Source organism: Paenibacillus sabinae T27 (assembly GCF_000612505.1).
GTDB classification, from domain to species: Bacteria; Bacillota; Bacilli; order Paenibacillales; family Paenibacillaceae; genus Paenibacillus_AQ; species Paenibacillus_AQ sabinae.
The window spans coordinates 3,738,549-4,199,921 of record NZ_CP004078.1 but is presented as its reverse complement, the minus strand read 5'-3'; the positions used below and the strand labels follow the sequence as shown (position 1 = coordinate 4,199,921).

The window sequence follows — 461,373 nt, the reverse complement described above, 5'->3', positions numbered from 1 at the left end:
GGCATTGAGGGCTGCGGCAACTCGCAGAACTGCGTTCGCGCCTGCCCGAAAGGCATTCCGCTGACGACCTCCATCGCCGAAATCAACAAGCAGACAACCAAGCATATGTTCAAGCGGTGGCTGGGCGTCTAGCATCTATAGCAAGTTTCCAATAGCAAGCAGTCAAATAGCAGATGCCGGACCCTCCACAGTGGGCCGCCCCCGGATTACGATCCGGCGGCGGCCTGTTCTTTTGCCTTGAATTAAAGACCGATTTGTTCCAACATGGAGATAATATGCGCTTAATAACTGGAATTTGGATGATACAGCACTCCATTTTGTTCAGGTACTGGCATGAACGGGAAAGCCTCCATCTTATTTTCGGAAAAAACGATAATTAAGACATTGGAGGGGAAAACCTCCGCCTTATTGTCCGCGTTTTCTGCATAATCGACCAAATTGCCGGATTAAGATGGAGATTTTCCAGTCTGGATCCTAATCAAGCCCTTTATTTGAAAAATAAGCGGGAGAATTTCCGGTCCATCCATCCAAAGCCTGATTTAGCGCGCCTAATTTAAAGTGATCACTGTACACCAATTCTGTATTTGTCAAAGGATACACTTGACGGCGAAAAAGGGGAGCTGAACATGACGCACCATTATCAACAGTTAAGCCCGCATGTCATCATTATGCATGCTGAGCATGAAACGGACCGTCCCATCCTTGCGGCCATTGCAGGAGAGCGGCGAACGCTGCTCATGGACGCCGGCAATTCGCCGGAGCATGCGAAGCTGTTCCGCAGTGAGCTAAAGCGGCGCGGGGTCCGCCTGCCGGAAATAATGGCGCTGACCCACTGGCACTGGGATCATACCTTCGGCATGCAGGCCTGGGGGCTTCCGGCAGCGGCCCATAAGGAAACCGCCCGGGCGCTGTCTTCGCTTCGGGGGCTGGACTGGTCGGACGGCTGCCTCCTGAACTTGATTTCGGATGGAATCATCAGCGAAGAGAGCGCCGCCGATATCCGCAAGGAGTTCGGCGACCATCGTGATATCCGCATCACCCAGCCGGATATTCTGTTTCAGGACCGGATCGAGTTTGATCTCGGCGGCGTGGTCTGCGAATTGGTGCATGTGGGAGGAGACCATTCCGCCGACAGCTGTATTTTGCATGTCCGGGAGGACCGGGTGCTGTTTCTGGGCGATGCGCTTGGACCTTCCGTCTACGGCGGTCCGCGAAAGTATACCAGCGCTGCCTTTTTGAAGCTGCTGTCTACGGCATATGGGTATAACGCGGACTGGTACGTGGAATCGCATGGCGTTCCGATGAGCGGGGAAGAGTTCCGCAGCGATCTGGCGGGTTGGGAGATGCTGGCCCGGGCCGTGGAACGGTTCGGCCATAACCGGGAACAGGTGATCCGGGAAATGAAGGCTATATTGCAGCTGGATGAGCTGCCTAAAGATTTGCTTCAGGGTCTGGATTATTTCATGGCAGGCGCGGAGCCGGTGTGAGCAGGAGGAGCAAATGCGAAGGCCATCTGCAGTCGTGACCAGGGCAAAGGGCGTACAAAGGTTAGGCAGGCCGGCAGGCGACTACGAAGGTATATATACCGTCGATGCGATTACAGATGCCCGGGCAAACCCCAACAAGGTCCCAAGCTAAGGGTGACCCGATACCCAGCCGGCTCTTCTTGCAGCGGATTCCTCCGCTACCGCCGAATCCCCCGCTACCGCTGAATCCTCCGCTGCCCCCGATTCCAAATCGCCCAGGCAAATATGTTATAATCTCCGTATTAATGTGTGGAAATGGGATCTGCTGGGAGGTATAGCGGTGATTTGTCGGGAGCAGGATGAGAGCTTTGTCATGATCAAGCAGCATGACCACGGGCAGCTGGCCGGGGAATTTGCGTCGCGGTTCCGCATGGAAGAGGTGCCCCGGAAGCGCTATTCGGATGAAGTGCTGTACGCGATAGCCAACCATGACCGCGGCTGGGTTGATCTGGACGAGACGCCTTTCTGGAACGATGCAGCCAAGGCGCCTTACAGCTTTATCGATTTTCCCGTCGTGCCGAAGCTGACCTTTTACCGGCGGGGACTGGACGAGATCGAGACGGTTACATCGTACGGAGCGCTGCTGTGCAGCCTGCATTATGAACGCCTGATCGAAGTGTCCGGCGAGAACGCCCCTGAGCTGACCGTCTATCTCCAGGAAGAGGAGAAGCGCCGTTCCCGGATTCACCGGGAGCTGGAGATGAATGGAGCGGCTATCGGCGAAGCGGAGCTGTACTACGACAGCCGGCTGCTGCAGTTCTGCGACGATCTGTCGCTGTTTATCGGGCTGCACGATCCCGGAACGCCGACGAAGGATATCCATCCCTGGTTCAAGGAGGGCTTCTCCCGCACCGGGGAATTCGATTTTACCGGCGGACGGGTCATCACGGCTGAGTGGCGGGGAACGAAGCTGCTGCTCGATCCTTACCCGTTCACCGCATCTTTTGAAGTGACGCTGCCGGTGCGCCGGGTGCCCCGGAACGAGGCGGTCTCCCGCGGGCTGGCAGCGGCGTACAGCAGCACGGTGGAGACGCCGGTAAGCGTGACCATCGCTGAAGGGGAACTGAAGCGGCCATAAGGGCCTCAAGCCGCGCCGGCTGCAGAGAGAGTTCCGACGAATATCCCGCAGGACAAAACAGCGCCGGTTGTGATATGTTCCGAAAGCCGAAAGGCAGCAAGCCGCAGACCTTGAGCGGCAAACAAGCCATTTTCCCGGCTGCTCGAAGGACCTACCTTGAACAGATTTAGTACCGTAGTCCCCCACCTCAAGGTCAACAGCGAAGGCGGGGGTTAGACACGTCCGCTTAACAAACATATGTTCTTGTGTTATGCTAGATCCATCAAATTACGATGGAGGCGCGTCTCATGAAGGTGGTCAAAACACTCAAACATCCGATTACATCTCACCACCGCATGCTAGATGCGACTCTCCATGTGTATCAAGAGGCGCTCTCGTTCTTGATTACGGTCATTCAAGAGCAGTTTATGTCCTTGGTATCGTTATCCACCCAAGCGGTGGTGACGGCGGTAGAACGGCTGACTCATCGTACCAGGCATAATCCGAATCCGCTCTACGCCGAGTTTGATCAACGCTTTTATAAGTTTCCTTCGTACTTCCGCAGAAGTGCCATTGCCGAAGCGTTTGGTATTCTGAAAAGTCATCATTCCCGGTTTGAGCTTTGGCAAGCCGAGCGGCAACGCGCCCAGCAAGAAGGGAAACGCTTTTCGAAGAAACCGCCGACACTTGAGGCTCAGCATCGGGCGTTCCCTTGCTTGTACAAAGGCAACATGTTCATTCGAACCTCCGATCGGGCAGCCAACATCAAGATCTTTCATCAAGGCGATTGGATCTGGCTCCCCATTACCTTTAAGGGGCAAGACTTATTTAAACGTAATGTGTGGAGCATGAAAGAATGCAGCCCCACATTGGTACGGAAAGGAAAACGATATGCCCTTCATATCGCTTATGAAGGGGATGTGAAGCTGACCCAGACGGAATTTTCCAAACAGCGGGTCTGTGCCGTTGATTTGGGGTTAACGAATTCCGCAGTCTGTTCCGTGATGGACGCAAGCGGCACTGTCTTGGCGAGGACCTTTATTAACCAAGCCAAAGAAAAAGACCGGATGCGCCAAATCACAGGCAAACTGAAACAAGCTCAGTGTCAATCCGGTATAGGGGCAAAACCGAATTTCTGGCGGCGGATGAACGGCTTACAGACGCATATCGTCCACGATACCGCACATCAAATCCTCGCCTTTGCCCAAAAGCACCGCGCAGATGTCATTGTCATGGAGTATTTAGGCAAGATGCGTCTGCCTAAAGGAACGTGGGGAGCCAAGCGGTTTCGTACCAAGCTCCAGTTTTGGGCGAAACGGCGCATCCAAACGAAAGTGACCGAAATGGCGCATTTCTTGGGGATGCGGGTGTCCATGGTTAGCCCGGCGAATACCAGTGCGCTTGCTTTTGACGGAAGTGGATTTGTACAACGCAACACAAAGCGTGATGTTGCTGTATTCGCAACAGGAAAAACGTATCATGCGGACCTTAATGCCTCGTATAACATCGGTGCACGATACGTGTTACGTAATATACAAAAATCCACATCTGAAAAGACGTGGTTGTCCTTGGAGGCCAAAGACCCTTCATTGGCAAAACGAACGTATTGGACGTTGGCTTCCCTCATTCGGGTGCAACAGGCATTGGGTCTTCAATCATGAAGCTCGCAGCGTGTGCAACCCTGTATCGATGCCAACAGAAGCCCCTACTTCAGGCGTAAGCTAAGTGGGGGAGAGTTCAACAGGAGCGAACAACTTATGAATGGATGGATGTGGACCCTCAACACGGCTGTTGTGCTTCTTATGGCTTTTTGTTTCTATCGGGCAAAGACCAAATGGGTGAGCAAGGGCGTGTTGGCTGTGCCGCTCCTCATCTATGTGCTGTTCTCCGTGGAGGATTTGCTGAACTTGATCAGCATGAATGTTCTGGTAACGGGGGTAGGCGGGCTGAGAAGCCTGATTGTACTGTTCTGTTTGGTATCGGTCATTTTTTTTCTGATTTTTATTTTCCAGGAAATAAAGGAATCGAACCGCAGGGAAGTCAAAATCCGCTCCACACTTGCCCGGATCAGTATTGCGACAATGACCTGCATCCTGTTTTTCACCATCGTGTACACTTCGATTTACAAGCTGTTTGGCCAATCCTCCTTTCGGGGAGAAGGGATCGGGAATGATCTGATTACGCAATTGATCTCGTTCCTGTATTTCAGCGTTGCGACCTTTACGACTGTGGGATACGGAGACATCGCCCCGATCGACAACACTTCAAGGCTTGTGGTCATTATGGAGATCGGTTTCAGTTTCATTACCGTGTACTACGCGCTGGCGATGCTCGGACTCTTCCGCAAAATACTCGGGAACGAGCCGGAGGAAGAAATTGAGGCGGAGATTGAAGTGGACATCGAATCCGGGGCCCGGGATGAAGTGAAGGAAGAGGTTAAAAGGGAAGTGAAATCCGGCGCGGGCGACAGAGCGGAGAAAGGCGGCGAAACCCGGTAAAAACCCGGTAAAAACCCGGCAATTAAACCGCTCTTATAGACCGGCGGAAGATAAATGGGAAGTCTGGTAGCCTAATCCGGCGGATAGAGAGACAAGATGCGAAAGGAGGAAAGGCCAATGAACAAACCGGCGCATAACAAGTCTTCAGCTCCCGCCCCAATCGGCGGATCCGGCAACTTGGCCGATTCTTCTTCAACCGGAACGGGCGGCAAAAAAATAACGCGCCGGCAGTTTCTGGCCCGCGGAGCGGCAACATTAATCGGCGCGGGTCTGCTGACGGGCGGATACAGCTGGCAGGGAGAGACGCGCTGGCTCGATATTACCCGCATGACGCTGTCCTGGAAACAGCTTCCGTCCGCGTTCTCGGGTATGAAGCTTGTCCATTTCAGCGATGTGCACCTGGGCTTCAACAAGGATGTCGACGATGTCAAACGGCTGGTGCGCCATATCCGGGAGGCGGAGCCGGACCTGATCTGCTTCAGCGGCGATATCGTCGACAGCTACCCGGAGGATTTGACGGAGTCCGTTCCTCTGTTGGCCAGTCTGACTGCACCGATGGGCAAATTCGCGGTGCTCGGCAATCATGATTATAAACATGCCGAGCAGCTGGTCGGTCTGCTGGAGGCCGCCGGTTTCAAGGTGCTGCGAAATGACCACGTCCTTATCCGAAAGGGAGAGGCGGCCATTGCCGTCACGGGAATGGAGGATTATCTGATCAACAGCCCCGGCCCCGATCCGAAGAAGGCAATGGGTGGCATTCCGCCGGGCATGTTCACGGTGCTGCTCATGCATGAGCCGGATTATGCGGATTTTGTGCAGGACTATTCCATTCAGCTGCAGCTGTCCGGGCACAGCCACGGCGGGCAGATTCGTATCCCGTTTGTGGGAGCCCCTTTTCTGCCGGACGGGTCGACCAAATATATCAGCGGCCTCTACACGGTAGGGGAGCCGAACAGGAAGCTGTACGTCAATCGGGGCTTCGGCGAGACGTACATGCCGTTCCGTTTTATGTGCCGTCCGGAGCTGACGGTGTTCACCCTCCGACGGACGGAAGGATAGCGGCCACAGCCGGTCAGAACTTGTTACACAAATGAAATAATACCGTTATCAAACTCTAACAGTGCCGGGGTAAACTGTATACATGACCCCCTTTTGAAAATATATATTTTGTTGGGACCCGAGAAATCGGGTCCATTTTTTTTGGTGCCGGGAGCTGAGCCGTTTCAATTGGCGTTATTGAGGCTTTTGCCGGGCTGCTTCCGTCGAAGGGCGCTGCCGGCCGCCGGGTCCAGCCGCACCGCCTCCAGCGTTGCCAATAAAGCTATGATGCCCAGAATAAAAAAGGAGACCGTATAAGCTCCCGAGCCGCCGGAAGATCCGGTTGCCCATCGCGCAATCGGCTCTCCGGCGCGCAGCGCCACCGTTGCCGAGGCGATGCCGAAGGCGGCGGCAAGGTTCTGCATGGTCGAGGCCAGCGCATTGGCGTGACGCGTGTTCTCCGGCGAAATATCGCTGTATGCAATCGTGGTATACGCAGTAAGCGCCGTGGAGCGGACAATGCCGCTGATCAGCGTGAGCAGGGCGATCAGAACGATCGGAACAGCCGGCGTAATCAGTCCGTTCAGAATCATGGTTAGAGCGCCAATTGCCGTGGAAACAATCAGAACGCGGCGGAAGCCGAACCGGTTGATCAGGAAGGTGGTGGCGGGCTTAATGCCGATGTTGCCGATAAAAATAAACAGCACAATGCCGCCCGCAAGCGTCGGGCTCCAGCCGAAGACGTTCTGAAACAGCAGCGTCAGCATGAACGGCGCCGAACCGACCATCATCCAGTATAGTGAACTGCCGAGCTGGGAGGAGCGAAAGGTCGGGATGCTTAAAATCCGCAGCTCGACAATAGGGTTTGATACCGTCAGCAGATGTCTGACGGCGAAAATAGAGACGGCCAGAAAGACCGCTGTCAGAAGCAAGCCCTTGCTCCAAGGAACTCCGGTGTCCGCAAGCACATGGGCCGCGTAAGTCAAACCGCCTACCCCGATGCCCGTAAGCGCCACTCCGGTTACGTCCAGTCTGGAAGGCGCCGATTCGGTCTCGTCTCCGATCAGCTTCCAGGCGGCGATAAATCCGGCGATGCCGAGCGGAAGGTTGATCAGAAACAGATATTCCCATGAGGCGTAAGTGATGATGAGTCCACCGGCAAGCGGGGCGATGGCGGGCGAGATCAGCCCGGGCCAGACGAGATAAGACATGATTTTCAGCAGATCCCGCTTCTCCGTATGCTTGATAACGACCACCCGGCCGACCGGGACCATCATCGCACCCCCGAATCCCTGCAGCACCCGTGCGGCGACCAGCGTCCCGAGATTTGGCGACAGGGCGCAGGCAAGCGAAGCAAGTGTAAAAATGGCAATGGCCGACAGAAAGATCAGCCGGGTTCCGAACTTCTCGGCCAGCCAGCCGCTGATCGGGATGAATACGGCTAACGTGACCATGTATGCGGTAACAATAAGTCCCATTTGCACCGAAGACACTTGGAGCGCCCGGCTCATGGCAGGCACCGCCGTGGTGACAATGGTGCTGTCCAGGTTCTCCATGAAATAACAACCGGCGACAAGCAGAGCGGTATTGCGGAGCTTGGGCGAAATCACAAGGCGCGCCCCCTCTCCTGGCAAGAACCGGGGCAGACCGATTCCGAATGCATAGCGCGTTCGCTCCCTCCTAGTCGAATGAAAGCCAAATTTTTTATCCAGAAGACTGTTAAGAATAATTGGTATTACCAATATTGGTGTTACCAATATTATGTCGATTTTGCCGGGATGTCAATGCGTTTTGTCCGAAACAGTCTTTGAGTCCATGCCTTGGGCGGAACCTGCTGTCAATGATCGGACCGAGCGATGTCCCCCGCGTTTATCATAGGTATAATGGATGTACAGAGAAGGAGGGATCTGATGAAGGAGAACGATATCGCCGGTCGGCCGAGCGATTTCCCGGATAAACTGAGCCAACCGGCAAGACGAGCGCTTCAAGGGGCGGGCTATTCGACTTTGGAGCAGCTTGCGGAGACCAGTGAAGCGGAGCTTCTGAAGCTGCATGGAATGGGTCCGAAAGCGATGGAGCAGCTGAGGCAGGCAATGATGGACAAAGGATTGCAATTTGCGGACAAGGCGCAGGGTTAAAATAAAAACAGCGGCCGCGGGACCTGTAAAAGTTTCCCGAACTGCCGCTGTTTTCTTGTTAAAGCCGGTCCTTGCGGATAATCTGTCCCATTACAACGGGACCTCTATTTTCTGCTTCTGCTTGTAATAGACCCAGGAGGTGAAGCCGATTTCCTTCAGCCGGGCCGCTACCGCCTCATGCTCGTCGCCCACCCTTGACGGTTTGTGCGCATCCGAGCCGAACGTTACAGGCACACCATAGCGCAGCACCCGTTCCAGGATGTCGTCTGAAGGATACCACCCGCCGCTCAGCTTGGTCTTCCCGGATGTGTTGATCTCGATCGCCACGCCGCTCTCGGCAATAACCTTCAGGCATTCGTCAAGCGGCCCGGGGGCGGGAATATTCGAGAAGTCGGGGTAGTTGCCTTTCATGGCGTCGATATGGCCGAGGATCTGGAACATGCCGCTGCGCGCGGATTCGGCGATCAGGCGGTAATACTCGGTCTTGATCGCGATCTTCTCCTTGTCTCCGAGGCCCTTCCAGCGTCCTTTGTTAAAAATGCTGACGCCTCCCGTGCTGTGCACGGAGCCGATTACATAGTCGAAAGGGTAAGCGTCCAGAATTTTTCGGTACGTCTCCGCATGCTCCGGGAAATAGTCGGACTCGATGCCGAGCAGGACGTCGATCACGCCTTCATATTCTTTTTTCAGAGCAAGGACTTCTTCAACATAATTGGCGAATTCCGATTTGGCCATGGCAATATGGGGAAAAGCACGGTCGCTCGGATCTCCGAAATAGGGGGTGTGATCCGAAATCCCTATAACTTCCAGCCCGGCCTTGATGCCGGCCTCTACGTAGTTCCGGATGTTTCCGTCAGCGTGGCCGCAGCGGAAATGATGGGTATGCAGGTCGAATTTCATTGAAAGAACATCTCCTTGGCCAGTTTGTGTGATAAAAAATGACGTTCTACTCCGAACCGATGAACTGCGTCTCCGGCATCCCTTTCAGATCGCTGAGGAACTGCCGCATCGCCGAGTTGACGTATTTGCCCGATTTGGTGATGACCCCGACGGGGTGGGTGACCTCCAGCTCCATGATCGGAATGATCTTGAGGGTTCCCGCGCGGACCTCTTCCGCCACCGACTGCTTGGAAATGATACCCGCTCCCAGATCCAGCTCCACCATCCGTTTTACTTCTTCGCTGCTGGTCAGCTCCATAATGACATGGGTCTGAATGCCGTGCTTGGCAAAGACCTCTTCCGCGAACATCCTTCCAACCGTATCGGGCGAGAGCAGAATTAGCGGCGTTTGGCCAAGCACTTCGACGCGGGCGCTGCCGGGATTCGAAGCCAGCGGATGCCTCGGAGACACGACGAGTTCGAAAGTGTCATAATAGAGAACCGAGGTGGTCATGCCGGGACTGTCTCCGATCAGGTAACCGATGCCGACATCGACCTGGCCGTTCTCGACATGCTGATAGATCTGCGTGGAGGACATGGATTGGATGGATGTTTTGATATGAGGAAATTGGTCCTGAAAATACGATAGAATGCGCGGCAGAATCTGGATCGCGATGGAGGTCGTTGTACCTAGTATGATATGGCCCTGCGGCGTTTCATCCAGGTCGGCAAGCCTCAGCTTCAAATCATCGACGATATTGACGATCTGCTCTGCATGCGTTAGAAATACCTGTCCCTTGTCCGTCAGCGTAACGGGCTGGTTCCGGTCCACCAGCTGGGTTTTGAACTCTTCCTCAAGGCTCTTGATCTGTGCGGAAACTGCCGGCTGGGTCAGATTGAGCAGCTCTCCCGCCTTGCGGAAGCTCATTGTTTTGGAGATCATGATAAGCGTCTCCAGTTGGCTGATGTTCATGGAATACCTCCCCTGCCAACCATTTGTTGACTCATCGGTTATGTATATAGTTTACGCCGAGTGTTGGCATTTAATTAAATTATAGGAGATTCTGCCGGGTAGGGCAATGACACCGCTCACCCAGCATTTATTTCCTTGCGCAAAGCCTTAATTTTTGGTGAATTGTGCCGATATATGAGATATACTATACCAAGATCATTGGGACTTTCGGAATATGACTTAAGTCCGGCAAAGGGGGACACAGCACTATTATGAAGGCAGAAGTGATTAATCCGTTTTTAGAATCTGCGCGCGTCGTCATTGAACAAGTGATTCAAGTGTCGCCGTCGACCGGAAATCTTGGAATCAAAGATATTGAGTTGATCGATAACCATATATGGATCAAAGTCGGGATGACGGGACAGATGAGCGGTGATATCGTCTTTGGGATTGCGGAGCATGTGGCGCTGCGGATGGTGTCGGCCATGATGGGCGGCTATCCCATTGCGGAGATGGACGAGATGGGACAAAGCGCCATTTCGGAGCTCGGCAACATGATCAGCGGCAACGCGAGCACGATTTTGTCCAACCAGGGTGTTGTGGTGGACATCACGCCTCCCCAGGTTATGAAATCGGAAAATCTGACAGCCTTCCTGCCCCGTAAAGCGCTGAGCATTCCGCTTGTTATGGACGGAATCGGCGAGCTGGATATTCAGGTGATGATCTCTTAGAATTGTAAGAGAGAATTTGCCATCAGGCAAGATAGGAGCTGAGGATCGGGCGATGGAGCTTAAGGGTAAAATCGCGGTCATCACCGGCGCTTCCAGCGGCATCGGCGCCCTTACGGCGCATCTGCTCGGACAGCGCGGAGCCATTCCGGTGCTGCTTGCCAGGTCGGAGGACAAGCTAAGGGCTGCGGCGGAAAGAATAACGGGCGAGTACGGACTGTACCGCTGCGATGTGAGCAATTCCGGCGAAGTGGAAGAGACGATCGCCAAGATTATAGCAAAATACGGCAGAATCGATATTCTGCTCAATAATGCGGGCTTCGGCCGATTCGCGGACTTCATTGAAATGCCGGTCGAGGAATTCGGCGAAATGATGAATGTCAATTATATGGGCGTTGTCCGCTGCACCAAGGCGGCTGTGCCGCATATGCTGGAGCGGGGAAGGGGGCAGATCGTCAATGTGGCCTCGATGGCCGGCAAGATCGGCACCGCAAGGTCGGCGGCCTATACCGCCTCGAAGCATGCCGTTCTCGGCTTCACCAACGCCTTGCGGCAGGAGCTGCGCTACAGCGGCATCACCGTGTCGGCGGTCAATCCGGGACCGATTGAGACTGAATTTTTCAAACTGGCCGATCCCTCGGGAGATTACATCAAGAATGTGGGCGGCTTCATGATGACTCCCCAGTATGTCGCCGAACGAATCGTGAAGCTTATCGAGAAGGACAAGGAAGAGCTGGATTTGCCGCGGCTGGCGGCTGCCGGTATTCGCTTGTACGGGCTGTTCCCCCGGCTGGCGGACAAGCTGACATACAAAATGCTCAATCGGAAATAATATAGTGAGAAGCACAGAGGGGCCTTCCATTTGGTGGACAGGCCTTTTTGGCATATAATGAAGGAATACAATAAAGCGAAAAGGATGAATTTCCCTATGACTAAAGCTTCTTTTGCGGCTATCGGCATCCAGGAAGACCTTGAAGCCCGATTGTCGGAATTCGGCATAACCTCCCCCTCTCCGGTTCAGGCGGAGACCATTCCGCTGCTGCTGGAAGGAAGGGACGTGATCGCCGCTTCCCAGACCGGGACAGGCAAAACGCTGGCCTACCTGCTGCCCCTCCTGCAAGGAATCGATCCGCAGCGCAGGGCGGTTCAGAAGCTGGTGCTGGCCCCGACCCAGGAGCTTGCGATGCAGATTGTGCGCGAAGCGGAGCGCTACGGCGAGGGGCGCGGCATCCGCACGCTCGGACTGATCGGCGGAGCGGCGGTCGGACGCCAGATCGAGAAGCTGCGCGAGCATCCGCAGCTCGTGGTCGGCACTCCGGGACGCGTGCGCGAGCTGATCGCGGTACGCAAGCTGAAGATGCACGAGGTCGCCACCATCGTCATTGACGAGGCGGACCAAATGTTCCAGCTCGGGGGCGCGGGCGAGCTGGAGAAGATCATCGCGAGCGCGCTGCGCAGCCGCCAGCTCGTCATGCTGTCGGCGACCATCGGACCGGAGACGCGGGCCTTGGCTTCGAAGGCCATGAACGATCCGGCCGAGGTCGGCATTGATCCCGAGACCAAGGCGGCGCGCGGGCTGGAGCATCTGTATATCGCCGTGGAGGAGCGGGACAAGGTCGATACGCTGCGGCGGGTGCTGCGCTATTACAACCCGGACCGGGCGATCGTCTTCGCCAACACGCCCGAGACGATTGCGGAGGTGGAGGCGAAGCTGAATCACCTCGGACTGACGGCGGCGGCGCTCTACGGCGACGCTGACAAAGTGACGCGCAGCACGGTGCTGGGCCGCTTCCGGGAAGGGAAATTCCGCGTGCTCGTGGCGAGCGACGTGGCGGCGCGCGGGCTGGACATCGAGAATCTGCCGCTTGTCGTCAGCTTCGATCCCGCGTTCGACGCAGAGCACTACGTGCACCGGTCGGGACGGACGGGACGGATGGGCCGCAGCGGCCTGTCGCTGTCGATCGTCACGCCGCAGCAGACGTTCATTATGCGCAAGTTCGCGCGCGAGCTCGGCATCCCGCTAAGCGAACGCGCGCTGTACGGCGGCCAAATTCTGCCGCCGGAAGAAATGCGCGGCGGCGCAGGCCCGCGCCGCGACAAGCCGCGCAGCGGCCAGCCGGCGGTGCGGACCGCCGGCATCCGCCCGCACGCCGCGCCGGAAGCGGGCGGCGCGGCCGGGCGCGGGCAGGGCCGTGACGCCAGCGTCGGGCGTCACGGGGAGCCGCGCGCCAGCGGGGCGCGCCCCGCGGCAAGCCGCGCAGCGGCGGGCTCCGGGCGGAGCGGAGCCAAGGCGTCCGCTCCGGCGGGCAAGGCCCGCCACACGGAGCGGGACCGCAAGAGCAAGAACAAGGGAGCGCCTAAGTGGCTGAAGGACAAACGGTCCGGAGGTGACGGGCAATGAGTGCGGCTCCCGTGCTGGAGATTGCGGGCCTGACCGGAGGGTACAGCCTGAACAAGCCTGTGCTGCACGATATTTCCCTGAATGTGCAGCCGGGGGAGATGGTCGGGCTGATCGGCCTGAACGGAGCGGGCAAGAGCACCACCATGAAGCATATTCTCGGACTGATGACGCCGCATAAAGGCCGAATCGCCGTTCAGGGCCGAACGCGGGAGGGCGATTCGGAAGGGTATCACAGCGCGCTTTCGTTTGTGCCCGAGTCGCCGCTCTTGTATGAAGAAATGACCGTGCGCGAGCATGTGGAATTTACGGCCAGGGCTTACGGCGTCAGCCGCGCCGATTACGAGGCGCGCAGCCGCCGCCTGGCGGAGCTGTTCCGGATGGAGGATAAGATGGATAGCCTCTCCGGCCATCTGTCCAAAGGGATGAAGCAGAAGGTGATGATTATGTGCGCTTTTGTTGCAAGTCCGGCGCTCTATGTCATCGACGAGCCCTTTCTTGGCCTCGATCCGCTCGGCATCCGCTCGCTGCTGGACTTCATGCTGGAGATCAAGCAGTCGGGGTCTTCCATTCTGCTCAGCTCCCACATCCTTTCCACGATCGAGAACTACTGCGACCGCTTCATCGTGCTGCATCAGGGCAAGGTTATCGCCGAGGGCGGCTTGGCCGAAATAGGGGCTGCCGCAGGCAAGCCGGGCCTGCCGCTGGAGCAGCTGTTCTACGAGCTGGTCCAGGGAGGGAAGTAGCATGGATCTCAGAGAGCTGCAGGGGCAGCGGCGCAGCCGGGCGGCCGGCAAGCTTCTTTCCTATGCGGGCTATATTATCCAGAGCGGCGTGGCGGTTGTGCTGATGTTCATCCTGATCGCGTTTTCGGCCTGGTACACCTCGGTGCTCAGGGATATTCCATCCGGTCTGCCGATCCGCTGGATCATGATGGCGGTGCTGCTGCCGGCAGCGGTTCATAGCGGCTTCCGCACCTATTTGCAGCCCGCGGACGCCGTCTTTCTGCTGCCGCAGGAGCACCGGATGCACGAGTATTTCGCCCCGGCATGGACCAGGGGAACGGTGTGGAAAAGCCTCCGGCTGCTTCTCGCGCTCCTCATTTTGTGGCCTTTATACATACGGACGGAGGAATCGCCGAAGGCTTTGCTCGTCACCGCCGCGCTGCTGCTTGGCGTCAAGCTTCTCTCCGCCTACGGCTGCTGGCGGGAGCTCAAGATGCTCTCCCCCGCCGCGTCCGCCGGGTACCGGCTGCTGCGCTGGGCGGTGGGCGGCCTGATCATCGCCGCCTGGCTGTGGCAGCCTTTCCATAAAGGGCTGGGTTTCTCGCTGCTGCTGGCGGCGGCTTACCTGTCAGCGTTGGCCGTGCCCGCCCGGCACGCCGTTCCCTGGGAGCGGCTGATCGCCCTGGAGAAGGCGCAAAGCGGCCGGGCGTTAATGCTGCTCGGATGGTTCGTCGAAGTTCCCGGACGCCAGCAGCGTGTCTATCCCCGGCGGTGGCTCTCCCGCTGGGGGGCGGGGCTTCCGTGGCGGCGGGACAGCGCCTACCGCTATCTGCTGACCAAAAGCTTTGCCCGCGGCGATATCCTGGGGATTGTGCTGCGCCTTGGACTATTGGCGCTGGCGCTGGAGTGGTGGAACCGCGGCAGCCTTGTGAGCGCGGGGATTTATCTGTTCTTCCTGTTCATCATCGGCGTCCAGCTCTCCGCCCTGGCGAAGCTGCACGGCGAATCCTTCTGGCTGACGGTCTATCCGCTGCCGGAGAACAGCCGGAGCCGCAGCACCATCTCCTTTGTGTTCCGCGCGCATTTGGCCTTCGCGCTTGCGCTGTGGCTTCCGCTGGCTGCCGGAAGCGGCACGCTCCCCAGGGCGCTCGGGGCGCTGGCCGCTGGCGCGGCGCTCGTTCTGATTCTCCGCGCCCGCCTGGGGAAGAATATGCGGAGGGCCGAAGACGACGATCTCTAGCATCGCCTGAAGCCGTGGGTCTCATGCCATGGTAGCAAGAGGTTTTTCTGATGCCTTACCAGCGATTAGTAACAAGCGCTTGCGCTTCACAACTCTACGAAAGAGGGGCTGTGCAATAGTCATCGCAAATGGCTTATGGATCGCCCCTTTTGACGTCCCAGTCGGGAGCCATCCCCCTTACTGGCTGCCTAAAGAGACAGCTAAGCGGAATTCCTCCATTAAACTCACTGAATAACAGGCTGATATCCGAATTATAAGGAAAACTAGAGCTAGTATAAAAAGTGGACACCTCGTTAAGAGAAAAAGATAATAGAGTTATCTAAGGAGGTGTTCACATGAGTGAACCACGGAAACAGTATAACGAAGAGTTCAAGAAACAAACGGTAAAGTACCTGCAGGAGCAAACGAAGTCGGTAGAGGACATCGCTCTGGAGCTGAATATTCCTGTGAAGACCCTGTATGCCTGGAAGGCGAAATACCGCGAGTTTAAGAACGAGCCTATCGCCAGCCTGGATCGAGTCCGCGAACTGGAGCAGCTGCTGAAAGAAAAAGAACGTGAACTTCACGAAAGCCAGCAACGTGCTGCCGATGCGGAGGAGGAACTGGCCATCGTAAAAAAAGCAGTGCACATCTTCAGCAAACCAAAGAACTGAGATTTCAGTTTGTGGAAGATCATCGCTCCGAGTTCCCTTTGGAGAAGATGTGCAAAGCACTAGGTGTCTCCCGGAGCGGCTACTACACCTGGCGCAGCCGAAAACCCAGCGAGCGAGTGCGGCGCAAGGTGCGGCTGTTAAAGCGGATCACGTATCATTTCAACGATTCACAGCAGCGTTATGGTGCGCCCAAGATTGCACATCTTTTGCGCCAGGAAGGCGAAACCGTCACCGAACGTACCGTCGGCCTATACATGCAAGAACTCGGATTCCGTGCCTGTGTCAGCCGTACCTTCAAGGTTCAAACCACCGACTCCAATCATGATTTGCCGATCGCTCCAAACCTCCTGAACCAGCAGTTTCACGTGGAGAAACCCAATAAAGTATGGGTAGCCGACATTACGTATATTCCATGCCGGGAAGGCCGCCTGTATCTAGCCAGTGTGCTGGACTTATGCACCCGTGAGATCGTAGGCTGGCGTCTGAGCGACCGGATGAACACCGATCTCGTCCTGGGCGCCCTAAAGGATGCCCACCTTGCCAAGAGACCTAAAAAAGGACTGATCCACCATTCGGATCGAGGAAGCCAGTACGCGTCCGAAGATTACCGAAAACAGCTCAAGACTTACCGTATGATCACCAGCATGAGCCGCAAAGGAAACTGCTACGATAATGCTTGCATGGAATCTTTCCATAGCATCCTGAAAAAGGAGCTCATTTACTGCAAGCGATTTAGAACGAAACAGCAGGCCTACGATGAGATCTACCGATACATTGAGTTTTTTTATAACCGCAAACGAATCCATGGTGCACTAGGGTACCTGTCACCGATTCGCTTTGCTGCTCGGTTCAATAAGAGAAAAGCAAGCTAAAGGGTGTCCACTTTCTTGACAGAGGTCCAAACCTCCAGCTAATTGGGGCGTTTCATCGAAAGAATGGGCGGAACCCGTAAATTAGATGGAGTTTTTCCAGATAAGCCGTTCAACAACCCGATTTCTTATGAATTAGAGGGAGTTTTTCCCGCTCATATCCGCCAGTTGGCCAACAAAGGATTCTCATTCCCGGACGCAATACAAGGCTGTCCCAAAAGTCATCCTAGATGACTTAGGGACAGCCCTTTTTTTGCCAACCTCATGGTTCAGCAGATGTAGGCACAACTCCGCAGCACCGTATTTTTCCTTGAAGACTTGATCGTGAAAAGACCCACGGTATGCCCGGCTTAGATCAGCCCGCCGTTAAGATTGATATTTTTGTACAGGCGGATTTTCGCATCCTCCAGATGCTCGGTCACCACTTGTCTCAGATCGTCATGCGAGCCTTCCTTGAGAGATTGGATAATCCGATCGTGCTGCTGCAGGGAATGAAGAACCATTTCTTTCGTAATCAGGTACGATTTCATCGCCAGATAGCGGTAGTTCATACTGTTTTGATAGATATTCATGATATTCTTGTTGCCGCCCAGTTTCAGAAATTCCATGTGAAAATGAAGGTTGTAGTCTCCTTCGTGGTAATTCTCCAGCTTCGACGAGTTTACGATATAGACCGACGTTTCATGAATCTTCTCCATGTTGGCGATGATGTTTGGACTGGCCTCGGCTTTTCCCGCCGCCAGCTTCTCCACGACCCAAAGTTCAATCATCAGGCGTGTTTCCATGATGTCGAGCACGTTCTCCGCTGAAACGCCTACGACAAAAGTGCCGACCTTCGGCACCGTCTTGATCAATCCGTCCTTCTCCAACCGGCCCAGCGCGTCGCGGATCGGCGTCCGGCTTACCCCGAGCTGAGTGGATAATTCTGGAATGGAAAGCTTGTGTTCGGGCGGGAATTCTCTCTTGATAATCAGTTCTTTCAGAATGCCGTACGTTTTCTCCAATAAATTGGTATTGTCAATTCGGATCAGGTTAGGCATGGAAATCATTCCTTATCGGGTTGATACTTGCATAAATCATGTATACAACATTTATTTAAATCATAGGATCGACTCTTTGTCAAAAGATATTTTCGGCAAAAATAGTTGAGAAAATAGCATTGACAGGAAAAATAGGGCGGTGATATGATACGTGGCATAGCAGAAATAAAGCCGACTAAACAAATAGGGTATATATATTTCTGTGTCGAATAAAGAACGTAGTACCTTTTTCTTGTATGTTGTATACAACATATATTAGTGTCGACCGTACGAACGGAGACCTGCCTTTCGGCTTTATCAAGCCTTGGCGGGTTTTTTGCGTTTAATACGGTCATAGTCAGGAGGAATGAGAATGAAAAGCGCCGCTGACCGCTCTGCCGGAGCGCTGGCCGTTCTGGCCGGCTGTCTCTCTCTTCGCGAAGCCTACCGCCTGTACCCTTATCATGTTAGTCTGCTGGGCGGAGACCATACCTTCCCCGCCTTTATAGGAGCGGGACTGGCTCTGGCGGGAATCTGGCTGGTTTTGTTTCCCGGGCCGTCCGCACGGTCGTCCTCGGCCGGATTACCAGCTCCGGAAACGTCGGAAGCCGAAACAGCCAGTGCCGATACAACCGGTGAAAAGCACAGTGTAAACGAGTCCATCGTTAATAGAGAGTCCTTCACGGGCACCCAATCAGCGAATAGGACAAGCGGTCGGTTTCCGTTTTTGCCCGGGAACAGCCTGATCCCTCTCCTGCTGCTGATCTACACTGTTATTCTTCCCCGGGCGGGTTACCTGGCGGGAACTTTTGTTATCGCTCTGCTTCTGTTTCGTGTACTGGGAATCGCCAAGTGGTGGCGCTGCGCGATTTACGCTCTGCTGCTGACGGCCGGGCTGTATCTGATTTTTATCGAATGGCTGCACACTCCATTTTCGGCAGGAACGCTGTGGCTTCATCAAGGAGGCGATTAAATGAGTAATTTATCCATGCTGCTTGACGGCTTTGGACATGCGTTAACACCGATGAACCTGCTGATGGCGGCCATCGGCGTGCTTGTGGGAACCTTCGTCGGCGTGCTGCCGGGGCTTGGTCCAACTTCGTCGATCGCCATCCTGCTGCCCGTAACGTCGGTTCTGGAACCGACACAGGCAATTATTATGCTCGCGGGCATTTACTACGGGGCGATGTACGGCGGATCGACAACCGCCATTCTGCTTAATATTCCGGGCGAAGCCTCCTCCGTCCCGACCTGTCTGGACGGCTACCCGCTCGCCCGGCAGGGCAGGGGAGGACCGGCGCTTGGAATCGCCGCCATCGCCTCCTTTATCGCCGGTGTGCTCGGTGTGATCGGTCTCGTCCTGTTCGCGCCGGTGCTGGCCAATCAGGCGCTGCGCTTCGGACCGCCGGAAATGTTCTCCGTCCTGCTCCTGACGCTGGTTATCATGATGGGGATGACCGGCGGACGCTTCGTCAAATCGGCGATCATGGGTCTGATCGGCATTGCTCTGTCGCTCATGGGGCTCGGGGCCAACTCCGGCTTGTACCGTTTCACCCTGGGCTGGAGTCCGCTCGAAGGAGGACTGGATATGGTGAGCATTCTGATCGGTCTCTTTTCGATCGCAGAAGTCATGAGAGGCTTGTCCGAGAAGAAGACCGCCATTTCGTCCGGAAATATCGGAAGCGTCTATCCGGGCCGGGAGGATCTGAAGCAGAGCGCTTCTTCCATCGCCGCCGGTGGAATTATCGGTTTCTTCATGGGCTTGCTTCCGGGCTGCTCGGCCGCCGTAACTTCCTTTCTGTCCTATGATTTCGTCAAAAGAATCTCGCGCCGCCGCCATCTGTTCGGGAAAGGAGCGATTGAGGGCGTGGCCGCTCCGGAAGCTGCCAACAACGCGACAAGCTCCGCCGGTTTTATTCCGCTGTTCGCGCTTGGTATCCCATCGTCGCCGCCGCTGGCCGTGCTGCTCGCTGGCCTGATGATCTACGGGCTGACGCCGGGGCCGATGCTGTTCGAGCAGAAAGGAAGCTTTGTGTGGACCGTCATCGCCAGCATGTTCATCGGCAACGTGATGCTGCTAGTTCTGAACCTGCCGCTGGTGGGTATTTGGGCCAAGCTGACCCGGGTCCCATTCTCGATTCTTGCGCCGGTAATTCTTCTGCTCAGCATGGTTGGCGCCTACACGGTGCGCAACAATCTGTTCGATGTTCAGGTTGCGGTCATCTTCGGCATCGCCGGTTATTATCTGCAAAAGCATGACTGGCCGATCATGCCGCTTATTCTCTGCTTTATTCTGGGCCCCTTGATGGAACAGTCGTTTTCGCAGTCGATGGCAATTTCCGGCGGAAGCCTTGGCATCTTTGTCCAAAGAGGGCTTTCCGTAGCTTTCATTATAGCTGCAGCGGTCATGCTGGTCTTCTCCCTGTACATGGTCCGCCGCACCAAAAAAAGAATCCGCGAGGAACGCGGCGATTCGCTCAGCATCGTCAATGCCGAAGCGTAAAGCCGACTACAATACACATTTTAGGAGAGTGAATGAATTGAAGACATTGAACAAAAAGACTTTCCGGCTGCTGCCGCTGACGCTGGCGCTGCTCTTTCTGGCCTCCGGCTGCGGAGCCAATTCAACGGCGGAATCCGGCGCAGGCGGGGCCGCCCAGACAGGCGGTGCAACGGCCGCTGCCTCCGCTGCGGCAGCGGGACCGGCTTCCTCGGCAGGCACCGACTATCCGAACCGGCCCATTGAATATGTCGTGCCGTTCTCGGCCGGCGGCGGCGTAGATCTCGTTGCCCGGACGGTCGCCGAAGGGCTGAGCAAGGAATGGGGGCAGCCGATCGAAATCGTCAACAAGCCCGGAGCGGGCGGAGCCACCGGCGCGCAATACGCGCTCAAGCAAGCGGCCAATGACGGCTACACGGTGCTTGCGGATAATGTGGCGAGCACGACCATGCTTCAGGCCGGATCGGCCTCGGCGCCGGTTCTCTTGAGCGACCATGAGTTTGCGGCCCGGGTCGTTACGGATGCGCCTGTCTTCGTAGTGGCCGCCGACGCGCCGTGGAAGGATTTCCGCGAATTCTCGGAATGGGCGAAAGCGAATCCCGAGAAGCTGACTTGGACCAGCGTAGGGCCTGCGGGTTTCTCCACCTTTGCCGTTGCAGAATGGCTGAAAGCGATTGGAGCCGACTTCTCAAAAACCCGGATGATTGCCACCAAAGGCGCGTCCGAATCTCTGCCCCTTGTCGCTGGAGGCAATGCGGTTCTGGCCGTGCACACGGTCAATGAGACCTCTACTTTGGTTAAGGCTGGAAAATTGAAGGTGCTGGCCGTCCTGTCTCCCGAGCGCAGTCCGTATTACCCGGATGTGCCTACAACAGCGGAGCAGGGAGTGAAGGATTTGTCCGTCTCCTGGTGGACGGGCATGAGCTTCCCGAAAGGAACGCCGCAGGAGATTGTCAAGAAGTGGGCGGATGGAGTCGCCAAGCTGGCACAGGACCCCGATTTTGTCGCGAAGCTCAAGCAGCTGCAGGTCGATCCGAATGTGCTTACAGGACAGGAGTTTACGGATTTTGTAAATAAGGAAGCCGAGTATTACACAGGTCTCGCCACCGAGACAGGAATCCGCAAGTAATCGCAATACGAAATGGGCCATCACGGAACTGATCCGCAAGTAACGACGGGAATGCCTAAGCAAATCGCAAATTCAGATTCGGAGGGAAGAATATGCATCATTTTTTAATTCATAAGCAGGGAGATCAGGTGGGCGTCGCAACGACGGACATTACCGCCGGGCAGCAGGTCGTCGGAGTCTTTATGGATGACGATTCGGAAATAACGGTGACAAGCCTTCAGAATGTTCCGCTGGGGCACAAAATATCCATCGGCGTTCTTGAAAAAGGCGGCAAAGTCATTGAATACGGCATCCCCATCGGCGTTGCGCCGGAGGGGCTGACCGAAGGGGAATACGTTCATACGCACAATATTAAATCGGCGAGGTGGTAACGATGGGACAATTATTCGGATATCGTAGAGAAAACGGCAAGGTGGGCATTCGCAATCATGTCATTATTTTACCGGTTGACGACATTTCAAACGCGGCCTGCGAGGCGGTGGCAAAGGTCGTCTCCGGAACGCTGGCTCTGCCCCATGCTTACGGGCGGCTGCAGTTCGGAGAGGATCTGGCGCTGCACTTCCGGACCATGATCGGAACGGGCAGCAATCCGAACGTAGCGGCGGTCATCGTAATCGGCATTGAGCCGAACTGGACGAAGATCATCACAGACGGCATTGCCGCCACGGGCAAACCGGTAGCCGGATTCTCCATCGAAGGCTTGGGCGATCTGGAAGTCATCCGGCGGGCGGCTTGGAAAGCCAAGGAATTCGTGCAGTGGGCCACAGAGCTTCAGCGGGAGCCCATATCCCTCTCGGAGCTTACTGTTAGCATCAAGTGCGGAGAATCGGATACGACAACGGGACTGGCTTCCTGCCCGACGGTGGGAGAAACAGTGGACTATTTGATCGATCAGGGAGCGACCGTGTTTTTCGGGGAGACTTCCGAGCTGACGGGCGGAGAGCATCTGATCGCGGACCGGATGGCGACGGAAGAGCTCCGCGGACAATTCCAGCGCACCTATGATCGTTATGTCTCCGGATTCGCTTCTCAAGGCGTGGACCTGCTCGGCTCCCAGCCGACTCAGGGCAATATCGCCGGCGGGCTGTCCACGATTGAAGAGAAGGCGCTGGGCAATATCGAAAAAACCGGAACCAAGCAGGTTATCGGCGTACTGAAGCCTGCCGAGGCGCCGCAGAACGGCCCGGGTCTGTATTTCATGGACAGCTCTTCCGCCGCTGCGGAATGCGTAACGCTCATGGCTGCTGCCGGAGCGGTTGTCCATTTCTTCCCGACGGGACAAGGAAACGTAATCGGCAATCCCATCGAGCCGGTGATCAAGATTTCGGCCAACCCGAAGACGGTCAAGCTGATGGCGGAGCATATCGATGTCGATGTCAGTCCGCTGCTCGAACGCGCCATTACGCTGCCGGATGCGCGGGGACGCTTGCTTGAGAACCTGGAGCGGACGGTCAACGGGCGGCTGACGGCGGCGGAGGCGCTCGGGCACCGGGAATTTGTGATGACGAAGCTTTATCCAAGCGCGTAATTAACTATAATGAGAAATGAATAGGGAGGCGTAACGCGGAAATGTCGGCAAAGCGCTATGACAGCGGGCAGCTCTACGAATTTGTGCAATCGGTTCTGATATCCTTGAATGTACCGGAGGAAGACGCCATCATTACGGCCGATTCTCTGATCCGTGCCGATCTGGAAGGGCACGGCAGCCACGGAATCAGCAGGCTGCCGGTCTATTCCCGGCGCATTCGGGAAGGGAGAATCAGCGCTTCGCCGGACATTGCCGCCGAGCGCCACGGCGCGGTGCTGACGGTGGACGGCGGGAACGGGCTGGGCCAGGTTGTCGCCATCCGGGCATTAAGGGCGGGCATTCCCGTTGCCCGGGAGCTGGGGATTGCAGCGGTATTCGTCCGCGGCAGCAATCATTTCGGGACGGCGGCTTATCTATGCCAGGAGGCCGCCAAGGAGAATATGGCGTCGATCGTCATGACCAACTCGCCGCCGGGCATTGCCCCTTGGGGAGGCCGGGCGGCCTTTCTCGGGACGAACCCGGTCGGGTTCGGGTTCCCGTCAGGCTCAGGAGACCGGCCGCCGATCGTCGCCGACCTGTCTTCCAGCATTGTCGCGCGGGGAAAGATTATGCAGGCGCAGAAGCAGGAGCAGCCGATCCCCGAAGGCTGGGCGATCGACAGCGAGGGCAGGCCGACCACCGATGCCGGAGAAGCGCTCAAGGGGGCGGTTCTTCCGCTGGGGGGAGCCAAAGGATATGCGCTGGCGCTCGCTGTGGAGATGCTGTGCGGCATCCTGACCGGGGCCTCCTTCGGCCCGCATATCGGGAACCTGTATAAGGAGGGCGACAAGAACGCGGATGTGGGACATGTAATCCTGCTGTTCTCGCCGGCCCGCTGGCTAGACATGGAAACTTATTTCGACTCCGTCTCGCGGTTTGCGGACGAAATCAAGCAGGTACCTTTGTCCCCTGGCGCGGAAGAGATTCTGCTTCCGGGAGAGCGGCGATTCCGTTCCGCGGGGAGGAACCGGCTGTCCGGCATATCCCTGCCGGATAATGTTGTAAGCGAATTGGAGGACCTGGCGGCGGTGGCTGGGGTTCCGTTTCCTCCGCAGCTCTCGCAGGGGGAAGAAGGAACGCAAAGGGGAAGTGAAGCATGAATATTGTGATTACGGAGTGGAACGCTCCGAATGGGCTGGAGCAGCTTAAGCAGGCAGGCCATCATGTCCACTATGATCCCGGTCTGTGGAATCGTCCAGAGCTGAGCGAAGCCGTCAAAACTGCGGATGCCCTGATTGTCCGCAACCAGACGCAGGTAGACGCGGCCCTGATCGAGGCGGCTCCCCGCCTGAAGGTGATCGGAAGACTCGGCGCAGGGCTGGACAATATCGATCTGGATGCTGCGGCCCGAAGGGATATCCCGGTGGTTACGGCAGGAAGCGCCAACGCTTCCTCAGTGGCCGAATACGTTATCGCGGCCATCTTTCATACCGCCCGGCGTCTAGGGGAGGCGGCGGACAGCGTACGTTCCGGGGGCTGGCTGCGGCAGCAGTTCACGCTGCATGAAATTGCAGGGAAGACGCTGGGGCTCATCGGCGTAGGTGAAATCGGCAGACGGACGGGAGCCAAGGCCAGCGCACTTGGGATGAAGGTTCTGGGCTTCGACCCCAGATTTGAGCAGAACGAAGATGCCGCCGATGAGGCGGGGATCATTCCCGCCGGCTTCAACCGGGTGCTGGCCGAAAGCGACTTTATCAGCCTGCACGTTCCGCTGCTTCCTTCGACCCGGGGACTGATCGGCGCTTCGGCCCTCAGTCAGATGAAGTCATCCGCCGTTCTCATCAATACATCGAGGGGAGGCGTAGTCGACGAGGAAGCTCTGGCTGCGGTGCTGTCCGCAAACAAGCTGGCCGGGGCCGTACTGGATGTGCTCAGTCAGGAGCCTCCCCTGAAGGACCATCCGCTGCTGGCGCTTCCGAGCTGCACGATCACGCCCCATATCGCCGGGCTGACGCAGGAGTCGCAGGAGCAAATATCGGAGATCGTATCGGCCGGAGTCATCTCCGCGCTGAGCGGACAGGCCGGGTAACGAAAGCGCAAGTCCGTGCCTGTTCTTACCGGGTTGCCAAATGCGCGCATGAACTTTATACTGAAGCAGTAATTCAATTCTTGCACTTTCCATCTCCCAAGGAGGATTTTTAATCATGGTGCATTACATCAGACTGCGTTTCCCTACTTTGAACCTGTAATCAAATACGTTCAAAGGCTCTGTTTGTGATACAGAGTAAACGGGATCAGTCTGTCCATTTTTAATGATCTTCTTTTGCCAGGGAGAATACCCCATACGAAAGAAGGGCGGATCATGCCGCCTTTCTTTTTTTTTATATTTTCTCTTTCTTCCGGACGGCAAGCGGAAGGTTGTTTGGCAATGGCTATCTTAAAGCTTCATCCGGCTCAGGCAGGATGGGGCTGTTTCCCTTTACTCTCAGATCACAGGCGGCTGCTTGTGATTTTTATTTTGAAGGGGAGACAAGGTATGAATGGAAGAACCAGAAGTGCTGCGCGCATAAAAGAAATGGAGCCGGCCTTTCAGTGCCCGATTTGCGGATGCCGGGTGGCGGTGATCGATGATAAAAGTTTGGTCTGCATCGAAAAGCATACGTTTGATTTTGCCAAACCGGGCTATCTCAACCTGTCGGTCCGTCCCGCAAAGGGGCATTACACGAAAGAATTGTTCGAGTCTAGACGCCGCATGATCACGGAATCGGGCCTGTACGCTCCGCTGCATGAAAGGTTGGCACGCATGATCAAGGAGCATACGCAAAGCGCTGCAATCCCCTGTACGGTCGCCGATTTGGGCTGCGGAGAAGGGTCGCATCTAGGGCGAATTTTGGAGGGCTGCGGCTGTCCGGGGATGACCGGAATCGGCCTCGATCTATCCAGGGAAGGCATCATCCTGGCCTCCAAGCGGTATGCCGAATCCATATGGATCGTGGGCGATCTGGCGCAATCCCCTCTCGCTGACGGGGCGGTCCAGGTGATTCTTAATATTTTGTCCCCGGCAAATTACAAAGAATTCAAGCGGATTCTGGCCCGGGATGGTCTCGTCATCAAAGTCCTGCCCCGCTCCGGTTATCTAAGGGAATTAAGACAAACGATATTCAAGGACAGCGAAAAAGGGATGTACCAAAACGACGGGGTAGCGGCGCTGTTCCAAAAGCATTTTCATGTGCTGGATACGGCAAGGCTCCATTACTCCAAAGAGCTGAGTACCGGGGAGCTTGCCGATCTGGTTCGCATGACTCCGCTTGCCTGGTCCTCGGGCAACAAGGAGATTGAAGCTTTTATCCAGCAGGATTCGGCGGAGATTACGATAGAGCTGGATATTTTAATCGGACGCATTCCAAAGCCTATTGACGGAAAAAACAAATTACCTTATATTTGAACTAACGGTCGTTAGTTAGTCTAATCGGAAGGACGGTTTCCATGAGCGTTTATGTGGATATATCGAATAAGGAAATTGTCAATGCTACCAAGAACCGGCTGATCGACATTGCCATCGGCGCCTTCTCGTTAAAAGGCTTCAGCGGGGTTTCCATCCGTGACCTGACCCGCGAGGCCGGGATCAAGGAAAGCTCGTTCTATAATCATTTCCGCAGCAAGGAAGAGCTTCAGGAGACGATCTTTGCCAACTTTCGCGTCAGCCTTGGGAAGATCAAGCCCCCGGTGGAACAGCTTGAGCATATCGCCAAGGCGATGCCGCTGAAGGACTTTTTAAGGCAGGTTTATCTGAATTTCCTGGATCATGTGCTGAGTCCGAAAATGGAGGAGATCTGGCGCATTCTGTATCTTGAACAGGTCCGCAACAAGGCGGCGCGTGAAATTTATCTGAATGAGCTGGTCGGAAGTTCGCTTTGGTTTATGGAGGCGGTGTTTGCCAAGTATATCGAATCCGGCAAAATCCCTCCGAGTTCCCCGGCGATGCTGGCGGCCGAGTATCAATATCCGGTGTTCAGTATGATCGCCGAATTTCTGCTGCTGCGTCTGGACGGAAAGGCCACGGACGATATCCGGAGGCGAATGGAGGAGCATATCGCTTTTTTTTGCAAGGCTTGCGGAAAATAAGGAGGAATCATGATGGTCTCGATTTACAGAAAGGGCGGCAGCCCGCAGCGGCTGGCCGAGGCGTATGACCGGACCGTGGGCTTGATGGGAACACCGGTGGAGTCGCGGCATGCCGTGACTTCCTATGGCCGGACGCATTATCTTGCGGCAGGACCGGCGGGTGCACCGGCGCTCGTCCTGTTCCACGGCTTCTGCTTCAGCTCGAGCGGATGGGTGGAGAATATCCGGGAGTTGTCTTCCGCCTACCGCGTATACGCAGTGGACCTCCCGGGCGATATCAATAAAAGCGAGCCCGAGCGCCTGATCCGCAGCAAGAAAGACTGCGCAGAATGGTTCGAAGAGCTGCTTCAGGCGTTCGGTATAGGGCACGCGCATATTGGCGGCCATTCCTATGGCGGCTTTGTCGCCATGATTGTGGCCTCTCTGCGGCCGTCCCTTGTTGACAAGCTGGTTATTCTGAGTCCCGGCGCGGGTGTGCTTCCGCAGAGCAGCCGTTTCTTTGTCCGCTGCATGCTTGCTGGCTTCCTCCCGTCGGAACGGCGGATCCATGCGCTGTTGGATGATATGACGGGCGAAGGGAACACCATCAATCCGATGCTGAGGCGTCAAGTTGTCGTCGCCTTGCAGAACGCGCTTCCGAAAGTCAAGCTGTTACCCTCCCTGCTGACGGATGACGAACTGAAGCGGATCACGGCGCCCGCCCTGCTTCTGATCGGCGATCAGGAGGTTCAGTATGATGCGGAGCGGGCTGTAAGCCGTGCCCGTGCGGTTATGCCCGATGTAAGGGCGCATGTCATCCGGGATGCAGGACATGGGCTGCCGCTGGAGAAGCCCGGGGAGGTTAACGGACTTATTCTCGATTTTCTCGGGGAAGCGCGGCTGATGAACGGCGTTGGTTGAACAATAATACAATCATAAAAAAAGAAGAGATCCTTTGGGCCGTGGAACGGCCTGACCGGATCTCTTTATTTACGCCCTTATCAGTTCAGCTTATGGTGCGGATGGGCCAAAACAAAGCGGCTCGAACATGATGAGAGGGAAGGGAGCCTAAGAGGCTCTCTTCCGAGGATGAATCAATGGCCGATTAAACAAACAGAGAACGGCTGATGATAACCAGCAGGATGAAGAGAACCAGGATGGCTCCAGTGCTGGTGAAAGGTGAGTATCCGTATCCGCCTCTTACTTCTTCGCTCATGTTCATTCCCCTTTCGGTGAAGTTGTGTTGTACTTGAGTACACCGTATACTATGTGCCGTGGTTGAAAGGGGTATGGGCCAATGCCGCCAAGACCTCAAAATTTAGAAACAGGGCTTCTGGATAACGATCATTCCCTAGTAAAAAAGAGTTAAAAAAGAGCTGCCTTACAGCGGTTGGAAACCGCTGCTGAGGCAGCTCTTGATATGCCGGAGGCTGGACTTTGGGCAATCGGTCAGGCTTGTTCGAGATCGCGAATGCCGGCGTACACCAGGTCGAACAAATCTTCCAGATTTTCTTCGGCGATACAGGAAAAAGCGATTCGCAGATCAGTGTCGCCGAGAGCAATCGTGCCAAGGCCGTAATTGTGGATCAGATGCTGGCGAAGCTCCTCCGCATTGACGGTACGAAGCTTCAGGCACATGAAATAGCCGGAATTGAACGGATAATACGTCCACACATCGTCTCCGTATTTTCCGCTGTCGAGCAGCGCCTTGACCTTGTTGGCCCGGCCCTTCATGATCCGGAATTTCTCTTCCTTCTGCTCCTCGAATGCCGGCGCCTTGAGAGCGTCAAGCACGAAGGTCTGCGATGGATGCGGACCGCTGGAAATAGTGGCCCGGATAATGCCGAGCGTCTTCTGCTCCAGAGCGGCCAGCACGTCCTTGTTCTCGGAAGCATAGGTGATGAAGCCTACGCGGAAGCCCCATACGTATTCTTCCTTCGTCGCGCCGTCGATCTTGACCGCAAGCACGCGCGGGTGCACGTTCGCCAGCTTGCCGAACAGTGATTCCTTGAGGGAATCCTCGAAGAAGAGCCCGAAATACGCGTCATCGCATACCGCAACCACATTGACGCCTGCTTCGGCCGCCTTTAGAATGGCGGCTACGATCGCGTCCCCTTCCTTTTGACCCGGTGTGTAGCCTGTCGGATTGTTCGGGAAGTTGAGCAGCACGATGGCTTTGCCCTTATCCTTCTGAGCCAGCAGTGCCTCAAGCAGGCCGTCGCTGTTGAAGGTCATATCTTCGGTGAACAGCGGGTAGGTAACCAGCTCCGCGTGCCGCCGGACGTTGAAGGTCAGCTCGTAGTTCTCCCAGTTCTTGTCGGGATAGACGACCGCGTCACCGGACTCGGCGAACAGGTCGGCGACAATGCTGAGCCCGTGGGTCAGCGCGTTGGTTACAATCGGATTGCCAAAGGATTTGCCTTCGAGCGAAGGGTTCTCCCGCAGCATTTTCTCGCGCCATACGGTACGCAGCTCGGGCTTGCCCGCAGGCGGAGCATAGCCGTACAGGTCCTTCGGAGCGAACGCGGAGAGCTTCTCCTGAATGACGCCCAGGTGCATCGGGCCGCCGTTCTCGGTGGCTATGCCGATCGTGGCGTTGTATTTCTTGGCATGAGCGGTCGCCTCGGCGGATTGGCTCAGAATGCCTACTTTTGGAAAATAGATTTCTCTGCCGAGAGTGGACAGCATGTCATATACATGCTCGTTTCCGGCTTTAATGCTTTCATTTAATTGTCCAGCCTGTGGATTCATCGGTTTCATCCTTCCGGTTAACTTTGAAATCGCAGCGTCTTGCAGTCGGAGTTAGTGTGTTAACATTGCCTAACATTATATCATCTGCGATACGGGACAGTCACTTCGGATTATCGGTTTTTTCTAAAAGTTTTTGGGATAATTTTAAGGGGTTTGTTAAACGTTCACACAGCAAAACGGGGACAGCCCGCGTAAGGCGGACTATCCCCGGTAATACTTGCCTACCCGAGCCACTTATGAGGAGTGGTACGGACAGAATTTTTTCATCATTTCAACGGTTTCGGCATCCCGCTCCCCGCCTCTGGCCTCAAGCCCGCTGATAACGGCGCTGCGGTCTTCTTCCTTCAGATTTTGCCCAAACTTGAACTTAGCGGTAATTTCTTCCGGAACGATCCGCACGACGGCGACCGCTTTAAGCTGGGGGCGGTACTTCGGGTTTTCCGCGTCAATGGGGTCGTACCCGCCCTCCGGTTGAAGCTTCTGCATGAACTTTTCCATCGCTGCCGCTTTTTCGCTTAAATCGGTTACGATCTCGGCCGTGCCAAAGGCGGTGACGCTTTTGAAATAGGCGGTGGCCGGACAGGCCATTTGGGGGTCGGTAAAATACGAAGGAATCAGGGCGAACTCGTCCGCTACGGTGAAACAGACCTTGTCCATCTCGCGGATCGCCTCCATCTTGCCTCCGGCATGGCTGCCGTGGAAATAAAAGCATCCTCCAATATACACGAAATTAAGCGGGGTGACGCGCGGACGGCCCTGTTCATCAATCGTGCCAAGAAAGCCAAAGCTCATTTCATTAAGAAAGGCTTCCAGTTCTTCTTCCTGCTCGACCTTAAATTCTTTTCTTCTCATCATGCAAGCGCTCCTTCCAAGCTGTTTAGAAATGGTTAACCAACAGCATAACAGGAGATTGACAAGAAAAAAGGGCCCATTTACATTATTTTTATTGGTCCACTTGAATGGAGGAGACAACTATGTACGGCATCCCGATCGTAAATTTTGACGAATATCTGGCTGAATACCGCTATAAGTATCTGGCGCTGTATCACGCGCTCCGGACCGCGATCCTGAGCGGGGATTTGCCGGGAGGCACACGCCTTCCGTCCACGCGCAAGCTGGCCGCTTTATTCGACCTGTCCCGGGGATCGGCAGCTCAGGTGTACGATATGCTCGCCGCCGACGGCTACGTGAAATCGGAGACGGGACGGGGTACCTTCGTGTCCGGGGACGGCTCGGGCTTCACTGCGGAGAGCGGGCGGCCGGTGGAGAGAACGGCGGGACGCGCGGAAGCTGGCACGGGACTGGCCCAGGGCGGGGCTGGGCTGGCGGAGCGCTCCCGCGAATCGGGGCCAGGCGGCGCATCCGCCGGTGAAGGCCGGGCGGCGGACATCCCGCTGTCCGCCTGGGCCCGGCGGCTTGCGGCGCAGCCGCCTGCAAGGGAAGAAGCCGCAGAGGGCGGCTCGATAATCAGCTTCCGCAGCCCCGGAATGCCGATGGAGCATTTCCCTTACGCGGAATGGCGCAGCGCGCTGTCTCATGCCGGAGGCCGGAGCGGCGGTGCGCTCGGCGTCTCCGCGCCGCCGGAAGGGGACGCGGGACTGCGGCGGGCGATTGCCGCGCATCTGCGGATTACTCGCGGCATCCGCGCTGAAGCGGAGCATATCGTGACGTTCAGCGGCTCCATGCAGGGCATCGTCCTGCTGACCCAGCTGCTGCTGGACGGCGGGGGCCGGGCCGTGGTCGAGGACCCCGGCTTTCACGGCATCCGCCGCGCTGTCGAGATCTCCGGCGGCGCGGCCGTTCCGGGCCCAGTCGACGGCAGCGGCCTTGTGCCGCAGGACTGGGAGGCCCGGCTGCTGTTCGTGACGCCGAGCCGCCAATATCCCACGGGCGCCGTCCTGCCGCTGGAACGGCGGCGGAGGCTGCTGGAATGGGCGGCCTCCCGGCGGGCGATCATTATCGAGGATGATTACGACAGCGAGTTCCGCTGGTCCGGCCGCCCCATCGAGCCGCTGAAGGCGCTTGACCGGGAGGAGCGCGTCGTATACATCGGCTCCTTCTCCAATACGATGTTCGCCGGGCTTCGCATCGGCTACGCCGTCCTGCCTCCTTCTCTGGTGGCGCCTGCGGCGGCTGCGAAGGCGCTGTACGAGCCGCATCCCGCCGGCCTTCTGGAGCAGCGGGCGCTGGCCCGCTTCATGTCGCTCGGCAATTACGCCCGCCATATCAGGCGCATGACGCGCCTCTATGGCGAACGCGGACGCCTGCTCCGCGAGCTGCTGGCCGGACTGCCGGGCGGTCTGTTTCATCTTCAGCCCGGCGACGCGGGGCTGCATATCTACGCCCGCTGGCTTCGGGGCGAAGAGGAATTCGTACGCTTTCAGGCGGCGGCCAAGCGGCGGGAAGTCGATTTTAGGGACGCCGCCTGTTACCGGATTGCGTCCGGCGAGCCTGCCGCCTGCTTCGCTTTTTCCCATCTGGACAAACCGGAGCTGACTGAAGGGGTAAGGCGGCTTGCGCTGGCCTGGAACGATGTGCAAAATGAAGTGTGAAAAGGTATGATTAGGATAAACGATTTAATGATGAAGGAGGGAACAAGGATGCTGAATGCATCGCCTTCCTCTTTTGTCATCCTTCCCGCCTTGGCCAAAATCGTCTGCGAGCCGGGTTGGAAATGGCAGAAAAGGGAGAAGCCGCTCCCCAATTACGACTTGTTCTACGTCTGGAGCGGCGAAGGAACGGTTGTGCGCAACGGCACAGCCTATGAGGTCGGCCCGGGAAGCTGTTTCCTGTTTCGTCCGGGAGACCATACAAGCGCAAAGCATAACCCGCAGAAACCCCTTGTGCTTACATACATTCATTTTGATGTTAAGGAGCCTGTCACCGATATCCCGGAGCCTTACCGCAAGCTGACCGAGACGGTGGAGTTCGAGCACCTGCTGGCGCGCTACGTCCGGCTGTTTCTGGTGAAGACCTTCGCCGCAGAGGAAGAAGGCCAGCTCATTCTCAAGCAGATCATGATCAACCTGCTGCGGGAAGACCGGGCGAAGCCGGTGGAACGCAGCGTCAGCAACCAGCTCGCCGAGGTTATTCACGAGGTTGCGAATTACATCAGCCAGCATCCCGGGGTCGCCCACCGCGTCGAGGAGCTGGCCGCCCGGGCCGGGCTGTCGCCCCGTTATTTTTCCATAAAATTCAAAGAATTAATCGGCTCCTCCGTGCAGTCGTATGTCATCCGCACCCGGATCGAACGGGCCCAGCATCTGCTGCTGTACGCGGGTATGAACGTGACGGAGGTGGCGGACGCGCTCGGATACCGCGACATTTTCTTTTTCAGCCGCCAGTTCAAGCAGCATACGGGAAAGAGCCCTTCGGAAATCCGCTAAAATGAGGTTTCGCCGGCGGAGCTCCAGGGTAAATACGTTCCGGGTACAGCTTGCAAAGCTCATCGGGAATTACAAATGAAATTGAACCGAAGGCGCTTTTCCAAGGTCTTCGGTTTTTGACATTTCCCCCGGAACATAAGGCGGCTTAGGCTGAAATTTGTACGAAATGGACAAGATGAGCAGATGGGATTCAAACGGAATATGGGAGGAGAACGCGCATGTATGAAATCGTGCTGATACGTCATGGGGAGAGCGAATACAACCGCCAGAATCTGTTTACCGGCTGGAGCGATCCGGATCTGACGGAGAAGGGGATACATGAGGCCAGGGAAGCGGGCAAAATGCTCAAGGAAGCTGGGTATACGTTCGACCTCGCCTTTGCCTCGGTCCTCAAGCGTTCCATCAAGACGCTTCATCTGGTTCTGGAAGAGCTGGATCTGCTGTGGATTCCCGTGCAGAAATCGTGGAAGCTGAATGAACGGCATTACGGCGCGCTGCAGGGGCTCAGCAAGTCGGAGACGGCGTTAAAATACGGCGACGAGCAGCTGCAAATTTGGCGCCGCAGCCTGTCGGTCCGCCCGCCGATGCTGGAGCCGGATGATCCGCGCTATGCCCGAAACGACCGGCGTTACCAGGAGGTGCGTCCCGGCGACATCCCCCGCGGCGAAAGCCTTGAGGATACGGTTCACCGGGTCGGCGACTTCTGGGGAAACCGGATTGTGCCGCTTGTCCGCAAGAAGGAGCGGGTGCTGATTTCGGCGCACGGCAACACGTTGCGGGCGCTGATCAAGTATATGGAGGATATTGACGAGACCGCACTGCTGCACCTCAATATTCCGACCGGCATTCCTCTCGTCTACGAGCTGGACGACGATGTAAAGCCCATCCGCCGGTTCTATCTCGGGGAGCCGGAGAAGGTGGAGGCCAAGGCCCGCGAGGTGGCGAATCAGGGGAAGGTAAGCGAGTAAAGAAGGACGGAGCAAGTAAGCAAATGCCGCCGTATAAGCATAACAGAGGAGAGACGGGGAGCTTCCCCGCTTTCCTGACCTGTGTGATAAAAAGTAATCAGCCCGGCCGAACGACGGATTTCCATCCTGTCAATTCTGCCGGGCTGATTCGATTTGATGACCTATTCCGGCGGCCGCAGGAATCCGAGCAGCTCGCCCATTTTTACTTTCATGCCGGGCTCAAGTCCCGGGCGGGGAGTGAAAATGCCGCTTTCGGCCAGCAGGACCACCGTCGAGCCGAACTCGAAGTATGCGAGGTCCTCGCCGATTGTCCACGCCCGCTTGCTTTCGCCTGAATAGTGAATGCCGCTGACGTTCATTGCGCCAACCTTCACGACGGCCACTTCGCCATATTCGTGGTCAATATAAGTAATGAGCCGCTCGTTGCGGCACAGCACGCCTTTCATATGCCGCATGCCGAATTCATTGACGGGATAGCAGCGCCCGCGAATATAGTCGCTCTCCGCCAATTTTCCGGTAACGGGAGAATGAATGCGGTGATAATCGGTCGGACTTAAATACAGCACGAAAAAAAAGCCCTTCTTATAAAGCTCCTGGTGAGGAGAGTGATTGAGCAGCTCCTCCAATTTATAATCCTGCCCTTTTACATTCAAGATCGTTCCCGAAGAAATGCCGCCCATCGCCGTAATCATCGCGTCAACGGGGCTGGCCACAGCGTCCGTCTCTACTGCGACGGTCCGCATACCCGGCTTCAGCCTCCGGCTGAAGAACTCGTTGAGTGTGGCGTATTCGCCGGGTTCTTTTTCCGCCTCCGAGGCGGGAATCTGATAAGTCCGGATAAATGCCGGGATAAGCACGCGGCTGATCCTGCTGTGGGAAAAAGAGCCCATCATACGGGAAATCCATCTGTGCGAGGACAGCTCGGTCATCAGCCGCAGCAGTCGTTTAACCATGCCTTGTCTCCCTTCCGTCATGCAGCGGCCGCGGGTAGCTGAAGACCCGCCCGCTCTGCATTATATTGACATAGAATAGAAGACAAATCAATAACGTTATTGCATCGCTCCGCCGTCCAGCAAGTAGCGGGCATATCCCATGGGACGCCGGTAGCTCTCCTTCCAGATCTCCGGCAGCCCCGCCTTGTAGAATCCGTACCGCTGGTCCCGTCCGTTGCATTCGATGAAAAATAGCTCGCCGTCCTGTGTAACCGCGATGTCGAGCCCGAGATCGGCCAGCCCCGGCAGGCTGCTCTCCAAGCTGCGCGCTACCGCAAGGGCGAGTGCCGCGGCCGACATGCGGTAGTGGGCGGCAGCACGGCTAGGAAAGGCCTGCTCCAGCGCCAAAGCGGCCTCCACCGCTTCTCCGCCGCGGGCGATATTGGAGACGAAGCTGCCGGGAGACGCCAGCTTGGCGAACAGTCCGGTGACGGCCCATTCACCGCCCCAGCCGCGCTGGACCGTGACCCGGAGGTCAAAGGGTCTTCCAGCCGCCTCCGCAAGCGGAATCCGTTCCTGAACCAGATAAGTTCCGGTGTCCATCAGGTTCACAAGAGCAAAGGGGAGCCGGGAGGGAGAGATATTCGCCTTCATCATCCGGTGGTTATGCAGATAATTCAAGATCCAGTCTTCATTGTCATCGCGTTTCAAGCGCATAATCCCTTTTCCGACGCTTCCCCGGCGGGGCTTCAGAATAAGATCCGAGTGACGCTTCATCATCTGTTCCAGCCCCTCGGTGCCCGCCTCTGTATCGGGAAGATGGCGGCGAAGCCCCGAATCGAGCTCAAGCAGCCGGTGAATCTCATCTTTGCCGTACCTGCTCTGCCGGTTGAACACCTTCACCCCGTAGGCGGTCAGCTGTTCGGTTCCGGTGCTTCCAACAGCGTAAATGGCACGGTTATGGATGACTTGGGGAATCGGCAGGAGCATTTTTTTATAACCGCGGGGGCCCTTGATATAAGCGGCGCAATATCCGTAAACGGGATTGATGTCCGATAGCTTCATATAACAGGGGGTCAGGCCGTAGGCGGCTGCGGCTTCTTCATAGCAGGCAAGGGACTCCCATCCCGTCCTGCCCCGGGGAATCCCCCGGTGTGCAGCGGCATTAAGCAGTATACCGACGAGTCGTTGCCCCATTAATCGATCCCTCCCAGTTAATCATCCTCGCCCTGCCGTTTAACGGGCGGCGCAGCCTTTCTTCTTGCCTTTTCTTTCAGAATATGTGAATAGCGGCCTATCAGGGTGGACGAATGAGCGAGTGACAGAAGCCCTTTTTCACTTTCCTCCCGGATTCCGGCAGCTGGGCATGCCCCAACAATTCCTCCGATGCAAGAAAGCCGGATGCGTAAAATCGCGGCTTAGTTGGCGTTCGGGAGGGGAGAAGGGTGTCATTCGCCCGGTTTCGTGCATATGATGCTTAGGCGAAAACACAGCGGAGGGAGGGACTGCTAGTGAGCAGATCCAGAAAGAAGCTGCCGGTTAAGTCGAAGAAACGGCTTTATTTTGTGGATAACCCGAATATCAAGGAAATAAGTATATTGGATGACGGGGAAGAGCAGTCGTGGAAGGTCGATACGGTAAGTGTTGAAAAAGCAATAGCTCCGGCTGTCAAGACGGAAGCGGAAGAGGAGAAAGAGGCGCTGGCACTGCACTCCTCGGCCGCCGCCGAGCCTGTGGAAATCCTTAACGAGCAGGCGGAGACGGTCTCCGAGACCATTCCGGAGACAGCTCCCGAGATCAAACCGGAGACAGTTCCCGAGATCAAACTGGAGGAGGCTCCCGAGATCAAGCCGGAGATCGAGCCTTTTGCCGTGAAGCTGGAGAAAGAGAAGCGGCAGGTGTATACCGATGATCTGTCGGACGGAGCGGTAACGGGACCGAAAATCGCTCCGCGAAGCATCGATGGTTCGAAGCTGAAGCCCGGCATCATCGGCGCTCCGTGGCTGCAGGACTATGCGGTCCAGTCCATTCATATCGCGGACAAGGCGATTACTTCGGTCAAGATCGCGCCGGAATCCGTGTCTGGCGTTCATCTGGCCGAGGGCAGCGTGTCCGGCGGCAAGCTGCTCGACCACTCCATCGGCGGCGAGAAGCTGAAGGAGGGCAGCATCGGCCCCGAGAAGCTGGCCGATCGGCTGATCGATGCCAGCAAGATCGCCGAGCGGTCGATTGAAAGCCGCCATTTAAGCGAGTGCATCATCACCACCGAGCTTCTGGAGGAAGGCGCCGTCACCGGAGACAAAATCCAGAGCGGTTCGATTGGCATCCGGCATCTGGCGAGCGGCCTGATTGACCGTTCCAAGCTGGCCGACGGCTCCGTCGGCGGAGATATCATCGAAGATGGATCGATCAACGGCGCGAAGATCGAGGATGGAGCCATTGGGGCCCACCATTTGGGAGAAGGCATTGTCGGAGCGAAGCATCTTGCGCCGGGAGCCATCGGCCCGGAGCAGCTCACCGGCCGGGTGATCGGAAGCGAACAGCTGCAGCTCGGCAGCATCGTCAGCAGCCATCTGGCCGAAGGCGCAGTCGGCGAGAGAGAGCTTGGCGCAGAGTCAGTACAGGGTTCGCATCTTGCGCCGGACAGCGTCTCCGAAGGACACATCGCCAGTGGAGCCGTAACGGGCCGCCATCTGGCAGACCGGAGCATAACGTACACCAAGCTGGCTGAAGGCGCGATCGGTACGGCGCAGCTTGTGGAGCAGGCGGTCACTTCATCCAAGATTGCCGATCAGAGTATAATCGGGCACAAGCTTGCCGATGAGTCCGTGGGAACCCGGCATATCGCCAAATCGGCCGTGCGCAGTTCGCAGCTTGCGCCTCAGGCCGTAGGCTCCGCCCATATTCAGCCTGAAGCGGTGGGAGAAGAACAGCTTCGGGCCGGTACGGTAGGGGCGCCGCATCTCAAGGACGATTCGGTGCATTCCCGGCATCTGGCGGCCGGAGCCGTTACAGGCGGAGAGCTCGCCGGGGAAGCGGTGGGCACGGGACACCTGCGCGCCCAGAGCGTTACCGCCGCCAAGCTTGCGGACGGCAGCGTGGTTGCAAGCAAGCTGGCGCCTGGCGCGATTGGAGACTACGCTATTGCGCCAGGAGCGGTTAGCGGTGAGCATATTGCGTTGTGCGCGGTGGAAGAGAAGCATTTTGCCGATTCCAGCGTCAGCGCCCGCGTGCTCCAGGACGCTGCCGTGGATGGCGAGCATTTGGCTGCTGGAGCGGTAGACAGCCGGCATTTGCGGAAGAACAGCGTAGCACCGGTTGCCATTCAGCCGGGATCGGTGTCGGGGGAGAAGCTGGCGGAAGGCGCGGTAAAAGATATCCACATTGCCGCTGAAGCGGTCCAGCCCCATCATCTGGCGGATCATGCAGTCACTTCACTCAAGCTGTCGCCTGAAAGCGTGACGAGCGACAAGCTCAGCGACCTTGCGGTAACCTCCGCCAAGCTCGCGGACGGCAGCGTCACTTTCGCCAAGCTAGCCGAAGCCGCCGTTGAAGCCGAGCATCTGGCGAAAGACGCGGTAGGGAAGGAAGCGATCGCCCCTGGCTCGATTTACTCGGAGCATTTGTCCCCCAGCATTATCGGCGGCGAACATATCCGCTCCTTGTCTGTCGGAGTTAGCCATCTTCTGCCGGGCTCGATATCGTTCGTCCAGCTTCAGGACGGCAGCGTCACGGCCAGCAAGATTGATGCAGGAGCTGTGCACTCCGACCATTTGGCTGCGGAATCCGTCGCCGGAGAGCATCTGGCGGACAGCTCTGTGGAAGGCCGCCATATTGCGGCGGGCGAAATTACACTTGAGCATCTGGCTGCGGAAGTGCGCTCGCAGGAGCTGCTGCCCGACGGATCGATTGGCGGCAGTAAGCTGGCGCCAAAGAGCATCGGCAGCGACAGACTGGCGACAGGGGCAGTAGGCGGAGCGGAGCTTCAGGACGAAGCGGTGGACGGCTCGAAGATCGCCTCCCTCTCCATCCAGTCCCGCCACCTGGAGGAAGAGAGCGTGCAAAGCCATCATCTTGCCGCGGAAGCCATCCAGCCTCATCATCTGGCGGAACATGCGGTCACCTCGCTCAAGCTGTCGCCCGAAAGCGTGACGAGCGACAAGCTCAGCGACCTCGCGGTAACTTCCGCCAAGCTCGCGGACGGCAGCGTCACTTCCGCCAAGCTGGCCGCATCCGCCATACAGCCGAAGCATCTGGCGGCAGGCTCGGTAGGGAAAGATGCAATCGCGGCAGGCACGCTTCGCTCGGAGCATTTGTCCCCCGACGTGATCAGCGGCGAGCATATCCGTTCTCAGTCTGTCGGAGTAAGCCATCTCCAGCCGGATTCGGTCTCCTGGGTCCAGCTTCAGGACGGCAGCGTCACCGCTGGCAAGCTTGGGGCAGGAGCCGTCCACTCGGAGCATTTGGCCCCGGGGTCCATCACAGACGAACAGCTGGCCGAAGGCGCAGTACAAGGCCGCCATATTGAAGAGGGCGAAATCACGCTCCGGCATTTGGCTGAGGAGGTACGATCCCCGGAGCTGCTGCCCGACGGCTCGATTAACGGAAGCAAGATTGCGCCTGGCAGCATCGGCAGCGGCCTGCTGGCGGCAGGCGCGGTAGGCGGAGCAGAGCTTCAGGACGAAGCGGTGGACGGCTCGAAGATTGCTCCGTTCTCGGTCCAGTCCCGTCATCTGGAGGAAGAGAGCGTACAAAGCTATCACCTGGCCCCATCTTCTGTCGGCAGCCAGCATCTGGAGCCATCGGCCGTTCAGCCGGGGCATCTGGCGGCAGGCGCGGTCGAAAGCCGCCATATTACGGCGGGCGGGGTGACGCTGGAACATTTGTCGGCCGAGGTTCGCTCCTCGGAGTTATTACCTGACAACTCCATCACCGGAAGCAAGCTTGCGACGAGAAGCATCAGCGGTGACAGGCTGGAGGGAGGAGCGGTAGGCAGAGCGGAGCTTCATGACGAAGCGGTGGACGGCTCGAAGATCGCCTCTCATTCCATCCAGTCCCGTCATCTGGAGGAGGAGAGCGTACAGAGCACCCATCTGGCAGCCGAAGCGGTTCAGCCCCATCATCTGGCTGATCATTCGGTCACCTCGCTCAAGCTGGCACCGGGGGGCGTGACAAGCGACAAGCTCGGAGACCTCGCGGTAACTTCCGCCAAGCTTCGGGACGGCAGCGTCACTTCCGCCAAGCTGGCCGATGCTGCTGTTCAATCGAAGCATCTGGCGGCGGGCGCGGTAGGATCGGCAGCGATCGCGGCGGGAGCGCTCCAGCCGGAGCATCTGTCCCACGATATGATCGGCAGCGAGCATATCCGCTCCCAGTCCGTCGGCTCCGGACATCTTCTGCCGGACTCCGTCGCTTCCGTCCAGCTTCAGGACGGCAGCGTTACCGCCGACAAGCTCGGGGAAGGAGCCGTCGGTTCCGGGCATTTAGCCGAGGAATCCGTTACCGGAGAGCATCTGAGGGACGGCTCGGTGGATAGCCGCCATATTGCGGAGGGCGCAATTACACTGGAGCATCTGGCAGTGGAGGTCCGCTCTTCGGACCTGCTGCCCGACGGCTCGATTACCGGCAGCAAGCTGGCGCCGAAGAGCATCGGCAGTGGCTTGCTGGCGGAAGGCGCCGTAGGGGGAGCCGAGCTTCATGACGAAGCGGTGGACGGCTCGAAGATTGCCCCATTCTCCATCCACTCCCGTCATCTGGAGGAAGAGAGCGTACAGAGCTACCATCTGGCTCCCTCTTCGGTCGGAAGCGAGCATTTGGAGGCATCGTCGATCCAATCGGAACATTTGGCGGACGGCTCTGTGGAAAGCCGCCATATTGCGGCGGGCGGAATTACGCTTGAGCATCTGGCAGCGGAGGTTCGCTCTTCGGACCTACTGCTTGAGGGTTCGATCACCGGAAGCAAACTGGCGCCGAATAGCATTGGCAGTGGCCTGCTGGCAGAAGGCGCCATAGGGGGAGCTGAGCTTCAGGATGAAGCGGTGGACGGCTCGAAGATCGCCCCGTTCTCCATCCACTCCCGCCATCTGGAAGAGGCGAGTGTGCAGAGCCATCATCTTGCCGCTGATACAGTTCAGCCCCATCATCTTGCGGATCATGCGGTTACCTCGCTTAAGCTGTCGCCTGAGAGCGTGACGAGCGATAAGCTTGGCGATTTAGCGGTAACGACCTCCAAGCTCGCGGACGGCAGCGTCGATTCCGCCAAGCTGTCCGTATCGGCTGTTGAGTCCGAGCATTTAGCGCCGGGCTCAGTAGGGAAGGAGGCCATCGCGCCGGGCGCGCTTCAGCCGGAGCATTTGTCCCCGGGCATTGTTGGCGGTGAGCACATCCGCTCCCAGTCCGTCGGCTCCGGTCATCTTCAGCCGGACTCGGTCTCGTCCGCCCAGCTTCAGGACGGCAGCGTCACCGCCGGCAAGCTTGGGGCAGGGACTGTTCGTTCAACGCATTTGGCTGCCGAAGCTGTCAAGGGAGAGCATCTGGCGGAAGGCTCGGTAGAAGGCCGCCATATAGCCGCGGGCGGGATTACGCTTCAGCATCTGTCGGCCGAGGTGCGTTCCTCGGAGCTGCTGCCCGATGGCTCAATTAACGCAAGCAAGCTTGCCCCGAAGAGCATCGGCAGTGACCAACTGGCCGAAGATGCGGTGGGGGGTGAGCAGCTTCAGGAAGAAGCGGTGGACGGCTCGAAGATTGCCCCGTTCTCCATTCAGTCTCACCATCTTGAGGAAGGTATCGTGCAGAGCTACCATCTGGTCGCCGAGGCAGTCCAGATCCATCACCTCGCGGATCAATCGGTTACCTCGCAGAAGCTGTCATCTGAGAGCGTAACAAGCGACAAACTCGGCGGCAGCGCAGTCACGGCCGAGAAGCTCGCGGACGGCAGTGTCCATTCCGCCAAGCTGGCCGATGCAGCCGTTCAATCGAAGCATCTGGCGGAAGGCTCGGTAGAAGGCCGCCATATAGCCGCAGGCGGGGTTACGCTTCAGCATCTGTCGGCTGAGGTGCGCTCCTCGGAGCTGCTGCTGGATGGCTCGATTGCCGCAAGCAAGCTGGCCCCGAAGAGCATCGGCAGTGACCAGTTGGCCGAAGATGCGGTAGGGGGCGAGCAGCTTCAGGAAGAAGCGGTGGATGGCTCGAAGATTGCCCCGTTCTCCATCCAGTCTCACCATCTCGAGGAAGGCAGCGTGCAGAGCTACCATCTGGCCGCCGAAGCGGTTCAGCTCCACCACCTCGCGGATCAATCGGTTACCTCGCAGAAGCTGTCATCTGAGAGCGTAACAAGCGACAAACTCGGCGGCAGCGCAGTCACGGCCGAGAAGCTCGCGGACGGCAGCGTCCATTCCGCCAAGCTAGCGTCATCGGCCGTTCAATCGGAGCATCTGGCGGACGGCTCGGTAGAAGGCCGCCATATAGCCGCAGGCGGGGTTACGCTTCAGCATCTGTCGGCCGAGGTACGCTCCTCGGAGCTGCTGCTGGATGGCTCAATTGATGCAAGCAAGCTGGCCCCGAAGAGCATCGGCAGTGACCAGCTGGCCGAAGGTGCGGTAGGGGGCGAGCAGCTTCAGGAAGAAGCGGTGGACGGCTCGAAGATTGCCCCGTTCTCCATCCAGTCTCACCATCTCGAGGAAGGCAGCGTGCAGAGCTACCATCTGGCCGCCGAAGCGGTCCAGCTCCGTCACCTCGCGGATCAATCGGTTACCTCGCAGAAGCTGTCACCTGAGAGTGTAACAAGCGACAAACTCGGCAGCAGCGCAGTCACGGCCGAGAAGCTCGCGGACGGCAGTGTCCATTCCGCCAAGCTGGCCGATGCAGCCGTGCAATCGGAGCATTTGGCAGACGGCGCGGTAGAAGGCCGCCATATAGCCGCAGGCGGGATTACGCTTCAGCATCTGTCGGCAGAAGTACGCTCTTCGGAGCTGCTGCTGGATGGCTCAATTAACGCAAGCAAGCTGGCCCCGAAGAGCATCGGCAGTGACCAACTGGCCGCAGGTGCGGTGGGGGGCGAGCAGCTTCAGGAAGAAGCAGTGGACGGCTCGAAGATCGCTCCGTTATCCATTCAGTCTCACCATCTCGAGGAAGGCAGCGTGCAGAACTGCCATCTCGCCGCCGAAGCGGTTCAGATCCATCACCTCGCGGATCAATCGGTCACCTCGAAGAAGCTGTCACCTGGAAGTGTAACAAGCGACAAACTCGGCGGCAGCGCAGTAACGGCCGAGAAGCTTGCGGACGGCAGCGTCCATTCCGCCAAGCTGGCCGATGCCGCCGTTCAATCGAAGCATCTGGCGGACGGCTCGGTAGAAGGCCACCATATCACCGCAGGCGGGATTACGCTTCAGCATCTTTCGGCTGAGGTGCGCTCTTCGGAGCTGCTGCTTGATGGCTCGATTGCCGCAAGCAAGCTGGCCCCGAAGAGCATCGGCAGTGACCAGTTGGCCGAAGGTGCGGTAGGGGGCGAGCAGCTTCAAGACGAAGCGGTGGACGGCTCGAAGATTGCCCCGTTCTCCATTCAGACCCGTCATCTGGCGGAAGAGAGCGTACAGAGCTATAACCTTGTGCCCTGCTCCGTCTATGGCGAACACCTGGCCGCATTGGCCGTTCAATCTGAACATTTGTCGGATGACTCGGTGAAAGGCCGCCATATTGCGGCGGGCGAGATTACGCTTCAGCATCTGTCTGAGGAGGTTCGTTCTCCGGAGCTGCTGCCGGGTGGCTCGATTGACGGAAGCAAGCTTGCACCAAAGAGCATCGGCAGTGACCAACTGGCCGAAGGTGCGGTAGGCGGATCGCAGCTTCTGGACGAAGCGGTGGACGGCTCGAAGATCGCTCCGTTCTCCATTCAGTCCAGCCATCTGGCAGAAGAGAGCGTACAGAGCCAGCATCTTGCTCCATCCTCCGTCGGGGGAGAACAACTGATGCGGGAAGCGGTGAGCCCCGAGCATCTGACCTTCAATCCGGTGCGGAGCGCGGGTAACCGGTCGACGCTTCAGCAGTTTGGAATGTCCGCGTTCTTGTTCGCTGCAGGCTCGGATACCGTGGATGTCACCGTGACCTTCGATGAGCCATTCGGCCACACAGGCTATGTAATTGTCGCCATGACCAACCAGCCCTTCTTCTATGTTTCATTAAAAAGCAGGGGAAGCGCAGATGCCGTACTTCAGGTTGTTCGTCTGCGCGAAACTCAGCAATTCTACGGTGTCATTTCCTGGATTGCGATCGGTGCCCCTGCGGCGAAGCCCGCTCCTGAGGACCGGTTATACGATTAAGGTTATGGTATCGCCTATAACATCCGGATTATCGAAATCCCGGTTTCCCCATTGAAAAATAACGAAAAGCGCAGCCAAGAGACTGCGCTTTTTCTTTATAGATTTCACGTATATCCCCTTTCTCAGAGTCCGCTGCCGTTCATTCCGAATTGGCCGGAATATTGACAAACGTAGACGTTGGCCGTTCCAGGCGGCAGCTGGTTACATACACTGTGATGAACCCCGCCCCGGGGGAATGCTTGCTAGGAGGATGATTGTGCATGAAGCGAATAATAAAGCGCTCCCGCCCCTCCCGGCGCAGTACTGTACGCCGTGCGGCCCGGACTCATAAAGCCGCATACTCCGGGAATCATCCCGAGCCGATCGTGTCCGTTATCATTCCGGCAATGAATGAAGCGGGCACGATTGCAGCGGCCATCAAGGAAGCAAGAAAAGTCGATTTGCGATGTGAAGTCATCGTTGTGGTTAACGGTTCCTCTGATGGCACCGCAGAAATTGCCGCGTCCTGCGGAGCGCGCGTGATAACCTATGCGGAGCCGCTGGGACACGATGTCGGCCGCAGCGTAGGGGCGGAGTCGGCGAAAGGTGACATTCTTTTGTTTACGGACGGCGATCTGGTCATTCCGGCTTCACAGCTTCGTCCTTTCAAGGCGGCTGTAAGCAGGGGAGCAGACATCGCTTTGAACGATTATTCCGGACCGGTTCACCGTTCCCGTCCCCATCCGGTTGTGCTCTCCAAGCATACGCTCAATATTCTGCTGGGCCGTCCGGAACTGAAGGGCTGCTCGATGACGGCAGTTCCGCACGCGCTAAGCCGCAAGGCTTTGGAAACGCTCGGCAGCGGGATATTGTCCTCTCCGCCGATGGCGCAGGCGATGGCTGTTCTGAAAGGCCTTAAAATAGAAGCAGCGTATAAGGTACCCGTCGGGAGAATGAACGTTATCCGCCCCAAGACGAACGGGACCGATCCCTTGCAGCAGATTATTGTCGCGGATCATCTCCGGGCGATTTCTCTGGTGCTGGAAAGCAGGGGCGAGAGAGCCGGATTCAGCGACGGGACTCGGCGGAGGGAAATGGTGAGGTGATAGACTCATGAGAATTGGAATTCATCCGAAGCCTGCCAGCAGGTCCAAGGCTTCCGCTTCAGGGCGAAAAAGCGTCTTGCAGGGACCTGCAAAGCTGCAAAAGACTCGTATCCGAAAAGTCCTTAGCAGCGTTAGAACTCCAGGACCGGTTCGACCCTCCGGAAGAACCGCCGGACGAAGCTCCGGGAAAACGGCATGGATTCGGCCGGCGCTGAACAGGAAGCTGTCGGTCATTATTAGCGCATGCAATGAGGAAACGACGCTGGGAGCGGTGCTGAAAGAAGCGGAACGGCTGAAGCCGGAGGAGATCATCGTCGTACTGAACGGCTGCGTCGATAACAGCTTCCGGCGGGCGCGGAAGTCCGGCATGGCCACCATCGTCCACTGTCCGGAGGCAGCGGGTCATGATATAGGGCGGGCGATTGGCGCAAAGCTCAGCCGGGGCGACATCCTGCTGTTCCTTGATGGCGATATGGCCATCCCCGCTCCGGAGCTGTATCCTTTCGCTGCGGCCGTAGACCAGGGAGCGGATGTGGCGCTTAATAACCTGAATCCGCTGCTTCCGGTATTCGGAGAATGCGATGACGTGACCCGCTGCAAAATGTTTCTGAACACAGCGCTTGGCCGGGAGGATCTGGGTTCCGGTTCCATGACTGCCGTACCGCATGCGCTTTCCCGCAGGGCATTGGAGCTTATCGGCCCCCAGACGCTAGCGGTCCCCCCCAAGGCCCAGGCGGCCGCCATTATGCAGAAGCTTTGCATCAAGACTGCGGGCACGGTTAATGTCATCAAGCGGAACCGGATTCGAAAAGGGAATACGGGGGCGGGTAACGGCGTGGAACAATTGATTATCGGCGATCATGCCGAGGCGCTTGCGGAAGGGTTCGCCCGCGGCGAGACGGGGCTGCTCTGGCGAGAGAGCGGGACGGACAGCCGCCGCTTGCTTGCGGCATGGAGGAACGGAATATGACGCGAACCAGTATTATTATTCCGACCTTTAACGGACTGAGGCTGCTCCGGAACTGCGTGGAGGCCATTCGCGGGCATACGGCGGAGCCTTACGAACTGATCGTTGTGGATAATGCCTCCAGCGACGGCACGGCGGAATACTGCCGCAGAGAAAAGATCGCCTTCATCTCCTTACCCGCCAACGCCGGGTTTCCGGCCGCCTGCAATCACGGCCTTCAGCTGGCATCAGGGGACGAACTGCTGCTTCTCAATAATGATGTCATTGTTTCTAAGGGGTGGTTGACTAATCTGAAGGCAGCCTTGTACAGCGCTCCATATATAGGCATTGTCGGTCCCGTGACCAATTATGCCAGCGGCAGGCAGCAGATAAGCACCGGTTATTCGGACATTGCCGGGTTCCATGCGGCGGCGGAGACGGCGAATATTTCCGATCCCTCCAAATGGAGCGAGACGACCCGGCTGGTCGGCTTATGCTTTTTATTCAAAAGGGAAGTGTTCACAAAGGTAGGTCTATTCGATGAAAGATTTTCGCCGGGGCATTTCGAGGACGACGATTATTGCATGCGCGCACGTCTTCAGGGCTACCGGCTGCTGATCGCCGGGGACTGCCTGGTGCATCATGAGGGGAGCGCCAGCTTCAAGGAGGTTTACCGTTCCGGCTGGAAAGAGCTGATTGAGCGCAATCGCGGACTATATATGGACAAATGGGGGGTCGACCCCGGGCAGTTTATTTGAAATCCCGGAAATGATAAGCTGCGCACTACATGTGAAGGAGGAATGGGCTTTGAAAGGAGTCATACTGGCAGGCGGTATGGGAACGAGGCTGTATCCGCTGACCCGGATGATGAACAAGCATTTGCTGCCGGTAGGCAAATATCCGATGATCTGTTACGGTCTCGACCGGCTGCGAAAGGCTGGCATCACCGACATTCTCCTTGTAATCAGCAGGCAATCTGCCGGAATGTATACCGAATTCCTGGGAAGCGGCGCCGAGTTCGGCGTGTCCCTGACCTATAAAATCCAGGAAGCCGCCGGCGGAATCGCCGAGGCGCTGGAGCTTGCCAAAGATTTTATTTTGCCTGGAGAGCGGTTTGTCGTGCTGCTTGGAGACAATTTATTCACGGAGGATCTTACACCTTATGTGAGCAGTTATCTCAGGCAGCCGGAGGGAACCGCCAAGGTGCTGCTTAAACCGGTGGAGGATGCGCGGCGATACGGCGTTCCCGTCTTCGACAGCGCAGACTCAGCCTGGATTGCCCGCATCGAAGAAAAACCGAAACAACCGAAGACGAGCTACTGCGTAACGGGAATCTATATGTACGACAAGGCCGTGTTCGATATCATCCGGCAGATTTCTCCTTCCCGGAGGGGGGAGCTTGAGATTACCGACGTGAACAACCTGTATGCGGCTGACCGCAAGCTGAGCTATGATGTGCTCAAAGGATGGTGGAGCGATGCAGGCACGTTCGAATCCCTGCGCGAAGCGGGGGAGAAGCTGAAAGACGCGCTGCCGTAACGGCGGCGTTTTTTTAAGATTAAAGAAAGCTTGAAAGGGCACCAATCGGTGCTTTTTTTAAAATATCAGAAAGTATAAGCTTCGCGCTTATCCTTAACCTGATATTTTTACGAGAAACGGATGCCTTCCTCTTCCAGAGGACGGCGAAGCCGTTTCTTCTTATAATATAAAAATGTCCAAGCTGTCCGCTCTAACTCTACATTCCAGAGATGCCGTGACGTTCCGCGGAGTTTTACATACTTTGTGATTGAAATCACTATCCCTCCATGTGGCCCATGCTACTCTGATTTTGAGAAGGGTTCTCAATAATATTGGGACTTGTCACCAAGCAGCCTGTAAGGGGAGCAGCCATATGAATAAAACGCTGAGTCTAAATGAGTCGATATTCGATCTGGTCAGCCGTGATCCCGAAGTGATGGACATTATGCTCGAACTGGGCTTTCGGGATATCGCCAAGCCGGGGATGCTGCAGACAGCCGGTCGAATCATGACATTGGCTAAAGGAATCAAGCTTAAAAAAATAGATATAGACACCGTCAAGCAGACGTTTCTGCGTCACGGATTCATCATTCAGGAATAGAGGAGCGGATCAATATGAGCGAATTAATCAATAACCGGGAAGTCCATGCGTCGGAGCAGACCCATCGGCAGAACATACTGAAAGAAATCATCAAGGAGCTGCATGCCGGAAAAAGCGTCGAGGAAGTAAAAGCCCGCTTTGAAGAAGCGGTCGGAGACGTGACGGTGGCGGAAATCTCCGCAATGGAGCATTCGCTGATGACGGAGGAGGGAATACCGGCCTCGGAAGTCCAGCGTCTATGCTCCGTGCATACGGCCATCTTCAAGGGCTCGATTGAAGAGATTCACCGGCCGTCGAAGCCGGAGGAGCAGCCCGGTCATCCGGTGCATACGTTCAAGCTGGAGAACCGCGAGATTGAGAAGCTGGTCAATTTCCGGCTGGAGCTGCACAAGGATAAATTCCGCAAAAGCGATAATGAAGCGATCATCTTCAAGCTGCTGGAGGATCTGGGCCTTCTGCTGGACATCGACAAACACTTCAGCCGCAAGGAGAATTTGCTGTTCCCTTACCTGGAGAAGTACGGAATTTACGGTCCGACCCAGGTGATGTGGGGCGTGGACGACGGCATCCGCGGGATGATCAAGGAGGCCAAGGCTCAGCTGTCCGGCTATACCGGTAACCGGGATGAAGTGGTGTCGGCGCTTGAGCTGATCATCAAAGAAGTGAATGAGATGGTCTTTAAGGAAGAGAATATTTTGCTGCCGATGGCGCTGGACAAACTGACCGAGGACGAGTGGGTACGAATTGCCCGCGAAAGCAGCTCAATCGGCTTCTGCCTGGCCGCGCCGGAGAAAGAATGGGTGCCGGAGCGCAATCCCGAGCCCGGGAACGCCGAGGTGCCGGAAACGGCAGACACCGGAGCCCCGCAAGGTTTTATCCGCTTTGATACCGGCATTCTGTCGGTCCAGCAGCTTGAACTGATTATGAATCATCTACCGGTGGATCTGACATTCATCGATGAGAATGATGTGGTCCGTTATTTCTCCCACGGCAAAGAACGCATCTTCGCCCGCACCAAGGCCGTGATCGGCCGCACCGTGCAGAACTGCCACCCGCCGCAAAGCGTGCATGTCGTCGAGAAGCTGCTGGAGGATTTCAAATCCGGCCGCAAGGACGCTGAGGATTTCTGGATTCAAATCAAGGACAAATTTATTTATATCCGATACTTTGCCATCCGCGACAAAGCAGGGCGTTATTTGGGAACACTGGAGTTTACGCAAAACATCGCTCCGATTCGCGCCCTGGAAGGGCAGAAACGAATTTTGTCCGAGTAGAAAAGAGTTTGAACCGCCTGCGAAAGCGCCGGCGGTTTTTTTGTCTCCAAAAGTTCAGCATACTCACCCGCCTGGCAACCATTCCTTCAGTAATCCGCTTTACAGGCAAATCGGATGTAAAAATTTAGATATTCTAATCATGGCGTATAAGCTATAATTAAGGCAATTTTTTAACGGAGGTGCTTCAACATGTCAAGAAGCCGACAGCTCGAACAAACAACTATTATTCTGCTCAATAGAAAACCAAATGTAAACAAATCTCAACAGGAACGGCAGCGCGGGCTGGGCGGCTTGGCGGGAGCGGAGGATTAGTCCTCCGCCTAATAGTCATGGCATGAAGGTCCGCCTGCCTGAAAGGCGGAACATATTTTGAACCGTTACTCGGCATCACAAGTGTATTTATTGATGAAGTTTATGACGGCTTTGGCCGGCAGTACTATTTTTACGACATACAGCGTCTACTATGTGGCGAAACTGGGATTTAATCCGCTGCAGCTTATGCTGATTGGAACGGTGCTGGAGCTGACCGTACTGGTGTTTGAGGGAATCACGGGGGTAGTTGCCGATACGTACAGCCGGAGGGTGTCGGTCATCCTCGGCATGTTTATTCTGGGCGGCGGCTTCACGCTGGAGGGCAGCGCGGTCTGGCTCGCGGGAGGCACGTCTCCGTTTTCCGCCTATGCCCTGGTGCTGGGCGCACAGCTGCTGTTCGGTCTTGGCGGGACGTTCATCAGCGGAGCGGATACGGCATGGATTGTCGACGAGGTGGGCGAAGAAGAAGCCGGAAGCCTGTTCATGCGTTCCAAGCGTCTCTCGCTGGCCGCTTCCCTGCTGGGCATCGGTATCAGCGTGGGGTTGTCGATGCTTATGCCGAATCTGCCGTATTTGGCCGGCGGAGCCATCTATTTCGCGGCGGGGTTGTATTTGCTGCGCTGCATGAGGGAGACGAAGTTTCAGCCCCGCAGCCGCGAACCGCAAGCTTCGCCTTTTCGGGCGATGCGGAATACGTGGCTGGAAGGGGCAGCCGTGGTCCGCCGAAGCCCGCTGCTGATTACGATGGTCTTCGTAACGCTGCTCGGGGGCGCCTCCTCCGAAGGCTATGATCGTCTGTGGCAGGTGCATTTGATTAACGGCATCGGCTTTCCCGATCTCCCGCTGTCAATGGCGGTTTGGTTCGGCCTTATCAACGCGGCGTCAACCCTGCTGGGACTGATTGCCGTGCATTTCGCTGAAAGAAGAATCGATATGGGCGACGAGCGGAAGCTGAATGTGGTTATGCTTCTGCTAATGGCTGTCCGCATTGCCTTCATCGCCGTGTTGGCGTTGACGCCGTCATTTGGCATCGCGGTGTCTGCGGTGTTTATCATCGGCATGGCTGCTTCGGTAGCCGAGCCGGTGTACGCCTCTTGGCTGAACCGGAATCTGGAGAGCGGGAGCCGGGCGACCGTCCTGTCGATGGTGAGCCAGTCCGACGCGCTCGGCCAGACGACCGGAGGGCCGGTGGTTGGCTGGATCGGCAGCCGGTTCTCGATCCGGGCGTCTTTGCTGGCGTCAAGCATACTGCTGCTGCCCCTTTTGGCCGTATTTGGCCGGGGGACGCGCAGACCGGTGGAAAGCAAGCTCATTATGCAATACAAAGTGGACGAATAGGGGGATAACGATGAAGCTGACGGAAATGCCGGGCACGGATTTGACGTTTAAGCCTTTGGCTCTGGGGACGGCCGAGTTCGGCAGCGCCGTATCCGAAGAAGAATCCTTCCGGATCATCGACCGATTTGTGGCCGGCGGCGGCACCTGGATTGACACGGCCAGAGTGTATGCCGACTGGCTGCCGGGAGGCCACGGAAAAAGCGAACTTACGGTAGGGAAATGGCTAAAGAAAAGCGGGATAAGGAATCAGGTTCTCATTTCTACGAAGGGCGGGCACCCGAGATTGGAGACCATGAAGGTGTCCAGACTGTCCGAGGCCGAAATCCGGTCGGATGCGGAGGAAAGCCTGCTCTGTCTTGGTGTGGATACCATTGATATGTACTGGTTGCACCGTGATGACGAGAGCATACCGATTATGGAGCTTCTCGGCCCGCTTAATCATCTGGTCAAGGAAGGCAAAATCCGTTACTTCGGCTGCTCCAACTGGCGGCCTCACCGGATTCGGGAAGCAGCGGAGGCCGCAGCGGCCTATGGTGTGCAAGCTTTCTCGGCCAGTCAAATCCAGTGGAGCCTGGCAGATATCAATGATGGTTCCATTGAGGATACAACAACCGTCGAGCTGGAAAAGGAAGCCTACAAGCTTCATCAACAGACGGGACTCGGACTGTTCGCCTTTACTCCGCAGGCCAAGGGATTCTTTCAGAAGCTGCATGCCGGTGGCCCAGATACGCTCAAGGACACGGTAAGAAGAATATTCTATAACGAAACCAATCTTGCACGTATGAGACGTGTGGAGGAGCTGGCCGGTCAATTAAAGGTTTCCGTCTCGTCGATTGTGCTCGGCTATCTGATCAACCAGCCCTTTACGGTAATCCCAGTTGTCGGCGCCAGCTCCCTCGCTCAGATTGAGGATGCTCTTCCGAGCCTTGAGGTTAAATTAACTCCGTCACAGGTCAATTATCTGGAGCGGGGCTAAGGTTTTCAATAATAAGCGTGTGCCTCCAGTTCGGGAGATGCACGCTTTTTCTATCATGTTCTGCGAGTCCCGGGACCAAGGTTTATGTTATCCGCCGATTCCTTCCCCGTAACCCTCCGGGCCCCCGCCGCATATGTTGTAGCAGGGCGCTTAAGCAAAGGAGACATGATATGCAAAATCAGATTACCAATATTCTTCAGCACATGGCCCATTCGCATGAACAGATGGCGCGCATTCTGGACGCCGAGCGTCATGTGGCTGTCCGTGTAGCGCAAATCATCCATGATCTGCCGGATGCGGAGCCCGACTTTGGAGGAACCTCCGGTATCATCGAGAGCGCAGGCCAGGTGAACAAGAATATCATCTCCTACCTGAACGCATTCGCGGATCTTCAGGAGGCGATAGCCGAGCAGGTGGGCAGGGTCATTAAGGAACTGAACGGCCAGGAAGAAGAGTAGCGGGAGGCGGATATGAGCAGAGAAGAAGCCTATCTGAAAATGCTAGAATCCACCGCGGCCATCCAGTGGAACATCTCGATGATTCTGGAAGCCAAGGCGGTGGAGGCGGAAAAGGTAAAAGAGTGGACACATCACCACATTCATCCCCGAGCGTTCGAAACGCACGAAGATCAGCTCAAGGAATCACTAACCATTCATGAAACGATTGTGGAGCTGCTCGAGGGGATGACCAAGCTGGAGAACGGATTAGTCAGCAATTTGAAAGCCGTTCTGGACACCGGGGAAGAGGAGGAAAGCGGAGGCGGTTTGGGCGGTCTGGGCGATCTGGGCGGTCTGACAGCTGGCGGACTCAGTTTCGGAGAAGACGAGAAATGAGCGGGCTGCAGCTCTCGGAACGCGCCGTCAAGCTGGAAATGATCCGCTCCATCGCCCGCAGCCAGACAGCGCTGGCCGCGATTCTGGAGAGCATTGCCGAAGTGACCGGCCATTCGGAGCATGCAGCCCGAAAGCTGAGTGAGAATGTCAGATTGCTCAGCGAATACCAGAGCGCCATGTGCCGGATGATGTCCGGAATTTCACTGAACCGGCACAAGGAAGGGATTCCCTCCAAGCCTTGGCTGGCTTCGGCTTGCTCTTTGGGGATTCACCGGGCTCATGATGCACGGAAGGAGTGACAGGAGATGAAGAAAGCAAGCAGTAAGCCGTCCAGAACGGGAAGAACGGCCCGCAGACGCAAGGTCCTGCTGTCGCGGAGAACAAAGATCCGCAGAATCGGCAAGGGAGCTTCGTTAAAGGGACGGAAGAAACGGGCAGTCCGCCCTCTTCGTTCCCGGCTTCGGAAAAAAGGAGTCAGACTGGTCAAAAAGAAACGGCTCCGCCGGAAGGACGCTCAGCCGGCAGCGGCGCTGCAGCTCGTTCCCGCAGAAGCCCAGGCCCCGACTGAACAGGTAGTCGTGCCGCTGCCCGCTGAACCGAGTGTCCCGCCGGAAACGCCCCCGCCTGATGCCTATCAGCAGGGCTATAATGAAGCTTATGATGTCGGATTCGACACCGGGTTCGCCAAGGGTTTTGAGGACGGGCACAAGCTGGAGTTCAGCTAAGAGCCCTGCGGCGGCGAAGGATTCCTTTGCCGCCGCGCGGTCACTCCTGAGCGAAACTATTTAGATTTCTATTTTTTCCGTCATCTGTGGTAGACTGTCCTAGGCAGAAGCCTTGAGAAATTAACACACAGACGAAAAAGGTGGGGATGTCAGGAGTATGGAGAGCGACATCAGACAGGGGAGAATGGATGAACTGGAACAGATTATGGTTCTGATTGCCGAGTGCGTGCGCGTGATGCGAGAGGGCGGCAGCGACCAGTGGGACGAGACATACCCGAACGTGGAGGTCATTACAGGGGATCTTGAGCGGCGGACGCTGTATGTTTGCGAAGACAACGGAGCGGTTGCCGGCATTATGGTACTGGATGAAATTCAGGCGGAGCCGTACCGGACGGTTGATTGGGTGCAAAAGGAAGGTCCCAATCTGGTGATGCATCGTCTGGCGGTTCATCCACAGGTTCAAGGCAAAGGGATTGCGCGCAGATTGATCTCGTTCGCCGAGAATTTTGCCGCGGATCAAGGGTACAAAAGCATTCGAATGGATACATACGCCAAAAACGACAAGGCGCTTGAGCTGTACCGCCGTCTTGGATACGATATCAGAGGACAATTCCGCCTGCCGGACAAAATATCTCATTTTCCGGTGCTGGAAAAGATTCTGGTTCGGCCCGATTAAGTCTTTTTTTTGCCTGCAGCATTAAAAGACAGCACTTATAATTTTCGATGAAAGCACTTACATAGAAAATGGGCGAAAAACCCATCTATTTTTTGAAAGCGTAAGCATTTCGCGGTTAATCTCTATTTTTGCAGGAATACCGCGGAAAAAGAAGCTATAATCCGTAATATGAAGTTTTAAAATTTAAAATAAGTAGGCTATAATATAGACATCACCAGAAGAACTGGAAGAAAAAAAGAGCCGGATGGATAACGCTCTGAAGCGAATGTTCTTATCAATCAGCGGCCAAACCTTTTCCTTACAGAATCGGAAGGTGATGATCCCAAAATCCTTATATTATATAAGGAAGGGAGAGAGCTCCGATGGGCTAGGCAAACGGTGCATACCCCATTTAAGCGAAGCTGGGAGACGGTAATTAATACCGATTTCAGTACACTTAAAAGGTATGTTATCGGAAATTCAAGCGAACCATTGAAGAAGGAAGAAGCTGTTTCAGAACAAGACTAGCGGTCTTGTGAGAAAGGAGCGGGATTCCATTGGAAAAGGTTAGCGAAGCGTACAATTAACGATAATCGCATATAAGGAAAACGGAAGTGACAACGTTTTTCGCGAGAATCGTGTACGCGGGAACCGAACACCCATATGCTGGACATGGATCTTTCGGTGAAGTACTTCGGGAAGAAAACCGGGGTATGAAAAAGTAAGGAAAATTTGAAAACAATCTGACGATTGTCCAAAGCGGCTAAATACCGATTGGAAATCGGGCAACATGGAATCATCGAAAATGTTTACCATGTCGACGGTATGGATTGTTGCAGGAGGAAATGAATTAAATTGCATAGCCAAGAGGAGACTTAAAACCCCGTTGCCTTCATAAAAGGTTAACGGGGTTTTAGGTTTTTTATTTGGCTGGGCCGAGAATTAGTCGCGTGCCGATTCCTTCAGCTGCAGCCAGACGGCCGCCATATCCAGCTCTCCCTTGCCGCTTTGTGTTGCATCCGCGTACGTTTTTCCTGCGGCTTCGGCAAGTGGAAGACTAAGGCCCGCGCGGCGCGCTTCATCCGTGAGCAGTCCCAAATCTTTGGCGACGAGGCTGATCATGAAGGCCGAAGGATATTCGTCCTTTACATACATCTCTTTCTTGCCCTCGAACAGCTTCGTGGATACAGCCGATTCGCTGATCATCCGGAGCACCAGCTCACGGTCAAGCCCGGACTTCTCCGCGAACAGCAGCGTCTCGCCTACGCCCTGCGCGGTTACGCCGAGCAGCAAATTGATCGCCAGCTTGGCGTAGCTGCCCGCTCCGACGTCCCCGAAATGAATGACCGCCTTTCCCAGTTTGTCCAGATAAGGACGGCATGCTTCCACCGCATCACGGTCCCCGCCGGCAAGGATGACCAACTGGGCTTGCACCGCAGGACCGACTGAGCCGGATACAGGCGCATCTACATAAATTCCTCCGGCTTCACCGGTAAGCCGGGCAAATTCCTTGGCTTCCTCCGGGCCGATCGTGCTCATGTTCACTATGTAAGCATTAGGCTTGAGGTGCGCCAGAATCCCTTCTTCCCCGGCAAGCACATCCTTCACCGCATCTCCCTTGGTCAGCATCAGGAAGATGAAATCCGCTCCCTCGGCGGCCTCGGCCGACGTCCGGCGGATGACCGCCCCATCCTTGCCGAGCGGCTGCGCTCTTTCCGCAGTCCGGTTATAGACATGCAGGCCGATGCCCGCTTTGATCAAATTGCGGGCCATTGGCAGTCCCATATGCCCTGTTCCAATCCATGCAATTTTTGTCACTGGTATACACTCCTTTTCAAGGACATCATTGTTATTTTAAACCTAATACGCCGGGGTGAATAGTCAATTTTATTGCATCTGTGTGTCGGTTATGTTTGATATGTAAACTTTGTTCACTTCTATTGACAAATATTCTGTCCTTGAATTAAGATGAAGATAAATTAATACAAATTTGATCTTTTTCGTATATCCTTAATAATCGGATTAAGGGTCTCTACCGGAAACCGTAAATTTCTGGCTACGAAAATATGCCCCGGCATGTTTTTGTAGCCTTTTTTGCTTTTTTCAATTTCATTTAGGGGGAGAAATTATGGGCGGCATTCTGATAAAAAATGCAGAAATAATTACGATGAATAAGCAGGAGGAAATTCTGCGCGGCGACATCCGGATCAAGGACGACCTGATTGCGGAAATCGGCAGCGGCCTTGTGCCGCTTCCGGAAGAAACGGTGATCGACGCCATGGGGCGGACCGTCATTCCTGGCTTTGTGCAGACGCATATCCACTTGTGCCAGACGCTCTTTCGGGGCAAGGCGGACGACCTGGAGCTGATGGATTGGCTGCGTAAGCGCATCTGGCCGCTCGAAGCGGCGCATGACGGGGAGTCGCTCTACTACTCCGCGATGCTTGGCATCGGGGAGCTGATCTCCAGCGGAACGACGACGATTGTCGATATGGAGACAGTGCATCACACGGATTCCGCGTTCCAGGCGATTGCGGCGAGCGGCATCCGCGCCCTCTCCGGCAAGGTCATGATGGATCAGAGGGGCGGGGATATCCCCGAGGCGCTGCAGGAGGACACGGCGGCTTCGCTTCAGGAGAGTGTGGATCTGCTGGAAAAATGGAACGGCTATGACGGCGGACGCATCCGTTACGCTTTTTCCCCAAGGTTCGTCGTCTCCTGTACCGAGCCGCTGCTGAAGGAAGTGCGCGATTTGTCCGCCCGTTACGGGGTCAAGGTGCATACTCACGCCTCCGAGAACCAGGGCGAGATTGAGATCGTGCAGGCGATGACCGGCATGCGCAATATCGTCTACCTGGATCATATCGGCCTTGCGAACGAGCGGCTGATTCTGGCCCACTGCATCTGGCTGGATGAGGAGGAGCGGCGTATTTTGCGGGAACGGGGCGTGCATGTCAGTCATTGTCCGGGCTCCAACCTGAAGCTCTCGTCCGGCATCGCCGACACGACGGGGCTGATCCACGAGCATGTCTCGGTAAGCCTTGGCGCGGACGGCGCCCCGTGCAACAACAACCTTGATATGTTCAATGAAATGCGGCTGGCGGCGCTGATCCAGAAGCCGATTCACGGACCGACGGCGATGGACGCCAAATCCGTATTCCGGATGGCGACGATCGGAGGAGCGAAGGCGGTGGGGATGGAGAATGAAATCGGCAGCATCGAGGTCGGCAAGAAGGCGGACCTGGCAATCCTGAACCTGTACAATTTCCACACGTTCCCGTCCTTTGACGTAGACCCGATCTCCCGGATCGTGTATTCAGCTACTCGCGCGGATGTGGAGAGCACGATTGTTAACGGCAAAATCCTGATGGATCGCGGCATACTGAAGACGGTGGATAAAGATACGGTGCTGCGCGAATCGGACCGGTCGATTAAACGGCTGTTGGCCCGCACGACGCTGGGGTAATGGGGTTATTTTGAGTTAACTGAACCATAGTTCCGGAATTAATAAATTACGCCATATAAAAAGCCATGTATCAATACCAAGACCAGTAATGAGGGCTGTTAGCAGACCCAATAATTCTGGTCTTTGTCTTTTAGTCAAAAGGTGATGCTCCAAGGCCTGATTGTATGGTGAAAGAAGCGCCAAGGGTTAATATCAAGATTCCCAATCCATAATAAATATATTTCGTAATACTCAGCCCTCTCAGTCTATTTCCAGATCAATCAAAACAGTCTAGTCAAAATTAATAGTCATATGATAATATAAGTTAAATGATTTTTGTTGTAAATGCAACAAAATAAATAGCGAAAATGATAACAATTAACCATAGGAGGGATCTGCTAATATGACAATCACTATGAAGAAGTGCACGATAGAAGATTTACGCATGCTTCAAGAAATAAGTTATGAAACATTTAATGATACTTTTGGATATTTGAATACGCCCGAAAATATGAAATCCTATTTGGAGAGAGCATTTAATTTAGAGAAATTAGAACAAGAATTATCTAATGCCAGTTCATCTTTCTTTTTTATTTATAGTAATGAAGAGCTGGCTGGTTATTTAAAAGTTAATGTCAATGAAGCCCAATCAGACAATATTGCTGGCGAAGCGCTTGAGATTGAGAGGATTTATATAAGCAGAAAATTTCAAGGGCAAGGTCTGGGGAAGCGTCTTATCCAAAAAGGCATAGAAATTGCGATAGAGCAGAATAAACAGCAGGTTTGGTTAGGCGTATGGGAAAAAAATGAGGGTGCCATCCAATTTTATAAAGGAATGGGTTTTGCCCAGAACGGAGCCCACTCCTTTTACATGGGAGATGAGAAGCAAACGGATTTTATTATGGTTAAAACACTTTGATGATTGTTAGTCAGATCGCGTGCTGCGCGGTCTTTTTATGTTGAAGTTTTACATCTTCGGAATCATCTTCATAAGCTTCATCTCTGTCCCGTCGGCTGCCGGAGTATAGATAATGCACCGCAAATCGGCGCTGCCGTGAACGTGCATTGAAGTGAGCTCGAACAGCATTTTGCCGGCTTTGGAATGCCGGAACTCGATCAACACGTCGGGAGCATTGTTCACCGTGCTGCGCTGCCAGAGACGGTTGAAATCCGGATAGTTCTTGTCCATATCGCGGAGGAATTCGGTATACCATTCGTCATCAACGTATTGCCCGTAATAGGTTCTGAAAATGGCGAGAAAGCCTCCGACAAAATCCTCCCAGTTCACGGCCAGCCTTTGCAGCTCTTTGCGGGCAAACAGCAGACGGATCAAATTGCGCTGCGCTGCGGGAACCTGCTCGAAGTCGAGAAAAACATGTCTTGCGGCATCATTCCAGCCGACAATCTGGCACCGGCGGTCCGTTACAATCGTCGGCGAATATTTCAGCTCCCTTATAATTTTAAGCAGGGAAGGGCGGATTTCAGATTGAGTCTCGGAAGGAAATTCAGGTCCGGTATGTGTATCCAGCGCGAGCGAATACAGGTAGCTTCGCTCATCGGCGGTAAGCCGGAGAGCCTTGGAGACATTGTCAAGGACAGAGGCGGATACCTGGATATCACGGCCCTGTTCCAGCCAGGTGTACCAGGTGGTGCTGACGCCCGCAAGCTGTGCGACCTCTTCCCGTCTAAGCCCGGGCGTCCTTCTGCGTGTACCGGCGGGCAGGCCTGCCGACAAGGGTGAAATTTTGGCGCGCTGTGATTTTAGGAAGACGGACAACGCTTCCCTCCGGGCCTCGGCATTCATGAATCATCCCTCCAATTATGGTTATCCTGGAACTCATTATACTAGTTTAAACAGCAACTTGTAATAGGATAAAATTCGTGACATGATAACGGTGGATTTAGATTGTGGAAGATTTATGAAGGGGGATTCCGTATGGAAAGAGTTGTCATTACCGGGATGGGCGTCATTTCGCCTCTTGGAAATACTGTAGAGGAATTCTGGGAAAAACTGAGGGACGGACAATCCGGCATATCCGAAATCGATGCCTTTGATACGTCCGCCTACAAGACCAAATTTGGCGGGGTTGTGCGGAATTTTGACGCGGAAGCTTTATTCGGACGCAAAGAAGCGCGGCGTATGGACCGGTTCACCCAATTTGCGATTGCCGCCGCCGATCAGGCCATGGCCGATTCGGGGCTTAGGCCGGAGGGGATGGACCTGGAACGGTTGGGCGTATACGTAGGCTCGGGAATCGGCGGGATCGGGTCGCTGCTGGATCAACATCGAGTGCTGCTGGAGCGGGGGCCGGACCGGGTGAGCCCGACCTTAGTCCCGATGATGATTTCCAATATGGCGGCAGCCTCGATCAGTATCCGGTATGGCGCCTTAGGGCCGGCGTTATCGCCTGTTACGGCTTGCTCCATCGGCAATACGGCCATCGGCGAAGCCTTTCGGGCGATCCGGTTCGGCGAGGCCGACGTAATTCTGGCCGGGGGAGCGGAAGCGGCGATCAACGAAATCTCGCTCGCCAGCTTTGGCAACGCGCATGCTATATCCGTCCGCAATGACGATATCCGGCGGGCCAGCCGCCCGTTTGACGCGGAGCGAGACGGATTCGTCATCGGAGAGGGCGCGGGCATACTCGTGATCGAATCGCTCGCCCATGCGCAGCGCCGGAACGCGCGGATTTACGCGGAGGTGATCGGCTACGGCGCCAGCTCCGACGCCTATCATATGGTGGCGACTCATCCGGAAGGAAGAGGCGCTTATCAAGCGATGAAGCTGGCGCTGCAAGCGGCCGGTCTGTCGCCTGGCGACATCGACGTAATCAGCGCGCATGCGACCAGCACGGAAGTGGGGGACCTCTCCGAAACGAAGGCGATCAAAGCCCTGTTTGGGGATGACGCATACCGCATTCCGGTTACGGCCAACAAATCGATGACGGGGCATATGCTCGGCGCTGCCGGGGGAGCGGAAGCGATCGCCTTGGTCAAGAGCCTTATGAACAACGTCATTCCGCCGACGATCAATCTGGAGAACCCCGATCCGGACTGTGATTTAGACTATGTGCCCAATGAGGCCAGAGTAAGGAATCTTGAGATCGGCATGTCCAATTCCTTCGGCTTCGGAGGGCATAACGCAGTGATTGTAATTCGGAAATATCCGGAATGAGAGTTTACCCTTCGGGTAATCGTACGGCGAGGATCTTTTGCTTACTCCAACTCTTTACTTTTCCCCTGCTGGTTCATGAGAAGGGCCTTCAGTTCCTGAAGCTCCGTTTCAATCCGGTGCAGATGGCTCTGCATGTCGTCGATCTCCTGCTCCGCCTTGTAGTTGATCGCAAAGTCAATAATCGCCTCATGTTTGTCCCGCGCGGCCTGCCGGTTCTGGCTCATCATGATCACCGGAGCCTGGAACGCGGACAGAAAGGACAAGCATAGATTCAGCAGAATAAACGGCGGCGAATCAAAATGCCGGGTGAAGCTGAGCAAGTTCCAAATAATCCACAGCGCCAAAAAGCAAGTGAAATAAATGATGAACGTCCAGCTTCCGCCGAAAGAGGCGATACGGTCGGCCAATTTTCCGCCGGGACCCGTCTGCTTGCTGTATTCCTCATCCAGATGGGCGACGATGCGTTTTTCATAAAGCTCCACATATTGGTCAATGCGCCCTTTATGTTTGTCGTTCAGTTCAATGCCGAATCCATTAATGGTCACGTCCTCGGGCGGGACCATTTTTGCTTTCTCTTGCGCCATTGATTGTCCTCCTTAGGTGAAAAAAGAATGCCATTATCTTACCCCACCCTTTTCCAATTGTATAGGATATGAATAGGGCTGCGCTTTTATTTTTCTGGTAACGGGAACCGTTCCGCTCTCGTCATCGTCTAATCCAGTGAGGTGAACGCATTGAACTTTGATGAACTGAAAGATGCAGACCATATGGACGAAGATACGCTTAGGGCTGTGATGGAGCGGTTCGGCGACGACGTCTGGAATTATATTTATTATCTGACGTCAAGCATCGAGCTGGCGGACGGGCTGGCGCAGGAAGTGTTTGTGAAATGCTATTACCGCATCGGGACGTACCGGGGAGGGTCTTCTTTTCAAACCTGGCTGTTCTCCATTGCGCGCAATGCGGTGTTCTCCTACCGAAAGTCCCGATTTTTCAAAGCAAGTCTGTGGGGAGATTTCACTGCGCTGCCGGATCGGACGGAAAAGATCGGGGTGAACGCAGGCGGAGGCATGGTAGTTGCGGCTTCGGCAGAAATGCAGTATTTCAGCAGCATGCATGTCAATGAAATCTGGGATGTCATTATGAAGCTGCCCGCTGGCTTCCGTGAAGCGCTTGTGCTCGATTTGAAGTACGGGATGTCGGCAAAAGAAATCGCAGAACTTACGGGCTGGTCGCCCGGAACCGTCAAATCAAGGCTGTACCGCGCTCGCCGCAAAGTTCAATCCAAGCTGAAGGAGATGGAATAATGGACAACAAGCCGAATTGGTATGAGCGGGCGGAAACAGGGCCCTTTGAAAAGCGCGGATTTACGGCGGCCCATGCAGAGAATGTGATTCGCACCATCCGTGAGGGTCAGCACCGATCGGCCCGGAAACGCCAGGGTACCCGTTATACGAAAACAGCCGTTGCCGTTTGCATTGCGCTGACCATCGCCGGACTGGGGTGGGCGGCAGCGGATGGTCCTCTATCCGGTTACCGGGGAAAGGATAATGTTAGTTCAACTACTGCGGGAGTTGTTAATGAAGCGAAAATGAGGAGTACGGCCGATAAGGCGATGCTGGATATGGTGGGAATCTCTTTTCCGTTGGAATACGCAGACCACCAGTTGAAAAAGAAACAGATACTCTATTCGTATCGCAGCGGATACAATACCGCCAAAATATGGATCAGTACGGAAACGGGGGCAATGGTACGGGCGCAGGTGAACAGCTCACTAAAACCCGGGGAGGTCGATGAGAAATTAAGTGATGGAGCCAGAGCAGTGATGGCGAGTTTGGGGTATAAAGGTAACTTTGCTTATTCCGCTTCCCGTCATATCGATTATGATGCCGCCCGAGACAAGTCGGTGGCTATTCAAACCACATTATCAGCAGAAGATGCGACAGTCGGCCTTATTAACGGAGAGATTGCGGTATTTAGTTGCGAAATAGACGTCGGAACCCTAGACCCTGGTATGGTGGAAGCGGGAATCAAGACGTTAAAGATCTTGAACAAAAACAGGGGAAATTCTTCTCCGATCGGAGCCTACCTCGTGGTTAAAGAAAAAGGGGGGGTGCTGACGCTGCGTTTCAGCGGGGGGGCATCCGTTACGTTGGACAACATGGTCCGGGTTGTCTATGGGGTGAGCGATCCTGCTCTGTTCGACGGGAAGTCGGACTCCGCTTCGGTGCAGGCCCAGCGGGACAAACAACTGCTCGCTGTCAGTGAGCAGAAGCTGCGGTCAGAGCTGGAAACGCTGACTTCAGCATACGACCTGCATCTTGGGCTCGAGGATTATCAATTCAAGAAAAATCCGAAAGCTCCCGGTATCGCCACATTCACCAAGCCGGGAGTTCCGGATATCAAGATCTCCTACAACGTCTCGGGAAAGATATGGAATTTTTTAATTGATGTTCTAAAATAATTTTTCACGGCTGTTCATAGGTGTTTGCGGCAGTCTGCGCACATCACATTAAGGCAGACCTTTATGCTATGCCGCCCGCTCACCGCCGCTTTGCCAAAGCCGCAATGTCCCGGCTGTGCAGGATGGAACGGTCCGCGCCGTGGACGGCGGACCGGATCATCGCCTGCCCCAGTTCCTTCAGCGTAATGACATGGCCTGGGAAGAGAACCCGCAGCGCCGGGTACAGCCAGCTCAAAGCGTAATAGTATCGGTGGGTATTCCGCAACCCTTTGGTCGGGTGAATATAGCCCGGGCGGTACATGTACGCCGACTTGAAGGGCAGGCGCAGCAGCCGGTTCTCGGTCCTGCCCTTCACCCGGGCCCACATGCTTCGGCCTTGTTCGGTGCTGTCCGTGCCCTCCCCCGAAACGTAGCAAAACACCATTTGCGGATTTAGTCCTGCAAGCAGCTCGGCCGCATGCAGCGTCAAGTCGTAGGTCAGCCGCGTGTATTCCGCCTCACTCTTTCCTACAGAAGACACGCCCAGGCAAAAGAAACAGGCGTCATAGCCCGCAAGCCGGTCCCGGATGGGCGTAAGGTCGAACCAATCGGCATGGATGATTTCCTTCAGCTTGGGATGGGACACGCCGCAAGGTCTGCGGTTGACCGCCAGCACCTCCTCCACATCAGGATGCAGCAGGCATTCATGCAGGACGCCTTCACCGACCATGCCCGTAGCGCCGGTAAGGATCACTTTGATTGGGGTAACGGCAGGCGCTTTTCTATTTTCCATAAGTATTCCGCTCCTTTGACGGTTCTGTTATTCGTTTAGCTTCAGTACCCTCGCGATATTCTCGCAGGTTCGTTCCACATTGCGAGGCCCTTCCGCCAGAAGCTTCTCAAGGCCTGATGCGCCTGGAACAATGCCGAATACCGCATCAATGCCCTCTGCATACAGCGTGTCAATTCCCTCTCCGATATACCCGGCGACGGCAATCACTTTTTTGCCGTGTTCCTTGGCGGCCCGGGCTACCCCATAAGGGGTTTTGCCGAATTTGGTCTGAAAATCGATGCCGCCTTCCCCGGTAAACACAAAGTCCGCATCCGCCAGCTTCTCCTTCAAGCCGGTATATTCAACGACAATTCCGATGCCCTTACGGAGTACCGCCTGTGTAAAGATCAGGAGACCCGCACCTAAACCGCCGGCCGCGCCGGCTCCCGGTATATCCCGCACATCTTTCTCAAGCTGCCGTTTCACGACCTCTGCATAATGGGCGAGGTTGGCGTCCAGCCTGCGCACCATCTCGGGTGTGGCCCCTTTTTGCGGGCCAAACACAGAAGAGGCGCCATGTTCCCCGCACAGCGGGTTTGTAACGTCGCATGCCACAATCAGCTCTGCATGGCGAAGCCGTTCATCGAGCGAGGAAATGTCAATACGGGCCAGCCGGTCCAGATGTCCTCCTCCCCGGGGCAGAGGTTTTCCATCCTCGTCCAGAAATTTGGCTCCGAGCGCTTCGGCCATGCCTGTGCCGCCGTCATTCGTCGCGCTTCCCCCGATGCCGATGATCATTTTCCGGATTCCCTGGTCCAGACATTCGCGAATCAACTCGCCCGTTCCATAGGTTGTCGTATTCAAAGGGTTCTTCGTTTCCGGAGTCACCAGATGAATTCCGCTTGCGGAAGCCATCTCGATTGCCGCGGTCTTTCCGTCGCCCAGAATGCCGTACTTGGCTGTCACCGGCTGCCCGAGCGGTCCCGTTACTTCCTTGTAATGGATTTGTCCGCCCGAGGCATCGACCAGCGACTGCACCGTCCCTTCGCCGCCATCCGCCATCGGAACGTGAATATAATTAGCCGACGGGTAGACCTTTCGCAGCCCTTTTTCCATAGCAACGCAGACTTCTTTTGCCGTCATGCTCTCTTTAAAGGAATCCGGCGCCAGCACAAATGTCTTCTCTCTCATCTTCTCACCCCATGGTTAATTGATAAAACGGAAATACATAAATATAGCAGCGCTGCACGATCGCCTTTGAGGTTCGCTCTATTTTGACTATAATGGGTATTACATGAATTTTACAAATAAGAGGGGTAAGCATGAACGAAAAAAATAAAGGAGCCGCCGTCGGATTCTATACCGTGTCCGCGCTGCTCGTGTTGAAGCTGCTTCTGCTGCGGCTGCTGTTCTTCGACCGGATCGCCTGGGAGTGGGTGCTGGCGGATGCCGCGCCGGTACTGCTGATGATGGGAATTCTGGCTGTTGCCGTGCCTTCCAGGGCGAAGAACGCCGTATTCTGGATATTCAATGGCTTGCTGTCGCTGCTGCTGTTCGCCGCAAGCGTCTATTTCAATCATTTCGGCTCGGTCCCGACTTATCTGGCTCTATATGAGCTGAATCAGGTGTTCCAGATCAGGGACAGCGTGGAGTCGACGATTCAGCCTGCCGATTATTTGTTCTTTGCGGACTTTGCTGGATATGCGATATACCGCTTGTTCCGCCGTTGGAAGCCGGCTCCGAGGGACATGCGCTCGGCATCCTCGCCTCCGAAGCATCGGGGCGCCTTTCTGGCCGTGCTGTTCGTCTCCATCATCGGGGGCGCTTCGCTGTCCGCCTATTCGATTCATGCCGCTTCGGGGATTACGAACGAGCTGGTGCAGGCGGAAAACGCGGGCTTCCTGAACTACGAGGTCGTAGCCGCAATTCGGGAGCGCCGGAACAATGAATTGCACGGCATTGGCAACATCAGGGATACAATCGCGAAGGCGGAGGCGCTGGAGTCCTCCTATCACTATGGAGGAACGCCTTCCGGCACGCCGTCCGCGAAATTTTTCGGTTCCATGAAAGGCAAGAATGTCATCGTCGTGCAGATGGAAGCTTTTCAGAACTTCCCGCTGCATCAGTCGCTGAACGGGCAGGAGCTGACGCCGAATCTGAACAAGCTGGCAGACGAAGGGTTTTATTTTCCTCGCATCTTTCAGCAGATTGGTCCGGGCAACACCTCGGATGCCGAATTTATGAGCAATACGTCGATCTATCCGATCGGCTCGCTGGCCATGTCCACGGGTTTCGGGGACCGGACGCTGCCAAGCCTGCCGCGCGTACTGGAGAAGAAAGGGTATGAATCCTATACGTTTCACGTGAACAAAGTGGGCTTCTGGAACCGCAAGGAGCTGTACGCGGCGCTCGGATTCAGCGGTTATTATGACAAGCCTTACTATAAAAACGACCATTTTAACGCCTTTGGCGCTTCGGATGAGCAGTTGTACCTTACGGGCGTGCAGAAGCTGGCTGAGCTGAAGAGGAAGGGGACGCCTTTTTACGCCCAGTTCGTGACGGCCTCCAGCCATCACCCTTTTCAAATTCCCGATTCGTTCAAAAAAATTAGTGTACCGGACAATCTCCAAGGCACCATGCTCAGCGATTATCTGACTGCGATTAACTATACAGACTATGCTATCGGTACCTTGATTGACGAGCTGAAGCAAAGCGGGCTGTGGGACAGCACGGTGCTGGTCTTTTACGGGGACCATTTCGGCCTTCAGCCGCAGGACGTTCCGCCGGAGCAGGTGGAGGGCGCGCTGGGTATCAAATACGACAACCGGATCAGCAGGTTCAATATTCCGCTTATTATTCACATGCCCGGCTCGGAGCGGGGGAAGACCATTGAACGGACGGGCGGACAGTTGGACATCATGCCGACCCTGGCCAATCTGCTGGGGATATCGCTGAAAAACGAAGGGGTCACGCCGTTTGGACACGATCTGCTGAACATACAGCATAATGTGGCGGGAATGAGATACTATCTGCCTTCGGGGTCTTTTTTCAACGACGATATTCTGTTCGTTCCGGGCAAAAGCTTTCAGGACGGCGAGGCCGTCTCGCTGAAGACGCTGCAAAGGATCGCCGATTTTGCCAAGTATGAGCGGGATTACAAGTATATTTTGCAATGGATGAGCCTGTCGGACGAATATGTGAAGCTGCTGCCGAGACGTTAGCGGTCACGGTACGTCGGCAGAACGATGAAGAAGCTGGGAGAGAAAAAAGACAATGAGAAGATGGTTTAAACCGCATGTACTCGGGGCGGCGGCGGGCCTTGGCCTGCTGCTCGGCCTGCTGTTCCTCGGGCCGTTCATCGGAGTGGCCGACAACGGCGACTTTCTGCGCATGATGAACACGATCGGCCTGAATTATTACAACGCAACGGAGGCTTTTCAGGACCGCTTTTTCAGCTACAGCCATTCCCGGTTTGCGTATGATCATCTGTTCCGGGGGTTCTATCCATCTTCGCAGATTTTTATCGTGCTGGTGCCAAGACTGCTGGGCGGTGTGCTGCACGGAAGCTGGTTTGACATCCGGATGCTGGCTGCGGTGTACGGGTTTTTGCTGCTCGCGGCGACCTGGCTTCTGGTTAAATATAACGCCCGCGGCTCCTATGTAACGGGACTGCTGCTGGCGGGAGCGCTGCTGTTCGTCTTTTACGATATCGGCTATCTCGCGTACTTCAATTCGCTGTTCGGCGAGCCGGTCTCGCTCGTATTTATGCTGCTGGCCTTTGCCCTCGGGCTGAGGCTTCTTTCCAGGGAGACGCCTTCGGTCAAGGATTTGTGGCTCTTTTTTGCCGCTATCTTCTTCCTCACCTGCTCCAAAATCCAGAACGCGCCCATCGGCGTCGCCTTCGCCCTGATCTTCCTGCGGCTGGCGTCGCTTCAAGGGACTGCGGGCTTCCGCAAAGCGGCGATCCGTTTCTCGGCTGCCATCTTTCTTATTTCCGTCATTATGTACGCCGCCGCGCCCAAGGATTTGAAGCATATCAATCTGTATCAGACGGTATTTTACGGTATTCTGAACGGTTCGCCGGATGTTAAAGGGGACCTTAAGGAGCTGGGGCTGCCTGAAAGATTGGAGGTGCTGGCGGGCACGAACTATTTCGAGAGCGGCACAGCGATCAAACAGGATGACCCGTCGCTCGTTCCCGATTTTTACAGCCGGATCTCCCACAAGGATGTGCTGCTGTTCTATCTGAAGCATCCCGCGCGTCTGCTGAACAACATGAGTTACGCCGCAGAGAATAGTATGGCGATTCGCCCCTCGTACCTCGGGAATTTCGAGAAAGCGGACAATAAGCCGCCGGGCGCTCTCGCCTATACCTACAGTGCATGGAGCCAGTTTAAAAATAATGTGCTGCCGCATAATCTTGTCTTTCTGGCCATCTTCTACGCCGTTTACTATGCCGGGGCGCTGTATGAATATCTGCGCAGCGCGGACCGGCGTCGCCGCGTGGCTTGCGAGCTGATGATACTGCCCGGGCTCATCGGGATATTCGCCTTCCTGGTTCCGATCCTCGGCGACGGACGCGCGGACATCGGCAAGCATCTGTTTCTGTTTAATGTCTGCTTCGATATGATGGCCGTCACGATGGTTGTCTGGGCGGCAAGCAAGCTGACTGGATGGATTACTGGCCGTGTAAATTAGTATTGATGCGTTCAGCTCTTAAAGCCGTGACGGCTAAATCCCATCACGGCTTTTTCAACGACATTTCATATGCACCATGCAAAAGCATCGAATCAATAATAGTATTTGGATACTCGCTCATACAGCTCTACCAGCTTTGGAAATACGCCCATCTCTTTGACCGCGGTGATATCTTCGTTGACCGCTTTCTCTTCTTCATACCAGGATGCCGGACGGGCAAGGGGCAGCGCGACTGAGTTATTGGACCGGAGGCTTGAGATCATAAGGTCCAGCGTCTGGTTCAGGTAATGATGCAAGGACTTGAACCGGTTCTTGTATATCGCCCGGATATTGTTGTAATCCGACAAATAATCGTTGAGGCCAGGCAGGGTCGCAAAGTCAGGCACCATGGTGAGAACGAATAATTTGATCTCCATCTCCTGAGGATACTTTTCACAAATTTTAATGAAATTCCAGCGGGCATCGATATGGTTATTTGAAGAAACCGGATGCTCTTGGTGGTAGTTAACCAGAGAGTCATCATGGATAAATATCGCTCCCTTTCGGGCGGCACGGTAACCGAGCTCCCAGTCCTCCCAGCCGAATCCCTCGAAATTTTCCTCGAATCCGCCAAGCTCATCATAGAAACGTTTGGTCATTGAGACATTATTCGTGATCAGATTCACCCAAGCGTAGTGAAACAGTTTAAATCTGCTGCCATAGGTTTGCAGGATGTTCTCGAAGAATCCGTTCTGGTTGCTCCACCGTTTAAGATGCTCGGGATCAAACATCATTTCGAAGGGGAGCAGTTGTACCGGCGTCTCGTCTCCCTGCATCAGCCTCTCAACGATTGGCTCAGCGATCGGGTGACCGGAATACAATGAGCTTATTGCCGCCTTCTGTCCGTCAGAGTAGCCGGGACCGGTCATCGTATACAGGAGTCTTGAACGCATGGCCCCGGATACAACCTTGTTTTCTCCGCTTTGATGGTAGCCCACATGGTTCATGATAAAATCCGGTCCGCATATCATCTCGGCATCCACAAAGAGCAGGGTATGCCCTACGGCAATGCTTGTGCCGATGTTCCGGATCCTGGATCTTCCTCTGCTCTTCAGCTGCTGCACATAAATGAATGTGTAATCCGGATACACCGAATAGTAAACGACAGGCGTAGGATCGGTAGAGCCGTCATCCAGAAAGATAACCTCCAGCTGCTGAAGCGGGAATTGCTGCCGCTCCAGACTCAGCAGGGAAAAATAGTTCAAAGGGCAGCGGTTATAGGAGGGCATAACCACGCTCGCTGCATAAGTTCTTTTGATCCCCCCGATAACCGCAATACTTCTGCTTGGATCACGGTAGAAATAGAGGCCGTCCTCTTCTCCCTCCAGCTTAGAATACATGTAAGCCCGAATCTCTTCCACGCTCCGGACCGCCGACCATAGGCGAAATTCGCGGACCTGACCTTTGAAAGTGCCATACATATGTCCTCCGAGGCAGAGAGAGGGGAAAATCCGTTCAACATTGGTAGACAGACGTTCTCCCTTTACCCCGATTCCGTTAATATACAGCCGCAGCCTCTTGTTGTCACAGACGATGGCGACATGCTGCCATTCCGAGAAATCATGCGCGAAGACGAGCCTTGCGGGAAGATGATTGACGCAATGCTCGAACACTGAAATTCCGTTCGTACCCACCGAGATTCCGCAGCCCGCAGCGCCTACCGGGTGGAAATCCGGCCCCACCAAAAATTTTCTTCCGCTTAGCCCGTCCGTCCCTGTATTCCGTTCTTCGTCCAGAATTTGTTCCTCTTCCGCCTTTACCCAAAATTCATAAGTAAAGTTATTGCTGATCTCACAGGTTCGCTGAAACTTAATCCAGCTGTTGCCGTCAAACTGCAAGGTGCTTCCTTCATACATGAATAATCCCTCCTATTATCCCCCGTACTCGGAAATGGCTAATTGATACAGTGCAAGATAGCCTTCAACCATTTGGGATACCGAAAATTGTTCTTCGACATGGTATCTTAATTGATCGGGGCGATAAGGGGCTTGATAATAATATAGTTTTTCTGCCATTTCTTTGACGGAGTCACACATCATTTCGGGGAACGGCCCCAGTATTTCGGGAACGGCACCCTTCGCCAGAGCAAGTACAGGAGTTCCGCAGGCCATCGCTTCAACCAGTACAAGCCCGAACGGTTCCGCCCACTGGATGGGAAAAAGAAGACATTTGGCGTTCTTTAACAAATCCTGGCGGATTCTCCCGCCGACCGGGCCGACAAACTGGAGCAGGGAATTTCGTTTCAACCGTGGAGAAATCTCACTGTAAAACAGCTCTTCATCGTGGAGCGGTCCCGCGATAATCAGCCGCTGTCCGGTCATTTCCGCAAGGTTCATCGCTTCGAGTATGCCTTTTTCCCGGACCACTCTGCCCATAAAGAGAAGATAATCTTCTTTTTCATAGCTGAACTCAAATTCTTCAGGAACAATGCCGTTGTGAACATCAAATCCGTATCCGCCACCTATCGTTTCTCTGGCGCTTTTGCTTACATATATTGGAAAATGAACCGAGTTGAAGACCGGCAGATGAATGGTATGCACCAACGGAGCATTCACCCCAACACGGCTGATCGCAGAATCAAAGGTATGGTCATGGATGATGTCAATGTTTGGCGGAAGATTTTCCATGACATAAGATCCGATGGAATCATCTCCCCAAAATGGATAGGGAATGACTGTTCCCGGTATATGACTTTCAGATGGAGCAAAGAGAATAACCTCATGCCCCTTGTCGGCTAACCCTTTGGAAAGCTCATAGATGACGCGTTCGGTTCCGCCATCCCTATGGGGAGGGACTGTTTCATGATTTGGCGCGACTTGCAGAATTCTCATGGAGAACCCTCCTGTACTTTAGCGTTGTGTATGGACTAAGACATCATATGATTTCCATTTCGCCGCTGCATACGGAGTCTGCCTATAACCTTAAGCATCCTTCTGCCCAACCTGGGTCAAAATATGCGGATTGCCCGGTGCAATTGTCCATGACTATAGTCCTTCCGCAGGAATCTATTGTAAGAGGAGGAGAAGTGGCTGGTAAACTCTAGAATCTGACGAGAATCCTGAAGGGGGATGTTCCGGGTGAAAGCAGTAATTCTGGCAGGCGGCTACGGTACGCGTATCAGCGAAGAATCGCATCTGAAGCCGAAGCCGATGATCGAAATTGGAGAGAAGCCGATTTTGTGGCACATCATGAAATTGTATTCCCACTATGGATTTAACGACTTTGTCATATGTCTGGGCTATAAAGGCAATGTAATCAAAGATTATTTCTCCAATTATTATCTCTATAACTCCGACGTCACGTTCGATTACACGAATCACAATGAAATGTTAATCCATCAGCGGAAGGCGGAGCCCTGGAAGGTCACTCTGGTGGATACGGGACTTGAAACGCTGACAGGAGGGCGATTGAAAAGGATTGCCGAGTTCATAGGCGAGGAGACGTTTATGATGACTTACGGCGACGGACTTTCCTCGATTGATCTGAGCGATCTGCTGGCATATCACCGCAGCCACGGCAAAATGGCTACAGTAACCGTAACCCAGCCTCCGGGACGGTTCGGATCGATGAAGCTTAGTGAGCAGCAGCAGGTCGAGGCCTTTCAGGAGAAGCCCAAAGGGGATAACTCTTGGATTAACGCCGGCTTTTTCGTGTTGGAACCGCAAGTGTTTCAATATATTGAAGGAGATCAGACGGTCTTTGAGCAGGAGCCGCTCGAAAGACTTTCCGGAGAAGGCCACTTGATGGGGTATAAATTCGAAGGCTTTTGGCATCCGATGGATACTTTGCGGGACAAGAATTATTTGGATCAATTATGGAAATCGGGGAATGCTCCGTGGAAAAAATAAACTTTTGGAAAGGCAAAAAGGTGTTCCTTACCGGACATACCGGGTTTAAAGGTTCGTGGCTGTCCATTTGGCTGCACCGGCTTGGAGCGGAGGTTACCGGCTATTCCGAGGCGCCTCCGACCAAGCCCAGCCTGTACGAGTGCTCTAATGCCGGCCGGCTTCTGACCTCAATCACGGGGGATATCCGGGATGCCGACCGCCTGCAGAAGGCGATGCAGGATGCCGATCCGGATATTGTATTTCATCTCGCCGCGCAGCCGCTTGTCAGGGAATCCTATCTGCGGCCGGTGGATACGTATGCGGTTAATGTGCTGGGAACCGTGCACGTACTCGAAGCGGTGCGCCAGAACAATTCCCAAGGAGGCCGGATTAAGGCGGTCGTTAACGTTACGACGGACAAATGCTACAGCAACAAGGAATGGTTCTGGGGATACCGGGAAAATGACAGGCTTGGCGGCTTTGATCCTTATTCCAACAGCAAAGCCTGCTCCGAGCTCGTCACCGCTTCGTACCGGGATTCCTTCTTTAACCCCCGCCGGTTTGAGAAGCACGGTGTGGCCATCGCATCGGCAAGAGCCGGCAATGTGATCGGTGGAGGAGACTGGGCCAGCGAACGGCTGATCCCCGACAGCTTCCGGGCCTTCGGCGATCAAGCTCCCCTGGTCATTCGAAGTCCGCGTTCGGTACGCCCCTGGCAGCATGTACTGGAGCCGCTTGGCGGTTACCTGCTGCTGGCTCAGCGGCTGTACGAAGAAGGAGTGCGGGTTGCGGAAGGCTGGAACTTCGGGCCGGAGGAGCAGGATGCGCAGAGCGTTGAATCGGTAGTCAGCCGTTTTTGCCGTTTATGGGGAGAGGGAGCTGCCTATGAAGTGGTGCCAGATGATAAGCTGCATGAAGCCGCTGCATTGAAGCTTGACTGCTCTAAGGCAAAGGCCCGGCTGGGCTGGAGTCCCAGATGGAATCTGGATACAGCCCTGGCTCAGACCGCCGCCTGGTATAAAGCTTACTTGAATGGGGAAGACATGCTTGAGTTTTGCCGCGCACAGATTGGAGAATTTGAGCAGGCTGGCGGCTGATTTAGGAGAGGTTTGGCTAAGGGGGGGGTGTCCCGTATGCCATAGAAATGGCGGATGGGATGCCTTTTTTTTGAAATATAAGACTATATTTTTACGAGAAACGTACCTAAAAGCGATACTCGTATCGCTACTTCGGAAGCTTAAGCTCTTGAAAAGACGACGTCAGGCGTTTTTCTTATAATATCAGAAAGTATAAACTTCAAAGACCAGACTTCCTGATATTGCAAGAAAAACAACCGCTAAAGAGGGATTCGGCAACATCTTCGAGAGGCTCCGATAGGAGTTTTTCTTATGTTGGGATTTGGTAGGCGGACGGGGCCGCACTAGGGAGCGGGATACTGGAGAATACCTGAAATTGTGCATCTTTTGATCATATGAGAATAGCCGTTCAATAACGTACCTGCCAAAATACACTTTTTTCCCCGCCCAGTCATAAATTCAGTCTGCACAGCCTTAAATTCATGTACAATCGCTGGTACTGCCTGAGAATCGACGTTTTTGACCGAAAAAGGCTGCACTTTAGCTGTTTTGTTCATAAAGCTGATCTAAAACCACAACCCACCTGTCCTCGAACCTTGATGCTGAAGCGATTGCCCTGGTTTCCAACCTGATTCTATAGAGGAATAAACTTAACAGGTGAAAAAAACAGAAGCCAGCCAAGTCTTTCAATAACCGAAAGGCTTGCTGGCTTCTTAATTTGCAAGGGACTGCCGCGCCCTCTAGCGCTCATTGAGCTGAGCGCTCCAGGCTGCGGAAGATGAGGCGGATCTCCTTGCGGAAATCCTCGGCCCCAAGGTATTCTTTGAATCCGTACCGGTCCTCCAATTTCCGAAGGGCTATTTCGAACTGGTTCTCCTGCCGCGGCTCCTCCCCTTGTACGAGCAGCTGAACCGAATCGGGATACATTTCATCATGAATCTGCTTTACACATTTTGCAGCTTCCAGAATAGTCAAATGAAACGGGGAGCCGATATTCAGCGTGTCATAGGAAGAAGGGAAGTTCGCCAGTACGGCGCTTGTCGCCTTGGCTACACTCTCTACATTGACAAAGTTTCTTCTTTGTCTCCCCGAAGAGCGGATGGTAATGGTCTTGTTAAAGAACGCTTCCCTGCAAAAGCAGGCCGGAACCAGACTCCAGCGGTTGATCGTCGGAGAGGAAAAGTGGCCGTACACATTCGTCGGCCGGATGCTGACTGCACGCAGCAGTCCCTTTCTTGCGTACATTTCCGTATACAGTTCAGCCACCGCATGATTGGCGGCATAATCGTTCTCAGGCAGAACGGCCGACTCTTCCGTAATCATCCCTTGCAGCTCCGATCCGAGCACCTGTATGGTCGAAAAGAAAATCATTTGAGGTATTCCGTTGTTCACCGCAAAATCGAGCACATTTTTGGTCCCGATCAAAGAGAGCTTTAGGCCTTCCCGGCCATCCCTGGAAACGATATCGTTGGCGGCTGCCAAATGAATCACGGCATCTCCGCCGAGGCGAAGTCCGGCGAAGCCGTCCGTTAGCACATCCGCAGCAATATCCTCATAGGCTTTCCCGGAATTGCCGGTCTGCTCCGGAAGGCTGCGGAAGATCCGCACCACCTCATGGCCTTCCCGGCGAAGCTGGTCACACAAAGAGCTTCCGATAAAGCCTCCCGCTCCGGTTACGATATACCTCATACCGAATCAAGCCTTTTATTTTGCGAAAGGAACATATCCAGCGTCGGCAGATTTTTGTCTTTATCCGAGAGAATCGGAGTGTCCGTCGGCCATTTCACAGCGAGGAGCGGATCATTCCAGCGGATACCGCTATCTTCTTCGGGAGAGAATTTCGAGTCTACTTTGTACTGTACGGCGCAGTGATCGCACAGTGTGCAGAAACCGTGGGCGAAGCCGCGGGGGATATAGATCATCGCCCGGTTGTCTTCGGACAGTTCGATGCTGTCCCATTCTCCGAAGGTCGGGGACTCTTTACGCAAATCTACAAATACATCAAGCACGGCGCCGGCAGCCACCCTAACAAGTTTGGCTTCCGTACTGGGGGAATATTGGAAATGCAGTCCCCGGATCGTCCCTTTGTGGATTGTCACCGACTGATTCTCCTGAATCCAGCGGCGATTGATGCCGTAAGAGGCGAAAATGGATTCGTCGTAGATTCTCATAAACTGTCCCCGGTGATCGCTTAGAGGGGATAGCCGGATTTCAAACACGCCTTCCAGACTCCTTGGAATAATCTTCATCCTTGATCTCCTCCAGTTTTCAGGGTGATCGGTCCTTTGGCGGAGGAGCCGTTGATGCTCGCCTCATCACCAAGAATGCCGGCAATGACCGTCTCTCCGGTGCCCCTGACTGTGACATCCCGCAGCAGAATGCTGTGCTCAATACGGCATTGCTCCAGATGGGCTCCGGACATAACCGATACATAGGGGCCGATGGTGCAGTTCCTCAATACGCTGCCGGAACCGATGGCCACCGGAGCGTGAACTGTGCAATCGACCAGAGTGGACTGTGCAGAAATGCAGTTGTTCGCTCCGTACTGCTCATCCATCATCCAGTGGTTGGCCGCAAGCCACCGGTCTGCGGTGCCTACGTCGGAGCAGTGCAGGGAGGTTATCGCATAGGCAACCTTTTCTCCGCTGTTGATCAACCGCTCTATGGCGTCCGTTATCTCCAGTTCTCCCCGGTCAGAAGGAGTTATGGCCCGAATATAATCAAAAATTCCGGCTTTAAAAGCGTAGCTGCCGACAACCGCAAGATTGCTTTTGGGGAATCGCGGCTTCTCTTCGAGTCCGATAATCCGGTTTTCCTTGATTTCCGCAACACCGTACTGCTGCGGGTTCTCCACCTGTGTAAGCAGAATGCACGCCGCCGAGTCCTCCAGCTGGTCAATCAGCGTCTTAAGCGGTTCTTTGATCAGATTGTCGCCTAGAAGGAGGATGAAATCATCCTGCCCAATATAATTCTCGGCTGCAGCCACTGCATCCGCAATGCCCCGGGGCTCTTGCTGGTACAGATAAGTCAAGGATACTCCGAACCGTTCTCCATTGCCCGCGGCGGCGCAAATCATTTCTTCCTGGGACGGATGGATGACGATACCGATGTCATGGATGCCTTCATTAGCCAGCTTTTCGATCGCATAGAACAGAATCGGTTTATTGGCGACTGGAAGAAGCGTTTTCGGCCTGGTGAGTGTAAACGGTCTTAGGCGGGTACCTTTTCCGGCACAGACGATCAGTCCTTTCATATTCCTCCGTCTCCCTCGCGGGAGCCAAAGGGGTCGCGTCCAGATTCAAAAGCTTCGATATTACTGCCGTATGCTTTCCTTTCTTGGACAGTCACTGGGGTGCCGTCCAGATAGTAGTCATAACTCCAGGGAATCTTGGAGAGCTCCTCTTTGCCCATAACATCCATCTCCTCCAAATAGAGCTGCAGCAGCCGGTATAACGGGTTTCCACGGTCGGGAATCCACTCGCTCATACAATATTGCAGCATCCCGTGCAACCCGGAATAGTGATAGCATACGAAAGGAACATTGTTATCCAGCCAATACCGTCCATTCTCCTCCCGGACAATCTTTCGGCACCGCTCATGCAGATTCCAGGCGGCGACATTATATCCCGGATGCTTCCACACCGTGACGTTAAATAATGCTGGGGCCAGGTCCACCCACTTCTGGTCCACAAAAAAAGGAGCGTGGTAATAGCAGTAGCTGTACAGCCGCTGTCCCCACCATTCCAGAAAACGCATCGCTTCCTCCGATCTTCGCAGAGCAAGAAAACCAGTATTGAATACGCCATGCTGCAGATAGCCGAGAGGATCGTCGTTTGGCTCTATCCGGTGGGGAGTTAACAGGATTTCATGGTGCTCCAAAGCGGCCAGCAGATCATCGTAAGGCGCATAGGCGATGATATCGGTATCCATGAATACGACATTCATCTCCTCCGGGTACCGGTCGAACAATAGACGGAGAAACGCCGGTTTGATGGAGGTTACTCCTTCAAGCAGACTGTATTTAAAGATACTTCCTTCAAACCTGGGAATTCCCAGATCCTTGGCAAGAATAACATCGTCAATCCACGGTACGTCAAGTGCCGCCGGATGAATCTCCCGTTCCATCAGGCAGATAACAACCCGGGCATAAGGCATATGATATTTGGCGGCTCTTGCCATCACTTTTGCCTCATGCAGATTATCGGCACAGGTCACTGAACAAATAATCATGGAGTGCCCCCTTATCATTAATCGAATTAGAAATCACTGTGGTTTGAAAGAGTGAAGGGATTTCCTTGAAATGAGCGGTATACTCTGGCTTCTCTGTAGCGTAATTTGGTTTCATCGGCAATTTTCTCTCCGCTGTAAAAGTAGTCATAGGACCAAGACAGGGGGGGATGCTGGAGATAGAGCCATTCGAGATTGTGCTTATAATCGCTCCATAACTGTCTAAAGGCCCCGTCATGGGGAACACAGGCGTCTATGCGGCTATCCAGCAATCCCAAAAAGTTGCTGAAGTTCGCGCAGCGAAGAGGGGTGTGGTTGGTTAGACAGTATTCATCCCAGGAGCGAAAGACCTTTCTGCCGTTCTCATGCAGATTCCAGAATGCCAGACTATAGCCCGGATGACGCAGGACGCCCGCATTGAAAAAAGCGGGTACGAAATTCAGATAAGGCTGATCCGTAAAAATCCCGCCAGGCAGACCGCTGAAATCGCCTGCAATGATCTTCATCCACCATTTTGCAAAATGACGTCCTTCATCAGAGTTCTTTACGGCCACAAGACCGCTGTGAAAGGTGCCGTCCTGCAGCGTGCCGATTTCCCGGGAGCTATCCCAGGCGTCCGAAGGTTCGAGGTGATGGGGGGTTAACGCAACATCATAGTAGCTGAGCATGTGTCCGATTTCGTTTAGCGGCGTAAACACATACATCTCCGGATCAAGATAGACAATATGCTCTTCACCCGGAAAGGCTTCAAGAAGATAGGTTAACAGCCGCCCCTTCATCGCTGTTCCGCACTGGAGGGAGTTAAATTTGAATATATAGCTGTCAAAATCATAAAGTCCCAGGTAAGCGGAGATTTCTCTGGCCGTAAAAATCCAGTCAACGTCCGGCAAGGATTCCACCGGTTTCTCTTCTACCAGACAGACTAAAACTTTGGCGGAAGGCATCTGCCGTTTGACTGAATTTGCCAGAAGTCTTGCATGCGGCAGTCCGGATGCATTAACAACCGTTCCGATAATCAAAATGGTCATCCTCCTTATACTGGTATCCGAATACTGCAGTATATAGGTTGCATACGTATACCGTAACGGCGCCTGTCTCCCTGTTTGAACTCCCAATAAATAAAAGGTTTAAATACTAATATATCGGGGAACCTCGGGCGCCATCATCAACAGAAATCCTCCCTGCAGTCAAATTGCAAAGAAAAGCTATGAAGCCAGCAAGTCTTTCTATAATAGAAATAAGACTTGGCTGGCTTCTGTTGTTCTACCACCGGAAATGGTTCGAAATAGAGTATTTGAGGCGACCGGACATCTATATGTATTGATGCAGTGTCTTTCAAAACGGCTAATCTGCAGGATTTTTGAACCCAAAACGCTTATTCACATAGAAAACCTGCTGCTATACAGGTATTTGAGGCTGTGCTGACTGAACCTGAGGGTGGTCCGGAAAAAACCTGTATTTTCGCAGGCATGTGATTGAACGTGCGTTCCTACACGACCCAAAGATACACAATTTCAGGTATTCTGCATTAGCCCCGCTTCCATTGGATTGGCACCGTCCACCTGCCCGCTTCCAGCACAAAAACATCAGGTGTCCGGCAGCTATTTCCATTACTTGTAGGGTACCCTCGCATTCACCTCAATCCTCTCCCAGCAGCTCGCGCAGCATTCCCTCGCGGTCATTCATGAACGCTTTGGTCACTGCGTAATGCTCCGTTTCCTCCAAGGCCACCTTCCGGATCCCTTCCTCTTCCAGCAGCCAAATATCCGCCCCCGGATAGGACATCAGGATCGGTGAGTGGGTAGCGATGACAAATTGGGATTCGCTGCATACCAGTTCATGCATGCGGACCAGCAGCGACATTTGCCGCAGAGGCGATAGCGCCGCTTCAGGCTCGTCCAGGATGTACAGGCCTCGGCCGCCGAACCGGTGCATGAAAGCGGCGAAGAAGGATTCGCCATGCGACTGCTCATGCAGCGATTTGCCCCCGTAAGAATCTCTGATCCTTGGGCCGGGCGAGAGCTGCTCATCCAGTTCGTCGATGTAAGAGGCCACATTATAGTAGCTTTCCGCACGTAAAAAGAACCCGTCTTTCGGCCGTTTAACCCCTCTGGCAATCCGGAGATATTCATACAGGATAGAGTGTGAGGAGCGGGTATTGAATGAAAAATTTAGCGTTCCCCCTTCGGGATTAAACCCCCAGGCGGTGGCGATTCCCTCCAGCAGGGTCGATTTGCCGCTGCCGTTCTCTCCCACCAGGAAAGTGACCGGATTCCTGAATTCGAGCCGTTCCAGCGACCGAATCACCGGCAGATGAAAAGGATAGGAGCGGAAGGACGGAACCTTGTTCCTCAGTAGCTCCATATGGCGTAAATACAGCTTGTCATTCTCCATTGTTATATTCCTCCCCTACGCAAGGATGCTTCGATCCGAACTTAATCCATAGCGTCGTTTTTTTCTGGCGTCGTTTCTTCCACTCTATCATCTGTATTTCCTTAATTCCAAGTCGAGTCCAGGTCCATCTCTCAAGCTTGTACGGTTGCCAGAGGGCATCTGCCAATTTATTGCCTTTACGGACAGGTGTCTATAAGGCGGATATCTCCAAAGCATATAACTATTCTGTCAACAGATTACGACTGGGTAGGGTGAGGCTGTGAAAGCGAAAATATTGCAGGAGCATAAACAGGGCTACCGTGACGGTTACAGCCATGGCTACCATCTTGGTCTGTGCGAAGCTGTCAGACGGTTGATTCCGGTTACTGCCGGTCCCCGGCGTCCCTTGAGGCTGATGTATGTCCCGCAGGGATTCGATGCAATTGATGCCGGGGTAACGGAAGCGCTGACCGGTCTCGTTAGCGAACTGATCGTATGCCCGGCGCAGAGCATGCTGGAGACAGCCGCCAGGGAATCTCCTGAAGCGGTGCTGGTCATGAATGGACTGCATGTATTCCCGGATGACCATTTGGAGCAGATCGCGGAAATCCGCAGGCGGGGTATTATCACAGCCATCTGGTTTGTCGACGACCCCTATTTTACAAAGGATACGGCTGTTCTTTGCCGGCATTACGATCACGTGTTTACCCACGAACTGGGATGCATTGAATTTTACCGGTCGCATGGAGCGGAATCGGTGCATTACTTGCCGTTGTGCGTCAATCCCGGAATGTTCAACCCCCGGCGTACCGGGCCGGAGTATCGCTATGACATCGTCTTTATCGGCAATGCTTTTTTTAACCGGACTGAGCTGTTCGACCGTCTGGCCCCTATGTTCATCCAGCACCGGACGCTTATCGTCGGCGGATTCTGGGAGCGGCTGAAGACATTTGACACACTGTCCCCGTTCATCCACAAAGGCTTTATTCCTCCGGGAGAAACGGCGAATTATTACAGCGGCGCCAAGCTTGTCATCAATATTCACCGTCCCTGGGAAGGGGGACAGGATAACCGTAATTCGTATCAAATTGCCGGAAGATCGATCAACCCGCGCACCTATGAGATCAGCGCTTGCGGCGCAATGCAGATTACAGATGTAAGGGACGATCTGGAGAAGCATTACCGGCCGGGTTATGACCTGGAGACTTTTGGCTCGCCCGAGGAGCTGGAATCCAAAATTGAATACTATCTGAACCACGAAAAAGCCCGGCAGAAATTCGCCTTGCGGGCTCTGCGCACGACACTTCAGAACCATACCTTTGCGGCCCGGCTGCCAAGGCTGCTTGATGTGATCGACAAGGCGCGGACGAGAACTTAATTTGTAAAAGGAGCGAGTGAACGATGAGCAAAGATTTCATTCTTCCGGTCCCGCCGCTTCCCCTCACGACGGCTGAGCAATCGAAGCTGCAGGGGAGGCTGAACGGTTTTAAGAACGGCTATGAAGAAGGCTATTTCCGCGGGCGTCTGGCCATTCTGGACGGCCGGCCCGAAGAGCCGCTGCCCGTTCGCAATATTCATGTCATGTACGTCGCTTCCGGCAAAGGATACCCTTATTCCCCGCTGGACGAAGCCGTCCTGTCGTCGCTGCAAAGCCTCACGGCGGCTGTAACGGTAACCGACGTACATCAGAACTTGTTGGAACTGGCCGGTGGGAACAAGCCGGACTTGGTACTTGTGCTGGACGGAATGGATCTGCCGCTGGAACAAATCGACCGGATTCGGGGAATGGGCATTCGTACGGCGATCTGGCTGACGGATGATCCCTATTATACCGATTTCACGCTGGGCCTCGTGAACCACTATGATTATGTATTCACGCTGGAACGAAATTGCATCGAATATTACCGGCAGCTTGGCTGTAAAGAGGTTCATTATCTGCCTTTTGCGGCTTATCGTCCGCATTACCGCCCCACCCTTTCGAGATCGCCGGTCACTCGCGAAGTAAGCTTCATCGGCTCCGCGTATTGGAATCGGGTCCATTTCTTCCGGGAAATTATGCCGCAGCTGATGGAGTTCAATACAGTGATTAACGGTATCTGGTGGGATCGGCTTCCGGAGGCTCCGCTTTACGGCAACCGGATCGAGATCGGCAAATGGATGTCCCCGCAGGAGACGGCGACCGCCTACAGCGGTTCCAAAATCGTGATCAATCTGCACCGTTCCCATAAAGATGATATCGCCAACAACAACACGCTGGCGATTTCGGCCGCTTCGCCGAATCCGCGAACCTTCGAAATTGCCGCCAGCGGTACCCTGCAGCTGAGCGACATCCGGGATGATTTGGCATCCTTCTACAAGCCTGGAGAAGAGATTGTAACGTTCGGCTCTCAGCAGGAGATGATCGACAAAATCCGTTATTACCTGTCGCATGAGGAGGAACGTCAAGCCATTGCGCTTAAAGGGCTGGAGCGGACACTCCGGGAGCATACGTATCCGAAGCGGGTCAATCAGCTGTTAACCACGATATTCGGATGAATCTCCGCCCGGCTTACGTGTGCCAATTTGTGCTCCTGCCGCGGGCAGCTGTCACGTCCGCTTCCTCCGCTCCTTTCATACGATAAGCCAATGGCAAAACAGGCAGAAGACTCCGGATCATGCGGGAATTTGTTTCCGGTGCGGAACTTTGGAGAGCGGCAGGGGAGTCTTTCTATTCGGGCGGAGGAACCGGCAGGAGGTTGCCGTTAGCGTCCGGGCTTTGCATACCTAACAGGGAGGTGAGCGGCGGCTCCGAGAGCATCTGATCGGAAGCGCCAATACGCCAATGGCTGATAAACCTGCCGTTGTCCTTTTTTCCCACGTATCCAATGACAACAGTATTACCGGCGCCGAGAAGCTGCTGCTGTTCTTTGCCCGGGAACTGTCCTCCTACTTCGACTGCCTGCTCGTCGCTCCTCAAGAAGGCAAGCTGACCAGGCAGGCCCGCCACAGCGGAATACCAGTGGAGCTGCTGCCGATCCCGCTTGTGTACGGCATGTATACTCCCTATGCGGGACTTGAAGAGGACATAAGGTCGTTTCAGGAAGACAGGGAGTACAAGGAGCTGAAGGCATGGCTGGAACAGCGCCGTCCCGCCTTCATCATAACGAGCACTTGTGTGCACGTTCTGCCGGCTGCAGCCGCCAAATCGCTGGGCATACCGGTGATATGGAAGATCAGCGAGATTATTACCGAGAACGAGAACACTCCGCTGAGCATCCAGGTGATCAACCGGTTCAGCGATCAGATTATCTGCATATCGCAAACGGCGGCTCTTTCTTTTACAGATGAAATGCGGGCAAGCAAAATCGCACTGCTACCGCCAACCTGGGACGAAAGAGAGGTCATGACCGGGGCCTGGAGCAAGCTGAGGATTGAACGGCGGCGTGAGCTGCGTGTAGGGCCCGCTAGTCCGCTCATCGGCTATATCTCCTCATTTATCATCTGGGAAAAAGGGCTGGAGCATTTTATTCATATGGCCATACTCGTGGCACAGAAGCGTCCGGATGCTCGTTTCCTTGTTATCGGCCAGTCTCGAGACAAGGAATATTTCAATATCTGCAAACGCAAGGTGAGGCTGGAGGGCTTGTCTTCCCGATTTCGGTTTGAGAGTTATGCGGAATCAATTGCGGAGACTTACTGCGCCATGGATGTGCTGGTCGTTCCGAGTCTTGTCCGCGAGGGCTTTGGCATGACCGCCATGGAAGGACTTTCGTTCGGCAAGCCGGTCGTCGCCTATGATTCCGGGGGATTGGGAGAGATCATGCGGGCCGTAGATTGCAGCGAAGGCCTGGTTCCGCGGGAGAACAGCGAAGCGCTTGCGGAGCGCGCCCTTGCGCTGCTCTCGCAGCCGGAGCTGGCAGCGACGATCGGCGCCCGGTCACGCGGCCGCGTGATCGCCCTCTACGGCCCGGCGGCTTACCGCGAGCGCCTGCGCGGGCTCGCGGAGGCGTGGCTGCACCGCTGGGCCGGGCCGGCCGCTGCGGCCGCCCCGCCGGAGCCGCCCGCCGGCGAGGCCGCGGGCGAAAGCGCAGCGCCTGGAGCCGCGCCGCAGCGCCCGCCCGCGGGGCGCCGCGCAGCGAAGCGGCGCGGCCGGCTCCGGCGCAAGCTGGCCGGCCGTACCGCGCCGCCCCGGAGCGCGAAGCGGGCGAAACGCCCCCGCCGCGCGTCCCGGCGGAGGCGGACATCCCGCAAGCGCCGGAGCGCTGCCGCGCGGCGCCGGTAGCGGCACCGGGCTAAAATGACACCAAAGATTTAGAGCAGGGGAGTGAACGAATGAAAATCATGACCATTCTGGGCACGCGCCCCGAAATCATTCGCCTAAGCGTCATTATTCCGCTTCTGGACCGGTATGCGGACCGCCATGTGCTGGTGCATACGGGCCAGAATTTTACCGCCAGTCTAAGCGGCGTTTTCTTTGAGGAGCTGGGGCTGCGGGCACCGGATTACGTGCTGCAGGAGAAGCAAGCCGGACTTGGCGGACAACTCGCCGCCATGTTCGGCGGGCTGGAGCCGATCCTGCTCAAGGAACAGCCGGACCGCGTCCTGCTGCTCGGCGATACGAACAGCGCGCTGTGCGCCATTCTGGCCGAGCGGATGGGCATTCCGGTCATTCATATGGAAGCGGGCAACCGCTGCTACGATCTCGGAGTGCCGGAGGAGAAGAACCGTCGCGTCATCGACGCCGTTTCGACTATCAATATGCCATATACGCCGCAGAGCAAACGGCATCTGGCCGCCGAGGGCATTCCGAACGCCCGGATCATGCTCACCGGCAATCCGATTTATGAGGTTATGACACATTACGCGCCGCAAATTGCGGCCAGCGATATTTTGAAGCGGCTCAGCCTGACCCCGGGACAATATTTTCTCGTTACCGCGCACCGCGCCGAGAACGTCGACCGGACGGAGTCGCTGATGGAAATCATGAAAGGTTTAAACCTGATCGCCGAGCACTTCGGCCTTCGTCTGATTTGCAGCATCCATCCCCGCACCCGGTCGAAGCTTTCGGACTCTTTTCCACTACAGATGAATAGCCTCGTCGAGTTTTACGAGCCGTTCGGCTTCTTCGATTTCGTGGCTTTGGAGAAGAACGCACGCTGCGCCGTCACCGACAGCGGCACGGTTCAGGAAGAATGCTGCCTGATGGGTGTGCCGACCGTTACGATCCGCCGGACGACCGAGCGGCCGGAGACGGTGGACTGCGGAAGCAATGTCGTATCCGGAGTGGACAGCGGGAGTATTTTACGGTGCGTCCGGCTGATGACTTCAATGAACCGCGATTGGGAAGTCCCGGATGGATATAGAGTCCCGGATGTGTCGTTTAAGGTAGTTAAATTTTTACTTGGAGGGAACCTGTATGTTCAATAATCAACGGATTGCGGTTATCGGCGGTACCGGTTCCTGGGGACATGAGCTGATCCGTCAGCTTCTGCCCCAGAATCCGAAAGAAATCATCATTTTCTCTCGGAACGAATCCGCCCAGGTAGCCATGAGCCGGGAATTCGAGGACAGACGATTAAGCTTTGTCATCGGGGACATCCGTGATAAGGAAGCGCTGATTGCTGCATGCCGGGGAGTGGATTACGTGTACCATCTGGCTGCGCTGAAGCATGTTCCCGTCTGTGAGGATCAGCCCTACGAGGCGCTCAAGACGAACGTCATCGGTACCCAGAACGTTATAGAAGCGGCCATAGCAAACATGGTGAAAAAAGTGATTTATATCTCGACCGACAAAGCGGCCAATCCGTCCAACTTCTACGGCATGACCAAAGCCATCGGCGAGAAGCTGATCGTCTATGCGAACCTGCTCGGCTCGAGCACAAAGTTCGTTACGGTACGGGGCGGAAATGTACTGGGAACGAACGGCAGCGTTGTCCATTTGTTCATGAAGCAGATTCGGGAAAAAGGTGAAGTGAGGATTACCGATTTCAACATGACCCGGTTCTTCCTGACGCTGAGCGATGCGATTTCTCTGTTGTTCAAAGCGTCCGAGGTCAGCGTGGGCGGAGAAATTTTCGTGATGACTATGCCAACCTGCCGGATTGTCGATTTGGCCGAGGTGCTCATCGAGGCATCCGACAGACAGCATGTGAAAATCATCGAGACGGGCATCCGCCCCGGAGAGAAGATCAATGAAATTTTGATGAGCGATTTCGAAAGTCTGACCACTGTAGTATACGACGAGCAGTATCTTGTCATACTGCCTACGCTTGATATGCCTGATCTGAAGGCGCGGTATCAGACATGCGAGCCGGTGTCCTTCAGCAGCTTCAGCTCCGCGAACAATCTGATGTCCAAGCAAGAGATCAAGGATATCCTGATCCGGGGAGGTTTCCTCCAATGAAGCTGCTGATCCTCGGCGGAAACGGTATGGCGGGGCATATGCTGGTTGATTACTTCCGCCTTCAGGGAGAGCACGAGGTATTTTACACGACCAGGGACAAAAGCGACCGCAAAGGTCTTATACTCGATGCGGAAGATATTGCAGCAGTGGAGAGTACGGTGAGCATCGTCTCTCCTCACTGCATCATTAATGCGCTGGGCGTTCTTAACCAATCCGCGGCGAACCATAAAATTGCCGCCTATCATATCAATGGTATCCTCCCCCATCGTCTGCGGCTCGCCGCCGACGATGTATCCGCTCGGCTGATCCACATCAGCACCGACTGCGTCTTCGAGGGAACGCGGGGCGGCTATACGGAGGAAGATGCACCGGACGGAACCTCCGTGTACGCGGTAACCAAGGCGTTTGGCGAGGTTCGCGATTTCGGTCATCTCACGATTCGCACATCGATTATCGGTCCTGAAATACGAAAGAACGGCATCGGCCTCATGGGATGGTTCCTGGCGCAGACCGGCAAGGTTCCAGGCTACCGCCGCGTCATGTGGAACGGGGTGACGACGCTGGAGCTGGCCAAGGCCATCGATCGTCTGCTCGATTCTGAAGTGTCAGGCCTGATTCACCTGGCCCATCCCCAGCCGGTCAGTAAATACGAGCTGCTCGGGATGATTCAGACGGCCTTTCACAAGACCGACGCCGAGATTGTTCCCGATGATGATCATGTCCAGGACAGGACGCTGGTCAGCACACGTCCCGATATAACCTTTCATCTTCCGTCTTACCCTGCTATGCTTGCCGAACTGGCGGACTGGATGAAGCAAAGCCGGAGATATCCATGACCGCCAGAAAGCTGCTGATTACCGGTGCCGCCGGCTTTACGGGCCAGCATGCAGCCGCCTATTTTGCGGCGGAAGGTGCGGAGGTTACCGCAGTGCTGCGCAAGGCGCTCCCGGATGAATCCCGGGAACGCTTATTTCCGAAAGACGTTAAGACCTTTGTATGCGATTTGAATGACGCCGAAGCCGTCAAGAAGATGATAGAGGATACCGCTCCGGACGAGGTGCTTCATCTGGCCGGGAAGAATTCCGTACCGGAGTCGTGGCAGCACCCGGTTCGATATATGGAAACGAATGTCATGGCGGCTGTATATCTGCTTGACTCGCTTCGTTCCCGTAAGGAAGTTCGTCTGCTGGTGGCAGGATCGCGGCTGAAGTTCAATCCGGGAGCCGAAGAGCGGGCCGAGCATCCATACAGCCTCAGCAAGACGCTGGAAGAACTGATGTCGCTGTCCTGGGGATCGCTGTTTGGGCAGAAGGTGCTGGTCGCGGAGCCCTGCAACTTGATTGGCCCCGGCCCCTCTACCGGCTTCTGTTCACTGCTTGCCGGACATATCTTCCGCAGTGAACAGGGGATTGTCCAGCCGCCGTTTCGGCTGTCCTCCCGGCTTGACCAGCGGGATTTTCTTGATGTGAGGGATGCTGTAAGGGCGTATGATTGCATCTTGAAGCAGGGAGAACCGGGCATCGTGTACCAGATCGACTCGGGTAAAACCCGCACCCTTGGCGAGGTTACAGAGGGAATGCTGAATCTGACCCTGGCTGAGGTTCCGGTGGAATGGGGAATAGAATCCGGGCAGGAGCCGATAAATGCCACCGCTGCCGAAGCGCCGCAAAAGCCTGTAAACCCCTCGGACTCAGGAGCGCCGAAAAATCAGCCGGAGGCTGTCTCTACTCATGTGCATGCGTCCGTCCTTAACTGGCGCCCCGAAGTGCAGCTGGAGCGTTCGCTTGCCGACATTCTGGAATATTACCGAAGCAGCAACCGGAAAGGAGCATCGCCATGAATGCGAAAGTGTCGGTCATTATTCCGTTTTATAACTGCCCCTATATTGAGCAGGCTCTCCAGAGCGCGCTGTTACAATCCCAGACTCCTTATGAGATCATTGTCATCGACGACGGCTCCACCATGCACAGCGAGAAAATTGCTCCTTACCTCGCACATTCTCATGTTCATTATCTGGGCAAAGCCAATGGAGGCACCGCGTCTGCGCTGAATCACGGCATTCGTCATGCCTCCGGCGATTATGTCGCCTGGCTCAGTTCGGACGATGTCTTTTATCACGATAAAATCAGAAACCAGTCGCTGTTCATGGAGCATAACCGTCTGCTGATTTCCTACACCAACTTCAATTATATCAATGCCGCATCCCAGCTCGTTCAGTCGAATGCCGGGGCTGTTTTTGACAATCGGCTCGATTTCCTGCGCTGCTTTCTGCAAGGCAACCCTGTAAACGGCTGCACGGTCATGATCAAAAAGGAACTGTTCGGCGCCATCGGTTTGTTCGATGAATCGCTTCCTTTTACTCATGATTATGATTTGTGGTTCCGGGCGGTTCTGAACGGGTATCCTCCGGTGATGCTGAATCAATCCTTAACCGGGTACCGGCGTCATGAAGGTATGGGCACGATCAGGCATTATGACCGGATTATGGCTGAAGTGTCGGCGTTGAAAGAGCGATACAGCCCGCCGCTGCGCAGTCTCATCGCGTCTTTGGGAGGATAATAGAGCTGCAGCATGCCAAATCCTTTCAGCATAGCCCGCCCTCAGGGGAGCCATCCTAACGATTGTTGAACAGCAATCATAATGAGTGGAGGGTGAATGCATGTTGCGAAAGAGTATTGGTTTGTCTGTCTCCGCGGCCCTGCTGTTGGGGATGGTTGGAATCGCGGGATGCGCGAGCAACAACACAGCAGGAAATTACGGTGTACGGAGTGTACATGACGGCCGCATAAATGATGGTGTGCGAGGATTGCAAGATGGCCGCCTGAATGTCAATTCAGTGAGGGGACATGCGATCGACAGGCTGGATCTTGATCAAAAGCTTGCCGACCGCGTGGCTGCCATAAAGGATGTGCGCACAGCTAATGTTCTAACCGCCGGCCGCAGCGCTTATGTCGCTGTAACTCTGGAGAATAATGCCACCGGAGGGATGCGGGCCAAAGGCTTCAACGGTTTGGGTGCGAACATGATGCCGGGCAGCACCGGCTATGGAACAGGAAACGGCACCGGTTACGGTGCCGGAGTCGGTACCCATTACCCGACACGGGGAAGCAGCATGCCGGGAGCTGTTGCCAATAACAACAGAAGCTTGACGGGAACTGGCGCAGCGATACCTGGAACGGGAATGGGCGCAGCGTTACCAAATCCGGCCGGCCGCGGAGGCTTCTTCGGCGGCAACGGAGTGAACACGGGAATCACGGCGACGAGCGTTCAAGATACGCTTTCCAAAGAAGTGAAGACTAAGATCGCCGATGTCGTCAAAAAGAATGCGCCGGGCATTGACCGGGTGTATGTCTCCGCAAATGCTGATTTTGTTCAGCGTGTGAACAGCTACGCCGCACAAGCGCGGGCAGGTCATCCGCTGCAAGGTTTTGTGAATGAATTCCGCGTGATGGCGGAGCGGATTTTTCCTATGCGCAGCGGGGATAATACGTACAGATAAATGAACGGCAAAAAACGCAGAGGTTCTTCCCTGAGCGGATGAGTCTCTGCGTTAATGCCGTTTACATAACAAGCTTATAAAGGATGCCGCCGCCCGCCGATCCATACGCCGCGCAGGTTAAGCGTACCGTCCAGCAGCAGAATATCCGCCCGCTTGCCGGCTTCCAGCGAGCCGATGCTGCGCTCCATCCCGAGCGAGATAGCCGGGTTCAGGCTCGCCGCCCGTGAAGCGTCTTCCAGGCTCAGGCCCACCTCCTGGATAAGATAGCGGAAGCCCTTGATCATAGTAAGGGTGCTTCCGGCAAGCGCATCCGGGTTGTCTCGCAGGCGGGCAACGCCGTCCTGAACTTTCACCGGCAGATCGCCGATGGCATATTCCCCGTCGCTGAGTCCGGCTGCCGACATGGCGTCGGTTATAAGAATCAGGCCTTCCGGGCCTTTCAGCCGCGCCAGAATGGAAATAGCCGCCGGATGAACATGAATGCCGTCTGCGATGATCTCCGCACGAATCCGCGCGTCGGACAAGACCGCTCCGGCGGTACCGGGCTTGCGGTGATGCAGCGGGGTCATCTGGTTAAACGCGTGCACCGCCTGGTTAAGACCCGCGTCCGCTGCTGCGATAACCTGCTCGTATGTAGCGTCGGTATGGCCGAGAGCGGCCGTAATCCCGCGCTTGCGCAGCCAGGTGATTGTCGCTTCCGCGCCCTCGCGCTCAGGAGCCAGAGTAACCTGCCGGATGAGGCCCGGGTAGTCGCGCTCCCATTCCTCCAGCCAGAGGATGTTTGGCAGAACAATATGCTCAGGGTTCTGCGCCCCCGGCCATTTCGGGCTGATGAACGGCCCTTCCAAATGGATTCCCGCTATCTGTGCGTACGGCATATCTTCCGAGCGATAGGCACTGACGACGGCGAGCACGCGATCAATCGCCTCCTTGGAGGCAGTCATCGTCGTTGCCAGCAATGTCGTCGTTCCGCTCGATGCATGGAAGGCGGCCGTCTCCGAAATCTCCCGGGCGTCGGCGTACATGAAATCATGGCCGGCGCCGCCATGCACATGCACATCGACAAAGCCGGGAATGAGCAGGCCGTCCAGCCTGCGTTCGCCCTCCGTCCAGCCGGAGCAGGCTTCAGGCAGCCAACTCGCCTCTCCCGCATAGACAATGATGCCGTCCTGAACCGCGATGACGCCGTCTTTGACAACCCCTTGGGGAGTCAGCACGATGCCATACAGCAGTTGTTCCCGTTCCTGATTTACTTCAGCCATTGTCCCGCTCCTTCATCAAGCAGTACGACAACGTTCGGATGGGTCTGAAGCAAAGAGGCGGGGCACTGGGTCGTAATCGGTCCCTGAACCGCGTTTCGGATCGCTTCGGCCTTTTCCGCGCCGCGTACGAGCAGCAGAATTTGCCTTGCTTTCAGGATACTGCCGACGCCCATCGTAATCGCCTGCCGGGGAACATCGTCAATCGAAGGGAAGAAGCGAGCGTTGGCCTCCCGCGTTGCCTGTAGCAAATCGACGACATGGGTGCCGCTGCTCAGGCCGGCATCCGGTTCGTTAAAGCCGATATGCCCGTTGCTGCCGATTCCGAGGATTTGCAAATCGACAGGTCCGTTACTTTCCAGCATTTGGTCATAAGCCAGGCATTCGGCCTCCAGATCTTTGGCACTGCCGTTTGGCACATGGGTCCGGGACAGGTCAATATCGATATGGCTGAATAGATGCTTGTTCATGAAGCTGCGGTAGGTTTCCGGATGATCTGTCGGGAGCCCTACGTACTCGTCAAGATTATAGGATGAAGCCTTGGCAAAGCTCACGAGACCCCCCCGGTACATCTGAACCAGCCGCTCGTAGACGCCGATGGGCGAACTGCCGGTGGCGAGGCCGAGAACGGCTTTCGGATTGCTCTGCAGCAGGCTGGCGACCAGACTGGCCCCAGTCTGCACGAAATCTTCGTCGTTGTGAAATTTCATAATATTCATTATTCTCTACCTCCCCGTTTATGACGGAATTGCCGGACATTCCGGTAGGACTGCTCCAGCTTCGGAATATAATCGCCGAACCGTTTGCTGACCATCCCGGTAAATAAAATATCAATCACGTGAAGCTGGGCGATCCGCGATGCCATGTCACCTCTGCGCATTCCTTGCTCCAGCGAGGAGGAGAAGAGCGATATCCCGCTGAGTGAGGCCAGCGAGCTGCTGCCATAGGAAGTAAGCGAGACCGTGGCTGCGCCGCTGCTCTTTGCGCACAGAAGTGCGTCGATCGTCTCCGGGGTCTCCCCGGAGTACGAAATGGCAAAGGCGACGTCCCCCTCCGACAGGGAGGAGGCCGAGGTGATCTGCATGTGCGAATCAGCAAAGGCCGTGCAGTTCACGCCGATCCGGATCAGCTTCTGATAGAAGTCCTGGGCGATGATGGACGAGGTGGCCATTCCGTACAGATCCACCCGCCGGGCGCTGCAGAGCAAATCCACTGTCTGTTCAAGCCGCCCGATGTCCAGCAGCGACGTCGTGTCGCGGATGGAAGCGAGGTGATTCGCCTGCATGGCTTCCACAATGACGGAAAGCGGATTTCCAGCCATAATATCCTGATAGGAGGAACCGCCCTCCTGAGGCGCTCCATCGCCGTGAGCGATTTCGGCAGCCAGCTTCACCTTGAAATCAGGGAAGCCTTTAAAGTGAAACTCTTTGCAAAAGCGTGTGATTGTTGCGGCGCTGATGCCGCATTGCTCCGCCAGCTCTGTGATGCCCATATGGACAATCTCGCCAGGGGAGGCAAGAATCCGCTCCGCCAGTCTGCGCTCCATTTGGGAGAGCTTGGACTTTTCGCGCTCCAGTGCATGCAGGATTGGAGTCATCGGTCCACCTCGTATTCCGATTATTGAAATTATTTTTGTTATTATAAAAGAAAATAAGAAAATTATTTTCATACATAGAATAAAAGAAAAGCTTGCGGGATGCAAGAGGTCTTTTCATAATAAATGGCCGTCCTTCCGGTTTGAATACCGGAAGGGCGGCCGTTAAGATTCAGGTGAAATCCCCGTACCCTGCATGTTTTAAATATTCGACGAAGGCTTTGATATCCTGTGCCCTTTCCTTCGGACAGACCAGAATCACGTCTTTCGTCTGGATAATCATCATATCCGATAAGCCGATCGAAGCAATCAGAATATCGCTGCTGATGATGACCGAATCCCGGGTATCCATTCCGATATGACTGCCTCTGACGGCGTTGCCGCTGCTGTCACAGCCGGTCAATCTTCCGAACGCCTCCAGACTCCCGATATCATCCCAATCGAAATCGCCTTTAACCGCCAACAGGCTGCTGCTATGCTCCAGTACACCGTTATCAAAAGACAGATCGGGCAGCCGGGTGTAAGCCTGTTCGATCAAAGAATGGAAGCTTGGGGAGTCGAGATGGTCCAAGGCCTCGGACAAAATATGGAAGTGCTCCTGCATATGCTGCTGAATCCCGTTTTTGAAGGCCTGCAGACTGCCCGCGACGATCCCGCTATTCCATAAATACTGACCGGAAGCTACATAAGCGCGGGCGGTTTCCGCATCCGGTTTCTCCTTGAACTGCCGGACACGGGAAATTTGCCGGGGACCGGCTGAAGGGTCTGAATCTATATTAATGTAGCCATAGCCGATAGCCGGGTAGGTAGGATTCACGCCGATAACAGTTAATGTCGAGCTGCTGCTGCACTCCTTGAACGCCAGACGGATTGCCTTAAGGTACTCCTGTTTGTTGCCGACATAGCTGTCGGCCGGAATAAAGCAGACCGAGCCTTTCCGGAATCGCCGTTCCAGCAGTAAGGCCGCATAGGAAATGCAGCCGCCGGTGTTTTTGCGGAGGGGTTCGAGGATAATATTTTGGCGGGGAATGAGGTTTCCCAGCACTTCCTGCGTCAGATCGGCATAGTTATGATTCGTAATGACAAAGCATTTGTCCGGCGGAATCAGTTCCGTAATGCGCTCAATTGTCCGTTGAAGCATGCTGCCGGTTCCATCGGCACTGATAAACTGTTTTGGTCTCTGTTCCCTGGAGAGGGGCCACAGCCGAAGTCCGGCGCCGCCGGCCATAATGACTGCATACTGATCCATTTTTTTCACCTTCCCGATGCCGAGGCCTGCCCGAGTAAATGGCGATTGTAAGGTATTTATATGAGCGGGAAGATGTGAAGGTATGGGTGTTACCCTCGGCAGCCATAAAAAATGCGGCAGCACATCCGGATGCTTCCTGACCGGATGGCTGCCGCCCCTTCAGCTTAGGGAACCGGCCTGCGTTTCGAATTGCAAGTGATTAATCATTAGCCTGAATGGTTACCGGCATGCCGGAAGAATCATGCGGCTTGCCCTGCATGGCCAGTAAAGCCTGGTCCTTATTGAGCAGCCCTTCCCAGCGGGCCACGACGAAGGTTGCGACGGTGTAGCCGATAATGTTGATCGTCGTGCGGAAGTTACCCATAATGCGGTCAGGTGCAAGCATCAGCGCAACGGCTGCGATGGGGATAGAGCCTGTGCTTGCCGCAGTAGCTGACAAGGCGACGAACGCCGATCCCGGAATGCCGGCCATTCCCTTGGAAGTCAGCAGCAATACGGCGAGAAGTACGATTTGCTCATATATGCTGAGTTCTACGCCGGTTGCTTGTGCCAGGAAGACGAGCGCCAGCGACAGGTAGATTGAGGCGCCGTCGAGATTGAAAGAGTACCCGGTTGGAACGACAAGCCCGACAACCGAACGGTGGCAGCCCGCACGCTCCAGCTTTCTCATAATTTGCGGCATAACGGCCTCTGTCGAGCCGGTTGCGAAGGAAAATACAATCTCCTCGCGAACAAGCATAATCGCTTTCCACAGACCGATGCCGACAAACACACGCATGACAACCTCAAGAACAAGCAGGAAGAGCAGACAGGCCACCGTCATAGCGAGGAAGAGTTTGCCGAAAGCAATCAGTGTCTGCATGCCGTACTGGCTTACCGTGAATGCCATCGCCCCAAAGGTAGCGATTGTGGTGAGCTTCATAATGAAGCCCATGATTTGAAAAATAACGTGGCTCAGATGCTCCAAGAGGTCGATAATGACATCTGAGGTTTTGCCCCCGACCCGAACGAGCGCAAAGCCGAACAGACAGGACACGAGCAGCACCTGCAGCATTGTGTTCGTGGCAAACGCCGATACAACGCTGTCTGGAATAATGTTCATAAAGAATTCAGTTCCATGAGGGAGCTCGGAGTTCTTGGTCACTTTAGTCACAGCGTCAGTGGACAGCAAATCAGGATTCACATGCATCCCTGATCCCGGATTCATCACGTTCGCAACAAGCATGCCGATAATCAGGGCGATTGTCGTTACAATCTCAAAGTACAGCAGCGCTTTGCCGCCGATCCGGCCGACCGTCTTGATGTTGCCGACCTTTGCAATGCCCAGCACGACAACAACAAAGACAAGCGGAGAAATAATCATCTTGATGAGTTTGATAAAGCCGTCTCCGAGCGGTTTCAAAGCAATTCCGAATGAAGGCCAAAGATATCCAACCACGATACCCAGTACGATGGACATAAGAATTTGAAAGAATAGGCCTTTATAAAAAGGCTGGCGGGGCTTTGCTGCTGTCTTGTTCATGTTTGTCATCCTCCCAATCGTTTTCATAGATTTTAACCTGCCGATGTTTTGTGACAGTTCCCCCTCAATGCGTACCTTTCATGTTAGTTTTTATAACTTATCTTGTTCTCTATGGACTCATTATAATCGATCGATTTCCGTAAAACACTATACAATTTAAACAAAAATGACCACAATTATTGTTTATGTTGTATAATCAATACACAAGATGATAGGTATTGATGATATTTTACAAATAATAGGGTTAACTAATCTTCCATGGGTGAAGGGATGGACTTCTATGAAATTAGCGGAGCTCCTCAAAATTCCGTTTTTGCTGGAATCCAAAGTCATATGCGGCTTTCAGGGGCTGAATCGGGATGTCCGTTCCGTCAATATGATGGATGCCCCGGATATTATTGATTTTGTGAAGCCTGACGAACTGCTGATCACCACGGCTTATGCCTTAAAGGACCACCCGGAGGAGCTTGTGGCGCTTATCCCCGAATTATCGGCGGCGGGCTGTGTGGGACTTGGAATCAAAAAGCGTTTCTGGTCCGCGATCCCCCAAGAGGCCGTCGCCGTTGCCAACGAGGTCGGGTTTCCGTTGATCGAGCTGCCGCTCAATGTTTCGCTCGGCGATCTCATTAACCAGGCTATCGATTCGATTCTGGACAAGCATGCCGATACGCTGCGCAATGCGCTGAAGAGCCACCGCCAATTTTCCAGCCTGATTCTGAAAGGACAGGGGATTCCCGAAATTGTGCGCGATTTGGCCGAGCTGCTGGACAGCCCCGCCGTTCTTCTGGATCAAAGATTGAGTCTGATCTCGGCATCCTCGCATTTCCGCAAGCAGGCCTATCAGGACTTGCTTCCACATATCCGCGAGTCGGCAGGCCAGCTTCCGAATGAAGAACGGACCTTCATCAGCTTTCTTGCGGATGCCGCTCCCGAAGGGCTGAATTATATCGCCGCGCATCCTATTTTGACGTATCAGCCCCAGGGCTTCCTATTGATCCTTCAGCAGTCGGCTGAACTTCAGCCGCTCCCGGTCATGATCATGGAACAGGCCGCCAACGTGATCAGCTTTGAGCTGCTCAAGAAGCAGGCGGTAAAGGAACGCTCCAGACGCTACAAGAATGATCTGTTTACGGACATCGTTAACGGGTTCATGACCTCCGAGCAGGAATTGATTCACCGGGGGATGCGGTACGGACTGGCCGAGGTTTTACCGTCGCTGTGCATTGTCATCAAGCAGGATGAGGAGCTGGGCAGAAGGGGGAATGCTCTACCGCCTTCCGAGGAGCAGCAATTGTCGAGGCGGGAAGAGCTGTATGAAGTGCTCAAGGATGCATTCCGGTCGCGGGGGCATTCGTTCGTGCTCTTCAGCAACAAAGACCAGTTCGTGCTGATTCTCTCCGTCTCCAAAGATAAGACCAATCCCATGGACACGGAACGGATGCTCCGGGAACAGCTGACCGAAATCAGTGACGATCTGTATCACAGGGAGGGGATTTCCCTGTCGGTCGGAGTCGGAAATCCGGTTGACCGCCTGACGGAGCTTCCCGTTACCTACAAGGAAGCGGTTGAAGCGTGGGAGACCGCCCACAGCAGCAAGAAGCGGCGTTTTGTCCAGTTTTATCATGTGAAGAAATTGACGGATCTGCTGCGGATGCTGCCGATTGAAGAGCTTAAGAAATACTATGATGACACCTTTAAAGAATTGAACCGGCTGGAGGCAAAAGAAAGGCAGGATCTGATGCGCACGCTGGTCGCCTATCACGATAACAACTGCCAGATTGCCGAGACGGCGAAGCAGCTGTTCGTGCATCGGAATACCGTCGTCTACCGGCTGGAAAAATGCGAGCAGCTCACCGGACGCAAAATCAGAAATACGAGCGACAATCTGCGCTTTAAGGTCGCCTATCTAATGGAGCAGTTGATTGACGCGGAATAAATGTGGCGCGTGAGCTGTAAGAACGAACCTTCAACTCCTTTGTTAACACGGGGGATGAAGGTTCTTTTTGACTTTTCTGAGCTATGCGCGGCTATATCACTTTCAGTCCCTTTTTTAACGGCAAATCCCCGTCGCCCAATTCATCCCGTAGGCAGCACCATTAAGATTACAAATACATACTATAAATTTGACTGTATCCCTTTACCTTGTTAGACCAAACAATCCCGGGCAAGGAGGGGTGACACCATCATGAAAGGGAACGAACATCACAGCAAATTTTTGTTAACGCATCGTGAACGCGAAGTATTTGAGCTTCTTGTTCAGGACAAGACGACTCGCGATATCGCCGGCTTATTGTTTATCAGCGAGAAGACGGTTCGCAACCACATCTCCAACGTTATGCAAAAATTGAATGTAAAAGGCCGTTCGCAAGCGGTTGTCGAGCTGATCAAGCTTGGGGAGCTGAAGATATAGACGGGGCCTGCGACTATGCGTTAAGCCTTCTTTTGGCCGGTGGCCGGGGAAGGTTTTTTATCTTAAAAGCCGAGAAGACTCCTTCCTCTATAGGGAGGAGATGAATCGGCGGTTTTTTCGCTCCAAAGGGAACATATGTGCTATAATGGAAATATCATACACGAAAGGAGTTGTCTGGCATGTTGCTACATAAAGCTTACAAATATCGCATCTATCCCAATCCAAAGCAACAGCAACTCATCCATCAAATGTTTGGCTGTTGCCGCTTTGTCTTCAATCATTTCTTAGTCAAATGGAACGAAACCTATGCAGCAACAGGGAAAGGGTTGTCTTATAATACCTGTTCCACACAGCTTCCTGCACTCAAACAGCAATTTGAATGGTTGAAGTCGGTTGATAGCATTGCTTTGCAATCGGCGGTGCGAAACGTGGCAGACAGCTTTGAACGTTTCTTCAAGAAACAAAATCAGGCTCCACGCTTCAAAAGCCGTAAGCATCCTGTGCAAAGCTACACCACCAAATACACCAATGACAACATTGCTATTGACGGAAACCGGCTTAAACTTCCGAAGCTTGGGTGGCTGCGCTTCGCCAACTCCAGAGCGTGTGAAGGTCGCATTCTTTCGGCTACCCTGCGGCGAAATGCGGCAGGTAAGTATTTTGTATCTATCCTCTGCGAAGTGGAAATGAGTCCTCTGCCGCAGACCGATAAGGAGATTGGCATTGACCTTGGACTCAAGGAGTTTGCGGTCTTATCGGATGGGGTGCGGGTTGCCAATCCCAAATTGTTTCGCAAATATGAACAAAAACTTGCATTTTGGCAACGTCGCATGGCTCGCCGTAACCAAGGGGGCTCCAATTGGGAGAAAGCCAAACAGAAGGTTGCCCAAATCCATGAAAAGATCGCGAGCAGCCGTCGTGATTTTTTGCATCAACTCACCACGAAGCTGATTCGTGAACACCAAACGATCAGCATCGAAAATCTGAGAGTGGCGAACATGCTCAAAAATCACCGGCTGGCCAAATCCATCGCCGATGCGTCCTGGAGTGAATTTGAACGTCAGCTTTCGTATAAAGCGGAATGGTATGGACGTACGGTGAAGGTTACGGACACGTTCGCCCCAACGAGCCAAAGGTGTCATGTATGCGGCTATATCCATTCCGAAGTAAAGAAATTGTCTGTGCGGGAATGGACATGTCCATCGTGCCATACCCATCATGATCGAGATGAAAATGCCGCACAGAACATTAAAAGCCTTGCTGTTTAAACGTCAACCCCACCATTCCATTAGATATTTTACTAGGGTAAAAAACTTAAAACTCTGGAAGATCGGTACAGATTTTCCTTTGCAAAACTGCGGGAACCGCAGGGATCGCTTGGTATACGATTTTTCGAGAGAAAATATCGATATGAATTCCCCTCAGTAGAAGGGATTACCCAAGAATCTCCCACTTCAAGTATTAGCTAAGTGGGGGAATGTTCAATTGCGTGACGAACAAATCACCGGCATGCAGACACCCACTGGAAGTTCCTATAAAACCAAAATATGAAGACTATTAATAACAGGTTGTCAGTTGATGGAACCTGTTTTTTAATGCCGTTTTTGTATTTAAACGGGGGAAGAAATTTGTTAGAGTGTAAAACGTAAACAATAAACCGCTTACAAAAAAGCGGAATTGAAAATGATGAGGGGGGGCTTTTGGTGAAGGATAAAGTTGTAAACGGTATGCAGATTTTTGCAAGAGCGATTGTTGTTCCGGTTTTGTTTTTGCCGATCGTCGGGATAATATTGGCAATCACTTCCATCCTGGGCAATCCGACAATTGTTGGCGAAGGCAGTTCTTTAATCAATGTCGGCAAGTTTCTGGCCAGCGGGGTTTGGCCTATTTTAACCAACTTGGGAATTGTCTTCTGCGTAGGCATCGCGATGGGAATAGCAAAAGAAAAGAAAGCGGAAGCGGCGCTTATAGCTCTATTGTCATACTTGACATTTCTGGGTGCTAACAACGAGTGGCTTAAGTTAACGGGAAAATTAATCAAATATACAAATCCCTCTGAATTGCAGGGAACCGGGCAAACGATCGTATTAGGCTTTCAAATCATTGATATGGGTGTTTTCCTTGGAATGATCCTCGGGGTCGTCGTAGCGCTTGTCCATAACAAGTTTTGCAATAAAGAGTTGCCGGGAGCGATTTCATTGTATGGCAACACCAAGCTGGTATATATCGTTTTAGTTCCGATTTTAACCGTACTGGCTGTTGTATTCAGTTATGTTTGGCCATTTGCTGCCAGCGGTATTCGGGCAACAGCGAATTTCATTAATTTCTCAGGTTCGATAGGCGTGTTTATATACGGATTTTTAAACAGATTTCTCATACCTACAGGATTACACCATCTCGTATATTCACCATTCCTCTATTCTAACATGGGTGGCGAATTGACCATAAACGGGCAAACGTATTTGGGCGCTTACAATATATTCCTGGCGCAGATAACAGATCCGTCTGTCAAGCTGTTTGACCCATCCGCGAAGTTCTTGCAATACGGTATGGTTAAAGTTTTCGGCTTGGTAGGAGCGGCTCTGGCCTTTTATAAAACAGCGAAACCAGAAAAAAAGAAAACGTTAAAAGCCCTCTTAATACCAGCGGTAGCAACTTCATTTTTGGTCGGCATCACTGAACCTATCGAATTTACATTCTTGTTTGTGGCGCCGTTTCTATGGGTAGTTCACTCGGCTTTGGACGGCATATTTGAGGTTATTTCAGTACTCTTGGGGGTTAGAGCTTTTGGAGCAGGCGGACTCATAGAATTCCTGACTTTTAATTTGCCTGCAGGAATCGGCAGAACAAGATGGCCTATCTTTGTTGGCATAGGACTTGTTGAGCTCGCGACATATTACGCTGTATTCACCTTTTTAATTAAAAAGTTTAACCTCAAGACTCCTGGCCGGGAAGATGATGAGGTGAAATTGTTCACCAAAAAAGATTACAAAGAGAAAATTAACCAAAAATCCGCCGTGGCAGCCACAGGCGCAGACAAAGATACCGATTTAGCTGCGGCTATAGTGGAAGCCCTCGGAGGCAAGGGAAATATTGAAACCGTTGACAACTGCTTCTCTCGATTGAGGATCAAGGTAACGGATGCCGGTATCGTTGATGAACTGGGTTTAAAAGGTACAGGAGCAGCAGGCGTTGTTAAAAACGGCGAAAATATTCAAGTCGTCTATGGGCCTAAAGTCAATGGGGTCAGAAATGCCGTTGATAAATATCTTGCAGGTTAAGCGTTTGCCAATCAAAGAGGTATTAAATTTATTCATTAAATTTAATATACAAAAAAGTGGAGAGAGGGACGAATCATGAGTAAAAAGTTTACGGTAACAATCGCGGGCGGAGGAAGCACATTTACGCCGGGTATCGTCTTAATGCTGTTGGATAATCTGGATAAATTCCCTATTGGAAAACTAAAGTTCTATGATAACGATAAGGAAAGACAAGATATCATAGCCGGAGCATGTGAGGTTATTTTAAAAGAACAAGCGCCGGACATTGAATTTGTCGCGACCGTGGAACCGGAAGAAGCCTTCACAGGTATCGATTTTGTTATGGCTCATATCCGGGTCGGCAAGTACGCCATGCGCGAATTGGATGAGAAAATTCCTTTGAAATACGGTGTGCTGGGTCAAGAAACCTGCGGCCCCGGTGGAATTGCTTATGGAATGAGATCCATTGGCGGAGTCATTGAAATCCTTGACTACATGGAAAAATACTCGCCCAATGCATGGATGCTCAATTACTCGAACCCGGCGTCAATCGTTGCCGAAGCGACCCGCAGTTTGAGACCGGATTCCAGGATTTTGAACATTTGCGATATGCCGATCGGTATTGAAGCGCGGATGGCTGAGATTTCAGGATTAGAGTCCAGAAAAGATATGACCGTCCGTTATTATGGACTGAATCATTTTGGCTGGTGGACGGATGTTCGCGATAAAGACGGAAATGATTTAATGCCGAAAATCAAAGAGCATGTCGCAAAACATGGATATGTTGTTTCGGTTGGTGACAGCCAGCATACGGAAGCAAGCTGGAACGATACCTTCGCTAAAGCCAAAGATGTGTATGCTGTGGACCCTGACACATTTCCTAACACCTATCTGAAGTACTATTTATTCCCGGATGATGTTGTTCAGCATTCTAACATAGAATATACACGAGCAAATGAAGTCATGGATGGAAGAGAAAAGTTTGTATTTGGCGAAGCCAGAAAAATTATCGAACAGCAATCTACAGAAGGCTCCGGATTGCATATTGATGAACATGCATCTTATATTGTCGACCTTGCAAGAGCCATTGCCTTTAATACGAAAGAAAGAATGCTGATGATTGTCGAGAATAACGGGGCAATTGCCAATTTTGACCCTACGGCAATGGTTGAGATTCCTTGTCTTCTTGGCAGCAATGGACCGGAACCGCTGGCTATGGGTAAGATTCCGCAATTCCAAAAAGGGCTTATGGAGCAGCAAGTTTCTGCAGAAAAATTAGTGGTCGAAGCCTGGATCGAAAAATCCTATCAAAAGCTGTGGCAAGCGATCACTCTTTCTAAAACAGTTCCTAGCGCATTCGTCGCGAAACAGATTTTGGATGATCTGATCGAGGCCAACAAAGACTTCTGGCCTGAATTGAAATAAAGGCAGGTATAATTTTCTACAAAACGATGGAGTCTGGTCAAAAGCAGTTTCAAATCTGCTTTTGATCGGCTCTTTTTTTACGCGCCTAGCCAAACTACACATTGAAATAACTTTACAAATCAATTATCATACATACATTAATAAAACACTTTTAAAATGTGTAAAAATAAAAAAAATGGAGCGGAAATGATATACGAAAAAACAAATAATATGGAAGTAAAAAGGATAAACCGAAACCGTATCTTTCGGCTAATTTATAAGAATGAGAAGCTTTCCATGCATGAAATTGCTTCTTGTCTTGGCATGAGTCTGCCAACCGTTGGACAGAATTTGAAGAACTTGCAGAGCGAGGGCCTTATTACGGAGAATGGCGTCTTTGAATCCACGGGCGGAAGAAAAGCAAAGGCCATTTCCTGTATCAAAGACGCTAAACTTGCCGTGGGATTGGACATTACAAATAATCACCTTAGTCTGGTGCTGGTTAATTTAAGCGGAGAAATTGTAAAGAGCACTCGTGTGGCTAAGATCTTTGAAAATTCGCAAGACTATATAAAAGAGATCGGGGAATTGGTCAGTGGATTTATCGAAACTTCCAATATTGATAAATCTAAAGTTTTAGGAGTCGGTATAGCAGTCCCCGGGATTTTATCCGATGATAAACAAACGGTGGTATATTCCCATGCGCTCGGCTTAGCGGATCGCAACGGGCCCGATTTTACCAAAAACATTTCTTATCCAAGTGTTCTAAGCAACGATGCGAATGCAGCCGGATTTGCAGAACTGTGGAATACGGAAGCAGTAAAAAATGCAGTCTATCTGTCGCTTAGTAACACCGTTGGCGGCTCTATTCTTCTAGATAACAGGCTTTATCCCGGGGATAACCAGCGCAGCAGCGAGTTTGGACATATGACGCTTGAGCTGAACGGAAGGACTTGTTATTGCGGAAAGCGGGGATGTCTGGATGCCTACTGTTCCGCCTCCGTTTTATCAAACGGTACGGACGAAGGCCTGTATGATTTTTTTGATCTGCTGAAAAAAGGCGGTAAAAAGCAGGAGAAAATGTGGAAGGAATATCTAAGCTATCTTGCCGTTGCGGTTAACAATTTAAGGATGCTGTTTGACTGCGACGTGATTTTGGGTGGATATATCGGTGCTTATATTGAAGAATATGTGGATGAGTTAAGACTCCTTGCGGCAGAAGGCAATACCTTTGAGCCGGATGGCAGCTATTTAAAGGTGTGCCGGAATAAAAGGGAAGCGGCGGCCGTGGGAGTGGCTCTACTGCATATTGAGCGATTTTTAAGTCAGGTTTAAGGTTAATTCAACAACGATTTTACAAAGGAAATCGACCTCCGGTTGGTTTCTTTTTTATTCATTGACATTTCGCTAAACCTGGAATACTATCTTATTAAGATACTTTTATAAAAGTTATTACATAAAGTCGCAAGGAAAGAACAGCTTCATCTTCACTTTGACATGAAAGCGCACACAACTAGTTATTGCCTTTTAACGGCGGTTATGATTGCCACGGTACTTTTGCATCCAGGATCGCGCAGCTATCTGGTATCGCAGCCCGCTGTTGAGGATATGATCACACCAAATAAAGCGAGAAACTGAAAGGAGACTAGGAAAAATGGAAGGTAAAATGAAAGTGGCGGTTATGAATGGTATTGGCAAGATGGGGTTTATCGAGAGGGAGATACCCAAAGTTGCGGACAATGAGGTGCTGGTGAAGCTTGAATATGTGGGCATCTGCGGCTCCGATTTGCACTACTACGAAACCGGCCGAATCGGAGATTACATTGTGAAGCCCCCGTTTGTCCTCGGCCATGAACCGGGCGGGACAGTGGTGGAAATTGGTAAGAATGTCACCAATCTCAATGTAGGCGACAAAGTTGCGCTGGAGCCGGGAAAAACCTGCGGACACTGCGAATTCTGCAAGACAGGTCAATATAACCTTTGCCCTGATGTGGTGTTTTTTGCCACCCCGCCGGTTGATGGCGTTTTTCAGGAGTATGTCGCGCATGAGGCTGATCTTTGCTTCAAACTGCCTGACAATGTCAGCACTTTGGAGGGTGCACTGATTGAGCCGCTTGCTGTGGGTTTTCATGCGGCAAATCAGGGCGGCGCGCATGCCGGTCAGTCCGCTGTGATCATGGGTGCAGGCTGTATAGGTTTGGTCACCTTACTTGCTTTAAAGGCAATGGGTCTTACTGAAATCTATGTAGTGGACATTATGCCAAACCGATTGGAGAAGGCTAAGGAACTGGGAGCTGCGGCAGTCATTAACGGTAAAGAAAAAGATGTTGTGAAAGAAGTTATGGAGTTGACCGGCGGCACGGGCTGCGATCTTGTATTTGAAACAACAGGTGCGGAAATTATAGCCCAACAAGCCGTATTCATCTCTAAGAAAGGTGCAAGCATCGTATTCATAGGTTATAGTAATAGCGGATCAGTCAATTTACCACTCAGTCTTGCGATGGATAAGGAACTTACTTTTAAGACTGTGTTCCGATACAGACATATCTATCCCATGGCGATTCAGGCAGTCGCTAGCGGCAAGGTTAACCTAAAGGGAATTATCACACACGTCTTCGATCTGGATGATGTTCAGAACGCCATGGACTCAAGCATCAGAAATAAAACGGAAATTGTGAAAGCAGTTATTAAAATTGAAAAATAAACAATTTATGTAGGTGACAACGATATGGGTTTAGATATCAGCAAGCTGGTAGACAAGTATCAGTTGAATCAAACGGAAGAAAAAATATTAGTATATATCATCGACAATATAGAGAATGTGAAAGAAATAGGGGTAAGAGGCATCGCAAAGGAATTTTATACATCTACAACGACAATAATGAATTTAGCAAAAAAAATGGGTCATTCCGGCTTTCTGGATATGTATTATCATCTTAATTTTACATTGAAGGATAAAAAGTCTCAATTTTCCGGCGGAAAAAATAATCAATTCTACGGTGTTGATCTGGAACAATTATTATCATTAATAGATCATCATAAAATAGAAGAGTTTGTAAACTTGTTGCTGGAAAACAGAAATGAAATTATTTACACTTGGGGAGGAGGCTTCTCCGCACCTATTACGGAATATATAACCAGAAAATTAATCGTTCTTGGATTTATATGTATCTATTCCGAACCCATTGAAAGCTATGATGTAAACCCTATTCAGGCAAAATTGTTTATCAATGTTTCCAAATCCGGAGAAACGGATTCTTTGCTGAGAATGTCGCATTCGGCAAAGAAAAATGGAATTAAAATTATTTCATTTACCGGAGACTCAGAAAATTCTTTATCCAAACTAGCGGATATAAATTTAAAAATAGTTGATATGAATGCGATGGATGACCGTAATAAGTTAGCCTCTTCTTTCTATGCGAATGTGCTGATGTTATTTGAGTTTTTGATTGGTGAATATTTGGAGAAAATAAAGGAAGACGCTATTAAAAATTGACATAATGAGAACAACATACTCTTATTTTGGAAACGTGTTACTTTTCTAAAGTACACGTTTTTTTGCACTGTGAAAATGTTTACACAAGTAAACGCTTTAATATAATATCGGTGTATAGAATAAAGAAGCTTCACTATAAATCATTTGGAGGTAATTCTCATGTTTAATAAAATTAAAGCGCTTATATTTCAAGATAAACCGGAACAGCAGCAGGAAGATGGCTTTATTGTTCCTCTTTCCGGGGAAATTATCGATTTGAGCCACGTGCCGGACGAAGCATTTTCTCAGCGGATGATGGGGGACGGATTTGCTATTCAGCCTGAGAATGGAGAAGTCTTCTCACCAGTGGATGGAGTCGTTACGACAGTGGTTCCCAGCAAGCATGCTTTTTCCATTAAAAGCAATTCCGGGATTGAATTTTTAATCCATTTTGGCGTGGATACGGTTAAGCTAAAAGGAGAAGGCTTTGATGTTTATGTAAAGGAAGGAAGCGTAGTTAAAGCGGGTGACTTGATCTTAAAGGTTAACCTCGAACAAATCAAGGACAAAGTGCCGTCTGTTGCTGTTTCGGTTATTTTTATCGAACTGAACGGAAAGAGCTTCAGTTTCAAGACCGGTAAAGCAGCAGCAAAGGAAAAAGACGCTGTTACTATACAATATGAGGACATGCAATGAAGATCGAACATATTGCACTGTGGAGTGCAACCGCTAACAATAAATAGACCAATCAGATTGAATAGTTTGTATCTGTTGAATTGGTAAGGCCTAAGCAAAAATCAGTTTAATAACTGGGAGTTGGTAATCATGAGGGCAGCGGTATTCAAAGGAAAGCATCAAATGGAAGTGTTAGATTGGAAAACGAAGGATCTCGAACCGTATGAGGTGCGAATTCGGGTCGAAAGTTGCGGCATTTGTGGTACGGATCAGCATATTTATCATGGTCACCCCGGATCTGCGGCGGTCAACCCGCCAATCGTGCTCGGCCATGAACTGGCAGGCGAAGTGATAGAGTTGGGGTCTAGGGTTCCGAACTTGAAGCTAGGAGACAGAGTATCGATAGATCCGAATATTTATTGCGGCGAATGTGAATATTGTCGGAGCGGCCGGCCTCACTTGTGCGATCACCTTCAAGCAATCGGCGTGACGCGAGACGGCGGCATGGCGGAATATTGCATTGTTCCTGCGGTAAACGCTTATCGTATCCCGAACGAGATGAGCTATGTAGAAGGTGCGATGGTAGAGCCTGTCGGTTGCGTCTTGCACGGATTGAAGAAAATCGATGTTCGCCCGGTTCATACGGTACTCATTATCGGTGGCGGTTTCATCGGCCAATTGTTCCTCCAGCTTGTAAAAAAACAAGGAGCGGCCCAGATTATTGTCAGTGAACCTGCGGTGGAGAAACACGAGCGGCTTCTTGAACTGGGGGCGAACGAGGTCGTGCAGCCAACGAGTCCAGAAACAGTACAAGATTTGATGAATATTGCAGATGTCGTAATCGAATGCGTGGGACGTAAAGAATCGATGGAGCTTGCAATCAAAGCAGCTCGAAAAGGAGGTCAAATCCTTCTGTTCGGTGTACCCTCGCCAGACACTCTGATTAATGTTTCGCCGTTTACCATTTTTTCAAAGGAACTAAGCATAAAGGGATCCTTTATTAATCCTTTCACACATGAGGAAGCGATTTCTTTCATTCGGCAAAACATAGTACGGATTGAGCCATTAATCAGCCATTATTTCGCACTAGATGACATTCCGGAAGTGATGGGGAAATATCCGCAAATGAATGTAGCAAAAGGTGTAGTCACTCATTCTACATAAATATGTGCGATCCCACAGTCATCCAAGGGTTTTGCAATTACATCTCCAACATTATGCAAAAATTGAATGTAAAAGGCCATTCGCAAGCGATTGCCTTGGCTGATCAAGCTTGGGGAGCTGAAGATATAGACGGGGCCTGCGACTATGCGTTAAGCCTTCTTTTGGCCGGTGGCCGAGGAAGGTTTTTTTATTGTGTTTGTTGGCTAGGACATTTTATATGGAAAATAAATGAAAATCTCTTTATAATTAGAAAGAATTGAAAAAAGGAGGATGAGATTTTGAAGAAAAAGCATACCCCGGGACTTACAGCCAAAACCGCATTAACCGGAATGGTAACGTTGACTCTTGTAATGCCGGCGGGACTTGCCGGAGCGGCTTCTTCTTCCGGTACCGCCGTTGCCGTGCCTTCTGCTGTCAAGGTGGTTGCCGGGACATCCCTGAGCGCCGCGGCCACTGCCCAGTCGAACGAAGCGGATCCTTCCAAGGTCAAGTTTACCAAAGAGCAGGCGCTTGCCAAACTGAAGTCGCTGTTTCCCCTTTTGGAGGAAGCTCAAGTGTCGAGTGTGGAACTGGGGATCAACAACTCTTATCCCGCTCCGTCCAATCAGATGATATGGAATATCCAGTGGAATTACCAGCAAGGCAGCCACGGATACGGATTTAGCAGTCAGGTAGATGCCGTTAACGGAGACCTCATCAGTACATATCTTTATTTTCCGGACCGGCAGCAGAACGAAAGCTATTATCCGCCCGAGATCACAAGGGAACAGGCGCTGGAGAAGGCAAAAGCGTTTATCGCTAAGGCTGCACCTTCGCTGTCGGTGAACGATCTGGAACTTCAGGACAACGTTAATTATTTTAGTAATCCGGCACTTTTCGGTCCAGTACAATATGGATTTAATTTTACGGTTTTGAGAAATGGTATTCCCTCTCCTCTTGAAAATGTCTCCGTCGCCGTTGCTGCGGACGGCAGTGTGCGGCAGTTCAACAAATCTCCGGAGCATTGGAGTTATCCGGCAGCTGCAGCCTCGGTTTCACAGGCCAAGGCGGAGCAGGTATTCAGCGACCAGTTTGATGTAGAGCTTGTTTACGTGCCCGTCTTCAAGAATGGGGGCGCCAACAGCTGGATTCTGGCCTGGCGGCCAACGGAGCGGGCGCTCTATGCCACCGATGCCCTGACAGGCAAACGCCTGGATACTTCCGGCGCGGAAACTACGGTTGCATCCGCCGTATACAGCGATGTTCCGCAGGCGGCCAATCGTTTTGTCCCCAGAAGCAGCACTGTAGAATTGTCCAGTGACGAAGCGGCCAAACGGGTAAAACAGGTGGTCTCCATTCCAGCATCGAGAAAGCTGGTATCCAGTTCGCTGGGCGACGATTATTCCGATAAGGACCGTAAAATCTGGAGGCTGAACTGGCTGGATAACGAATCCCTCAGAACCGGGTTCCCTTCCCAATCCTTCGCCGAGGTGGACGCCGTTACAGGGCAAATTCTGAGCTTCAATGAAAATAAGTATGGCGTTCCGGCCGGCGCGTCGGAGGCGGCAGCTACGAAAGGAACCAAACTAACGAAGGAGCAGGCCCGGAAAAAGGCTATCGCGCTGATTAATCTCCTCTATCCGGATGCATCCGCCAATCTGAAGCTGGTCGAACGGGGAGACAACGCGCTGAACGGGGGCGCGGGGTTTAGCTTTCAATTCCTCCGTTTCTATAAAGGCATTCCTGTGGGTGACGGCGGCCTGACGATTGGCCTGGATAATAACGGAGCATTGCAATCCTATTACTTCCCGCGGACATCGGACCTGGAGAAAGCCGCGATTGACCCTTCGGCGGTAAAAGTTACGAAGGAGGAGGCGCGGGCACAAAGCTTCGGCAAATACAAAGTGAAGCTGCAGTATGGAAACTTTGGAGGCTATACCCCAGCCGGCTTTACAGAGCAGAAGATCAAGCTTGTGTATTCGCCAGTGCTGCAGGATTCCCAGAATGTGCCGGAAGTCTTGAATGCCCTGAACGGCAAATGGACCGCGCAATATGATGCTCCCGGCCAATTGAAGAAAGCGTCCGACGCTTCGGATATCCAGGGGAACCCGGCCGAGCAGGCTCTGTCGACATTGGTAAAATACAACATCTTGACCCCGGATGAGAACGGGAAGGTGTATCCGGACTCCGAACTCACGTCCGGAGATTGGCTGACCTGGATAGCCAAAGCGGTTACGCCTTATTATGCGAATATGAATAACGGAGCCGAACGCAAACCGGTCGCCGGCGTAAACCCGGAAAGCCCTTATTATGATGCGGTCTCCTATGCCGTACAGAACCGCTGGATCGATGCAGACAGCGCGTTTCAGCCAGACGCCAAGCTGACCCGTGAGGGGCTTGCCGTGCTGCTGACCTCTATCGTCAAATACAACAAGATTTCCGCATATTTCCAGGCCGATCCGGTCATCAACCAATTTGGAGATGCCGCCTCAATCAGCCGCAAGGGCGAAGTGGCGGTTGCTGTGAAGCTGGGTCTGTTACAGGCTGAGAACGGCAAGTTCAATCCGGCCGACACCGTAACCAAGGCTGAAGCGGCTGCGGTGTTGTTGAAGCTGGTGGAGCTTCAGGGCAAAACGGATCAGCCCATCGGCCAATCCTTGTACTATTAAAATGTATCATTAATAAAACAGGCAAAAAGCGGCAAGCCGTTCGGCGGAGAGAATATTCCTTCGCTGAACGGCTTTTTCTAAATATATGACTTATACACTTCGCGCCTATCGTTTGATCTTATATTTCGGCGAGAAACGAACTTGCGTCTTAAAAAGACGCCGTCAGGCGTTTCTTCTTGTTTATCCCTCTTGTTTTAATTTTAAAAATTTGGGACAATAATATTCGATTGCTATTTAGGCAGCCTAAAGTTTGAATGACAGGCTTGAAACAGCCTTGAAAAGAGGATAAATAAATGAACAAGACTTCCATTTACGGGTTAACCTTTGAACAGCTGGAAGCCTGGCTTCTGGAACGAGGACATCGCAAATTCCGGGCGCTGCAGGTTTGGGATTGGCTGTACGTGAAGCGTGTCACTGATTTTTTTGAGATGAGCGACGTTCACCCCGAGGCTTTGAGCCTGCTGGACGAGCATTTTGCCATCCGTACGTTGTCTGAACACATCAAGCAGGAATCGGTGGACGGCACGGTGAAATTTTTGTTCCGCCTGCCCGACGGGAATTTGATCGAGACAGTATTGATGCGGCAAAAATACGGGCTGGCCGTATGTGTAACGACCCAGGTCGGGTGCAACATCGGGTGCAGCTTCTGCGCGAGCGGGCTTCTGTCCAAAAGCCGGGATTTGTCATCCGGAGAGATCGTCGAGCAGATTATGCAAGTCCAGCTGGACCTGGACCGGGCCGGAAAAGGTGAAGCGGTAAGCCATATCGTCGTAATGGGGATCGGAGAGCCGTTCGACAACTTTGGAAATATGGTGGATTTTCTTCATATTATTAAGAATCAGAAGGGCTTGGACATCGCCGGGCGGCATATCACGGTCTCGACCAGCGGCCTTGCGGACAAAATCATCGAGTTTGCGGATATGGATCTTCGGATCAATCTGGCGATTTCCCTCCATGCGCCGAATAATGAGCTTCGCTCCCGCATCATGAAGATCAACCGTGCGATTCCGATCGAGAAGCTGATGCAGGCGCTTGAGTATTATTTGGAGAAAACAAAGCGGAGAACGACGCTGGAGTATATTTTGCTCCGGGATGTGAACGACCAGCAAGAGCACGCTTTGGAACTGGCCAGTCTGATCGCCGGTTATGGCCCGCTCGTCAATGTAAACCTGATTCCCTATAATCCGGTGGACGAGCACAGCCAGTATCAGCGGAGCGATCGGGAGACGGTAAGGGCTTTTTTCGATACGTTGAAAAAGCAGGGAATCAGCGTCAGCACCCGCTTGGAGCAGGGAGTGGATATCGATGCGGCCTGCGGCCAGCTGCGAAGCAAGCAGATCAAGGCTTCGGCGCTCGGTTAACGTGGGTTACCGGTCTCTCTTCTATCTGAATATTCCGACATATACATCACATGTATCTAACATAAAACTTCCGTAACAATAACGACCCGCAAAATAAGTTCTATTAAAAAGAAAACAGCCCGCTTGCGCCGGATCGCGCGAGAAGGGCTGTTTCTTTTCTTCATTGGTTCAATTACTATTTTCCGAGCTGCTTATCGAGTTCACGGACCGGATTTTCTGCTCTATTTTCCTCAATCGTTTGCTTGCTCATGAACCAGCCGATGGCGGCGATCAGCAAGAGCACGATATAGAATGTTGCTTTCCACCAGGTGCTATGGGCGAAGTGCTCGGATAATACGCCGAGCGAAGGGTGCGCAAGCGTGATGACGGCAAGCTTGACGCCAACCCAGCCAACAATGATGAAGGCAGCGACCTCAAGTCCCGGCCGGGAGTGAAGAAGCTTGACGAAGAACGAAGCGGCGAAGCGCATAATCACGAGCCCGATGAACCCGCCGGCAAAAATGACGAGGAACACACCTCCGTCCAGTCCGCCGATTTGGGGAAGACCGCTTGGCGGAAGCGCGACAGCCAAAGCGACCGCAGCAAGGATCGAGTCGACGGCAAAGGCGATATCCGCAAGCTCTACCTTAAAGACGGTCATCCAGAAACCCGCCTTCTTGTTATCTGCAGCTTCCTTCGTGCCGCTCTCCGCGGCTTCTTCCGTTACCGGCTTTTTGGAAGCGGCGATTTTGCGGATGATGTGATTTGTTGCAATGAATAGCAGATAAGCGGCGCCGATTGCCTGCACCTGCCAGATGTCGACCAGGTACGAAATGACGAACAGTGAGCCGAACCTGAAGAGGAACGCCCCGAACAGCCCGTAAAAGAGCGCCTTTTTCCTTGTTTCCTCAGAAAGGTGTTTTACCATGATTGCCAGCACCAGAGCGTTATCTGCAGCGAGCAGCCCTTCCAGCGCGACGAGCACAAGGAGCACCCAGCCGTATTCCAATATTAATCCGAAATCCATTGTTGTTACCTCCCTCATGTTTATAATGACCAAAAATATATAAAAAAGACCTTTACCAAACAGATCGGACTCAAAAAGAGGCTCGATCAGAATGGTAAAGGTCTCGCTAACAATTATATATTGCCAATAAAGCCGGAGAACCATAACGAAGCTCTCGTATTGACGACTTTATTGAACAGCTACTCCCCTTTACGGGATATTCATGTTCTCGTTATTACCTAAAAAGATCATATAGTAGTTGAAAAGCGTTGTCAACGACGGAAGCTCAGGGTGATTGCCTTCTATATATTTTCGGAGGTTGAAAGAGTCGGGGAGGTTCTTATGCCGCAGCAAACGGAAAAAGAAGGAGAATCCTTGTGTAAAACTGCTGTAAAAGAAGATCAAATTGAAATTGATTTTCAATGAAAACAGGTTATGAAAACGGAAACATGATACATATGTGTAATGTAATCTGACATTTGTTTTGACGAAACTGCAAACACCAGATTATAGTGGGATTTTTCGTATTTGCGCTAATTGACGATATAGGGGATTGAAAATATGATGAGTGTACAGCAAAGCTTTTCAAGAAAGGTTGGAGTCAGGTTAACTGACACGTCGGATGTAGGTTATCTAACAAATAACCTGCTTGTATCTTACCCAAGGAAGTCGGTTCCGAAACACCTTTGGAATTGACGCTCCGCAAAACTTAGACGCATGCTTCCGACACGAGAAGGAAGTGAAGCGTGCGCGAGGGAGTACTACTCCTCATTACATTAAGGAGGTGGGAAAAAATGAAGCCGCAGCCGACGTCGTGTTTATCAAATGCAGCAGAGGACGACATCAGTCGCCACCCTTGCTACAGCGAGGAAGCCCATCGGTTTTTCGCCCGGATGCATATCCCGGTCGCTCCCGCCTGCAACATCCAATGCAACTACTGCAACCGCAAATTCGACTGCGTGAATGAAAGCAGACCAGGGGTTGTCAGTGAGGTGCTGACTCCGGAGCAAGCGGAGCGGAAAGTAAAAGGTGTGGCGGCACAATTGATGCAGCTTTCGGTAGTCGGCATAGCCGGACCCGGAGATCCGCTGGCAAACGCGGATAAGACGTTCGATACGTTTGCCAGAGTCAGAAAGCATGTGCCGGACGTGATGCTTTGCCTCAGCACCAATGGCCTTACGCTTTACCGGCACATCGATCGAATCGTGGAACTTGGCATCAATCATGTGACCATTACGATTAATGCGATCGACCCCGATGTAGGCAAAGAGATTTATCCTTGGGTGTTCGATGAAGGAGTACGTTACGAAGGAAGAGAAGCCGCCGCTCTGCTGATCAGCCGCCAGCTGCAAGGCGTGGAGGCATTGGCCAAGCAAGGTATTCTCGTCAAAGTCAACTCGATAATGATCCCGGGGGTTAATGATCAGCATCTGGTTGAAGTATCCAAGAAAGTCAAAGAACTCGGTGCGACGCTTCACAATGTGACGCCGCTGATTATCGCCCCGGGTAGCCAGTATGAAAAAGACGGCCGCAAGGCTCCCCGTCCAAGGGAATTGAACGCGCTGCAGCAGCAGCTTAGCGAGGGCGGAACCAAGCTTATGCGCCACTGCCGCCAATGCCGTGCAGACGCGGTAGGGCTGCTCGGTCAGGACCGGAATCAGGATTTCCAATTGGAAACAATGGAAGCTGATCCTGTAGTGGACCTCGATGCAAGGTCGCAATTCCAGGAGGAACTCGACGCCAAAATCCGTCAGCGTGTTATCGCCAAGCAGAATCGGCAGAACATTCTTGACGAGAACAAGAAGACCAGAGTCGCGGTTGCCTCCCGAGGCGGAGACAAAGTCAACCAGCATTTTGGACACGCGACGGAATTCATGATTTTCGATACGGACGGCGCCGAAGTGGAATTTGTCGGTATCCGGAAGATTCAGGCATACTGCCACGGCACAGCCGATTGCAACGGTGATAAAGGCGAAACGCTTCAAGAGATCACCTCAATCCTCAGCGATTGCCGGATTCTTCTCAGCTCCGGTATCGGCGACGCGCCCCGCGCGGCGCTCAACAAAGCTGGCGTGCTGCCCCTGGTCCGCAAGGGCGGAATACAGGAAGCCATTCTCGAAAGTGTGAAATACGGTTCTTATTTTGAAAATATTAATATATCGAAGGGATGATTAATCATGAGTAAGAAACCAAGACAAATCGCATTCTACGGTAAAGGCGGTATCGGTAAATCCACAACTTCCCAGAACACGCTGGCTCAGCTGGCAACGACTTTCGGTCAAAAAATCATGATCGTAGGCTGTGACCCTAAAGCTGACTCCACTCGTCTGATCCTGAACACGAAAGCTCAACAAACTGTACTTCACCTGGCTGCTGAAATGGGTTCGGTTGAAGACCTCGAACTCGAAGACGTAGTATCGACCGGCTTTGGCGACATCCTCTGCGTTGAGTCCGGCGGTCCGGAACCAGGCGTAGGCTGCGCAGGCCGTGGTATCATCACTTCCATCAACTTCCTGGAAGAGCAAGGCGCTTACGACGGTATGGACTTCATCTCCTATGACGTACTCGGTGACGTTGTATGCGGCGGTTTCGCAATGCCTATCCGCGAGAACAAAGCACAAGAGATTTACATCGTGTGTTCCGGCGAAATGATGGCTATGTACGCTGCCAACAACATCGCACGCGGTATCCTGAAATATGCTCAAAGCGGCGGCGTTCGTCTGGGTGGCCTGATCTGTAACTCCCGTAACACCGACCGTGAAGACGAGCTGATCATGGAACTTGCGCGTCGTCTGAACACGCAAATGATCCACTTCGTACCTCGCGACAACGTCGTACAACATGCCGAGCTGAGAAGAATGACAGTTACTCAATACAACCCTGAGCACAACCAAGCCAACGAATACAAACAACTGGCTGACAAAATCCTGCACAACGAAATGCTGACCATCCCGACTCCGATCGAAATGGACGAACTGGAACAACTGCTGATCGAGTTCGGTGTGGTAGAAGACGAAGAAACAGCAATCAAAAAGCTCGAAGCTGCTGGTCACTAATTAAAAAAAAGCGAACGAAATTCGCGTAACAATAGAAGTTATCCGGTGAATGGAGTGGAGAGACGGTCATTCACCGGAAGAAATTTAAACGAAGTATGCCACGCAGGAGGTACATGTCCTGCATATGAAAAAAGGAGGCTCAACGAATGGGACTGGATATTGAGGCGAACAAAAAGTTAGTTGAGGAAATACTGGAAGCCTATCCCGATAAAACGAAAAAAGACCGTAAAAAGCACTTTCAGATTAACACGGAAGAAACTAAAGAATCCTGCAGTTGCTCCCTGAAATCGAACGTTAAATCCCGTCCGGGCGTAATGACCCCTCGCGGTTGCTCCTACGCTGGTTCCAAAGGCGTGGTATGGGGACCAATCAAGGATATGGTACACATTTCCCACGGCCCTGTAGGCTGCGGACAATACAGCTGGGGTACTCGCCGTAACTATGCGAACGGTACGCTTGGTATCGACAACTTCACCGCTATGCAAATCACAAGTGATTTCCAAGAGACGGATATCGTCTTTGGCGGCGACAAGAAGCTGGAAGTAATCTGCCGCGAGATCAAGGAAATGTTCCCGCTGGCCAAAGGTATCTCTGTACAATCCGAATGTCCGATCGGTCTGATCGGTGACGATATTGAAGCGGTATCCAAGAAAATGGCCAAAGAGCTGGAAATGCCGGTTGTTCCGGTACGTTGCGAAGGTTTCCGCGGCGTCAGCCAATCGCTCGGTCACCATATCGCGAACGATGCTATCCGCGATTATGTAATGGGTAAAGCAGAACTGGCCGAAACCGGTCCTTACGATGTAAACATCATCGGTGACTATAACATCGGCGGCGATGCTTGGGCTTCCCGTATCCTGCTGGAAGAAATGGGTCTGCGCGTAGTTGCTCAATGGTCCGGCGACGGTACGCTGAACGAGCTGCAAGTGGCTCACAAAGCGAAATTGAACCTGATCCACTGCCATCGTTCCATGAACTACATGGTTACTCACATGGAGCAAGCTTATGGAATTCCGTACCTGGAGTACAACTTCTTCGGACCGTCCAAAACTTACGAAAGCCTGCGCGCAATCGCTGCGAAGTTCGACGCAACGATCCAAGAAAACTGCGAGAAGGTTATCGCCAAGTACAAACCGCAAATGGATGCCATCATCGGCAAATACAGACCTCGTCTGGAAGGCAAGAAAGTTATGCTGCTGATCGGCGGTCTGCGTTCCCGCCACACTATCGGCGCTTACGAAGATCTGGGCATGGAAATCGTTGCTACAGGCTACGAATTTGCTCATAAAGACGACTATGAAAGAACCTTCCCTGATATGCAGACAGGATCGATCATCATGGACGATCCGACTGCATACGAACTGGAAGAACTGGCTCAAAAACTGAACATCGACCTCATGGGATCGGGTGTTAAGGAAAAATACGTATACCACAAAATGGGTATTCCGTTCCGTCAAATGCACTCCTGGGATTACAGCGGTCCGTACCATGGCTTCGACGGCTTCAAGATTTTCGCCAAGGACATGGATATGACTGTGAACAACCCGGTTTGGAACCTGTTTGATAAGAAAGAAAAAGTACAGCCAGAGGGGGCGAGCGTATGAGCAAGGAAAGAATAGATATTCCGGATTACAGCACCTTGTTTACGGAAGAACGCTATGTACAACAACGGGAAAACAAGAAACAATTTGAAGCACCTTGCAGCGATGAAGCAAAAGCTGAAGCTCTTGCTTACTCCAAATCTGCGGAGTATTTGGAGAAGAACTTCGAACGTAAAGCGGTTGTTATCAATCCTCACAAAGCTTGCCAACCGCTCGGATCGGTTATGGCTGCACTCGGATTCGAAAAAACGCTGCCGTTCGTACATGGTTCCCAAGGTTGTAACTCTTACTTCCGTAGCCATTTGAGCCGTCACTTTAAAGAGCCTACGCCAGCCGTTTCTTCCTCGATGACTGAAGATGCTGCCGTATTCGGCGGCATGAGCAACATGATCGACGGTTTGCAGAACGCTGTTGCTCTGTACAAACCAGAAATGGTCGCTGTATGTACCACTTGTATGGCGGAAGTTATCGGTGACGACCTGTCGGCCTTTATCGGCAATGCCCGTCAAAAAGGCGCTATCGCCGAAGATTTCCCTGTGACCTTTGCGAATACGCCAAGCTTCATCGGCTCGCATATCACTGGTTATGATGCCATGATCAAGAACATTCTGAGCCAATTGTTCGACCGTTCCGGCCAAACTGCCGCTCCGGGTACTGGCGAAGAAGGCGAGAAGCTGAACGTACTGCTTGGTTTCGAGCCTTACACAGGCAACTTTGCTGAAATCCGCAAAATCCTGAACGCTTTCGATACGAAGTACACGATCCTCGGCGATCACAGCGGCAACTATGATTCCCCGGCTAACGGAGAATATGAATACTACTACGGCGGAACGAAGCTTGCCGATGTTCCGAAAGCCGCTAACGCACTGGGTTCGCTTGTACTGCAAAAATACACGCTTAAGAAGACTCAAGAATATATCAGCGGAACTTGGAAACAACCAATTTCCTCCTTGTCCACTCCGCTCGGCGTAAAAGCTACGGATAAGCTGCTCGAAGCGATCAGCCAATTGACTGGCCTTCCGGTTCCGGAATCGCTGAAGGAAGAACGCGGACGCGTAGTTGACGCTTACACCGATAGCCATCCTTACCTGCATGGCAAACGCGTTGCCCTGGCCGGCGACCCTGACCTGCTGCTTGGCCTCATCGGATTCTGCCTCGAAGTTGGCATCGAGCCGGTACACATCCTGTGCTCGAACGGCGATGTGGAATTCGACGGCAAGAAGTGGAAAGAAGAGGTTGAAGCGCTGCTTGCAACCAGCCCATACGGTTCCGAAGCAACGGTTTATGTTGGCAAAGACTTGTGGCACCTGCGTTCCCTGCTGATTAACGATCCGGTTGATCTGGCTATCGGCAGCTCGCACGTTAAATTTGCTGCCAAGGATGCGGGAGTACCGCTGGTCCGCGTAGGCTTCCCGATCTTTGACCGTCATCATATGCATCGTAATCCGATTATCGGCTACCAAGGAGCACTGAATCTGCTGACCTTGATCGTCAATATTGTCCTTGAGCAACTGGACAATAACCCATCCGGGCTCGTTGATTTGGTTCGCTAATTATAGGTAAAACAGGGAGCAGATTTATCTTGGATAAATCTGCTCCCTCGGCCTATTTTCAGAGATTATATGTTATAATTTGTATCATGAATGATTTTTTAACAACGGCGAAATGTATAAGGATTGGGGTCCAACGTTTCGTTCTTCCGAGTGTTAATTTCAGTTATTTTTGCCGTAAGGTTGTGAGAATTGAAGCACTAAGTCTTAGCGAAGGAGATGATGATCCAATGGAGCCTATTCGAAAGGAAGAGTTAGACGATCAGGCCTGCGGGAGCATGGCTCCCAAATCCAAACCTTGTCCACGGCCAAAACCGGGCGAGGCAGCCGGAGGATGCTCCTTCGACGGAGCGCAAATTACATTGCTTCCTATTATGGATGCAGCGCATCTGGTGCATGGACCGGTCGCTTGTGCCGGCAATAGTTGGGAAAGCCGGGGAAGCCTTTCGAGTGGCCCTTCCCTCTCCCAGTACGGTTTTGCGACGGATTTAGGTAATAATGACATCATCTTTGGCGGCGAAAAAAAGCTAAGAGACAGCATCGACTATATTGCCGGGCGTTTTACGCCTCCGGCTATCTTTGTATATTCAACTTGTGTTACGGCACTAATCGGCGAAGATATGGACGCCGTCTGTAAAGAGGCGTCGGATCGTCTGGGCATCCCGATAGTGCCTGTCAACAGCCCCGGCTTTGTCGGAAGCAAGAATCTCGGCAACCGGCTCGCGGGCGATGCGCTGCTCCAATACGTTATCGGTACCGGAGAACCGGAGCAGGAGACTCCGCTTGGTGTGAACCTGATTGGTGAGTATAACATCGCCGGCGAGATGTGGGACATTGAGAAGCTGATGAACCAGGCGGGAATTACGCTTTTATCTCGCATTACGGGCGATGCCAGATATAAAGAGATTACTTGGGCGCACCGGGCGAAAGCCAATATGGTCGTCTGCAGCCGCGCATTGCTCGGACTGGCGAAACAGATGGAATCCAAGTACGGCATACCTTATTTTGAAGGATCGTTCTATGGCGCGAAAGAAACCACCTATTCCTTGCGTCAAATGGCTTTCCTGTTGAACGACAGGGAAATGGAACGCCGGGTTGACCGGTTGACTGAACGTGAAGAGAACCGGCTGGCTCATGATCTGCGTCCATACCGCAAAATTCTCAAAGGCAAAAAAGCGGTGCTGTATACAGGGGGAGTAAAAAGCTGGTCGGTCATTTCAGCGCTGAAGGAACTGGGCATTCAGGTCGTAGGCGTCGGAACAAACAAGAGCTCGGATGAGGATGTACAAAGGATTGCCGACCGGGTCGGTGATGATACAGAGTACATTCCGGAAGGCGGAGCAAGCCGGATTATTAAGACGGTTAGAGAGCGCAAGGCGGATATTATGATTGCCGGCGGCCGGAATATGTATGTTGCAATGAAAGAGCAAATTCCGTTTGTGGACATCAATCAAGAGCGGCATAAAGCTTATGCGGGTTACGAGGGTCTGCTTCGTCTTGCCAAGGAACTGGTAGATTCCATGGTTAATCCGATCTGGAAGCTTGCTTCTTCGCCGGCTCCTTGGGATAAGGAGGGCAGCTATGACCGTTAAGAGAAGAAGCAAACCGGTATCGGTCAATCCCCTCAAAATCGGCCAGTCTTTGGGCGGCGTTCTGGCTATGCAGGGCTGCTACCGGGCGATGCCCATTGTCCACGGCTCACAGGGCTGCAGCGCCTTTCCCAAAGCGCTTTTGACCCGTCATTTTCGCGAACCGATTGCGGTGCAAACCTCAGCGCTTCAGGAAATGGACGTTATTTTTGACGCAAACCGGAATTTGGAAGAGGCTCTGAATGCGGTACTGTCCAAGCATCGCCCGGACATCATCGGAATTATCGGAACGGAACTGACCGATGTGGCCGGGGTGGATTACCAGAGCATGCTGAAGTCTTATAAGAGAGAGCGTAATATGCGCGGCGGCCTTGCCTTCTCCGTAACGCTGCCTGACTTTCGCGGATCGCTGGAATCCGGATTCAGTGTAACTGTTGAGGCTATGGTTGATGAACTGATTCAGCAGGCGGGTCTTCGGGGACAACGGAATGTGAATTCCCGCCAGATTACGCTGCTTCCCGGTTCGTATCTTACGCCCGGTGATGTAATGGAGCTTAAGGAAATCGTATCTTCCTTCGGCTTCGAGGTTATCGCGCTTCCGGATATTTCGACTTCGCTGTCCGGGCATCTGCTGACCGGATTCTCGCCGCTGACCAGAGGCGGAGTCCCGCTGGACTCCATGCTTCAGAGCCTGCAGTCCGGGCTTACTATCGCCTTTGGCGCCAGCATGGAGCGTCCGGCCAGAAGATTGCATAATGCTCTGGGAACGCCTTACAAAGTGTTCCAGGGAACGATGGGACTGAAGGCATCCGACGAGCTGCTCAATTTTCTCCATCAGATCAGTGGAGTTCCTGTTCCCATCCGGTACTGCTGGCAGCGGGAGAATCTGCTCGACTGTATGCTTGACGCGCACTTTCAGTTCGCGGGCGTGTCCGCGCTGGCTGCGCTTGAGCCGGATCATCTGCGCTCCGTATCGGAGTGGCTTGAAGAACTGGGAGTTGAACAAAAAGCGCTCGTTGCTTCCTGCGAAACTCCGGCAGTCGCCGAAATGGAACGTGAAGTGTGGGTCGGAGATCTGGATGACGCCGAAGTCCTGGGAAGCGGAGCCGATCTGTGGATCAGCAGTTCACACGGAATTGCTGGAGCAGAACGTATCGGAGCAGCGTTCCTACCTGCAGGCTTCCCGATTTGGGATGAGCTTGGATCGTATATGAATGTCTCCGTTGGCTATCGCGGGGCAATGGAATGGACCAATAAAGCAGGCAATCTACTTATGAGAAGGGAGGCGGAGCATCGTGAAAGTCGCGTTCGCCACAGATGACGGAGTTCGTGTAAATGCCCACTTCGGGCAATGTTCGATGTTTGCCATTTATAACATTACGAAGAGCAGCAGTGAGCTAGTGGAGCTCCGCAGAATACCCGATATTTCAACCCAGGATGAGTTCGGCAAGATCGACAGCCGGATCGACGCAATTGCCGATTGCACGCTGATCTTTCTGATGCAGATAGGCGCGTCGGCGGCAGCTAAGGTGACCCGCCGCAAAATCATGCCGGTCAAAGTGCAATTCGGCAGCCCGATTGATGATCAGGTCAAACGGCTTGTGGACATGCTGCAAGGCAAGCCGCCGATGTGGCTGGCCAAGGTGCTTCGCGCGGAAGAAGAGGAAGGAGCTGGGGTTCATGGATCCAACGGCTAACGAAATCGCACCCGCGAATGAACAGCCGGCTAACAGACAGCCGGCATTGCCGAAACGCCGCCCCTAGCCGGCCCCCGATCCTGAAAAGGCTGCGCATCTTGTCCGCCGCTTGAACGACCTGCTCAGCGCGAGCGATCATTTCGGCCGGCATGCAGCCCTGACTCCCGAGGAGAAGATTGCGAAGCTGTTCCTGGTATCGGCGGAGGATAAAGCGAAATCGGATTTCAACTGCACGGCATCCGATGATGTTCGCCGCCAAGTGCCGCTATTGTTCCAGGCCATTGCCGGCGTGATGGAAGAGAACTGCGGCTTGATGATTCAAAGCTCTGCGGAAATCAACGTCGAGGGCTTCGGCCGCGGGCTGCTCTATAGCGGCCGCGTTATTCTTGTAATGAAGAGTCTCCGCGCAGGCTTTCCGTTTCCGTTCACTTCTCTGGACAAGACGGTGGCCTACGGGGTAGCTTGCGTAGAAGAGGGGCTCGCCTTTTTGGAGAAATATAAAGAATTGACCTCTGTGCACGGACTGCTCAGTCTGGAGGGATAAACTTCACTGTCAGAAAACTCCTCCGATTCTATACTATATTGAAATAATTAAGCCATGAGCGATAACAGGGGGAGAAGACAATGGAGCAAGCATTGGCCGGATTGACGGAGCAGCAGCGATATGCACGGCAGTTGAAACTGCTTGGAGAGAGCGGACAGAAGGCACTAAAAGAAGCTACGGTAATGATCGCGGGTATCGGCGGCCTTGGCGGAACGGCTGCGATTTATTTGGCAGCCGCCGGAGTCGGCAAACTGATACTCGCTCATGAAGGCAAGATTGTCCTGCCGGACTTGAACCGGCAGATTCTGATGGACAATGATCACCTGGGAATGGAGCGGATGAGCACCGCCGTGGAGCATCTGCGGCGGCTTAATCCCGAGGTGGAAATTGAAGGATATAATTCCAGAATTGAATACGACAAAGCCAAACCATGGATCGAGAGCGCAGATATTGTCATTGACGCCCGCTATGATTTTCCCGAGCGATATGAATTGAACCGGCTCTGTGTGGACGCCGGCAAGCCGATGATCGAGGCGGCGATGTACGGCTTTGAAATATCGCTCACAACGATGATTCCCGGAGAAACACCATGTATGGAGTGCTTGTACCCCGACAGACAGCCTCAGTGGGAACCTTTGGGATTTCCAGTTTTGGGCGCAACCTCAGGTATTGCGGGTTGCCTGGCTGCGCTGGAAGCCGTAAAATGGATTACAAGGGTAGGAACGGCCTATACCGGAATTATGCATCGCTTCAACTCACTTGATTTTACCACATACAGTGTCCGACTTACCCGTAATCCGAATTGCGCTTGCTGCGGAGAAGGAGGTAAACCGTGAAAAGTCTCAAGCTATGTGACACGACGCTAAGGGACGGTGAACAGGCGGCTGGGGTTTCATTCACGAGGGCGGAAAAGCTGGAAATCGCAAGATTGCTGTCGGAGTGCGGTGTAGAGCAGGCGGAGATCGGTATTCCGGCTATGGGCGTTCGGGAGCAGGAGGACATCGCGGCTATTGCCGCGCTTGGACTTCCCATGAAGCTGATGACCTGGAATCGTGCGCTCAAAAACGACGTTGACAAGGCTTGGGAGACGGGAGTGAACTGGTGCCATATTTCCATTCCCGCTTCTGAAATACAGCTTCACGGCAAGCTAGGACTAACGCCCGCCGAAGGCTTAACCAAGCTGCTGCGCGCGGCGGAATATGCGATAGGGCGGGGGATGACCGTATCGGTTGGTATGGAAGACTCTTCCCGTGCGAGTATGGATTTTCTGGTGGAATTGGTCAACTGTGTATACAAGGAGTGCGGCGTCAGGTGGTTCCGTTATGCGGATACCGTCTCCGCACATCATCCCGGACAGATGGCTGAGCGGGTAAGCACATTGCTTGGAGCCGTACCGCCGGATGTGGAGTTGGAGGTGCACTGCCATAACGATTTCGGACTGGCTGTCGCGAACACGTTGAGCGGCATTTCCGCCGGCGCGACGTGGGCGAGTACGACGATCGCAGGAATCGGGGAGCGCACCGGAAATGCGCCGATGGAGGAAGTGGCGCTGGCCTGGCGGTACCTGTACGGAGGCCACACCGCCATTCGGGCCGAGCTGCTTAAGCTTGCGGCAGATATGGTTATCGCGGCTTCGGGACGCGTCGTCGGAGATTCCAAGCCGATCGTCGGCAAGATGGCTTTCACGCATGAATCGGGCATTCATGTGGACGGACTGATGAAGGACAGGGAAACTTATCAGACCTTCAATCCGTCGGAAGTCGGCCGTGAGCATAACTTTGTGCTCGGCAAGCATTCCGGGACGGGCGGCGTAGCGCATGTGCTAGGGAAACAGGGACTTGAAGCCGACCCCGAGACGGCGGCCAGATTGCTGGTGCGTGTCCGGGATTATGCCGAGGCGAGCAAGGGCAATGTGCCAGAAGCCCTGTTAGTGAAATGGCTGATGGAAGAGCGGAAGCAGGCTCCAAACGCGGTGTAAGAACCCTGGTGATAACAAGATTGTTATCTGCCAAATAGGAGTGGACGGAAGCGAACATGCGAAGCATAGTAGCGGATGATAATAGGAGCTGATTCACGGGACATTGGTTTGTTCCCGTGAATCAGCTCCTTTTTGTTGGGCGAAAGTGTCTGGCGGATGGTTATCCCTATTCGTTCATTCTTCCGCCTGTTTTTTTATAGCTCTGGCAAGCAAAAATTCTCCGCAGTCAACCATAGTAGGCTTTGTGTACATTTCGATCTCGATTTGAAGAATCGTATCCAGTGCTTTCTCATCCAAGCTTAATTCCTGAACGGACCCGGCATTCCCCGAGCTAAAGCAGGGACTTCCTCCTAAAACAATGTCACCAAATCCATTCTCCTCAAGCAAATGATTAAGTTCTGCCGCTTCAAAGAAATGCCTTGGAGGCTGGCTGACCTTCTCATGTCTGGGCAAGTCACCTGTCTTCATTACTTGATCGATGAACCAGTATTCGGGATTGTTAAAGAAATCGGGATATTTATGGCCTAGAAGCATTTTTAGAATTCCCCATTTGTTATTGACGCTGACAAACAGCAGACCCTTCTTGTTCAGTACCCTGTTAAACTCAAGTATCGCCTTGGCTCTATTGTCAAGCACGTAGGATAGAGGAGCGCCATAGCACACTACCATATCAAATTGCCCATCTTTAAATGAGGACAGATCTCGAATATCGCCTTGAATAAAACCGTCTATGTTATCCTTTACATTCGCTTCATTTGTTTTTTCCTCTGCCAGTGCAAGCTGCACGTTGGAAACATCAAATAAAGTAACATGGCAGCCTCTTTTTGCAAATTCAATGCTGTAGCGGCCCGCGCCACAGCCGGCATCGAGCACCTTCATCCCTTGTTGCAGATACTTTTCCACAAAGTGCATATGAAGAAAATAGTTAATTCTGCTGTATGCGTTTTCTTCTAATCTATTCCATTCTCTTGCACCATAGCTGTCGTAGAAATCTCTGACTTCATTGTCCATAAACAACCCTCCCAACAATCCAATAACGATACTGTTATTATATTTAGATGCTGTCCACTATTTTCCTTTATTTTTGGCCGAGCTTCCGCTGAAGCATATCCTCGTTTGAAGAATGGTTATTAGTCTTTCGTGCGAAGGGTTAAGATATATTAAATGTACTTCGCAATGGGGTACAGTTCGCACAAGGAGGCAGGGGGCATGAACCCGAAATGGTGGAAGGAAAGCGTCGTGTACCAGATTTATCCTGTAAGCTTCATGGATTCGAACGGCGATGGAAGGGGAGACCTGCGGGGAATCATTTCAAAGCTGGACTACCTGAAGGATCTCGGAGTGGACGTGATCTGGGTGTGCCCCATCTACAAGTCTCCCGGCCATGACAACGGCTATGACATCAGCGATTACTGCGACATCAGCCCAGAGTTCGGAACGATGGCGGATTTCGACCTGATGCTTCGGGAAATTCATTCGCGGGGCATGAAGCTGATGATGGACCTCGTGCTCAATCACACTTCTCATCAGCATCCCTGGTTCGTTGAATCCCGGCAGTCGAAGGATAATCCAAAACGCGATTTTTATATATGGAGAAAAGGCAAAAACGGCGGACCACCGAACAACTGGGAGTCATATTTCAGCGGTTCGGTGTGGGAATACGACGAGCGGACGGACGAGTATTATCTGCATTTGTATTCCAGATTCCAGCCTGATCTCAATTGGGAAAATCCGGCCGTCATTGATAAGCTTCACGAAATGGTAGCCTGGTGGCTGAAAAAAGGGGTGGACGGTTTCCGTTTCGATGCTATCGCGCATATTGTCAAGGCCGAAGGGTTGCCCGACGCCCTGAATCCGCAAGGCAGCACGACGGTGAGAGCCTATGAACTGTTCTCCAACCTTGAGCATGTCCACACCCTGCTGCAGAACCTGTATGACAAGGTCCTCTATTATTACGATATTATGACGGTCGGCGAGACTTCCGGTCTCGGGCCGGAGCAAGCGCTGGTGTATGTGGGCGACGGACGCCGGGAGCTGAACATGACGTTCCAGTTTGAGCATATGTTCCTGGATGCGGCTTCTGCGGGCAGCGGAAAATGGGATGTCGTTCCGTGGAATCTGCTGGCCCTGAAAAAAATCATGAGCGGCTGGCAGACGACTCTCCACAACCGGGGCTGGAATGCCAACTATTTATGCAATCACGATCAGCCTCGGGCGGTATCGCGGTTTGGAGACGATGTCCGTTATCGGGACTGCTCGGCCAAAATGCTGGCTACGTTTCTGCATATGCTGGAAGGGACGCCATACATGTACCAGGGCGAAGAGATCGGCATGACCAATGCTGCGTTTCAGTCGATTGACGATTACCGGGACGTCGAAACGCTCAACTACTATGAGGAGCGCCGCAACAGCGGGGTATCCGACGAGGAAATCATGAAGGCCATCCACAAAAAGAGCCGGGATAACGCCCGAACGCCAATGCAGTGGGACGGCAGCGAAGGAGCCGGATTTACAACCGGGGTGCCCTGGATCAAGCTGAACTCGAATTATGTGGAGATCAATGCCGCCAAAGCGGTTAAGGACCCGGATTCGATATACCATTATTACAAAAAGCTGATTGCGCTCAGAAAACAGCACAAGGTGATCGTCTATGGCGAATACCGGCTGCTGCTGCCGCTGCATCCCGAAATTTATGCATTTACGCGGACGTTAGAGGAACGGCAGCTGCTGATTGTTCTTAATTTTTTTGACCGGAGTCCGGTCTTTGAAATGCCTCAGGATCTGTCGCCGGATGGGATGGAGCTGCTGATCTCCAATTATCCTTCTGCCAAGGGCGAGGATCTCCGCAAGCTTCCACTTCGTCCTTACGAGGCGCGGGTCTACATCAAGACCATTCCGTTAGGGGCTGAGGGAGCGCAGAATTAAACAATCGATTAGCGGGGCAGGTTCAAGCGGCGGCAGCGCGGCGGACCTGCTTTTTTTTGGTGGCCGGTTGGCTGAAAATAGATCTGTACAGGGGCGGATCAGCATTTTTCATGGAGTGTGAGTGACCTGCTGCTTTGAGTTTGCAAGCAAAAGGGGGTAAAATAAGCGGTACATTTGTTAGATACATAGATTGGCGAGATGAAAAGGGAACTTTCGGGAGGAGACCGGGCATGAGTGAATGGTATGAACAAAGCTTTGGCGAGGACTATCTGATCGTATATAAACACCGGGATTTCGGAGGCGCGCGGCGGGAGGTCGAGCGGATGATCGGCTGGCTCGGGCTGCCGGCGGGCGCCAAAGTGCTCGACTTGTGCTGCGGCATGGGCCGACATTCGCTGGCGCTTGCTGAAGCGGGCTATAAGGTCACCGGCATCGACCTGTCGGAAGCGCTGCTGCGCGAAGCGCGCGCCCAGGAAGGCGCGGAGCAGGTAACCTGGGTCCGTTCCGATATGCGGGAGCTGCCGCTTGAAGGAGGCTTCGACGCGGTGGTCAACCTGTTCACCTCTTTTGGATATTTTGAGGAGGATGAAGAGCATCTGAAGGTGCTGCGCGAAATCCGTCGTATGCTGAAGCCAGGCGGCAAGTTCATTATCGATTTCCTGAATCCGGCTTATGTTACCACGCATCTCGTGCCGCACTCCACTCGGGAAGACGGCGACAATCTGATTGACGAGAAGCGGCGGATCGAGGACGGCTATGTGAAGAAGGACATCATCCTGACGTCCAAGATCGATGGAACGCCGCGTCAATACCATGAGCGGGTGAAGCTGTATAAGCTGGAGAAGTTCCGCGAATTGCTCGCGGCTGCCGATCTAACGATTGAAGCGGTGCACGGCAGCTACGAGGAGGATCAATATGAGGCGGATACGTCGCCGCGCATGATCTTCGTAGGGACGCGTCCATAAATGAGCAGCGGGAATAGCAGGAGGGAGGATGGCGTACGGCACAGGCTTTGGGAGAACGGCGTGATCCAGGTGCTTGTGCCAATGGCGCCGCCGCTGCTTCAGATGAACGGCTATGTGCTCAGGGATGAAGACGGCGGCCTGACCGTTGTCGATCCAGGACCCCGAAGCCGGGAATCGGAGAAGGTCTGGGAAGAGGTTCTTCGGGAGCTTGGAGCGTCATGGAAGGCTGTGAAGCAAATCGTTGTCACCCATCACCATCCGGACCATTACGGGCTCGCGGGGTGGCTGCAGGAGCACAGCGGCTGCCGGGTCTGGATGTCGAAGCGGGCGCACGCCGAGGCGGAGCTGATGTGGGGGCCGGCGTCCGTGATGGAGTCGGCGCTGCCAGCGTTTTTTGCCCGGCACGGCATGCCGCCGCAGCAGACGGCGGAGCTGAAGGAGCACCAGGCCGGAATATGGCCTGCGATTTCGCCGCAGCCGGAGGTGTCCCATGTGGAGTCGGCGCGGTCTTTTGCCATGGGCGGCCGGGAGTGGCTGCCGGTGGAGACCGGAGGTCATGCGGCCGGGCATTTGTCCTTTTTCCACCCGGGCAGCGGGCAGCTCCTCTGCGGGGATGCCGTGCTGCCGCAGATTTCCCCGAACGTCAGCCTGCTTCCGGGCAGCGACCCCGAGCCGCTGCGGACGTTCATGGACGGGCTGTCCAGGCTGAGGGAGCTGCCCGCAAGGACGGCGTTTCCGGGGCACCGGGAGCCGTTCGGGTATTTTGCGGACCGGATTGACCGGCTGCTGCTTCATCACGAGGAGCGGCTGGATGCGGCCGAGTCGCTGCTTGCGGATGGTCCGCGGAGCGGGTACGAGGTATGCGGAGAGCTGTTTCGCGGACGGATAACAGGGATTCATCAGCTGCGTTTTGCCATGAGCGAGGCGCTGGCTCACCTCGTTGAACTTGAACGCAGAGGGCGCGCCTTCTTGGAGGAAAAGAACGGGGAGATTCGTTTTTTTAGAATAGATGGCTGTTGATCGCATGCGTGAGACAAACAAGCGGGACCTGGCAAGAATGACTCTTGCCAGTCCCGCTTTTTCATTCGGATTCGTGCCTTATTTCGTCTTCAGCTTCTCCGCGTGCAAGCGTCTTGACGTCTCCTCGCTGTCCTCCGGCTCATGCGGAAGCCCCAGGTCCCTCTCCCGTTCGGCCTGCTTCCGGTGGGCGATCCGGCTGCTTGCCGCGGCTGCAATGGCTCCCACAATATCGTCAAGAAAGGTATTCACTTTCCCTGTTCCCTTATCGTTTAGCCGCTCCAGGACACCCGGCTTCAGCTTGTCGATATAGCCGTAATTGGTAAAGCCAATGCTCCCGTATACATTCACAATGGAAAAGGCCAATATTTCATCTACGCCGTAAAGACTTTCGTCATGCTCAATCATATCCTGCAGCGGCGGTAACAGCTTGCCCTCTTCTGCCAGCAGATCCATCTGGATGCCGGTCAGAACAGCGTTCTGCACTTCCCGCTTGGTGAGCACCATCTCGACGTTGTGAATGCACTCTTCCAAGGTCAGAGAGGGATAATATTTTTGCTGAAGCAGCAAGACAAGCTCGGCAATTTCCTCGATCTTTACCCCGCGTGTGTGAAGCCAGGCTCTCGTTGCCTGCGAGACGGCTTTGCTGTTCAGACTGTATGGAATTTTTTCGTCGGCCATGTTCAGTCACCCCGTTATGTCGTCGTCATTGGACGTTGTCTTGGCGGCATGGCTTGCCATGCTGTGCCGTAGTCAAAATTGTACTTGTACAGGAAGTATTTGTCCAGAAAAGGGTGCTTATGCGACAAAGAGGTTGCCCCAGGGGGAAAAGAGCAGAACAGGTACCGGAAAATACGGCGTGCGCTATTTTTGGATAAGCCGTTGTTATTTTTTGTCCGGGGGGCTCGTATACATAGCAGTACAAACCGTATTGATTACCGATGAAAGGGGAAAACAAAATGATAAACAAGAAAAAAATTGCCGGCCTTTCCGCCGCCTGCCTGCTGGCGTTCCCGCTGGCGCTGTCCGGCTGCGGGTTGTTCGGCTCGGAAAAATCGGCTGCCATTGACCCGCCGCCAAGCGATGTGGAGGCGCAAATGCTGCAGACGAGTGAAAACACGCTGGATAGCGGGGTCTTCGCGCCTGTGGCGGATGACGGCGCGGATAGCGGCGCTGCCGGCAGCGATTCGGGCGCGGGAACCGCCGATTCAGCAGGGGCTGCGGCGAATAACGCCGTAAACGGCGGCGCAGCGGCATCTTCCAAAGGAGACGGCGATTCTCATGCGCCGCGCACGACCGTATTTTTACAGAATGATAACGGGCTGCTTGCTCCAGTCGCTTTGAACCTTCCGGCAGCAGACAAAGGCGGAGCGTTGAAGCAATCGCTCGAAGCGCTGGTTGACCAGGGAGCCTACGCCGCGAACCTACCTGAAGGCTTTCATGGCGTCCTTCCTCAAGGCACAGAGGTTAAAAGCGTAACCGTGGACTCCAAGCATTTGGCCGTAGCCGAGTTCGGTGGCAATTTCGGCACATACGCTCCCGAAGACGAGCGGAAGGTTCTGGAGGCCCTTACCTGGACGCTGACCGGGCAGGATGGAATCAAGGGAGTGCAGCTGTGGGTTGACGGCAAGAAGCTGAACGAGATGCCGCTCAAGGGAACGCCGCTCGATCGTCCGCTGACCCGCAGTCTGGGCATCAATCTGTCGTCGCATGGACCTGCTCAGATGAATTCCAGCGCCGTCACGGTCTACTTCTCGGCTTCTTCGCCTAGCGGAGTGCAGTATTACGTACCCGTTACCCGGTTCGTGACGCCGGGACAGGACCCGCTTCATGCGGCAGTGAACGAACTGATCAAAGGTCCGGATTCCGCTGATGGTCTTGAGACCGTAATGACCCCCGATACGTTGCTGGATTCCGTGGAGAAAGGGCAGAACGGCGTAGTGACTGTGTCGCTGAACGATGATATGTTCGATGACGGCAGTCAGGTGCCCGCCGAGCTGCTGGAGTCTGTGGTGCTTACGGTTGCCCAGAATTCGGAGGACTCCATGGTACAGGTCCGCATGAACGGCAAACAGACGGTAACCGGCACAGACAATGTCGATTACGGCAAGCCGGTATCGGCTCCGCAGTATGTGAATGAGCTTCCGCTGTAACAAGGAAGGCCGGACCCGGGTTTGTTCAAATATAAGCCGCCAAGGCGAAAAGATGCTTTTGCGCCTGCACTTTGGTAGAATAAAGGATGCTTAAACGAAGCTTATGCTATACAAATGTAGGAGGCAGACCAAATGAGATCAAACGGGCGAAACGACGATGGGCTCCGGCCGCTCAAGATAACGACCCAAACCAATAAATATGCCGAAGGCTCCGTACTCATTGAAATGGGAGACACCAAGGTGATTTGCACGGCGACCGTGGAGGAAAAAGTCCCTCCCTTTCTGAAAGGCCAGGGGAAAGGCTGGGTGACGGCGGAATATTCCATGCTTCCCCGGGCGACCCAGTCGCGCAACCAGCGCGAAGCCGCCCGAGGAAAGCTGAGCGGACGCACGATGGAGATCCAGCGTCTGATCGGACGGGCACTTCGCTCGGTGGTGAATTTGCAGGCTCTGGGCGAAAGGAGCATCACGCTCGACTGTGACGTTATCCAGGCGGACGGGGGAACGCGTACCGCGTCGATTACGGGCTCTTTTGTCGCGCTGGCGTTTGCCGTGAACAAAATTGCGCTGCAGCACCGTCTCAGCGTGTTTCCCATCACCGATTATCTGGCGGCGATTAGCGTCGGCATTGTGGGGGACCGCCCGCTGCTCGATCTGAATTATGAAGAGGATTCCAAGGCGAAGGTCGATATGAACGTTGTCATGACCGGAAGCGGCGAATTTGTTGAACTGCAGGGAACCGGGGAAGAACGCCCCTTCTCGCGGAGAGAGCTGGATCATCTGCTGGGTCTGGGTGAAAAAGGGATTCTCGAACTGATTACCGCCCAGAAGGAAGCGCTCGGACCGATTGCGCTCAAAATTCCCGCCGGCCAGCCCGGCAAGGAGGTTTAGCATGATCTCCGGAGACGGTATTCTCGTTGTCGCAACGAAAAATGCCGGAAAGGTGCGTGAATTTCAGCATGCTTTTGCGCCGTTCGGCTTAACGGTCAAGAGCATGTTCGATTATCCTGAGCTTCCGGACGTGGTGGAGGATGGAACGACCTTTGCGGAGAATGCGCTGAAGAAATCCAGGCAAATCGCCGAAGCACTAGGTCTTCCTGTGCTGGCCGACGATTCCGGCCTCTGCGTGGATGCGCTTGACGGTCGTCCCGGCGTATACTCCGCCCGCTATGCGGGCGAAGGAGCCACGGACAAGGACAATAATCTCAAGCTGCTTGACGAGCTGGAGAGACTGAAGCAGGGTGAGGATACCGGACAGCCGCTGCTGAGCACGGCGAGGTTCGTCTGCGCCCTGTCCTTGTACGATCCCTCCACAGCTGCGGAGCTTACAGCCGAAGGAGCGGTGGAGGGCTGGATTACTTCCGAGCCGGCCGGAGGGGGAGGCTTCGGTTATGATCCCTTGTTCTATCTTCCGGATTTTGAGAAGACTATGGCCGAGCTTACGCTGGACGAGAAACAGTCGATCAGTCATAGGGGAAAGGCGCTTCGGCTTCTCACAGAGAGATTGGCCGGGCGACCGCTTGGCAGCGAAGGACAATAAGCATACAGCATTGCAAAGCCTCTAGTCTGAATGATCGCGTATGCGAAATTCAGGCTAGAGGCTTTTTTTGCTTCGAAAATGGTCGGTCATTCAAGCCATATTGGTGAAGAAATTCTGTCGTCATCATAACGCCGCTCCCGGAGAAGTACAATGAAGTAGCGGCAGTTCATGGATATGCCAAATGATGCAACGCAGTACAATTTTTTTCGTTATTGTTAGTATAAAGCGAATAAAGAAGGTGACAGCTTTGGTTATTTGGATGATCTGGTTCATTGCCGCCGGCATACTGCTGGTCGCTGAAATGCTGACGCTCACTTTTTACCTGCTGTGGCTCTGCATCGGGGCCGCCGCCGCGGGCTTGGTGTCGCTTGCCGCGCCGGACGCTGTGCTGGTGCAGGTGCTGGCCGGCTCTTTGGTCGCGCTGGGACTAACCCTGTTCTCGAAACCCGTGGTGTCGCGGTTCCGAGCCTCACGGGGATTTAAGGACATCGGTACCGATATTGTCGGCAGGCAGGGGATCGTCGTTCAGCCTATTGAGCAGGGCCGCTACGGACAGGTCAAAGTCGGGGGCGACACCTGGAGCGCGAAGTCGGCGCAGAATTTGGCTGCGGATGAGAAGGTCAGAGTTATTGGCAGAGGTAGCGCTATTATTGAAGTAGAACGCTGGGAGGAATGAGAGCATGGAATTGGCGGTTACCGGAGTTGTATTGATTGTTGTAATTGCATTTATCGCGCTGACGGTCAAAATCGTCCCGCAGCAGCGGGTCGGCGTTGTGGAACGGCTGGGGAAATTCCACCGGCTGCTGACGCCCGGTCTCAATATTCTGATTCCGATCATCGATCAGGTGCGCGTCTATCACGACCTGCGGATTCAGCAGGCGAATGTGCCTCCGCAGACGGTGATTACCAAGGACAATGTACAGGTGCAGATCGACACGATTATTTTCTACCAGGTCGTGGGCCCGGAAGAAGCGACTTACGGCATTTCGGATTATGTCTATGGTGTACGGAACATCAGCACGGCGACGATGCGGCAAATTATTGGCAAGCTGGAGCTTGACGAGACGCTGTCCGGACGGGAAAAAATCTCGACCGAAATCCGCCTCGCTCTTGATGAAGCAACGGAGAAATGGGGCGTGCGGATTGAGCGGGTCGAGGTAATCGATATCAAGCCGCCGGCCGACATCCAGGAAGCCATGGATAAACAAATGAAGGCGGAACGGAACAAGCGGGCCATCGTGCTGGAGGCGGAAGCGGCCAAGCAGGATATGATCCTGCGCGCGGAAGGCGACAAGCAGAGCAAAATCCTGAAGGCGGAAGGAGACCGGGAAGCGCGGATTCATCAAGCGGAGGGTCTGCGGCAGGCGCAGGAGCTGGAGGCGCTCGGCCAGGCCAAGGCCATTCAGGCGATCGCAGAGGCAGAGAAGCTGCGGATTGAGCTGATCCGAACCGCCGGGCTGGATGAGCAGGTGCTGGCTTATCGCTCTTTCGAAGCCCTGGGCGAAATCGCCAAGGGGCCGGCCAACAAGGTATTCCTGCCTAGCGACGTCGTCGGGACGCTTGGAAGTGTGGGCGCCATTGCCGAAGTGTTTAAGGCGGGCAAGGACAAATAAGCGCGGTATCGGACTTTTCCGGCACTCTCCTGGCATGATCTTCAGGATTGATTTTACAATCGTGGTCATTTCGGCTAAAGTAGGGACACACCCCAAGAAGAAATGATAAGGAGAGAAGACATCGTGACGCAAAAAGAACTTTCGCCATTTGTGGAGCTGCTTGGCCTGGAGCGCCATGTCGAAGGCGGCTGGTTTAAGGAAATTTGGAAATCTTCCGTACAAATTCCCCAGGATCTTCTAGGAAAAGACTACTCCGGCCCACGCCCTGCGGCTTCCACTATTTATTTCCTGCTGCACCCGGGCGAGGAATCCCAGTGGCACGCTGTCCTGTCGGATGAGCACTGGCTGTGGCATGCGGGCAGTCCGCTTGTGTTAAGCCTCGGCGGCAGCGGAGAGCAGCCTGGCGAGGTGGAGGAAATTATACTGGGCCTCGATATTGCCGCAGGCCAGCAGCCGCAGGCGGTCGTACCGGCAGGCGCGTGGCAGGCCGCAAGACCGCTGGGCAACGAGCCGGTGCTTGTCTCCTGTGTAGTGGCTCCGGGCTTCCATTATGATGATTTCCGGCTGATCGGCAAGTCGGAGGAATAACGCATTCTTCCCTACGAAGCAGCCGGAAGAGTAGAATACTTTTAGTAAGAGGCGGAGCGCAGGCTCCGCTTTTTTTAATATTAGAAAGTATTAGCTTCGCGTTTATCCCTAACCTGATATTTCTACGAGAAACGGTACCGCCCCTGAAAGGACGGCGAAGCGTTTCTTCTTGCTAAGTCGATACATGGCTCGGTTCAATGGAATTCGGGGTAAGCCAAGCGGAATTTTGAACTTTCGGCACGCGATCTGATATACTTGATTTTGGAAATCCTGCTTAGAATGACAGCATACACGGTTAAACATTTTTGTAGAACGCAAACTAAACACGAATTTGGAGGGAGAAGCGATGAGTCAGTTGAATGGACCGTTTACGGGAGGACCTACGCTGAGAGACGGCGTAACGATGCCGTGGCTGGGACTTGGAGTATGGAAGACCAAAGACGGCGATGAGGTTATCCACGCGGTCAAATCGGCGATCGAAATTGGTTACCGCAGCATCGATACGGCCTCGGCTTACAAGAATGAAGAGGGCGTAGGGCAAGCTATCCAAGAATCTGGAGTGCCCCGCGAGGAACTGTTCATCACCACGAAGGTGTTCAATAGTGAACAGGGTTATGAGCAGACCTTGCAGGCCTACGAGTCCAGCCGTAAGAAGCTCGGTCTGGATGTCATTGACTTGTATCTGATCCACTGGCCGGTTAAGGATAAGTTCCGCGAGACCTGGAAAGCACTCATTCATTTGCAAAAAGAGGGCTATGTCAAATCGATTGGCGTCAGCAACTTCCAGACTCATCATTTGAACAGCATTATCGAAGACACCGGTGTCGTCCCCGTGGTGAATCAAGTGGAATTCCATCCGCTGCTGAGCCAGCGTGAGCTGCTCAAATACTGCCAGGATCAGAATATTCAGCTCGAAGCGTGGAGCCCGCTGCTGCAGGGCAACCTGGATATTCCGCTGCTGCAGGATCTCGCGCAAAAATACGGAAAGACGCCTGCCCAAATCGTTCTCCGTTGGGATATCCAGCAGGGTGTCATTACGATTCCTAAATCCATTAATGCCGATCGCATCCGTGAGAATGCTGGTATTTTTGACTTTACGCTCAGCGATGAAGATGTCCTGGCCATCGAGGGATTGAACAAGAACCACCGCTACGGCCCCGACCCGGATAACTTCAATTTCTAACATGCAATTAGGTTGAAAAAAGGATGTCTCCAGCCGCTCATCCACGGCAGCCGGAGGCATCCTTTGTTTTATTAATGGAATTATGCACGGAGTCTGGGAGTTCGCCCCAGCCTTCTCATCAGGAGTATCCCTTGGACGATGACCAGCATGCTGCAGACCATGGCCATAACCTGACCGGCCTGATCACTCGCTGTAATCGTATCGAAGATGGCGTGCCAGAGAATGACCGGAATAATGCTCCACCGGCTACCCGCGCAAATCCAGGCGAGGACGGCGGAACCGTAGGTCAGGCTGATTGCCCAGCCGATGATGCCAAAGCCCATGCCGAGGTAGCTTTCATTAAACCAGAATGCCGGCAGATGCCAGAGCATCCAGACGACCGCCACGATCAGAGCGGAAGCGAATAAGGAGCGGCGGCGGTGCAGCTCAGGCAAAAGAAAGCCGCGCCAGCCGCTCTCCTCGCCGATGCCGAAGGTCAGTATCCAGACGAGCGCCGTTTCCCAGACGTTGAGACCAGCGGGGAGATCGGATGTAAGTCCGAACCGGGACATATCCGGAAAGCTTCCGGTAATGAGGCGGTGGGCCAAAACGGCGATCCCCCCGTAAGCCAGCGGAAGCCCGGCTGCGATCAGCAGCCATTTTCGGGGGAAGGAGAAGGAAAACAGCGTCTTGATCCAGGTGGAGAATCCATTGCCGCCGGGCAGCAGCTGTGCGGCTGCTGCTCCGGCTAGCGGACCGAACGATCCCAGGTAGAACTGACCGGGCAGGACGGGGAGATGGGCCGCGAATTGCCGGTTCGCAAGCAGCGGGAGCCAGCAGGCCCAGGTAAAGCCGAAGGTGACGAACAGAAACAGGCTGATTCTGTTTCTGTTCGTCTTCCTGCCGGTGGACAAGCGGGAATTCATGAATACCGACTCCTTCATAACGAAGATATTTTATATCTCCAATATGGGAGCAAAGCCGTAAGGAGGTATACGGCAAATATCACCTTTTTATTACTCGATGGAAATATTGTAAATACGCAGCCAGAGATCGACCTGGGCCAGATAGGCGAACAGCTGCGGACCGGACATTAACTGGCCGAACCAGGGCAGGTTGCTGGAGGACTCCGGCGATGCCGCAATTTCGCGGATTTTGGCGGAATTGATCAATGGCAGAATCGGTGAAGAGGGGTCATCCAGAATACTCAGCGCTTTCTGTCGTACGGCATTCAGATAGCCGGGATTATGCGTTTTGGGGTACGGACTTTTTTTGCGGTACAGCACATCATCCGGCAGAATGCCTTCAAGCGCTTTGCGCAGGATTCCTTTTTCTCTCCCTCCTACAGTTTTAATTTCCCAGGGAATATTCCAGACGTACTGTACGAGCCGGTGGTCGCAATAAGGGACGCGCACTTCAAGACCTACACCCATGCTCATCCGGTCCTTGCGATCCAGCAAAGTCGGCATAAACCGGGTGATATTGAGGTAGGACATGACCCGCATCTGCGCCTGCTTGCCGGTTTCACCCTCAAGCTTTGGCGTCTCGGCTACCGCGTCGCTGTATCGGTCACCCAAATATTCGAGCGGACGAATCCATTCCCGGATCTCGGGTGAGAGGAGACCTGCCCGCATCTTGGGAGCGACCGCCCAAGGGAAAGTTCCCGAGGACAGCATTTCTTCGCGGTGAAACCAGGGATACCCGCCGAATATTTCATCGGCCGCTTCGCCGGAGATCGCCACCGTGGCGCCTTTTTTAATTTCCCGGCAGAACAAATACAGCGACGAATCGACATCCGTCATGCCCGGCAGGTCGCGGGTGAACAGCGCATTGTCGAGCGCCTCTACCAGCTCATCCGTGTCGAACTGGATATAATGATGCCTTGTTCCCAGTTCATCGACCATCCGTTTAATCCAGGGACCGTCGGCTCCCGGCTGGAAGGAATGGCTCTTGAAATATTTGTCGTTGTCGACATAGTCGACGGAATAGGTGTCCATCTGTCCTTGGCCGGTCCGCTTATAATAGTCGACGGCAAGCGCAGACAACGCGCTCGAATCCAGACCGCCGGATAACAGGGAGCAGACGGGCACGTCGGATACCAGCTGCCGCTCCAGCGTATCTTTCAGCAGTTCTCGCACCTTAGCGGCTGTCTCTTCCGGGCTATCCGTATGGGGGGAGCTTTCCAGCGTCCAATAGGCATAGCTTCGCAGGCCCTCGCGGCTGTAAATCATGGCATGACCGGGACGCAGCTCCGATATATCCTTGTACACGCCATGCCCCGGCGTCCGGGCCGGGCCAACAATGAAAATCTCCGCAAGCCCTTCCGGTCCAACAACCGGGCGGACTTTGGGATGCTGAAGCAGCGCCTTCGGCTCCGACCCGAAGATAAGGGTATCGTCGGCCTTGCTGAAGAACAGCGGTTTCACGCCCAGCCGGTCGCGTGCGAAAAATACCTGCTCACGCAGACCGTCCCAGACGGCAAAGGCGAAAATGCCGTTCAGCTTCCCGGCGCATTCCGGCCCCCACTCGATGTAGGCATGCAGCAGCACCTCGGTGTCGCATTGGGTGCGGAACTCATGCCCGCGGAGCTTCAGCTCATTTTTTAATTCGGCGGCGTTATATAACTCTCCGTTGTAGACAAGGGCATAAACTTGATCTTCATGGCGGGCGATCATGGGCTGTGCGCCGTTCTCGGGATCGATAACGCTGAGTCTGCGGTGACCGAATGCGATAGGGCCCGAAATCCAAGTACCCGATGCGTCGGGACCGCGGTTCGCCATTGTTTCAGTCATTTTGACCAGCAGCTGGGAATGTTGGGTCAGATCTCCGCGCCACTGGATAAATCCGGTTATTCCGCACATCACGGTTCATCCTCTCTTGTGGGCCGCCTAAGTGTGGTGTCCCTATCTTTTTGCCAATTAACACAGATATATGCCGAAGGAAGGCATAAAATGTATGTCCTTATCCGAACACTAGGGAGGGAGAAAATTGGCTTGAGAGGAAGGATGACGGATGTATTACATTAAGGATGCCAAAATACGCAGAATGCTTGAATATGACGGGGCGCCCTGCGCCGAAGTGGGGGTCCTGCCGGGAGCCGTGGGTGACTCAGCGCTCTTGGTGTACATTGTGGAAGACAAGCGGGAGGAGGGGTACGAAATTGTCCGCATTTTGACCAATGACGCCGACACGTCTACCGATTGGTATGACAATAATATGCATGACGCCTTTGTCGATGTGACCTCCAGTGCATTTACAGGTAGTCCGGTCATGAGCCCCGAGGATGAACGGGACAAGTTTCAACGGGAGCTGCTGATTTTCGGGAAATTGAAAAAACAACTGGAAGAGCGATTTCGCGAGTATTCATAGACTAACCTCATTAAACATGAATAAGGGAGTGTTACATGTCCGGCAGGGCTAATGAGCGCTCCCTTTTTATTTGCTGCCGAAGTATAGGCTTGGATCAGCGGCTCTTTAGCATTTCCATTTCGATCTCCAGCTTGAACTGGCGGCGGTTAAGCAGCTCCAAACCGGATTCTAGATTATCGATGTGCTTGTTCGTCGTCTGTGCGAAGGATTGCTGCGCCGTCTCAATGCGTTTACCGTTTCGAGTGTCTCGAAGAGGGCCTGTTTGAGCTCGCCATAATTGGTCTGGTGCTCTGCGCGCATTTCCTGCTGCTCGGCTCTCATTTGTTGCTGTTCTACTCTCAATTGTTGCTGTTCCTCTCGCATTTCCTGCTGCTGTGCTTTTATTTCTTGCTGTTCAGTTTTAATCTCCTTCAGTTTATTTAAAATCAGTTCGAACATGGCATCGCTCACGGCTGGTCGCCTCCTCGAAATGTTAATAATCCGTTATGGACTTCAGGATTTTTCCGATAATTTTGATTTCGGTTCCGTAACTCGCGCCGGCTTCGCGTATAATGGGGGAAAGCTTGATGTTATCGGATAAAAGAATAAAGTGATCGCCCTGATTGTACACCCGCCGAAGCGCCGGTTCGCCGTTCACCAGCACAAGGGCAATTTCGCCGTCTGCCACCTTGTCCTGTCTGTGAATCAGCAGCAAATCGCCTGGGGAAATGCCGGCTGCGGCCATGCTGTCGTCTTTAGCCTGAACATAAAAATATTCGCCTTCCTTCACCCAAGCCTTGGGTGTGGCTTCATAGCCTTTTATTTCGCGGTACTGGATATCGTCGTTGTTAAAAGAAATTTTTCCCGCAACAGGCAGGCTAACCAGTTCGGATTCCCGCGGCTCTGCGCCCAGCATGGATTCCGTTCCTTCCAGCAGTGCGGCCAGTTCAATGTTCAGCGCCGAAGCGATCTCGGTCAGCCTGTCCATATCCACTTTGATTTCTCCCGTTTCATACCGTTGAACCGTCTTTTTCGTCAAACCGAGTGCATCGCCAAGTGCCTGCAGGCTGAACTGTCCAATATTTCGGTATTTGCGGATATTCCCGCCGACAATTTCATAGAACCCGGAATTCTCTTGTGTATGGTTTATTGTTCTCACGCCTTTGATTTTTTGAAAAGTACGGATAAGCTGTTGATTTAATTATAACATAAAAAGACACACATTCAATATATATCTGTTGTTGTGTCGTTCATTTTCATCTATCTGCATCCCAATTTTTCGGAGAATTGTAACCAGCCAAACCTTGATCTCTTTAGCACACCCGTTATATAATAAATAACGTTGCTGAAATACATACTTTGTGTCCCAATAGCTCAGCTGGATAGAGCATGCGCCTTCTAAGCGCACGGTCGGGGGTTCGAATCCCTCTTGGGACGTTAAATGCCTTCCCATTCGGGAAGGCATTTTTGCGTCTGAGGAAGAGAACCCCCAGGCGTTCGTCGGAGCATAGGCATCGGGGGCGTAGGCGTCGCAGTCAGTCCGAAGGGCTGTATCCCTCTTGGGACGCAACAAAGCGATCCCTCTGGAGGGTTTTGTACTTTTACCCTTTGGATGAACGGGAAAACCTCCCGTTTAATCCTCTCAAAAATGGATTTTTCACCTATGAAAGGGAAAAACTCCTGCTTATTGGGCGATTTTGCTCCATTTCAGGCAAAACCGGCAGATTAAGCGGGAGAAATTCCAGTTTATCTCTGGCGGAGGGCTGTTTTCATGTAAATAAACGGGAGAAATTCCGCTTCGTCCGCTCCCAGTCATGTCATTAACCTCTACGACTACCCCGAAAACCAATTTCTAGCATTAAACAAATGAGAGCAGCAATAAAGCCTGGTGAAGTGCACAATAGAACCGGAGTGGATCGGAAAAAGTAACCCAAGTAGCTCAATCACTGAACCGAATCCTTACGCAAAATTGGTTCCCGCCTGACACGCGAAGGTCCCAGCGCGCGGTACTTGGCGTTGGATGACGGAGTCAACCCCAATCAGCCGCCACCACTGGAACCGAATCCTTTCCCAAAGTCGGATCTTTTACCTCACCGTAACAAGCCCCCCTCCCAATCAGTCTCCCTACAGCCGATCGGGCTCGAGCAGTCCCAGCATATCCTACAGCTGATCGGGCGCGAACAGTCCCAGCGCATCCTACAGCCGATCAGGCGCGGGCAGGCCCAGCACATCCAGCGCGTCCTTCAGCGTGTCGGCGAATTTCCGGGCCAGCCAGAGTCTGAAGCGCAGCCGCTTGGGCTCGGCCTTCAGGATCGGGCAGGCGGAGTAGAAATTATTGAACAGCGTGGCGAGCGTGTGCGCATAACCGCAGACCGCATTCGGCGCCAGCTCCCGTACGGCCGCATCGAGCGTGTCGGGCCAAAAAGCGATATGCCGCAGCAGCGCGGCCTCGGCTTTTTCCATTGGGTCCGGTATGCAAGCACAAGCTTCTGCCGCCATTTCCGGCGTGATATCCGCGGCTTTCGCCAGAACGCTGACCGCGCGAGCATAGGAGTACATCAAATACACGCCGGTGTTGCCGGATATTTCCGTCGCTTGACGCAGATCGAACACGACCTCGGTGCCGAGGTTGAAGCGCAGCAGGTAGTAACGGATCGCGGCAATAGCGATGTCCCGGCTGGGAAGTCCGCTTTGATCGGCGCGGGTCCGCTCAATGCTGTCCTCCATAAGATAAATCAGATCACTCACCTTGATGCCTATGCCCTGACGCCCCGACATGGCGTATGAGGCTTTCCCGTCCGAAATATCGATGCCGAGATCGGCGGCTGAAGCGGGACTAAGAGAAACGACGCCGTATCCCGCATGGTGGAGCTTATCCGACTGAGCTGAATATCCGAGCGCTCGGAGCGCCTCTTTAACCATTGTCTGGGGATATTCCTGTCTGGAATCAATGACATTAATGACGATATCTGCTCTGCCGAGCGGGAGATGATCTCCCCCTTGTACCGTCGTATACAGCCCTTCTGTAAATTTTTTATAGGTGAAATCCTTGTCCAGCAGCCCGAATTTCCAGAGATGGTAGGCAATATCCTTGGCCGTGTAGGTCAAAATCCCGTTCGAACGCACCAGCACCTTATCCGAGGTGTGCTCGGCATCCTGCACTCCCGGTTCCGTTCCCTGCTTCAGCACCCAACAGCCCGCGAGCTTGCCTTCCATTTCCCGGTAAAAATAAGGCGTCTCCCGCAGCCGCTCAAACGCCGCTGACCAGAATCCTTCCCGGACAATGCTGCTTTCCCAGACGAGCAGATCGTATTCGATGCCGAACGGCCTCATCTCCTCCACATGCTCCCGAACGATCCGTTCGGCGGTCAGGCTGCCGAGCCATGCGACATTTCCCGTCCCTTCCTCCAGCTCATGCAGCGTTTCGGCGCGTTTGGCCGCCAGCTCCGGATTCACGGTATATTCCCGGTTCACCGCCGAGTAGATGTCCCAGCAGTAATCACCGAACCGGACATGCTCACCGCTTAAAGGCACATTCAGCAGACCGACGACGGTATCCGCCAGCTGGTTGCCCAGGTCATCGATATAGTTGTGGACCTCGACCGTATATCCGATTCTTCTTAACATGCGCACGAGCGTGTCGCCGATGCAGGAATTCCGAAGGTGGCCAATGTGCATCGATTTGTTAGGATTGACGGAGGTATGCTCGATGATCACTTTTTCCCCTGGCGCCGGAGGAAGCTCGAATTGGTGTCCGGCCCACGCGCTCCAGCGGATATGAACGTTGAGAAAGCCTGGAGCGGCCGTGTTCGCTTTTTCCAGCAAGCCTTCCGCCAGACCCGATGCCTCCAGTTCTTCCCGGATCAGCTGAGCAATGACAAGCGGCGGTTTCCGCAGAGTTCTGGCAAGCTGCATGGCAATATTGCTTGAATAATCACCGTGCTCCGGGTTCGCCGGCTGCTCCACGGCCACGGTCAACCCTTCGGGAATCTCCGCCCCAAGACACTCCATGACCCGTATAACGCTTTGCTCCACCGCTTGCTGAATGATCCGGCTTAATAACATCCTCACAACCTCCTTCTGATAATAAAAAAAGCCCGCGTCTCCAAAAAGAGACGAGGACTTGTGTTCTCGCGGTACCACTCTACTTGCCAAGACCGGATGGCCCTGACCGCTTATAGGATAACGGACCTGTACCGGGGCTTCCTACTAAGAGGATCGTTTCGGAAGTCCGTCTCCCGGGTGCGCTTCATGAAGGTCTGCCGCCGGCTTCCACCATCCCGGCTCGCTGGGCATCAGGGGCCCTTCACTAATCTCCCGATCATCGACTGTCTGTGAATATGTTGTTCAATCGGACGTGCAATGGTTTCTTCTTGTTATAATCGATTTTTTGGGAAAAAGCAATGGATTCTTCGTTTCATTTGTTTGCCGAAATTCCCGGACGGGCATGACAGCTGCTGCATAATCTAGTGACATATCCCAATGCAGAGGAGGAATTACCGTGGGTGAAGCTAGAGACCTGGGCTGCATGACTTCGACAAGCGCGATTCTGGTACTGTTCATTCTGCTCGTGATCATTACTAAAGCTTGGTGTGTATAATTGTCCGCGTAACGAGAAATCCCGCCGGGCCTGAAGGCCTGACGGGATTTTTTTGGTCGAAGCCGCCTTCGCAGGTATGCTCCTTAGACGTCCGAATTTCCGGGATCAGCCGAAATGCCGTGTTTAATGAGCCGGATCAGCAGCTCGATTTCTTCTTCGTCGTTCCATTCCTTGTCGGGCTGCAGCAGCAGGCGGGTCATGATGTAGCCGATGATCGCGGATGCGGTAAAACGAATCACGGTCGGCGCCGGGACGTCGATAATTTCCCCTTTTTGCTTAAAGTGCTCGACTTGGGCGGAAATCCTTTCAAAAACCTTGCTCATAATATCTTCCATGAACTGATTGCGCAGGCTTGGATGAAAGGGAATTTCCTGAATGAGGATCTGCAGGATCTTAAAGTTCTTCCGGGCAAATTCCAGCCGGTTCCGGATCAGGGAGCGGAGAAAATCCTCGTAACTGTCAAAAGATTTATCCAGCAAATTACCAAAATTCCTTATGACAAAAGGGGCGAGCATACGGCTCATCGTCGGCCCCACAATGGACAGCAGCAGATCCTTCTTGGTCTTGTAATAGCGAAAAATCGTTCCCTCCGCCACCCCGGCCTTCTGTGCGATTTCACTGGTCGCCGTGCCCGCGTACCCTTTTTCCGCAAACACATCCACGGCCGCCTGCAAAATCGCAACCTGTTTCGGCGTCATTTTCTCGTCAGCGCCAAGGGCAAGCAGCTCCTGAGCCCAGTCTTCCGTATTGTTGTCGGCAGAAAAATGTTCGGCCATCATGGCAACCCTCCAAACTTTATCAGCTTATATTACCATATTTACGGAATGAAGTTACATTTTGCGGTGTTTACGGAGGGCCAGCACGTTCAGAATCATGAACAGAAGCGAAAAAGCGATCAGCACAACCACATCGGTTTCAATCGCAGTCCAGCCTTTGCCCCGGATCATCACGTCCATCATCCCTTGCGCCCCGTAGTATAACGGAGTGGCATACCCGATCCGCTGAAGCCACAGGGGAAGCGTGTCGAGCGGAAACAGTCCGCTCAGGAAAATCTGCGGCACAATGACAAGCGGGATGAACTGAATCATCTGTAGCTCGTTCCCGGCGAAAGCCGACAGCAGCGTACCTAGCGTCAGAGCCGTCATCGACAGCAGCAGCGTGATCAGCAGGACATAGCCGAAGCTCCCGGCCATCATAATGCCCAGCACCTGAATGGAGAACCAGGAAATGAGCAGGGCCTGGAACACGGTAAAAATACCGAAGCCGATAACATAGCCGATGACGATTTCCCACCGTTTAAGCGGAGTGGCGAGCAGGCGCTCCAGCGTCCCTGTCGTCCGTTCCCGAAGAAAGGAGACCCCGGCAATCAGGAAGACGAAAAAGAAGACGAATACGCCGATCATAATCGGTCCGAACCGGTCGATGGTCTTCATGTCGGCGGAGCCGTACAGGTAGCTGATTTGCGGTTGGGCGGCAGGCTGCACCTGTTGTCTCTGGGTTTGCTGTCCCTGTACCTGCTGTCCCTGCGCCTGTTGTCCCTGAGCCTGCTGTCCCTGAGCCTGCTGTCCCTGCGGTTGCTGTCCCTGCGGTTGCTGTCCCTGAGCCTGCTGTCCCTGCGTTTGCTGTCCCTGCTGTCCTTGTGTCTTTTGTCCCTGCGCCTGAGCTGACCCGGTTGCTCCCAGGTCCCTTGTCGCCTGTTCCAGCGCCTGCATAACGGCCCGATTGGCAGTCGGATTGCTTCCTTCCAGTACGACCTTCGGAGCGCCGATACCCGCGGTGATCATTGCGTCGATCGTTCCGTTTTTCAGCGCCTGAACTCCGTCTTCCTCCGAGTCATACTTCACAACCTTGGCGTCATGTTTGGCCAGCGCTTCCGACAGGACGGCCGCTTGACCCGACACGCCGATATTTGGTTTATAGGCATTGCCGCCAAATACGAGACTCATCAGGCTGAGAACGAGCAGGGGGGCGGCGAACATCAGAGCCATCGTTCTTTTGTCGTGAATGAACTGCCGCAAGATACGCAGCGTAAGAGCGCGGATTCTCATGGACGCACACCTCCGTAATATAAAAATGCTTCTTCTATAGAAGATGAACCCGTTGCCCGAAGCAGATTGGCGGGAGTATCCTCAGCAAGCAGGTGGCCTTCCCGGATCATGCCGAGCCGGTCGCATTTTTCGGCTTCATCCATCACGTGGGTCGTCAGCACTATGGTCGTTCCCCGTTCATTCAGAGCTCTAAGCTCCTTCCAGATGGACATTCGCAGCACCGGATCGATCCCGACCGTCGGCTCATCCAGAATAAGCAGCGGCGGTTCATGCAGCAGCGCGATGGCCAGCGACAGTCGGCGTTTCATCCCCCCGGAGTATTGATCGACTCTTTTGCGAAGATGCTCTTCCAGACCTACAATCTCCATAACTTCCTTAATTCGGCGGTTTCTCTGTTCTTTCTTCAATCCATACAGCGAAGCGAAAAATTCCAGATTCTCCTTGGCGCTCAGCTCGCTGTACAAGGCGTCGGATTGGGCCATATAGCCGATTTGTGAAAGCAACGAAAGCTTGGGAACCTTCACTCCTAGCACATGGACTTCCCCCGAGTCGGCTTCATCGATTCCGGTCAGCAGCCGGACCAGCGTCGTCTTGCCAGAGCCCGAAGGGCCCAGTAGGCCGAAGGTCTCGGCTTTATGCACCTCAAGGCTGATGTCCTCCAGGACAACTTTGCTTCCGAAGGCTTTGCGAATATGCTCCACTTTAATCACCGGGGCTTCACGGTTCATGCGAATCTCTCCGTTCTTCATCAAAATGAGTGAGTACTCACTCAATATATTAAATCAGGCAGCGCCAATTGTAAATCTTTTTTCCCACGTTAATTCTGAGTTAACAAAACGGCTGAAATCCGGCCGAAACCACATGAAAAATATGGACAACTTCATCTTTGGAAAATATTTCTCGGCAACAGATTTTACAACCAAGGCGGAAAATTACTTTAGCAGTTACCTATATGAAAAAGGGTGAATTCATTTGAAAAGAAATCAGTTGTTAGGCGTACTGATGGCTTCGGCACTTCTGGTCTCGGCAGGCGAAGCAAGCGTGTACGCGGCGGCAGGACCGGTCAGCAAACCATCCTCCGTTAAAGCATCCGTTAAGGCGACGGTAAAAGTGAAAGAAGGAGTTAAGGCTTGGACGGTAAACGGAGCCCAAACCACTTTCAAAACGGTAGATGCCGGCGGATATAAGCTGTATTCCATCAGCCAACTGGCCGCTTCCCTCGGCGCAAGCATCGCTAATGAGTCGGGAAGCCTGGTGCTGAAGGACAAGGCGGGAGTACATACGATTAAATTGAAAGCCGGATCCAAGAGCTACACGCTCGACAGCGTAAAACACAATTTTACGACAGCACCGACCGTTTTCGGCGGCAAGCTGTACGTTGAACTTAGCGCAATCGTTAACGGTCTGGGCGGAGAGCTGTTCGGCAGCCCGCTGCAAATTCTTGGCACAGCGCGTCTGCAAGGCGAATTTGATACAATCCATTGGGCCGCTGACGGAACGGTTCTGGCGAACCTGGAAAGCGAAACGACGCAAATTTACAAGTTTGGGGCAAATCCGGGCAGCTTCGGATTGTTCTCGAGCGATGACAAAGCCTCGGATTTCGCAGTTTCGGGCGACCGTCGTTACGGTGCTTTCACCGATGAGACCGGCCTGCTGTACGTCATTGATTTGACTTCGGGTGCGGTGAAACCGGTCGGAACCGATACCTCCACCAAGACAGACCTTACCTGGTCGACGGACGGCAAGATCATCTATTTTATCCAAGGGGACAAGCAGGAGAAGATTTCCCAGATTTCGGTTGATACCGGCGCTGTAACGGAGCTGCTGGCCGATAAGGTGGAGAACAAATCCGAACTGCATATTTCCGCGGACGGAAAGAGAGCGGTCTACATCGTCAACATTACCGGAACCGCCAAAAATGACGCCGACAGCACGGAAGATTCCCTGACGGTCGACTTCAGCAAGGCGGGAGAGCAGCTGTATCAGCTTGACCTGTCCACAAAGGACGCGAAGCCGGCCGCTCTGACCACCTCGGACGACAATAAGCTGTATCCGGAAATTCAAGCTGACGGAACGGTGGTTTACTTGAGCGCAGACCCTGAAGGCAAAACGGTCAACACGCTGAAGACAGTGAAGCCGGACGGTACTACCGCCAATATTGCGCTGGATATCGAAGTGAACTGGGCTGAGGCCGCTGCCGGCGGAATTATCGCATCCGGAACGGCTGCTGACGGCACTTCCCGCATTTATTCCGTTACGGTATCCGGTTCTTCGCAAGAGCTGTTCCGCACCAAGGCCGACATTTCCGAAGTCGCGGTTTCCGCTGACGGAAGCAAGCTGGCTGTAATCGTAGGCGGCAAGCTGGTAACAATCGAGAACGGCAAGTCTGTGCAACTGACACGATAAGACCGCTTTTTCAATAACGACACTAACTTTAGACGGCTGTACGCCGAGAGGAGAATCAACCATGAAATTTTTCAAAAAAATCACATTTACAGCTTTGGCTGCCGTATTCGCTGTTTCGGCATCTTTCGCGGGAGGAGCATCCGCAGCAGGTAAGCTTTCGGGCAAAATTACGGTTAACGGTTCGACAGCTCTGCTGCCGCTGACGCTGCAGGCCGCCAAGGAATTCCAAAGAACGAATCCTAAAGTAAGAATCGCCGCTTCCGGCAAAGGCTCTGTTACCGGACCGCAAGCCGTCAAGAAAGGCATCGCCGATATCGGCGCGTGCGACTGGGATGCCAGCACCGACGTTCCCGGCTTCAAAGCATTCAGCGGACAAGTAGCGAACAAGGTTGCGGTTATTCCTTTTGCTACGATCGTGAACAAGAATGTCGGTGTAGACAACCTGACTACCGATCAGCTGAAGGGCATTTTCTCCGGTAAAATTACGAACTGGAAGCAAGTCGGCGGCGCTGACGCGGATATCGTCGTCATTACCCGCGCTTTCGGCTCCGGCACACGCGTTAACTACCAGGCCAAGGCTCTGGCAGGCGGCGATATTGTGAAGAAAGAGAAGAACTATAAAGAAGTTGGCTCCAGCGGCGATATGAAAACAGCAGTGGGAACGACTCCAAACGCTATCGGTTATATTGATTTGGTCTACGTTAGCGGCGACGTGAAGGCTGTGAAATTCAACGGCGTAGCGGCGACTACGGACAACGTCATTAACGGTTCCTACAAAATTTGGGCATATGGCTACTACATGACCAAAGGACAGCCGACTGGCGCCGTTAAAGCGTTCATCGACTATGTACAAAGCAAGAAGTTCCAACAGGGTTCGCTGAAAAAGCTCAAGTTCATTCCGATCTCGGCAATGAAGTAATTTAGCACAATTTTTCGGAAGAGCGTCATTATACGGCCAGCCTCCGGCACATGGGGGGCTGGTTTTTTTTGAAATATAAAATTATTAAGCTAAACGCTTACCATTTTGCCTTACAATTCTGCGAGAAACGCACCTGCGTCTTAGAAAGACGCCGTCAGGCGCTTCTTCTTGGGAGGAAACAGCATGGCACAACAGTCCTATGAACCGAACCCTGCGGTACAAAGCATCCGTACCAAGGCGGTTTCGGGCAGACGTCATCTTCGGCATTTGCTTGCAAATACTGCTGCCCGCTATTATTTCTTGTTCAGTATTTTGGCGCTCTGTTTCGTACTGGCGCTGGTTATTCTCTTTATCGGCAAAACGGCGCTGCTGCTCTTCGGTCAGGTCTCGCCGGTCAAATTCTTCCTCTCGTTCGACTGGACGCCGGAGGAAGACCGGTTCGGGGCAGCGGCCTTTATTTTGAACACCTTGTCGCTTACCGCGCTCACGCTGCTGATTTCGGTTCCCGTCTCGGTGGGCATGGCGGTGCTGACCGCCGAAATCGCGCCGGCCTGGCTCAAGCGCCTGATCCGTCCGATTCTTGATCTTCTCGTCGGCATTCCTTCTATTGTATACGGTTATCTTGGCTTGACCGTCCTCCTGCCGCTGCTTCGGCGCGCCAGCGGGGAAGGCCTCGGGGACGGCCTGCTGGCGGCGGCGCTTGTGCTGGCGCTGATGGTGCTGCCAACCATTGCCCGGATCAGCGACGATGCGATCACCGCTGTGCCGCGCAAATACCGCGATGCTGCCTATGCGCTCGGCTCCACCCGGCTGCAGGTCATTATGCGCGTGGTGCTGCCGGCTGCCGGCAGAGGAATTCTGACGGCGGTGATTCTCGGGATGACGCGGGCGATCGGCGAGACGATGGCTGTCGTGATGGTAATCGGCAACACGCCTCAGCTCGCGAAGACTCTCTTTACACCGGCGTCGGTGTTAACGAGCAACATCGTGATGCAGATTTCCAACGTGGAATTCGATTCCACCTGGAACTATGCCCTGCACATGATGGCTTTCCTGCTATTGTTGATTTCGTTCTTACTAATACTGATTGTCCGTTTCTTGGGACGCAAAAGGAGGGAAGGATAAATGAGCAGCTTCTCCCGTTCGCGGAACACCGCACGGTCCATCCGGTTTGACAAGCTGGCGACATGGGGCTTTTACGGCCTCGGGGCTTTGGTGATGCTCCTGATTTTTTGGCTGCTGTTCACCATCTTGAGCAAAGGGCTGCCCGGCCTCGATTTCTCATTTCTGATCCGCCAGCCTGAGGAGATTGATACCGGGGGCGGCATTGGCCCCGTGCTGTTCAACTCTTTTTATATCCTGCTGATCTCCTTGGTCATTTCGATTCCGATCGGTCTGGGCGCGGGGATTTACATGGCGGAGTATGCGCCGGACAACGCTTTTACCGGAGCGCTGCGGATTTGCGTCGAATCTCTGTCGTCCGTGCCTTCCATTGTCTTCGGTCTTCTCGGTCTGGCAATATTTGCAGAGTACTTCGGAATTGGCCTGACCATTCTCGGCGGCGGCGTCAGTCTGGCGCTGCTGAATCTGCCGATGCTGGCGCGGGTAACGGAGGAAGCGGTGCGGGCTGTTCCAGGCGAGCTGCGCGAGGCGGGCTATGCGCTGGGTCTGACGAAATTTTACTGCATCCGTAAAATCGTGCTGCCCGTCGCGCTCCCGTCCATCATTACGGGCATCTGCCTGGTCGCCGGCCGCGCATTCGGTGAATCGGCGGTAATTATCCTGACGGCGGGCCTCAGCACCTCGGGGGAAATGTGGGACTTCAATCTACTCTCTCCGGGAGAGACGCTGGCCGTGCATTTATGGTATGTGCAATCCGAAGCGATTGTCGAGGATGCCAAGCAGATTGCCGATAAATCGGCGGCGGTGCTCGTTATCGTCGTGCTGCTAATCAATCTGGCGTTCCGTGCCCCGCTGTGGTGGGTCAAGCGCGGGAAAGGGCAGTAATTCCCCGGTACACTTACTGATATGCTCTCCTTTAGATAGACAGGCGAAATCATAATAACCTGTTTACCTTAGGGGAGTTTTTCCGTTTATAACGGTGGAACCGCCTTTTAATGGTGCTGATGGGGAAGATGGTTTCTTCTGAAGTGGCATCGTTTAGCGTGATCACGATGTTTTTTCGAGTTATGAGTAGAGATTAAGACATGTTCCGTTGTTTGGGGGTTCATGATTCAGGTGTTAAATGCTTTAGTGAGTCGATGTGCAGTGGGGGAGCCTGCGTCCATTTAAATTCGAGTATGTGGCAAGTGGGTTATGTGGGTGTGGCTATGCCGAAACTAATGATTGAGACTTGGGATTGCTATGAATGGGATGCTATGATTGGTACTGCTGTGATTGGGATTACTATCCGATGGAGGGATTATGATCGCTTGGAGTTGATCCCACATCGCTGCCTGTTTATGTAGTTGGGCAAGGGGGAAGAAGGCGAGTGAACCGGAATTTCTCCGTCTTATTTATAAAAAGAGACCTATTTAGGAGCTTGGAAGGGAATTTCTCCACTTTAATTAGGCATTTTGGCCAAAAATCAGGCAGAGGCGGCAAATAAGCTGGAGCTTTTCCCGTTCAGGAGGCAGGTCGGCCCTATTTTTCGAAAATGAAAGGGAGTTTTTCCCGTTTATTCATATGACAGTTGTTTGAGACCTCCCCAAAGGGAAGGCATTTGGACGTCCGAAGAGGGGTACAGCCCTGCAGGCTGACTGCGAAGCGGATGCTAACGAAGCCTAGCTCCGACGCCCCCAAGGGGTTCTCATCCCGGACGCAAAAAATGCCTCCCCAAAAGGAAAGGCATTTGGACGTCCCAAGAGGGATACAGCCCTGCGGGCTGACTGCGAAGCGGATGCTAACGAAGCCTATGCTCCGGCGCCCCCCAAGGGGTTCTCATCCCTCTACGCAAAAAATGCCCTCCCTAATGGGAAGGCCTTTTGACGTCCCAAGAGGGATACAGCCCTGCGGGCTGACTGCGAAGCGGATGCTAACGAAGCTTAATGCTTCGACGCCCCCCAAGGGGTTCTCATCCCTCTAAATAAAAAACCTTCCCGAAGGAAGGTTTAATTACGTCCCAAGAGGGATACAGCCCTACGGGCTGACTGCGAAGCGGATGCTAACGAAGCTTATGCTCCGACGCCCCCCAAGGGGTTCTCATCCCTCTAAACAAAAAACCTTCCCGAAGGAAGGTTTTAATTACGTCCCAAGAGGGATTCGAACCCCCGACCGTGCGCTTAGAAGGCGCATGCTCTATCCGGCTGAGCTATTGGGACATATAATACTGAAAAGCAAGCAAAAATTATAATACCATAATAACAGCGTTAGTTCAACCTGTTTTTACAAAGCAAGGACAGGGTATGCTATAATCATCAACTGAGACGTTTTGGTGAATCAGGAAGGAGGTGCCCTCATTCGAAATTCAAATTCCCCCGCCAAAGAAAATATCGTGCTTTTTCCGAAGACGCTGGACTACTATCAGATCCAACTGACGGTCATGCTGGAAAGCGAGCGTTACGGGGAAGCCATCGGGCTGCTGAGATTTTTGCTGCAGTGCCAGGGGCAGGACGAGCGGCACTACGAGGAATGGCGATCGCTGTTGGAGTGGCTGGAGGCGGCGTTTCCCTATGCAGTGCAGGATGAGTATACCGGGGAGCCGCCGGCTAACGAAGAAGAAATGGGCGCACAGGAGATGGCGCGGCAAATGGCCAAAGCCAAGCTTCAGGAGGACGCGGATTACGCGAACAAGCTTCTACGCCGGGTCATGAACGAGCCTTTGTCGGAAGCGACGCTGCTTGCGCTGGAGCAGCTTTCTTTTTTTGAAGGAGAAGAGGTGGATGACGCCCTGACTGAATGGGTCCAGAAACCGGGTATCCATCCCATTCTGCAATTCCGTACACTTCAGACGCTTCGGCGGCGGGGCGTGCAGGGGGCAGCTCATCTGAGAAGAGGAATGGAGAGCGTTGAGGTAGATATTGAGCAGGTTCCTTTGCAAGATGATGATTTTCCTCCTCAAATTGCCCAGGTGCTGGAACGTGTCGCGGAGCAGACGGAGACGCATGAGCCTACTTTATATTATTTTGCCCAGGAGCTGTGGGGGCAGTTTATCATGTCGATCTATGGTTCGGACGCCTATAATTCCATACTGACCGGTGAAGACGGAGTGCTGGATTTATGGGCGGGAGCGCTGCACCAGACGGTATCCGAAACGCTGACCGGAACAAGAAATGAAGAGGAGACCCGGGCGATGTACGGCATTACGGAGAGCATGAGGTTTCCATTTGAACAGGCGTACCGGATGCTTAACAGTTTTGCTGGAAAGGCTTAATAACCCCGTATTTCGAGGGGAAAACGCATAACGACACTTGAAAAAAATAATAATCCTTTATATAATATAATGGTTATTCTGTGCGTGATATGCGAACCAATTTTGGAGGGGAAAGCAAATAATGAAAGCAACTTGGGAAAAAATAGAGAAGAACCTTGGCGTTCTTGAAGTTGAAGTAGACGCGGAGCGTGTAGCGCAAGCTCTCGACAAAGCCTTTAATAAAGTCGTTAAGAAAGCCAACGTACCGGGTTTCCGCAAAGGAAAAGTACCGCGGCCGATTTTTGAATCCCGTTTTGGCGTGGAGAGCCTTTATCAAGACGCCATCGACATTCTGCTGCCGGAAGCTTATGGCGAAGCGGTTGAGCAAACCGACATTTTCCCAGTTGACCGTCCTGAAGTAGATATCGAGCAATTCGGCAAAGGACAATCCTTCAAGTTTAAGGCGAAAGTTACAGTTAAGCCTGAAGTAACGCTCGGCCAATACAAAGGAATTGAAGTTCCTGCGCAAAAAGCCGAAGTAACGGAAGAAGAGCTGAACGCTGAACTGACTCGCCTGCAAGAGCGTCATGCCGAGCTGGTAGTTATCGAAGACGCACCGGCAGCTAAAGGCGATATCGCTGTGATCGATTTCGACGGATATGTCGACGGCGAAGCATTCGAAGGCGGCAAAGCGGAGCGCCACTCCCTGGAGCTGGGAAGCAATTCCTTCATCCCGGGCTTTGAAGATCAAGTCATCGGTTTGTCTACCGGCGATTCCAAAGACGTGGAAGTAACTTTCCCAGAAGAATATCAAGCCGAGCATCTTGCCGGCAAACCGGCCGTATTCAAAGTGAAACTGCATGAGATCAAGCGCAAACAGCTTCCGGAGCTGGACGACGAGTTCGCGAAGGACGTTAGCGAGTTCGAAACGCTGGCCGAGTACAAGGAAGATCTGAAGAAGCAACTGGAATCTCGCAAGGCGGAAGAGCTGAAAGGCGCGAAAGAAAACGCCGTTGTCGAGAAAGCCGCTGCCAATGCGGAAGTGGAAATTCCGGAAGCCATGATCGAGAGCGAAATTCAGACCATGGTTCGCGATTTCGACCTGCGTCTTCGTCAACAAGGCATGAACATGGACATGTTCCTCAGCTTCTCCGGCCAAACGCAGGATGATCTGCGTGCGCAAATGAAGAATGATGCCGAGAAACGCGTTCTCAACAACCTGGTTCTCGAAGTGATTGCCAAGGAAGAGAACATCAAGGTTTCCGATGAGGAGTTTGAAGAAGAGCTCTCCAAAATGGCTGAGACTTACAAACGCTCCGCTGAAGAAATTCGCGGCATTCTTGCGGCAAACGGATCGCTGGACAGCCTGAGAGACGAGATCTCCCTCCGCAAGACGATCGATTTCCTTGTTGAGAACAGCACGGAAGTTGAAGCTCCGGCTGAAGAAGCAAGCGCCGAATAAAACCGCCGGTAAGGCGATATAACCAAAGCAGCCCTATTTCGGGCTTCATACTCGACTGATAAGGCACGTATATTTATGGTACGTGCCTTATTTTTATGATTGAAAAGCCTGACGGGTAGTGAAAAAATGACATTGCGTCTTGAACGTGTTAAAATACTTCTGAAAAGGCAAGACTAATTATATATAGAGAAATGAGGTTGGTGGCATGAGTCTGGTACCAATGGTTGTGGAATCGACGAATCGAGGAGAGCGCTCATACGACATCTACTCCCGATTGCTCAAGGACCGCATCATTTTCCTGAGCAACGCGATTGATGATGATGTTGCCAATCTGGTTATTGCCCAATTGCTCTTTCTGGCAGCCGAGGACCCTGAAAAGGACATCCACTTGTACATCAATTCACCCGGTGGTTCTGTGACAGCCGGCATGGGTATATATGATACGATGCAATATATCAAGCCAGATGTTTCAACAATTTGCGTAGGGATGGCAGCCAGTATGGGATCGCTGCTGTTAACGGCCGGGGCACCGGGCAAAAGATATGCGCTTGAAAACAGCGAGGTTATGATTCATCAACCGCTTGGCGGCGTTCAAGGTCAGGCGTCGGATATTTGGATTCACGCAGACTGGATTCTCAAGACGAGACAGAAGCTGAATCAAATTTATGTAGATCGCACCGGACAGCCCCTTGAAAAAATCGAGCGCGATACGGATCGCGACAATTTCATGAGTGCGGAGGAAGCAAAGGCTTACGGCCTGATTGACGAGATTCTGGCTTCACCGATCAAATCCTAAGGGGTGGTTAAATGTTTAAGTTTAATGATGAAAAAGGACAGCTGAAGTGCTCCTTCTGCGGCAAATCGCAGGAACAGGTGCGCAAGCTTGTCGCCGGACCAGGCGTTTATATATGTGACGAATGCATCGAATTGTGCACGGAAATCGTGGAAGAAGAGCTCGGTCATGAGGAGGAGCTGGATCTGAAGGATATTCCGAAGCCGAAGGAAATCCGGGACATTCTCGACCAGTATGTTATTGGCCAGGAACAAGCCAAGAAATCGCTGTCCGTGGCGGTGTACAATCACTACAAACGGATCAACAGCCAAAGCAAGATTGAAGACGTTGAACTGACGAAGAGCAATATTTTGCTGCTCGGTCCGACCGGTTCGGGTAAGACGCTGCTGGCCCAGACCTTGGCCAAGATCATCAATGTGCCGTTTGCGATTGCCGATGCCACTTCTTTGACCGAAGCCGGTTATGTCGGTGAAGACGTCGAGAATATTTTGCTGAAGCTGATCCAGGCTGCGGATTATGACGTGGAAAAAGCGGAACGCGGCATCATTTACATCGACGAGATCGATAAAGTGGCCCGCAAATCCGAGAACCCGTCGATTACCCGCGACGTTTCCGGCGAAGGCGTTCAGCAGGCGTTGCTGAAGATTCTCGAAGGAACGGTCGCATCGGTGCCGCCGCAGGGCGGACGGAAGCATCCCCATCAGGAATTTATTCAAATTGATACAACCAACATTCTGTTCATTGTCGGTGGTGCTTTTGACGGACTTGAACAGCTAATCAAGCGCCGTGTGGGCAAGAAGGTTATCGGCTTCAACGCATCCGAAGGCGGCCAGAAGGATCTCAAGGCGGGCGAATACCTGTCAATGGTTCTGCCGGAGGATCTGCTGAAATTCGGTCTGATTCCCGAGTTCGTCGGCCGTTTGCCGGTCATCTCGACTCTGGAGCCGCTTGACGAGAAGACGCTGGTGCGCATCCTTTCCGAACCGAAGAACGCACTCACGAAGCAGTACGCCAAACTGCTGGAAATGGACAATGTGTCGCTGAAATTCGAGCCGCAGGCGCTTGAGGCCATCGCCAAGGAAGCGATCAAGCGGAACACCGGGGCTCGCGGACTTCGCGCCATTATCGAGAGCATTATGCTGGATGTCATGTACGAAGTGCCTTCCCGCGACGACATCAAGGATTGTGTCATTACCGAGAAGGTTGTTCAGGAGAAGGCGCTGCCTGAGCTGAATCTCAAGAAAGACAAGAAACAAGAAGAAAGTGCGTAAATATGAAGAGGCGATAGGACCCTCCACTTAAGGAGAGCCTAACGTTTCTGGTATTGCGGACTCACAATATTAGCCTGACGTCTCCACCTTCTTCCGCCCCCGTCTGTTTTAGCGGGAGCCGAGGGGGTGGAGCTTTGGCGTTATGGGGGAAGAAACCATGTTTCTCAGACATCAGACGCGTCCCGTTAATGTAGGCGGGATCACAATTGGCGGAAACAATGAGGTTGTCATCCAGAGCATGTGCACGACCAAGACGGCTGATGTGGAAGCCACGGTAGCCGAGATTCTTCGGCTGGAGGAAGCGGGCTGTCAGGTGGTGCGCGTCACGGTCAATAACGAGGAAGCGGCTGCGGCCATCAAGGAAATCAAGCAGCGGATTCATATTCCGCTTGTGGCGGATATTCATTTCAATTACAAGCTGGCTCTGCAAGCGATTGAAAACGGAATCGACAAGGTGCGGATCAACCCTGGCAATATCGGTCGGCGCGAGAAAGTAGAGGCGGTTGTCCAAGCCTGTAAGGATAAGGGGATTCCGATTCGCATCGGCGTCAATGCCGGTTCGCTGGAGAATCACCTTCTGGAGAAATACGGCTATCCGACTCCGGACGCGATGGTGGAAAGCGCTTTGTACCATATCGGCATTTTGGAAGAGCTGGACTTTCACGACATTATCGTGTCCTTGAAAGCGTCGGACGTACCGATGGCCATTGAAGCCTACCGCAAGGCGGCTGAAGTCATTCCTTACCCGCTGCATTTGGGCATCACAGAATCGGGCACGCTGTTCGCCGGTACGGTGAAGAGCTCGGCGGGGATTGGCGCCCTGCTCTCCATGGGCATCGGCAGCACCGTGCGGATTTCGCTCAGCGCCGACCCGGTGGAGGAGGTCAAAGTGGCGCGTGAGCTGCTTAAGACTTTCGGTCTGATTGCGAATGCGGCGACGCTCATTTCCTGTCCAACCTGCGGTCGGCTGGATATTGATCTGTTCTCCATTGCCAATGAAGTCGAGGAGTATATTTCCAAGCTCAAAGTGCCGATCAAGGTATCGGTGCTGGGCTGTGCGGTGAACGGTCCCGGTGAAGCGAGGGAGGCCGACATCGGTATTGCCGGAGCGCGGGGCGAAGGTCTGCTGTTCCGGTACGGAGAGATGATCCGTAAAGTTCCGGAGGAGGATTTGCTCTCCGAGCTGAAGAAAGAAATCGACGCGATTGTCGTCCATTATGAAGCTACCGGGGAAATTCCCGGCCGCAAGGCTCACCACGAGTCCGTCACGGGGACGGGGAAATAATTTTACATCATACGGCTGCGGCTTCTTCCGGTACGGGAGGGGCTGCTTTTTTATCCGCTGCATGGACCCGGTTCCTTCACGTTGTCTTACCTTAAATCCTTCTAATGGCGTTTAGCCCTTACGGAAAAGGCTATACTACCTAGTAGCAGAGTGAATGAAAGGGAGGATGACTTATGGAACTGAGTCTATTGCTGATGGTCGTGCAGCTATTTTTCGCGCTGGTCATCGGCGTTTACTTTTGGAATTTGCTGCGGGGACAAAAGACGAACAAGACGGCGGTCGAGCGGGAATCGCGTAAGGAGCTGGAGAAGCTGCGGAAGATGCGGGCCACCTCGTTGACCAAGCCGTTGTCCGAGAAGACGCGCCCGGCTTCGATCAAGGACATCGTCGGACAGAAGGACGGCCTTCGGGCGCTGAAGGCGGCGCTGTGCAGCGCCAACCCCCAGCACGTCATCATTTACGGCCCGCCAGGGGTGGGCAAGACGGCGGCAGCCCGGGTGGTATTGGAGGAAGCGAAGAAGAATCCGCTCTCTCCCTTTAAAACGGATTCCAAATTTACGGAAATCGATGCGACGACGGCGCGTTTTGACGAGCGGGGCATCGCCGATCCGCTGATCGGCTCGGTGCATGATCCGATCTACCAGGGAGCCGGAGCGATGGGCGTAGCGGGTGTGCCTCAGCCCAAACCGGGGGCGGTAACGAAGGCTCATGGCGGTATTCTGTTCCTGGATGAAATCGGGGAACTGCATCCCATTCAGATGAATAAGCTGCTTAAAGTCCTCGAGGACCGTAAGGTACTGCTGGAGAGCGCCTATTACAACTCCGAGGATGGGAATACGCCGGCGTATATCCATGATATTTTTCAAAATGGCCTTCCTGCCGATTTCCGGCTGGTTGGGGCCACAACACGCTCGCCGCAGGAGATCCCTCCAGCGATCCGGTCGCGCTGCATGGAGATTTATTTCCGTCCCCTGCTGCCGGATGAAATCTCGGTCATCGCCAGCGACGCGATTCAGAAAATCGGGCTGAAGCCTAGCCCGGAAGCCGTCTCCGTCATCCAGCAGTACGCCACGAACGGACGTGAAGCGGTCAATATGATTCAGCTCGCGGCCGGGCTTGCGCTTACGGAGAATCGCGACAGCTTGAGCGCCGCCGATGTGGAATGGGTGGCAAGCAGCAGCCAGCTGCCGCTTCGCACGGAACGCAAGATTCCTTCGAAGCCGCAGGTAGGCGTGGTGAACGGGCTGGCGGTCTATGGACCGGGGATGGGGACGCTGCTGGAGATCGAAGTCTCGGCGGCCCCCGCCTTTAACGGTACCGGCAGACTGAATGTTACCGGCGTCGTCGACGAAGAGGAAATCGGTGGCGGCTCGCGCACGATCCGCCGCAAGAGCATGGCGAAGGGCTCGGTTGAAAATGTGCTGACCGTCCTGCGTAATATGGAGCTTTCACCGGATCAATACGATATCCACGTGAATTTTCCCGGCGGTACGCCGATTGACGGACCTTCCGCCGGCGTGGCGATGGCGGTCGCGATTGTGTCGGCGATCCGCGGTCTTCCGGTGGACAACACGGTGGCCATGACGGGAGAAATCGGCCTTCACGGCAGAGTCAAGCCGGTCGGCGGCGTTATTGCCAAGGTCGAAGCCGCCCTGCAGGCCGGGGCCACGACGGTGCTCGTGCCGAAGGACAACTGGCAGTCGCTGTTCGCCGATCTGTCTCCTCTCCGCGTCATCCCGATCGAGACGGTGGAAGAAGCCTTCCGCCTGGTGTTCGGCGCTCATTTGGAAGAGATTCGTCTGCCCGCCGTTGCCGGCGAGACCTTTGCCGCATCCCCGTCGCTGCTGAAGGCGGATGCGTCAGGAGAAAGCGCCAATCTGTAATGCCGTCCGGGCGGGTTACCCGGTCAAAGTGCCGCGGACCCGCTTTTTCTGCGCCAACCGGCCGCTCCAATTCGGCCCGTTGGTTTTTTGATGCCGCTTTTGTTAAAATATAAAAACAACGATATGACACACACGAGAGCGATTGGAGGTCCGAAAGCGATGGTATCCAAACAGACAAAAGGTCGTCGTTTTCCTTTATTGCCGCTCAGAGGTCTTCTAGTGTATCCCAGCATGGTCCTCCATCTGGATGTGGGTCGCGAGAAGTCGGTTAAAGCGCTGGAAAAAGCGATGGTAGAAGATAATTTGATTCTCCTCTGTTCACAATCCGAGGTCAATATTGAAGAGCCGGGTCAGGAAGATATTTTTCGGGTCGGTACGGTTGCGAATGTACGGCAAATGCTGAAGCTTCCCAACGGCACCATAAGGGTCCTTGTGGAGGGCGTCGAACGCGCCGAGATCATCAACTATACCGATAATGAAGAGTATTACGAGGTGTTCGCGCGGGAGCTGCCCGAGCAGCCGGATACGGATCCGGAAAGCGACGCTCTGATGCGTACGGTGCTGAACCAGTTCGAACATTATATTACCTTATCCAAAAAAGTAACGCCGGAGACGCTCGCTGCCGTGTCGGATATCGAAGAGCCCGGACGTCTTGCCGATGTGATCACGAGCCATTTGGCGCTGAAGATCAAGGAGAAGCAGGAGATCCTGGAAACGATCGACGTCCGCAAGCGTCTGGAGAAGCTGTTGGATATTCTGGGCAATGAGCGCGAAGTGCTGGAGCTTGAACGCAAGATCAACCAGCGCGTCAAGAAGCAGATGGAAAAGACGCAGAAAGAATACTATTTGCGTGAGCAAATGAAGGCGATCCAGAAGGAGCTTGGCGACAAGGAAGGCCGGGCAGGCGAAGCCGAGGAGCTCCGTGCCCAGGTTGAGGAGAAGAGTTTGCCTGAACGGGTCCGGGAGAAGATCGACAAGGAAATCGACCGGCTCGAGAAAATGCCCGCAAGCTCCGCGGAAGGCGGCGTCATCCGCAACTATGTGGAAATGCTGCTCAGCCTCCCCTGGAACGAATGGACCGAGGACGATCTGGATATCGCCAAGGCCGAGCAGGTGCTGGACGAAGACCACTACGGGCTGGATAAGCCGAAAGAGCGGGTGCTGGAATACCTGGCCGTTCAGAAGCTTGTCAAAAAGCTCAAAGGCCCAATCCTCTGTCTCGTCGGACCGCCCGGGGTCGGCAAAACGTCGCTTGCGCGGTCGATCGCCCGTTCCCTGAACCGCAAGTTCGTCCGCATCTCCCTTGGCGGCGTGCGCGATGAAGCGGAGATCCGCGGCCACCGCCGCACGTATGTCGGGGCAATGCCAGGACGGATCATCCAGGGCATGAAGACGGCCGGTTCGCTCAATCCTGTCTTCCTGCTTGACGAGATTGACAAGATGGCCTCCGATTTCCGCGGCGACCCATCCGCGGCACTGCTGGAGGTTCTCGATCCGGAACAGAATAATACGTTCAGCGATCATTTTGTGGAGATTCCGTTCGACCTGTCGAACGTCATGTTCGTGACCACGGCCAATGCTGTGCACAACATCCCGCGTCCGCTGCTTGACCGGATGGAGATGCTGTATATCCCCGGCTATACGGAGCTCGAGAAGCTGCAAATCGCGGGGCGCTATCTTCTGCCGAAGCAGACGAAGAATCACGGTCTGGAGGACGGCCAGCTGACGATCGAGGAAGGCACGCTGCTCCGCGTCATCCGCGAATATACGCGGGAATCCGGCGTCCGGAACCTGGAGCAGCAGGTTGCCGCGCTGTGCCGGAAGGCTGCGAAGCAGATTGTATCCGGCGAGAAGGAGAAGGTCAGCATTTCCCCCGACGACATCAAGGATTATCTGGGAACAGCCAAATACCGTTACGGTATGGCGGAACTCGAAGACCAGATCGGCACGGTTACCGGCCTGGCCTGGACCGAGGTGGGCGGAGACACGCTGCTGATTGAAGTAACGGTTGTACCGGGAAGCGGCAAGCTCATCCTGACCGGCCAGCTGGGCGATGTGATGAAGGAGTCGGCGCAGGCCGCATTCAGCTATACGCGCTCCAAGGCGGAAGAGCTTGGCATCCCGTCCGATTTTTACGAGAAGAACGATATTCATATTCACATTCCCGAAGGCGCGATTCCGAAGGATGGACCGTCGGCAGGCATTACCATCGCTACGGCGCTCGTATCCGCCCTCACCAAACGTCAAGTCTCGAAGGATGTGGCGATGACCGGCGAAATTACGCTTCGCGGCCGGGTGCTGCCAATCGGCGGGCTGAAGGAGAAATCGCTGGCCGCCCACCGCGCCGGCTATAAGAAAATCCTGCTCCCCAAAGACAACGAGCGGGATCTGAAAGAAATACCGGAGAGCGTGAAGAACGACGTGGAATTCGTCCCGGTCTCCCATATGGATCAGGTGCTGCGCCACGCGCTTGTTGAGCAAGCGGCGAAGGCCGCGGATCAGCCCGTCCAAAGCTTGCAATAGGTTTTTAGAAAGGAAGTCCAATGAAAGTAACCAAAGCCGAGTTTGTCATCAGCGCCGTCGGCCCGAGCCAGTACCCTGAAGACGCCTTGCCGGAGATTGCTCTGGCAGGGCGCTCCAATGTCGGGAAGTCGTCCCTGATCAACCGAATGATCAGCCGCAAGAATCTGGCCCGCACCAGCTCCACGCCGGGCAAGACGCAGCACATGAACTATTACCGTATTAATGATCTTATGTATTATGTCGATTTTCCCGGTTACGGTTATGCCAAAGTGTCCAAGGTCCAACGCGCGGCCTGGGGCAAGATGGTGGAGAAATATTTGGCCGAACGCGAGACCCTCAAGCTCGTGCTGCTCGTACTCGACCTTCGCCACCCGCCAACCGCCGACGACAGGATGATGTATGAATGGTTGAAGCACTATGATATCCCCATGTGCGTCGTCGCGACCAAAGCGGACAAAATTCCGAAGACCCGGCTGCCGAGGCATATCAAGATTATGAAAGAAGCGCTCGGGGTGCTTCCAGGCGAAAGCTTTATTCCATTTTCTTCGGAACTTGGTCTTGGAAAAGATGAGCTGTGGGCGTTGATCGAGAGTCAGATTGCCACGGAAGAAGGAGAAATAGAGACAGATCCGGACACCGCTAATTAATCAGCCATAGGCACAGGAAGTTCAAGCAATCATTTCCAAGTGAAATGGTTGTTTTTTTTACTGTATACACTAAAAATTTTAAGAGAAAGGGCCGATAGATAGAATATGATCGATATTCATAGTCACATTCTGCCTTCTGTAGATGATGGCGCATCCGATTGGGGAGAGGCACTTGCCATGGCCCGGGATGCCCACAAGGACGGTATTCGTACCGTTGTCGCAACCCCTCATCATGCTAATGGCCAATATTTGAATCCGGCAGATGGCGTAATGGATGCGGTTGAGAAAATCAACGAGAAGCTCCGTCAGGAGGGCATTCCGCTGAACGTTCTTCCAGGCCAGGAAATTCGGGTTTACGGGAATCTTCTTGATGATCTGGAGAATGGGATTTTATTGCCACTCGCTTCCTCCCGTTATATTTTACTGGAGATGCCTTCATCAAGGGTGCCAAGCCGAATGGAAGAGCTATGCCATGAGCTGGTCATTCAAGGCTACGTACCCGTTATTGCCCACCCGGAACGTAATGCCGAGATTGCCGCCCATCCGGAACGTCTGCAGAGACTGGTCGATATCGGGGCTCTGGGACAGTTGACGGCGCAGAGTCTGACCGGCGTATTTGGAGGGAAGCTGCAGAAGCTGTCGCTGGACTTATGCCGCCAAAATACCATTCATGTCGTGGCTTCGGATGCCCACAATGGAGGTTCTAGGTCTTTTGGACTGTCCGAGGCTTATCGGGTGACTGACAGACTATTAGGAGAGGAGATATCGGATTATTTTCGCAAGAATTCGCAGAAAATTGTCGGTAATTTACCGATAGATCAGAGAATTGTTGAGAACACAGGAAAAAAACGTCATAAATTCTTCGGATTATTTTTCCGAAAAGGCTAACCAAATTTTTCATATAATGATAGAATAAGAGTCACGTCTTTGTTAATTATTGCACAAATAGGTACAAGGCACTGGGATTTATCAAATTTAAATACATAAGAGGTGGATGAAAGTGACATTGAAGAAGAAATTAGCCGTATCGACCCTTGCGGTAAGCATGGCGGCGGCAACAGTGGCGGGACTTCCGCTTAGTGGTAAAGGATTGGCTCAACAATTGGGATTTGTAAACGTGGCTTCTGCTGCGAGCACAGTTACCAACGATCAAGTGAAAACCAAGTTTCTTACCCTTTATGCTAACTTGCAACCGGCCGACTGGGTCAAACTTGGAGCCTTTTACAAAGATGTTAAAGCTCTTTCCGAGTCGGAATACAAGGGAATCTTTGCTCCGATTCTGGATAAACTTGAGCTTAACCCAACGCAAACGACAACTTCGTATGAATTGTTCAAAAGCGCTACTAGCGTGGTCTATGATGTCTATCAAAGTGATTACGCTGCGATCGGCAAAATTCAGACGAATGCCGATTATACGAATCTGCTGAAAGATATTGCTGCAAAAGCTGAAGTAGATGACCTGAGCTTTGACGATTTCTTGGAGTTTTTCTTTGGAACATCTGGTGTTGAGGCTGAACTCCGCGAACTTCTATCAGGCAAAACGCAAAGCGAACTGCAAGCCATTATTGATGATCCTTCCGCTTCCGAAACGCTGTTTGAACAAGCCTATAATAAGGTTCTGAACCATGCGACCGGTTCCCAAAAGGCAACAACGGTAAGCCAAGCGGTTTATAACCTCGATATTACTCCGACGAATGTGAAGGATGCGCTCTATAATCTGGACGTTAAAGTCCCTTCCGCCAAACCGGCTGTACAAGCGCTGGCACAGGCTTATATCCGGGCATTCAAGCTTGGAATTGCTGATACTGGTACTTCAGGTCCAGGAGCTCCTACTGGTGTAACGCCTACCACGCCATCCACGGATGTATCTGTATTTGACGCTTCCAAACTCGTTACGGTGACGAACGGTAAAGCGATAGTGGCTCTGGTTGACGCCGATGTGATCAAAGCGATTCAGGCGCTTGCCGCTGCCAAGAAAGGTACGACGCTGACAATTAACCTTGGTACAGTGAATGCTGCGACGGTCGAAGTTCCTATCTCCAAAGCAATTATCGATGCGGCCAAAGCTAACGGTATTGCCAATATTGCGATTACCTTTAACGGTGTGACTATCACCATCCCGGTATCCCAGTTTGACGCAGCCGTGACATTGACCGTTACCAAAGCCGCTCCATCTGTAGCGACTTCGGTTACTTATCTGAAGCTGGCTTCCGATGTATATGAATTTGGACTTACCGTTGGCGGTGTTCCAACATCGACATTTAAACAACCGATCACGATCAAGCTTCCGCTCAAAGATACCAACGGTCTGGATAAAGAACTGCTGTCCGTAGCGAAAATTGTATACGGCAATCTGCAGTTCCAAGGCGGTGTGCTTGACGGTGAATTTATCGTTGAGCCGCGCGATACCTTCTCTTCCTACGTTGTTGTAGAGAATAAAGTATCCTTCAGCGACATCGCTAAGGTACAAAGCTGGGCTGGAAGACAAATTCAAGTTATTGCTGCAAAAGGCGCGATTGAAGGCGTAGGCGGCGGCAAATTCGCTCCGAAGAAAGGCGTTACCCGTGCCGAGTTCGCGAAAATGCTCATCCGTGCGCTGAACTTGGACAACCAAAACGCAGCAACTACCTTCAGCGATGTGAAGAAGACAGACTGGTTCGCGCCATATGTTGCCGTTGCAGCCGAGAAGGGTATCATTAACGGACGCAGCGCTTCGAAGTTCGATCCGAACGCCGCGATTACACGGGCCGAAATGGCAACGATGATTTCCCGGGCGCTTAAATCTGTAAATAATCTGAAGGACAGCGGAACCTCCGCTACGGCGCTCAGCGTCTTCTCGGACTCCGCGAAGATTAGCCCTTCGCTTAAGGATGGAGTTGCATTTGCAGCCAGCAAAGGACTAATTATCGGCAACGCCGGCAAATTCAATCCGAATAGTACAGCTACACGGGCTGAAGCGGCAGTTATCATTTACCGTACAATTAATTTCAAATAAAGCTTATCGTGCCTCCTCTCATGAAGGTGAGAGGAGGCACTTTTAAAGAAGACAAATGTACACTTAGAACAAGCTATCTATTTCTACGAGAAATGGTTGCCGCTACTAAAGGAAGGGACAGGCGTTTCTCGTAGAAATAAGGCTTGAAATTTCAAGATGAGCTTGGAGGGAACATTACGTGTTATCACAAGAATTGGATCTGCGCGACTATTTCCGGATTATTCGGAAACGGTTGTGGCTGATCGTCGGAATTGTAATTATAGTGTGCGGAATCGCCGGAATATACAGCGTATATATCAAGCAACCGGTATATGAGGCCTCAACCAAGATTATTGTCAATCAGACACCTAACCAAACGGCGGTTGCCCAACTGGATCTCAATCAAATCAACACCAATATCCAATTGATCAACACGTATAAGGAAATCATTAAGACGCCTGCTATTTTGGACATCGTCGCAAGCAAGTACCCGCAGTTCAATCTGACGACGGATGAGCTTATGAAGAAGGTCAATGTTAGCTCGGTCAACAACACACAGGTAATGACCCTTGTAGTCCGGGATACTTCCTATTCAAAGGCCGCTGAGGTAGTTAACGCTATCTCGCTTGTTTTCAAGCAGGAAATTCCGGATTTATTCAACGTGCAAAATGTATCCATCCTTAACGAAGCCAAAGTGAACCCCGAGCAAGCACCCGGTCCGGTGGAACCGAATGTCCTGCTGAATTTGGCTATCGCTTTTGTCGTTTCCTTGATGATCGGTCTGGGGATTGCGTTCCTGCTGGAATATTTGGATGACACGCTTAAGACTGAAGCCGATATCGAACAAGTGCTCGGACTGCCAACCTTGGCGATGATTACGCGAGTGGGAGCGGAGGAAGCAAGAGCGGGAGAGCCTGTCTCGGCCGCTCAAATCAGAAAGACGGGGGAGCTTGAACATGTCACAGCAGCAAAGTAAACAACGTCATTTGATTACGGTAACCAATCCGCGTTCCACCGTCTCGGAAGCGTTCAGGTCGCTTCGGACCAATATTGATTTTTCCTCAGTAGATGAGAAGATTCAGGTTATTATGGTTACTTCATCAGGGCCGGAGGAAGGAAAATCGACAGTTACCGCCAACCTTGCTGCCGCCTACGCACAAGCAGACAAGAAGGTCGTACTCATTGACGCGGATATGCGCAAGCCGACCGGTCATCGAACCTTTTCGCTCAGTAACCGTTACGGACTTTCCTCTCTACTCTCGCAGCAGGCGAATTTGGACGAGGTTATTCAAGAATCGGAAGTTCCTAATTTGTCGATCATTACCTCGGGACCGGTTCCGCCTAATCCCGCCGAAATGATTGCATCCAATCGGATGACTGCAACTCTGCAGGAGCTGAGACAACGTTTTGATATCGTTCTTATCGATACTCCGCCCTTGCTCGCCGTTACGGATGCCCAGATTATGGCTTCCAAGAGCGACGGAGTGATTATGGTTGTCAGTTACGGCAAAGTGAAACGCGATATTGCAGTAAAAGCCAAAGCAGGTCTAGACCGGGTCGGAGCCCGCATGCTTGGCGTGGTCATGAACAATGTTAAGCGTAAAGCCAGTGAAGGCTACTATTACTATTATTACGGCAATTAACCGCATTTGAAACAGGCTTTAATATTCATCATATGTTATTTTTCGGAGGCACTGAAAATGACTGTGAACAAAAGGTTTATCCTATTATTCATGATCGATTTGATCATCGTGTGGTTTAGTATTGAAACCTCTTATCTTCTGCGGTTCTACGGAGATATTCCCGATAATTATTCCCGCCAAATGCTGCAATATTGCATCGTTTCTTCGTTTACCTTTGGAGGCAGTTTATACTACTTCGGCTTATACCGAAGAATTTGGAAATACGCGAGTATTGGCGAGATTGTCGCCATTCTCAAAGCTATTCTTGTTGGAGCAATATTGTCCTATGTCTTCTCTCTGCTGCTGTTCGATGAACGTCTCCCGCTTGGAGTAGAGGCACGGGTGATTGAAACGATCCTGTTGCTGGTAGGTGGGACCCGCTTTTTATGGAGAGTGGTCGTTCATAAGGAACGAAACGGTCGCCAAGCTGATCGAAACCGTGCGCTGATCGTAGGCGCCGGAGATTGCGGAATGCTGATTGCCAAGGAAATGAAGAGCGCCACCTTCTCTCATACCCAACTGGTAGGATTCATTGATGACAATCCATACAAATTACGGATGTCCATCTTGGGTGTTCCGGTATTGGGGAACCGGCATTCCATCCCTCGCATTGTGAGTGAGCAGGAAATCAAAGAAATTATTATCGCGATGCCTTCGGTATCCCGAACGGAAATATCGGAGATAATCGGCATTGCCAAGCAGACCGGCATCAAGCTGAAGATTATTCCGGCGATTAATGATTTAATTACCGGCAAGGTCTCGGTTAAACGGTTGCGCGATGTAAGCGTGGAAGATCTATTAGGACGTGAACCCATTGTCGAGGATCTAAATAGTATTTTGGGTTACGTACATAACAAAGTGGTTCTGGTCACCGGGGCCGGAGGCTCCATCGGTTCGGAGCTTTGCCGTCAGGTTGCCAGATTTATGCCGGACAAGCTGCTGCTGCTCGGGCACGGGGAGAACAGCATTTACAACATTCAAATGGAACTTCGAAAAAGCTTCCCGAACCTGAACCTCGTTCCGATCATCGCCGATATTCAGGACCGCGCCCGCATGATGGATGTATTTCGAACCCATCGCCCGCAGGTAGTCTTTCATGCGGCAGCCCACAAGCATGTGCCGCTTATGGAGGGGAACCCTTCCGAAGCGATCAAGAACAATGTTTTTGGCACCCGCAATGTAGCGGACTGCGCGAATGAATTCGGGACGGATCGTTTCGTCATGATCTCCTCGGACAAAGCCGTTAACCCGACGAGCGTAATGGGAGCTACGAAGCGGATTGCGGAAATGTATGTTCAGAGCCTGAATACGATGAGCAGGACTAAATTCTCAGCCGTACGTTTCGGCAATGTTCTGGGTAGCCGGGGAAGCGTCGTTCCAGTGTTCAAACAGCAGATTGCCGAAGGCGGACCGGTTACCGTTACCCACCCCGAGATGGTCCGGTACTTCATGACCATTCCTGAGGCGGTCCAGCTTGTAATCCAGGCGGGAGCCATTGCCGAAGGCGGCGAAGTCTTTGTACTGGATATGGGCAAACCGGTGAAGATTCTGACGCTGGCCGAAGATTTGATCACCTTATCCGGTTACGAACCTTACAAGGATATCCAGATTACCTTTTCCGGTATCCGCGAGGGAGAGAAGCTGTACGAAGAACTGCTTACAGCGGAAGAGAACTTGGGATCAACCCAGTATGACCGGATATTTATCGGCAGACCATCTGTCTTGACGGCTAGTCAATTGGACCTTGAGTTTAAACGTCTGGAGCGTGCCCTTACGGAGAGCAATACCGTTACAGTCCGGGAGATCATCAATCAGATCGTGCCCATGATGCCTGTTGCCAAGGCGGCCATCAGTTAATTCAACAAGCTAACGGAGGATTACAATGTTTAAGAAGAAATGGACGAAAATACTGGGCTGGACGTTGTCGGTCATCATTATTCTGGGCATAGGCGGAGCACTTGCAGCCAATTATGCGGTGAACAAATTAATGAATTCGATGGCAGCAGGATTGGAGCCGGAGGCAGGCGGTATAGCCGAACCTCAAGTATCCGCGGAACCGGCTGCACCAACCGCAACGGCTGTTCCACAGGGAACGGATTCGACAAATACCAAACCGGTAAACACAGCAACCAATTCTAACATAAACGATAATACCAATACCCAAGCCGTCAAGGAGCAGACCCAGCCCTCTTCCTCACCCGCTCCCAAGTCGGATTCACTCACCGAATATACGCCGCAAATCTCCACAGAGAAAACCAAGAAGATACAAGAGAATGTTAGTGTAAAAGATAAAGCAGACGTGGTCTCCATTGTCCTGGGTCAACTGAGCGTATCCGACATTAAACGGCTTCAGGCATTGGCACAGGGCGGACTATCGCTTGATGAGAAGAAGGAAGCCCGGGCTCTTGTCATGGGAAAAGTATCGGAGCAGCAGTATAACGAACTTGTGCAGATTGCCAAGAAGTACGGTGTCAGCGAGGGGAAATCCCGAAGTCAGGTGCTGGCCGAGGAAAAAGCAGAAGCAGAAAAGGGGAGTGAGTAATATGGGCAAATTCAGATATTCCGCCGCATTACTATGGCTTACACTGCTAATTAGCATTGCCCCAGTCTCTGCATCTGCTGCTCCAGTGGTCATTAAGGCTCAGACTGTAAATGCGTCAATTACCTTTGACGGAATCAATCTGCAGCCTCCATCGGGACAATATATCTTTATCTACAACAATTCCACTTATGTTCCGCTGCGTTTTATCTCCTACGCACTTCAGAAGAGCGTAAGCTGGGACGCCAAGAATGTGAAAGTAACAGTCGCCGAGCCTAACAGCCGGGAACTGACCGCAATCAAAGAATATTTAATGAACACGAGTAATTTGAAGACTTCCACAGGTATAACTAAGACCGTTGCTCTCCAAAGAGTAAACGCAAGCTATATCTTTAACGGCTCCGTCAAGAGTATCCCCCAAGGATTATCCAGCTACATCCTGAACGGTACCCTGTATGTGCCGCTGCGCTTTCTATCGGAAGCGGCAGGAACTTCCCTGAAATGGGATCAGAAGACGAAGAGTATTACAGCCTTTACCAGCGCCTATAAAGCTCAAAACCCGGATGTTACGACAAGTAGTAATGAAGATTCCACTAGCGGAAGTAAAACGGAACCTTCCACGCCATCCCCTGCGCCGAGCGCACAAGCTGGAGCGGGTGCTTCCGGAAGCGGGGCTGTTAGCAAGCCTACCTATGAACAAATTACCAGCGAAACGGAAGCCAAGCTAACTTCGCTTCAATCCCAGGCGAAATCCGTCTTAATGGGACTGGCCATGGAATATCTGAATGCCAAAGATGACAAGGCCAAGGCGGCCATCCTCTCCAAAGGCGAGCAGCAGCTGAGTTCATTCACTTCATCGTTTAACAGCATCATTTCCGATGCCGAATCCAAGCTGAAAGCGAATGGTTATGATACAGCCATTATTGACCAGTATCGCAGCGCCTTTGAATCACAAGTCAACAGCGGGCTAGAGTTGGTTAAGGGAATGAAGGGTTAATTGAACATACCATTGGAGGTATAGCTATGAGATTAAGAGATCTGTTAACCGTTGTCGAGAATACCGTAACGCTTGAAATATCGGGTCAGCAAGAGACGTATTCAACCAAAGCCAGCATACCGCATACACGCATGAACTCTGAAGTTAAACGGCTTGCGACGATAGACAGCGGCTTGATCATTCAACTTGGTGAACCGCGAAAGGTACCAACGCTCGAGGAACTGGGCTACTCATTTGAAGTCGGGATGTAATAACGAAAATTAAAGTAAGGGTGAATTCAATGAGGTCTTATACAAAGATAAAACCGGTCATCGATACTTTGCTTGCTTTCGTCGCTCTGCTTTGCTTATGGCCTTTCTTTATCATCATCGCTGTGGCTATCAAGTTTGAGTCGAGAGGCCCGATTCTCTTCAAGCAGAAACGGATCGGCAAGCATAAGAATGAATTCTATATTCTGAAGTTCAGAACGATGAGAACCGATACACCCAAAGATATGCCCACCCATTTGTTGAAGAACCCGGAAGCCTGCATCACCAGAGTCGGTAAGTTCCTCCGGAAGACAAGCCTGGACGAGATGCCTCAGATTATCAATATACTAAAAGGCGAAATGAGCATTATCGGCCCACGCCCGGCCCTTTGGAATCAATATGATCTGCTTGAAGAGAGAGACAAGTACGGAGCCAATGAGATTAAGCCGGGCCTGACTGGATGGGCGCAGATCAACGGACGAGATGAGCTGCCGAATGAGGAAAAAGCGAAATATGACGGGATTTATACCAAGAATGTCTCTATCTTGTTTGATGTCAAAATCTTTGTTATGACTATTGTCCGAGTCCTCAAATCCGACGGCGTCGTTGAAGGAGATAACCTCAAATCTGCATCCAAAGCTAAAGGAGTTGCCTCTTAAGAATGAGCAGAAAGAAGATTCTGATAACCGGCAAGGGGAGCTACATAGGAACAAGTTTTATCAAATGGGTAAGCCGATGGCCGGATCAGTACGAGGTCGAGGAGATATCGGTTAGGGGTGAAGAGTGGAAAAACCACGATTTCTCAGGATATGACACGGTTTTACATGTAGCTGGAATAGCTCATATTAAAGAAAATAAGAAGAATAAAGAATTATACTACCAAGTGAATCGTGACTTAGTGTTAGAAGTTGCCACTAGGGCTAAAAAAGATGGTGTTAAGCAGTTTGTATTTTGCAGTTCTATGAGTGTCTATGGAATTGATAAGGGTGTCATTAGTAGAAGTACTGAAGTTAACCCCAAAAGTAACTATGGTAAGTCGAAATTACAGGCAGAGAAGTTGGTTGATTCTTTAAGAGATGTTGATTATCAAGTTGCCATCATTCGTCCACCAATGATATACGGAAAGAGTTGTAAAGGAAATTACAGGAGATTAGCGAATTTTGTTCTTAAAGTACCTGTATTTCCTGATTTGGAAAATAGGCGTAGCATGGTTTACATAGATAATCTTTGTGAGTTTATAAGATTGCTAATAAACGACTGTAGTAATGGATTGTTTTTTCCGCAGAATAGTGAGTATGTTCGAATTTCAGATTTGGTAGAAATGATTGCTCAAATACATGGTAAAAAGATCCGAAAAACCATGTTATTTAATCCCCTATTAAGATTACTAAAAAGCAGTACTCTTAATAAAGTGTTTGGTGACTTAGTATACGAAAAAGAATTGTCATTGTTAAATGAAAAATATAATGTTTTGTCTCTTTCCGATAGTATTAGAGCCACTGAGGTGAATTAAGTGAGAATTCTTAAAAATAAAATTGATTATATTTTAAAACATAATACTCTGATTCAGTGTTTATATAAATCTTTAATGAGCTTTTTTTTTAGATTAATAGGGAAGTTTATTAGTATTGATGAGAAATTGATTTTGTTTAATGCACATGGAAGAAAATACAATGATAGTCCAAGAGAAATATTTGAGTATATGTTAGAAGAAAAGAGATTTCTGGAGTTTAAATTTGTTTGGGCATTAGATAATCCAGAGGAGTACGCTATCCCAAGATGTAGTAAAGTAAAAATGGATACTATGAAATATTTTATTACGGCACTTAAAGCAAAATATTGGATATCATGTGTGAATATTGAAAGGGGTCTTCATTTTAAAAAAGACAAAACAATTTATCTAAATACATGGCATGGAATACCATTAAAGTTAATTGGAAATGCAGTAAGGGGAAGAGAAGATTTCGATTTCTCTAAAATTGATATTTTTTGTTATTCAAGTGAATATGAAAAAGAAATATATAAGAGAGACTTTAAAGTGTTAGAAGATAATCTTATTTTAACGGGTTTACCTAGAAATGATGAACTATACCATGTATCTGATATGCAAATAGCAGAATATAAAAAAATATTAAATATTCCTAATAATAGAAAAGTTATATTATATGCACCTACATGGAGAGATAGTAAAGATAACGGTAAGACATACTCAATAGAACCACCTTTGGATTTTTCATATTGGCTTAAAGAGTTGGGAGATGAATATGTAATTTTGCTTAGAACCCATGCTTATACAAATCAAATAAAAGGGGTTAATTTCAATGATTTTGTGCGTGATTTTTCCGACTATCATCATATAAACCATTTACTTATAATAGCTGATATTTTAATTTCAGATTATTCAGCAACAATATTTGATTATTCAATTCTTGAAAAACCAATCATTTGTTTTGGGTATGATTATAATAATTATTTCAAGGAAAGAGGATTCTATATCGATTTAGAAGAAGGGCTTCCTAGTGGAGTGTTAAAATCACAGGAGGAGGTAATTGAAAAAATTAAATCATTAGATTATGAATTGGAATGTAAAAAGGTGGCCGTCTTTAAGAGAAAATATGTTACAGTTGGTGGAAATGCAACTGAGAAATGTGTGAAGGCTCTTAATATTTAATATCATCTTTTTGTAAAGGATACTTAGATAAAACTTAACAAAGCTTCTTTATTTGCTTTGTTAATACAATGGAGGCCTTACGTAAAATGAAAAGAGTCATTACTTATGGAACTTTCGATTTATTGCATTACGGGCATATCAACTTACTAAAAAAAGCGAAATCACTGGGAGACTATTTAATAGTTGCTTTATCAACAGATGAGTTTAATTGGAATGAGAAACGGAAAAAATGCTACTTTACTTATGAGGAAAGAAAAGGACTTTTAGAAGCTTTACGGTATGTTGATTTAGTTATTCCAGAGACTTGTTGGGAACAGAAGAATACAGATGTGACGAAGTATCTAATAGATATATTTGTAATGGGCGATGATTGGGAAAATAAATTTGATTTTCTTCAACAGAAGTGTGAAGTTAAATACTTACCTAGAACCCCGGAAATTTCCACTACAAAAATAAAGAGCGATTTAAATCTTAGATTACTTTTATAAAAAGAATTGCGACAACAACAATTGTTGCGAAAATTTATTTTATTACCTATGAGCTAAAATAGTTTTATGATCTTCAAGTATGTAAACATAATAGTTTTAATCTTTTTTCTTTTCTTATAACTAGATGTTGATCATATAATGTATTTTTTTTGGAGGCGCAACAATTAGATGGAAGGGAATTAAGTGGATGAATATTCTGGTCAATTCAGGAAGGGTAACTCCTTTTTTGGAAACAAGAAATAAATTAATTAAAAGAATCATTAAAAATGAACATAATGTAACTTTAACAGGGTTCCAAACTGGTTATGAAAATGAAATTGAGAAGATAGGAGCAAGCTTTGTAGAAATGCCGGTAAATAGAGCAGGGTTGAATCCGCTTAGAGATCTTAAACTTGTGTTGAAATATTTCAAATTAATCAAAAAAAGCAAAATCCATCTCGTTCATAGTTATACTATAAAGCCTAACATCTATGGTTCTATTGCTGCACGCCTAGCTGGAGTGAAACAAATCTATCCAACTATTAATGGGCTAGGGTATGCATATACAGGAAATGATTTTAAAAACAGAATTGTTAGAATTGTTACTTCTATCTTGTATAAAGTGGCTTTTTCTTGTTCTACAAAAGTTTTTTTTCAAAATTCAGATGACGCTAGAGAAATGGTAAATAGACATTTAATAAGGCCAGAAAAATGCGTTGTTATTGCAGGGTCTGGAATTGATTTGGTTAAATTTTGTGAGATAGAGCAACCTGAAAAATTTTCTTTTATTATGGTGACCAGACTCCTAAAATCAAAAGGAGTTTATGAGTATCTTGAAGCAGCTCGAATTGTTAAGGGGAAATATAATGATATAGAGATGTATTTAGTCGGACCAATTGATCCAAACCCTAATGGAGTTAAGGAAGAAGAACTTCAAGCATTTATTGATGAAGGTATCATTAATTATTTAGGAGTCAGCACTGAGGTTCATAAACTATTGGGTCGATCTTCGGTATTTGTGTTACCTTCCTACTATAGGGAAGGGGTTCCTCATTCAATTCTCGAAGCTATGGCGACTGGTCGTGCAATATTAACTACGGACTCTCCCGGGTGCAGAGAGACAGTGAAAAATGGAATTAATGGATTTTTAGTTCCTACTAAGGATTCGAAAGCACTTTCAGAAAAAATGATTTGGATGATTGAAAATCAGACTGCAGTAAAAGAGATGGGCAAAGAAAGTTTAATTTATGCTAAGGAACGATTTGATGTAAAAATGGTTAATGAACATTTAATGAGTACAATGGAAATATGATCTATTCAAGGGAGATCTTATGAGAAAATGTAATAAGGATAACAAACCAATACGAATTTTACATGTATTGGGAAGCACAAATCATGGAGGGGCACAGTCATTTATAATGAACATTTTTCGAAATGTAAATCGTTCAAATGTTCAATTTGACTTTGTTGTACATACACCAGATCAATGTCATTTTGATGCTGAAATTATGTCACTTGGTGGGAGTGTTTATAGATGTCCAAAATATAAAGGTAAAAATCATTTTACTTATTTAGCTTGGTGGAGTAATTTTTTTAATGAACATCCTCATTATCATATTGTTCATGGACATGTTAGAAGTACAGCGTCTATATACTTAAAAGTTGCTAATAATTTTAATATTATTACTATATCTCACAGTCATAGTACTACATCAGGTAGTGGATTTCAGGGATTAATTAAAAGAATATTACAGTTTCCTATTCGGTATACTGCTGATTATTTGTTTGCATGTTCTACAATTGCGGGGAATTGGTTGTTTGGTAATAAGGCATGTAAGACTGGGGATTTCTACATAATAAATAACTCAATAGAAGCAGAAAAATTTATTTTCAACGAATCAGTAAGAATGTTAATTAGAAAAGAGTTACAAATTGAAGATAAATTTGTAATCGGTCATGTTGGTAGATTTGATGAACAAAAGAATCATTATGGTCTCATTGAGATTTTCAAAGAAGTTCATGATCAAAAATTTAACTCTGTATTGCTCTTGGTTGGAAATGGAAAACTAAAAAGTCAAATTGAAGAGAAAGTAAATAAATTAGGATTAAAAGATAGTGTAATATTTACAGGTGCACGTTCTGATGTATCTGAACTAATGCAGGCAATGGATATTTTTGTGTTTCCATCTTTAAGGGAAGGGCTTGGTATTGTTGTTATTGAAGCAGCAGCATCCGGGCTGCATTGTATTGTTTCAGATTCTATTCCGAAGGAAGCGTATGTTACGAGTCAGATTGAATCAGTTCCATTAAAAGATAATGCATTTATTTGGGCTGGGAAAATTTTAAATTATTCAGATGGATATGAAAGAGTAAATGCTTTGGAGAATATCAAAGAGCATAATTATAATGTTCAAGATACAGCAAATTGGATAGAAAATTTTTATTTGGAGGTGGTGGACAAATGAAAATTTTATTTTGTGGTATGGACAAAAATCTGGGCGGTATTGAATCATTTGTAATAAATATGTACCGGAATTTAGATAATTCAAAAGTTCAAGTCGATTTTTTGAAAATTACCGATTCTATCTATTATGAAGAGGAACTGATAAAAAACGGAAGTAAAGTCTATAAAATTCCTAACAGAAGATCTAACCCATTACTATTCTATTATGAATTATTCAATTTTTTTAGGAACCATAAAGAATATCAGATTGTTCACCATCATTTGAATTCTTGTAGTAGTATTGAACCAATTATTATAGCTAAATTATTTGGTAGAAGGACAATTGCCCATAGTCATAATGTTTTTAAAGGTAATAAGATAATATCAAGAATTCTTCATAGTATTAACAAGTATATTCTTCCGTTTTTTTCAGATTTAAATATATCATGTTCGAATGCAGCTGGAATATCAATGTTTAGGAATAAACCGTTTATTGTTATCAATAATGGAATAAATGCTCAAGATTACTGTTTTGATAGTAAAGTTAGAGCTTTATATAGAGATGAGTTAGATTTAACAGATAAATTTGTAATAGGGCATATAGGAAGATTTAAATATCAAAAAAATCATGAGTTTCTTATTGATATCTTTAATGAAGTGTATCAGAAAAATCAAAAATCTGTATTATTATTAATTGGTGATGGTGAATTAAGATCAAAGATAGAAAAGAAAATATCTGAATTATCTTTATCCAATAATGTAATATTTGCTGGAATACGAAGTGATATTCCACAATTATTACAAGCCATGGATGTGTTTGTTTTTCCTTCTCGTTATGAGGGATCTCCAATTGCTCTTATTGAAGCTCAAGCTGCTGGCTTGTTTTCTTTTGTTGCTTCTACAATCTCTAAAGAATCTTATATTACAAACATGGTAAAGAGCATTCAATTAGAGAATAATTCCAAAGAATGGGCGGAACAAATTCTTAGTTCTATGAAAAATTATGAACGAATAAATACCTTGGAAGTAATAAAAAGTAAAGGTTTTGATTGTGTTGCTTCAGCCAAATTATTACAACAAATATACTTGGATTAAAGTGTTTGAGAGGAAACTGATTTTATGAATTCTTGCACAGGGGTAGAAGCTCGTAAAAATAATCTTATCGTTTTTTCCTATTTGATAATAATTGTTACTTTATCTTTAACTTGTAGTCTTTTTATAGTGTTTGATAATACAAAACCAATTTACTATTCTTCATTATCAATTCTCCCACTAATCTTTGCTTTATGTTCATGTATAGCTTTAAATGTCTATAAACATTTATTTAAAAAAGTTAGTATCACTATAATAATATTAACTTATTTTATAAGAATGGTTGTATTACCTTTCATTATATATCTTGGCGATTATTCTATATTATTTGGTAATTACAATGTAGTTATACCGTATGATTTATTATTTAATAACATGGGAAAAGCCATTTCATTAATGGGTTATGAAGCATTAATCATTTTTACAACCATTGCAACAAGCAATTTTACAGATAATAGAAAAGAGTTAAACAAAAATTTTCTTGATTTAAAAAGTGAATCGACAAAAAAGTCACTGTTTTTCAAAGGGACTATTTTCGCTATGATATTATTTGTTTTCACATGTTTATTAATTTTTCCAAGCTTAAAAAACTATATTTCTTTTTTTATAGCGGGCTCAGAAGAAGAAAACATTAGAAATTATATTAGATTATTGAATATTCGAGCGAACGTACCATCAATAATTTATTGGATTTATATTATGTTTGTTGACTTACTCCAAATATTCTTGCCAATTGTTTTAATAGAATACATATTCAAAAAAATTGGTAGACACAATACAAAGCGTGCTTTACTTTTGTCTTTTTGTATTATCTTTATGGTTTTGTTGTTTATGACCCCTGAAAAAGCTAGATCCATCCAATTAGCAGTATCGTTGTTTTTAGTGTTGCATTTTATATACCCCCAACATATTAGAAAAATAATACCGTTCGCTTTAGTGTTTGTTTCAATATTTTCATTAATTGCGTTATTGCTTAAATCTGGGGTTTATAGGGAAGAATCAGACTTGTGGGGATTTGTTTCAGAGACACTGAATGCATATTTCAGTGGTCCATTAAATGTGGTTGCTTCTATAAGTATGCAACAAAACTCATCTATTAAATTGATTATTTCAGACATTTTGAATTCCTTACCATTTGTAAAACACTATTTTATGGAATGGGATACGACCCCGAAATATTTTAATTATTCTATAAAGGGTACTGGAGCAACTGTATCAAAAATAATACCAATGATTGGACAAGGATATTTTTACTTTGGCTTTTTACTTTCTCCAATAATATCTATTATTAGTATTAAAGTAGCGATGAAATTAGAAAAAATCGCAAATTTAACTACTAATATTTTTAAAAGATATCTTTATATTTTTGCAACAATTAATTTTGCATTGTCTCCAGTGCTTTATAATTTCAATATTTCACTCTCAACTTTTTGGGATATAATAATTATTTTAATATTAATGAAGTTAGCAGATCTGAAGTTAAGGAAGAAAACTATTGGGATTTGAACTTTCATCTGAAGTGAGTGGATAATTTTTATGAAGCATGGAAGAACAACCAAATCAATTCGTAATATTAAATATGCTATTATTGGTCAAGCTACTGGAATAGTAATAAATTTTATTAATCGAATGGTTTTTTTACACACTCTAAGTATCGATTATTTAGGTATTAATGGTTTGTTTAGTAATATTCTTTCCTTACTAGCTCTTGCTGATCTAGGAGTAGGAGCTGCAATTGTGTATAGCCTTTATAAGCCACTCGCAGAAAAAGATAATTATAAGGTTAAGGCTCTTATGACTTTATATAAAAGAATTTATGTAGCAATTGGAACTTTTATTGGAATCTTAGGTATAGTCATTACACCTTTTTTAAAGTTTTTAATTTCTGATATACCCAATATTCCTAATATTAGTTTGATTTTTATTTTGTTTGTAATTAACTCTGCTACATCTTATTTTTTATCTTACAAAAGATCCTTAATTATTGCAGATCAAAAGAGATATATTACTACTTTTTATAGATATACTTTTTTCTTAGGCTTGAATATCATACAGATTATTTTTTTGTTTTTAACACACAACTTCATCATATATTTATTGCTTCAAGTAATAAACACACTACTCGAAAATATCTTTGTTTCTAATAAGGCGAATAAGTTATATCCTTTTCTCAAAGAAACTGGACAGGCGAGATTAGATAAAAATGAGAAACATGTGATTACTCGAAATATAAAGGCAATGATGTTTCATAGAATCGGTGGGGTTGTTGTTAGTGGTACTGATAATATACTAATTTCTAAACTCGTTGGAATTAAAGCAGTAGGAATTTATTCGAATTATTTTTTAATAACAAATGCTCTTAATATGGTGATAGGATTAATATTCCAAGCTATAACTGCTAGTATTGGGAATCTCACAGCTACTGAAAATAACAACGAGAAAACTATTAGGATATTTGGTGTTTTAAATTTTATGGGCTTTTGGATATATGGTTTTTGTTCAATATGCTTACTATTACTATTTAATCCTTTTATAGAAATATGGTTAGGTGAAGACTTCCTATTTCATATGCCAATAATATTAGTGATTGTATGTAATTTTTTTCTTACCGGAATGAGAAAGAGTGTATTGAGTTTTAGAGATGCGTTTGGGATATATTGGAATGATAGATTTAAGCCCTTGTTTGAATCTGTAATTAATTTAGTGGTATCAATTTTTTTAGGGATTCATTATGGTGTTATTGGTATCTTTATTGGAACAGCAATCAGTACTCTTACCACTTGTTTTTGGGTTGAACCTTATGTTTTGTATAAATACGGATTTGCATCCCCGGTTAGGGAGTATTTCAAAAAATATTTCCATTATACATTTGTCTTAATTTTCACAGGGATAATAAGTTACTGGTTTTCCGAGCAAATATTGTTTGAAGGGGTGGCTGGATTTTTTATAAAGATGTCTATATGTATTATTATTCCCAATCTCTTTTTCTTTCTCTTTTTCTTTAGAACAGTTGAATTTAAGCACTTGTGGAATGTTTTTTCATCGATGCTTTTAAAGAAAATTTAACTAGTTAATAAATGGAAAGTATTTCAGAAATACTTAACAATCTATAAGGAAGTGAAGTAGTTTTGTACAAAATCGCAGTAGCCGGAACAGGCTACGTTGGCCTGGTTGCGGGCGTCTGTTTTGCCGAAGTTGGGCACCAAGTAACTTGTGTCGACATTGATGAAAACAAAGTGAAGCTGATGAAATCTGGCGTCTCTCCAATCTATGAGGCTGATTTGGAAGAGTTAATGCAGAAAAACTATGCAGCCGGAAGACTTGATTATACTACAGATTATAAGCAAGCGTATCGAGATGCTGATGCTATATTCATAGGGGTTGGAACTCCTGAACAACCAGATGGATCGGCCAATTTATCATACATAGCTACAGTTGCAAGACAAATTGCTGAAACGATAGAAAGAGATTGCCTTGTTGTGGTTAAATCTACAGTTCCTGTAGGAACCAATGACAAGGTTGAACAGTTTATTCATGACTTTTTGCCACATGATGGAGAAGAATATACAGGGAATGGATCAGGAGCAGGAAAAAAAATAAGAGTAGAAGTCGCGTCCAATCCGGAGTTTTTGGCCCAGGGATCAGCGGTTCGAGACACTCTTTATGCCGCAAGAATTATTATTGGAACAGAAAGTAAATGGGCAGAAGACATACTGATGAAGATATATGAACCCTTTAATCTACCTGTCGTGTCTGTTAGCAGAAGGTCGGCCGAGATGATTAAATATGCTTCCAACGATTTTCTTGCGCTTAAAATCTCCTACATGAATGATATTGCCAATCTCTGCGAGTTGGTAGGCGCTGACATCCAAGATGTTGCGCAAGGCATGAGTTATGATGAACGGATTGGTAGCAGATTTTTAAATGCAGGTATTGGCTATGGGGGCTCGTGTTTCCCCAAGGATACCAAGGCGCTTGAATACCTTGCGAAACAGCATGGCTATGAATTAAAAACGGTTAAAGCGGCTATCGACGTAAATAAAAGCCAAAAAACATTGCTTTTTAGAAAAGCATGTAAACGACTAATTACATTTAACGGATTGAAGGTTGCTGTGTTAGGACTTACCTTTAAGCCTGGAACGGATGATTTACGCGAAGCGGCTTCGCTGGAGAATATTCCATTGTTACTAGAGCAAGGCGCAGACATTTATGCTTATGATCCTGTGGGTCAGGAGAACTTTTCTAAGCTTTATCCCCAAGGTCAGAATGGAAAAGGTAGTATCAGATACGTAGAGAGTGCTGAGGCTGCTCTAGATGGAGCTAATGTGTGCTTTATTTTCACTGAATGGAAGGAAATTAAAGTAGTACAGCCTGATTTCTTTAAAAAGAATATGAGAACCCCTCTGGTTTATGATGGAAGGAACATTTATAGCGTTGAAGAAATGAAGAATGCAGGGGTGGAATATTACTCTGTGGGGAGATAATAGATTGAGAGTGTTAATATCAAACAGAGGAGATTAACATGTTGAACTTCCAGGGACAAGATTTGGATAAAGGTAAGGTATACCTCATTACCGGAGCCGCTGGGTTTATAGGATATTATTTATCGAAAAGACTGTTGGAACAGGGTTGCTTGGTAGTTGGAGTCGATAATATCAATGATTATTATGATGTAAATCTTAAGCTCACTAGGCTTGAAGGACTAAATCGCTTTGAGCATTTTACTTTCATTAAAGGCGATATTTCGGATAAAACGTTCATTACTGAGATCTTTAAAGAATACAGTCCAGATGTCGTAGTAAATCTGGCAGCTCAAGCTGGTGTTCGTTACTCCATAGATAATCCGGATGTATATATTCAGAGTAATATTATTGGTTATTATAATCTTCTTGAGGCATGCAGACATTATCCAGTTGACCATCTGATCTATGCATCCTCCAGTTCGGTATATGGGGCTAATACGAAAGTGCCTTTTGAGGAATCGGATTGTGTAGATCACCCTGTATCGCTATATGCAGCTACTAAAAAATCAAATGAATTAATGGCTCATACATATAGTCACCTTTATAAAATTCCAACAACTGGTCTACGTTTCTTTACCGTCTATGGACCAATGGGACGTCCGGATATGGCGTATTTTGGATTTACACAGAAATACTTCGCGGGAGAGCCGATCAAAATATTTAACAATGGTGATTTCAATAATGATCTTTATCGCGACTTTACATATATCGATGACATTATTGAAGGAATTACAAGACTCCTGCCTAGCCCCCCTGATGGGGTTGTTCCTCATCGAGTCTTCAATATTGGAAATAACAAACCGGAGAAGCTGATGGATTTTATCGAGACATTGGAGAAATGCTTAAGCAAGAGCACTGGAAGAAAAGTGGAGTTTACCAAGATATTTGAACCTATTAAACCGGGTGATGTGCCTGCAACCTATGCCTCTACTGATCTTTTGCAGGAAGCTGTAGGGTTTAAGCCTGAAACTGCAATAGAAGAAGGGCTACAGAAGTTTACAGACTGGTATGTAAAGTATTATCAGATGAGCTAACTGAGATGAGTAAAAATAACACCAGTAACAAAAAACATAAACGGAGCAAGCTAAAGTATCCCATATGCTTGCTCGTTTTCATTTTCCTCGTCATTTTTTGTGCTGGCAGATTTCTAACTGTCTCAGAACCACCTGAAAACGTGAACGCAATCATCGTATTAAGCGGAGGTGCAGGCCGGGTGGAGAAGGCGGTCGACCTGTATAAAGCGGGGTATGCCCCATATCTGGTCTTATCAAACTACCGGGAGGGAGCAAGCTCCGCTGGCAACATGCTCCAAACCGCCCTTGCTCAAGGAGTCCCTGCCAAAGCCATCCTTACCGAAAATAAAGCCTTAAGCACGTATGACAATGCTGCACTCACTTTACCTATTATGAAGAAGAACGGCTTCACCTCGGCCATTGTGGTTTCTTCCGATTTTCATATGCGGCGGGTGAAGTTTATTTTTGACCATGTGTACAAGAAGTCAGGTATTGAATTGACCTACATAGGATCTCCCTCAGGTTATAACCCCAACAGATGGTGGAGCAATCCATTTGACAGAGATATCACTATCAGCGAGTATGCCAAAATGGTCGGCAATTTGTTCGGATACCGTGGGCCGGAAGCCAAAAAGGCCCTTGATCGGATCAAGGGCTGGTTCCGCTAACTCTGATTAGAGCGGCGATTTGAACTGGACGACACAAATTCATTTTTTTCTAACCTTCTAAACGGTCTCCCCACCCGACTTGTCCTCAGCCTGTTTGCGCAGCAGCCTCCGCGGCTTCGTTCCAAACTTAATCCAAACGCGGTCCTCGTCATCACGGAAGAAACTGATCCGAAACATCTTTAGGGGAGTCCAGATTTCTTTGAAATAGTAGTTGGGCATGATAGAGTTCTCCTAACCGATTTGCTATAATACTCCAATTATAAGCTGGTTCTAAATTAATGTTTGTCGTTTTATGACCTGAAACAAAATCGTTACATATATTCTTTCCCGAATAGTTCATCACATAAAAGGTTAGAGATTTAGCCTGAAAGTGGAATATTATCCCTGTAATTGTTATTTTCTTGTTGGTCTCTTGACCAATTATTCGCATCTGGAAGATAGACTTATTGCTTCAATCTAATATATGGATATGTTTCTTAGACTTTTTTTGCTGAGTTGCAGGAAATTTGGCATGGAATAGGACTTTATTGCGTGATTGCGAAATTGATGAAATCTTCTTGGTCGCCTTGCCCCATTCTTTTTTCCACATTATAATGATTCTAATTTCAAAAAGTATTCAAAAAGTACGTAAGAAGTCTGATGTCTGTGTGATATAATTTATATAGTTGTGTAGCGAATATGTGAAATGGGCAGCTGCGATTGACTTGGGCTGAACATGCAAATGCTAATATACAGCAACGAATTAAGACTAGGATGGTGAACTTACAGATGCACATCGTCGCCGTTGGCCTGAATTATAGAACAGCGCCTGTCGAGGTGAGGGAACAGTTTGCTTTTGCTGAGAAGGATCTCCCGGCAGCGCTTCATCAGCTGATGCGGACGAAGAGCGTGCTGGAGGGGGTCATCGTCGCTACCTGCAACCGTACGGAAATCTATGTGGTTGTGGACCGTCTTCATATGTGCGGGTATTTTCTCCGCAGCTTCATGGAGCAGTGGTTCGGCGTAAAAGGCGAGCAATTTACACAGCATATGTATATATATGAGGATGAACAAGCGATCCGGCATTTATTCCGGGTTACCTGCGGGCTGGATTCCATGGTGATCGGCGAGACGCAGATTTTGGGGCAGGTTCGCAGCGCATTTTTGACCGCTCAGGGCGAAGGCGCGACGGGAACATGGTTCAACCGGCTGTTCAAGCAGGCGGTAACCGTGGGCAAGCGGGCACACAGCGAGACGTCGATCGGGGAGAGTGCGGTATCGGTCAGCTACGCGGCTGTTGAGCTGGGCAAGCGGATCTTCGGCATGTTCACCGGCAAAAAAGTGCTGATTCTCGGCGCGGGCAAAATGAGCGAGCTGACGGTCAAGCACTTGTACGCAAGCGGCGCGGCGGAAGTGGTTGTGGCGAACCGCACCCTGGCGCGTGCGGAGGAGCTGGCGGAGAAGTTCGCGGGCCGTCCGTGCACGCTGGAAGAAGCGGCCTTGCGGCTACATGAGTTCGACATTGTGATCAGCTCGACCGGAGCGGGTGGCTATGTGCTGACAGCTGACCGAATCGTGCACAGCATGAAGAATCGTGCGTCCCGGCCGCTGTTCATGATCGATATTGCGGTTCCGCGCGACATTGACCCAGCTGCGTCCGAGATTCCGGGTGTGTTTTTGTACGATATCGATGATTTGGAGGGCATTGTGGAGAGCAATATGGAAATGCGACGGGGTGAGGCCGTGAAGATCGAAGGCATGATCGCGGAGGAGACCGAGAGCTTTCAGCATTGGCTTAAGACGCTGGGCGTGCAGCCGGTCATCCGGGCGCTCCAGGAGAAATCGAATGCTATTCATGAAGAAACGCTGGACAGCCTGTTCAACAAGCTGCCTGAGCTGGACGAGCATCAGCGCAAGATTATCCGCCGGCTGACCAAGAGCATTGTGAACCAGATGATGCATGACCCGATCAATGTTATCAAGGAGATGTCCGGTGATAAGAACGGGAGCGAAGCGCTGGATTACTTCACCAAGATCTTTGCGCTGGAGGAACGGCTGGAGACCGGATTGGAAGGCGGGAACACCGCTCAAGAGAGAAACCGCCAATCATTAGAACCTGTGCCCGGCAGCGGAAATGCCGCTCAGCCCAAGAGTGCTTTTGCTCAGGCTGGCCTCTAAGGGAGGATGGCGGCATGCATTACCTGAATGGAATATATGACGCAGCCTTGCTGCTGTACGCCCTGAGCCTGCTGTTTTATTTCCTGGATTGCCTGAAACGGAGTCCGGATCGGAAGCGGTTAGGCACAGGGCTTCTTGTCTTTGTCGGTCTGCTTCAATCTGCAGGGCTTGGCATACGCTTTTATGAGGAGAAGGGTTTGCCGATTTTTACGCCGTATGATTTTCTGTTCTGGTTCTCCTTCACCATTGTGCTGATTTCGCTGGTTCAATCGTTCATGCGAAGGTCCGAGTTCACGGTGCTGCTGCTTGGCGTGGCGGGGTTTAGCGCCTTTTTGCTTAACCGGGTGTGGCTGACGGCTGAGGACCATACGCTCCAGAGCTGGAAAGCGGTGCACGGCTGGCTGGCCATGCATATTATTCTCGCCAATTTGAGCTTTGCCGCGCTGACGCTGGGGGCCGTGTTCGGGCTCATGTACCTGTTCCTGCATACCAGGCTGAAGCACAAGAAATGGAATGACCGGGTCCGGCGCCTGCCGAGTCTGGAGGTTCTTGACAAATATGCTTACACCTCCGTGCTGGTGGGAACGCCTCTGCTCGGGGTGTCGCTTGTGGTGGCCGGAATCTCGATTGTCTCCGAAGGGCGGCTGCCGCTGTTTCAGGATTTGAAAGTGCTGTCGACGCTGATCGGGCTCGGGATTTACATAACGTATCTTGTGCTTAAAAGGTTAGGCCGGCAGAGCGGGATTACCATGGCGTATTGGGCAGTTTCGGGCTATGGATTCATCATTCTGAATTTCTTGCTGAATTCTTGGTCCGATTTTCATCGTTGGGGCGGGGTGTGATCGAAGGTGACTGTATATTTGCCGGTTATGCTGGACGTTCAGGGAAGGCGCTGCATTGTTGTTGGAGGCGGTAAGGTGGCGGAGCGCAAGACGATGGGGCTGCTGGAGGCCGGAGCGGCGGTAACGATAATCAGTCCTGCGCTGACGCCGCAGCTCACGGAGCTTGCGGAACAGGGAGCCATTGTCTGGCTGAACCGCAGTTATGCTCCCGGGGATGCCCGCGGAGCTTTTCTTGTCTATGCGGCGACTGACGATTCCGGGGTGAACGGGGAGGTGGCCCGCGAGGCGGAGAGCCTGGGTGTGCCGGTGAATGTGGGCAGCGATGCGGAAGCCGGAAGCTTCATTACGCCGGGCGTACTGCGCAGGGGCCGTCTGACCGTGGCGGTATCGACTTCGGGCGCGGGACCCGGCACCGCCGCGAAGCTCACGAAGCTGCTCGAGGAAACGTTTGGCGAGGAGTACGAAGCTTATCTGGATTTTTTATATCGCATGCGGCAGGAGATCAAGCGGCGGGAAGCGTCGCCGGAGGCTCGAAAGCTGCTGCTGAGAACGCTGGGCCGGCTTCATGTGCTGGATGAGATCAGAAGGGGTACCTTTACAGAGTGGGATTCGGAGCAAATCGAGGCCTGGATCGCACAACATCGGGAGGAATAACAAAGATGCGAACGATTATCGTGGGCAGCAGACAAAGCGCGCTGGCATTGACGCAGACCGGTCAGGTGATTGAAGATTTGAAGCGGCTGTGCGCGGAGCACGGCTTCTCTTTTGATTTCGAGGTGAAAAAAATCGTCACCAAAGGCGACCGTATTCTTGATGTGACCCTCTCCAAGGTGGGCGGCAAGGGGCTGTTCGTCAAGGAGATTGAACAGGCGATGCTGGACCGGGAGATCGACATGGCCGTGCACAGCATGAAGGATATGCCCTCCGAGCTGCCGTCTGGACTTATGAACGCCGCGGTTCCCCGGCGCGTCGATCCAAGAGACTGCCTGATTTCGCGCGAAGGGGCCGGGCTCGCGGACCTTCCTGCGGGAGCGCGGGTTGGCACAAGCAGTCTGCGGCGTTCCAGCCAGCTTGCGGCGCTGCGGCCCGATCTGGTCATTGAGCCGGTGCGCGGCAACATCGACTCCAGACTGCGGAAGCTGGAGAGCGGCGAATATGACGCGATCCTGCTGGCGGCGGCGGGCCTGACCCGGATGGGCTGGCAGGACCGCGTGACGGCCTATCTGCCGCCGGAGGAGTGTCTCCCCGCGGTAGGGCAGGGGGCGCTTGGGATTGAATGCCGCGAAGATGATACCGAGCTGCGGAAGCTGCTTTCATTGTATAATGATGAAGAGACTGCACTCACGGTTGCCGCAGAGCGGCGCTTTCTCGGCGTGCTGAATGGCGGCTGTCAGGTGCCGATTGGCGCTTTTGCTACACTTGAGAAGAGTGTTGAGACCGGCGCTCCGGCTGAAGGCCGGAGCCTTACGCTTACCGGCATGGTCGGCACGCCGGACGGAGCCGTCATATTGAAGGAGACATGTACCGGGACCGACCCGGTGCTGCTGGGCGAAGAAGTGGCGAAAGCGTTGACCGTGAGGGGTGCGGAGAAGATTTTGTCACAGCTAAGGGGTTGAGGAGATTGACGGGCAAAGTGTATTTGGTGGGCGCGGGTCCAGGGGATGCCAAGCTCATCACGATTAAGGGCATGGAGTGTATCAAGAAGGCGGATGTGCTGGTCTATGACCGGCTGGCCAGTCCCCGGCTGCTGAAATGGATGCCTCCCGGCGGAGAGAAGATCTATGTGGGCAAGCTTCCGGACCGGCATACGATGAAGCAGGAGGAAATCAATCAGCTGCTCGTCGATCTGGCGCTTCAGGGCAAGACGGTGGTGAGATTAAAGGGCGGCGATCCGACGATTTTTGGCCGGGTGGGCGAGGAAGCGGAGCTTCTGCGCAAAAACGGCATTTCTTACGAAATTGTTCCGGGAATCACCTCGGCGATCAGCGTGCCTGCTTATGCCGGCATTCCGGTTACTCACCGCGACTATGCATCCTCTTTGTCAATTATTACCGGGCACGAAAGCCCAGACAAGCTGGACCGTTCGATTCATTGGGATAAAGTGACGAATGCCACGGGAACACTCGTGTTTCTGATGGGGGTTGCCAAAATCGGCTATATCAGCGATAACCTGATCAAGCACGGGCGTCCGCCGGAAACGCCAGTGGCGCTGGTCCGCTGGGGAACGCGCGCGGAGCAGGAGACGCTGACCGGCACACTCGCCGACATTGAAGAGAAGGTGAAAGCGGCGAATTTCGGATCACCGGCCGTTATCGTCGTCGGTGATGTGGTGAAGCAGCGGGAGGAGCTGAAATGGGCCGAGGAACTTCCGCTGTTCGGCAAGCGGATTCTTGTCACCCGGGCGCGCAGCCAGGCGAGCGAGCTGGTGGAGCGGATTGAGGACCTAGGCGGAGAACCTTATGAATTCCCGGTGATCGAAACGGTCATGCCGCAGAGCGAAGAGAAGCGGGAGGCTATCGCTTCGGCGCTGTCGAAGCTGCCGGAATATGATTGGGTGTTCTTTACGAGCGTCAATGGTGTGGAGTTCTTCTTCCGCCATCTGGCGGAGCTGAAAGCGGACATTCGCGGCTTGTCCGGCGCCCGCATCGCCGCCATCGGACCGGCAACCGCAGCGGCGCTTGCCGATCGGGGCATAATTGCCGAGGAGCTGCCGGCCCGCTTCCACGCGGAGGGGCTGATTGAGGCACACGGCGATGAGCTGCTTCCCGGTCAAAAGGTACTGCTGCCGCGCGGCGATCTCGCCCGGAACTGGCTGCCGCAGAAGCTGGAGGAGCTCGGCCTTTCGGTGACGGAGATCGACACGTATGAGACGGTCGCTACCGGCGAGGATGACATCGAGTTATTGAAGCTGCTGGAGGAAGGGCGGATCCATGCCGTTACCTTCACCAGCTCCTCGACGGTGAAGAATCTTCTCGAAGTATTGAAGCGGATGGGGCTGGAAGATCCGCTGCCGCTGCTTGAGAAGGTGAAGATTGCGTGCATCGGTCCGCTCACCGAACAGACGGCCGTGGAAGCGGGACTGGAGCCCGGACTGCTGGCGGAGGAAGCGACAATCGACTCGCTCGTTCGCGAGCTGTGCCGCTGGAATGAACAGACGCGCTGATTCATAAACACGGCTGCCCGTCACAGCCCGGCTAAGGCATTGCTCGCCGGGCTGTTTGGCGTTCTTTTTAATCCCGGATTGTCCGGCTTCGCTTTGCGTCTCTGTATTAAATCCTCCAGATGTGATATGATATAGGAACAAATGTTCTGATATGGAGGGTGAGACAATGCCGAAGACATACGAACCGGTAACAACGAAGACAGGAATGACACGGGTAAAAGAGGAACGAATGCCCTTCGGCTGGTCGGTCAATCCGTACCGGGGGTGCGCGCATGGCTGCAGCTTCTGTTATGCCCGAGGATTTCAGGGTTTCATCGACAAGAAGGCGGATGACGAATTCCAGAACCATATTATGCTCAAGACAAACGCGGCGGAAGCGCTGGAGGAACAGTTGTCGAGGCTGGCCCGCAGACACCGGCATGATCTGGAAGCGATGCGCAAGGAACTGGGCGAGGTGGTAATCGGGACGGCAACCGATCCTTATCAGCCGGTTGAGGGCAGAACGGAACTGACCCGAAAATGTCTGATGGTGCTTGCCAAGTACGGTATCCGTACCTCGGTGACTACCCGCTCTCCATTAATCCTGCGGGACCAGGATCTCTTGGAGCAAATGCGTTCACTTACGGTCAATATCAGCATCAATACGCTGAATGACAGGCTGGCGCGCAGGCTGGAACCGGGATCGCCGCTCCCTTCCAAGAGACTGGATACGCTCCAAAAGCTGGCGGAACGGGGAATTGCGACGAGCGTGTTCATCGCCCCAATCCTTCCTCTGCTGACCGATGATCTTGAGGGGCTTGAAGCGCTGTTCGCCGCCTCGGCGCAGCGGGGAGCGGAATCGGTCATGACCTCGCTGCTGCGCCTTTCCCCGGATGTGAAAGGCTGGTATTTTCGCACGCTGCAGGAACAGTTCCCGGATGTCTTGGAACGGTATCGAAGAATGTATGCAGACGGAAGTTACGCCGAAGCGGTCTATCGCGAGAACATGTCCCGGCTTTTGGATGAGCTGCACCGCAAGTACGCTTCAAGGTTCCGCGCCGCGCCGGAGTGGTCTCTCCCAAGAGGCGCGAACGGCGCAGGGGAAGAGCCGGGGCGTCCCGGACTGGCTGAAATCGCCGGGGAGCCGCCGGTCGAGCAGCTGTCTTTTCCGTTTTGACAATGGGTTAATGGCTTATCCCCCGGCGCGGATCGGAGAGGACAGAACGGTCTTTAGTTGACGATTCTATTGTCTCCAGGTGTTATAGGGAAGAGCCGTTAGAGGCGGCTTGAGCGGAGAAAGACCACTTGCCTCTTTTCGGGATGGATAAAGATGCTTTTCCCAGCAGGCTGCGGTAAAATTAAAGTTAGTCATCGGTTTAATATTCATTGAGAAATGAGGGATGGATATGAAGAAACGCGAATTGGGCAAATCCGGTCTGGAGGTTTCCGCTCTCGGTCTCGGCTGTATGGGCATGTCCGAATTCTACGGCAGCCTCGACGAAGAGGAATCCATCCGCACGATCCACCGGGCGATTGAGCTGGGCGGTACCTTTCTCGATACGGCGGATATGTACGGCGTCGGCAGAAACGAGGAACTGGTCGGACGGGCGATCAAGGGACAGCGGAATAACGTTATCCTGGCTACGAAATTCGGCAATGTTCGTGCGGCTGACGGAACACCGCTCGGCATAAACGGCCGGCCCGAATATGTGAAGCAAGCGTGCGACGCCAGCCTTCGGCGGCTTGGTGTGGATCATATCGATCTCTATTATCAGCACCGGGTCGATCCAAATACACCGATTGAAGAGACGGTCGGTGCGATGGCCGATCTTGTACAGGCCGGCAAGGTACGATACCTCGGCTTATCCGAGGCGTCGCCCCGGACGATAGACAAAGCGCATGCCGTTCATCCCATCGCCGCGCTGCAGACGGAATATTCGCTGTGGAGCCGGGAGGTTGAGGATGAGATCCTGCCGTTCTGCCGGGAAAAGGGCATCGGCTTTGTGGCGTACAGCCCGCTGGGCAGAGGATTTCTGACCGGTCAGATCAAATCCTTCGACGATCTGGAAGAGAATGATTACCGGAGATTCGCTCCGCGTTTTCAGGGCGACAACTTCCGTAAGAACCTCGATTTGGTCGACCGCATCCATGAGATTGCCAAGGAAAAAAGCTGCTCGTCCTCGCAGCTGGCTCTGGCCTGGCTGCTCAGCCAGGGAGACGACATCGTGCCGATTCCCGGAACGAAACGCAGATCCTATCTGGAAGAGAACATCGGCGCTCTCGATATAACGCTGGACGAGGATGATCTTCGCCGGATCGAAGAAGCGGCTCCGCAGGGAGCGGCCGCGGGCTTCCGGTATCCCGAAGCTTCGATGAAGACCATTGACCGGTAATTCCGCGTTCGTTGAAGTGCGGCGGATGAGAGCCGGATATTTGTTAACACTAACGGAAATACAGGAGGAAGTAGAATGAGCTTTCCGATTACGCGGCACCGCCGCTTGCGGTCTTCCGCCGGAATTCGCGGAATGGTGCGCGAGACGGTGCTGAATCCGCTTGATTTGATACAACCGATCTTTGTTACGTACGGAAACGGAATCAAGAATGAAATCGGGTCCATGCCAGGCGTCTATCATTTCTCGCTCGACACGCTGAAAGAGGAAGTCGATGAGATTGTTTCGCTGGGAATACCGGCGGTTCTCCTGTTCGGCATTCCCGAGACGAAGGACGCCGTCGGCTCCTCGGGCTTCGACGAGTACGGTATCGTGCAGGAGGCGACGCGCCTGATCAAGCAGTGGTATCCCGAACTGCTGGTTATCGCTGATACGTGCCTGTGCGAGTTCACGGACCACGGTCACTGCGGCATGGTCCATACGCATACCGTCGACGGCGTCGTACACGGCGATGTGCTGAACGACGCTTCGCTTGAGCTGCTGACCCGCACGGCGGTCTCGCAGGCGAAGGCCGGAGCGGACATCATCGCTCCGTCGAACATGATGGACGGATTCGTGCAGGCGATCCGGGCCGGGCTGGACGAGGCCGGGTTCCAGCATGTGCCGATCATGTCCTATTCAGTCAAGTACGCTTCCGCGTTCTACGGCCCGTTCCGCGAGGCGGCGGACTCGGCGCCGCAGTTCGGCGACCGGAAAACGTATCAGATGGACCCGGCGAACGTGCGCGAAGCGATCCGCGAAGCGGAGAGCGACGTGCTGGAAGGCGCTGACATGCTGATGGTGAAGCCGGCGCTCGCTTATATGGACGTTATTCGCGTGATCCGCGAGCAGTTCGATCTTCCGCTTGTCGCTTATAACGTCAGCGGCGAATACTCGATGGTCAAGGCTGCCGCGCGGCAGGGCTGGATCAATGAGAAAGCGATTGTGCTGGAGCTTCTGACGGGCCTTAAGCGCGCAGGAGCCGATACAATTATCACGTATCATGCCAAGGACGCGGTCCGCTGGCTGCGCGGGGAGTAATTGAAAGGCTTTTTCAAAATGTAAGTATTTATTAGTATCGCGGGTATTAATGGCCTAATATTTCTACGAGAAACGTACGGGCGTCCTTCAGGACGCCGTCAGGCGTTTCTTCTTGAGACAGGAGGGTTTCTGGAATGGGCAAGGAAAGCTTGGCCCGGAGGGAGGAAGCTTCCCGGGCAGCCTTTGAAGAGGCGAAGAACTACATTCCCGGCGGGGTGAACAGCCCGGTCCGGGCGTTCAAATCGGTCGGGTTGACACCGATCTATGTGGAACGCGGGGAAGGCTCCCGGATTTACGATATCGACGGGAACAGCTTTATTGATTATGTCTGCTCCTGGGGACCGCTCATCATGGGCCATGCCCATCCGGAAGTGGTCAAGGTGCTGCAGGAAACGGCGGTCAGAGGAACGAGCTTCGGGGCGCCTACGCTGATCGAGACGGAAATGGCCAAGACGGTCGTGGAACGCGTCGAATCGGTGGACATCGTGCGTATGGTCAACTCCGGCACGGAAGCGACGATGAGCGCAATCCGACTGGCCCGTGGCTATACAGGAAGAAGCAAAATTGTGAAATTCGAAGGCTCCTACCACGGCCATGGCGACAGCCTGCTGATCAAGGCGGGCTCCGGCGTTGCGACGCTCGGACTGCCGGACAGCCCGGGGGTGCCGGAAGGGATTGCCGCGAACACGATTGCGGTACCATACAACGATCTGGAATCGGTCAAGCTGGCTTTCGAGCGGTTTGGCAATGATATCGCCGCGATTATCGTGGAGCCGATTGCCGGGAATATGGGCGTCGTTCCGCCGGCCCCCGGATTTCTGGAAGGCCTGCGCAAGGTCACAACGGGCTATGGAGCCCTGCTTATTTTTGATGAGGTGATGACGGGCTTCCGGGTGAACCGGGGCTGCGCGCAGGGCCTGTTTGGCATTAAGCCCGACCTGACCTGCTTCGGCAAGGTGATCGGCGGCGGACTGCCCGTCGGCGCCTATGGCGGAAGCCGGGAGATTATGGAGCAGATCGCTCCATCCGGTCCAATCTATCAGGCGGGTACGCTCAGCGGCAACCCGCTGGCGATGGCGGCGGGACTGACGACGCTGAAGCTGCTGACGCCGGAGGTCTACGACCGGCTGGAAACGCTGGGCGCGCGTCTGGAAACAGGGCTCAAGGTGAATGCGGAGGAGGCCGGAGTACCGCTGACCGTAAACCGCGTCGGTTCGATGGTGTGCCCGTTCTTTACGGAGGGGCCGGTTACCAATTACGACACAGCCAAGGCGAGCGACGTGAACCGTTTCCGCGCTTATTTCGGCCAGATGCTGGAACAGGGAATCAGCGTGCCTCCATCGCAATTTGAGGGCATGTTTATTTCGGCGGCGCACAGCGAGCAGGACATCGACGACACGATTGAGGCCCACCGCGCGGCCCTGAAGTTGCTGTGAGGCCGGGCGAACCTGTCAGGAAGCCCGGCTGGGTGCGGCGCGGAGAGTGGCTGGAGACCATGCCCGGGCGCAGCGTAACCTCAGCCGAGGATAAGGGCGAAGCCATCGACCGGTGGCTGAAGGAGACGGTGAGGATGCCGGACAAGCTGCTGGCGAGGCTTCGCCGCGAGGACGGCATCCAGTGGAGAGGGGACCGGCTGCGGCTGGCCCTTTTCCCGCCGAGGGAACCGGGGATTGAACCGGTCTGGCAGGAGCTTGAGGTGCTGCACGAGGATGATTTCTGCCTCGTCGTTCACAAGCCTGCGGGCATGGCGGTTCATCCCGACGGCAGCGGGAGCGGCGTGACGCTGGATCATGCGGTCGCCGCCCATTACGCCGCTTCCGGCGAGAATTGCGCCGTACGGCATATTCACCGGCTGGACAAGGATACGACCGGGCCGGTGCTCTACGCGAAGAATGAATTCGCGCAGGCGATTCTCGACGGGGCGATGCGGGAGAAGACGATTTCCCGCAGATATGCCGCCATTGTCCAGGGCGAGGTGGCGAAGTCGCTGACCGTGATCGATCAGCCGATCGGCCGCGACCGCCATCATGCCGGACGCCGGAGAGTATCCCCGGGCGGGCAGCCGGCCGTGACCCGGATTGTCGGCCGCGAGGTGTGGCAGGGCGCATCGCTGCTGCACATTGAGCTCGAGACGGGCCGGACGCACCAGATCCGGGTGCATTTAAGCCATCTCGGCCATCCCCTGTACGGGGATGGGCTGTATGGCGGGCCGAAGGCACCCGAAGCCGAAGGGGCCCGCCCGCTGCTCCGGCAGGCGCTTCACGGAGAGGCCCTGCGCTTTGCGCATCCCTGGACCGGGGAAGAGCTGGACATTGCCGATCCCTGGCCGGACGATATGCTGGGACTGCGGCATGTTCTTGGGGGAAGCAGCAGTTAAGCAAAGCAAAAAAGGATCAAAAGCGCGTCAGCCCGGCCGGCGAGCGCTTTTGATCTTTTTTTTCGTTTGAGATTATGCGGAAGAAAGAAAGCCCGCCGGGAGGCTGAATGGACTGAAACGGAATTCCTCCCTTTTATTGCTCCAAAAATGGCCTTAGGCTGCGCCTCGACGGGAATTCCTCCATCTTAATTCGGCGTTTTCACTTATAACGGCCCAGATTACATCAATAAGCCGGAGTTTTTCCCGCTTAACGGTCCGATATCCTCTTTTTCAGGAAATAAGAGGGAGGTTTTCCCGTTCGCGCCGGAGTCACCAGAGACTAACCGCCCGGCCCTCCCGCCGTATCATAACCTACGAGCTACTGTCAGACCAGCCGAGTTTCTAGTGCTCGCGCTCAATGTCACCGGCTATTAAGCCAGCCGGATTTCCAGCAGTTCGTACTCAATGACACCGGCTGGGGCATCGACCTTGATGACGCTGCCGGATTTTTTGCCGAGAAGCTCTTTGCCCAGGGGACTTTCGTACGAAATTTTATTCTGGTCGACATCGGCTTCGGCGGGACTCACAATCCGGTATTCAACTTTTTCCGAGAACTCGATATCATTCAGTACGACGAGCGATCCAACGGAGACGGAGGTAACATCCAGACTATCCGCACTGACCACTCGGGCATATTTCATCATGTTCTCCAGCTGCTTGATCCGCGTCTCCATGAACGCCTGATCGTCCTTGGCAGAGTGGTACTCGCTGTTTTCCTTAAGGTCGCCGTAGCTGATCGCCACTTTCAGACGCTCGGCCAGCTCCTTGCGCTTGACCGTTTTAAGCTCTTTCAGCTCTTCGTCCAATTGGGCATAGCCCTCCGGAGTCAGGATGATTTCATCTTCTTTATTCGCCATTTAATCACAACTCCCAATTCGCTTTTGACTCTGTCTCTATTGTACCCTAAATCGGAGTGAATGTGATAATCGCCCTTTACCTGCGGATAACCCTGGCATTCAGGTGACTTCAGCCCTGGTTTTCGAACGGATTGGTCATGTGCTCTTGTTCAAAGCATATACATGGGGAGAGTAACATTTTGGGCTTACGCTCCGGGCCTGTCCCGGGGTTAGATTATGCCACGAAGGAGGACATTTCCCGTGTTTGACCAATCCCACGGCCTGCGGTTTGATATTTATGAACGCATTCACCTGTCTCAAGACCTTCCGGGGATATCCGAACTGGAAGAGGTTGAGCTGCTGCCGGATATTCAGGTCATTCAGCGAGAAGACCGGGCGGAGCTGCGCGGACAGCTTCTGCTGACGGGTCTGTACCGGAGCGAGGATGACCGGACCCACCGTCTGGACCACGCCATTCCAGTTGAGATCACGGTGCCGCTGGCCCGGGTCAGCTCGCTCGAAGAGATCGGTGTGGAAATTGAAAATTTCGATATTGATCTGTTGACGATGCGCAGCGTGAACATTACCGGTGTGCTGTCACTGCGCGGCATAGGAGGGTCCGAGCCGGTTCCCGCCTGGCAGAGCGAGGAATTTACCGTTGCTTATTCGCCGGAGGAGGGAGACCGGGCGATAGCCGGTAAGTCCGATGCCCCGGCGGATGTAGCTGAGGGATTGTATGAAAATTCCCTCTGGACTTACGGTGAAGGTTCGGCGGAGGATGCCGCCTTGGAGCGGGAGCAAATCGAAGCGCTTGGTGCCGATCAGGCATTTCCGGGAATCACGCAGGAGGAAGACAGCGATGAGCTGCCCAACTTGAATCTGGAGGAGGACCGGTATGCCGAGATTCATTCGGAGAACGGCCAGCCGTTCATTGCGAAACAAGAGACGGAGCCCAGCGGTCAATGGAAGAGTCCGGCCAGCTGGAGCCATTTTGCGCAGGGGGGCGCGAACGCTGGCGGCAGCTCGTTGGCCGGCGACCGGAAATCCGCCTCGAAAACGGAGGATATCACAGACACGGACGACGAAGAGAGTACGGATCTCGCAGACGCTTCTGCCCCGGTCTCCTTTGATTCCCTCGCTGCCACAGGCAGCGGTCCGGCGGAGGAACAGCCTGCGCCGGAAGCCGACAGCCTCCCGGAGACGCCCCTATCCCCGGAGGAGAAGCCTGATCTGAAGATTGCTCTGGGCAGCAAAAAAGACACCGGCCAGCAGACCAAGGAGCACTTAAGCTTCTCATCCCTGTTGTCCTCGGGCAAGAACCGCAGCGAGAATGAGGAAGCTGCAGCGGAAAAAACCGTGTCCTCAACCGCGGCCGTCACTCCGTCCGAATCGTCCGACGATTCCGAATGGAAGAGCAGATTTATGAGGACCAAGGACGGAGAACAGGCTTTCCGCAAGGTCCGGCTCTGCATTGTGCAGCGCGAGGAGACGCTCGACTCCATTGCGGAGAAATATCAGCTAAGCGCCCGCGAGCTCGTTCTGTACAACCGGCTCTCCGGCCAGACGGTGGAAGAGGGGCAGGTCATTTATATTCCCTAAGGAAGTTCGAGGTTAAGCTTGACGACGATCCCGGCTGATGGGCAGCCGGGATTTTTTTGTCATGGCTTCAGATCGTTGAGTGTTCTATCATTGTATTATTTGTATCATATTATATAATATAAATAATACTTTATTAGCTGGAGGAATCGCATGATTATTACGCTGGACTTCAAGAGTGAAACGCCTATTTACGTGCAGCTTCGCAATGCGGTGGTCGTGGCAATCGGCAGGGGCGATTTGCAGGACGGCGAGAAACTGCCGACGATCCGGCAGCTGGCGGAGGAGCTCGGCATAAATGCGATGACGGTAAATAAAGCCTTCACCACTCTGAAAAACGAAGGGTTTATTACGATTGATCGCAGGCATGGCGCCACGGTAACAAAGCCTGAGGGCGGAAACGCGGAGTACAAGGAGAAGCTGGAACAGGAGCTGACCCTTGTCATCAGTGAAGCGAGCCTGAAGGGGGTTGGCCGTAAGGAGTTTCTGGATACCTGTGCGGACATTTTTGCCGCGCTCGCCGCCGGCCAGCGTCCAATTGCGGAATAGAAAGGGAGATAATGACATGACATTCGTATTGATATTGCTCCCTGTATGCCTCATTTTCCTTCTGGTTGTACAGTTGTCCTACGGCACACGTCCGAATATAACAGGTGGGGTTATCATTTTCGGTATCGGAATTCCGGAGTATGCCTCCCAGGCCGAAGAATTGAAGAGTCTCCGGGCGTCTTTCCACCGAAGCAATACCTTCTTTATCATCATTGGCGCATTGGCGATTCTGCCGCTGTTTGCGCTCAGCCGTTATTTTTCGCTGGTCTATATGTACTGGTGGATCTGGATGGGCATCGTGCTGTGGGCAGGATACCGATTGTTCTCGAAGTATCACCGTGCTGCGGCCCGGATCAAGCGTGCGCACGAATGGAGTATCGGAGAACGGCACGTCGTCCGGGCTGATACTACGCTTATTTTTCTGAAGAAAAAAATGTCCATTTCTCCCATATGGTTTATCGCGCCGTTTCTGATCGCTCTGGCCGTTATGTTCTATGCGTGGCGTTCTTCCAGCGAATTTGGGATAGTGATGGGCGCTCAGGCGACTGGAATGACGCTGCTGTTCTTTCTCCTGTCTCTTGCGTTCCGGCGTATGCGGACCAAGGTGTATAGCGACGACAGTACGATAAATGAGGGACTTAACCGGGCCCAGAGAAGATACTGGTCTATGCTGTTTCTGGCAATCGCCATGCTGGATGCGGTATTTGCCGCAGCTGCCACGCTGTCCGGACTGGATACCTTGGCTCACTTTGGCGCCGTTTGGCACACTTTGATCGCGATCCAGGCGGTTGCGCCTTTGGCCGTTGCCTGGTACACGGATCGAAAAATGAATGAGTGGAGCAGACGGCTTGTTGAAGCGGGCGGCCAGCCATTTTACACCGATGATGATGAATACTGGATTAACGGGATTACTTACCATAATCCAAACGACCGGAGCATGCTGGTGCCCAAACGGGCCGGACTCGGCTTGACACTCAATATGGCGATGCGCGGTAGCAAAGTCTTGATAGGCGTGATCTTTACATTAGTTTTCATGTTTATTGCTGGCCTTGGGATTTTCTTGGTCAGGGAAGATTGGATGGTACCAAGACTGATGGTAGGTACGGATGGAATCGTGCATGTGCAAAGTCCGAGTTACGGTTATTCTTTTTCGCTGGATCAAATCCGTGAACTTAGGCTGGAGAACGAACTGCCGGAAGGCATGCGGACCAATGGCGTCGCCACCGACACCTATGCCAGAGGGCATTTTAGATTGAAAGGCTGGGGAAATACCCGGGCCTATATTTTCAAGCACTCGCCCCCTTATATTGTCATCAGACTTGCAGAAGAATATATTGTGTATAACGATAGAAATGCTAACGATACCCGGCAGACATTCGAGGAGATTAGAGGCAAACTTCCGATTACACATTAAATATCCGTGAGATATCCGTGGCTGCATATCAGACTGTAATAGCGAAATGATCGATTTTGCGATAGACTAAAATACAGGAGACGAAGAACGTCCCGATCCATTCCACCGAATGGGCCGGGGCGTTTTTTTCATTTTAGAGGAGATGATCAGAATGAATGTTGAGGAAGCGCATGCGGCATTTATCCAGCTCCACTTGCGGAGCAGAACGGGAGAACGAAAGGGCCGCCTGGAGCGAGGGCACCGGGAGGCGGAGAAGCTATTTTGCTGCAATGTGTGGTGGCCGCTTCTAGGGGACTTCAACCATTTGCACCCGGAATACGAAGTTTTGGATTGGCGGGGGCTGTCCTATTTCTGCGATTTTGCCTGGATTACGCCCTTTGCGAGACTCATTATCGAAATCAAAGGTTTCGGCCCGCACGTCACGGATATGGATAGAAAAAAATATTGCAACGAGCTGAACCGGGAAGCTTTTTTGACGGCTATGGGGTTTCAGGTCATTTCTTTTGCCTATGACGACGTTGCCCATCATCCTGAGCGGACTATCACGCTATTGCGCATGGTGCTCAGCCGCTTTCAGCCTCAGTCTTCACCGGATAACCTGCACAGTGTGGCGGAACGGGAAATCGTTCGGTTGGCCTGTATGCTCGCTCGCCCCCTTCGCCCGATCGATGTGGAGGCTCATTTGGGCATCAACCATCGCACAGCGGTTCGAATGCTGCAGACACTCTGCGGGAAAGGGTGGTTTAACGCCGTGACCGGAGCAACGGGCAAACATGTGGTTCGGTACGAGCTGCAGCGAGGCGCGGTGAACCAATTGATGCAGAAAACCTGAAGCGGTGAACCAGTTGATGTAGAAAACCTGAAAATGTACATCTTTTGTCGGCGTTGGCGCTTTCGCTGGATAGGGTGCCTGCAAAAATACATTTATTTGCCCGTCCAACCTCCAATGCAGGCGGGGGAGCCGGAAATTCCTGCACATTAGCAGGTTCTCCTAGTTGCACCGGACTTTTGATCGAAAAAACCTGCACATTAGCAGTTTTGCAAGTTACGGATTGCGGATTGCGAATTGGGGATTGTCGATCGCCGATTCCCGATTGTCGATTGCCGATTAGCTGTTTTCAAGGTACGGATTGCGAATTGGGGATTGGATCGCCGATTCCTGATTCCCCATTGCCGATTAGCTGTTTTCAAGGTACGGATTGCGGATTGCCGATTGTCGATCGCCGATTCCTGATTCCCCATTGCCGATTCCCGATTCCCGACTTGCTCTCCATGAACTTTTCGTCAAAATTCGTCAGCGAATGTCCTGCTAAGACCGTCTCCCGGTTGACTATGCCGGACTCAAACTGTATTATGTAAGGTATTAAGCCATATTTTCTTTAAAGACTGGGAACGGGAAGAGTAGGCGGTCAGCCCTTCAGAGAGCGGAATGCAGCAGCTGTGAGCTTCCGTAGGATACAGCCAGCCGAAGTCGCCCCGGAGTCGCCCGCTTGAGCTTCAGAAGGCCGTTACGGCCATGAGGTTAGAGCGCGCCGGCCGCAGGCCGTTATTTCTGCATAGAGTGTCGCGTTATGTCGGCCGGGTGTTCGTAAGGGTGCCGGCTCCGCCGTTATCTTGGCGGATGACGCGAAACAAAGGTGGTACCGCGAAAGAATGACCTTTCGTCCTTTGAGGGCGAAGGGTCTTTTTTGTATTTTAGTTCCGTTTCCGGAACGGACGGTGACAGCCGTTTCTACGTTTGAGAGTTAGACAAATACGGAGGTAAAAAGCTATGGCAGAACAAGATCAATTAACGCCGGCGCAGCAGCCGGAGCTTGAAGGGAACGGAGGCAGCCCGGCAGAGGGCGCCGCGAAGAACGACATGCCGACGACGTACGATCCCAAGGCTGCGGAGCAGAAATGGTATCCTTACTGGGCGGAAGGTGGCTACTTCAAGGCCGGACAGCGCCCGGATGCGAAGCCGTATACGATTGTAATTCCGCCGCCGAACGTAACGGGGATGCTGCATATCGGGCATGCGCTCGATTTTACGCTGCAGGATATTCTTATCCGCACGAAGCGGATGCAGGGCTATGATACGCTGTGGCTGCCGGGAACGGACCATGCGGGCATCGCCACGCAGACCAAGGTAGAACAGAAGCTGCGCGCGCAAAATATCTCCCGCTACGATCTCGGCCGCGAGAAGTTCCTGGAGCAGGTATGGGCGTGGAAGGACCAGTACGCCGCAACCATTCATGAGCAGTGGGCCAAAATGGGCCTGTCGCTCGATTACAGCCGCGAACGGTTCACGCTGGACGAAGGGTTGTCCAAGGCGGTTCGTGAGGTCTTCGTCAAGCTGTACGAGAAGGGCCTGATCTACCGCGGCAAACGTATCATCAACTGGGACCCTGCCGCCCGTACGGCCCTGTCGGACATCGAGGTAGAGTATAAGGAAGTTAACGGACATCTCTATCATCTGCGTTACCCGCTTAAGGACGGCAGCGGCTTCATTACCGTGGCAACTACCCGTCCGGAGACGATGCTCGGTGATACGGCGGTAGCGGTGCATCCGGAAGATGAGCGCTACAAGGACATGATCGGCAAGACGCTGATTCTTCCAATCATCGGCCGCGAGATTCCGGTTATTGCAGATGAGTATGTGGAAAAAGAGTTCGGCAGCGGCGCGGTGAAGATTACGCCAGCCCACGACCCGAACGACTTCGAGGTTGGCCAGCGCCACAATCTGCCGCAAATCGTCGTTATGGACGAGAGCGGCACGATGAACGCCGAAGCGGGGCCTTACAAGGGTCAGGACCGCAGCGAATGCCGCAAGAACATTGTCGCCGACCTGAAAGAACAAGGCGTGCTCATTTCCATCGAGGACCATGTCCATCAGGTAGGGCACAGCGAACGCTCCGGCGCCGTGGTCGAGCCTTATCTGTCGACGCAGTGGTTCGTGGCGATGCAGCCGCTCGCCGAAGCGGCGATTAAGGCGCAAAAAGACGGCAGCGGCGTGAATTTTGTGCCGGACCGGTTCGAGAAGATTTATCTGCACTGGATCGAAAATGTACGCGACTGGTGTATTTCCCGCCAGCTCTGGTGGGGCCACCGCATTCCGGCCTGGTATTCCGAATCCACCGGCGAGATGGTTGTCGCCCGCGACGAGGAGGAAGCGCGCCGGATCAGCGGCCTGAGCGATCTGAAGCAGGACGAGGATGTATTGGATACGTGGTTCAGCTCGGGTCTGTGGCCGTTCTCGACGCTCGGCTGGCCGGATGACAGCGCCGATATGCAGCGCTATTACCCGACCGACGTGCTTGTTACGGGCTACGATATCATCTATTTCTGGGTGGCGCGGATGATCTTCACGGCGCTGGAATTCACCGGCGAGAAGCCGTTCTCCGACGTGCTGATTCACGGCCTTGTTCGCGACGCGGAAGGACGGAAGATGTCCAAATCGCTCGGCAACGGCGTTGACCCGCTCGAAGTTATCGAGAAATACGGCGCCGACGCCATGCGCTTCATGATCTCAACAGGCAGCACGCCGGGACAGGACCTGCGCTTCCGCTGGGAGAAGGTGGAGCAGGCCCGCAATTTTGCGAACAAGATCTGGAACGCCTCGCGCTTTGCGCTGATGAATCTGGAGGGCGTATCCTTTGAAGATATCGACATTTCCGGCAAGCTCGGCACCGCCGACCGCTGGATTTTGCACCGTTTGAACGAAACTTCCCGCGATATTTCGCGTCTCATTAATGCATACGATTTTGGCGAGACCGGACGTCTTCTTTACAATTTCATCTGGGACGATCTTTGCGATTGGTATATCGAGTTCGCGAAGCTGTCTCTGTACGGTTCGGACACGGAAGCCAAAAGCAGCACGCAATCGGTACTGGCCTATGTGCTGGACCGCACGCTGCGCCTGATTCATCCGTTCATGCCGTACATTTCGGAGGAAATCTGGCAGCATCTGCCGCATGAAGGCGAGACGATTACGCTGGCCGCCTGGCCGCAGTACGATGCCGCGCTTGAGAATCCGGATGCGGTGGCGGAAATGAACCTGCTTATGGACATGATCCGCGCCGTGCGCAATATCCGGGCCGAAGTGAACGTGCCGATGAGCAAAAAAGTTGAGCTGATCGTCAAGGCTGGAAGCGAAGAGACACTGGCTATTATCGAGCGGAACAACGCCTACATCAGCCGCTTTGCCAACACGTCCTCTTTCGAGGCGGGCCTGAATCCGGAGGCTCCGGAGAAGGTGATGTCCGCTGTCATAACGGGGGCCGAGCTGCTGCTGCCGCTGTCGGGCCTGATCGATATCGAGCAGGAAATTGCCCGGCTTGAAAAAGAAGTACAGACGCTGAACAGCGAAGTGGAACGCGTGGAGAAAAAGCTCGGCAACCCCGGCTTTGTAGCCAAGGCGCCGGCTAAAGTCATCGAAGAGGAACGGGCCAAGCAGGCCGATTACTCGGCCAAACGCGAGAAAGTGCTCGCCCGTATCGCGGAGCTGAGAGGATAACGGATATGGAAGAGATGAACGGGGCCGGCTCAGCCGCCCCTTTACAGTCCTATACAGCTGCGGTGGATTGGATCAATGGCCTCATTCCTTTCGGCATCCGTCCGGGCCTTGAACGGATCGAACGGTTGATGGAAAGACTGGGGCATCCTCACCGCCGCCTGAAGTTTATTCATGTTGCGGGAACGAACGGCAAAGGTTCGACCTGCGCTTTTCTGACGTCGGTACTTAGACAATGCGGGTATTCCGTTGGGACGTTTACTTCCCCGTATATTACGAAGTTCACGAACCGGTTTCAGTATAACGGCGAGGATATTCCCGAAGAGACGCTGACGGCGATTGCGAACCGCCTGCATCCGCTGGTGGAGGAGATTGCGGAAACGCCGCTAGGTTCCCCTACGATGTTCGAAGTGACGACGGCGCTTGCCATTCTGTATTACGCCGAAGAGTGCTATCCGGACGTTGTCGTATGGGAAACAGGCCTGGGGGGAAGGATGGATGTAACGAACATCGTGACCCCGATCGTGTCGGTCATAACGAACGTAGGCTACGATCATACGGATGTTCTTGGAGATACGCTTGAGAAAATCGCTTACGAGAAAGCGGGCATTATCAAGCCCGGCGTTCCGGTCGTCAGCAGCGTTTCCCAGCCCGAAGCGGTCTCCGTGCTTAAGGATAAGGCAGCGTCCTGCAAGTCGACCCTGTACCTCGCAGGTGAGCAATTTACCTATGAGAGCAAAGGGACCTGGGAAGGGGTGCAGACCTTTGCCTTTAAGGGTCCTTTCCGCTCGCTCGATATCGGCATTGCCATGAAGGGTGAGCATCAGTTGGCCAACGCCGCCGGCGCCATGATGGCGCTGGAGGTGCTGCGCCAGTACATGGCGTTCATTCTCGAGGATGAGGATGTGCTCGCCGGCTTTCGCCACACGTTCTGGGCCGGAAGACTGGAAGAAATTCCGGGCAGCCCGCGGATTGTTCTGGACGGCGCGCATAACCCAGAGGGGGCACAAAGCCTGGCGTCGAGCCTGCCGAAGTTCTATCAATACCGAAAATTAAATTTAATGATGGGTATGCTGTCAAACAAGCATCATGAATCGTACTTCAAGCATATACTTCCTATAGTGGATACGCTTATCCTGACCGAACCGGATTTCCGGAAGAAAATGGACGCGGAACACCTTCAGCTCATCGCGGAAAGTCTGCGTGAGAACTACGCCAAGGATCATTTGCAAATCATTGTGGAGCATGATTGGGGCAAGGCGCTCCAGCTTCTGAAGTCGATGACGGAAGAAGACGATTTGGCGGTCGTGTCCGGTACGCTTTATTTGATCGCTGATGTACGGAGCGCGCTTTTGCGGCAACCCGATTCTGAAAAAGGCTGGTGACTAACTGTTGGATACTACGGAACGAGTTCATTTTATAGGAATCGGCGGTTACGGGATGAGCGCTATTGCCCGTGTGATGCTGGAGATGGGATATACGGTAACGGGCTCCGATGTAGCCGCCCAGGAACTGACGGAGAAATTGATAGCCAAAGGCGCGAAGGTATATATCGGCCATACGGCGGAGCAGGTCAAGGGCGCCGATCTCGTCGTCTATTCCACTGCCTTGTCGAAGGATAATGTGGAACGGGTAGAGGCGGAGCGTCTGAACATTCCGATTCTTCACCGGTCGCAGATGCTGGGTCGGCTGCTTAATGAGCGCAAGGGCGTCGCCGTTGCAGGAGCACACGGCAAAACGACGACCTCGTCGATGATCGCCCTTGTCATGGAGGAATGCGGGGTTGATCCTACGTATATCATCGGCGGGGAGATTATGAACGTCGGCACGAACGCCAAAGCGGGTCAGGGAGAATTCGTCGTGGCCGAAGCGGACGAGAGCGACGGTTCCTTCCTTCAGTACCATCCTTGGCTTGCGATTGTCACGAACATCGAGGCCGATCATCTGGAGAATTACGGCGGCGATTTCGAACGCCTGAAGAGCGCGTATGTGCAGTTCATGAGCCAGCTCCGCGAAGACGGCACGGCGATTGTCTGCGCGGACGACGAGACGGTCACCTCGCTTCTGCCCAAGATCAAGGCGAATGTCACGACTTACGGCATCCGCTCGGCGGCGGATTATACCGCGACCGATATTGCGCTCGGCGACCGCCAGGTAACGTTTACGATGAATCATGGCGCTACGGCGCTCGGACGGGTCGAGCTGTCGGTGCCCGGCCTGCATAATGTGTACAACGCGATGGCCACGATTATCGCTTGTCTGAAAGCGGGCATTCCGTTCGCGGCCATCGCCTCGGCCATTGTTAAATTCAACGGGGCCAAGCGGCGTTTTCAAGTGCTCGGCGAAGCGGACGATATTCTCGTGATCGACGATTACGCTCATCATCCGACGGAGATCCAGGCGACAATCAGCGCGGCCAAAGCAACGGGCAAGCGCATCATTGCGGTCTTTCAACCGCAGCGCTACACGCGCACCTTTTTTCTGCTGGACGCGTTCAGCCGGGCTTTTGGCGAAGCGGATGAGGTTATCATCACCGACATCTACTCTCCGGCAGGCGAGAAACAGATCGAAGGCGTATCTTCGGCCAAGCTGGTAGAGCTGATTATTCAGAACAGCAACCCCGGAGCACGCCACCTGCCGACCAAAGAAGATGTTCTTGCGGATCTTAAGGACCGTCTGGCTCCCGGCGATCTGGTAATCACGATGGGAGCGGGCGATATTTATAAAGTCGGATATGTGCTCGCGGATAATCTTCGGAAGCGCGGAGCCTCAAAATAAAACGGAGCTTAACGCATTCTCTTGATGAAGGGGATGCGTTTTTTCTTAGGGATTCACCATAAATCGACAGAATTCAGCATCTTGGTATGGTAATGTTTTGCTAATGCTTGTCTCACTTCAGATTTGCTGCCCGTCATTTTACGTGTATATGTTGGTGGTGAACGCATGGATTTCCAGCTGGACATAAGAACAATGCTGATCACGCTTATCCTCGGAAATATGTTCATGGTGCTGCTTATATTCGCATACCGTTTCCGCTCTCCCTATGATCAGGCGAATTCATCTTTTGCGGTTTCCAAATGGCTGCAGGCGGCAGGCTGGCTGCTGGTGCTGATTCGGGACAATCTTCCGGGTCCGCATCTGATTCTGCTGAGCAATGCGCTGATCCTTGGAGGCGTAGGGCTGGAAATCATCGCCCTGCTGATGATGGCGGGAGAGTTCAGGGCGGGAGCCCGGCGATACTATGTGATTATCACGACACTAAGCGTGCTGAGCTTCGGACTGATTTATTTTTTCCATAATTCGGACAACCTTCGGATTGCATCCGCTTCCCTGTCGGCAGTGCTGTTCGTCGGATTCCCCGCTTACCGCTTTACGACGTCCAAAGAAGGATCGCCGCTTCAGACCGTTATGGGACTGGTATACTCGGTGTTAGCCTCCATCCTGCTGGCCAGGGCGTTTTCCGCGCTTTTCTCGGAACGGGACATGAATATTTTCTCGCCGGGGCTGGCTCAGCATCTCTACTATATCGGCATGTTTTTGATCATGATTCTGGGAACTGTCGGCTTTGTTCTATTGTCAAGGGAGCGGTCTTACGACGAGCTTAAAAGGATGGCGAATGTCGATGAGCTGACCGGAATTTTGAACCGCAGAGCATTTATTGTTCAGGCGCAGCTTGCCGCTGCCGCCGCGGCGGAGCGAAGAGAGCCGATATCTTTTCTGCTGATCGACATCGATCATTTCAAACGGGTCAATGACAACTACGGACATGTCGCCGGGGACAGCGCCCTTCGGAATTTTGCCGCGACTGTGGAGCTTCTATTGGGCCCCAGAGATTTGTTCGGCAGGTACGGGGGCGAAGAGTTCGCTATTCTGCTGCTGGGCGCGGGCGAGGAGGAGAGCGACAGGAAAGCGGAGCAGCTCAGACAAGCCGTCATGAATTCGCGGATTGAAGGCCATAACCTCCAATATACGATCAGTATAGGTGTGATTACTGTGATCCCGGACAACAAGCCGCAGCTGGACCTGCTCTACAAGCTTAGCGACGCCGCGCTCTACAAAGCGAAGGATGAAGGAAGAAACCGCGTGGTACGCAGCCGCCCGCCGGAAGGCCTGGTGCGGAGGTGACTTTGCTGTACACTATCATTTTGCCCCCGTATTCTCAATCTTTAAATCAAAGCAGCACTATATCCTCTGCCTGCCCGGGTTCATGCCCTAGTAAGGGATTCCAGCCGAAATAGTTGCTACCCTTGGTCCAGACAAATTCGCCTGCAAAGGGATGCTCTGGAGCAAGGCGGTAATAGATCGCTACGCAGCAAAAGCCGTGCTGTGCAGCGAGCGCTGCATTGCCGGTCCGGTCAACGACTGGACTGCCCATAACCATGCCGCTCGAAAATTCCGGGTCAACCAGATGTCTGCTTCTGCTCTTTTGTTCACTCACTGCTGCTTCCTCGCCTGTTCATATGAAAACAACAACTTAGAAACAATGTTGACATTGGCAAATAAAAAGCACTGATGAAAATCTTCACCAGTGCTATTACTTTTACTTTTGCTTGGTATATACAATCCGCTTAATGGTATCGGCAGAGAGAAAATACTCTTCAGCAAGCTGATCAATACTACTATTATTGTGAAAAGCCTGTCTAATGGCGGCATTACGGCGATCAATCCACTGTTTTCCCTTCTTCGCAAGTATAGCACAAATCAGATTTATTGAATGACAGCGAATTGACGGGATGATCTCCGATACATGGTCGGGGACATTCCTTTTTTGGCGTTAAACTGTTTGATCAAATAGGTGTCATACTCAAATCCAGTCGCCTGAGCAATGTCACTCAGACTCATATCCGTATGCGTCAGCAGCTCGCTTGCAACCTTCAAGCGATGCGATTGCAAATAACCAATTGCTGTTTTCCCGCACCTTTCCTGAAAAAGCTTATTCAGCGTCATACGGTTCAAATGGGCACAAGCCGTCAAATCCTTCAGCGAAATTTTTCTCGCGTAGTTCGTGTGAATATAATCCAGTACCGCCTCTACGGGCGAGTGCTCCCGGCTTTGATTCAGCTCCTCCAGCAGCCCCATGATTTGAATGAGGTACTTTTTGATCCGGCATACCCAGAGATCGTCGCTTTGCGCCTGCACCTCGGTGCCCATAATAAAGAACCATTCAAATAATAACGGATACGCTTTTTCGCTTATGCGAGGCACGCCATGATGCGTACATCCGCGCTCAAACAGCGATAGACCCGTTTGTATTCTGGGAGCTGCAGGGAAATGCGCCTCTGTTTCGGTCAGCCTGATCGTGTTCAGAAACTCGGCATGAAAGCTAAAGGACTGGGCGGATACATAATTCTTTTCCATTACCTGCATCTGATCATCCTCGGTCAGACAAAGGATGCCAGGAGCGCTAATGGTTATGGGCCGCTGGTTCAACATCCCCTTTATGCTGCCGGATGTAATAAACACCAGTGTAGACCGTTCGGGATAGGGTAGAAGCTTAAGCTCCTCCACTGCAACAAATTCGATATTCACGATACGCTTCTTGTGCCGATCCCATTGCGGCATCTTCATCACCTATCAAATAGTATAGTTAATTGCTGCACGTATACCAGTGTAACATACACCCCTCAACGATATAATATCGTTGTGAACCAGCTAAGAAGGGGGATTGCCTCATGACAGTTGAACGCTTCCGCATTCATGTCTCCGATAATATTCTTGACGATCTGAAAGAACGGCTCCATCGCGTCCGCTGGCCTGATCAATTAGAAGGCTCAGGCTGGGAGCGAGGAACAGATTTATATGAATTGCAATCACTTGTCTCCTATTGGAGAGATCAGTACGATTGGCGCGCGCAGGAAGCCGAGTTGAACCGCTTTTCCCAGTATCGCTGCACGATTGACGGCATTGACGTGCATTTCGTCCATGAGCGCGGCAAAGGGCCCAACCCTATCCCTATTATTCTTACCCATGGATGGCCAGATAGTTATCTTCGTTATCACAAAATCATTTCACTGCTGACGGATCCGGAGAGTCATGGCGGTCGTCCGGAGGACGCATTTGATGTCATTGTCCCTTCGCTACCGGGCTTTGGCTTCTCCGGCCGTCCAACCCAGCCTGGCTTCAACAATTTGACCGTCTCTGAAATGTGGGTAAAACTCATGACATCCGTATTAGGCTACAGCCGTTTTGTCGCTGCAGGCGGGGATATTGGCTCGGGGGTTACCCGCAATCTGGCTGCCAATCATCCAGAGCTTCTATACGGCATCCATTTAACGGATGTTGGCATTATTAGAGATCTGCTGTCTGCTCATAATGAGGATGCGCTTACGGAAGAAGAACGGCAGTATAAAATCAGTGCTTCCAGATGGATTGCGCAGGAGGGAGGCTATATGTCGCTTCAGTCGACGAAGCCTCAGACGCTTGCTTATGGACTTTCGGATTCTCCTGCAGGCTTGGCCGGCTGGATTCTCGAGAAGTTTCGCGCATGGAGCGACTGTAAGGGTAATCTTTTACAGAAATTTAGCGAGGATGATCTGCTGACTGCGATTATGATCTATTGGGTGACGAACACGATTGGATCGTCCACGCGCATCTATTATGAGAATTCCCATACGCTGCCGCCGCTAGGACGAATAGAGGTCCCTGCCGGCATCGCCATTTTCCCTGCAGATATCGCGCTTCCGCCCAAGTCATGGATCATGCGCAATCTGAATGTGACGCGCTGGTCGGAAATGCCTTCCGGCGGCCATTTCACGGCGATGGAAGAGCCAGAGCGGATGGCCGATGACATTCGCGCTTTTTGCAGGCCCTTTAGGGCGGAAAACAACCAATAACACGTCTTTCTAGTTAACGGCGGGTCGCATCCCATGTAAATCTGAAACCGAAGGACCCCCCATTTCCTGTTTAAGGAACTCGGGGGTCCTTTTTGAATGTCAAAAAAAGTGAAATTAGACAATAATGCATCCATTTTGTTAAGACTTGTTGAAAATTGTTTGATGATTTTCTGAAAATACCTATGGTTTTATTTCCTTTTCCATCCAGAATGCTATAGTGATTTAGGGCAAATAGTACTAATCGTTTGCCGTGCTGCCTTATTCTTTCAAATTATACGTACAAAAGGAGATGCACGAAAATGAGTAGAGTTGACGGTAAAGTGGCGCTTGTAACCGGAGGAGGACAAGGGATCGGCCGGGCGATCGCGCTTCGACTTAGTCAAGACGGATTTGCTGTTGCTGTAGTGGACCTGAATGAGAACAATGCGAACAAAGTCGCCGGGGAGATCGAAGCGGCTGGCGGCCGCTCCATCGCCCTCAAAGCCGATGTTTCTAACCGTGATGAGGTGTTTGCCGCAGTAGAGGAAACGGCCGCGAAGCTGGGAGGCTTCGATGTGATTGTCAATAATGCCGGTATTGCGCCTGTAAAAATGATTGAAGAAGTAACTCTCGATGACTTGGACAAAGTATTTCATATCAATGTCGCCAGCGTTGTCTGGGGAATCCAGGCCGCCACGGCGAAGCTCAAGGAGCTGGGACACGGGGGTAAAATCGTCAACGCCTCTTCGCAGGCCGGCCATGTCGGCAATGCAAGTCTCAGCGTATACTCCGCTTCGAAATTCGCGGTTCGTTCCCTGACGCAGACCGCCGCCCAGGAGCTGGCTAAATACGGCATCACTGTAAACGCCTATTGCCCCGGTATTGTGCAGACGCCAATGTGGGGTTCCATCGATAAACAAATCACAAGCTCCAAAGGGGAAGAGCAAGGCGAAGCAACCAAGGAATTCGGCAGTAAAATCACGCTCGGACGTCTGTCGACGCCGGAGGATGTCGCCGCTTTTGTTTCCTTCCTGGCAGGTCCAGATTCCGATTATATGACCGGCCAATCGCCGCTGATTGACGGCGGGATGGTCTTCAAGTAATTTAAGTGAGAACTTTCAATCCGTAAGCATACTTCTCTACTGTCTATCATATCTTTTGATATAGACTGGACAAGGTGAGGTGGACGGATTGAGTAACGGAAGAATGACGTTCCGATTCGATGCCGGAAAGGACAAGCTGAAGGAACTTCAGCCGGAATCCGTACCGGAACAGACGAAGACCGAGCAGCAGGCCGAAATATACAGTCTGGATGAAGCCCGGCGTATGGCCGGGAGCAGCCGGCAGGGAATAGCCCCGGACCCTATGCATCCGCGCGGCCATTTCCAGGACCGGGAGTATCGGCTGGAGGAACTGGAGCAGGCTTACTACGATAACAAGAAAACTTTTGGCGGCAGCCCCAATCGGAATGATCGGAACGTTCGGGATGATCGGGACGATGGCAATCTTGATGGACGGGGCAGTGACAGCACTGTGGACAGTGAACTGCTGCGCGAATCGTTTCTCCGCTCCCGGAGGATCGGAGACTGGCGGGAAGGGCAGACCGGAACCGAAGGAAGCTATGCCGATTTCGATTACGGCTCTCCGGCGTATTCGGAAGATGATGGCCCGTCCGCCAGAGGCCCTTTCCCGGAATTGGAGGAGGAGCCGCTCAACGACGGCGGGGGATACTACACAACCCGCCGTCCCTCCTCCTGGTGGAAGTTCCCGGCTTCGGTTGCGGGCGCTATCGGCATTGGTCTGATGCTTGGATATGCTGCGCTGACTTTTATCGGCGGGGTCAATAGCGGCGATTCCGCAAATAAGGCGTCGTCAAACTCAGCCGCGGGTCAGCATACTTCGGGCAATGCGGTAAACGCCCCGGCGATTCCCGTACAGGTGGCTGCGCAGAGCTATTATCTGCTCCAGTACGGCGTATTCAGCACGCCGGAAGGAGCGGCGCAGGCGAAGCAGGAGCTGTTGAACGCCGGGCTGGCCGCAGGCATCGACCCGGAGGACGGCAACCGGGTATACGCCGGGTTGTCATCCGACCGGGAGCAGGCGAAGCTGCTCGGGGGCAAACTGGAGGCGCAGGGCATTGACCTGTACGTTAAGGAAGTCACGCTTCCGGGCGAAAGCAGGCTGGTATTTAACGGAGACGGGGAAACGGTCGCCCAGTATTTCGAAGCCAGCAGAGCGCTGCTCGGCGAGCTGAGCTCGCTGTCAGCGGCGCTGCTTGGCGGCGGTCCCGCTGCGGACATGACGAAGGTGAGCGATCTCCATCTGCAATGGACGGAAGCGGCAAAGGCGCTTGAAGCGGGTCTGACACCCAATGAACGGGGCGTCGCGAAAGAGCTGGAGAAATCCGTCAGCCGGGGTGTATCGGCAATGAGTGAATATGGCAAGAGCAAGGCGGACGGCCTGCTCTGGGAAGTGCAATCCTCTATGCTCGAAATGCTGAGCGGCCAGAAAAGACTGATGGCCGCAATGGAACAAGGATAGGCTGGGGCAGACCGGAACTAAGAATCCGCCGCGGAAGGGAGAACCTTTGCGCGGCGGATTTTGCGTTGTATTTCAACGTGTTTTCAACGTATAATATTGAAGATGTCACAAAGGTGAGGGAAGACCGTCGAATGAAGAAGAAAAATGTGGGTACGCTACTGTTGTTTCTTATTCTGGGCTGGCTGGCCGGCTCTTGGATTGCCAGGCTGCTGCAGCCGGTTAAGGCGCTGTCGTTCCTGACCAAGTCCACTTTGATCAAATGGTCGCCGCAAGCCGACCTGGATATCATCAGCTATGACATTACGATTCGGCTGAAGCTATGTCTGCTCAGTCTGGCAGGGATTATCATCGCCGTCTGGCTGTACCGCAGAAAATAGCCATTTAACGTATGGAAAGGGATAATGCGACGTGAACGACAACAGCATACCTTCGATCATTCTTGCTTCCGGTTCGCCTCGCCGCCGGGAGCTTTTATCGTTACTGGGGCTTCCCCTTGAAGTCATACCGAGTGAAGCGGACGAAAGCTTCCCGCCGGAATGGGCGCCTGAACGCATCGTCAGCGAGCTTGCCCTCCGCAAGGCGGAAGCGGTTATCCCGCTTGCAGGGAAGCGGGACGCCGTCATCGTAGGGAGCGACACGATTGTCGTCCTGGACGGCCGGGTTCTCGGCAAGCCGGCGAATGAGAAAGAGAGCAGGGAGATGCTATCCGCCCTTCAGGGGCGAAGCCATAAGGTGTATACGGGCCTGGCCTGCATCAGGCTTTGGGAACGGGAGGTCAATGCTGCTCTCCGCTTGGAGGAGCTTGGGACACGCGGCGGCGAGACGATAAAGCTGGGCGATCTTGGGCAATTCAGCATTCTCTCCGAATCGCCGGCAGGGACACCTGCGGTTATGGCCGGCTACACGGAAAGCCGGGTTACGTTCCGGCCGATGTCGGGGGAGGAAATCGGCGGTTATATCCGGACAGGCGAGCCTCTGGATAAGGCCGGCTCGTACGGGATACAGGGGATTGGGTCTGTTTTTATCGAGAAGATTGAAGGCGACTTTTACAGTGTAATGGGGCTTCCGCTGAATTTGCTGTACCAAATGCTGCTGAGATACAGCATCAGTCCTTTCAACATCGGCTGAGGTGGAAGGCGAAACTGCTTACAGACGACAGGAATGCGCTGAAGCATCGGCGTTTAGCGAGGCAGACTTCGAAGAAGGCTTGTGCCATGGACTCTTTCATGCCGGAATAACGGCTTGGAAGAGTCTTTTTGCATCGCAGGGTTTCGCCATTTGGTAATCCTTACCCCTCCCGAATTATATTTGTATTGAGCAGGCTTTACCCGTATAATGATTTAGGGTGTAAGATATTGGCGATGCCTGGAATCATTTCAGGCTTGCCCGGTCTTGTCCGGTATAGATAAGCAATGTCTATCATACTTTATACAGCCACCTGTGCTAGAAGGCTGAAAGGAAGAGAACAGGGATGGAATCGTCGACATTTATGCTGCGAGACCTTCCCCATGAAGAACGACCTAGAGAGCGCATGATGCAATATGGGGCGGAATCACTCAGCCAGGCCGAGCTGCTGGCTATTCTGCTGCGGACGGGAACCCGCCGGGAATCGGCGATCCATGTGGCGCAGCGTATATTGGGACAGGTGGGCGGTCTTCGCCGTCTGGCCGACCTTAGCATTGAAGAATTGACGCAAATCAAGGGAATCGGTCCCGCCAAAGCTGTACAGCTGAAGGCCGGCATGGAGCTGGGACGCCGGATGGCGAACACGCGGCTGGATCAGCCGGTTACGATTCGCAGCCCGCATGATGCGGCGGACATATTGACCGAGCAGCTGCGTTATCTGCAGAAGGAGCATTTTGTCTGCCTGTTTTTGAATACGAAAAATCACGTGATTGCGCAGGAAACGCTGTCGATGGGCAGTCTTAACGCCTCCATTGTTCATCCCAGAGAGGTATTTCGGGCAGCCATCAAATGCAGCAGCGCTTCCATTATATGTGCGCATAACCACCCCAGCGGCGACCCGACGCCGAGTCCGGAGGATATTGCCTTGACCCGGAGACTGCTTGAGGCGGGGGAAATTGTCGGGATTGACGTGCTGGACCATCTTATTATCGGCGATGACGGTTTTGTCAGTATGAAAGAACGAGGCCTAATGTAAAAATTAAACGATGCACATTGACAGGAAAGGGAGTTTACAGCATGATAGGTGGCTTTACTAAAGATTTGGGAATCGACTTGGGAACGGCAAATACACTGGTTTACGTCCGCGGAAAAGGCATTGTGGTCAGAGAGCCATCCGTCGTCGCAATCCGTACCGATACGAAAACGATTGAAGCCGTAGGGGAATCCGCCAAAAAAATGATCGGCCGCACACCGGGAAATATCCGTGCGATCCGGCCTATGAAGGACGGGGTTATCGCCGATTTCGATACAACCGCTACGATGATTAAATACTTTATCCGCCAGGCCCAGAAGCAGAGGTCCATGTTCCAGCGCCATCCGAACGTTATGGTATGCGTCCCTTCAGGGATTACCGCCGTGGAGCAGCGCGCCGTTGAAGATGCGACGAGGCAGGCGGGCGCGCGCGAAGCATATATTATCGAGGAGCCGTTCGCGGCCGCGATCGGAGCGGACCTGCCGGTATGGGAACCGACAGGCAGTATGGTCGTCGATATCGGCGGAGGCACGACGGAGGTCGCCGTTATCTCGCTCGGCGGTATCGTGACCAGCCGGTCCGTACGCGTGGCCGGTGACGAAATGGACGAGTCGATTATCCAGTACATCAAGCGTCAGTACAACCTCATGATCGGGGAACGCACCGCTGAACAGCTGAAGATGGACGTTGGCTCTGCACTGCCGCTGGAAAAGGCGGAGACGATGGAAATCCGCGGACGGGATCTCGTAACCGGACTGCCCAAGACGCTCACCATCACATCGGACGAAATTTCCGAAGCGCTGGCCGATACGGTTAATGCGATTATCGAAGCGGTGAAAGTAACGCTGGAGAAATGTCCGCCGGAGCTTGCCGCCGACATTATGGACCGCGGAATTGTTCTGACTGGCGGAGGCGCCCTGCTGCGCAATCTTGACAAGCTGCTGGCTCGTGAGACCGGCATGCCCGTTATCGTGGCCGAGAATCCGCTCGATTGCGTGGCGATCGGCACCGGCAAGGCGCTGGACAATATTCATCTGTTCAAGACCCGCGGCAACGGAGCTTTTCGCTCAAAACGGTAGGTAGTGTAGGGAGAGGGAAGGACGAAGGAAACCTCTTTAGCGGAGAGAAAAACGGTTGTTAGAGGGTGTTGAAACTGTTTAAGCTGTTTGGCAATAAGCGACTATTTATTCTATTGATTACGCTGGTGCTTTTTATTGTGGTCATGGGCTTCTCTCTCGGAACAAGAAAGTCGCTGTCGTGGCCCGAGAACTTCGTCAGGGATACTACCGGTTTTGTGCAGAATCTGTTTTACAAGCCCGCTGGATTCGTAGCGGGCTTGTTTGAAGATATCGGTAACTTGAAGGATCTGGCCGAGGAGAACGAGCGGCTGAAGATCATCGCCGCGCAGTATACCCGGGAGAAGGCTCAGTATAATGCCATCGCGGCTGAAAATGAGCAATACAAAAAACTTCTGCATTTCACACAATCGCAGAGCAATAAATACAATTATGAGTATCACTACGCTCAAGTTGTAAGTCTGACGACAGAGCCGAGCAACAATACGCTCGTTATTGATTTGGGCGCACGAGACGGCGTCAAGCCGAATATGTCCGTTATTTCCGAGAAAGGCATGGTCGGCATCATCAGCCAGGTGAGCAAGTTTACGTCCACTGTGAAGCTGCTGACGATGATGGACAACAGCGATCCGAATTCACAGCCGCCGATCGCTTCAACGGTTCTCAACAAAATTAACCAATCGTTCGGCATGGTCGAGCGTTACGACCAGCAGACGGGTAGGCTCATTATGACCCGCATTGACGAGAAAGACCCGATCGCCAAGGACGACATCGTAATATCATCCGGACTGGGCGGCCTCTATCCTCGGGGGCTGACGATCGGTACGGTCGAGAGTGTAGGTGTTGGGGAGTTCGGTCTGACCAAGACCGCAGTCATCAAGCCGGCTGCCGAATTCGAGGACTGGAAGCAGCTGCTTGTCGTCTTTACTCCGGAGGGGCCGCAGTGAGAGCGCGCAGGTCGGTTCTCATTTTGCTGTTGTTTCTGTTATTCATTCTTCAGGCTACTGTATTGCCCTGGATTATACCTGATTCGTGGGAAATGAGGATTGTCCCGGATCTTGTCTTTATCGCTATTTTATTCGTTACGGTTTATCATCACAGGCATTCGGCGCTTTTGCTGGGCTTAAGCTTCGGCATGCTGCATGATATCGTTTTTTACGGCAGGATCATCGGAGCCCATTCCTTCGCTATGGGGGTGTCGGCTTATTTGATCGGCCTGATCTTCCAGGCACCCCGCGCGCCGCTGCCGCTGATGATGACGATTCTGCTGCTGGGGAGCTGGCTTGAAGACAGCATTCTGTTCGGTATTTACAGCATCTTCAAGCTGAATCGTGAGCCGTACAACTGGGCGCTGATGAACTATATGCTGCCCACCATGCTTGTTCATTTTGCCCTCGGGCTTTTGCTGTACATTCCCGTCCGCCGTCAGCTCGAGAAGCTGAAGAATGAGACGCGCAAAGAAGAGAAGGCGTAAGACCGGCGCAATTTCTCTTGGATAAAAGCAGGAACTTGAAGGGCGCGGCACGAATGAATGAGAATGGGGGGAGGGTCAAATGACAGTAAAATCCAAGCATGTGCGGATCAAAGGCATCAAGGACGGCCTGGTCTTCCTGTTAGACGACAAATGTCCCTTTGAAGAGCTGCTGGGCGAGCTTCGGTATAAGCTGGAGCACAGCCATCAAAATATTTTGACCGGACCCATCGTTCATGTGGATATCAAGATGGGCAAACGCTCGGTGACGGATGAAGAAAAGGAATCGGTGCTCGAGATTTTGCGGGGACAGGGCAACTTGCTGATCCGGTCGGTCGAGGTGCTGGAAGCCGTGAAATCCGGAAACGGAAGCTCGCTGCATGTGATGAGCGGAATCCTCCGTTCCGGGCAGGTGCTGAACCATAAGGGAGACCTGCTCTTTCTCGGAGATGTGAATCCCGGCGGCGCGATTACCTGCACCGGCGATATTTTTATTCTCGGGGCGCTGAGAGGCATGGCTCACGCGGGAGTAGAGGGCAACGAAGGAGCGGTTATCGCGGCCTCCGTAATGGCTCCGACCCAGCTACGGATTGCCGAGATCATCAGCCGTCCCCCGGATGAATGGGAGACCCGCGAGAGCAGCATGGAGTTCGCTTTTTTATCGGAAGGCGTAATGCAGATTGACAAAATACACAACATCGTCAAGCTGCGTCGGGATTTAAATGTGTTTAAAGGGGTGTAGCCTCATGGGAGAAGCGATTGTTGTTACCTCTGGCAAGGGCGGCGTGGGCAAGACGACCACCACGGCTAACATTGGAACCGCGCTGGCGCTGCAGGGGAAAAAAGTATGTCTCATCGACACCGACATCGGGCTGCGGAATCTCGATGTTGTCATGGGACTTGAAAATCGGATCATTTATGATTTGGTGGATGTCGCCGAAGGCCGCTGCCGGCTTGGACAGGCCCTCGTCAAGGACAAGCGGTTTGAGGAACTGTATATGCTGCCCGCCGCGCAGACCAAGGACAAAACCTCGGTCACCCCGGAACAGGTCAGAGACATCGTCCTGGAACTGAAGAAAGAGTATGAATATATTCTGATCGATTGTCCCGCCGGAATCGAGCACGGCTTTCGCAACGCGATCGCTGGCGCCGATAAGGCGATTGTCGTAACGACGCCGGAGCATGCGGCCGTCCGCGACGCCGACCGTGTGATCGGGCTGCTCGAGCAGTCCGAAGTGCAGTCGCCGAAGCTGGTCGTCAACCGTATCCGGCCCGGACTTATTAAATCCGGTGACATGCTGGACGTCGAGGATATTTTGCAGGTGCTCAACATCGACCTGCTCGGGATCGTGCCAGATGACGAACTCGTGATCAAGGCGGCTAACCTTGGAGAGCCGACGGTAATGAATCCGGATTCCGGGGCTGCCATCGCCTACCGCAACATTGCCCGCCGCATCCTGGGCGATGCGGTACCTCTCATGCAGCTGGACCGCAAGCCGGGCACATTCAAGAAGCTCAAGAAATTCTTCGGTCTGGGCTAAAGAAGCCCGGGCCGAAAGGTCTCCCGTAACGAATAAGTCCCGTATACCGCTTCTTCAGTGGTTATACGGGACTTTTCCTTATTCTTCGCCCGCTCCTCCAATCCCCTGAACAGCTTGTTCTAAAAGCCCTCCACTCTCTCATAGGATGGTATAAAACAAGCCCTCCGGAGGGATGGATATGGGTTATAAATCAAACGCAGGGAACCACCGCAAAGAGCATATCCGCAATTGGTCCGGCAGCAAGCAGGACTCTCCCAAACAGACGCTGTTTGGATTGACCGAGGATAGCGGTGCGGACGACTGGCGCGGCTTCCGGGACAGGAATACTGGTGAGCCCGATCCCGAGAAGCTTTGGAAAGAGCAGCGCAAGGAATGGAACGATGAAGGAAGGCGGGAGAAACCGCGCTTTTTGTCCGGATTGATCCGCCGATTGGTGATCAGCTGTCTGTTGTTCGGGGCGGTGTGGGGGATTTTCGCGGTGCAGCAGCCCTGGGCCTACCGGGCGCAAAACTTCATAACGGACGCCCTGAGCAAGGACATGGACTTTGCTTCGGTCCGGGTGTGGTACGACCGCTATTTTGACGGCGCGCCAGCGTTTATCCCGATATTTGGCGAAGGGGAGGAGGCTGCGCGGAAAGCTTCCGCCCGTCACAAGCTTGCTCCGCCGGTGGCAGGGAGCATTGTCAAGCCGTTTGCTTCGAGCCTTAAAGGCATTGAGATTATCCCGTCGCCCGATTCATCCGGAAGCGTGACCATAAAGAGCGTGGACATGGGCAGGGTGCTGTCCGTTTCGCGGGAAACGGCTGGAGGCATTCGGGTAACGGTCCAGCACAGCGGAGGAATTGTCGCCGAATACGGACATTTAAGCGGAACAAAGCGGAAAGCCGACGACTGGCTGCAAAGCGGCGATACCGTGGGCTGGATGGAGGAATCCGGCGCCTCATCGACCCATCTGCTTTATTTTTCGCTCATGCAGGACAAAACGTATATCGATCCGGCGGAAGAGATCGCCTTTGATTAGAGTTCGGGGCATTTCCTTTTCCCTCCATCCGCTGCTCGTGATCGTCATGCTGATTTCCGTGCTCACCGGGCAGTTTCTCGAACTGCTTACGCTCTTTGCCATCGTGCTCATTCATGAATTGGGCCATGTCTGGGCGGCGCTTTTTGCCGGGGCCTCGGTCAAATCGGTGCAGCTGCTCCCGTTCGGAGGGGTGGCGGTTATCGAGGACAATGGGAAGCTGACCGCCTACCGCGAAATCGGAATTGCGCTTGCGGGTCCGCTGCAGAACGTCCTCATGATGCTGTTTGCGTCGGCTTTGAGAGAAATGGGCTGGGGCGGCGACGCGTTTATGACCTATCTCATTCATGCCAATCTCATCATCGCCCTGTTCAATTTACTGCCGATACTGCCGCTCGACGGGGGGAGAATCATACAGGCTGCGATCAGCCTGCAGGCGCCATATTACTCCACCCTGCTGTGGTGCGGAAGAATCAGCATATTCGCCAGCGCCTTGACCGCCGTGTACGCCCTGCTGCCGCTTCAGTACGGGGGCGGAGTTAGGCTTAACCTGCTGATGATCGCCGCTTTTTTGCTGTATTCCAATATAACGGACCACCGGAACCTCCCTTACCGTTTCGTCGCTTTTCTCATGAACCGGGAAGCCTTATATGAACAACATATGGACAAGGGCACTCTGGCCCGCCCGATAGTTACGCCTCTAGCGAAACCTTTGGATGATATTTTGCGTCTATTTAAAAGGCACCAGTATCATCTGATTTATGTGCTTGACGACAAGGGAGGCGTAATGGCCGTCGTACCGGAACAGCGTCTGCTCTCTTCCTATTTTGGAATGTAATGCAATTTTAGAATGGATAGGCTCTGTGCTTATCCATAGTTTTTTATTTTTACGAGAGTTCGGAAGCCGACCTGTAAAGGTCAAGGAAGCCGTTCTTCTTAGGTAAGCCAGAGGTGAAGCCATGAAACAGATGATTGTTCACTGCTCACAGCATATGACCCGGATGGCCCTTCTGGAGGAGGGACGACTGGTGGAGTATGCGGCGGAGCGCGCGGAGCAGCAAGGACTTGTCGGCAGCTACTACAAAGGCCGGGTAATGAATGTCCTCCCGGGGATGCAGGCTGCTTTTGTCGATATCGGACAGAAAAAAAACGCCTTTCTATATGTGGATGATGTGCTGCATCCGCATCTGGAGAAACAGCCCAGAGTAAAGCCTTCGATTGATACGCTTCTTCAGCCCGGGCAGGAAATCGTCGTCCAGGTCAGAAAAGGACCCAGGGGCAACAAGGGACCCCGCGTTACAACGCACTACACGCTTCCCGGAAGATGGATGGTGTACATGCCCTTTGCGGAATACGTCGGCGTTTCCAAAAAAATCGCGCGCGAATCCGAGCGCAGCCGGCTCAAGGCGCTGGGCGAACGTTTGCGGATCGATGAAGAGGGCCTGATTATGCGCACCGTATCGGAGGACGAGCCTCCCGAAGCGGTGGAAGGAGACCTTGCCGTTCTGCGGGCGCAGTGGAAGGAAATTATGCGGCGATCGCTGAAGGCCGAGGCCCCGGCCCTTCTGCACCGCGATCTCAGCATCGTTCAGCGGTTCATCCGCGATGCGTTCGATCCTCAGCGGGACGAGCTGCTGATCGACTCGCAGCAGGGGGCCAGGGAAGCGGAAGCCTACTTGAGCGAAATAGCGCCGGAGGGGCACAAGCCGGTGGAACGGTACACCGGAACCGGCCCGATCTTTGCTGCATACGGAGTGGAAGAGCAACTGGAGCGCGGCTTCAGCCGCAAAATCACGCTTGACGGAGGAGCGACGCTGATCTGGGACGAGGCGGAGGCGCTGACCGTAATCGATGTCAATACCGCCCAATATACGGGCGGGGCGTCGCTGGAAGAGACGGTTACGCGAACCAATCTTCTTGCCGCGGAGGAAATCGGGCGGTTGATCCGGCTTCGGGATACCGGCGGGATTATCGTCATTGACTTCATCGACATGGAGCTGGAGGAGCATCGCAAAATGGTCGTCGCCCAGCTGGAGAGCGTCGTGAGCCGGGACCGGACGAAGACCTGCATATTGGGCTGGACCCGGCTCGGGCTTCTGGAGATGACGCGAAAGAAAGTGCGGCATGACGCGCTGGAGCTCTCCACCCGCCCTTGCGAATGCTGCGGGGGCACCGGGAGGACAACGGTGTGGAACACGGGACAGGAATAGCATTTGGATAGATCGTTGACTATTTCATGTCTTCATGCTATTATCTATAAGTATGTGTCCGGTCTATTCTTTGCCTGCACATGCTGTAACCGCTCCGATCGGGTACTTAAGCGCGATTCCGCAAGGAAGAGCCACCTGGACCAGGCGAGTCTGAGACATGAGGAGGTGCAAAACCAATGTATGCAATTATCGAAACTGGCGGCAAGCAATACAAAGTCCAAGAGGGCGACGTATTGTTCATCGAGAAGCTGAACGCGGAAGACGGAGCAAGCGTAACGTTTGATCGTGTCCTGGCTGTATCGAACGAAAGCGGTCTGACAGCGGGAACTCCGCTCGTAAGCGGCGCTTCCGTAACGGCGAAGGTCGAGAAGCATGGTAAAGGTCAGAAGGTTGTCGTTTACAAATACAAACCGAAGAAGAACTACCATAAGAAGCAAGGCCATCGTCAGCCTTACACGAAAGTAACGATCGAGAAGATTCAAGCGTAAGAAGGTGCGTTAATGATTAACGTGCGGATTACGAGGTCTTCCTCTCAAGGCCCGATCCTCGGTTTTGCCGTAAATGGCCATGCCGGGTTTGACAGAAAAGGCAGAGATATCGTGTGTGCAGGTGTTTCGACCGTAACGGTCGGTACCGTCAATGCGATTGAAGCCTTAACGGGAGTCGTGCTGGATTCGTCCATGAAGGACGGGTTTCTCAGCGGGACCCTGATGCCGATCGAAGACCCCGAAACGGCTGCCAAGGTGCAGCTGCTTCTGGAATCCATGGTCGTTATGCTCAACACGATTGCAGAATCGTACGGTAAGTATATTCAGATACAGGAAGTCATTTTTTGAAGAAGGAGGTAGACAGCATGTTGAAATTGGATCTTCAATTGTTCGCATCGAAAAAAGGTGTAGGTTCCACAAAGAACGGACGCGATAGCCGCGCGAAACGTCTTGGCGTGAAACGTGCCGATGGCCAAGCCGTAACTGGTGGAAGCATCCTGGTGCGTCAGCGCGGAACGAAAATCCATCCGGGAACAAACGTTGGCATCGGCAAAGACGATACTTTGTTTGCCAAAGTGGACGGCGTTGTGAAGTTCGAGCGTCTGGGCCGCGATCGCAAGAAAGTGAGCGTCTACCCGGTAGACGTCGCTCCGGTAGCGGCGGCTCTGGAAGCGTAAGCTTACGGACCATAACTGCTAGTAAAGCCTCCGGCATGATCGCCGGGGGCTTTTTTTCAAAATATAAGACTTTATAAGCATCGCACCTATCGTTTGGTCTTAAAAGCAGGGAAGATTCTTGCAGCCTCTTGGTTAATTTGCTGGAATTCCTATGGTATACTGGGGAAACATGAAAGGATCTGGTTGCGGTAGAACGCTAACAATTCGCAAACGCAAGGGACGGGGAAGACAGTATGAAATCCTTGAAAAGCGTAATAGGAGCGGCGGTGTTGTCGGTAGCGTTTCCTTTGGGGCTCGCCATCATGTGGCCGGCGCTTTGGTCAAGTCTTGTACTTGGCTTGTGGGCCATTGCGGCCGCTTTAATCAGTGTGGCGACGGTCCGCCGTCATTACGAACGGGAAATTTGGAAGCAGGAGCGGATTCTGCAGCAGACAGCAATCCGCATGCTTACCCACCACCGTCATGACTGGATGAATGATCTTCAGGTGCTGTACGGTTATATCCAGCTCGGCAAGCCTGATAAATCGGTGCAGTGTGTGGAAAGAATAAAGGAACGCATTGCGTTGGACAGCCGGATCGCCAAGCTTGGTATCCCTTCGCTGGTCTTCTATCTTCAATCCTTCCGGACCGTGGGCGGCAGCCTGCAGCTGGATATCGAGGTGGAAGAAGGGCTGCATCTGGAGGACCTGCTGACCCCCGAAGCTGGAGATGAGCTGACCTCGGTCATTATGCAGATGGTAAGAGCCTGCCAGTTCGGCGGAATGGTCGCGCAAGGCGATACCCGTACGCTGCGGCTTTCGTTCAAGCAGGATGAAGGAGATATTGTCATCGTATTCGGCAGCGACGGTCTGCGCGGAAGAGCGGAGGCGTTCCAGCAGCAGATCTTGAATATCGTCCAGGGCAAAATTGTAAAAGCGGAGCGGCTGGCGTCCCATAAGGCGGACTTTCAGCTGCGTCTGCCGATGGGAATGTGAAGGAAGGTGAGACATCCATGTTTGTAGATAAAGCGAAAATATTTGTAAAAGCCGGCGACGGCGGCGACGGTCTGGTGGCATTCCGCCGCGAGAAGTATGTGCCGGAGGGCGGTCCGGCGGGCGGTGACGGCGGCAAAGGCGGCGACGTTATTTTCCGTGTGGACGAAGGCCTGCGGACGTTGATGGATTTCCGTTATCAGCGGCATTTCAAGGCCCAGCGCGGTGAAAAAGGGCGCAACAAGAGCCAGCATGGCGCAGGAGCCGATAATATGATTGTCCGTATTCCACCGGGAACGGTGCTGATCGACGACGATACGGGCGAAGTGATTGCCGATATGACGCGTCACGGGCAGGAGGTCATCGTAGCTAAGGGCGGTCGGGGCGGCCGGGGGAATATCCGGTTCGCGACGCCGAACAATCCCGCTCCGGAGCTTGCGGAGAACGGGGAGGAAGGCCAGGAGCGCTATGTTGTGCTTGAGCTTAAAGTCATGGCGGACGTTGGACTAGTCGGTTTCCCAAGTGTGGGCAAATCGACTTTACTGTCCGTGGTTTCGGCGGCCAAGCCCAAGATCGGCGCCTATCATTTTACGACGATAACGCCCAATTTGGGCGTGGTTGACGTTGGAGACGGCCGCAGCTTTGTCATGGCGGATCTTCCCGGACTGATTGAAGGTGCTCATCAGGGCGTCGGTCTCGGGCATGAATTTTTGCGCCATATCGAACGCACGCGAATCATCATCCACGTCGTCGACATGGCCGGTTCCGAAGGTCGCGATCCGTTTGAGGATTGGGAGAAGATCAACGATGAGCTGAAGCAGTACAATGTGGGCCTTTCCGAGCGTCCGCAGATCGTGGCGGCCAATAAAATGGATATGGAAGAGGCGAAGGAGAACCTGGCTTCTTTCCGCGAGCGCACCAGTAGTGTCCGGCCGGATCTGGAAATTCTGCCGATCTCCTCGCTGACCCGCCAAGGAGTTCAGGAGCTGCTGTACCGCGCCGCAGATCTGCTTGATTCCATCCCGCAGGCTCCGGCCGTAGAGGAAGTCGTGGAGAGCGCCGAGCGCAAGGTGTACAAGCTGAATGCGGCGGAGGACGATTCGTTTACCATCACCCGCGATAACGAAACCTTTGTCGTCAGCAGTCCGAAGATTGAGCGGATGCTCAAACGGATGCAGATGAATTCGCATGACGCGATCCTGAAGCTGGCGCGGACGCTCCGGCATATGGGCGTCGACGAGGAGCTGCGCAGACGCGGTGCGGTGGAAGGTACCATCGTCCGAATCGCCGATTTTGAATTCGAGTTCGTCGAAAGCAGCAGCTACTATTAATTCAATAATGATGGCTTGGATTCAAGCGCCTGCACTGTTTTTCCGAAAGGGAAGACCGTGCGGGCGCTTTTTTGCTGGCGCAGTCAGAATCGGAGTCCGATTTTGGAGTAACAACGGTTTTGTGAAAAGTATTGCAATTCTTTCAGAATAACCTTATAATGTCCACTATGTAAAAACAGAAGTCTTTGAGGAGAGGACGTTTGTGAAAGAACGTTATTATTTGGTTCGTGAAGATATTTTGCCCGAAGCGGTGCTGAAGACGATGCAGGTCAAGCAGCTGCTTGAAGCCGGGGATGCCAAGACGGTTCATGAGGGTGTGGAGCAGGTGGGTCTTAGCCGAAGCGCTTTTTACAAATACAAGGACGGCATCCATCTGATCCATCAGCTGGAAAGGGAGCGCATCGTAACGATTTCGATGGATCTTGAACACGAGTCCGGTATGCTGTCCAAGGTACTCGGAGCCGTTGCAGGGCATGGAGCCAATGTGCTGACCATTCATCAGAGCATTCCGCTGCAAGGGTGGGCCAACGTTGTCCTTTCCATTGAGATTACCCATTTGAACGATGAGCTTGGAGACATGCTGGACAGTCTGAAGGGAATGCCCGGCGTTAAACGCGCTTTAATTGTAGGGCAAGGTTAGAAGGGAACTATACGTTAAGGGGGATTCTGATTCAAATGAAACCGGTGAAAGTAGGGTTGCTCGGGCTGGGAACAGTCGGTACGGGCGTAGTGCGCATCGTGCAGGGGAACCAGGAGGATTTGAGCAGCCAGGTCGGTTCGCCGATTTATATTGAACGCATTGCCGTTAAATCCGCAGATAAACCGCGCTCGATCGAGATCGATCCGGCGAAGCTGACAACCGATCCGTGGGAGGTCATCCGCGACCCGGAAATTGATGTCATTGTCGAGGTTATGGGCGGAGTCGAGAAGACCCGGGAATATCTGCTCGAGGCGCTCGAGCGGGGCAAGCATATCATTACGGCCAACAAGGATCTAATGGCTCTTCACGGCACCGAAATTTTGGCCAAGGCGCAGGAGAAACAGTGCGATGTCTTTTACGAAGCCAGTGTGGCGGGGGGCATTCCGATTATCCGGACATTGATCGAAGGTTTTTCATCCGACCGGATCGTCAAGATCATGGGCATCGTCAACGGAACGACCAATTACATACTCACCAAAATGAGCCAGGAAGGCGCCTCGTACGATGATGTGCTGAAAGAAGCGCAGCAGCTCGGCTATGCCGAGTCTGATCCGACCTCAGATGTGGAGGGGCTGGACGCCGCCCGCAAAATGTCGATTCTCGGTACGCTCGGCTTCCGCACCAACGTTGAGCTGCAGGATGTGAGCGTAAGCGGGATTTCCGGCGTTAGCAAGGAGGATATCCAGTTTGCCAAACGTCTCGGCTATGAAATGAAGCTCCTGGGCATTGCCGAGAGCCAAAATGATGAATTCAGCATCAGCGTCCAGCCGACCATGATCCGGGCGAGCCATCCGATCGCTTCCGTCAATGGCGTGTTCAACGCGGTTTATGTTTATGGCGAAGCGGTTGGAGAGACGATGTTCTACGGAGCGGGAGCCGGTGAAATGCCGACGGCAACCTCCGTTGTGGCCGACCTTGTGGCTGTCATCAAGAATCTGAAGCTGGGCGTCAACGGCCTGAAGCAGATTGTTCCCTACAAGCAGAAGAAGCTGAAGAGCGACGAAGATATTTACTACAAAAACTTCCTGCTGCTCCATGTGGACGACAAGGCGGGAGTACTGGCCAAAATCACTCAGGTGTTCGCCGAATGCGACGTGAGCCTCGATTCAGTAGTGCAGCAGGCCAATCCGAATAACCCGAATGCCGAAATCATTATCGTTACGCATGATGCCAGCAAAGCAAGCATGAACAAGGTTCTCCGCCGTTTCGACGAACTTGAGGTCATTCGCCGCGTTAAGAGCCATTACCGTGTCGAGGGCTAAGAGCATACCGCCCGAAAGGGAATTTATTTTTAAAGGAGAACAAGGCTTGTGAGATATTTCATATTGAAGGATAATATAAAGAAGTGTTCCATGATTCTTAAATGTGGTCTTACGACAGCCGAAGGGCGGTGCGGACATGAGTAACGGCCGGAAGGTAAGGGTAAAAGTTCCTGCCAGCACCGCCAATCTGGGGCCGGGATTCGATACGCTCGGAATGGCGCTGTCGCTGTACGCCTGGATCGAGATGGGAGAAACGGAGCAGACCGGGTTTCACCTTTACGGCGATGAAATGAAGGATGTGCCCCGGGATAAAAGCAACCTGATTTACAAAGTCGCGCAAATGGTTTTTGACGAAGCGGGCGTGTCCGTGCCCGAGCTGGAAATATCGATGTATTCCGAGATCCCGCTGACCCGTGGCCTCGGCAGCAGCGCCTCCGCGATCATCGGCGGTATGGTCGCGGCCAATGCGCTGATCGGGTCGCCTCTAAGCGATGAGCGGATCTTCGATATGGCCACGGCGCTGGAGAAGCATCCCGACAACGTCGGCGCTTCCCTGTTCGGCGGGATTATCTGCGCCGCCTGGGACGGCAGCCATGCCGATGTCATCCGCATCGAACCGCCTGAAGATCTGGAAGCCCTCGTGGTCATCCCCGAGTTCGAGCTGGCGACGTCCAAGGCGCGGGAAGTGATTCCTTCCAGCCTGACGGTCGCCGATGCCGTATACAACATCAGCCGCTCTTCGCTTCTGACCGGTGCGCTCGCCAGCGGACGCCTTGATCTGATCGGCGCGGCGATGCGGGACCGCCTGCACCAGCCGTACCGGGCCGCCCTTGTTCCCGGGATGGAGGCCGTTCTGGCCGAAGCGACGCAGCACGGCGCCCTTGGCATCGCTTTGAGCGGCGCCGGTCCGACGTTGATTGCGTTTGTGGACCGGAGCGAGTCACGCAAGGGCGAGTTGGAAGCCTTTCTGACGGAGACGATGCGGAATCACGGCATTGAGGCGCAGACCAAATGGCTGCAGCCCTGCCGGACAGGGGCTCTTACAGAGTCCATGAACGAAAACGGGATGCAAAATCAATCATTTTTGGATATGATAAAAGGAGAAGTACGGTCATGAAATCAATAGCGGTGCTGCCGCAGGGGACGACATCTCATGAAGCTTTGCTGTATTTGATGAAAGGGGAACCCTGCCGGCCGGTGTTCTATAAGCTGATCTCCGACGTGTTTCTGGCTACGGCCAGAGGAGAGACCGATTACAGCGTTATTCCGGTCGAGAATACGATTGAAGGCTCGGTCAGCATGCACATGGACTGGCTTATTCATGAAGTTGACCTGCCAATGCAGGCCGAATGGATTTATCCTTCCGTGCAGAACCTGATCGCGAACCCCGGTGAGTTTGCGGACGGAAAAGGCGGTGTCGATTACTCGGGCATCGTAAAAATTCTCTCCCACCCGGTTGCAATGGCCCAGTGCGGCCATTTTATCCGCAGTCATGCCCCGACTGCCGAGCTTGAAACCGTGGGAAGCACCTCGGAAGCTGTGGAAATCGTTAAGAACAACCCCGGCAAAGGCTGGGCGGCAATCGGCATTGAGCTCGGTGCGAAGACTTTTGGACTCGAGATTATTGCCAGCAAGATTACGGATCACCAGAATAATTTTACACGTTTTGTGCTGGCGGGACCCGACAAGCTGGATATTCCACGCGTAAGCATTGGCAGTAAGACGAGCGTGCTCGTTACGCTGCCTGAGGATTTTCCGGGCGCGCTTCATCAGGTTCTTTCAGCCTTTGCCTGGCGCAAGCTGAATTTGTCGCGGATTGAATCGCGGCCTACGAAGAAGAAGCTGGGTACCTACTATTTTCATATTGATGTGCTCGAACCATTGGAATCGGTCCTTCTGCCTGCCGCTATTGAGGAAATCAAAGCATTGGGCTGCCAGGTCCGTATCTTAGGCTCGTATCCCACATACACCTATGAGGAAGAGAAAGCGGAGGTGCAGTAAGTTCATGTCTGAGCAGTTGATTTATCTGGATGGACAATATGTAACAAAGGATAAAGCCTTGGTATCCGTATTTGATCACGGCTTTCTGTACGGAGACGGTATTTTTGAAGGCATTCGTATCTATAACGGCAATATTTTTAAATGCAAGGAACACCTGGACAGGCTGTACGATTCGGCCAAATCCATCATGCTCGACATTCCGCTGACATATGATGAAATGCTCGAAGCGATGGCGGAGACAATTCGTCGCAACGATATGCGTAACGGCTACATTCGTCTGATTGTTTCCCGCGGTGCGGGTAACCTCGGACTGGATCCTCGTCGCTGCCCCAAAGCCAGCGTCATTATTATTGTGGAGCAGCTCGCGATCTACCCGGAAGAGGCTTATCTGAACGGTCTTCGCGCCGTTTCCGTTTCCCAGCGCCGCAATATTCCGGATGCGCTCAATCCGAAGATCAAATCGCTGAATTATCTGAACAACATTCTGGTCAAAATTCAGTCGAACCTTGCGGAAGCCGACGAAGCGATCATGCTGAACGCCCAGGGATATGTGACTGAAGGGTCCGGCGACAATATTTTCATCATCAAAAATGGCGTCGTCTACACGCCGCCTTGCTACCTCGGCGCGCTCGAAGGCATTACGCGTCTTGCCATTATTGAACTATGCGAGAAGCTCGGCATCGTGCTTAAGGAGCAGCCTTTTACGATGCACGATATTTATATTGCGGATGAGGTATTCTTTACCGGTACGGCGGCGGAGGTTATTGCAGCCCGCGAAATCGACGGACGGATTATCGGCGAAGGCCATGCCGGCCCAATTACACTCAAGCTGCTGGAAGAGTTCCGGAACATTGTGGACAAAGACGGCTACAAGGTGTGGCAGTCCTAAGTTTTTTGAATAGCAACGACCAATCCTTTGATGCGCATGCAGCCATGCCGCGTCAAAGGATTTTTTTTGCATCCGGGATGTCAATCGCCCATGGGCTGCATAAGATGTAGTAACGAAGGAGGCGGCTCTACCGCAAAATCATTGCGCCAGCAGAAACGTTTTTTCGTTCGCTTAAGGGCGGCATCGTTTCTCGAGGAATATAAGACCCTGGGTAAGCGCGAAGCTTATGCATTCTTATATTTCTAAAAAGCATTGCTCCACAAAACGTTAGGAGGTTATTTTTGCGTGAAAATACACATTGTCAAGCAAGGCGATACGCTCTATGAATTATCGAAAAAGTATGGAGTGCCGCTCGATAAAGTCATTGAGGCCAATCCGCAAATCACAAATCCCGATGTTCTGGCTATCGGCGACAAGGTGAAAATCCCTTCGGTTCCTGTTCCCGTGCCGGACGGAGGCGAACTGTTCCACAAGCATAAGGTCATGCAGGGCGACACCCTCTGGAAACTGTCGAAGGCTTGGGGTATCCAGCTCAAGGATATCATCCAGGCCAATCCCCAGCTCAAGAATCCCGATGTGCTTAAAGTAGGGGATATCGTCAACATTCCGAAAAAAGGGGCGGCTCCGGCGGTACATCAGCAATCGCATGAATCGACGGTCATTTCTGACAAAACCACCCCCGGCGGAAAAGCCTATACCGGTCCTATTGAAAAAGAGAAGGAGACAGCTCCCATGGCCCCGGTCGCTCCTGTTGTTCCGGCTCCGGTTCCTCCCGCACCAATTGAGATGCCCCCGGCGCCTGTGGCACCGGTAAACGAGACGATTAAGACCGAATCGCAAAGCCTGTTCGTGCAAATTTCGGTTCCTGCTAAAGAAGCCGTCTCTATGCCGCCGATACCCGAGCATCCCAAAGAATATTGCGCCTGCGAGCCAATTACTCCCTGCGATAAATCTTATGGTTACCCGGGGATAACGGAAAATCCATACTATCACGACTGCCCGCCAGCATATCCAATGTATGAGGCTGCGCAGCCGATGTATGAGGCGGCCAATCCGATGTATGGAGCAGCCAATCCGATGTACGAGGCAGCCAATCCGATGTATGGGGCAGCCAATCCGATGTACGAGGCGGCCAATCCGATGTATGGGGCGGCCAATCCGATGTATGAGGCGGTCCATCCGATGAACTATGCACCAAGCGAGGTTCAGCCGACGGCGTATATGCCTGAAATGCAGGCTCCTTATTGCTATCCGGCCCCGGTATATCCTGTCGCCCCTGTGGCGGCGCCATGCTATCCGGGAGTTATGCCGGGGTACTCCGCAGAGATGCCCGAAGCCGGTGTCAAACCTTATTCCGAACAACCGGCCAATATTTCTCCGCAGTTCGGGGTTCAGCCGGCTGCTCTCCCCTGGCCTTCCTGCGGTTGTGAAGGTCCATCCGGAATGCAGCCATATATGGGCGGCTATGAGGCTCCGATGTATGGCGCTATGCCGGTTTATCCAAGCGAAGCCCAAGGCTACCCATATGGAATGGGGCTTCCCCAACCTTATTCGGCGCCTTCTTATCCGCCCGTAGCTTACAGCTCTCCTGTTATGGCTGGCATTCCGCCAGTTCCGGAATATCCGGGAAGGGACGACTACGACTGGCCCTACTTGAGCCGAATCCCGGAAGGAGCGCAGACGGATGCCTCAGCAGGAGAAATACCGTTGGAAGAAGCCCACATTTCGGCTAACGTGATAGCGGCTGTCCAGAATACCGCTCAAATCGAGGCCAAAGCGGATTCCGCCAATCAAACGGCCAAAGTTAAAACATCGAGCCGTCGCGGCAAGGATACCAAACCGGGCGCTTCCACGAAGCAGAATTCAAGCAAAAGCAGAGGACCAACGAAAAAACGCCGGAATCCCTGGATTTCCGATTAAGGGGACAGTATCATAGTATATTAGCGTGCAGATTCGTATCCTTGGATGCGGTCTGCACGCTTTTCATGCGCCGTTTTCATTAAGCGTATGGGACTTTTGGAGAAGAGGGATAAGAAAATGGGATCACTTTAAAATGGTAGATTTTGTGGGTTGTTACGCATGCCGTGACATGTTATATTATAAATCCAGTCGCTGATGCAGCTGCTAAACTACAAATTTTTAATAGCGAATGAGAGTCTTCAATAGAGACAATGAAGTTATTAAAAAACTTGTTGCAATCGGTCGAAAAAAGTGATATGATAAAGATCCGGTTGAGAATTGCTCATCCGCACTGAAGATTTAAAACTAATGAAGTTTGATCTTTGAAAACTGAACAACGAGTGAGTATTAAATGAGAAGAAATTCTCGTCAGTTTGTTTGATTGAGCTATCGGCTCTACCTTTTTGGAGAGTTTGATCCTGGCTCAGGACGAACGCTGGCGGCGTGCCTAATACATGCAAGTCGAGCGGAGTTATGATGGAGCTTGCTCCTGATTAACTTAGCGGCGGACGGGTGAGTAACACGTAGGCAACCTGCCCCTTGGACTGGGATAACTACCGGAAACGGTAGCTAATACCGGATAAGACCTTCTGGTGCATACCGGAAGGCGGAAAGGCGGAGCAATCTGTCACCAGGGGATGGGCCTGCGGCGCATTAGCTAGTTGGTGGGGTAACGGCTCACCAAGGCGACGATGCGTAGCCGACCTGAGAGGGTGAACGGCCACACTGGGACTGAGACACGGCCCAGACTCCTACGGGAGGCAGCAGTAGGGAATCTTCCGCAATGGGCGAAAGCCTGACGGAGCAACGCCGCGTGAGTGATGAAGGTTTTCGGATCGTAAAGCTCTGTTGCCAGGGAAGAACGTTCTCTAGAGTAACTGCTAGAGAAGTGACGGTACCTGAGAAGAAAGCCCCGGCTAACTACGTGCCAGCAGCCGCGGTAATACGTAGGGGGCAAGCGTTGTCCGGAATTATTGGGCGTAAAGCGCGCGCAGGCGGCTGTTTAAGTCTGGTGTTTAAACCATGGGCTCAACCTGTGGTCGCACTGGAAACTGGGCAGCTTGAGTGCAGAAGAGGAAAGTGGAATTCCACGTGTAGCGGTGAAATGCGTAGAGATGTGGAGGAACACCAGTGGCGAAGGCGACTTTCTGGGCTGTAACTGACGCTGAGGCGCGAAAGCGTGGGGAGCAAACAGGATTAGATACCCTGGTAGTCCACGCCGTAAACGATGAGTGCTAGGTGTTAGGGGTTTCGATACCCTTGGTGCCGAAGTTAACACAGTAAGCACTCCGCCTGGGGAGTACGGTCGCAAGACTGAAACTCAAAGGAATTGACGGGGACCCGCACAAGCAGTGGAGTATGTGGTTTAATTCGAAGCAACGCGAAGAACCTTACCAGGTCTTGACATCCCTCTGAATCACCTAGAGATAGGTGCGGCCTTCGGGACAGAGGAGACAGGTGGTGCATGGTTGTCGTCAGCTCGTGTCGTGAGATGTTGGGTTAAGTCCCGCAACGAGCGCAACCCTTGACTTTAGTTGCCAGCAGGTGAAGCTGGGCACTCTAGAGTGACTGCCGGTGACAAACCGGAGGAAGGTGGGGATGACGTCAAATCATCATGCCCCTTATGACCTGGGCTACACACGTACTACAATGGCCGGTACAACGGGAAGCGAAACCGCGAGGTGGAGCCAATCTTATAAAGCCGGTCTCAGTTCGGATTGCAGGCTGCAACTCGCCTGCATGAAGTCGGAATTGCTAGTAATCGCGGATCAGCATGCCGCGGTGAATACGTTCCCGGGTCTTGTACACACCGCCCGTCACACCACGAGAGTTTACAACACCCGAAGTCGGTGGGGTAACCCGCAAGGGAGCCAGCCGCCGAAGGTGGGGTAGATGATTGGGGTGAAGTCGTAACAAGGTAGCCGTATCGGAAGGTGCGGCTGGATCACCTCCTTTCTATGGAGAATCGTTTCCCGCAGCGGAAACATTCAAATCGGAAGCTAAGCTTCCAAAACTCAGGTTTAGGCCTGTTGCTCACTCGTTGCTCAGTTTTGAGAGCTCAAACTCTCAACTTGATCCTTGAAAACTGGATACCGAAACGAAAATTGCGTTTTAGAACATCTTTTAGCTGAGCTTGTGTCAAGTGATTGATCAAGTGAAGATAAAGTGCTTAATTGGTTAAGCTATTAAGAGCACACGGAGGATGCCTAGGCGCCAGGAGCCGACGAAGGACGTGGCGAACAACGAAAAGGCCTCGGGGAGCTGTAAGCAAGCTTTGATCCGGGGGTGTCCGAATGGGGAAACCCGGCTGTGGTAATGCACAGTCACTTCCATCTGAATTCATAGGGTGGGTAGAGGCAGACCAGGGGAACTGAAACATCTAAGTACCCTGAGGAAGAGAAAACAAGAGTGATTCCGTCAGTAGCGGCGAGCGAACGCGGAACAGCCTAAACCAGGGAGCTTGCTCCCTGGGGTTGTGGGACGTCTCACATGGAGTTACAAAGGAATCGAGTAAACGAAGAGGTCTGGAAAGGCCCGCCACAGAAGGTAAAAGCCCTGTACTTGAAATTCTATTCCCTCCGAGACGGATCCCGAGTAGTGCGGGGCACGTGAAACCCCGTATGAATCCGGCAGGACCATCTGCCAAGGCTAAATACTCCCTGGCGACCGATAGTGAAACAGTACCGTGAGGGAAAGGTGAAAAGCACCCCGGAAGGGGAGTGAAACAGTACCTGAAACCGTGTGCTTACAAGAAGTCAGAGCCCATTTTAGGGGTGATGGCGTGCCTTTTGTAGAATGAACCGGCGAGTTACGTTTAACGTGCAAGGTTAAGGCGAGGAGCCGGAGCCGCAGCGAAAGCGAGTCTGAATAGGGCGACTAAGTACGTGGACGTAGACCCGAAACCGTGTGATCTACCCCTGTCCAGGGTGAAGGTGCGGTAACACGCACTGGAGGCCCGAACCCACGAACGTTGAAAAGTTCGGGGATGAGGTGGGGGTAGCGGAGAAATTCCAATCGAACTCGGAGATAGCTGGTTCTCCCCGAAATAGCTTTAGGGCTAGCCTCGGAATATGGAGTCGTGGAGGTAGAGCACTGATTGGGTGCGGGGCCCGCAAGGGTTACCAAGCTCAGTCAAACTCCGAATGCCATCGACTTATCGTCCGGGAGTCAGACAGTGAGTGCTAAGATCCATTGTCAAAAGGGAAACAGCCCAGACCATCAGCTAAGGTCCCCAAGTGTGTGTTAAGTGGGAAAGGATGTGGAGTTGCACAGACAACCAGGATGTTGGCTTAGAAGCAGCCACCATTTAAAGAGTGCGTAATAGCTCACTGGTCGAGTGACTCTGCGCCGAAAATGTAACGGGGCTAAACACACCACCGAAGCTATGGCTTGATGCTTTGCATCAGGGGTAGGGGAGCGTTGTATGCGGGTTGAAGGTTGATCGTGAGGACAGCTGGACTGCATACAAGTGAGAATGCCGGTATGAGTAACGAAAAGATCAGTGAGAATCTGATCCGCCGAAAGCCCAAGGTTTCCTGAGGAAGGCTCGTCCGCTCAGGGTAAGTCGGGACCTAAGGCGAGGCCGACAGGCGTAGTCGAAGGACAACAGGTTGATATTCCTGTACCACCGTAATCCGTTATGAGCGATGGGGGGACGCAGGAGGGTAGTGACGCGGACTGATGGATGTCCGTCCAAGCAGTGAGGCTGGTGTGTAGGTAAATCCGCACACTTTTAAGGCCAGGCTGTGATGGGGAGCGAAAATTGTAGTAGCGAAGGTCATGATCTCACACTGCCAAGAAAAGCCTCTAGCCAGGAGAAGGTGCCCGTACCGCAAACCGACACAGGTAGGCGAGAAGAGAATTCTAAGGCGCGCGGAAGAACTCTCGTTAAGGAACTCGGCAAAATGACCCCGTAACTTCGGGAGAAGGGGTGCCTCGGTAGGGTGAATAGCCCGAGGGGGCCGCAGTGAAAAGGCCCAAGCGACTGTTTAGCAAAAACACAGGTCTGTGCGAAGCCGCAAGGCGAAGTATACGGGCTGACGCCTGCCCGGTGCTGGAAGGTTAAGGGGAGCGGTTAGGAGCAATCCGAAGCTGTGAACCGAAGCCCCAGTAAACGGCGGCCGTAACTATAACGGTCCTAAGGTAGCGAAATTCCTTGTCAGGTAAATTCTGACCCGCACGAATGGCGTAACGACTTGGGCGCTGTCTCAACGAGAGATCCGGTGAAATTTTAATACCTGTGAAGATGCAGGTTACCCGCGACAAGACGGAAAGACCCCATGGAGCTTTACTGCAGCTTGATATTGAACTTGGGTACGATCTGTACAGGATAGGTGGGAGCCTTGGAAGCCGGAGCGCCAGCTTCGGTGGAGGCGACGTTGGGATACCACCCTGATCGTATCTAGGTTCTAACCTGGTACCCTAAACGGGTACGGGGACCGTGTCAGGCGGGCAGTTTGACTGGGGCGGTCGCCTCCTAAAGAGTAACGGAGGCGTCCCAAGGTTCCCTCAGAATGGTTGGAAATCATTCGAAGAGTGCAAAGGCAGAAGGGAGCTTGACTGCGAGACCTACAAGTCGAGCAGGGACGAAAGTCGGGCTTAGTGATCCGGTGGTACCGCATGGAAGGGCCATCGCTCAACGGATAAAAGCTACCCTGGGGATAACAGGCTTATCTCCCCCAAGAGTCCACATCGACGGGGAGGTTTGGCACCTCGATGTCGGCTCATCGCATCCTGGGGCTGAAGTAGGTCCCAAGGGTTGGGCTGTTCGCCCATTAAAGCGGTACGCGAGCTGGGTTCAGAACGTCGTGAGACAGTTCGGTCCCTATCTGTCGTGGGCGTAGGAAATTTGAGAGGAGCTGTCCTTAGTACGAGAGGACCGGGATGGACGTACCGCTGGTGCACCAGTTGTTCCGCCAGGAGCATGGCTGGGTAGCTACGTACGGACGGGATAAGCGCTGAAAGCATCTAAGCGTGAAGCCCCCCTCAAGATGAGATTTCCCAAGTCAGTAAGACCCCTTGAAGACGACGAGGTAGATAGGTTGGAGGTGGAAGCACGGCAACGTGTGGAGCTGACCAATACTAATCGGTCGAGGGCTTATCCAAATTCACCCCAAAAAGTGACGAAGAGGCTTCGAAGAGTAATCCGATTACTTTTCGGGGACCCCGGAACCAGAAGGGGAAGACGCAATGTTTCGTTTCGATCCAGTTTTCAGGCGATCAAGCCTGCCGTTTGGTGGCGATGGCGGAGGGGTTCCACGCGTACCCATCCCGAACACGACCGTTAAGCCCTCCAGCGCCGATGGTACTTGGACCGAAGGGTCCTGGGAGAGTAGGACGCCGCCAAGCACATGAACCACTGCTGAAACTCAGCAGTGGTTTTTTGTTGTCGTTAGCCTTAAAACAAGAAAAACAATATTTCACTATTGATTTATATTTGAGATTTTGATATAATAATTTTTGTTGTCACGAATAGAAAATAGCTAATAAGGCCCGTTGGTCAAGGGGTTAAGACACCTCCCTTTCACGGAGGTAACAGGGGTTCGAATCCCCTACGGGTCACCAAATTCTTCTTTGATAGGGATGAGAAATCCCGAATGGTTCGTCGGAGCATCGGCATCGTGAGGAATACTTCGCAGTCGACTATCTTGCGAGGCGTATCCCCTACGGGTCACCATTAATATTAGAAGAATTGACTTTTTGTTCGTTAACGCGGGGTGGAGCAGCTCGGTAGCTCGTCGGGCTCATAACCCGAAGGTCGCAGGTTCAAATCCTGCCCCCGCAACCAAATCTTCTTAATAAGAAGTGCCTCGTGGAACCGTGGTGTAGAGGCCTAACATGCCTGCCTGTCACGCAGGAGATCGCGGGTTCGAATCCCGTCGGTTCCGCCATTGAATTACCTGCAAAGGGATGAGAATCCGTAAAAGGGTTCGCCGGAGCATCTACTCCGTTAGTATCACTTCGCAGTCTCGGAACGAAGTGGAGAGTATCCCGTCGGTTCCGCCATTTAACTTTTAATTTAGCTTGTGATGCGGACGTGGCTCAGCGGTAGAGCATCGCCTTGCCAAGGCGAGGGTCGCGGGTTCGATTCCCGTCGTCCGCTCCATATTTTGCGCCCTTAGCTCAGCTGGATAGAGCGTTTGACTACGAATCAAAAGGTCGGGAGTTCGAATCTCTCAGGGCGCGCCATTATTACTTCATGGCTATTACATAGCGTCATCTGATTCGAACGAAAGAGTTCGTCGGAGCTTAAGCTTCGATAGGAATACATCGCAGTCGGGTACGAAAGTGACCGTATCTCTCAGGGCGCGCCATTTAAATATAATCCAATAACAAGGGTTGATTAAGCTGATCAAACAGCTTAATCAACCCTTTTTTGCTGCTTACTAGCTTAGGGCTTCTCGGTGAACGAAAGAGCGGAAGCTTGCATAAATCCCGTCGTCCCCGGGCAAATTAGGGAAAAAAGCAGAATGAAGGGATTAACATGAGTGCTTTTCGATTGAAGAAGCAGCTGTGGCGCCGGTGGAGACGCTGGAAAAAAGCGCTGTGGGTCGGGTCAGCCTGCGTGTTCCTTACGGTATTCACCTGGTCGGGTCTGAGGGTGTCGGATCGCTTGTCGGATTTGCTGACCGCTCCGATGTCTGTGGAGGAAGAGAAGTTGGCCGAGTTGAACAGCCGTTTCGCTTCCAATGATACTATTCAGGGTGAGCAAGCTTCCGCCGTATTTGGACAAGAAGTACCGGAGCAGGGGATTTTGGGACTGGGCGATGCGAAGTCACTTAGCAGAATTATCGGGGACACCGGCCTCAGCCGAAAAGTCCATTACAAGACCACCTATGTGTGCGGGGATGAAGTACGGGCTACCCTGGGGCCGCTGAATTCCTCGAAGCTGCAGGCTCTCCTAACCGAACAACCAGACTGGCAGGGGAGAATCGGGTCCGACGGAGACGTCTGGTTGGAGCGGAATGTGAATGATTTATCGCCTTCCTGCAAAAAGGAAGCGTACATCGGCATAGATCATGAAGGGAATCTCACCCTGTTCAAAGGTCCTCCGAAACGGGAGGAAGCGCTTAAGACTTTTTTTCAAATCGATATTGGAACGATGAAATCCTCGCTGCCGGAAAAAGTGTGGAAGCAGCTTCAAGGCGGAATCCGGGTGCAGGATATTGACGAGTACAACAGCGTACTCTCCACCTTTAGCGATTATGCGCGGGACGATGCGGAGCAGGCGATGTAGGGCTGATTTTTTGAAGGCAATCTTGAACAAAATCGAGAAAGAGGCCGTTGGTGAAAAACCGGCGGTCTTTTTGTCGTGAAGTGATGGCTTGTTACAACGATATCGAGTAGGGCAAACTTTATGCTCCCCGGGCAGCCTATTTTTGCTATAATGGGTAGAAGGAATACATATGTTCGCTTTCAAGGCATGAACCTGTGCGGGAAAGCTACCGATAAATAGGGGAGAGATGGTTTTGCGAATTCTGGGGATCGATCCGGGGATAGCGATTGTCGGCTTCGGCTTCATTGACAAAAATGGCAGTAAGCTTACACCGGTTCAATACGGGTGCATCCAGACGGAAGCCCACACGCCGGAGGAGGAGCGGCTGCTTCACGTATACGAGGGCATGCTGCAGCTGATCGACCGGTACAAGCCGGAGGCCGTGGCCCTGGAGAAGCTGTTCTTCAACCGCAATGTAACGACGGCGATGTCGGTAGGACAGGCACGCGGTGTACTGGTGCTGGCAGCGGTGCAGCGGGGGCTTCCGGTGGCGGAGTACACGCCGATGCAGGTGAAGCAGGCGATTGTCGGCTATGGCAAGGCGGAGAAGAAGCAAGTGCAGGAGATGGTGCGGATGTACCTCAAGCTGTCCGCTGTACCGAAGCCCGATGATGTTGCTGACGCGCTGGCTGTCGCAATCTGTCATGCTCATTCGTATACGCTGAATTCAAAGATAAATGAGGTATTGCGCAAATGATCGATTTTTTAAAGGGACCGGTTGTCCATTTGGAACAGGAATACGTGGTGCTGGAGGTACAGGGCGTCGGATACCGGGTTTTTTGCCCGAATCCTTATGCTTTTGCCAAACAGGAAGGACCGGTGACGGTATATATTCATCATCATGTGCGGGAGGACGCAATTTTTTTGTTCGGTTTTCTCACCCGTGAGGAGCAGAAGTTGTTCCGAAAGCTGATCGAGGTGTCGGGCATCGGGCCACGTGTGGCGCTCGGGATTTTGACGGGAGGCACGCCGGATCATGTCATTTCGGCCATTTATCAGGAGAATATTACCTTTTTGACGAAGCTGCCGGGGATCGGGAAGAAGACGGCGCAGCGGATGATTCTGGATCTCAAGGACAAGCTGGACGGACTGGGGACGGCCAGTTTCCAAACTGGATTGTTCGCGGTGGAGGAGCAGAATACGGAGAGCGGTGAGACTTCCTGGCAGGAAGCCCGAGACGGGCTTAAGGCGCTTGGCTATACGGAGAGTGAGCTGGACCGTGTCTGGCTGTCGCTGAAGAAAGAAGGAGCCGAGACTGAATCGGTCGACGTCCTGATGAAAAAGGCGCTCAAGCTGCTGTATGTGGCGAAATAGGCCCGGCTAAGCAAGAGTGGATTGGAACCTGGGTAACGAAGGTCCGCTAAGTACATGATGAAGTGGAGCGATGGAAAGATGGAGGACCGGATCATATCCGCAAATTTAATGATGGAAGACCAGGCGGTGGAGCTCAGTCTGCGTCCCCGCTATTTGGCTGAATATATTGGACAGAACCAGGTTAAGGAGAACCTGAAGATTTATATCGAAGCGGCAAAAATGCGGAGTGAGGCGCTGGATCATGTGCTGCTGTACGGGCCCCCGGGGCTGGGAAAGACGACACTCGCCAACATTATCGCCAACGAGCTGGGAGTGAATCTCCGGACGACGTCCGGTCCCGCGATTGAGCGTCCGGGGGATTTGGCGGCGCTGCTGACCAATCTGCAGGAGGGCGATGTGCTGTTCATCGACGAGATTCACCGGCTGCATCGGACGGTGGAGGAAGTGCTGTATCCGGCGATGGAGGATTTTGCCCTCGACATTATGATCGGCAAGGGGCCAAGTGCTCGCTCGGTCCGGCTGGATCTGCCGCCGTTCACTCTGATAGGGGCTACCACTCGAGCAGGCCTGTTGTCCGCACCGCTGCGCGACCGCTTCGGCGTTGTCAGCCGGCTGGAGTTCTACACGGTCGATGAGCTGAGCTATATTGTCTCACGGGGCGCCGACATTCTCGGCATTGAAATCCTCGGCGACGCTGCCGAGGAGATTGCGCTGCGCTCGCGGGGAACTCCCCGGATCGCCAACCGGCTGCTGAAGCGGGTCCGTGATTTTGCCCAGGTCAAAGGTGACGGGATTATTACACCGGACATCGCCGGAGAATCGCTGAAAAGGCTTCAGGTCGATCCCCGAGGCCTTGATAATATCGATCATAAGATGCTGCACTCCATGATCACGGGCTTTCGCGGCGGGCCTGTCGGGCTGGATACGATTGCCGCGACGATAGGCGAGGAGAGCCAGACGATAGAGGATGTCTATGAGCCGTACTTGCTGCAAATCGGCTTCCTGCAGCGTACACCCCGGGGAAGAGTGGTTACCCCGGCCGCTTACCAGCATTTAGGACTTCCGCTCCCTCCGGAGCAGTCTTGAATTTTACCGATTTAGGCGATTGGAGGACAAAGCGAAAATGATTCATGCATGGAGGAAAGGGAAATCGGCGCTGGCAAAAAGCCTGCTGGCCGCCGTACTAGCAGCGGGAAGTCTGCTGCTGCCCGCAGGGGCCGGTTACGCCGACTCCGTACGGACGATTAGGGTCGCGCTTTTTGCCGATATTGGTAGCAAATATAAATTGACGGTCCCGGCGGTAACGCTGTCCTCGGGCCAGGCCTGGAGCCTGACTGCAGAAGATGCCGGGACTGTCCTTGTAACGGTCCCTTCGGGGACGAAGGTACGGGCAAGCCTGGACGGATACCGGGTAAAAGTGCTGGAGACGCCTTCCTGGCAGACGGCGGCTGATGCAGCGAAGAAGCTCCAATCTACTTCGGACAAGCCTTTGCTGTTTATGAACTCCAAGGGCGGCGGCAATGTATATCAGCTCTACACCGGAACGTACGCCAGCGAAAGCGCTGCGAAGAATGCGGCTGACCGAGTGGCTAAAGCCGGATTGAACCTACCGGCTGACCAGTCCCCCGTTGTCAAGGGGGGCAAGCATTTGACCGCGGGAAGCTATGCCACACAGCTGGAGGCCGACACCGCAAGGGCTAGCATAGCCGCAGCTGGCGTGGATGCCTGGACCGCCGTGGTGCCTTCCGAAGGCGGCGGTTCGCGGTATGAGGTGTGGGTGGCCGAAGCGGTGAACGACAGCGACTTAGCCGCGGCGCGGCTTGTGCTGGGCCAGGTGATGCCGCAGCTTTCTTTAACGACCGCACCGAAAGGCCTGATGATCCGCACGGATGCAGGTCTGGACTTTAACAGCGAGACGCAGACGATGCACTACGCGGTATCCGGCGATGCGAAGTTTAAAGCGGCCGGAAGCAGCACAGGCATCCAGCTTGCCGAACGGTCCAAGCGGAGTTATCGCGGAAGCCTGGAACTCGGCGGATCGAACGGATCGCTGTCCGTCATTAATGAACTGCCGCTGGAACAATATCTGTACTCGGTTGTCGGCGGTGAGGTCTCTGCCAGCTGGCCGGCCGAAGCGCTCAAGGCGCAAGCGGTAGCGGCCCGCAGCTATGCGCTTGCGCAGGGGCTGAGATTCGATATTGCGAATGTTGTAGATACTACGTTAAGCCAGGTTTATAGCGGCATCGGAACCGAAGCGCCTTCGGTGACGTCAGCTGTGGATGCCACATCTGGCGAGGTGCTGAAGAGCGGAGAAAGTCTTGTTGAAGCTGTATTTTCTTCCAACAGCGGCGGGAAGACCGCCGATCCTTCCGAGGTATGGAACAGCGGCGGAAATGTATTCGCCAGTGTGGACAGTTCGGAGGACAGTTCCGCGGCGGCTTCCGCGAAGAAATGGTATTACGTGCAGCTGCCTGGTGGCTTGGACGGCTATGTCCGGGAAGACAATGTGAAGCTTACGGGCGATAAGACCGCAGCCGGCCTGGACATACTAACGGCGACGACCAAGGATGTCAATGTGCGGCCGCTGCCTGTGATTGACAACAGCGTAAGTCCCGTAGGAAAACTGAATCCGGGAGAAAATGCGGTTGTTCTGAGCAAGGTATCGGAGTCGGGGAGTTACAGCTGGATTAAAGGGCCTTATACATCTTCCGATCTGCTGAAAAGTCTCCAAGGGAAGACGAGCACCACGCTGCCTTCAACTATCGTGACCCTCCAGGTGACGGAGCGCGGTCCATCGGGCCGGGCCGTTCTGGTTAAAGCCAACGGCAATTCCCTAAGTCTAAAGTATCCCGACTTGTACCGTTCCGCATTGGGCGGGCTGCCCAGCACTTTGTTTGATATTGTGCCTTCGGGCAGTTATACTGTACTAGGCGCTGACGGCAAAACCGGAAGCGTAAGCGGTTCGCAGCAGACAAGCGTGCTGACCGCATCGGGTATGGTAACGAAGAGCGGCAGCGGAACCGTCGTTATGGACGGAGACTCCAAGGCGCGGGTTGTTGACGCCACTCCCGGCTTCCTGTTTATTGGCTGGGGGAACGGCCATGGACTGGGCATGTCCCAATGGGGTGTGAAGGGAATGGCGGATCAGGGGTATGATTACAAGGCGATTTTGCAACACTATTTTCAAAATGTCACTATAGTTAAGGAATGACAGCAATGCATGTGGATTTGTATGATTTTCATCTGCCGGAAGAACTGATTGCCCAGACTCCGCTTTCAGACCGGAGCGCTTCAAGGCTGCTTACGCTGGACATGCGGAGCGGGAAGACGGAGCATCGGCATTTTACGGATATTCTTGAAGAACTGCGGCCGGGCGATACGCTTGTGCTGAATGATACGAGAGTCATTCCTGCCCGGTTGTTCGGCATAAAGGAAGACACGGGAGCTAAGGCCGAGGTGCTGCTGCTCAAGAGCTTGGACGAAGACCGGTGGGAGGCTCTGGTGAAACCGGGCAAAAAGCTGAAGACCGGCGCCGTCATTTCCTTTGGCGAGGAACTCCGGGCGGTAATTGAGGAAGAAAGCGACATGGGCGGGCGTACGCTGCGGTTCATGTACAATGGAATCTTCCAGGAGATTCTGGACCGGCTCGGAACGATGCCGCTTCCGCCTTATATCAAGGAGAAGCTGGATGACCGGGAACGGTATCAGACCGTATATGCCCGAAATGAAGGCTCGGCGGCCGCGCCTACGGCCGGGTTGCATTTTACGGAGGAGCTGCTGGATAAGATTAAGGCAAAAGGGGTCAATCTGGCCTATATTACCCTTCATGTCGGGCTGGGCACGTTCCGTCCGATGTCCGTAGAAACGGTTGAGGAGCATGTCATGCATGCGGAATTTTTCATGCTGTCTCAGGAAACGGCGGATATACTGAACGAGGCCCGGGAGAAGGGAAGCCGGATTGTGGCGGTTGGAACGACTTCCTGCCGTACGCTGGAGACGGTCGGGGGCATGTTTAAGGGCGAACCGCTTGAAGCATGCAGCGGCTGGACGGATATTTTTATCTATCCGGGGTATGAATTCAAGCTGGTAGACGCCCTGATTACGAATTTTCATCTGCCGAAATCAACGCTGGTTATGCTGGTCAGCGCCCTGGCGGGCAGGGAAAATATCCTTGCTGCCTATCAAGAGGCAATTGAGCAGAAATACCGGTTTTTCAGTTTCGGCGACGCAATGTTCATTTACTAAGTAAGAGGATGGGTTAGGAATATGGCAGCAATTACTTACGAGCACATTAAGACATGCAAACAGTCGGGGGCCCGTCTCGGAAGAGTTCACACTCCGCATGGGGTGATTGAGACCCCTACTTTTATGCCGGTGGGCACCCAGGCAACGGTCAAAACGATGAGTCCCGAAGAGCTTAAGGAAATGGATGCGCAGATCATTCTGAGCAATACGTACCATCTGTTCCTCCGCCCGGGTCATGATATCGTCCGCGAAGCCGGGGGCTTGCACAAATTCATGAACTGGGACCGTCCGATTCTGACCGACAGCGGCGGGTTTCAAGTATTCTCTCTGAGTGAGATGCGTAAAATCACGGAGGAGGGCGTTCACTTCCGCTCCCATCTGAACGGGGATAAGAAATTTTTGTCTCCGGAGGTTGCGATGGAGATACAGAACGCGCTGGGCTCCGACATTATGATGGCCTTCGACGAGTGTCCTCCCTATCCGGCGGAATACGACTATGTAAAAAAATCGCTGGAACGGACGACACGCTGGGCCGAGCGCTGCCTGAAGAGCCATGCCCGTCCCCATGATCAGGGCTTGTTCGCTATCGTTCAAGGAGGCATGTATGAAGATCTTCGCCGGCAGAGCGCTGCCGAGTTGACTTCCATGGATTTCCCGGGGTATGCTATTGGAGGACTCAGTGTCGGAGAATCAAAGCAAATTATGTACGAAGTACTGGATTACACGGTTCCGCTCCTGCCGCAGGACAAGCCGCGCTATTTGATGGGCGTTGGTTCTCCTGACGCGTTGGTGGAAGGCGCAATCCGGGGTGTTGACATGTTCGATTGCGTGCTGCCGACCCGTATTGCCCGCAATGGTACGACCATGACCAGCCAGGGAAGACTCGTTGTCCGAAATGCGCAGTATGCCCGAGACTTCGGGCCGCTCGATCCGGAATGCGGCTGTTACACCTGCCGTAATTATTCGCGTGCGTATTTACGTCATTTGATCAAGAGCGATGAGACCTTCGGACTCCGTTTAACGACCTATCATAATTTGTACTTCCTGTTGGAACTGATGCGTAAAGTGCGTAAAGCCATCATGGAAGACCGGCTGCTGGATTTTCGCGATGAGTTTTTCGCACAATACGGTTTACATGAGAATTCAAAAGGTTTCTAAGTGCTGAATTGTGCTTTACCGAAGATTTGAAAGGGGGGTGAAATATGTTTCAATACGCTGCAGCTGCAGGGTCCCAGTCTTCGAATATTTTGGGACTCGTCGGGCCGTTTGTCCTGATGTTTGTCGTGTTCTACTTCCTGTTGATCCGTCCTCAGCAGAAGAAGACCAAGACGCGCAACGCCATGTTAAAGAGTTTGAAAAAGGGTGACAAGGTTGTAACGATCGGCGGCCTTCACGGCACGATTATGGAGATTTCCGACGATATCGTCGTGCTCCGGGTGAATGATGTGACCAAGTTGACCTTTGACCGCGGTTCGATCAGCCATTCAGTGGCAACGGAAGCGGATTCAAAGTAATCGCTTTCCAATTTCATTTTTACGAAGCGGTGTGCTTTCCATTACGATGGAGGGACACCGTTTTTTATTGTATAAAAAAAGAAGCCCCCGAACGGGACTTCTTTTTGTGAATAAATGACCAATGCCTTAGAGAAGGGGACGAAATCCCCGGAATAAGTGGAATCGTCTTCCTATTGAAAAGGAGCAGCTTCGCTGCCAACCCTGAGCGCAGGCTCGCTTTCGCGGAGCGTAAGCTTGGCAAGCTGAACGCCGAGGGAGGTGGAAAGCACAGCCAGCAGAGTCCCGCCAACCATATCGGTAAGCCAGTGAATACCCAGATAGAAAATGCCGAAAATAATGACGGCGGCGGAAATGCCCGCGATTGTCATCCAGCGCCGGTTGCCCGACCGGAAAGCCAGCAGCGCCGATGTCAGGGAAATCGAGGTGTGAAGGCTTGGAAAGCAATTATCAAGTCCGGACAATGCCCGGTACTCCTGTTCAAATCTCGGAAATACGTCCAGCATCACGAACCGGACCCCTGCGGGTGCATAGGACCAGACCTCATTTACCGGAAAATACAGATAAAAAGGAATGGCAATCGCGTAATTTAGTATTACGGCGTAGCAAGTCGCATACAGCAGCAGACGGTTTTTGTCCATCAGATACACGCCGAGCGAGGCGGCAAGCACCGATTGAAGCATAAACACATAAAAGAAAACAATAATTGGAGTCAGCCACGGAGCGTAAAATAGATGCTGTACACCCTGAACGAAATGTCCTTCGAGGCCGAACACAAATCCGGTAAAATCGGATGTCAGATGCATTTTTTTCTCAATTTGCAGCTCGTACTTGTTAAGGGCCAGCACGCCGGACATTCCAGCGATCAAAAGCACGAGTTTGTAGGATCGAAGGATTTCTTTGGCCAGGTAGACCACTGCCTTGAAAGGATTTTGGCGGGAGACGAGGCCGATCAGCAGAAAGACGATCACTACGGTAAACCATGAAACAGTATTCATAGACTCATAAAGCAAAGGAATCAAAGCCTCCTTAATGTGCAAAAAACAGCAACGGGATGAAGACAGTGTATCACATTTTGGGAAGCGAAGTTTCAATTTTTGTTGAAAATATAAATTTTATACTTTCTGGAAATTGACTCCAAACATGCCGCCAAGTGTGCCAATGAACGCCGCTGCCGCAATCCACAGCAGATCCGGAGCCTTCAGGGGACTGTCCAAAGCCAGAAAACCGATGATCAGGACAATCAATCCATAAAAAACGCCCGTAAGGCAGCCTTGATACCAGCCCCTTCTGATGGCTCTTTTCCCCGCCGTCCAGCCTCCGAAGGCGATAGCCAGTCCATGTACAACATAGGTATACAGTGAGAGATCGTGTTCGCTCAGCCCGCTTCCCCAAAGCAGCAGCGACAGAATGAAAGCTCCCAGCAGCATCCACACAAAAGCTCGGCACAAGCCCGACAGCACGGGATTCCCGATTTTCAGCGAGAACATTTTACGGAGCAGTTCCATGGTTTATCCTCCTCTTTCTCCAAAGGTGCAAGTCAGTTACTTCATACTATGAGAAGGCTTGCCCCAATAGTACATGAAAGCGGGTACGAGCATTTACCAGTAATTGATCGCGAGGCTTTCGAATGTTACATGGAGATGGCGGTCAGAATAGGACTACATTGTTCCGTCAGGCGCTGCCATGCCCGAAGGACCTGTAAAGGAGAGCGAAGCAATATGTTCCGGCACATCACCGCACATATCTTTATGACCTTGCTGATGTATCTCTTCATCTTCCTGAGCTTGCGCATTATGGGGAAAAGGGAGATCGGGAAACTGTCGGTGTTCGACCTTACCATATCCATTCTAATCGCCGAAATCGCCGTATTCGCAATCGAAGATATTGAGCGTCCGCTGTATGACGGAATTGTGCCAATGGTGACACTGGTTCTGACACAGGTGATACTCGCCCACTTCAGCCTGAAGAGCCGCAAGCTGCGTCTTTTCATTGACGGCAAACCTAGCGTTTTGATATCGGGCGGCAAGATCCAGCGAAAGGAAATGCGCAAACAAAGATATAATATAGACGATCTGCTGCTGCAGCTGAGAGGGCAAAATATTACCAACCTAGCAGATGTCGAATTTGCAATTCTGGAGCCTACCGGACAACTGACCGTCATTGAAAAAGACAATGGCATCTCTTCCTCCTCCAGCGGTTCAGGCACAGAGGGTGATGGCAAAAAACGTTCGGACAGCGAAGTATCCACGGTCGAATTCACCAAAGACAAAATCCGGTATGAGGGACTGCCCGTGCCGCTGATTATGGACGGAAGGGTGCAGGATCACAATCTGGAGATGATCGGGAAGACACGTTTTTGGCTCCGAAACCAGATTCGGCAAAAAGGCGCAACCGATTTTCGCGACGTTTTCCTGTGCTCGATTGACCATAAAGGCATGCTGTATGTGGACCACAACCGCGCCAAATAGCTATAGCCAGCGGCCGATCACCGGTATCCGTTCGAGGTCGCGGCGGGAAAACAGTCCGGTCAGCAAAGCAATGCCGAGATAGAGCGCCATGCCAAGCGAAGAGGCGAACAGAAACTGCATCCACTGCATATCGGCTAGAAGTATGCGGGTGTATACATATTTGACGCCGGCACCCATAATCGCCATTGCAGCGCAAGTCTTGAGCAAATCGTTCAGCTTCAGGCGCAGCGAGATCAATTTGACGACGCTGTAACCGTGGAGCAAGGTAACGAGAATACTGTTGACGATAATGGCAATCAGTGCGCCGTTGATTCCATACTCCGGTCTTGAGGCGAGCAGCAGGATCAACAGGATTTTTACAACCGCACCAATTAAAGTGTTGATGAGTGCCTTGCCCGGGCGGTCCATCGCCTGAAGCACGGCTTGAAGCGGAGCCTGAACGTACAGAAACAGGGCGAACGGCGCCATCAGCCGCAGCATGGGCGCGGTGTTGGGACTGCCGTACAGAAGAGTGCATAAAGGGACGGCCAGCACATACATCAGCACGGCGAACGGGGCTCCGGTGACCATAGCGAGGCGCAGGGCCTGGTGGATCCGTTTATGAATCGCCTGAAGGTCCCGCCGGGCGGACGCTTCGGACAGCGATGGCACCAGCGAGACGGCAAGGGCAGTGGTAAGCGCGCCGGGCAATAAGAGCAGCGGGATCACCATGCCCTGCAGCGAGCCGTATTGGGCGGTTGCCACCGATGTGGCAATTCCCGCTATGGCAAGGCTCCGCGCGGTGATAATCGACTCCAGCAAGTAGGAGAACGAACCGACGAGTCTTCCGGCCGTTACCGGAACGGAGATGCCGACCAGCCGTCTCAGTATTCCACCATCCCGTGCCGGGCTTTCCTTGACCGGAGCTTCTTTAGCCGGTTCAGTAGGCGTGCTGTTCTCTTGGTCAGGCTCCGGTTTGTCCTTTTTGACGGCAAAATAGTACTGGATCAGCAGCACCAGCATCCCTGTAATCTCGCCGACGGTAACACCCAGCATGGCTCCGGCCGCGGCGAAAGCCATTCCTTTGGGCAGCAGCTGCCAGGAGAACCACAGCATGAAGAAAATGCGCGTTACCGTCTCCAGCACGGAGGACAGCGCTGAGGGGATCATATTTTGCAGACCTTGAAAATAGCCCCGGTAGACGGCAGATACAGCGACAATGGTTAGCATCGGGATCATGGCAATGAATGTATAATAGACACGGTTGTCTGTTAAAATAACATTGGATACCCAGGATGCTCCTCCTAGGGCGACTCCCGTAAACAAAATCCCCAGCGTGATGCTTAGCCCCAGGGCTGAATGAAGAATGCGGCGCGACCGTTCAGAATGCCCTTGCCCTTCGGCTTCTGCCACCATCTTGGCGACAGCCAGCGGAATACCGCCGGTAATGACGGTAACGAGCACTAAAAAGAACGGGTATCCCAGCTGATACAACCCGACCCCCTCGGCTCCAATGACACGCGGCAGAATAATGCGCGGAATAAAGCCCAGCATCCGGTTGACAATTCCGGCCGCGAGCAGAATCATCGTTCCATAGATAAAGCTTTGACTCTTCGGTTTCCTCAAACGGCATTCCTTCTTCCGGGGTGAAATATGGCATTAGCCGAACGTTGTCCTTTTAAATGGATATGCCGCATGCGATTGGACATGACTGTCTTTCCGTCATAACATTTTTAAAAGTAAAGAAGGAAAGATCGGATGCAGGTCGAATATTATTTAAAGAAGTGAGTTCATGGACATTATTCATGTAAATAGCAGGGGAGGTTGGAGCACGTGGAATCGGAGGGCAAGGATCAAGCGGAACTGGACAAGGAGTTCGAAGCCATGTGTCTCAGCAAAGCGGAGGAATTCCGGCTTCTCGGCTATGAATATGTCACGGCCCAGGATATTTGGGAATGTGTCAGCCGGAATTATGGCAAGGAAGGAACGCCGGCGCTTCACAGAATTGTGAATGACATCTATTCATTGAAAGTAACCACCTATATGAATTATGTGACCATTGCCATGTACAAGGGATTAAAATGAAAATTAATATGGACGGCGGTTTACAGGCTTGTATTGCAAACGGCTTCATTTAAGGTGGAAAGTAGAGAACGGCAAACTCACAGCTGCTTAAGGGACCGGATGGCTGGCCCGGGCAAGCTTGCTGAGGATGGCCGTTTCTTTTTGGCCGCGGCGCTCTTTTGGCGCTTGTTTTCGCATGCCTTCAGCCGGGATTGAATCGATCAATGCTTGCTGGAGGTACGCTTTGGATAGTGAACTGCCAACGCAGCTAAAATTGACGCTGATTTGGCACCTAGCTATAATAGGAATATTGAGTTTAAGAAAGGGGAACTAGCAAGAGCATGAAAAGACTGCTGAGCTTCATCATTACCGTGCTCGTCTTGGCGGCCGTTATGGCGGTAACTACTCCCGGGCTGCTCGACAGAGTGCGGTTGGGTCTTGACTTGAAGGGCGGCTTCGAAATTTTGTACCAGGCCCAGCCTTCGGAGCAAGGCCAGGAAGTCACCCGTGCTTCTCTGCTGCAGACCGCAGCAAGCCTTGAGAAGCGGGCTAACGTACTAGGAACAAGCGAACCTGAGGTTACCACCGAAGGAACGGATCGAATCCGTCTCAAAATTGCCGGTGTCACTAATGAGGCTGAGGTTCGTGAGAAGATGAAGGAACCCGCGGTGCTTACTTTCCGCAGCGCCGCCCCAGGCGACGCCCCGGAAACGTACAGCAAAGTCGAGCTGGTAGGCAGCGATTTCGTGGAGAACGCTGCAACTATCGGCCGGGACAACCTGAATCAGATCGAAATCAGCATCAAGGTTAAAGATAAACAGAAGTTTGCGGAAATTACGAAACGTCTGCTCGGTAAGAATCTTGCGATTTACCTCGATGACACGAAGCTTTCCGATCCTGTGGTCAGAGCGGAGCTTACGGATGGAACAGCATCGATCTCGGGCAATTATACCGTCGAAGAGGCCCGGAATCTGGCTGATACGATCAATCTCGGCGCCCTTCCGCTGAAGCTGACGGAGAAATATTCCCAGAGCGTAGGGGCAACTCTTGGCAAGCAGTCCCTGGATCAGACGGTTAAAGCCGGCTTGATTGGTTCGGTGTTCATTCTGATTTTTATGATCGGCATGTACCGTGCACCTGGACTGATCGCAAGCTTTGCCTTGATTCTGCATACATGGCTGCTGATTCTGGTCTTCGTATTTGCCGATTTCACCCTGACGCTTCCGGGTATAGCGGCATTCATACTCGGGATCGGGATGGCGGTTGACGCCAACATTATTACAAATGAACGAATTCGGGAAGAAATGCGGAGCGGCAAGAGCATCATGTCGTCCGTCAAGGCAGGCAGCAAGTCTTCCTTCCGTACCGTTATGGACTCGAACGTGACCACGATTATTGTCGCAGCTGTTATGTTCGCATTTGGTACAGGCTCGGTAAAAGGCTTCGCGCTCGTGCTGATCGTAGAAATTCTGCTCAGCATCTTTACGAACCTTTATTTCGCCCGTTGGCTGCTCAATATGCTGGTTAAGGCCGGCAAGCTGAGCAAGCCGAAGCAATTCGGGGTAAAGGAGAGTGAAATCAGTGCGCTTTAAGAAAGAGCTCGATTACGTTCACTTGAGCAAGTATTTCTATATTTTTTCCATTACGCTTACGATTCTGGGGATTATCTTCCTCGCGATATTTAATCTGAATTACAGCGTTGATTTTAGGGCCGGGTCCAATGTCGACGTGTCCCTTTCCAAAAATTTGACGGTGGATCAGATTCGTACGGCTGTCGCTAACATTGGGGCGGATCACGAGCCGAATATTACGCCCGGTACGCAGCGGGTAACCATCCGCTATGACGAAGTGCTGTCGAGCCAGCAGGATGCCGCGCTGAAGAGCGCCATTACTAAGCTTGACGACAAGGCGTCATTTGAAGTCAACACGGTTGATACCGAAATGGCTAAGGAGCTTGCGCGCAACGCGATTTACTCGGTTCTACTTTCCTGCCTGGGTATTATTGTGTATGTCAGCATCCGATTTGAATGGCGTTTCGCGATTGCGGCGATTGTCGCTCTGGTCCATGACGCGTTTATGGTTGTTGCGATATTCTCCATTTTCCGGCTGGAAGTGGACCTGACATTCATTGTCGCAGTATTGACAATTATCGGTTATTCCATCAACGATACCATCGTTATTTTTGACCGGATTCGCGAAAATCTTCGCTTTGGCAAGCAAAAAACGTACGATGATCTGAAAGTTCTGGTTAACAAGAGTATCTCTCAGACCATCATGCGTTCTCTCTACACTGCCCTTACCGTATTTATCGCCGCGTTCTTCCTGCTGTTGCTTGGCGGCGAATCGATCAAAATGTTCTCTCTGGCCATGGTTATCGGTCTGTTGTTCGGCGCATACTCTTCGATCTTCATCGCAAGCCCGCTGTGGCTGCTGCTGAAGAAGAACCAGAAGGCTAAGCCCAAGAGCAAGCCAGCCAAAGCGTAAATGATCCATTAGACGAAGCCGCGTCCATGACGACGCGGCTTTTGAAACCTTAGGCGGGATGTCGGTTATTATACCCATCATCACAGCGAGTACATGGTGCGGCAAGGAGGAACCGAAGATGAATAAAAAGGATTCGTCTCAAAACGAGCGGGTGGCTTGGACGGGAATTGCCGGCGATTTCGCGCTGGCTCTGGTGAAAGGGGCCGCAGGTTATTATTCCGGAAGCAAGGCATTGATCGCAGATGCCCTATACTCGGGAGCGGATGCCGCGGCGAAGCTGGCCGAGATTCTTCCGTGGCGCGGCGGCGGTGAAGGCAGCCGTGTGCGGAAACCGGATTCGCGGGATGGGAAGGACAAGAAGGAGCCATTATTATCTGTTATATTCGCGGTGCTTATTTTGATGGGCGGTCTGCAAATCGCTTTTTCCGCGATCCGCGATTTGACGAGCGGTGACCTGAATTCCTCGGGAGAACATGCCCTTTTGACGATCTTTTTGTCTCTGCTGGTGAAGGAAGTTATTTTTCAATATCAATACCGTTCTGCTCAAAAAATCGGGAACGGCAGTCACGCCGCTTACGCCGATAACCACCGGTTCAGCCTGTATACATCGCTGACCGTGTTGATCGGTGTGGCAGCGTCCATGCTCGGAGGATACACGAACTTGCATCCTCTCCTGTACCTGGACCCGATCGCCGCCCTTTTGGCAGCCTGTCTGATTCTCCGCAAAGGATATTTGCTCATTCTCAGTACGATTTACGGCAAGAAGGAACAGGAGCTTCCGCATGAGGATGCGGCGAATTTTATCGATACCGTTCAAAAGGTTCATGGCGTCATTCGCGTGGAACATTTAAAGGCGCATGAGGAAGGCCGATACGTCAATCTTCAGGTCACAATCAGCGTCAATCCGCGTATCAGTGTTATTGAAGCACGTGAAATCGCGGACTGCGCCAAAAAACTGCTGCAGCACCGTTTTGTCCATGTCGGCCACGTTCATATGGATATCGTGCCTTATGAACCCGGTTATCCGTACAAAACCAATTATGAGCTGACGGACAGCGAACTGCCGACACTGCTGCAATAGCCAGGCTTTACGCGAGAGAAAGGTGAACCGCATTGCTTCATTCAAAAACCCAATGGCAATCTCCGGCAGCCGATCCCGTACAATCCCGGGAGCTGGTCCGGAGACTTTCTGTTTCTCCGCTCGTTGCATCCCTGCTGGTCGCCAGGGGAATGAACGATCCGGAAAAAGCCCATAGTTTTATAGAAGGCGCGATGGAAGAAGATCATGATCCATTCTTGCTGAAAGGCATGAAAGAGGCTGTTCCCCGCATCCAAAAGGCGATCGAGGAAGAAGAGCATATCCTTGTCTACGGGGATTACGACGCCGACGGCGTATCCAGCACTTCGCTGATGATTCATCTGCTGCGCCACCTGGGTGCTTCCTTCGACATCTATATCCCCCACCGTTCCAATGAGGGCTACGGGCTGCATAATCACGCGCTCGATTGGGCGCTTCAGCAGGGAGTTTCGCTGGTCATTACGGTGGATACAGGAATCAGCGCCTGCAGCCAAATCGCTTATGCGAACGAGCTTGGAATGGATGTCATCGTCACGGATCATCATGAGCCTCCTGACGTTCTGCCTTCAGCCTACGCTCTGATTAACCCGAAGCTGCCCGGCTGCCCTTATCCTTTTAAGGGGTTAGCCGGGGTAGGAGTCGCTTATAAGCTGGCTCAGGCGCTCCTGGACGGACAAGTTCCGGAGGAATGGCTGGAGATTGCGGCGATCGGAACGGTCGCCGACTTGATGCCGCTGCTTGACGAGAACCGCGCCATCGTGCGCCGGGGACTTGCAAGCATGCGCAGATCGAAGTATCCCGGTATTCGGGCGCTGCTTGAAGTGAGCGCCGTCAGGGTGGAGAGGGTGGACGCGGTCAATGTCGCTTTTGGACTGGCGCCTCGAATTAATGCCAGCGGGAGGCTCGATCATGCCGGACGGGCCGTATCCCTGCTGACCACGGAAGATCCCGCGGAGGCGGAGCGTCTGGCCGAAGAGCTGGACTTGCTGAATAAAGAGCGGCAGATGGTCGTAGACCGGATTGTCAGTGAAGCGATAGCCCGTTTGGAAGATAGATTGAAGGACGGAAAGCTTCCAAGCATCATCGTTCTGGCTGGGGAAGGCTGGAATGTCGGGGTTGTTGGCATTGTCGCTTCCAAAGTGCTTGAACGCTATTACCGGCCAGTAATTATTCTGGACATCAATCCGGAAACAGGAAATTGCAAAGGCTCGGCCCGGTCCATTCCGGGATTGGACATTTACGCGGCTCTTTCCTCCTGCGCGGATATGATGGATCACTTCGGCGGCCACCCGGCGGCGGCCGGGATGAGTCTGCACCGAGACAAGCTGGATGCGTTTGCCGCCGCGCTGGAGGAGTTCGCCTCCTCGGTTCTGACGGAGGAGGACTTTGTGCCGGTAGTCACCGCGGACGGGGAGTACACGCTGCCCGATTTATCGCTTCGCGCCGCCGAAGAGCTGGAGCTGCTGGCCCCTTTTGGCATGGCCAACCCGCTGCCGAAATTTATCGTTCGGGGAGCGGTCGTGAAAGAGACGCGCACCATGGGCCAGGGCAATCGCCACCTGAAGCTTGTTCTGCAGCAGGAAGGCGTTACGGTTGAAGCCGTCGCTTTCGGCAAGGGAGAGCTGGCAGAGCTGCTGCCGCCGGGGACAGGCGTGGATGTGCTGGCGGAATTGTCGATCAACGAATGGAACGGCTCTCGCAAGGCGCAGCTTATGCTGCAGGATCTGTCGGTCCCGCAGCCGCAGCTGTTTGATTTCCGCGGGGCGCGTGATGCCGCAGGCAGGATGGGGCGCCTGCTAGATGTGCTGCTGCCGCAGACCACAGGCAAGCAAGAACTTGCAGCGGCGGTGATTCGTAAAGATCGGCTGCATGAGCGGGAGCTGCCCGAATGGCAGGGAATGTCCTTTTGGGTATATGATCAATATAAAGGGATTTCTCCTTTAGATGTTCTGCCAGGGGAAGGGCATACGGGGAACCCGGTATCCCTTCTGTGCCTGCTCGATATGCCGGAGTCCCTGCAGCAGCTCGATGCTCTGCTTCAGGCATTTCCGGATACGCAGAACATTGCGCTGCTGCACTCGCTGCGTGAGGAGCGGGACCGTCTGCTGATCCCGACAAGAGATCATTTCAAGACACTGTATAAATGGTTGGCCGCTATCGCTGCCGAGCCGCTTCCCGAGCAGGAGGCGCTGCTGCGGCTTACACGCCAATCGCGGATGAGTCTGCGGATGCTGAAGATGATGCTGGACGTATTCGAAGAGCTTGGTTTTATCAGGAGGGAGCGTGGACAGGTGTCCTTTGTGACCCGGCCCGCAGCCCGTGATCTGGCTTCATCCAGCCATTTCACACATCTCAGTGAACTGGCGGAAATGGAGCGGTACTTCTCGGAAGGAAGCACGGCCGAGCTTCAAGAATGGATGGAGGCGCGCCGGCTGGGCGTATCCTAAATCCGCTGAGACTAAGCGGATGCTTCCGAAGCAAGTTTGCGAAGACAATTCAAAGAAGGTAATGCTAACAAACTAAGCAGATGCTTCCGAAGTGAATTTTGCAATGAAATCCCAGGAAGCCTATGCTATCAAAATTTTTAGGAGGAGTTATTTTGGATTTCAAAGAAATTATCCGTGTGGTTCCGGATTTCCCTGTGGAGGGTATCAGCTTCAAAGATATTACGACCTTGCTGAAGGATGGCGAAAAATACCGTCAAGCCATTGATAGGCTGAAGGAACTTGTGTCTCACTTGAACATTGATGTCATCGCCGGCCCGGAAGCCCGGGGCTTTGTGGTAGGGGCTCCTCTTGCCTATGCGCTGGGTGTTGGCTTTGTGCCGATCCGCAAAAGCGGAAAGCTGCCGTACGATACAATTGAAGCGGGATATGATCTGGAATACGGAAAGGACAAGCTAGCGGTACATACCGACGCAATTCTCCCTGGGCAAAATGTACTGATCGCCGACGACCTGCTGGCAACGGGAGGCACGATTTCCACCGCGGTTAACCTTGTTCAAAAGCTCGGGGGCAATGTGGTCGGAGCGGCATTTCTGATCGAACTGGAGCAGCTTGAAGGCCGTAAGAAGCTTCCTGAAGTTGAAGTCGTTTCCCTTCTCAGCTACGAAGACTGATAATCAGTCTGGAAAGGTTCTCCTATTTCCCGGAAAATAAACAAGCCGGCAGCCTTACCGTACATCTGTACGGTTATGGCCGCCGGCTTTTTCTAAATATAAGAAAGTATAAGCTTCGCACTTATCATTTGCCTTATATTTCTACGAGAAACGGTACCTAAAAGCGATACTTGTATCGCCACTTCGGAAGCTTAGCTCCTAAAAGGACGGCGCAGTCGTTTCTTCTTGCTATAAATAATATTAATGATTAAACATCCGAAGCTTTGGCTTGTTTGATCTCTTCCTTGTCGTCGGACAGGCCGATTACTTGGAACAGCTTGAACAGCAGAGACAGCGCCATGCCGACAATCGTCGCCAGCGCCATGCCTTTGAGCTGAACGCCTCCGACAGTAAGAGTGGTGCCGCTAATGCCCACTACGAGAACGAGCGTAGCCAAAATCATATTGGTCGGCTTCGAGAAGTCAACCTTCTGCTCCACAAAGATGCGAAGCCCGGAAGCCGCGATCACGCCGAACAGCAGCAGTGAAACGCCCCCCATGACCGGCAGCGGAATGTTGGCGATGATGGAAGAGAACGTGCCCGAGAACGAGAGTAAAATGGCGATAACCGCCGCTCCACCGATCACATAAACGGAATAAACTTTGGTCAGGGCCATAACGCCGATATTTTCGCCGTAAGTCGTATTGGGCGTGGAACCGACAAAGCCGGAAATGATGGTCGAAATGCCGTTGCCCATGAGCGAGCGGTCGAGTCCGGGGTCTTTGGCAAGGTCTTTGCCTACAATGTTGCTGGTCACGAGCAGATGCCCGATGTGTTCGACAATAACGACTAGCGAGACCGGAATAATGGTCAAGATTACCTGCAAGTCAAAGGAAGGCGTAGTAACTGTCGGGTGGGCAAAAAAGTGCGAGCTCGCAATAGCCGATGTGTCGACCCGGTGCATAAAATAAGCCAAAACATATCCTGTGACAATACCGATCAGAATATGGATGATTTTGGGAAATCCGCGGAACAGAACCGCTCCGATTACCGTCACGCCCAGCGTAACCATGGAGAGCGTAATCGCACCTGGATCGGGTTTCCAATCCGCTGCTCCGGCAGGGGCGATCAGCCCGGCCATGTTAGCAGCCACCGGCACAAGCTCCAGTCCGATCGTGGCGACGATGGCGCCCATAACGGCTGGGGGAAATACGACGTCAATCCAGCCTGTTCCGGCATAACGTATGATAAGGGCGACAACGACAAAGATGACGCCCGTGACGATAAAAGCGCCCAGCGCAAGCGAGTATCCACGGCTGTGATCGTCCGAATGCGCGGCAAGTACAGCTGTAACCGGCGAGATAAAAGCAAAGCTGGAGCCGAGATATGCGGGAATTTTTCCTTTGCAGATCAATATGTACAAAAGGGTGCCGATGCCGTTCATCAGCAGAATCATTCCGGGGTCAACCCCGAACAGGTTGGGCACAAGCACTGTGCTGCCGAACATGGCGAACAGATGCTGAAGGCTTAGCAGAAAGCCGGGGCCCAAGGGGAGTCTCTCGTCTACTTGAATTTCTCGTTGCAAATCATTCACTCCTCAACATGTTTTAAATCTGGAAAAGCGCCTTTACTAGATTAAATAGAACGGCCCCTTTTTTCAACAACATTTTCACACAGTCCGTTATTTTTTTCACAATCGCCTTATAAATCGTTAATAAATGCCACAGAATGGCAAGTGTTGACGTAACCCGCCGCAAGCGTCATAATAATAGGAAACTTTCAGTATAGGGAAGTTGTCGGCTTTTTTAAAAAATGAAAAAAACCGAACCCTGCCTGCGGATGCGCAATAGACGCGGGTTCATTTTATTATAGAAAGGAAACGGATACGACGAGTATGGGCATTGAGCGATTACTGGAAAGGGCCGGAGCCTATATAAAAGAAAAAGATCTTCCACGCATACAGGAGGCGTATGTATTTGCCGACCAGGCCCATTACGGGCAGGTGCGCAAATCGGGGGAACCGTATATCCTGCATCCGCTTGCAGTCGCCGATATTGTCGTGAGCATGCAGATGGACGTCATCTCTATTATCGCGGCTCTTTTGCACGATGTTGTGGAGGATACGACGGTGTCGCTCGAGCAGATTCGTGAGAAATTCGGCGATTCCTGCGCCATGCTCGTGGACGGACTGACCAAGTTGGAACGCATTCGTTTCCGGTCAAAGGAAGAACAGCAGAACGAGAATTACCGCAAAATGTTCGTCGCCATGGCACAGGATATCCGCGTCATTGTTATCAAGCTCGCGGACCGGCTGCATAATATGCGGACGCTGAAATATCAGTCGGAAGAAAGCCAGCGCCGCATTTCTTATGAAACGCTTGAAATTTTCTGTCCCATTGCGGACCGGCTCGGTATTTCGGCCATCAAATGGGAAATGGAGGATATCGCGCTCCGTTACCTGAATCCCCAGCAGTACTACCGGATTGCCAATCTGATGCACAAAAAGCGCGCCGAACGCGAGCAGTTTATCGACAGCGTCATCAGCCGCATCTCCGTCAAGCTGGACGAAATGGGCATCGTAGGCGATCTCTCGGGACGTCCCAAGCATATTTACAGCGTCTACAACAAAATGACCACAAAGAACAAGCAGTTCAACGAAATTTACGATCTGCTCGCGATACGCATTATCGTTGACAACATCAAGGATTGTTATGCCACCCTCGGTATTATCCATACTCTCTGGAAACCTATGCCAGGCCGTTTCAAGGATTATATCGCCATGCCGAAGGCCAACATGTACCAATCGCTCCATACGACGGTCGTAGGTCCTGGCGGCGAGCCGACGGAAGTCCAGATCCGAACGTTTGAAATGCACCGCACAGCCGAATACGGGATAGCAGCACACTGGGCATACAAGGAAGGAAGCGGCGGGGCCGCCAATCCTGAGAACCGGATGCCTTTTTTTCGCGAAATTTTGGAGCTGCAGCATGAAGCCAAGGATGCTTCGGAGTTTGTCGAATCGCTGAAAATGGACTTTTTCTCCGACCTTGTCTTCGTTTTTACACCCAAAGGGGAAGTCATCGAGCTGCCTGCGGGTTCCGTGCCGCTGGATTTTGCCTTCCGGATTCATACGGAGGTCGGCAACCGCACAATCGGGGCCAAAGTCAATGGGCGGATCGTACCGCTTGACCACAAGCTGAAGACCGGCGATATCGTGGAAATCCTGACCTCGAAGCACTCTTACGGGCCGAGCCGGGATTGGCTGAAGATCGCCCAGTCTTCGCATGCCCGAAGCAAAATCAAGCAGTGGTTCAAGAAAGAGAAGCGCGAGGAAAATGTCGAAAAAGGGCGCGAAGCGATCGAGCGCGAGCTGAAGCGGCTTGGAATCGAGCCTTCGGACTGGATGTCCGATGAGAAGCTGCTGGAAGCGGCGAAGAAATTCGCCTTTAACGATATTGAGGATATGCTCTCTGCAGTAGGCTTCGGCGGCATTACGGCGGCGCAGATCGCCACCCGCTTGACGGAGAAGCTGCGCAAGGAGCAGGAGGAAGCGGCGGCGGCTCATCTGGAGCTAACGACCGAGAAGAAGGAAATCAAGGTCGCCGAGAAGCGGAACCAGCCGACGAACGGCGTACGCGTCAAGGGGATCGACAACCTGCTCGTCCGCTTCGCCAGATGCTGCAATCCGGTGCCGGGGGATGACATTGTCGGCTACGTCACACGCGGCCGCGGCGTTTCCGTGCATCGCTCGGACTGTCCGAACATCAAGGCGGAGGAGAGCGAGGAAGCAGCGCGCGTCATCGAGGTGGAATGGGAAGGCAGTATGGAGGCGAATTACAGCGTCGATATCGAAATTACCGGCCATGACCGGAACGGCTTGCTGAATGAAGTGCTGCAGGCGGTATCCGAGAGCAAGACGAATATATCAGCGGTTACCGGCCGTTCCGACAAGAACAAGATGGCTCTGATTCATATGACCATCCTGATCCGCAATACGGATCATTTGTATTCGGTCGTGGAGAAGGTCAAACGGGTAAAAGACGTCTATACCGTTCACCGGATTATGCAGTAAGTCAGGAGTTGTGGCATACATGAAAGTGGTTGTGCAGCGCTGCAAGGAAGCGCGGGTCGAGGTGGATGGCAAGATTGCCGGGGAGATCGGCGAAGGCCTGATGCTTCTGGTCGGCGTCACCCACGAAGATACGGAGCAGGACGCCAAGTTTTTGGCGGGCAAGATCGCCGGGCTGCGCATTTTTGAGGATGAAGCAGGAAAAATGAATTACAGCGTCAGCGACACGGGCGGATCGATTTTATCCGTATCGCAGTTCACGTTATATGGCGACTGCCGGAAGGGACGGCGCCCAAACTTTATGGCGGCGGCTGCGCCGGTGGAAGCGGAGCGGCTCTACGACTATTTTAACCGTGAGCTGGCGGCAGCCGGACTGCGGGTTGAAACAGGCGTCTTCGGAGCGATGATGGATGTATCCTTGATCAACTGGGGGCCAGTAACGCTCATTCTGGACAGCAGGGGATAGAGGAAGTCAAGATGTAACGGCCGCTAAAAGGCGGTACGATATGAAAACGGATGGCTGAGAAACCTGGAACAGGTTCTCGGACCATCCGTTTTTTTGCTGGATAGGCTTTAAGCGGCCGGGGCAAACTTCAGGGAAGAATGACAAGCATAAGCTAAGGAGCGCTAGAAATGAGACAGCCGCCGAAAGCCTGGGCATGGAGAACGTTGGCCGCCCTTTCAGCCGGAAGCCTGGTGGAAGCCGCCGCAAGTGCGAAGGAGTCCGAATGGCTCAGCAAGGATATACGGAAAGGAAGAAGCCGCGATTTACTGCCGCGCTCGTGAGCGAGAGGGCCAGAAGGAGCGGCTTTTTCGCTCTGCGGGGTTAGAAGGACGCCGGATTCGGGTAATAAAACTACGAGAACAAGAACAACAGAAAGGAGAATTTTTTACAATGAGTAAAGTTGCTTTTCTGCTTGCTGCTCAATTCGAAGATTCCGAAATGAAGGTTCCCTACGATGCGGTGAAGGGGGCCGGACATGAAGCCGATATTATTGGACTGAAAAAAGGCGAAACGCTCAAGGGCAAGAAGGGCGAAGCCTCCTATACAACCGACAAGGCCATCACCGAAGTGAAGGCGGCCGACTATGACGCTGTTGTTATTCCTGGCGGTTCCTCGCCGGAAGGGCTGCGCTCTTCCGCCGATATACTCAAATTCGTGAAGGAAGCGGACAGCGGCGGCAAGCCGGTCGCGGCGATCTGCCACGGGCCGCAAATCCTGATCAGCGCCGGTCTCTTGAAAGGCCGAACGATTACGTCCTATCCTCCGCTGAAAGACGATATGGTTAACGCGGGAGCGAATTTCAAGGACGAGGAAGTCGTCGTGGACGGCAATTATATCACTTCGCGAACGCCCAAGGATGAGCCGGCCTTTGTTCGCGAACTGTTACAGGCACTCCAGGTCAAGGTGAATCAATAACCGGCTTTCACATTATGAATGGGAGGCGATAACGATGACCAAGCGGATTCAGGCTTACTTCAGAAATGAGGATGAAGCAGAAGGCGCCAAGACGGTACTGCTGTCGTTTGACGCGGATGTTCTGGAGGTAGGAGCCCTGACTGATCCTTTGGGAGAAGACCGGAGGCTGCTCCTTCCGCTCATGCCGCCGAATAATCTGGCGGGGAGTGGCTCCACCTTTGCGGCTTTCGGAGCGGCGCCCGCGGCAGTACCGGTAAGTACGGCGAGTACGGATATCGACAGGAAAGAGCCGTTCAACGGGGATGCTGCCACTGGAAGGGACGATCTCCGCGCGGACCGGGTGTACGCCGATGGAGATTTGGATCATTTGGGATACGTTATGGAGATCAAAGTGAGCGACGAGGATTTTAACGCGGTGGTGCACACCCTGCGGGGCAAAAATGCCTATGTCGAAATTTTTGATTAAACTTGAAGCTCCGAGGCCCAAATAAACGGTTCCCATGCAAAAGCTTCCCGTTCACAGAGCGGGAGGCTTTTTGTCAAAATATAAGAATATTTCACGCTTATAAATGGTCTTTTATTTCTTCTTGTCCCAGAAAAATAAAACGCTTTCTTTTCTGTAATATAAGAGTAATATTTCATACATGATTGCTTAATATACTGTGTTTATAATAAAGCCATGACCCCCTTTTTTATAATATATTACATTGGACCTGCAGCAATCGGCTGCGGGTCATTTTTTTGGGGATTAAAGGTTTTGGAAACAATGTCCCGGAGAACAAAAATCATCCCTTGACTTTAACGCAGTGGTTCAGTAGAATCTAACAATATACGACATATATCATGTTTTGATGACGGGAACGAGTAGTTCGGCACCCACAACCCCAGAGAGGAATCCCATGGCTCGTTTTTTTGACCTCGGAAGAGGTTAATCAAATATTCAGCCAGGCTGCAAGGATTCTGTTGATGAGCGAATGAATGACCTCCCCGAGAACGCACGGCGAACAGCGGCGGATGCCGCGTCAGTAGCCGTTCTTGCGCGTAGGCGGGCGTTAACCGCTTGGAGCGGCCTTGAAAGCTTAGGTTTTCGGCCGGAATGTGGGTGGTACCACGGGTGAAGATCGTTAGCGATAATCCCTCGTCCCTGTTGATCGAACAGGACGGGGGATTTTTTATGGGCATTTCTAAGTGCTCAAGGGCAATTTCAGGAGGGATAAGCTGTGGCTAAAGAAAGATTCGAGAAGCCGACCGGCACGCAGGATATCCTGCCCGGTGCGGTGGAAAGATGGCAGTTCGTTGAAGAGAAAGCCAGAGATTTGTGCCGTCGCTTCAACTATCGCGAAATCCGGACCCCGATGTTCGAGCATACGGAGCTGTTCGAGAGAGGCGTCGGCGAGACGACCGATATCGTGGAAGGCGAAATGTACACCTTCAAAGACAAGGGGAACCGGGATCTGGCGCTGCGTCCGGAAGGGACGGCAGGCGTCGTCCGCGCTTACGTGCAGAACAAGCTGTACGGTGAACCGGATGTCAGCAAGCTCTACTACATCGGTCCGATGTTCCGCTATGAGCGTCCGCAGGCGGGAAGATACCGCCAGTTTCATCAATTTGGCGTGGAAGCGTTCGGAGCGGTCGATCCGGCGATCGATGCGGAGGTCATTTCGCTCGGCTACCAGTTCTGCAAGGACCTGGGCCTGAGCGGCGTACGCGTCGAGATTAATTCCGTGGGCAATATTCCAAGCCGGGCCGCCTACCGGGAGAAGCTGCTAGCGTTCCTGCGTCCGATGAAGGACAGCCTTTGCAGTGACTGCCAGCGGCGCATGGAGCGCAATCCGCTGCGGGTGCTGGACTGCAAGGTCGATCAGCAGAAGTTCGTAGATGCCCCGTCCATTTTGGACAGCCTGGATGAGGAGTGCACGGTGCACTTCGCTAAGGTGCGGGCGCACCTGGATGCGATGGGCGTCGATTATGCCGTCAATACGCGGCTCGTCCGGGGCCTCGATTATTATACGCATACGGCGTTTGAGTACAAGGCGGCCGGCATCGGCTCCATCGATACGGTTGGCGGCGGCGGACGCTATAACGGCCTCGTCAGCGAAATCGGCGGACCGGACCAGCCCGGCATCGGCCTTGGCATTGGACTTGAGCGCATTCAGCTCATTCTGGAGAATCAGAAGGTGGAACTGGAAGCGTCCAGGCCGCTGGATGTGTATCTCGTAGCGCTGGGCGAAGAGGCGGAAGCCGAAATCACCAAGCAATTGTTCATTCTGCGCAGCCAGGGGTTCTCGGCGGAGCGCGACTATCTGGGACGTAAAATGAAGGCCCAGTTTAAGTCTGCCGACCGGATGTCGGCACGTTTTACAGCCATTCTTGGCGAGGAAGAGCTGCAGCGCGGGGAAATCGCCCTCAAGAGCATGGCGACCGGCGAGCAGCGTACTGTTAAGCTGGAAGATCTGGGAGAAGTGCTGGCGGAGCAGGCTTGACCTGAGGGGTCGGCTTGAAACGGCGATGAAGGTTAGATTTTAATTACAAAGGGGTATGGTATATCATGCAAAGAAGTCATAACTGCGGACAGCTGACCACGGAGAGTATCGGTCAGACTGTCATCTTGAACGGTTGGGTGCAGACCCGCCGCGACCTTGGAGGCGTGCTGTTCATCGATCTTCGCGACCGAAGCGGAATCGTACAGATCGTCTTCAATCCGGATTACTCGGGAGAAGCGCTGCAAATTGCCGACAAGACCCGCAGCGAGTATGTGATTGCGGTTAAAGGCCAGGTCGTGAAGCGCGATCCGGAGACCGTTAACTCCAACCTGCCAACAGGGGAAATCGAAGTGCGCGTGACTGACATTGAGGTGCTTAATGCCGCCAAGACGCCTCCGTTCTTCATTGAAGACGGCGTGGAAGTGGACGAATCGCTGCGCCTTAAATACCGCTACCTTGATCTGCGCCGTCCGGAGATGCAGAAGACGCTGCTGCTCCGTTCGAAATCGGCGAAGATTTTCCGGGATTTCCTTGACGAGGAAGGCTTCATCGACGTGGAAACGCCGATTCTGACCAAGAGCTCGCCGGAAGGCGCCCGCGACTATCTCGTGCCGAGCCGTGTGCATGAAGGTGAATTTTTCGCGCTGCCGCAATCGCCGCAGATTTACAAACAGCTGCTGATGGTGGGCGGAGTTGAGCGCTACTACCAAATCGCCCGCTGTTTCCGTGACGAGGACCTGCGCGCCGACCGACAGCCGGAGTTTACGCAGGTGGACATCGAGACGTCCTTCCTGTCCCAGGACGAACTGCTGGGCATGATGGAGCGCCTGATGCAGCGCCTGTTCAAAGAGACGATCGGCGTTGAGCTCGCTCTGCCGTTCCAGCGGCTGACCCATGCCGAGGCGATGGGCAAATACGGCTCGGATAAGCCGGACCTGCGTTTCGGTCTGGAACTGATTGAAATGAATGATATCGTCGCAGGCAGCGGCGTGAAGGTATTTGCCTCCGTTATCGAAAAGGGCGGAGAAGTGAAATGTTTGAACGCCAAGGGCTGCGGCACTTGGACCCGTAAGGAAATCGACGATCTCGGCCCTTATGCGGCCCGTTACGGCGCGAAAGGCCTCGCCTGGATTCAAGTCAAGGAAGGCGAATTCCGCGGCCCGATCGTAAAATTCTTCTCCGAGGAAGAGATTGCCGCCGTTAAAGAACGCACGGGTGCCGAGGAAGGCGACCTGCTGCTCTTCTCTGCGGATAACAAAAAGGTTGTCGCCGACGTTCTCGGCGCGCTCCGTCTTCGAATCGGCCGTCAGCTCGGCCTGATCGACGACAGTGTATACAAATTCGCCTGGGTAACCGACTTCCCGCTGCTCGGGTATGACGAGGAACAGAAGCGTTATGTGGCGGAGCATCATCCGTTCACCCGTCCGCGTGAAGAAGATGTGGCCCTGTTCGACACCGATCCCGGCGCAATCCGCGCGCAGGCTTATGATATCGTGCTGAACGGCTACGAAGTCGGCGGCGGCTCGATGCGGATTTACAAGCGCGATGTGCAGGAGAAAATGTTCGACGCACTCTCCCTGTCCAAAGAAGAGGTACAAGACAAGTTCGGTTATCTGCTTGACGCATTCGAATACGGCACGCCTCCTCACGGCGGCATCGCTTTCGGTTTCGACCGTCTCGTGATGCTGCTGGCCGGACGCACCAACCTGCGCGAAACGATCGCCTTCCCGAAAACGGCCAGCGCGACCGATCTGCTCATGGATGCTCCGTCTCCGGTTAAAGACGCGCAGCTGGACGAACTGCATATCAGAGTGGCCATTAAGGAAAAAGCCAAGAAATAGGAGGCTGACATCATGCTGCATCAGTTCTCGCGTACCGAACTTGCTATCGGACCCGAGGGTCTGGAAGTTATGAAAAACAGCACGGTAGCGGTGCTCGGCATCGGCGGCGTCGGCTCCATCGCGGTGGAGGCCCTCGCCCGCACGGGCGTCGGCCGCATTATCCTGATCGACAAGGACGCTGTCGATATCACCAACATCAACCGCCAGATTCATGCGCTTACCACGACAGTCGGCCAGAAAAAAGCGGATTTGATGGTAGAGCGGGTGAAGCTGATCAACCCGGAGTGCGAAGCGATTGCGCTGAATATGTTCTATACCGAAGAAACGTATGAAGAGCTGTTCAAATACAAGCTCGACTACGTGCTCGATGCTTCGGATACGATTCATTACAAAATCCATCTGATCAAGGAATGTCTCGCCCGTAAAATCCCGATGATCTCAAGCATGGGGGCGGCGAACAAGATGGACCCGACGAAGTTTCAGGTCGCCGACATTTCCAAGACGACGATGGACCCGATCGCCCGGGTTATCCGCCAGAGACTCCGTAAGGAAGGCATCAAGAAAGGCGTTAAGGTCGTATTCTCGACCGAGGAGCCGATGAAGCCCCGGCAGGATGTGACGGATAAAATCGTGCCGGAGAACGCGCCTGAGATCCGGAAGGCGAAGCAGCCCCCGGCGAGCAATGCGTTCGTGCCTCCAGTGGCGGGGCTGATTATGGTCAGCGTCGCCGTGAGAGAGCTGTTGGAAAACGCCGGGGTCAAGCTTTAAAAGGGCAACTATAACTTGCGACAAGAGCGAGCGCCGAAAGCGGGCGGCTCGCTCTTTTAATGATCATATACAGGTTTCACGTGATTTTTGGAATAATAGCAATACCGGAGGTAAACCTGCATGAACAACAACTTTTGGCGCCGCAGCCTTGGGATGGAACCGGAGCATCATCTGAAGCGGGAGTGGGCCGCCGGCATTGTCTCCTATTTTGCCTCGGTCTATATCGTCATGGTCAACGCCGCCATTCTGCACGACGCGGGCATGCCGCTCCGGGCGGCGATGGCAGCCACGCTGCTGACGGCCGTTACCGGCTGCCTGCTGATGGCCTTCGGCGGAAAGACGCCCGTTATCGTGGTGCCCGGCATGGGCATCAACGCTTTTTACACCTATACGCTGGTTCATTCCATGAAGCTGGACTGGAGAGAGGCGCTGGCAGTTGTCGTCGTTACCGGTCTGTTGTTCGCCGTGGTAGCATACACATCGCTCTACCGGGTTCTCAGTGACGCGATTCCATCCAATCTGCAGCATGCGATTAGCGTCGGCATCGGGCTGTTCCTGACCTTCATCGGCCTGCAAAAAAGCGAGATCGTCATATTCCACCGGACGACCTTTGTCGCCATCGGACATTTCAGCGATCCCGCTGTCATCACCTCCTGCGCCACGCTGCTGCTGGCGCTTGTGCTGTTCCTGCGGGGCACGAGGGGCGGGCTTCTCATCAGCATGCTTGCCGGGACCGGCCTGGCTTACCTTCTCGGCGCAGAACACGGACCGGACAAGACGGAGACAGGGCCGCTCTTCGCCGGCTACGGGAACGTGTTTCTCGGCATGGACTGGACACGTGCGCTCAGCCTTGTGTTCTGGATCGCCGTCTTTCTGCTGCTGCTGATCGTCGTATTTGAGAACATCGGCCTCATCTCTGCGCAGACCTTGATGGCCGGGCATCCCGAACGCTTCAAGAGCAGCCTGCGGGCGCTCTCGCTGGCCAATATCGCCGCTGGGCTGCTGGGGAGCAGCCCGGTCGTGGCCGCCGCCGAGTCGTCCGCCGGCATTGCCGCCGGCGGACGCTCCGGCCTGACCTCACTTGTCGCCGGGCTGCTGTTCGGCGCCACATTCCTGTTCGTTCCGGCGCTGGCCTATATCCCGGACAGCGCGATTGCGCCGATTCTGATCGTGATCGGCGGACTGATGGTGCAGAGCGTGAGCCGGATCGATTTCAGCGATCCCAGCGAGGGCTTTCCCGCCTTTTTGATCATGGTTATGATTCCGTTCACCTACAGCATTGTCGACGGCATGGCCTTCGGCTTCATCACCTATCCGGCCCTGAAGCTAGCGCTGGGCAGAAGCAGCGAGGTTCCTCCTGCGCTGTACGTCATTGCCGGTCTGTTCACGGCGAATTTCATCCTCCATGCCTTCCTGTAAATGCATCTGATGATGTTTAATGCAAATTTCGCATTCCGGTATATGGTAATTCCTTTTTACCTGTGCTACAATGAATATCCTTTTTGTGCGAGCATGGGTAAGGAGCGTACGCTCCTTTTAACCGGTTCCGCCTTACATGGACGGGGGAGGCTTTCCCCCTATTACTTTTAGGAGGTAACTGAAATTGGAGGACAACTTTCAAAGTGCCTATCAAGAGGAGCAGGAAAGGCTGAACACAGCTCTTGCGGAAATTGACCGGCAGCTGGCAACGCTAAAGAGTACACCGGTGTACACAGGGAATGATTACACGGAACAGATTTTGGAGGCATCAAGGGAGCAGAGACGCGGCAATCTGGCCAAGCTCAAGCAAGAGCCTTACTTCGGCAGGCTGGACTTTGAGGAAAATGGCGGCGGGGAACGCAAGGCGCTCTATATCGGCAAAATCGGCGTGGACCATGAACAGGTTAGCGACCGCCCGCTGGTCATCGATTGGCGCGCGCCGGTGGCGAGCCTGTTCTATTCGTTTACCGGAGGCAAGGAGCCAGCTTCCTACGAGTCGCCGGAGGGGATTGTCGAAGGGCTGGTGTATCTCAAGCGCAACGTGGTGATCCGCAAACGGATTTTGGAACGGGTCGCTGACACCTTCGACCGCGAGAGCGACGGCCCGGCGGTGTCGGATGAATTTCTCGTCTACCGTCTGGGAGAGAACAAGGATAACCGGCTGCGGGATATCGTATCGACCATCCAGGAGGAGCAGGACCGGATTATCCGGGCGGCCAAAAACACGGCGCTCATTATTCAGGGCGTCGCCGGCAGCGGAAAGACGACAGTGGCGCTGCATCGGCTCGCTTTTTTGCTGTATCAGTACAAGGAGCAGGTGGCGGCGGAGCGGATGATTATTTTTGCCCCGAACCGGATGTTTCTGGACTACATTTCGGATGTTCTGCCTGAGCTTGGCGTCGGCAACATTCAGCAGAGCACGTTTGCCGATTGGGCGGCGGAAATGCTTGGACTGGAGCTTACGCAGGGTGACGCCATGGAGACGCTGAGCCGCTGGTTCGAGGCGCCGGGCGGGATGCCGGAAATTACGGAACAAACACCCGGACGCTTCAAGGGATCGACGGTTCTGATGGGAATCATCGAAGAGGCGGTGCGGAGGCTGGAATCCAGCTCTGTCCCCGAAGGGGATTTTATTCCGTGGGAGGGTGCGGTTCTGCCCCGCCGAACGATTCTCCGGTGGCATAATGAAGAATATGCCCCTTATCCGCCCGCCAAGCGGAAGGAACGGGTTATGGCCCGGATTCACCGCTGGATCGAAATGGAGCTGAAGAAAAGCCCTTCTGCCGCGGCGCTGAAAGACCGCAAGAAGAAAGGGGTGCAGCGCGAGAAGGCTTATGGCGCGAAATGGCCCAAATACGATCCGCTGACGATTTACAAGCAGATTTTCCGGGCTGTAAAGACGCCTGCGGATTGGCCGGCCGAAGCGCCTGAAGCAATCCCGGCGGCTGTGCTGAAAGAGACGCGAAGCCAGCTTAAAAAGGGCGCCGTGCTTGAAGAGGATTTGCCGCCGCTGCTCTATATTCATTACCTGCTGAACGGGGAAGAAGGCGCGCAGAAATTCGACCATATCGTCATCGATGAAGCGCAGGATTTCTCGCCGTTCCAGATTGCGGTGCTTGATCTGTATGTACGCGGACACTCTTTTACGATACTGGGCGACTTGTCGCAGGGCATCCATGCCTATAAAGGGGTACATGACTGGAGCGAAATGCAGTCGCTGTTCGCGCCGGAGCACACGTCCTACCATGCGTTGACGCGCAGTTACCGGTCCACGATGGAAATCATTGATTTTGCCAACGGGATTTTGTCCGCAGGCGTACATAGCGACCTGCTGGCCGTTCCGGTGTTCCGCAGCGGCAGTCCCGTCCGGCTGATTGAGTATGGAGAGAGCCGGGAAGCCGATATCCGGTCCGCGCTTGCGGATCTGTCCGGAAGAGACTACCGAACCGTGGCTGTCCTGACCCGGACGCTGGTGGATGCGGAGCGGCTCTACGAAGGGCTGTCGGCGCATTTTGACGATATCCATCTGATCGACGGCGGAATTACGGAATACCAGGGAGGGCTTTCGGTGCTTCCGCTCTACTTGTCCAAGGGGCTGGAGTTCGATGCCGCCATCGTAGCCGATGCCGACCTCGATGCTTACGGCGAAACGGCATGGGACGCAAAGCTGCTGTATGTCGGCTGCACCCGGGCCCTGCATGAGCTGTGGCTGCTGCATAACGGCAGATTGCCGGACTATCTGCGCGAGGCGGCGAAAGGCGGAGAGACGGCAAAGGGATGGCCGGCGGTTCACTCTGCGGCGAAGGCGGAATAGGAGCGAAACAGAGAACAAGCTGGCTTGAGCGAAAAAAAAGGATGAGGCCCGTACCGGAAAACTCCGGACGGGCTTTTTTTGGGGGAGGGGAAGGACAGCCTGACAACCGTAAAACTCTCTGTCGCGAAGCAACGAACTTAAAACTCGTATAACAAGCAAATTGGTATATTCGAGTAACCGAAAGACCGTCGTTCACTAATAAGCGGGCGGTGGTTTATCTGTGTAGCGGGCCTGCGTTGCGAAAGAAATGGGCCTTCCGTGAATCTGGAATTACCACCGGCTGTGCTCGATCTCCCGTGAAATGGTATGATAGAATCATACAGCTTACAGCAAGGAGTGTAGATATGGATTTATTCTCTTTCGGGAATATGGCCGGCGACGGCCGTCTGCTGGCGGACCGCATGCGCCCGGAGACTCTCGATGAATATATAGGCCAGGAGCATATTGTGGGCAAGGGCAAGCTGCTGCGCCGGGCGATTGAAGCCGATCAGGTCTCGTCCATTCTGCTGTACGGGCCTCCGGGTTGCGGCAAAACGACGCTCGCCCACATTATCTCCCATCAAACGAAGGGAGAGTTTGTTCGGCTGAACGCCGTGGAGGCGACGGTCAAGGATGTACGGGAAGTCATCGAGCGGGCGCAGAACGCCAAAGCGCTGTACGGCACGAAGACGATCCTGTTTCTGGACGAGGTGCACCGCTTTAACAGCTCCCGTCAGGATGCGCTGCTTCCCGCAGTTGAGAAGGGGACGATTATTTTCATCGGAGCGACGACGGAGAATCCGTTCCATTATGTGAACGGGGCCCTCATGAGCCGGTCCACACTGTTTCAGCTGGAGCCGCTGAACAAGCAGCACAGCCTGACCGCGATGCACCGGGCGCTGGAGGACCGGGACAAAGGGCTCGGCTTTATGGATCTGAAGGCCGACGAGGCCGCGCTGGATCACATCGCGACGATGGCGAACGGCGATATACGCAGGGCGCTGAACGCGCTGGAGCTGGCCGCGCTGACAACGCCGCCGGATAGCGGTGGAACCGTGCATGTGACGCTTGAGGTGGCGGAGGATTCCATCCGCCGGCCAACCGTCAAAGCGGACGAGTCGACGCAGTACGACGTGGTGTCCGCCTTTCACAAGAGCATCCGCGGCTCCAGCGACGCCGCTCTGTTCTGGTTCCTCTACGCCGTGGAGAAACTCGGCATGGACCCGATCGTGTTCATCCGCCGCCTGATCGCGGCCGCAAGCGAGGATATCGGGCTTGCGAACCCGCAGGCGATGGTGCAGGCGGTCAGCGCGCTGGAGGCGTACCGCAACAACGGCTGGCCGGAAGCGAAGCTGAACATCGCTCAGGCGATTCTGTTCGCGGTCGAGAGTCCGAAATCGAACGCGGTGTACATGGCGATTTCCAGAGCGATGTCGGCGATCGACGAGTTGAAATCGGCCGAAGTGCCGCTGCATCTGCGGGACACGCATTATAAGGGCTCAGCGCAGCTGGGGCATGGCGGATACAAATATCCGCATGATTTCCCGGGCCACTACGTGAAGCAGGAGTATTTGCCAAAGGCGATTTCTCGCCGGGTCTTTTACCAGGCGACCGAGCAGGGGAGCGAAGTGAAGATTCGGCATAACCAGGCGCTGCGAAGGGAACAGTAGGCCAGGCCGCAGCCGTATACGGCGCAGAAAAAAAGCCTTTGCCGGAGCACCGCTTGGGTGCGTTCCGGCAAAGGCTCTTTTGCTTTGAAAATTCGCTACAGCCGCAAGGCTCCCCAGGCTTTAGGCCGATGGGTTATTGCGGCTGCGGCACAACCTTCTCGGCGTATTCGATCGTTCCGCCGCCGAGGCAGAGATCGCCGTCATAGAAGACGACGGCCTGTCCGGGCGTAATCGCCTTCTGCGGCGTATCGAAGGCGACATGCAGTGTGTCGTCTTCGCGCTTCGTCAGTGTGACGCCTTGATCCGGCTGGCGATACCGGAACTTGGCCGTGCAGCGCAGCGGTTCAGTGCCGGGGCCGTGCCCGTCGATCCAGTTCACGCCGGAAGCGACAAGGCCCGTGGAGTACAGGCTGGGGTGCTTGTCCCCCTGAACGACATACAGAATGTTGCGGCTGAGGTCTTTATCCGCAACGAACCACGGCTCGCCCGTGCCGGAGCCGCCGATGCCGAGGCCCTGGCGCTGGCCGAGCGTGTAGTACATCAGCCCGTCGTGGCGGCCCTTGACTTCGCCTGTGGCGATGTCCACCATGTCGCCGGATTTAGCTGGCAGGTACTGGCTCAGGAACTCGCGGAAATTGCGCTCTCCGATGAAGCAGACGCCGGTGCTGTCCTTTTTCTTGGCCGTATACAATCCGGCTTCTTCGGCGATCCGGCGGACCTCCGGTTTCGGCAGATGGCCGATGGGGAACATGGCCTTCGACAGCTGCTGCTGGTTCAAGGCGTTCAGGAAATAGGTCTGATCCTTGTTGGCGTCAACGCCGCGGAGCAACTTGAATTCGCCGTGCTCTTCCACAACCCGCGCATAATGACCTGTTGCCACATAATCGGCTCCGAGCTGCAGCGCCTTGTTCAGGAATTCGCCGAACTTAATCTCCCGGTTGCACATAACGTCCGGGTTAGGCGTACGTCCGGCCTTATATTCGTCGAGAAAATATTTGAACACTTTATCAAAGTATTCTTTCTCGAAGTTTACGGTATAGTAAGGGATGTCAATCTGCTCGCATACGCGGCGTACATCCTCCGCATCGGTTTCGGCTGTGCAAACGCCAAACTCGTCGGTGTCATCCCAGTTCTTCATGAAGATGCCGATGACGTCATAGCCCTGCTGCTTCAGCAGCAGCGCCGTAACGGAGGAGTCCACTCCCCCCGACATGCCGACAACGACGCGGGTATTTTCTTTTGCTTTTGTCACCCTGATCACCATCTTTTTGTTTAGATTGAATAAGCTTTATGCAGTCTTGCCGTACACCAGCGGCTGGGCTTACCGTGAACGCTCCCGCTGATTTGACGCCATCATTGTCCGCCCTGGAAGAACACTTTTGTAAAAAAAATTACGTTTTGTGTTTCAAAACCATCTGCGGATATGTTAACATAAAATCAAGAGCAATCATCGGAATACGCTGATTTATTCTTACGGTTTTGACCAACTACTAATTATACTATACCCAGCTATAATATTGAAAGAGGTGCCCCTTTGAAAATATCGACAAAAGGCCGATACGGATTAACGATCATGATGGAGCTCGCCGTCAGGTTTGGCGAAGGTCCAACATCTTTAAAAAGCATTGCCGAGAAAAACGGATTATCCGAGCATTATCTGGAGCAGCTGATTGCCCCCCTGCGCAACGCGGGCCTCGTCAAGAGTATTCGCGGCGCTTATGGCGGCTATATTTTGTCCCGTGAAGCAGCAAATATTACGGCCGGGGATATTATCCGCGTGCTGGAAGGCCCGATTTCTCCCGTGGACTTTACGGAAGAGGACGACCCGGCCAAGCGCGACCTGTGGCTGCGCATCCGCGACAGCATTGCCGATGTGCTGGACTCCACAACGCTGGCGGATCTGATCTCCTTCAAGGAAGAGACCCATATCGACAACTACATGTTTTATATCTGAGTGTGAATTTCTAAAAATAAACATATACTCCTCGATGCTGAGGAATTTCCCTTTAGAGCCTGTTTGGACAGGCTCTTTTTTCTTGTTATTTAATTCAATCTGGCGATGCTGTCGCGAATCTGCAGCTGATGCGAGACGGACCAATGGTAAGCGGACAGTTCCTCTCCTTTAATGAGCTTGATGAGATTGCGCGCGGCAACCATCCCAAGCTCGGATGCCGAATACCGGACCGTTGACAATTTGGGCCTGATAATGACCGTCATATCAATGTCATCAAAGCCAAAGAAGGAGACTTGTTCCGGGACCTTCACCCCGGTCTCCGCCAGAAAGTTCATGGCGCCGATGGCGATCCGGTCCGTAGCGCAGAATACGGCAGTCGGCAAAGGCCCCGAATCATAAAGCTTACGCATGGCGGCAGCTCCTTCTTCTACCGATAGCGCGCTCTCGAGTACCCGTTCGGGGCGAATGGGCAGATGAGCTGCGTGTAGTGCCTGTTCATAGCCTTGGAACCGGTGGTTGCCTGCTGAGATATCGCCTGTTGAGCCTCGCAGCATAGCAATGTCGCGATGGCCTTGCTGGATCAGATACGTTACCGCCTCAAAAGCGGCCGACACGTTGTCCACATGGACCGAAGGAATGGACTTCTCGCGATAATCCCGGCCTACCAGAAGGCAAGGGATATTCGAAGCCTGGGTGAGATCGAACAGAGAATCCCGGATACCGCTCGCGGATACTATGATTCCGCTGGCCTGCATTTCGCGGAACAGATTGTAGTAGTGAAGCTCGCTTTCCTCATTTCCTCCAGATAACGCAATCATAACGTCAAAGCCATATAACCGGGCGACCTGATTAATCCCTTCAACCATATCGTCCAATACATTATTTTTAATTTCCGGCAGCAGTACGCCTATTAACGAAGTAGTATTCTTGACCAGCGTTCTGGCGATGGCGTTTGGGCGAAATTGAGTGACCTCCAGCACATCCAGCACACGCCGGCGAATGTCGCTGCCAACCGTAGGGCTGTTGTTAATCACCCGGGATACGGTAGAGATGGAGACATTGGCCATTCTGGCAACGTCTTTTATAGTAATTTTCATAAGTAATAACCGGCTTTCCTGCATAGGTTAAGGAGACATGGACCTTCAGAAAAGGTTTTCTGAAAGTAAATTCATTATATCAGTTTTGGTTAAATACGCAATTTATCCCGCATTCCTAATGTTTTATTTTGGATGTAATCGAATAAGAAAGCGCTTGACCAATCATATGCAGGGGAGTATAATCGTTTCCAGAAAACGTTTTCTCATCTATTTAGTTTTTATGCTCTGATATAACCCTTTATTGCCTTGATTTCTATTGAATAGGCTTAATCAGAGTGATTTTTTTAACTTAATTGAGAAAACGTTTTCTACATAAAGAGAGGCCTCAACTAAAATATCGGTGAAAAGAGGAGAAGAAACGATGGGCAATGCGCTTGTAAAAAGAGAAGATGCTCTACTGGAAACACCGCCGAATATCACTTTGAAAGAAAAGATCGGTTACGGGTTTGGCGATTTTGCCAGTCAGCTTTTATTTGCCGCGGCAATGACTTTTCTATCCTATTTCTACACGGACATTATCGGGATTAATGCGGCTATTATTGGCACTTTGATGCTGATTACGCGTATCCTCGACGCCTTTATTGATCTTGGAATTGGCGCTCTGATCGACAAAACGAAAAGCAAGCATGGCAAGGCCCGCCCCTGGCTGCTCTGGATGTCCGGCCCGTTTGCCCTTTCGGGAATTCTCTTGTTCACCGTTCCGGATGCCAATGCGACCATCACAATTGTATACGTTTACTTTACCTATATCCTGATGAATTTCATTTATTCAAGCATCAATGTCCCGTACGGAGTCCTGAATTCGATGATGACTCAGGATGCATACCAGCGTTCACTGCTGAATATTTTCCGCATGATCCTGGCTACGATGGGCGCTTTGCTTATCAATTATTTTACACTGCCGCTTGTGAAAGCGTTTGGGGGTGGCCAACAAGGCTGGGTGTTCTCCTTTGTCCTGTTCGGATTGCTCGGCACCTTTTTCTTCCTTATAACATTCTTCAGCACCAAGGAAACGGTTACCCCGTCGGTTGTACAAAAGCCAATACCATTTAAACGTGCCTTCGGTGCGCTGCTTCGCAACAAATACTGGAAGCTGATTCTTGGATTTGCCATCGTCTACTTTATCAATAACTCCATCGGTACAGGCATGAACGTATACTACGCCCGCTATGTGCTGCATGACGCTGATCTGGTCGGGGTATTGGGATTATCCCTGCTTGCTCCTTCTCTGCTTGGCTATGCGATTCTATCGCCCGTTGTCAAACGGATCGGCAAACGCAATTCCTCTATTATTGGAAGCCTTTTATTAATCGTGGGCTCGATTGTCATTGCCGTAAGTCCGGCGAACCTTGCGGTTGTCTGCTCGGGACTGATGATCAAGGCGCTTGGCCATGCAGCTATCCTCGGCACCTTTTTCGCGATGCTGGCCGATACGATAGAATATGGAGAATGGAAGACCGGGATGCGGACCGAAGGACTGGTATACAGCGCGGGCAGCTTTGGAACGAAGGCGGGAGGCGGACTCGGGGCGGCGTTTATCGGCTGGAGCCTGGCTATTGGAGGATATGTCGGCGGTCAGGCTTCCATCAGCGTATCCGCTCTGGCGTCGATTCATTTCATGTTTATTTATTTCCCGATCATTTTGGCCCTTCTGCAAATCGTATTCCTGGCTTTTTATAAACTGGATAAGATTTTTCCGGATATTGTAGAAGAACTGCAGACTGTAAAATCTTTAAATTAATGAATGGAGGCATATGAAATGGAGAAAAAATGGTGGAAAGAAGCGGTATTTTATCAAATTTACCCCCGGAGCTTTCAAGACAGCAATGGAGACGGGATTGGCGACCTGAAAGGAATCACGTCACGGCTGGATTATCTGCAGCAGCTTGGAATTGATGTGATCTGGCTGTCGCCGGTCTATCAATCTCCCAATGATGATAATGGATATGATATTTCCGATTACCGGGATATTATGAGTGAATTTGGGACGATGGCCGATTTCGATGAGATGCTGGATGCGGCTCATGAACGAAACATTAAAATTATGATGGATCTTGTGGTTAACCACTCTTCGGACGAACATGCCTGGTTCATGGAATCACGTTCTTCCAAGGACAGCTCATATCGGGATTATTACATCTGGAGGCCTTCCCAAGACGGCAAGGAGCCGAATAATTGGGGCTCATTCTTTGGAGGTTCGGTATGGGAGTGGGATCAGGAGAGCGGCGAATATTATTTGCACCTGTTCAGCAAGAAGCAGCCGGATCTGAATTGGGAGAATCCAACACTCCGGAATGAAATCTACGAGATGATGTCCTGGTGGCTGGATAAGGGCGTTGACGGGTTCCGCATGGACGTAATCAATTTTATCTCCAAGGTTCCGGGTCTTCCGGACGGCGAGGTTGTGAGCGGGCTTACCTACGGAAACGGCATGCCGTTCTTTGCGAATGGTCCTCGTATCCATGAATATTTGCAGGAGATGAATTCGAATGTCTTGTCCCGGTATGATTTGGTAACCGTAGGTGAGATGCCTGGCGTCGACGTTGAAGAAGCCAAGCTTTATACGGGAGATAGCCGGAATGAGCTGAACATGGTGTTCCATTTCGAGCACGTCAATTTGGGATATGGAGAGTACGGACGCTGGTCTGTTGGGGAGTGGAAGCTGCCCGAGCTTAAAACGATTTTCAGCAAATGGCAGTACGGGCTGGAAGAGAGCGGGTGGAACAGTCTTTACTGGAGCAATCATGACCAGCCGAGGGCGGTGTCCAATTTCGGCAATGACAGCGAGGAGTACCGGATCATATCCGCCAAAATGCTCGCCGTCTGCCTGCACATGCTGAAGGGAAGTCCCTATATTTACCAGGGGGAGGAGCTTGGCATGACCAACGTCCGGTTTGAACAAATTGACGCCTATCGGGACATTGAGACGGTTAATGCTTACCGTGATTTTTGTGATAACGGGTTGATTGCGGCTGACGTAATGTTAAGCGCCATTCACCGGAGAAGCCGGGATAATGCGCGTACCCCAATGCAGTGGGATGGGACGCCGCATGGCGGGTTTACAACCGGTATCCCATGGATCGAGGTGAATCCGAATTATACGAATATCAACGCCGAGAATGTTTTGGCCGACCCCGATTCGATTTATTACTTCTACCGGAAGCTGATACAGGTGCGCAAAGAAAATGAGATTGTGGTTTATGGCAAATATGACCTGATTCTAGACGAGCATGAGGAGATTTATGCCTATACCCGATCATGGAACGATGAAAAATGGCTGGTCGTCTGCAACTTCAGCGAGGGTACTCCCTTGTTTCAGCTGCCAGAATCGCTTGTTTCCTACACTTCGGCGACATGGGTGACAGGGAATTATGCCGAAAGCGCAAGAAATATCGCCTCTTTAGAGCTGCAGCCATATGAAGCGCTGGTCCTGTCGCTGAAGCGGTAGTCTCCCGTCCGATTTGGGCGAAGCTCTTGCCGGTCTTGACTTTTTGCGGTATGCTCTCATAGCACGGTCACAAGGTTGTATTTATTTTGTTAATTAATGGTAACCTATGGGTGTGCGGGATGATATACAATTTTCTGGACAGACTTACAGATAAGGACAGTGAGTTTAATATATGAAGCCGATCTATTTGGACCACGCTGCTTCAACGCCGGTTCACCCGGAGGTGGCGGAGGTCATGATGAAGGTAATGACAGAGCAATTTGGCAATGCCTCCAGCGTGCATACGTTTGGGCGCTCCGCCAAAAAGACGGTTAACGGGGCGCGCGATGTCATCGCCGCCTCTTTGGGCTGTTTCTCCGATGAATGGGTCTTTACCGGCGGAGGCACGGAGAGTGACAATCTGGCGCTGTTCGGCGCGGCTCATTCCCGTAAGGGCGGACATATTATTACGACGGCGATCGAGCATCACGCGGTGCTGCATGCCTGCCGGGAACTGGAGAAGGAGGGCTATTCCCTGACCTATCTTCCTGTCGACGGAACGGGCCGGGTTGTGCTTGAATACCTTGAAGCCGCGCTTCGTGAAGATACGTTCCTGATCAGCGTCATGCTGGCCAACAATGAAGTGGGAACGGTACAGCCCATTGAAGAAATAGGCAGGCTGGCCCGGGAGCGGGGAATTTTGTTCCATGTGGACGCCGTTCAGGCGTTAGGCTCGGTTCCGATTACGCTGTCCGCCCTGCCTGTGGATTACATGAGCTTTTCTGCTCACAAAATCAACGGACCGCAGGGAATCGGTGGACTCTATGTCCGGCGCGGCGCACCGCTTCATCCCCGGATGCACGGAGGCTTGCAGGAGAAGGGCCGGCGGGCCGGGACGGAGAATCTGGCCGGCGCGGCCGGATTCGCCAAGGCGGTGGAACTTGCCGTGAAGGGCCAGACGGGCAGACATGAGGAGTCTCTGCTGCTGCGGGACCGGCTCCTTCGTGGCCTTGATCAAGGAATCGGACGGGATGCCTACCATATTAATGGAAATCCTGAGTATGGACTGCCGCATATCACCAACATCAGCTTTCCCGGCGTTCGAACGGACGTTTTGCTGATGAATCTCGATATGGAGGGCATCGCCGCCTCGAGCGGATCAGCCTGCACCTCGGGCTCGCTCGAAATCTCACATGTACTCAAGGCGATGAAGCTGCGGGATGAGTATTTGAACTCGGCGATTCGGTTCAGCACCGGATTGGGTAATACTACTGAAGAAATGGAACTTGTTTCCCGGAAAATTGAAACCATTGTGAACCGGCTGCGTATTAAAGACTAGAGTCTTTATCGCCGGAAAGGTTTTCTCTTCATTTCAGGAGCTTCGGCAGCTTTAAGGCTAGCCAGAATTCTCTTTGGACTCCATAAATGTAAGGAGATTGCGGCATGAAACTCCAGGAATTTGTCGGTCTTAATGTGATTGGAGTCGAGGAAGGTAAAGAGATCGGCAAAATTGTCGATTGCATTTTGGATTCAAACTGGAACATTACGGGTATTGAACTTGAAAGCAAATCTTTTTTCGGCGGTCATGTGAAAGTTGTGGCATGGGAAGACATTGTCGCCTATGGCGAGGATGCCGTGATGATACAGAGCGAGGAGTCCATTCGGAAAATGGACGCAGACAGCATACCCCATACCTTTCTGGACGGCAAGAGCAAACTGAAAGACATGCAGGTCGTGACGGAGACCGGAACGATCCTCGGAACAGTGTCTGATGTTTATTTTGACCAAAAAATGGGAAACACAATAGTAGCATTGGAAATCAGCGATGGTCTGGTGACCGATTTGATGGAAGGCCGTAAATGGCTGCCTTGTCTGCCGGAAATGACGATTGGGGAGAACGCGGTTCTGGTTCCCGCACTCAGTGAAGAACGATTGGAAAAAAATATTAATATCGTTAACGGATAGGTGGAATGTGTGTATGAAGTGTCCAAACTGCGGGTCCAAGGATATCGGAAAGATTGGTTCCCATCAATTTTATTGCTGGGGATGTTTCATTGAACTGACGGTAAACGGCGAGAAAATGTCGGTCTATCAGGTTGAAGAAGACGGCACGCTCAGTTCGCTCGATGATCTGTTCTGCGGAGAAGACCTGGTTCAGGAGTTTCCGCATATTCACGCCACTTCTTGAGGCAAGCTGAACGCTTGTCTCAGGAGTCGGTACATAAAGAGGGCAACGGCGTCCAATCTCCTTGACTGCGGCAAATGTGGCGGGGAGGTTGGGCGTTTTTATTTTAAGAAAAATATTCGGGATAATCGCGTCATCATACAGGTTTTCGAAACATGCGGTTATTTTTCGGCGGACAAACATATACTTACTTTACAAGCCAGTCCAGTTTGGCCGCAGGAGGTAACGCCATGGAGCAATGGCTCGGAAGCAAATGGTTTCGCACGATGGTCGGGGTGCTGCTGGCTCTGATCATTTTGTATTTCGTCTGGCTGCTTCATCCGATGCTGCAGCATATTTTTACTTTTTTGAAGGCGGTGCTGGCTCCTTTTGTGACTGCCATGATTATCTCGTATGTGCTTAATCCGGTTGTCAGTCTGCTGGCCCAAAGGAAAATGCCGCGCGGTGTGGCCGTCCTACTGATTTATGCCGTATTCCTCACTGCAATCGCGGTCATCGCCGTTAATCTGATCCCGATGTTCATAAAACAGCTCGAAGAGCTAAATGAGCATTTGCCGGAGATGACTTTAAGGGCGCAGGGGCTTATGCACAGCATGAATACCCGTCTAATCCCGCCGGGAGTGGAGATGGGGATGAACAACTGGTTTTTTCAACTGGAAAATCGTCTGGCCAAAGGAATCTCGAATTTTCTCGACCATATCGGCACGACGATCGGCGTCCTGTTCGACGCTTTTATCGTCCCCTTTCTGGTGTTCTATATTTTGAAGGACTTCGATGTATTCGAACGGGCGCTTGTGTCCTGTCTCCCGCGTTCCCGCCGCAAATCCATCGTGACGATGTTAAAAGATATCGACGAGGCGCTCGGCAATTATATCCGCGGCCAGTTTCTGGTCAGTCTGATCATCGGCACAATGGCTTATATCGGCTACGCTTTGATCGGAATGCCGTATGCGCTGCTGTTCGCGAGCCTTGTGGCCATATTTGAACTCGTTCCGTATTTGGGGCCATTTCTCGGCGCGGCTCCCGCCATCGTGATGGCGTCGACCATTTCATTTCGCATGGTGCTGATGGTCGTCGTGGTGAACACACTGTGCCAAATGCTGGAGAGCAATGTCATCTCGCCGCAGGTCGTGGGCCGGACGCTGCACTTGCACCCTCTGCTTATTATTTTTGCCCTGCTGGTGGGGGGCGAAATTGCCGGTATTGTCGGCCTGATTCTGGCGGTTCCCGTGTTCGCGGCCGGTAAAGTCGTCCTTCAGCATCTAATCACCTATTATATGAAGCGGAAGACGGTGTGAGGGAATGCGCATTGACTGGAGAGGCGGCTTCTGTATATAATATTATGGAATATAAACTTCACAGGATTCAATGAAGAGGAGCATTAATTTCGGGTGTGTCACGCAGAGAGCCGGTGTTCTTGGTGCGAGCCGGTTGACGAAGTCGAAATGAACTCGCCTCTGAGAAACGGCGACAACCGCGAGGGACTTCAGAAAGGACAGCAATGCCTGCTGACCGAAGGAAGCTTTCCAAGCGTTAACCGACGTCGGCCCGCCCCCGTTACAGGGCGTTAGAGTGAGCAAGCGGTGATTTGGGAAGTCCGCCTGCTAACTAGGGTGGTACCACGGGAATTCAGCCTCTCGTCCCTAGCGTTATACGCTAGGGATGGGAGGCTTTTTTATTGATTGTTCGCAGCAATTCAAGGAGGAATAGGTTATGAGTGACAACAAGGGGAATACGACTGCCCAGGGTTACCGGGCGCAGGTACTGGAACCGAAATGGCAGAAATATTGGGAAGAGCATCACACGTTCAAAACCGGGGAAGACCCGAGCAAGCCTAAATTTTACGCGCTTGACATGTTTCCTTACCCTTCGGGAGCCGGTCTGCATGTAGGGCATCCGGAAGGCTATACGGCGACGGATATCGTCTCCCGCTACAAGCGGATGCGCGGCTATAATGTGCTTCATCCGATGGGCTGGGACGCTTTCGGCCTGCCGGCCGAGCAGCATGCGCTGGATACGGGACAGCATCCGCGCGATATCACGGTCAAGAACGTCAATAATTTCCGTCGCCAGATCAAATCGCTAGGCTTCTCCTACGATTGGGACCGCGAGATCAGCACAACGGACCCCAGCTACTATAAATGGACGCAGTGGATCTTCATTCAGCTGTACAAACGCGGCCTGGCTTATGTGGCAGAGGTGCCGGTGAACTGGTGTGAGGCGCTTGGCACCGTACTGTCCAACGAAGAAGTCATCGACGGCAAAAGCGAGCGCGGCGGGCATCCCGTCATCCGCAGACCGATGCGCCAGTGGATTCTGCGGATCACCGAATACGCCGAGCGTCTGCTGGAGGATCTGGAAGAGCTGGACTGGACCGAGAGCATCAAGGATATGCAGCGTAACTGGATCGGCAAATCGAAGGGCGCCGAAGTCACCTTCCGCATCGACGGGCATGATGCGGACCTGACCGTGTTTACCACCCGTCCCGACACGCTGTTCGGGGCCAGTTACTGCGTGCTCGCGCCTGAGCACGAGCTGGTCGCATCGATCACAACGGACGCCCAGCGACAGGCTGTGGAGGATTACAAGGAGCTTGCCGCCCGCAAGAGCGATCTGGAGCGGACGGATCTCGCCAAAGAGAAAACCGGCGTGTTCACGGGTGCCTATGCGGTCAACCCGGTCAACGGCGCCAAGCTGCCGATCTGGATCGCCGACTACGTCCTGGCCGGATACGGCACCGGCGCGATTATGGCGGTACCGGGACACGACACCCGCGACTGGGAGTTCGCCAAGCAGTTCGGGCTTGACATCATCGAGGTTGTCCAAGGCGGCAATCTGGAAGAGGAAGCCTACAGCGGCGACGGTCCGCATGTCAATTCCGACTTCTTGAACGGCCTCGACAACGCAGCGGCCATCGCTGCCATGATTGCCTGGCTGGAGGAAAAAGGCGTCGGCACGGGCAAGGTTACCTACCGCCTGCGCGACTGGCTGTTCAGCCGCCAGCGCTATTGGGGCGAGCCGATCCCGGTTCTGCATCTGGAAGACGGCACGATGAAGACGGTCCCGGAAGACCAGCTGCCGCTTGTTCTGCCGGATGTCGACGCGATCAAGCCTTCGGGCACAGGCGAATCGCCGCTGGCCAACGTGACGGAATGGGTCGAAACGGTGGACCCCGAGACCGGAATGAAAGCCCGTCGCGAGACGAATACGATGCCGCAGTGGGCCGGCAGCTGCTGGTACTACCTGCGTTACATCGATCCGCATAACGACAAGGAGCTGTGTTCTCCCGAGAAGCAGAAGGAATGGCTGCCGGTCGACCTGTACATCGGCGGCGCCGAGCATGCGGTGCTTCACCTGCTGTATGCCCGCTTCTGGCATAAGGTGCTGTACGATATCGGCGTTGTTAACACGAAGGAGCCGTTCCACAAGCTGGTCAACCAGGGCATGATTCTCGGCACGAACAACGAGAAGATGAGTAAATCCCGCGGCAATGTCATCAATCCCGATGAGATTGTGAACGAATTCGGCGCGGATACGCTCCGCGTGTATGAAATGTTCATGGGACCTCTGGAAGCAACCAAGCCGTGGAACGCAAACGGCGTGGAAGGCATTCACCGCTTCCTTTCCCGCGTATGGCGCCTGTTCGTAAGTGAAGAGGGCGGTCTGAACGCCAAAATCACCGAGAACGGCGGTACCGAGGAATTCAAGCGCACTTGGCACAAGACGATCAAGAAAGTCACCGATGATTTTGAAAATCTGCGGTTCAATACGGCAATCAGCCAGCTGATGATCTTTATCAACGACGCCTACAAGCAGGAGACGCTTCCGGTCAAGGCGATGGTAAACTTCGCGCAGATGCTGTCTCCGCTCGCTCCGCATCTTGCCGAAGAGCTGTGGCAGCTGCTTGGACATGAGGGCACCATCTCTTATGTGGAATGGCCATCTTATGACGAGGCGCTGACGGTGGACGCCGAGGTGGAAATCGTGGTTCAGGTGAACGGCAAAATCGTTCAACGCAGCCTGATTCCGCAGGGCATGGGACAAGAGGAGATGCAGGCGCATGCGCTGGCTCTTCCGAATGTGAGCGCGGCAATCGAAGGCAAGACCGTACGCAAGGTGATTGCGGTTCCGGGCAAGCTGGTCAATATTGTAGCGGGTTAGCGAAGCACGCTAAACCCCGCGGCGGGAATTTATCCCGCTGCGGGGTTTTTTGCGTGTTTGCGGGTGTCACGGCGGGATATCCCGGTCAAGCTCTCGCCGCAAGAGCCGGGCATTTTCGCTGGGCTGCTTCTCATTTGTTCGGGTGAATCCCGTCCTGTCCGAACAAAGAATCGAGTTTGGCCAAATCCTCGCCGTACTTCCCGTGTGTCGTTGCGATCAGCCGCTCGAACACACCGTCCAGACTGCAGCGCAGGTGGTTCAGTGCTTCGGCGGTAATGCCGCCGGGGACGGCGACCCGATCCTGCAGCTCCTGGGGCGTAAATCCGCCTTCGGTCAGCAGCTTGCCCGTCCCAAGCAGCATCTCGGCCACGAGTTTTACCGCTAGCGTCCGGTCGATTCCGGTAGCCTCCGCGCCGGCCTCAATCCACCGTTCGATAAAGTAGCTCAGAAACGCTGGACCGCAGCTGGAGAAATCGGAAGAAATGCGTGTATGGTGCTCATCTATTTCCACCGGAGTGCCGATATGGGACATCAGCTGCAGCAGCTTCGCCTTGTCTTCGTTCCCTAGACGGCTGCCGAACACGCAGAGCGAGGTACCGCTGTATATGCTGTGCGTGATGCTGGGGATGATTTTGGCGATTTTGGACGGCAGGGCGCGTTCCAGATGGTAAATCTGTACTGGACTGGTAATAGATACGACGATTTGTTCACTCCGGAGACAATGGCCGATTTCATCGGTCAGCGCTTTAAATTCCATCGGCTTGACGCATAAAAATAAGATATCGCTCTTGACCGCAGTCTCGCCGTTGCTTTCAGCCAGCGTGATCCCGGGGTGAAGCTGCGCGAGCCGAGCGAGCTTCTGCGGACTGCGGTTGCTGGCAATCACATCACCCGCCCGAAGCCCCCCGGAAGAAAGAAAGGCGTCGATCAACAGGCCGCCCATGCTGCCCGTTCCGATAAAACCCACTTTCATCCTGTGGTTCCCTCCTTTCGCGCTTTACTCATTGGCAGTAATGTTCTTCGTTATATGTATGCATTTCAGTCCTGTACGCATACCAAATTTTTAAGTGGAATCTGGAAAAGGGTTACAGATCATTCAGAAGTCATAGAAGAAGAGGTGAGCGGTTATGAAAAAGACTATGTTAATCGGCGGAATCGCCGCAGCAATAATCGGAAGCGGCCTGATCTGGATGGCGGGAAGCGGCCGGGATCAGGGAACCGAGGAGGGCTGGGAGACGCTGAACGCTCGAATCGCGCAGGCGATTGAAGGCGGGCAGGATGCCGGCGCCAGCCTTGGCAGAGACGGAGGGCAGTCTGCTGCCGGGAGGAGCGGGGCGGCTGGGGAAGTAGGCGGCAGTCCATGGGCCGGCGAGGCTGTAACGGCAACAGCGCCGGTTCCCGCTGCACAGTCCGGGACCGGCGGGAGCCTGCCGGGTCATGACGCTGCTCCCGCTGCTGGAGCTGCGGATGCCCAGACGTCTGCCGAAGGCAAGGTTAATGTCAATACGGCGGGCCTCACAGAGCTCACCAGCCTGCCGGGCATCGGGGAAAAGAAAGCGCAGGCGATTCTGGATTACCGGAAGCAGCATGGGCCGTTCCGCAGCCCGACGGATTTACAGAATGTAAAAGGAATCGGCCCCAAAATGCTGGAAAAGCTGAAGCCCTATGTTGCTTTTTAATACAGCTTGGCTTGACGGATTAATCCGTAAGCGACGGTTGTTATAGTGTGCGGATGGGAGGATATGCTACAATAGAGAACAACGATTTTGAAGAAAATGGGGAACGACAATGACCACTGCCTATCGCAAAGATTGGGATACCTATTTCATGGACATCGCCTTTATGGTCTCGACCCGTTCACGCTGCCCCCGCCGTCATGTCGGCGCTGTGCTCGTTCAGGGGAAGAAGCTGCTTGGAACCGCCTATAACGGCGCTCCGATGGGTGTGCCGGACTGCTCCGAAGAGGGATGCATGGTCTCCGAGCAGTACGAGCTGGAGATTGTGGACGGGGTGGAGACGATGGTCAAGAAGCAGCGCTGCATCCGGACGATCCATGCGGAACAGAATTTACTGCTCTTTACGGACCGGATTGACCGTGAAGGCAGCACGGTATATGTAACCGATGAACCGTGCTGGACCTGCGCGAATATGCTGGCCAACAGCGGCGTCGTCGAAATCGTCTATCACCGGAGCTATCCGAAGGACACGGAAAAGGTCCGGTTGATGATGGCCTCAAAAGGCATCCAGTTCCGCCGGCTGGAAGGGTATGAGCCTCCTCGCGAGACGGTGCTGAGCGTATCCGACTAAGGCTGCAGTTTTTGGTAGCTTATCCATTAATTCCACATCTGTTATGAAAATTGAAGAATCCAAGAGGAAGAACCTCTGTTAACGCTGGTTGCGTTGGCAGGGGTTCTTTTTTTGTTTCCGCTTGAGGAGCCGCTCTCTGCTTAACGACTTGGTTATTTTGCGAAGATAAGGAGGAAGGATGATGAGAAAAAGGCCGCTGCTCTATGTGGTCGTCTGCTGGATCGCAGGAAACGCAGCCGCAAGCATGCTGCCCGCAGGAAGACTTCTTGCCGTTTGGGCCGGGGTGTCGCTGCTGCTGGCGGCAGCCCTGATGTCCGGCCGGTGGAGTTGGAAGCACCTGATCATGCTCTGGATTACGCTTGCCTTGGGCGGAGCGTACTGGGAATGGAATGACCTGCGAAACACAAGCATCCTTCCGCAGGCGCTGGGAATGCCCTCCGCCCGGCTGGAAGAACTGGCGGTTGCAGCGAAAGGGACGATTGTTTCAACGGTGGAACGGGACGGCGACCGCGTTGATTTTACAGTGAAGTTGGACAGTATTCGGTCATCCGATTCACCCGCTTCTCTGTCCAATGGCGTAGTGGACAAGTCGGCAACGCCAACGAGCCCGGACGGAACAATCGGATTTGGCCAAGCAGCAGCTGCCGGGCCGACCCATGGCGAAACAATCGCCGTTCAGCTTAAACTCCAAGCCGAGCAGGAAATCGCTCACTCAGCCTCCTGGAGAAGAGGAGACCGTGTAATACTGAATGGCACGCTGTCTTCTCCTCCCGGCGCCCGTAATTTTGGAGGCTTCAATTACCGCGCTTACTTGCGGAACCGGCATATCCATTGGCTGCTCAAAGTTGCCGGGACCGGGCAAGTCGATGACTCGCCTCCCGCAGCGAGGAGCTTTCTGACGCTTTTGCGCTGGAATGATGATGTTAGAGCGCAGCTGGGGGCGGAACTTGAATCGCTGTTCCGCAAGAAGGACGCCGGTTATCTGAAGGGTCTGATTATCGGCATGCAGGATGAGCTTGATCCGGCGACTTACCGTCAGTTTTCCAGGCTCGGTCTTACGCATATTCTTGCCATTTCAGGGATGCATGTCGCAGTGTATGCAGGCTTCCTGCTGTTTCTCCTGTCGCGGCTGAGGTTCACCAGGGAGACGGCGCTGACCGTTACGCTGCTGCTGGTTCCCGCTTATGTGCTGCTGTCCGGCGCGGGTCCGTCCGTCGTCCGGGCGGGGCTGATGAGCATGATTGCCTTATATGCGGCGCGCATGGGTGTGCTGAAGGACGGCATGCACATTTTGGCCGCCTCCGCCCTGCTTATGCTGGTATGGGAGCCGTATTTTTTGCTGAATGTCAGCTTTCAGCTGTCTTTTCTCGTTACGGCCGGTCTTATGGTCTATGTCCCCCTTGCCATGCCGCTTGTCGCCGCACTGCCCCGCAGGCTCGGAAGCGCTGTGGCCGTTACGCTGGTCGCGCAGCTTGTTTCTTTTCCGCTGACCATCTATTACTTTAACCAGTTTGCGCTGCTGTCTTTTGCGGCCAATTTAGCGCTCGTTCCCTTCATCACCTTCGCCGTGCTCCCCGCTGGAACGGCTGCGCTGCTGCTCGGCGGGATATGGCCGGCCGGCGCCAAGGCGCTGGCCCATGCCGTTGAATGGATGAACGATGCAACGTTTAACGCAGTGGAGTGGACCGGGCGCTATGCGGGAATAACGATTTGGCGCTCGCCATCTCTGCTATGGATCGCCCTGTATTATATGCTGCTGTATGCGCTGCTGTGGATACTTAAGCATTACGCCGACATGAGCGATGCGCCGCTGTATGCGGAAGACGAAACAAGGCCGCTTGAGGGGCTGCAGCCGTTATCCAAGGCGCCGCATTCCGCTTCCGCGTTCCCCGGTGATCCGGAGCGTGCCAGGACGCTGATTCGCTATCGGATCGCAACCGCGGCGCTCGCCAGCGTATTCGCCATATTGCTGTATGCGGGGTACCGGCCAGAGAGGCTTTCGCCCGAGGGCTCCGTCAGCTTTTTTGATGTGGGGCAGGGCGACAGCATGCTGATTACGACGCCAGAAGGCGCCCACATTCTGGTGGACGGCGGAGGGACGATGAGCTACGGCAGCAAGGAGGCATGGCGTATCCGCCGCAGCCCTTACGAGGTCGGGGCGAAGACGCTCGTTCCCCTGCTCAAAAAGCGCGGCATCCACCGGCTGGATGCGGTAATTTTGACGCATGGGGATCAGGATCACGCTGGCGGTCTTCAGGCCGTGCTGGAAGAGATTCCGGTGTCGGCGCTGCTGTTCAACGGAACGCTGGCAGAGCGGGAGGAATACATCAAGCTGATGAAGACGGCGCTTGATCGCGGAGTAAAGCTGTACGGCGTTCATCGGGGGATGACTCTGACACCGGACGACTCCGCCAAGCTCACCTTCTTGTGGCCGGAGCCGATGAACCCGGCGGGCGAAGAAATTCCGGTGCTGGAGAAGCAGAATCCGGCTTCCGTTGTCTTTCGCCTCGATATGAGCGGCACAAGCTTTTTGTTTACCGGGGATGTTGATACGGAGAGCGAGGAACGCATGATTTCGGCCGTCCGGGCATCAAGAGAAACTGCCTTCCCCGTAGATGTGCTGAAAGTCGCCCATCACGGCAGCAAGTCATCGACTGGCGGCGTCTGGCTGGAGTTCTGGAAGCCGCGTGCCGCAGTAATCTCCGCCGGGGTCAACAACCTATACGGCCATCCTAATGGCGAAGTGCTAGAACGGTTATCCGCAGCCCGAACAACGGTTTTTCGCACGGACCAGCACGGGGAGATTCAAATGAGAGTTCTGCCGGAAGGAATATCGGTACGTCATAAGTTGGAGGGGAAATGACGAGAGAACAATCGGATAATATGGGGGGACATCCGCGATCACTACTTGGCGCATTGGCCGCCACTGTCTGGCCGCCGTCGGCGCTGTACGCGCGTTTTACTCGGACCAAACTCCGAGACTTGTCGTTCCGAAAGGATTTCAGTATGATGAGTACTGTAAACTTGTCCCATATGGGCAGGAGTAACCGGAAGATGGCGAGGAACCCCAATGCAGAAAAGGAATAGCCGAAAATTTTTCCGTATTAAGATAGAGGAAATGATTCAAACATTGCGACATGAAATTCGTTCCGGGAGTATTGCGATCGGCAGTTATCTTCCTTCGGAGAGCGACTTGGAGGTGCGTTTCGGACTTAGTAACGCTTCCGTGCGAAACGGTCTTAAGGTACTGGTGGACGAAGGCCTGATTGAGAAAATTCCGCGTGTCGGCAATCGGGTAATCCCTCCGGCACCGGAGTACAAAACGACGATCAAATTCGGATATGTGAACACCATCCCAAAGCTTGTAGAGATGCAAGAGCTTCTGAATGAGTTCGGCAAAAGGTATCCGCATATCGACGTTCAGCCGCTCGAATTGCCTTCAGGAAGCTACTCGGCATCGCTGAAGGAATATTTGCAATCGGAAATCATGGATGTCGTACTGATCAACAATAACAATTACCAGGATTTTTTGGAGCAAGGGTGTACGGAGCTGCTGGAGCCGCTGGAGGAGCAGCCGGACGCGTACCGTATTCTTTCCGAACCGTTCCGGTACGGTGACAGGAATCGCGTTCGCCCCTTCATATTTTCTCCTGTCGTGCTTTGTTATAATAAACGCCACTTTAAGGAAGCCGGCATATCGCCTCCCGACAGCAGTTGGACCTGGGACGATTTGTTCTCTAACGGACGTAAGGTGGCTGAAGGACATGACTGGTACGGTTTTTATTTTTATCTGCCTTCTCGTAACCGGTGGCCATTATTTCTGCTTCAGAGCGGCACGACGTTCGATGCAGAAAAGGACGGCGAAGGCAAATTCCTGCTCTGCGGCTCAAAGCTAATCGATAGTTTGGGGACCTGTCGAAAGCTGATAAGCATGAAAGATGTATTCCCAACCATACTGTCCGAGAGCGATGCGGATGCAGAAGCCTTGTTCTTGCAAGGCAAAGTGTCCATGATTATGACCACCTATTACTTTTTGAATCAATTGCGTCATTCTGATCTGGCGTTCGACATTGCCCCGCTGCCCAGGCTGCAAAATACCAATACGCTGCTGATCATAAACGGACTGGCAGTTAACTCTAAATCGCAGAACAAGGATGCAGCCATGCTTCTCGTCGATTTTCTCACCTCGTACGAGGCGCAACTGCTCATTCGGCGCAAGACGCTGAATATTGCAGCCAACCGTTTGGCGATGGAATGGGAAGGCGAGGAAGTCGTTTATCGTCCGGCCCGCTTTCAGCTTTACCGCGAGATCTTTCCCACCTATCGCATGGTGACGGAGCTGGGCTTAAATAACCGCCAGTTGAAGGAGATTCAACGTGATATCATGATGTTTGTTTCTGGCTTGCTGGATAAGGGCGAGTTATGCCGCAGGCTCGAGGTAACATTGAACACGGCGGATCAGGAGACTCCGCGCTCTTGAGGGTTGCATTTCCATCCGAAAATTCCAGCACAGGTTCAGCGCTGAACTTGTGCTTTTTTCTTTGCTGGATTATTTGATTATTGCACAATTATTGGCTCATATATAACTCATAAATCATGATAATTCATATTGACTGCGCTTTCATTATTGGTATATGATTTGTTAGGAGTCAGATATGAGTTAACGTAATTCTTAATCATTAAGGTGGTGTGGCTGCAAAGATGGAAAAGCAAGGCGTGTATTTTCACAATGTTTCGGAGCTGGTACATAAACCCCATCATTCCGGATTGCACCTGCAGCGTTTTCCGCAGCATGTGCGCATCGGTTTGTCGGAGAAAGGAAGGACCAAGGCCGTACAATCGAACGGCTGCGAATTGCGGTTTGTCACCGAATCGAAGCATGTCAGGGTCACCGTCGGCTCGAATGATATTAACGGCAGCATCGTGGTATGCAGAGGGGATTTTTTTCATTCCCAGCATTGTCTGCAGGCCGGTACGGTAACCACCCTGCACCTGGAGGAACCGGAGCGTTTCGTAGAGGTGCCGAGCGACAGGCTGAATCAGTCTGGATTTTCCTCTAACGTGTGGCGCTTGCATTTTGACCGCTTCGGGGCTGTCTTCTACGAGGTGGATGCCTTTGGCTGTGAAGTGCGCGTGCCGAGGCCGGATGAGGTTCCAACGCTTACGATGCTGGCATACGGGTCTTCCATCAGTCAGAGCGCAGGATCCACGCACCATTTCAACGGATATTTGCAGCAGACGGCGCGCAGACTCGGCGTGGATGTGCTTAACCTCGCGCTCAGCGGATCTTGTTACTGCGAGACCGTTGTTGCCGATCATCTGGCCGAACGCGAGGATTGGGACTTCCTGTTTCTGGAGCTCGGCGTCAATATGCGCGCAGTGGTGACTCCCGAGGAATTCAAGCGGAGGGTGACTTACCTGCTGGACCATGTAATCGAACGCCATCCCGACAAACCGGTGTTTGTCACTACGATTTATCCGAATCGCGCAACTTATTTTCTTGATGAATCGCATCTTCTTCATGTCCAAGAGAAAATCTTCAACAAAGAGCTGCTTCAATACTGCGAAAGTAGAAAACATCCGCAGCTGCATCTGTTGGATGGCGCATGGATCATGCGCGATCTTACATCGCTCACGTCCGATTTGATTCATCCTTCCGATTACGGGCACATGCTGATGAGCGAGCATTTAGCCAAGCTGCTGCGGCCTGCGGTCGAGTCGCTTCGAACGTCTGGACATTCGAGTGCCGATTACAAAAATTAATATAATAGGGGGATGATGGGAATGAAGCGGTGGATGCTATCCATGGTGGGGGTGTCACTATTAGCAGCCTCTATGATCGGATGTTCCTCTTCAACGAAGGGGGCACAGGAACAAGCAGGGGAGAGTTCGGGAAAGAAAACCTCCTTCTCCATATCGTTTCGGACCGGCAACATTTCGTATGCGGAAAATCATCCGGATATCAATGAAGACAAATGGGTGAAAAAGCTGGAGGAACTTACAAACACAGATCTTAACATCCGTTTGATGCAGCAGAAAAATTTTGATAAGCAAATGATCCAAATGTTCGCGATCAACGACATTCCGGATGTCGTTCAAGCAAGCTCCAGCCTGACGAATCCCCAGTTGGCCGGTTCCGTGGAGGCCGGAGTATTCCTGCCCCTAAATGAATTGCTTCAGAAGTATGGGCAAGACCTTCTCAAAAAAATTCCGAAGGAGGCTTGGGAGATGGAGACCGATGAGAAGGGCAACATCTACGCCATTCCGGAATGGCTGTCCAATCCGTCACGCCGAGCGACTTGGATTCGCGCGGACCTTTTGGAAAAAACAGGTCTGCCAGAACCAAAAACGGTGGACGATTTCCTGAACGTCATGCGTGCCTTCAAGAAGATGGGTGTGGAGAATCCTTACATGGGCCGGGAGGACTTTGTGTTTTCGGATATGTTCTTCGGGTCTTATGACACCTTCGCCAATTTCTTTACGAAACAAGGGGATCAAATCGTACCGAAATTCATGAATATCGAGAATATGCAAAAAACGATCCAAACGTACAAGACAATGTTCGACGAGGGGTTGATCAACAAGGAGTTCGTCACGATTAATCCGGCTAAATTCAAGAACGATATTCTTGCAGGAAAAGCGGGCATCTGGAACATGAATGCCAACCTATTGATCCAATGGGACCAGCAGCTAAAGGAACAGGTACCCACCGGAAAAATGAAGCTGATTGCCTCGCCGACAGGGCCGGACGGAAAGGGTGGACTTCGCCTCGTCGGTACGGTGCCGCGAGCCTATTTAATCAATAAGAAAGCGAAGGACCCCGCCGGGATCGTCAAGTTTTTCAACTGGATGGTCAGTGACGAAGCGGAGAAGTTCTTTACCTTCGGGATTGAAGGGGAAAATTACACAGTAGAGAATGGAAAAATAAACTACAGGAATCCGAAAAACGCCAGTGAAGTCGACGAGGAAACGTTTCGTCAAATACTGCTATGGTTCGTACAGGATACGACCTACAATAAAGGTGCACTCAGCCTCACCTCCGAAGGGAGAGACTTGATGAAGTTCTACGATACGGTACTTGCGAATGAGGGACGCGACGGGATTCAATTCGAGCCCCAACTGCAAGGCTACCAGAAAAACCCGGATATCACCCCGACCGCAGATAAGCTGCCGCCCGTCATATTGACGCATGTGATCAATATGGTATACGGCAAGGAGTCGATTTCCGATTATCCGAAGGTGGTGGAGGAATGGCTGCAGAAAGGCGGCCGTGAAGTTGTCAAGGAAGCAACAGAACGTTATAACAAAAACGACGGCGTCATATTGTCCCGACATAAATAAGCAGCGCAGCTATCGAGGTTTGAGATACTCCATGCGGCTTGATATTTCCTATACCTTGTTTGGGAGGAATTCATTTGAGCAACGGATTGCGTAGGAAAGCTTATCGACTTGGCACAAGTGTACTGTTGGCTTTGGTTTTGTTATGTCCGCCCTTCGAATTGCAAGCGCTTACTTCAATTTATGCAGCTGAACCGTCCGGCGACAATGTTACACTCTACGAGGAAAACTTCGATGACCCTGACAATTTCGGATCGGTCGGCGGCGTTCCCATTCCGGCACCATGGCTGCAGGAAGGCGAAGAAAACAGCGTGGCGAAAACTTCGGTGTCATCCACGGCCCCGTCCACGCCGAATCTGGTGAAAATCGACGGCAAGGACGCGTTGGCCCTGCCGGTTAATACGACGGGGTACGGCAATCTTCAATTGAGTTATTATACTCGGGCATCCTCCTACATCGGGGGAAGCATCATCGTAGAATGGTCGGGCGACGGAGGATCGACTTGGACAACGCTGGAGGAATTCAAGCTGCCTCCGGGGACGCTGGAACAAAAGAACAGCGAGCCGAACAAGCTCAAAGTCCAATTCCTGGGCAGCGGAGCCGACAACAACCCGAACGTCAAAGTTCGGTTTCGTGTGGGCGAATTGATGAGCGCTAATATGTACATCGATAGTGTCGCCATCAAGGCTCAAGCCATTCCCGGAATACCGCCCGCCGAGACACCGGTCCCGATCCCTCCGCCGGTAGAGCCTCAGCCGTTTCCGGTTCCGGAAGGCGTCGAGCTGTATGAAGACGTGCTGATTGGAAATGCAGGAACGCGGTCAATCTATACTTCGATTGCCGTACCGAAGACCCTGCCTCATGCTCCGATGCCGGTGATGGTATATATTCATGGTGGAGGCTGGAATCACGGGGACCGGAAGCAAGCCCTTGCAAACATCTGCAACTATGTGACCAAGCGCGGCTACATCGGGGTATCGCTGGATTACCGCTTAACCCCGGAAGCGCCGTTTCCGGCGCAACTTCAGGATGTGAAGCTGGCAATTCGTTATTTGCGCGCGCATGCGGCAGAATACCATCTGGACCCCAGTCGGATCGGCGTATGGGGTTCGTCCGCAGGAGGTCATCTAGCTTCGCTTCTCGGTACGACAGGGCACATGGACTCAGGTGAGACAACCGCGCTGGATACAGGCCATGTCGTAAACGTTCCGGATTTGGATGGGACGGGCGGTTGGCAGGAATATTCCGATCAAGTGCAAGCGGTTGTCGATATGTACGGACCAGCGGATTTTACAACGAAATTTGCCAATAGCTACAGCTCCGTGACAGCGCTTTTAGGCGGGAATAACGCGTTCTCCGTACCGGATCAGGCGAGGCTGGCTATGCCTGGCACTTATGCGTCGCCGGACGATCCGCCTTTTTTCATCCGCCATGGTGATGCGGATGCGACGATCCCGTACACGGACAGCGTTACGTTCTCCAATCAATTGAAGGACGCAGGCGTGAAAGTGATCGATGTCAAGATCGTGCCGGGGCAAGGGCACGGTTTCACCGGTGGCGCGGCTGAACAAGCAAACGCCGAGGCGTGGGCCTTCCTGGATCAATATGTGAAGAATCGTACCGCAGCAAAGCCCACTGTGCACGAGCCGGATGCTTCAAACGACCATGTGCCGCCGTCCTGGCCGGATGATAGTTCGCTGAAAACCGTTAATATAGGTACAGACTTCATAAAACTCGCGTGGCCGGCTGCCATGGATAATCAGGGTATCGGCGAATATCGCGTTTACCAGGATGACGAGCTTTTATCAACTGTTACCGGTGTGACGTATACGGTCACCGGGCTTCACCCGGGCACGGCGTACGCCTTTAAGGTTAAAGCAGTGGATCTGTCGGGCAATACATCTGCACCGCTTTCTTTCATCCGTTCTACGCTGACAGAACCCATCGTTCCTTACGCGACGGTAAACGTGACAGCCAGCGACAGCGACGGCAATATCGCAACGAATACCATCGATAATAACCTGTTCACCCGTTGGTCCGCCGCTGGTAACGGAGCCTGGATCCAGTACGATTTAGGCGAACGTAAGCCGATCGGCTATTTAGGTGTTGCATTTTATAAAGGTGATTTGCGCACGACCCAATTTGTTATTGAAACTTCTGATGATGGTGTGATGTGGACTCCGGGATGGTCTGGCGCCAGCAGCGGCAGGACGACGGAGATGCAGCCATTCGATCTCCCGGACACAGAAGCGAGATATGTGCGAATTATAGGTCTTGGGAATTCCGACGGCAGTGCCTATACGAGCTTATCGGAGGTAAACATCTATGCGCCGTTTGCGAATGGCGATACGCCTGTAGCGAGCATTCCGAACTACACGCCTGGTCCGGCCCGGGAGCCGGTTCCGTTTACAGCTCCTGGATTAACCGAAGCTGACGGAACAGTGCATCCGGTTCATTCCCCGCATGCGACATCCGGGCGTATCCTGAACGTGCTGAACTTTAATGCCGATCCGGCTGATAACGACACAGACGACGGTGCAGCCATTCAAGCCGCCATTAACAGTGCCCAGCCAGGTGACGAAGTCTATTTGCCGTGTGGAGTTTATAATTTGAACTCGACATTGGATACCCTGGTGAGTTTGAAGCTCAAGTCAGGCGTAAACCTTCGCGGCGAAAATCAGTCCCAAACCATCCTTAAGACGTCACTCGACAAGGTGAGAAACAGTGCTCTGATGAAAGCATCCGGACAGCATGATCTGTCCATATCCAATCTCACCTTAACTTCCACCTGGAACGGTGTCTATACGACGGACCATAAAGTGAACAACCCGGATGCCGGCGGCCCCGACAGTATGATAGTCATCGCGAATTTGGGTGAGATTCCTTCGTACAACATCACGGTTGATCAGGTTACAGTGGAGAAGTATTCGCGTATGGGCGTGCGTATCGACAACAGCCGTGATATTGTCGTACGGCGCAGCACATTTCGCAATGCGACGGATGTCGGTCCGGGCGGTGCCGGCTACGGCGTGTCGATCCAGGGCATGGCCAAACAGGATCGCAATGGGTACGATAACGACACGCTTTGGAACGTTGTTGAGGACTCCCGTTTCGAGGGACCTTATTTGCGGCATGGCGTGCTGATCCAATTTGTTGCCCATAACAATACCCTGCGAAACAATCAGTTTGTAAATACAAAGCTGGATGCCATTGATCTGCATGGGGAACTCGAATATTTGAACGAAATATACGGCAACGTGATTTCCGATATTCCTGCCGGCGCTGCGATCGGGCTTGGAAACACCGGCGGTACGGCGCCCAGCAATCACAGCAAGACAGGACCGCGCAACTATATCCATGACAATACGATTAGCAATACAAGAGAAGGAATCAATGTAATTATGGGTACGCCAGATACAGTCATCGAGCATAATCTGATTGAATACACAACCCATATAGAGGATGCCAAGGGGATCCGGATCTTGAACGGGCCGGGCACGATTATCAAAGAGAATGTCATTCGCTATAATACCGCGTCAAATTATTGGGCGATATCGCTTGAGCATGATCCCGGAGACAGCAAGGCAGATAATATCGGAGAGGGTGACCCGCTGAACGTTCAATTGATCGGAAATTCTCTGACCGGCAATACGAACGGCATACGACTTCTCGCTGGAAGCGGTATCGTCCTGCAGGGGAATCTCGTTGACAGTATCGGCGTCAATTACTTCAAAAGCGAACAAGTGGAAGGAGTTGAAGGCTGGCCTTCCGACAGCGCAGATGCAATTGACTGACATGGAGCGGTAAACTATCGGTCATAGCCCCGTTAAGTAGACCATAAAAACAGGTTTTAAGCGGCGACTTGCTCCCGGTGTTTAACCGGAAACAGGTCGCCGAGTTTGTTTTGGAAGCGTAATTGGTTGTTAGTAAACCATGATGTGAATAGGGCAAGGCTACCCTAAAGAAAACACAAGTCCACTCATAGAAACTCCATATTGCAAGCGCTTTATTGGAGGTAAAATAAGGATGTTCCAATCACTATTCGAGGAAATGGAGGAAATAAGATGCCGCACATTACGATTAAAATGTACGAAGGCCGAACACGGGAGCAGAAGGAGGAGATTGTTGCTGTATTCAAGCGGGAGCTATCCCGGGTTATTGAACGGGAGGAACGGTTTATTACAATCGAATTTCATGAAATTCCCTTAGATGAGAATGCTCCGGCAAACCTGTTGAAAGCAGGACCTGGAGGAAACGGTTATGGGGGCTAATATAACCGAGTTAGACCTTATAAAATACAAGGCCAATTCGAAGAAGTCCCTTCTTTCATACATGTGGAAATCCAGGGCGCTTTATGTGATCGCGCTTCCCGGGATCTTGTACTTTATCATCTTCAAGTACGTGCCGTTGGCCGGTTCGGTTATTGCGTTTCAGAACTACAATATTTTTAAAGGCTTTACGGGCAGTGAGTGGGTGGGGCTTGAGCACTTTAGGGCCATGTTTCAATACCAGGATTTCGGACGAATCTTAAGCAATACGATTCTGCTGGGTCTGTATGATCTCATATTCGCCTTCCCTGCTCCGATAGTGCTTGCGCTCCTGCTGAATGAAATTCGTCTTGTGTTTTACAAACGGTTTTTGCAAACGGTGGTCTATATGCCCCACTTCCTGTCCTGGGTAATTGTCAGCGGAATCGCCTTGGGCATCCTCTCTCCCGGAACAGGGATAGTGAACCAGGTTATTAAGGCCTTCGGGTTTGAGCCGGTTTATTTTCTCGGTGAAAATTCATACATCCGCACGATTCTGATCGGTTCCGGCATTTGGCGGGATTCCGGGTACGGCACGATCATTTACCTGGCCGCATTGGCAGGAATCAACCCGGACCTGTATGAGGCTGCGGAAGTGGACGGAGCCGGGCGCTGGAAGCAAACCATGGCCATTACGCTACCGTCTCTTATACCGACGATTATGATTTTGTTCCTTCTCCATATCGGGAGATTTCTTGATCTTGGCTTCGAGCGGGTATGGGTATTCCTGAACGCGCTCAATACCGGGAACGGGGAGATTCTGGACACTTATATCTATAAGGCGGGGCTGCTGTCCCAGCAATACAGCTATACAACAGCAGTGGGGCTATTCAAGTCGGTAGTGGGACTCATGCTGGTGTTCATCGGCAACATTCTGAGCAAGAAAACTACCGGTGAATCGCTGTATTAAACGCTCTTTATGGAGGTAGGGATGATGAGAGGACGCTATACTCGCGGCCAGAAATTATTTAACGTGTTTAATCTTTTGTTTTTGACCGCCCTTGCTTTGGCTATGTTTCTGCCGTTCCTGAACGTGATTGCCCAATCCTTAAGCAGCTCGGATGCGATTATTAATGGCAGGGTAGGCTTGCTGCCAAAGGACTTTACGATGATCAATTATCAGTACGTTTTCAGCGATCACTCCATTTGGCGGGCGTTCGGCGTCTCTGTCTATATTACAGTGCTGGGCACCGCAATCAATCTGATTGCGACAGCGTCTCTCGCTTATCCGGTGTCGCGCCCGGAATTCGTAGGCCGCAAATACATCGTCATGATGGTATTGTTCACCATGGTATTCAGCGCTCCCCTTATTCCGAACTTTATTCTGATCAAAAACTTAGGGCTTATGAACACTCTTTGGGCTCTCATGCTTCCGGGCGCCATCAGCGCTTTTAACTTCTTCGTGATGAGAAGCTTCTTCATGCAGATTCCCCAGGAGCTCATTGACTCCTCCCGGATCGACGGGTGCGGCGAGCTGCGGATGATCGCCAGTATGGTGCTGCCGGTGTCCAAACCGGTAATGGCCTCATTGGGGATTTTCTACGCCGTCGGGCACTGGAACACGTACATGAGCGCTCTGTATTACATCAACAAGCCGACCTTATGGCCTCTGCAGGTGATGCTGAAGAAGCTGTTCGAGACGGACGATATCAGCATCGACCCGGCTTCCTCGGTCTATAGCTCTCTGGCGCACACATCGCCTGAGGGCATCAAAATGGCCGTTATCATTATCGCTACCATTCCTATTATCATGATTTATCCGTTCCTTCAACGCCATTTCGTTAAAGGAATGATGGTCGGCTCCGTGAAATCCTGATTTATCATGATATGTGATAAAATAGGAAATGCGCGAAGCGAGACGGAACGGAAGGTGGTATCCATGGATGAGATGTGTATTGATCGTAGACGACGAGCCCATGATTCGGAAGGGACTCTCTGTCATGATCCGTCAATGCGGCGGGCATCCGTATAGCATCAGGCTGGCTCAGGATGGGGAAGAGGCGATTCAGTTCATTATGGAGGAACAGCCGGATTTTCTTTTTACAGATATCCGCATGCCGAGGGTAGACGGACTGGAGCTGTGCCGGCGGCTGTCGGAGATGGAGACGGATATTCAGACCGTTGTCATCTCGGGCTATGGGGATTTTGAATACGCCCGCCAATGCTTGTCCTATGGAGTAAAAGAATATCTCCTGAAGCCCGTAAGCAGAGGAAGCCTTCAGAATGTGATCGCCAAGCTGGAGGCGAATAGAGAGAAACTGGGGAGCTTTGTCTCTGTCGCCAAGCTCGATGAATGGGTCGTACGGATGGATGATGCCGTCTGGACCTTGGATAAAGAGAAGCTTTACCTTGTGCTAAAAGAATGGGAAACTGACTTCCTACAGCGCAGGATGAGCCGATGTCAGCAAAAAGAGCTCCTGGAAGAGGGTTACACCTTGCTCGTGAAGAAGCTCCATGCCAATTCGGTTACACCCGGTAAAAGCATGCTTGACCTGTCCGCAGCAGCCGGACCTGAACAGTTGTTCCGCTGCTTCGCAGAGGCGTCGGAAGCTATACTGGAAGAGCTTCGAATAAAGCGGAAGGGCAAGGCGAAGGAACCGGTAGAGGAAGCTAAAGCATTCATCGAAAAGCATCTCGCCCAGGAAGTTTCGCTGGAGGAGGTGGCGGAGGTGCTTGGTCTGAATGCCTCTTACTTCAGCCAGTTGTTTAAGCACTCGACGGGAGAGACCTTCGTACACTACCGCATTAAACGCAGGATGGAGAAGGCCAAGAGGCTGCTTGCCAATTCAAGCTATCGGATAACCGATATTTCCTATGAGGTCGGGTATGCGGACCACCCCCATTTTACGAAGACGTTCAAGAAGTTCACGGGGCTGTCTCCCTCCGAGTACCGCAGCCGGCTGGGAATTGAATGATGAGAAAGAGTCTGTCGGGTAAGCTGTTTGCCTCCTTTCTGACCGTCATCGTTCTATCCTTGTCCATGGTAGGATTTATCTCTTATTTTCAGGCTTCGGAAGCGCTTGATAAATCTTCGGAGAAGTCCATTGCCCAAGTCATCAGGAGCGCGTCCTATCAAACGGACCTGTATTTGCAAAATTATGAAAAGGCCAGCGATTCCATCCTGTCCTATAGTCAAGTCAAACAGTTCCTTGATATGGACCCGGAGGACAACTACTCTTACTATCAATATACGAATGACATACAGAAGTATTTGTTTCGCTCTCTGTTTATTCTTTATCCCCAGATTAACCTGATGTACGTCATTGGCGAACACGGCAAGGCCATCAGCGACGATAACTCGAATCAGGCTTACAGTCTGCAGTTTCATCCCCTGGAACGCTACCGTTTCTTAAGCAACCATACGCCGGATAGCGGCCGCATTGCCATTCTCAACACGAATGTGGCGAATGAAGGGGATCAGAACATTATTACGATGGTCCGCCGAATCAGAGGTGCTTCCTCCTATCGTCCCAACGGCATTGTGGCCATCGAGTTCAAGGCAGAGGATCTGGCCCGCATATGGGAACCTCTTGATTTGGGACAGGGCGGATTCTTCTTTATCATGGACGAATTCGGCAAACTCCTATACCGGCCGGAAGGGAATGAGAACCTTCCAGGGTTATCTGCTGATCTCATCCGAAACGTATTTCAGCACCCGAACGATTCCGTCGTGGAGAAGGTAGACGGGAAAGAGTATATGTTCGTGTCGCGAAAATCCGATTATTCCAAATGGCAGCTTGTGGTATCCATGCCGGTTGCCGAGCTGCGCAAGCCCATCTCGACCATACGCACGACCACGCTGGTTGTGGGAGTTCTCACGCTTGCCGGTACATTGTGGCTTGCCTCTCGATTCGGAGGATCTATCACGAAGCCTATCCTGATTCTCAAGGAAGGCATGAGGGAGACGGAAAAAGGAAATTGGCGAAGGCTTGAGACGGACGGCCGTCAGGATGAGCTGGGGGGCTTGATGCGCAGCTACAATCTTATGGTGACCCGACTGTCCGAAATGATCGAGCGGGTATATGAAGCGGAGCTTACGACCCAGAAGGCGGCTCTGGAGCTGCAGGAGACCAGGCTGGAGCGTCAGCAGGCGGAATTTCAGGCGCTTCAACTGCAGATTAATCCGCACTTTCTTTATAACACGTTAGAGACTATTAAATGCTACGCGGTCGTTCAGGATTCGGATGAAATAACGGAAATGGTGGAGGCCATGGCGTTCATGCTTCGCTACTCCATCCAAACGAACTTGGAGGAGATTACGATAGCCAATGAGCTTCGCCATGTATTGAGCTACATGACGATTCTCAAGCACCGGATCGGCCGGGAGTTCGAAATCGATGTTGTGATTCCGCCAGCGCTGCTTCTCGCCAAGACGGTCAGGCTGACGCTTCAGCCCTTGATCGAAAATATTTTTCAGCATGCATTTTCCAATGGGATTGAGGACCGGCATTATATTCGAATCGACGCCAGGGTAGAGGGAGACCGGCTTTATGTTCTCGTAGAGGATAACGGATCAGGGATGTCCCGGGAACGGCTCGACGAGCTTCGCGAAAAGCTGAACCTGAATCAACTGGCGGATACGGAAGGCGATTCCCGCTATCATAGAGGGGGGATTGGGATCATGAACGTGCACCGGAGAATCCAGATGGTGTTCGGAGAACAATACGGGTTAAGCGTCGAAAGCAAGGAGAATGAGGGAACGCGGATGATCTTGTCCATGCCTGTGGAGCGGGGAAAAGAATGTTTTAAAAATAAAACGTTATTGGGAGGAATATGCAATGATAATTGATTTGACTGGTAAAATTGCGCTTGTTACAGGGTCCAATGCGGGGATCGGCCGACAAATCCTGGAAACGCTGGCTGCTTCCGGCGCCAAAGTGGCCGTAAACTATTTGTTCGGCTCTTCGGAGGAGGCGGTGGAAGCGGTCCGTCAGGCCGGAGGAGAAGCTTATGCTTTTCAGGCAGATGCAACAAGCCCTGCCCAACTGGACAACATGGTGAAGGAAATTGAGGAGCATTTCGGCGGAACCATCGATATCCTCGTCAACAACGCGGGCGGTATGGTCAAGAGGGTTCCCAATACCGAAATGGACGAAGAACATTACAACAAGGTGTTGGACGTCAATTTTAAATCATGCGTGTTTGCCTGCAAAGCCGTAGCACCGGGAATGATCGCCAAGAAAAGAGGTAAAATCATCAATGTATCTTCCCTCGCGGCCCATGACGGCGGCGGGCCCGGCGCTTCTGTCTATGCGGCGAGCAAAGCGGCGGTATGGTCTTATACCAAGGGGCTTGCCAAGGAACTGGGTTCTCACGGAATAAATGTAAACGCTATCTCCCCCGGGTTCATCGGTCAGACCGCTTTTCATGCTACTTTTACCCCGGAAGCGGCAAGGCAGGCAACGATTACGAAGATTCCGCTAGGCCGGGAAGGCGTTCCGCAGGATGTGGCCAACGTGACACTATTTCTCGCTTCGGAGCTGTCGGATTATCTGACAGGCGAAATCATTGAAATTAACGGAGGCATGTCCATGCGATGATGACCATAAAGGAGAAAGCGGTTACTTTTTCCTGGGCCCGCCATGCGGTGGATAAATTGAAGACAGAGCTGGACTTTTTCCGGAGTGAAGAGATTCTTCTTCCGGAAGAGCCCGGCGGCTGGTGGCATCAATATGTGTGTCCCCGGCATCATACCGAGCTGATCTTCGATGCTGCAGAGCGGGATGCGGTTGTCTTTTCTTGTCCGAAGGGCTGCAAGCTGGAAGGTGAACCGTACCGGGGAGCATGGCTGGTATACCGGCATCAGGCGATGGCTCGGTACGCGCTGCAGGCTGCTGCGGTATACGCCGCAGACGGGGAAGACTTCTATAGCGGCCTGGCCCGGACGATTCTTGCCGGATATGCGGAGCAGTTCCCGCTATATCCGGTTCATCCCGATGCTCAACCCTGGATGCTTAGGGGCCGAGCCTTTCATCAGGCGCTGACGGAGGCTATCTGGTCCACCACGCTTATTCGGGCCTACTTGCTTCTTGTGGACCATGGAGTGACGTTCACGGCAGGGGAAGAGAAGAAGCTGCAGGCGTTCTTCACGATGCTGGAGGAGAGCATGGAGCAGTACCGCCGCATTCTCATTCACGAGAAGAAGAATGCAGAGAACAATTATACCGCATGGCTAAACGCCAGCCTGGCTTGCGTATATGCCGCCAAGGGTACCGGGGAAAAGCTCGGTTCCCTGCTGGAGGGGGAAGGCGGGTTCTATCATCATCTGTCTATTGGCGTCAAGCCGGACGGCTTTGAATTTGAAGGCAGCACGTACTACCATATTTTTGTGCTGCGGGCTTATCTCATAGCGGCCGAGATGGCCGAACGCTTCGGTGTCGACCTCTATGACGCCAAGGGAGATCAGGGACAATCCATCCGTGGCATGTTTCAGCTGCTGGTAAAGCTTAGTGGCGATAACGGGGAGCTTCCAGCCCTGCATGATGGTCCTTATGCACGCGTTCCCTTCGCGCGGGAAATCGCTGAAGTATTCGAAATAGGGTGTGCGGTTTACAAAGACCCCACCTTCCATCCTGTACTGGCGAAGGCTTATCGGTATTTATACGGGCAGGAAGAGCGGACCGGTCTGGAGGCGGTGCTGTACGGACAAGAAGAGAGTATGGAGCTTCACTCCGCCTCCTGGAAGAGGGCCTCTGTCCTGCTGCCGGATTCCGGCTTCGCCATCCTCCGCCACCCGGGCAACCCCCTGTCTGTTCTGGCAGACTTCGGAGAGCATGGCGGCTCTCACGGGCATTATGACAAGCTGCATATCACAATTATGCATCGGTTGGGAGAGGTTGCTCCCGAGCTGGGAATGGTTCCTTACGGCTCCACTTTGCGAAAGGAATGGTATGCCGAAACCGCGAGCCATAACACGGTAAGCATCGGAGGACGCTCCCAGGCTCCCCATACCGGCAGCTGCAGGCAATTCCGGCAGGAAAATGAAGATACGTACTTATGGATTCGCTCGGACGGCGCATATGAAGAGGCTGTTCTCGACCGGCATCTTTTATTGACCGACGGTTGGCTGCTGGACTGGTTTCATGTTGAGCAGGTGACGGGCCGCGAGCAGGATCGGGAAATAGACTGGTGGTATCATCCGACGGGACATTTGCTGTTCCCGGTCGAGTCTTCCCGCGTCCGGACGGACTCTCCGGCAGTCCTCGGACAGGAAGCGGGCTACGGTTCAGTAGAGGTGCTATCCTTACTGAAGAATGAGACGGACTGTGCGTTAAGAGCAGGGTGGAGCACCCGTCATGGTGAAGGGGGTCACGACCCGGAATATGAAGTGACCGTAAGCGCTCTGCTGCCGCCCGGCTCCATTCTGCATGAAATCCGCACACCGGGTATTACCGAAGACCCGAGCAGGCGCATTCGAGGCATCATGCTTCGGCACAGAGGCCCCTCGGCCCATTTTATTACGGTTTACCGGGCCGGTCATGAACCGGCTGTACTGAAGCTTGTGAGTCAAGCGGGCGGACCGGCCCGAATCCAGATAGAAGCAGATGGGCAACGAGTTGCCTATTGCCTGAACCCCGAAGCGGGACTGATTCAGGAAGAGTACCGGAATACGGAGGAGTAAAGATGTCCGAACCTTTATTTCAACCCGCCAGCGGCGTTCTCGACGTGTCTTATGGGCCTGATGAACATACGGATGTTGGAGAGAACCCGCCGCGTTTTACATGGATGCCTGCTTGTCTGGAAGAGGGAATGTATGAGCTGCAGATATCCTCAACCACCGAATTTGAGCCTGAATGCACGCTGACTTACAGTCGAATACCCTATAATCTGTTTACTCCGGATAAGCCGCTGGAACCCGGCAGCTATCATTGGCGCTACACTCTTATCGGGGAGAATGATACCCGTTTCGGATGGAGCGAAGTAAGGGATTTCGTGGTTGCGGATAAGCTGCCGTTAACGCCTCTCCCATCCCGAGCGGAACGGTATTCCGCCGCTTCCGCCAGCCATCCGCGGCTTTGGCTCCAGGCGGAACAACTTCATTCCTTCCGGGAAGCCGTCCGCCAAGACCCTGTCTCGACTGGCTGGGATGACTTTATGAAGCATTCCGTCCTGCCCTGGACAGAGCGTGCTCTCATTCCCGAGCCTGCACCATATCCGGATAATAAGCGCGCCGCCAAGCTATGGCGACAGATGTATATGGACTGCCAGGAAGTTTTCTACGCCGTTCGGCATCTTGCCATAGCGGGGGTTGTGCTGGAGGACGAGGTGCTCATCGCCAAAGCCAGAGAGTGGCTGCTTCATGCTGCTAGTTGGAACACGGAGGGTACCACCAGCCGGGATTACAATGATGAATGCGCCTTTCGCATAGCCGGAGCGTTGGCATGGGGCTATGATTGGCTTCACGGCTCTCTGACGGAAGAGGAGCGTCTTAAGGTACGGCAGGCTCTGCTGCGGAGAACCGGACAGGTGGCCTTCCACGTCATCGAACGCTCCCGAATTCATCAAGTGCCTTATGACAGCCATGCGGTCCGCTCTTTGTCCTCCGTGCTCGTTCCCTGCTGCATTTCCATGTTGGGTGAGGAGGAGAAAGTTCAGGAATGGTTTGATTATACGCTGGAGTATTTCTCCGCAATGTATACTCCATGGGGCGGCAAGGATGGCGGCTGGGCTGAAGGTCCTATGTATTGGACCACTCAGATGGCTTTCGTTACAGAGGCGTTCAATCTGGTTCGCAAATACATGGGAATCAACTTCTATGAGCGTCCCTTCTTACGCAAAACCGGCGACTTTCCGCTCTATTGCTTCAGCCCCGACACTTTGAGGGCCAGCTTCGGGGATCAATCGACGCTGGGAGATCCGGTCAGTCTCAAGACGGGCTTCAATATCCGCCAATTCGCCGGCTTAATGGGAAATGGACAATACCAGTGGTATTATGAGCGGACCAACGAGCTGAATCCCGATACCCAGATGATCTTCTATAATTACGGCTGGTGGGATTTCCGGTTCGATGAGATGGTTTACCGCAAGGATTATCCGCAGGTTCCTTCAGAGCCGCCGCTCGCTGCGGAGCCTCTGAAGTGGTTTCAGGATGTTGGCTGGGTCGCTATGCATCATCGGATGGCAGAGCCGCAGGAGCATATCATGATGCTCGCCAAGAGCAGCCGTTACGGCTCCGTGAGCCATAGCCACGGTGATCAGAACGCCTTCCTGCTGCATGCGTTCGGCGAGCCTCTGGCTATCGAGAGCGGCTATTACGTCGCATTCAACAGCACGATGCATATGCAGTGGCGCAGGCAAACCCGCTCCAAGAACGTGATTCTTATTGACGGAAGGGGCCAATATGCCGGAACGGACAAATCGAAGAACATGGCAGCCTCCGGCAAGGTGCTGAAGGCGCATAGCACGCCCGGGATCAGCTACACTCAAATGGATGCAACGGAAGCCTACCGGGAGAATGTGCCCTATATCAAGCGGTATGTGCGGGAAATATACTTCTTTGACAGCGCTTATTTTGTCATCACCGATAGTTTGGATCTGGAACGTCCCGGAAAACTGGATTGGCTGTTCCATACGCTATATCCCATGACGTTGAAAGGCCAAACCTTCAAAGTAAATGGCAAAAAAGCTCAAATGGAGGGCCGGTTTGTCTACAGCTCTTCCGGAGAGATGGCGCTTAGCCAAAACAATCAATTTACCGGTGTAGATCCGAAGGATTGGGAAGGGCTGCCCGAGCATTGGCACCTGACTGCATCAACCGAAGAGGCCATGAGCCATCGGATCGTTACTCTCCTTATTCCCCAAAAATCAGGAAGCCGGGATTACGTATCGTACTTTATGGACGATCAGGACCATGGGGTTCATGTTTACTTTACGAATCAGGGGGTTACCCACCGGGTTGAGATTCCTAAAGCATACTAGTCTTTAAAAGCGTTTTCAATTGCGATTGGCACCCCATTTTACAAGGAGAAGGTTATAAAATGAAAAAGTGGATTGGCGTCTGTCTGACTGCATTAATGGCCGCTTCAGTCATTGCAGGTTGCTCGGGTAAGGATAAAGAAGTGACTGCCGGGGAAGTGACAAATGCGCCGCAGAAAACTAAATTCTCCATCTCGCTGCGGACGCTGGCATTTAACTATGTTGAGAAATCGCCCAATCTGAATAAGGATAAATGGGTGAAGAAGCTGGAGGAGATGACGAACACCGATCTGGACATTGTACTGGTTCCTCATAAGGAGTTCGAGCAGAAAATGGTCCAGATGTTCGCCACTAACGATATTCCTGACGTGGTTCAAGGCTCAGGCGGCGTAAACGGCAAGGAAATGGCCGGTTCCGTTGTGGCGGGCGTGTTCATGCCCCTGGATGACCTGCTGCAGAAATACGGTCAGAACCTGTTGAAGAAAATTCCGCAGGAAGCCTGGGAAAATGTCACCTATCAAGGGAAAATCTACGCGATACCGGAGTTTCTGTCCAATCCGTCCCGTCGCGCGACTTGGATTCGCAAGGACCTGCTGGATCAAACTGGATTGCCGGTTCCCAAAACGGTCGATGAGTACTTGAATGTGCTCCGGGCCTTCAAAAAGCTGGGCGTTGAGAACCCGTACATGGGCCGGCAGGATTTCAAGTATTCCGACGCTTTCTTTGGCGCTTATGATGTTTTTCCGTATCTGTCCATGTTCGAGGAAGTAAACGGCCAGGTTCAGCCGAAGTTTATGGACAACGAAAATATGATGAAAGCGTTGCAGACCTACAAGACCATGTATGACGAAGGCTTGATCAACAAGGAATTCGCCACCATCAACCCGACCAACTACAAGAATGCGATTCTCGCGGGTAAAGCGGGTATGTGGACGATGAATGCCAATGAGCTTCTGCAGTGGGAGCAGCAATTGAAGGCTGCAACGCCATCCGCCGAGCTGGAGATTATTCCTTCGCCGGTTGGCCCTGACGGAAAAGGCGGCTCCTACTTGTACGGCTCCGTTACGCGCACCTACTTTATCAAGGAAGGTACGAAGAATGCTGCGGATATCGTGAAATTCTTTGACTGGATGCTGAGCGATGAGGCGGAAACCTTCTTTACCTTCGGGAACAAGGGCGAAACCTATAAGGAAGAGAACGGCAAAATCGTATACACCCCCCCGACGGATTCCGCTGCCGTAGATGAGGAGCGCTACCGTCAGTCCTTCCTGTGGCTGGTGCAGGACACCACTTACAACAAGGGGGTCCTTAATATGACGGAAGAAGGCAAGGATCTGATCAAAGTATACGAAACGATTCTGGCTAAGGAAGGCCGCGACGGGATTCAGTTCGACCCGCGTCTTGACGCCCTGGTGAAGAATCCGGACATCTCTCCCAACTCGGATACGGCCCCTCCGGTGCTGTTGACGCACATGGTGAAGATGGTGTATGGCAAGGAGCCCATCAGCGACTGGCCGAAGGCTGTAGAAGAGTGGCTTTCCAAGGGCGGCAAGGATGTCATCAAGGAAGCTACGGAAAAATATAAAACCAAAACGGGTATCACCATGCCCCGCAGATAAGCTTGCTCTTAAGAGGAGCTGACGGATTATACCGGGCTCCTCTTAAGTATAAAGATTCGGCTGTCGAGATTATTCTCGGCAGTTTTTTTGTGCAAGGAGTATGCAATGGGAAATCCTCATCAGGAAGCGGCATGGCTGCGGCTTTCCTCCAGCAGCTTCGCGTAATACCCGCCCCGCTTCAAGAGTTCCGCGCTGCCGCCCGACTCGGCGATCCGGCCGTTCTTCATCGCGATGATGATATCGGCTCCGGCAACCGTCGACAGGCGGTGGGCGATAATCAGGGTCGTTCGCCCGCGAGCAAGGTTGTCAACCGCCCGTTGAATCAGCTTCTCCGTGTGCGTATCGATATTGGCCGTCGCTTCGTCGAGCACGAAGATCGCGGGATCATGCGCAAGCGCTCTGGCGAAGGAGATCAGCTGCCGCTGGCCCGCGGACAGGCTGCCGCCCCGTTCCGTAACCGGCTCGTCGATCCCGCCCGGCAGTTCCCTAACGAACATCTCGGCGCATGAAGCCCGAAGAGCGTTCCGTAAGGTCCCGTCGTCGATATCGTCCCCGAGCGTAATATTGTCCCGGATCGTACCCGAGAACAAAAACACATCCTGCAGCACGACGGAAACGTTCCGCCTTAGATCGGTAAGCCGGATATCGTTGACGTTGACGCCGTCGATCAGAATCTCGCCCTTTTGCACACGGTAGAATCCGTTGATAAGGCTGATGATCGTCGTTTTGCCCGCGCCGGTCTCGCCGATAAAGGCGGCGGTCTGGCCTTTTTCGATCACGAAGCTTACGTCCTTCAGCACCCAATCGTCATCGGTATAAGCAAACCATACATGCTTGAACTCGATCTTTCCGTCCAGGCGCTTCATAGGAAGTCCCTCCTCTGGAGCTTCCAGCCGGTCCTGTTCCCGGAACAGCTCGGAAATCCGTTCGGTGGAGACAAGCGCCGATTGAATCGAGGTATATTTGTCGGCAAGGTCGGAGATGGGCGCGAAAAATTGCTTGATGTACGTCGTGAACGCATAAAGAACGCCGATTTGCAGCGAGCCGCCGAAGATTTTGCCTGCACCGTACCAGACCAGAATGGCGATGGACAGATTTTGAAACAGATCGGAGGCAGGCTTCAGGATGCTGTTCAGCCGCACTTGAGTCAGCGTGGTTGCAAAATAGCGGCCGTTTAGCTCCAGAAACTGCTCTTCCTTTTCTTTTTCGGCGCGGAAGATTTGGATAACCCGCATTCCGGAGATGCTCTCGGCGATGAAGCCGTTGATTTTGCCGATATAATGCTTCATGTGATAAAAGTTTTTTTGAATCCGGTTCTTGATGAAGACGACCAGGAAGACGATGAGCGGAATCACGATAAAAGAAACGAGCGTCAGCTTCAGGCTGAGCGATAGCATGACGTACACGATTCCACCGAGAAGAAGCACATCCTTGATCAGCATAACGACAACGTCAGTGTATAAATCGCTGATTTCAGACGTATCGTTAGTTGCCCGCGTGATTAGCCTTCCGGGAAGGGTTCGGTCCAGATAGGAGAGGGGGAGCAGTTGAATGATCGACAGCACTCTGACCCGCAGATGATGAATCAGACTCTGTCCCGATCTGGCGACGAGCAGCGCCTGAATGTAGGAGAAAATGCCGCCCGCCGCCGAAACAGCAAGATACAGCAGCGCCATGCCCCCTATGGAATCCAGGCCGCGCGGGACGGCATGCCCGATCAGGAAGCGGTCGATGACCCGCTGAAGGATCAGCGGCTGAACGAGGTAAGCAGCGTTCACAATGACCACGCATAGGCAGGCGATCGCGAGCGGAGCGGCGTAAGGCGCTGACAGCCGCAGCAGTTCTTTTACCGGACCCGGGGATGTCCCTTTCTCAAGCCTTACGCTGGACGTCTTCCTGTTGAGCCGTGTAGAGATCATAATACATTCCTCCTTTCTGCAGGAGCGTTTCATGCGTCCCACGTTCGCGAATGGCGCCCTTATCCAGCACAATAATCTCGTCTGCTTCCATAAGCGCGGAAATCCGGTGGGAGATGATGATATTGGTTCTGCCTTTCCGCGCCCGGCGCAGGCTTTCCAGTATTCGTCCTTCCGTGACGGCGTCAACCGCCGAAAGCGCATCATCCAGGATGAGGACGGCAGGATCCCTGATCAGCGCGCGGGCGATGGCCATCCGCTGTTTTTGGCCGCCAGATAGATTGACTCCGCGGTCTCCGAGAAGAGTGTCGTATCCGTCAGGGAAACGGGAGATGCTGTCCGCGATCAGACTGAGCCGGGAGGCCGCCTCAATCTCCCCATCGCCGTATGTATCCTTGAACAAGACGATATTATCTTTAACTGTAGATGCAAAAACAAAAGTATCCTGCGGCACCAAAGCGATGCTTTCCCGCAAATGTTCAAGCGAATAATCGCCGATGTCACGGCCGTCCACCAGAATTTGCCCAGGCGCCGTATTGTACAGCCGCAGCAGCAGAGCGGCAAGCGTGCTTTTGCCCGCTCCGGTTGGTCCGATGACGCCCAGCGTACGCCCTTGGGGCAGTCGCAGCGAGATATCCGTAAGTCCGGGAACGCCGGCGCCCTCATAAGAAAAGGTTAAATGGCGCATTTCGATATCGCCTTCCGGTCGAACCCGCAGCGCATGCGGGGAATCCATGATATCCGGCTTGACGCTCAGGATGTCATACAGCCTCCCGAGGGAAGCCATGCCGCGCTGGAAAATGGTGACGACCCGGCCTATGGATACGATCGGGCTGACGATCAGGCTTAAATATCCGTTAAACGCTACAAAATCGCCGATGCTTATCTCACCCCGCAGCACCATGCGGCTTCCGTAGAACAGACTGATTACGAAGCAGACGGCAAATCCGAATTCGATCAAGGGAGGAAGCGCGGCGGATACCTTGATCAGATTCACATTCGACTGCGCCATGCCGCGGCTTAAAGCGCCAAATTTTTCGATTTCCGTACGCTCCTGGGCATACGCTTTGATCACCCGGATGCCGGAAATATTCTCCTGCACTTTGTCTGTCACGAGCCCGAACTGATCCTGAACGATCCGGAAGCGGCTCTGAATCTTGCGGCCGATGAACAGCATGAGCGCGACGATCAGCGGCAGGGGAGCAAGCGTCAGAAGCGCAAGCCGGACATCCACCGCGGCGAACATAAAATAAATAGAGGACAGGCAGATCACGATTCCGTTAAAGGACATCGCCGTGGCCGGACCGAAAGTCATGCGAACGGCGGAAATGTCGTTGATGGCATGGGCGATCAGATCGCCCGTTTTGCGTGTGCTGTAGAAGGAGGGAGACAGGGTCAATAAATGCCGGAACAGCTCTTCCCGAATATAGCACTCCAAATTCCGCCCGTTCCCGATAATCATATTTCGCCACAGAAAGGTGAAGACGAAGACGGCTAAGGCGATCAGCACCATCCACAGCACGTTTGTCATCACGGGACGAAGCGCAAAGCCACTCTCTTTCATCAGGTCGACAGAGCTGCCGAGCACTTTGGGAAAAAGCGTCTGAATAAACGAAGCGGCGAACATAAACGCAAAGCCTGCGGCGTAGCTGAGCTTTCGGCTCTTGAAAAACCGCAGCAGTACAGAATCCTTCATAATCACCCCACCTTGAACCTAAAGTCAAATGCGCCGGACCGACTCCCTTTCCACGAGAGTGCTCAGAATTGCGATGTTTTCGGCGGGCTTGTCGGGCTCGGCAATCCGTTTGAGCAGCGTGGACACAACCGCCCGGCAGGAGTATCCGATATTTAAATCCATCGTGGTCAGTGGTGGCAGAGAGAGGGCGGATACTTCCGTATTGCCGCTGCCGAGAATGGAGACGTCGTCCGGCACTGTCATGTCATGCTGCTGGAGCGTACGGATGAGTTCGATCGCGGTAAAATCATGATCGCAAATAAAGGCGGTCGGCAGCTTTCTATCCTCGATCAGCTTCCTCAATTTCGCAGAGCCGTCTTCATCCGTATCAAAAAAGAGCGTTTCGTCCACAGGCAGCCCATTCTCTTCAAGCGCGGAGACAATGCCGCTCTCCTTCACCTTGTTCCTGTAGGCCTTCCGGTCGCCGGCAAAGCCGATCCGGGTATGGCCCCTGTCGATTAAATACTTGCACTGCTTGTAACCGGCGTTGATGAAGCTGAACCACACGCTGTCGTAATCGTAAGCCGGCGAATAACCGGTAAGAAAAATCAAATTACGTATCCTTTCGTTGATGAGCGCGGCATAATCCAGGTTGAACCTGCCAATCAGAATCACGCCGTCAAAGACGAAGCCCTTGCTAAGCCGGTAGGGAAGGATCATCCGGTTCTGGGTTTCCTTATCCAGAAATTCAATGCTGTAATCGGCGTCCTCTTTTTGGAGCGCCTGTTCGATCCCCTGCATCATATGGCTGAAATTGCTGTTGTCTTCGCGATAAGGCTTTTGATGAAGCACGAGAATGCGCGGGGACTTCCTTTTCTTCGGTTTGACATAGCCCATTTCCGCCGCTTTCTGTACGATCTTCTCCTTCAATTCGTCGCTGATGCCACTCTGGTCCGACAGAGCCCGGCTGACCGATACCGGCGAGAGGCCCATGGCTTCGGCAATATCGGTAATCGTTACTTTTTTTATTTTCAATCCAATCCCCCGCTTTGTGCTCTATACCTTTTATTTGTATGCCGCTATCATCATACCACTTTTTACCGATTTATTGACGTAAAAAATAACGAAAAATATGTTTATATTTTTGCGTAAATTAAGTATACGAAAATAAAGAAAAACATCGCTGCGTTTTCTTCCTCTTTTTACGAATGGAATCTCCGGATCATGCCGATCCTTGTGTAGTAAATTTACTAAAAAGAAGATATAATTTTGATAAAGATTTGTTAAATTCAGTCGATGTATGGAGCGGAATCAGATGAAAAAATTGACAATCGAAGATGTGGCGCAGAAGGCGGGCGTGTCGAAAAGCACGGTCTCGCAGTTTTTGAACAAGCGCTACAAGTATATGAGCGAGGCGACGAGGAACCGGATCTCCGAGGTGATCGACGAACTGAATTATCAGCCGAACGGGCTGGCGCGGGGTCTGAAACGCAACCGGACGAACACGGTCGGCGTCGTCGTGGGGGATATTAATTACTCACTGTCCATTCAGTGTATCCACGCCATTGAGAACGAGCTTCAGTTAAGCGGAAATCAGGTGATGATTTGCAACGCGGACGAGAATCCGGACAAGGAGAACAAATACGTTGAAACGCTGATGGCCCGGCAGGTGGACGGTCTGATCGTTTTTCCGACAGGGGATGACCCGTCGACCTATCAACGCCTGCTTGACGAACAGTATCCGCTGGTGTTTATGGACCGGCTTATGGAGGGGATTGCGACGCAGAGCCTGCTGGTGGACAATGAGATGGCGGTCAAGATGGCCTTTAAGGAATTCATCCGGCACGGGCATGAGCGGATCGCTCTTCTGACACTGCCGGCCGGCCGGTACGCAATTACCCCTCGCAAGGAACGGGCCTTCAGTTACCGGAGAGCGATCGAGGAAGCGGGGCTTGAGTGGCGGGAAGAGTATGTGTGCAGCGCGCCGAGAGAAGAAATGGGCGAAGCGCTGGAGCGCCTGCTGTCTCTGCCGGAGCCTCCAACCGCCCTGCTCGCTGCCAACGATATCGCGCTTGCCGAAATGCTGAAGTACGCGAATCGGCGGTCCATGTCCATTCCAAGGGATCTATCGGTCATCGGCATTGATGACGCGGAGTACGCGGAGATCTACAATCCCGCAATTACGACGGTGCGCCAGCCCGCATATGAAATGGGCGTACAGGCCGCGAAAATCCTCCTTGCCGGCATAGAAGACACGGGTACCTCTGTGCCGATAACCTACCGGTTCCCCCCGACCCTTATACAGAGACAGTCGGTCCAGGCTGCGCCAAAATCCGAATAAACCGGTTTATAAAACCAAGGACATCATCCGTTTAAGCGGATTAATGTCCCTGGCGGTTCTTCGAGGGAGTGCAGGGTATGGATCGGAAGCGTTTCGCCCGAAGCTCTAGGTCCAGAACCTTCGGACGAATCGTACGGGTTGAAACGCTCCGGTCAGACGGCGCCCGCTTTCATGAACTGTTCCAGCATCTCCCGGGTTGGCAGTCCGTCCATATCGCCCGGCGACATAACCGCTAACGCACCGATAGCATTGCCCCGTCTCACCGCTTCCGCCACGGGGAGCTTCTCCAGCAGCGCGCTGATCACACCGACGGCAAACCCGTCGCCAGCGCCCACCGTGTCAACGACCTGATCGACCTTGAACCCCGGCATAAAGCCTTCCGAATCGGAGGATTTGTAGTATGACCCTTCAGGTCCCAGCTTGATGACGACCAGGGAGACGCCCTGATTCAGGTAGAAGGAGGCGATTTCCTCCGGCGCTGTAAGTCCGGTCAGAATGCGGCTTTCGCCGAGGCCGGGGAGGAACCAGTCGCAGCGTGTGGCCAGATCGTTGATCGTCTCCACCATGGTCTTGGTATCCGGCCAAAGGGACGGGCGCAGGTTGGGATCCAGCGATACAGTTTTGCCGCTGCGCTTCATGAATTCCATCGCGTGTATGGAGAACTCGCGGCATTCCCGGGAGATTGCCGAGGAAATGCCGGTAACGTGCAGATGTCCCGCCGAAGCGAAATAAGACTCATCGAAATCCGCAAGTCCCAGTGTGGAGGCCGCCGAATGTTTGCGGAAATATTCCACCTTCGGATCGCCGGCGGTTACCTTCGATTTGATTAATATGCCGGTCGGATTTTCGCTGGAGAATGTGACGCTAGAGGTATCAATCCCTTCTTTGTTTAGCGCTTTCAAAATGAAGCTTCCGAAGCTGTCCTCTCCAAGCTTGGTTACATAGCCGACTTTATGCTCCAGCCGCGACAATCCTGCAGCAACATTGCTTTCCGCTCCGGCCAACGCTTTCGAGAAAGACATCGCTTCGTCCAGCGGTCCAGTCTCGTTGGCATAAAACATAGCCATCGGCTCGCCGAATGTGACTGCATCCAATCGTTTATTCATTTGGGCTCCTCCTAGGGGGATAGGAAATATCCTGTACTTGGTAATCTGTAGTCTTATTTTAAGGGTATCATATAAACCGATTTTGTACAATAACAAGAGCTTGGAAATTGGAGAATTGTTCATGAAGTAATGATGCGAATTGCTGGAATATTCCTTGATTATCAAGGGTTAATCCCTGTTTTCAACGGATTAGTCCTGTTGCGGCCTCAAAAAAGACATTGACTCTGTCTACAGTTGTTATTACTATTTTATTATTGTAAACAAAGGATTTATTACTGGATTTGATAAAATAATTTATCGTAATTTAGTAATTCATTATCTAATGTGAGAGGAAGTATAGGAATGAAAAAGTTAAAAGTGCTGCAGAATGTAGTTTCGGTCGGTGTGGTCGCTGTCATCCGCGCGGACAACGCCGAAGATGCTTTCCGCATGTCGGAAGCGTGTATTAAAGGCGGACTGACCAATATTGAGGTGACGTTTACGACACCTGAGGCGGATGTCGCCATCAAAAGGCTTGTCGCCGAATATGGTGACCAGGCGGTAATCGGAGCGGGCACGGTGCTGGACCCGATTACCGCCCGGATTGCGATTCTGGCCGGTTCGGAATTCGTAGTCAGCCCTTCTTTTGAAGAAGAGACCGCCAAAATCTGCAACCTTTACGGAATTCCTTACATGCCGGGCACCTTGACGCTGGATGAAATGAAGGCAGCGCTGAAGCTGGGCGTCGATGTGCTGAAGCTGTTCCCGGGCAGCGCCTTCGGACCGGACATCGTCAAGGCCGTCAAGGGACCGATGCCGCATGTGAATATTATGCCTACCGGCGGCGTGGACCTGGACAATATGGAGAAATGGATTCGGGGAGGCTGCATTGCGGTGGGAATCGGCGGCAATTTGACCGCTCCGGCCAAAGAAGGCCGCTATGATCTTATCACCGAGCTGGCCGCCAAGTATGTAGCGAAGTTCCAGGAGATTAAGGCAAGCTCCGTGAAGTAGTTCCGGCTTGGACAGGAGCCGCTTTCCTAATTGGAAGGCGGTTTTTTGGCGTCCGCTGGATCGTATCATTTTGCGCGAGGAATTCAACGAGTTAAAAGAGGCGCAATATGTCATTTTTGTAATAAAATTAGGATGACGGAACGTTTGATTGCCCCATCGTTTCCCTGTATGCTTAGAAAGGTGTGCGCCTGGAAATCAGGCCGTTTATATTTGAAACGATTTAACTCCACGAAAAACGCAGTTATCACAATCTGGTATTCCAAAAAGTTATTACAGATTGCAACAATTCAGCGGTCTTGCGCGTCAGTAAGATTGCATAGAGAGGGGGAACCTTCGTGGTGGAGCAGGGACTCATCAGAGCCGCTCAATCGGGCGATCGCGACGCTCTAATCACCCTATTGCGAGAAATTGAAGGCCATGTGTACAAGACGGCCTTTTACATTTTGCATAATGAGCAGGATGCGCTGGACGCTTCGCAGGAGGCTTTAATCCGGGTATACACCAAAATCGGCTCCTATGAAGAGAAGGCCCAGTTCAAGACCTGGGTTCAGCGGATCGTGACCAATATATGCATTGATAAATTCAGAAAAACAAAACCGACGGTTTCCATTGACGAGCATGAGCTGGTGTTCAAGGACAAGCAAAATGTGGAACGGGATGTGCTGTCCACCTATTTGGCGGAGGATATCCGTGAAGCGATTGACCAGCTGCCCGAGCATCACCGTACGGTTATCGTGCTGCGTTATTTGCAGGATTTTTCTTACAACGAGATAGCGGACTGCCTGGATCTGCCGCTGAACACGGTGAAATCCTATCTGTTCAGGGCAAGACAGCAGCTGCAAAACAGACTTCAGGAGTATCAGAAAGGTGGTGTATCGGGATGAACTGCGCGGAGGTGATGGAATGGATGCACCGTTATTTGGATCATGATTTGAGTCCGGATGAGAGTCTTGAAATGTTCCGTCATATCGACAATTGCCCTTCCTGCGCGGAATTGTTCGAGCGGTTGAACGTGCTCTCCAAAGAGCTGGAACAGCTCCCCGACGTTAGCCCGCCTTTCAGTCTGGTGGATTCGATTCTGCCAAAGCTTGAGGCCATTGACCGGGAGGCTGGTGTTATGGCCGCTAGTCCCGCGGAAGAACCGCAGGCCCAGCCCATGAGTCGCAAGGCGTCGCGGGCGCGGAACCGGAGCTCCTCTCTCGCCCCCCGTTTCGGAATAGGCATAGCCGCTGCGGCGGTGGTGCTTGCCATTGCGATGTTCAATATGCCGGAGAAGCTGCCGGGCGCCCAAGTGGACGAGGAGATGAACAGCAGTGCGCAGTCTAAGCGAAGCGATTCAACTGCAGGCAGCAGCGGAGACGATGCCGCTACGAAAATGACATTTGGCGCAGAGGTAGGAAGCTCCCCGGGAGAAGAGAACTCCACTCCGGCCGATACCGGAGCGTCGATCATGGCTGCGCCGGACAGTTCTTCCCCGGCAGAAGGCGGGCAGAACGGGCAGGGAGGGGGAGCCGCGCCGAAAACCGCCGATCCTGCTGAGAGATCAACGGACAACCGGAAGGGTGAGTCGGCCAAGAGTACGTCACCGGGTACGGAACACAGTGGACAATCGGAGAAATTGGCCCCTCCTTCAGCAGCGGCCGGGACGTCTGAATCGCCGAACGCCGACAAGGAGCTGAGCGATAGCCAAAGCGATCCGATGATACCGGAGAATACGCTGCAAGCCCCGAGCTTCAAAGATGGAGCCGCGGGAATTATGGGGATCGCACCGATCGAAACTCCGCCCGGTTCGCCTGCTGAGCCCCCGTCCTGGACGTCTCCCGACGGCCGGTATACCGCGGCGATCGAGGGGCAGAAACTCGTGATTTACCGCGCCGCAGGGAACAATGCAGAGGGAAGACAGGCTGTTGACACGATTTCCTTTGAAGGCGCATGGGTCTCCGGCGAATGGTCTGCCGACAACCGCCAGTTTACTTATGTGACGTCAGCGGAAGGCAAAGAACTGCGCGGCACATATACCGTACCGCAGGAGACTCCGGCCCATTCGGCCGCCCCTTCGGCATCGGGTTCGGCGGAACCGGCATCCCCGCCGCCGTCTCCGTCTCCGTCGCCGGAATCTTCAACAAAACAGTGAAAAGCTGCACGTTTTGCAGCCAACTGAATACAATACAGTATGGGGACAGGAATTGCCATGGAGCGGCAGTTCCCGGGTGAAGACATCGGTATGACCGGCGGCTGGGAAGTTTCTAGAGCTTCCCGCCCCGCCGTTTATATAGATGAGCCGCGTAAGAGCGAGGAGGCTCCGGCATGGTTGCCGGGGTCTCTTCGCTTTTGCTTGTACACTCACGGATTGTCCAGCATTCGCGCTCTTACGCACCGGTTCGTTTTTTGTTAAACTATTGGAACGAACATTCTCGGCAACAAAGCAGATATGAAAAAAAGGAAGTGGCGCAGCATGGATGCCAAAGCGGCGGCCAAAGAAATCAAGCAGGGGAAGTTCTCCCCCATCTATTGTTTATATGGAAGCGAAAAATTCCGCATGAACGAATTTGCGGCTTTTTTGGAGAGCGAGCTGATTGCGAAGGAGGACCGCGATTTCGCGGTGGTTCCGTTCGATCTTTCCGAGACGCCAATTCAGGCGGTGGTGGAAGAGGCCGAGACCGTGCCGTTTATGGTACCCCGCAAGCTGCTGGTGGTCCGGGACGCCTCGCTGTTCACGGCGGGCAAGGATAATGCCAAGCTGGAACACCGCCCCGAGGTACTTCAGGAATACTTATCCAGTCCCGCCGAATTCAGCGTGATCGTCTTTCTGGTGAACAGCGACAAGCTCGATGAGCGCAAAAAAATCGTCAAGGCGCTGAAATCGGCCGGAACCGTGCTGGCTTTCAACCCACTCGGCGCGGAGGAGCTGCTCCGCTGGGTGGAGAAAGGCATACGCGACCGCGGCAGTGAAGCCGCTCCGGGGGCGGCCGAAGCGCTCATCGCTGCCGCTGGAACGGGGCTTCAGGGACTGTCGGCGGAGATGGACAAGCTGTGCCTGTTCGCAGGCCGCGGGGGAACGGTGGACTCTGCCGCTATAGAGAGTCTGGTGCCGCGCGGAACGGAGCAGAATGTGTTCACGCTGGTGGAGGACATTGCCAATCTGCGGCTGGACAGAGCCTTGAGAACGCTGCATGAGCTGCTCAAGCAGCGGGAGGAGCCGATCAAGATCGCCGCGCTCGTCGCGCGGCAGTTCCGGATTATTTTGCAGGTCAAGGATCTGTCTTCTCAGAGCTACACTCAGGGGCAGATCGCCTCCCAACTCGGGCTTCATCCGTATGCCGTCAAGCTGGCCGGAGAGCAGGCTCGCAAGTTCCGCGGGGAGCAGCTGAGAGAGATTTTGAGCCTCCTCGCCGACCTGGATTTCCAGATGAAGACGGGCGGTATCGATAAGGTGCTGGGGCTGGAGCTGTTCATGCTGCGCCTTGGCGCCGGAAGGACAGCTTAAGAACTCTATCTATGTAAACTATCTTCCTTGATTCTCGTAATAGGCCTGGTCCGCATGCGCGTGGTCGGTCCCCTTCAAGTAGGCGAGAATCAGCTTCGGATGCTTCACAAGAAACCAGTCTCCAGCTTGATCGAACTTTCGGCAGGAGGTAATCATATAGGCTTTGGTCAACGTTCCGTATTTTTTCCCGAAGCGCTTTCCGTAGGTCTTGAGCCTCCGGGCAAAGTCGGCATCCTCGGACATCAGCATATTCTCATTAAAGCCGCCGATGGCATCGAAGTCGCTCTTTCGGCACCAAAATATACCGACCGAGATCGCTCCGTATTTGATTGCCATAGGAACGAGAAGCGCCAGTGCGGATACGGCGATGCCAAGGCTCATCCGCTCGAATCTTCCTGTGGTGCCTCCGCCGATGTATTTTCCCCCGGACAGCTGCCACTCGATTTCGGAGAGCATGTTAGCTGTCATCCGGCTGTCTGCGTCGATCGTCACGATGATTTCTCCTCTGGCTGCCGCTGCACCGGTGTTTCGGATTTGCGATAAATTTTTGCGGTCGTCGTGTACAATAACGCAGTTATACGAGCGTGCGATTTCTTCCGTCTTGTCGGTACAGCGGTTCAGAATGACAATGACCTCAACTTGGCCGACGCAGTTCTCCAAGGCGGCAGCAATGGAGTCCAGACATTTGGTGATATATTTTTCCTCGTTATGCGCGGGAATCAGGACGGAGAAGAGGATCTCTCCCGTTTCATCGGGCCCTGCAAACCTATGATTTTCCATTAAGAATCAACTCCTATTTACGGATGCCGTCAAGCAGCATGTCCGTCATTTTTCGGTACATCCGTCTCACATTTTCCTTATCCAGAAAGCGCGTGTTATTCGCCAATCCAGAATAAGAGGCCAGCAGGGCAAAAGCCATTTCTCCCGGCTCATCCTGCTTGAATTCTCCGCTCTCAATTCCTTCTCGGATAATCTCCTCAAAACGCCGTACATAGCCTGTAATGATAACGCCAAATTTCTGGACCGCTGCGGAGTCAGCCCCGATGGTCGCCATAAAATCCTCGCCGGCTTTGGTAAGCGAAAGATCCACATTATCAGCAAAAAGCTCGCTGTAAGCATACAGCTTGTCGACCGCCGAAGAGAACTGGGCGGAGCGGCTGTCCCAGTCTTTCCAGGAATCTTCGAAGGATGCTTCGGCCAGATGGACAAAAAGATCCTCTTTATTCTTAAAGTGATGATAAATACTGCCTTTGCTTAGACCTGTTGCCGTGCAAATATCGCTGATCGAAACGCCTTTGTATCCTTTTTGCGAAAATAGAGCTTTGGCGTGTGAAAGTATTGTTTCTTTAGTCTGAACCGAATCATGAGAGCGTTGATTAGGAGTCAAAGCCGGGACGCCTCCTTTCAATAAGATACCGAACGTTCGGTATGTTCAAAGGATATATTTTCCAAAGCTTGGTGTCCAGTGAAGAGTTTGTGAATGGAAGGAGCGGGAGGAGAGAATGGAGAGGAGAACGAACAACAAAAAAACCTGAACCGCGTCATCGGGAGCGGTCAGGTTCTTCAATTGCTCGATATAGAAGCTCTTAGCCCTGAGCGGAAAGAGCGTTCAATTTCTTCGCCAAGCGGGATTTCTTACGGGCAGCCGCATTTTTATGAACCAGACCTTTAGTTACGGCCTTGTCCAGCTTCTGGGAAGCAGCTTGGATAGCAGCTTTGGCAGTTTCTACTTCCGTACCTTCCACCGCGAGGTCGGCAGCTTTGACAGCTGTACGAAGGGCGGATTTTTGGGAAGCGTTCAGCGCACGGCGTTTTTCCGTTGTCTTAACGCGTTTTACCGCGGATTTAATGTTTGGCATTGCATTCACCTCCTGTAAGGCATTCGGAAATCATCAAAATGATTCACAACTTAAAATAGTTTAGCATGCAGAGCGGCAAAATGCAACAAGGAACCATGTAAATTCCCCGTCTCTTTTTGCATAATCCTGCCTCTCCTCCCGCACACTAGTAGTCAGGAAGAAACTTGATTTCTTATTGTTAAAAAGGATAGGAGGCGCATAACGTATGGAACTGGATCTGCAGCTTTATTCAGTGCGTACCGACTTGGCGGTAGAGTCCAAGGAAATGGCCCAGCGCTTGAGCAATATGCCGATTCCCGGGGTGAACGAGGAAGTAGAGGAGTCGGACGGGATCAAAATAACACGGCTTGCCGTGAGCAACGATGCCGGCTCCCAGCAAATCGGGCGGGCGATCGGCAATTATGTCACGCTGGAAATTCCCGGACTGCGGGGCGGAGATACGGCTCTTCAGCAAAAAGTGTCCGAAGCCTTCGCCCGCGAGTTCGAAAGCTTTATGTCGCGGATCGGAATCGGCAAGAATGCATCCGTGCTCATTGTCGGGCTCGGCAACTGGAACGTGACTCCGGACTCGCTCGGGCCGCTCGTGGTGGAGAACGCCCTGATTACCCGCCAATTTTACGAGCTGATGCCGGATCAGGTATCCCCGGGCTACCGGAACGTCAGCGCCGTCGCTCCTGGCGTGCTGGGACTTACCGGGATTGAATCGAGCGAGATCGTTCAGGGGATTGTCGAGCGCACGAAGCCGGACGCCATTATTGCCATTGATGCCCTGGCCTCCCGTTCGCTGGAGAGGGTCAACACGACGATCCAAATTGCCGATATCGGCATTCACCCCGGCTCAGGCATCGGCAATAAACGGCGCGGACTGACGCGCGAGGTGCTGGGCATCCCTTGTATCGCCATCGGCGTGCCGACGGTATGCTACGCCTCCACCATTGTGGGCAACGTGCTGGAAATGATGAGAAGCCACTTCGGCGGGGCGGACGGTCGGACCAAGGAAATTATGGGGCTGCTGGACAGCATTTCGGAGCAGGAGCGGCTGGCTTTGGTCAAGGAAGTGCTGGAGCCGCTCGGCCATGATCTGATTGTAACGCCGAAGGAAATCGACGAATTTATCGAAGATATCGCCAACGTTGTGGCCACCGGACTGAATGCGGCACTGCATGACGCCGTCGATCCCGGAAATGTTGGGGCTTATACCCACTGATCTGGCTAAATCAGCCTCGTCCGGTTTACCGGGGACGAACAGGCGATCGTTCCGATGAACGGCCATTCTTTTACAGCGCCTCACGAAGCCGGTATTTACTATTACGGAGTGTCGGCTTTTTGGAAGACGGAGGATGGTTTGTATTCCACAGGCGATACCTCTTCTGTGTTCAAGATCGAGGTATCCTCCGGGGATAATTAAATGAAAGCAATGAGCGAGGGCGAGCCTAATGAGGCCCGCTCTTTTTTTGCCGGGAGAAGGCATCACTGCGCATAGCGGGGGATTTTGTCTTTCTTTCGTTCTACCGTCTCTCTTCCGCTCATAGATTTGAAGTATAAGAGATTACAGCGAGCATGAGGAGGACATAACAATAATGAACAGAAAATGGTTTCATCTGTGGAACATCGGCCGTTTGCGTTCCAAGGCCCTTGACGCTTTGGCGCTTGGCAGGACGATGCTGCTCCTTGCCATAGGTTCCCTGGTCTTCTTCATCCTGCTGGGAACCGGGGGCATGGCGGGAGAGAGGCTGGATAACTCGCCGCTTCCTTCGATGAAAGGTCTTGCGGCTTCCCTCTCCGGCGGCCTGTTTAAGGAGCTTCTCGGGATGGAAGTCCCGCATCTGCCCAAGTCGAAGGAACCCTCCGCGCTGTCGGGAGGGAATGTCACGAGCTTCGTGTTTCAGCTTCTGACCAGCGTGAACCCTGGGGACCCGAAAAGCCTGCTGTCCCGGGAGGTCCCGGGGATGGCCGCCGACGACGCCGTGCTGCTGCGCAAAGGCTCCGGCGGAGTGGAGGGTGCTCCGGTCGATTATCATCCCGGAGCGGACGAGCCGGCGGAAGCAACGCCTGCGCCGACATCCGGGGGAAGCGCCGGAGCGCAAGAGACGCCGCTGCCGGAGAATAGCGACGCTCCGGCGCCGTCATCTGCTCCCGCCCAGGATAGTGGATCTGCAGACACGGAGTTGAAGCGGATTATGATCTACCATTCCCATCCGCGCGAAGCATACAATCCGCTGCTGTCCGCCAAGAGCGACAATCCCAGCTCCGCCGACCCTTCCAAAAATGTCATGATGGTCGGGTCCTACATCACCCAGCGGCTCGAGAAACGGGGCATCGGCACTCTCCATTCCACGGTGGACTATGCCACCAGGGTCGCCGATTACAACTGGAACTTTTCCTATAAATACTCCCGCGTGACCGTCAAAGCCGCGATGAGCGAGAATGAGGGAATGAGCGAATTGATCGACATTCACCGCGACTCGCAGCGGCATGACAAGACGACTACGGTTATCGGCGGAAAAAGCTACGCGCAGGTATATTTTATTCTGGGCCGTTCGAACAAGGACTGGAAGAAGAATGAGGAGTTCGCCAATAAAATTCATCAGCTTCTGGAGAAGCGCTACCCGGGAGTTTCCCGCGGCATCTGGGGCAAATCGTCGGGCAAGGGCAATAACGGGGAGTATAACCAGTCGATGTCGCCGAACAGCGTCCTGATCGAGGTGGGCGGCATAGACAGCACTGAAGCCGAGCTGAAGGCAACCTCCGATATCCTGGCAGATGCCATCGCGGATTTATATTGGAGCAGTCATAAGGCGGAAAAAGCAAACACCGAGGGCGGAACGGCAACGGCGCCGGCTGCGCAATAACAGGCAGAAGCCGTCCGTTAAACAGTCCGAATGTTCCGGGCCGGGGGCATGCATGAATGGAATGAAAGGGTGGGTAAAGATGTCTCGATTCGGAAAAAAGATGGTGGCAGTCGGCATTTGGGCCGGAATCGGCGTACTGGTGGGCATGCAGTTCGGCGGGAGCGGCGGTACCACATCTTCTCCCGTTCCGGGCTGGAGCGTCATTTCCGGAGGCGTTCAGAACACGGCGCCAGTCCCGCAGCCCCAGAACGGGACGGTCACCGGGCTTCAGGTGCAGAGTGACGGAAAAGGGGGATACATCTACGTTCCTGTAACCCTTGCACCCTCGGCCGTTCCGCAAGTCCAGACTCCGGCAGCGGAGCAGCCCGCAGCCGGCACCCCATCGTCCCCGGCAAGTGCTCAGCAGCAGATGGTCCCGAACTACAGCAGCACGCTTACGCCGGGGCAGATCCTTATTCCAGGGGAGCATAAATCCACGGTGGACGAGCTGGCGGACAAGACGGCGGGACTGCTTCAGCATGCGTCGCAGCGGGGAATCCGCTGGGTAGTCTCGCTGTTTGATTCTTCCGAATAAAACGCGGCAAGTATTACCTCGCCCTCTAAAGGAACGGCAGCTTCGTCCTTCAGTGGATAAAAATATCATGCGCTCAAGCAGGGGAGCCGGATTGCTGGGGGGAACATGTACTGCTATAATAAGATGATTACAACAGCCTGTCTGTGGGGGTAAGGAATGACTGACGTTAAGAAAAGGCAAGAACAAATCCGCAATTTCTCGATAATTGCACATATAGACCACGGCAAGTCGACGCTGGCCGACCGGATTCTGGAGTACACCGGAGCGCTCACTTCGCGCGAAATGCAGGAGCAGGTGCTCGACCAGATGGACCTTGAGCGCGAACGCGGCATTACGATCAAGCTGCAGGCCGTTCGCCTCACTTATCGCGCCGACGACGGGGAAGAATATCTGCTTAACCTGATCGACACGCCGGGGCATGTCGATTTCACCTATGAAGTTTCGCGAAGCCTCGCGGCCTGTGAAGGCGCGCTGCTCGTTGTAGACGCGGCCCAGGGCATCGAGGCCCAGACGCTGGCCAACGTCTACCTGGCGCTGGACAACAATCTGGAAATTTTGCCGGTCGTCAACAAGATCGATCTGCCGAGCGCGGACCCGGAGCGGGTCAAGCAGGAGATCGAGGACGTCATCGGCCTGGACGCGAGCGAGGCGGTGCTTGCTTCCGCCAAGGCGGGCATCGGCATCAAGGAGATTCTGGAGCAGGTGGTCAAACAGGTACCGCCGCCTTTCGGGAGATCCCGAACAGCCGCTGAAGGCGCTGATCTTCGACTCGCATTACGACCCGTACAAAGGGGTAATCGTCTATGTCCGGGTAGTTGACGGCAGCATCCGCGCCGGCTCGAAGATCAAGATGATGGCGACGGACAAGACCTTCGAGGTTATTGAAGTCGGCGCGTTTATGCCGCGCATGAGCATCGTCAGCGAACTGAACGTCGGTGATGTAGGCTTTATCGTTGCCGGCATCAAGCATGTTGGCGATACCCGGGTCGGTGATACCGTGACGGACGCCAAGCGCCCGACAGCCGAGCCGCTGCCCGGCTACCGGAAGATCAATCCGATGGTATACTGCGGGCTCTATCCGATCGAGACGTCGGATTATAACGATCTGCGCGAGGCGCTGGAGAAGCTGCAGCTTAACGACGCGTCGCTGAGCTTCGAGCCCGAGACTTCGAGCGCGCTCGGCTTCGGCTTCCGCTGCGGATTCCTCGGCCTGCTGCATATGGAGATTATCCAGGAGCGTATTGAACGGGAGTTCAATATTCCGCTCATTACGACGGCACCGAGCGTAATTTACCGGATCAAGCTGACGAATGGCGAAATGATCGAGATCGACAACCCGTCGAACTATCCGGAGATCGGCAAGATCGAGTATGTTGAGGAGCCGTACGTCAAGGCGGCTGTTATCGTGCCTAACGATTTTGTCGGCACGGTCATGGAGCTGTGCCAGAACAAGCGCGGCGAATTCGTCAACATGGAATACCTGGACGAGAACCGGGTGACCATCACTTATCAAATTCCGCTGTCGGAAATCGTCTACGATTTCTTCGACCAACTGAAATCCGGAACAAAGGGCTATGCGTCCTTCGATTACGAATTGTCCGGTTACCGCCAGTCGAATCTGGTTAAGATGGACATTCTGCTTAACGGCGAACAGGTCGACGCCCTGTCGTTCATTGTTCACCGCGACCGGGCCTATAACCGGGGCCGCATCATTTGCGAGAAGCTGCGCGGCCTCATTCCGCGCCAGATGTTCGAGGTGCCGATTCAGGCTTCGGTCGGAACGAAGGTCGTTGCCCGCGAGACGGTCAAGGCAATGCGCAAGAACGTGCTTGCCAAGTGCTATGGCGGCGACATTTCGCGGAAGCGGAAGCTGCTGGAGAAGCAGAAGGAAGGCAAGAAACGTATGAAGCAGGTCGGCAGCGTCGAGGTACCGCAGGAAGCGTTCATGGCGGTGCTCAAGATCGACGAGTAGATATTCAGGCAAATATCGCAGTTTATTCATCCAGGGAAGCCAAGGTGGCTTCCCTTTTCATCTAAGGAGGACAGCTTAATGACCAACCTGTCAGGCTTGCAAGCGAGCCGTCCGCCCGAGGCGGTGTACATTCATATTCCTTTCTGCACGAACAAGTGCTTTTATTGCGATTTCAACTCTTATGTATTGAAGGATCAGCCCGTCATGGATTATCTTCGCGCGCTGGAGCAGGAGATGGAGCTCACTGTCCGCGATAATCCGCCGGGTGTGATTCGCAGCATCTTTGTGGGCGGCGGGACGCCTACGGTGCTGAAGCCGGAGGAGATGGAGTATTTTCTGAAGACGGTGCGCACCTACTTCCCGAACTGGGCGGAGGATATCGAGTTCTCGATGGAGGCAAATCCCGGCACAACCGATCCGGACAAGCTGGCAGTCATGAAGGCGGGCGGGGTGAACCGCGTCAGCTTTGGCGTGCAGGCGTTCCAGAACGAGCTCTTGAGCGGGATCGGCCGCATTCACAACACCGACGATGTTTACCGCAGCCTTGACAATGCCCGCGCCGCAGGGCTCACCAACCTGTCGATCGACCTGATGTTCGGCCTGCCGAACCAGACGGTTGATATGCTGGGTGAGAGCATCAAGCGGGCGCTTGCCCTCGGCCTGCCCCATTACTCCATTTACAGCCTCAAGGTGGAGGAGAACACGCTGTTTCATACGCTTTTTAACAAGAATCAGCTGCCGCTTCCTACAGAAGAGGATGAGCTGGCGATGTATCTGCTGCTGATGTCTTCCATGGAAGAGGCGGGCTACGGGCAGTATGAAATCAGCAACTTCGCCAAGCCTGGAATGGAGAGCCGTCATAATATCACTTATTGGCGCAATCAGGATTACTACGGTCTGGGAGCCGGAGCGCACGGATATGCGCGGCGCATGCGGCATATCAATGTGAAGGGCGTGAGCCCATATATTGAGGCGACCAAGAACGGCCTGCCCCGGCTGAATGCTTATCCGGTAACGCAGGAAGAGGCCATGGAGGACTTCATGATGGTGGGCCTGCGAATGCGGGAGGGCGTGACCGGCGAAGCTTTCCGGAAGCAGTTCGGCCGGCAGCTGGAGGACGTATTCGGAAGACCGCTGCAAAAAATGCTGAGCGCCGGTCTGCTTGAACATGAAGGCGGAAACTACCGATTGAGCCGCCAGGGCATTTTATTCGGAAATGATGTGTTCGGAGAATTTGTCGGAGTTTTGACGGAAATTTAATTTTTAAAATACCTATTGAATCCTAATTCACCATGTTGTATATTTATTCATAGTTATTTATGGAGGAGTGAAGCACAGTGCTTGCCAAGCCGAGACCCGCAGAGCCGGAACCAACGTCCGCAGCTATTTGCAGAAGCGCTACTTTGGAAGATGTTGAGCCGTTGTATTTGATGATAGAAGAGTATGCGCAGCGCGGGATCATGCTGCCCCGTTCCCGAAAGGTACTGGAGAGGCAGATTGATCAGTTCGTTGTAGCGGAAGTTAACGGTAGGGTTGTAGGCTGTGGTTCGCTGTGCCGCCTTGGAAATGATCTTGTCGAGATTCGTTCGCTCGGCCTGCGCGATGAGTGCAAGGGTCAAGGGATCGGCTCCATGATTGTGGAGGAGCTGACCAAGGAAGCGAGACGCCAGAAGATTCCGAAGATTATGGCGCTGACTTATGCCGTCAACTTCTTCCTGAAGAACGGCTTTCATATCGTCAACAAGGAGATTTTCCCCGAAAAGGTATGGACCGACTGCGTCAACTGCTCCAAGCAGCATGCCTGCGACGAAATCGCCGTTCTCAAAATGCTGGACTAATACAAGGTATTAATAAATCGACCACTCTTCGCCGGCAGGCTTGTCCCATCCGGCGCGGAGTGGTTATTTGACTTTTTGGGGTTTTGGGAGGTCGGACTGCCCGGAAAAGCAGTGTAAAGCTAAGGCAAAATCGCCTGCACCCGCCTTGCCGACTCACTTGACAATGTTAAGCTCGGTTTGGTATTTTTGTATTAGTGATTAGCACTCTATGGAGATGAGTGCTAACGAGCGAATTCCACAGGCGGACAGGAGGGAATGACATGTTAACCGAACGCCAGAAAATGATATTGAACGCCATTGTGGATGACTATATCCGTTCGGCCGAGCCGGTAGGATCGCGAAGCATATCCAAACGGGGCGATGTCAAGTTCAGTCCCGCCACGATTCGCAATGAGATGGCCGATTTGGAAGAGCTGGGATTCCTGGAACAGCCGCATACGTCGGCGGGCCGGATTCCGTCCCATAAAGGCTACCGCTATTATGTGGACCATCTTGTGCCGTGGAATTCGGCAGGATCGGCCGAAACGGAAACGATCCGCGCTTTTTTCGCCGAGAAGCTGAATGCGACCGAGCAGTTGATTCAACATACGGCCATGATTTTATCGACGATGACGAATTATACTTCCATCCTGCTGGGACCGGAGGTTTTTCATACTTCACTGCGCCATTTTCAGCTGCTGCCGTTGGATGACCGGACCGCCGTGGCGATTATCGTCACCAGCACCGGACAGGTTGAGAACCGGAAAATCAACATCCCTCCGGAGATTTCGGTTTCCGAAATGGAGAAGGTAGTCAATCTGCTCAACAGCAAGCTTGTGAATGTACCCCTTTACAAACTGAAGAGCAGGCTTTACTCCGAGCTTGGGGAGGAGATGCAGCGTCATATTTCCCATTATGAGGAACTGATGCATATGCTTGACGAGGCGCTCGAAAGCGACCCGGAACCGCGCATTTACCTCAGCGGTGCCACCAACATGCTGACCCAGCCGGAATTCCGGGATGTCGACAAGGTCAAGGATATCCTTGATCTGCTGGAGGAGACACCTACTCTGCTCAAAATGCTCGCTCCGGCCTCCGGAGGCACCGGCATTCAGGTCCGGATCGGCACCGAGAACAAGCATGAAGCCTTTTCAGACTGCAGCCTGATTACCGCAACCTATTCGGTTGACGGCGAGGCGCTCGGAAGCATTGGCATTCTGGGACCGACCCGGATGGAATATGCGAAGGTGATGGGCATTTTGGGCATTTTGTCCCGGGATTTGACATCGCTGCTTCGTCACTGGTATAAGTGAATTTAGTGCAAAATGATTACCGTGATCATCTTAAGGAGGTGAACTTACTTGAAAGAGGAACAGGTTCAAGAATCGGGCGTGACCGAAGATACCAACATTAGCGGAGAAAGCGCGGCCGACCAGGCCGAAGCCGTCTCGGATAACCATAGCGAAGCGGCCGAAGAAGCCGTACATGCGGCTTCCGGCGACAGCGAGGAAATCAAGCGTCTGCAGGAGGCTGCGGACGAGTATCAAGGACGTCTGCTTCGTGTGCAGGCCGACTATGACAATTTCCGCCGCCGCACCTTGAAGGAGAAAGAGGATCTGGCCCAATACGCCACCTCCAAGCTGGTTACGGAATTGCTGCCGGTACTGGATAATTTCGAACGCGCGCTGGCGACGGCGCCGGCCGGAGAGGAAGGCGGCGCGTTCAGCAAAGGCGTGAATATGATTTTTCGCCAGCTGGAAGGGGTATTGAAGTCCGAGGGACTGACGCCTATGGAAACGGTGGGACAGCCATTCAACCCGGAATTCCATCAGGCCATCATGCAGGTGGAGAGCGACGAGTACGAGGAAGGCATTGTTACGGAGGAAGTCCAGAAGGGCTACCTTTTGAAGAACAAGGTGCTTCGTCCCGCGATGGTCAAAGTCAGCATGTAGTCAATATAATAGACGCATGAATCGCCGGAAGCCTATTCCGGCGATATTGCCGTGCGTTGTACCTGTCATGCTCGCGGCTTCCCGGCTGCGGCAAATGGGTGCCAGGGCAGTATCTCATTCGCAAAACTTAAGCAAATGCTTACGAAGCGAGTTTTGCTGAAGTTATTAACGAGGGCAAATTCAATCGCAAAACTTGGAGAATGCTTACGAAGCGAGTTTTACTGAAGTTTTATCTTGGCAGTATCTCATTCGTAAAACTTTTAAGGAGGCAAATTACTGTGAGCAAAGTTATCGGTATCGACCTTGGAACCACGAACTCATGCGTGGCCGTAATGGAAGGCGGCGAAGCCGTCGTCATCCCTAACCCGGAAGGCGCGCGCACGACCCCTTCGGTTGTAGGCTTTAAGAAAGACGGCGAGCGTATTGTCGGCGAAACGGCGAAGCGCCAGGCGATCACGAACCCGGACCGTACGATCATCTCGATCAAACGGCATATGGGCACGAACCATAAAGAAACCATCGACGGTAAAGACTACTCGCCGCAAGAAATTTCCGCAATGATCCTGCAAAAGCTGAAATCCGACGCCGAAGCTTACCTCGGCCAAGCGGTTACTCAAGCGGTTATCACCGTTCCTGCGTATTTCAACGACAGCCAGCGTCAGGCGACCAAGGATGCGGGCAAAATCGCCGGTCTCGAAGTTCTGCGTATCGTGAATGAGCCAACAGCGGCGGCGCTTGCATACGGTCTGGAGAAATCCGAAGACCAAACGATCCTCGTCTATGACCTTGGCGGCGGTACGTTCGACGTTTCCATTCTGGAACTGGGCGACGGCTTCTTCGAAGTAAAAGCGACGAGCGGCGACAACCGTCTCGGCGGCGACGACTTTGACCAAAAAGTTATCGACTACCTCGTAGCCGAGTTCAAAAAAGAGCAAGGCATCGACCTGAGCAAAGATAAAGCGGCTGTTCAACGTTTGAAAGACGCGGCAGAAAAAGCCAAGAAAGAGCTGTCCGGCGTACTGACCACTACGGTCTCCCTGCCGTTCATTACCGTTGTAGACGGCGTGCCGCAGCACTTGGAGGTCAACCTGACTCGCGCCAAATTCGACGAACTGACTGCAGATCTCGTTGAACGCACACTCGGACCGACTCGGCAGGCGTTGAACGACGCAGGCATGACTCCGGCTGATCTGGACAAAATCGTGCTTGTTGGCGGTTCCACCCGGATTCCGGCCGTACAAGAAGCCATCAAGAAGCTGACCGGCAAAGAGCCGCACAAAGGCGTTAACCCGGATGAAGTGGTGGCCCTTGGTGCCGCGGTTCAAGCGGGCGTATTGACCGGCGACGTGAAAGACGTGGTCCTGCTGGACGTAACTCCGCTGTCCCTCGGTATCGAAACCGCAGGCGGCGTATTCACGAAGATGATCGACCGCAACACAACGATCCCGACCAGCAAATCGCAAATCTTCTCTACGTTTGCCGATAATCAACCAAGCGTTGAGATTCATGTCCTGCAAGGTGAACGCCAAATGGCTAACGGCAACAAAACGCTGGGACGCTTCATGCTGAGCGAGATCCCGCCGGCACCGCGCGGCGTACCGCAAATCGAAGTTACCTTCGACATCGATGCCAACGGTATCGTGAACGTATCCGCTACGGATAAAGGCACGAACAAGAGCCAGAAGATCACGATCACTTCCTCCGGCGGTCTGAGCGATGCTGATATCGAGCAAATGATGAAGGACGCCGAGCTTCATGCCGAAGAGGACCGTATCCGCAAGGAATTGGTTGAAGCGAAGAACAATGCCGACCAACTCGTCTATGCGACGGATAAAGTCATCAAGGATCTTGGAGACAAAGTAGACGCATCCGAGATTGAAAAAGCGAACCAGGCTAAGGACAAAGTGAAGTCCGCGCTGGAAACTGATAATCTGGAAGAAATCAAGGCGGCTACCGATGCGTTGAACGAAATCGTACAGCAGCTGTCCGTGAAGCTGTATGAACAAGCGGCTCAAGCTCAGCAAGGAGCTGAAGGCGCGGCTGACGCAGGCGAAGGCGCCAAGCGAGACAACGTAGTCGACGCGGACTATGAAGTGGTTGACGACGACAAGAATCAAGGATAAAGTTAAACGATAACAAAGCGCATGAAAAGGGAAGGTCAAAACCGGGGCATCCCGCGTTTTGGCTTTCTTTTAAAATATAAGTATTTATAAGTTTCACGCTTGTAAATAGCCTTATATTTCTACGAGAGACGGATGCCGTCCTCTTCCAGAGGACGGCGAAGCCGTTTCTTCTTATGTAATAGGGATACGTTCCTGTACGGAGGTGAAGGCAGTGGCAGATAAGCGCGATTACTATGAGGTGCTTGGCGTAAGCAAGAACGCATCGGAAGACGAGGTCAAAAAAGCGTACCGCAAGCTTGCCCGTCAGTATCATCCGGATGTGAACAAGGCCAGCGACGCCGAGGCCAAATTCAAGGAAGTGAAGGAAGCGTACGACGTCCTGAGCGACTCGCAGGCTCGGGCGCGGTATGACCAGTACGGCCATATCGATCCTAACCAGGGAATGGGCGGCTTTGGCGGAGGTTTTGGCGGCGGCGACTTCGGAGGCGGCCTGGGCGACATCTTCGATATGTTCTTTGGCGGCGGAGGAAGACGCGATCCGAACGCTCCCCAGCGCGGGAATGATTTGCAGTACACGATGACCATTGAATTCAAGGAAGCGGTATTCGGTAAAGAGACCGACATCACCATTCCGCGTACGGAAACGTGCGATACCTGCTTCGGCTCCGGAGCGAAGCCCGGCACGAAGCCGCAAACCTGCTCCGTCTGCCACGGCAGCGGTCAGCAGGAGGTTGTGCAGAACACGCCGCTTGGCCGGATGGTCAACCGCAGACCGTGCTCCAACTGCGGCGGCACGGGGAAGATCATCAAGGAGAAATGCACGACCTGCGGCGGCGCCGGCCGTGTGAAGAAGCAGCGCAAAATCCATGTCCGGATTCCGGGGGGCGTGGACGACGGCGCGCAGCTGCGCATGACAGGCGAGGGCGAAGGCGGCCTTCGCGGCGGTCCTGCGGGCGACCTGTATATCATCATCCGCGTGAAGCCGCATGATTTCTTCGTTCGTGAGAACGACGACATCCTGTGCGAGGTTCCGCTTACGTTCGCTCAGGCGGCGCTTGGAGATGAGATCGAGATTCCTACCCTGACCGAGAAGGTTAAGCTCAAGATTCCTGCAGGGACGCAGACCGGCACGTTCTTCCGCCTTAAAGGCAAAGGCGTACCCCATTTGCGCGGAAACGGAACAGGCGACCAGCATGTCCGGGTTATTGTGGTGACCCCGAGCAAGCTGAGCGATGAGCAGAAAGAGCTGCTTCGCCAGTTCGCATCCTTCGACGGCGAGAATACGCATGAGCAGGGGCAGTCCTTCTTTGACCGGATGAAACGGGCCTTCCGCGGAGACTAATTCAAGCGGAGTCAGCCTTAAATTTTACTGTTATCATAAATGGCAGTCTCTCCTTTACCGGAGGGGCTGCCATTTGTTGTATAATGGGAGTTATAAGTGCCCGGCGTACGCCGACCAATGCAGCAAGGAGCCGAAGAATGAAGACGATAATTGATATTGCCCGGGCGGCGGGAGTGGCCAAGAGCACGGTTTCCCGTTACCTTAACGGAGGATCTGTCAGTGAAGAGACAAGGGAGAAGATCGAGCGCATTATCAAGCAGCACAATTATGTCCCCAATACGTTTGCCCAGAGCCTGAAAGCGAAGAAGACCAGCATTATCGGAACCATCGTTCCCCGCCTGGATTCGTTTGCGGTTTCCCAGACCTTAATGGGAATAGACGATGAGCTTAGGGACCGTCAGCATCAATTGCTTATTTCCAGCGCCAATCAGGATATGAACCGTGAAATTGAAGCGATTTACGATCTGGCCCGGCAAAAAATTTCCGGCCTGCTGTTTATGGCCGTAGAAATTACGGAACGGCATCTGATAGCCATCCGGGATTGCAAAGTCCCGGTAGTAGTGATTGGTCAGCGGCATTCTTCGCTTCACAGCGTCGTCCATGACGATTTTCACGCAGGCTACATCATGGGCAAGCATATCGTGGAAAAAGGGCACCGCCGTATCGCTTACCTGGGGGTTACCGAGCAGGACATCGCGGTGGGCGTCATGCGCAAGGAAGGCTTTAAAAAAGCGCTGGCCGAATATAGCGGCTGCGAGGTACGGTATTACGAATCCGGCTTCCGGATGAATGCGGCTGTAGAAGCCGCAGAACGTTTGCTGGACGATTGGATGCCTTCGATCGTTGCGTGCGCCACCGATAACATCGCGCTGGGCGTGATGAGGGCCGCTTTTTTAAGGCAGATCCCAATCCCTGCAGGTCTTTCTGTTACCGGATTCGGAGGATATGAAGTTACTGAAATCATACATCCGGCATTAACGACTGTAAGATACCATTATAAGCAGGCGGGCAGGCTTGCCGCCGAAAATATCATTGCCCTTGTTAACCGCGAGCCAGTAGATATGGTCTCGGTTCTGGATTGTCAAATTATCGATAGAGAAAGCGTTGACAATTTGCAGGGGAGCAGCATATAATAACTTTGGAACCGGTTCCTTGCCTTTTCCGAAACTCTTGGAGAGGCATTTTTATTAAACGGTTTGGAACCGGTTCCTTAATTTTATGACCAAGTTGGAACCGGTTCCAAGAAACGAAATTCAAGAAAAAATATAATTCAAAGCGGTGAGCAAATGGTAAAAATGAGCAGAGAACAATTATACCGGCGAATTGACCAAGCGGAGGAAGGCGAATGGGAATCGCTGAAACAACTGGCGGAACAAAGCCCCTGGAGACAGAAGTTTCATATCCAACCCGAAGCTGGGCTGCTTAACGACCCCAACGGATTTTCCTTTTTTGAAGGGGAATATCATTTGTTCTACCAATGGTTTCCGCTGGGAACGGGGCATGGCATGAAATATTGGTATCATACCTCTTCTACCGACCTCGTTCATTGGCGAAATCGCGGGATTGGCATCGCCCCGGGCGGACCTTTTGATTCTCACGGAGCTTTTTCGGGAAGCGCCATCGAGAAGGACGGGAAGCTGTACCTGATGTATACGGGCAATACCCGCAGCCGGGAATGGGTCCGGCATCCTTTTCAATGCATGGCCGTTATGGAGCCAGATGGGGTAATAACCAAGCTGGAGCAGCCGGTCATTCTGAAAGTGCCGCGTGGCTATACCGATCATTTCAGGGACCCCAAGGTATGGGAAGCGGAAGGAAGCTACTACTGCGTTATCGGCGCGCAGCGCCTGGACATGACGGGAAGCGCGGTAATGTTCCGCTCCCCGGACCTGAGGCAGTGGCATTTTGCAGGAGAAATCGGCACAAGCTTGAAATCATTCGGCTATATGTGGGAATGCCCGGATTATTTTGAACAGGATGGAACGGGAATCCTGCTCTTTTCGCCGCAGGGGCTGTCCAGGCAGGGCGACCGCTTCCGCAACATCTATCATTCCGGCTATTTGATCGGATCGCCGATGAATCTAAGCAGCCGGGAATTTCAGCACGGCGAGTTCCGGGAACTGGACTACGGATTCGATTTTTACGCTCCGCAGACGATGCAGGCTCCCGACGGCAGACGCCTGCTCACGGCCTGGATGGGGCTGCCGGAGATCGAATATCCGACGGATGATCAGGGCTGGGCGCATTGCCTGACTGTCCCTCGGGAATTAAGCCTTAAGGATGGCCGGCTGATTCAGCGCCCGGTTCGGGAATTGGAGAAGCTTAGGGGAGCCAAAACCGAAGTGCGAACGGTTGTGAATGACCAATCGCTTTCCATTGCAGAGCTTGCAGGCGACGCGTACGAGCTGCAGGTTGAGATCCGGGACGAAGGAGCGGACCGGTTCGGCATTGAATTCCGGGCGGGACGTCTGGAGAAAACGGTGCTCTATTACGACCGCGCGGAAGGAAAGCTGGTGCTGGACCGTTCTCTTTCCGGACAAAGCTTTGCCTTGAAATACGGAACGGAAAGAAAATGTCCGCTTGAGCTTAAGGACGGAGCGCTCACTCTGCATTTGTTCGTGGACATTTCCTCGGTTGAAGTTTTTGTGAATGACGGCGAGGCCACTTTTACAGCCCGAATCTTTCCGGAGCAGGAAAGCACGGGAATCACTTTCTTTGCGGAGGGCGGGAGAGTAGCTTTTGACGCTTTAAAGTGGGATACTCATTAAACAGGGAGGCAAAGATATTTATGTCCGAAAACCAAAAGATCGCCGAGCAGGTTGTAGAGGCTATTGGAGGAAGAGAAAATATCGTTTCGTTTGCGCACTGCGCCACCCGCCTGCGGATTATGGTGCGGGACAAAGCGCTGATCGACCAGAAGCGCACGGAGAGCATCGACAAGGTAAAAGGAGCCTTTTTCAACTCGGGGCAGTATCAGATTATATTTGGAACTGGTACCGTTAACCGGATCTTCGAAGAGGTGGAGAAGCTCGGCATTGAGAGCACTTCCAAGGAGAATCTGAAGCAGGAGGGGAAAAAAGCGGGGAATACGCTCCAGCGGGCCATTCGCACATTCGGGGACGTATTTGTCCCCATTATTCCCGTCCTCGTGGCGACCGGGCTGTTTATGGGCCTGCGAGGCCTGCTGACCCAGCCGCAAATTCTCTCTTTGTTCGGAGCCGCTCCGGAAGACATCTCGCCGAACTTTCTGCTGTTCACGCAGATTTTGACCGATACCGCGTTTGCTTTCCTGCCCGCGCTTGTCGCCTGGTCGGCCTTCCGGGTGTTTGGGGGAAGTCCCGTTCTTGGTATCGTCCTTGGCCTGATGCTGGTAAATCCGGCGCTGCCCAATGCCTATGCCGTTGCGGGAGGGAACGCCGAACCGCTTACGTTCCTCGGATTCATTCCTGTCGTAGGTTACCAAGGCTCCGTATTGCCTGCCTTCTTCATCGGTTTGCTTGGCGCCAAATTGGAGAAGGTTTTACGAAAGCGCATTCCGGAAGCGCTTGATTTAATTCTGACGCCGTTCCTTACGCTGCTGGTTATGATTACGCTTGGCTTATTTGCCATCGGACCGGTGTTTCATACTTTGGAAACGGTTGTATTGAACGGAACCACTTATTTGCTTGGCCTGCCGTTTGGCATCGCTGGTCTGCTTATCGGTTTCTTCCAACAGATCGTTGTCGTAACGGGTGTGCATCATATCTTTAATTTCCTGGAAATTCAGCTTCTGGAGAAGACGGGCTCCAATCCGTTCAACGCGATCATTACTTGCGCCATGGCCGCCCAAGGCGCGGCATGCCTGGCCGTCGGTCTGAAGACGAAGAACGTCAAATTGAAAGCGCTGGCGCTGCCGTCCTCGCTGTCGGCGTTTCTCGGAATTACCGAGCCGGCCATCTTCGGGGTGAACCTGCGCTACATGAAGCCTTTCGTTATGGGGCTTGTCGGCGGCGCGGCGGGCGGCTTCCTGGCTTCACTTGTTCATCTGTCCGGGACAGGAATGGCGATTACCGTCATCCCCGGCACCCTGCTGTATATGAACGGTCAGCTTCCGCTGTACATCGTATGCAATCTTACCGCCATGGCCGTCTCCTTCGTTCTGACATGGATGTTCGGCTACCGCGATGCTGCATCGGAAGGTGCGGAAGAACTGACCGCTGAAACATCGGGCCGTGCGCCAAGCGCAGACGCAGCTGTTCCTTCAGTATCTGCCGTCCAGACTGCGGAGCCCGCAAAGGTCCCTGTTTTTGCAAAAGACCGCGCTGCTCTGGTGGATGCGCCCGGTACGCTGACGGTGCTTGCTCCGATTAGCGGCGAGTTGGTCGAGCTTGGCCAGGTGCCTGATCCGGCCTTTGCCGAGAAGCAGATGGGAGACGGCATCGCGATTCAGCCGGATGAAGGAAAGGTCTATGCTCCTTTCGACGCCGTCGTGGCGCATGTCATGTTGAAGAGCAAGCATGCAATCATTCTGGAGCATGCCAGCGGCGTGCAGGTGCTGATTCATGTCGGTATCGACACCGTCTCGTTAAAAGGTGAAGGATTTGCGCTGAGTGTTCGCACCGGCGATCATGTGAAGGCGGGACAATTGCTGATCGAATTCGACCCTGAATTGATCCGCAAAGCTGGACTGTCCACCATCACACCCGTGATTATTCCAAACGGAATCGAAGGCGTGCTTGATTTCAGCCTTATCTCCAGCGGCAAGGTAACTGCTGCCGCCGACCGGCTGATGAAGGTGAATTACGCGGTTCCCCATCATGCCTGACCTTCAAAAAGGCCGGGTGCGGGAGCTTTAAAATAAACTAATCTGAAAGCGGATAGCCCGGCTCAAGGTGCTGTCCGCTTTTCTGTTCCGGCAGCTTGTATTACAGGATAAATTCCGGCATACCTGCATACGCTAAGGGCTGAAATCCCAGCGGGCATTTCGTCCGCTTTCGAAGAGGAGCGTGCAACAGGATTATGGCTGAAAAAAGTATTCTCGCCTATTTCAAAAGTCCCGAGGAAGCCGAGAGCGTCTCGCGCAAGCTGCAATCGCTTCGGGTTATCGATTTATCCATTGACCGTTTCAGCCGTTATGGCGGAGGGTTCACTTCCCAGGCTATCCCGGCCAACGGCCAAATTACAAGCCTTGGAACAGCGGCTACCGGATATCCCGACGCAGGCGTTATGGCCGCCGCCGACCCGAGTGCGAGCGGGATGAGCGATGGGGGGGCCGGAGGTCCGACAGGACGGGATGTTCTCCTGACCGTCGTGATCGAAGAGGGGGCCTTCCATCAAGCTTTGTCTATTATCGAGGAAGCCGGCGGAATGCTCTGATCGTCTCCTGCTGGAAATAGGTTCTTCAAAAATTAGAAAAGGGGATGCTGTCCGGAATGGTCAGAAATTCAAAAGTGCTGTCCAAGAATGAGAAGATGAAGAAGCTGTTCGGTGCCAAGAATGAGGACGTTGAATTTTCCGCGGCGGAAGCGGACCGGGACGACGTCGAGGCTCAGGACCGGGCGCAGGCGGCGGACCGCAGACAGCTTCACGAGATAATTGAGGACGAGGAATAGATCCGTTAAGAGTAAAGGTACATGCCGGTTGTCCCTGGCGGCCCTGTCTATGATTCAGGCGCTGATCAGGGACTTTTTTGGCGGAACCGTTCTCCTAGAATTTCGGAAAGTAACCGAAACTGTGTCGGCGCAAGAAATTAAACGAATCCGGTCTGCCGGAGAAGGTTTTTGCCTGCTTGGCGTCGAATTGTGAATGCTTGGGAGGGATACATAAATGACACTTATTTTAGGCTATCAATTCGGGGAATACTCCATACCGCTGTCGTTTGCGGACCGTTATTTTATTCTGGAATCGGCACCGGACGGGCTCAAAGTCAGCGTGCTGCATGGCCGGGACGAAGCCCCGGTGTTCGAAGTTTTAAAAAATGAACCCGCTGGCAGTCCGTATTCGAATCTAATTCATTCCGTTCCCGGCGTGTTCGCGGTGAGAGACCAAACCGGCCGGCCCGTGTATCAGCTGCAAATTGGCGCCGAGGCCAGAGCGGCCTTGGTGCTGGCGGATGGAAGCGAGCTGGAAGTACGCTTTTCCGGGGATAAAATTCAGGCGGGCAGCCTGGAAACGGCTAACACCAAATTCGGCAGTGGAATCGGCGTTAAGGTCGGCCCGGACGGGACAGTCGGAATCGGCAACTATTTGCCGTACAGCTTGCTGAAATGGTTTCAATGAGAAAAGAGAATATCGAGTTTGGGGGGCGGCCTGGAGCCGGCCCCTTTTTTTATACTTTTCATCCGGATAATGAACCTTTTGGCCTCCCCGATTGTTATATAGACGAAACCGACAGGAAAGGAGGGCCCTGCATTGGATGACCGTGAACTGTTCGAGACGTACAGAAGAGATTATACCGAACCTGATACTATATGGTGCATAACGCGGCGGATGCCGAAGATTTATGCCAGGACGTCTTTATTGCCGCATTCCGCAGCCGCCGGGAAGACATCGTTAACCTCAAAGCCTGGATCATGCGAATCACCGTGAACCATTGCCTGAATCACCTCAAGCGCGGACGCATGGTGAGGCTGAAGGTGGAGGACAACCGGCATCTTCTGACCGGAGAAGCGAACAAGCCGGTGGACCGGATTGTGGAGGACCGGGAGACGGCGGGAGAATGGGCCGTTTATCTGGAACGGCTCCCCGTCAAAATCAGGGCGGCCGTTACGCTGAGGTACATGCATGATTTCAGCCTGTCCGATATTTCGGAGATGCTGTCCGTTCCGCTCGGAACAACGAAATCAAGGCTGTATAAAGGACTGAGGCTGATGCGAAAGATGCTGGAAAAGGAAGGGCAGGCTGAAAAGGAGGGAAACTATGAAGAGACTGGAAGACGAGCTCAGGCTTCGGTTAAATGACGACGAACAAGTGCCATACCCCGACTTTGACGCCATGTGGGAGCGGATGCAGCAGATTCAGACCGATCAGGAATGGAAAAAGACCTCTCCCGTCCCTTTTGTCCGAAAGCGGAAGGTGAAGAGAATCGCGATTGCCGCCACTCTTGGAGCGCTGCTTGTCGCGGCTCCCGTCTATGCGGCCATACGTTATGACTGGAGCTATATGTTAAACGGAAAGAGCGGCATTCAGGCGGCGCTTGAGCAAAATATGGGTCAGACGCTGGAGCAGTCCATTACCAGGGAAGGCATTACCATGACCCTGCGTACGGCAATAGTTGACGATAACCGAACCGTTATTTTGTACACGCTCGATGCCGGGTTCCGCCCGCCGGAGGAGTTTTGGAATTTCAAAGGGTTCTCGCTAAGGGACGCTGAAGGAAATCTGATTAAGTCAGAAGGGCCTGGTTTGCTGAGGCGGGATGCACCCAATCAGAGGTATTTTGGTATTTTCGAGACCGATTGGGCGCCTTCGCAGGATAACGCGCAGGTCCAGTTGGTTGCGGAGGAACTGCGGAAATACAGTCAGCAGGAACAGGAGGTCAATCTCAATCCCGCTTCCAAGGAGCCGCAAAGCTTCACCATCGGACGGGACGGGATGCAAAAAATAAAGATTCAGCCGTTTGCACAAGGGACGGACAAAATGATGTTCGCCTCAACTGTAACGTTCGATCGCCCGGAAGTGAAGTCGTGGACCTTTCCGCAGATAGTCGCTTACCGGGACGGTATGGAAGTGAAACCGCTGCCTGGGGGGACCTTTGGCAAGCCGGATGGAAGCGGAAATTATACCTCACAGCAGTATTTTGATCCAAAGGCCATCTCATCAGGGAATACGGTGTTCAAACTGCAGTATACGCGGATAGACCACACGGTGGACGGACCGTGGACATTCGATCTTCAGCTCAGCAAAAAACAAATGCAGAGCGGAACGTTACAGACAGCGCTTAACTTGCCGCTGGAAGCTGGGGACAACGTGAGCACGCTGGAGAAGATGGTTATTACACCGACGCAGATTCGGCTCGTAATCAGAACCCCGGAGAAATATCAGGAAATTCCTTATAAAAATATAGTTTGGAGGTCGGCGGGAAAACGCTCGAAGGACCGAGATATTATTCCATAGAGGACCCCTATCAGATCAGCCTGCGCATTGAGCGGCCGCTCGATCTGAAGGTGACCAAAGAGACACCGATTGTTTTTGTGGGCAAGCACAAAGTTACCATTCATGAAGACAAGCAAACGTCGTTTCAACTGAAGGGAATCTCTGGTAAAAAGCGGACGCTGGAAACAACAATCGGCGGTTATCCGGTAACGTGGACCTATTACAAGCAGGGAGCCGATCTGTACGTGGAAACCGGAAGCGAAGATGCCCGTTTCGGCGGTATTAACCAGACCTACATTATGCAGGGCAAAGAGAGATTGCTCGGTAAACCGCTCACGGTGAACTTTGCCGGGGACGGCAATAACAAGGCCATCGACGTTTACAAGAATTTCAAGGGGACGGAAGCAGAAATTCATATGTTTTATTACACAACCGACGATCCGGAAAAAGAAACAAGGGTTGTCCTTCAGTCCGGAGAGGCGGCCGGAGGAGGCACGGAGTAATAGAGTTCAGAGATGAGAACGGGAATTGAATAGAGTTTTGGGAGGAGGGCCCCATGGCCCCCTCTTTTTTTTTGGCTCATTACTGCATAGCATTTGACAAGCACCGCCCCAGTCATTAGTCTAACTTTACAAGAAAGCAGAGAATGAGTCACGAAAGGAAGTCATCCATGAACATAACCCGATGCGGCTGGGTCAACAGCGATCCTCTCTATATTGCCTACCATGACGAAGAATGGGGGAAGCCGGAATACGATGACCTGAAGCTGTTCGAGCTGCTGATGCTGGAAGGGATGCAGGCGGGCCTGAGCTGGTATACGATTTTGAAAAAAAGAGAGAATTACCGTGCAGCCTTCGACAGCTTCGATCCGGGTAAGATTGTCCGTTATGACGACGCAAAAATCGAAGAGCTGATGAATAATGCCGGGATCATTCGGAACCGCCTCAAGATCAAAGCCATTATCAATAATGCGCATGTTTACAGCGAAATTTCCCGGGATGAGGGAAGCTTCGGCCGTTATTTGTGGAGCTTTGTCGGCGGCGCGCCGGCCGTGAACGAGCGGGAGAGCCTGAAGGACGTTCCCGCGTCGACGCCGGAGTCGGATACCATGAGCAAAGCGCTGAAAAAGAAAGGTATGAAATTCGTCGGCTCCACGATCTGTTATGCGTTTATGCAGGCGTCGGGAATGGTGGATGACCATGTGAAGGACTGCATCTGCCGTAAAAAAGGGGTTCTTAACAGCTAGCGCGGGCTTTGTCATCCCGGCCTGTTCAGCCGTTTGATATTGCGCGGGGAGCGTTCCGGTTTGGCGCTAGGCACGGCGGTAAGGTATAATAATGGCTGCGACTTCCGTTTGGAAAATAGGAAACAAAACTTGTAGGAGGAACGGACGAGACAATGCGATGGCATGAATTGACGATACATACGACCGAAGAAGCGCAGGAGATGATTTCCGCAATGCTGCATGATGCGGGAGCCGGGGGCGTTTCCATTGAAGAATCCGGCACGCTGAACAAGGACCGCGACACGCGCTACGGCGAGCTCTACGACGAGCCGCTGAACGATATTCCCGAAGGGGAAGCGGTGATTAAGGGCTATTTCACTGAAGAAACCCCGATGGACGGCATTTGCGCGGAGCTAGCGCCACGCATTGAGGAGCTGCGGGAATTCGGGATCGATCCCGGCAAGGCGGAGATCAGCTGGAAGACAGTGGATGAAGAAGACTGGGCTCATGCTTGGAAGCAGTATTTCAAGCCGCTACGGTTAAGTGAACGGCTGACGATCAAGCCGGTATGGGAAGAGTACACTCCCGAAAGCCCGGACGAGAAAATCATCGTGCTCGACCCCGGCATGGCCTTTGGCACCGGCACCCATCCGACGACCGCCCTATGTCTGCGAGCGCTGGAGAAAGCGATCAAAGGCGGAGAAGAAGTGATCGATGTCGGAACAGGCTCGGGTATTCTGGCCGTCGGCGCGATGCTGCTGGGAGCGCGGTCCGTACTTGCATTGGATCTTGACCCCGTGGCCGTATACAGCGCCATGGAGAACGTGAAGCTGAACGGTCTCTCGGACGTCATCACGGTAAAAGAGAGTGATCTTCTGTCCCTGCTCGGCGGAGAAGGAGCGGTGGATACGCCTGCGGGAGCGATGTGGCCCTCGGCAAGGCCGTCGCAGCGGCCGGCCGAAAGCGGTGCGGCGGACGAAGCCGCCGGAGCAGACGCATCGGTGCTTGACGGCCCGGACGGCAGTCCGGCAGCCGGTTTGGATTCTGCGCAGGGCGGACTCGGCGTGACGCTGCCGGTTAAGATTGTGGTGGCGAATATTTTGGCGGAGATTCTCGTGCTGTTCACGGATGACGTATACCGGGCGCTGCAGCCCGGCGGAATTTATATCTCTTCCGGCATTTACAAGGATAAAGAAGCGCTGGTAAGGAAGGCTCTGCTGGCCTCCGGCTTTGAAATCCGTGAAGTGACGAGAGAAGAAGACTGGGTGGCATTCACAGCCGGAAAGAGGTAAAGATGGACTTTTTGCAAAGCATTATTCGTATGCCGCTGGATCAGCTGCCGTTTTTTCTGGTATCGATTCTGATCGCCTTTACGGTTCATGAGTTCAGCCATGCTTATTTCGCTAACCGGTTCGGCGACCCGACGGCCCGATTGCTGGGCCGTATGACGCTGAATCCAGCGGTGCATTTTGATTTCTTCGGGATTCTTCTCCTGCTGATCGCGGGCTTCGGCTGGGCACGGCCGGTGCCGGTCAACCGCGACAATTTCAGCCGTCCGCGTGTGATGGGCATTATCGTATCGGCGGCTGGACCGATCAGCAATCTGCTGATGGCGATCCTCGGCTGTCTGATCTACGCGCTGCTGATTGCGACCGGCGTCTTCGATGCGATCCCGACAGGGAAAGCCCAAGAGGCGGGACAGCTGTTTTTCAGCGTATTTACTTTCTGGAACTTTTTCCTGTTTTTATTTAATCTGATTCCGCTGCCGCCGCTTGACGGCTACCGGATTATCGAAGATCTTGCGCCGCGTCCCCTACGGGGAAGACTGCAGCGGATCGAGCAGTGGGCCATGTTTCTGTTTCTGCTGATCGTGTTCATTCCCGCGCTTCAGGCGTATACGATCGCGCCTTTGAGCATGTGGGCATATATTATGCGGTCGGATACTCTTAATTTTTTCTATCAGCTTTTTACTTAAATAAATCTGTAGGACTGTTCATCAGGAAGCAAACGTTGTATGATGGAGTTTGTTTGAATGGAAACGGCGGCAGGGCCCGGCAGGCGAGGGACGCCGCCGTTTTCGCCTGAAAACAAGGAATGGGAATGCTTTAAATACAGAACAGGATGTTGATAAGCATGCAGCGATATTTCGTAGACCCCGGGCAATTCGGGGAAGACCATGTATCCATCGGCGGTGAAGATGCCCGTCATATCGCCCGTGTAATGCGCGGCAAGCCCGGGGACAAGCTGATTGTGAGCGACGGCGTGTCCCGCGAGGCTTTGGTCGAAATTGCGGCGATTAACGAAGGCGTCGTTACCGCCTCCATTATAGAGAATTTGCCGATGACGGAGGAGGCCCGCGTCAAAATTACGGTAGCCCAAAGTCTGCCCAAGGGCGACAAGATGGAAATCGTCATTCAAAAATGCACCGAGATCGGCGCGGCCGCATTCCAGCCGTTCCTCTCGGAGCGGACCATCGTTCAGTACGACGAGCGTAAGGAGAGCAAGCGGCTGGACCGCTGGCGCAAGATTGCCAAGGAAGCCGCGGAGCAGGCGCACCGGAATATCGTTCCGGAAGTGGCTGCGCCGCTGTCCTGGAAGCAGCTGCTGAAATCGGCGGACCGCTACGATGCGGTGTACTTCTGCTACGAGAAGGAAGAAGGGCTTCAGCTGCGCTCCGCGGTTGCGCCGTGGGCGGCGCGGCTTGGAAACTCGGCGGAAGCCTCGGTCCTTGTGATCGTCGGGCCGGAGGGAGGCTTCAGCGAGAGCGAGTGCCGGGAGGCTGAAGTGGCGGGCGCGGTGTCCGTCGGCCTCGGCAAGCGTATTCTGCGCTGCGAGACGGCCGGCATGGTGGCCGCCGCTTGCATTTTATATGAAACCGGAGAAATGGGGGAAGCTTGAAAAATGCCATCCGTTGCTTTTTATACATTAGGCTGCAAAGTCAACTTTTACGATACCGAAGCCATCTGGCAGCTGTTCAAGCAGGAAGGCTACGAGCAGGTGGACTTCGAAGGACAGTCCGATGTCTACGTCATTAATACATGCACCGTCACCAATACGGGCGACAAAAAAAGCCGGCAGATGATCCGCCGCGCGGTCCGGCGCAATCCGGAAGCGATTGTGGCCGTTACGGGCTGCTATGCGCAGACCTCTCCGGGCGAGATTCTGGACATTCCCGGCGTCGATCTGGTCATCGGCAACCAGGACCGCGATCAGATTATCCGCCATGTGAACAATATCCGCGAATCGCGGCAGCCCGTCAACGCCGTCCGCAACATCATGAAGACGCGGGAGTTCGAGGAGCTGGACGTGCCGGGCTTTGCCGACCGGACGCGGGCTTTTCTCAAAATTCAGGACGGCTGCAACAACTTCTGCACCTTCTGCATCATTCCGTGGTCCCGGGGGCTGTCCCGCAGTCGCGATCCGAAGAGCATTGTCAGACAGGCGCATCAGCTCGTGGAGGCCGGTTACAAGGAGTTTGTGCTGACCGGCATTCATACCGGCGGCTACGGCGACGATCTTGACAATTACCGGCTTGCCGATCTGCTCTGGGAGCTGGACAAGGTGGACGGACTGGAGCGTGTGCGCATCAGCTCGATTGAAGCGAGTCAGATCGACGAGAAATTGCTGGATGTTTTGAACCGCTCTTCAAAAATGTGCCGTCATCTCCATATTCCGCTTCAGGCCGGACATAACGAAGTGCTGAAACGGATGCGCCGGAAGTATACGACCGAAGAGTATTTTGCCAAAATGCAGCTGATCCGTCAGGCGATGCCGGACGTAGGCATCACCACTGACGTCATTGTCGGCTTCCCGGGGGAGACGGACGAGATGTTCCGCGCGGGCTACGACTTCATGAAGGCCGTCAATTATTCGGAAATGCATGTGTTCCCGTATTCGAAGCGCACAGGCACGCCCGCGGCCCGCATGGAGGATCAGGTTGACGAAGACGTCAAGAACGACCGCGTGCAGCAGCTGATCGACTTGTCCGAGGAAATGCAGCTGGCCTATGCCCGCCGGTTTGTTGGACAGACGGTTGAGGTGATTGCGGAGAGATCGGCAAAAGGCGCGCCCGGCCGGGATATCCAGCACGGCTTCAGCGACAACTATCTGCAGGTGCTCTTCGAAGGCGGAGATGAGCTGCAAGGCCGGCTGTGCCGCGTCAAGCTGACAGAAGCCGGCGTCAACGAGTGCAGAGGCGAACTGGCCTTGGTGACCGGAGAGGCTTTGTCGATCTAGCAGCGAATGCTCGGCGGCAAGACTGTTTCGGGTAACGATAATGGTATAATAGACGAAAGGCGGCCTGCTTTATTGCAGCCGCCTTTCCAGTCTTGACCATACGGGCAGATAACAGAGAGGAAGCGCCAGCAGCGAGCAGGCGACGTTAAACAGGGTCTGCGCGTGGGCGATTTGCGCGGCGGGCCCGCCGCCGATCCAGGCGGCGGCCTCCCGGATCAGACCGGTAACGGGGAGGAACAGAACCGCGCCGCCGGCATTGAGCGCGACATGCGACCAGGCGACGAAGACGCCTGAGGAGCTGCCGCCAATGGAGGCGATGACCGCGGTCGCGCAGGTGCCAACATTGGCACCCAGCACGATGGCGATGCCAAGCTCCGGCGGCAGCGCTCCGGAAGCGGCGACGCCCATCGCCATGCCGATGACGGCGCTGCTGCTGTGCACCAGCGCCGTCAGGCAGGCTCCGGCGGCAAAGCCCCACAGGGCGTTCTCCGCCGCCCGGTTCAGGAACCAGGCGAAGAGGCCGCTCTTCTGCAGCGCGGGGCCAATGGATTGCATGACCGAGATGCCCCACAGTACGAGCGCGAAGCCTGCGATCGCCAGGCTGGCGAACTGAAGCGGCAGGGAGATTCTGCGCCCGGTCTCCGCAAGGCGCGATCTATAGGACGGAAGCTCGCCAAGCGTGACCGCCGCCGCCCAAAGTGACAGCGAGGCCGCCAGCAGCGGCGCCGCGAACCGGCCGATCTGCAGGCCGATGAGCTCCGTTGTCAGGCAGGTGCCGATATTGCTGCCGAGAATAATCCCAAGCGTCCGGGCATAGGTCAGCAGCCCGGCGTTGACCATGCCGATCGACAGCACCGTTACGGCGGTGCTGCTTTGCAGAAGGGCGGTGAGCAGGGTGCTGGAGGCCATGCCCATAAGGGGTGTGGCCGTCGCCTTGTTCAGGACACCGGTAAGCAGCGGGCCGGCCAACCTGGAGAGCGCGGTCTCCATCAGCTTCATCCCGGCAAGAAAGATGACAATGCCGTATAATACAGGGAACAGCACTTCGCGGATCATGGCAGCGGTTCTCCTTTTTTCAAAAATAAGATCGTAAACTCATTCTTGGGACAGCCCTTATCTCACTTCTTGCTTTCAGGCAGGGTTGTACACCAATATATGAATAAGGCAACCGGGACATGACAGGGGCGGAGCCACATAATTAACAAACATCGGGAGTTGAAGCTATTGGCATCGGTAATTTTACAGCGCAGCCGCAAAAAAAGGCTGGAAGCGGGACATCCGTGGATTTACGGCAACGAAGTGGAGACGGTGGAGGGGAATCCCGAAGAGGGAGGTCTGGTAGACGTCTTCAGCCATCAACGAAAATATTTGGCGACCGGATATTACAATCCGGCTTCGCAGATTCGAATCCGAGTCGTGTCGCACAAGCCGCTGGAGGCGATGGACACGGCGTTTTTCACGGAAAGATTTGCCAGTTGTCTGAAGCACCGCGAACGGTTCCTCGGCGGGGAGAACGCTTATAGGCTGGTTTACGGCGAGGCCGATTTTTTGCCGGGTCTGATTGTCGACCGCTTCGGAGACGTGCTCGTCGTGCAGCTGCTGACGCTCGGAATGGACAAGCGCCGCGCCGAAATTGTTGATGCGCTCGTACAAGTGCTGAATCCGAAGGGGATCTATGAACGAAGCGATGTCTCTGTCCGCGAGCTTGAGGGCCTGGAGCAGAAGACGGGGGTTCTGTATGGAGAATGTCCCCGCCATGTTACAGTGACCGAGAACGGACTAAAGCTGATTGTCGACATCGAGCAGGGCCAGAAGACAGGGTATTTCTTTGATCAGAGGGAAAACCGCGCGTCCATCGCTCCGCTGATGACCGGCTGGGGAGTCCGCAGCGGGATTACGCTCCAGGAGGTTGCGAGTGAAGACGGCTTGACCCGGAAGGTTCCCGTCAACAAGAGCGGCAAAGAAGTCACCTTCCCATACTGGGACGGCGCTACCGTGCTCGAATGCTTCTCGCATACGGGGAGTTTTACGCTGAACGCCTGCAAATACGGGGCCAAAAAGGTCACCTGCCTCGACGTTTCCGCGCATGCGATTGAAAGCGCCAAAGCCAACGTCGAGCTGAACGGTTTTAGCGACCGGGTGGAGTTCGTCGTGGACGACGCTTTCCAATATTTGCGCAGCCAGGCGAAAGGGCTGGAAGAACGGGCGGAACGCTCCGCCGCGAATACCTTGTCCGCTTCGCCGGAGAAGTCTCAGGCAGCAGCAAAAGGGGGCAAAACCGCCGTCAAGACGGATACCTCGAAGCCGATGACGGCCGGTGGAGGACGCACCTGGGATGTCGTCATTCTCGATCCGCCCGCTTTTGCCAAGACGAAGAGCGCGGTCAAAGGGGCTTGCCGCGGCTATAAGGACATCAACCTGCACGGCATGAAGCTCGTGAATGAAGGCGGCTATCTGGTTACCGCGAGCTGTTCCTATCACATGCGTCCCGAGCTGTTTCTGGAGACGATTGCCGAAGCCGCCGAGGATGCGGGGAAGGTGCTGCGGCTGATCGAGTGGCGCGCCGCGGGCAAGGATCATCCGCAAATTTTGGGCGTGGACGAGGGGCATTACCTGAAGTTTGCCATTTTTGAGGTGACCTCCAAGTAATTTTGTTAGCCATACATGTATTCAGAAACGGGCGCCGTTCTTTCAGGGACGGCGTTCGTTTCTTTTTTTGTTCCGGTTGTTCACCAAGCATTGGCAGGATAGCAAACGTATGTTCCGATTCGCTTTCATATGATATAATGATAGGACGGATGTCAGCCTCTGCCGCTGGATGCGGCGGAGCTGACTGCACAGAACGCTTGCACTTACGGTTTATTCGAAATATCAGAAGTATGAGCTTCGCGCTTATCCTTAACCTGATATTTTTACGAGAAGCGGATGCCTTCCTCTTCCAGAGGACGGCGAAGCCGTTTCTTCTTACGGAAGGAGTTAATGAAGCATGTCGGTAACGTTTCTGATCGGCCGCTCGGGCAGCGGCAAGACGACGAAAATATGGAATGCAATCTGTTCCGCTCTGCGCGAAGATCCGCTCGGCCCTCCGATTATTCAGCTCGTTCCGGAGCAGGGCTCCTTTAGCGCTGAGCAAGGGCTGCTTGGCGCCTGCGATGTCCGGGGGAGCCTGCGCGCGCAGACGCTGAGCTTTCCGCGCCTTTCCTACCGGGTGAAGCAGGAAACTGGCGGCCGGGGCAGCGTACCGATCGGCGATGAAGGCAAGAAGATGCTTCTTTACAAGATTTTGAGCCGCCGCAAGGAGGAGCTGAAGCTGTTCGGCGCCTCGTCGGACCGCCCGGGTTTCGTGGACCAATTGAGCCGGCTGCATGCCGAGCTTAAGCGGTGCTGTCTCGGCGCATCGGATCTGGAAGAGCAGATTTCCCGGCTGACGGAATCTGCGGGTAGAAGTCCGATCCTTGTGGGGAAGCTTGCGGATCTGAAGCTCGTTTTCGGCGATCTGGAGAAGGAGATGTCCCATCTGTATATGGATGAAGAAGACCGGCTGGCCGAGCTTGCGGAGCTAATTCCCAACTCCTCGTTCGTAAAGGGCTCTACCATTTTCGTAGACGGCTTCCGGGGGTTTACGGCCCGCGAATTTACGGTGCTGCGCCAGCTAATGCTTCATGCCGCCGATATCACGGTCGCGCTGACGCTTGACCGGCCATTTTTAGGCGTTAACCGGCCCCATGAGCTGGATCTGTTCCATCCATCGGCCTCGGCTTACATTAAGCTGAGAGGGATGGCGGAAGAGCTGGGCGCAGAAGTCTGGGATGAAATGCTGTCTCCTTCGGTGCTGCCGCGTTTTGCGGAGGCCCCCGCTCTGGCGCATCTGGAGCGGGGCTTTGACCGCAGGCTGGCGTACCGGGGACCGGAGCCCGCGGAAGAGGAGATTACGATCCGGGCGGCCGTGAACAAGCGGGCGGAGATTGAAGGCGCACTGCGCGAGATGATGAGGCTTGCCCGGGAGCAAGGAGCGAAGTACGGTGAAATGGCCGTGTTCGTTCGCAAGCTGGAGGATTACGATTACCTTGTTCCTGCGCTTTTCCGCGACTATGGCGTCCCGTTCTTCCTCGACCGCAAGGAAGGCGAGCTGCATCATTCGCTGGTGGAGTTTATCCGTTCGGCGCTGGACATTGTCCGCCGGCGCTGGCGGTATGAGGACGTGTTCCGGTGCATCAAGACGGGTTTCCTGCTTCCTGCGGACGGCAGCCTGACCAGGGACGATATGGACACTCTGGAAAACTACGTTCTGGCCTGCGGCATTCAAGGCTACCGCTGGACGGACAAGAATTATAAATGGAAGGCGATCCCGAGCCTGTCGCTGGAAGGCGGAGGAAAGACAGACAACAGACTGGTGCCGCTGATGGAAGCTTGCAGGGAGGCGGTGACCGGTCCGCTGATAGCTTTTGAACGGCGAATCAAGAGAAGCCGCAGCGGCGGGGACTTATGCAGGACGGTATTTGAGCTGCTGGAAGATACCTCCGCTCCCCGGAAGCTGGAATATATGAGCGCCGCCGCATTGGAAGAAGGAAGAACGCAGGACGCCCGAGAGCACCGGCAGCTGTGGGGCGCTATCCTTGATCTGCTGGATCAGATCGTCGAGATGATGGGCGATGAAGCTTTAAGCTTTGACATCTTCGCCGGGATTCTGGAGACGGGGCTTGCCGAGCTGCGGATGGGCCTTGTTCCTCCATCGCTGGATCAGGTGCTTGTCGGGACGATGGACCGGACCCGGACAACGGGTGTCAAATACGCCTTCTTGCTTGGTTTCAACGAAGGGGTCGTACCGGCGCTTATTCAGGAGGACGGTGTTCTGTCCGAGACGGAGCGTTCCTTCCTGGAAGGAGCGGGCATGGAGCTTGCTCCGGGCGCTTCCCGCAAAATGCTGGACGAGCGCTTCCTGATCTATAACGCGCTGACATCGGCTTCCCGCAAGCTGTGGATCAGCTACGCCTGTACGGATGACGAAGGCAAGTCTCTGCTTCCTTCGGAGGTTGTCCGCCATCTGCGCCGGATGTACCCGGAGGTCGCCGAGCACCCTCTGCACAGCCTTCCGGTGTCGGCACCGCCTGAGGAGCACCGCGAATTCATCGGCAATCCGAAGCAGAGTCTGCGCATGCTCATCGTACAGCTGCGCCAGTGGAAGCAGGGACAGAATATCCCGGCGGTCTGGTGGGAGGTCTACAACTGGTTTGCGGATAACGCGGAGTGGCGCCCGGACCTGCAGACGTTGACCGGCTCGCTGTTTTACCGTAATGCCGGAGCTCCGCTCAGACGCGAGACGAGTCTGCGGCTATATGGCGGCTCCACATTGCGCGGAAGCGTCTCGCGCATGGAGAAATTCGTCTCCTGCCCGTTCTCCCATTTCGCCTCCTACGGCTTGCGCCTCAAGGAGCGCCAGCTTTATAAGCTTCAGGCTCCGGATATCGGACAGCTGTTTCACGCCGCGCTGAGCTCCATGGCGGCCAAGCTGCGGGACGAGGGACGAAGCTGGGGGGCCATGACGCCGGACGAATGCCGGATGGAAGCCGGCAAGACGGTGGACATGCTGTCTCCGATGCTTCAGGGAGAGATTCTGCTTAGCTCGAAGCGCTACGGCTATATTTCCCGCAAGCTAAAGAATATTGTCGGGCGTGCCTCCGTAATTCTCGGAGAGCACGCCCGGCGGGGCAGCTTCGACATCGCTTTTCTGGAGCTGGATTTCGGACCCGGCAAGCCGCTGCCGCCCCTGCGCATCGAGCTCCCGAACGGGTGCCTGATGGAAGTCGTCGGAAGGATCGACCGGGTTGACACCGCAGAGGGCGAGAACGGAATACTGCTGCGGGTCATTGATTATAAGTCAAGCCGCAAGGATCTAAAGCTGCATGAAGTTTACTACGGGCTGTCGCTGCAGATGCTGACCTATCTCGATGTGCTGCTAACCTATGCCGAGGAGTGGCTGGGGGAGCCTGCGTTTCCGGCGGGAACGCTGTATTTCCACGTCCATGATCCGCTGCTTTCTTCAGCGAACGGCATGAACCTGGAGCAGGCGCAGCAGGAGCTGCTTAAGCGGTTCAAGATGAAGGGTCTCCTTATGGCGGACCGCGAGGTCGTCTCACTTATGGATACGAGTCTGGACAAGGGGCATTCCAGTATCGTGCCTGTTGCGATTAAGAGCGATGGCAGCTTCTACAGCAGCGCATCCGTCGCCACACCCGAGCAGTGGGGGCGCCTTCTGTCTTCGGTAAGAGGGACGATTACGGAGATCGGAACCCGCATTACCGAAGGAGATGTGGCAATCACGCCTTACCGGATTCAGCAGGAGACCGCATGCACGTTCTGTTCTTACAGGGCAGTGTGCCAGTTCGACGAGGCCGTAGAGGGCAACGGATTCAAACACTTGGGCAAGCCGGGCAAAGAGGCCATCTGGGAGATGCTGTCCCGCCAAGACGAAGGAGGAAACAGACCGTGATCATGCCGGCAAAACCGGAAGGAAGCATATGGAGCGACGATCAGTGGCGGGCCATCGCGGAGAGCGGGGACGACATTCTTGTGGCGGCCGCGGCCGGCTCTGGCAAGACGGCTGTGCTTGTCGAGCGGATTATCCGCAGAATAGGCGACGAAAGCAGCGGATTCAGCGTGGACCGGCTGTTGGTGGCGACTTTTACCAAAGCGGCGGCCTCCGAAATGCGTCAGCGCATCCGCGAGGCGCTGGAGAGCAGGCTTGAGCATGACACAGACAACGCCCATTTGCGGCGCCAGCTCGCGCTGCTTGGCAGAGCCTCGATTACGACGCTGCACTCCTTCTGCCTTGAGGTCATCCGGCGCTACTATCAATTGATTCCGCTTGACCCCGGATTCCGCATACTGAACGAGCACGAAGCGGAAATGATGCGCCAGGAAATTCTGGAGGAGCTGTTCGAGGAAAAATATGAGGAAGCCGGTGAAGACGGCATGTTCGTGCAGCTGGCGGACTGGTTTAGCGGTGAGCGCTCCGATGACGCCGTGCATGCGCTCGTTCAGCGGCTCTATGACTTTTCGCGAAGCCATCCGTGGCCGGAGAAATGGCTGAGAGAGACGGCTGAGTGCTTCTCTCTGCCGGATACCGAAGCCTTGTCGCGCACGCCCTGGGTGAGGAGCATCCTTGATGAGGCTGGGCTGTCGCTGGCGGCTGCAGCCAGCCTGCTGGAACGGGGACGTCAAATCGCCCTTCAGCCCGGCGGACCGACTCCGTATGCAGATAACCTCACGGCGGATTTAGAAATGGTGGAAGGGCTGCGCCAGGCGGTGGAAGAGAGGCCCTGGACCGAGCTGTACGCCTTGTTCAGCGGCGCTTCTTTCGGCAAGCTGAAGCCCTGCAAGAAAGACGCGACCGATCCCGCTCTTCAGGAGACTGTCAAGGGACTAAGAGATGAAGTCAAGAAGATCATTGGCGAGCTGCAGGACTCGCTGTTCGGCCGTCCGGCGGATGCGTTCCTCCGGGAACTGCATGAAGCTGCGCCGCTGATGATGGAGCTTGCGGAAACAGTGATCCTGTTCGGCGAGCGCTTCCGCGCGGAGAAAGCCGGCAAAGGGCTGGTTGATTTCAGCGACCTGGAGCATTACTGCCTCGCTATTTTGCGCCATCCCGATTCGGCGATGGGCCATTCCATGCCTTCGGATGCCGCATTAGAGTACCGGGCCCAGTTCGACGAGGTGCTGCTTGACGAATATCAGGATACGAACAGCGTGCAGGAAGAAATTGTACGGCTGATCTCAAGAGAAGACCCGGGCAACCGGTTCATGGTCGGCGACATGAAGCAGAGCATCTACCGCTTTCGGCTGGCGGAGCCGGGGTTGTTCCTGGACAAGTACCGCAGCTATGGAAAAGGCGGAAGCAAAGAGGCGCATAGCCGGGAAGGTCAGAGAACGGACGAATCCGGCTTCGAAACGGCGAGCGGTGCTGAAATCGGTGAAGAAAAAGGAGTCGTTATCGATCTGGCGCGAAATTTCCGCAGCCGGATGGAAGTTGTGAACGCCGTCAATATGCTGTTCCGCCAGATTATGAACGAAACGGTGGCCGAAATCGCCTACGACGAGCGGGCGGAGCTTGTATACGGCGCTAACTTTCCCGGAGCGGCGGATAATGGACCGGATACGTATTTTGCCCCGGAGCTGCTGCTGATCGACCGAGGAAGCTCCAAAGGCCTGCCCGAGGAAAGAGCTGAAGACGGGGAAGCCGATAGTGCGGAAAGCGAATTGATCGAGAGCGAAACCGCTCAGCTTGAAGCCCGCGCCATCGCCCGGCGGATTGCCCGGATGACCGGGATGGATGGCGGCGAGCCGCTGCAGATTTATGACAAGGGACTTGGAGCGATGAGACCGGTCGTTTACGGCGACATTGTGATTTTGCTGCGTTCTGCAAGCGTGTGGGCGCCGCTGATGATGGAGGAGCTGAGGCTGGAAGGGATTCCGGCTTATGGTGATCTGAACAGGGGCTATTTTCAGGCGACCGAGGTGGAGGTTATCCTCTCCCTGCTGAAAGTCGTCGACAACCCCAGGCAGGATATTCCGCTTGCCGGAACGCTGCGCTCGCCCGTCGTCGGCCTGACCGAAGAAGAGCTGGCGAAGGTGCGGCTGTGCGCGGAAGGCTCGTTCTATGACGCGGTAATCGCGGCGGTCTCGGGAGGACAAACGGATGGTGGCTCGGGAAGCGCTGGGCAGGGAGCGGGTTATTCCGACGTGTCGGCAGAAGTAACGGCCAGCGGTGCGGGCAGCCCGATGGTTGAAACGGCTCGTACCGCCATGAAAGCGGATGTGGATATAGACGGCTTCGGGGAAATAAGGGATAACGAAGCGGACGGAGTATACAAAGTTCGCGGACCGGCCGGGAACGCGGTGGAGACGGCAGCAGCCAGTGAGACCGTTAAAGCCGAATCATCTGCGACCGGTGACACGGAAGCCTCCGGGCCTGCGATCTCCGGCAGACTCCGTGGCAAGCTGATCCGGTTTCTGGATCAGCTTGAAGGCTGGCGCGATGAGGCGCGGCGGAGCGGCGTGAGCGGCCTCATCTGGCGAATTTACGGAGAGAGTGGATATCTGGAGTGGGTCGGCGGGCTTCCCGGGGGCACCCAGCGTCAGAGCAACCTTAAGGCGCTGTACGACCGGGCGGTCCAATTTGAGAAAGACACCTCGGCTCGGGGCTTGTTCCGTTTCCTGGTGTTCATCTCCCGCCTCCGGGAGAACGGCGGCGATCTGGGCGCGGCCGGCGGAAGTGGAGAGCAGGGCGAAGGTGTCCGGATTATGACAATCCATAAGAGCAAGGGTCTGGAATTTCCGGTCGTTTTTCTTGCCGGGATGTCCAAGGGCTTCAACCGGCAGGATCTGTACGCGCCGTTTCTGATGCACAAGGAGCTCGGCTTCGGCCCGCGATTTCAGGAACGGGAGACCCGGGTCAGCTATCCGACGCTGCCCTATCTTGCCATCGGCCGCCGTTCGCGCCTCGAGCTGCTGGCGGAGGAAATGCGCGTCCTGTACGTGGGACTTACCCGCCCGCGGGACAAAATGATTCTCGTCGGAACCGTCCGCGATCTGGCGGGCAAAGCGGCAAGCTGGATGTCTTCGGGCGCCGGAGAAGAACAGCTCCTCCCCGATCATCTGCTCGCCCGGGGGCGCAGCTATCTGGATTGGGTGGGGCCGGCGTTGATCCGGCACCCCGGCGCGGCAATTTTGCGAAAAATTGCCGGGAAGGAAGGAGCGCCTCCACTTTCCCTGCGCGGCGATCTGTCGAACTGGAGCGTCAGCGTTCTGCCATCCTATGAACTGGAAGCGGCTGTGTCAACAGTCAAGGATAGCGGTGAAGACGGAGAGGAAGCGAGAAAAATAGCGCTACACGAACTGAGCCGGGCCGTTCCGGTGACGGTTTACGCCGGAGAAAAGTACGGAGCAGCGGAGCGGCTGTCGTGGAGTTATCCTTACGGGGCGGCGGCGGGCCTTCCGGCCAAGACCTCTGTTACAGAATTGAAATCCCTGTTGTCTTTGCAGGACCAGCCCTCATTCGATCTGCTCGAAGAGGGGCTTGACCGTTCCCGGGAGCGGGGCACCGGCGACAGTCTTCATTTACGGCGTCCGAGGTTTATGGAACAGCGCGGCGTAACCCCGGCGGAACGCGGGACGGTTTACCATACCATCATGCAGCATATACCGCTGGAGGGTGAGGTTGGCCTTGCCGAAGTGCGGGAGACGCTGGAAAGACTGGTCCAGCTTTGTATTTTGACGGAGGAACAAGCGGCGGCGGTTGAGCCGGAGAAAGCGGCTGCTTTTTACCGCCATCCGCTCGGACTCAGGCTGCTCGCTTCTCCTTGGAAGAGAAGGGAAATGCCTTTCAGCTATATGATGCCCGCTTCCGAAGCCTATCGGGGCCTTGAGGCACTGGACAGGGCGGCCTCCAAGCTGAACGGAGAGAGCGGTGCAGCCTCTCCTTCCGTACTGATCCAGGGGGTTATCGACTGCCTGTTCCGCGAGGAAGGGCGGCTGATCCTGCTGGATTACAAGAGCGATGCGGTTCTGGAGCATCGAGGCGGACTGGAAGCCCTGAAGGAGAAATACCGCTATCAGCTCGGTCTGTATTCGCAGGCGCTGGGCGATATTCTGGGCGAAGAAATCGCCGAGGCCTGGCTGTATTTTTTTGACGGAGGACATGCGGTTCGGGTATAGGGCGCGCGCGGCCGCTCGGACATAGGATTATTCGGGTGAGCCGTCCATGCCGTAACCCTCGTGCCATTTAAATTCTTCGGCAAAGGAAGAAGTGACGACAAATTGGCAGCCACAACCGAAGTTACTTGCGCCATTTAAATGGTTCTGTGGCAAAGGACGGTTCGCTGGTTCACTTCAGGTTTATGCCGCAAGGAAGTTTTCGATACTTATATTCGCCCGGCAGGGGCGGGAAAGAGGGGGAATATGCGGATTTTGCATACGGGCGACTGGCATCTGGGCCGCACGCTGGAGGGAAGAAGCAGGCAGAAGGAGCAGGAAGCGTTCATCGATGAGCTGGTCGCCATTGCCGAAGAGGAACGGGCGGACCTCATTATGATGGCGGGGGACGTCTATGACTCCGTTAATCCTCCGGCTGCGGCCGAGCAGCTGTTCTATGAAGCGGCTTCAAGGCTTGCCACCGGCGGAAGGCAGCTGGTCGTTATTGCCGGCAACCATGACCAGCCCGAGCGGGTTTCCTCCGTGTCTCCGCTTGTTTCCGGGCATGGCATCACCCTTGTCGGCCTGCCGGCAAACGATCCGATGACGGTCCGGGTAGCCCGTACCGGAGAAACGGCGGTTATCGCGGCTCTTCCCTATCCTTCCGAAGCCCGGCTCGGGGAGCTGCTGGCGGAAGACAGCGACGAAACCGGACTGAGGCTCGCTTACAGTGCCCGGGTAGGCCGCCTGATGAAGCAGCTGTCCAGGGGATTCCGGCCGGACACGGTGAATCTGGCGATGAGCCACATCTATGTGCTGGGCGGCGTGGAATCCGATTCCGAACGTCCGATCCAGGTCGGCGGTGCGTATACCGTCGATCCTTCCGCGCTGGCATGCGGGGCGCAGTATACGGCGCTCGGCCACCTACACCGGCCGCAGAAGGTCAAGGGAGAAGGGATAATCCGCTACAGCGGTTCTCCGCTGGCGTACAGCTTCTCCGAGGCGGGGCAAGCCAAGTCCGTGACGATGCTGGACCTTTCGCCCGGAGCGGAGGCCAAGCCGGAGGAAATTCTGCTCCGCTGCGGACGCCCTCTGGTGGAATGGGATTGCACAGGCGGATTGGAGGAAGTGTACCGGTGGCTGGACGAAGGCAGAGACGAAAGTGCGTTCATCGATTTGCGAATCCACCTGAGCGAGGCGCTGTCGATAGGAGATATCCAGCGGCTGCGCAAGTCGCGGGAAGGTATTGTACATATCCGGCCGGTATACCCGGAGATGGAACAGGAACTGGAAGCGTCGCTTCGCTCCCGGATGCCGGTTCAGGAGCTGTTCCGTAAGTTTTACCGGCGGCAGACCGGGGGGGCGGAGCCAGAGGATAGTCTGGTGGAGCTGTTTCTGGAGCTGGCTGAGGAAGAGCGTGACGTGCAGGAGGCGGGGGATTCGAAATGAAGCCGATTCTACTAAAAGTAAGCGGGCTGCAGAGCTACCGTGAAAGTCAGGAGATCGATTTTCTCGGTTTGTGCGAGACCGGGTTGTTCGGCATTTTCGGCCCTACGGGAAGCGGCAAGTCAAGTTTGCTAGACGCGATTACGCTGGCGATGTACGGCAAGGTGGAGCGTGCGGTGAACGGGACGCAGGGGATCATGAACCACTCCGAGGATACCCTTGCCGTGGCGTTCACCTTCGAGCTGGCTTCCTCCCAAGGGAGCAGCCGGTACCGGGTGGAGCGGAGATTCAAGCGGACGGGCGAACAATCCGTCAGTAATACGGTCAGCCGCTTCATCGAGATTGGCCCGGACGGAGAAACCGTAATTGCGGACAAGCTCGCGGAGGTGACACGCTGCATCGAGGATAAAATCGGGCTGAAAATGGACGATTTCACCCGGGCAGTCGTCCTTCCGCAGGGGAAATTCGCCGAGTTTCTGTCGTTGCGGGGCGTGGACCGCAGACAGATGCTTCAGCGCCTGTTCCATCTGGAACAGTATGGCGACCAGCTGGCGCAAAAGCTCAGCCGCCGGGTTAAGGAGAATGAGTCGGCGCTGCGCGCGGTGGAGGCCGAGCAGCAGGGGCTGGGCAGCGCCGGAGCGGAGGATGTTAAGGCGGCAGAGGAGCGCCTTGGCGAAGCTGTGCGTCATGCCACTGAATGCCGGAAGCGATTGGACGAGGCTGCCCGCCGCTTCGAGCGGTTCGGTAGAATCCGCGAGCTGCAGGAGGAGCGGGCCCGCCGGGAGACGCAGCTGCTGGAGCTCCGGGCGCGGGAAGAGCAGATCGCGGCTCTGGAGTCGCGGCTGCTTAAAGGTGAGGAAGCCGCGAAGATTGCTCCCGCGCTGAAGGCCTGGCGAACCGCGGAGGAGGCCTGGCGCGCCCGGGCCTCGGCGGCGGAGCGGCTGGAGGCGCATCTTGCGGCGTCCGAGCGTGAAGCCGCCCAGGCCGCCGAGGCCGAGCGGCAAGCGCATGGCGCGCTTGCCGCGGAAGAGCCGGGCCTCCGCGAACGCGAGGCCCGGCTGCGCCAGGCGCTCGAGCTCGAAGCCGAGCTCGAGGGGCTGCGGCAGGCGCTCCCGAAGCTTGCCGAGCGCCGGGCCGGGGCCTCCCACGGGCTGGAAGCCTCGCGGGAGACGCTGGCGCGGGAGCGGGAGCTTTTGGCCAAGGGCCAAAAGCGGCAGCAGGAGCTGCAGCGCAGCCTCCTGCCGCTCGAGGTCCGCTCCCAGGAGCGGCAGGCTCTGCAGGAAGCGATGCAGAGCCTGCAGGGCTTGCGCCCCGCCGAGTCCCAGTGGGAGCAGGCGGAGCGGGACCGCCTGGAGCGCGCCGCTGCGCTCGGCGCGATCCGTGCCCGCCTCGCGGAGGCCGAGGCGGAGGCGTCGCGGCTGCACGAAGCGCGCGCAGCCGCGGTGCGGGACGCCGCCCTGCATCTGGAGCGGGCGGCGTCCGCGGAAGAGGCGGCAGCCGCCGCTGCCGGGCGGCTGGAACAAACCTGCGCGGCGCTGGAAGCCGCGCTCCGCGAGCGGGAGCTGCACCAGTTGTCGCTGGCGCTTTCCCGCGAGCTGCGGGACGGAGCGCCGTGCCCTGTGTGCGGCAGCAGCCACCATCCGTCGCCAGCAACGCTTCGGGACGGAGACGAAGCTTCCGCCGAGGAGCGGAAGCTGCAGGAGGCGAAGGCGCTGGCGGGACGCGCGCTCGAGGCGCGCGCCGCGCTGCGGAGCCTGCGGGAGCCAGGACCGCGCCTGGCTGGAGCAGGCGTACGGTGAATCCGGCGCCTTCGCCGGAGTTCCCGCGGCTGCGGGTGCCTCGCCGTACGAAAGCGGACAAGGCGCATCAGCCTCTAACGTAGCGGCTGCGGCCCTTGGCCGGGGGGCCGTCCCCGGCATAACTGAATCTATTCCGGTACCGGGTCCGAATTCTGTACCGGGTACACCCGCACCCGCACCAGCAGCCACAGGTGAAGCAGAAGCTGCATGGATAGCGGCAGATGGTGTGGCGATGCTGGAAGAGCAGCTGACGAGCCTGCAGAGCCGCTCCCTTGAGCTGCGCCGCGAGGCAGCGAAGTGGCAGGAGGAAGACCGCCGGTCGCAGCAGCGTCTTCTGAAGGAAGCGGCTGAAGCCGATTCCGGACGGAGCTGGGAGGAGCAGACGGCGGCCAATGCGGAAGCGTTAAAGCGGCAGTTATCGGCTCTGCAGCAGGAATGGGAGCAGCGGTTCCCGCAGCTTGCGCCGGGCGAAGCGGAGCATGCTTACGGGGAACTTCGGCGCAAGGACGAAGCTGCCGAGGAAATCCGGGGCAGATTGGACATCAGCGTAAAGTTTCTGGAAGAGAAGAGCGCCTCGGTGCAGAGTCTGCAGGAAAGAATCGCCGAGCTGGATAAGGAGCTTGCCGGCCTGACGGCTCAGCTTACGGGCAAAGAGGAACTGCTGCGCGAGAAGGAGCAGCGGCTGCAGCAGTGGACCGAGGGCCGCTCCGCCGGTTCTCTGCTGGCGGAGTGCGAGCGGCGTCTGCAGGAGCTTCAGGCAGCTGCAGAGGAAGGCAGACGGCGTCACAGCGCCGCTGCGGAACGGGCTCAGCAGGATGCCAGAGAGGCGGCGATCGCCCGCCAGGCGGCCGATTCCGCCCGCGAGCACTGCGATGCCGCTGCAGCGAGCTGGGAGGCTTGCCTGGCTGCTTCGCCGTTTGCTGCTGCCGCTGAAGCCGAAGCGGCCGTCCTGGATGACGCAGCACGCGACGCGGCATCCACACAAGTGCGCGCGCACCGCGACGGCGAGGCGGAAGTCAAGCTTCAGCTTCGCCATATCGAAGAGAAGCTCGGGGGAGCGTCGCTGACCGAGGAAGAATGGCGGGAATGCGAGGCGGAGCTTCTGCGCTGCAAGGAGGAGGACGAAGCGGCGCTGCAGGCCAAGGCCCGTGGAGAGCGGGATCTGGAAGATTTGCGCCAAAGGCATATCCGCTGGACGGAGCTGGAAAGCCAGCGGTCCGAGCATGAGAGCCTGCAGAGCCGGCTGTCCAAGCTGCAGTCCTGCCTGCGCGGCAACGCTTTCGTCGAATATATCGCGGAGGAGCAGCTGATGCAGGTCTGCCAAGCGGCTTCGCAGCGGCTGCGTTTCCTGAGCAGGCAGCGCTATGCGCTGGAGGTTGATTCCGGCGGCGGCTTTGTCATCCGCGACGACGGAAACGGTGGAGTCAAGCGGCCGGTATCGACGCTGTCGGGCGGGGAGACATTCCTGACCTCGCTGTCGCTTGCGCTTGCACTATCCGCACAGATTCAGCTAAGGGGTCAATATCCGCTGCAATTTTTCTTCCTCGACGAGGGCTTCGGCACGCTGGACCCCGAGCTGCTGGATACTGTGATCACCTCGCTTGAGCGGCTGCATAATGACCGGCTGTCGGTCGGCATCATCAGCCACGTTCCGGAGCTTCGCGCTAGACTGGCCCGCAAGCTTATTGTGGTCCCCGCTTTGCCTGGCGGAGAAGGCTCCCGCATCCTTTTGGAAAAAAATTAAAAAGGGCAGGGGGTTGTGATAACTGTCACAGAGACAGTGTTACCCCCCTGTTATAATACAGCTAAGCCGACATCATTTGAAACACCTCGGTGGACGTATGACAGGGAAATACTTCCTTTTCATACGTCCGCCGCCGAATCAGCTTTATCAGCTGTGAAGGGTGTTTCTTTTTTTTGCCCTTTTTCCGGGATATATTGAAATTTAGTTTCGCTGTATCTGATACAGTATGGGCAGAAATGTATTACGTCGTTAGTACGGGCGCTGTATATCTGTTCTTTTTCGCTTCGCTTTCGAAAAAACACAAATTCCTGTATGATAAATGAATAGTGACGACGGACGCGTCCGCGGTATTTTTTTGCGGCGATCTGAAAGACCGATTCGTCAGGGACGGCCCAAACCTGAGCGGGAAAGGGCGCTTCAATTATCCTTTAGGAGGAAGCTGCGGTATGGAAACGATTTTTAGCAAAATTATTGAGGGAAGTATCCCTTGCAACAAAGTATTTGAGAATGAACGGATTCTGGCATTTTACGATATCGCGCCGGCCGCGCCTGTGCATGTGCTGATTATCCCCAAGAAACCGATTCCGTCCATGAACGAGGTGGCCCCGGAGGATTTGCCGCTGATCGGAGAAATGCATAGCGTAGCGCAGCAGATCGCCAAAGAATTGGGCATTGCCGAAACCGGGTACCGTCTGATCAACAACTGCGGTCCGGACAGCGGACAAGCGGTTCCGCATCTGCACTATCACCTGGTCGGGGGAGCGAAATTAGGTGCGCTGACGGGCAATTCGGACTCCCACGCTTAACAGGCAATCGGCAATCTTGGGCATTTCGCGAAAAAAGTATGGACGTGAAGGTTGACACCCTATTTTGGTTTGACCTATAATGAAATTTGATGAACCGTGTTATGCTCTTGGACGGTCTGGTCGGAGGGAGGGAAAACTGGTGTCTGAAACGAAAGTTCGCAAAAACGAGACAATTGATGCTGCACTTCGTCGCTTTAAACGTTCCATCGCTAAAGATGGCGTCTTGGCTGAGGTGAAGAAACGCAAGCATTATGAAAAGCCAAGCGTTAAGCGCAAGAAAAAGTCCGAGGCTGCTCGTAAGAGAAAGTTTTAGGAGGATTACCCAAGCATGAATCTTAGCGAACGATTGAACGAAGATATGAAGCAGGCGATGAAGAGTAAGGACAAGTTCAAACTCTCCACGATTCGAATGGTTCGTTCGACGATAAAGAATCTTGAGATAGATTTGAAAAGAGCATTAGACGACAACGAAGTGCTTGATATCCTTAGTCGTGAGATCAAACAGCGCAAAGATGCCCTCCAAGAATTTGAAAAAGCGGGTCGTGACGAGCTTGCTGCCACGAATAAAGCAGAAATCGAGATTATTCAGGAATATCTTCCCGAACAGCTTTCTGAAGAAGAAATTCAGGTTATTGTACAGCAGACCATCCAGGAAACCGGTGCTTCTTCGAAAAGTGAAATGGGTAAGGTGATGAGCGCGCTGATGCCGAAAGTCAAAGGCCGCGCTGATGGTAAACTCGTGAACCAGGCGGTTCTGAAATTTCTGCAATAATATAAGGTAAAACACCCCTGTATTAGGGGTGTTTTTCTTTTTTATCAGCATTTTATCTGCGGTGAATATCTGCGGTGAAGCCGGATAAGGGGACGCGAGGCTCTGCAGGATGTTCGGTGAAACGCCGATCCGTTTATCCCGTAATTAATTATATCCGCCAATTATATTATCCGGAAAAATGATCGAAACTAAATGAAGTAGATTGGAGGGAAAGACTGTGACGGGGTTGCGGAAAATAACGCTGACCGTTTGCGCTCTGTTTCTGCTCCTGTTCGTACCGCTTGGAGCGGCTTTGGCCGCCGGCAGCCCGGGCTCGCCGCCTGCAGGAAGCGGACCGCAAAAGGGTCCGGTATTTATTCTGCCAGTGGACCAGGCCATCGAGCGGGGGCTGGAGAGCTTCTTAAAGCGGGGCTTCGAGGAAGCGGGGAAATACGGCGCTTCGCTGATCGTGCTGGAGATCGACACGCCGGGCGGACGGGTGGACAGCGCGGAGCAAATCGGGAGCATGGTAAGGGAGAGCAAAATCCCGACGCTTGCCTTTATCAAAGGAGACGCGGCTTCTGCCGGAAGCTATATCGCGCTAAACGCGAAGAAGATTGTAATGAAGCCCGGGAGCATGATTGGTTCGGCTTCGCTTGTCGACAGTAACGGCAAAAAGGTTGATGACGCCAAGCTGGTGTCGTTCTGGAAATCAAAAATGGCAGGGGCGGCGGCGCTGAACGGGCGCGATCCGGATATCGCGGCCGGAATGACGGACATTAATCTGGTCGTCGACAAGCCTGAGCTCGGCGTTAATAAAAGCAAGGGCGAGATTATCGCTCTGACCAGCGAAGGAGCGCTGAAAGCGGGCTATTCCGATGCCACGCGGAATACGCCGGAGGAGGCGGCGGCCTGGCTGGGCTATTCGACCGATGATGTTTTTCGTGTGCAGCATACCGGCGCAGAGAAGCTGTCGCAATTTCTGACCCATCCTGCGGTTATGACCATTCTGCTGTTCATCGGAATCGCAGGAGTGGTGATCGAGTTGCTCGTTCCCGGCTTCGGGGTTCCGGGCATCGTGGGGACGTTGGCTTTTGTGCTGTATTTCTTCGGGAATTATGTGGCTGGCTTTGCTGGAGCAGAGACATGGCTGCTATTTATCGTCGGTCTCGTCCTGATGGTGCTGGAGCTGTTCGTGCCAAGCTTCGGCATTCTGGGCGTCCTGGGTTCCGTCAGTCTGATCGCGGGCGTAGTGCGGGCGGCTTACAGCTTTACGCATGCGCTGTTCAGTCTGGGCATTGCTTTTGCGGCTGCCCTGGTCGTCATTATTTGCTTCGTGATCGCATTCAAGGAGCGGGGGATCTGGAATCGGTTCATTCTCAGCGACAGTCTTAGCAAGGAAGCAGGATTCATTCCTGCGTCCGAGAAGCCGGAGCTGTTAGGCCAGAGAGGTATCAGCATTACGCCGCTTCGCCCATCGGGCACGGCGCTTATTGCGGAGCAGCGTCTGGATGTGGTCACCGAGGGCGGATTTATCGGTGTGAATACGCCCGTTATCGTCGTCAAGGTGGAAGGCGGCAGGATTGTAGTGAAGGAAACGCAGGAATAAGGTAAACTATGGAAGTGTGTTGTCATTATCCAAATTTGTCAGGCAGAAAGGGCAGATGTACAAATGGAAGCATCCCTAATAACCGTCTTGCTGATCGCAGTCGTAGTGATTATTGTCTTAAGCGTCTTTCTCAGCTTCTTTCCGGTCATGCTGTGGATTTCGGCTTTGGCCTCCGGCGTCCGAATCAGCATCATTACGCTGGTCGCCATGCGGCTTCGCCGCGTCACGCCAAGCCGGATCGTTAATCCTTTGATTAAAGCGACCAAGGCGGGTCTTGGCCTCAATATTAACCAGTTGGAGAGCCATTACCTCGCGGGGGGCAACGTCGACCGCGTTGTCAACGCGCTGATCGCTGCGCAAAGAGCGGATATTCCGTTGGAATTTACCCGGGCGGCCGCCATTGATCTGGCCGGACGCGATGTGCTCCAGGCCGTTCAGATGAGCGTTAACCCGCGTGTCATCGAGACGCCTACCGTGGCGGCGGTTGCCCGCGACGGGATCGAAGTTAAGGTTAAGGCGCGCGTTACCGTCCGCGCCAATATCGACCGGCTCGTCGGCGGCGCCGGCGAGGAAACGATCATCGCCCGCGTCGGCGAAGGGATTGTAACGACAGTAGGTTCAAGTAATTCGCACAAAGACGTTCTGGAGAATCCGGACTCGATTTCCCGCACTGTGCTCCAGAAAGGGCTCGATGCCGGGACGGCGTTTGAAATTCTGTCCATCGATATCGCCGATGTGGATGTAGGCAAGAATATCGGCGCCTATCTGCAGACGGAACAAGCTGAAGCTGACAAGCGGATCGCTCAGGCCAAGGCCGAGGAGCGCCGGGCTATGGCTGTAGCGCAGGAGCAGGAAATGAAGGCCCGCGTCGTCGAGATGAAAGCCCTGGTCGTCGAATCCGAATCAAAGGTGCCGCTGGCTATGGCCGAAGCGCTGCGAGCAGGCCAGATCGGCGTCATGGATTATATGAATCTGAAAAACATCGAAGCCGACACGCAGATGCGCGGTTCGATAGGCAAAATGGGCGATCAGGATAACGACGGTTCCAAGAGCGGTAAATAATGAACACAACAAGCAGGGGAGATGAGGCCCCATGAGCTGGATCTATGTCATTGCGGTCATTATTTTTGCGTTAGTGTCCCAGTTCAACAAGACGAGTAAAAATAAAAACAGAAAAGGGCCGCGGGGCGCAATGCCGCCGTTTGGCAGCGGCCCGGGTGAGGGGCCGCTGCGCCGCCAAGGGTCCGGTCTGCCCGATAGGGGCGGGAAGGCGGAATCGCAGGGCAGCGGCTTCCCCGTCCCTGTTCCTTCAGCACAGCAGGCTGAACGGACGGATGAAGGCCGCGAACCCGGCATGGCGCCGGCGTTCCCCGAGCCCGCCCTCTTCCCCACACCGGATTACGAGACGGGCGAAGGGGCTTCGCTGGAGCAGCCCGAGGAAGAGGACGGTGTCGAGGTCCGGCAGGAGCGCATGCGGCGCGAGCTGGAACGCATACACCGCGCGCTGGACCGGATATCCGGTGATATGGACAGCGGGGGGATAGGGCAAGATTCATCAGCCCGCAGCGCTTCGGCTGCATCCGCTAGCAAGCTGCCGTCTCTGGACGGCGATCCGCGCAGCGGGCTCGTTTGGGCCGAAATACTCGGCCCTCCGCGCTCTCGCAGATCCATGAATTCCCGCCGGCCGTGAGCGCAGCGAGCTCTCGCCTTGCCGCGTCTTTTAATCTCAATCGAATAAGAACGAATCTGTCTTTAAACGGGTGTTTCGTCCGCAGCTTATGAATCTTCCATCTCTCAAAGGATGGCCGGTTCCGGTTGCGGAGATCGCCCGTTTTTCTTTTTTTTACCGGACTTCTTACAGGCGATTTCAATCCTACCGGCTTTCATAAAACGGCTTCCTCACGCATAAGGTGTACAGTACAGGAAGGGGGAGCGTCTACATATGACCCGGATTGGCCGCAGTCTGCGGGGATGGACAAACGGGATGCTGGATTTGCCGCAGGACCTGCTAAGCGACATGCCCCGGATCACCCTCATCGGTAATAAGGAAATGGTAATAGAGAATCACAAAGGCGTACTTAATTTTTCCCCCGGACAGCTCACGATTAAGCTTGCCAAGGGATCGCTGGAAATCGCTGGAGAAGGGCTTGTCATTACTTCCATTCTGGGAAGAGAGCTGGCGGTGGAGGGCGTGATCGGGGAAATCAGATATAAGGAAAGCGGGGAGAAGCGATGAAGGAGCCGCCACTGTCATGGCTTCGGGGGGCTGTAGAGCTGCATATTACTGGCGATCGGACCGAAGGGTTTATCAATGCCGTCACCGAAGCGGGGATTGTCATCTGGAATGTAAAAGCGACCGGAAAAGGAGTCAGTCTCCGGCTGCTGCTGGACGATTTTTACGCTCTCCGGCCGCTGCTGAAGCAGACAGGCTGCAGGATGCATATCACGGGGCGGATCGGACTGCCGTTCGTGGCGGCGAGGCTGTGGAAACGGAAGTTTTTTGCCACGGGCCTGCTGCTGTTCGGTATTGTTCTCGTCATGCTGAGCTCTCTGGTCTGGACCGTTCGTGTGGAGGGGAATGACCGCCTTGCGTCGGAGGATGTGCTGGATGCCGCCCGGAAGGAAGGGATTTATCCGTATCAGTGGATTTGGCGCATGGATTCACCGGACAAGCTTTCCAAGCACCTGGCGGCCCGGCTACCGGGAGTATCATGGATCGGTATCGAGCGGAACGGCACGTTCGTCAAAATCCAGATTGTCGAAGCTAAGCTCCCCGAGGCCAAGCCGCTGAACAGTCCCCGCCATCTCATCAGCCGCACCGATGCGGTCATTACCGACATTTACGCCGAACAGGGCAGGCCCGTGGTTCAGCGCAACGCGAGAGTGAAAAAAGGAGAAATTCTCATTTCCGGGATCATCGGCGATGAGGCTAACATGCAGGCGGTCGTTGCCAAAGGAGAAGTCAAGGGACTGGTATGGCATGAGTACAATATCGAGGTTCCGCTGGAAAAAAAACATACCGCCTATACCGGGGAGCGCAAGGACAGTACCTATCTCGTTCTCGGCAGCTGGGCGGTGCAGCTATGGGGTTACGGCAAATCGTCCTTTACGGCGTCCCGCACGCTGACCGAGCTTGATCCGCTGACCTGGCGGGGTACCCGGCTGCCGTTTGGCTGGATGACAGAGAAAGAAATGGAAGTCAAGGAGACCCGGGAAACGGTAACGCCGGAAGCGGCGAAGAAGGAAGGGCTGGCCCGCGCGGCGGCCGATATTGCAGCCCGTTACGGCAGCGACAGTGTCATTAAAAGCCAAAAAATTTTGCATGAGAAGAAAGAGAATGGTAAAGTTTATATGAAAGTGCTTTTTGAAGTCGAAGAAAGAATTACGGAAGAGCTTCCGATAGTATATAACCGAGGAGAATGAGGCTATTTGTCAGACAAGACTGCAAGCATAAGCATATCTTTGCAAAATGCGGGAGAAGCGCTGGCGCTTTTCGGTCCGCAGGACGGATTTTTAAAGCTGATCGAAAGAGAAATTCCTGCCCGTATCGACTCGCGCGAAGCCGAGTTGACGGTGCACGGCGGGGAAAGGGAAGTGGACATGCTGGCGCAGTTGTTTCAGTCGCTGCTCTCCCTTGTCCGAAACGGTTATATTCTGAGTGAGCGGGACGTGCAGTATGCCGTAGAGCTGGCCAAGGATTTCCGCGCCGATCAGCTGCTGGATCTGTTCAAGGGCGAAATCACCACGACATTCCGCGGCAAACCGATCCGGGTCAAGACGATCGGACAGAAGCATTATGTAACAACGATCAAGAAACGGGATATCGTATTCGGCATCGGCCCGGCAGGAACAGGGAAAACGTACCTGGCTGTCGTGCTGGCGGTAGCAGCCTTGAAGGAAGGCTCGGTCAAACGCATCATTCTGACTCGTCCGGCTGTGGAAGCCGGGGAAAGCCTTGGCTTTTTGCCGGGAGATCTGCAGGAGAAGGTAGACCCGTATCTTCGGCCGCTGTATGACGCCCTGTATGATGTGATGGGTCCGGATCAGGTAGCCAAGGCGCTGGAGCGCGGGCTGATCGAAATTGCGCCTTTGGCTTATATGCGCGGCCGTACGCTTGACGACTCGTTTATTATTCTCGATGAAGCCCAGAATACGACGCCGGAACAGATGAAGATGTTCCTTACCCGGCTCGGCTTCGGCTCCAAGATGGTTATTACCGGCGACGTAACCCAAATCGATCTGCCTCGGGGCAAGAAATCGGGACTTATCGAGGCCAATACAATCTTGTCCTCCGTAGAGGAGATCGGGTTCGTGTATTTTGCGGAACAGGATGTAGTGAGGCATTCCCTGGTGCAGAAAATCATCGTGGCCTATGAACGCTCAGCCGAAAACCTTGAATAAAGGGGACTGTCACCATGGCTTCAAAACAACCGTCGAAATTCAGCGGATTCTCATACAATGTGAGCGGATGGAAGTATAGCGCCGTTACGCGCTATGCTCTATTTCTGCTGCTGGGCATTCTGGTATATTTCAGTCTGTCTCCGGATCTGCTGCCCAAACGGTATGATATCAAGGAAGGAACGAACAGTGCCAAGGAAATTGTGGCGCCGATGCAAATTCTCGATAAAAAGGCGACGCTGAAGGCGCAGGAACAGGCTGCCGAGAACGTTCAGCCCAAATATCAGATCATCCCGCTCCGTTCGGAGAACCTCGTCACCTCACTGCTCGACCGCATCGACCGACTCAATCAGGACGATACCATTTCCCAAAGCGACAAAACCTCCATCTATCGGGAGGAGATTCCGCAGAGGGTGAATGATTTCATTCTTAATTTTGTCTTGTCGAGCCGGGGCAGCGGAGCATACTCGGACAATCTGCTGAATGAAATGCAAAAGGTCATCAGACAGCAGGCCTATTCCATTCCGGAAGAGACGTACATCAAAATCCCCCGGCTGACCTCGCAGGACATCATCGAGATGAAGCCTGTGGCCCGGGATATCGTCAGCCGGCTGATGAATGACCAGATTTCGGACGCGAATGCCGCCCGGGCCAAGGTGGCGGAGCAGGTCAGCATCAGCTCGCTTTCCCAGCGTACGGCCCGGGAAGTGGTTCAGGAGCTGGCGCGCGCCGCAATCACGGCCAATAAATTTTACGATGAGGATGCGACGAAGGAAGCGGAGGTTCAGGCACGGGAGAACACTCCCCCTGTATATATCGAGCAGGGCGAAGTGCTCGTGGCCAAGGGGCAACGGATCACGCCGGAGCTGTATCAGCTGCTTGACGAGAACGGCCTTTTACGGAGCAATGTCAACTACTGGCCGCAGCTCGGCCTGCTGATGCTTGCCGGAATTCTGTCGGTCGGCCTGCTGATGTTTATTCGCCAATCGGGAGCCTCCGGCTCGTCCGGCTTCAAGTACAATAATTCCCAGCTGCTGATGCTGGTGATTGTCTTTTTGATTACCATTATCTCTTTACGGCTTGCTGCTTTCCTCCAGACGGATACGCGGCCGTTTATGGGATTTCTGGCGCCGGTCGCCATCGGGGCGATGCTGGTTGCGCTGCTGCTGGATATTACGCTTGCCTACTTCTGCTCCATTCTGTTTGCGGCCTTGGCCAGCATTATTTTGAATGTGCAGCAGAATACGATCTTTGATTTCAACTTTGGTTTCTTTGCGCTGGTTGTATCCTTTGTGGCTGTATTCGCCACTCACCGTGCGGGACAGCGAACGACGCTGCTTAAGGGCGGGATCATGGTCTGTCTGTTCGGCTCGCTTACCGTCTTCATGCTCCATCTGCTCGGTGGCGGCGACTGGCAGCAGATTCATACGCTGTATGCGATTGGATTCGCTTTTGCCGGCGGTTTGCTGACGGTTGTACTCGTTATCGGCCTTATGCCTTTTTTTGAATCGACATTCGGCATTCTGTCGGCGCTCAAGCTGGTGGAGCTGTCGAACCCGAACCATCCGCTGCTTCGCAAGCTGTTGACGGAAACGCCGGGAACGTATCATCACAGTGTTATGGTCGGCAATTTATCAGAGGCGGCGGCCGAGGCAATCGGGGCGGACGGGCTTCTCTGCCGGGTCGGTTCGTATTATCATGATATCGGGAAGACGAAGCGCCCGTTCTATTTTATCGAGAATCAGAACAATATGGAGAATCCGCATGATTCCATCGAACCGAAGCTGAGCAAATCAATTATTGTCGCACATGCCCGGGACGGGGTGGAGATGCTGAAGGAATACAAGCTGCCCAAGCCGATCAGGGATATTGCGGAGCAGCATCACGGGACGACGTTCCTGCATTATTTTTACCATAAAGCGCTGCGGCAGGCGGAGGAAAAAGGCATCGAACCCGATTTCACTGAAGACGATTTCCGCTATCCCGGCCCGAAGGCGCAGTCCAAGGAATCCGCGGTTATCGGCATAGCCGACAGTGTGGAGGCAGCCGTTCGCTCCTTGCGCAGCCCAACGGTTAACCAGGTGGAGACAATGATCGAGAAGATTATCAAGAGCCGGCTGGACGACCATCAATTCGACGAATGCGATCTTACGCTCAAAGAGCTCGACATTATCGCCCGCACACTGAAAGAAACGGTGATGGGGATTTTCCATTCGCGTATCGAATATCCGGAGGAAGCGAAAAAGCCGAAAAAAGAGGAGGGGGCCGTTAACGCATGAGCCTGGAGCTGGTTTGGAATAATGAGCAAGAAGAAATGGAAATCGACGATCGACTGATCTCGCTGCTGGAAGACATTCTGCAAAAAGCGGGAATACAGGAAGGAGTCGACAGCGGCGAAGTGGATCTGACTTTTGTCGATAACAAGCGGATTCATGAGCTGAACAGGGAGTACCGGGGCATTGATCGCCCCACCGATGTACTGTCCTTCGCATTGAATGAATCCGGAGAGGACGAGCCTGAAATCGTCTATGAAGTGGACGAGGACGAACAGGGCGGCATTCCTGATATGCTTGGCGATATCATCATTTCCGTCACCCGCGCCAAGGAGCAGGCGGAGGAATACGGCCATTCGCTGGAGCGGGAGCTCGGATTTTTGTTCGTGCACGGGTTTCTGCATTTGCTGGGATACGATCATCAGGATGAGGCTTCCGAGGCGGAAATGATGGGCAAGCAGGAGCAGGTGCTGTCCCAGGTAGGGTTGACCCGCTGATGCCCAAAAATACGGCGGCAGGACCCAAACGTTTTTGGAAGTCCTTTTGGTATGCGGCCCAGGGGATCAGACAAGCCTTTCGGAGCGAACAGAATATGAGAGTGCATACCGGATTCGCCGTTCTCGTGCTGCTGCTCGCCGCGCTCTTTCGCGTCCCGCCGGGCGATTGGATGCTGCTTCTTCTGGCCATCACGCTCGTGCTGGCGGCCGAGCTGATCAATACGGCGATCGAATCGGTGGTCGACCTTGTGTCGCCGGAGCTTCATCCCTTGGCCAAGGCGGCCAAGGATACCGCTGCGGGAGCCGTGTTCCTGACAGCGGCGTTTGCCGTTATCTCGGGGATTTATGTATTTTACCGTCCGGTGATGGACTGGATTGCCGGATTTATGTCATAATCAGACTACAACTTTACAGGCGGAACAGGCGGATAAGCCGTTAGGCGGTTCCGCCATCTTTGTCTTTGTTTGGTTTTTGTAGTACCGCAATCCGAAGCAAGTTTTGCGAAGAATACTCGGGGAAGCTAGTGCTACCAAAACTAAGTAATTCTTCCGAAGCAAGTTTCGTGAAGAATACTCAAGAGGTCTATGCTTACAATACTTTTAGGAGGACAACTATGGATTCCATCACGCTGCTGCAAGAGGCGATCAAAGCCCGGGCTAAAGCTTATATCCCGTATTCCCGCTTCGGCGTTGGCGCCGCTCTTCTGGACCAGGATGGACATGTTCATCACGGCTGCAATATCGAGAACGCTGCCTATAGCGTCACGAATTGCGCCGAGCGCACCGCTCTGTTCAGCGCCATGGCCCAGGGACATAAACGCGGCACCTTTAAAGCGCTTGCCGTAGTAGGAGACACCGAACTGCCGATTACGCCTTGCGGCGCTTGCCGTCAGGTCATCGTTGAACTATGCGAACCCGATATGAAAATCATATTGGGCAATATGAAAGGGGACATTCGCGAGACTACGGTCCGTGAGCTGCTCCCCGGCGCTTTCGGCCCCGACGAGCTGAAGCAGGGACAGGCCCCCGAGTAAAATGCTAGCGTTGCGGCAGAGCCGCGAGCGATTGCTCGCACGGAGTAGAAGGACCCCGCCGCAGTAACGCGTTCGTGTTTCGCGCAAGCGTAAGCGTTGCGGCGGGGCCGCGAGCGGTTGCTTGAACGTAGTTGCAGGAAACCCCTCCGCAGAAACGCGCTAGTGTTTCGCGCAAGCGTAAGCGTTGCGGCGGAGCCGCGAGCGGCTGCTCGCACGGAGTAGAAGGACCCCGCCGCGGGAACGCGCTCGTATTCGCGCAAGCGTAAGCGTTGCGGCGAAGCCGCGAGCGATTGCTCGCACGGAGTAGAAGGAGCCCGCCGCCGGAACGTGCTCGTGTTTCGCGCAAGCGTAAGCGTTGCGGCGAACGCCACGAGCGGTTCCCAGCACACAGCCTCTCAGCACGCTCGCTCGACACTCAACGCGCCGCTCTTCCCGGCACTAACCGGAGCGGGTGACCGAAGGGAATGTAAGCGTGTCATTCGCCGCATTCCCTTCACCGCTCCAACCGTGGCAGGCCCGCTAATTCCGGGTGTCCAGAGGGCGGGCCCTTGGGGTCCCCCTTGGCTAAGGGGGATTTAGGGGGATCGAAAGGTTGGATCGAAATCTTTTAATAAGGAGAACTAACATATGTCATACAAATCGGGGTTTGTCGCCATTATCGGCAGACCCAACGTAGGAAAATCAACGCTGATGAATCAGGTCATCGGACAAAAAATCGCTATCATGTCGGACAAGCCGCAGACGACCCGCAACAAAATTCACGGCGTCTACACAACGAACGATTCGCAAATTGTCTTCCTCGACACGCCGGGTATCCATAAACGCCAGTCGAAGCTCGGGGATTACATGAACCAGACGGCGATGAGCACGCTTGGCGAGGTGGAAGCGGTGCTGTTTCTGATTGACGCCGCCGAGGGCCTTGGCGGAGGCGACCGTTTTATTGCCGAGCAGCTTCAGGGAGTTAAGACGCCGGTTATTCTGGTGATGAACAAGATCGACAAGCTGGAACCCGAGGCGCTGCTGCCGCTGATTACGGAGTACAGCAAGCTGCATGATTTTGCCGAAATCGTTCCCATCTCAGCCAAGGTAGGCAGCAATGTAAACACACTGCTGGATCAACTCCAGAAATACCTGCCGGAAGGTCCGCAGTATTATCCGGACGATCAGGTGACCGACCATCCGGAGCAGTTCGTCATCGCCGAGCTGATCCGCGAGAAGATTCTGCACCTGACCCGCGAGGAAGTGCCGCATTCCATTGCGGTGGCCATTGAGGATATGCGCGCGGAGCCGAACGGAGTGGTGCATATCTCCGCCGTTATTTTTGTCGAACGGGATTCGCAAAAAGGGATTATCATCGGCAAACAAGGCGCGATGCTGAAGGAAGTCGGCAGACGGGCTCGCACCGATATTGAAAATCTGCTCGGGTCCAAGACGTTTCTGGAGCTTTGGGTAAAAGTGAAAAAAGACTGGCGCAACCAGGAGCGCGTGCTGCGCGATTTAGGCTTCCACAAAGACCAGTGATATTAATCACAATCGGCTGCCAGTAATTGCAAGGATAGAACCCGTCCCATCGCACATCCTACCTTTAGTGATGACATCGTGTTTTGCGAAAGGGGATAATACGAATGCGAGATTTTTCGTGGAAGTATTTTGCAATGACTGGTGATGTCGATGCTTATCTTCTGTACCGGGAAGCCGGGGAATCGATGGTTACGGCGGACGATACAGCGGCGGAAGAAGAGCAGGTCTATGACGAAGAAGCGAACTAGGAACTGGTTGCTTGCCGAGTGGTTAGGGGAAGAGGCATGCTACACAGGGTGGAAGGGATCGTCATCCGCAGTATGGACTACGGCGAGGGGAACGCCATCATTACGCTTTGCACCGAAAACGCGGGCAAGGTAGGGGTTCTCGTCCGGGGAGCCAAAAAAGTAAAAAGTCGTCATGCGGCACTAATTCAGCCTTTTACGGTAGGGCAATATGTGTTTTTCAGAAATAACAACGGGCTTGGCACGCTGAATTCCGGCGAGATTATCAACTCCCATTATCCGATTCGGGAAGATCTGATTAAAGCTGCCTACGGTTCGTATGCCTGCGAGCTGCTGGACCGGGTGCTGCATGACGAGGAGACGGGGAGCTTCTGGTTCCGGCAGCTGTCCGCCTGTTTGGATGCGCTGGAAGAGGGCAAGGAGCCCGGGATTATTATCAATGTATTCGAGATGAAAATACTCCAGGCGGCCGGCTACGGACCGCAGCTGGATTCCTGCGTTGCCTGCGGTCGGGAGAAGCCGGATGACGAAATGCGGCTCAGTCCCCGGCTGGGCGGCATTTTGTGCCGAAGCTGCCGGCACAATGATCCGCCGGCAATGGAGGTTTCGCCCCGAGCCTTGAAGCTGCTTCGTCTGTTCGCCGCCCTGGATCTCACCCGTCTGGGCAATGTGGACGTCAGGGAAAGCACACGGGCAGAGCTGAAGAGCATCATGCGGGCGTTTATGGATACCCAATTGGGACTTCGCTTAAAGTCGCAAAATTTCCTGGATCAGCTCGATAAATACAATATTTGACGAACGCCGGATTTTCCGTTAATATAGGAGCAGTTTCTTCTTGTTGGATGATGTCTTGCCTAAAGGCAAACGACGAGAAGGCCGCCGCCGGTAGAACCGGCACGCATGTGGAACGGGAGAGTAATGAACGATTGCTTGGAATAGCGAGCCGGGGACGGTGGGAGCCCGGTGCGGCAGCGCTCATGAAACGGCACCCGGGAGTGCGGAGGCGGCAGCGTGAAAAGTGGATTTCGCAAATCAGCGGCAGCAGCCGTGAAGGGCGGAATCAAGTAGGGTGGAACCGCGGGAGTATATGACAGCTCTCGTCCCTATGTCTGAATTTCAGGCATGGGGGCGGGAGCTTTTTAGTCTGGAACGAAAGATATGATCATCTTCCTTCCGGAATAGAAGAGCACCGCCTCCATCGCAGGACGTTTTGCCGGGCGCTATATTGGCCGGTCTTCAGGGACCGCGGATTCCGGCAGCACACAACATTTACGCGAAGGAGTCGGTAGCATGAATTTTCAGCAGATGATTTTGACGCTGAATGAGTTCTGGTCGAACCAGAACTGCATTATCGTTCAGCCGTATGACACGGAAAAAGGCGCGGGCACGATGAACCCGATGACATTCCTGCGCTCCCTCGGACCCGAGCCGTGGAAAGTCGCTTATGTCGAGCCGTCGCGCCGTCCCTCGGACGGACGCTATGGAGAGAACCCCAACCGTCTGTACCAGCATCATCAATACCAGGTAATTATCAAGCCGTCCCCGGATAATATTCAGGAGATTTATCTGGACAGCCTGCAGGCGCTGGGTATAGATCCGCTGCAGCATGATATCCGGTTCGTTGAGGATAACTGGGAGAATCCGTCGCTTGGCTGCGCGGGACTCGGCTGGGAGGTATGGCTGGACGGGATGGAAATTACGCAGTTCACTTATTTCCAGCAGGTGGGCGGCATTGAGACGAGCCCGGTTTCGGTTGAAATCACCTACGGTATGGAGCGCCTAGCTTCCTACATTCAGGAGAAGGAGAATGTGTTTGAGCTGGAGTGGGTCGACGGTTTGACCTACGGCGACGTGTTCCATCAGCCGGAGGTGGAGCATTCCACTTACACCTTCGAAGTTTCGGACGTGAGCATGCTGTTCGGACTTTTCAATACGTACGAAGCGGAAGCGCGCCGGGCGATGGACCGCCATCTCGTATTCCCCGCTTATGACTATGTACTAAAATGCTCGCATACGTTCAACCTGCTGGATGCGCGGGGCGCAATCAGCGTGACGGAGCGTACGGGCTTTATTACAAGAGTGCGCAATCTGGCCCGCCAGGTGGCGGCAACTTATGTGGAGGAGCGCGAGAAGCTCGGCTTCCCGCTGCTGAAGAAAGAAGGTGTTCAGCTTGGCTAAGGACCTGCTGTTTGAAATCGGGCTGGAAGAAATCCCTGCGCGGTTTATCCGTGCGGCGATGGAGCAGCTTCAAGACAGAATGACCAAATGGCTGGATGCTTCCCGCCTGGAGCACGGAGAAGTGAAGTCGTATGCAACGCCGCGGCGTCTGGCCGTTCTCGTGAAGGGTGTAGCCGAGAAGCAAGCGGACGTCAGCGAAGAAGTCAAAGGCCCATCCCGCAAAATCGCGCTGGACGCGGCCGGCGAATGGAGCAAGGCGGCGCTTGGATTTGCCCGCAGTCAAGGTGTATCCCCTGAACAGTTCACATTTAAGGAAGTGGGCGGGGTCGAATATATTTACGCCACCAAGAGCAGCGAAGGCGTGGACACGTATTCCCTGCTTGCAGAAGGCTTGACCGGAATCGTCAGCGCCATGACCTTCCCGAAAAATATGCGCTGGGGCGCTTATGATTTCAAGTTTGTTCGTCCGATCCGCTGGCTGGTCGCGCTGTACGGCAGCGACATTGTCGATTTTGAGATTACGGGCGTCCGGACCGGCAATGTCAGCCGCGGTCACCGGTTCCTTGGACAGGAAGCGGTCATCGCTCAGGCTTCCGATTACGTGGAAGGCCTGCGCTCCCAGCATGTCATTGCCGATGTGGAGGAACGCGAGGCTCTGATTCTTGAACAGATCAACAAGCTGGCTGCGGATAAAAACTGGACGATTGCCATCAAGGAAGACCTTCTGGAAGAAGTGCTGTTCCTCGTTGAAACGCCGACAGTGCTGTTCGGCACATTCGATCCGGCTTACCTGAATATTCCGCAGGAAGTATTGATTACATCGATGCGCGAGCATCAGCGCTATTTCCCGGTGCTGGATGCCGAAGGCAAGCTGCTTCCTTATTTCGTCACCGTGCGCAACGGCAATGCCGAACATCTTGAGACGATCGCCAAAGGGAACGAGAAGGTGCTGCGCGCCCGTCTATCGGATGCGAAGTTCTTCTATGAAGAAGATCAGAAGCTGAAGATCGAGGATGCCCTCGCCAAGCTCGAAACCATCGTTTATCATGAAGAGCTCGGCAGCGTCGCCGACAAAGTCCGCCGCATCCGTCAAATCGCGGACAGCCTGGCTGCCAAGCTGCAGACAGCGCGGGAAGTGTCGGCGAAAGTCAGCCGTGCCGCGGATATTTGCAAATTCGATCTCGTTACCCTGATGGTATACGAGTTTCCGGAGCTGCAAGGAACGATGGGCGAGGATTACGCGCGCAAAGCAGGCGAGGACGAGTTGGTGGCCAAAGCCATCTTCGAGCACTATCAGCCGCGTTTTGCCGGAGACGCCATTCCGTCCACGGAGCCCGGGGCGATCGTCAGCATTGCCGACAAAATCGACACGATCGTCGGCTGCTTCTCGATCGGCATTATCCCTACCGGCTCTCAGGACCCTTACGCGCTGCGGCGTCAGACGGCGGGCATCGTACAGATCGTGCTGGAGCGGAAGCTGCCGGTCGGCCTGAACGATATTTTCGAAATTGCCGTTCAGGTTCATGAAAATACTCGGAATTTGAAACTTTCCGTGGATGAACTGCGTACTAACCTGTATGAGTTCTTCGGTCTGCGCGTAAAGCGTCTTCTGTCGGACAATGTCCGTTATGATGTGGTCGACGCGGTTATGGCCGCGGGCTACGACGATATTGTAGCCGTTGTTGCCAGAAGCCGGGCCCTTGCGGATGCCGTGGACTCCAAAGATAATTTCAAGAATACGGTGGAATCCTTCAACCGGGTCAGCAATCTGGCGGCCAAAGCCACCGGCGCCGCTCTGGATTCCGCGCTGCTGAACGAAGCGGCCGAAAGCGCACTGCATGAAACGTGGCAGTCGCTGCGTACGCCGTACCAGAAGGCGCTGGAAGCAGATGACGCGGGACAGGCGCTCACGCTGTTGGCTGGACTTAGCGATGCGATAACCGCCTTCTTCGATTCGGTTATGGTTATGGCCGAGGATGAACAGGTTCGGGCTAACCGTCTCGCACTGCTGGCTGGCATTGACGCCGATTTGAAGAGCTTTGCCGATTTCGGGAAACTGGTCTGGTAGATTGCCGTTAAACTCCTGCTTCGGGGTATTCATGAAGAAAATGCAGGTCTGGTGGTATAGAACGCCGGTTTAGGGTATAAATATACGGAACGGCGCCAAAAGCGTAAGCTTGCGGCTTTCGTTCCGTATTTTACGCTTTTTTAAGATTCGGAAGAAGCCGGAAGGATTTTTTGGGATAGGCGCGTATATATATTACACGGGAAACGGTGACAGCCTATGAACAGTACGGATGCTCGGGGAAGAACGATAGTGGTCGATGCGGATGCCTGTCCGGTCAAGAAGGAAACGGCGGACATCGCCCGCGTTAGCGGCGTCCCGGTGATGATGGTGTCGTCTTACGCCCATGAACTTCGGGGCGGGGAAGGCGTCGATGTCATACATGTGGACAACAGCGATCAAAGCGCTGATCTTTACATCGCCAATCACGTCAAGTCCGGAGATATCGTGCTGACAGGCGACTACGGGCTGGCTGCCCTGGTGCTTGCGAAAGGCTGCCATGTTCTTTCCTTCAGGGGTCAGACATACGATGAAACCAACATGGATATGATGCTGGAAGGAAGGCATGCCCGGGCGAAAGAGCGGAGAAGGGGCCATCACACCAAAGGACCTAAACCGTTTACCGCGGAGGACCGAAATTTTTTTCAACATAAACTGACAAAACTTTTGAATCTATTGCAGGAGAATGTTCAACTTTAGCGAATATTATTTATTTGTCAAGAGATGAAGGTGGTTGTAGTGGCAAGCGGACACGGCAATATTCCCGAGGAAGTTATCGAAAGCGTGCTGGCGAAGCATGATATTGTCGATACCGTAGGAAAGGTTGTCCATCTGACCAAACGGGGGAAGTATTTATGGGGCCTCTGCCCGTTCCATTCGGAAAGCACCCCTTCCTTCACAGTAACTCCGGACCGCGGAGTGTTTCATTGCTTCGGCTGCGGCATGGGCGGAAATGCCATCAAATTCAGGATGGAAATCGAAGGGTTATCCTTTCCCGAAGCCGTCAAAATTATGGCCGAAGAAAGCGACATTCCGATGCCGGAAGGCGCGGGAGGCATTCAGTCTGCGCATAATCCGGAGATTGACCGGCTTCTCCAGGCATATGAATGGTCTGCGAAGTTCTATCATTATCTGCTGAAAAATACGGAACACGGCAAAGCCGCCATGGATTATTTAAGATCCCGGAAATTCAGCGATAAAATGATCGACCAATTCCAGATCGGATTTGCCCCGGACCGCTGGGATACGCTTCTGCAGTTTCTGGAAAGACGCCAATTTGACCTCGCCGAAATGGAGAGAGGCGGGCTGTTGTCGGCCCGAAGCGAGGGCAAAGGCTATATCGATCGTTTTCGCGGCCGGATTATTTTTCCGATTGCGAACCGTGCCGGTAAAGTGGTGGCTTTTGCCGGAAGAATTCTCGGGGAAGGGCAGCCGAAATATTTGAACTCCCCGGAGAGCAAGCTTTTTAACAAAAGCCGGATATTGTACAATCTGCACCAATCCAAAGCATCCATCCGCAAAACGCGGCAGCTCGTTCTATTTGAAGGCTACGGGGATGTCATCTCGGCTTGGGAATCGGGTGTGCATAACGGCGTGGCGACGATGGGGACTTCGCTGACGGAGAACCATGCGTCGATGATCAAGGCTCTTGCCGACGAAGTCGTAATCGCTTATGACGGAGACCGGGCGGGACAAGCTGCGGCGTTGAAGGCTCTGTCGATGCTTGAAGCTGTGGACCTGCGAGTCAAGGTGGCGGTGATTCCCGGCGGTATGGACCCCGACGAGTTCGTCTCCCAGTACGGGGGAGAGCGCTTCAGGGAGCAAATCATTGAATCTGCGGTTTCAACGGTGAAATTTAAGCTTATATATCTGAAAAAAAACCATATACTCCTAGAGGAAGACGGCAAAATTGCCTATGTCAAGGAGGCACTCCCCATTATTGCTTCCCTTCATTCCTCTACGGAACGGGAAGTATATTTGAAGGAAATAGCCGCCGAGCTCGAACTAAGCTACGAGAGCTTGAAGCAGGATTGCAATTTGCTCAGGGCCTCGATGCAAAAAAACATCCCCGAAGGGGATAATAACGACAAAAGGTGGAATAATGGTAGGCATAAAAAAGGGCAAGTGCAGGCAAGAGCCCTTCTTCCGGCTTACCATGCCGCGGAACGGAGTCTGCTGTCCCTGATGTTTCAGGATAGCGACGCGGCCGCTTATGTTAACGAACATCTCGGAGAAGATTTCAACATCGATGATCATGCGGCGATTGCCGCTTATCTATACGCCTATTATGCGCAAGGCAAGCCGCCGGATATCAGCCGGTTTCTGTCCTCGCTGCAGGACGACCGGCTGGAGAAGATCGCGGCCTCCATTTCCATGATGGAATCGCCTCCCGACTGGAGTCCGCAGGTACTGGACGATTATATCCGTGAAGTGCGGAAGTATCCCGTGCAGCGTATGATGGATAAGAAGCGGGAAGAGATGATTGAGGCGGAAAAAGCCGGTGATTTTTTGCGTGCGGCACAAATTGCAAGTGAGATTATAGCCCTAGACAGACAGTGAACGTTTGACAGGATGTACCTAGGGAGGAGGGAGTCGAATAATGGCGAACGATCAGCATACCGAACTGGAGACGGAATTTACGCTCGACCAGGTCAAAGATCAGCTTATTGAGTCTGGCAAGAAAAGATCTTCACTGAACATTAAAGATATTATGGAGAAACTGTCGCCATTTGATCAGGACCCCGAGCAAATGGATGAATTCTATGAGCAGCTCAGTGATTTGGGAATTGAAGTCGTTAATGATAACGACGAGGAAGTGACGCTTCGTCCAAATGACGAAAGCGAGAGCGGAGATGGCGACGATTTCAGCTTTGACGACGATTTGTCGCTCCCGCCCGGAATCAAGATCAACGACCCTGTCCGCATGTACCTGAAGGAAATCGGACGGGTGCCGCTGCTCTCGGCCGACGATGAGGTTGAACTGGCCATGCGGATCAAGAACGGCGATGAAGAAGCGAAGCGCCGTCTGGCTGAGGCCAACTTGCGTCTGGTCGTCAGCATCGCGAAGCGTTATGTGGGCCGGGGAATGCTCTTCCTCGATTTGATCCAGGAAGGCAATATGGGTCTCATCAAAGCGGTTGAGAAATTCGACCACAATAAAGGCTTCAAATTCAGTACGTACGCTACATGGTGGATCCGGCAGGCCATTACCCGCGCCATTGCCGACCAAGCGCGGACGATTCGTATTCCCGTTCATATGGTGGAAACGATTAACAAGCTGATCCGGGTGTCCCGTCAGCTCCTGCAGGAGCTGGGGCGCGAACCTGCGCCGGAAGAAATTGCGGCCGAAATGGAGCTTAGCGTCGAGAAGGTTCGGGAAATCATGAAGATTGCCCAGGAGCCGGTATCGCTTGAAACCCCGATTGGGGAGGAAGACGATTCCCATTTGGGCGATTTTATTGAAGATCAGGAGGCGCTCGCTCCTGCGGACGCAGCCGCTTACGAGCTGCTTAAGGAACAGCTGGAGGATGTGCTCGATACGCTGACCGAGCGTGAGGAGAATGTGCTCCGCCTGCGCTTTGGCCTTGACGACGGCCGGACCCGGACGCTCGAGGAAGTCGGCAAAGTCTTCGGCGTTACCCGGGAGCGGATTCGTCAGATCGAAGCCAAGGCTTTGCGGAAGCTGCGCCATCCGAGCCGCAGCAAACGGCTCAAGGATTTTCTAGAATAACAAATCAGCCTTTAAAGGACCTTCTGCTGCATGCGGCAGGAGGTCCTTTTGTCTATAGTCAATAGCTGCCGCTTGAAAAGAGGGATCGACGTTGAATGTGGAGAAGCGTGACATCATTTTAAAAGAGATTCAGTATTGGCGCCGTACCAAGCTCCTTACGGAGCAGTACTGCGACTTTCTCACGAATTTATACAGTGATGAAGGCGCGGTACCCAACAGAAATCCGATAACGCTGCAAAATCTGCAGCAAGGAAATATTAAAATTTGGATGTTTGCATTTGGAATTATTTCCTTGATTTTGTTAATTGGTTTTTATTTTAGCGTTTTTCCCTGGGGTTTGCAACTTGCGACAGCGGTATCGCTGCTTGTGGTATGCTACGGATATGCCGGTTTATTGAGGAACCGAATGCCTGTCATCGGCCTTTCTCTGGCGGGAATCGGCAGTTTTCTGACGCTGGGCTTCGGGTTATGGATGATATTTCTCCATAATTTAGAAGATGGACTTTCGATTCCTATTTTCGTAGGCGTCTGCGGGCTGCTCTGGATCATTCTGGGCTTCACGCTGCGGATCGGCCTGCTTCATTTCGGAGGGTATGGGGCGCTCTGCCTTCTGTATGCGGGATTTGCGGGCAGAGTTCGCCCGGAGGCCGGAGTATGGGAACTGCAGCTGCTCTGGCTCCCGCTGTGCGTGCTGATGATCTGGCTGAGCTGGCTGCTGTATCATCGGGTCAAAGGCGTTTCAGGCGTCTATTTCGGAGTCGGTACTCTGCTGTGGCTCATGCCTGAAATAGACAGTCTGCTGCTGCGGCGGGATTATCCGGCATGGCTCTCACTTCTGCTGATCGGAAAGATCGCCGCCGAGCTTACGTTATTGTTTCTTTTTCGAAAAAAATGGATTGCGTGGGTGGCTACATGAACAACGTGAAATTATCGCAAAGATTGGGGCTGCTGCTGGAACAAATTCCGCAGGGCTCGAAATTGGCCGATATCGGCTCGGACCATGCACTGCTGCCATTGGCGGCGGTGCAGACCGGGCGCGCCGTAAGCGCGGTGGCCGGGGAAGTGAATCCCGGACCGCTGCGCGCGGCTCAAAAGGCTGTGCAGGATGCGGGACTTACGAAACGTATTTCCGTTCGCCAGGGGGACGGGCTGGAAGTGCTCCGGCCGGAAGAGGCTGACTGCATCACGATTGCGGGCATGGGCGGCGCTCTGATCGCCTCAATTCTGAACCGGGGCTTATTGGAAGGCAAGCTGGAGGGCGTAAGGACGCTGCTGCTTCAGCCCAATGTCGGTGAGGATATTCTCCGCCGGTGGCTGCTGGATAACGGCTGGGTGTTAACCGCCGAAGCTCTGCTTGAGGAAGACGGCAAACGGTATGAGGTGCTTACCGCCGTGCCGGAAGATCCCGAAGCGGGACTGACCAACAAAGGCCTGTATGCGGAAGCGGCTATGGCGGGCGGAGAGCGTCCGTACCGGATGGAAACGCTGCTGAACATGGGCCCTTGGCTGATCCGGCAGCCTGGCCCGGTCTTTTTTGCCAAATGGCAGGACGAAATATCGAAGCTGGAGCGTATCCGGCAATCGCTCTCGCGCTCGGAGCTGGAATCTGCCGATAACAAACGCTCGGAGATCGGGGAACTTATTGAGGAGATCACGGAGGTGCTGGCATGCTTGCCAAAGGACAAACCGTAATTCAATATATGGAACAGCTTGCTCCTAAGCATGTAGCGGAGGAAGGCGACAAAATCGGCCTGCAGCTTGGAAGTTTGCATAAAGAAATTACCGGCGTTCTGATTGCGCTCGATGTGAATGACGAGGTCGTGGAGGAGGCAATTGCCCGCGGCTGCAATCTCATTATTGCCCATCATGCGATTATTTTCCGGCCGCTGCAGCAGCTCCAGACGGATACTCCTATGGGGCGGATCTACGAGAAGCTGATCAAGAACGATATCGCTGTGTACATCAGTCATACGAATCTGGATATAACCGATGGTGGCATGAACGACTGGATGGCCGAGGCGATTGGCATCGAGAATGCCGCTCCACTGAAGGATGTTCATACCGAACAGCTGTCCAAGCTCGTCGTCTTCGTACCGAAGGACCATCACCAGAAGGTGCTGGATGCCGTCCTGAACGCCGGGGCGGGCTGGATCGGCAATTACAGCCACTGCAGCTTCAACATTGAGGGCTATGGCACGTTCCTTCCCCGAGAAGGAGCGAACCCTTACATCGGGCAGCAGGGCAAAATCGAGCGCGCAGAGGAAATCCGGATCGAGACGATCGTTCCCCAAGGGATACGCAGCAAGGTCATTCAGGCGATGCTCAAGGCCCATCCTTATGAGGAGGTCGCCTATGACCTCTACTCGATGGACCTGAAAGGACGCAGCTTCGGTTTGGGCCGGGTAGGCAAGCTCAAAGAGCCGACTACGCTGGGACAATTCGTGGAGACGGTTAAAGCGGGTCTGAACGTAGATAAGGTGCGCGTGGTGGGTGACCTGGATCGGCCTGTCCTCAAAGCCGCCGTGCTCGGGGGATCGGGCGGTAAATTCCTTGGCAGCGCGATCTTCCGCGGAGCCGATGTGCTGGTCACAGGCGATATCGACTACCATACGGCGCAGGATGCGCTGATGGCCGGCGTGGCGCTGATCGATCCCGGACATAACGCCGAGAAGATTATGAAGGTTAAGGTGGCCGAATGGATCAAGGCCAAGCTGACGGAGCACAAGTATGGAACACCGGTGTATGCTTCCGAAGTGAATACGGAGCCGTTCCGGTTTGTATAAGCGAACTGTTAGGTACCACCTTTACCGGAAAAGGGAATAATTACACTTGTTTCGGGACAACGCAATCTGTATAATATATAATGTTGTTCGGAAAGTTTGACAGACAATCGCCGGCGGCCACAAGCCGCGGGAGGAAAGTCCGGGCTCCATAAGGCAGGGTGCTGGATAACGTCCAGTCGGCGCGAGCCGAAGGATAGTGCCACAGAAATGGACCGCCGATGGCCGCTCTCAAGCGGCACAGGCAAGGGTGGAACCGAGGTGTAAGAGACCCCGAGGAACGCTGGTGACTTCGTTCCTGGTAAACCCCACCTGGAGCAAGACCTAATGGAACGCAGCCGATTCCGTAAGGAAGAGGCAGCCTTCGCCTGAGGCGCGTTCGGGTTGGTCGCTGGAGCTGTGCAGCAATGTACGGCCTAGATAGATGATTGTCGCTCACAGTGGGAGGGTAGTTCCCGCGATTACCACAAAGAGCACAGAACCCGGCTTACGGCAAACTTTCCTAAACTGGCAACACTAACACTATATATCGACTAATTAAACGCACGTCATAAGCGGCGGCGCTTCCGGTTTCCCGGATGCGCCGCCGCTTTTTCAATGCAAGTTCTGTTGAACGCTAAGGCCAAAGGTGAATGAAGATGGCTTGATGGCTTTTTCAGAAGAGGCTTAGACCGGATTTGGGGATTCAAGCCTTCTGCCGCTCCATTCTTCGAGCGCCTCGTTCAGCCGTTCCACGGCCAGCGGGAGCAGATCCGGCGGCGTATGGGTGAAGTTCAGCCGCATGGTGCTGCGGTCCGGATTCGCCGGATAGAATACTTCACCCGGCACGAAGGCGACTCCTCGGGCGACGGCGAGCGGAAGCAGCTCCGCGGTATTGACCGACTTGTCCAGCGTCAGCCACAGGAACATGCCTCCCTGAGGCTCCTCCCAGTGAGCGCCCTCCCAATTCCGGGAGCGCAGCTCGGAAGAGAGTACCTTCATCCGCGCGGCGTACTCGCGGGATATGACGGCGATATGCCCGTCAAGGTCATATCCGGTCATCAGCTCATCCAGCGCGCGCTGGTCGATCGTGCTGGAATGCAGATCGGCGGCCTGCTTGGCTCTGGCTACCGTGGTGACAAGCTCCCGGCTGCCCGCGATCCAGCCCGTGCGCAGAGCCGGGGCGACAATCTTGGAGAAGGTGCCGGTGTAGACCACCGAGCCGCCTCCCATGCCGCCGTCAATAGCCGTGAGCGGCGGCAGCCCTACCCGGTCCCCTCCGGTAAATGCGATTTCGCCGTAGGGGTTATCCTCCAGGATGAGCGTACCGTAGCGGCGGCACAGCTCTACGACGCTGCGTCTGCGGCTTTCGCTCCAAGTCGCCCCCGTAGGGTTGCCAAAGGTTGGAACGGCATACAGCAGCTTGGGACGGTGGAGCTGCAGCTTATGCTCCAGATCGTCAGGGAGCATGCCGTCCTTGTCGCTGGCGACCGATACGATATTGGCGCGGTAGGACCCGAGAACCTGAAGCGCTGCCAGATAGGTCGGCGATTCGACGAGAACGGTGTCGCCGGGGTCGAGCAGCATTCTGCACAGCAGGTCGATCGACTGCTGGGAGCCAGTGGTCAGCACTACTTCCGAAGTTGATACCGAGATTCCCTGGCGGGCCAGTCTTGCGGCGACTTTTTCGCGGAGGGGGGCGTAGCCTTCAGTCAGACCATACTGCAGAACGGAGGCAGGTCCGGTCAGAACCCGGTTGTAAGCTTCACGAACCGCCTCGAGAGGGAACAGCTCCTCCGCAGGGAGCCCCCCGGCCAGTGAGATAACATTGCTTCCCTGAGTAAGTTTCAGAATATCGCGTACGGCGGATGAGCCGAGATGCTGCGCCATAGTGGAGTAAACAATATTCATGCAATTTTGCTCCTTAACCTGTGATTTGATGGTATCATAGCGGCAGAGCAGTATAACAGTAAAGATACGAATATAACAGTGGAGGCGACCTGACGATGCATATCGAATTGAGCCGCGGTGGCGGCAAGCCGCTTCCGCTGCAGATCAGCGATGCGCTGGGTCAGCGTATCGCTTCCGGTCTGCTTCAGCCGGGAATGAAGCTGCCTTCGGTCAGGAAGCTGGCGGTCTCACTCGGCGTCAGCCAGGTGACCATCAGCAAAGCGTACGCCGACCTAGAACGGCGCGGGCGGATCATTCGCCATCACGGCCTCGGCTGCTTTGTTTCTCCCGCAAGAGACCGCGAGGCTGAGGAGTACGGTACAAGAAACGGTGGACGAACGGGCGATCGGACCCGGGATGACGGCAGCACAAACGGGAATGACAGGGGGAACGATGGCGGCGGAAGCCAATCTCAGGGCCGGAATACAGGACAGGGAAAGACCGGAACCCGGAAGAAATTCGGGTGGCAGGAAGGTTTTGAAGATTACTTGCCGAGGGCTCAGCTGTGGCGGAATTTCGATTATTCAGAGGCCGAATATTCGTTCCATCTGGCGGCGATTCATTCCGGGCTGCTTCCACTGAAGGAAATCGGCGAGGCGATGACATCGCTTGTGGCGAAACGGCCGGAGCTGATGTCGGCCTACGGCAATTTCCAGGGGGATGTGGAGCTGCGTGAAGCGATGACCCGGCATCTGCACGCACGCGGCATTTCCCTGTCACCAGCCAGTCTGATGATCACGAGCGGAACCCAGCAGGGGATCGATCTGGTGGCCCGTACCTTTATTGGCCCCGGCGACGCGGTATACCTGGAAGAGCCCAGCTACACGGGGGCCATCGATGTATTTGCCGGAAGGGGAGCGGAGATGATTTCCGTTCCGATGGATGAAGACGGCATGCGCATCGACCTGCTGACGAAGCTGTGCGACCGCCGTCCGCCGAAGCTGATTTATACGGTGCCGACGTTCCAGAATCCAAGCGGGGTCACAATGAGTACAGAAAGAAGACAGCGGCTGCTGGAGCTTGCCCGGAGCTACCGCTGTCTCATTGTGGAGGACGACCCATTTTCGGATCTGTATTTTCATTCTCCCCCTCCGCCGTCCATCAAGAGCATGGACAAGGACGGGCATGTCGTCTACATGAAGAGCTTCAGTAAAGTGCTCGCTCCAGGCTGCCGGATGGCCTGTTTAGCGGCCGAAGGCGATATCCTTGAGCGGTTGATCGCCGCAAAGGCGGCCAGCGATCTGGGCGGTCCGCTGCTGATCCAGCTCGCGCTGCTCCCGTTCATTTCCGGCCGTTATGACGCCTACATGAAGGGATTACGGTCTTCGCTGCGTTCACGGATGGAACGGGCGGCCAGACTGCTGAAACGCCACGCGCCGCGTGGGGTACGCTGGAAACTCCCCGAAGGCGGACTCAATTTATGGCTGGAGCTGCCGCATTCCGTTGACGTCGGGGAGCTGTACCGAAAGGCATCGCGGCTGGGCATCTCTTTTCTGGCGGGAAATGTATGCTATGCGGGCGAGCCTTCGACCAGTCATATCCGGCTCTGCTACGCGCAGATGGAGGAAGAACAGATGGAGCGCGGGCTGCTGCTCCTTATACCGCTGCTGAAGGAAGCCATGAAAGAATCAACGGGCTGACCGGCGCATTTAGGGGCTTGTTTCCAGTCTCCGTTCCAGCAGCTTGATCTTCTCCCGGACATGCTGCGGCCAAAGCTCAAGCGGCACCTCGCCGCCGGACGCCGCCTGCAGCGTCTTGTAGATGTCGACCTGCCCCCAGCCGTAATATTTGTCGTGGCCCGGAGAGCCGAGATCGACGGCGTTCTTGGTCATGAGATCCATGACCTCCTTGTTCGTCAGATCCGGGTTTAGTGAGCGTACCAGACCGGCGAGGGCGGCGGCATGCGGGCTGGCCATGGAGGTCCCGGACAGAGCCGCATATTGGCTGCCCGTATACGTGCTGGCAATGCTTTCGCCCGGCGCGGCAACATCGATGTAATCGCCGTAGTTGGAAAAAGACGCTCTTTCCCCCGAAGCGTTCGTCGCGGCCACAGCCAGCACTTCGGGATAGGCGGCCGGAAAGCCCGGTCGTTCCGTGTTGTCGTTGCCGGCGGCGGACACGAGCAGGACATCCCGGTCATAGGCATACTTGACGGCATCGTGCAGAAATTGCGAATCGGCATAATTGCCCAGACTGAGGTTGATGACCTTGGCTCCGTGATCGGCTGCCCAGATGATTCCCTCGGCTACGGCATAGGTGGTGCCCGCTCCACTGCTGTCCAGCACTTTGACGGGCAAAATTTTGTTGTACCAGCTGATGCCCGCAACTCCCTCGGCATTGTTGACCAAAGCGCCGATAATGCCGCAGACATGTGTGCCGTGGCCTACGTCATCGTCGGGTTTTCCTTTTTTGGAAATGGCGTTATAACCGGAAAGAAGCTGCCCCTTCAGATCGGGATGGTCGGCCTGAACGCCGGTATCCACGACCGCGACCGTGACTTTGTTGCTTCCTTTGGACAAATTCCATCCCCGGCTTGTTTCGATGGCAGGCAGATTCCATTGATAGGCGGAAAACAGCTGATCGTTCGGCGTAATCACCCCAGCCGTATTTTCATCGTTCACATCATTGGTTAAATACAAGTAGTGCGGTTCGGTATAGAGCGGCCGCCACTTATAGTGAAAATACGTCTTCAGCTGAGAATAAGTCATATCCGGCGAGCGGAAAATGTAAGCATATCCCAGTTTTCGGGGCGCTTCACAGTGAATGTCCGAGGAAATTGTCTGCAGCTGCCTTGGCTTCGGATGCCCTTCCCTGAACCGGACAACAATTTCATTCTCGTAATAATGGCTCGCGTTCTCGTTGTCATGTCCCGTCTTGACGGTAATGTCCTGCAGCGTGTCGGTATGCACGGATTCGACCCGGAAACGGCCTTCTTTGGGGTAGGGGATCAGGCGCAGATTTTTGCGCTGATGCTCCGCCACCCGGTTAAGCAGGGTCTGGTCGATCAGGGCGAGAACGCCGAGCTTTCCGTCCCGGCTCCGCTGGCTCATGATGAAGTATTTGCGCTCACCGACGGTAAATGAAGGCGATTCGTAGGCTTGATGCTTTTTCACGGCCGATTTGGCGGCGTTCAGATACTGACGAAGCAGCCGATGCTGCTCGGGGGTGCCCTCCGGCGGAACCGATTTGAACGTTCGAACCGTTCCCGAGGAAAAATCAATCCACATCAGCATGGCTATATGCCCGTGGCTGCGCTGCAGCTTCTCCGCATATAATGCAACATCATGGGCCGGCTTGCCTTCCGTTTCCGTCAGCATGGCGTTCAAATCACGGCCCGCGTCGGCCCGGCTCAGCTTTTCCGTGGCGTACACATCCTGTACCAAGGCGGTCTTTTTCAGGGAGTGCTCCCTGACCGGATGTTCGGTGCCTTGATGCAGCCCGTCCGTCCCCTTGTCGGGACGCGAGGTCAGGCTCACCGCCAGCACGGAAGCGCAGACCGCGGTGAGCAGACCGGCGATGGCAATATTTTTACGCGACATAAATTCCGCTCCTCCTAGGCAATGTATTAAGGTTAGAATGGGAGACAGCCGCCTGATTTATGCATGCATACAAAAGGATACCGCCGTTCATTATTTTGTGATAGGATAGACATGAAAACGATTGAATTACAAGGAACTATGTAACTGCAAGCCAATTAATGTTAACGACAATAAGGGGGAGCTACCGCCATGTCAGCCAATGTTCAGAAATTGTGCGAAACGACGAGAGAAAAGCTAAAATATGCCATCGAGAAAATGGAGGCGTTCCTAAACCACTACGCATTGCCCCAGCTCTTGTCCGAGCAGGACGAAGAGGTGACGCATTTTTACCAAGGATTCCTGTCTGATCTCCGCCATTTGCTCGTATTCTCCGAGATGTCGTACGAGAAGCTGGGAGTTGCCCTCCGCCGGGCCACGTTCAATGAGGATTTCGCGCATAAAGCGCTCTATAACGTATATCATTACGGTGTGAACAACTTCTTTTATCCGAAAAATGAAAGCTACTCGGAAGACGGCCGTTACGCCTATACCGGACAAGATGCGATTCGCTTCCGCAAAAAACCGGTTCGTCCGGCGCGCGACATCATTCTGGACATTACCAAGGTGTATGAAGAGCTGCGGGATGATCTCACTTATTACGAGAACGATTATTTGACCGAACGCCGTATGCAAAATCAAGTATAGCTTCTGCAAAGTCTCCTTGGGCGCAAGTGCCCGGGAGGCTTTTTTCATTCTTTTCATTCGATCCGCAGCTCTTTCCTCGAAATTATGCTGCTTCCGGATTGCCCTCATTTGGGAACTCCTGCGCCGTATAGCGTCCCGGCCGGAAGGATATAATGAATCCGAGGTGATAATTAATGAATAATACTGCCAAAACGGTAGTCAACTGCAGTGTGAGCAACTGTCATTATTGGGGTGACAACAACCTTTGCAAGGCCGATTCGATCATTATCGAAATCGACAAGCACACTGGCAGCCGCTCGAAGGAAGAGTTCGCCGAGGAAATGACCTTTTCGAATCACAAGGATGTAGCGAACAATTCTTCGGCAACCTGCTGTCTGACCTTCAAGCCGAACTCCTAGGAGGCGCCCCATGGACAGTGGACAAAAAGGTTCGGGACCCAAAGGTTCCAGACGCAAAAAAATCACGCTGCGCCCGCGCAGAGTCGATTATCCTCGCAAAGCGCCCGAGCATCGGGAAGAATACGCTGCCGAGGTAAGTCCGCTTCCGGTCCGTACCAACTCTGCCGCCGGTTCGGTGGCAAGGCCTGCGGACAAGGAAGGAGAAGCGTACAAGACAGTCGGTTATGTAGGACTTGCCTTAGGAATCGCTTCTCTGTTCATTTGGCCGATTATTTTGGGTCCGTCCGCGGCGGTGCTGGGCTACTATGCCTATAATAATGGCCGCAAGACGGCAGGCGCCTGGGCAATCGGGCTGGGTATTGTCGCGACGCTGAGCTATTTTGTTATGATTCCATTCACGCGGTAAGTCAGGAAAGACATGGTGGACAAAAAAGGCTTTCAGACCTTAAAATAAGGGGCTGGAAGCCTTTTTTGGAAATACAAGAATTTATAAGTTTCACGCTTATAACAGACCTTGTATTTCTACGATAAACGCACTTGCGTCTTGAAAGACGGCGTCAGGCGTTTCATCTTGAGTATATTTAACAATTTTATTCCAAATGCCGATATACAGGGTATAGTATGAAATTATGGGAAGAGGGAATGCGGCAGCATGGAGATTAACCCAGCCGTTGCCAGCCGGTCTGGCGAACTGAAGTGGATTAACCTGAGAAGCTCAGCTGATGCGGGAGTGTCGTCAACAACGAATAAAGCTGTGGAGTCTGGATCGTTCAGGTTCGAGGCGATTCTTGAAGATAAAGCGTCGTCAGAAGGCAGTCGCCCTGCACGGGCTTCTTACGGAGACGGTCTGCTGTGGCAGCGAGTCGGCGCCTTGTCGTCAGGGGCTATTTCCGGGGAAATGACGAATACAGAGGTTGATGGCGCTGCGTTTGCAGCGGCTGGGCCGACGGAGTATGACGATCTTATCCAGGCGGCTTCGGCCAAATACGGAGTGCCGGTCGATCTGATTAAGGCGGTTATTGATACAGAGTCGTCATTCAATCCGAAGGTCGTTTCCTCCGCGGGCGCCAAAGGGCTGATGCAGCTGATGGACGGCACCGCCGAAGGCTTGGGCGTGTCCGATCCGTTCGATCCGGCCCAGAGCATTGACGGAGGCGTCCGCTACCTGTCTTATCAGCTGAAGCGGTTCAACGGTCAGGTAAATATGGCGCTGGCCGCTTACAACGCAGGTCCGGGCCGGGTAATGAAGCTTGGCGTAAGCACGGATGATGAGCTGATCGGTCAATTGGACAAGCTGCCGAAAGAGACTCAGGCCTATATTGCCAAAATAGAACGCGCCCGCGCCAAATACGCGGTATAATAGAAAGGGTCAAACGGGATATACCGCCAGCGCCATTTTTTTCGGACGCCGGATTCCCTGTTTGATCCTTTCACTTTATTTGCTGTAAAGGAGTTATGCCATATATGATTTACTGGGATTATGCCGCAGCGGCGCCGCCTTATGATGAGGTCGCCCGGACGGTAGAGCAGCTGATGAGGCTGCATTATGCGAATCCCTCCTCGTTGCACCGGGCCGGAGCCGAGGCGGCGGCTCTGATCGAGCGCGCCCGGGAAGTATGCGCCGCGGCTCTTGGCGTCATTCCGGGGGAGATCAGGTTCACCTCCGGAGCGACAGAGAGCAACAATCTGGCTATCAAAGGCGCCGCCCTGCAGTATACGAACAGGGGACGTCATATCATAACGACGGAACTGGAGCATCCATCCGTTTATGAAAGCTGCCTTCAGCTGCAAAGCATGGGCTGGGAGGTCACCTTCGTCCGGCCTGACGAGGACGGAGTGGTAAAGCCGGAGGAGGTTGCTGCCGCCGTGCGCCGAGATACGGTGCTGGTTAGTGTAATGCATGTCAATAACGAAATCGGCTCGGTGCAGCCGCTGGCGGAGATCGGCCGTGCCGTCAAGGCGGTCAACCCCCGGACGCTGTTTCATGTGGATGGGGTGCAGGGCTTCGGCAAGCTCCCTGGAGGGCCTCGGGATTTCGGAGCTGACCTATACAGCCTGTCTCCGCATAAAATACGCGGGCCCCGTGGAGTAGGCCTGCTGTATGTCAAGGAAGGCACTCAGCTGTTTCCGCTGCTGAGCGGCGGCTCCCATGAGGGAGGGCTTCGCGCCGGAACGGAAAATCTGCCTGCGATCGTTGCCGGAGCCAAAGCTGTTAGAATGGCTGCCGAGCGGCGCGGCGAATTCGTCTCCCGCATCCTGCCGCTTCGGAACCGCCTGCTGGCATTTTTGCGGAATATCCCGGAATTTTCCCTGAACAGCAGCGAGGAGGGGGCGCCGCATATTGTACATTTTTCTTATCCGGGCATGAAGGGCGAGGTCATGGCGCGCCAGCTGGAGCAGCTGGGCATGCTGGTATCCACCCGGTCCGCCTGTTCGTCGAAGCTGGCGGAGCCAAGCCGGGTGCTGCTGGCGATCGGCAGGGATGAGCACGCGGCGCTCGGCGGCATCCGCATTAGCTTCGGGGATGAGCATACCCCGGCCGATGTTGCCGCTTTGGAACAGGCGCTGCTTGGCGCGGTTAAAGCTTTGAAGATTGCGGAAGGAGGCATGCGGTAATATGAAACCGACTAACCCCGCGCAGATGGCGGGAAGAAGCACAGAATACGCCGACATGCTGCTGCTGCGTTTTGGCGAATTTACGCTTAAAGGCAAGAACCGCAGCCGTTTCGAGAACACGATGCTGCGGCATGTCAAGGGAATGGTCAAGCCCTATCCGAAGGCAAGACTGATTAAGGAATTTGGGAGAATTTACGTCGAATTGAACGGCGAACCGGCGGGAGAGCTGCTGGAAGCGCTCGCCAAAGTATTCGGCATTTCGTCAATCAGCCCGGTAAAGGCGGTCAAGCCCGAGCTTGAAGAAATCGTGGAGGCCAGCCTTCGGTTTATCGAGAAGGTCGATCCCGAGCCGGGCACGACCTTTAAAGTGAACGCCCGGCGGGTGTGGAAGGACTTCCCGTATGGCTCGCAGGAGATGAACCATTTAGTGTCCGCTCCAGTGCTCAAGACGTTTCAGGCGCTGTCCGTCGACGTCAGAAAGCCGATGCTGGAGCTTCGGGTGGAGGTCCGGGAGCATCAAGCCTATATTTTCTGCGAGAGTATTCCCGCGGTTGGCGGCTATCCGCTCGGCACGAACGGCAAGGCGATGCTGCTTCTTTCGGGTGGCATCGACAGCCCGGTGGCGGCCTGGTCTTCCATGCGGCGGGGGCTGGAGGTGGAGTGCGTCCATTTCTTCAGCTACCCTTACACGAGCCGGGAAGCGAGGCAAAAAGTAATCGATCTGGCGAGGGTGCTCTCGCGGTACTCGGGAAGAATCCGGCTGCACCTGGTTCCGTTTACGGAGGTACAGACCTCATTTGCCGGAATCGGCCAGGACAATTTGATCGTCACACTGATGAGAAGGGCCATGCTGAGGATTGCGACACAGCTGGCCGAACGCGAAGGCGCCCTGGCGATTGTAACCGGAGACAGCCTGGGCCAAGTCGCCAGCCAGACGCTGCCGAGCATGAACGTCATCGGGCGGGCTACCGATCTGCCGCTGCTGCGGCCGCTCGTCATGATGGACAAATCCGAAATTGTGGAGATTGCCCAGCAAATCGGCACCTACGATTTGTCGATCCTTCCCTATGAGGACTGCTGCACGCTGTTCTTGCCCAAATCGCCGACAACGAACCCGAATCTGAAGATCATTGAGAAGGTCGAGTCGTTGCTTCCCGGTTACGGGGAGCGGCTTGCCGAGGCGGTTGCGGCGGCGGTTACGATGGAGGTTACTCCGCACGGAAATGAGCGACCTGCCGATGAAGCCGATTTAATCTCTTCCGTCAAGGAAGACTGGTTCTAAAAGAAGACCTGCCTGAGCATGCTTGGGCGGGTCTTTGCGTTTATCCGCGATAACAGGACGGAAAGCATAGCTTGTCGCCTCCGAGCATACATGTAGTAACATGAGTGTTCGGGAGGTATGGGGGATGGACTCGATATGGCTGCTCGGAGAAATATTAATGGTGAATCTTGTGCTAAGCGGAGATAATGCGATGGTTATCGCGATGGCGAGCAAGAATCTGCCGGAGAGCCAGCGCAAAAAAGCGGTTTGGTGGGGATCAGCGGGCGCCGTCCTATTGCGCTGCATTCTGACCTTGGCCGCGGTGCTGCTGCTTAAAATTCCTTACATTCAAGCGGGCGGAGGAGTTCTGCTGCTGTTGATTTCCTTCAAGCTGCTGCTTGAGGAGGAAGACGAAGTCCGCGTGGGCGAAGGCTCCACGCTGTGGAAAGCGATCCGAACGATTTTGGCCGCCGATTTCATTATGAGCCTGGATAATGTGCTTGCCATCGCCGGTCTGGCGAAAGGCGATCTGGCGCTTATCGTCATCGGGATTGCGCTCAGCATTCCGGTGGTGGTATGGGGCAGCAGCGTGATCACCCATTGGCTGCACCGTTTTCCGGTGCTCATCTACATCGGGGCCTACATTCTCGCCTACACCGCCGGAGAGATGCTGCTGCGGGACGCCAAGCTGGGGGCGGTGCTGTCCATCCTGCTGCCGACTTTGCATTCGCTGCTGCCGGTCGCCCTGGGCGTTGCGGTCGTTGCGGCCGGGGGGATTAAACGGCACACGCCGAAAGCGGGATAGAATAACCGGCCGTGCTTCAGCTTATGGTCCGGCGGATCGGGCAGCTGAGTATTTCGAATTAGGCCCCGGTAACGGGGTCTTTTTTTAAAAATATAAGAAATGTATAAGCCTCATGCTTATCATTTTGACTTATACTTCTACGAGAAACGGTGGCATCCCTGAAAGGACGGTGCAGCCGTTTCTTCTTGATATGGAAAGATCTAATCTGGTGGAAAATTGCCGCATGATGGCGCTTTTTGCGTTTTTCGGATAAAATAAAGAAGAATCCTGAAGCGCGAAGGCAAGCCGTGCGGAGGGATAGAGATGCGATTGCCTGAAGGGATGAGTGGTAGGATGTCCTCGAAAAACGACATGAAGCTGGGTCTGTTCATCGTATGCGCGGGTCTCGTTATTTTGCTCGGAAAGCTGGGAGTCTTCGGATTTTTGGGACGGGCGTTGTGGCCGCTTCTTCTGCTGCTGCCGGGATTGTTCTTGCATGCTCTCGTCTTTGGCCGGCGTTTGACGCCTGCGGCCCTGGTTCCTGCCGGTATTCTCACCGTATACGGTCTGCTGTTTGGCCTGTGCAACACTTGGGGCTGGGGGCTGATGGCTTATCTCTGGCCGATGCTGCCGCTTGGCGTGGCGGTCGGTTTGTACGAGTATTCGCTGTTCGTTTCCCCTCGTAGCGGCGGACTCACTGCCGGGGCTGTGATTCTTGGCATAATCAGCTTGGTATTAATGTTCTTCAGCCTGCTCGGTACGGGCATTATGTATGTTCTCGGAGCGGTTCTCGTTCTGGGAGGAATCTGGCTGATCGTGGGACGGAGCGGCGGCAGGAACAAGTGGAACAGGGGCTGGTAAGCTTCTTCCTTCTGGAAAATTGTTTTTTCATGAAAAGACTTGCTTTTCACAGTGCTTTCACGATACAATTGGAAATAATGTCGAAGCGTCGGGTTTTGCGTCCGGCGCTTCTTTTATGAAACCTTCGATTCCCGCTGCAAATTTTAAATGATTTTATTTGATAAATGAAAGGATTTGGATACAAATCATGCATTCAAGAGAACAAATTCGCAACATTGCGATCATCGCCCACGTTGACCATGGCAAAACGACGCTCGTCGACCAGTTGCTGCAGCAGTCGGGTATTTTCCGCGAGCACGAGACGGTACAGGAGCGCGCCATGGATTCCAACGATCTGGAACGGGAACGCGGCATTACGATTCTGGCCAAGAACACAGCCATTACCTATAAAGATTTTCTCATCAACATTGTGGACACGCCCGGACACGCCGACTTCGGCGGAGAAGTTGAACGGATTATGAAGATGGTTGACGGCGTTCTGCTCGTCGTTGACGCCTATGAGGGCTGCATGCCGCAGACGAAATTCGTGCTGCGCAAGGCGCTCGAACAGAATCTGACCCCGATCGTCGTCGTCAACAAAATCGACCGCCCGGCCGCTCGTCCGAGCGAAGTCATCGACGAAGTGCTGGACCTGTTCATCGAGCTGGAAGCGAGCGACGATCAGCTTGAATTCCCTGTCGTCTACGCATCCGCGCTGAACGGAACGTCCAGCCTTGATCCGGAGAAGCAGGATGACAACATGCTTGCCCTGTATGAAACCATCATCGAGCATATCCCGTCTCCGACGGAAAGCGTAGAAGAGCCGCTGCAATTCCTTGTTACCCTGATGGACTATAACGAGTATTTGGGCCGTATCGCCATCGGCCGGGTCAACCGCGGAATTATCCGCCAAGGTCAGGCCATAACGGTTATCCAGCGCGACGGCAAGCACAAGTCGGCGCGCATCGAGAAGCTGTTTGGTTTCCAAGGCCTGAAGCGGGTGGAGACCGAAGAAGCCGGCGCGGGCGACATCGTGGCGATTGCCGGCATCAAGGACATCAACATCGGCGAGACGATTGCCGATCCTGCGAACCCTGAAGCGCTGCCTGTTCTGAAGATCGACGAGCCGACAATGCAGATGACCTTCCTGGTCAACAATTCTCCGTTCGCCGGCAAGGAAGGCAAATGGGTAACCTCCCGCAAACTGCGCGAGCGTCTGTTCAAGGAGCTGGAAACGGACGTTTCCCTGCGTGTGAACGAAACCGACAGTCCGGACGCCTTTATCGTTTCCGGCCGCGGCGAGCTGCATCTCGGCATTCTGATCGAGAACATGCGCCGTGAAGGATATGAAATGCAGGTTTCCAAGCCTGAAGTTATCGTCAAGGAAATCGACGGCGCCAAGATGGAACCGCTGGAGCGCCTTCTTATCGACGTGCCGGAAGACAGCATGGGCTCCGTTATGGAAAGCTTGGGCAGCCGTAAGGCCGAAATGGTCAATATGATCAACAACGGCAACGGCCAGGTCCGTCTTGAATTCCTGATTCCAGCGCGTGGTCTGATCGGCTACAACACGCATTTCCTGACACTGACACGCGGCTACGGCGTTATGAACCATGCGTTCGACAGCTATGCCCCGCTGATCGGCGGCCAGGTTGGCGGACGCCACCAGGGCGTGCTTGTCTCGACCGAGACCGGAACTTCCACCTTCTACGGCATGATGGGTGTGGAAGACCGCGGTACGCTGTTCCTGGAGCCGGGCACCGACATATACGAAGGCATGATCGTGGGCGAGCATACGCGCGACAACGATATCGTCGTGAATATCTGTAAGGAAAAAGCATTGACCAACGTCCGTTCCGCAACGAAGGACGAGACTGTCAAGCTGAAGACTCCGCTCCTCTTCTCCCTGGAGCAGGCGCTGGAATACCTGAACGATGACGAATATTGCGAGATTACGCCGAAATCGGTTCGCCTGCGCAAGAAAATTCTGAATAAGAGCGAGCGCGAGCGCGCGGAGAAACATCGCAAAATGGCTGAGGCCAATATGTAATCAAGGGCAAGCAGCCCCTAAAAGGGATCAGCCGCCGGAATTTATTCCGGCGGCTGTCTGTCCTTTATCGGACCTTTCGCGATCAAGGCCCAAGCGGTAAGATTTGGCTCCAAGGCATCAGCAGTTTTTTAAGGCGGCGCCGAGCCTTTCGATGTTATAATGGATACAGTATCCATTACCCGACAAGGAGTGGCTGTACCTATGCAAATCTGGTTTGCGGAGCACCCCTTTATTGCCTTTGTCGTTATCTTTATTTTGCTTGGCTTTGTGTATAACCGGGTATTTCGGGTCAATCAGAAGCTGTCTCTTGCGAAGGAAATTTTGCTTTATGTGATGATGGCTTTCGGCTCGGGGATATTGCTCATTTTTCAGCATGACAAGCTGCCGATTATTCAGTGCCTGCTCGTCGCAGTTGGCCTGATGCTGCTCGTTCGTGTACGCCACTTCGCCGAGGCAAGGCAGAAGCGAAAAGCCGCGGCTGACACCGCCAAACGGCGGTATTAGTGCAACTTTGCAGAGAAATACACGTCTGATATAGCAAGTGATATTTTACTTATTCCCACTTTAGAAAAGGACTTTATTTAATTATGAGTACAAAAAACGGAAGCTTGCCTCCAAGGTCCAGAGGACAGAGAGGCGGAAGCGGAAGGCCCGGCGGACCGGCTCCGAAGAATCCGGTTCGTAAGAAGAAGAAACCCGGCTTCATGTCCCGGCTGGGAAGAATGATGTTAACCCTGGTACTGATCTCGGCGCTTGTCGTGATCGGATATTTCCTGTATTTATACTACAAGCTGGATAGCGGAGTGCTGGATACAGGAGTCAACCAGCCGGTGGCGGCCGGGAATTCGGCCAAGGTGAAGCCGCTGACGATGCTGCTGCTAGGAACGGATTACCGGCCGGAGCACAAATCGTATCTGACGGATGTCATTATGGTGGTCACGCTTAATCCGCAGACGAAGTCAGCAACAATTGTGTCACTTCCCCGCGATACGTATATGGAGCTGGAAGGCTACAAGAGAACGAAGATCAACGAATACTATACGAGGTTCAAGGGCAAGGAAGATACGTCGGGCATCTCAGCCGAGGATGAAATGAAGACCATGATGGGCAAGTATCTGGACGTAAAAATCGACTATGTGACAATCCTTAATTTCCAGGCCTTCCGCAAGGCGGTCGACGAACTTGGCGGCGTGAAGGTAAATATCAGCGAGGATATGTGTTACACGGACAGCGTGGACGGCACCGACATCAATCTGAAGCAGGGTCCCGCCAAGCTGGACGGCGACAACGCGCTTGACTATGTCCGTTACCGCAAATCCAACTGCGATCCGAAGACGAAACCTTCCGATGATTTCGACCGTAACCGCCGGCAAAGCGAAGTGCTGCATTCCCTCATGGATCAGATGCAGTCGCTGGGCGGAGTCGTCAAAATCGGCGGCGTGCTGGATGCGATCAACGACAATATGCAGACCGATCTTGAGAAGGACCAGATCAAGAATATGATCGCGGCGTATTGGCAAATGTCCAAAAATAATGTCGAGTTCAGGCCGGTAACCGGCACCTGGCGCAGCCCTTATGTATATATTAACGAAGAAGAGCTTGACGCCGCGAAGCGAAGTCTGAAAGACCGGCTGTCCGGAGCCGCTCCGGCGGCCTCCGCAGCCCCTTAGAACGCCGCTCCGAAGGCTGCCCGGCCTTCTCAAATTGAATGCAAGTTTGGGCTTATGATATAATATAATTAACTAAGCTCTACTATGCCGCACAAGGGGGGCCTGTCAACATGTCCGAATCCGTTGCCCAGCTTACCGATTCTTTGCTGAAGATGCTGCAAAACGAAACATTCGTACTGCTTAATACTGTCGACGCGGAAAGCGGCGGCCCGACCTCCACGGCTATTTCGTGGGTGTACGCGGTGAATGCCTCCACGCTCCGGCTCGCCATCGACCACCGTTCCCGGCTGGTCAGAAACATGAAAGAGAATCCCCTGGTCACGCTGACCGTCTTCGGGGAAGGTACGGTTCATGCCATTAACGGCCGTGCCGTGGTCAAGATCGATCCGCTTCCCGAGGTTCCGTTCGAGATGTGCTGCTTTGATGTGCAGATCTCTGCGGTGCGGAATGCGCTCTTTTATGGCGCTCAGCTGGAATCAGCTCCAAGATATGGCAAGACCTACGATCAGCGTGCGGCGGAGAAGCTTGATGGACAAGTGTTTGCCGCAATGCAAAAAGCCTAGTGATAAGTTCACTGGGCTTTTTTTGGCCTTGTCATCATTCAATTTGCGGATGAAACTGTCGATATTAAGGTTAATGCTGGCCTCGTGGCGTCGTGTCTTCAGGCAGCTGAGGAATAATCCGCCCGATAATGTCGGCCATTTCGGCGGCGAACCCGGAGACCGGGCGGCCCTGGCGGAAGTGGCGGCTAAGCTCGGCGAGACGGGCCGACACGTCGGCGTCCGCGGTTACGAGCGTATTAACGCCGGCAGGGTCCTTGCGCAAAGCCTCGGCCACCGAGTATTTGACCGTACCCACTCTGGAGCGGCTGAGCGATCCGTCCACGTCGATGCCGACAACGGCGGTTCTGCCCATTACGACGCAGTGCGCTCCTTTTACGCCGGGAACTCTTTCGGCCAGCCGTTCCAGATGATCTTTCAGCTCGGCATCGCTTAGCGTGACAACGGCTGTTCCGTCCGCTGCCGTACCATCGCCAGCCAGCGGCCTTACCCCGCGTTCCCTGTTATTTACGCCATTCATTGCCGAATGTTTATCCTGAGGAGAGGGTGATGACTGTTTTTTGACCATACCGCAGCTTGTCAGCAGCAGCGTAAGGACCAGCAACAGACACATTGATTTTCTCATGGATGCATGCTCCTTTCGTCCAATATACGTTCTGGTTTTATCTTTGCCAGAGGCGAAAAGAGTTATGTATCTTTAAGACAAACCAGGCGCTGTGGAGGGGATAACATGAAAAAGATCTTTGTACTGGATACCAATGTACTGCTTCACGACCCCAATTCGATTTTTTCGTTTAAGGAGAATGAAGTGATCATTCCCGCCGTGGTACTGGAAGAAATCGATAACAAGAAGCGGAATGCCGACGAAATCGGACGCAATGCCCGGACGGTGTCCCGCCTGCTTGACGGACTTCGCGAGCGGGGGCATCTGCACAGCGGCGTGGAGCTTGAGCATGGGGGCAAATTGAAGGTCGAACTGAATCACCGCAGCTTTATTAAGGTGCAGGAAATGTTCGGCGAGGTATCCACTGACAATCGGATTTTGGCTGTGGCGCTAAATTATTTGCAAGAAGAGAATGAAAAGGCCGATCCCCGGCCTGTCGTACTCGTAAGCAAGGATGTTCTGGTCCGCATCAAAGCTGATGTGCTTGGGATTACACCGGAGGACTATTTGTCCGACCGAACAGGCGATTTGGATGAACTGTATGCCGGTTACCAGACGCTGCCCGTCCACCCGGCGCTGATTGACGAATATTACAGTAACCGCAGCCTTTCGGTGAAGCAGCTGCAGCTGTCCTATCCGCTGTATCCACACGAATTCGTCATTCTGAAGGATGAGATTGGAAGCGGCAAATCCGCACTGCTTAAGGCGAATGGCGACGCGAGCCGCTTGGAGCCGCTGTATCTCGGGAACGATCCCGTATGGGGGATCAGCGCCCGCAATGCACAGCAGCGGATGGCTCTGGAGCTGCTCCTTAACGAAGACATTCCGCTCGTCACCATCACCGGCAAGGCAGGCACAGGCAAGACGCTCCTTGCGCTGGCCGCCGGACTGTTCAAGGTGGAGGATGAGCATAAATACAAGAAGCTGCTGATTGCCCGGCCCGTCGTTCCGATGGGCAAGGACATCGGCTACCTGCCCGGAGAAAAAGACGAGAAGCTCCGGCCGTGGATGCAGCCGATCTACGATAATCTGGAATTTCTGTTTGACACGAAGAAAGCCGGCGACATCGACAAAATATTGATGGGGCTCGGAAGCATTCAGGTCGAAGCGCTGACCTATATCCGCGGCCGTTCCATCCCGGGTCAGTTCATCATCATTGATGAAGCGCAGAACCTCTCGCGCCACGAAGTGAAGACGATCGTCTCCAGAGCGGGAGAGGGAAGCAAGGTCATCCTGATGGGGGACCCCGAGCAGATCGACCATCCTTATCTCGATGCCGCCAGCAACGGACTAAGCTACATCGTGGAAAAGTTCAAGCAGCAAGGTATCAGCGGCCACATCACGCTGGAAAAAGGCGAACGTTCCCGTCTGGCGCAATTGGCTGCGGATTTACTGTAAGGCCGTTTATATCTAAGGGCAACAGGCAAGGGCCGGGAGACCAACTCCCGGCCTTTTTTACTGCGCAGAAGGCTCCCTTTTCAATAGAAAGAAAGCGTTAACATTAACGGGCAGACAAATGTTCCGCAAAGCTGGTACAATGGGGAGGACGGGCTTGAACGGACAAGGAGGAGAACATGCTGAGACGTAAAAATTATTGGCTGCTGTTTGCTATTTTGCTGCTGTCGCTGACGAGCTTATCTCCAAGCATGGATCTGAGCGGACTGGACGGACCGCCTCCCCTGAACGGATATCAGATGCAGGCCCAAGACACAGCTTTCCGGCAAAAAGGCGAGCCTGCCCATCTGCGAATATCGGTGTCGCTCAGCGATGATGAACTTGGCGAGCTGCAAAAAATTAGCGATCAATACACACGGCTTAGCGGTGTAACCACCCAGCTGAAGAATCTCGGCGAGGCGGCCGGTGAGGCCGCATTGATGAAGGAGCTGACGATCGGGGACAGCCCCGACATCGTTATGACGGACATCCATCAGATCGGGGAGTTGGCCCGTCAGGGGTATTTGCTTCCCGCGGACGTTTATGAAAGCTCGCCCGGGGGGACGCCGCTGGCTTCCCTGCTTCCGCTTCTACAGTGGAACGGATACGTCTGGGGCGTGCCGCTCGATATCGATCCATATGTCTTCGTATTTTCGCAAGAGCGGCTGAAGGAGCTGGAAGCAGAAGGGCTTCCAAGTTCGCTGGACGAATGGAACCGGCTGCTGGAGCAGACCCGCCAAAAGTCCGGCAAGTATGTGCTTGCCATGGAGGCGGGGAGCGCCTACGGCTTGTCCGCTTTTATGGAAAGCGTCGGAAGCGGGCTGTTTCCGGTGAGCCGAAAGGCGCTGGATTGGGTCGTGCAGAACCACGGTTCCATCTATCTGACGGATGGCGGGGAAGGAGATCTCTGGAACTGGCTTCGGGAGGGAAAAGTCGCAGCAGCCGTTGTTCGGCTGTCCGAGTGGAAGAAGAACGAAGGCGCAGCCCTTACGGCGGAACTGCCACGAACGGATGATCAAACGGGTGAGCGGCTGCTGTACAGCCGCGGCTTCGCGCTCTCCGCGCAGTCCCGAAGTCCGGAGGCGGCCGCCGGCTGGCTGTCCTATGTAACCTCGGAGAAGGCGCAGCGGGATTGGCTGGAGAATACCGGACGGCTGCCGGGGGTGGCGGAGCCGTACCGCTCGGGGCTGACCGGCGGCGTTCTTCCGTTTGACGCCGGCGGTCTGGTGATGGACGGGGGCGGCCTGGGCGGGACGGCGAAGGCCGGTTGGAGCGAAATTACTTCGGCGGCAGGCTTGCTGCTGGCCGGCAAGGTGAACGCCGAGGGCTACGTCGCAGAGATCCTGTCATCCTCCGGGGCGGTAGGATGACAAGCCGTGACCGCGGTGTTGGCCTTTTTTTAGAATGACAGATCTAGCCTTACATGAAGAACGCCGTCCTTGCTGTCCACTTCGGTGGCGCGAAGAAACGAGACAATCTTGGACGGATAGAATCCGAGATCGAATTCCTCCTCCAGCGAGGCTCGCGTCGTATCCGGCAGCTCAAAGCCGTTGAAGACGATGCTGTCCACATGAAACATCAGTGCGTTGACCGGCTCTTCCTGAACTGTATAATGCCCCTGCAGGCGAAGCGATAAATCCCCGTCCTGGCCGGAGGCGATCACCGAACCGTTCTTGAACGTAAAGGCGAAGTTATCGAACAGCTTGTTCTGTGAATGCAGGAATTCGTTTAGATCCTCTTCTTTCAAATTCAAATCGTAAGTCACCCCCCGGCGCTTGAGAACACCATCACGGCTCTCCACGAACTGCGGCAGATGATTCATCGCCGAAGACAGCGCTTTGAAGTAAGTTTTAACTTCGTGCATCCCGATATTTTGCCAATAGGCCGTAAACTCCTCAAGCAGCGCCGTCATGCTCTGCGGATCTCCGCTATTCTGAATGCCGCCTTCAATTTCTTTGTGCAAAGCCTCGACCCGCAGCTTCTGCTCCTCCAGAGCGCTTTTTAGCTCCGCCAGTTCCTTCGACGAATGCTCAGCTGCAGCCAGTGTCGACTGCAGGTCATGGTATTGCTGCTCATACTCCGCCAGAATTTCCTTGTCGCGCCCCATAATCATCTCGTAGTAATCAAGCAGAATGAACCATTTGCTTATCGTTTTTGTGGACAGGAAAGCCATAAATAGAGGGTCCCTGTCTCCCGTATAGTAAGCGCGGATAACGGCGCCTGCCCGCTTTTCTTTTTCCGCGATCTCCGTCTGTTTCTCGTCGGCCTGACGGCTTAGTTCCACCGTTTTTTGCTCAAGCAGGCTTTGCTCGGCCCCGATGCGTTCGATTTCCTTTTGGATTTCGGCGGCTGACAGTGTTTGCTGCATGAGCCTGCGGGTTTCGGCGTTGTCTGGAAAGGACGACATGGAAGCAGGGGAGGTTGCGGAAGGCGCCGCGGGCCCGCCCGGGTCCGGATCGGCGGATGATAACGGTGCCGGGGGGGTTAGCAGCAGCGAACAAAAGAGCGGGATAGCCAGAGCGGCCGCGGCCAGTCGTTTAGGGGAGAGCACCGTCTCACCTCCTTGCAAGATTTGAACCGTTATGTAGGTATGATATGTTTGACCCTGTAAAAATATCATACCGCATTTCCGTGCGGCGGCCTATTGCCTTGGAACACAAAATAACCCCACATCGCGTGGGGCTTGGATTTCTGCGCTGTTGTAAATGTGCCGCTGGATGCACCGAGGCTTACAAGGGGAGGCCCATCCGGAAGACTGTCCAATAGCTGAAGCCGGTAAAAGTGACAATCATATACCCCCAAAACAGAAGGATATAGGTTCTTTCGGTGAATTTCATATAGCCCAGGATTACGAAAAATGCGGTCTGTAAAAAGAACAGCAGCGCCATCTCGACCATTTTCCCCGCAAATGCCATCAGGCCGATTACCAGCGTAAAGAATCCCAGAACCCGAAACATCCGAGCCACGTTACCATCCCCTCCTTAAGTTAGAACGAACGGAATACCTCTAATCCATTATACCCGGCCCATAAAATAGTTGTAAACGAATTCAATAAAAAATGAGACCGTTTTCTGTGAAAATGTGATTTGTGTTATTGACGGACAAAACGGGCGGTGTGAAGCGATTATTTCCCGGTTTGCGTATGAGCGGAAGACAAATTGGAAATACAAATGAGTATCAAATAGATTCTATGAACTCTATGAGAGGCATAGGAATGGAGTAAGCAGCTTTTATCCCCATTCACTGGCCGGCGGCACCGTCGGTTACTAAGATGGTTATTTCAAGATGTTACTAGGAGGTTTGGCTCTATGACAGCCATTAGACAAGACGCCTGGAGCGAGGAAGACGATCTCATTTTGGCGGAGGTCACCCTTCGTCATATCCGGGAAGGGAGCACGCAATTGGCCGCTTTTGAGGAAGTGGGCGAGAAAATCGGCAGGACATCGGCAGCCTGCGGATTTCGCTGGAACAGCTGTGTGCGCAAAAGCTACGAGGAAGCGATTGCCATTGCGAAAGGACAGCGTCAGAAAAGGAGCTATCTGAAAAAACAAAACTCGTCCAGAGGCGCCCAGGTTGCCGGTTTCATCATGAGTGACGGCGAGGACGACTACGGAACGGAAGATACCCCGAATTCCCTGTCCATCGACGCTGTTATAAGGTTCTTGAGACAGTGGAAGGGGACTTATCAGGAAGCCGGCCGTCAGCTGAAAATGCTGGAGCGTGACCTTCGCGACAAGGAAGAGGAACTGGCGGAGCTGAGAGCGGAAAATGAGAGATTGTCCAAAGAAGTGAATACGGCCCAAAGCGATTACCGTGTAGTCAACGACGACTACAAGGCGCTGATCCAGATCATGGACCGTGCCCGCAGGCTGGCCTTTTTAAGCGAGGAAGAAGAGGAGATCAAGAACCGGTTCAAGATGGATGCCAACGGCAATCTGGAACGGATCGAATGAAGTCATGCAAGCCTGAACACAAAATCCCGCCAGCGGTGTGAAAGAAAGCCGCGATGGCGGGATTTTCCTTTTGCCTCCGGCGCGGTATACTAGATCAGTAAACCCCGTACAGCGGGCTGACGGCATTGAAGCTTTCCGCTTGTCTCCTGGCTTGTGCGGGATCTCGGATGCTTTTTTCATTTAATATTTGCAGGCGGTGACTGGAGGATTGAAAATCGAGATCATCGGAGCGGGCTCGCTAGGGCTTTTGCTGGCAGGAAAGCTGATCCGTTCCGGAACAGGCGTCCGGCTGTGGTGCAGAAGCGGGGAACAGTGCGCGGCGCTGGCGGCAGCTGGCTTGACGATAAGCCATATTGACGGAAGGGAGCCGGTCTTCATTCCGGGAAGCGAGATCGAAGCGGTCCCTATAAGCGAATTTCCGCGTCTTTATCCGGAATCGCCCGGAGACTGGCTGGTGCTCACCGTGAAACAGGGAGTGCTGCACGGCACGCTGCCGGAGCTTCTTGGACCTCTTCGGGAGAGTGAGGTCAATGTCCTGTGCCTGCAGAACGGCTGGGGGCATATGGAGCTGCTGCAGAAGCTGCTGCCGGCAGCCACTTTGTATACGGCCGTCACGACGGAAGGGGCTAGACGGGAGTCTCCGGTGCGGGTCGTTCATGCCGGGGCCGGGCAGACGTCCATCGGAATATGGGGCGGAGGTGAGACCGTCCGGAATCAAGCGGCTATCCGTATGGCGGATACGCTTCGTTCAGCAGGATTTTCCGTTCTACTGTCGAATGAAGTGAAAGCCATGATTTTCCGGAAGCTTGCAATCAATGCGGTCATCAATCCCCTGACCGCGATTTGGCGCATCCCGAACGGCGAACTGCTAAGTACGGAGCTGCGCGTGCGAATGATGAAAGAGCTGTACGAAGAAACGGCCGCCGTCTACGAGGCCTGCGGAATAGCCTATGAAGACAGCCTGTGGAACGACATCCTGGAGGTCTGCCGGGCGACGTCGGGCAATCATTCGTCCATGCTGGCGGACGTGCTGTCTTCAAGAGAGACGGAAATCCGCTGGATTAACGGCAGTTTGGTGGCGCTGGCAGATCAGGCAGGCGTCGATGTCACCGCGCACCAATGGGTCATCCGGATGGTTGAGGGCATGTTTGTAAAGGAGAGGTGAAGCCGCTTGGAATGGCTCCGCAGTTCGCTGATTGTATTAAGCATTTTGCCTGTGCTGCCTTTTTTGCTTGTCTATTTTATCTCCATTCGCCTGGGAAGGGGCAGGAAGCCGTCTCTTCAGCTGGCGATGGACGTGACGACCGCCTTTCTTCTTTTTTCCGTTTCGGCGCTGTTTAACAACCTGTTTCAATCGGGCTTCGGGTTCTATCTGATTCTTCTGCTGGTGCTGATTGCGGCCGGACTGATTGGAGGCGCACAGAACCGCCTGAAGGGAAGAGTGGATGGCAAAAGACTGCTGCGCGCCGTCTGGAGACTTGGCTTTTTGGTTATGGGGACAGGCTATGTGCTCTTCATGGTTTTTGGAATGATCAAGTATATACTACGAGCGATGTGATATAATATGACGCGGTTTAAGGGTCTTTTGTCACATAACGTTAAAATTTTGAAAAAAAATGATAATCCTAGAACAATCCTCTGGATTTTTTTGACCACTGGTTGTATAATCAGAAACCATATAACACATTCTATTTAGGGGGAACTGCTAGATGAAGAAGAGTAAAAGTCTTTTGCTTCTGTTCGCACTCGTTTTAGTCATCGGAACCGTGCTTGCAGGATGCGGCGGTGGCAATAATGCTACCACGAACACTGGAAACACAGCAGGCAACACGCCAGCCGCTACTGATGGAAGCGCATCGGGAGAGAAGCTTGCTGCTGATCAAACGCTTAAAATCAATTTGATGTCCGAGCCTCCGACATTCGATCCGGCTCTTGCCAACGACAGCCAAGCCAACACGGTACTGAAGACCATGTACGAAGGCTTGACCCGCATGAACGATGAAACCGGACAAGCCGAGCCGGGCATCGCTGCGACATGGGATCTTTCCGCTGACGGATTAGTATATACGTTCCACCTGCGCGACGCCAAGTGGAGCAATGGAGACGCTGTTGTAGCCGGCGATTTCGTTCGCGCCTGGAAACGAGTCCTTGATCCTGCTGCTGCAGAACCGGCACCTTATTCTTACCAATTGTACTATCTGAAGAACGCACAAGAATACAATGAAAAGAAAGTTACCGACTTCAACCAAGTAGGGGTTAAAGCGGTTGACGACAAAACGCTCGAAGTGACGCTGAAAGCGCCAACTCCTTACTTCCTGGGCCTGCTGTCCTTCTATACTTACTACCCGGTTCACAAATCGGTTGAAGGCAACGCAAAATGGGCAGCAAGCAAAGACACTATGATTGTAGACGGTCCTTTCACTCTGACAGAGTGGACGACCGGACAATCGATTCAAGTATCCAAGAATGAAAACTACTGGGATAAAGATTCCATTAAATTGAGCAAAATCGACTTCTCGCTCGTGAACAGCAGCGCTACCGAACTTTCCGCCTACGAGAGCGGCCAATTGGACTATTCAGGTCTCCCTACCGGCGAAATTCCGACGGAGCAGCTCCCGATCGTACAGCAAAAGTACCCGGATGAGTTCCAAAGAAAAGGCATTGCAAGTGTATACTACTATGAGTTCAACGTAACCGAGAAGCCTTTTGATAACGTCAAGATCCGTAAGGCTCTTGCGATGACAATCGACCGTCAAACACTGATCGATAAGGTAACATTGGGTGGACAACTTCCGGCATTTGGCTTTGTTCCTCCAGGTATTGCCGGCGCTAACGGCGAATACCGTACGGCTATCAAAGACAGCTACTTCACTGAAGATGACGCACAAGCCAAGACCTTGCTTGAAGAAGGTCTGAAAGAAGAAGGTCTGACCAAACTGCCGACTTTCACTTTGTCTTACAACACGAGTGAAGGCCATAAGAAGATTGCTCTGGCAATCGCTGACATGTGGAAGAAAGCTCTGGGCGTTGACGTGAAGTTGGAAAACCAGGAATGGGCAGTATTTATTGAAAACCGTCAACATCAGAACTTCCAAGTTGCCCGTGCAGGCTGGACAGCGGACTACAACGATCCGATGACCTTCCTCGATATGTGGGTAACAAAAGGCGGCAACAACGATACCGGCTATGCGAACCCTGCATACGACAAGCTGATTGCCGATGTAAAAGCAACGGATGATGCTGCGGTTCGTCAAGAGAAATTTGCCGCAGCTGAGAAAATGATCATTCAAGACGACATGATCCTGATTCCGCTTTACTACTATAGCAACAACTCGCTGACCAAGCCTTACCTGAAAGGTGTAACGCTTGATTTCAGCGGCGGAATCGACCTGACTCGCGCTTACCTTCTTGAGCACTAAGATTCGCTTTAAACTACAGCAACCCTATTTAATTGAATAATTAAATAATCTGAAGTAGTTCAAGCACTTCGGGATATATATGTGGAATTCCATATATATCCCTTTTTTTTTGAATTATTATTCATGAATTTTTTTAAAAGAAACGGATGCCGTTCCTGAAAGAAGGCGCAGCCGTTTTTCCATGTGTCAGTTGACGTTTGAATATTATGGGTATTTACAGATATAGAAAATGGACAAGTGGTTAATTATTTCATAAAATCATTATTAGATGTGAAAAATTTGTCGAAGGAGGTGTTGACGGGCATGATACGCTATGTTGCAAATAAGTTTTTCTATATGCTGGTTTCGCTGTTTGTGCTGATCTCGGCCACGTTTTTCCTGATGAAAGCCATACCGGGCGATCCGTTTACATCCGAGAAGAAAATTCCGGACGAAATTCGCCAGCGGCTGTATGTACAGTACGGATTGGACAAGCCCGTCTTCCAGCAGTATATCAAATACTTAAGTAACATCATTCAAGGTGATTTTGGGGTTTCAATGAAACGCTTGAATCAGGACGTATCGCATATTATAAGCCAGACTTTCTCCGCTTCTCTGAAGTTGGGGCTTGTAGCAATTATTGTGTCGATTATTGTCGGCGTTCTGCTCGGCATGCTTGCTGCGCTGTACCACCGGAAATTTATCGACACCGCAGCGATGGTGCTGGCGGTGCTCGGAATAGCGGTACCAAGCTTTGTGCTGGCTACGGTGCTGCAATATATCTTTGCTTCAAAGCTGGGTTGGGTTGATGTTATGGGCTTCAATGATCCATTGGACTATGTGCTTCCAGTTGCCGCATTGTCGGCTCAGCCGATCGCATTCATTGCTAGGCTAACCCGATCCAGTATGCTTGAAGTGCTGCATGCGGATTATATCAAAACGGCGAAGGCCAAGGGTCTTAGCTGGGTCGTTATCCTTTTCCGCCATGTGCTGCGAAACGGCATTATGCCGGTCGTGACTTATGTGGGGCCGATGACGGCAAACATCGTTACCGGTTCCGTTGTAATCGAACAGATTTTCGGGATCGGTGGTATCGGCAAGCAGTTCGTCGAAGCGATTAGCGTTCGCGACTATCCGATCATTATGGGAATTACAATTTTCTACGGTATTCTGCTCATGGCTACGCGCTTCATTACGGACGTTGCTTATGTCTTTATAGATCCGCGCATTAAACTGAGTGGAGGAAAGGAGGGCTAAGGAGTGGCAGTAGAACAACATATGGTTCCGCCGGGCGTTAATCTGCAGCCCGAAGATTTCCGTAAGATTGGCGTGGATGAGAAGCAGGCGGAAGTTATTGAACGGGAAAGTCTGTCGGCTTGGCAGGATGCTTGGTACCGTCTGCGCCAGAACAAGGCGGCTATGGTATCGTTGGGCCTGCTTGTATTAATTATTATAGGTGCCATTATCGGCCCGCATTTAACACCTTATACGTATGATTCGAATGATTTGCTGAATACCAACCAGCCGCCGTCTGGAGCACATTGGTTCGGAACCGATGACCTGGGCCGCGACATGTTCGTCCGCACCTGGTACGGCGCGCGTATTTCCTTGATTGTAGGTCTGGCCGCAGCCCTAATTGACCTTCTGATCGGTGTCATTTACGGTGGAATCATGGGATTCTTTGGCGGACGTACGGACAGCATTATGAACAAAATTTCTGAAGTTCTGTATTCCATTCCATACCTGCTCGTTGTTATTTTGCTTCTGGTTGTACTGGAGCCAAGCTTGTGGACGATTATTCTGGCGCTCACGATTACAGGCTGGATCAACATGTCCTGGATTGTGCGCGGGGAAATTATGCAGCTTAAGAACCGCGAGTTCGTTCTGGCCTCCCGCTCAATGGGGGCAGGTAGCGGCCGCCTTTTGTTCAAGCATCTTCTTCCTAATGCGGTTGGACCCATTATTGTAACCATTACGCTGTCCGTTCCGAATGCGATCTTCGCGGAAGCATTCCTGAGCTTCCTTGGACTTGGTGTACAAGCACCGAGAGCTTCGCTCGGTTCGATGATCAGTGATGCGTTGACCGGCTGGCTCGCATTCCCATGGCGCATGCTGTTCCCGGCTATTCTCATCAGTATTACAATGCTGGCCTTTAACATTTTCGGCGACGGCCTTCGCGACGCGCTTGATCCTAAATTGAAGAAATAGGAGGTGAACGATAATGGACCCCATTTTACAGGTAAAAGATTTGCATGTTTCGTTTTTTGTAAGTGGCGGTGAAGTACAGGCCGTCCGCGGTATGAATTTCGAGATCGGCAAAGGGGAGACGGTAGCGATCGTCGGCGAGTCCGGCAGCGGAAAGAGCGTTACCGCCCAATCGATTATGCGGTTGATTCCTTCTCCACCGTCCAAAGTGAAGCAGGGCGAAATTATTTTCCAGGGACAGGATCTTCTCAAGAAAAGCATTAAAGAAATGGAAGCTATTCGCGGCAAAGACATTGGCATGATATTTCAAGACCCGATGACCTCTCTTAACCCTACGATTAAAGTGGGCAAGCAAATCACGGAAGTATTGATCAAACATCAGAAAATGTCAGCGGCCGAAGCGACCAAGCAAGGCATTGAAATGTTGAAGCTTGTCGGTATCAAGAATGCCGAGGCCCGCTTTTATCAATATCCCCATGAATTTTCCGGCGGTATGCGGCAGCGGGTCATGATCGCAATCGCGCTTGCCTGCCGTCCGGCGCTGCTTATTGCGGACGAGCCGACCACGGCTCTGGACGTGACGATCCAGGCTCAAATCATGGACGTTATGAAAGATATGCAGCAAAAGCTCGGCACCTCCATTATTCTCATCACGCATGACCTTGGCGTTGTTGCCGGAATGTGCGACCGGGTTATCGTTATGTACGCGGGTGAAGTGGTTGAAACGGGAACAAGATGGGAAATTTTCAAAAACCCGCAGCACCCGTACACGAAGGGACTGCTTCGTTCGATGCCGCGTCTGGACCAGAAGAAAGGCGAGCCGCTGATTCCGATCGTCGGCACGCCGCCCGATCTGATCAAACCGCCGATCGGCTGCCCATTCACCGCGCGCTGCAGTGAAGCGATGGCGATCTGTGAAAGAATCGATCCGGGTACTACGGAATTCAGCGATACGCACACTGCACGATGCTGGAATCTTCATCCGATGGCCAAGGAGGTGCAACGCTCTTGAGCAAGCAATTGATTGAGGTCGAAGGCCTGAAGAAGTATTTTAATGTAGGAAAAGGCAAGGTGCTCAAAGCGGTAGACAACATCAACTTCTCGATTCGGGAAGGTGAAACGCTCGGCATGGTGGGCGAGTCCGGCTGCGGCAAGACGACAGCTGGCCGCACGGTCCTTCGTTTGTACGAACCAACCGCAGGCAGCGTCAAGTTTAACGGAACGGATATTTACAAGCTGTCTCCGGGTAAGATGAAGGCGATGCGCCGTGACATGCAGATGATATTCCAGGACCCGTATGCTTCGCTTAACCCGCGCTTTACGGTGTCGGACATCATCGGCGAAGCGCTGGATATTCACAACATGGCCGGAAGCCGCGCCCAGCGGAAGAAGCGGATCGAAGAGCTGCTCGATATGGTTGGCCTTAACCATGACCATGCTTCGCGGTACCCGCATGAATTCTCCGGCGGCCAGCGCCAGCGGATCGGGATTGCCCGCGCCCTTGCGGTCAATCCGAAGTTCATTGTCTGCGACGAACCGATTTCGGCGCTTGACGTGTCCATCCAAGCGCAGGTCGTCAACCTGCTTAAAGAGCTTCAGAACCGTTTGGGTCTGACCTATTTGTTCATTGCGCATGATTTGTCCATGGTTAAGCATATCAGCGACCGTGTGGCGGTAATGTATCTTGGCAAAATGGTTGAGCTGGCCGAAAGTGAAGAGCTGTACGCCAACCCGCTTCATCCGTATACAAAATCGCTGTTGTCGGCTATTCCGATTCCCGATCCGGAAATTGAGGTTAACAAGAAACGGTTGATATTGCATGACGAGCTTGGAAGCCCGATTTATTCGGCTGGCGAGAAGACGAACGAAGAAGAAACACAGCTGGTTGAAGTTTCGAAAGGCCACTGGGTAGCCAAGGCGTTTGCCTGATTCTGACGTTCGGATATAGTCATTTATTCATAAAGTTCAATGCATCAAAGTACAAGGTTTCCGGCCGCTTCTTTAGAACGGCCGGAAACCTTGTTTTGTAACGGGAGCCGTTTTCACTAAATGAAGGATTCGTTTCTTCTTGAAAATCGAAAGGCATGCTTTGACGCGGCGTGCTCGTTTGGATACAATCATTTAAGAAGTTTGAGAACAGGGGGCAACCTAAAGATGAATGTTGTACCGGAGCCGCTGCCAGGCGGACCGGCGCTTGCCCGCGGGTTCATGGATCAAGACGAGAAGGCTGCGAAGTTTTACGGCGGTCATTTTCAACCGCTCCAGAACAAGCGGCAGCGGGCCGCCTGGCTGGATGAAAGCGCAAGTGCCCGGGCTGACCGCGGCAGGCTGACGGAAGTCCTGCGGGACTATAACGCAAAATACAATAATCACGAAGCGGTCAGGCTCTCGCTTGACCTGCTCGAACGGCCGGAGACGCTGGTCGTTGCCGGAGGTCAGCAGAGCGGCCTGTTTACGGGACCGCTGCTAGTCGTCTACAAAGCGGTCACTGCCATCCTCGCCGCGAAAGAAGCGAGCCGGGAGCTGGGGCGACCGGTTGTGCCGCTATTCTGGATTGCCGGGGAGGACCACGACTGGGACGAGGTCAATCATACGTATGTGTTGAACCGCTCGGGGGAAATTGCCAAGCTGAAGATCGAGGCACCGGAAACGGGACGCTCGTCGGTCAGCCATATTGAAGTAGACGGGGAGAATTGGGAGCCGCCTCTTGCACAGCTTGAAGAGCTGCTTCAGGAAAGCGAATTTAAGGCGGGCATGCTGGAGCTGGTGCAGGCCGCTGCTCGCAAGGGCAGCATGTGCGCGGCTTTTGCGGAAATCATGGGCGCGCTGTTCGGCAAATTTGGTCTGGTGCTGCTGGATTCGGCGGACCCGGCGCTTCGCCGGCTGGAGCAGCCGTTCTTCCGCTCGCTGATCGCGGGCAACGAGACTCTGGAAGATGCCTACCATAAGACGGCTTCGGAACTTAAGGAGGAGGGATTTCAGCTTCAGGCCGATGTGGCGGAAGGCGGAGCGAACCTCTTTTACATCCATGAGGGCGCGCGGCTGCTGCTGATCAGGAAGGACTGCGTATTCACGGACCGCAAAGGGACGATCTCTTTTTCCCGCGAGGAATTGCTTGACCTTCTGGACCGTTATCCCGAACGCTTCAGCAATAACGTGCTGACCCGGCCGCTGATGCAGGATTATCTTCTGCCCGTGCTGGCTACCGTATTGGGACAGGGCGAGATATCGTACTGGGGGATTACGGGCCGGGCTTTTGAGCAGATGGGACTCCAGATGCCGCTGATTGTTCCCCGGATGTCTTTTACCATTGTTGAAGGTACGCTGCACAAGCATATGGAGAAATACGGCCTGACCTTTGGCGACGTTCTGGAGGGCCTTGAAGAGAAGAAACGCCGGTGGCTGGAGGCTCAGGATGAGCTGGAGCTTGGCAGAAGATTTGATGAGGTCAAGGCTGCTTTTGCGGATATGTACGATCCCCTTCTCGAACAAATCGGTACGGTCCAGGCCGGTCTGATCAAGCTGGGCGGAAGCAACAAAGAGAAAATACTGGATCAGATTTCCTTCCTTCAAGGGAAAGTGCAGGATGCGATGGCCAAACAGAGCGAAGCTGCGCTGCGGCAGTGGGAGCGGATCGAACGATCGCTAATGCCTCTGGGCAGGCTGCAGGAACGGGTGTACAATATCGTGTATTATTTGAACCGGTACGGCCTAAGCTGGCTGGACGGATTGATGGAGCTTCCGGCAGACTATAGCGGAACGCATCGCATCATATATATGTAAGCCAAAATGATAGCATACGAGAAACAGGAGGTTATACAATGAGTTCATTATCCCGGCAAAAAAGTATCGTAGCCGATATGTCGCTCGCTCAAGACGGGCACCTCAAAATCGATTGGGTTCGCCAGCACATGCCTGTGCTGAACCGCATCCGTGAGCAGTTCGAGAAGGAGCAGCCGTTCAAAGGACTTAAAGTTTCGATTACGCTCCATTTGGAAGCGAAAACCGCGTATTTGGCCAAGGTCGTTCAGGCAGGCGGAGCAGAGGTCACCATTACCGGCTCGAATCCCCTTTCCACGCAGGACGATGTCTGCGCTGCGCTCGTGGAAGACGGCATTACCGTATTTGCGAAATACAATCCGACTCCCGAGGAATTCAAGGAGCTCAACATCAAGGCGCTGGAAAGCAAGCCGGATCTCATTATCGACGACGGCGGCGATTTTGCAACGCTGCTGCATTCGGAGCGCCCCGACCTGATGGAGAATATCCGCGGCGGAGCGGAGGAGACGACGACAGGTATTATCCGGCTGAAGGCGCTGCATAAGCAGGGCGTGCTGAAGTTCCCGATGGTTGCCGTCAACGACGCCTACTGCAAGCATCTGTTCGATAACCGCTATGGTACCGGACAGTCGGCATGGGATGGCATCATCCGCACGACCAATCTGATGGTGGCGGGCAAAACGGTTGTCGTCGTCGGCTACGGCTGGTGCGGCAAGGGAGTGGCGATGCGGGCCAAAGGGCTGGGCGCGAACGTCATCGTTACGGAAGTCGATGCGATCAAGGCCGTTGAGGCGCACATGGACGGCTTCCATGTAATGCCGATGCTGGAAGCGGCCAAGCTGGGCGATTTCTTCGTTACCGTAACGGGCAACCGGTACGTCATCCGCGGCGAGCATTTCGATGTGATGAAGGATGGGGCCATTATGTGCAACGCCGGCCATTTCGATGTGGAAGTCTGCAAGCCGGATCTGGCGGAGAGAGCGGCCGTTCAGCGGACGGTCCGTAAGAATATCGAGGAATATCAGCTGAAAGACGGTCGCAAGCTGTATTTGCTGGCCGAAGGGCGGCTCGTCAATCTGGGCGCGGCGGATGGTCATCCGGCGGAAATTATGGATATGACCTTCGCGCTTCAGGCGCTCTCGCTGAAATATGTGAATGACAACTACCGCAATATCGGCGCCAAAGTCGAGAATGTTCCTTACGAATTGGACGAGCAGGTGGCCCGCTACAAGCTGGAAAGCATGGGGCTTGGCATTGACTCCCTGACTCCGGAGCAGATCGCTTATCTCGACAGCTGGAATCTGAACGCTTAATTTCAAGAAAGCCCAATAGCTTGATCAAGCAGCGGCACCTTGGCCAATCCCGCATTGGCGCAAGGTGCTTTTTTGCCGACCGGGCGGGAGACTGGAAACCCAAACCAATTATTTTTCCGGATTTTACCCGTTTGCCCCCCTGACCGGTCCCTTCGACATAAAGATCGATTCATTCGTCCGCTTCGATAAAACTTCCCCTGTGATCCCCCGCTGGACGGCGACCTGCGGTTATTCGCCAACATTTCTTCACACAGGTTCGATAAGGTGCGCCCCGTTTGATGTCGCATGGCGCGGAGCGGCGTATTTTCCGCCAAATAAAGACACGTTAAGGGTCATTGTTTTACTGGAAAAAGATACCTAGAAACGGAAAAAGGTTTTTGATTTTTGATGACGAATCTATTATGCTTAAGTGGTGAAAAGTGGGGGGAAGTGGGGACCCGAGGAGATTAAGGAGTGGGCAGCTATGTTTATGGGGGAATACCAGCATAGCATTGACGATAAAGGCCGTATCATTATACCGGCTAAATTTCGTGAACTGCTCGGTTCCTCTTTTGTGGCGACCCGCGGTCTTGACTCCTGTCTTTTCGTTTATCCCATGGATGAATGGGGAATCATGGAACAAAAGCTGAAAAGTCTGCCGCTGATGAAGTCCGACGCCCGCGCGTTCAGCCGCTTCTTTTTCTCGGGAGCGACGGAATGCCAGTGGGACAAGCAGGGTAGGGTTACCCTGCCGTCCAATCTGCGAGAGTATGCGAAGCTGGACAAGGAATGTGTCATTCTGGGCGTTTCGAACCGGGTGGAAATCTGGAACAAGGAGCTTTGGGAACAGTACTTCGGGCAGTCGGAGGAGTCGTTTAACGAAATCGCCGAGAAGCTGGTGGATTTCAACTTTGATTTATAATTATTTACCGAATACTGTTTGGAGGGCTGCAGCTTGTTTCATCACATCACGGTTCTGAAGGAAGAAGCAACGGAAGGCTTAAACGTCAGGGAAGACGGCATCTATGTGGATTGCACGCTCGGAGGAGCCGGGCATAGCGCCTTGATCGCTTCAAGATTGGGCGACCATGGACGGTTGATCGCATTTGATCAGGACGACTCAGCTTTGGATAACGCCAGGGAGAAGCTGGCCGTCTTCGGAGACAAGGTCATTTTGGTCAAGACGAATTTTCGGGATTTGGAGGAAGTGCTGCGTTCATTGCCAGCGGTTCCGCAGAAGGACGGCGTCCCCCAGGTGGACGGGATTCTGTTCGATCTGGGTGTCTCCTCCCCGCAGTTTGATGAAGGAGAGCGTGGATTCAGCTACAACCACGACGCCCCGCTCGATATGCGCATGGACCGGAGCGCCGAATTGACCGCCGCAGACATCGTCAACACCTGGTCCGAGCAGGAAATCGCCCGCGTGCTGTTCCAGTACGGAGAGGAGAAGTTCTCCAGAAGGATCGCGGGAAAAATTGTCGAGAGGAGAGCGGCGCGCCCTATTGAAACTACGGGGGAATTGGCCGATATAATCAAAGAGGCGATTCCCGCGGCGACGCGGAGGACGGGCGGACATCCCGCCAAACGGAGCTTTCAGGGGCTGCGCATTGCCGTGAACGATGAGTTGGGCGCTTTTGAAGAGGCCCTTCATGCGGCTGTACGTTGCTTGGCCCCCGAAGGCAGGGTATCCGTGATTACGTTCCATTCACTTGAGGACCGGATTTGCAAGCAGATCCTGAACGGCTATGTCGGCCGCTGTACATGTCCGCCGGATTTTCCGATGTGTGTATGCGGCGGCAAGGGACAGGTGAAATTGATCAATCGCAAACCGCTTACCCCCGGCGAAGAGGAGCTTGAACGTAATCCGAGAGCCCGTTCTGCCAAGCTGCGTATTGCGGAGAAATTGTAAAAGACGATAAAAGGAGAGTCAGAGATGGCCTATACCCGCGGCAATTTGGCAGTGCAGCAACAAAGGGAACAGAAAGTTAATCCTCGCTACCGCGAAAAGACTAAGGTTGTCACAAGGCGAACGACGCTCCCTATGCAGGAGAAGCTTCTGTATTTGCTGACTCTTGCCTTATTCGTCCTTGTGTCCAGCGTCCTGGTATGGCGCTACGTCCACATTTACGATTTGAACAAGCAGGCGCAGGACTTGGATACGGAGATTTCCAAAGCCAAGAAGGACATTGCCGTCTATCAGAAACAAAAGCAGGATCTTGAGCAGCAGGTGGCGATGAAAGCCCGGGAACAAGGGTACAGTGTGCCGGAAGACAGCATTACCGTTACCCGGAATAACTAGGACCAGCCGGCCTTTAGTCAGCCGGAAGCGGCCGTCAAGATTGTAAAATAGAGGTTGTGAGGTTCGCGTATGATAAAAAGAATAAAGCTTCGTTCACTGTTCATAGGGGGATGTATTACCCTCTTTTTTCTTGTTCTGGTCGGACGGGTATTCTGGATTCAGGTGCTTCAGGGGGACTTCTGGCAAAAAAGAGCCGCGGACACTTGGGCGCATACGACGATCATCAAAGCCCAGCGGGGACAGATAACGGATCGTACCGGCAGTGTTCTGGCCAGTGACGTTCCGGCTTATACGGTAGTGGTGGAGCCGGATGTCATTCAGGAGCGGGGCATACGGGATGAGGTGGTTCAGGGTCTGCATGAGATTCTGAGCAAGCCGGTGTCAGAGCTTGAAGAGCTGATCGACGCCAAGGACAAGGACGGCAATTTGTACAAGAATCGCGAGGTGCGCAACGAAGGCTGGAAGGTCGATCAGGAAGTGGCTGACAAGATTACCGCGTTCGTGAAGAAGCTGGAGAAGGAGCATGACATCCGCGAAACCGGCGTCGGCTGGGTCAAGGACCAGAAGCGGTACTATCCCAAGGACTCGCTGGCCGCCCATGTTCTCGGGTACACGGACCGTGACGGCAAGGCCGTAGCCGGGCTGGAATACTTCTATGACAAGCTGCTGAAAGGCGTCGACGGCTATCTCGATTACCAGAGCGACGGCAAAGGCGTCAAGCTTCCCGATGCCGCAGAAACGTACCAGCCGGTCGTCAATGGCGACAATCTGAAGCTGACGATCGACAGTACGATTCAATATTACATTGAAGACGCGATGAAGGAAGCCTATGACGAGTACCAGCCGAAGAGCATGACGGTAATCGCCGCCGATCCGAACACGATGGAGATTCTCGGCATGGCCAATCTGCCGACCTTCAATCCAAACGAGTACTGGAAGACTCAGGATCAGGGAGATTTCTATAACCATGCGATCAAGTCCATCTATGAGCCGGGTTCGACGTTCAAGATCGTCACGTTGGCCGGGACGGTGCAGGAGAAGCTGTTCAATCCGAACGCGACGTTTCAGTCGGGCTACATCATGATCGGCAAACGGCGTCTTAATGATTTGCACGGAGGCTGGGGGGAAATTACCTATCTGGACGGCGTGAAGCATTCCAGTAACGTAGGCTTTGTTAAGCTGGGTTATGAAATGCTGGGACAAGACAAGCTTAAACAATATATCGATAATTTCGGTTTTAATGACAAGACGGGCATCGACCTCCCTGGTGAGGTTAAAGGAAGAATTACACCGGAGTGGCCGGTCGAATTCGCTACTCTCGCTTATGGTCACGGGAAAGTGCAGGTTACCCCGATTCAGCAGCTTGCGGCGGTATCCGCCGTCGCGAACGGCGGTAAGCTGATGAAACCGCATTTGGTGAAGGAAATCAAAGACCCCAATTCCGGGAAAACGACCGTGACGAAGCCGGAAATGATTCGTCAGGTCATATCGGCAGACAGCGCCAGGAAAACGGGAAGTTATCTGGAACAGGTGGTCGCCGACCAGAAAATCGGAACCGGCCGACACGCTTATATTGAAGGCTACAGGGTGGCCGGCAAGACCGGTACGGCGATTAAAGTGGGTGCCAATGGAGAGTATGATCACACCAAGAATTTGGTCTCCTTCATCGGTTACGCTCCGGTTAACGATCCGAAGATTGCCGTAATTGTCATCGTGGACGAACCCAAGACGGAGCTTGGAGGCGGCGGAGTTGCGGCTCCGATATTCAAGAAGATTGTCTCCCAGTCTTTGGAATATATGGGTGTCCCCAAGGTGTACGCGGAAGCGGACAAGAAAGGGAAGAAGTCCGGAGATAATGCGGAGTCAGCGCGAACTGCTCCAAACATGGTCGGCCAGACGATGAAGTCGGCCAAAGAACTGCTTATTAACCAGGGCTATGACTTCGAAACCGTCGGAAGCGGTCCGTCCGTGGTCAGCCAGTACCCTGCAGCGGGAACAGCGCTGACCCCCGGGCAGAAGGTCTATCTGCTCAGCGAGCAGGGAGACAAACCGAAGATCCCCGATCTGCGCGGCGAATCGCTCCGGGATGCGCTTGAAGTGCTGACCTTGCTGAAGGTGGGCATACAGGTTGAGGGTGAAGGGTACGTCACGCAGCAGAAGGAATCAGTAAATAACGGCAAAACGAAAGTCACGGTGACCCTGAAGCCGGATGAGCCGGTTGTGCAAGGAAGTGACACGGCGGACTCGAAATCCAGCGACTCGGGTACTGAGACAGCTTCCGATTCAGCTGCGGATCCGAATGCCGGAGAGAAAGCCCCTTCCTCGAATTAGGCTTGTTCTAAGCCCGGTTTGTCCTGAATAGTCATGAAGGAAAGAGTACATGTCTATTGAAGGGAAAGCGGGGATGACAGAGATGAAGGTTTCGAGAGTCGTGTCGCGGCGGCGGATGCTGTGGACTTTGCTGGGGCTGGCCGTGTTATTTATGGCTCTGGCCCTGCGTCTCGCCTATGTGCAGCTGTCCAAGGGCGAAGAACTGTCGGCCAAGGCGGAAAATTCGTGGCGCCGGAATATTCCCTTTACGGCCAAACGCGGGGAAATTATGGACCGTGAAGGGATTCCGCTGGCCTACAACATCAGCTCGCCGACCGTGTACGCCATTCCGGTACAGGTCAAGGACAAGGAAGGAACGGCGATGAAGCTGGCCCCCCTTCTGGGTATGACGCAGGAGAAGCTGGTGACCTTGTTATCAAAACGTGAATCCACGGTGAGACTGCAGCCCGGCGGACGCAAAATTACGATGGAGCTAGCCGGGGACATTCGTGATTTGCAGCTGCCGGGCATCGTTGTGGCTGAGGACAGCAAGCGGTTTTACCCGTATGGAGATCTGGCGGCGCATATCCTCGGATTTACTGGCATTGACAATCAGGGAATAACAGGAATTGAAAATGTCTATGACAAGCTGCTTAAGGGAATCGGCGGGAATATCTCTTATTTGTCCGACGCGGGCGGGCGGCTTATGCCGAACTCCTCCGAGACATATTCGAAGCCCCAGGATGGCCTGAATCTGGAACTGACCATCGACAAGCAAATTCAGTCGATCATGGAGAGGGAACTGGACCAGGCCATGGTCAAATATCAGGCCAACGCGAGCTGGGCGATCGCCATGAATCCGAAGAACGGGGAGATTCTCGCGATGGCAAGCCGGCCGGGATATGAGCCGGGGCAGTACAAAGAGTATGATCCCGCCGTTTACAACCGGAACCTGCCGATCTGGATGACATATGAGCCCGGTTCAACGTTCAAGATCATTACGCTCGCGGCGGCGCTAAACGAGAATAAAGTCGATTTGAAGAATGAACGCTTCTATGACCCCGGCTTTATCGAGGTGGCGGGAGCTAAGCTGCGCTGCTGGAAAAAAGGCGGCCACGGCAGCGAGACCTTCCTGCAGGTGGTCGAGAATTCCTGCAACCCGGGTTTTGTCGCTCTTGGGCAAAGACTTGGAAAGGATGCGCTGTTCCAGTATATCCGCAATTTCGGCTTCGGCAGCAAAACGGGAATCGACCTGAACGGCGAGGAGAACGGCATCCTGTTCAAGCCGGCGCGGGTCGGTCCGGTCGAACTGGCGACAACGGCCTTCGGGCAGGGCGTATCCGTGACGCCGATCCAGCAGATCGCGGCGGTTTCAGCGGCCATCAACGGCGGGAAGCTGTTTAAGCCGCATATCGCCAAAGCGTGGATTAACCCGGATACCGGTCAAACCGTATCCGAGATCAAACCCGAGATGGAGCGTCAGGTCATCACGGAAGAAACGTCCAGGAAGGTGCGTGAGGCGCTGGAGAGCGTCGTCGCCAAAGGAACGGGCCGCCCGGCGTTCATTGACGGCTACCGCGTTGGCGGCAAGACAGGGACCGCGCAAAAAGTCATTAACGGACGGTACTCCACGACGGAGCATATCGTTTCGTTCATCGGCTTCGCGCCTGCGGACGATCCACAAATTGTAGTCTACACCGCGGTGGATAATCCGAAAGGCATTCAGTTTGGCGGCGTCGTGGCCGCGCCGATTGTGCAGAATATTCTGGAGGATTCCCTGAACTATATGAAGGTGCCCAAGCGCGCGGATCAGCTTCCCAAAGCTTACAAGCTGGGAGAGACGCCGATTGACGTTGTGCCGGACCTCGTCGGCGCTACGGTACAGGATATTTACGAGGATATGAACATGAACTTCAATCTTGTCCGCTCCGGCACCGGAGACACGGTTATCAATCAGGCGCCGAAACCGGGAACAAGAGTGGAACGGGGATCGACGATCCGGATTTATATGGGCTCTTCCAGTCCATAATGATAAAGAGATTCGATACGATGGAGCGAGGGATTAAGATGAAACTTGAAGAACTGTCTTCCTGTCTGGCGGTTTCGCGTTTGATCGGCAGCGGCGAAACCGAAATTACCGATTTGCAGGCCGATTCCCGGAAGGTAAAGCCCGGAGATTTGTTCATTTGCCTCCCCGGCTTTACCGTCGATGGACATGACTTTGCGCCGCAGGCGGCAGCAAGCGGCGCGGCGGCGCTAGTTGTGGAACGCCAGCTCGATATCGATCTGCCGCAGATTATTGTGGGTGACAGCCGGTTTGCGATGGCCGTCCTGGCGAATACGTTCTTCGGGTCGCCTAGCAGCCGGATGAAGATGATCGGCGTTACTGGAACGAACGGAAAGACGACGACGACCTATTTGATCGAGCGCATTTTGGAAGATCATGGCGTGAAGACAGGGCTCATCGGGACGATCCAAATGCGCTACGGCGGAGTCAGCTATCCGATGCCCCGGACGACGCCGGAATCGCTGGAGCTTCAACGCGCGCTTAGTGATATGGTCTCTCAAGGCGTGCAAAGCTGCGTGATGGAGGTTTCCTCGCATGCGCTTGAGCAGGGGCGGGTAAAAGGAACGGATTTCCGCACCGCTATATTCACGAATTTGACACAGGACCATTTGGATTATCATCATACGATGGAAGAGTATCGCGCGGCGAAGGGACTGTTTTTCGCAAGACTTGGAAATGCTATCTCGCCCTTAAAGGAAGAACGTAAATACGCCGTACTGAATGCTGACGATGAGGCAAGCACTTACTTTGCGGCCCAGACCGCGGCGGAGACCATTACATACGGGATCGACAACGAAGCTGGCGTCCGCGCCTCGCAGATTTCCATTACGGCCAAAGGCACCTCGTTTCATGTGACGACCTTTAAGGGAAATGCCGATATTTCGCTGAAAATGGTGGGTAAATTCAATGTCTACAACGCGCTTGCCGCCATAACCGCCGCTCTGCTGGAGGATATTCCGCTTGCGGACATCAAAGCGAGCCTCGAAGCGGTGCCGGGCGTGAGCGGCCGGGTGGAATCGGTGGACGAAGGTCAACCGTACGCGGTTGTTGTGGATTACGCACATACTCCGGATGGATTGGAAAATGTGCTTCGCACGGTCCGCGAATTTGCCGAAGGAAAAGTGCTGACCGTCTTCGGCTGCGGCGGCGACCGCGACCGGACAAAACGGCCGCTGATGGGCAAAATCGCAGCCAAGTACAGCGATCACATCCTTGTCACTTCCGATAACCCGCGGACCGAAGATCCGGAAGCCATTTTGAAGGACATTGAGGCGGGACTGGTTGAAGACGGTGTGGACACCAGCCGGTATGAGCTGATTGTTGACCGGCGCGAAGCGATCGGGAAAGCTATTGATGTGGCAAGCCCCGGCGATGTAGTATTGATTGCGGGGAAAGGTCATGAGACCTACCAACTGATTGGCGGCGCCGTTCTCGACTTCGATGACCGAATTGTCGCCAAAGAAGCTATAAGGGGTAGAAGCCATTGATTACAAGAACACTGCAAAGCATAGCCGCCATGTGCGGGGGCGAGCTGTCTCCGGGCAGCACAGCCGAGGCTTTAATAACGGGAGTGGTTACCGACTCCCGTAAAATTACGCCCGGCTGCCTGTTCGTCCCGCTGGTCGGCGACAGCTTTGACGGACATGATTACAGCGAGTCCGCTCTGAAGGCGGGAGCGGCCGCGACGCTGTGGACACGAAATAAAGGCGCCGTTCCGCAGGGAAATGCCGTCCTGGTGGACGATACGCTGGAGGCGCTCCAACGCCTGGCATCCGCCTATCTGAAGGAAGTCGCTCCGCGCGTGGTTGCCGTCACCGGCAGCAACGGGAAGACGACGACCAAGGATATCATTACTGCTCTGTTAGAGACGCGGTTCAAGGTACACAAGACGCAGGGGAACTTCAATAACCATATCGGCCTGCCGCTCACCGTGCTGTCCATGGCGGCGGATACGGAAATCGCCGTGCTGGAAATGGGCATGAGCTCAAGGGGAGAGATATCCCTTCTCTCATCCATCGCCGAGCCCGATACGGCCGTTATTACCAATATCGGCGAATCGCATCTTCTGCAGCTTGGCTCGCGGAAGGAAATCGCCCGGGCGAAGCTGGAAATCGCCGAAGGGCTAAAACCCGGGGGCCTGCTCATTTATAACGGGGATGAACCGCTGCTTGCCGAGGTTATGGGCGAGCCGGGATTTGCGGCGCCGGAGGACCTGAAGACGTTCCGTTTCGGCCTTGATACCGGAAATGACGATTATCCGACGGGAATCATGGCGCATGAAGGCGGAACGACATTCACGAGCAGCCTCCACGGCGAGCAGGTCTTCACGCTCCCGCTGCCCGGCAGACACAATGTCGTGAACAGTCTGGCCGCGCTGGCAGTGGCGAGCCATTACGGAGTAAGCGAAGAGGAGATGGCCGCCGGTCTCGGCAGACTCAAGCTGACCGGAATGCGGATCGAGCTGATCCGGGCGTCCTCCGGCCTTACGCTGCTGAACGATGCGTACAATGCCAGTCCGACGTCGATGAAGGCCGCGATCGATGTGCTTCAGTCCATGAAGGGCGCTGGCTCCAAAATTGCGGTGCTGGGGGACATGCTTGAGCTTGGGCCGGACGAAGCCGCCTTTCATGCGGAAGTCGGGGCTTATCTGGACCCGGAGAAGGTCGATCTCGTCTTTGCATACGGTCCGCTTTCCGCTCATCTTGCCGAGGCTGCCGCGAAGAGGTTCGGTCCGGACCGGGTGTATGCTTTTACCGATAAGTCCGCAATGACCGATCTGCTTCTATCGAAGACAGATCCGAAGGATATCGTGCTGTTTAAGGCGTCCCGAGGCATGCGGCTGGAAGAATCGCTTCAGCGGCTGCACGCCCATTTTGATCAAAGTTAAAGATTTGGAGAGGATGAACCCGTGGATTATCAACTTTTGCTTCTAACTATCGCCGTATCCTTTATCCTTGCGGTCATTGCCGCTCCGCTCATCATTCCGCTGCTGCGCCGCTTGAAATTCGGACAGCAGGTTCGCGACGACGGGCCTCAGACTCATTTGAAAAAAGCGGGGACGCCCACGATGGGCGGAATTATCATCATGCTGGCGTCCACCTTGTCATTTCTAAAGTTTTCTGTCATTAATACGGACTTTTATGTCCTTTTGGTAGCTATGCTTGGTTATGGCATGGTCGGCTTTCTGGATGATTATATCAAAATCGTCTTTAAACGTTCACTTGGACTGACTCCGCGGCAAAAGCTGTTCGGACAGCTATTGGTGGGTGCCGTCATATGCGGCCTGCTGATTTCCGCCGGACACAATACAAGCATCAGCATCCCGGGCACAGCCATCAGCTTTGACTGGGGCGGCTGGTTCTATTATCCGTTTATCATCCTCATGATGATGGCTGTAACCAACGCGGTCAATTTCACCGATGGAGTAGACGGATTGTTATCGGGCGTCAGCGCCATTGCGCTTGCTGCCTTTGCAGTAGTGGCCATGCAGGCTACTTCTATTGCGGCCGGAGTATGTGCCGCGGCGATGATTGGTGCGGTGCTTGGCTTTCTGGTATTCAATGCTCATCCGGCCAAGGTATTTATGGGCGATTTCGGTTCCTTTGGCATTGGCGGCGCGATCGGTGCCATTGCGATTGTTACCAAAACAGAGCTGCTGTTTGTTGTGATCGGCGGCGTGTTTGTCATCGAAATGCTGTCGGTTATCCTGCAGGTTGCGTCCTTCAAGACGCGCGGCAAACGCATTTTCCGCATGAGCCCGATCCATCATCACTTCGAGCTTGGCGGATGGTCGGAATGGCGTGTAGTCATTACCTTCTGGGCGGTAGGCATCGTGCTGGCCGGTCTGGGACTTTATATCAGCAAGGGGTTGTAGATAATGAAACATCCGGATATGTACCGCGGTGAACAAATCGTCGTTCTTGGGCTTGCCAAGAGCGGCGTTCAGGTGGCCAAGGTGCTGCATGAGCATGGCGCCGTTGTCACGGTGAACGACAAAAAAGAAAGAGAACAATGTCCCGAAGCTTCCGAACTGGAGTCTTTGGGAATTTCTGTTATATGCGGAGGGCACCCGGAAGGACTCATCCACGAAGGTATCAAGCTCGTTGTTAAAAATCCCGGAATTCCCTACAGCGTTCCGCCTGTAAAGCGAGCGCTTGAACTGGGTATCGAAGTGGTGACGGAGGTGGAGGTCGCCTATCATCTGTGCGCGGCGCCGATCATCGGCATAACCGGGTCCAACGGCAAGACAACCACAACCACCTGGGTTGGGAAAATGCTGGAAGCCGCCGGTATGAACCCGATTGTGGCCGGAAATATCGGCACTCCTCTGACACAAGCGGCGCAGGAAGCAACGGCGGATAACTGGATGGTGGTGGAGCTGAGCAGCTTTCAGCTTAAAGGTACGGAAGATTTCCGGCCAAAAGTAGGCTGCCTGTTGAATGTGGCCGAAACTCACCTTGACTATCACGGCGATTTGAGCGATTACGTATCTTCCAAAGCCAAGCTGTTTGCGAATCAGGGTGTGAGCGACACGGCCGTGCTGAACTGGGACGATTCATACTGCAGAGAGCTTGTGCCTTATATGAAGGGCATGATTTTGCCCTTTTCGATGACGGAGGAACTGGTGCAGGGCGTGTTTGTACGTCCCTCCTACGTAACGGGCACCGAGGACGATCTGAAACGAGTTATTGTCTACCGAGACTATTCGGAGAGCGAGATTGTAATCGCCGAGGTGGACTCTATCGGACTCCCGGGCCGCTTTAACGTGGAAAATGCGCTGGCCGCCTGCGCCATCTCCATTGCTGCCGGAGCGGACCCTGCGGGCCTCGCCGGAACGATCGCTTCGTTCCGGGGCGTGGAGCACCGGCTGGAGTATGTCGAGGCCAAGGGCGGCGCGGCGTATTACAACAACTCCAAGGCGACCAACGCCAAGGCGACATCCATGGCGCTGGCTTCGTTCCGCCAGCCGATCGTGCTGATCGCCGGAGGGCTTGACCGCGGCTCCGACTATCTGGAGCTGGTCCCGGTCCTTGAGGGACGCGTCAAAGCGCTGGTGGCGCTTGGACAGACGAAGGACAAGCTTGCGCATGTCGCGAAGCTTGCCGGATTAAAGACGGTTGTCACGGTCGATAATGGAGACAGTGCCGCCTCGGTGCTGAAGCAGGCCGTGCGGGAAGCCGCCGCTCTCGCCGAAGAGGGAGATGTGGTTCTGCTCTCTCCCGCCTGCGCGAGCTGGGACATGTTCACATCCTATGAGGAGCGCGGGCGTATTTTTAAAGAGGCGGTGCATAATCTGTAAGTAGGGGGGTGATGGATAAGCCTCCACTACGATGCAAGAGGTGTGCTCCTCATGAACAAGACCCGTCCCGCGCCGGATATCTGGCTGCTGATTCCGATTCTGGCGCTGCTGGCCATAGGCATGATTATGGTGTACAGTGCGGGCTCCGTGCTGGGCTTTCGCAATTATGGCGATTCTTTTTATTTTGTCAAAAGACAGCTGCTCTTTGCCGCCCTTGGTCTTGCCGCCATGTTCTTTACTGCCAATGTGGAATACCGGGTCCTGAAGAGGCTGTCCCGGCCGGCGCTTATCGTCTGCTTCGTGCTGCTTGTGATTGTATTGATTCCCGGAATCGGAGTCGTTCGCGGCGGCGCGCGAAGCTGGCTGGGCATCAGCTCTTTCGGCATCCAGCCCTCCGAATTCATGAAGATGGGGATGATTCTCTATCTGGCGAACTGGCTGAGCCGCGAGGATTACGACATCACTTCGTTCACGCGGGGCCTTCTGCCGCCGCTGGCCTTGATCGGGACAGCCTTCGGACTCATTATGCTTCAGCCCGATCTTGGCACAGGAACGGTGATGATGGGGGCGACTCTGATGATGGTCTTTACCGCCGGGGCAAGAATGAAGCATCTTCTCGGACTCGGAGCGGCGGGAGTCGCGGGATTTGCAGCACTTGTCGCCGCGGCCCCATACCGGATTCAGCGGATTACCGCGTTCCTTGATCCCTGGTCCGACCCGCTTGGCAAGGGGTATCAGATCATCCAGTCCTTGTATGCGATCGGCCCCGGAGGGCTTGGAGGACTTGGGCTTGGCATGAGCCGGCAGAAATACAGCTATGTGCCTGAGCCGCAGACGGACTTTATATTTTCCATCCTGGCCGAGGAGCTGGGTTTTATCGGCGGACTTGCGGTCCTCACCCTGTTCCTTATCCTGATCTGGCGGGGAATGAGGGTGGCGATGAGCCTGCCGGACCGTTTCGGCAGCTATCTGGCCGTCGGAATCGTCTGCATGGTGGCCGTGCAGGTCGTCATCAACATCGGCGTGGTCATCGGCATGATGCCGGTCACGGGCATTACGCTGCCGCTGATCAGCTATGGCGGCTCTTCGCTGACGCTGATGCTTACGGCGCTCGGCATTCTACTAAACTTATCCCGTTATGCGAGGTGAAGGCAATGCGTATCGTATTAAGCGGCGGCGGCACGGGAGGACATATTTATCCCGCCGTCGCCGTGGCAAGGCAGCTGGAGGCTGAGGAAGACGCTTCCGCATTTTTGTATATCGGCGGGACGCGGGGGCTGGAGAGTAAGCTGGTTCCCCAGGAGAACCTTCCGTTCCGATCGATCGATATTACCGGGTTCCGCCGGAAGCTTTCCCTTGACAATGTGAAGACGGTCATGCGTTTCCTTAGAGGCGTGAAAGAGTCCAAGCGGATGCTGAAGGAATTTAAGCCCGATGTGGTCGTCGGAACGGGCGGCTATGTCTGCGGACCCGTTGTCTATGCCGCTTCCAAGCTTGGCATTCCAACACTGATTCATGAGCAGAACGCCATACCGGGTCTGACCAACAAGTTTTTGAGCCGGTATGCGAGCACCGTGGCGGTCAGCTTCGAGGGAACCGAATCAGCCTTCCCGGCAGGCAAGCGCGTGATTTACACGGGGAACCCGCGCGCTACAACGGTCAGCAAGGCGAATCCGCAGCGGGGCTTCGCTTCCCTGGGCATTCCGGACGGCAGCACGGTCGTGCTGGTGGTGGGCGGCAGCCGGGGGGCGAAAGCGATCAATGAGGCGATGATCGAGATGGCTTCGCTTGCCGTCAAGGAATCGCAGGTCCATTACGTGTACGTCACGGGCGAGCCTTATTACGAGGGGACCCGCAAGAGCCTGCGCGAGAAGCTGGGAAGCCTTCCGAACTGGCTGCATGTGCTGCCCTATGTTCATAATATGCCGGAAGTGCTCGCCTGCACCTCCCTGATTGTGAACCGTGCGGGAGCTTCGTTTCTCGCGGAAATTACGGCGCTGGGCATCCCCTCCGTTCTCATTCCGTCACCGAATGTGACGAACAACCATCAGGAGGCGAATGCGCGGCAGCTGGAACGCGCGGGAGCGGCGGTTGTGATCCTGGAGAAGGATTTAACCGGCCAGTCGCTGTACAAGGCGGTCCGCTCTATTACGGGCGACCCGGCGCTCCGCAAGTCCATGTCCGAAGCCTCGAGCAAACTGGGCAAGCGGGATTCCGCTGCGCTTGTTGTTAAGGAGCTTCGGCGGCTTGCGGGCGGCAAGTGAATGCTTGTCCGCCCGCAGCGTGGTCGATAACGGCAGCATGCCTCGTTCCGGCGCTCCATCCTGTCACACACTCGAGAGAATCGACATACGATAAGGTATAAATCGTGACTATCACCTAGGGCTGCTTACCGGAAGGGCGGAGGGCGCGCAGCTTGCGTCCGATAAGAGATTAATCGCCTGCCTGACAAAAGACGGAAGCGGCTGCCCTTGCCGGCTTAAGCGTGCTTTTATCGAAAGCGCCGGCGGCATCAAGCGGGGGGTGAGCGGTAATCTCGGAGGTGATACATTGGACAAATTGGTGATTGAGGGTGGAATTCCCCTGTCAGGCACCATACGTATCCATGGAGCAAAAAACGCGGCGCTGCCCATACTGGCCGCCAGCCTGCTGGCTGAAGGCGTTCACTCGCTGCACAATGTACCGAAGCTGCTGGACATCGAAACGATGCTCGCGATTATGGAGCGGCTGGGCTGCACTGCCGCACATGACGGAGATACGGTAACGGTGGACACGGCGTCCGCCTGTTCATCCCATGTTCCGGAAGATCTGATGAAGCAAATGAGATCTTCCATCTTCCTGATGGGGCCTCTGCTGGCCAGATTCGGGGAAGTAACCATCTATCAGCCGGGAGGCTGCGCCATCGGTGAACGCAAGATCGATCTGCATTTGCGAGGGCTGGAGTCTCTGGGGGCGGAGATCGAGGAAGCGAACGGTAAAATCTCCTGCCGGGCGAAGCGGCTGAAGGGCTGTGACATTCATCTCGACTTTCCAAGCGTCGGCGCGACGGAAAATATTATGATGGCCGCCGCGACAGCCGAGGGCACCACGACGATTTCGGGAGCTGCCCGGGAGCCGGAGATCCAGGATCTGCAGAATTTCCTGAACCGGATGGGCGCCTCCATTATCGGGGCGGGCACCGATACGATTACCATTCAGGGTGTACAGAAGCTGCTGCCGTGCAGCTATGAAGTCATTCCCGACCGGATTGTCGCAGGCACCGTCATGATTGCCGCCGCGGCGACCCGGGGAGACGTCACGCTCGCGCATACCAACGTGGGTCATCTGAATTCGCTGATTCACGTCCTGAAGCGCGCCGGTGTTCAAATCACAGTATGCAATGATATAATTAATATTAGTTGTATGGGGCGTCCCCGGGCCGTAGAACGTATTGTTACTTCCCCTTATCCATCTTTTCCGACGGATCTTCAGTCGCAGATTATGGTGCTCCTCGCATTGGCCGACGGTTACAGCGTGATCAAGGAGACCGTATTTGAAGGAAGATTCAAGCATGTGGAAGAAATGGCCCGTATGGGCGCGGATATATCTACCCATTTGAACCGTGCGTTTATCCGGGGCGTCAAACGGCTCTACGGGGCAACGGTGGAAGCGACCGATTTACGGGCCGGCGCGGCGCTCGTCATAGCGGGGCTGGCCGCTCAAGGCACCACCGTCGTTGAACAGGCTCATCATATTGACAGAGGATACGACGGCATTGAACTGCTGTTTCAGAAGCTGGGCGCCCGGATCAGCCGCAGGACGCCTGTTCCGGGCCCCATTGATCTGGCCAATTAAACTCCCCTGTCTCCTCCAATCGAAAGACGGGGGAGGCAGGGCCTTACTACGGAGACTATAGAATGCCAAATACCCGACTGCCTGTTCTTCAAGAGGACAAGCCCAAGAAAAAAAGAAGCCGTAAAGTGACGGCGATCCTGCTGCTGCTGTTTATCGCGCTGCTAGGCGTCATTTTTTTCCGTTCTTCGGCCAGCCGCATTACGGAAATCGAATTCCGCGGCAGCAAATATTCCACTTCGGAAGAGCTTCTTCGGCAGAGCGGCCTCAAAAAAGGAGGACAGTTCTTCGCCGTATCGAAGAGCGGAGTGGAGAAGTCGCTGCTTGAGCTGAACACGGTGCAAAAGGTGACGGTGGACAAGCGTTTTCCAGGTGTAATTTCGGTTCAGGTTACCGAATTTCCAGCTGTTGCGTACGAGCTTGATCCCAAAGGCAGCTTGAAGGCGATCCTGTCCAGCGGCGCGTCGGTATCCATCGACGAGAGCGGAATCGCGGTGGAGAAGCCGATCCTGACCGGCTGGAAGGCTACGGACCCGTATAAAGCGAAGCTGTGCGGAGTGCTGGCCGGGATACCGAATGAGCTGACGAGCGACATTTCTGAAATCGTGCCGTCGCCATCGCTCTCTTTTCCGGACCGGATCAAGCTGTATACCCGTTCGCACTTTGAAGTGACCACTGCCGTCTCTCTGCTGAAGGACAAAGTGGAATATCTGAACCAGGTCATCGAAACGAAAGAGCCGGGGATGATAACGATGCTTGAGGCGGATTCCTACGTTCCTTTCCGGGGCGACAGCGCGCAAGAGGGCGCAGATGATAAATAGCTACTACTCATAGGGAATAAAAAATGCTACAATCGGTTTTATGGGCTATAAAGTTTCATCCCTCTTTTTTCTCCGGATTTTTTGAAATTAGAGCAAAGTTTTTTACATCCACTTATTGCTTTTATTTCCAAGAAAAGTTTCTTTTTTCCGGTCAAAAAATTTGTAGAAAAAAGAGGGAAAGGAATAGGCATGTGGAATATGTAGAAAGACGTTTCCCGCCCCTTTCAAGCGGCGGAAACCAATACGATCAATCGGGAGGTGCCATAGGGCTTGAGCAACAATGACATCATTGTTAGTTTGGACATCGGTACATCCAAAGTTCGGGCAATTATCGGGGAAGTTACCAATGGAACCTTGAATATTATCGGTGTCGGCTCTGCCGACTCGGAAGGCATACGCAAAGGCGCGATTGTAGACATCGATCAGACGGTACAGTCCATCAGAAACGCAGTCGAGCACGCGGAACAGATGGTGGGCATTCAAATATCCGAAGTGTATGTCGGCATTTCCGGCAATCATATCGGCCTGCAATCCAGCCATGGCGTAGTTGCCGTCCAGAATGAAGATCGCGAAATCGGCGAGGAGGATATCCTGCGCGTTCTCAAGGCTGCGGAAGTGATCGCACTGCCTCCTGAACGCGAAGTGATCGATGTCGTCGCCAAGCAATATATCGTCGATGGTCTTGAAGGCATTCAGGACCCCCGCGGAATGATCGGTGTTCGCCTGGAAGTAGAAGCCACCATCGTTACCGGAGCCAAGACGCCAATACATAACCTGCTGCGCTGTGTGGAGAAATCGGGGCTGAGGATTAAGGATCTCGTACTGATGTCTCTCGGAGCTGGCGGGTTAGCGCTTTCCAAAGATGAAAAATCAATGGGAGCGGTTCTGGTGGATATCGGTGCGGGCGCGACGACGATTGCCGTATATGAAGAAGGTTCCCTTATTGCAACCTCAACGATACCGATCGGCGGAGAATTTGTTACGAATGATATCGCCTACGGACTGCGGACGCTGACCGATCAGGCGGAGAAAGTCAAGCTTAAATACGGATGCGCCTGGATTGATGACGCGGCCTCCGATGTTGTGTTCAAGGTGCTGAGAATCGGCAGCAACGTGGAGAAGGAGTTCAATCAGGAGGATTTGGCGGCGATTATCGAGCCCCGGGTCCAGGAGATTTTCCACCTGATTCTCCAGGAAGTGAAGCGGCTTGGTTACAGTGACCTCCCCGGAGGTTATATACTTACGGGTGGAACTGTATCGATGCCGGGCGTATTGAAGGCGGCGCAATCGGAATTATCGGCGTCCGTCCGGATTGCGGTACCCGATTACATCGGGGTGAGAGACCCCGGATTTACAAGCGGCGTCGGCATTTTGCACCACGTTGTCCGAAGCTTTCGGGGACGCGGCGGCTCTGCTAGCGCGAACAAGAAAACGGTCAGCCGCAGCAAGCCGAATGCCGCGCCAAGCCAGGAGGCCGTCCAGAAGCAAGGATTCGTGGAGCGACTCAAAAATATTTTCAGCGATTTCATATAGTGAATGTCCAGATACACTTGGACCGGCCATCCAAGCACATTGAGGGGGAGAGGGAACAATATGTTGGAATTTGATTTTGAAATGGAGAGCCTGGCGCAAATTAAGGTCATCGGCGTTGGCGGCGGCGGCAGCAATGCGGTCAACCGGATGATTGAGAACGGCGTGCAGGGCGTTGAGTTCATAACGGTTAATACGGACGCCCAGGCGCTGCATATGGCCAAATCGGAACATAAATTGCAAATCGGGGACAAGCTGACCCGCGGCTTGGGTGCAGGCGCCAATCCGGAGGTCGGCAAGAAGGCCGCTGAAGAATCCCGCGATCTGATCTCGAATACGCTCAAGGGAGCCGACATGGTATTCGTTACCGCAGGCATGGGCGGCGGCACCGGTACCGGTGCTGCGCCGGTGATTGCCGAAATCGCCAAGGAATGCGGAGCGCTTACAGTTGGCGTAGTTACCCGTCCTTTTACCTTTGAAGGCCGCAAGCGTTCCACGCAAGCCGAGCTCGGTATCGAGGCGCTGAAGGAAAAGGTCGATACACTTATCGTCATTCCCAACGACCGTCTCCTCGAAATCGTTGATAAGAAGACTCCGATGCTGGAAGCCTTCCGCGAAGCGGATAACGTGCTGCGTCAGGCTGTACAAGGGATTTCCGACCTGATCGCCGTTCCGGGCCTCATCAACCTTGACTTTGCCGACGTGAAGACGATCATGACGGAACGCGGATCGGCTCTGATGGGTATCGGCATCGCGACAGGCGAGAACCGGGCATCGGAAGCCGCACGTAAGGCGATCATGAGCCCGCTGCTTGAAACTTCCATCGAGGGAGCCCGAGGCGTCATTATGAACATTACCGGCGGCTCCAATCTCTCACTGTATGAAGTCAATGAAGCGGCCGAGATCGTCACTTCCGCCTCTGACCCCGAAGTCAATATGATCTTCGGCGCGATTATCGAAGAGAGCATGAAGGACGAAATCAAAGTTACGGTCATCGCGACAGGCTTCGAGCATAAGGCAGCACCAACTGCGCAACGCCGTCCGGCTTCGAACCAGACCGAGCAGGCCCCGGATAAGACGAACAACCTTCGTCCGTTCGGCAACCAGGTAAGCTCCGATCAGCTCGACATTCCGACCTTCCTGCGCAACCGCTCGCGGGGTAACCGCGAGTAATACAACTTAAATAACGGCAACATTCAAAGGAAGCCATCCTGAAAAAGGAAGGGCTTCCTTTTTTTTATACCACCAAAAAGTAAGAGTACTGAAAATTGACATCCGAGCATAGGCTGTGTGGATAGGCGAAGGTACAAGAAAACTCGACAAAAATAGCCCGCTGCCGCCTACCAGGTTTAGACAGACTTTGGACCTCGGACTTTCTATACTATTCCTATCGCAGCAAAAAGACCTGATGCCAAGCATCTGGTGGCTCCAATATCGGCCTTAGGCAGGTGAATGCATGGTAGTTTATATCGACTTGATCTTTGCCGCCAATTTGCTGATCGACGCAGTGCTGCTGTGGCTCACCGGATGGATGATCAAGGTCAGGATCAGGTGGTGGAGGCTTTGGCTGTCTGCCCTGGTCGGCGCGTTGTATGTCGTTATGATGTTTGTGCCGGAGCTTTCGTTCATGTATACCTTTCTGATCAAGTTCGGTTTGTCGGTCATCATGATCGGTGTCGCTTTCGGTTTTACCAGCCTGCAGGGCTTTTTGCGAAGCATGGGGGCCTTCTACATCATTAATTTTGCTGCGGCGGGCGGTATTCTGGGCGTACATTACCTGCTTCAGAGCTCCGGGGATATCTGGAACGGAATTCTGTATACGGCGGCTGGAGGTTATGCTTACCGGCTAAAAATCGGATTTTGGTTCGTGCTGTTCATCCTGCTGCTTGTGCTGGGCTGTTACAAAGCCGTTCATTCCTCCCGGGCGCGAAGAGAGAAGCTGGAAGCTTATATCGGCACAGTGCAGGTCGAAATTGAAGGCGTGACCGTCACCTGCTCCGGATTGCTCGACACCGGGAACCGGCTGTACGATCCGTTGACCAAAACCCCCGTTATGGTGATGGAAGCTTCGCTGTGGGAGGAGTATTTGCCGGAAAGCTGGAAAGGGCGTTTGTCGCAGGAAGGGGCGGATCAGCTGCTTTTGGAAACGGACGGGCAGTCCTTTATATGGCAAGACCGGCTAAGACTCGTCCCTTACCGCGGGGTGAACAGGGGAGCGTCTTTTATGCTGGCGCTGAAGCCGGACCATGTTGCGGTGACCCTTGGCGAAACGACCACCGGGCACCGGAAAGTGCTAATCGGCCTTGACGGCGGCACGCTGTCCGGGGATGGGGCTTACCGGGCGATCATTCATCCCGATTTGGCCCAGAGCGAGTCTGCGATTCATCCGGGCGGAGTTGCCTGACGCATTTCCCTTGCGGAACTGAAGGCCATGCGATTCGGAGAGGAGAAGCGGTCCGGCAGCTTTCAGCGCTTACTTCAGGAAGGAGGAACAACGATGATCAAATGGAGACTGACGCTGCAGCTCCAGTATTACCGGGTGCTGTTTCTGCTCGGGCTGAAAAGCCAGGAAATTTATTATATCGGAGGGAGCGAGGCCCTTCCCCCGCCGCTCACACGGGAGGAGGAGGATTATCTGCTCCAGCGCCTCCCCTCGGGCGACGCGGCCGTACGCGCCATGCTGATCGAGCGCAATCTGCGCCTTGTCGTGTACATAGCCCGTAAATTTGAAAATACCGGCATCAATATCGAGGATCTGGTGTCGATCGGCGCCATCGGTCTGATCAAGGCGGTCAATACGTTCGACCCCGAGAAGAAAATCAAGCTCGCCACATACGCGTCGCGCTGTATCGAGAACGAGATCCTCATGTACCTTCGCCGCAATAGTAAAACGCGCAGCGAGGTATCCTTCGACGAGCCGCTGAATATCGACTGGGACGGCAATGAGCTGCTGCTGTCAGACGTGCTTGGCACCGAGAACGACACCATCTACCGCAACATTGAGGAGCAGGTGGACCGCAAGCTGCTGCAAAAGGCGCTGGAGAAGTTGAGCGAGCGGGAGCGGCTTATTATGGAGCTTCGGTTCGGGCTGCGCGGCGGCGAGGAGAAGACGCAGAAGGACGTTGCCGATCTGCTCGGTATCTCCCAATCCTATATTTCCCGGCTGGAAAAAAGAATAATCAAGCGGCTGCGTAAAGAGTTCAACAAGATGGTTTAGCCCTGCCTGAAGGTCCTTCTTGCAGGCAAAAGGCCAAGGAATAAAATGGCCGACCGGGGAGATAATGTACAGTAATGTTTCTCCTTGGGAGGTTAATCATCATGACCCGAAATAAAGTCGAGATATGCGGTGTGGATACCGCCAAGCTGCCCGTTCTGACGAACGCGGAGATGCGGGAGCTGTTCACTTCGCTGCAGCAGAAGGGCGAGAAATCCGCCAGAGAGAAATTGGTGAACGGCAATCTGAGACTGGTGCTGAGCGTAATCCAGCGGTTCAACAACCGCGGGGAATTCGTTGACGATTTGTTTCAGGTGGGCTGTATCGGGCTGATGAAAGCCATTGATAACTTCGACCTGTCGCAGAATGTAAAATTTTCCACCTATGCGGTGCCGATGATCATCGGTGAAATCCGCCGCTACCTGAGGGACAACAACCCGATACGCGTCTCACGCTCGCTCAGGGACATCGCTTACAAGGCGCTCCAGGTGCGGGACAGTCTGACCAACCAGAATTCCCGGGAACCCACGATTTTTGAAATTTCCGAGGCGCTTGGCGTTCCGAAAGAGGATGTCGTATTCGCACTCGATGCCATTCAGGACCCCGTTTCCTTATTCGAGCCGATCTACCACGATGGCGGCGATCCGATTTACGTCATGGACCAGATCAGCGACGACAAAAACAAAGACGTCTCCTGGATTGAGGAAATTGCGCTGCGGGAGGCGATGCAGAGGTTGGGGCAGCGGGAAAAACGCATCCTGTCGATGCGGTTTTTCGAGGGCAAGACGCAAATGGAGGTCGCCGACGAAATCGGCATTTCACAGGCGCAGGTATCCCGGCTTGAGAAGTCGGCCATCCAGCAGATGCAAAAGCATGTGAAGTCATAACCTAAGACAAAAATTGGACAACCCATCCCACTCAAGGGCCCTGCCTGAAGGTGGGTTGTTTTTTTTGAAATTATAAGATGTATAAGCCGGACGCTTATCATTTTGACTTATAATTCTACGAGAAACGCACTTGCGTCCTTCAGGACACCGTCAGGCGTTTCTTCTTGACACCAAAATATGAGGCATTTGACCAAGCCGCCACCACATATACTTAGTTGTACGTTTGAACTTACAGAGGTGGCGCCATATGAATCAGGAAACAACGGCTTCGGGCAAAAAAATGAAAATATCCGACTTTCAGGCCAAGGATGTAATTAATATTGTCGACGGCAGGCGTCTCGGTCAGGTCAGTGATCTGGAGTTGGATTTGCGGCGCGGGGTGATCGATGCCATTATCGTTCCGGGCTATACGAGGTTTATGGGTCTGTTCGGCGGAGGAGCCGATCTCGTCATTCCATGGCGGAATATTGTGAAGATCGGTTCGGATGTCGTGCTGGTGAAAATGGTGGAGCCCCGGCCTTCACTGGAGGCGGAAGAACGTGAAATCCTTGTGCTCCAGCGGGAAGAAAGAAATGAACGGCGCACGTACTGAACGCTGCGCTTTCTTTTTGCATCCGTAACGCAAAGGCCGGCGCTAGACTTCACCGGGCGATCTTGTGGTACACTTGAAGGCGGGGTGAGAGAATGGAACCTTTTGTGCAAAAAAGCGGGAGTCCGGCGCTGTTCAGCCTTGAGCCGTGGACGAACCCGGATTCGAAAATAACCGCCGGATTTACCGGACGGGCCGGGGGAGCAGGCCGAACGCCTTACGACAGCCTGAACTGCGCTTTTCATGTAGGCGACATCCCGGAGGATGTCATTAAGAACCGCAAGCTTGTAGCCGAGAGTCTCGGCTTTTCGTTAGAAGACTGGACATGCGGGGAGCAGGTGCACGGCTCGGAAATCGCGGTTGTGACGGCGGATGACAAGGGACGGGGCAGTCTGGAACGGTCCACGGCGTTTGCCGATACGGACGGACTTCTGACCGATGTGCCCGGCGTGCTGCTTGCTTCGTTCTACGCGGATTGCGTTCCGCTCTATTTCCATGATCCGGTAACGGGAGCCGTCGGCCTGGCTCATGCGGGCTGGAAAGGGACGGTGGCGGAAATTGCTTTGTCCATGGCAGGGAGGATGGAAGCCGTCTACGGCAGCCGCAAGGAGGATATCCGGGCAGCGATCGGTCCAAGCATCGGCGCCTGCTGCTACGAGGTGGACGATTTCGTCATGGACCATGTGCGCAGGCTGGAGGAGAGCCTCATCCGGGATGAGGAATCCGGGGAAAGCCTGTACAGCCCTTCGACAGCGCATATTGGCAAAATGATGCTCAACTTGAAAGAATTGAACCGACGCATTATGATAAAAGCAGGAATATTGCCGACACATATCGAATGTACAAGTTGGTGTACAAGCTGCAGCCCTGATTTGTTCTTCTCCTACCGCAAGGAAAACGGGGTGACGGGAAGAATGGCGAGCTGGATCGGAATATCATCCCCACAAAGTGGGGCCTAGACTTCGAGGTTTACTCAGGTACTTTGCGGGGACCCCGGAAATGAATGAAGTCTGTCTTGAGTAAAAAAGGAGAGTTGACCGTTGTCCTCGACATTGCAGGAACGAATAGCCGAAGTCAGCCGGCGCATTGAACGCGCGTGCGCCAAAGGCGGACGGAAAGCAACGGAAGTCAGGATCATTGCGGTGACCAAGTATGTGTCGCCGGAGATGACAGCCGCCGTGCTGGCTTCCGGTCTTACAGATATCGGCGAGAATCGCTGGCAGAATGCCGAGCGCAAATGGGAAGCGCTTGGCAGTCAGGGAGTATGGCATTTTATCGGCCATTTACAGACCAACAAGGTGAAGGATATCATTGGCAAATTTCAATATATCCATTCACTGGACCGCTTGTCGCTGGCCCGCGAACTGCAGCGGAAGGCGGAGGCGGCCGGAGTGGACGTGAACGTATTCCTTCAGGTGAACATTTCCGGAGAAGAGTCCAAGTTTGGCCTGAATCCGGAAGCTGTTCCGGATTTTTTACGTGAAATTTCGGGATTTAATCGGCTTAAGATCGTCGGACTTATGACTATGGCACCGCATGAGGAAGACCCCGAGCTTACGCGGCCGGTATTTCGCGGTCTCCGCGAACTGCGGGACAAGCTTAACGGCATGGGGCTGACGCCGGAGCCGTTGACGGAGCTGTCGATGGGCATGTCGAATGATTTTGAAGTGGCGATTGAAGAAGGAGCCACCTGGGTGCGCCTGGGGACGGTATTGGTAGGCCATGAGGAGGAATCATAATGGGTGTCATGAACCGCTTTATGAGCTTTTTGGGATTGCAGGAACAAGAGGAGATTGTCGAGCATGAACAGCTGGGCCAGCATGAGGAGGAAGATTATGCGCCCAGTCCTGTAGAAACCCGCAAGAACCAGCGGGTCGGGAATGTCGTCAGCATCCATCAGCAGAAAAATGTCAAAGTCGTGCTGTACGAGCCTCGTTCGTACGACGAAGCCCAGGAAATCGCCGACCATCTCCGGTCGCACCGCACCGTCGTTGTCAATTTGCAGCGGGTCCGGAACGATCAGGCGATGCGGATTATCGATTTTTTGAGCGGAACGGTGTACGCCCTGGGCGGAGGCATCTCCAAAATTGGCGGAAATATCTTCCTCTGCACACCTGATACCGTAGAAATTCAAGGCACCATCTCGGAAATTCTCGCCGACGACCAAGACTATAACAGAATGAGGTGAACGGGCTTTGTCCCAAATTGATTCTATAATTAACATTCTTTTCAATATTTACTTCTACATGATCCTATTCTACGTGCTGATGTCCTGGCTGCCGAATGTGCGTGATAACTTTATTGGGGAGCTGCTCGGCAAGCTGGTTGAGCCTTACTTGACGCCGTTCCGCAAAATTATTCCGCCTTTGTTCGGAACCATCGATTTTTCGCCGGTTGTGGCGCTGCTTGTGCTGGAGCTTGCGGTGAACGGACTCCGGTCCGTGCTGTTTTACCTGATGGGTTAAGCATGAAACAGGACATTTACGGTCATTTTCACCCTGACGAGCGGCAATTTGTGGACAGGGCCTATGAGTGGGTAGAGAATGCGGTCCGGTATCATGAGCTGAAGCTGACGGATTTCCTCGACCCGCGGCAGGGCTATATTCTGCATTCGCTCGCGAACCGTGAGCCGGATGTGAAGGTCAAATGGGATGGCGGCCACGAAGAAGCGGAACGGCGGAGAGCGCTGATTGCTCCCGATTACCGTGACTTGGAAGATGAAGAGCTGGGACTGAAGGTGCTAAGCATAGCACCGGCGGAGCAGAATCTGCCGAAGCTGGAGCATGGGGATTATATGGGTTCCCTGCTAGGTCTCGGAATCAAGCGCAGCAAAATCGGCGATATCCACGTTCTGGAGGACGGCTGCCATGCCGTTGTGACGTCGGATATCGCCGATTATTTGGCCCTGCATATGAGCAGTGTCGGCCGCGCTCCCGTCACGGTAGAGGTGCTGCCGGTATCGGAGCTGCGGCGAGCCGAGGTCAAGCTGGAAACGATGGAGCTTACGGTATCTTCCCTGCGGCTCGACGGCATTGCGTCGGATGTGTGCCGGCTCAGCCGGAGCAAAATTCTCGTTCCCATCAAGGCCGGACGCGTCCGGGTGAACTGGAAGGTGGAGGAAGATCCTTCATTCCATCTGAAAGATGGCGATGTCGTTTCGGTTCAGGGCTTTGGCCGCTTTAAAGTGCTGGAGGTCGGCGGACTGACAAAAAAAGCCCGATACCGGGTCCGGGTCGGCAAATTTGTATAAATTTCTTGCAGGAATTTCAGTCGGCTTGTCGAAATTGATTAACTCTAAGGGCAGCTAACATTTGTGGAGCTGGACGCCGATAGTTTTAGAAGAGGCGAAATCTCAGACAGTCACGGAAAAAATGGGCCGCTTGACTTGTCCTAAGCTGGCTTGTTTTTCAGATTTCCTTCTTCATCCTGAAAGATGAAGTGACGGCTGGGCGGAAGAGGCCCGAAATTTCTAGGAGGTGCACAGCATGCCATTAACGCCGCTCGATATACATAACAAGGAGTTTGCCCGGCGGCTCCGAGGTTATGATGAGGACGAGGTCAATGAGTTTCTCGATCAGGTTATTAAGGATTACGAGAGCGTCATCCGGGAGAACAAGGAGCTTAGTAATCAGCTTCTGACCCTGCAGGAGCGTCTGGACCATTTTACGAACATCGAAGACACTTTGTCGAAGACCATTATTGTAGCCCAGGAAGCTGCCGACGAAGTGAAGAACAACGCCAAGAAAGAGTCGCAGCTCATTATCAAGGAAGCGGAGAAGAACGCCGACCGCATTATTAACGAGGCGCTTTCCAAATCCCGCAAAATTGCTATTGAGACCGAAGAGCTCCGCAAGCAAGCCTCTATCTACCGTACCCGGTTCCGGACGCTGGTGGAAGCTCAGCTTGAGCTGTTGTCCCAGGACGATTGGGACGCACTGGAGAGCCGCGAGGTCCGCGAAGAAGTATTTTGAGGCAAAGACCCTGGCCTGTTGACTTTTATCGTTAAAGAAGCTATAACTAGAACATATCTGTAACAATTTATATTGTATTCGATGACGGGAACAGTACGTCATGGCAACGATCCCCAGAGAGTCGGCGATTGCTGAAAGCCGATGGTCAAACCATGCCGGAATATCCTCCCCAAGAAGCGAACCTGAAACGAACCTTGTGTCGTGCGTAAGGCGAGCCGTCTCCCGGACGTTATACCGGACCTGCGTAATTGCGCGGGAGCTGAGATCACGTATGATCTTTGACCGTTTATTCGGCAGGGGTTTGCGCGGAATTAGGGTGGTATCGCGAGCGTCGCCTCGCCCCTTTGGGGGCGGGGCGTTTATTATTTTTGGGACGGCGATCCCCCTAAATCCCCCTTAACAAGGGGGACCCCAAGGGTTGCACCCTCTGGACACCCGCAAGGGTTGGAGAGGTGCGGGGGCTTGGCGGACGGGAGCGGCAGTTGGCGGTGGAGCGGCCCTTCCTCGCGGCATCCCCTGACGGGGACGCCGCGAGGGGCCTTTACAGCGGCGCAGTGGACGCGGGCGGCTGCGCCCCGGCCTCCAGTGGCCCCTCGCAAGAGCTGCCCTGACGGGGTCGCGGCTCGGGTACCCCGGGCAACCCCGGTGCGGGCGGCTGAGCCCCGCCCGCCGAGGCCCCTCGCGAGTGCTGCCCTAGCGGGATCGCGGCTCGGGTGCCAACGTGGAGCGGCCGCTTGCGGCAAGCGGGCCTACAGCAAAATTAACCTTAAACCCGCCGCTGCCCTGGGCCCAGGCAAACTTCCGGGTGTCCAGAGGGCGGGCCCTCGGGGTCCCCCTTGGCTAAGGGGGATTTAGGGGGATCGAAAACGGTTTTAAGACAAAACCACGAGAGGAATGGATTCCATGCAAAAAGTAGACATCAAAGAAAAGGCGCGGGACAGAGACGTCCGCATCTTAAAGAAATGGAACGAAGAGAATACGTTCCGTAAATCAATCGAATACCGTGAAGGCAAGCCCAACTATGTATTCTACGAAGGTCCGCCGACCGCAAACGGCGCTCCGCATATCGGGCACGTGCTTGGCCGCGTAATCAAAGACTTTATCGGCCGCTACCAGACGATGAAGGGTTACCGCGTTGTGCGGAAGGCCGGCTGGGATACCCACGGTCTGCCGGTCGAGCTTGGCGTAGAGAAGCAGCTCGGAATCTCCGGCAAGCAGGAGATCGAAGCCTATGGCGTCGAGAAATTCATCAAGAAATGTAAAGACAGCGTCTTCGGCTACGAGAAGCAGTGGCGCGAATTTACAGAAGCGATCGGCTATTGGACCGATCTAGATAATCCTTACGTTACCCTGAACAATACCTACATCGAGAGCGTATGGAACATCCTTGCAACGGTTCATGAGAAAGGACTTTTGTACCGCGGCCACCGCGTCAGCCCTTACTGTCCAAGCTGCCAGACGACGCTCAGCTCGCATGAAGTAGCTCAAGGGTACAAGACGGTCAAGGACCTGAGCGCCACGGCCAAGTTCAAGCTGGACGACAGCGGCGAATATGTGCTGGCCTGGACGACGACGCCTTGGACGCTTCCGGCGCATATGGCGCTCGCGGTTAATCCGGACATGGATTATGTGCGGGTGCAGCAGGAGGACGGCGTCTACATCATGGCCAAGAATCTGGTCGAAGAAGTGGCTAAGGGCGAGCATACGGTGTTGTCCGAGCTGAAAGGCTCCGATCTGGTTGGCAAAACGTACCAGCCCCCGTTCAGCTACATCCAGGCAGAGAGAAGCAATCTGATCGTCGGAGCTTCTTTTGTGACGGATGCCAGCGGTACGGGGATCGTGCATATGGCGCCGGCCCATGGCGAGGACGACTACAAGGCCTGCCGCGAGAACGGCATCACCTTCGTGAACGTGGTGGATACGTCGGGTAAATATACCGATACGGTTACTGATTTTGCCGGACGCTTTGTGAAAGACTGCGACCTGGATATCGTCAAGGCGCTGTCGGAGAAGGGCCTGCTGTATGGCAAGGAAAAATACGAGCACAGCTATCCGTTCTGCTGGCGCTGCGATACACCGCTTCTGTACTATGCGACAGACAGCTGGTTTATCAATACGACAGCGATCAAGGATCAGCTGATCGCGAACAACAATGGCGTCAACTGGTATCCAGGCCATGTCCGCGAAGGCCGGTTCGGCAAGTTTCTGGATGAACTGGTGGACTGGAACATCAGCCGCAACCGCTACTGGGGCACTCCACTGAACGTATGGGTCTGCCAGGAGACGGGCAAAGAGTTCGCGCCGCACAGCATCGCCGAGCTTCGGGAAATGGCAATTGGCGATGTACCTGAAGATATCGAGCTGCATAAGCCGTATGTGGATAACATCCGCCTGCGCAGCCCGTTCAAAGAAGGCGCGGAAATGGTGCGGACCTCTGAAGTGATCGACGTGTGGTTCGACAGCGGCTCGATGCCTTTTGCGCAAAGCCACTATCCGTTCGAGAACGCGGATAAGCTGGAGGAACAATATCCTGCGGACATGATCTGCGAAGGCATCGACCAGACGCGCGGCTGGTTCTACAGCTTGCTTGCGGTGTCGACGCTGTTCAAAGGCAAAGCGCCTTACAAGGCGGTTATCGCTACGGGCCATATCCTCGACGAGAACGGCCAGAAGATGTCCAAATCGAAGGGCAATGTCATCAACCCTTGGGATATCATGAACGAATACGGCACCGACGCGTTCCGCTGGGCGATCCTGGCCGACAGCGCGCCGTGGAACAACAAGCGCTTCTCCCGTGGGCTGGTGGGCGAGAGCAAGTCTAAGGTCGTCGATACGCTGGTGAACACCCACGCGTTCTTGACGCTGTATGCGGGAATTGACGGCTACGATCCGGCGGAGCATCCGTTCAAGCTGTCTTCTCACAAGCTGGACCGCTGGATTCTGTCCCGGCTGAACAGCCTGATCCTGGTTGTGGATAAAGGGCTTGCGGTCAATGACTTCGTTAACTCGTCCAAAGCGATCGAGAACTTTATCGACGAGCTGAGCAACTGGTATATCCGTCGTTCCCGCGACCGTTTCTGGGGCAGCGGGCTAGGAGAGGAGAAGCTGGACGCTTACCGTACGCTGACGCATGTGTTACTGACGACGGCGAAGATTGTCGCTCCTTTCATGCCTATGCTGGCGGAGGATATTTTCGTCAACCTGGGCGGCGGAGAAAGCGTGCATTTGGCGGATTACCCGGCAGCCGACGAGAGCCTGATCGACCTTACGCTTGAGCAGGATATGGAAAGCGCCCGTAACATCGTTGAGCTGGCGCGGAACGTCCGCAACGAGACCGGAATCAAGACGCGTCAGCCGCTTTCCGAGCTGATCGTTTCCATCAGCCAGAGCTTTAATGTCGCGGATTATGAGGAGATCATCAAGGACGAGATCAATGTCAAGTCCATCGTGCTGGAGACGAGCGACAGCGGCTTTGTTGATTTTACCCTGAAGCTGAACCTGAAGGTCGCAGGCAAAAAATACGGCAAAAACGTCGGCTTCATCCAGGGCTTCCTGAAATCGATGGACAGCGGCGCTACCCGCGAAGCGGTTCAAAGCGGCAAGGTGGCCGTCACCTCTCCGGAAGGCGAAGAACTGCAAATCACCGCAGACGAACTGCTGGTCGACAAGCAGGCCAAGCCGGGCTTTGCGTCCGCATCCGGTTACGGAATTACAGTCGCGCTGAATACGGAAATCACGCCGGAGCTGGAACAAGAGGGCTGGGTGCGTGAAATCGTGCGGGCGGTTCAGGATTACCGCAAACGCCTTGACCTGCCGATCGACAAGCGCGTTGCGCTGACCCTGAGTGTCGATGATGAGCTGAAAGCGGCCGTTACGGCGTTCGAGAATGTCCTTCGTGAGAATGTACTGGTTACGACGATTGGTTTTAGCGGCAATCATGCCCCTGAAACGGTGGATATCGGCGGCAAAACGATCGGCATCGTAATCGGTTAAAGCTTGGATTAAAGCAAGTGGCGGCGCATGTCCCGTCCGTAAAGTGCATATACTAGTGTCAGAAGTATAAACGCAGGCGTTCCGCCAAGGCATGTCCTGCCAGAATATTTCGGCGCACAAAGACGAGTCCCGAGCGAAAGGGAGACAGATGTCTCTCCTAAGCCGGGCTCGTCTTACGTTAAGGCGCTAAAGGACGGAGGGAGCCGCAGGATGAAGGAGGACCCGGATCGCGGGACATATCGGAAGGAAAGCCTGACCTCTTGGAAACCGCTGGAGCGTGGAGGAGAGCCGCCCGAACCAGGCGATAAGGAAAAAATAAACCGCATATACCGGCTGGCGACCGACTGGGCGCAGCGGATGGAAAAATCCAGAATCTCCGAGTATACGGAGCTGCTCTATTCCCCATGGCGGCTTATATGGCTGAATGTGCTGGCAGGGACTGCGCGCGGCGTCGGAATCGCCATCGGGTTTACTTTTTTTGCGGCGACGATCATTTATGTGCTTCAGGTGCTGGGGGCGCTTAATCTGCCGATAATAGGCGATTACATCGCCGATATCGTGCGTATCGTTCAGCATCAGCTGGAGCTTAACACGTATTAGTTCCAGACCCTAATCGGCCAGTATACAGACCGTCTGCATGTTGGCCGTTCTCTTGGTGGATATACCTATACCGTTCATCCCGGCCCAACTTGTCGAAATAAAAACTCCGAACAATCCGCAATAGCGTGCGGCTGCCCGGAGTGATAAAGGTCATCTGTTTTTTACATGAAACTAAGAAACAAAATAGGTATAAGCCTCTTCATACGTTTCTTTATACTCAACTTGATTCCGGAACATGCGATTGAGCTGCATAGTAAAGATTGGACTATCGGAAAGATATACCCACTTCTTATCCATGCGGAGACCACGATTGATTGCAAGCTGCATAGTAGGCGAGAGTAAAGCTACGACTTCTTGGGAGAGGACGGATTTAGCTTTACGGACATCCGTAATTCCAGAGAAGCCAGGCTTAACCTTTTTAAGAATTTCTTCAAAGTCTTTGATATAAGCGGCTGCTGCATTTTCATCCAATCGTTCGGCCACTACGATAATCAAATTTCTTTGTTCGTCATAATTAATAGTATAGGCTGACATAAACAATTCCTCCAAGTTATGTAAAAGTAGATTAGAGCCTAAAATTTATCAATAGGGCTCTTGGTATATTAGAAACCCAGTGTCATGGGCTCAAGGGAAAAACGAGTCTATGGATCTATGGATGTTTTGTCGTTTTGTGTCGGAGAATTATGTATTCTTTTAGTCCAGTAATCACATAAAATAATCATTCCCTCCCTTTACAATAAATTCCTAGACCTATTTTTGTCAATGAATTTGTGCTATTAACTCGAAATTTGACGAATCAATAGGTTTTGGGTTGGTATAAATGAAGGATTATAGTCCCATATTAGTCATATAGGCTTAGACGGTTTATGGGAAAAAGGAGCAGCCCGCGATGGCTACTCCTTCTCTCTTTTGCCGTAAGGATCAAGCAGATAGTCGCCTTCCCCGCTGTCCATATACTGCTGGTACTGATGGCCGCGCATGATCGTAATGTTGCTGCCGGTCATATCCGTGGCGATGAAATTTTCCCAGGGCTCCACCCAGCCGTCCGGATCGTGGGATTCGATCTCTACATCATTGTAGGAATCGATATTGTTTCCCTCGGCCATGGCCGGCGTATTGGAGGTGCCGTAGCTTTCGACGATCTGCCAGGCATCCTCACCGTCAAACCCGTTATACTCCTTGTCATCCAGGCTGCTTCGTCCAAAGGGCGGGGTGAGAAACTCCTCTTCGACAGGCCGCGTATGCGGTTTTTCCTGACGGGGGCTGTGTTCTTTGCAATAGCGTGTTGCGGGCAGGGCGGCCAGGCGCTCATAAGGAATCGGCTCACCGCTTGCTGCGCAAATGCCGTATGTGCCGTTGTCCATCGCTCGAAGCGCGTCCTCAATTTCGGTTAGTTCCAGCTCTTCGCGCTCCTGAAGCGAGATGTCCATGGAACGGTGGTACAGGTCGGTGGCGACGTCACCGGGATGATTGTCGATTTCCGAGAGCTCGCCCGACATATCCCGCATGGAATCCTCCAGACCGTGATCTTCATTCTCTATAAGCCTGTGCCGGAT

General features: G+C 53.5%; 393 protein-coding genes, 7 tRNA genes, 3 rRNA genes, 1 other RNA gene, 3 pseudogenes, 1 riboswitch and 4 other annotated features (2 of these 412 running past the window's edge). Of the genes and pseudogenes, 341 read left to right on the top strand and 66 right to left on the bottom strand.

The window, feature by feature from the left end:
* The 6 genes from sdhB to PSAB_RS19255 all read left to right on the top strand — a co-directional run.
* On the top strand, positions 1-132 hold the end of the coding sequence (gene sdhB, locus PSAB_RS19280; RefSeq protein WP_025336225.1) for a succinate dehydrogenase iron-sulfur subunit. 633 nt of this gene lie to the left of the window's left edge; 132 of the gene's 765 nt are visible here — the last part of the coding sequence; its start codon lies beyond the left edge, outside the window; the stop codon is at positions 130-132.
* A gap of 494 nt (positions 133-626) precedes the next feature.
* Positions 627-1,487, top strand: coding sequence for an MBL fold metallo-hydrolase (locus PSAB_RS19275; protein WP_025336224.1), 861 nt, complete (start codon positions 627-629; stop codon positions 1,485-1,487).
* A gap of 319 nt (positions 1,488-1,806) precedes the next feature.
* Entirely contained in the window at positions 1,807-2,604 is a 798-nt protein-coding gene (locus tag PSAB_RS19270) for a DUF3891 family protein (protein WP_025336223.1), read from the top strand.
* Positions 2,605-2,891: 287 nt separating this feature from the next.
* The gene (locus PSAB_RS19265) at positions 2,892-4,244 is read left to right on the top strand and encodes an RNA-guided endonuclease TnpB family protein (RefSeq protein ID WP_025336222.1); all 1,353 of its coding nucleotides are present in this window, start codon (positions 2,892-2,894) and stop codon (positions 4,242-4,244) included.
* A gap of 96 nt (positions 4,245-4,340) precedes the next feature.
* Positions 4,341-5,081: an ion channel gene (locus PSAB_RS19260; protein ID WP_025336221.1), complete on the top strand. Its 741-nt coding sequence runs from the start codon at positions 4,341-4,343 to the stop codon at positions 5,079-5,081.
* Between the two features lie 117 nt (positions 5,082-5,198).
* On the top strand, positions 5,199-6,140 hold the full coding sequence (locus tag PSAB_RS19255) for a metallophosphoesterase (RefSeq protein WP_025336220.1): 942 nt from the start codon (positions 5,199-5,201) through the stop codon (positions 6,138-6,140).
* 164 nt (positions 6,141-6,304) lie between these two features.
* Here PSAB_RS19255 and PSAB_RS19250 read toward each other — a convergent pair whose 3' ends face one another.
* A complete protein-coding gene (locus PSAB_RS19250) occupies positions 6,305-7,729 on the bottom strand; it encodes an MFS transporter (RefSeq protein WP_025336219.1) in 1,425 nt (474 codons plus the stop codon).
* A gap of 300 nt (positions 7,730-8,029) precedes the next feature.
* On the opposite strand from PSAB_RS19250, the gene PSAB_RS19245 reads away from it, so the two are divergent.
* Positions 8,030-8,257, top strand: coding sequence for a helix-hairpin-helix domain-containing protein (locus PSAB_RS19245; protein ID WP_025336218.1), 228 nt, complete (start codon positions 8,030-8,032; stop codon positions 8,255-8,257).
* Between the two features lie 90 nt (positions 8,258-8,347).
* Here the strand turns inward: PSAB_RS19245 and PSAB_RS19240 are convergent, their stop codons facing one another.
* Both PSAB_RS19240 and PSAB_RS19235 read right to left on the bottom strand, forming a co-directional pair.
* Positions 8,348-9,157, bottom strand: a complete 810-nt coding sequence (locus PSAB_RS19240; RefSeq protein WP_025336217.1) for a histidinol-phosphatase — start codon at positions 9,155-9,157, stop codon at positions 8,348-8,350.
* Between the two features lie 46 nt (positions 9,158-9,203).
* The gene (locus tag PSAB_RS19235) at positions 9,204-10,109 is read right to left on the bottom strand and encodes a LysR family transcriptional regulator (protein WP_025336216.1); all 906 of its coding nucleotides are present in this window, start codon (positions 10,107-10,109) and stop codon (positions 9,204-9,206) included.
* Positions 10,110-10,360: 251 nt separating this feature from the next.
* Between PSAB_RS19235 and PSAB_RS19230 the strand changes: the two genes are divergently transcribed.
* The 7 genes from PSAB_RS19230 (at position 10,361) to PSAB_RS19200 (ending at position 16,704) form a co-directional block, all read left to right on the top strand.
* Positions 10,361-10,819 carry a chemotaxis protein CheX gene (locus tag PSAB_RS19230; RefSeq protein ID WP_025336215.1) on the top strand — a complete coding sequence of 153 codons (459 nt, stop codon included), beginning with the start codon at positions 10,361-10,363 and terminating at the stop codon, positions 10,817-10,819.
* A gap of 52 nt (positions 10,820-10,871) precedes the next feature.
* Positions 10,872-11,648, top strand: a complete 777-nt coding sequence (locus PSAB_RS19225) for an SDR family NAD(P)-dependent oxidoreductase (RefSeq protein ID WP_025336214.1) — start codon at positions 10,872-10,874, stop codon at positions 11,646-11,648.
* A 96-nt stretch (positions 11,649-11,744) separates the two neighbouring features.
* Complete coding sequence (locus PSAB_RS19220; RefSeq protein WP_025336213.1) at positions 11,745-13,217, top strand: DEAD/DEAH box helicase; 1,473 nt, start codon at positions 11,745-11,747, stop codon at positions 13,215-13,217.
* Positions 13,214-13,960: an ABC transporter ATP-binding protein gene (locus PSAB_RS19215; RefSeq protein ID WP_025336212.1), complete on the top strand. Its 747-nt coding sequence runs from the start codon at positions 13,214-13,216 to the stop codon at positions 13,958-13,960. Before PSAB_RS19220 ends, PSAB_RS19215 begins: the two co-directional genes overlap by 4 nt.
* A gap of 1 nt (position 13,961) precedes the next feature.
* Positions 13,962-15,179 (top strand): ABC transporter permease, encoded by a 1,218-nt coding sequence (locus PSAB_RS19210; protein ID WP_025336211.1) that lies wholly within the window; start codon positions 13,962-13,964, stop codon positions 15,177-15,179.
* Positions 15,180-15,514: 335 nt separating this feature from the next.
* The gene (locus tag PSAB_RS26225) at positions 15,515-15,832 is read left to right on the top strand and encodes a transposase (protein ID WP_025332950.1); all 318 of its coding nucleotides are present in this window, start codon (positions 15,515-15,517) and stop codon (positions 15,830-15,832) included.
* 11 nt (positions 15,833-15,843) lie between these two features.
* Entirely contained in the window at positions 15,844-16,704 is an 861-nt protein-coding gene (locus PSAB_RS19200; protein WP_264370880.1) for an IS3 family transposase, read from the top strand.
* 347 nt (positions 16,705-17,051) lie between these two features.
* On the opposite strand, the gene PSAB_RS19195 is transcribed toward PSAB_RS19200, so the two are convergent.
* Positions 17,052-17,741, bottom strand: coding sequence for a GntR family transcriptional regulator (locus PSAB_RS19195; RefSeq protein ID WP_025336210.1), 690 nt, complete (start codon positions 17,739-17,741; stop codon positions 17,052-17,054).
* A 352-nt stretch (positions 17,742-18,093) separates the two neighbouring features.
* Between PSAB_RS19195 and PSAB_RS24695 the strand changes: the two genes are divergently transcribed.
* The 10 genes from PSAB_RS24695 to PSAB_RS19145 all read left to right on the top strand — a co-directional run bounded on the left by PSAB_RS24695 (position 18,094) and on the right by PSAB_RS19145 (position 27,881).
* Positions 18,094-18,693, top strand: coding sequence for a tripartite tricarboxylate transporter TctB family protein (locus PSAB_RS24695; protein WP_025336209.1), 600 nt, complete (start codon positions 18,094-18,096; stop codon positions 18,691-18,693).
* Entirely contained in the window at positions 18,694-20,223 is a 1,530-nt protein-coding gene (locus PSAB_RS19185) for a tripartite tricarboxylate transporter permease (RefSeq protein ID WP_025336208.1), read from the top strand.
* A 37-nt stretch (positions 20,224-20,260) separates the two neighbouring features.
* Positions 20,261-21,349, top strand: coding sequence for a tripartite tricarboxylate transporter substrate binding protein (locus PSAB_RS19180; protein WP_226991727.1), 1,089 nt, complete (start codon positions 20,261-20,263; stop codon positions 21,347-21,349).
* Positions 21,350-21,441: 92 nt separating this feature from the next.
* Positions 21,442-21,720 (top strand): UxaA family hydrolase, encoded by a 279-nt coding sequence (locus PSAB_RS19175; protein ID WP_025336206.1) that lies wholly within the window; start codon positions 21,442-21,444, stop codon positions 21,718-21,720.
* Positions 21,721-21,722: 2 nt separating this feature from the next.
* On the top strand, positions 21,723-22,877 hold the full coding sequence (locus PSAB_RS19170) for a UxaA family hydrolase (RefSeq protein WP_025336205.1): 1,155 nt from the start codon (positions 21,723-21,725) through the stop codon (positions 22,875-22,877).
* A 41-nt stretch (positions 22,878-22,918) separates the two neighbouring features.
* Positions 22,919-24,016, top strand: a complete 1,098-nt coding sequence (locus PSAB_RS19165; protein WP_025336204.1) for an Ldh family oxidoreductase — start codon at positions 22,919-22,921, stop codon at positions 24,014-24,016.
* Complete coding sequence (locus PSAB_RS19160) at positions 24,013-24,945, top strand: hydroxyacid dehydrogenase (RefSeq protein ID WP_025336203.1); 933 nt, start codon at positions 24,013-24,015, stop codon at positions 24,943-24,945. The genes PSAB_RS19165 and PSAB_RS19160 overlap by 4 nt, the downstream gene beginning before the upstream one ends.
* Positions 24,946-25,392: 447 nt before the next feature.
* Positions 25,393-26,301 (top strand): putative RNA methyltransferase, encoded by a 909-nt coding sequence (locus PSAB_RS19155; protein WP_025336202.1) that lies wholly within the window; start codon positions 25,393-25,395, stop codon positions 26,299-26,301.
* A gap of 41 nt (positions 26,302-26,342) precedes the next feature.
* Positions 26,343-26,981, top strand: a complete 639-nt coding sequence (locus PSAB_RS19150; RefSeq protein ID WP_025336201.1) for a TetR/AcrR family transcriptional regulator — start codon at positions 26,343-26,345, stop codon at positions 26,979-26,981.
* Positions 26,982-26,990: 9 nt separating this feature from the next.
* On the top strand, positions 26,991-27,881 hold the full coding sequence (locus PSAB_RS19145; RefSeq protein ID WP_226991726.1) for an alpha/beta fold hydrolase: 891 nt from the start codon (positions 26,991-26,993) through the stop codon (positions 27,879-27,881).
* Positions 27,882-28,065: 184 nt separating this feature from the next.
* Here the strand turns inward: PSAB_RS19145 and PSAB_RS26220 are convergent, their stop codons facing one another.
* From PSAB_RS26220 to PSAB_RS19135, 3 genes are all read right to left on the bottom strand, one after another.
* A complete protein-coding gene (locus PSAB_RS26220) occupies positions 28,066-28,176 on the bottom strand; it encodes a YjcZ family sporulation protein (protein WP_226991725.1) in 111 nt (36 codons plus the stop codon).
* Positions 28,177-28,409: 233 nt separating this feature from the next.
* Positions 28,410-29,711 carry an aminotransferase class I/II-fold pyridoxal phosphate-dependent enzyme gene (locus PSAB_RS19140; protein ID WP_025336199.1) on the bottom strand — a complete coding sequence of 434 codons (1,302 nt, stop codon included), beginning with the start codon at positions 29,709-29,711 and terminating at the stop codon, positions 28,410-28,412.
* A gap of 234 nt (positions 29,712-29,945) precedes the next feature.
* On the bottom strand, positions 29,946-30,563 hold the full coding sequence (locus tag PSAB_RS19135) for a pyridoxamine 5'-phosphate oxidase family protein (RefSeq protein WP_025336198.1): 618 nt from the start codon (positions 30,561-30,563) through the stop codon (positions 29,946-29,948).
* A gap of 122 nt (positions 30,564-30,685) precedes the next feature.
* Between PSAB_RS19135 and PSAB_RS19130 the strand changes: the two genes are divergently transcribed.
* The 3 genes from PSAB_RS19130 (at position 30,686) to gpmA (ending at position 34,065) form a co-directional block, all read left to right on the top strand.
* Positions 30,686-32,263 (top strand): aminotransferase-like domain-containing protein, encoded by a 1,578-nt coding sequence (locus PSAB_RS19130; protein ID WP_025336197.1) that lies wholly within the window; start codon positions 30,686-30,688, stop codon positions 32,261-32,263.
* A 48-nt stretch (positions 32,264-32,311) separates the two neighbouring features.
* Entirely contained in the window at positions 32,312-33,097 is a 786-nt protein-coding gene (locus tag PSAB_RS19125) for an AraC family transcriptional regulator (protein ID WP_025336196.1), read from the top strand.
* A 218-nt stretch (positions 33,098-33,315) separates the two neighbouring features.
* Positions 33,316-34,065 carry a 2,3-diphosphoglycerate-dependent phosphoglycerate mutase gene (gpmA, locus tag PSAB_RS19120; RefSeq protein ID WP_025336195.1) on the top strand — a complete coding sequence of 250 codons (750 nt, stop codon included), beginning with the start codon at positions 33,316-33,318 and terminating at the stop codon, positions 34,063-34,065.
* A gap of 161 nt (positions 34,066-34,226) precedes the next feature.
* On the opposite strand, the gene asd is transcribed toward gpmA, so the two are convergent.
* Positions 34,227-35,018, bottom strand: coding sequence for an archaetidylserine decarboxylase (asd, locus tag PSAB_RS19115; RefSeq protein ID WP_025336194.1), 792 nt, complete (start codon positions 35,016-35,018; stop codon positions 34,227-34,229).
* Positions 35,019-35,114: 96 nt separating this feature from the next.
* Complete coding sequence (locus tag PSAB_RS19110; RefSeq protein ID WP_025336193.1) at positions 35,115-36,194, bottom strand: YheC/YheD family protein; 1,080 nt, start codon at positions 36,192-36,194, stop codon at positions 35,115-35,117.
* Between the two features lie 314 nt (positions 36,195-36,508).
* Between PSAB_RS19110 and PSAB_RS19105 the strand changes: the two genes are divergently transcribed.
* The 15 genes from PSAB_RS19105 to PSAB_RS19040 all read left to right on the top strand — a co-directional run bounded on the left by PSAB_RS19105 (position 36,509) and on the right by PSAB_RS19040 (position 54,598).
* The gene (locus PSAB_RS19105; protein ID WP_025336192.1) at positions 36,509-44,314 is read left to right on the top strand and encodes a WIAG-tail domain; all 7,806 of its coding nucleotides are present in this window, start codon (positions 36,509-36,511) and stop codon (positions 44,312-44,314) included.
* Between the two features lie 260 nt (positions 44,315-44,574).
* Positions 44,575-45,399, top strand: a complete 825-nt coding sequence (locus tag PSAB_RS19100; protein WP_025336191.1) for a glycosyltransferase family 2 protein — start codon at positions 44,575-44,577, stop codon at positions 45,397-45,399.
* Between the two features lie 7 nt (positions 45,400-45,406).
* Positions 45,407-46,369 (top strand): glycosyltransferase family 2 protein, encoded by a 963-nt coding sequence (locus PSAB_RS19095; RefSeq protein ID WP_025336190.1) that lies wholly within the window; start codon positions 45,407-45,409, stop codon positions 46,367-46,369.
* A complete protein-coding gene (locus tag PSAB_RS19090; protein ID WP_025336189.1) occupies positions 46,366-47,103 on the top strand; it encodes a glycosyltransferase family 2 protein in 738 nt (245 codons plus the stop codon). Before PSAB_RS19095 ends, PSAB_RS19090 begins: the two co-directional genes overlap by 4 nt.
* A gap of 49 nt (positions 47,104-47,152) precedes the next feature.
* Positions 47,153-47,884, top strand: coding sequence for a sugar phosphate nucleotidyltransferase (locus PSAB_RS19085; RefSeq protein ID WP_025336188.1), 732 nt, complete (start codon positions 47,153-47,155; stop codon positions 47,882-47,884).
* A 352-nt stretch (positions 47,885-48,236) separates the two neighbouring features.
* The gene (locus PSAB_RS19080; protein ID WP_025336187.1) at positions 48,237-48,464 is read left to right on the top strand and encodes a DUF1858 domain-containing protein; all 228 of its coding nucleotides are present in this window, start codon (positions 48,237-48,239) and stop codon (positions 48,462-48,464) included.
* Positions 48,465-48,478: 14 nt separating this feature from the next.
* Positions 48,479-49,738, top strand: coding sequence for a DUF438 domain-containing protein (locus PSAB_RS19075; protein ID WP_025336186.1), 1,260 nt, complete (start codon positions 48,479-48,481; stop codon positions 49,736-49,738).
* Positions 49,739-49,927: 189 nt separating this feature from the next.
* Positions 49,928-50,050 carry a hypothetical protein gene (locus tag PSAB_RS26400; protein ID WP_264370883.1) on the top strand — a complete coding sequence of 41 codons (123 nt, stop codon included), beginning with the start codon at positions 49,928-49,930 and terminating at the stop codon, positions 50,048-50,050.
* Between the two features lie 57 nt (positions 50,051-50,107).
* On the top strand, positions 50,108-51,388 hold the full coding sequence (locus PSAB_RS19070; protein ID WP_025336185.1) for an MFS transporter: 1,281 nt from the start codon (positions 50,108-50,110) through the stop codon (positions 51,386-51,388).
* 10 nt (positions 51,389-51,398) lie between these two features.
* Complete coding sequence (locus PSAB_RS19065; protein ID WP_025336184.1) at positions 51,399-52,364, top strand: aldo/keto reductase; 966 nt, start codon at positions 51,399-51,401, stop codon at positions 52,362-52,364.
* Positions 52,365-52,534: 170 nt separating this feature from the next.
* Positions 52,535-52,822, top strand: a complete 288-nt coding sequence (locus tag PSAB_RS19060; protein ID WP_025336183.1) for a protein kinase family protein — start codon at positions 52,535-52,537, stop codon at positions 52,820-52,822.
* A 12-nt stretch (positions 52,823-52,834) separates the two neighbouring features.
* Entirely contained in the window at positions 52,835-53,197 is a 363-nt protein-coding gene (locus PSAB_RS19055) for an alpha-helical endospore appendage domain-containing protein (protein WP_025336182.1), read from the top strand.
* On the top strand, positions 53,194-53,496 hold the full coding sequence (locus PSAB_RS19050; RefSeq protein WP_025336181.1) for a hypothetical protein: 303 nt from the start codon (positions 53,194-53,196) through the stop codon (positions 53,494-53,496). The genes PSAB_RS19055 and PSAB_RS19050 overlap by 4 nt, the downstream gene beginning before the upstream one ends.
* A gap of 6 nt (positions 53,497-53,502) precedes the next feature.
* Positions 53,503-53,922 (top strand): FliH/SctL family protein, encoded by a 420-nt coding sequence (locus PSAB_RS19045; protein ID WP_025336180.1) that lies wholly within the window; start codon positions 53,503-53,505, stop codon positions 53,920-53,922.
* A 157-nt stretch (positions 53,923-54,079) separates the two neighbouring features.
* Positions 54,080-54,598, top strand: coding sequence for a GNAT family N-acetyltransferase (locus tag PSAB_RS19040; RefSeq protein WP_025336179.1), 519 nt, complete (start codon positions 54,080-54,082; stop codon positions 54,596-54,598).
* Positions 54,599-55,519: 921 nt separating this feature from the next.
* On the opposite strand, the gene PSAB_RS19035 is transcribed toward PSAB_RS19040, so the two are convergent.
* The gene (locus PSAB_RS19035; RefSeq protein WP_025336178.1) at positions 55,520-56,395 is read right to left on the bottom strand and encodes an NAD(P)-dependent oxidoreductase; all 876 of its coding nucleotides are present in this window, start codon (positions 56,393-56,395) and stop codon (positions 55,520-55,522) included.
* A gap of 162 nt (positions 56,396-56,557) precedes the next feature.
* A riboswitch (purine riboswitch) is annotated at positions 56,558-56,656 on the top strand.
* A 49-nt stretch (positions 56,657-56,705) separates the two neighbouring features.
* Between PSAB_RS19035 and PSAB_RS19030 the strand changes: the two genes are divergently transcribed.
* Positions 56,706-58,043: a 5'-deoxyadenosine deaminase gene (locus tag PSAB_RS19030; RefSeq protein WP_025336177.1), complete on the top strand. Its 1,338-nt coding sequence runs from the start codon at positions 56,706-56,708 to the stop codon at positions 58,041-58,043.
* An 18-nt stretch (positions 58,044-58,061) separates the two neighbouring features.
* Here the strand turns inward: PSAB_RS19030 and PSAB_RS26215 are convergent.
* Positions 58,062-58,272, bottom strand: a pseudogene (locus PSAB_RS26215) (DUF6198 family protein); the annotation flags it as partial.
* A 153-nt stretch (positions 58,273-58,425) separates the two neighbouring features.
* On the opposite strand from PSAB_RS26215, the gene paiA reads away from it, so the two are divergent.
* Positions 58,426-58,941 (top strand): spermidine/spermine N(1)-acetyltransferase, encoded by a 516-nt coding sequence (paiA, locus tag PSAB_RS19025; RefSeq protein WP_025336176.1) that lies wholly within the window; start codon positions 58,426-58,428, stop codon positions 58,939-58,941.
* Positions 58,942-58,989: 48 nt separating this feature from the next.
* Here paiA and PSAB_RS19020 read toward each other — a convergent pair whose 3' ends face one another.
* Entirely contained in the window at positions 58,990-59,826 is an 837-nt protein-coding gene (locus PSAB_RS19020) for a helix-turn-helix transcriptional regulator (protein ID WP_025336175.1), read from the bottom strand.
* Between the two features lie 132 nt (positions 59,827-59,958).
* Here PSAB_RS19020 and fabF point away from each other — a divergent pair, with 132 nt between their 5' ends.
* Positions 59,959-61,197 carry a beta-ketoacyl-ACP synthase II gene (gene fabF, locus PSAB_RS19015; RefSeq protein WP_025336174.1) on the top strand — a complete coding sequence of 413 codons (1,239 nt, stop codon included), beginning with the start codon at positions 59,959-59,961 and terminating at the stop codon, positions 61,195-61,197.
* Positions 61,198-61,238: 41 nt separating this feature from the next.
* Here the strand turns inward: fabF and PSAB_RS19010 are convergent, their stop codons facing one another.
* Entirely contained in the window at positions 61,239-61,781 is a 543-nt protein-coding gene (locus tag PSAB_RS19010; RefSeq protein WP_025336173.1) for a DUF1003 domain-containing protein, read from the bottom strand.
* A 150-nt stretch (positions 61,782-61,931) separates the two neighbouring features.
* Here PSAB_RS19010 and PSAB_RS19005 point away from each other — a divergent pair, with 150 nt between their 5' ends.
* Entirely contained in the window at positions 61,932-62,504 is a 573-nt protein-coding gene (locus PSAB_RS19005; RefSeq protein WP_025336172.1) for an RNA polymerase sigma factor, read from the top strand.
* Entirely contained in the window at positions 62,504-63,661 is a 1,158-nt protein-coding gene (locus tag PSAB_RS19000) for a hypothetical protein (RefSeq protein WP_025336171.1), read from the top strand. The genes PSAB_RS19005 and PSAB_RS19000 overlap by 1 nt, the downstream gene beginning before the upstream one ends.
* 79 nt (positions 63,662-63,740) lie before the next feature.
* Here PSAB_RS19000 and PSAB_RS18995 read toward each other — a convergent pair whose 3' ends face one another.
* Positions 63,741-64,433, bottom strand: a complete 693-nt coding sequence (locus PSAB_RS18995; RefSeq protein WP_025336170.1) for an NAD-dependent epimerase/dehydratase family protein — start codon at positions 64,431-64,433, stop codon at positions 63,741-63,743.
* A gap of 27 nt (positions 64,434-64,460) precedes the next feature.
* Positions 64,461-65,603, bottom strand: coding sequence for a glycerate kinase family protein (locus PSAB_RS18990; protein ID WP_025336169.1), 1,143 nt, complete (start codon positions 65,601-65,603; stop codon positions 64,461-64,463).
* 131 nt (positions 65,604-65,734) lie between these two features.
* On the opposite strand from PSAB_RS18990, the gene PSAB_RS18985 reads away from it, so the two are divergent.
* On the top strand, positions 65,735-67,633 hold the full coding sequence (locus tag PSAB_RS18985; RefSeq protein ID WP_025336168.1) for an LTA synthase family protein: 1,899 nt from the start codon (positions 65,735-65,737) through the stop codon (positions 67,631-67,633).
* Between the two features lie 52 nt (positions 67,634-67,685).
* Entirely contained in the window at positions 67,686-69,110 is a 1,425-nt protein-coding gene (gene wsfD, locus PSAB_RS18980; RefSeq protein ID WP_025336167.1) for a glycan biosynthesis hexose transferase WsfD, read from the top strand.
* Between the two features lie 92 nt (positions 69,111-69,202).
* Here wsfD and PSAB_RS18975 read toward each other — a convergent pair whose 3' ends face one another.
* The gene (locus PSAB_RS18975; RefSeq protein WP_025336166.1) at positions 69,203-71,005 is read right to left on the bottom strand and encodes a glycosyltransferase; all 1,803 of its coding nucleotides are present in this window, start codon (positions 71,003-71,005) and stop codon (positions 69,203-69,205) included.
* A 15-nt stretch (positions 71,006-71,020) separates the two neighbouring features.
* Entirely contained in the window at positions 71,021-71,980 is a 960-nt protein-coding gene (locus PSAB_RS18970; RefSeq protein WP_025336165.1) for a glycosyltransferase, read from the bottom strand.
* Positions 71,981-72,226: 246 nt separating this feature from the next.
* On the opposite strand from PSAB_RS18970, the gene rfbF reads away from it, so the two are divergent.
* Both rfbF and rfbG read left to right on the top strand, forming a co-directional pair.
* Complete coding sequence (rfbF, locus tag PSAB_RS18965) at positions 72,227-72,997, top strand: glucose-1-phosphate cytidylyltransferase (RefSeq protein ID WP_025336164.1); 771 nt, start codon at positions 72,227-72,229, stop codon at positions 72,995-72,997.
* Positions 72,964-74,073, top strand: coding sequence for a CDP-glucose 4,6-dehydratase (gene rfbG / locus PSAB_RS18960; RefSeq protein WP_051529793.1), 1,110 nt, complete (start codon positions 72,964-72,966; stop codon positions 74,071-74,073). Before rfbF ends, rfbG begins: the two co-directional genes overlap by 34 nt.
* A 726-nt stretch (positions 74,074-74,799) precedes the next feature.
* Here rfbG and PSAB_RS18955 read toward each other — a convergent pair.
* From PSAB_RS18955 to PSAB_RS18930, 6 genes are all read right to left on the bottom strand, one after another.
* Positions 74,800-75,741 carry an NAD-dependent epimerase/dehydratase family protein gene (locus tag PSAB_RS18955; RefSeq protein ID WP_025336162.1) on the bottom strand — a complete coding sequence of 314 codons (942 nt, stop codon included), beginning with the start codon at positions 75,739-75,741 and terminating at the stop codon, positions 74,800-74,802.
* On the bottom strand, positions 75,738-76,301 hold the full coding sequence (gene rfbC, locus PSAB_RS18950; protein ID WP_025336161.1) for a dTDP-4-dehydrorhamnose 3,5-epimerase: 564 nt from the start codon (positions 76,299-76,301) through the stop codon (positions 75,738-75,740). Before rfbC ends, PSAB_RS18955 begins: the two co-directional genes overlap by 4 nt.
* A complete protein-coding gene (locus PSAB_RS18945) occupies positions 76,298-77,305 on the bottom strand; it encodes a glucose-1-phosphate thymidylyltransferase (RefSeq protein ID WP_025336160.1) in 1,008 nt (335 codons plus the stop codon). Before PSAB_RS18945 ends, rfbC begins: the two co-directional genes overlap by 4 nt.
* Positions 77,302-78,282 carry a hypothetical protein gene (locus PSAB_RS18940; protein ID WP_025336159.1) on the bottom strand — a complete coding sequence of 327 codons (981 nt, stop codon included), beginning with the start codon at positions 78,280-78,282 and terminating at the stop codon, positions 77,302-77,304. The genes PSAB_RS18945 and PSAB_RS18940 overlap by 4 nt, the downstream gene beginning before the upstream one ends.
* 26 nt (positions 78,283-78,308) lie before the next feature.
* Positions 78,309-79,307: a hypothetical protein gene (locus PSAB_RS18935; protein ID WP_144240541.1), complete on the bottom strand. Its 999-nt coding sequence runs from the start codon at positions 79,305-79,307 to the stop codon at positions 78,309-78,311.
* 610 nt (positions 79,308-79,917) lie between these two features.
* Complete coding sequence (locus PSAB_RS18930; protein ID WP_025336157.1) at positions 79,918-80,673, bottom strand: AAA family ATPase; 756 nt, start codon at positions 80,671-80,673, stop codon at positions 79,918-79,920.
* A 259-nt stretch (positions 80,674-80,932) separates the two neighbouring features.
* Here PSAB_RS18930 and PSAB_RS18925 point away from each other — a divergent pair, with 259 nt between their 5' ends.
* The 9 genes from PSAB_RS18925 (at position 80,933) to PSAB_RS24690 (ending at position 90,533) form a co-directional block, all read left to right on the top strand.
* Complete coding sequence (locus PSAB_RS18925; protein WP_025336156.1) at positions 80,933-82,030, top strand: CgeB family protein; 1,098 nt, start codon at positions 80,933-80,935, stop codon at positions 82,028-82,030.
* A 23-nt stretch (positions 82,031-82,053) separates the two neighbouring features.
* On the top strand, positions 82,054-83,187 hold the full coding sequence (locus PSAB_RS18920; RefSeq protein WP_025336155.1) for a CgeB family protein: 1,134 nt from the start codon (positions 82,054-82,056) through the stop codon (positions 83,185-83,187).
* Positions 83,188-83,473: 286 nt separating this feature from the next.
* Entirely contained in the window at positions 83,474-84,913 is a 1,440-nt protein-coding gene (locus PSAB_RS18915; protein ID WP_025336154.1) for a glycosyltransferase family 4 protein, read from the top strand.
* 50 nt (positions 84,914-84,963) lie between these two features.
* Positions 84,964-86,058: a non-hydrolyzing UDP-N-acetylglucosamine 2-epimerase gene (gene wecB / locus PSAB_RS18910; RefSeq protein ID WP_025336153.1), complete on the top strand. Its 1,095-nt coding sequence runs from the start codon at positions 84,964-84,966 to the stop codon at positions 86,056-86,058.
* On the top strand, positions 86,048-87,034 hold the full coding sequence (locus PSAB_RS18905) for a polysaccharide biosynthesis protein (protein ID WP_025336152.1): 987 nt from the start codon (positions 86,048-86,050) through the stop codon (positions 87,032-87,034). The genes wecB and PSAB_RS18905 overlap by 11 nt, the downstream gene beginning before the upstream one ends.
* Entirely contained in the window at positions 87,031-87,870 is an 840-nt protein-coding gene (locus PSAB_RS18900) for a dTDP-4-dehydrorhamnose reductase family protein (RefSeq protein WP_025336151.1), read from the top strand. Before PSAB_RS18905 ends, PSAB_RS18900 begins: the two co-directional genes overlap by 4 nt.
* Positions 87,867-88,874, top strand: coding sequence for an NAD-dependent epimerase/dehydratase family protein (locus tag PSAB_RS18895; protein WP_025336150.1), 1,008 nt, complete (start codon positions 87,867-87,869; stop codon positions 88,872-88,874). Before PSAB_RS18900 ends, PSAB_RS18895 begins: the two co-directional genes overlap by 4 nt.
* Complete coding sequence (locus tag PSAB_RS18890) at positions 88,871-89,593, top strand: glycosyltransferase (protein WP_025336149.1); 723 nt, start codon at positions 88,871-88,873, stop codon at positions 89,591-89,593. The genes PSAB_RS18895 and PSAB_RS18890 overlap by 4 nt, the downstream gene beginning before the upstream one ends.
* A 100-nt stretch (positions 89,594-89,693) precedes the next feature.
* Complete coding sequence (locus tag PSAB_RS24690) at positions 89,694-90,533, top strand: YhcN/YlaJ family sporulation lipoprotein (RefSeq protein ID WP_025336148.1); 840 nt, start codon at positions 89,694-89,696, stop codon at positions 90,531-90,533.
* 74 nt (positions 90,534-90,607) lie between these two features.
* On the opposite strand, the gene nagA is transcribed toward PSAB_RS24690, so the two are convergent.
* The 5 genes from nagA to PSAB_RS18860 form a co-directional block, all read right to left on the bottom strand.
* A complete protein-coding gene (gene nagA, locus PSAB_RS18880; protein WP_025336147.1) occupies positions 90,608-91,795 on the bottom strand; it encodes an N-acetylglucosamine-6-phosphate deacetylase in 1,188 nt (395 codons plus the stop codon).
* Positions 91,783-92,511 (bottom strand): glucosamine-6-phosphate deaminase, encoded by a 729-nt coding sequence (gene nagB / locus PSAB_RS18875; protein ID WP_025336146.1) that lies wholly within the window; start codon positions 92,509-92,511, stop codon positions 91,783-91,785. Before nagB ends, nagA begins: the two co-directional genes overlap by 13 nt.
* A complete protein-coding gene (locus PSAB_RS18870; RefSeq protein ID WP_025336145.1) occupies positions 92,511-93,389 on the bottom strand; it encodes a MurR/RpiR family transcriptional regulator in 879 nt (292 codons plus the stop codon). Before PSAB_RS18870 ends, nagB begins: the two co-directional genes overlap by 1 nt.
* A gap of 169 nt (positions 93,390-93,558) precedes the next feature.
* Positions 93,559-94,635, bottom strand: a complete 1,077-nt coding sequence (locus PSAB_RS18865; RefSeq protein ID WP_025336144.1) for a mannose-1-phosphate guanylyltransferase — start codon at positions 94,633-94,635, stop codon at positions 93,559-93,561.
* A 199-nt stretch (positions 94,636-94,834) separates the two neighbouring features.
* Entirely contained in the window at positions 94,835-96,157 is a 1,323-nt protein-coding gene (locus PSAB_RS18860) for a cation:dicarboxylate symporter family transporter (RefSeq protein WP_038596100.1), read from the bottom strand.
* A gap of 280 nt (positions 96,158-96,437) precedes the next feature.
* Between PSAB_RS18860 and PSAB_RS18855 the strand changes: the two genes are divergently transcribed.
* The 12 genes from PSAB_RS18855 to rlmN all read left to right on the top strand — a co-directional run bounded on the left by PSAB_RS18855 (position 96,438) and on the right by rlmN (position 112,554).
* Complete coding sequence (locus PSAB_RS18855; RefSeq protein WP_025336142.1) at positions 96,438-98,093, top strand: PucR family transcriptional regulator; 1,656 nt, start codon at positions 96,438-96,440, stop codon at positions 98,091-98,093.
* 249 nt (positions 98,094-98,342) lie between these two features.
* Positions 98,343-98,567 (top strand): helix-turn-helix domain-containing protein, encoded by a 225-nt coding sequence (locus tag PSAB_RS18850; protein WP_019908812.1) that lies wholly within the window; start codon positions 98,343-98,345, stop codon positions 98,565-98,567.
* Positions 98,568-98,746: 179 nt separating this feature from the next.
* Positions 98,747-99,835 carry an IS200/IS605 family element RNA-guided endonuclease TnpB gene (gene tnpB / locus PSAB_RS18845; protein ID WP_025336141.1) on the top strand — a complete coding sequence of 363 codons (1,089 nt, stop codon included), beginning with the start codon at positions 98,747-98,749 and terminating at the stop codon, positions 99,833-99,835.
* A gap of 435 nt (positions 99,836-100,270) precedes the next feature.
* Entirely contained in the window at positions 100,271-101,848 is a 1,578-nt protein-coding gene (locus PSAB_RS18840) for a PTS transporter subunit EIIC (protein ID WP_025336140.1), read from the top strand.
* Positions 101,849-101,923: 75 nt separating this feature from the next.
* Entirely contained in the window at positions 101,924-103,252 is a 1,329-nt protein-coding gene (locus PSAB_RS18835) for a 6-phospho-alpha-glucosidase (RefSeq protein ID WP_025336139.1), read from the top strand.
* A 186-nt stretch (positions 103,253-103,438) separates the two neighbouring features.
* Positions 103,439-104,566 (top strand): ROK family transcriptional regulator, encoded by a 1,128-nt coding sequence (locus PSAB_RS18830; RefSeq protein WP_025336138.1) that lies wholly within the window; start codon positions 103,439-103,441, stop codon positions 104,564-104,566.
* Between the two features lie 319 nt (positions 104,567-104,885).
* Positions 104,886-105,935: an NAD(P)-dependent alcohol dehydrogenase gene (locus tag PSAB_RS18825; protein ID WP_025336137.1), complete on the top strand. Its 1,050-nt coding sequence runs from the start codon at positions 104,886-104,888 to the stop codon at positions 105,933-105,935.
* Between the two features lie 24 nt (positions 105,936-105,959).
* Positions 105,960-106,727 (top strand): MurR/RpiR family transcriptional regulator, encoded by a 768-nt coding sequence (locus PSAB_RS18820; protein WP_025336136.1) that lies wholly within the window; start codon positions 105,960-105,962, stop codon positions 106,725-106,727.
* Between the two features lie 159 nt (positions 106,728-106,886).
* Positions 106,887-107,402: a PTS sugar transporter subunit IIA gene (locus tag PSAB_RS18815; RefSeq protein ID WP_025336135.1), complete on the top strand. Its 516-nt coding sequence runs from the start codon at positions 106,887-106,889 to the stop codon at positions 107,400-107,402.
* Between the two features lie 129 nt (positions 107,403-107,531).
* Complete coding sequence (locus PSAB_RS18810) at positions 107,532-108,545, top strand: zinc-dependent alcohol dehydrogenase family protein (RefSeq protein ID WP_025336134.1); 1,014 nt, start codon at positions 107,532-107,534, stop codon at positions 108,543-108,545.
* 278 nt (positions 108,546-108,823) lie between these two features.
* On the top strand, positions 108,824-111,193 hold the full coding sequence (locus tag PSAB_RS18805; RefSeq protein WP_025336133.1) for a YcdB/YcdC domain-containing protein: 2,370 nt from the start codon (positions 108,824-108,826) through the stop codon (positions 111,191-111,193).
* Between the two features lie 293 nt (positions 111,194-111,486).
* Entirely contained in the window at positions 111,487-112,554 is a 1,068-nt protein-coding gene (gene rlmN / locus PSAB_RS18800) for a dual-specificity RNA methyltransferase RlmN (protein WP_025336132.1), read from the top strand.
* A 175-nt stretch (positions 112,555-112,729) separates the two neighbouring features.
* Here rlmN and PSAB_RS18795 read toward each other — a convergent pair whose 3' ends face one another.
* Positions 112,730-113,560 carry a TerC family protein gene (locus PSAB_RS18795; protein WP_025336131.1) on the bottom strand — a complete coding sequence of 277 codons (831 nt, stop codon included), beginning with the start codon at positions 113,558-113,560 and terminating at the stop codon, positions 112,730-112,732.
* Positions 113,561-114,333: 773 nt separating this feature from the next.
* On the opposite strand from PSAB_RS18795, the gene nifB reads away from it, so the two are divergent.
* The 10 genes from nifB (at position 114,334) to PSAB_RS18745 (ending at position 125,554) form a co-directional block, all read left to right on the top strand.
* Complete coding sequence (gene nifB, locus PSAB_RS18790; protein ID WP_025336130.1) at positions 114,334-115,710, top strand: nitrogenase cofactor biosynthesis protein NifB; 1,377 nt, start codon at positions 114,334-114,336, stop codon at positions 115,708-115,710.
* A gap of 6 nt (positions 115,711-115,716) precedes the next feature.
* The gene (gene nifH, locus PSAB_RS18785; protein WP_025336129.1) at positions 115,717-116,595 is read left to right on the top strand and encodes a nitrogenase iron protein; all 879 of its coding nucleotides are present in this window, start codon (positions 115,717-115,719) and stop codon (positions 116,593-116,595) included.
* Between the two features lie 146 nt (positions 116,596-116,741).
* Complete coding sequence (nifD, locus tag PSAB_RS18780) at positions 116,742-118,199, top strand: nitrogenase molybdenum-iron protein alpha chain (RefSeq protein ID WP_025336128.1); 1,458 nt, start codon at positions 116,742-116,744, stop codon at positions 118,197-118,199.
* Complete coding sequence (gene nifK, locus PSAB_RS18775; protein WP_025336127.1) at positions 118,196-119,749, top strand: nitrogenase molybdenum-iron protein subunit beta; 1,554 nt, start codon at positions 118,196-118,198, stop codon at positions 119,747-119,749. Before nifD ends, nifK begins: the two co-directional genes overlap by 4 nt.
* Positions 119,750-119,976: 227 nt before the next feature.
* Complete coding sequence (nifE, locus tag PSAB_RS18770) at positions 119,977-121,338, top strand: nitrogenase iron-molybdenum cofactor biosynthesis protein NifE (protein WP_025336126.1); 1,362 nt, start codon at positions 119,977-119,979, stop codon at positions 121,336-121,338.
* On the top strand, positions 121,328-122,656 hold the full coding sequence (gene nifN, locus PSAB_RS18765; protein ID WP_025336125.1) for a nitrogenase iron-molybdenum cofactor biosynthesis protein NifN: 1,329 nt from the start codon (positions 121,328-121,330) through the stop codon (positions 122,654-122,656). The genes nifE and nifN overlap by 11 nt, the downstream gene beginning before the upstream one ends.
* The gene (gene nifX, locus PSAB_RS18760) at positions 122,631-123,032 is read left to right on the top strand and encodes a nitrogen fixation protein NifX (RefSeq protein ID WP_051529792.1); all 402 of its coding nucleotides are present in this window, start codon (positions 122,631-122,633) and stop codon (positions 123,030-123,032) included. Before nifN ends, nifX begins: the two co-directional genes overlap by 26 nt.
* Before the next feature lie 109 nt (positions 123,033-123,141).
* Positions 123,142-123,576, top strand: a complete 435-nt coding sequence (locus tag PSAB_RS18755) for a NifX-associated nitrogen fixation protein (protein WP_025336123.1) — start codon at positions 123,142-123,144, stop codon at positions 123,574-123,576.
* An 80-nt stretch (positions 123,577-123,656) separates the two neighbouring features.
* The gene (locus PSAB_RS18750) at positions 123,657-124,412 is read left to right on the top strand and encodes a HesA/MoeB/ThiF family protein (protein WP_025336122.1); all 756 of its coding nucleotides are present in this window, start codon (positions 123,657-123,659) and stop codon (positions 124,410-124,412) included.
* Positions 124,409-125,554: a homocitrate synthase/isopropylmalate synthase family protein gene (locus tag PSAB_RS18745; protein ID WP_025336121.1), complete on the top strand. Its 1,146-nt coding sequence runs from the start codon at positions 124,409-124,411 to the stop codon at positions 125,552-125,554. Before PSAB_RS18750 ends, PSAB_RS18745 begins: the two co-directional genes overlap by 4 nt.
* A gap of 174 nt (positions 125,555-125,728) precedes the next feature.
* On the opposite strand, the gene PSAB_RS24685 is transcribed toward PSAB_RS18745, so the two are convergent.
* On the bottom strand, positions 125,729-126,565 hold the full coding sequence (locus PSAB_RS24685; RefSeq protein WP_025336120.1) for a class I SAM-dependent methyltransferase: 837 nt from the start codon (positions 126,563-126,565) through the stop codon (positions 125,729-125,731).
* Positions 126,566-126,763: 198 nt separating this feature from the next.
* On the opposite strand from PSAB_RS24685, the gene PSAB_RS18735 reads away from it, so the two are divergent.
* The 3 genes from PSAB_RS18735 (at position 126,764) to PSAB_RS18725 (ending at position 130,464) form a co-directional block, all read left to right on the top strand.
* Positions 126,764-128,479, top strand: a complete 1,716-nt coding sequence (locus PSAB_RS18735; protein WP_025336119.1) for a glycoside hydrolase family 13 protein — start codon at positions 126,764-126,766, stop codon at positions 128,477-128,479.
* A gap of 230 nt (positions 128,480-128,709) precedes the next feature.
* A complete protein-coding gene (locus tag PSAB_RS18730) occupies positions 128,710-129,444 on the top strand; it encodes a class I SAM-dependent methyltransferase (protein ID WP_025336118.1) in 735 nt (244 codons plus the stop codon).
* Positions 129,445-130,464 (top strand): MBL fold metallo-hydrolase, encoded by a 1,020-nt coding sequence (locus tag PSAB_RS18725; RefSeq protein WP_025336117.1) that lies wholly within the window; start codon positions 129,445-129,447, stop codon positions 130,462-130,464. It abuts the gene before it with no gap.
* A 78-nt stretch (positions 130,465-130,542) separates the two neighbouring features.
* Here PSAB_RS18725 and PSAB_RS18720 read toward each other — a convergent pair whose 3' ends face one another.
* On the bottom strand, positions 130,543-131,142 hold the full coding sequence (locus PSAB_RS18720; protein ID WP_025336116.1) for a phosphatidylglycerophosphatase A family protein: 600 nt from the start codon (positions 131,140-131,142) through the stop codon (positions 130,543-130,545).
* Positions 131,143-131,420: 278 nt separating this feature from the next.
* Between PSAB_RS18720 and PSAB_RS18715 the strand changes: the two genes are divergently transcribed.
* The 7 genes from PSAB_RS18715 (at position 131,421) to PSAB_RS18685 (ending at position 137,538) form a co-directional block, all read left to right on the top strand.
* Positions 131,421-132,614 carry a GerMN domain-containing protein gene (locus PSAB_RS18715; RefSeq protein ID WP_025336115.1) on the top strand — a complete coding sequence of 398 codons (1,194 nt, stop codon included), beginning with the start codon at positions 131,421-131,423 and terminating at the stop codon, positions 132,612-132,614.
* A 132-nt stretch (positions 132,615-132,746) separates the two neighbouring features.
* Positions 132,747-133,505, top strand: a complete 759-nt coding sequence (rph, locus tag PSAB_RS18710) for a ribonuclease PH (RefSeq protein WP_025336114.1) — start codon at positions 132,747-132,749, stop codon at positions 133,503-133,505.
* Between the two features lies 1 nt (position 133,506).
* Positions 133,507-134,154: an XTP/dITP diphosphatase gene (locus PSAB_RS18705; protein WP_025336113.1), complete on the top strand. Its 648-nt coding sequence runs from the start codon at positions 133,507-133,509 to the stop codon at positions 134,152-134,154.
* 247 nt (positions 134,155-134,401) lie between these two features.
* Complete coding sequence (locus PSAB_RS18700) at positions 134,402-134,830, top strand: NfeD family protein (protein WP_025336112.1); 429 nt, start codon at positions 134,402-134,404, stop codon at positions 134,828-134,830.
* A 4-nt stretch (positions 134,831-134,834) separates the two neighbouring features.
* Entirely contained in the window at positions 134,835-135,767 is a 933-nt protein-coding gene (locus tag PSAB_RS18695; RefSeq protein ID WP_025336111.1) for an SPFH domain-containing protein, read from the top strand.
* Between the two features lie 102 nt (positions 135,768-135,869).
* Positions 135,870-136,355 (top strand): cupin domain-containing protein, encoded by a 486-nt coding sequence (locus PSAB_RS18690; protein WP_038596094.1) that lies wholly within the window; start codon positions 135,870-135,872, stop codon positions 136,353-136,355.
* Positions 136,356-136,701: 346 nt separating this feature from the next.
* The gene (locus PSAB_RS18685; RefSeq protein WP_025336109.1) at positions 136,702-137,538 is read left to right on the top strand and encodes an aldo/keto reductase; all 837 of its coding nucleotides are present in this window, start codon (positions 136,702-136,704) and stop codon (positions 137,536-137,538) included.
* 80 nt (positions 137,539-137,618) lie between these two features.
* On the opposite strand, the gene PSAB_RS18680 is transcribed toward PSAB_RS18685, so the two are convergent.
* Together PSAB_RS18680 and asnB are read right to left on the bottom strand one after the other, a co-directional pair.
* Entirely contained in the window at positions 137,619-138,443 is an 825-nt protein-coding gene (locus PSAB_RS18680) for a type II CAAX endopeptidase family protein (RefSeq protein WP_025336108.1), read from the bottom strand.
* Between the two features lie 90 nt (positions 138,444-138,533).
* Positions 138,534-140,378, bottom strand: coding sequence for an asparagine synthase (glutamine-hydrolyzing) (gene asnB / locus PSAB_RS18675; protein WP_025336107.1), 1,845 nt, complete (start codon positions 140,376-140,378; stop codon positions 138,534-138,536).
* Between the two features lie 151 nt (positions 140,379-140,529).
* Between asnB and PSAB_RS18670 the strand changes: the two genes are divergently transcribed.
* Entirely contained in the window at positions 140,530-140,886 is a 357-nt protein-coding gene (locus PSAB_RS18670) for a hypothetical protein (protein WP_025336106.1), read from the top strand.
* A 168-nt stretch (positions 140,887-141,054) separates the two neighbouring features.
* Here PSAB_RS18670 and PSAB_RS18665 read toward each other — a convergent pair whose 3' ends face one another.
* Together PSAB_RS18665 and PSAB_RS18660 are read right to left on the bottom strand one after the other, a co-directional pair.
* Positions 141,055-141,336, bottom strand: a complete 282-nt coding sequence (locus tag PSAB_RS18665) for a hypothetical protein (protein WP_025336105.1) — start codon at positions 141,334-141,336, stop codon at positions 141,055-141,057.
* A 22-nt stretch (positions 141,337-141,358) separates the two neighbouring features.
* On the bottom strand, positions 141,359-142,024 hold the full coding sequence (locus tag PSAB_RS18660; protein ID WP_025336104.1) for a LexA family protein: 666 nt from the start codon (positions 142,022-142,024) through the stop codon (positions 141,359-141,361).
* A gap of 204 nt (positions 142,025-142,228) precedes the next feature.
* Between PSAB_RS18660 and PSAB_RS18655 the strand changes: the two genes are divergently transcribed.
* Positions 142,229-142,302 (top strand) — tRNA-Arg (locus PSAB_RS18655).
* A gap of 759 nt (positions 142,303-143,061) precedes the next feature.
* Here the strand turns inward: PSAB_RS18655 and PSAB_RS18650 are convergent.
* A complete protein-coding gene (locus PSAB_RS18650) occupies positions 143,062-144,930 on the bottom strand; it encodes an arginine--tRNA ligase (protein WP_025336103.1) in 1,869 nt (622 codons plus the stop codon).
* Between the two features lie 43 nt (positions 144,931-144,973).
* Positions 144,974-145,199, bottom strand: a binding site (T-box leader).
* 167 nt (positions 145,200-145,366) lie between these two features.
* On the opposite strand from PSAB_RS18650, the gene PSAB_RS25530 reads away from it, so the two are divergent.
* Complete coding sequence (locus PSAB_RS25530) at positions 145,367-145,465, top strand: YjcZ family sporulation protein (RefSeq protein WP_226991724.1); 99 nt, start codon at positions 145,367-145,369, stop codon at positions 145,463-145,465.
* 83 nt (positions 145,466-145,548) lie between these two features.
* Here the strand turns inward: PSAB_RS25530 and PSAB_RS18645 are convergent, their stop codons facing one another.
* The 3 genes from PSAB_RS18645 to PSAB_RS18635 are packed head-to-tail and all read right to left on the bottom strand — an operon-like array spanning position 145,549 to position 148,241.
* Entirely contained in the window at positions 145,549-146,244 is a 696-nt protein-coding gene (locus tag PSAB_RS18645; RefSeq protein ID WP_025336102.1) for a TetR/AcrR family transcriptional regulator, read from the bottom strand.
* Positions 146,245-146,295: 51 nt separating this feature from the next.
* Complete coding sequence (locus PSAB_RS18640; RefSeq protein ID WP_025336101.1) at positions 146,296-147,513, bottom strand: ABC transporter permease; 1,218 nt, start codon at positions 147,511-147,513, stop codon at positions 146,296-146,298.
* The gene (locus PSAB_RS18635) at positions 147,510-148,241 is read right to left on the bottom strand and encodes an ABC transporter ATP-binding protein (protein ID WP_025336100.1); all 732 of its coding nucleotides are present in this window, start codon (positions 148,239-148,241) and stop codon (positions 147,510-147,512) included. The genes PSAB_RS18640 and PSAB_RS18635 overlap by 4 nt, the downstream gene beginning before the upstream one ends.
* Before the next feature lie 244 nt (positions 148,242-148,485).
* Between PSAB_RS18635 and PSAB_RS18630 the strand changes: the two genes are divergently transcribed.
* The 4 genes from PSAB_RS18630 (at position 148,486) to pstA (ending at position 152,845) form a co-directional block, all read left to right on the top strand.
* A complete protein-coding gene (locus tag PSAB_RS18630) occupies positions 148,486-149,919 on the top strand; it encodes a stalk domain-containing protein (RefSeq protein WP_025336098.1) in 1,434 nt (477 codons plus the stop codon).
* A gap of 61 nt (positions 149,920-149,980) precedes the next feature.
* Positions 149,981-150,838 (top strand): phosphate ABC transporter substrate-binding protein, encoded by an 858-nt coding sequence (locus PSAB_RS18625; RefSeq protein ID WP_025336097.1) that lies wholly within the window; start codon positions 149,981-149,983, stop codon positions 150,836-150,838.
* Between the two features lie 183 nt (positions 150,839-151,021).
* Positions 151,022-151,963, top strand: coding sequence for a phosphate ABC transporter permease subunit PstC (gene pstC / locus PSAB_RS25525; RefSeq protein WP_025336096.1), 942 nt, complete (start codon positions 151,022-151,024; stop codon positions 151,961-151,963).
* Positions 151,964-152,845 (top strand): phosphate ABC transporter permease PstA, encoded by an 882-nt coding sequence (gene pstA, locus PSAB_RS25520; RefSeq protein WP_025336095.1) that lies wholly within the window; start codon positions 151,964-151,966, stop codon positions 152,843-152,845.
* Between the two features lie 1,239 nt (positions 152,846-154,084).
* On the opposite strand, the gene PSAB_RS18610 is transcribed toward pstA, so the two are convergent.
* Positions 154,085-154,158: transfer RNA gene (locus tag PSAB_RS18610), tRNA-Arg, on the bottom strand.
* A gap of 113 nt (positions 154,159-154,271) precedes the next feature.
* On the opposite strand from PSAB_RS18610, the gene PSAB_RS18605 reads away from it, so the two are divergent.
* The 28 genes from PSAB_RS18605 (at position 154,272) to PSAB_RS18470 (ending at position 186,370) form a co-directional block, all read left to right on the top strand.
* A complete protein-coding gene (locus PSAB_RS18605; protein WP_051529791.1) occupies positions 154,272-155,210 on the top strand; it encodes a hypothetical protein in 939 nt (312 codons plus the stop codon).
* Positions 155,211-155,331: 121 nt separating this feature from the next.
* Positions 155,332-156,651, top strand: coding sequence for a trigger factor (gene tig / locus PSAB_RS18600; RefSeq protein WP_025336093.1), 1,320 nt, complete (start codon positions 155,332-155,334; stop codon positions 156,649-156,651).
* Between the two features lie 205 nt (positions 156,652-156,856).
* Positions 156,857-157,447: an ATP-dependent Clp endopeptidase proteolytic subunit ClpP gene (clpP, locus tag PSAB_RS18595; protein ID WP_025336092.1), complete on the top strand. Its 591-nt coding sequence runs from the start codon at positions 156,857-156,859 to the stop codon at positions 157,445-157,447.
* A gap of 11 nt (positions 157,448-157,458) precedes the next feature.
* On the top strand, positions 157,459-158,715 hold the full coding sequence (clpX, locus tag PSAB_RS18590; protein ID WP_025336091.1) for an ATP-dependent protease ATP-binding subunit ClpX: 1,257 nt from the start codon (positions 157,459-157,461) through the stop codon (positions 158,713-158,715).
* A gap of 157 nt (positions 158,716-158,872) precedes the next feature.
* Positions 158,873-160,000: a flavodoxin-dependent (E)-4-hydroxy-3-methylbut-2-enyl-diphosphate synthase gene (ispG, locus tag PSAB_RS18585; RefSeq protein WP_025336090.1), complete on the top strand. Its 1,128-nt coding sequence runs from the start codon at positions 158,873-158,875 to the stop codon at positions 159,998-160,000.
* A gap of 173 nt (positions 160,001-160,173) precedes the next feature.
* Entirely contained in the window at positions 160,174-161,883 is a 1,710-nt protein-coding gene (gene lonB, locus PSAB_RS18580) for an ATP-dependent protease LonB (protein WP_025336089.1), read from the top strand.
* Between the two features lie 159 nt (positions 161,884-162,042).
* The gene (lon, locus tag PSAB_RS18575; protein WP_025336088.1) at positions 162,043-164,406 is read left to right on the top strand and encodes an endopeptidase La; all 2,364 of its coding nucleotides are present in this window, start codon (positions 162,043-162,045) and stop codon (positions 164,404-164,406) included.
* Between the two features lie 20 nt (positions 164,407-164,426).
* On the top strand, positions 164,427-165,053 hold the full coding sequence (gene yihA, locus PSAB_RS18570) for a ribosome biogenesis GTP-binding protein YihA/YsxC (protein ID WP_025336087.1): 627 nt from the start codon (positions 164,427-164,429) through the stop codon (positions 165,051-165,053).
* A gap of 105 nt (positions 165,054-165,158) precedes the next feature.
* The gene (locus PSAB_RS18565; protein WP_025336086.1) at positions 165,159-165,941 is read left to right on the top strand and encodes a tyrosine-protein phosphatase; all 783 of its coding nucleotides are present in this window, start codon (positions 165,159-165,161) and stop codon (positions 165,939-165,941) included.
* Between the two features lie 118 nt (positions 165,942-166,059).
* Entirely contained in the window at positions 166,060-168,048 is a 1,989-nt protein-coding gene (locus PSAB_RS18560) for an S-layer homology domain-containing protein (protein ID WP_158442604.1), read from the top strand.
* Between the two features lie 178 nt (positions 168,049-168,226).
* Positions 168,227-169,003: a YveK family protein gene (locus PSAB_RS18555; protein WP_025336084.1), complete on the top strand. Its 777-nt coding sequence runs from the start codon at positions 168,227-168,229 to the stop codon at positions 169,001-169,003.
* Complete coding sequence (locus PSAB_RS18550; protein ID WP_025336083.1) at positions 168,984-169,670, top strand: CpsD/CapB family tyrosine-protein kinase; 687 nt, start codon at positions 168,984-168,986, stop codon at positions 169,668-169,670. Before PSAB_RS18555 ends, PSAB_RS18550 begins: the two co-directional genes overlap by 20 nt.
* Positions 169,671-169,727: 57 nt before the next feature.
* Positions 169,728-171,566 (top strand): polysaccharide biosynthesis protein, encoded by a 1,839-nt coding sequence (locus tag PSAB_RS18545; protein WP_025336082.1) that lies wholly within the window; start codon positions 169,728-169,730, stop codon positions 171,564-171,566.
* Between the two features lie 25 nt (positions 171,567-171,591).
* Positions 171,592-172,251, top strand: a complete 660-nt coding sequence (locus PSAB_RS25835; RefSeq protein ID WP_025336081.1) for a hypothetical protein — start codon at positions 171,592-171,594, stop codon at positions 172,249-172,251.
* Position 172,252: 1 nt separating this feature from the next.
* Entirely contained in the window at positions 172,253-173,245 is a 993-nt protein-coding gene (locus PSAB_RS18535) for a stalk domain-containing protein (RefSeq protein ID WP_025336080.1), read from the top strand.
* Between the two features lie 26 nt (positions 173,246-173,271).
* Positions 173,272-173,496 (top strand): hypothetical protein, encoded by a 225-nt coding sequence (locus PSAB_RS18530; protein ID WP_025336079.1) that lies wholly within the window; start codon positions 173,272-173,274, stop codon positions 173,494-173,496.
* A gap of 29 nt (positions 173,497-173,525) precedes the next feature.
* Positions 173,526-174,152 (top strand): sugar transferase, encoded by a 627-nt coding sequence (locus PSAB_RS18525; RefSeq protein ID WP_025336078.1) that lies wholly within the window; start codon positions 173,526-173,528, stop codon positions 174,150-174,152.
* Between the two features lie 2 nt (positions 174,153-174,154).
* Positions 174,155-175,006, top strand: coding sequence for an NAD-dependent epimerase/dehydratase family protein (locus tag PSAB_RS18520; RefSeq protein ID WP_025336077.1), 852 nt, complete (start codon positions 174,155-174,157; stop codon positions 175,004-175,006).
* Entirely contained in the window at positions 175,007-176,164 is a 1,158-nt protein-coding gene (locus PSAB_RS18515; RefSeq protein ID WP_025336076.1) for a CDP-glycerol glycerophosphotransferase family protein, read from the top strand.
* 86 nt (positions 176,165-176,250) lie between these two features.
* Entirely contained in the window at positions 176,251-176,652 is a 402-nt protein-coding gene (gene tagD / locus PSAB_RS18510) for a glycerol-3-phosphate cytidylyltransferase (protein ID WP_025336075.1), read from the top strand.
* 187 nt (positions 176,653-176,839) lie between these two features.
* Positions 176,840-177,943, top strand: a complete 1,104-nt coding sequence (locus tag PSAB_RS18505; protein ID WP_025336074.1) for a glycosyltransferase family 4 protein — start codon at positions 176,840-176,842, stop codon at positions 177,941-177,943.
* Between the two features lie 19 nt (positions 177,944-177,962).
* Entirely contained in the window at positions 177,963-179,096 is a 1,134-nt protein-coding gene (locus tag PSAB_RS18500) for a glycosyltransferase family 1 protein (protein ID WP_025336073.1), read from the top strand.
* Complete coding sequence (locus tag PSAB_RS18495) at positions 179,093-180,169, top strand: glycosyltransferase family 1 protein (RefSeq protein ID WP_025336072.1); 1,077 nt, start codon at positions 179,093-179,095, stop codon at positions 180,167-180,169. Before PSAB_RS18500 ends, PSAB_RS18495 begins: the two co-directional genes overlap by 4 nt.
* 24 nt (positions 180,170-180,193) lie before the next feature.
* Positions 180,194-181,672, top strand: a complete 1,479-nt coding sequence (locus PSAB_RS18490; protein ID WP_144240538.1) for a hypothetical protein — start codon at positions 180,194-180,196, stop codon at positions 181,670-181,672.
* 30 nt (positions 181,673-181,702) lie between these two features.
* Complete coding sequence (locus PSAB_RS18485) at positions 181,703-183,232, top strand: lipopolysaccharide biosynthesis protein (protein ID WP_025336070.1); 1,530 nt, start codon at positions 181,703-181,705, stop codon at positions 183,230-183,232.
* Between the two features lie 62 nt (positions 183,233-183,294).
* Entirely contained in the window at positions 183,295-184,650 is a 1,356-nt protein-coding gene (locus PSAB_RS18480; RefSeq protein ID WP_025336069.1) for a UDP-glucose dehydrogenase family protein, read from the top strand.
* Between the two features lie 38 nt (positions 184,651-184,688).
* Positions 184,689-185,723, top strand: a complete 1,035-nt coding sequence (locus PSAB_RS18475) for a GDP-mannose 4,6-dehydratase (RefSeq protein WP_084266561.1) — start codon at positions 184,689-184,691, stop codon at positions 185,721-185,723.
* Positions 185,724-185,728: 5 nt separating this feature from the next.
* Positions 185,729-186,370 carry a YdcF family protein gene (locus tag PSAB_RS18470; protein WP_025336067.1) on the top strand — a complete coding sequence of 214 codons (642 nt, stop codon included), beginning with the start codon at positions 185,729-185,731 and terminating at the stop codon, positions 186,368-186,370.
* Between the two features lie 57 nt (positions 186,371-186,427).
* Here the strand turns inward: PSAB_RS18470 and PSAB_RS25830 are convergent, their stop codons facing one another.
* On the bottom strand, positions 186,428-186,589 hold the full coding sequence (locus PSAB_RS25830) for a hypothetical protein (RefSeq protein WP_158442603.1): 162 nt from the start codon (positions 186,587-186,589) through the stop codon (positions 186,428-186,430).
* 549 nt (positions 186,590-187,138) lie between these two features.
* Here PSAB_RS25830 and hemA point away from each other — a divergent pair.
* The 10 genes from hemA (at position 187,139) to PSAB_RS18420 (ending at position 198,358) form a co-directional block, all read left to right on the top strand.
* The gene (hemA, locus tag PSAB_RS18465) at positions 187,139-188,527 is read left to right on the top strand and encodes a glutamyl-tRNA reductase (RefSeq protein WP_025336066.1); all 1,389 of its coding nucleotides are present in this window, start codon (positions 187,139-187,141) and stop codon (positions 188,525-188,527) included.
* A gap of 14 nt (positions 188,528-188,541) precedes the next feature.
* The gene (gene ccsA, locus PSAB_RS18460; RefSeq protein ID WP_025336065.1) at positions 188,542-189,369 is read left to right on the top strand and encodes a cytochrome c biogenesis protein CcsA; all 828 of its coding nucleotides are present in this window, start codon (positions 188,542-188,544) and stop codon (positions 189,367-189,369) included.
* 6 nt (positions 189,370-189,375) lie between these two features.
* Positions 189,376-190,023, top strand: a complete 648-nt coding sequence (locus tag PSAB_RS18455; protein WP_193373904.1) for a precorrin-2 dehydrogenase/sirohydrochlorin ferrochelatase family protein — start codon at positions 189,376-189,378, stop codon at positions 190,021-190,023.
* A 5-nt stretch (positions 190,024-190,028) separates the two neighbouring features.
* Positions 190,029-190,985 (top strand): hydroxymethylbilane synthase, encoded by a 957-nt coding sequence (hemC, locus tag PSAB_RS18450; RefSeq protein WP_025336063.1) that lies wholly within the window; start codon positions 190,029-190,031, stop codon positions 190,983-190,985.
* Between the two features lie 5 nt (positions 190,986-190,990).
* On the top strand, positions 190,991-192,532 hold the full coding sequence (gene cobA / locus PSAB_RS18445) for a uroporphyrinogen-III C-methyltransferase (protein ID WP_025336062.1): 1,542 nt from the start codon (positions 190,991-190,993) through the stop codon (positions 192,530-192,532).
* Positions 192,533-192,698: 166 nt separating this feature from the next.
* On the top strand, positions 192,699-193,688 hold the full coding sequence (locus PSAB_RS18440) for an SPL family radical SAM protein (RefSeq protein ID WP_025336061.1): 990 nt from the start codon (positions 192,699-192,701) through the stop codon (positions 193,686-193,688).
* Between the two features lie 229 nt (positions 193,689-193,917).
* Positions 193,918-194,904, top strand: a complete 987-nt coding sequence (locus PSAB_RS18435) for an aldo/keto reductase (RefSeq protein ID WP_025336060.1) — start codon at positions 193,918-193,920, stop codon at positions 194,902-194,904.
* A gap of 75 nt (positions 194,905-194,979) precedes the next feature.
* Positions 194,980-195,981, top strand: coding sequence for a porphobilinogen synthase (gene hemB / locus PSAB_RS18430; protein ID WP_025336059.1), 1,002 nt, complete (start codon positions 194,980-194,982; stop codon positions 195,979-195,981).
* Between the two features lie 134 nt (positions 195,982-196,115).
* Entirely contained in the window at positions 196,116-197,417 is a 1,302-nt protein-coding gene (gene hemL, locus PSAB_RS18425; RefSeq protein WP_025336058.1) for a glutamate-1-semialdehyde 2,1-aminomutase, read from the top strand.
* Positions 197,418-197,476: 59 nt separating this feature from the next.
* Positions 197,477-198,358 (top strand): RluA family pseudouridine synthase, encoded by an 882-nt coding sequence (locus PSAB_RS18420; protein ID WP_051529881.1) that lies wholly within the window; start codon positions 197,477-197,479, stop codon positions 198,356-198,358.
* A gap of 410 nt (positions 198,359-198,768) precedes the next feature.
* On the opposite strand, the gene greA is transcribed toward PSAB_RS18420, so the two are convergent.
* Positions 198,769-199,254, bottom strand: a complete 486-nt coding sequence (gene greA, locus PSAB_RS18415; RefSeq protein WP_025336056.1) for a transcription elongation factor GreA — start codon at positions 199,252-199,254, stop codon at positions 198,769-198,771.
* Positions 199,255-199,494: 240 nt separating this feature from the next.
* Here greA and PSAB_RS18410 point away from each other — a divergent pair, with 240 nt between their 5' ends.
* From PSAB_RS18410 to PSAB_RS18375, 8 genes are all read left to right on the top strand, one after another.
* Positions 199,495-200,832: a LysM peptidoglycan-binding domain-containing protein gene (locus tag PSAB_RS18410; RefSeq protein ID WP_025336055.1), complete on the top strand. Its 1,338-nt coding sequence runs from the start codon at positions 199,495-199,497 to the stop codon at positions 200,830-200,832.
* A 150-nt stretch (positions 200,833-200,982) separates the two neighbouring features.
* The gene (locus tag PSAB_RS18405; protein ID WP_025336054.1) at positions 200,983-201,378 is read left to right on the top strand and encodes a GntR family transcriptional regulator; all 396 of its coding nucleotides are present in this window, start codon (positions 200,983-200,985) and stop codon (positions 201,376-201,378) included.
* Between the two features lie 16 nt (positions 201,379-201,394).
* Positions 201,395-202,792, top strand: coding sequence for a DUF5808 domain-containing protein (locus PSAB_RS18400; RefSeq protein ID WP_025336053.1), 1,398 nt, complete (start codon positions 201,395-201,397; stop codon positions 202,790-202,792).
* Positions 202,793-202,943: 151 nt separating this feature from the next.
* The gene (locus PSAB_RS18395; protein WP_025336052.1) at positions 202,944-203,624 is read left to right on the top strand and encodes a DUF559 domain-containing protein; all 681 of its coding nucleotides are present in this window, start codon (positions 202,944-202,946) and stop codon (positions 203,622-203,624) included.
* A 547-nt stretch (positions 203,625-204,171) separates the two neighbouring features.
* Positions 204,172-204,464, top strand: a binding site (T-box leader).
* A 189-nt stretch (positions 204,465-204,653) separates the two neighbouring features.
* Positions 204,654-207,287, top strand: coding sequence for a valine--tRNA ligase (locus PSAB_RS18390; protein ID WP_038597331.1), 2,634 nt, complete (start codon positions 204,654-204,656; stop codon positions 207,285-207,287).
* A 5-nt stretch (positions 207,288-207,292) separates the two neighbouring features.
* The gene (locus PSAB_RS18385; protein WP_025336050.1) at positions 207,293-208,669 is read left to right on the top strand and encodes a bifunctional folylpolyglutamate synthase/dihydrofolate synthase; all 1,377 of its coding nucleotides are present in this window, start codon (positions 207,293-207,295) and stop codon (positions 208,667-208,669) included.
* A 7-nt stretch (positions 208,670-208,676) separates the two neighbouring features.
* A complete protein-coding gene (gene murC, locus PSAB_RS18380; protein WP_025336049.1) occupies positions 208,677-210,062 on the top strand; it encodes a UDP-N-acetylmuramate--L-alanine ligase in 1,386 nt (461 codons plus the stop codon).
* Between the two features lie 165 nt (positions 210,063-210,227).
* The gene (locus tag PSAB_RS18375) at positions 210,228-211,409 is read left to right on the top strand and encodes a GGDEF domain-containing protein (protein WP_025336048.1); all 1,182 of its coding nucleotides are present in this window, start codon (positions 210,228-210,230) and stop codon (positions 211,407-211,409) included.
* A gap of 46 nt (positions 211,410-211,455) precedes the next feature.
* Here PSAB_RS18375 and PSAB_RS18370 read toward each other — a convergent pair whose 3' ends face one another.
* Positions 211,456-211,722, bottom strand: coding sequence for an alpha/beta hydrolase fold domain-containing protein (locus PSAB_RS18370; protein ID WP_025336047.1), 267 nt, complete (start codon positions 211,720-211,722; stop codon positions 211,456-211,458).
* 269 nt (positions 211,723-211,991) lie between these two features.
* Positions 211,992-212,846, bottom strand: coding sequence for a helix-turn-helix domain-containing protein (locus tag PSAB_RS18360; protein ID WP_025336045.1), 855 nt, complete (start codon positions 212,844-212,846; stop codon positions 211,992-211,994).
* Positions 212,847-212,956: 110 nt separating this feature from the next.
* Between PSAB_RS18360 and PSAB_RS18355 the strand changes: the two genes are divergently transcribed.
* From PSAB_RS18355 to yajC, 41 genes are all read left to right on the top strand, one after another.
* On the top strand, positions 212,957-214,117 hold the full coding sequence (locus tag PSAB_RS18355) for an epoxide hydrolase family protein (RefSeq protein WP_025336044.1): 1,161 nt from the start codon (positions 212,957-212,959) through the stop codon (positions 214,115-214,117).
* A 299-nt stretch (positions 214,118-214,416) separates the two neighbouring features.
* Positions 214,417-215,199, top strand: a complete 783-nt coding sequence (locus PSAB_RS18350) for a (S)-acetoin forming diacetyl reductase (protein ID WP_025336043.1) — start codon at positions 214,417-214,419, stop codon at positions 215,197-215,199.
* 88 nt (positions 215,200-215,287) lie between these two features.
* Positions 215,288-216,637 carry an SPOR domain-containing protein gene (locus tag PSAB_RS24675; protein ID WP_144240536.1) on the top strand — a complete coding sequence of 450 codons (1,350 nt, stop codon included), beginning with the start codon at positions 215,288-215,290 and terminating at the stop codon, positions 216,635-216,637.
* 131 nt (positions 216,638-216,768) lie between these two features.
* Complete coding sequence (locus PSAB_RS18340) at positions 216,769-217,014, top strand: DUF4321 domain-containing protein (RefSeq protein ID WP_025336041.1); 246 nt, start codon at positions 216,769-216,771, stop codon at positions 217,012-217,014.
* Between the two features lie 31 nt (positions 217,015-217,045).
* Entirely contained in the window at positions 217,046-217,765 is a 720-nt protein-coding gene (locus PSAB_RS18335) for a Maf family protein (RefSeq protein ID WP_025336040.1), read from the top strand.
* 343 nt (positions 217,766-218,108) lie between these two features.
* Positions 218,109-218,798, top strand: a complete 690-nt coding sequence (radC, locus tag PSAB_RS18330) for a RadC family protein (RefSeq protein WP_025336039.1) — start codon at positions 218,109-218,111, stop codon at positions 218,796-218,798.
* Between the two features lie 41 nt (positions 218,799-218,839).
* On the top strand, positions 218,840-219,874 hold the full coding sequence (locus tag PSAB_RS18325) for a rod shape-determining protein (protein WP_025336038.1): 1,035 nt from the start codon (positions 218,840-218,842) through the stop codon (positions 219,872-219,874).
* 65 nt (positions 219,875-219,939) lie between these two features.
* A complete protein-coding gene (mreC, locus tag PSAB_RS18320; protein ID WP_025336037.1) occupies positions 219,940-220,818 on the top strand; it encodes a rod shape-determining protein MreC in 879 nt (292 codons plus the stop codon).
* Positions 220,815-221,345: a rod shape-determining protein MreD gene (mreD, locus tag PSAB_RS18315; RefSeq protein WP_025336036.1), complete on the top strand. Its 531-nt coding sequence runs from the start codon at positions 220,815-220,817 to the stop codon at positions 221,343-221,345. The genes mreC and mreD overlap by 4 nt, the downstream gene beginning before the upstream one ends.
* Positions 221,346-221,424: 79 nt before the next feature.
* Positions 221,425-222,084 carry a septum site-determining protein MinC gene (locus PSAB_RS18310; RefSeq protein WP_025336035.1) on the top strand — a complete coding sequence of 220 codons (660 nt, stop codon included), beginning with the start codon at positions 221,425-221,427 and terminating at the stop codon, positions 222,082-222,084.
* Positions 222,085-222,088: 4 nt separating this feature from the next.
* Entirely contained in the window at positions 222,089-222,883 is a 795-nt protein-coding gene (gene minD / locus PSAB_RS18305; RefSeq protein WP_025336034.1) for a septum site-determining protein MinD, read from the top strand.
* A 178-nt stretch (positions 222,884-223,061) separates the two neighbouring features.
* Positions 223,062-223,904, top strand: a complete 843-nt coding sequence (locus PSAB_RS18300; protein ID WP_025336033.1) for a M23 family metallopeptidase — start codon at positions 223,062-223,064, stop codon at positions 223,902-223,904.
* A complete protein-coding gene (locus tag PSAB_RS18295; RefSeq protein ID WP_025336032.1) occupies positions 223,897-224,739 on the top strand; it encodes a M50 family metallopeptidase in 843 nt (280 codons plus the stop codon). The genes PSAB_RS18300 and PSAB_RS18295 overlap by 8 nt, the downstream gene beginning before the upstream one ends.
* Before the next feature lie 121 nt (positions 224,740-224,860).
* Positions 224,861-226,111 carry an Rne/Rng family ribonuclease gene (locus PSAB_RS18290; protein WP_025336031.1) on the top strand — a complete coding sequence of 417 codons (1,251 nt, stop codon included), beginning with the start codon at positions 224,861-224,863 and terminating at the stop codon, positions 226,109-226,111.
* A 77-nt stretch (positions 226,112-226,188) separates the two neighbouring features.
* Positions 226,189-226,273, top strand: a sequence feature (ribosomal protein L21 leader region).
* Positions 226,274-226,287: 14 nt separating this feature from the next.
* The gene (gene rplU, locus PSAB_RS18285) at positions 226,288-226,599 is read left to right on the top strand and encodes a 50S ribosomal protein L21 (protein ID WP_025336030.1); all 312 of its coding nucleotides are present in this window, start codon (positions 226,288-226,290) and stop codon (positions 226,597-226,599) included.
* A 12-nt stretch (positions 226,600-226,611) separates the two neighbouring features.
* Positions 226,612-226,947 carry a ribosomal-processing cysteine protease Prp gene (locus PSAB_RS18280; RefSeq protein WP_025336029.1) on the top strand — a complete coding sequence of 112 codons (336 nt, stop codon included), beginning with the start codon at positions 226,612-226,614 and terminating at the stop codon, positions 226,945-226,947.
* A gap of 17 nt (positions 226,948-226,964) precedes the next feature.
* A complete protein-coding gene (gene rpmA / locus PSAB_RS18275) occupies positions 226,965-227,276 on the top strand; it encodes a 50S ribosomal protein L27 (RefSeq protein ID WP_025336028.1) in 312 nt (103 codons plus the stop codon).
* A gap of 233 nt (positions 227,277-227,509) precedes the next feature.
* Positions 227,510-228,250 (top strand): Spo0B domain-containing protein, encoded by a 741-nt coding sequence (locus PSAB_RS25170; protein WP_025336027.1) that lies wholly within the window; start codon positions 227,510-227,512, stop codon positions 228,248-228,250.
* A 17-nt stretch (positions 228,251-228,267) separates the two neighbouring features.
* Positions 228,268-229,578 carry a GTPase ObgE gene (gene obgE / locus PSAB_RS18265; protein WP_025336026.1) on the top strand — a complete coding sequence of 437 codons (1,311 nt, stop codon included), beginning with the start codon at positions 228,268-228,270 and terminating at the stop codon, positions 229,576-229,578.
* A gap of 202 nt (positions 229,579-229,780) precedes the next feature.
* Entirely contained in the window at positions 229,781-230,218 is a 438-nt protein-coding gene (locus tag PSAB_RS18260) for an ACT domain-containing protein (protein ID WP_025336025.1), read from the top strand.
* 35 nt (positions 230,219-230,253) lie between these two features.
* On the top strand, positions 230,254-231,540 hold the full coding sequence (locus PSAB_RS18255; RefSeq protein ID WP_025336024.1) for a homoserine dehydrogenase: 1,287 nt from the start codon (positions 230,254-230,256) through the stop codon (positions 231,538-231,540).
* 136 nt (positions 231,541-231,676) lie between these two features.
* Entirely contained in the window at positions 231,677-232,657 is a 981-nt protein-coding gene (thrB, locus tag PSAB_RS18250; protein WP_025336023.1) for a homoserine kinase, read from the top strand.
* Positions 232,654-233,541 carry a prephenate dehydratase gene (pheA, locus tag PSAB_RS18245; protein WP_025336022.1) on the top strand — a complete coding sequence of 296 codons (888 nt, stop codon included), beginning with the start codon at positions 232,654-232,656 and terminating at the stop codon, positions 233,539-233,541. Before thrB ends, pheA begins: the two co-directional genes overlap by 4 nt.
* Positions 233,542-233,545: 4 nt before the next feature.
* On the top strand, positions 233,546-234,430 hold the full coding sequence (gene ilvE / locus PSAB_RS18240) for a branched-chain-amino-acid transaminase (protein ID WP_025336021.1): 885 nt from the start codon (positions 233,546-233,548) through the stop codon (positions 234,428-234,430).
* Positions 234,431-234,715: 285 nt separating this feature from the next.
* Positions 234,716-236,350 carry a LysM peptidoglycan-binding domain-containing protein gene (locus PSAB_RS18235; protein ID WP_025336020.1) on the top strand — a complete coding sequence of 545 codons (1,635 nt, stop codon included), beginning with the start codon at positions 234,716-234,718 and terminating at the stop codon, positions 236,348-236,350.
* 440 nt (positions 236,351-236,790) lie between these two features.
* A 16S ribosomal RNA gene (locus PSAB_RS18230) occupies positions 236,791-238,345 on the top strand.
* 220 nt (positions 238,346-238,565) lie between these two features.
* A 23S ribosomal RNA gene (locus tag PSAB_RS18225) occupies positions 238,566-241,495 on the top strand.
* 126 nt (positions 241,496-241,621) lie between these two features.
* Positions 241,622-241,738 (top strand): 5S ribosomal RNA (rrf, locus tag PSAB_RS18220).
* Together the 16S, 23S and 5S rRNA genes with 5 tRNA genes alongside form the textbook arrangement of a ribosomal RNA operon.
* A 141-nt stretch (positions 241,739-241,879) precedes the next feature.
* Positions 241,880-241,954: transfer RNA gene (locus tag PSAB_RS18215), tRNA-Glu, on the top strand.
* 146 nt (positions 241,955-242,100) lie between these two features.
* Positions 242,101-242,177, top strand: a tRNA-Met gene (locus PSAB_RS18210).
* 26 nt (positions 242,178-242,203) lie between these two features.
* Positions 242,204-242,280: transfer RNA gene (locus PSAB_RS18205), tRNA-Asp, on the top strand.
* Between the two features lie 140 nt (positions 242,281-242,420).
* A tRNA-Gly gene (locus tag PSAB_RS18200) sits at positions 242,421-242,495 on the top strand.
* Between the two features lie 6 nt (positions 242,496-242,501).
* Positions 242,502-242,578 (top strand) — tRNA-Arg (locus PSAB_RS18195).
* A gap of 295 nt (positions 242,579-242,873) precedes the next feature.
* Positions 242,874-243,626 (top strand): BofC C-terminal domain-containing protein, encoded by a 753-nt coding sequence (locus PSAB_RS18190; protein WP_025336019.1) that lies wholly within the window; start codon positions 242,874-242,876, stop codon positions 243,624-243,626.
* A 232-nt stretch (positions 243,627-243,858) separates the two neighbouring features.
* Positions 243,859-244,362, top strand: coding sequence for a crossover junction endodeoxyribonuclease RuvC (ruvC, locus tag PSAB_RS18185; RefSeq protein ID WP_025336018.1), 504 nt, complete (start codon positions 243,859-243,861; stop codon positions 244,360-244,362).
* Positions 244,359-244,979 (top strand): Holliday junction branch migration protein RuvA, encoded by a 621-nt coding sequence (gene ruvA / locus PSAB_RS18180; protein ID WP_025336017.1) that lies wholly within the window; start codon positions 244,359-244,361, stop codon positions 244,977-244,979. The genes ruvC and ruvA overlap by 4 nt, the downstream gene beginning before the upstream one ends.
* Before the next feature lie 78 nt (positions 244,980-245,057).
* Positions 245,058-246,065 (top strand): Holliday junction branch migration DNA helicase RuvB, encoded by a 1,008-nt coding sequence (gene ruvB, locus PSAB_RS18175; RefSeq protein WP_025336016.1) that lies wholly within the window; start codon positions 245,058-245,060, stop codon positions 246,063-246,065.
* 37 nt (positions 246,066-246,102) lie between these two features.
* Positions 246,103-248,190, top strand: a complete 2,088-nt coding sequence (locus tag PSAB_RS18170) for a SpoIID/LytB domain-containing protein (RefSeq protein ID WP_025336015.1) — start codon at positions 246,103-246,105, stop codon at positions 248,188-248,190.
* Between the two features lie 5 nt (positions 248,191-248,195).
* Positions 248,196-249,224 (top strand): tRNA preQ1(34) S-adenosylmethionine ribosyltransferase-isomerase QueA, encoded by a 1,029-nt coding sequence (gene queA, locus PSAB_RS18165; RefSeq protein WP_025336014.1) that lies wholly within the window; start codon positions 248,196-248,198, stop codon positions 249,222-249,224.
* Between the two features lie 21 nt (positions 249,225-249,245).
* Entirely contained in the window at positions 249,246-250,382 is a 1,137-nt protein-coding gene (gene tgt, locus PSAB_RS18160; RefSeq protein ID WP_025336013.1) for a tRNA guanosine(34) transglycosylase Tgt, read from the top strand.
* A 44-nt stretch (positions 250,383-250,426) separates the two neighbouring features.
* Complete coding sequence (gene yajC / locus PSAB_RS18155; protein ID WP_025336012.1) at positions 250,427-250,738, top strand: preprotein translocase subunit YajC; 312 nt, start codon at positions 250,427-250,429, stop codon at positions 250,736-250,738.
* A 170-nt stretch (positions 250,739-250,908) separates the two neighbouring features.
* Here the strand turns inward: yajC and PSAB_RS18150 are convergent, their stop codons facing one another.
* Both PSAB_RS18150 and PSAB_RS18145 read right to left on the bottom strand, forming a co-directional pair.
* Positions 250,909-251,748, bottom strand: coding sequence for a phosphatase PAP2 family protein (locus PSAB_RS18150; protein WP_025336011.1), 840 nt, complete (start codon positions 251,746-251,748; stop codon positions 250,909-250,911).
* Positions 251,749-251,850: 102 nt separating this feature from the next.
* Positions 251,851-252,243, bottom strand: coding sequence for a TIGR04086 family membrane protein (locus PSAB_RS18145; protein ID WP_025336010.1), 393 nt, complete (start codon positions 252,241-252,243; stop codon positions 251,851-251,853).
* 213 nt (positions 252,244-252,456) lie between these two features.
* Between PSAB_RS18145 and PSAB_RS18140 the strand changes: the two genes are divergently transcribed.
* A complete protein-coding gene (locus PSAB_RS18140) occupies positions 252,457-253,206 on the top strand; it encodes a YetF domain-containing protein (protein WP_025336009.1) in 750 nt (249 codons plus the stop codon).
* Here PSAB_RS18140 and spoVB read toward each other — a convergent pair whose 3' ends face one another.
* Entirely contained in the window at positions 253,207-254,772 is a 1,566-nt protein-coding gene (gene spoVB, locus PSAB_RS18135) for a stage V sporulation protein B (RefSeq protein ID WP_038597321.1), read from the bottom strand. It lies immediately after the preceding gene.
* 246 nt (positions 254,773-255,018) lie between these two features.
* Between spoVB and PSAB_RS18130 the strand changes: the two genes are divergently transcribed.
* From PSAB_RS18130 to PSAB_RS18105, 6 genes are all read left to right on the top strand, one after another.
* Positions 255,019-255,270 (top strand): post-transcriptional regulator, encoded by a 252-nt coding sequence (locus PSAB_RS18130; protein WP_025336007.1) that lies wholly within the window; start codon positions 255,019-255,021, stop codon positions 255,268-255,270.
* 320 nt (positions 255,271-255,590) lie between these two features.
* Positions 255,591-256,841 carry a protein translocase subunit SecD gene (gene secD, locus PSAB_RS18125; protein ID WP_038596046.1) on the top strand — a complete coding sequence of 417 codons (1,251 nt, stop codon included), beginning with the start codon at positions 255,591-255,593 and terminating at the stop codon, positions 256,839-256,841.
* Complete coding sequence (secF, locus tag PSAB_RS18120) at positions 256,831-257,733, top strand: protein translocase subunit SecF (RefSeq protein ID WP_051529789.1); 903 nt, start codon at positions 256,831-256,833, stop codon at positions 257,731-257,733. The genes secD and secF overlap by 11 nt, the downstream gene beginning before the upstream one ends.
* 118 nt (positions 257,734-257,851) lie before the next feature.
* Positions 257,852-258,814: a cation diffusion facilitator family transporter gene (locus PSAB_RS18115; RefSeq protein ID WP_025336006.1), complete on the top strand. Its 963-nt coding sequence runs from the start codon at positions 257,852-257,854 to the stop codon at positions 258,812-258,814.
* 32 nt (positions 258,815-258,846) lie between these two features.
* Entirely contained in the window at positions 258,847-261,258 is a 2,412-nt protein-coding gene (gene recJ / locus PSAB_RS18110) for a single-stranded-DNA-specific exonuclease RecJ (protein ID WP_025336005.1), read from the top strand.
* A gap of 152 nt (positions 261,259-261,410) precedes the next feature.
* A complete protein-coding gene (locus PSAB_RS18105; protein ID WP_025336004.1) occupies positions 261,411-261,929 on the top strand; it encodes an adenine phosphoribosyltransferase in 519 nt (172 codons plus the stop codon).
* Positions 261,930-262,176: 247 nt separating this feature from the next.
* On the opposite strand, the gene uraA is transcribed toward PSAB_RS18105, so the two are convergent.
* Positions 262,177-263,493: a uracil permease gene (gene uraA, locus PSAB_RS18100; RefSeq protein WP_025336003.1), complete on the bottom strand. Its 1,317-nt coding sequence runs from the start codon at positions 263,491-263,493 to the stop codon at positions 262,177-262,179.
* Between the two features lie 309 nt (positions 263,494-263,802).
* Between uraA and PSAB_RS18095 the strand changes: the two genes are divergently transcribed.
* The 11 genes from PSAB_RS18095 (at position 263,803) to PSAB_RS18050 (ending at position 277,931) form a co-directional block, all read left to right on the top strand.
* Positions 263,803-265,980, top strand: coding sequence for a RelA/SpoT family protein (locus PSAB_RS18095; RefSeq protein WP_025336002.1), 2,178 nt, complete (start codon positions 263,803-263,805; stop codon positions 265,978-265,980).
* Positions 265,981-265,999: 19 nt separating this feature from the next.
* Positions 266,000-266,443 carry a D-aminoacyl-tRNA deacylase gene (gene dtd / locus PSAB_RS18090; RefSeq protein WP_025336001.1) on the top strand — a complete coding sequence of 148 codons (444 nt, stop codon included), beginning with the start codon at positions 266,000-266,002 and terminating at the stop codon, positions 266,441-266,443.
* Positions 266,444-266,610: 167 nt separating this feature from the next.
* Positions 266,611-266,763: a hypothetical protein gene (locus tag PSAB_RS25825; RefSeq protein ID WP_158442602.1), complete on the top strand. Its 153-nt coding sequence runs from the start codon at positions 266,611-266,613 to the stop codon at positions 266,761-266,763.
* Between the two features lie 109 nt (positions 266,764-266,872).
* Positions 266,873-267,397 (top strand): type 1 glutamine amidotransferase domain-containing protein, encoded by a 525-nt coding sequence (locus PSAB_RS18085; RefSeq protein ID WP_025336000.1) that lies wholly within the window; start codon positions 266,873-266,875, stop codon positions 267,395-267,397.
* 34 nt (positions 267,398-267,431) lie between these two features.
* A complete protein-coding gene (locus PSAB_RS18080; protein WP_025335999.1) occupies positions 267,432-267,863 on the top strand; it encodes a hypothetical protein in 432 nt (143 codons plus the stop codon).
* Between the two features lie 754 nt (positions 267,864-268,617).
* A complete protein-coding gene (hisS, locus tag PSAB_RS18075; RefSeq protein WP_025335998.1) occupies positions 268,618-269,880 on the top strand; it encodes a histidine--tRNA ligase in 1,263 nt (420 codons plus the stop codon).
* A gap of 65 nt (positions 269,881-269,945) precedes the next feature.
* The gene (gene aspS, locus PSAB_RS18070; RefSeq protein ID WP_025335997.1) at positions 269,946-271,721 is read left to right on the top strand and encodes an aspartate--tRNA ligase; all 1,776 of its coding nucleotides are present in this window, start codon (positions 269,946-269,948) and stop codon (positions 271,719-271,721) included.
* A gap of 12 nt (positions 271,722-271,733) precedes the next feature.
* Positions 271,734-272,489, top strand: coding sequence for a tRNA threonylcarbamoyladenosine dehydratase (locus PSAB_RS18065; protein WP_025335996.1), 756 nt, complete (start codon positions 271,734-271,736; stop codon positions 272,487-272,489).
* 120 nt (positions 272,490-272,609) lie between these two features.
* Complete coding sequence (locus tag PSAB_RS18060; protein WP_025335995.1) at positions 272,610-273,908, top strand: NCS2 family permease; 1,299 nt, start codon at positions 272,610-272,612, stop codon at positions 273,906-273,908.
* A 184-nt stretch (positions 273,909-274,092) separates the two neighbouring features.
* Complete coding sequence (locus tag PSAB_RS18055) at positions 274,093-276,282, top strand: HelD family protein (protein WP_025335994.1); 2,190 nt, start codon at positions 274,093-274,095, stop codon at positions 276,280-276,282.
* Positions 276,283-276,626: 344 nt separating this feature from the next.
* The gene (locus PSAB_RS18050; protein ID WP_025335993.1) at positions 276,627-277,931 is read left to right on the top strand and encodes a replication-associated recombination protein A; all 1,305 of its coding nucleotides are present in this window, start codon (positions 276,627-276,629) and stop codon (positions 277,929-277,931) included.
* A gap of 133 nt (positions 277,932-278,064) precedes the next feature.
* Here the strand turns inward: PSAB_RS18050 and mnmA are convergent, their stop codons facing one another.
* On the bottom strand, positions 278,065-279,183 hold the full coding sequence (gene mnmA / locus PSAB_RS18045) for a tRNA 2-thiouridine(34) synthase MnmA (protein WP_025335992.1): 1,119 nt from the start codon (positions 279,181-279,183) through the stop codon (positions 278,065-278,067).
* Positions 279,184-279,465: 282 nt separating this feature from the next.
* Here mnmA and cymR point away from each other — a divergent pair, with 282 nt between their 5' ends.
* Positions 279,466-279,885, top strand: coding sequence for a cysteine metabolism transcriptional regulator CymR (cymR, locus tag PSAB_RS18040; protein ID WP_025335991.1), 420 nt, complete (start codon positions 279,466-279,468; stop codon positions 279,883-279,885).
* Between the two features lie 89 nt (positions 279,886-279,974).
* On the opposite strand, the gene PSAB_RS18035 is transcribed toward cymR, so the two are convergent.
* Complete coding sequence (locus tag PSAB_RS18035) at positions 279,975-280,982, bottom strand: LacI family DNA-binding transcriptional regulator (RefSeq protein ID WP_084266557.1); 1,008 nt, start codon at positions 280,980-280,982, stop codon at positions 279,975-279,977.
* A gap of 361 nt (positions 280,983-281,343) precedes the next feature.
* Between PSAB_RS18035 and PSAB_RS18030 the strand changes: the two genes are divergently transcribed.
* The 7 genes from PSAB_RS18030 (at position 281,344) to leuS (ending at position 290,755) form a co-directional block, all read left to right on the top strand.
* Positions 281,344-282,723 (top strand): glycoside-pentoside-hexuronide (GPH):cation symporter, encoded by a 1,380-nt coding sequence (locus tag PSAB_RS18030; RefSeq protein ID WP_038596042.1) that lies wholly within the window; start codon positions 281,344-281,346, stop codon positions 282,721-282,723.
* Positions 282,724-282,741: 18 nt separating this feature from the next.
* Entirely contained in the window at positions 282,742-284,430 is a 1,689-nt protein-coding gene (locus PSAB_RS18025) for a glycoside hydrolase family 13 protein (RefSeq protein ID WP_025335988.1), read from the top strand.
* Positions 284,431-284,602: 172 nt separating this feature from the next.
* Entirely contained in the window at positions 284,603-285,748 is a 1,146-nt protein-coding gene (locus PSAB_RS18020) for a cysteine desulfurase family protein (protein ID WP_025335987.1), read from the top strand.
* 104 nt (positions 285,749-285,852) lie between these two features.
* Entirely contained in the window at positions 285,853-286,374 is a 522-nt protein-coding gene (locus tag PSAB_RS18015) for a PRC-barrel domain-containing protein (RefSeq protein ID WP_025335986.1), read from the top strand.
* A gap of 13 nt (positions 286,375-286,387) precedes the next feature.
* Positions 286,388-286,597 (top strand): hypothetical protein, encoded by a 210-nt coding sequence (locus tag PSAB_RS18010; RefSeq protein ID WP_025335985.1) that lies wholly within the window; start codon positions 286,388-286,390, stop codon positions 286,595-286,597.
* A 227-nt stretch (positions 286,598-286,824) separates the two neighbouring features.
* The gene (locus tag PSAB_RS18005) at positions 286,825-287,892 is read left to right on the top strand and encodes an AI-2E family transporter (protein ID WP_025335984.1); all 1,068 of its coding nucleotides are present in this window, start codon (positions 286,825-286,827) and stop codon (positions 287,890-287,892) included.
* 61 nt (positions 287,893-287,953) lie between these two features.
* Positions 287,954-288,242 (top strand) — a binding site (T-box leader).
* Between the two features lie 65 nt (positions 288,243-288,307).
* Positions 288,308-290,755: a leucine--tRNA ligase gene (gene leuS / locus PSAB_RS18000; protein ID WP_025335983.1), complete on the top strand. Its 2,448-nt coding sequence runs from the start codon at positions 288,308-288,310 to the stop codon at positions 290,753-290,755.
* 130 nt (positions 290,756-290,885) lie between these two features.
* On the opposite strand, the gene comER is transcribed toward leuS, so the two are convergent.
* Positions 290,886-291,728 (bottom strand): late competence protein ComER, encoded by an 843-nt coding sequence (gene comER, locus PSAB_RS17995; RefSeq protein ID WP_025335982.1) that lies wholly within the window; start codon positions 291,726-291,728, stop codon positions 290,886-290,888.
* A gap of 154 nt (positions 291,729-291,882) precedes the next feature.
* Between comER and PSAB_RS17990 the strand changes: the two genes are divergently transcribed.
* From PSAB_RS17990 to PSAB_RS17910, 16 genes are all read left to right on the top strand, one after another.
* Positions 291,883-292,434 (top strand): ComEA family DNA-binding protein, encoded by a 552-nt coding sequence (locus PSAB_RS17990; RefSeq protein ID WP_025335981.1) that lies wholly within the window; start codon positions 291,883-291,885, stop codon positions 292,432-292,434.
* Between the two features lie 109 nt (positions 292,435-292,543).
* Positions 292,544-293,062 carry a deoxycytidylate deaminase gene (locus PSAB_RS17985; RefSeq protein ID WP_025335980.1) on the top strand — a complete coding sequence of 173 codons (519 nt, stop codon included), beginning with the start codon at positions 292,544-292,546 and terminating at the stop codon, positions 293,060-293,062.
* Positions 293,063-293,240: 178 nt separating this feature from the next.
* On the top strand, positions 293,241-295,925 hold the full coding sequence (locus tag PSAB_RS17980) for a ComEC/Rec2 family competence protein (RefSeq protein WP_338045051.1): 2,685 nt from the start codon (positions 293,241-293,243) through the stop codon (positions 295,923-295,925).
* A 255-nt stretch (positions 295,926-296,180) separates the two neighbouring features.
* Positions 296,181-297,542: an extracellular solute-binding protein gene (locus PSAB_RS17970; RefSeq protein ID WP_158442601.1), complete on the top strand. Its 1,362-nt coding sequence runs from the start codon at positions 296,181-296,183 to the stop codon at positions 297,540-297,542.
* Between the two features lie 221 nt (positions 297,543-297,763).
* A complete protein-coding gene (locus PSAB_RS17965; RefSeq protein WP_025335976.1) occupies positions 297,764-298,825 on the top strand; it encodes an SGNH/GDSL hydrolase family protein in 1,062 nt (353 codons plus the stop codon).
* A gap of 21 nt (positions 298,826-298,846) precedes the next feature.
* Entirely contained in the window at positions 298,847-300,403 is a 1,557-nt protein-coding gene (locus PSAB_RS17960; protein WP_025335975.1) for an extracellular solute-binding protein, read from the top strand.
* Positions 300,404-300,477: 74 nt separating this feature from the next.
* On the top strand, positions 300,478-304,194 hold the full coding sequence (locus tag PSAB_RS24665) for an alpha/beta hydrolase fold domain-containing protein (protein ID WP_025335974.1): 3,717 nt from the start codon (positions 300,478-300,480) through the stop codon (positions 304,192-304,194).
* A 270-nt stretch (positions 304,195-304,464) separates the two neighbouring features.
* On the top strand, positions 304,465-304,671 hold the full coding sequence (locus PSAB_RS17950; protein WP_025335973.1) for a tautomerase family protein: 207 nt from the start codon (positions 304,465-304,467) through the stop codon (positions 304,669-304,671).
* The gene (locus tag PSAB_RS17945) at positions 304,661-305,617 is read left to right on the top strand and encodes an ABC transporter permease (protein WP_025335972.1); all 957 of its coding nucleotides are present in this window, start codon (positions 304,661-304,663) and stop codon (positions 305,615-305,617) included. Before PSAB_RS17950 ends, PSAB_RS17945 begins: the two co-directional genes overlap by 11 nt.
* 24 nt (positions 305,618-305,641) lie before the next feature.
* Positions 305,642-306,523: a carbohydrate ABC transporter permease gene (locus tag PSAB_RS17940; RefSeq protein ID WP_025335971.1), complete on the top strand. Its 882-nt coding sequence runs from the start codon at positions 305,642-305,644 to the stop codon at positions 306,521-306,523.
* Between the two features lie 67 nt (positions 306,524-306,590).
* Positions 306,591-307,622, top strand: coding sequence for a response regulator transcription factor (locus tag PSAB_RS17935; protein ID WP_025335970.1), 1,032 nt, complete (start codon positions 306,591-306,593; stop codon positions 307,620-307,622).
* Positions 307,619-309,496 carry a cache domain-containing sensor histidine kinase gene (locus PSAB_RS17930; RefSeq protein WP_025335969.1) on the top strand — a complete coding sequence of 626 codons (1,878 nt, stop codon included), beginning with the start codon at positions 307,619-307,621 and terminating at the stop codon, positions 309,494-309,496. Before PSAB_RS17935 ends, PSAB_RS17930 begins: the two co-directional genes overlap by 4 nt.
* Complete coding sequence (locus PSAB_RS17925) at positions 309,486-310,247, top strand: SDR family NAD(P)-dependent oxidoreductase (protein ID WP_025335968.1); 762 nt, start codon at positions 309,486-309,488, stop codon at positions 310,245-310,247. The genes PSAB_RS17930 and PSAB_RS17925 overlap by 11 nt, the downstream gene beginning before the upstream one ends.
* Positions 310,244-312,328 (top strand): heparinase II/III domain-containing protein, encoded by a 2,085-nt coding sequence (locus tag PSAB_RS17920; RefSeq protein WP_038596037.1) that lies wholly within the window; start codon positions 310,244-310,246, stop codon positions 312,326-312,328. The genes PSAB_RS17925 and PSAB_RS17920 overlap by 4 nt, the downstream gene beginning before the upstream one ends.
* 2 nt (positions 312,329-312,330) lie before the next feature.
* Positions 312,331-314,625, top strand: a complete 2,295-nt coding sequence (locus tag PSAB_RS17915) for a DUF4962 domain-containing protein (RefSeq protein WP_025335966.1) — start codon at positions 312,331-312,333, stop codon at positions 314,623-314,625.
* A 59-nt stretch (positions 314,626-314,684) separates the two neighbouring features.
* Positions 314,685-316,241 carry an extracellular solute-binding protein gene (locus PSAB_RS17910; RefSeq protein ID WP_025335965.1) on the top strand — a complete coding sequence of 519 codons (1,557 nt, stop codon included), beginning with the start codon at positions 314,685-314,687 and terminating at the stop codon, positions 316,239-316,241.
* Positions 316,242-316,360: 119 nt separating this feature from the next.
* On the opposite strand, the gene PSAB_RS17905 is transcribed toward PSAB_RS17910, so the two are convergent.
* The 3 genes from PSAB_RS17905 to PSAB_RS17895 are packed head-to-tail and all read right to left on the bottom strand — an operon-like array spanning position 316,361 to position 320,867.
* Positions 316,361-318,160, bottom strand: a complete 1,800-nt coding sequence (locus PSAB_RS17905; protein WP_025335964.1) for an ABC transporter ATP-binding protein — start codon at positions 318,158-318,160, stop codon at positions 316,361-316,363.
* Positions 318,114-319,853, bottom strand: coding sequence for an ABC transporter ATP-binding protein (locus PSAB_RS17900; protein WP_025335963.1), 1,740 nt, complete (start codon positions 319,851-319,853; stop codon positions 318,114-318,116). Before PSAB_RS17900 ends, PSAB_RS17905 begins: the two co-directional genes overlap by 47 nt.
* 24 nt (positions 319,854-319,877) lie before the next feature.
* A complete protein-coding gene (locus PSAB_RS17895; RefSeq protein WP_025335962.1) occupies positions 319,878-320,867 on the bottom strand; it encodes a LacI family DNA-binding transcriptional regulator in 990 nt (329 codons plus the stop codon).
* 280 nt (positions 320,868-321,147) lie between these two features.
* Between PSAB_RS17895 and PSAB_RS17890 the strand changes: the two genes are divergently transcribed.
* Entirely contained in the window at positions 321,148-322,173 is a 1,026-nt protein-coding gene (locus PSAB_RS17890; protein ID WP_025335961.1) for a LacI family DNA-binding transcriptional regulator, read from the top strand.
* Positions 322,174-322,325: 152 nt separating this feature from the next.
* Here the strand turns inward: PSAB_RS17890 and PSAB_RS17885 are convergent, their stop codons facing one another.
* Positions 322,326-323,279 (bottom strand): sugar kinase, encoded by a 954-nt coding sequence (locus tag PSAB_RS17885; RefSeq protein ID WP_025335960.1) that lies wholly within the window; start codon positions 323,277-323,279, stop codon positions 322,326-322,328.
* Between the two features lie 342 nt (positions 323,280-323,621).
* On the opposite strand from PSAB_RS17885, the gene PSAB_RS17880 reads away from it, so the two are divergent.
* The 4 genes from PSAB_RS17880 to holA all read left to right on the top strand — a co-directional run bounded on the left by PSAB_RS17880 (position 323,622) and on the right by holA (position 327,759).
* Positions 323,622-324,272 (top strand): bifunctional 2-keto-4-hydroxyglutarate aldolase/2-keto-3-deoxy-6-phosphogluconate aldolase, encoded by a 651-nt coding sequence (locus PSAB_RS17880; protein WP_025335959.1) that lies wholly within the window; start codon positions 323,622-323,624, stop codon positions 324,270-324,272.
* Between the two features lie 335 nt (positions 324,273-324,607).
* Positions 324,608-325,156, top strand: a complete 549-nt coding sequence (locus PSAB_RS17875; RefSeq protein WP_025335958.1) for an RNA polymerase sigma factor — start codon at positions 324,608-324,610, stop codon at positions 325,154-325,156.
* Entirely contained in the window at positions 325,153-326,406 is a 1,254-nt protein-coding gene (locus tag PSAB_RS17870; protein ID WP_025335957.1) for a zf-HC2 domain-containing protein, read from the top strand. The genes PSAB_RS17875 and PSAB_RS17870 overlap by 4 nt, the downstream gene beginning before the upstream one ends.
* 321 nt (positions 326,407-326,727) lie before the next feature.
* Positions 326,728-327,759 (top strand): DNA polymerase III subunit delta, encoded by a 1,032-nt coding sequence (gene holA / locus PSAB_RS17865; RefSeq protein ID WP_025335956.1) that lies wholly within the window; start codon positions 326,728-326,730, stop codon positions 327,757-327,759.
* 18 nt (positions 327,760-327,777) lie between these two features.
* Here holA and PSAB_RS17860 read toward each other — a convergent pair whose 3' ends face one another.
* The 3 genes from PSAB_RS17860 to rpsT form a co-directional block, all read right to left on the bottom strand.
* Positions 327,778-328,539 (bottom strand): glycosyltransferase, encoded by a 762-nt coding sequence (locus PSAB_RS17860; RefSeq protein ID WP_025335955.1) that lies wholly within the window; start codon positions 328,537-328,539, stop codon positions 327,778-327,780.
* Between the two features lie 13 nt (positions 328,540-328,552).
* On the bottom strand, positions 328,553-329,146 hold the full coding sequence (locus PSAB_RS17855) for a TetR/AcrR family transcriptional regulator (RefSeq protein ID WP_025335954.1): 594 nt from the start codon (positions 329,144-329,146) through the stop codon (positions 328,553-328,555).
* A gap of 199 nt (positions 329,147-329,345) precedes the next feature.
* A complete protein-coding gene (rpsT, locus tag PSAB_RS17850) occupies positions 329,346-329,618 on the bottom strand; it encodes a 30S ribosomal protein S20 (RefSeq protein WP_025335953.1) in 273 nt (90 codons plus the stop codon).
* A 205-nt stretch (positions 329,619-329,823) separates the two neighbouring features.
* Here rpsT and gpr point away from each other — a divergent pair, with 205 nt between their 5' ends.
* The 25 genes and pseudogenes from gpr (at position 329,824) to mtaB (ending at position 355,784) form a co-directional block, all read left to right on the top strand.
* Complete coding sequence (gpr, locus tag PSAB_RS17845; protein ID WP_025335952.1) at positions 329,824-330,825, top strand: GPR endopeptidase; 1,002 nt, start codon at positions 329,824-329,826, stop codon at positions 330,823-330,825.
* Between the two features lie 54 nt (positions 330,826-330,879).
* Entirely contained in the window at positions 330,880-331,026 is a 147-nt protein-coding gene (locus PSAB_RS25820) for a hypothetical protein (protein ID WP_158442600.1), read from the top strand.
* A gap of 172 nt (positions 331,027-331,198) precedes the next feature.
* Positions 331,199-332,470 carry a stage II sporulation protein P gene (locus PSAB_RS17840; protein WP_025335951.1) on the top strand — a complete coding sequence of 424 codons (1,272 nt, stop codon included), beginning with the start codon at positions 331,199-331,201 and terminating at the stop codon, positions 332,468-332,470.
* Between the two features lie 79 nt (positions 332,471-332,549).
* On the top strand, positions 332,550-333,044 hold the full coding sequence (locus PSAB_RS17835; RefSeq protein ID WP_038597309.1) for a hypothetical protein: 495 nt from the start codon (positions 332,550-332,552) through the stop codon (positions 333,042-333,044).
* A 156-nt stretch (positions 333,045-333,200) separates the two neighbouring features.
* A pseudogene (gene lepA / locus PSAB_RS17830) lies at positions 333,201-335,016 on the top strand (translation elongation factor 4).
* Between the two features lie 78 nt (positions 335,017-335,094).
* Positions 335,095-336,276, top strand: coding sequence for a radical SAM family heme chaperone HemW (gene hemW / locus PSAB_RS17825; RefSeq protein WP_025335949.1), 1,182 nt, complete (start codon positions 335,095-335,097; stop codon positions 336,274-336,276).
* Between the two features lie 77 nt (positions 336,277-336,353).
* A complete protein-coding gene (locus PSAB_RS17820) occupies positions 336,354-336,854 on the top strand; it encodes an N-acetyltransferase (protein WP_025335948.1) in 501 nt (166 codons plus the stop codon).
* Between the two features lie 260 nt (positions 336,855-337,114).
* Positions 337,115-338,146 carry a heat-inducible transcriptional repressor HrcA gene (hrcA, locus tag PSAB_RS17815; protein WP_025335947.1) on the top strand — a complete coding sequence of 344 codons (1,032 nt, stop codon included), beginning with the start codon at positions 337,115-337,117 and terminating at the stop codon, positions 338,144-338,146.
* Between the two features lie 48 nt (positions 338,147-338,194).
* Entirely contained in the window at positions 338,195-338,785 is a 591-nt protein-coding gene (gene grpE / locus PSAB_RS17810; protein ID WP_025335946.1) for a nucleotide exchange factor GrpE, read from the top strand.
* Positions 338,786-339,063: 278 nt separating this feature from the next.
* Complete coding sequence (dnaK, locus tag PSAB_RS17805; protein ID WP_025335945.1) at positions 339,064-340,908, top strand: molecular chaperone DnaK; 1,845 nt, start codon at positions 339,064-339,066, stop codon at positions 340,906-340,908.
* A gap of 211 nt (positions 340,909-341,119) precedes the next feature.
* The gene (gene dnaJ / locus PSAB_RS17800; RefSeq protein WP_025335944.1) at positions 341,120-342,250 is read left to right on the top strand and encodes a molecular chaperone DnaJ; all 1,131 of its coding nucleotides are present in this window, start codon (positions 341,120-341,122) and stop codon (positions 342,248-342,250) included.
* Positions 342,251-342,387: 137 nt separating this feature from the next.
* Complete coding sequence (locus PSAB_RS17795; RefSeq protein WP_025335943.1) at positions 342,388-343,383, top strand: LacI family DNA-binding transcriptional regulator; 996 nt, start codon at positions 342,388-342,390, stop codon at positions 343,381-343,383.
* A 153-nt stretch (positions 343,384-343,536) separates the two neighbouring features.
* Complete coding sequence (locus tag PSAB_RS17790; RefSeq protein ID WP_025335942.1) at positions 343,537-345,018, top strand: glycoside hydrolase family 32 protein; 1,482 nt, start codon at positions 343,537-343,539, stop codon at positions 345,016-345,018.
* A gap of 20 nt (positions 345,019-345,038) precedes the next feature.
* A complete protein-coding gene (locus PSAB_RS17785) occupies positions 345,039-347,054 on the top strand; it encodes a sucrose-specific PTS transporter subunit IIBC (RefSeq protein ID WP_025335941.1) in 2,016 nt (671 codons plus the stop codon).
* 194 nt (positions 347,055-347,248) lie between these two features.
* Positions 347,249-347,605, top strand: coding sequence for a hypothetical protein (locus tag PSAB_RS17780; protein WP_025335940.1), 357 nt, complete (start codon positions 347,249-347,251; stop codon positions 347,603-347,605).
* Between the two features lie 56 nt (positions 347,606-347,661).
* Positions 347,662-347,841 carry a YfhD family protein gene (locus PSAB_RS17775; RefSeq protein ID WP_038596031.1) on the top strand — a complete coding sequence of 60 codons (180 nt, stop codon included), beginning with the start codon at positions 347,662-347,664 and terminating at the stop codon, positions 347,839-347,841.
* A gap of 214 nt (positions 347,842-348,055) precedes the next feature.
* Positions 348,056-348,508 (top strand): hypothetical protein, encoded by a 453-nt coding sequence (locus PSAB_RS17770; RefSeq protein WP_025335938.1) that lies wholly within the window; start codon positions 348,056-348,058, stop codon positions 348,506-348,508.
* Between the two features lie 191 nt (positions 348,509-348,699).
* On the top strand, positions 348,700-349,188 hold the full coding sequence (locus tag PSAB_RS17765) for an RNA polymerase sigma factor (RefSeq protein ID WP_144240533.1): 489 nt from the start codon (positions 348,700-348,702) through the stop codon (positions 349,186-349,188).
* Complete coding sequence (locus PSAB_RS17760) at positions 349,148-350,344, top strand: DUF4179 domain-containing protein (protein ID WP_025335937.1); 1,197 nt, start codon at positions 349,148-349,150, stop codon at positions 350,342-350,344. Before PSAB_RS17765 ends, PSAB_RS17760 begins: the two co-directional genes overlap by 41 nt.
* Positions 350,296-350,826: a hypothetical protein gene (locus tag PSAB_RS26210; protein WP_025335936.1), complete on the top strand. Its 531-nt coding sequence runs from the start codon at positions 350,296-350,298 to the stop codon at positions 350,824-350,826. The genes PSAB_RS17760 and PSAB_RS26210 overlap by 49 nt, the downstream gene beginning before the upstream one ends.
* Positions 350,827-350,999: 173 nt before the next feature.
* Positions 351,000-351,569, top strand: a complete 570-nt coding sequence (locus PSAB_RS17755; protein ID WP_025335935.1) for a DNA-3-methyladenine glycosylase I — start codon at positions 351,000-351,002, stop codon at positions 351,567-351,569.
* 152 nt (positions 351,570-351,721) lie between these two features.
* A complete protein-coding gene (gene prmA / locus PSAB_RS17750) occupies positions 351,722-352,840 on the top strand; it encodes a 50S ribosomal protein L11 methyltransferase (protein WP_025335934.1) in 1,119 nt (372 codons plus the stop codon).
* Between the two features lie 2 nt (positions 352,841-352,842).
* Positions 352,843-353,523, top strand: a complete 681-nt coding sequence (locus tag PSAB_RS17745; RefSeq protein WP_025335933.1) for a site-2 protease family protein — start codon at positions 352,843-352,845, stop codon at positions 353,521-353,523.
* 158 nt (positions 353,524-353,681) lie between these two features.
* Entirely contained in the window at positions 353,682-354,446 is a 765-nt protein-coding gene (locus PSAB_RS17740) for an RsmE family RNA methyltransferase (protein ID WP_025335932.1), read from the top strand.
* A 3-nt stretch (positions 354,447-354,449) separates the two neighbouring features.
* On the top strand, positions 354,450-355,784 hold the full coding sequence (mtaB, locus tag PSAB_RS17735) for a tRNA (N(6)-L-threonylcarbamoyladenosine(37)-C(2))-methylthiotransferase MtaB (protein ID WP_025335931.1): 1,335 nt from the start codon (positions 354,450-354,452) through the stop codon (positions 355,782-355,784).
* Between the two features lie 69 nt (positions 355,785-355,853).
* On the opposite strand, the gene PSAB_RS17730 is transcribed toward mtaB, so the two are convergent.
* Positions 355,854-356,840, bottom strand: a complete 987-nt coding sequence (locus tag PSAB_RS17730; protein WP_025335930.1) for a Na/Pi cotransporter family protein — start codon at positions 356,838-356,840, stop codon at positions 355,854-355,856.
* Positions 356,841-357,008: 168 nt separating this feature from the next.
* Here PSAB_RS17730 and PSAB_RS17725 point away from each other — a divergent pair, with 168 nt between their 5' ends.
* The 31 genes and pseudogenes from PSAB_RS17725 (at position 357,009) to rnpB (ending at position 395,853) form a co-directional block, all read left to right on the top strand.
* Entirely contained in the window at positions 357,009-358,433 is a 1,425-nt protein-coding gene (locus PSAB_RS17725) for a class I SAM-dependent rRNA methyltransferase (protein ID WP_025335929.1), read from the top strand.
* Between the two features lie 337 nt (positions 358,434-358,770).
* Entirely contained in the window at positions 358,771-362,274 is a 3,504-nt protein-coding gene (gene addB, locus PSAB_RS17720; RefSeq protein ID WP_025335928.1) for a helicase-exonuclease AddAB subunit AddB, read from the top strand.
* Between the two features lie 2 nt (positions 362,275-362,276).
* Positions 362,277-366,497 (top strand): UvrD-helicase domain-containing protein, encoded by a 4,221-nt coding sequence (locus tag PSAB_RS17715; protein ID WP_038597304.1) that lies wholly within the window; start codon positions 362,277-362,279, stop codon positions 366,495-366,497.
* Positions 366,498-366,740: 243 nt separating this feature from the next.
* Positions 366,741-367,922, top strand: coding sequence for an exonuclease SbcCD subunit D (locus PSAB_RS17710; RefSeq protein WP_025335926.1), 1,182 nt, complete (start codon positions 366,741-366,743; stop codon positions 367,920-367,922).
* A pseudogene (locus tag PSAB_RS26590) lies at positions 367,919-371,462 on the top strand (AAA family ATPase). Before PSAB_RS17710 ends, PSAB_RS26590 begins: the two are co-directional and overlap by 4 nt.
* Positions 371,463-371,908: 446 nt before the next feature.
* Positions 371,909-372,268 carry a histidine triad nucleotide-binding protein gene (locus PSAB_RS17700; protein ID WP_025335925.1) on the top strand — a complete coding sequence of 120 codons (360 nt, stop codon included), beginning with the start codon at positions 371,909-371,911 and terminating at the stop codon, positions 372,266-372,268.
* Between the two features lie 139 nt (positions 372,269-372,407).
* Entirely contained in the window at positions 372,408-372,581 is a 174-nt protein-coding gene (gene rpsU / locus PSAB_RS17695; protein WP_005547957.1) for a 30S ribosomal protein S21, read from the top strand.
* 15 nt (positions 372,582-372,596) lie between these two features.
* On the top strand, positions 372,597-373,040 hold the full coding sequence (locus tag PSAB_RS17690) for a GatB/YqeY domain-containing protein (RefSeq protein ID WP_025335924.1): 444 nt from the start codon (positions 372,597-372,599) through the stop codon (positions 373,038-373,040).
* Between the two features lie 217 nt (positions 373,041-373,257).
* Positions 373,258-374,628, top strand: coding sequence for an NfeD family protein (locus tag PSAB_RS17685; protein ID WP_226991721.1), 1,371 nt, complete (start codon positions 373,258-373,260; stop codon positions 374,626-374,628).
* 63 nt (positions 374,629-374,691) lie between these two features.
* Positions 374,692-375,690, top strand: coding sequence for a flotillin-like protein FloA (gene floA, locus PSAB_RS17680; RefSeq protein WP_025335922.1), 999 nt, complete (start codon positions 374,692-374,694; stop codon positions 375,688-375,690).
* Positions 375,691-375,721: 31 nt separating this feature from the next.
* Positions 375,722-376,318 (top strand): hypothetical protein, encoded by a 597-nt coding sequence (locus PSAB_RS17675; RefSeq protein ID WP_025335921.1) that lies wholly within the window; start codon positions 375,722-375,724, stop codon positions 376,316-376,318.
* A 252-nt stretch (positions 376,319-376,570) separates the two neighbouring features.
* On the top strand, positions 376,571-376,864 hold the full coding sequence (yqfC, locus tag PSAB_RS17670) for a sporulation protein YqfC (RefSeq protein ID WP_025335920.1): 294 nt from the start codon (positions 376,571-376,573) through the stop codon (positions 376,862-376,864).
* Positions 376,861-378,051 (top strand): sporulation protein YqfD, encoded by a 1,191-nt coding sequence (yqfD, locus tag PSAB_RS17665; RefSeq protein ID WP_025335919.1) that lies wholly within the window; start codon positions 376,861-376,863, stop codon positions 378,049-378,051. Before yqfC ends, yqfD begins: the two co-directional genes overlap by 4 nt.
* 6 nt (positions 378,052-378,057) lie before the next feature.
* Entirely contained in the window at positions 378,058-379,029 is a 972-nt protein-coding gene (locus tag PSAB_RS17660; RefSeq protein ID WP_025335918.1) for a PhoH family protein, read from the top strand.
* A 14-nt stretch (positions 379,030-379,043) separates the two neighbouring features.
* Positions 379,044-381,305 (top strand): HD family phosphohydrolase, encoded by a 2,262-nt coding sequence (locus tag PSAB_RS17655; RefSeq protein ID WP_025335917.1) that lies wholly within the window; start codon positions 379,044-379,046, stop codon positions 381,303-381,305.
* Positions 381,302-381,796 carry an rRNA maturation RNase YbeY gene (gene ybeY / locus PSAB_RS17650; protein WP_025335916.1) on the top strand — a complete coding sequence of 165 codons (495 nt, stop codon included), beginning with the start codon at positions 381,302-381,304 and terminating at the stop codon, positions 381,794-381,796. Before PSAB_RS17655 ends, ybeY begins: the two co-directional genes overlap by 4 nt.
* On the top strand, positions 381,796-382,191 hold the full coding sequence (locus tag PSAB_RS17645; RefSeq protein WP_025335915.1) for a diacylglycerol kinase family protein: 396 nt from the start codon (positions 381,796-381,798) through the stop codon (positions 382,189-382,191). The genes ybeY and PSAB_RS17645 overlap by 1 nt, the downstream gene beginning before the upstream one ends.
* Positions 382,192-382,358: 167 nt before the next feature.
* The gene (locus PSAB_RS17640; protein ID WP_226991720.1) at positions 382,359-382,829 is read left to right on the top strand and encodes a cytidine deaminase; all 471 of its coding nucleotides are present in this window, start codon (positions 382,359-382,361) and stop codon (positions 382,827-382,829) included.
* Between the two features lie 627 nt (positions 382,830-383,456).
* Positions 383,457-384,350: a GTPase Era gene (gene era / locus PSAB_RS17635; protein WP_025335913.1), complete on the top strand. Its 894-nt coding sequence runs from the start codon at positions 383,457-383,459 to the stop codon at positions 384,348-384,350.
* 104 nt (positions 384,351-384,454) lie between these two features.
* Positions 384,455-384,598 carry a YqzL family protein gene (locus PSAB_RS25165; RefSeq protein WP_084266555.1) on the top strand — a complete coding sequence of 48 codons (144 nt, stop codon included), beginning with the start codon at positions 384,455-384,457 and terminating at the stop codon, positions 384,596-384,598.
* 36 nt (positions 384,599-384,634) lie between these two features.
* Positions 384,635-385,390 carry a DNA repair protein RecO gene (gene recO / locus PSAB_RS17630; RefSeq protein ID WP_025335912.1) on the top strand — a complete coding sequence of 252 codons (756 nt, stop codon included), beginning with the start codon at positions 384,635-384,637 and terminating at the stop codon, positions 385,388-385,390.
* A gap of 47 nt (positions 385,391-385,437) precedes the next feature.
* Positions 385,438-385,686, top strand: a complete 249-nt coding sequence (locus tag PSAB_RS25515; protein ID WP_144240532.1) for a hypothetical protein — start codon at positions 385,438-385,440, stop codon at positions 385,684-385,686.
* 199 nt (positions 385,687-385,885) lie between these two features.
* Complete coding sequence (gene glyQ, locus PSAB_RS17625) at positions 385,886-386,773, top strand: glycine--tRNA ligase subunit alpha (protein ID WP_025335911.1); 888 nt, start codon at positions 385,886-385,888, stop codon at positions 386,771-386,773.
* Positions 386,766-388,841 carry a glycine--tRNA ligase subunit beta gene (gene glyS / locus PSAB_RS17620; RefSeq protein ID WP_025335910.1) on the top strand — a complete coding sequence of 692 codons (2,076 nt, stop codon included), beginning with the start codon at positions 386,766-386,768 and terminating at the stop codon, positions 388,839-388,841. Before glyQ ends, glyS begins: the two co-directional genes overlap by 8 nt.
* A 216-nt stretch (positions 388,842-389,057) precedes the next feature.
* Entirely contained in the window at positions 389,058-389,537 is a 480-nt protein-coding gene (locus PSAB_RS17615; RefSeq protein ID WP_025335909.1) for a YaiI/YqxD family protein, read from the top strand.
* A 39-nt stretch (positions 389,538-389,576) separates the two neighbouring features.
* Positions 389,577-391,397: a DNA primase gene (gene dnaG, locus PSAB_RS17610; protein WP_025335908.1), complete on the top strand. Its 1,821-nt coding sequence runs from the start codon at positions 389,577-389,579 to the stop codon at positions 391,395-391,397.
* A 40-nt stretch (positions 391,398-391,437) separates the two neighbouring features.
* On the top strand, positions 391,438-392,568 hold the full coding sequence (gene rpoD / locus PSAB_RS17605; protein WP_025335907.1) for an RNA polymerase sigma factor RpoD: 1,131 nt from the start codon (positions 391,438-391,440) through the stop codon (positions 392,566-392,568).
* 91 nt (positions 392,569-392,659) lie between these two features.
* Positions 392,660-393,484, top strand: a complete 825-nt coding sequence (locus PSAB_RS17600) for a hypothetical protein (RefSeq protein WP_025335906.1) — start codon at positions 392,660-392,662, stop codon at positions 393,482-393,484.
* A gap of 5 nt (positions 393,485-393,489) precedes the next feature.
* Positions 393,490-394,260, top strand: a complete 771-nt coding sequence (locus tag PSAB_RS17595; protein ID WP_025335905.1) for a tRNA (adenine(22)-N(1))-methyltransferase — start codon at positions 393,490-393,492, stop codon at positions 394,258-394,260.
* On the top strand, positions 394,236-395,351 hold the full coding sequence (locus PSAB_RS17590) for a Nif3-like dinuclear metal center hexameric protein (protein WP_025335904.1): 1,116 nt from the start codon (positions 394,236-394,238) through the stop codon (positions 395,349-395,351). Before PSAB_RS17595 ends, PSAB_RS17590 begins: the two co-directional genes overlap by 25 nt.
* Positions 395,352-395,442: 91 nt before the next feature.
* An RNA gene (gene rnpB / locus PSAB_RS24850) (RNase P RNA component class A) lies at positions 395,443-395,853 on the top strand.
* Positions 395,854-396,014: 161 nt separating this feature from the next.
* Here the strand turns inward: rnpB and PSAB_RS17585 are convergent.
* On the bottom strand, positions 396,015-397,238 hold the full coding sequence (locus PSAB_RS17585) for an aminotransferase-like domain-containing protein (protein WP_025335903.1): 1,224 nt from the start codon (positions 397,236-397,238) through the stop codon (positions 396,015-396,017).
* 95 nt (positions 397,239-397,333) lie between these two features.
* On the opposite strand from PSAB_RS17585, the gene pdxR reads away from it, so the two are divergent.
* A complete protein-coding gene (gene pdxR / locus PSAB_RS17580; protein WP_025335902.1) occupies positions 397,334-398,917 on the top strand; it encodes a MocR-like pyridoxine biosynthesis transcription factor PdxR in 1,584 nt (527 codons plus the stop codon).
* Between the two features lie 9 nt (positions 398,918-398,926).
* Here pdxR and PSAB_RS17575 read toward each other — a convergent pair whose 3' ends face one another.
* Complete coding sequence (locus tag PSAB_RS17575) at positions 398,927-400,816, bottom strand: S8 family peptidase (protein ID WP_025335901.1); 1,890 nt, start codon at positions 400,814-400,816, stop codon at positions 398,927-398,929.
* Between the two features lie 189 nt (positions 400,817-401,005).
* Between PSAB_RS17575 and PSAB_RS17570 the strand changes: the two genes are divergently transcribed.
* The 12 genes from PSAB_RS17570 (at position 401,006) to PSAB_RS17515 (ending at position 411,682) form a co-directional block, all read left to right on the top strand.
* A complete protein-coding gene (locus PSAB_RS17570) occupies positions 401,006-401,500 on the top strand; it encodes a YpuI family protein (protein WP_025335900.1) in 495 nt (164 codons plus the stop codon).
* A 173-nt stretch (positions 401,501-401,673) separates the two neighbouring features.
* A complete protein-coding gene (locus PSAB_RS17565) occupies positions 401,674-401,898 on the top strand; it encodes a DUF1540 domain-containing protein (RefSeq protein WP_025335899.1) in 225 nt (74 codons plus the stop codon).
* A 10-nt stretch (positions 401,899-401,908) separates the two neighbouring features.
* A complete protein-coding gene (locus PSAB_RS17560) occupies positions 401,909-402,304 on the top strand; it encodes a hypothetical protein (RefSeq protein WP_025335898.1) in 396 nt (131 codons plus the stop codon).
* 246 nt (positions 402,305-402,550) lie between these two features.
* Complete coding sequence (locus tag PSAB_RS17555; RefSeq protein ID WP_025335897.1) at positions 402,551-403,258, top strand: lytic transglycosylase domain-containing protein; 708 nt, start codon at positions 402,551-402,553, stop codon at positions 403,256-403,258.
* Between the two features lie 104 nt (positions 403,259-403,362).
* A complete protein-coding gene (locus tag PSAB_RS17550; RefSeq protein ID WP_025335896.1) occupies positions 403,363-404,514 on the top strand; it encodes a cysteine desulfurase family protein in 1,152 nt (383 codons plus the stop codon).
* 1 nt (position 404,515) lies between these two features.
* Complete coding sequence (gene thiI / locus PSAB_RS17545) at positions 404,516-405,796, top strand: tRNA uracil 4-sulfurtransferase ThiI (RefSeq protein WP_025335895.1); 1,281 nt, start codon at positions 404,516-404,518, stop codon at positions 405,794-405,796.
* A gap of 124 nt (positions 405,797-405,920) precedes the next feature.
* The gene (locus tag PSAB_RS17540; protein ID WP_025335894.1) at positions 405,921-406,580 is read left to right on the top strand and encodes a TerC family protein; all 660 of its coding nucleotides are present in this window, start codon (positions 405,921-405,923) and stop codon (positions 406,578-406,580) included.
* Positions 406,581-406,913: 333 nt separating this feature from the next.
* Positions 406,914-407,420 (top strand): hypothetical protein, encoded by a 507-nt coding sequence (locus PSAB_RS17535; protein ID WP_025335893.1) that lies wholly within the window; start codon positions 406,914-406,916, stop codon positions 407,418-407,420.
* 187 nt (positions 407,421-407,607) lie between these two features.
* On the top strand, positions 407,608-409,449 hold the full coding sequence (gene typA / locus PSAB_RS17530) for a translational GTPase TypA (protein WP_025335892.1): 1,842 nt from the start codon (positions 407,608-407,610) through the stop codon (positions 409,447-409,449).
* Between the two features lie 201 nt (positions 409,450-409,650).
* Positions 409,651-409,953: a YlaH-like family protein gene (locus PSAB_RS17525; RefSeq protein WP_025335891.1), complete on the top strand. Its 303-nt coding sequence runs from the start codon at positions 409,651-409,653 to the stop codon at positions 409,951-409,953.
* Positions 409,954-410,036: 83 nt separating this feature from the next.
* Complete coding sequence (locus PSAB_RS17520) at positions 410,037-411,119, top strand: LCP family protein (protein ID WP_025335890.1); 1,083 nt, start codon at positions 410,037-410,039, stop codon at positions 411,117-411,119.
* Positions 411,120-411,229: 110 nt separating this feature from the next.
* Positions 411,230-411,682 carry a pyridoxamine 5'-phosphate oxidase family protein gene (locus PSAB_RS17515; protein WP_025335889.1) on the top strand — a complete coding sequence of 151 codons (453 nt, stop codon included), beginning with the start codon at positions 411,230-411,232 and terminating at the stop codon, positions 411,680-411,682.
* A gap of 70 nt (positions 411,683-411,752) precedes the next feature.
* Here the strand turns inward: PSAB_RS17515 and PSAB_RS17510 are convergent, their stop codons facing one another.
* On the bottom strand, positions 411,753-412,304 hold the full coding sequence (locus PSAB_RS17510; protein ID WP_025335888.1) for a YhcN/YlaJ family sporulation lipoprotein: 552 nt from the start codon (positions 412,302-412,304) through the stop codon (positions 411,753-411,755).
* Positions 412,305-412,409: 105 nt separating this feature from the next.
* On the opposite strand from PSAB_RS17510, the gene PSAB_RS17505 reads away from it, so the two are divergent.
* Together PSAB_RS17505 and PSAB_RS17500 are read left to right on the top strand one after the other, a co-directional pair.
* A complete protein-coding gene (locus PSAB_RS17505; RefSeq protein ID WP_025335887.1) occupies positions 412,410-413,741 on the top strand; it encodes a PhoH family protein in 1,332 nt (443 codons plus the stop codon).
* 176 nt (positions 413,742-413,917) lie between these two features.
* Positions 413,918-415,147 (top strand): extracellular solute-binding protein, encoded by a 1,230-nt coding sequence (locus PSAB_RS17500; protein ID WP_025335886.1) that lies wholly within the window; start codon positions 413,918-413,920, stop codon positions 415,145-415,147.
* A gap of 29 nt (positions 415,148-415,176) precedes the next feature.
* Here PSAB_RS17500 and PSAB_RS17495 read toward each other — a convergent pair whose 3' ends face one another.
* Both PSAB_RS17495 and PSAB_RS17490 read right to left on the bottom strand, forming a co-directional pair.
* The gene (locus tag PSAB_RS17495) at positions 415,177-416,328 is read right to left on the bottom strand and encodes a coiled-coil domain-containing protein (RefSeq protein WP_025335885.1); all 1,152 of its coding nucleotides are present in this window, start codon (positions 416,326-416,328) and stop codon (positions 415,177-415,179) included.
* A gap of 178 nt (positions 416,329-416,506) precedes the next feature.
* On the bottom strand, positions 416,507-416,743 hold the full coding sequence (locus PSAB_RS17490; RefSeq protein WP_025335884.1) for a DUF2626 domain-containing protein: 237 nt from the start codon (positions 416,741-416,743) through the stop codon (positions 416,507-416,509).
* A 342-nt stretch (positions 416,744-417,085) separates the two neighbouring features.
* On the opposite strand from PSAB_RS17490, the gene PSAB_RS17485 reads away from it, so the two are divergent.
* The 37 genes from PSAB_RS17485 (at position 417,086) to PSAB_RS17305 (ending at position 459,817) form a co-directional block, all read left to right on the top strand.
* Entirely contained in the window at positions 417,086-417,730 is a 645-nt protein-coding gene (locus PSAB_RS17485) for an RsfA family transcriptional regulator (protein ID WP_025335883.1), read from the top strand.
* Between the two features lie 208 nt (positions 417,731-417,938).
* On the top strand, positions 417,939-418,895 hold the full coding sequence (locus PSAB_RS17480; RefSeq protein WP_025335882.1) for a ketopantoate reductase family protein: 957 nt from the start codon (positions 417,939-417,941) through the stop codon (positions 418,893-418,895).
* A 6-nt stretch (positions 418,896-418,901) separates the two neighbouring features.
* Positions 418,902-419,288: a DUF3397 domain-containing protein gene (locus tag PSAB_RS17475; RefSeq protein ID WP_025335881.1), complete on the top strand. Its 387-nt coding sequence runs from the start codon at positions 418,902-418,904 to the stop codon at positions 419,286-419,288.
* A 151-nt stretch (positions 419,289-419,439) separates the two neighbouring features.
* Positions 419,440-421,149: a peptide ABC transporter substrate-binding protein gene (locus PSAB_RS17470; RefSeq protein WP_025335880.1), complete on the top strand. Its 1,710-nt coding sequence runs from the start codon at positions 419,440-419,442 to the stop codon at positions 421,147-421,149.
* 303 nt (positions 421,150-421,452) lie between these two features.
* Positions 421,453-422,385, top strand: coding sequence for an ABC transporter permease (locus PSAB_RS17465; RefSeq protein ID WP_025335879.1), 933 nt, complete (start codon positions 421,453-421,455; stop codon positions 422,383-422,385).
* A gap of 21 nt (positions 422,386-422,406) precedes the next feature.
* Positions 422,407-423,336 carry an ABC transporter permease gene (locus PSAB_RS17460; RefSeq protein WP_038596021.1) on the top strand — a complete coding sequence of 310 codons (930 nt, stop codon included), beginning with the start codon at positions 422,407-422,409 and terminating at the stop codon, positions 423,334-423,336.
* 13 nt (positions 423,337-423,349) lie between these two features.
* Complete coding sequence (locus tag PSAB_RS17455; protein ID WP_025335877.1) at positions 423,350-424,345, top strand: ABC transporter ATP-binding protein; 996 nt, start codon at positions 423,350-423,352, stop codon at positions 424,343-424,345.
* Complete coding sequence (locus PSAB_RS17450; protein WP_051529788.1) at positions 424,300-425,262, top strand: ABC transporter ATP-binding protein; 963 nt, start codon at positions 424,300-424,302, stop codon at positions 425,260-425,262. The genes PSAB_RS17455 and PSAB_RS17450 overlap by 46 nt, the downstream gene beginning before the upstream one ends.
* A gap of 225 nt (positions 425,263-425,487) precedes the next feature.
* Complete coding sequence (gene bshC / locus PSAB_RS17445; RefSeq protein ID WP_025335875.1) at positions 425,488-427,116, top strand: bacillithiol biosynthesis cysteine-adding enzyme BshC; 1,629 nt, start codon at positions 425,488-425,490, stop codon at positions 427,114-427,116.
* A 38-nt stretch (positions 427,117-427,154) separates the two neighbouring features.
* Positions 427,155-428,426, top strand: a complete 1,272-nt coding sequence (locus tag PSAB_RS17440; RefSeq protein ID WP_025335874.1) for an adenosylhomocysteinase — start codon at positions 427,155-427,157, stop codon at positions 428,424-428,426.
* 463 nt (positions 428,427-428,889) lie between these two features.
* Positions 428,890-429,327, top strand: a complete 438-nt coding sequence (gene mraZ, locus PSAB_RS17435) for a division/cell wall cluster transcriptional repressor MraZ (protein ID WP_025335873.1) — start codon at positions 428,890-428,892, stop codon at positions 429,325-429,327.
* A gap of 33 nt (positions 429,328-429,360) precedes the next feature.
* Positions 429,361-430,314: a 16S rRNA (cytosine(1402)-N(4))-methyltransferase RsmH gene (gene rsmH / locus PSAB_RS17430; RefSeq protein WP_025335872.1), complete on the top strand. Its 954-nt coding sequence runs from the start codon at positions 429,361-429,363 to the stop codon at positions 430,312-430,314.
* Positions 430,315-430,338: 24 nt separating this feature from the next.
* A complete protein-coding gene (locus PSAB_RS17425) occupies positions 430,339-430,704 on the top strand; it encodes a hypothetical protein (RefSeq protein ID WP_025335871.1) in 366 nt (121 codons plus the stop codon).
* A 69-nt stretch (positions 430,705-430,773) separates the two neighbouring features.
* On the top strand, positions 430,774-433,035 hold the full coding sequence (locus tag PSAB_RS17420; protein ID WP_025335870.1) for a penicillin-binding transpeptidase domain-containing protein: 2,262 nt from the start codon (positions 430,774-430,776) through the stop codon (positions 433,033-433,035).
* A gap of 82 nt (positions 433,036-433,117) precedes the next feature.
* Positions 433,118-435,043, top strand: a complete 1,926-nt coding sequence (locus PSAB_RS17415; RefSeq protein WP_025335869.1) for a stage V sporulation protein D — start codon at positions 433,118-433,120, stop codon at positions 435,041-435,043.
* 38 nt (positions 435,044-435,081) lie between these two features.
* Positions 435,082-436,569, top strand: coding sequence for a UDP-N-acetylmuramoyl-L-alanyl-D-glutamate--2,6-diaminopimelate ligase (locus tag PSAB_RS17410; RefSeq protein WP_025335868.1), 1,488 nt, complete (start codon positions 435,082-435,084; stop codon positions 436,567-436,569).
* On the top strand, positions 436,566-437,969 hold the full coding sequence (locus PSAB_RS17405) for a UDP-N-acetylmuramoyl-tripeptide--D-alanyl-D-alanine ligase (RefSeq protein ID WP_025335867.1): 1,404 nt from the start codon (positions 436,566-436,568) through the stop codon (positions 437,967-437,969). The genes PSAB_RS17410 and PSAB_RS17405 overlap by 4 nt, the downstream gene beginning before the upstream one ends.
* A gap of 21 nt (positions 437,970-437,990) precedes the next feature.
* Positions 437,991-438,956, top strand: a complete 966-nt coding sequence (mraY, locus tag PSAB_RS17400) for a phospho-N-acetylmuramoyl-pentapeptide-transferase (protein WP_025335866.1) — start codon at positions 437,991-437,993, stop codon at positions 438,954-438,956.
* Positions 438,957-438,959: 3 nt separating this feature from the next.
* A complete protein-coding gene (gene murD, locus PSAB_RS17395) occupies positions 438,960-440,381 on the top strand; it encodes a UDP-N-acetylmuramoyl-L-alanine--D-glutamate ligase (RefSeq protein ID WP_025335865.1) in 1,422 nt (473 codons plus the stop codon).
* A 51-nt stretch (positions 440,382-440,432) separates the two neighbouring features.
* A complete protein-coding gene (spoVE, locus tag PSAB_RS17390) occupies positions 440,433-441,530 on the top strand; it encodes a stage V sporulation protein E (RefSeq protein WP_025335864.1) in 1,098 nt (365 codons plus the stop codon).
* Positions 441,531-441,535: 5 nt separating this feature from the next.
* The gene (murG, locus tag PSAB_RS17385; RefSeq protein WP_025335863.1) at positions 441,536-442,645 is read left to right on the top strand and encodes an undecaprenyldiphospho-muramoylpentapeptide beta-N-acetylglucosaminyltransferase; all 1,110 of its coding nucleotides are present in this window, start codon (positions 441,536-441,538) and stop codon (positions 442,643-442,645) included.
* Between the two features lie 286 nt (positions 442,646-442,931).
* Entirely contained in the window at positions 442,932-444,215 is a 1,284-nt protein-coding gene (murA, locus tag PSAB_RS17380; RefSeq protein ID WP_025335862.1) for a UDP-N-acetylglucosamine 1-carboxyvinyltransferase, read from the top strand.
* A gap of 62 nt (positions 444,216-444,277) precedes the next feature.
* Complete coding sequence (locus PSAB_RS17375; protein WP_025335861.1) at positions 444,278-445,033, top strand: cell division protein FtsQ/DivIB; 756 nt, start codon at positions 444,278-444,280, stop codon at positions 445,031-445,033.
* 270 nt (positions 445,034-445,303) lie between these two features.
* Complete coding sequence (gene ftsA / locus PSAB_RS17370) at positions 445,304-446,566, top strand: cell division protein FtsA (protein WP_025335860.1); 1,263 nt, start codon at positions 445,304-445,306, stop codon at positions 446,564-446,566.
* A 60-nt stretch (positions 446,567-446,626) separates the two neighbouring features.
* Entirely contained in the window at positions 446,627-447,736 is a 1,110-nt protein-coding gene (ftsZ, locus tag PSAB_RS17365) for a cell division protein FtsZ (RefSeq protein ID WP_025335859.1), read from the top strand.
* A gap of 283 nt (positions 447,737-448,019) precedes the next feature.
* A complete protein-coding gene (spoIIGA, locus tag PSAB_RS17360) occupies positions 448,020-448,967 on the top strand; it encodes a sigma-E processing peptidase SpoIIGA (RefSeq protein ID WP_025335858.1) in 948 nt (315 codons plus the stop codon).
* Positions 448,968-449,060: 93 nt separating this feature from the next.
* Positions 449,061-449,780 carry an RNA polymerase sporulation sigma factor SigE gene (gene sigE, locus PSAB_RS17355; protein ID WP_025335857.1) on the top strand — a complete coding sequence of 240 codons (720 nt, stop codon included), beginning with the start codon at positions 449,061-449,063 and terminating at the stop codon, positions 449,778-449,780.
* 101 nt (positions 449,781-449,881) lie between these two features.
* Positions 449,882-450,664, top strand: coding sequence for an RNA polymerase sporulation sigma factor SigG (sigG, locus tag PSAB_RS17350; RefSeq protein ID WP_025335856.1), 783 nt, complete (start codon positions 449,882-449,884; stop codon positions 450,662-450,664).
* Between the two features lie 247 nt (positions 450,665-450,911).
* On the top strand, positions 450,912-451,256 hold the full coding sequence (locus tag PSAB_RS17345; protein ID WP_025335855.1) for a YlmC/YmxH family sporulation protein: 345 nt from the start codon (positions 450,912-450,914) through the stop codon (positions 451,254-451,256).
* A gap of 92 nt (positions 451,257-451,348) precedes the next feature.
* Complete coding sequence (pgeF, locus tag PSAB_RS17340; RefSeq protein WP_025335854.1) at positions 451,349-452,212, top strand: peptidoglycan editing factor PgeF; 864 nt, start codon at positions 451,349-451,351, stop codon at positions 452,210-452,212.
* 81 nt (positions 452,213-452,293) lie between these two features.
* A complete protein-coding gene (locus tag PSAB_RS17335) occupies positions 452,294-452,992 on the top strand; it encodes a YggS family pyridoxal phosphate-dependent enzyme (RefSeq protein WP_025335853.1) in 699 nt (232 codons plus the stop codon).
* Positions 452,992-453,441: a cell division protein SepF gene (locus PSAB_RS17330; protein WP_025335852.1), complete on the top strand. Its 450-nt coding sequence runs from the start codon at positions 452,992-452,994 to the stop codon at positions 453,439-453,441. The genes PSAB_RS17335 and PSAB_RS17330 overlap by 1 nt, the downstream gene beginning before the upstream one ends.
* A 7-nt stretch (positions 453,442-453,448) precedes the next feature.
* Positions 453,449-453,718 carry a YggT family protein gene (locus tag PSAB_RS17325; RefSeq protein ID WP_025335851.1) on the top strand — a complete coding sequence of 90 codons (270 nt, stop codon included), beginning with the start codon at positions 453,449-453,451 and terminating at the stop codon, positions 453,716-453,718.
* A gap of 2 nt (positions 453,719-453,720) precedes the next feature.
* A complete protein-coding gene (locus PSAB_RS17320) occupies positions 453,721-454,503 on the top strand; it encodes a YlmH family RNA-binding protein (RefSeq protein WP_025335850.1) in 783 nt (260 codons plus the stop codon).
* A gap of 235 nt (positions 454,504-454,738) precedes the next feature.
* Positions 454,739-455,224 carry a DivIVA domain-containing protein gene (locus PSAB_RS17315; RefSeq protein WP_025335849.1) on the top strand — a complete coding sequence of 162 codons (486 nt, stop codon included), beginning with the start codon at positions 454,739-454,741 and terminating at the stop codon, positions 455,222-455,224.
* A gap of 903 nt (positions 455,225-456,127) precedes the next feature.
* Positions 456,128-459,217, top strand: coding sequence for an isoleucine--tRNA ligase (gene ileS, locus PSAB_RS17310; RefSeq protein ID WP_025335848.1), 3,090 nt, complete (start codon positions 456,128-456,130; stop codon positions 459,215-459,217).
* A gap of 210 nt (positions 459,218-459,427) precedes the next feature.
* On the top strand, positions 459,428-459,817 hold the full coding sequence (locus PSAB_RS17305) for a DUF5665 domain-containing protein (RefSeq protein WP_025335847.1): 390 nt from the start codon (positions 459,428-459,430) through the stop codon (positions 459,815-459,817).
* Between the two features lie 171 nt (positions 459,818-459,988).
* On the opposite strand, the gene PSAB_RS17300 is transcribed toward PSAB_RS17305, so the two are convergent.
* The gene (locus tag PSAB_RS17300; RefSeq protein ID WP_025335846.1) at positions 459,989-460,351 is read right to left on the bottom strand and encodes a hypothetical protein; all 363 of its coding nucleotides are present in this window, start codon (positions 460,349-460,351) and stop codon (positions 459,989-459,991) included.
* A gap of 359 nt (positions 460,352-460,710) precedes the next feature.
* A protein-coding gene (locus tag PSAB_RS17295; RefSeq protein ID WP_025335845.1) for a TraR/DksA C4-type zinc finger protein crosses the window boundary here: on the bottom strand, positions 460,711-461,373 show its 3' portion. The gene runs 66 nt beyond the window's last position; 663 of the gene's 729 nt are visible here — the last part of the coding sequence; the start codon falls outside the window, past its right edge; its stop codon occupies positions 460,711-460,713.

What these genes read in the sequence shown, in the direction of transcription:
- PSAB_RS19275 (WP_025336224.1), top strand. Translation starts at nt 627, where the DNA reads ATGACGCACCATTATCAACAGTTAAGCCCGCATGTCATCATTATGCAT.
- PSAB_RS19265 (WP_025336222.1), top strand. Translation starts at nt 2,892, where the DNA reads ATGAAGGTGGTCAAAACACTCAAACATCCGATTACATCTCACCACCGC.
- PSAB_RS19260 (WP_025336221.1), top strand. Translation starts at nt 4,341, where the DNA reads ATGAATGGATGGATGTGGACCCTCAACACGGCTGTTGTGCTTCTTATG.
- PSAB_RS19255 (WP_025336220.1), top strand. Translation starts at nt 5,199, where the DNA reads ATGAACAAACCGGCGCATAACAAGTCTTCAGCTCCCGCCCCAATCGGC.
- PSAB_RS19245 (WP_025336218.1), top strand. Translation starts at nt 8,030, where the DNA reads ATGAAGGAGAACGATATCGCCGGTCGGCCGAGCGATTTCCCGGATAAA.
- PSAB_RS19240 (WP_025336217.1), bottom strand. Translation starts at nt 9,157, where the DNA reads ATGAAATTCGACCTGCATACCCATCATTTCCGCTGCGGCCACGCTGAC.
- PSAB_RS19235 (WP_025336216.1), bottom strand. Translation starts at nt 10,109, where the DNA reads ATGAACATCAGCCAACTGGAGACGCTTATCATGATCTCCAAAACAATG.
- PSAB_RS19230 (WP_025336215.1), top strand. Translation starts at nt 10,361, where the DNA reads ATGAAGGCAGAAGTGATTAATCCGTTTTTAGAATCTGCGCGCGTCGTC.
- PSAB_RS19225 (WP_025336214.1), top strand. Translation starts at nt 10,872, where the DNA reads ATGGAGCTTAAGGGTAAAATCGCGGTCATCACCGGCGCTTCCAGCGGC.
- PSAB_RS19220 (WP_025336213.1), top strand. Translation starts at nt 11,745, where the DNA reads ATGACTAAAGCTTCTTTTGCGGCTATCGGCATCCAGGAAGACCTTGAA.
- PSAB_RS19215 (WP_025336212.1), top strand. Translation starts at nt 13,214, where the DNA reads ATGAGTGCGGCTCCCGTGCTGGAGATTGCGGGCCTGACCGGAGGGTAC.
- PSAB_RS19210 (WP_025336211.1), top strand. Translation starts at nt 13,962, where the DNA reads ATGGATCTCAGAGAGCTGCAGGGGCAGCGGCGCAGCCGGGCGGCCGGC.
- PSAB_RS26225 (WP_025332950.1), top strand. Translation starts at nt 15,515, where the DNA reads ATGAGTGAACCACGGAAACAGTATAACGAAGAGTTCAAGAAACAAACG.
- PSAB_RS19195 (WP_025336210.1), bottom strand. Translation starts at nt 17,741, where the DNA reads ATGCCTAACCTGATCCGAATTGACAATACCAATTTATTGGAGAAAACG.
- PSAB_RS24695 (WP_025336209.1), top strand. Translation starts at nt 18,094, where the DNA reads ATGAAAAGCGCCGCTGACCGCTCTGCCGGAGCGCTGGCCGTTCTGGCC.
- PSAB_RS19185 (WP_025336208.1), top strand. Translation starts at nt 18,694, where the DNA reads ATGAGTAATTTATCCATGCTGCTTGACGGCTTTGGACATGCGTTAACA.
- PSAB_RS19175 (WP_025336206.1), top strand. Translation starts at nt 21,442, where the DNA reads ATGCATCATTTTTTAATTCATAAGCAGGGAGATCAGGTGGGCGTCGCA.
- PSAB_RS19170 (WP_025336205.1), top strand. Translation starts at nt 21,723, where the DNA reads ATGGGACAATTATTCGGATATCGTAGAGAAAACGGCAAGGTGGGCATT.
- PSAB_RS19165 (WP_025336204.1), top strand. Translation starts at nt 22,919, where the DNA reads ATGTCGGCAAAGCGCTATGACAGCGGGCAGCTCTACGAATTTGTGCAA.
- PSAB_RS19160 (WP_025336203.1), top strand. Translation starts at nt 24,013, where the DNA reads ATGAATATTGTGATTACGGAGTGGAACGCTCCGAATGGGCTGGAGCAG.
- PSAB_RS19155 (WP_025336202.1), top strand. Translation starts at nt 25,393, where the DNA reads ATGAATGGAAGAACCAGAAGTGCTGCGCGCATAAAAGAAATGGAGCCG.
- PSAB_RS19150 (WP_025336201.1), top strand. Translation starts at nt 26,343, where the DNA reads ATGAGCGTTTATGTGGATATATCGAATAAGGAAATTGTCAATGCTACC.
- PSAB_RS19145 (WP_226991726.1), top strand. Translation starts at nt 26,991, where the DNA reads ATGATGGTCTCGATTTACAGAAAGGGCGGCAGCCCGCAGCGGCTGGCC.
- PSAB_RS26220 (WP_226991725.1), bottom strand. Translation starts at nt 28,176, where the DNA reads ATGAGCGAAGAAGTAAGAGGCGGATACGGATACTCACCTTTCACCAGC.
- PSAB_RS19140 (WP_025336199.1), bottom strand. Translation starts at nt 29,711, where the DNA reads ATGAATCCACAGGCTGGACAATTAAATGAAAGCATTAAAGCCGGAAAC.
- PSAB_RS19135 (WP_025336198.1), bottom strand. Translation starts at nt 30,563, where the DNA reads ATGAGAAGAAAAGAATTTAAGGTCGAGCAGGAAGAAGAACTGGAAGCC.
- PSAB_RS19130 (WP_025336197.1), top strand. Translation starts at nt 30,686, where the DNA reads ATGTACGGCATCCCGATCGTAAATTTTGACGAATATCTGGCTGAATAC.
- PSAB_RS19125 (WP_025336196.1), top strand. Translation starts at nt 32,312, where the DNA reads ATGCTGAATGCATCGCCTTCCTCTTTTGTCATCCTTCCCGCCTTGGCC.
- gpmA (WP_025336195.1), top strand. Translation starts at nt 33,316, where the DNA reads ATGTATGAAATCGTGCTGATACGTCATGGGGAGAGCGAATACAACCGC.
- asd (WP_025336194.1), bottom strand. Translation starts at nt 35,018, where the DNA reads ATGGTTAAACGACTGCTGCGGCTGATGACCGAGCTGTCCTCGCACAGA.
- PSAB_RS19110 (WP_025336193.1), bottom strand. Translation starts at nt 36,194, where the DNA reads ATGGGGCAACGACTCGTCGGTATACTGCTTAATGCCGCTGCACACCGG.
- PSAB_RS19100 (WP_025336191.1), top strand. Translation starts at nt 44,575, where the DNA reads ATGAAGCGAATAATAAAGCGCTCCCGCCCCTCCCGGCGCAGTACTGTA.
- PSAB_RS19095 (WP_025336190.1), top strand. Translation starts at nt 45,407, where the DNA reads ATGAGAATTGGAATTCATCCGAAGCCTGCCAGCAGGTCCAAGGCTTCC.
- PSAB_RS19090 (WP_025336189.1), top strand. Translation starts at nt 46,366, where the DNA reads ATGACGCGAACCAGTATTATTATTCCGACCTTTAACGGACTGAGGCTG.
- PSAB_RS19080 (WP_025336187.1), top strand. Translation starts at nt 48,237, where the DNA reads ATGAATAAAACGCTGAGTCTAAATGAGTCGATATTCGATCTGGTCAGC.
- PSAB_RS19075 (WP_025336186.1), top strand. Translation starts at nt 48,479, where the DNA reads ATGAGCGAATTAATCAATAACCGGGAAGTCCATGCGTCGGAGCAGACC.
- PSAB_RS26400 (WP_264370883.1), top strand. Translation starts at nt 49,928, where the DNA reads ATGTCAAGAAGCCGACAGCTCGAACAAACAACTATTATTCTGCTCAAT.
- PSAB_RS19065 (WP_025336184.1), top strand. Translation starts at nt 51,399, where the DNA reads ATGAAGCTGACGGAAATGCCGGGCACGGATTTGACGTTTAAGCCTTTG.
- PSAB_RS19060 (WP_025336183.1), top strand. Translation starts at nt 52,535, where the DNA reads ATGCAAAATCAGATTACCAATATTCTTCAGCACATGGCCCATTCGCAT.
- PSAB_RS19055 (WP_025336182.1), top strand. Translation starts at nt 52,835, where the DNA reads ATGAGCAGAGAAGAAGCCTATCTGAAAATGCTAGAATCCACCGCGGCC.
- PSAB_RS19050 (WP_025336181.1), top strand. Translation starts at nt 53,194, where the DNA reads ATGAGCGGGCTGCAGCTCTCGGAACGCGCCGTCAAGCTGGAAATGATC.
- PSAB_RS19045 (WP_025336180.1), top strand. Translation starts at nt 53,503, where the DNA reads ATGAAGAAAGCAAGCAGTAAGCCGTCCAGAACGGGAAGAACGGCCCGC.
- PSAB_RS19040 (WP_025336179.1), top strand. Translation starts at nt 54,080, where the DNA reads ATGGAGAGCGACATCAGACAGGGGAGAATGGATGAACTGGAACAGATT.
- PSAB_RS19030 (WP_025336177.1), top strand. Translation starts at nt 56,706, where the DNA reads ATGGGCGGCATTCTGATAAAAAATGCAGAAATAATTACGATGAATAAG.
- paiA (WP_025336176.1), top strand. Translation starts at nt 58,426, where the DNA reads ATGACAATCACTATGAAGAAGTGCACGATAGAAGATTTACGCATGCTT.
- PSAB_RS19020 (WP_025336175.1), bottom strand. Translation starts at nt 59,826, where the DNA reads ATGAATGCCGAGGCCCGGAGGGAAGCGTTGTCCGTCTTCCTAAAATCA.
- fabF (WP_025336174.1), top strand. Translation starts at nt 59,959, where the DNA reads ATGGAAAGAGTTGTCATTACCGGGATGGGCGTCATTTCGCCTCTTGGA.
- PSAB_RS19010 (WP_025336173.1), bottom strand. Translation starts at nt 61,781, where the DNA reads ATGGCGCAAGAGAAAGCAAAAATGGTCCCGCCCGAGGACGTGACCATT.
- PSAB_RS19000 (WP_025336171.1), top strand. Translation starts at nt 62,504, where the DNA reads ATGGACAACAAGCCGAATTGGTATGAGCGGGCGGAAACAGGGCCCTTT.
- PSAB_RS18995 (WP_025336170.1), bottom strand. Translation starts at nt 64,433, where the DNA reads ATGGAAAATAGAAAAGCGCCTGCCGTTACCCCAATCAAAGTGATCCTT.
- PSAB_RS18990 (WP_025336169.1), bottom strand. Translation starts at nt 65,603, where the DNA reads ATGAGAGAGAAGACATTTGTGCTGGCGCCGGATTCCTTTAAAGAGAGC.
- PSAB_RS18985 (WP_025336168.1), top strand. Translation starts at nt 65,735, where the DNA reads ATGAACGAAAAAAATAAAGGAGCCGCCGTCGGATTCTATACCGTGTCC.
- wsfD (WP_025336167.1), top strand. Translation starts at nt 67,686, where the DNA reads ATGAGAAGATGGTTTAAACCGCATGTACTCGGGGCGGCGGCGGGCCTT.
- PSAB_RS18975 (WP_025336166.1), bottom strand. Translation starts at nt 71,005, where the DNA reads ATGTATGAAGGAAGCACCTTGCAGTTTGACGGCAACAGCTGGATTAAG.
- PSAB_RS18970 (WP_025336165.1), bottom strand. Translation starts at nt 71,980, where the DNA reads ATGAGAATTCTGCAAGTCGCGCCAAATCATGAAACAGTCCCTCCCCAT.
- rfbG (WP_051529793.1), top strand. Translation starts at nt 72,964, where the DNA reads ATGGAAATCGGGGAATGCTCCGTGGAAAAAATAAACTTTTGGAAAGGC.
- PSAB_RS18955 (WP_025336162.1), bottom strand. Translation starts at nt 75,741, where the DNA reads ATGAGGTATATCGTAACCGGAGCGGGAGGCTTTATCGGAAGCTCTTTG.
- rfbC (WP_025336161.1), bottom strand. Translation starts at nt 76,301, where the DNA reads ATGAAGATTATTCCAAGGAGTCTGGAAGGCGTGTTTGAAATCCGGCTA.
- PSAB_RS18945 (WP_025336160.1), bottom strand. Translation starts at nt 77,305, where the DNA reads ATGAAAGGACTGATCGTCTGTGCCGGAAAAGGTACCCGCCTAAGACCG.
- PSAB_RS18940 (WP_025336159.1), bottom strand. Translation starts at nt 78,282, where the DNA reads ATGATTATTTGTTCAGTGACCTGTGCCGATAATCTGCATGAGGCAAAA.
- PSAB_RS18935 (WP_144240541.1), bottom strand. Translation starts at nt 79,307, where the DNA reads ATGACCATTTTGATTATCGGAACGGTTGTTAATGCATCCGGACTGCCG.
- PSAB_RS18930 (WP_025336157.1), bottom strand. Translation starts at nt 80,673, where the DNA reads ATGGAGAATGACAAGCTGTATTTACGCCATATGGAGCTACTGAGGAAC.
- PSAB_RS18920 (WP_025336155.1), top strand. Translation starts at nt 82,054, where the DNA reads ATGAGCAAAGATTTCATTCTTCCGGTCCCGCCGCTTCCCCTCACGACG.
- PSAB_RS18915 (WP_025336154.1), top strand. Translation starts at nt 83,474, where the DNA reads ATGGCTGATAAACCTGCCGTTGTCCTTTTTTCCCACGTATCCAATGAC.
- wecB (WP_025336153.1), top strand. Translation starts at nt 84,964, where the DNA reads ATGAAAATCATGACCATTCTGGGCACGCGCCCCGAAATCATTCGCCTA.
- PSAB_RS18905 (WP_025336152.1), top strand. Translation starts at nt 86,048, where the DNA reads ATGTTCAATAATCAACGGATTGCGGTTATCGGCGGTACCGGTTCCTGG.
- PSAB_RS18900 (WP_025336151.1), top strand. Translation starts at nt 87,031, where the DNA reads ATGAAGCTGCTGATCCTCGGCGGAAACGGTATGGCGGGGCATATGCTG.
- PSAB_RS18895 (WP_025336150.1), top strand. Translation starts at nt 87,867, where the DNA reads ATGACCGCCAGAAAGCTGCTGATTACCGGTGCCGCCGGCTTTACGGGC.
- PSAB_RS18890 (WP_025336149.1), top strand. Translation starts at nt 88,871, where the DNA reads ATGAATGCGAAAGTGTCGGTCATTATTCCGTTTTATAACTGCCCCTAT.
- PSAB_RS24690 (WP_025336148.1), top strand. Translation starts at nt 89,694, where the DNA reads ATGTTGCGAAAGAGTATTGGTTTGTCTGTCTCCGCGGCCCTGCTGTTG.
- nagA (WP_025336147.1), bottom strand. Translation starts at nt 91,795, where the DNA reads ATGGCTGAAGTAAATCAGGAACGGGAACAACTGCTGTATGGCATCGTG.
- nagB (WP_025336146.1), bottom strand. Translation starts at nt 92,511, where the DNA reads ATGAATATTATGAAATTTCACAACGACGAAGATTTCGTGCAGACTGGG.
- PSAB_RS18870 (WP_025336145.1), bottom strand. Translation starts at nt 93,389, where the DNA reads ATGACTCCAATCCTGCATGCACTGGAGCGCGAAAAGTCCAAGCTCTCC.
- PSAB_RS18865 (WP_025336144.1), bottom strand. Translation starts at nt 94,635, where the DNA reads ATGGATCAGTATGCAGTCATTATGGCCGGCGGCGCCGGACTTCGGCTG.
- PSAB_RS18860 (WP_038596100.1), bottom strand. Translation starts at nt 96,157, where the DNA reads ATGAACAAGACAGCAGCAAAGCCCCGCCAGCCTTTTTATAAAGGCCTA.
- PSAB_RS18855 (WP_025336142.1), top strand. Translation starts at nt 96,438, where the DNA reads ATGAAATTAGCGGAGCTCCTCAAAATTCCGTTTTTGCTGGAATCCAAA.
- PSAB_RS18850 (WP_019908812.1), top strand. Translation starts at nt 98,343, where the DNA reads ATGAAAGGGAACGAACATCACAGCAAATTTTTGTTAACGCATCGTGAA.
- tnpB (WP_025336141.1), top strand. Translation starts at nt 98,747, where the DNA reads ATGTTGCTACATAAAGCTTACAAATATCGCATCTATCCCAATCCAAAG.
- PSAB_RS18835 (WP_025336139.1), top strand. Translation starts at nt 101,924, where the DNA reads ATGAGTAAAAAGTTTACGGTAACAATCGCGGGCGGAGGAAGCACATTT.
- PSAB_RS18830 (WP_025336138.1), top strand. Translation starts at nt 103,439, where the DNA reads ATGATATACGAAAAAACAAATAATATGGAAGTAAAAAGGATAAACCGA.
- PSAB_RS18825 (WP_025336137.1), top strand. Translation starts at nt 104,886, where the DNA reads ATGGAAGGTAAAATGAAAGTGGCGGTTATGAATGGTATTGGCAAGATG.
- PSAB_RS18820 (WP_025336136.1), top strand. Translation starts at nt 105,960, where the DNA reads ATGGGTTTAGATATCAGCAAGCTGGTAGACAAGTATCAGTTGAATCAA.
- PSAB_RS18815 (WP_025336135.1), top strand. Translation starts at nt 106,887, where the DNA reads ATGTTTAATAAAATTAAAGCGCTTATATTTCAAGATAAACCGGAACAG.
- PSAB_RS18810 (WP_025336134.1), top strand. Translation starts at nt 107,532, where the DNA reads ATGAGGGCAGCGGTATTCAAAGGAAAGCATCAAATGGAAGTGTTAGAT.
- rlmN (WP_025336132.1), top strand. Translation starts at nt 111,487, where the DNA reads ATGAACAAGACTTCCATTTACGGGTTAACCTTTGAACAGCTGGAAGCC.
- PSAB_RS18795 (WP_025336131.1), bottom strand. Translation starts at nt 113,560, where the DNA reads ATGGATTTCGGATTAATATTGGAATACGGCTGGGTGCTCCTTGTGCTC.
- nifB (WP_025336130.1), top strand. Translation starts at nt 114,334, where the DNA reads ATGAAGCCGCAGCCGACGTCGTGTTTATCAAATGCAGCAGAGGACGAC.
- nifH (WP_025336129.1), top strand. Translation starts at nt 115,717, where the DNA reads ATGAGTAAGAAACCAAGACAAATCGCATTCTACGGTAAAGGCGGTATC.
- nifD (WP_025336128.1), top strand. Translation starts at nt 116,742, where the DNA reads ATGGGACTGGATATTGAGGCGAACAAAAAGTTAGTTGAGGAAATACTG.
- nifK (WP_025336127.1), top strand. Translation starts at nt 118,196, where the DNA reads ATGAGCAAGGAAAGAATAGATATTCCGGATTACAGCACCTTGTTTACG.
- nifE (WP_025336126.1), top strand. Translation starts at nt 119,977, where the DNA reads ATGGAGCCTATTCGAAAGGAAGAGTTAGACGATCAGGCCTGCGGGAGC.
- nifN (WP_025336125.1), top strand. Translation starts at nt 121,328, where the DNA reads ATGACCGTTAAGAGAAGAAGCAAACCGGTATCGGTCAATCCCCTCAAA.
- PSAB_RS18750 (WP_025336122.1), top strand. Translation starts at nt 123,657, where the DNA reads ATGGAGCAAGCATTGGCCGGATTGACGGAGCAGCAGCGATATGCACGG.
- PSAB_RS24685 (WP_025336120.1), bottom strand. Translation starts at nt 126,565, where the DNA reads ATGGACAATGAAGTCAGAGATTTCTACGACAGCTATGGTGCAAGAGAA.
- PSAB_RS18735 (WP_025336119.1), top strand. Translation starts at nt 126,764, where the DNA reads ATGAACCCGAAATGGTGGAAGGAAAGCGTCGTGTACCAGATTTATCCT.
- PSAB_RS18730 (WP_025336118.1), top strand. Translation starts at nt 128,710, where the DNA reads ATGAGTGAATGGTATGAACAAAGCTTTGGCGAGGACTATCTGATCGTA.
- PSAB_RS18725 (WP_025336117.1), top strand. Translation starts at nt 129,445, where the DNA reads ATGAGCAGCGGGAATAGCAGGAGGGAGGATGGCGTACGGCACAGGCTT.
- PSAB_RS18720 (WP_025336116.1), bottom strand. Translation starts at nt 131,142, where the DNA reads ATGGCCGACGAAAAAATTCCATACAGTCTGAACAGCAAAGCCGTCTCG.
- PSAB_RS18715 (WP_025336115.1), top strand. Translation starts at nt 131,421, where the DNA reads ATGATAAACAAGAAAAAAATTGCCGGCCTTTCCGCCGCCTGCCTGCTG.
- rph (WP_025336114.1), top strand. Translation starts at nt 132,747, where the DNA reads ATGAGATCAAACGGGCGAAACGACGATGGGCTCCGGCCGCTCAAGATA.
- PSAB_RS18705 (WP_025336113.1), top strand. Translation starts at nt 133,507, where the DNA reads ATGATCTCCGGAGACGGTATTCTCGTTGTCGCAACGAAAAATGCCGGA.
- PSAB_RS18695 (WP_025336111.1), top strand. Translation starts at nt 134,835, where the DNA reads ATGGAATTGGCGGTTACCGGAGTTGTATTGATTGTTGTAATTGCATTT.
- PSAB_RS18690 (WP_038596094.1), top strand. Translation starts at nt 135,870, where the DNA reads ATGATAAGGAGAGAAGACATCGTGACGCAAAAAGAACTTTCGCCATTT.
- PSAB_RS18685 (WP_025336109.1), top strand. Translation starts at nt 136,702, where the DNA reads ATGAGTCAGTTGAATGGACCGTTTACGGGAGGACCTACGCTGAGAGAC.
- PSAB_RS18680 (WP_025336108.1), bottom strand. Translation starts at nt 138,443, where the DNA reads ATGAATTCCCGCTTGTCCACCGGCAGGAAGACGAACAGAAACAGAATC.
- asnB (WP_025336107.1), bottom strand. Translation starts at nt 140,378, where the DNA reads ATGTGCGGAATAACCGGATTTATCCAGTGGCGCGGAGATCTGACCCAA.
- PSAB_RS18670 (WP_025336106.1), top strand. Translation starts at nt 140,530, where the DNA reads ATGTATTACATTAAGGATGCCAAAATACGCAGAATGCTTGAATATGAC.
- PSAB_RS18650 (WP_025336103.1), bottom strand. Translation starts at nt 144,930, where the DNA reads ATGTTATTAAGCCGGATCATTCAGCAAGCGGTGGAGCAAAGCGTTATA.
- PSAB_RS18645 (WP_025336102.1), bottom strand. Translation starts at nt 146,244, where the DNA reads ATGATGGCCGAACATTTTTCTGCCGACAACAATACGGAAGACTGGGCT.
- PSAB_RS18640 (WP_025336101.1), bottom strand. Translation starts at nt 147,513, where the DNA reads ATGAGAATCCGCGCTCTTACGCTGCGTATCTTGCGGCAGTTCATTCAC.
- PSAB_RS18635 (WP_025336100.1), bottom strand. Translation starts at nt 148,241, where the DNA reads ATGAACCGTGAAGCCCCGGTGATTAAAGTGGAGCATATTCGCAAAGCC.
- PSAB_RS18625 (WP_025336097.1), top strand. Translation starts at nt 149,981, where the DNA reads ATGAAATTTTTCAAAAAAATCACATTTACAGCTTTGGCTGCCGTATTC.
- pstC (WP_025336096.1), top strand. Translation starts at nt 151,022, where the DNA reads ATGGCACAACAGTCCTATGAACCGAACCCTGCGGTACAAAGCATCCGT.
- pstA (WP_025336095.1), top strand. Translation starts at nt 151,964, where the DNA reads ATGAGCAGCTTCTCCCGTTCGCGGAACACCGCACGGTCCATCCGGTTT.
- tig (WP_025336093.1), top strand. Translation starts at nt 155,332, where the DNA reads ATGAAAGCAACTTGGGAAAAAATAGAGAAGAACCTTGGCGTTCTTGAA.
- clpP (WP_025336092.1), top strand. Translation starts at nt 156,857, where the DNA reads ATGAGTCTGGTACCAATGGTTGTGGAATCGACGAATCGAGGAGAGCGC.
- clpX (WP_025336091.1), top strand. Translation starts at nt 157,459, where the DNA reads ATGTTTAAGTTTAATGATGAAAAAGGACAGCTGAAGTGCTCCTTCTGC.
- ispG (WP_025336090.1), top strand. Translation starts at nt 158,873, where the DNA reads ATGTTTCTCAGACATCAGACGCGTCCCGTTAATGTAGGCGGGATCACA.
- lonB (WP_025336089.1), top strand. Translation starts at nt 160,174, where the DNA reads ATGGAACTGAGTCTATTGCTGATGGTCGTGCAGCTATTTTTCGCGCTG.
- lon (WP_025336088.1), top strand. Translation starts at nt 162,043, where the DNA reads ATGGTATCCAAACAGACAAAAGGTCGTCGTTTTCCTTTATTGCCGCTC.
- yihA (WP_025336087.1), top strand. Translation starts at nt 164,427, where the DNA reads ATGAAAGTAACCAAAGCCGAGTTTGTCATCAGCGCCGTCGGCCCGAGC.
- PSAB_RS18565 (WP_025336086.1), top strand. Translation starts at nt 165,159, where the DNA reads ATGATCGATATTCATAGTCACATTCTGCCTTCTGTAGATGATGGCGCA.
- PSAB_RS18550 (WP_025336083.1), top strand. Translation starts at nt 168,984, where the DNA reads ATGTCACAGCAGCAAAGTAAACAACGTCATTTGATTACGGTAACCAAT.
- PSAB_RS18545 (WP_025336082.1), top strand. Translation starts at nt 169,728, where the DNA reads ATGACTGTGAACAAAAGGTTTATCCTATTATTCATGATCGATTTGATC.
- PSAB_RS25835 (WP_025336081.1), top strand. Translation starts at nt 171,592, where the DNA reads ATGTTTAAGAAGAAATGGACGAAAATACTGGGCTGGACGTTGTCGGTC.
- PSAB_RS18535 (WP_025336080.1), top strand. Translation starts at nt 172,253, where the DNA reads ATGGGCAAATTCAGATATTCCGCCGCATTACTATGGCTTACACTGCTA.
- PSAB_RS18530 (WP_025336079.1), top strand. Translation starts at nt 173,272, where the DNA reads ATGAGATTAAGAGATCTGTTAACCGTTGTCGAGAATACCGTAACGCTT.
- PSAB_RS18525 (WP_025336078.1), top strand. Translation starts at nt 173,526, where the DNA reads ATGAGGTCTTATACAAAGATAAAACCGGTCATCGATACTTTGCTTGCT.
- PSAB_RS18520 (WP_025336077.1), top strand. Translation starts at nt 174,155, where the DNA reads ATGAGCAGAAAGAAGATTCTGATAACCGGCAAGGGGAGCTACATAGGA.
- tagD (WP_025336075.1), top strand. Translation starts at nt 176,251, where the DNA reads ATGAAAAGAGTCATTACTTATGGAACTTTCGATTTATTGCATTACGGG.
- PSAB_RS18505 (WP_025336074.1), top strand. Translation starts at nt 176,840, where the DNA reads ATGAATATTCTGGTCAATTCAGGAAGGGTAACTCCTTTTTTGGAAACA.
- PSAB_RS18500 (WP_025336073.1), top strand. Translation starts at nt 177,963, where the DNA reads ATGAGAAAATGTAATAAGGATAACAAACCAATACGAATTTTACATGTA.
- PSAB_RS18495 (WP_025336072.1), top strand. Translation starts at nt 179,093, where the DNA reads ATGAAAATTTTATTTTGTGGTATGGACAAAAATCTGGGCGGTATTGAA.
- PSAB_RS18490 (WP_144240538.1), top strand. Translation starts at nt 180,194, where the DNA reads ATGAATTCTTGCACAGGGGTAGAAGCTCGTAAAAATAATCTTATCGTT.
- PSAB_RS18485 (WP_025336070.1), top strand. Translation starts at nt 181,703, where the DNA reads ATGAAGCATGGAAGAACAACCAAATCAATTCGTAATATTAAATATGCT.
- PSAB_RS18475 (WP_084266561.1), top strand. Translation starts at nt 184,689, where the DNA reads ATGTTGAACTTCCAGGGACAAGATTTGGATAAAGGTAAGGTATACCTC.
- PSAB_RS18470 (WP_025336067.1), top strand. Translation starts at nt 185,729, where the DNA reads ATGAGTAAAAATAACACCAGTAACAAAAAACATAAACGGAGCAAGCTA.
- PSAB_RS25830 (WP_158442603.1), bottom strand. Translation starts at nt 186,589, where the DNA reads ATGCCCAACTACTATTTCAAAGAAATCTGGACTCCCCTAAAGATGTTT.
- hemA (WP_025336066.1), top strand. Translation starts at nt 187,139, where the DNA reads ATGCACATCGTCGCCGTTGGCCTGAATTATAGAACAGCGCCTGTCGAG.
- ccsA (WP_025336065.1), top strand. Translation starts at nt 188,542, where the DNA reads ATGCATTACCTGAATGGAATATATGACGCAGCCTTGCTGCTGTACGCC.
- hemC (WP_025336063.1), top strand. Translation starts at nt 190,029, where the DNA reads ATGCGAACGATTATCGTGGGCAGCAGACAAAGCGCGCTGGCATTGACG.
- PSAB_RS18440 (WP_025336061.1), top strand. Translation starts at nt 192,699, where the DNA reads ATGCCGAAGACATACGAACCGGTAACAACGAAGACAGGAATGACACGG.
- PSAB_RS18435 (WP_025336060.1), top strand. Translation starts at nt 193,918, where the DNA reads ATGAAGAAACGCGAATTGGGCAAATCCGGTCTGGAGGTTTCCGCTCTC.
- hemB (WP_025336059.1), top strand. Translation starts at nt 194,980, where the DNA reads ATGAGCTTTCCGATTACGCGGCACCGCCGCTTGCGGTCTTCCGCCGGA.
- hemL (WP_025336058.1), top strand. Translation starts at nt 196,116, where the DNA reads ATGGGCAAGGAAAGCTTGGCCCGGAGGGAGGAAGCTTCCCGGGCAGCC.
- PSAB_RS18420 (WP_051529881.1), top strand. Translation starts at nt 197,477, where the DNA reads ATGCCCGGGCGCAGCGTAACCTCAGCCGAGGATAAGGGCGAAGCCATC.
- greA (WP_025336056.1), bottom strand. Translation starts at nt 199,254, where the DNA reads ATGGCGAATAAAGAAGATGAAATCATCCTGACTCCGGAGGGCTATGCC.
- PSAB_RS18405 (WP_025336054.1), top strand. Translation starts at nt 200,983, where the DNA reads ATGATTATTACGCTGGACTTCAAGAGTGAAACGCCTATTTACGTGCAG.
- PSAB_RS18400 (WP_025336053.1), top strand. Translation starts at nt 201,395, where the DNA reads ATGACATTCGTATTGATATTGCTCCCTGTATGCCTCATTTTCCTTCTG.
- PSAB_RS18395 (WP_025336052.1), top strand. Translation starts at nt 202,944, where the DNA reads ATGAATGTTGAGGAAGCGCATGCGGCATTTATCCAGCTCCACTTGCGG.
- PSAB_RS18390 (WP_038597331.1), top strand. Translation starts at nt 204,654, where the DNA reads ATGCCGACGACGTACGATCCCAAGGCTGCGGAGCAGAAATGGTATCCT.
- PSAB_RS18385 (WP_025336050.1), top strand. Translation starts at nt 207,293, where the DNA reads ATGGAAGAGATGAACGGGGCCGGCTCAGCCGCCCCTTTACAGTCCTAT.
- PSAB_RS18375 (WP_025336048.1), top strand. Translation starts at nt 210,228, where the DNA reads ATGGATTTCCAGCTGGACATAAGAACAATGCTGATCACGCTTATCCTC.
- PSAB_RS18360 (WP_025336045.1), bottom strand. Translation starts at nt 212,846, where the DNA reads ATGCCGCAATGGGATCGGCACAAGAAGCGTATCGTGAATATCGAATTT.
- PSAB_RS18355 (WP_025336044.1), top strand. Translation starts at nt 212,957, where the DNA reads ATGACAGTTGAACGCTTCCGCATTCATGTCTCCGATAATATTCTTGAC.
- PSAB_RS18350 (WP_025336043.1), top strand. Translation starts at nt 214,417, where the DNA reads ATGAGTAGAGTTGACGGTAAAGTGGCGCTTGTAACCGGAGGAGGACAA.
- PSAB_RS18340 (WP_025336041.1), top strand. Translation starts at nt 216,769, where the DNA reads ATGAAGAAGAAAAATGTGGGTACGCTACTGTTGTTTCTTATTCTGGGC.
- radC (WP_025336039.1), top strand. Translation starts at nt 218,109, where the DNA reads ATGGAATCGTCGACATTTATGCTGCGAGACCTTCCCCATGAAGAACGA.
- PSAB_RS18325 (WP_025336038.1), top strand. Translation starts at nt 218,840, where the DNA reads ATGATAGGTGGCTTTACTAAAGATTTGGGAATCGACTTGGGAACGGCA.
- PSAB_RS18310 (WP_025336035.1), top strand. Translation starts at nt 221,425, where the DNA reads ATGACAGTAAAATCCAAGCATGTGCGGATCAAAGGCATCAAGGACGGC.
- minD (WP_025336034.1), top strand. Translation starts at nt 222,089, where the DNA reads ATGGGAGAAGCGATTGTTGTTACCTCTGGCAAGGGCGGCGTGGGCAAG.
- PSAB_RS18300 (WP_025336033.1), top strand. Translation starts at nt 223,062, where the DNA reads ATGGGTTATAAATCAAACGCAGGGAACCACCGCAAAGAGCATATCCGC.
- PSAB_RS18290 (WP_025336031.1), top strand. Translation starts at nt 224,861, where the DNA reads ATGAAACAGATGATTGTTCACTGCTCACAGCATATGACCCGGATGGCC.
- rplU (WP_025336030.1), top strand. Translation starts at nt 226,288, where the DNA reads ATGTATGCAATTATCGAAACTGGCGGCAAGCAATACAAAGTCCAAGAG.
- PSAB_RS18280 (WP_025336029.1), top strand. Translation starts at nt 226,612, where the DNA reads ATGATTAACGTGCGGATTACGAGGTCTTCCTCTCAAGGCCCGATCCTC.
- rpmA (WP_025336028.1), top strand. Translation starts at nt 226,965, where the DNA reads ATGTTGAAATTGGATCTTCAATTGTTCGCATCGAAAAAAGGTGTAGGT.
- PSAB_RS25170 (WP_025336027.1), top strand. Translation starts at nt 227,510, where the DNA reads ATGAAATCCTTGAAAAGCGTAATAGGAGCGGCGGTGTTGTCGGTAGCG.
- obgE (WP_025336026.1), top strand. Translation starts at nt 228,268, where the DNA reads ATGTTTGTAGATAAAGCGAAAATATTTGTAAAAGCCGGCGACGGCGGC.
- PSAB_RS18255 (WP_025336024.1), top strand. Translation starts at nt 230,254, where the DNA reads ATGAAACCGGTGAAAGTAGGGTTGCTCGGGCTGGGAACAGTCGGTACG.
- thrB (WP_025336023.1), top strand. Translation starts at nt 231,677, where the DNA reads ATGAGTAACGGCCGGAAGGTAAGGGTAAAAGTTCCTGCCAGCACCGCC.
- pheA (WP_025336022.1), top strand. Translation starts at nt 232,654, where the DNA reads ATGAAATCAATAGCGGTGCTGCCGCAGGGGACGACATCTCATGAAGCT.
- ilvE (WP_025336021.1), top strand. Translation starts at nt 233,546, where the DNA reads ATGTCTGAGCAGTTGATTTATCTGGATGGACAATATGTAACAAAGGAT.
- PSAB_RS18190 (WP_025336019.1), top strand. Translation starts at nt 242,874, where the DNA reads ATGAGTGCTTTTCGATTGAAGAAGCAGCTGTGGCGCCGGTGGAGACGC.
- ruvA (WP_025336017.1), top strand. Translation starts at nt 244,359, where the DNA reads ATGATCGATTTTTTAAAGGGACCGGTTGTCCATTTGGAACAGGAATAC.
- ruvB (WP_025336016.1), top strand. Translation starts at nt 245,058, where the DNA reads ATGGAGGACCGGATCATATCCGCAAATTTAATGATGGAAGACCAGGCG.
- PSAB_RS18170 (WP_025336015.1), top strand. Translation starts at nt 246,103, where the DNA reads ATGATTCATGCATGGAGGAAAGGGAAATCGGCGCTGGCAAAAAGCCTG.
- queA (WP_025336014.1), top strand. Translation starts at nt 248,196, where the DNA reads ATGCATGTGGATTTGTATGATTTTCATCTGCCGGAAGAACTGATTGCC.
- tgt (WP_025336013.1), top strand. Translation starts at nt 249,246, where the DNA reads ATGGCAGCAATTACTTACGAGCACATTAAGACATGCAAACAGTCGGGG.
- yajC (WP_025336012.1), top strand. Translation starts at nt 250,427, where the DNA reads ATGTTTCAATACGCTGCAGCTGCAGGGTCCCAGTCTTCGAATATTTTG.
- PSAB_RS18145 (WP_025336010.1), bottom strand. Translation starts at nt 252,243, where the DNA reads ATGGAACTGCTCCGTAAAATGTTCTCGCTGAAAATCGGGAATCCCGTG.
- PSAB_RS18140 (WP_025336009.1), top strand. Translation starts at nt 252,457, where the DNA reads ATGTTCCGGCACATCACCGCACATATCTTTATGACCTTGCTGATGTAT.
- spoVB (WP_038597321.1), bottom strand. Translation starts at nt 254,772, where the DNA reads ATGATTCTGCTCGCGGCCGGAATTGTCAACCGGATGCTGGGCTTTATT.
- secD (WP_038596046.1), top strand. Translation starts at nt 255,591, where the DNA reads ATGAAAAGACTGCTGAGCTTCATCATTACCGTGCTCGTCTTGGCGGCC.
- PSAB_RS18115 (WP_025336006.1), top strand. Translation starts at nt 257,852, where the DNA reads ATGAATAAAAAGGATTCGTCTCAAAACGAGCGGGTGGCTTGGACGGGA.
- PSAB_RS18095 (WP_025336002.1), top strand. Translation starts at nt 263,803, where the DNA reads ATGGGCATTGAGCGATTACTGGAAAGGGCCGGAGCCTATATAAAAGAA.
- dtd (WP_025336001.1), top strand. Translation starts at nt 266,000, where the DNA reads ATGAAAGTGGTTGTGCAGCGCTGCAAGGAAGCGCGGGTCGAGGTGGAT.
- PSAB_RS25825 (WP_158442602.1), top strand. Translation starts at nt 266,611, where the DNA reads ATGAGACAGCCGCCGAAAGCCTGGGCATGGAGAACGTTGGCCGCCCTT.
- PSAB_RS18085 (WP_025336000.1), top strand. Translation starts at nt 266,873, where the DNA reads ATGAGTAAAGTTGCTTTTCTGCTTGCTGCTCAATTCGAAGATTCCGAA.
- PSAB_RS18080 (WP_025335999.1), top strand. Translation starts at nt 267,432, where the DNA reads ATGACCAAGCGGATTCAGGCTTACTTCAGAAATGAGGATGAAGCAGAA.
- aspS (WP_025335997.1), top strand. Translation starts at nt 269,946, where the DNA reads ATGCAAAGAAGTCATAACTGCGGACAGCTGACCACGGAGAGTATCGGT.
- PSAB_RS18065 (WP_025335996.1), top strand. Translation starts at nt 271,734, where the DNA reads ATGCTGCATCAGTTCTCGCGTACCGAACTTGCTATCGGACCCGAGGGT.
- PSAB_RS18060 (WP_025335995.1), top strand. Translation starts at nt 272,610, where the DNA reads ATGAACAACAACTTTTGGCGCCGCAGCCTTGGGATGGAACCGGAGCAT.
- PSAB_RS18050 (WP_025335993.1), top strand. Translation starts at nt 276,627, where the DNA reads ATGGATTTATTCTCTTTCGGGAATATGGCCGGCGACGGCCGTCTGCTG.
- PSAB_RS18035 (WP_084266557.1), bottom strand. Translation starts at nt 280,982, where the DNA reads ATGAAAATTACTATAAAAGACGTTGCCAGAATGGCCAATGTCTCCATC.
- PSAB_RS18030 (WP_038596042.1), top strand. Translation starts at nt 281,344, where the DNA reads ATGGGCAATGCGCTTGTAAAAAGAGAAGATGCTCTACTGGAAACACCG.
- PSAB_RS18025 (WP_025335988.1), top strand. Translation starts at nt 282,742, where the DNA reads ATGGAGAAAAAATGGTGGAAAGAAGCGGTATTTTATCAAATTTACCCC.
- PSAB_RS18020 (WP_025335987.1), top strand. Translation starts at nt 284,603, where the DNA reads ATGAAGCCGATCTATTTGGACCACGCTGCTTCAACGCCGGTTCACCCG.
- PSAB_RS18015 (WP_025335986.1), top strand. Translation starts at nt 285,853, where the DNA reads ATGAAACTCCAGGAATTTGTCGGTCTTAATGTGATTGGAGTCGAGGAA.
- PSAB_RS18010 (WP_025335985.1), top strand. Translation starts at nt 286,388, where the DNA reads ATGAAGTGTCCAAACTGCGGGTCCAAGGATATCGGAAAGATTGGTTCC.
- PSAB_RS18005 (WP_025335984.1), top strand. Translation starts at nt 286,825, where the DNA reads ATGGAGCAATGGCTCGGAAGCAAATGGTTTCGCACGATGGTCGGGGTG.
- leuS (WP_025335983.1), top strand. Translation starts at nt 288,308, where the DNA reads ATGAGTGACAACAAGGGGAATACGACTGCCCAGGGTTACCGGGCGCAG.
- comER (WP_025335982.1), bottom strand. Translation starts at nt 291,728, where the DNA reads ATGAAAGTGGGTTTTATCGGAACGGGCAGCATGGGCGGCCTGTTGATC.
- PSAB_RS17990 (WP_025335981.1), top strand. Translation starts at nt 291,883, where the DNA reads ATGAAAAAGACTATGTTAATCGGCGGAATCGCCGCAGCAATAATCGGA.
- PSAB_RS17985 (WP_025335980.1), top strand. Translation starts at nt 292,544, where the DNA reads ATGACCACTGCCTATCGCAAAGATTGGGATACCTATTTCATGGACATC.
- PSAB_RS17980 (WP_338045051.1), top strand. Translation starts at nt 293,241, where the DNA reads ATGATGAGAAAAAGGCCGCTGCTCTATGTGGTCGTCTGCTGGATCGCA.
- PSAB_RS17970 (WP_158442601.1), top strand. Translation starts at nt 296,181, where the DNA reads ATGATTCAAACATTGCGACATGAAATTCGTTCCGGGAGTATTGCGATC.
- PSAB_RS17965 (WP_025335976.1), top strand. Translation starts at nt 297,764, where the DNA reads ATGGAAAAGCAAGGCGTGTATTTTCACAATGTTTCGGAGCTGGTACAT.
- PSAB_RS17960 (WP_025335975.1), top strand. Translation starts at nt 298,847, where the DNA reads ATGAAGCGGTGGATGCTATCCATGGTGGGGGTGTCACTATTAGCAGCC.
- PSAB_RS17950 (WP_025335973.1), top strand. Translation starts at nt 304,465, where the DNA reads ATGCCGCACATTACGATTAAAATGTACGAAGGCCGAACACGGGAGCAG.
- PSAB_RS17945 (WP_025335972.1), top strand. Translation starts at nt 304,661, where the DNA reads ATGGGGGCTAATATAACCGAGTTAGACCTTATAAAATACAAGGCCAAT.
- PSAB_RS17940 (WP_025335971.1), top strand. Translation starts at nt 305,642, where the DNA reads ATGAGAGGACGCTATACTCGCGGCCAGAAATTATTTAACGTGTTTAAT.
- PSAB_RS17935 (WP_025335970.1), top strand. Translation starts at nt 306,591, where the DNA reads ATGAGATGTGTATTGATCGTAGACGACGAGCCCATGATTCGGAAGGGA.
- PSAB_RS17930 (WP_025335969.1), top strand. Translation starts at nt 307,619, where the DNA reads ATGATGAGAAAGAGTCTGTCGGGTAAGCTGTTTGCCTCCTTTCTGACC.
- PSAB_RS17925 (WP_025335968.1), top strand. Translation starts at nt 309,486, where the DNA reads ATGATAATTGATTTGACTGGTAAAATTGCGCTTGTTACAGGGTCCAAT.
- PSAB_RS17920 (WP_038596037.1), top strand. Translation starts at nt 310,244, where the DNA reads ATGATGACCATAAAGGAGAAAGCGGTTACTTTTTCCTGGGCCCGCCAT.
- PSAB_RS17915 (WP_025335966.1), top strand. Translation starts at nt 312,331, where the DNA reads ATGTCCGAACCTTTATTTCAACCCGCCAGCGGCGTTCTCGACGTGTCT.
- PSAB_RS17910 (WP_025335965.1), top strand. Translation starts at nt 314,685, where the DNA reads ATGAAAAAGTGGATTGGCGTCTGTCTGACTGCATTAATGGCCGCTTCA.
- PSAB_RS17905 (WP_025335964.1), bottom strand. Translation starts at nt 318,160, where the DNA reads ATGATCTCTACACGGCTCAACAGGAAGACGTCCAGCGTAAGGCTTGAG.
- PSAB_RS17900 (WP_025335963.1), bottom strand. Translation starts at nt 319,853, where the DNA reads ATGAAGGATTCTGTACTGCTGCGGTTTTTCAAGAGCCGAAAGCTCAGC.
- PSAB_RS17890 (WP_025335961.1), top strand. Translation starts at nt 321,148, where the DNA reads ATGAAAAAATTGACAATCGAAGATGTGGCGCAGAAGGCGGGCGTGTCG.
- PSAB_RS17885 (WP_025335960.1), bottom strand. Translation starts at nt 323,279, where the DNA reads ATGAATAAACGATTGGATGCAGTCACATTCGGCGAGCCGATGGCTATG.
- PSAB_RS17880 (WP_025335959.1), top strand. Translation starts at nt 323,622, where the DNA reads ATGAAAAAGTTAAAAGTGCTGCAGAATGTAGTTTCGGTCGGTGTGGTC.
- PSAB_RS17870 (WP_025335957.1), top strand. Translation starts at nt 325,153, where the DNA reads ATGAACTGCGCGGAGGTGATGGAATGGATGCACCGTTATTTGGATCAT.
- holA (WP_025335956.1), top strand. Translation starts at nt 326,728, where the DNA reads ATGGATGCCAAAGCGGCGGCCAAAGAAATCAAGCAGGGGAAGTTCTCC.
- PSAB_RS17860 (WP_025335955.1), bottom strand. Translation starts at nt 328,539, where the DNA reads ATGGAAAATCATAGGTTTGCAGGGCCCGATGAAACGGGAGAGATCCTC.
- rpsT (WP_025335953.1), bottom strand. Translation starts at nt 329,618, where the DNA reads ATGCCAAACATTAAATCCGCGGTAAAACGCGTTAAGACAACGGAAAAA.
- gpr (WP_025335952.1), top strand. Translation starts at nt 329,824, where the DNA reads ATGGAACTGGATCTGCAGCTTTATTCAGTGCGTACCGACTTGGCGGTA.
- PSAB_RS25820 (WP_158442600.1), top strand. Translation starts at nt 330,880, where the DNA reads ATGAACGGCCATTCTTTTACAGCGCCTCACGAAGCCGGTATTTACTAT.
- PSAB_RS17840 (WP_025335951.1), top strand. Translation starts at nt 331,199, where the DNA reads ATGAACAGAAAATGGTTTCATCTGTGGAACATCGGCCGTTTGCGTTCC.
- PSAB_RS17835 (WP_038597309.1), top strand. Translation starts at nt 332,550, where the DNA reads ATGTCTCGATTCGGAAAAAAGATGGTGGCAGTCGGCATTTGGGCCGGA.
- hemW (WP_025335949.1), top strand. Translation starts at nt 335,095, where the DNA reads ATGACCAACCTGTCAGGCTTGCAAGCGAGCCGTCCGCCCGAGGCGGTG.
- hrcA (WP_025335947.1), top strand. Translation starts at nt 337,115, where the DNA reads ATGTTAACCGAACGCCAGAAAATGATATTGAACGCCATTGTGGATGAC.
- PSAB_RS17795 (WP_025335943.1), top strand. Translation starts at nt 342,388, where the DNA reads ATGAAGACGATAATTGATATTGCCCGGGCGGCGGGAGTGGCCAAGAGC.
- PSAB_RS17790 (WP_025335942.1), top strand. Translation starts at nt 343,537, where the DNA reads ATGGTAAAAATGAGCAGAGAACAATTATACCGGCGAATTGACCAAGCG.
- PSAB_RS17785 (WP_025335941.1), top strand. Translation starts at nt 345,039, where the DNA reads ATGTCCGAAAACCAAAAGATCGCCGAGCAGGTTGTAGAGGCTATTGGA.
- PSAB_RS17780 (WP_025335940.1), top strand. Translation starts at nt 347,249, where the DNA reads ATGGCTGAAAAAAGTATTCTCGCCTATTTCAAAAGTCCCGAGGAAGCC.
- PSAB_RS17775 (WP_038596031.1), top strand. Translation starts at nt 347,662, where the DNA reads ATGGTCAGAAATTCAAAAGTGCTGTCCAAGAATGAGAAGATGAAGAAG.
- PSAB_RS17770 (WP_025335938.1), top strand. Translation starts at nt 348,056, where the DNA reads ATGACACTTATTTTAGGCTATCAATTCGGGGAATACTCCATACCGCTG.
- PSAB_RS17765 (WP_144240533.1), top strand. Translation starts at nt 348,700, where the DNA reads ATGGTGCATAACGCGGCGGATGCCGAAGATTTATGCCAGGACGTCTTT.
- PSAB_RS17760 (WP_025335937.1), top strand. Translation starts at nt 349,148, where the DNA reads ATGAAGAGACTGGAAGACGAGCTCAGGCTTCGGTTAAATGACGACGAA.
- prmA (WP_025335934.1), top strand. Translation starts at nt 351,722, where the DNA reads ATGCGATGGCATGAATTGACGATACATACGACCGAAGAAGCGCAGGAG.
- PSAB_RS17745 (WP_025335933.1), top strand. Translation starts at nt 352,843, where the DNA reads ATGGACTTTTTGCAAAGCATTATTCGTATGCCGCTGGATCAGCTGCCG.
- PSAB_RS17740 (WP_025335932.1), top strand. Translation starts at nt 353,682, where the DNA reads ATGCAGCGATATTTCGTAGACCCCGGGCAATTCGGGGAAGACCATGTA.
- mtaB (WP_025335931.1), top strand. Translation starts at nt 354,450, where the DNA reads ATGCCATCCGTTGCTTTTTATACATTAGGCTGCAAAGTCAACTTTTAC.
- PSAB_RS17730 (WP_025335930.1), bottom strand. Translation starts at nt 356,840, where the DNA reads ATGATCCGCGAAGTGCTGTTCCCTGTATTATACGGCATTGTCATCTTT.
- addB (WP_025335928.1), top strand. Translation starts at nt 358,771, where the DNA reads ATGTCGGTAACGTTTCTGATCGGCCGCTCGGGCAGCGGCAAGACGACG.
- PSAB_RS17715 (WP_038597304.1), top strand. Translation starts at nt 362,277, where the DNA reads ATGCCGGCAAAACCGGAAGGAAGCATATGGAGCGACGATCAGTGGCGG.
- PSAB_RS17710 (WP_025335926.1), top strand. Translation starts at nt 366,741, where the DNA reads ATGCGGATTTTGCATACGGGCGACTGGCATCTGGGCCGCACGCTGGAG.
- PSAB_RS17700 (WP_025335925.1), top strand. Translation starts at nt 371,909, where the DNA reads ATGGAAACGATTTTTAGCAAAATTATTGAGGGAAGTATCCCTTGCAAC.
- PSAB_RS17690 (WP_025335924.1), top strand. Translation starts at nt 372,597, where the DNA reads ATGAATCTTAGCGAACGATTGAACGAAGATATGAAGCAGGCGATGAAG.
- floA (WP_025335922.1), top strand. Translation starts at nt 374,692, where the DNA reads ATGGAAGCATCCCTAATAACCGTCTTGCTGATCGCAGTCGTAGTGATT.
- PSAB_RS17675 (WP_025335921.1), top strand. Translation starts at nt 375,722, where the DNA reads ATGAGCTGGATCTATGTCATTGCGGTCATTATTTTTGCGTTAGTGTCC.
- yqfC (WP_025335920.1), top strand. Translation starts at nt 376,571, where the DNA reads ATGACCCGGATTGGCCGCAGTCTGCGGGGATGGACAAACGGGATGCTG.
- yqfD (WP_025335919.1), top strand. Translation starts at nt 376,861, where the DNA reads ATGAAGGAGCCGCCACTGTCATGGCTTCGGGGGGCTGTAGAGCTGCAT.
- PSAB_RS17655 (WP_025335917.1), top strand. Translation starts at nt 379,044, where the DNA reads ATGGCTTCAAAACAACCGTCGAAATTCAGCGGATTCTCATACAATGTG.
- ybeY (WP_025335916.1), top strand. Translation starts at nt 381,302, where the DNA reads ATGAGCCTGGAGCTGGTTTGGAATAATGAGCAAGAAGAAATGGAAATC.
- PSAB_RS17645 (WP_025335915.1), top strand. Translation starts at nt 381,796, where the DNA reads ATGCCCAAAAATACGGCGGCAGGACCCAAACGTTTTTGGAAGTCCTTT.
- era (WP_025335913.1), top strand. Translation starts at nt 383,457, where the DNA reads ATGTCATACAAATCGGGGTTTGTCGCCATTATCGGCAGACCCAACGTA.
- PSAB_RS25165 (WP_084266555.1), top strand. Translation starts at nt 384,455, where the DNA reads ATGCGAGATTTTTCGTGGAAGTATTTTGCAATGACTGGTGATGTCGAT.
- recO (WP_025335912.1), top strand. Translation starts at nt 384,635, where the DNA reads ATGCTACACAGGGTGGAAGGGATCGTCATCCGCAGTATGGACTACGGC.
- PSAB_RS25515 (WP_144240532.1), top strand. Translation starts at nt 385,438, where the DNA reads ATGATGTCTTGCCTAAAGGCAAACGACGAGAAGGCCGCCGCCGGTAGA.
- glyQ (WP_025335911.1), top strand. Translation starts at nt 385,886, where the DNA reads ATGAATTTTCAGCAGATGATTTTGACGCTGAATGAGTTCTGGTCGAAC.
- PSAB_RS17615 (WP_025335909.1), top strand. Translation starts at nt 389,058, where the DNA reads ATGAACAGTACGGATGCTCGGGGAAGAACGATAGTGGTCGATGCGGAT.
- rpoD (WP_025335907.1), top strand. Translation starts at nt 391,438, where the DNA reads ATGGCGAACGATCAGCATACCGAACTGGAGACGGAATTTACGCTCGAC.
- PSAB_RS17590 (WP_025335904.1), top strand. Translation starts at nt 394,236, where the DNA reads ATGCTTGCCAAAGGACAAACCGTAATTCAATATATGGAACAGCTTGCT.
- PSAB_RS17585 (WP_025335903.1), bottom strand. Translation starts at nt 397,238, where the DNA reads ATGAATATTGTTTACTCCACTATGGCGCAGCATCTCGGCTCATCCGCC.
- pdxR (WP_025335902.1), top strand. Translation starts at nt 397,334, where the DNA reads ATGCATATCGAATTGAGCCGCGGTGGCGGCAAGCCGCTTCCGCTGCAG.
- PSAB_RS17575 (WP_025335901.1), bottom strand. Translation starts at nt 400,816, where the DNA reads ATGTCGCGTAAAAATATTGCCATCGCCGGTCTGCTCACCGCGGTCTGC.
- PSAB_RS17570 (WP_025335900.1), top strand. Translation starts at nt 401,006, where the DNA reads ATGTCAGCCAATGTTCAGAAATTGTGCGAAACGACGAGAGAAAAGCTA.
- PSAB_RS17565 (WP_025335899.1), top strand. Translation starts at nt 401,674, where the DNA reads ATGAATAATACTGCCAAAACGGTAGTCAACTGCAGTGTGAGCAACTGT.
- PSAB_RS17560 (WP_025335898.1), top strand. Translation starts at nt 401,909, where the DNA reads ATGGACAGTGGACAAAAAGGTTCGGGACCCAAAGGTTCCAGACGCAAA.
- PSAB_RS17555 (WP_025335897.1), top strand. Translation starts at nt 402,551, where the DNA reads ATGGAGATTAACCCAGCCGTTGCCAGCCGGTCTGGCGAACTGAAGTGG.
- PSAB_RS17550 (WP_025335896.1), top strand. Translation starts at nt 403,363, where the DNA reads ATGATTTACTGGGATTATGCCGCAGCGGCGCCGCCTTATGATGAGGTC.
- thiI (WP_025335895.1), top strand. Translation starts at nt 404,516, where the DNA reads ATGAAACCGACTAACCCCGCGCAGATGGCGGGAAGAAGCACAGAATAC.
- PSAB_RS17540 (WP_025335894.1), top strand. Translation starts at nt 405,921, where the DNA reads ATGGACTCGATATGGCTGCTCGGAGAAATATTAATGGTGAATCTTGTG.
- PSAB_RS17535 (WP_025335893.1), top strand. Translation starts at nt 406,914, where the DNA reads ATGTCCTCGAAAAACGACATGAAGCTGGGTCTGTTCATCGTATGCGCG.
- typA (WP_025335892.1), top strand. Translation starts at nt 407,608, where the DNA reads ATGCATTCAAGAGAACAAATTCGCAACATTGCGATCATCGCCCACGTT.
- PSAB_RS17525 (WP_025335891.1), top strand. Translation starts at nt 409,651, where the DNA reads ATGCAAATCTGGTTTGCGGAGCACCCCTTTATTGCCTTTGTCGTTATC.
- PSAB_RS17520 (WP_025335890.1), top strand. Translation starts at nt 410,037, where the DNA reads ATGAGTACAAAAAACGGAAGCTTGCCTCCAAGGTCCAGAGGACAGAGA.
- PSAB_RS17515 (WP_025335889.1), top strand. Translation starts at nt 411,230, where the DNA reads ATGTCCGAATCCGTTGCCCAGCTTACCGATTCTTTGCTGAAGATGCTG.
- PSAB_RS17510 (WP_025335888.1), bottom strand. Translation starts at nt 412,304, where the DNA reads ATGAGAAAATCAATGTGTCTGTTGCTGGTCCTTACGCTGCTGCTGACA.
- PSAB_RS17505 (WP_025335887.1), top strand. Translation starts at nt 412,410, where the DNA reads ATGAAAAAGATCTTTGTACTGGATACCAATGTACTGCTTCACGACCCC.
- PSAB_RS17500 (WP_025335886.1), top strand. Translation starts at nt 413,918, where the DNA reads ATGCTGAGACGTAAAAATTATTGGCTGCTGTTTGCTATTTTGCTGCTG.
- PSAB_RS17485 (WP_025335883.1), top strand. Translation starts at nt 417,086, where the DNA reads ATGACAGCCATTAGACAAGACGCCTGGAGCGAGGAAGACGATCTCATT.
- PSAB_RS17470 (WP_025335880.1), top strand. Translation starts at nt 419,440, where the DNA reads ATGAAGAAGAGTAAAAGTCTTTTGCTTCTGTTCGCACTCGTTTTAGTC.
- PSAB_RS17465 (WP_025335879.1), top strand. Translation starts at nt 421,453, where the DNA reads ATGATACGCTATGTTGCAAATAAGTTTTTCTATATGCTGGTTTCGCTG.
- PSAB_RS17460 (WP_038596021.1), top strand. Translation starts at nt 422,407, where the DNA reads ATGGTTCCGCCGGGCGTTAATCTGCAGCCCGAAGATTTCCGTAAGATT.
- PSAB_RS17455 (WP_025335877.1), top strand. Translation starts at nt 423,350, where the DNA reads ATGGACCCCATTTTACAGGTAAAAGATTTGCATGTTTCGTTTTTTGTA.
- PSAB_RS17450 (WP_051529788.1), top strand. Translation starts at nt 424,300, where the DNA reads ATGCTGGAATCTTCATCCGATGGCCAAGGAGGTGCAACGCTCTTGAGC.
- bshC (WP_025335875.1), top strand. Translation starts at nt 425,488, where the DNA reads ATGAATGTTGTACCGGAGCCGCTGCCAGGCGGACCGGCGCTTGCCCGC.
- PSAB_RS17440 (WP_025335874.1), top strand. Translation starts at nt 427,155, where the DNA reads ATGAGTTCATTATCCCGGCAAAAAAGTATCGTAGCCGATATGTCGCTC.
- mraZ (WP_025335873.1), top strand. Translation starts at nt 428,890, where the DNA reads ATGTTTATGGGGGAATACCAGCATAGCATTGACGATAAAGGCCGTATC.
- PSAB_RS17425 (WP_025335871.1), top strand. Translation starts at nt 430,339, where the DNA reads ATGGCCTATACCCGCGGCAATTTGGCAGTGCAGCAACAAAGGGAACAG.
- PSAB_RS17420 (WP_025335870.1), top strand. Translation starts at nt 430,774, where the DNA reads ATGATAAAAAGAATAAAGCTTCGTTCACTGTTCATAGGGGGATGTATT.
- PSAB_RS17415 (WP_025335869.1), top strand. Translation starts at nt 433,118, where the DNA reads ATGAAGGTTTCGAGAGTCGTGTCGCGGCGGCGGATGCTGTGGACTTTG.
- PSAB_RS17410 (WP_025335868.1), top strand. Translation starts at nt 435,082, where the DNA reads ATGAAACTTGAAGAACTGTCTTCCTGTCTGGCGGTTTCGCGTTTGATC.
- murD (WP_025335865.1), top strand. Translation starts at nt 438,960, where the DNA reads ATGAAACATCCGGATATGTACCGCGGTGAACAAATCGTCGTTCTTGGG.
- spoVE (WP_025335864.1), top strand. Translation starts at nt 440,433, where the DNA reads ATGAACAAGACCCGTCCCGCGCCGGATATCTGGCTGCTGATTCCGATT.
- murG (WP_025335863.1), top strand. Translation starts at nt 441,536, where the DNA reads ATGCGTATCGTATTAAGCGGCGGCGGCACGGGAGGACATATTTATCCC.
- PSAB_RS17375 (WP_025335861.1), top strand. Translation starts at nt 444,278, where the DNA reads ATGCCAAATACCCGACTGCCTGTTCTTCAAGAGGACAAGCCCAAGAAA.
- ftsZ (WP_025335859.1), top strand. Translation starts at nt 446,627, where the DNA reads ATGTTGGAATTTGATTTTGAAATGGAGAGCCTGGCGCAAATTAAGGTC.
- spoIIGA (WP_025335858.1), top strand. Translation starts at nt 448,020, where the DNA reads ATGGTAGTTTATATCGACTTGATCTTTGCCGCCAATTTGCTGATCGAC.
- sigE (WP_025335857.1), top strand. Translation starts at nt 449,061, where the DNA reads ATGATCAAATGGAGACTGACGCTGCAGCTCCAGTATTACCGGGTGCTG.
- sigG (WP_025335856.1), top strand. Translation starts at nt 449,882, where the DNA reads ATGACCCGAAATAAAGTCGAGATATGCGGTGTGGATACCGCCAAGCTG.
- PSAB_RS17345 (WP_025335855.1), top strand. Translation starts at nt 450,912, where the DNA reads ATGAATCAGGAAACAACGGCTTCGGGCAAAAAAATGAAAATATCCGAC.
- pgeF (WP_025335854.1), top strand. Translation starts at nt 451,349, where the DNA reads ATGGAACCTTTTGTGCAAAAAAGCGGGAGTCCGGCGCTGTTCAGCCTT.
- PSAB_RS17330 (WP_025335852.1), top strand. Translation starts at nt 452,992, where the DNA reads ATGGGTGTCATGAACCGCTTTATGAGCTTTTTGGGATTGCAGGAACAA.
- PSAB_RS17320 (WP_025335850.1), top strand. Translation starts at nt 453,721, where the DNA reads ATGAAACAGGACATTTACGGTCATTTTCACCCTGACGAGCGGCAATTT.
- PSAB_RS17315 (WP_025335849.1), top strand. Translation starts at nt 454,739, where the DNA reads ATGCCATTAACGCCGCTCGATATACATAACAAGGAGTTTGCCCGGCGG.
- ileS (WP_025335848.1), top strand. Translation starts at nt 456,128, where the DNA reads ATGCAAAAAGTAGACATCAAAGAAAAGGCGCGGGACAGAGACGTCCGC.
- PSAB_RS17305 (WP_025335847.1), top strand. Translation starts at nt 459,428, where the DNA reads ATGAAGGAGGACCCGGATCGCGGGACATATCGGAAGGAAAGCCTGACC.
- PSAB_RS17300 (WP_025335846.1), bottom strand. Translation starts at nt 460,351, where the DNA reads ATGTCAGCCTATACTATTAATTATGACGAACAAAGAAATTTGATTATC.